This is a genomic window from Psychrobacter proteolyticus, from assembly GCF_038155145.1.
Taxonomy (GTDB): domain Bacteria; phylum Pseudomonadota; class Gammaproteobacteria; order Pseudomonadales; family Moraxellaceae; genus Psychrobacter; species Psychrobacter proteolyticus_B.
Genome location: NZ_JBAKAY010000002.1, coordinates 1 through 461,373, shown reverse-complemented (window position 1 = coordinate 461,373; position 461,373 = coordinate 1). Strand labels below are relative to the sequence as shown.

The following is a 461,373-nucleotide window of genomic DNA, read 5'->3' as shown; positions in this document are numbered from 1 at the left end:
AAGCTTGTTTAAAGGTATTTGAGCCATAGACGCTGTATTCTTCTACGTCACGAGTAATAGCTGCCTCCATACAGTTTAGAATATCGCTGGTGAGCTTACCGCCACCGATAGGGTCAAACGAAATCGTAGCGCCTGTTTCAGTAATCGCGGCGGTCAAATCGGCAAGGAACGTCTCGCTGCTTGAGTTCACCACATATTTTGCGCCCATATCGCGCAATAGCTTTTCTTGCGAGTCTTTACGGACGATATTCACCAAATCAACACCGTCTGCCATACAGATACGGTTTAGCATTTGACCAAGGCTAGAAGCAGCTGCTGCATGTACGATGGCTTTGTGACCTTCAGCGCGCATGGTTTCGACCATTGCCAGTGAGGTGAGCGGGTTTACAAAAGACGATGCGGCCTCGGTAGCAGTCGTGCCATCTTGCATCTCTATGCAGCTTTTCACATTCACACAGTGATACTGACGATATGTACCGCCACCAATCACCGCAACCATTTTGCCCATGAGTGCTTGTGCGGCTTCTGATGAGCCTGCTGCGACGACTGTACCAGCGCCTTCGTTACCGACAGGCGTGTCTTTATTTACCCGCGTTTTGAGTGATGGCATGAATTTCGCAGGCACATCAGCGGTAATGATCGGGCTGTCATCAGTGCCTGATTGTACAGCGGTTGACATATCAGCGGCGCTGAACATCACACCAAAATCAGAGGGGTTCAATGGCATGGCTTCCATGCGAACGACAACTTCGTCAGCACCGGGTTGCGGCATCTCGATGTCTTTTAAAGACAAGGTTAATTTGTTGTCATCACTGATGGTTGAAACCAGTTGTTTATTTTTATCGGTCATAAGATTTGCTCCTGCAAATAGTTAGATTTTTTAGACCAATCGCTTTACGGTATTGGTCGTTCTTTAGGTTATTGAGCTTTAGTAATTTTCTTAATGTGACTCATTTTTAGTGGCCACACTGTCATATGTTATTTAGCGTTTGCGGCTTGGATTTGAGCTTTAACGTGTTGCATAAATTCAGGCATGTTTGCTTGACTGTCTGCCTGAACGCTTTTTGCAATGTCGGTTTCACTCATGGCTTTGTTCCATTCTTTCATGCCGTCCACCTCTGCCAGTACATCCCACTCAAGCTGAGTCGCTCCAAAAGCGTTGACAATAGTGTTGACGTAATGCACATAGATGTCAGCCATGGTGAATTGCTCACCTGCAATCCAAGGCGAAAACTTGCATAAGCGATTCATAGCAATAATACCGCGGCCCAATACTTGACGTACTTCCTCTTTGATTGCGTTAGGTGCTTGCACGCCAGAAAATACATAAGGAATCAGACGACGACTTGGTAGCTCAAAATACAGCTCTGCTATTTTCATAATCTGACGTACAGTCGCGCGTTCTGCTGCATCGGTAGGATATAGCGGCTTTTCAGTATATGTTTCTTCAAGGAAGTCACAAATCACGTTAGATTCCGACAAATTAAAACCGTCAGGCATGGTGATCGCAGGTACTTTACCCACTGGACTGACGGTCAGTAGATCATCACTACCAGCGTACAAAAGGTCCTCTTGGAATGGAATACCCTTATATAAAAGAGCGTGTTTTACTATGTTGTAATAGTTGCTTGCAGCAAAGCCGTGCAAAGTAATCATAAGTCATTCTTCCATTGTTGACGTAAAAGTTATTTTTAATCGTGTTTTCATTGCAACGTTTAGGGCGTGTTTGATATTCACAAATAGGCACTGCTGATTGCTAAAACGGTTCCAGACAAGGCGTAAAACGACGGTAATGCTCGTGCCTTAACTAGATTTACAACACAGTATGGGGCAGTTTTAGCATCAGCTCCAATATAAACAGAAGGAGACAGGACTATTTTTTGCCACTTCATTGTTAAAACATAGACGCTTAGAATGACTAAACTTACTATTTTTAACGTCGAACTGTCTAAAAAATAGTCTCTGTCAGTGCCATGGTCGAATATCAAGCACGCCCTAAGTTAAACACATTATTACTGGTTTTAATGTGGTTATATATAAGGAATAACGTGAATCACTATTGCTTTTAAGACAATAATAAAGCGAAAATACTTAAATATTCATCTAAATGGAGAGGTCAGTTGGATCAATTACGTGCCATCAAGTATTTCAGCAAAGTCGTAGAAACGGGCAGTTTTACTAAGGCGGCAAATGCATTCAAAGTGCCGCCATCCTCACTATCAAGACGAGTATCTGATTTAGAAAAGAGCTTGGGCGCGACACTGTTAAAGCGCTCGACTCGAATCGTTAAATTGACCGAAGTAGGGCAGGTTTATTATGACGATATGCAGCAAGTATTGGATCAGCTCGAGCAAAGCAAAGAAACAGTACGCAGCTATCAAACGACGCCGATGGGACGCTTACGCATCAGCTCTATGGTGGGTTTTGGTGAAAAAATACTGCTACCACTGTTGGATAAGTTTGGTAAGTTATACCCAGAGATTGTATTGGATGTCAGTCTCAGTGATGAGTTATCAGCATTAGGACGTGACGATGTCGATATTGCGATTCGCGGGGGTTATGCACCAAATGAACGAGTGCTTGCCATTAGGCTCATGGATAATGGGTTTATACCGGTTGCGTCGCCCAGCTATTTAGAGATGCATGGTGCACCTAATCATGTGATGGAATTAAAGGAACATAAAGGCCTATATTTCAAAGCGCCAAACGGGCCAACGCCCTGGCTTTGCTATGTCGACGATCAGTGGCATGATGTCTCAGGACCTGCAGTGGCAATTTCAAACAATGGACCATGGCTTGCCAAAAAGGCTTGTGATGGTGAAGGGATTTTGATGTCCACTCGATGGGCACTATCCTCATATCTTGAGTCAGGCGCATTGCAAGAGATTAAATTTGAGCATCCATTAGCAATCACGCAGCACGCTGATATGGCCGTATATCTGCTGTATCAAAAGCAGCGCTATCTAGTACCAAAAGTAAAAGCCGCCGTCGATTTCTTGGTTGAGAGGATAAGAGTAGGAAATGAGCGTTGATGTAAGGGAAGTGTGCTATCTACAACCTCATTACATTCATATTCGTATCAACACCTAAGAGACTTGAAGTACAGGCGTCATAGAATATTATGACAGGCTACTCATTATATTCCTGATCGAAAATAACAGATAGCTCATTGGCAGCTTCTTGCATGACAGGCACATAGCTCAGTAGCTCATCCAAAGATTTTCTGACGATAGGACTATGAGTAAATACCGTAGCAAATGCGGGCTGTTCACCATTCGGAATCGGGACAGCACAGGCGACCATACCAGGAATAAACTCTTCATTATCTGTCCCTATCTGTGTCTTACGTACTTCAGCAATGGACGTCATGAGTTGTTTTTTGTCAGTCTGAGTATGGGTCGTGAGCGCCTGTAACGATAGTTTTTCTACAATACGCTCGCACTTATTATCTGCCAACTGCGTCAATAATAATTTACCACTGGCACAGGCCCAGATAGGTATATTGGTTCCAGTAGGTAACTGTATTTGGATAGGCCAGTCAGATATCACACGATCGATATACACCACTTCTAAGCCTTGCAACACCGCAATCCCTACCGACTCACCAATTTTGGCAGAAAGCTGTTGTAATATCGCCAACCTTTCCGCTTTAAAAGGACTGTTTTTCCACAGGTCTAAAGCTAGGTCATGCGTTCTTTTTCCGCAGGTTACTTTTCCATGCAAATCTAATTGGACAAATTGAAGCGGTTGTAGCTGATTTAACAATCGGTACATACTAGGTACAGGGATGTCCAATGTTTCTGCTAAATCAATAACGCCCATAGGTTTAGCAGATTTGGCCAATACTTCTACGATTTGCAAAACTCGCTCGACGCTTGAGCCCTTTTTTTTGACATTATTCATAGTTCACTTTGCATCCTTAACTGTGCGTTCAAGAAGATCACTTATCATGTTCATCACATATTTCTGTATTCATATCTTGTCATATCGAAGGTGTTCTGATAAGTTACATAACGATAATCATGGTTCTCGATATATGAAATAAAATTATAAATAGCCATACCAATATAAAACAAATCATAAACTTTTATCTGCTAAAAATAATAAAGCGTAAGAGGTTGTAATCATGTTAGATTTAGCAAATATGACGCCGACAGAGGTCAGAGCGTTAATCAGTAACAATGAACTTAACAAGCCGACTTCCGGCATGTGTAAAGGTCATATACAAGCAAACCTAGTCATAGTGCCCAAAAATTTGGCCTATGATTTTTTATTGTTTGCACAAAGAAACCCAAAGTCTTGTCCTATTTTAGATGTAACAGATGTCGGTAGCGCAGAGCCACGTCTCATGGCAAAAGGCGCAGACTTGAGGTCTGATATCCCAAAGTATCGGATATACAAATTTGGCGAATTAGTGGCTGAGGTGTCAGATCTAAAAGACTACTGGAGAGAGGATTTGGTCTGCTTTCTTTTAGGATGCAGTTTTTCCTTTGAGTCTGCCATGCTAAATGCGTCTATTCCTATCAGACATATCGAAGACAATCACAATGTACCAATGTATATCACAAACATAGAGACTGAGCCTGCAGGACAGTTTCATGGGAAAATGGTGGTTAGCATGCGGCCAATACCTTATCCATTAATCACCAGAGCCGTCCAAGCCACCTCTCGATTTCCGCAAGTCCACGGTGCGCCTATTCATATCGGAGACCCTAGTGTCATCGGTATAACCGACATTCATGCGCCTGATTTTGGTGATGCATCCATCATAGAAGAAGGCGAAGTCCCTGTATTTTGGGCTTGCGGTGTGACGCCGCAAAGTATCGCTATGACTAGTAAGCCAGAGCTGATGATAACGCATTCACCAGGACATATGTTTATCTGCGACCCAAGAGATGAAGACTTGGCAGTTCTATAATTTCTGATGACAACAGTACTTTTAAACGCGTAGAGATAATTAATTTCAAACTATTATTTTAATAAGCCAATCAATAAACTGTCACATATCGTTCAACAATCACACTTTACATACATCACTAGGTACGAATTTTTTATAAAAAATAATTGTTCACTTTCACTCTAACGGAATAGCCAATCATATGAATATCAATTTCACGGATCTTGAAAAACTGATCAAACTTGCAGAATGCGCCGATATAAAATCTTTAGAAGTCACTGATGGTGATGCACGTATTTCTATCGTTTGCCAATCTGACGACAACCAAAGTAGTGGCAATCATATCGCTCATACTCCCCACGCAACGGCCTCTCATTCAGAGTCTCAAATCCAAAATACTCAAAACAGTACGGGTAATAATACCAATGTAGACAGTGATCGTAGTGATAAAACTGTGACTACAGAGGTGGAGAAATCCCAAATAATAGCGCCTATGCTAGGTACGTTTTATCTTCGCTCTGAGCCGACAGCAGAAGTGTTTTTTCAGGTAGGAGATAAGGTGGAAGTAGGGCAGACACTATGCATCATTGAAGCCATGAAAATGATGTACGAGGTCAAAGCAGAAACTGCGTGTACGCTTAAAGAGATTTTGGTCAATGAAGGTGATGTCGTAGAGTATGCCCAGCCCTTATTTGTTATAGAGCCAGACAGTTAAAATCAATCAATAGCTACTCAATATTGTATAGACGCTGCACAAACACTGTATTTGACACTATATTTTTAAGGGAATAAACATGTTCACAAAAATCTTAATTGCCAATCGCGGCGAGATTGCTCTACGTATTATCCGAGCTTGCAAACAGCTGGGTATTAAGTCCGTCATTGCGCATTCTGAATCAGACAAAGACTCGTTACCCGTGCGCCTAGCCGATGAAGCAGTATGCATCGGGCCTGCCAATGCCACACACAGCTACCTTAACCAACGAGCGATTGTGTCTGCTGCAAAGCTTACTAACGCACAAGCTATCCATCCAGGCTATGGCTTTTTGTCTGAAAACGCTGACTTTGCCGCTTTGGTTGAAGACTCAGGTCTCACCTTTATTGGCCCAACGGCTGACAATATCAGAAACATGGGCGACAAGGTTGAAGCCAAAAAACAAATGACGATGGCGGGCGTGCCCTGTGTACCTGGATCGAATGGCGCATTGCCTGCTGATTCAGAGCAAGTTATCAAGATTGCCAGTGAGGTCGGTTATCCAGTCATTATCAAGGCGGCAAGCGGCGGCGGTGGGCGCGGGATGCGTGTGGTCGAAAAAGAAGCCGACTTACTCTCCGCTATCTCTATGACACAAACAGAAGCCAAAGCCAATTTTGGTAGTTCCATTGTCTATCTTGAAAAATACCTACAAGCACCGCGTCATATCGAAGTGCAAGTCATGTCTGATACTCATGGTAATGCGATTTATTTAGGCGAGCGTGATTGCTCTATGCAGCGTCGTCATCAAAAAGTTATTGAAGAAGCGCCGGCACCCGGTATCACCGAAGAGCAGCGTCAGAAAATCGGTCAAGCCTGTGTCACAGCTTGCGAGCAAATGCAGTATAGAGGCGCAGGTACGTTTGAGTTTTTATATGAAAACGGCGAATTCTTCTTTATCGAGATGAATACTCGTGTGCAAGTTGAGCACACCATCACTGAGATGGTGACGGGCGTCGATATTGTGCAAGAGCAAATCAGAGTGGCGGCAGGGCTCACGCTAGCATATAAGCAAAGTGATATCGCCATTACCGGACACGCTTTTGAGTGTCGTATCAATGCCGAAAACGCGCAGACATTTTTACCAAATGCTGGACGCATAGACTACTGCCACATGCCAGCAGGGTTTGGTATCAGAGTGGATAGTCATGCTGAATCGAACTACACCGTGCCGCCATCTTATGACAGTTTGATTGCCAAGATATGTGTACAAGATCGTTCAAGAGAAAAAGCGATAGAAAAAATGCGTTCGGCTCTATCGGAAGCGCAAATCACCGGTATTGACACCAATATTGGTCTGCATCAGCGACTCTTTGAAGATAAGGTGTTTTGTGAAGGTCAAATGAGCATTCATTATCTGGAACAGTGGATACAAGACAATATATAAATCAGTTCTTGCCTGCAAAAATGAAAACCAAATCTGACATTAGCGTCAGAAGCGTCAGAATCAAGATGTAGTCGGTTCAATATCATTTGGATATAAGGAAGGCGAGTGAAAGTACTACAAGTCGTAGACTAAGCGAGCCTGACACCGTATCCAATTTATAGAGAATTGACTATAGCAGATAGAAAATAATGGAGTACGTGCTAATGGAACTACAATGGCAACTATGCAGTGAAACCAATCTCGCGTTGTTTTTCCCTAAACCAACCACCTTAGAAAAACAACAAAAATGCTGGGCTTTGTCAGACAGTATCCAGAAAATGCCAGAAGTCATCGAAGTGGTGATTGGTATGAATACGCTCAGTGTGTTCATTGTGCCATTAACTTGGGCTGAGCTAAATACTTTTAAAGATAAGCTATCAGATCTGCTCAATGATATCCCTTCAAAAACCATCCATGGTAAGCACGTCGAGATACCAGTACATTACGGTGGGCAATATGGCCCTGATCTAGCGGCCATGGCGCATAACTTAAACCTATCGGTTGAAGCTGTTGTTGAGCTCCATACCAAAGCCACTTATACCGTTTACTTTATCGGTTTTCAGCCAGGATTTCCTTATCTTGGCGGCTTGTCTGAGTCGCTGTATTTCCCAAGACACGCTATCCCTAGAACTCAAGTACCCGCAGGCTCAGTGGGTATCGGCGGCGAGCAGACAGGGGTTTATCCTTTTGAGTCTCCAGGCGGTTGGCAGTTACTCGGCCAGACGGATACTGCTTTATTTGATTTAACCAAAACCTCTCCGACGTTGCTTAACGCAGGCGATACTTTGACATTTAAAGCGATTGATATTCATCAATAAGCGATAAATAAAAGATGCATGAATCAAAAAGACAAATAGACAGGTGGTATCAATGAAAGTTTTAACCGCAAGTGCCCTTGCCAGTATTCAAGATTCGGGACGACTGGGTTACCGAAGCATGGGCGTGGGTAGAAATGGCGTGATGGACAACTGGGCGCTACAAGCTGGCAATGCTTTGATGAAAAATGAGGCAAACGAACCCGCTATTGAAATAGCGCTCGGTGAGCTAACCATACAGTTTGAAGAAAGCGTCAGCTTTTGCTTAACGGGTGCTTTATACGAGGCCTATCTAGACGACAAGCGAGTTCCTTGCTATTGGCGTATCAATGCAACAGCTGGACAGACGCTCAAACTTTTGCGCCCGCTACAAGGTATGTATACCTATTTATGTGTGCATGGCGGCTTTGATATTGAGCCAGTGTTGCAGTCAGTCAGCACCAATCTCAAAGCAGGGTTTGGTGGATTTGAGGGTAGATATTTAAAAGCCGATGACAGCTTAACGGTAAAAACTGAATCAAACCTGCCTGTCATTGGGGTGGCTCGACTTGCACCAACCGATGTCATTAGAGTGATAAAAAGCAGTGAGTATGATTGCTTCTCTGAGTCGTCTAAGCAAGCGTTTGAGACCCAGCCATGGAAACTACAAAGCAGTAGCAACCGTATGGGTTACCGTTTGGAGGGAGCTACAGCGCTTGAATTTAGTAAGCCAGTAGAAATGAGCTCACATGGCGTTGATATTGGCATGATTCAGGTACCACCACAAGGACAACCGATTGTCCTAATGGCAGATGGGCAGACGACGGGTGGCTATCCTAAAATCGCAACCGTGATTCAAGCAGACATAGGTCTGATGGCACAGATTAGATTTGGCAAAGCCTGTCAGTTCGTCGTTGTGTCGTTAGAGCAGGCGCTGCATGAACAACAGAAAAGACAACATTACATCGATCAAATAAAGGAGTATGCCAATGAAAATTGATTTAAATGCTGATGTGGCTGAAGGCTGCGGGCAAGACGATAAATTATTGACGATAGTCAGCTCAGCGAATGTCTGCTGCGGCTTGCACGCTGGGTCTTATAGCGAGATGCTAGCAACGTTGCAATTGGCAAAAGCAAACAACGTGAGCGTAGGCGCGCATCCTGGTCTAAACGATAGAGAAAACTTTGGCCGTATTCATCAGCCGTTAAGTGAAGCCGATTATCGTGCTTTATTGGTGTATCAGCTGGGCGCAACCAAAGCACTTTGTGACTTAGTCGGCGTGACTTTGGACTATGTAAAACCGCATGGTGCGTTGTACAACCAAGCCGCTATTGATGAAGACTTATCAGACATTTTGGCCAGTGAAATCAAACGATTTGATCCAAATCTAAAAGTCATGGGTCTGTCTGGTGGTTATCTGGTTAAAGCAGCCAAAAAGCAGGGTTTAGCCTCGATATCAGAAGTGTTTGCCGATAGGAACTATGAAAAAGACGGCTCATTGGTCTCCCGCACTAAAGATAATGCCTTAATCACCGATACAGACGAGGCCGTTAAACATGTATTGCAGATGATAACTGAAGGGACTGTCACCAGTGTCTGCGGTCAAACCGTACTCGTAGAGGCGCAAAGTATCTGCCTACATGGTGATGGTGAGCACGCTATTTTGTTTGCACAAGAGATAAAGAAACAACTAGAGCTCAAAGGTATCACTATATCTGCCCACTAAATATCCGTTTCCTAATCATTTGATTAAATAATCCCATATAGAACAAGGATGTTTATGAGCACCATAAAAAAACATAATACCGCCATTTTAGGCGCGGCCTTCCTGATGGCTACATCAGCAGTAGGGCCAGGGTTTTTGACCCAAACGGCCACATTTACCGAAAGCCTAATGGCAAGTTTTGGTTTTGTTATCTTAATCTCTATTATTATGGACATCGGCGTCCAGCTTAACGTTTGGCGAGTAGTCGCGGTCTCCAAAAAACGTGCACAGGAAATCGCCAACTTGGTGTTTCCTGGTGTTGGTTACTTGCTCGCTTTCTTAATCATTGCGGGTGGTCTGGCTTTTAATATTGGTAATATTGGCGGTGCCGGACTTGGCATGCAGTCCATGTTCAACATGTCGCCCATCACAGGCGCCCTAATCAGTGGTGTGATTGCCGTCGCCATATTTCTAGGCCGAGAAACGGGTCCTATGATGGATAAGTTCGCTCAGTTAATGGGCTTTATCCTGATTGTATTGGTCATTTACGTGGTCTTTAAATCTGATCCGCCATTAGCAGAAGCCGTCAGCAAAACCATCATGCCTGACAAAATTGATGCAGTGGCTATCGTGACGCTAGTCGGCGGTACGGTTGGTGGTTATATTACTTTTTCAGGTGCGCATCGCTTATTGGAAGCAGGCGTCAGCGGAGAAGAGAATTTAAAATCAGTGACCAGAAGCTCAGTCTCAGGTATTTTGATTGCCTCTGTGATTCGCGTATTTTTATTCCTTGCCGTATTAGGCGTGGTGTCTCAAGGCTTTGCATTGGATCCTGCCAACCCAGCCATGTCGCCGTTTCAGTACATTTTAGGAAATGCGGGTAAAGTTATTTTTGGTATGGTGATTTGGGCGGCGTCTGTGACCTCGGTGATTGGTGCTGCTTATACCTCTGTGTCTTTTATGACCAATTTCCATCCATTCATTGAAAAGCACAAACGCTACTTCATTATTGGTTTCATCGTGATCTCAACGCTAGTGTTTGCCACTATCGGTAAACCGGCTCAAGTATTGGTATTGGTTGGTACGTTAAATGGCTTGGTATTGCCTATCGCCATGGTCATTATCCTGATTGCCGCCTACAGAAAAAATATCGTTGGCAATTATAAGCATCCGATTTGGATTGCGGCATTTGGTTGGTTAATCGCCATCGTGATGAGTATTCTAAGTGTCATGACCATTGCTAAATATCTGGGCATGAGTTAAAAAAATTAAGTTAAGGAATGTATTATGGATATAGAGCAAATAACACGTGTGGTCAAACTGGTTGAAAGCAGTCAGCTGCAAGAAGTCACGATTGCAGACAACGGGCAGTCTATTAAGGTGGTTAATAATTTAGGTACGCAGAATAATGTGAGCGCTAGTCCTATAGATGACACGACTACTCATGAGCCTGAACAGACTGGTAGTGATGTATTGCAAGTAGGTGCCACTTACGTAGGGCAGGTCTACTTAAGTGAAGACGATGCAACAGACAACCTAGTCGAAGAAGGCGATCACATTCAAAAAGGTCAAACCGTTTGCTTCATTGATGAATTGACTCGTTTGCAGCCAGTGATTAGTAATAAAGAAGGTGTGGTCACGGCAGTTTTGGTTGAAAGTGGTCAGAACGTTGAATACGGACAGCCTATTTTTGAGTTAGCTCGTCGTTAAAACAGGCCGTAGTTTTGGTTAAGAAAAAATCTAAACCCTTTAAGCATCATCTGTCGCTTAAAGGGTTTTTTATGTGCTGAGTATTAGGGCGTGTCTTCAATTCACTCGATAGTCATCTCAATAGGCTGAAAATGGATAGATATTGCTAAACATCGTCAAATAGCTGGTTAATATCTCGATATTATCTGCACTAAATATCCTTTTAATCCAAGATTTTTTCGTTCAGATAGATTTGTTCAGTTATATTTTGATGAAATTACTGAAAAATGGATTCATAAAAAGGAACAAAATTGTTTATACTTTAGTTAAGTTATTAGTCGGATTAGAGCAATAATCAGACATTGAAATTGACCAAATATAATAGCTAATTTAATAGTTAAACTATTAGTTACATATTCAAGGAAATGAGCCAAACACGTATATTGTTCTATTTAGCTTGCCTTGAAGTTAATAGAAAACTTAGTGATAGTAATACCTTACGTAATTTGTTAAAAGTATATAGAGTAGAAAAATGAGTGTTGTATCAGCAGAAATATGTGCGATTCGCGCACTAATCAATCACTAGGCACACAAGGAAAATTATGCAGTACCAATTATCAATCCGAACAATTACAGAATCTGATTTAAACGTAAATCGTCCATTTATGCCTGAAAATGAGCATTATGAGATGTATTTATCAGCATTCGTTGAAGATATAAACAATCTAGAATTTGTTTCCGAATTACAGCAAGAGGACGGTGACCTTATTGTTACCATCGAAAACAACTCTGACTTTGAGCAATTAGAGGAAGCAGCTAAAAAATTATTAAGTGGTTCGTATTACAATAAACTAGTAGTAAATAAACGGTTTACTAAAGTTGTGTAAGTATGCATAACAAGCTGTTAAATACGGACAAATAATCATTGGCTTTGCTCCTTCGTCGCTAATTTTAGCCAATTCTTACTTAGCCGCTTAAAACGGCATTATATTTAAAGGAAAATTCAATTGTCCAGTACGAATAACTACCCATCTCCATAGAAATTTCTAATAGAAACTCCTTTATATGAAGTTGTTAAATATGAAGATGCAGATTTAGAGTTAGGAAGACAAATTATATACTTCAATGAAGTTTTTGATTCCTATTGTCCTGAATGTAACTCACATAGTATTTTTGAGCGTGACTGGGGACTGGATAAATTCATAAGTAACGACTCAGCAGGTTGGGTGAATGGTGGAAAGTTCTTAATAGAAATTAACTGCACTAGAGATCGAAAACATAGACAATTATTTGTTTTGAAGGCAGTAGATCAAACATTACAAAAAATTGGTCAATTTCCTTCAATCGCTGAGTTAAATTTATTTGACGTTAAGAAATACTCCAAAGTTCTAGATAGAAAGTACTTTAGAGAGTTAACTAAGGCAATAAATAGGTTTGTCCTCACATGGAGTTGGAGTTGGTTCTTTTGTTTATCTAAGACGAATATTTGAATTTCTAATTGAAGAATCACATGTAAAATTAAGTAGTGGGCAGTCGTGGGATGAGGATGCATATAAAAGAGCGAAATACTAAGTGCTGAACTTCCTGATTTCTTAGTGGAAAATAAATCAATGTATTCGATTTTAAGTAAAGGAATCCATGAGTTAAGTGAAAATGACTGCCTAAAAGTATTCCCAATTATTAAAATTGGTATTGAAATTATTCTTGATGAAAAAATAGAGAAAATGAATAAAGAAAAAAAGCTGGCTGAAGCTAAAAAAGCTTTATCTGCGCTAAGTAGCACTATTTGAGTATAGAAAGTGATTAAGATAAACAGTACCTGCTTCCGGCACCAAGCTGATCATCAACACTTGAGCGTCCTTACCAGTATTGACTATACAGTTATTCTGTTAGAGGTGTTTGGCCGTGCGGGCTTGATGCAGATACTGTTGAAACACATTAGGCGACTGACAGTAAGGAGCTATGCCGGCATGTCTGATATAGCGAAGGTAGTTTTTATTGACCCTGCCCAAGATCCTCTAAAATAGCGCACTCTGCATTATCATCGCCTGCACAATGATCAAAAGAATTCTGTAGCGAGTCGACCATCTCCTGCAATTGGGCAATTTTTTGATTCAGCGTTTCGATGTGTTCCTGTGTCAGTTGCTTCACATCTGCACTCTGACGATTGGCATTTTTGCGCAGATACAGTAACTCTTTCATTTGCTTGGATGAGAATCCCAAGTCACGAGAATGTCTTAAAAAGCATAAGTCGTCGATATCGTCTTTAGAATACAAGCGATACCCTGAATTCGAGCGATTGACTGTTTCTAGCAAGCCAATCTGCTCATAGTAGCGAATCATTTTGGTAGAGATGCCGGATTTTTTGGATGCTTGACCAATATTCATATTTCTCCTCCTAACTTAAAAAGGGACTTAAATAACAAAAGGGTTTAAATAACCTGTGTATTTAAACCCTATATGGATAACCTTTACGATTCTACATTCAATCTGTAGCGGTTTAGTAGTTCGCTGACTATACTTTAAAGTACTTGAGGCGTAACGCATTACCTAAGACAAAAACAGATGACAGCGCCATGGCGCCTGCCGCAAAAATGGGTGAGAGCAGGATACCAAAGGCGGGATACAAGACACCTGCGGCAATCGGAATCAAGGCGACATTATAAATAAATGCCCAAGCCAGATTTTGTCTGATATTACTGATGGTTGCTTTACTCAAGGCAATCGCAGTAGGCACGCCTTGCAGACTACCTGACATTAGCACCACTTCAGCCGCCTCAATCGCCACGTCTGTGCCTGTACCAATGGCCAATCCAACATCGGATTGAGCCAATGCAGGGGCATCATTGATACCGTCACCAACAAATGCCACTCGGCCATATTGTTCTTGCAATTGGCGTACTGCATCTACCTTGCCTTCGGGCAATACTTCTGCTACTACCTGATCGATATTTAGTTTTGCGGCAATCGCTTGGGCAGTATGGCGATTATCACCTGTAATCATGGCCACTTTTAAGCCTAACTGATGTAGTGCGGCGATGGCGGCATGAGTCGTCTCTTTAATAGGATCGGCAACGGCGATGATAGCGGCCAACTGCTGGTCAATAGATACATAGAGTGGGGTTTTACCTTCTTGCCCCAAACGTAGCGCTTCTTGTTCAAAAGGCGTAACATCAAGCCCTAATTGTTGCATATAACGATCTGCGCCAATGTGAACCACTTGGCCTGCCACGTTTGCTTGAATACCCAAACCTGTCATCGCCTCAAAATCAGTGATAGGGAGCAGTTGAATATTCTGTTGCTCCGCAGCTTGTACAATGGCTAAGGCAATGGGATGCTCAGACTTTGCTTCAACCGATGCCACCACACGTAGGACTTGTTCTCTCTCAAACCCTTGTTGGACTTGGAAATCCGTTAAGGTAGGTTTGCCTTCAGTCAATGTACCCGTTTTATCAACGGCCACTACGCTCACGTCCTGAAGCATTTGTAGCGCTTCACCTTTACGAAATAGCACACCCAATTCTGCACCGCGACCCGTGCCGACCATAATAGAGGTGGGGGTGGCCAATCCCATTGCACAAGGGCAGGCCACAATGAGCACGGCAACCGCATTGATTAAACCAAAGGTTAAGGCAGGGTCAGGGCCAAAAATCAACCAAACTATAAAGGTTAATGCTGATAAAAACATCACCGCTGGTACAAACCACATGGTGACTTTATCCACCAATGCTTGAATCGGTAATTTAGAGCCTTGGGCTTGTTCTACCATACGAATGATTTGCGCTAATACAGAATCTTCACCGATGGCCGTTGCTCGAATATTCACGGTACCGTTTTGATTGATAGTACCGCCGACTACTTGATCACCTGCTTGTTTTTTCACAGGGACAGGTTCACCAGTAATCATCGATTCGTCAATATAACTATGACCGTCAACGACTTCGCCATCGATAGGCACACGCTCGCCTGGACGGATTTCAACTATCATTTGTGCGGTGATGTCTTCTACAGGGACTTCAATGACTTTGCCATCTTGCTGTACACGGGCGGTCTTTGCCTGCATGCCTACTAAATGCTGAATGGCCCCAGAAGTACGACCTTTGGCTTTTGCTTCAAAATAACGACCTAATAAAATCAAGCTCACAATCATGGCAGCGGCTTCATAGTAGACGTGCACCGTGCCTTCAGGTAGCGCTTGCGGGATAAAGGTCGCTATGAGAGAAAAGCCATACGCTGCGATAGTACCAATCGCCACTAGCGAATTCATATCTGGCGCAAAACGCAATAAGGCTGGCACGCCTTTTTGATAAAAGCGTCGACCTGGAAAAAGCAGGACTAGTGTGGTCAGAACAAACTGTATCAGCCAACTTTGCTGTGTGCCGAGGTTATTCACTACCCACATATGAAAGGCGGGAATCATATGCGAGCCCATTGCTAAAATGAATACGGGAAGTGACAACAGCGCAGAAAGCCCTAAATCTTGTTTAAGCTGATTTAGCTCCGAGGCTTTCTTATCTTGTCGATCACTTTGATCTTGTTTTACCAGTTTGGCCTCGTAGCCCGCTTTTTTGACCGCCTCAATTAAGTCACTAATCTGTATTTGAGCGTCGCCTTTAATCCAAGCGCGTTCAGTCGCAAGGTTTACCGTGGCTTGTTGCACGCCAGCGACTTTGGCTAAGGATTTTTCTACTCGTCCAACACACGAAGCACAGCTCATGCCTTCTATGGATAGCTCGATAGGCTTGGTTTCAGTCACCTTATAACCTGCGCGCTCTACTGCTTTGTTTAACTGGGCGACATCTACAGGCTGAGAGGAATAAACAGTCGCCTGTTCAGTGGCAAGGTTTACCTCGGCGCTTTCAACGTGTTCAATATTTTTTAATTGTTTTTCGATACGCCCGACACAAGAGGCACAACTCATGCCTTCAATGCTAAGTATTTCTTGATAAGTAGGGGCTTTAGTATTTTTTGTTTTCATAACAACCTCTGTCGTTTTTAACTATATTTTTAATCTTATTTTCAAATCTATAGCGACAGCATATAGGTTGACATCATGGTAAGGTCAAGCGTATTTCTTTGAATATTTTTAAACCCGTTTATAGTAGCGTCTTATATTCGTTGCTAAGTTTAAAATAGCTCGATTATGGTTTATTGTTGAAGGTGTGGCGGCATTAATTCTAAAATAGGGTAGGATAAATAACTAAGAATAAGATAAACTGCCTCCGCGAGCGTTGACTCGGTTCAGCGCATTTCAAATTGAGCAGCGATATTTTATGACTAGAAAGTGAAACCCCAATAATAAAGAACGTTGATAGCAGTGACAGAATGAACTGTCATAAGCATTTTTGCTAGATTAATGATGAAAGCACACTTTATACAAGACCATTGATATTAAGGCACATCACTATGGAAGAAGTACCAAATACGATAGAACAAAGACCCGTATTCATGCCCAAAGTCAACAGTGACAATTTGGTAAAAACGGATATGGTTATGTTTGAGCGACATGTGGGATTTGCGACCAGACAAAAGAAAAAATCTATCAATGACCTACAACAAGTCATTCGTAAAAAGTATGGGTTTAAGCATGTGTTAGAGTTGTCTAGCAAATCTGGTAATAAGCTGAGTTTTCCGCTAAGCCCGTTTAGCTTGAAAATTACTGATGAGCATGATGGCAATCCATATAGTGTCGAAAATGCTTTTCAAGCCAGTATGGTTTTTGAAGATGGTGGTCCTTATACAGATTTGCTAACAGTAGCGCCAAGACAAGCCCGAAAAGATGAGCGATTAATGACCTCGGGCGAGCTCATTGGCTACAATTATTTTGGTATGGAATGGGGCGTAGAGCCGTTAACGACATTTTATGATTGGCTGTACGTGAATGCTCTAAAGCAAAACCCTCAGCTACATGAGGAAGTGATTCAATATCAAGGGTTTACTGATATTACTTTTAATCCTAAAAAGTCCATCCATAGTGCAGCGTATGCGTTGGCGCTGTTTGTGGGATTGCATAAACGAGAGTTGCTCGATAATGTTGAAGACCCAATGGCATTTTATGACTTATGCAATAATTTTAAAATCAGCAATACTGAGCACCTATTAGAAGAAGGTTGGATCTGATTATTAAATCAGATCGCTTAAGTTTGCTTGAACCGAAAGCTACGATCCATAATGTATCGTGGCTTTTTTATGTCTCTATGTTTAAAGCTATTAGGGCTTGTCTTCGTTTCAAAAATGGTGATAAAAATGAGATAAATTGCCGTCAAACAAGAAAAATAGCGCAGATAATATCGGGATATTAGCCAGCTATTTGACGATGTTTGGCAAGATTTAGCCATTTTTAGCCCATTTAGATGACTATCGAGTGAATTGAAGACACGCCCTAGTAACCATACTTAAGCATTATAGCCAATAGTTCTCTTGGACATAGGCGATACAGAGATCATAAAATGCTTGCGCTGGGGGAGAGATAGATTTATCAGCAAGTTTAAAGATACCGATTTGCCGGTTTAAAGAAGGGTCAACTAAATCTATCCAAACGAGTTCCGGCTCATTCGCAGGGAAGGCAAGCTTGGGTAGAGTAGTAATACCTAGATCATTACGCAATAAAGAAAACAGCGATGTGATGTTTTCTACCGTATATCTGGCCCTGCGATTGAGCGCTTCGGCTGGCGTGTTTTCGAGCAATCTGCAAGTGCCATTATAAATAAACGGCTGGGTCATGAGCTGCTGCCATGTCAGCCCTTGCGCCTGATTTAACTGGTTGTTTAGCTCATTATTTTGCAGACAGACCACGCCAATTGGGTCTGATATGAGTAAAGTAAAATCTATATTCGTTTGATCAATGCTGGTGCAATTGCCCAGTGCCAAATCAATTTCTCCGGCTAACAATCGATTGGCCACACCGACAGAGTTATCATCTATCAGTACAATCTCAATATCAGGATATTTTTTTGAGTATTCAACCAATACGCTAGGTAACAATTTAGTCACTAGCGACGGTACGCTTGCAATCTTAATCTTACCTTTTTCGCCAGACGCAGAGGCTTTTAAGTCGTCTTCTAGCGCTTGATAAATGCTAAGAAACTGCTCAACTTTTGGTAAGCAGGTTTCACCGAAAGGCGTGAGTAGAGCTTTGTTTCCTACTTCAAATAATCGCTGTCCTAAGGTTTTTTCTAATTCCTTTATTGAGGCTGATAAAGCAGCTTGCGAGCGATTGGCACGATCAGCCGCCGCACGAAATCCGCCTTCTTCCACGACAAATAAGAAATGACGCAATTGCTGTAGCTTCATATTCAGACCATCCAAAACTATTCCTTAATAACCTATCTTAAATGATAGATTAAATCTATCAAAATCCAAATTTAATTAGTTAGATTTATCGTTACTAATTGAGTAGGATAAGTCATGTAGCAATTGGCAGTGATTAAATAAATTTCAAATCACTTACTGCTGAAACCACTTATCAAAGGACATGACAATATGATGACTCACTCAAACAAACAGGCCGTTAAAACCTCGCTTTATGCGTCCAAAGCACCGTTGGAGTGGGCCATCACTAATAATGGAACCTTATACACCGCTCAAATTCCTATCGATGAAAATGGTGATGTGGTTGCAGGCGGTATTGAAGCGCAAACTCGTCAAACGCTAGACAATCTTAAGCACACGCTAGAATGTGCCAATGTTGGCATGGATGCTGTACTACAAGTAATGATCTACGTAACCGACCGCGACTATCTAAAAACCGTCAATCAAATTTATGCTGAATATTTTGAAGCACCTTATCCAAATCGGGCAGCACTGGTAATAGCTGGACTGGCTCGTGAAGAGATGCTGGTTGAGCTGGTCGTATATGCCGCTGTGCCTTAAATCTAATTTTAATATTCCATCTTTTAATACTTTATCAAGGAAGCTCTTATGTCAGCTCACACCGCCCAACAGATATTGCAGCAAGACCCAACCAAATCACTTTACATCAATGGTGAATGGCAGGCAGGCGTAAATACCGTTGCCAATATTAACCCATCTGATATCACTGAAACTATCGGCGAGTTCGCCCAAGCCAGTGGCGATCAAGTCAAAGATGCCATCGCGGCGGCGCGTCAAGCCCAGCCAAAGTGGGAAGCGACTCCTTTAGAAAAAAAGCAGTCTATCCTACAAGCAATTGGCGATGAAATGATTGCTCGCTGTGATGAGCTAGGTACGCTGTTGTCACTTGAAGAGGGCAAGCCGTTCGCGGAAGGTCGTGGTGAAATTTATCGCGCAGGTCAGTTCTTCCATTACTATGCCGCTGAGGTACTGCGTCAAATTGGTGATAATGCTGATTCAGTGCGTCCTGGTGTCAAGGTCGAAGTTACCCGCGAAGCAGTCGGTGTGGTCGCGATTATCTCACCTTGGAACTTTCCAACTGCCACTGCTGTGTGGAAGATTGCGCCGGCATTAGCGTTTGGTAACACGGTCATTTGGAAGCCTGCCAATTTAACACCGGCCAGCGCGGTCGCGTTGGCTGAAATCATTCATCGTCAAGGTATGCCAGAAGGCACATTTAACTTACTATTGGGTGGCGGCTCGTCAGTCGGTGATGCGCTCATCAATTCTACAGATATTGATGCCGTAAGCTTTACAGGTTCTGTACCAACAGGTCGCAAAGTCGCTGCTGCGACTGCACCAAACTTTATCCGTTGTCAGCTTGAGATGGGCAGCAAAAATGCCTTGGTTATCGCTGATGATGCCGATTTGCAAGTCGCTATCGATGCAGCAGTGGCTGGTGCGTTTGGTGGTTCGGGTCAGAAATGTACGGCTTCTTCACGTCTTATCGTTATGGACGGTATTCATGATGCGTTTGTAGAGGGTGTGATTGCCAAAATGAAAACCTTGAAGGTTGGTCATGCGCTTGAAGACGGCATATTTATGGGGCCTGTCGTCGATGACAAGCAGCTGGCATCAAACATGGACTGGATTGAAAAAGCCAAGCAGTCTGGTGCTCATTTAGCGTTTGGCGGTGAGCGTTTAGAGATGCCACATGACGGCTACTATATGTCGCCGACATTATTTACTGAGACGGATAACAGCTGGGATATCAACCAAGAAGAAGTGTTTGCACCGCTGGCGTGTGTCTTACGTGTCAAAAACCTAGAAGAAGCGATTGCGATGACCAATGATACGCGCTTTGGTCTGACGGGCGGCATCATCACCCAGAGCTTGCGCAGCAGTGCGATGTTCAAAGAGCAAGTACAAGCAGGCTGCGTCATGGTCAATCTAGCGACTGCAGGTACTGACTATCACGTGCCATTTGGTGGCCGTAAACAGTCAAGCTTTGGCCCGCGTGAGCAAGGTCAATATGCCAAAGAGTTCTATACCATCGTCAAGACCGCTTATCAAAAAGCGTACTAGGGATGTCTTAACAAGAATACTCGTCGCTATCTGAACGTGCTGTACCAAAAGGTACTTACTTGCTAAAGATAGTGGCTATCGATAAAAGTATTAAAAGGAATTGATATGTACCAAGACCATATCGTCATTGATGGATTACAGTATAGCCATTGGGATCGTGACTACTTTAAGATGCTACAAGCCAGTGGTATCAATGCAGTACACGCTACCTTGGTCTATCACGAAGACGCTCGACAAACCATGACCCGCTTTAGCGAATGGCATGCACGCTTTGAGAAAAACTCAGATCTTATATTACCCGTGTACTCAGTGGCTGATATTAAAACGGCAAAAGAGCAGGGTAAAGTTGGCATCTTTTTTGGCGCGCAGAATTGCTCACCAATCGACGATGAAATTGGTTTGATTAGCGTGATGCGTCGTCTGGGTCTATTGATTATGCAGCTGACTTACAACAACCAGAGCTTACTGGCAACGGGTTGTTATGAGCAGAACGATAGCGGTATCACCCGGTTTGGTCAGCAAGCCATCGCTGAGATGAATCGTGTCGGTATGATTATCGATATGTCACACAGCGCTGAGCGTTCAACGCTTGAGGCGATAGAAGTGTCGTCGCGTCCGATATGTATTAGCCATGCCAATCCAACCACGGCTCATGATGCACTGCGTAATAAATCGGATACAGTCATCAGTGCATTGACTCAAGCAGGCGGGTTGTTAGGGTTTAGTTTATACCCGTTTCATTTGCCAAATGGTAGTGACTGTACGCTTGATGACTTCTGTACCATGATTGCCAATTGCGCTGATAAGTATGGTGTGGAGCATTTAGCGATTGGCAGTGATTTATGTCTTAATCAACCACAAGCTGTACTTGAGTGGATGCGTAATGGTCGCTGGTCAAAAGCGATGGACTATGGTGAAGGCAATGCCAATAATTCAGGTTGGCCAGATACCTTGCCATGGTTCGCTGGCAAAGACGGTATGGAAAACATCTATAACGGTCTGCTAAAGCACGGTTTTAACGAAAGCGATGCTGGAAAAGTCATCGGTCAAAACTGGTTCGATTTTTTAGAGCAAGGCTTAAAGCCTTTGGCTTAATTAGCTGTTTAAAGAGTCATTTAAGTCAATGGTTGCTCGAAATCGCTATAAGACGACAGTCGTGTTATAGCGTATATCTATTTGAAGTAGGTAATTTTAAATTAGATAGGTATGTATAGTGAGGTTGTTTTATCGCACCCTCATTGCTACCACTCTGATCTAAAACGCAACGTTAGCATAGTATATGGAGCCACATCATGGCCGATTTAAAGGGATTTAATCAAGGTGAGCAAGGACGCTCAACTTCTATTAATCAAGGAATAAGTGAGTCCGAAGCCGCCGCTATTTCTACCGACACGTTAGGCCTTAAAAATCCTGCGTTTTGGTACAGTGGCGGATTCATTGTAGCCTTTGTTTTGATGGCGATTTTTGCAGAAGCACGCTTAGCAAAAATAGTCGAAGTGGGCTTCTCGTGGTCCGTCAAAATATTTGGGCCTTTTTGGCAGATATTGCTACTAGCTACTTTTGTCATTGCTTTGGCCGTCGGTGCTGGTCGTACAGGACGTGTGATTTTAGGCAATTTACCCGTACCTGAGATAGACAGTTTTAAATGGATGGCCATTCTTTTCTGCACACTATTGGCTGGGGGCGGGGTTTTTTGGGCTGCCGCCGAGCCCATTGCGCATTTCGTTTCAGCACCTCCTTTATACGGTGAATCAGCCGATCTACAGCAACGCGCTTTTAACGCATTATCCCAATCATTTATGCATTGGGGGTTTTTGGCGTGGGCGATTGTAGGTAGTTTAACCGCGATTGTGATTATGCATCTGCATTATGACAAGGGCTTGCCGTTGAAGCCGCGTACGTTACTGTATCCAGTATTTGGTGAGCGTGTGCTGACGGGTCAAACAGGCGCAATCATCGATGCTTGCTGTATCGTTGCCGTTGCTGCCGGTACTATCGGCCCCATTGGTTTTTTAGGCTTGCAGACCAGTTATGCGCTGAACACCCTGTTTGGTATCCCTGATACCTTCACTACCCAGCTCATTATCATTGTCTTTGCTATCGCGCTCTATACGTTGTCTGCGATCAGTGGCCTGACGCGCGGTATGCAGCTACTTAGCCGCTTTAACGTTATGTTGGCGTTTGCATTGATGGTCTTTATCTTACTCTTCGGACCGACCAATTTTATTGTCAATGGTTATATCCAAGGTGTGGGTACGATGATTGACAACTTCGTTCCAATGGCGACGTTCCGCGGTGATGAAGGTTGGCTGAGCTGGTGGACGGTATTCTTTTGGGGTTGGTTCTTGGGTTATGGCCCGATGATGGCGATATTTATCGCTCGTATTTCACGTGGCCGTACTATTCGCCAATTGATTACCACCGTCTGTATTATTGCGCCGCTCGTGACTTGCTTCTAGTTCACCGTCGTTGGTGGCTCTGGTCTGGCTTTTGAGATTGCCAATCCAGGTAGTGTGAGTAGTGCCTTTGAGGGTTTTAATTTGCCAGGTGCGCTATTAGCCGTCACGCAGCAACTGCCGTTTCCTTTGATTACCTCGATATTGTTCTTAATTTTAACCACGGTATTTATCGTTACCACGGGCGATTCGATGACTTATACCATCAGCGTGGTCATCAGTGGCGAGCGTGAACCAAACGCTATGATTCGTACCTTTTGGGGCATCATGATGGGTGTGACGGCGATTGTTTTAATCTCGCTTGGCTCAGGTGGCGTGACAGCATTGCAGTCCTTTATCGTTATTACGGCAGTGCCAGTTTCTTTCGTCCTGCTTCCTTCATTATGGAATGGTCCACAAATCGCACAAAAAATGGCACGAGAGCAAGACTTGTATCGTCCTAACAAGGTAGAGGTAAGACACAAAATAAGCGAAGAAGAACTCGCTAAAGCGTCTACAGAAAATAAAGGATCTACAGAAAAAATGTCTAAAGACAGTATGGCGCAAAAAATGGACTAAAGTTATTGATCACCAAACGGTAAATAAGCAACCAGCCCTCATCTACACGACTGATTTCTTATTTACCGATAAACATTATTATTAAGAGTATTAACGAAGCTGCTGGCTCGATATATTAGGTAAGGTAGTGAAATTATGAATATGGTTTATACAAATAATGTGAATAATAAAAATATCGATGTCAAACCGCCTTCACTGGGTACAGGTTTTCGTACTCGTGATGTGATTATGGATGCCCAAAGATTGGGTGCGATGCATCAAACCCGTATTAGCTTTGTGCGTACATTACTACGCAAGATTGATAAAGAAAAATGGACGCTCAGTACTCATTTGTGGGATTTAGATGAGAATGGTTATGGCAAAGTTATCTATCGTCTACATACGCCAGAGCATCTATATCATCTGGTGGTGTTCTGCAACGAGCTGGCTGATGAAGAGCGTAACGATAGAGTCATTGCCCAAAAATGGGATGTGACATTTGGTCTGGTGTTTGGCGAGATAAGCGGAGAGTTACTGGATAATTTACAAGCCAATGTGCCGTTGCAAGAAGCAGGTCGCAACTCTAACATGTTGATGGTGCTGGCACGCGCAAATAAGAGCGTACGAGTCTTTGATCATATTGTGAGCTCACTCGCTGCCGGTCAGCAACCAGATTTAGATGTGTTAGCGCAAGTGGGTTATATCTTGCGTACCACTGCGGTCTATGGCAATGGTAAATTTGGTATTTATGATTTTAAACCGTTAGACCATAGCGCAGACTTTGACCAATCGTTTCGCGCGCAGATGTGTGCCGTGTATTTGCTGCGTGAGTTTAGCCTAGACTGGGTCGATTATTTGGCGCAGAAAAAGGGCGGTAGTAAAGCGGTTGCACTGAATCCAGAGATTAAGCGTTATTTGGGGATTGGTAATGCCACTGGTTTGGGTATGGCGCCGTATTTGATTAATCATCCTTGTGTGGTTGATCAATGGCTAACCACCCGTGAGGAAGCACTGCAAGCGACATTAACCTGTCAGATTGAACCCAAAGAAACGGCGCATTTTGCCAGTTTAATCAAACGTGCTATTCAGCATTTTGGCGAGATTATCACCATCAATGAGCAGCAAATAAAACGCAATGAAACGGTCGTCACAGAATTAATGGTACTACAAAACAATCTGATGATAAGTATTAATAATTACGCGACATGGGCAGAGTTCTTGCAAGCGCATCATGATTTGAGTCTTGAGAGCCAAGAGGTCATCATTTCTTGCTTGATGGAGCTGTATCCTGAGCGTGTTGATGCGTTTCAAGAGAAAATAAATGCCGATGAAAGCTTGTCACTACCGAAGGGCAAGGTGATTCAAGATTTGATTGATGTACTGGAGCGACACTATCAGTGGGCGATCAATATTGATTTTAGCCAGCCTGATAATAGCCATTGGTTTTGGTATCGTTCGGTGGATAAAGAAGAGCCACGCCTAGGTGTGCGCGGGCAAGAGGTAGGCGCAGATCGTGAGCTTGCACTAGACATCGCAAGGCAAGCAAACAAACTGTATCTCGCGCTTAAACAAGTCAACGCTCAACAACTGATATCTGAGTTTATTCTAAACCAACCAAAGTACCGCTCAATTGCGCGCCGTGTTTGGACAATGGGGCATAAACAGTTGGGTGATATTCAGATGAATGTCTTACATAAAGACGCGTTACCTATGCATCTGTTACGGTGTAAATTGTCGATGTTTGGTGCGACTAAGTTTGATCCGAGATCAGATCGCTGGGTACGAATCACCTTGTTCCAAGGCGCACCTTTATTTGCAGAAGTACATGGTGATGAATGGCTGTTTCCTCTATTACCCGATTTGTCGACAGAGCAGGGAGGTTTGACTCATGATCGTATCGCATAATGAAATCGTAGCAATGGTGTATAAAGCCTTTACTGGGATGCATCGAGAAGTTGGGGAGGCTGATGTCATCGCTACGATGGTTGCTGAATTGCAGATGGCAGGCTTGGATGGCGTCCGACACTTTAATAATGCCAGCCCGTATATTTTAACCGAGAGCGATACGCCAATTGATATCGTCCATCAAGATGCTAAGGCGATGCGTTTAGATTTGCACTGTAGTAGCTTAGCTTGTCACTTACCGACGATCATCGATTATGCGCTTGAAAAAATGGCTGATTCAGCACACTTTCATATTTATCTGCAGAATTGTCATAACCGCTGGCTGGCTTATAGCGAGCTGGTAGGGCTGGCGGCCAAAGGCTATGCCTGTTTGGCCAAATGGGACAATGGCTCTGTGCCCAAACACACGTTATTTACATTGAATCAAGGGTTTGTCTACCCTGACCTTTACTTTTTTGACAAAGCACAGTCAAATTACAATACCAATGACATGGTTATTGAGATTGCGACTCAAAACTTCGATATCGAACATGATATCCAGCATTTCGATCGTAAAATATCGACAGACGAGCTCTTTGAAACCCATCAGCGCGCATGGAAAGAAGGTATCTATGTTGATGACGAACAGTGGGCGATACTCAAAAAAACGGCAGCGGCTATATTGGTTGAAAATAGTGAAGCATCCAGTCGCGGCGCGGGCGGAGTATAAAACCAAACTTGTTAATTACGTTAATTATGTCAGTTATGCTACGAAACAGACTTCTATATGATGAGTAATTAGTCGTTTGGTGCGTGCGCTATATTCTCATCCCAATACGGCGGCGTGCCATAGTAGTTGGTCATAAAGTCGATAAAGCATCTGACTTTGTGAGGTAGTAATTTTCTATGGGCATAGACGGCATACAACCCTAAAGGGCTAGGTTCATATTCTGGCAACACTACAACCAACTTGCCAGTACTTAATGCTTCGCTAGCAATAAAAGTCGGCTGTAATATCAATCCTCCGCCTGCAATAGCTGCTTCAACGAGTACGTCGCCATTATTACTATGAAAAACGCTACGTTCTTTGAATTGTTTGGTCTTTAGGTATTTGTAGATTTGACCCTTAGTTTCTACATTCATATAGCTATAATGCAAATATCGATGCGACTCTAAATCCTCAAGCTGCTTAGGTGTGCCATGAGCTTTGAGGTACTCGGGCGAAGCGCATAATACCACGCGAATCGGAGCAATCTGCTTAGCGATAAGCGACGAGCTTTGGAGCTGTCCGATACGCAGGGCAATATCAAACCCTTCTTCAACGATATCTACTTTTCGATCACTCAACTGCAGATCAACGGTAACTGACGGATAGCGATCCTGAAAATCAGTGATGAGTTTTGCCATATGCTTTAAGGCAAAGGAGACGGGCGCACTGATGCGCAGGACGCCTTTGGGATGCTGCTGTAAGCCGCCTAACTGCGATGCCATCTCATCAATACTCAATAAAATCTGCTGTGCGTGCGTAAAGTATTGACTGCCAGCTTCAGTTAGGCTGACTTTGCGTGTAGTGCGGTTGAGCAGGCGAGTATGTAGCTCCTCCTCTAGCTTCGCCACATACTTGCTTGCTAGCTGCGGCGAGAGCTGCATCGTAATTGCCGCTTTACTAAAACTACCTTCTGTCACTACCGCGACAAAAGCACGCATGGCATCGATTCTATCCATATCTGTCCCTATAATTCTCTCGATATCAAATACATTATAAACAGTATGTTGATAATTATTCAATATAACTGAGCTTACTCTTTTATAGCGTTGATAGTAAAGTGTGCTTATATCATTTTCGACACTATTTATTTTAATCATACCTTATGGAGTAAGCATCAATGAAATCATCACTATTAAATACTATTTTGACATCAAAAGCTGGAGTGGCGGCCTTAGTTTTACGTGTACCCGTTGGCCTGATTTTGGCAGCCCATGGCGCCCAAAAATTATTTGGTTGGTTTGGTGGTAATGGGCTAGCAGGTACAGCTCAATGGTTAAGCAGTATGGGTATGGAGCCTGGTTACTTAATGGCGATATTGGCAGGCGGCGCTGAATTCTTTGGTGGTCTTGCTCTGGTATTGGGTTTGCTAACCAGACCAGCCGCTTTAGCCGCAGCATTTACCATGTTGGTGGCTATTTTTTCTGTCCATATCGGCAATGGCTTGTTTGCTGATAATGGTGGTTACGAATACGCGTTGACATTGATGGTAGCTTCGCTCGCGTTAATGATACAAGGGGGCGGAAGTTTCAGTATCGACAAAATGCTATCAGGAAAAGTCGAGCAGATTTAATAGCTATCAGCAGTTTCTAGAGCCATTTCTCAGCTTAAACATTGGTATCTACTATTGGGTTATTGAGCATTAAAGTGAAGCATAAGGGAGTAAAAGCGAATGGGCAACGAATCGATTTCTGCCACACAGCCAGTATTCTTTATCCCTCATGGTGCGGGGCCATGCTTTTTCATGGATTGGCAACCGGCTGATACGTGGAATAATATGGCTGCATTTTTAAAAAGTATTTCTGATCGATTGCCTGAGCGTCCCAAAGCTATTTTGATGGTTAGTGCGCATTGGCAGACATCTGAATTTAGTATTACTGCTGGCACGAAACCTGAGCTCATTTATGATTATTATGGTTTTCCTGATCATACCTATCAACTGACTTACCCTGCATGTGGCGCGCCAGTATTGGCTGAGCGGATTAGCCAATTGTTTACCGACGCAGGTATCACTAATGAAAAAAATACCACGAGAGGCTTTGATCACGGGACTTTTATACCCTTAAAGCTGATATATCCTGAGGCCGATATTCCAGTGGTGCAGCTATCACTACGTAACAATCTAGACCCAAAGGCGCATCTGGCTGCAGGTCGAGCTCTGGCATCATTGCGTAAAGAAGGGGTGTTGATTATTGGTAGCGGCATGAGTTTTCATAATATGCGCGGTTATGGCGATACCAGTTTTACTGAACCGTCAGAACGTTTTGATGAATGGCTGACTAATACTGTGGAATCGGTAGATTCAGATGAGCGACTTGTAGCCCTTGCGAATTGGTCAGAGGCTCCTCACGCGCTTGATTCACATGTATTGGGTGCAGAAGAGCATTTACTGCCGCTTATGGTGATAGTAGGAGCAGCAGGACGTGACAAAGGACACAAGATTTACTCCCAGCAAGTGCTAAAAACGCAGTTGTCTGCTTTTCAGTTTGGGTAAGTATTTTGAAAAGCATAGATCACGGTGTTTCAGCGTAATTGTCAAAAATAAAACATCCTTTGAATCTCAGAATCAAAGGATGTTTTAGGTTAATGTAGTCAATCCTCTATAAAAGAGTGACAGCGTTAACCTCGCTTGAAGTAGTACATTACATCTGAACTCGGTTGCCTTGTCTCTTTTTTAAACTGAATCGAGTATAGAGCAGTTATTAACAACCTATCAAAATAAGATATAACGTCGCTTATTATTCATACTTTGCCACTATATTATTTCCGTCAAATTCAAATTTAAAAACTTTCGATGTCGTTTCAAAGTTGGCTATGGCTAAGTTACTTATTATAGATTTCGTAATTGCTCGATTAACCAACGATGTATGCCACTGTCAGCAGTACGTGGATGCCATGCTGCGATGACCTTAAAAGTAGGCGGCAATGCTTCAACCTTAAGCTCTTTGACCTTACTGCTCGGCAATAATCGCGAAGGATAAAACGCAATCATGTCAGTCGTGTGCAAAATATCTGGTACGGCTGAAAAGCTAGGAACCGACATCACAATGTTTCGTTTTAGACCTTTTTCTGCAAACCATTGATCATGAGAGCCACGTAAATTAGCACGTGAAGGTGACACGACTAGCTGCGCGTGTGCAGCCACTTGCGCCAGCGTTAATGGCTCTGTTGCAAAAGTATTTTCACAACCCGTCACGCATAAATGTTGCTCTTCAAATAAAGTCACATACGATAAGTTATCAGGGATAAATTCAGGAAAGGTAATCAACAAATCAAGCTCGCCTGCTGCAATCAGCTGATTGATATTGTCTGAGGCAAAATCACGTACGATCAACTTCAAGTCTGGTGCGTCGCGTCGCGTAATATTAAACAATTGCGGTAATAATGCCTGCGTCGCATAGTCAGTCGCACTAATCGTAAAGATGCCCTTGTAGGTTTGCGGCATAAAAACCTCTGGCTCTAACAAATCTTCCAACTGCTTTAATATCTGGTCAATAGGTCGCTGCATCGATAGCGCCTTTGGCGTTGCCACCATGCTATTCCCTTGACGAATAAACAAGCGATCATCAAACACCTCGCGTAACTTACGCAGCTGCTCACTGATGGCTTGTTGGGTCAGCCCCATCTTGCGTGCGACTTGTGACAAGTTTTTTAGATCAAGCAGCGCCTGCAATACTCTAAGCTGCTTAATATCGAGCCGATTCATTCCATTCATAATGCATACCATTAATAGTTGTATCTTAAACAAGAAACGGTTGTTTCTAATTGTACCCTCAAAACGCTATGCTGACTAACATTGCTTAAGTAGCCACTAAATGAGCTATTAAGCATCAAAACAGGCCGAATACCTTTAATAATAAGCCATCAGCTGCTTTAAAAGAGACACTTATGACACAAACTATTCCAGATACAAAGACATTATTTTCCTCTGTAGCACTTGGGCCTTATACACTCAACAACCGTATCGTAATGCCACCGTTGACACGCTCTCGTAGCACGCAACCTGACAATATTCCTAATGACTTAATGGCCAGTTATTATGCACAGCGTGCGTCAGCAGGCTTTATGGTGACGGAAGGTACGCAGATTGAGCCAAGAGGTCAAGGTTATGCTTGGACGCCAGGTATTCATTCACCAGCCCAAGTGGAAGGCTGGAAAAAAGTCACGCAAGCAGTACATGACAAAGGCGGTATTATTTTTGCTCAGCTTTGGCATGTAGGCCGTGTGTCGCACACCAGCTTGCAGCCGCAAGGTGCTCAGCCAGTAGGGCCATCTGATATTATCGCTGATAACGTCAAAGTATTTATTGAAACAGGTCCAGGTGAAGGCGCATTGGATGATCCAAGTGAGCCACGAGCTCTTAGTACTGATGAGGTTGGTGAACTGGTAAGTATGTATGCGGCAGCTGCGCGCAATGCATTGGAGGCAGGTTTTGATGGGGTAGAGCTGCATTGTGCTAACGGTTATTTGGTCAATCAGTTTATCTCTGAGCATAGCAACACCCGTGATGACCAATACGGTGGATCGTTGACCAATCGTCTGCGTTTCTTAAAAGAAATCGTGGCTGCTGTCAGTGAAGTGGTGGGTGCTGATCGTTTGGGCGTGCGTTTTGCGCCTTTGTTTGCGAGTACGGATGAGACGCGTGTGTATTTAGGCTTGGTAGAGTCAGACCCTCATCATACGTATATTGAGGCGATTAAAGTCCTTGAGCAAGCTGGCATTGCTTATTTGTCCATTGCAGAAGCCGATTGGGACAATGCGCCTGATTTACCAGACACTTTCTATCAAGCAGTCAGAGAAGAATTTTCAGGCCGTATTATTTATGCTGGCAAATACACGGTACAAAAAGCCGTAAACATTTTAGAAAAAGGCTACGGTGATTTATTCGCGTTTGGTCGTCCTTTTATCGCTAATCCAGATCTACCTGAGCGTATCGCCAATAACTGGCCATTGAATGAAGTAGATCCTACCACGATGTATGGCGGCACTGACATTGGCTATAGTGATTATCCTCGCTATCAAGAATAGCGAAGCACTTAAACAATGAATAAGATAAGGCCATTAATGGCCTTATTTCTATTTATAAATTTAACGCTTTTATATAAGCAGAGGCTTAATTATCAGTCGGTATCATACAATGAATAAAAATTCCAAAGACAGACTTATACGCATACTGATAGGATATGTCGGACTTTATCCAACGCTCCTAATTGTATTAACGTTATTGAAGCCTATAACTCAGGGTTTAAGCCTACCGGTGGTGGTGTTAATTGAAACCATCATACTCGTTCCATTGACACAGCTGGTGTCTTTTCCAGTAGCAGGCTGGGTCATTGAACGTCTGAGCAGAAAAAAGTGATCACTTTTCGCAGCGTTCACTGGTACACCATTCTCTTATTCAAGCTCATCAATCAACTGCTTCATTTCATCAATTTCACGCTTTTGGGCTTTTATAATATCATCAGCAAGCTGTTGCACACGCGGATCTTCAATATCAGCGCGGCTACTGGTGAGAATGGCAATCGAGTGATGCGGTATCATCGCCTGCATCCAATCGACTTGATCGACAGTCGCTTGAGATCTAACGCCCCAGATACCAACTGCAAACATCAATACACTTAGACCATAGATCATCAAATTGACCTTGGTCTTTTTATACATATTGGTCATAAATGCCAACATGACGACTGCCATACCGGCACCCATGTATAGCGCCATATAAGCTCGGGTTTCACTAAAGTAAATGTGATCCCACTGGTAGGTATTGAAGTACATCATGATATACATGATGACAGTCGATGTCAGAATCATTAAAGTGAATTTTACATAAGGGTTCATATTTTTTTGCTTAGCAGCTTCCATGATATGACCTCCATTGTTTTGTTAAATTAAAATGGGTAGACAGTTAAAACCAGAATTTAACCCCCGCAGTCAAACTACTGCTATCAACCGATTCATTTTCTTGACGTCGTTGGCCACGAGCCTTGCCAAGCGCTGTCTCATAACTAACCCCCACATAAGGGGCTAGCTGGCGATTGAACGTTTCGTAAGTCAGCCTGACCTCAGTTTCCATCTCATTAAAGCCCTTGGTAATACCATTATCATGGTCATCTTTACTAAAGGCAGTCAATCCAACCTCCGGTATGACAACCCAATGCTGATCTAAACGCCATTCGTACTCTGCGCCCAAATCAAGACGAAGTTGACCATCGGTATATAAGTAGGCTCTCGCATCCGTTTCGATAAAATACGGCGCGGTGCCTACAATGCCTGCCATAAGGGCAGCGTTATCGTTTTCAGTATCGTAAGCGACACCAGCTTCACCATTCCAGAAAATGCTCAGTGGTTTCCAATAAGCAAGCGAGCTCAAGTTATCGATTTCTTTATCATCTTTAGTCTGAGCACTACCTTCCGTGCGTAGTCTTATACGATTGCTATCAGTACCGTACCAACCCGTCGCTTCGAAGTTGATTTGATCTTCATCAAACTGATAGCCCAAGTCGTCTACTGAGACTCCCCATAATGGCATGCTGCCCATCATCATTGGCTTACCATACTGCCCGTATGGAACCCCATTTGAATAGTCTGGACTGCGAGCATCAGCTGGTGGCTGCCCACCTTGCATGCCCGACATATCCATACTGCCATGATCCATGCCGCTGTGGTCCATATCAGACATATCACTCGACATATCCATGCCACTGTGATCCATATCAGACATATCGCCCGACATATCCATGCCGCTGTGGTCCATATCAAACATATCACCCGACATATCCATGCCGCTGTGGTCCATATCAGACATATCATCTGACATGTCCATGCCACTGTGATCCATATCAGACATATCGCCTGACATATCCATGCCACTGTGATCCATACTCGACATCTCAGCAGCTGTTGCCAAAGAGGATGTGAGCAAGACTAGCGATGACAAACCAATGAATGACAGATTTTTCTTAGATATTTTCATAATAAGCCTCATATTCGAAGGTTTGTTAAACGACGGCAACTTCTCTGAACATGCCGGCTTCCATGTGATAAAGCAGATGGCAATGCCATGCCCATCGTCCAACTTCTCCCGTCACATCGAAGCTAATCTTTTGCGCTGGCTGAACCACAATCGTGTGTTTACGTACCTGAAAATCTCCAGATGGCGTGCGCAAGTCGCTCCACATACCATGCAGATGCATAGGATGGTTCATCATCGTGTCATTGACTAAGGTAATACGTACGCGTTCGTTAGGCTTAATATTGACAGGCGTTGCATCCTTAAACATGACACCATCTAAGGCCCAAATATAGCGCTCCATGTTACCAGTCAGATGTATTTCAATCTCTCTAGTAGGCTTGCGCTGCTCTGCAAATATAGCCTCATCCACGGAACGTAATTGGTCATAAGTCAAGACCTTCCTATCAATATTGCGCAGGTTAATACCGGGATCATCGAGGTTCATACGTGGACTGTCGACACGCATATCAGATTTAAAGTCATATTCGGTCTTAGCGTGCTTTGCTTTGTAGCCTTTATCACCCATCGCACCCATCATATCTGCCATGGTCAACCATTCGATCTTGTCCATAGCAGGTATGGCAGCTCGCGCACCTTTTTTGGTTGTAAGCGTGGTCGCGACATAGCCTGAACGATCGATGTTTTGGGCAAATATCGTATGTGCGTCTTGAGTAGGCGTGACGATGACATCATAGGTCTCAGCCACGCCAATGCGGAAATCATCAATCGCAACGGGTGCGACATCAATACCATCTGTTGCTACCACAGTCATTTTGAGACCCGGTATACGCACATCAAAAATGGTCTGCGCTGAAGCATTGATAAAGCGTAATTTAACAGGCTGTCCTGCTTTTACTAGTTGTGTCCAATTAGCGGCTGTGGTCTTACCATTCATCAGATAGGTAAAGGTTTTTTCGCCAGATAAATCAGTAAAATCCGTCGGCATCATACGCATCTGATTCCACATTTTGCGCTTGTCATAAGCGGCTTCTAAATCTGTTGCGGCAATATCAGACAATAGTTTTTTGAAATCTGGCAGATGATAATTATCAAAGTCAGCGCGCTGTTTGAGCAACTTCAAGAGATTGTGTGGATCGCGATGAGTCCAATCACTCAGCACGATCACATGGTCTTCTTCGATAGGATGACGCTCACGGCCTTTTGGTTCAATGACAATAGCACCGAGCATACCGGTTTGCTCTTGAAAGCCACTGTGTGAGTGATACCAATAGGTGCCTGATTGTTTAAGTTTGAATTTATAAATAAAGGTGCTGTTCGCGGGAATGCCATCAAAACTGATACCTGGTACGCCATCCATCTCAAAAGGTACCAGCAAGCCATGCCAATGGATAGAGGTTGACTCATTCATCTGATTATGAACACGGATAGTTACGGTATCGCCTTCACGCATCTTTAGCGTTGGTGCTGGTAGCGAGTCATTAATCAGTGTTGCCATACTCGACTTGCCATTGACAGTAACGTGCTTCTTGCTGACATACAGGTCAAACTCATTCCCAGTTAAGATAGGTACGATATGGTCAGCTTTATCACTGTTGACGGCTACATTCTGTTGGCCTTTACCGAGCGCACTATTGGCAATAGACGGTAGGGTGGACAGCATGGATGCCCCTAACAAGGTAGAAGATCCTGTCAAAAAACGCCTGCGGTTAAGCATAGTTTTGTTCATAATAATTCACCTGATTTATATCCATAAAGTGAGAGTTGAGTCTATATGTTTATCAGCTAAGCCTATGTCTTTGGCCGCTTATTAATAGAGCTGGATAAGCTATTTAAACGACAACCAAGCTAGATTTGCTGCTGCGGTGAGTCAATAGTTGCATAAATAGCTGTTGAGCCATCTTTGTTAAGCTGCATCACTTTATACGGCATAAATTTATCTTGATATTCCATACCAGGGCTACCAACTGGCATGCTCGGTACGGCAAGACCGATCGCATCACTTGGTGGGTTTTTTAGGAACTGCGCCATATACTTAGCAGGGACATGACCTTCAAATACGTAGCCATCAGTAGTGACGGTGGTATGGCAAGAGCGCATTTGCTGCGGTACGCTGTATCGCTCTTTAAACAAGGACACGTCTTCGACATTCTGTGCGGTTGCGTTTAGACCATGACCTTCGGCATAACCGACCCATTCTTTGCAGCAGCCACAATTGGCGTCTTTATAGACGGTGGCTGAGATATTTTTTAAGATAGTTGATTGGGTATCTGAAGGAGCGCTGACTGGCATTATTTCAGCTGTTGGTTGCTCCGTGTGCGTAGTTTGCACGTTTTGCGTAGCAACAGTTGGCTCAGTCGCTGGTGTTGAGTCAGCAGCAGCGGAGTTAGGTTGACTACAAGCGGCAATCGTTAACGATAACGGCAATACCACGATCGCCGAGAGCACACGGCCAGATATCAGATTATGTTCATTAATAAATCTATTCATAAAACCACTCCCGAGCGTCTGTCTGACGATTAAATACTATAAAAATTAGAGCCACATCACTGGACAAAATAGTACTAGTAAAGCCTAAAACTCAAATCGCAAAAAGCAGCACTATTGAGCACTGCATTTTGTACAAAAAATCAATGTTGCATCTCGGATCCATCACCTGACATATCCATCCCACCATCAAACGACATATCCAACATACTATCGTCTAACCGAGTCGTTAGCATGGTGTACTGGCTTTCATTTAGGTCAGGTAACGATCTAATAAAAGCGACCATTGCCCATATCCTGTCATCATCGTGAGTAGCGCCCCAAGCGGGCATGCCAGACGCCATAATGCCATGTTTAATCGCCCAAAAGCTTTGTCTGGCACCAGCCTCGGTTTGATAGCGCTTAACGACATCCGCCTCAGTAAAGTTAGGAGGCTTTGGGTACATACCGCTACTTAAATCTGTGCTGTTGACGCCGGGAGACAAATGACAGCCTGCACACATATCTTTGTAATCTGCACCGCCCGAGCTGATCATTTCCGCCTTTTTTAAATTGGGAACCAAAATATTCTTACTGGCATGTTCAATTGAGCGTGTGCGGGCAGTTTCTAAAAAATCGTAAACCAGCGGACTATGAGCTCGATCAGCACCGATATTTATCATGCCACTAGTCACAGTAATAAAAATACCCGTAATAGCGACAAAGACAGTAAAAAGTATTCCTAACAAGAACTTCATAGGTTTGTCCTAAAAATCCATTTTCTTTAATATCCCATTACTGCTTGATCAGCTTCTCTAACAATATAGTCAAGTCTATATAAATCCGCTACAGCGTCATCCTCGCTAAGCATACTAATGTATAACTTGCACTCGGTTTCCTTGTATCGAAATTATATTGAACTGACTATAGTATTGAACTTATAAATTGATATTTAAGAGTCGCTATCGCTGCTCACACAGTGCTTTTGGTACATCGCTTTCATTTTGCTCATGTTAGCCATCATGGCTTTCATAGCAGGATCATTCATATCCATTTTGCTATGATCCATTTTTTGCATCATCTGCATATGCTTTTGCATTTTCTCACAGTTCATTTGGTCTTTTTCAGCGTGCATTTTGGGATCGTGTGCCAACGCAGAGGTTGAAACAACTAAGGCTATAGCAGTTGCTACGATTGATTTAGACAGTGGCATTGATTTGAGCAGTGGCATTGATTTGAATAGTGACATGGTAAATCCTTATTTGATTTGGTATGTAGTCGAAAAGACTTTAATATATTAAGTTACTTTAAAGCATACTTTAGTGATTCTGACAGAGAGATGACGGTAAGATTACAATTCTGTCATCTTAATATTTATGGTTTTTAATGTTGTCAATAATCCTTTAGTATGACATCAGAGCTGATGTTACTTATCGCTACCATATTTATTGATAAAGTATTTTTCAGACTGTAGATGTTGATCTTTGTGTTCAATCTCACAAGCCACCCTCGCATCGATATAGCTTTTCATTTGTGAATTTGAGAGCTGAGCATCGTTATGATCCAAGTTTTTTGCAAACTCAGTCACAGCGTCGCAGTTGTTGATGATTGAAGTACTTAGATCAGTCGTATGCGCATTGGCAGTGGTAGTACCAATAAGTACAGAGACTGATAGCAGTACTACTTTTTTGAATGAACCATGAATTTTCATATAAAACCTCTTTTGTAAGTTGTTTACATTGATTACCGATAAAAATAATTCATAGTAGCTAGGGATTGGATAGTAGCTAGGTATCGAAAACGAGCACCTATGTACCGTTTATATAGATTAGCAAAATAAAACTGACAGTCTGATTACGAGCACATGACATCTTTGTCAGCTACCCATCAATGTTGTCACCTGTGCTGGTTAGAACGTTAAACAATCATGACCGTATTGAGGAATTACAATGAAAGTACTGCTGGTAGAAGATGAATTGAAGCTTGGCGAGTATATAAAAAAAGGCTTAACCGAGGCTGGGTTTATCGTGGATCATCAGCTAACAGGATTAGACGGCTATCATGCATTGATGACGGAAGAATTTAGCGTGATATTGATGGATGTGATGCTACCTGACGTTAGTGGTTTTGAACTGGTGCGTAATTACCGAGCGGCAGGCAAGCATACGCCTGTGCTATTTCTAACCGCAAAAGATGACTTAAGTGACAAGATAAAAGGGATTGAGATTGGTGGTGATGATTATCTGACCAAACCTTTTGCCTTTGCAGAATTGATCGTCAGGATGAAAAGCTTATTACGACGTGCCAATCAAGCCGACTATCAAAGTACGATTATGCAAATAGCGGATCTCAAGATGGACATTGGCAAGCGCACGGTGCATAGAGGAGATAAGCCTATTAAGCTCACGGCAAAAGAGTTTTCCTTACTACAGTTTTTATTAGAGCGCCGCGGTGAAGTGCTTCCACGCTCAATCATCGCCTCCCAAGTATGGGATATGAACTTTGAAAATGATACCAATGTGATTGATGTGGCGATAAGGCGTCTTCGTATAAAAATAGACGATGATCATGACGCAAAGCTGATTCATACAGTACGCGGTATGGGCTATCGGTTAGAGGCTGTCGATACAGCGCTTGATAGCAAACCATCTCACGAAGCTGGCAATGTCTAATATGAAATATAGGTTTGATAATCGGCGTTTGCCACTATTATGGCGTACTGTGTTGTTGCTCACGATATTTGTTGTTATATCACAGGTTATTGTTTATATATGGATACAGCGTTCTGTTAAAGGCCATTTCGAGCAAATGGACGCTGAGATTATGACTCATGCGGCTTTTAACTTACGTAAGCGAGTGATAGAACCTAGTAGCCCTATAACTTCCCAAACCCTACCAATCTCTCAAAATCCATTGAATAGTCAACAGCCGCTAAGAGCGGCACCTGACGTAATGCCTGATGGAGATACTTCTACCGCAGTGATATCAGATGAAGCTGATCATCAGCATTCTTCTTGGCTAGATTACGATCTAAAAACCATTATCGCTAATAAAGAAGGGCAGATACTGTCTAGTACACCCAATAACTTTGCTCAAGAGCTAGGAGAGGGGTTTAATCTGTCATCACTGAAACAAGATAATGATAAGCAACAGTTTGTGATGAATATCAACAGTCGATACTATCGAGCAATGGTCATTGAAGACGATAAAATGCTTGCGCTTATCGCACTGCCTATAGATGTGCATCATCAGTATTTATTACAGTTCAATCGTCAGCTTAGTATGATTTTGTTCGCGATTACCTTGTTGCTCGTCTCAGTAGCGGCGTTGGGTGTGTACTGGGGTTTTGCCCCTTTGGCGACCATCGTCCAAAAAATGAAAACAATGAATCCTGACAGATTGGATGATAGAGTCACGGTCAGCGATATGCCGTTAGAGCTGCGACCATTAGCAGAATCTTACAATTCGATGATGGCCAAGCTTGAAAGTAACTTTGAGTCATTGTCTCGGTTTTCAGACAATATCGCTCATGAGCTGCGCACTCCAATAGCGACACTCAGTACGCAAACGCAAGTCATGTTAAATAAACCAAGAGCTGGTGATGAATACATTGAGCAGCTACATCATCAGCATGACACGTTAGAGCAGCTGTCGGCCATGATAAATAATATGCTGCTGCTGGCAAAAACCCAAAAAGGATTGAGTGACTCGCAAATCAGTCATGTGGATACGGACAGTTTAATCACCAAGCTCGTTGATTACTACGAAATGATTACAGAAGACCGAGGTATCGCTATTGAAACCAAAGGTGAGTTCAGCGCTGTCTTAGGAGATAAAAGTTTATTACAAAGGCTCTTTGCTAATCTGATATCGAATGCGATTTATTATGCTGCTCAAGATAGCGTTATAACCATTAGGGCAGATAGAGTAAACTCAGATGAGATGGTGGGCACAACGATAAGCAGTCTTCAACAATCAAAACAAGCTATTTTACGAATGACCATCACCAACCGATTAGATGAGCCATTGACACAAAGTGAGGCAGATAAGTTGTTTGAGCGCTTCTATCGACATCACAAAACAATAGATCGCCATACAGGAACAGGTTTGGGTCTATCTATCGTACAGTCTATCGTTGGGGCGCATAACGGTAACGTCAGTATTACTATAAAGGACGATGATTACTTTCAAGTGAGTGTCGAGTTATTGGAGGACGTTTAATCTTTTAGTAGTCAACGATAGATATTCAATCTGAATAGATAAATTGATAGATGATTGCCTTGAAAACGAGCTGGTAATGACCAAGTAAATGTATGTCTAGTGCCCAATATAAAGCTAGAGATTATTAAAAGGCAATAGGTAAAATAGTAAGTTGATAACGAGCATAATACTTAAAACACAATCATAAAAACCAATTAGGGAATAACTATGCATATCACGGCTAATTTTGATGCAGGCAACATTGACATTATTAATGCAGATGACAAAAAAGACATTCAATTAGCGATTCGCCCAGATGTTGGTGGCGAGTTCTTTCAGTGGTTTAACTTTCGTCTGTCAGGTCAAATAGGTGAGCAGTATGTTCTCAATATTCTGAATGCAGGAGAGGCCTCTTATCTGGAGGGTTGGGAGAACTACCAAGCGGTGGCTTCTTATGATCGTCAGCATTGGTTCCGTCTGCCAACGTCTTACAAAGATGGCAAATTGACCATCGTGGCAGAGTTAGAATGCGAAACCATTCAGATTGCGTATTTTGCGCCTTATAGCTATGAGCGTCATCAAGATTTATTGGCCGCTGTGCAAGTGCATCCGCTAGTGACCTTAGAGCATCTAGGCGAAACGCTTGATAAGCGTGACTTGACCCTAGTCAAAATCGGAGATGGAAATGCTAGTAAGCGTAATATATGGATTACTGCTCGTCAGCATCCAGGTGAGACGATGGCTGAATGGCTCATTGAGGGTTTGTTGTATAGCTTGTTAGATAGCGATAATGCGACTGGCAAACAGTTGTTAGACAAGGCCAATTTTTATATTGTTCCTAATATGAACCCTGATGGCAGTGTACGTGGTCACTTGCGTACTAACGCTGTCGGAACCAACCTAAACCGTGAATGGCAAAGTCCAAGCTTAGACAAAAGCCCTGAAGTATTTCATGTGATTCATAAAATGGAAGCGACAGGCGTGGATCTATTTTATGATGTGCATGGCGATGAAGCATTGCCGTACGTATTCCTCGCTGGTTCACAAGGGACGCCAAGCTACAGTGACCGTCTTGCTGGACTACGTGATAAGTTTTCAGACGTATTAAAGTTAGCCAGTGCTGATTTTCAGTCTGAGATTGGTTATGAGATTGATGCGCCGGGTGCTGCCAATATGACCGTTGCCACCAATTGGGTAGCAGAGCGTTTTGATTGCCTCGCTAATACGTTAGAGATGCCATTTAAAGACAATGATAATCTGCCCGATGAAGAGATGGGTTGGTCACCCGAGCGTTCTATCAAATTAGGGGAAGCATCACTGATAGCAATGCTGGCTGTCGTGGATGACTTACGATAACGATAAAAAAAGCTGCAGAAAATAAAAAGCTGCTAATGATGGCCGAGTGTTTTAGTGGTCATCGTTAGCAGCGTATTTCAAATAATTCCAAGTGCACTTAAGTTTATACTTTTAATGTTGATTTTTGATATCGAGTTTCAACCAAAAATTCTTATAGCTGCTTGGTGTTTAAGTTTTTAGTGTGCGGCAACCAGCTTGGCATAAACTTTGCCCAATACTGCACCAAATACGAGATGTAGCATAAGAGTGGCGATTGGAATCATGATGCCACTTGGCATAGATAAACCAAATAAGCCATTGCCCATCATGGGCATGATAGCAATCATCATCATAAACCAACCAATTGCACCTACCATTGCACCAGTCAGCGTAAAGTTTTTACTTCTATCCGTACCTGCTATCAATGCCATGACGATACCATAGCCGATCGATCCGATCATAAAGTGAGCAATCCACGCTATTATGTGACTGCCACCCATCATCGATGCAAGCATCGCAATAATATCTAAATCAGGCATGAGGCCTATTGCACTTTTTAGCATGAGAAGTAGCGACATAACGATGGTCGCGATAAAAGCAGCTATTATTCCAGCCATATATTTGTTCATAGTAGTCATTCCTTTTCCAGGTTTGAATCGTTATTATTTTTTTGACGTTTTTAATTTTGGTTGTTATCCAGTCGTAATACATTGGAGATAGACGGCCACTTATGTATACGGTAGGGATATTGAAGAATATGGGTGATCTTCAAGACTATCGTGTACTACCTGCCAATATTAAAAACCCCAATATGTATCGTTTCTACGATAAAAGGTCTTGAACAGTCATTCAAGTAATTTTGAGTAATCGTTCAATATTACTTGTAACCACAAGCACGTTATGAATGTTCAGTTCGAATAGAAATGAGGCGGATATAGCAGGCAGAGATAGAGAAAAGCGATAAATATAGGCTGGCATGCTATCAGTCATGATGCTGCTAAGAAATTTTGACAGTCACGCATACTTAGTTATTGGCAAGCACGATGACGGTTATTGGAGGGCATTGCGGAAATTTTGAAACTCTTTAGATTGTTCAAGTAAATCACTGCCCAAATAGCGTAGATCATCTACTTGTTCAGGTTGTAAATGAAAAGTGGTCGGCATGGCATCGAACTTTGCACGCTCTGTTTTATCTTTGACTTGATCAAAGGTTAATACGGAGAAATGCACTTCTACCTGAGGCGCACTTGCAGGTCGCTGAGCATTTACATGCTCTCCCCATTGTAAAAATTCTTTTTTGGCCAATGAGACAGTTTCGTTATTTAGTGTGCCTAGTGCGACTTCACTCGCCGCTGAAATGGTATCAAGAAAACTCGGGTCTTTATTTTCTACTGACCACTCATGCTCTGAATAGGTCTGAGCATTGGCTACAACGACCAGTACTTGTCTGACTTGGCGTAATTTTGCAGGACTGAAGGCACCTGCCATGTTGGGCACATCGCCATATTGGGTCACAGGACTCATCATTGAGCCGCGCACACCTAGATTATCAGTTACCCCGCCATCTACCAATCGCACTACTGGCATCCGCTCTGGCTGCGAATACCTATCTAGTGCGCGAGCTATCGCATAACTACGCGGCAAATGACTGTCTTGATTTAGTGCGTTATTAACCCAAGGCTGCGAGCGCTGCGAACAATCAGAAAAGTTGTGTAGGGCAATAGGGGCAAAGATGCCAGGGACTGAGGAAGAGGCCATCACCGCATTGGCAACTGGGTAGCTTGATAAATCCGAACACAAAAAGTCGAACTGTTGCTGAGTAAATGAAAAAGTCATGGCGTTGTTTAAATCACTTGCATTTAGGATAACATAAGGCAATTTTCCACGGCTCATATCAGCAAAGGTCTTTTGTTGAAATAAACTATTGTGTAAGTTGTTAGCCACCAGATCTCCACGGTTGTATTCAGAACTGCTCATCGCTATTAGGCTTTTCGGACGTATCGCAAGTCTAATCAGTCGTGATTGCCAATCTTCATACAAGAATTCTGGAGCAAATTTCTCAAAAATGTCATCGCCAAATAGCCCATAATAAGCTGCCGTGTAGCTCCCGCCAGATACCGAAGAGATGACATCTACCTCATCTAATAATCGGCGCTCTACGCCATTGATAGTTACTGGTGTATCACGGAGCTTTTCTAGTACCCCGTAGCTGAGTGCTGCTGCCCGTGTACCACCGCCAGAAAAGGCAAGTACAACAAAGACTTCGTCTGAGTTTTTTGGGAGGTTGTTATGGAAATCATAACGAGCAGTGCTCTTATCTATAATAGGCTTGTTCCAGACTCGTTTTGCGCAACCAGTGAATAACAGCGAGATAATAATGATGATGAATAGAAAAAACGCAAAGCATAATCGAGGTGAAACCATCAGTTTTGAGAGTTTCTGCAGTAGACGATCATAGTAAGTCGGTATGTCTATACGCATGCAAATCACCTCAAAGTTTGTAGACTACGGTGCGCTCTGTACTTTTTGCTAATGACAGAGCAAACCACGTCAGTTTTCGACTTCCATGTCGGTTGTGACTTAACACTTAAGGGCAGTAAACTTAAGGGCAGTAAACTTAAGAGCAGGGGCCACCTTATAAATATGACGTATATAAAACAAAGCTGATATAGATTGATTTCTTACTAGTATGAGTCACGGTGGGTAATTTAATTACTATGAATAAACCTTAACTGGACGGTAATAGCGAGTCAAGATAAAAATGAGTAACCGTTCAAATAGCCTTTCTTTTCATTTTTATCTTCACATTTGCTAATAATAGCCCCGACAAAATCAACATCATGGCCAGCATTTTCCACCACGTCACCACTTCTCCTGTGAGTAGTACTGAGGTCACCATACCGAATACGGGCACTAATAGTGCAAACGGCATAACCTTGGACGCGGTATTTTGACTGAGTAAGTGTGCCCACAGGCCAAAGCCAATCAAGGTTGAGATATAGACGATAAACCCAAGTGAGAGCCAAGACTTGAGTGATGCTTCAGTAAACGTCGCCATCTGCCATGCATCAGTCTCAAAGATAAGGGAAGATATCGTTAACATCACGCAAGCAATGAGACCGCCCCAGACTACCAGCGCTAGCGCAGACAGAGCAGAGGCTTTATTTTTTCCAGTGCTAGATGTAGCAACAGATACCCTCATTCCTTGCTGCATCGCTTTTAGAGCCGTTTGCTCTGACGCTTTTTCTGAGGCCTGTTTTGATGCTTGCTTGGAGGCAATATTACCAAAGCTCCAACCGATGGCCGCAATCAAAATGCAGATGAACCCTGCCAAAGGCATATCACCGCCAAGGTTTAACGCAATCACGCTGAGTCCTAGTACACCGACCAACATACCGACGATTTGCATACGGCTGACTGCTTCACCCAATATAAAGTACGCTAGCAATACCGTGATAAAAATCTGAATTTGTAGCAGTAGTGCCGTCAGCCCCGGGGATGAACCCAGATGCATCGCTGTAAATACAAAGGCGTACTGCATAACAAATGTACCGATGGCATAAATAAACAAGGTACGGTTGAATTTAGGCGGCTTTAGAAACAATACCAGTGGCACAGCAGTAAAGAAAAAACGCAGGGCGGTAAGCATCAATGGTGGAAAGCTCTCAAGACCCCACGCAATAAAAGTAAAATTTACGCCCCAGATAAAGGTAACCAGTACAGCCAATGCAGTATATATAGGGGACATATGAGCTATCCTAGAGAAATAGTATCCGTTGTCGGGGATGGTTGGATTTAATTGTGTTCGGCTTATGTTTGGCTGATATTTAGGCTTAGAATTATAGTCGAAAGGTCACTATATAATAAGAAGGTGCTAGCACTATAGCCGATTCAATTTAAAAGTAGTACAAGGCAACCGAGTGTAGATGTACATGTGATACTTCAAGCGAGTTTAACGCTGTAATACTTTTATAGTGGAATGACTATATAAGTCTCTGATTGGTCAGTCTAACGATTGAGCCAATACCTCGAAAACTTTTGAATGACTCATTTGTGCCACATTGAATCGCATAAAGTTTTCAGCATTGTCCGATTGGCTAAAAACATTGCCTGGCGCCAAGACCACACCCTGTGATAAACAGCGATTGGCCAATTCGGTCGCATTATTATTTTCAGGTAATCGGCACCATAGGAACATACCTGCTTGTGGGAGCAGCCACGGTACGATGCCTAATTTAGCCAATCGTGGTAGCGTATGAGTACGCGCGCTTGCCAGCCTAGTATGGATATCATTCATATGCTTACGGTAGCCGCTATCAGTCAATGCTGAGAACACAACCGCCGCTGCTAACTGACTGCCACCAAAGCCAGTCGCTATCTTTAAATCTACCAAACTCTCAACCCATTCTGTAGGCGCTGCAATATAACCACAGCGTAGGGATGCGGATAACGTTTTAGAAAAACTGCCGATATAGAATACTCGTGATAACCCATCCAAGGCCGCCAATCTCGCTGCAGGCTTGACTTCAAAATCTGCAAAAATATCGTCTTCGATAATATACAAACCAGCCGCTTGCGCCAATTGTAATACACGGTATGCCGTAGCAGGCGATAACGTGGCGCCAGTAGGATTGTGAATGGCAGCATTGGTGATGTACAGGCGCGGCTTATGCTCATCTAAAATCGCTGCAAAGGCCTCTACATCTGGCCCGTTTGGCGTATAAGGGACGCCAACCACTTTGACTCGATGGGCAAGCAGCTGTGCTCGAAAGTTAAAATAACAAGGATCATCTACGACGACCGTATCACCTGGTGTCAGTAAAAATCGAAAAATCAAATCTATCGCCTGAGTGCCTGAATCCGTCAATATGACCTGTGACGGTTCTGCATTGATACTCAATCCTGCCATACGCCGCGTGAGTAGTTGACGCAATGCTAACAGTCCTAGCGGCGTTGCATACTCACTGATAATGGACGCGTCAGCTTTTGCTACATTTCGCAGACCACGGCGTATACCTGCCTCAAACAGCCAGTCCGCTGGTAACCAGCCGCAGCCTGGCTTTAGTGCACCATCGGGTGGCTCCAGCGCCTGCCGCGATACCCACAATGGATCTACCACTCGATCAATTTTTGGTGCTATATCTGTCAATGATAGCGGCGCTGTCGTCTCTGCCACATAAAACCCTGCACCAGGCCGAGAGTAAATAATGCCCTCAGTTTGCAGGCGCTCGTAGGCTTCAACCACGGTAGATGGCGAGAACCCATAATCTTTGGCAGCGGCACGGACGGAGGGTAGTCGCGACTCTGGCATGTAGATAACGGTCGCTATTTTCTCTTTTACGTCAGCCATGACAATTTCGATACGTGTTAGTTTCTTATTCATATTTTTTACAATTTTTGGTAAGGCGGATTTTGTGAAGGTTTTATCTTAAGGGTACAGCTAGGACAATATATTGATTTGATATCCCAACTGTATGGGTTCTATAGACCAAACAGTTATGTCTAATTGTACTGTATTGTATATAGATAACCTACTGTGCTTTTGTTTTAATTATTGAACGTAAACGATGTAGAGGTAGGTGTCATTCTACTGTGAATCGCATTTACCTCAGTCAATTCAAAGATTATTCTTCAAAAAGCAGCGATATATGACCACGAAAAAATATAATAAATATCTGGCCTTTGCCTTATGCGTAATAACGACAAGCGTCAATATCCAAGGCCCACTTTATGCCGTTTATGCACACAATGATGGCTATGGTGTGCTAGCAACTACGATAGCGTTTTCCTTTTATGTATTAGGCGTCATACCTGTATTGTTAGCTTTTGGTGGATTGTCTGATCGAATTGGACGGCGCAAGGTGATTTTAATCTCTTTGGCACTATCGGTAGCAGCGACGGCTCTTATGTTATTTTATCCGTACACGCGAGCATTAGCAGTAGCACGATTCATACTTGGTGTGGGAACGGCTCTAATGGCTGCTACGGCGACTGCCTATATGATTGAGCTGCTCGGCTCAACAGATACGATGCGTGCGACAGCGTGGGTGACGGCCAGTACAACGATAGGTTTTGGTCTTGGCCCTGTATTGACGACGGTTTCTTTGATGCTTTATGAAACCGATCAGCCAGCCAGTTTTTTCTTACTGCTAGCTAGCGGGCTGTTCGCTATGTTTTTGTTATATCAATTACCAGAGACAGCACCTAAACGCACTAATTTGCCCACATCTATGCTACGGCTACCTTATTTTAACCGTGAGGTCATCTGGTATGGCAGCGGTATTTTGATTTGTTGGGCGACGACAGGTTTGGTACTGTCAGTTATTCCCTCAGTACTGGCCACGCATGGACTCGCTAAGTATGCAGGGATATCCTCTATGTTAGCCATCAGTTGTGGATTGATCGTTCAGCCAATCGCCCGAAAACTTGATCCTCAGGTTTCAAGCAAGCTTGGTCTTCTGATCTTACTACCAGCCTATGCTTTGTTGGCTTGGGGGACGTTGAATGCTAACCTACCAGTGATTCTTTTGGCGGCATTTTTGGCCAGTACTAGTTGCTATGGATTTGTCTACTTAGGCGGTATGCTAGGAGTCGCACGCTCGGCTGGAAATGAGCAAGCACGTGCGAGTGCAGGCTATTTTCTGATGGCATATATAGGGTTTAGTGTACCAGTCATCTTTACTGGTTTGATTGTGGATAGGTATGGTGCTGCTACTGCGTTCTACGCCTTTGGTGTGTTTTCATTAGTTAGTGTGATTGTCTTGTTTGCTAGCCAGCCTATATTGAGAATCGGACGTCGTTCGAACGCCAATTTGCATAGCGTGTCTTAAAATAAGATTGATAGTACAGTTCTCTATCCATTATCTTTTCATTTAATATTTTTTAATTTAATACCTCTGCATGCAATGTCTATGCTCTAAAACAATGCTCTTTTTTTGCTGAGGCACCACGATAAAGCAAACAATTGTATCAATATAGTGCTTTTATCCCTAACTTTAGTAGAAAACACCATTTTGCCTATGGCATAGAACTTGCCCTTATACAGGTATGACAATATTGTCATGTTTTAACTAAAGAGGGTATGTTCTATGTTCAAAAAAACCATTCTTTCACTGTTTATTCTAAGCGCGTTTGGTATATCAGTATCCCAAGCAGAAGACTTTACGGTTCTCAAGCAAATAGCAGATAAACCTACTCAGTTGAGTAGTGGTGAATACAAAGGCAATTACTATGTACCTTCTACTTTAGACACCATAACATGGGGGTATTTGCCCAACAGAGACGCCAGTCCCGTTATGTCTGTTGCCTCTGGTAGTGTGGTGACTTTTGATACCGTCTCACACGAAGGTTTGCTCGAAGATCAGGGCCGTGATGCAGAAAAATACTTTAAGTCAAAAGGGGTCAAAGACGACTTTATTTTAGATGAAGCAAAAACAATAACAAAATCAAAATTAAAACATGACTTTGATAAAGATGGTCCACATATCGTGACAGGCCCTATCGAAATCAAAGGGGCGCAACCAGGCGATATCCTAAAAGTAGAAGTCATCAACGTTGAACCGCGCGTGCCGTATGGTGTCATCTCTAACCGCCATGGCAAAGGCGCATTGGCAGGCGAGTTTCCCAAAAAAGCAAAACAAGACAACGCGTCTGCCGCTAACCCTGAGCGCTACGGCAATGTCTCCGTATTTACGCCTATCGAAAAAAATGCCAAAGGTGAATACGAAGGTATCCTAAAAACAGATTCTGGTAAGTCTATACGTTTTCCACTCAGTCCATTTATGGGTCTAATGGGTGTCGCAGCAAACACCTCAGAACGAGTACATTCAGTTCCACCTGCTATGTATGGTGGCAATATTGATATCAATGAATTGGGTGCAGGGGCGACGGTTTATTATCCGGTACAAGTGGCAGGTGCACTGTTTTATACAGGTGACAGTCACTTTGCCCAAGGCGATGGCGAGGTTGCATTGACTGCCCTTGAAGCATCTGCTCGCGCCACTTTTAAGTTTACACTGCTAAAAGCAGGTAAGGATAAGATTCCGGGTAAAGAGATTGTGCAACCTTTGGCAGAGAATGCTGAATTTTGGATCACGCCAGGGCTAGATGAAGATTTGGATGAGGCGATGAAGAAGTCTACTCGTGAAGCGATTCGTTTCTTAAATCAAGAGTATGGTATTGATGAGGCAATCGCTTATGCTTACCTAAGTGCAGCGACAGATTTTGAAGTATCGCAAGTCGTGGATAAGACCAAAGGTATTCATGCCAAAATTCGTAAAGCAGATTTCAAAGAGTTTGAAAAATAGTACAAATTAACACTCTCAACTTCAGAAAAAAAGTCCTTTATATTGATATAAAGGACTTTTTTACATTCAGTATATTGGTTTAAAAAAGGTGAATATCACTAGAGACACAGCAACGTTCTATTTTCTTCTACTTCAATTAGCCATCGCACTTTGCAGGATAGTGTAAGCCGCTTTGACCCTCTCTGCGTTGGGGTAGTTCTTATTTGCCAAAATGACAATACCAGATTTTTTTGCGGGAATATAAGCGATATATCCACCGAAACCATTGGTAGCGCCTGTCTTGTTCACCCATACATCGTTTAAAACAGGTGTCGGCTGATTGTTTGCTGTAATGGGCTGTGGTTTGAGCACCACATCCGTTGAATTACCTTTAAGCAGTGTGTCTAGCTGAGTTGGTAATGGATACATCTCCCACGCCAATCCCTGTGTAAAAGTGCTCGCTTGATAGTATCCCTTTCTAGTGTTTTGCAATGACTGTTGAATCTTTTTATCCAAAGGGATTAACCCCATATTGGCCGCCATGTAATGGGTCATATCCGCGCTGGTTGATTTAATACCATAAGCTTCGGCGTCCAAAATCCTAGGGTTAACTCTTATCGGCTCTCCAGCAGCGTTATAACCAAACGCATAATCGTCCATTTTGTCGTTAGGAACATTGACAAAGGTACTAGGCATATTGAGTAAGGGCAGTATTTTATCTTCCATCACCTGTGTGTAATCCGCGCCCATACTCAAGGCTGATATATGGCCGAACAGTCCTATACTGGCGTTAGAGTATAGACGTTTTGAGTTGATAGGGAAGGCAGGTTGCCACGACTTATAGTAGCGGAACAATTCCTTATTGTTTTTGACATCGTTAGGTACTTGAAGTGGTAGACCACCAGCCGAATAGGTGGCTAGGTTGATAAGCTTGGTGTTACCAATGGCGCTGTCTTGTAGATAAGGAATGTATTTATCAGCGGTATCCTCCAAGTCGAGTGTGCCATTGAGTTCGGAGTAACTGGCTAAAGTCGCGGCAAAGGTCTTACTGATAGAGCCCAACTCAAAGATAGTGTTTTCCGAAACAGCCTTGACAGATTGCTTGTCAGCCAAACCGTAGTTATAAAAAGACGACTTTCCATCGACAATAATACCAAACGCCATACCTGGAATATCATGTGCTTTCATTAGCGACTTGGCTTGTGCATCTACTGTGCTTTTCAGATGACTGTCGCTGTCTGCTGCTTGCACTTGTCCAGATATCAATGAGGCGGCAATGACAGCAGTCAGACCAACTCGGCTAAAAAGTGTTTGCGCTGATTTTTTCATGATTATATTACTTGTCCGTTTTGTTAGAATTAGCGGAGGTCTATTCCTTTAGCGAGTCTGCAAATAGGTTACTGACTTCGAGAATGTCATTTCGTATTTCCCTATTTTATTTCTACAGAACCTCCGTATTTTCACAGAATACCAATATTCCGGCAAGCTGAAATCGGTTTATTGAATATAGATTAAGGGCTAATTCATACCTCTACTATGAATGTTTAAACGTATTTATCTCTCATTTATTGAGGAATTGTCGTGTGCACGACAAACTTCTAAGCGCTGTTATAAAATTATAGTCTACAGGCAAAAGATGTCGTCAATGATAAACCTTAACTTATCACTAAATGAATTAATCAGGGATGAATGATGAATAGTAATCAAATTGGCGCATTTTTTTCGTTATGTTTAAAATGAGGATAAACCCTAAAAACACGACTTTTGTCATTATCTTGTCATAACCGCATCGTATCCTTGAGCTCACTATGAATGGTGGCTGCGTATGGCTGATGTCTTGACTTATTGTATGAGTCATTGATAACAGTAGGCGCATCAATACAAGGTTTGTTTATGAGTGTGGCTAATCGGCTTGGTAGTATTTCCACGCGCATGCTGATTATTTTGGCATTGGCTTTTTCATTGATTATTCTGATGGTGTACTGGGTTATTGAAACCCAAGCGAAGCCGCGCCTACTAGAGATGACTTCAGAAACAGTGGTTGAAACGGGTAATGAAGCAATCAATAGCATCATGGCGAGTATCAGCCATGTCGATGGATTGGCAAAGGCGACCAGTACGATGGCTGGTGGCTTGCCAAAAGAAGACGTTCTTTATAAAGAAACCTTTGGTAATCTCATGCAGCAGACGGACCTGCGAATCGTGGGCGGAGGTGTATGGTTTGACCCCAATATGTATGAGCAAGGTCGAGAGCGTCAGTCGTTTGTGTGGGCGCGTGATGATGCAGGCAACATGCAACCATCAGAACGCTATAATCAAGTGAGCCAAACACCCAATCCTTATTATCGAGATTGGTGGTACATTCCAGCGATGTATGCACGTCATGACCACTGTGTCTGGAGCCGTGCGTATGTGGATCCCGTGAGCAATCAGCCGATGATGACTTGTGCCAAGTCATTATATGACAGTCGTAACCAAGCTTTTGATGGCGTGGTGAGTTTTAATTTGTTATTGGATAATCTCGATGATGCCATGCAAAAATGGCAAGATAAGGTAGGTGGCTATGTATTCTTGGTAGACTTGGACAATCGGTTTTTGACCTTTCCTGATCAGTCGATGGTCACTCAAGTGACGGAAGATAATCCTCAGGGCGAAATGGTAACGGCACATCAATTGGCCAAGAAAAACCCTAGCTTTGCACCTATTGCTGATCGCCTAGATAGTATCAATCGCACACTGATCGATGACGCGACTGCCAAAGATGAAGGCCGTTTCACGCTCGCCGCCCGTAGTATTTTGAGCACGACCAATTTGGACAAAATCAGCGAACAAGAATCCCAATTACTCTCCGCATTATTGCTGTTGAACATCGATCAGACGTTTAACTTAGTCGGCAGTCATTTGGTCGATACCATCGCTGTGCCCAATGATTTTGTGTTGCAGCAGTCTGCCACCGCTTTTGTGTTTCGTATGCCATTTACGTATTGGAAGATGGTCATCGTTAAGCCTGATAATGACATGATGAGCGTGGCAAATGCACTGTCAAACCAGCTGATTCAAGCCATGCTATTGGGGTTTATTCCGATTTTATTACTGACTGCATGGGTATTTCGTCGCTACTTTACGCGTCCATTAAAGCACATGGCAATGGCCGTGGCTGATATGGGCACATTGATTGAGCAAAAACAATATCAAAAATTAAGCGTGCATAAATTGCCACACTCAAATGTCAGTGAAATCCAAGTCATCAGCGAGCAGACCAATCAACTGATTGATCGTGTCGTCGAAAACGAAGGCGCGCTTGCTGAAATAAATGTCCATCTAGAGAGCCAAGTGACCGCCCGTACGAAAGATTTGCAGCAAGCCATGGACGAATTAAAAGCCTCACAAGTGCACCTAGTACGCTCCGAAAAAATGGCCACACTCGGTCAGATGGTGGCAGGCGTGGCGCACGAGGTCAATACGCCTCTTGGCTATGTGCGTAGCAATATGGAGCTGGTCGGTGATAACCTCATGCGTTTTGATGAGCTGATACAGCATACCGATCAATTATTGCATGCGTTAAAAGAACCAGAGGCTGCCCAAGCACAAGTGACTCAATTGATAGAGGAGACCTTGCAGTGTTGCGAGGCAATTAAAGAAGATGAAGTCAGTGAGGATTTGACAGATTTGATCAAAGACGGCCTGTATGGCGTCGATCAGATTGCGGAGTTGGTCGTGAGTTTGCGTGATTTCTCTCGAATTGACGAATCCAAGGTAAAAGAGGTCGATATCAATGACTGTATCAACACGTCTTTGGTGATGGCACGTAATAATCTAAAAACTCTAGATGTCAGCACCAGTCTGGCTGAGCTACCATTGATTCAATGCAATCCTTCGCAAATCAACCAAGTATTACTCAATCTATTTAATAATGCCGCCCAAGCCATGCCAATGGATCATAAAGGGACATTACAGATCCTCTCGTCTGTTGATGAGTCGCGACAATACGTGGCAATCAGCATTACAGATAATGGTGTTGGTATTAAAGAGAGTATTTTAACGCAGATCTTTGAGCCTTTTTTTACCACCAAAAAAGCCGGTGATGGCACAGGATTAGGATTGGCTATCACAGCACAAATTATCGAACAACATAGCGGTCGCATCGAGGTCAGCTCAATCGTTGGCACTGGAACGACGTTTACCATTCTGCTGCCGATACAGTCTATCGCTCATAAAGCCAAACCTTCGCAGGCCTTATTTGAAAGTTGAGAGACTTCCAACTACTTATTTAAAGAGAGCCTCATGCAAAAACCAAAAATTGCCTTTATCGATGATGAACCACGCATTTTACGCAGTTTAAAAATGCACTTTCGACAGTCACACGATGTGTTTACCACCACCGATGCCATTGAGCTGATGGAATATATCAGCGCGAATGAGGTACAAGTGGTTGTCAGTGATCAACGCATGCCAGATAAGCAAGGTACAGAAGTGTTGCGTGATATCAAGGCGGCATCCCCGAATACTATTCGTATCTTATTGACGGGGTATGCAGATCTGAATGCGGTGATTGATTCTGTGAATGAAGGCGAGATTTATCGCTATATCACAAAGCCTTGGCAAAATGATGAACTCAAAAAAACCGTTAATAAAGCCACAGAGATTGCTCAGAAAACCCAAGAAATCACCCAAAATGCCACTGAAAATTATGACATTCAAAACCGTATTCATGCCAGAATTGATAGCAAGCGTAGTATATTGGTGTTAGATGATGATGAGAGTGTCTATCAGCAAATAAAAAGTCATTTTAAGAGTGCTTATACCGTGAGCTGGGCAAGCAATATTGAGCAGGCTGCAAGCTTATTACAAAAAAAACGCTTTGGCGTCACTATTACGGATTCGACGCTCAATAAAGAAAATATCACTCCCATTGTTTATGCGCTAAAAAATATTCAGCCTGATCTGATGGTACTCATGTTGACCGAGTTCAAAGATGCACATATGGTGATTGATTTGATTAATAAAGGTCAGGTATATCGCTGCCTACCACGACCGACCAATTTTTCTATGATGAGTATCAGTCTTGATCGCGCGTTTGATCATCACGAAAGATTGGTACAGCAGCCGATATTGGCAGCTCGCCATCATGTTGAAGCAGTGCCGGAATCAGAGACGTTGAACTTTTCTGACAAAATAAACCGTTTTTTTGCCAAATTTAGAGATTGGCGTATTGGAAGGTGATGTCAATCCAACATAAAAGTGATACATGCGATGATCATCTTGCTACTGGTTATAAGTTTTCTCATTGGCTGCACAATATTTACCCCAGTAGAACCGTATGCACTTTAGGAGGAATCGACTGTATTTTGTTTAAGGTCGAACGCTATTTAAGCCAAAAAATTTTGCACGCAGTCGATTAAATACTCTTTTACGGCATTGAACAGTGGGTCAAGCAATCGTCGTTCAGGAAAGATCAAATATAGTGGATAGGGGGTAACTTGCCAACCCCCTAGTTTAATTTCAATGTGCTGTCCTTCTTTTATATTAGAACTAATGTCCAAACGAGATTCTAGTGCAACACCATGTCTCATTATTGTCCAACGCCTGACCACGTCACCATCTTTTGCCCGATACAGCGGCGCTCGTTTGTTTGTCCAAGCCTTCAAACGTTCATTGACTAAAATATTTGTCATTGTGTCCCAGACACAGACAATTATGTTCAGCCAATGCTGAGGGTGTCTTAGGTTCACCAAACTTCTCTAAGTACATAGGCATTGTCTAAGATGCCCAGTGCATCCTTACAGTGCTGCAAAAGCTGCTCACCCTTGTTAGTAAGGCGGAGCTTGCGCGTCAAGCGGATGAACAATTTGTCCTATTGAGATACGCTAATGGAGGACAGGCCCTCGTTTGAGAAACATCAGACTAAACAGGACGGTTGTATTGTCTCAAATATAACAAACAACCGCTTAGATATCGATCTAAATAACTCCTTAAAAACAACCTACTTTCAAAATTATATTGAAAGTGTTTTAGGTGATGACTACTGTTTGAAGCACAACACTTTCATTACAATGGACGCTATCACGACGGATAAAATAGAACAGGTATCCAAAACTGAAACAATAATTCAAACAATAAGGGCGGTTTATGACTCTGAATACCACTAAAACAATTTTAATTACTGGCAGCACAGATGGCATTGGCAAATTGGCAGCGTTAAAACTGGCAGAAGCTGGACACCAAGTGTACTTGCATGGCCGCGATGCTGACAAACTTGCTAGCGTCATTGCAGAAGTTCAAGCAGTCGCGACAGGCGCAGCAGTAGATAATATTGATGGGTTTGTGGCTGATTTTTCTGATTTAACGGATGTGCTAAAGATGGCAGCAGACGTCAATGAAAAACTGCCCAAGCTTGATGTGCTCATAAATAACGCAGGGATTTATACCACGGCATCAGCATTGACTAAAGACGGTCTGGATGTACGCTTCGTAGTCAATTATCTAGCGCCTTATGAGCTGACCAATGCTTTATTACCTTTGCTCAAGCAGTCTGATAAAGCGCGTATCGTGAACTTAAGCTCAGCTGCGCAAGCGTCAATATCTTATCAAGCACTTGCAGGCCAGACCCGCCTCGATGATAAGGATGCTTATGCCCAAAGCAAGCTGGCACTCACGATGTGGAGTATGGCATTAGCTGACACAGTCGTTAGCAACAATATCAATGTCATTGCCGTCAATCCAGGCTCGCTGCTGAACACAAAAATGGCCAACGAAGCGTATGGTCAGCATTGGTCATCAGCAGACAAGGGCGCAAATATCCTAACTGCATTGGCCATCTCGGATGAGTTCGCTGATGATACTGGTAAATACTTTGATAACGATATAACAAATGGCGCACATGGCGATGCAAGAGGGGCATTTGGTCGACCACATGCTGATGCTCTAAACCAAGCAGCCATTGCAGAGCTTGAGCAGCAGACTCAGACAGTATTGCAGTCAATTTTTGCATAAGATGCATAAGACTTATATTTAGCAGCATTAATGAATTTCAAACAATTGAACCATCATTAACTATATTTTCAAATTTTATTATTAAAAACTTTCTCATTAAAAACAGGACACAATATTATGCAAACTATCAAAGCCATTGGTTATCAAAACAATCTACCTATCGATAATGAACAATCGCTACAAGACATTACCCTTGATAAGCCAATTGCTTCAGGCCGCGATATTCTCGTAGAAGTGAAAGCCATATCAGTCAATCCAGTAGATTACAAAATCCGTGAAGGGCGTCCTGCCGCAGAGGGTGAGTATGCTGTTATTGGTTGGGATGCTGCTGGCACTGTGACAGCTGTCGGTGAAGACGTCAGTTTATTCTCAGTAGGCGACAACGTCTATTATGCTGGAGATTTGACCCGTTCAGGCAGCAATGCTGAATATCAGTTAGTCGACGAGCGTATCGTTGGACACATGCCAGCCTCTTTGTCTTTCGCTGAGGCAGCGGCATTACCACTCACGACGATTACAGCTTGGGAGATGTTATTTGACCGTTTACAAGTGCCTGTCTCTGATAGCGCAGCGAATGACAGCGATAGTAGCGAGGATGCTAATAACGTCTCAGTATTGGTCATTGGCGCAGCGGGCGGTGTTGGATCTATCTTAACTCAGTTATTAAAGACAAGAACGTCTGCCACGATTATTGGTACGGCTTCGAGAGATGAGAGCGTGCAGTGGCTCAAAGATTTGGGTGCTGATCATGTTATCAATCACCGCAACCCATTGTCTGATGAACTACAAAAAACAGGTATTGCTGAAGTAGACTACGTGGTGAGTCTCAATAATACTGAGGATCATTACGAAGAAATCATTAAATGCTTAAAGCCGCAGGGTAAGCTTGGACTGATTGATGATCCAAAATCACTAGATGCCAACCCGCTTAAAACCAAAAGCTTAAGCCTGCATTGGGAATTTATGTTTGCACGTTCAATGTTCAATACGCCAGACATGATTGAACAGCATCATTTATTAAATGCGGTGGCAAAATTGATTGATGCAGGCGAGATCAAAACCACGGTTGCTCACAATCTTGGGGCTATCACTGCTGAACATCTACGTAGTGCACATCAAATGCTAGAAAAACAGCAAGCGCATGGCAAGATTGTATTAGAAGGCTGGTCTGCATAACGCCATTTAGATTAACAGGTCCAATGTGACGCTTTTAGCAGACACGTTGGACCTATTTAAATCAATGATAATAACAAACATAGGATAAATAGATGAGCACGCAAGCAAACAAACCACTTACCATCGTCGCCACTATCAAAGCCAAACCTGAGCACGTTGAACAAGTTAAAACTGAGCTGCTTAAACTGACAGCAGCATCACAAGATGATCAAGGTTGTATTCAATATGACTTACATCAAGAAAATGCAAATAGTAACGGTTTCGTTGTTTATGAGATTTGGGAAAACAACGAGTGTCTTCAGCAACATGTACAAAGCCCGCATTTCCAGAACTATGTACAAGTAACAGATGGGATGGTCGATGAATTCATCGTCACTGAAATGACAGTTATCTCATAGGTTTAATCTATATTCTGCTGCTAACAATAAAATGAATGGTTGAAAGTCACTACTGAAACGACTGACTTTTATGCTTCAAAACAGTAGCTATTGATTTAGATATAAATGGTTTTGAATAAAATATTCAAAGCCATTTATACGCTATTTATTTGCTATCGAACGATGATTATTCTTGAGCAACTTTCAAAACGATTTTACCGACATGTTTCTTTTCTAAAAAAACCGCTTGAGCAGTATGTATCTCTTTTAATGGAAAAGTACACGCCACGATTGGATTTATTTTACGTTGTTCGATACAGTTAACGAGGTTTTGGAATACTTCAGGCTGTAGTACGGTACAACCGTAAAAGGTCAAGTCTTTTAAATAAAGTGTTCTGATGTCTAGCTCCAGTTATTCATCAACCGCTACTATATTAAATACTCACTCCATCATTACCGATCCATTTGGGACCTATTTCAACCTCAATATCACGTGCGGTAACGGCTTCAGCGCACTCGGAGCATACTGTCACCGGATGCATAATGTGACCACATGCCTTGTGTCTATGCAACAGCGGTGCCCCGCGTTCATCAGCCATGTGTTTATCACCCCAACTGACCAATGCCAGTACGACAGAGTGCAAATCTAATCCACACTCTGTCAGTCTATATTCCTCACGTAGCGGCCGCTGCTGATAGGCGACTTTTTTTAAAATATCGTATTCAACCAATTTACGAAGACGGTTAGATAGGACATGGCGTGTAATGCCCAAGCGTTGCTCAAATACGTCGAATCGTCTGACTCCCAAAAAACAATCGCGTAAAATCATGAGCGTCCAACGATCACCAATGACTGCTAAAGTGCGAGCCACCGAGCAAGACTGTTGGTCCAGTTCATCCCAGCGCATAGGTTATCTCCTTTATCTTTAAGCTATAGGTTAGCTTGACAGGGTCCAAAAATAAAGCTATGTTTTTGTTAGTTCTAAAAAGGAACCTATAAGGAAATAGACATGAACAGAGCACCCGTAGCAGTTGTAATCGGCGCAGGCGATGCCACTGGCAGTGCTGTTGCCAGACGTTTTGCGCGAGAAGGTTTTACTTTGTGCGTGACCAGAAGGACTGTTGAGAAGCTAGAGGCATTAGTCAGTGATATCGAAGCGGCTGGAGGAGTAGTCAAGCCATTTGGTTGTGATGCGCGTGTCGAGCAAGAGATGGTTGAGCTGTTTGCTCATATTGAAAAAGACATTGGCCCGATTGAAGTGGTGGTGTTTAACATCGGGGCAAACGTTCATTTCTCCATCTTAGATACGACAGAGAGGGTCTATCGAAAAGTGTGGGAGATGGGTGCCTTGGCTGGATTTTTGACAGGTAGAGAAGCGGCAAAAGTCATGATTCCACGTGAGAGGGGGACAATTATTTTTACGGGTGCAACAGCGTCTTTACGTGGTAGTAAAGGTTTTTCAGCTTTTGCTAGCGCTAAGTTTGCTCTGCGGGCACTGGCACAAAGCATGGCGCGAGAGTTGGGTCCAAAGGGCATCCATGTCGCACATCCTATCATTGACGGTGCCATTGATACTGATTTTATTCGTGACAACTTTCCCGAGCGCTATGAGCTCAAAGACCAAGACGGGATTTTAAATCCAAAACACATCGCTGAGCAGTATTGGCAGTTGCACTGTCAGCCAAGGGATAGCTGGACGCATGAGCTGGATTTACGCCCATGGATGGAAACTTTTTAATCTTATCTGGTTAGTAACCGTCAAACTTTAATGGATTTTTAATATATTGCAAGGAAGGCAAAGATGAGTAAACAAATAGAGTTTTTCTTTGATGTGGGCAGCCCAGCCAGTTATTTGGCATGGACACAGTTAGCGAGTATCGCGCAGCGTCACAATGCCGAGATCATTTGGCGACCTATGTTACTTGGCGCAGTGTTTCAAGCCGTTGGTAATACCTCACCAGCTGCCGTACCTGCTAAAGGCGCTTATATGCTCAAAGACCTTAAGCGTTTTGCAGCCATCTATGACGTACCTTTTTGCTTCAATCCATTTTTCCCAGTCAATACGATGCAGCTTATGCGCGGTGTTACCGCTTGTTTGGGGACACCTAAATTTGAGAGTTATTTATCCGCTATCTTCAATGCGCTATGGGCTGAAAAGTTAAATATGGAATCACCAGAAGTTGTGGCTGAGGTTTTGTCGAAAGTAGGTATTGAGGCGACTGATTTTATGGCGCGTATTAGTGAGCCTGAGGTTAAGGCGCGTTTAAAATCTAGCACCGAAGAAGCAGTAGCACGAGGCGTATTTGGGGCACCAAGCTTCTTTGTAAATGGTGAAATGTTCTTTGGTCAAGACCGTTTGAGCTTTGTTGAAGATGCTTTGAGAGACTGAGAATAGTAAGTCATAGGATATATAGATTGCGCTGTACTAGCTCAACGATAGTCCATTGGCTTTCAATCCACCAGACATCAGCCGCGATAAGTAACCGTGCTTTTTCTTCACTGTGGTTTCTCCAGAAAATAACCTTGCCACTCAGTTTAATGATTAAGCTCTATGGTTACATTAAGACAAGTCTATATAGTGATAGTTTTGTTTAGACTGCTCTAGTTCCTCTAAATCTATATCTACTGTTACTATATCTGGTGACGAACCAAGTTTTTTGATGATTCGTCCCGTAGGAGAGACCATTAGACTCTCTCCTACAAACTGACCGCCATGACCGACGCCGACACCATTGCAGGTAATCACGAAACATTGGTTCTCTATAGCCCGAGCTTGAGTCAATACATAGTGGGTATTTGCATAGGGAGACATATTGCCGTTTGGCATAAATACGATCTGTGCGCCTTTTTTTGCCAGTGCTCTTGAGCCTTCTGGAAATTCTAGCTCAAAACAAATCTGAGCACCACAAACCACATCATTAATGCTAACCACTGACAAGTCTTCTCCGCTTGTAAATACCCCAACATCATCAAGCCAAAGCTTTGACTTTCGGTGTTTATGAATGATTTTGCCGTTTTTTATAAAAGAACATGCGTTATAGAAAAGTTGATCCTGTTTGTCAATATGTCCAATAACGACGGTTGCCTCTGTATTTTTGCTTGCTTTCAATATGCTGTGAAAGTGCTCTGTTGATTGATGATACAACGCTTCAATATTGTCTAGCGTCGGAAAGCCAGTCAAAGCAAGTTCTGGAAAAATCATAAAGCCATCGCAAACTTGATGATCATGGATTGATTTTAATATCGCAGCAGCATTTACCGATACTTGATAATCGGTAATATCCATTTGATTGAGGATTATTTGCATAGGTCTTGCTCTTTATCGTAGGGGGTTGATACTTTCACAGTGCTTATGGCCGCAACTATAGGTAATACTCGTTAATGACGGTCTTTAGAAACACTTATTTAAAACACTTTTAAAGACATTCTGACTCTAACCAACGACTCAATTTAATGATGTCTGGTTGATTTGACTTTAAGTCATTATAAAAGAAATAGAAACTGTCGCCAGTGAGTAATTCATGCATTGGGATTTTGACAAGATTTTGCTGATGTGTTTGTTCTAGCATCATATAGTTGTCGGTAAGCGTAATACCTAAGTTATAACGTGCAGCCTGTGCGGCAAGCAGTACATGGCTAAATTGATTAATCTTTACCTCGCTTGGCAGCTCAAACCCGCCTGCTTTACACCATTTTAGCCAATCATTAGCCGTACCTTCACTTTTGTCAGAATATTTTACGGACAGTATAGGGTGTTGCCATAACGCCTCAGGCAATGGCTGATCCTTTATTTCCGCCCAAAGTTTTTGGCCACAGACAGGAAATAGCTTCTCAGCGAATAAAAGCTTGCTGACTACATTGCGTTTTGGTGGATTGACGGTAATAAAGCAATCCGAACACTGCTCATTATAGTCATCTTGGTCTGTCACCATATTTAAGGTCAGCTCAATCTCTGGGTGTTGTTCGCGGAAGTTTTCTAACCGAGGAATCAACCAATTTACAGCCACTGAACTATACAGTGCTAGGCGAATATGCCCAGGCTGGTCATTTCGAATGGCCTGACTGGTATTGGACAGAGCCGTCAGCGATTGATTTACTTCTGTGAAATAACGCTCGCCTATATCTGTTAAAGAAAGGGTTCGGCCCTGCCTATAAAACAGCGCTTCACCAAGATATTCTTCAAGCGTTCGAACCTGATGACTCACGGCACTTTGCGTTACATTGAGGCTTTCTGCTGCCTTGGAAAAACTATTAAGCCTTGCTACAGATTCAAAGCATTGTATGGCACGTAATGGGGGGAGTTTCATTATGAGTTAAACTAATACTAAACGTTTTTATATCATTATACGTCATGAGTATACGCGAATATACTATTTATCTGACCATTAGATTAAATAACTTAATTTAAAATTTTATGTATTTTGAGATAGGTATAAGCATGATAATGCCGAAGATGAGTGTTGGATTTGCAATGATACTGTTGGTTGCAGGAAACATGATTGCAGTCCTTTCAGATGCGCTGATAAAAGAGTTGCCAGATGGCGCAGCGGTCTATCAGTTTGTGCTATTGCGTCAGCTAACAGCTGTCTTGATGCTGCTACCGTTTTGTTTATTCAACCAAAAAGCCAAGCTACTTAGTAACGTAAAATGGCATTTTGTACGTGGGCATATTTGGTTGTTTGGCGCGGTATTCATGGTGTTGTCTATCCAAGCGTTACCGCTGGCAACGGTGAATGCGATTTTTTATACTGCACCTTTACTGATGTTGCCGTTAGGGTTCCTGTTTTATAAAGACAGACTTACAGCACCAAGCATCATTGTGGCAATACTAGGCTTCATAGGTATTCTTGTCGTGGTAAAACCGACACAAATTAATATGGGGGCTATATTTGCGTTGATCGTGGCCTTAACCATGGCGACAAACAATCTATTGGTTCGTAAATTACCTTCGAATCACACCGTTGCTCAGACCTTGTTTTTGACCAATTTAGTCGGAATACCGTTGGGGCTTGGTTTGGCTATTTGGGAAAATGCCCCTTTGAGTTGGTATGCGCTATGGATAGCAGCAGGCTCAAATTTGTTTATTTTGATCTATGCGGGTATCTGCGTGCTGGTCTACCGAGCGGTTGAAGCACATAAAATATCTAGTGCAGAATATACTGGTCTGTTAGGAGCAGTGGTTATCGGCATCGTATGGTTTGATGAAATACCGGATATCAGTCTTTTGATAGGTTCGGCTCTGATTGTCTTACCTTTGATTTGGCTCGCCACGCTTGAGTCTATTAAATATAAAAGAACAGCCTTATAGCGTTTTGAAACATAGAGAGCGGATAAAGAAAGCGTCATAATATTAGCATGACTTTATGTCATGAATTCGTGTGTTTAAATCGTTTTTTCATACTCATTTTTTGTGGCAAATTACTATAGATACAACCATTCAGGCAAGGCTCTATTCTTCAATGGAGCTCTTGTTTGTTGAAGTTATTACTATAGGCAGGCCAAATAATGAGCAATATAACCACATTCTCAGTCACATCTTCAAATCGAAAAATCAACCCTTCACGGCGTCGAGGTGGCGCGTTTAAAGCTGATGGCTCTCTGAACGATAATGACCGTGTCGAGATAGGTCCAACAGATCTTGCATTCAATGAGTGGGCTGAGCTAGGGCTGACACCTCCTAACCTTGCACGAATGCGCGAATACCGCCTCCAAAGAATCGTAAAAGAACTACAGAAAAGAGATCTTGGCGGTATCTTATTGTTTGATCCTCTTAATATTCGATATGCGACTGACTCCACAAATATGCAGGTATGGGTGACCCACAATCACTCTAGAGCCTGTTTTGTATCTGCATCAGGACATCTTATTTTATGGGATTTTCACAATTGTGAGCACTTATCAGCACACCTTCCTTTGATCAAAGAAGTCAGAGGAGGCGCTTCTTTTTTCTACTTTGAAACCGGTGATAGAACTGACGAACATGCCTCTAAGTTTGCTTCAGAAATTCAATCTATTTTACAGGAGCATGCTGGAGACAATAAAAGATTGGCTATCGATAAAATTGAAATTGCTGGTTTCAATAAGATAAAACAATTAGGAATCGATGTTTTTGATGGTCAGGAAGTGATGGAGTTTGCTCGATCTATTAAGAACGAAGATGAAATCAATGCCATGCGATGTTCAATTGCCTCAACAGAGGTTGCGATGAAGTGCATGCAAGAAGCAACAGTACCCAGTATCACTGAGAATGACATATGGTCTATTCTTCATGCGGAAAATATTCGTCGAGGTGGTGAGTGGATAGAATGTCGAATTCTTTCTTCAGGGCCTAGAACCAATCCTTGGTTTCAAGAAAGTGGCCCTCGAATTGTGAAGGAGGGTGAGTTACTTGCATTCGATACAGATCTGATTGGCCCTTATGGAATGTGTGCAGACTTGTCTCGAACTTGGATGATTGGAGAGAGCTTGCCAAGTGCAGAGCAAAAGCATCTCTATCAGGTAGCTTATGAACATATCCAACACAACATGAATATATTGAAACCAGGAATGACATTTGAAGAGGTGACAAAATTTGGTTTATTACTTCCTGAAGAATATAGAGCGCAAAGATATGGTGTGATGATGCATGGCGTTGGTCTTTGTGATGAGTATCCGTCTATTCGTTACCCCGAAGACCTTGAATGCCATGGCTATAGTGGTGTGCTGGAGCCGGGTATGGCCCTCTGCGTTGAAGCGTATGTAGGTCGAGTTGGTGGTAAAAATGGTGTCAAACTTGAAGATCAAATCATTATTACAGACACTGGGTTTGAAAACCTTACTAACTATCCATTCGAAGCCGCTTTATTGGCTAGTTAAAGATAGTTTATTGGTTTTATGAATATTGTCTCAGAGCTTTTGGATTATGCTTGTTTGAATATCATTGATGGTCATCTATACAAGATTGTTAAGATAAAGATTTGACATAGGTATAGTGCATTATCTGCGGGTTTAGATGGTTGGGGTGCTCATCAACACGTTGATAGCCATTATTATCGTAGTACTGATAAGTGCACAGGGTGTCTGTATGTAATGCATACGTAATTACGCCCTGTGCCACAAGATAAGTCTCAAATGCTTGAATTAACGTCGCTCCAATACGGTGGCGACGATAGTTTGGATCTACACAGAAGAACTGTAATTCGCTATCAAAATTGACTGTCTTTCGTTTCGCACCAGCCGTTTCTTTTTTCTGTAAATCACTTAATACCTGTTGTCCTTGTTCAGATAGACCCAGCTTGTGTTCTATCTGATCAATAATAGGCTTATCATCGAATGGTAATGCCTTGTATGAATCTTCTTTAGTAACACCTATAACCACACCACAAATAATGTCATCATATTCTGCAACTTGTATAAAAGTAGCATGATGACAGTCTTTCGCAAGAAATAGGGTAGCCAGTTGCTTTAGAACCTGCTTATCTGTAGCAGTAGTAAATACACTCAAATTCATATTGACGACAAAGAGGTCGACAATGGCTGTAAAGTCTTCAGGCGTAGCACGACGATACTGTATTGTCATTAGTTACTCTCATCTATCATTAAAAGTGCTAGCGTATGCTGATTGATCAAGCATTCATACGCCAGCATTTTGACACTCGTATTTCGCTAACAGACTTAGCAAAGTATAATTCTTTTTATCTAATAGTCCGTATTTACCACTTCATTTCACCTGTATTTACTTTACTGCCTATTTGTAAACTAGTATCCCCAGATAACGCGGGATAAGCTACTTCCATGGTAGAAATCACTTTTTCTGATTTCTTGGAGTCTTGCTTTTTTGCCTCATCCAGTGCTTTCTCAAAGGTTTTTAGATAACTGAGGGTAAAATCAACAGCATAGTCTTTTTTGAGTAGGTTGCCTGAATAGTGACCTGGTATCACAAGGTTTGGCTTTAATTGCTTCATGTGTTCCAATGATTGCATCCACTCGCTACGAGCTTCTTTAGTTTGGGTATCAGCAGTCCACACATGCATACCTGATGTTACTGACACACCGCCGAAAACGGTTTTTGACTCTGGTACCCACATATATGCTTGATGGGTTCCCATCTCTTTGATTTCGATTTTGTGACCTTCTAAGGTCAATGTGGACTGATCAAGTGTTTGCGGTACTGTGATCTTGGTAGGCGCATGTTTACCAAGGATTGGGCCCCAATGCTTTAATTTTGCATCTTTAGTCGCCTCAATGTGTTCAATAATAGAAGGGCTAGACATAACCTTCACATTAGGGAAGGCCTTGACTAAAGGCTGAAGACCGAAATAGTAATCTGGATCGCCTGCCGTGATATAAATCATTTTTAGGTCTTTATTGCTTTTTTTGATCATATCAACCAATGCTTCACCATCTTTGACACTAAACTGTGCATCGAACAAGATAGCATCTTTCTCGCCACTTGCCAGCACAGATGTCACTGGGAAAATAGCATTTTGATCAGGTTTATATGCTTGTAGTTGTAGATCGGCTGCGTTTACTTGGGTTGCAAGCAGTAGCACACTGGCCGCCATAGAAGCTGTCATTAATTTTTTCATAATTCACCTATATTTTCGTTTGAGTAAATAGACCGCGTTAATAGCGGTATTCGTTGTTAATGGCTATTCTATTCGATTGTATTTCGTTTAAATACGCTATAATTCGGCATTTACTGTTTCAGTTTTCGCGCAAATAAGGATGGAGAGATGGATAGGCTGACCGCGTTGCAGGTGTTTGTTACGATCGTTGAACAAGGTAGCTTGAGCCGTGCCGCGGACAATTTAGACATGTCTAGAGCTAAGGTAACGCGCTATCTGACAGAGCTTGAGAGCTGGATGGATATGCGCTTATTACATCGCACCACTAGAAGTCTGAGCCTCACTGCACCTGGTGAGCAGACGCTTGAGGTGGCGTACCAGTTGCTTGGATTGACCGACTCGTTGGATCAGATACGCAATCAGAATACTTTGGAGCTAAAAGGTCAGCTGCGAATCACTGCCAGCTTTTCGCTGATTGATAGCCTTTTGATGGATGTGGTTGGTCGCTTTGTTTCTCACTGGCCGCAAACAGCAATTGATATTCTTACCACTGATGATTCAGTCAATTTAGTTGATGCCCGTATTGACTTGGCGATTCGTATCACCAATGACTTGGAGCCAAATGTCGTTGCCAGACGTATCGGTGAGTGCCACTCTATCGTATGCGCTGCACCTGAGTATTTACAAAGGCGTGGCAGACCTACAGATGTACAGTCGCTTGTACATCACAACTGTCTATCGTTTGCGTATTTTGGACGGTCGGCATGGGTGTTTGATGGGCCAAATGGTCCAGAGTCTGTTCCTATCTCTGGCAATATCAGCGCCAATATCTCTGAAGTTTTGCTCTCTGCCACGCTACGTGGACATGGGATTAGTTTACAGCCATCTGGCGCAGTCAAATCTTTGATTGCATCTGGACAACTTATTGAGTTATTGCCTGAATGGAAACCCAAAACCTTGGGTGTTTATGTAGTTTATGCCAATCGAAAGCAGGTGACACCACTACAAAGAAAGTTTATTGATTTTCTTGCCGAAGAAATAAAGCGTTCGCCTTACTGGTAGCAAGAAACTCATAAGCCAATAGGTATTTATTACTACTATGATTAAGGATTAAAGGCGTAGATTATGCACAGTCTGATTACGCATAAAAGGGGTTGTCACCTCTCTATATATGAACTAATACATGGTTTGATGATTAGCAGAATCTTTGGGTATTTGTTGGATAGAATCCCAATGCTCAACAATTTTCCCACTATCATCAAATCGAAAGAAATCCATCGTCACGAATTCATCGATGGTTTTATCTTCGTTATGCCAGACTTGATGGGTATGCAATGAGACTAAGTCATCTTCAGCGATACAACGTACAAACTCAATTGACTTGTTCGGATACTGTGCTTGCATCCGTTCAAAGTATTCAATAAATCCTGATTTACCATTGGCTACGGCGGGATTGTGTTGAATATAATCATCGCCCACATAATCAGCGACGGCTTTTTGTGGATTACCCTCGTAAGCGGTCTGATAGAACGCGATAGCATTCTTTTTATTGTTTGCCAAATTCATCGTCGGCTCCAGTTATTATTTATGTTTATTTTAAAAGCAATACAGTAAATTAATAAGAAATATTATTAAAAAATGTCAGAAAATCTATAGCAGAAACTCAAACGGCCAATAGCAACGCTAAAATTATGCTTATTGACCATTTGATAATGTTTAGACTTCGCTTAGGGTCTGTTGAGCATTCAAATATTAGGGCTGCTGATTGCTAAAATTGCACCAAATTAGGCGCAAGCCGACGATAATGTCGAGACCTTAACTAGGATTGCAACAACGTTCGGGGTGATTTTAGCATCAGCCTTTCAGGGCAGTACTATTTTCTGCCAATATATGGCGAAATTGTTTAACCTAGAATGACTAGGCGTCAAAAATTTCACTGCATATTGTCTAAAAAATAGTGACTGCCAGCACCACATTTGAATGATCAACAGACCCTAATGATTGCTTAAGCCTTAATAAAAATAGTCTCTTCACTCAAGCGTGATTTAGGTATTTTGGCATTAAAGTCATCATCGCTGCGGTAGCCAAACGATACCACTGCCACAGCAGAATATCCTTTGCTACGTAAGTCGAACTCCGTATCAAGCGCCTGTAAATCAACCCCTTCCATGGGGACGGTGTCAATACCCAAAAGCGCACTGCCCAATAGTACCCCGCCCATGTTGAGATATACCTGTTTGGCAAGCCAATGTGGCTCATCTTTGGTATCGAATCGATGCATATCTAAGAACAATTGGCGACCTTGATGCATCTGTGCTTTGAATTCTGGCTGCGCATAGCGACCATCTTGATCTTCTTTTTCTAACACCGCCTGCATGTATTCATCGTCGGCATGAATACGAGTACAGAAAACCACCACGTGTGAGGCATCTAGGACTTTAGGTGTATTAAAATGAAAGGCACCTTGCGTGCTTTTGGCAATGCGCGCTTTGCCTGCGTCATCATCTGCAATGACAAAGCTCCATGGTTGAATATTGGTACTTGATGGACTCATTTGTAGCATGTCTTTGATCTGCTCAAAATCTTCAGCAGATATCTTTTTATTGGCATCAAATACTTTGGTACTGTAACGCCAGTTTAGTGCTTCATTAATGGTTTTCATGATTGTCCTTAAGTAAAGTATGTTTCAGTTTTTTAGTCAGCTGGTCATACAAACGGATTTAACAAACGGTGCTACTCAATCTTTATCGTTCATGGTTAAGTTAACTGATTAGTCCGTCCTAGTGATGACTCATAATAGTAAAGTTCATACATTAGAACCACTAGCTACAAGAGAAAACACTTTCAATATTATTTTGAGAATACGGCATTTTTAATCTGTTTCAAGGTTATTTATTAGCTATATTAGGACGTATAATGAAGGTGATTTATCAATTGATAAAGCCATTAAACGCATACACTGATCTTAAAACGGTGCGAAATTATCAGGCTGACTGTGCGTAGCAGTCCAACGTTGATTGGCATCAATATGACTATTAAGCCCAACTCCTCGAGGTACTTGCATATTATCGCCATACAGCCAAAGCACCATATTGGTACGTTTACCACTGGTGATTGGATGTGCGGCGTGCGGCACTGAGCCTCTATGAATAATCGCCATGCCAGGTTTAAAGATGGCACGTTTGGTTTGCCCTAAATGGCGATCGACAAAGTCCACTTCTGATCCAGTAAAGTCTTCGCCTGGCAGATTTAGGTTAATATTCATAGTCACCGTTGAAGCATCAGTATGAAGTTGTAGAGATGTATCGCCTGTCGGCTGGTATTGAATCGAGAACCCAAAGGTCTGAGTGTCATAGCCATAAACATTGGCAAATAATAACCGAGCGATAGGCCGCATATATTGATTCATGACTTTATGATAAAACGCCTGAAAATTAGGGGTAGCCAGATAGCCTAGCGAGCGCGCATCTAGCATGGCCCCATTACTGTTCAATGCAATACCATAAGGAGGACGTATGGGAATGTTAGCGTCTGCGATTGCTTGCAAATAACGGCGCAGTGTTGATAGTTGTGCTGGGTCAAAGAGTTGCCCCTGATATACGTCAGGTAGTATCTCTTGCCATAAACTTTTAACAGCCGTCTCCGTAGAAGGAGTGCGCCATGCTTGCGTCACTGCATCACGTAGAGTTGGATCAAATAATGAATCATCAAGTACAGGCAAGTCATGCTCAGTGGTTTCCCACTCTGCCCATGCTTGCTCTAGTAACTGGCTGTTTTGATGCCAGAAACGCTCTACCGATGGTGCACGTCTAAGCATGTCTGATTTTGAAGGTAGTGGTAAGTTGCGTGCTTGCTGTAGTGCGCTCTGTTGATTATCTCCATCATGGTGGCTATGGTGTTGAGTATCCTGTGTGCTCGTAGGCAGTATTATAGTATCCATCGTGTCTCTCCAAATGTGTGAGTAAATCTTATAGGTGCATGCTACTATAATTAATGATTTTGATAATCAGCAGGTTTAGAGAAACAGTTTCAATAATTTTTATATAATGATGAGGCTAGCAGCAGCAAGCGATGGTGGTTGCTAAGTTAGACGCTAATTGAACGAAGGCATGACGATGAAAAATTTGCAGGATCTACGTATTTTTATTGAGACCGCTCGCTTGGGTAGCCTATCTGCCTGTGCTCGGCACTTAGATCTATCGCCTGCCGTTGTGAGTGCAGCGGTCAAGCGATTAGAAGCGGAAATTGAGACGGTGTTGTTTGTTCGCTCTACTCGTAGGCTGCGTTTAACTAGCAAGGGTGAACAATATTTAAAGCATTGCCGAGATGCGGTGGCTATCTTAGACAATGCTTATGCAGGACTACATGACAATGATGCTGAGCTGACGGGTACAATTCGGCTGTCGGCATCATCAGATTTGGGTCGAAACCTAATTTTGCCTTGGTTGGACGATTTTATAGACATTCACCCAAAAGTGACGGTGCAGCTACATATGTCTGACAGCTATGTGGACTTGTACGGTCAGCAGATTGATTTGGCACTACGTTACGGCGCACCCAAAGATTCGTCACTGGTCGCATTACCCATAGTGTTGAATAATCGTCCTATATTGTGTGCGTCAAAGGAGTATTTGAGCAAAATTGATAAGGATATTGGTATCCCAAAAATGCCGGAAGATTTATCGCAGCATAATTGCTTACGTTTGGGTCATGATGAAAAGTATTTGAGCGAGTGGACTTTTGAGAAAGCTGGAAAGACTAAACGTGTGGCCGTGGATGGCAATCGCAGAAGTAAAGACGGTGACGTTGTACGCCGCTGGGCAGTCGCGGGTAAAGGCATCGCATTAAAGTCTCAGTTAGATATCGCCGGCGATTTAAAGGCAGGGAGACTGGTTGAAGTAGAGTTGGACGGCTGGCAAGTGGCCAACTATCCACTATATTTGATTTGTCCAGAACGGCGCTTAATCGATCCATTGTTTAATGCGGTCAAAGAATACTTGATTGAACGAGTAGAGCAGGTATTAAGGTAAAACGAAAGCTAATGATTACCCTGTTTGATCAGACGAGCAAGACAGTAGTCCCTAGACAGTAATTGCTTGATGGGTATTGTAATTATTGCCATATCTTATCAAGCACCGTAAACCAGTTTTTCGACGTTACCTTTTCAATCAATTGATTTGAAAAATGACGCTGTTGCATTCGCTCAATCAACATGGAAATTTGACTGATATCAGATAACTCATCAGGCAGTAGGCAACCATCGAAATCAGAGCCAAACCCAACGTGATCTTCGCCTAGATGGTCGATCAGATAATCAAGATGGTCGACAATCACATCAAGCGAGGTTTGCGTATTACGTTGCCCATCTGCACGAAGAAACGCAACATCGAAATTCACCCCAACCATACCATCGCTTTGTTTAATAGCAGCCAGCTGCTGATCGGTTAAGTTCCGTGCTTGCTGACATAGAGCATGTGCATTGGAGTGTGTCGCAACAATCGGCTGGCAGGAAATCTCTAGCGTATCCCAAAAAGCGCGTTCATTCATATGCGACACATCGATCAGCATCTGCTTGTCACGACATGCCAAAATAAGATCTTTGCCTTGAGCGGTCAGACCAGATCCTGTATCTGGAGAGTGCGGAAAAGACGCATTTAAGCCATCACCGAAGAGGCTCTTTCTATTCCATAGTGGGCCAATGCTTCTGAGTCCTGCCTTATAAAACACATCTAGCAGATCAGGCTGTATGGCTAAAAACTCAGCACCTTCCAAATGCAATACAATGCCCAGTTGCTTATTCTGCTGACAGGCCTGAATTTGTTCTAACGAGGTGCAAATCTGAATCTGACCGTCAGATCTTGCCTCTAGTTGCTGAGCCAGTTTCAATTGCGCACAGCAGATATCGACGATTTCTTGCGGTGTAAAACCTGAATGTGATGGGTTGGCTAATTTGTCAGGATGGTTGTTTTTCACATAAGAATAGGGCGGTAAAAATATAGAAAATAATCCGCCCATCCAATTCGCTTCTTGGCAGCGTTGTAAGTCCAAATGTCCTGGTAATGTACCATAAATAAAGTCATGTACCGGATCGGCAGCTGAACTTAGCCAAAGGCGAGTCAACAGATCATTATGTCCGTCAAATATCACAGGCTTAGTATTAGCATTCATATTTCACCTGTTACCATACGAGTAGGAATCAATTTGTCTTTATTCAGCTGCTTGTTACTCAGTGATTTAGAATTCTTTGGATTGCGAAAGCGCAGTTCTTCAAAAGGTACAGGCGTCTCGCTGTTGATACGTGCCTCCTCAATCAGGTAGTGATAAGGCGATTTGCCACAGACAGGATCGGCGTTTTTGGCATCCCCAGTTAGCATAAACGCTTGGCAACGGCAGCCGCCATAATCGCGATCTTTATCTGGGCAGCTTTGGCACATATCGGGCATCCAGTCATCACCGCGAAACTGATTGAAGCTCGCAGATTCATACCAAATATCCGACAGTGGTGTATGTCGTACATTAGGAAACTGTATTGGCATCTGTCTTGCAGCATGACAAGGTAGGGCTGTACCGTCTGGTGCGACTGTTAAGAAAATCTTGCCCCAGCCATCCATACAGGGCTTTGGACGTTCTTCATAATAGTCTGGCACCACAAAAATAAGTTTGCATTTGATACCACGTTCTTCAATCTGCTTACGGTATTCATTGGTAATGCGTTCAGCTCGGACCACTTGCGCTTTGGTTGGTAGTAAACCCTCTATGTTCTCAAACGCCCAACCATAAAACTGACAAATAGCTAGCTCGACCGTGTCGGCTTCAAGCTCTAAGCAGAGATCAATAATCTGGTCAATCTGATCGATGTTTTGCCGATGAATGACAAAGTTAAGTACCATCGGGTAATCGTACTGTTTGACCAGACGTGACATCTCATACTTTTGCTCAAAGGCATGTTTTGAACCTGCCAAGGCATTGTTGACCGTTGGATCACTGGCTTGAAAGCTAATTTGAATATGCTGAAGACCTGCTTCTTTTAAACGCGCAATCCGAGCTTCGGTCAATCCCATACCTGACGTAATCAAGTTAGTATAAAAACCTTGATTGTGCGCATAAGCGACCAGCTCTTCTAGGTCTTGACGAACCAGTGGCTCACCGCCAGAAAAGCCAAGCTGCACCGCACCCATTTGCCGCGCCTGATCAAAGACATCAAACCATTCCTCTGTCGTTAGCTCTTCTTTATACTGAGCATAGTCAATAGGGTTTGAGCAATAAGGGCATTGTAAGGGGCAGCGATAGGTTAGCTCAGCAAGCAGCCATAGCGGTAGCCCGACTGGCGCAGTCATACTAAATCAATCCAATGTTCACGCTGGGCGACCAGCATATATTCGATGATGTCTTGCTCGATTTCGGGAATATCGCCAAACATAGCTTGCACCTTTTGGATAATATCAGCAATGGACGTTTGACCATCAATATGTTGCCCAATGATGCTGGCACTGTCATTGAGCTTAATCATACCCTCAGGGTAGAGCAAGACATACGCGTTTTGCGCTGGCTCAAACTGAAAACGATAACCGTGACGCCATACCGGTACGATGGATTGATCCAGCTCAGGTAAACTAGCAGGTATACTCATTTGAACAATCCTTTATGCCAGACATTGTCAGTGGTAACGCTTTGATAAGGAGCTTGATTATGCACATAGGCCAAGCTCAAGGCGTCTAGAATAGTCCACAGAATATCCAGTTTAAATTGCAGAATTTCTAACATACGCTCTTGTTGCTCAGCCGTTTTGAACGAGTCAAGTGTGATGGTCAGACCATGCTCAACATCGCGGCGCGCTTGACTCAAGCGTGAGCGGAAATAGGTATAGCCTTGCTCCTTTATCCAAGGGTAATGCTTGGGCCACGACTCTAAACGCGACTGATGAATCTGCGGGGCAAACAGCTCAGTCAGTGAGCTACTGGCGGCTTCTCGCCATGAGGTACGCCGTGCAAAGTTCACATAAGCATCGACGGCAAAACGCACACCCGGTAGCACTAGCTCTTCAGAAATCACTTGCTCACGAGTCAAACCAACTGCTTCTGCCAGACCGAGCCATGCTTCACGACCACCGCCGTCAGGATAGACGCCATCTTGATCAATCATGCGCTGGATCCATTCTTGACGCACGCGCTGATCAGGACAATTTGCCATAATGGCTGCGTCTTTCAATGGGATGTTGATCTGATAATAAAAACGGTTGGCGACCCACGCTTGGATCTGCTGCTGGGTCGCTTTGCCTTCATGCATCATGATATGAAAAGGATGGTAAATATGATAATACTGACCTTTGGCCATAATCGCTTGTTCAAACGCTTCTGGGCTTAGCGCTGTGTTTTCTTCTTGCATTGTTCTCACCTTACGATTGCTATCTTTGCCTTACCGTTTGTCTTAAAGCTCAATCTGCATACCATCAAATGCTACTTCAACACCATGTTGTTTTAATGTCGCAGCCTGTTCAGACTGTTCATTCAATATCGGGTTGGTGTTATTGATATGGATCAGCACCTTACGAGCGTTATCGAGCTGATCTAGATAATGCAGCGAGCCATCTTCACCACTAATATGTAAATGCCCCATGTCTTGGCCGGTCTTCGTACCGACGCCGCATTCTTGCATTTCATTGTCAGTCCAGAGCGTACCGTCAATCATTACGCAATCAGAGCTTTTCATAATCTGCATCACTTGCTCGTCAATTTTACCGAGACCTGGCGCATAAAATAGTTGTTTTTGTGTTTTTAAGTCTTTTACAATCAGGGCAATATTGTCGCCATCATGCGGGTCGTTGCGGTGCGGAGAGTAGGGCGGTGCAGAGCTTCTAATCACTAAAGGCGTCAATTCTAAATTGTCAAATCCTTCAATCTTAAACGTCTTTTCTGGATCAATTTGATTATATTGCAAGCCGCCATTCCAGTGCTTTAACATATTAAAGAGAGGAAATCCTGTTGTTAGATCTTGATAGACCATGTCAGTACACCAAACAGGAATTGGACAACCTTCACGCAGGGTCAATAGCCCCGTCGTATGGTCAAGTTGACTGTCCATTAAGACTACATTGGTGATACCTGTATCTCTCAATTGACGTGCTGGCTGTGCCGCCTTGAACTCAAATAATTGTTGGCGGATATCAGGGGATGCGTTGAATAAGATCCAATCCACACCATTTTCTGATATGGCTATCGAAGATTGGGTGCGGGTTTTTACCTGAATCGTGCCTTGACGCACACCGTGGCAATTATCGCAGTTACAGTTCCACTGCGGGAAACCGCCACCAGCAGCTGAGCCTAAAACGTGAATATACATAAATCAATATTTCCAAAAAAATAAAAGCCCTAATCATCTAGGGCTTTTAATGGATTGAGTGCTAATGAGTTTTAGCGTGCTTCGAAATACATAGTCACTTCGAAACCGATACGAATGTCTTGAAAAGCTGGTTTGGTCCACTGCATGGGATTACTCCGGAACGATCTTACTATTTAAAAAGTAAGATTAATAAAGTGAATGAGTGATAAAGGGTAGTATAAGCTGCCCCCCGCTGTCAATTTCTTAGATGTTAGTAAAGCGTTAACGAGCATCGTTCAAGCAGTCTTTTATAGCATAAATGAAAGCCGATTTATCATACCGAAAAGACAGTATATCGAGCATAAGATTAAAAATGTCTTTGAATAGTTTGAGTATAAATTCTAACTATAAAAAATCTGCTCGAGGGAAGTCAGGTGTATTTCGAGAACTTATGAGTTATACAGATATATTGCAAAAACCGAATTTATCTATAAAGTAATAGATTAACCTGATAGATATTGGAGCCTGAAGATGATTGCTGAATTACAGGGCAGTGAGTTAACCAAAGCAATTTTAGGAAATGTCAGCAACTATGTATGGTGTGCTGTCAGCAACGTTAGCGATGATTATGCTGTAGCAACCATAGATAATGGTTACTACGAATTATTGGTTCCTATCGTAGCCTTTAATAACGACCAGTTCGTTTGTGATAAAGGTGATCTATGGGAGTACGCTGTCTCAGTAAAGAGAGTGGCACTTACTCATGATGATGTAGGGCTATAACTCATTATCAATATAATGACTGTTACGTTCTACATACAGATTAGTTTTACAGCCTATGCATGAAAATCTACCATCTGTCTACAACTTCTTGTTCTAGCTGACAATACATCTGTACTATCTATTTATAAGCTCATCTGTCTAACCATCAATATTTTGCAACGATAGATAAAACAGGTTCGAAGATGCTCAAGTGATTGCTGTTACAAAACCGCTTGTTTAGCTTACTAATCATTGTCATTGAATAGGAGTAACAACATGGATACGGTAATTGTTGGAAGCGAACTAACTCGTTCAATGCTTGAGGACGGTCATAAAAATATATGGTGTGCTGTAAGTGATGAGAGTGATGAGAATGCTCTAGAAGATCAAGTAGGTAATGACTTCACATCTCGCATTGTGGCTTTTGAAGATGGCCAGTTCTATTGTACGGGCGGTATGCCTTGGAAGTATGCAGTGCCAATTGAAATAATTGCATTGACGCGATATGACTTTTCTCTTTAGTGAACAACATAACTTAGATAAGTTTGGATAGTCATCGCCGAAAGTAAATCCTAATATTAAGATATTTAGTTAAATAAAATGCGCGACTGACAAGGCCATTCAAGCGATGCAATATACAGCTTGAATGGCCTTTTGTGTTTTGGAGCCAGTTTGAAAGCTATCTATTATTTCAAAAATTCAGGTTGCATAAAGGCTGGGTTTGGATACGTATAAAATCCTTCTCCAGTCGCGAATCCTAGTTTGTTTTGATCGATTAATTGCTCTTTTAAATATTGAGCAGCCTTGAACCTCACAGGGTTTTGAGTTTTTTCAGCAGATAGTTTTGTGATGTTGTATGCAGTGTTGATACCGATAGTGTCCAATATGGCAAAGGGACCTGACGGCGCGCCAGTTACTATCATCCACGTTTTATCTATTGTATGTGGATCGGCAACCTCTTTTGCAACCAATTGCAAAGCTGCATCTATAAAAGGCGCTAACAAACTGTTCATGATATAGCCGGGTTGCTCCTTATCCAGCGGCATTGCCACCATACCGATGGCAGTAGCAAAAGCAACAACCTCATCAAATACTTTAGGATCTGTCCCAGGATGCCCCATGATTTCGGCGACATTATGCATCCAAATTTTATTGGCAAAGTGTAGCGCTAAAAACTGCGCAGGTCGTCCCGTTGATTCTGCAAACTGACTAGGAAGCAAGGTGGAGGTATTGGTCGCAAAGATGGTTTTCTCTGGTGCTAGTTTGGCAAGTTTTTCATAAAATTCGATTTTAATTTCAGGAATCTCAGGAATGGCTTCAATCATTAGGTCAGCATCTTTGACTGCTTCTGCTAAGTCTGAGGTGTAGCTAAGGTTATCAAAAGCCTTATCCAACTGCTCTTGAGTTGCCCTCAAATCCTTTCGAAAAGCCTTGCACATCAATTGAAATTTTGACTTTGCTTTTTCTAAAACCTCATCATTGATGTCATAGACACTGACATTAAAACCATGAAATGCGGCCTGAAAAGCAATCTGATAGCCTAGGATGCCGCTTCCCGCGACAGTTACATTTTTATACGTCATTGTATTCATTTCCTAATAGTAGTGGATATAAGTTGCTAGATAAATGTCTAGAACTTATAGACCTATTATTAGATTGTTTTATCTTATTATTCAACCTTCATTTTTATAAAAACATTAAAGAGAACCTAAAAATATCGCTATGCAAGTATCAGATAAGTTCATACTACTTGACTTATTATATTATTAAATAATTCAACAGCTTGCTAGTAATATTACTAACTTTACACCTAATGATTTTATGATAATTGAAGGCTAATTTCATATCATAACGACATTTTTAATGACTGTTGATGTCAAAATATTGTCGACGAGGTTGTAAAAGAGGATGTAAGCAGTGATGTAGGAATACTCAACAGACTCTAGGGCGTGTCCTCAATCCAATCGATAGTCATTTAAATGGGTTAAAAATGGCTAAATCTTGCCAAACAGCGTCAAATAGCTGACTAATATCTCGATCTTATCTTCGCTATTTTCCTTGTTTGACTACGATTTATCTCATTTTTATCACCATTTTTAAAATGAGGACACGCCCTAGTACGTTCTAAAAATATCAGTAGACGCGATAACCTGTTCCCTAAACCACTGATGCTTAGGGTCTTTTTGATATTTTTTGTGCCACAGCATCCGCATGGTAATCGGTGTGGGTTGATAAGGTAATGCCACGCTGTCTAAATGCTCAAATCCCAACGTATTCAATTTACTAGGGACAATCGCCATTAACTCTGACCCTTTAACGAACGTTGCCATCGTCGCAAAGCTATTGGTGCGTATGACGGTATTGGCATCTATCGCTTGGATAATGCGTTTATCCGTTTGACTAGCAGACGCGCCTTTGGTAAAGCTCAGTCCCACGTAGCGAGCATTATCAAAATCTTGCTCGGTTACTGGAGGTGAGCGGAACGCAGGATCGTAATAGCACCGTGCCACATCGTCAAATAAGCGCACGCTCATAATGTCATTGTGATCAGGGGCAAAGGGGGAAAATGCCACATCAACATTATGTTGCCGAAGTTGCTCAATATTAGGCTTGCGAGAAGGCAGTATATTTAAGCGAAATGAGGCCACTTGTGCGCTAATTTGTTGCATTGCCTGTGTTAAAAACACACCCACCTGATAATCATTTGCCAAAATCGTGTAATCAAAATGAGCCAGCTTTGGCTCAAACTCTTGGGTCTGCGTTAACTCATCGAGCCGAACTAATAACGGCTTAATTTCTTGATATAAATATTCACTTTTTTGGGTCGGCATCACGCTTCTACCCGAACGCACAAACAACTCATCGTCAAATATTTGCCTGAGTTTTTGCAAACTGTGGCTAATGGTCGATTGTGTCAGATCCAGTTGTTCGGCAGTTTTAGTTACTGTACCCACCTCGTGCAAGGTGGTGAATACCAACAAGTGCTGTCCGCTTAACGCTAAATAATCGAAATATTTCATAATAAGTATGAACAAACCTCTGTTTTTATTCATGAGTTGGTAGCATATGATGGTTGTCATCGGGTTGCAAGAATTTAATATTCCAAAAACCCTAAGTCTTAAATATTGCTTTATTTAACACTGTTTCATTAAATACTGCTTTATTAAATAGTAGGTCTTAAATAAAGCAGTCACTAACCATTGGCTTTGAACACCTTCTTAATTAGGGAACACTTATGACATCTTTAACCAACGAAAAAGCATTATTTACCTTTGCTGTTTTGGGCTTATTTGCACTACCTACAGTCGCCATGGCAGATATGACAGAGGGTCTATATGGCACAGCACAACTGGGCTATAGCATTGCGGACACTGATTCAAAAGCCTATGGCAATAACATTGCAACCGATGACGATTTCCCAAGTTCATTTGAAGCTGATAATAGTATGGTCGGCGGTATAGGCTTGGGTTACCAGTTTAACCAGAACCTACGTATAGAAGGTCGATTGGCAAAACGTAGCTTTGATATTGATGACTCACGTTACGGTACGGGCGCTCGTAATGGCGAGCAATACATTTTAGATGGTGAGTTTGAAAGCTTAACGATGACTCTTGAAGGGTTTTACGATTTCCCAATTAGTGCCTCATTTACCCCTTACGCTAAAGCAGGTATTGGACTTTCAAAAAATGACTATTCTGCTCGATTAGGCGGAACTGGCGTAGCAGGGTTTGATGCATTTGATGGCAAAGCAGATGGCTATTATGACAACTACGCTGATGGCGACTCTAGCGAATTTACATGGAATATCGGAGCAGGTGCAAGCTATGCATTGGCCCCAAGCACCCATTTGTATGGAGAGTATCAATACATCGATTTTGGTGGCGACGTACAAACAGGGCAAGACGGCTTCAGCGATGGCTTTGAGATCAACGACGCTTCTGCTCATGAATTTAACTTAGGCTTACGCTATCAGTTTTAAGGTTTTGTAATTTATTAACTTATCTTAGTCTCGATATTTCATCTGTATCTAAATACTTAAAACAAATTTTAAATCATCAATCTATCCAAAAGGTATCACTATGAAGATTTCAAAAGCTGCTTTATTAACCACTGTTGTTATTAGTACATTTGCATTGACCGCTTGCAACAACTTACAACCTGCTCATCAAGCTCAAAAGCATACACAGCATAATAGCCATCATCAAGGTGCTGACGTAGTATCAAACGCTAAAGTGATTGAGATTGCCTCTTTCAAACTTAAACCTAGTATCTCTTACGATGATTTTGCCGTTCTTGATCATAGCGTTGAGGTCAATCATGTGGCAAAACAAAAAGGCTTTGTATCTCGTGAGTCAGCAATGGGCGAAAACGGCGAATGGGTGGTTGTGGTGCATTGGGAAACGTTAGCGGATGCGGATGCTTCCATGACAAGTTTTACTAAAACACCTATGGCAGCTGAATTTATGGGCAGTATAGATTTGAAGACGATGGCAATGAATCGCTATACCTTAGTAGATTAGTGGATGGGTTTGAAATAAACAGCAATTTCAATCGGTTGCAAACCAGTAGATCGATTAGGGTTTATCTATTAACCCTAATCGACGTTCATTCTAGTTAAGAGAATCAAAGAGGTGCACTATGAAAATCGCAGTTACAGCCGCTAATGGAAAACTAGGGTCTGCCATTATTGAGAATCTACTACAGGCGCATGCCGCGACAGACATCGTGGCGCTGGCACGCACTCCTGCCAAAGCTGAGTTTTTGACCAAGCAGTATGGCATAGAGGTCAGAGCAGGTGATTATGATGATGTACAACAGCTTGAGAATTCATTACAAGGTATAGATAGCGTTTTACTGGTGTCTAGTATGGATGAGCCTGCTAAGCGTATTGGTCAGCACCGCAATGTCATTGAGTCTGCGAAAAAAAATGGTGTGACAAAAATCGTGTATACCAGTATTCAGGGTTCTAGTACTCAAACTGCGTTTGCGCCGATTGTGAAGAGTAATCAGCAAACAGAACAAGATATCAAAGATAGTGGTCTCAATTGGGTGATAGGCCGTAATGGTATCTATATCGAGCCTGATGTGGATTATATCGATAGCTATAAGGCGCAGGGTGAGATTGCCAACTGTGCAGGTGAGGGTAAGTGTGGCTATACCACTCATGAAGAATTGGCGGTCGCTTATAGCCAAATGCTAATCAATGCTAAGCACAATGCCAATACTTATAATTTAAATGGTGAATCCATTACCCAGAAGCAGCTCACTCAGTACTTGAATGACAGGTTTGGTACAACGTTTAGTTATCGTCATATGACCGTGGAGGCGTACAAACAAGACCGTATTGATGAACTAGGCGAGTTTATCGGTACAGTGATCGCTGGTATTTACGAGCAAATAGCAATAGGTGCTATGCACAACCAAAGCGATTTTGCCAAGGTAGTGGGGCGCGAACATATGAGCTGGACTGAGTACTTTAATAATTAATAAGACCGCGCATACTCAAGCTAAATATTATTTGAACGCGATAAATGACTGCTATCTTACGTAATGCAAAATGTAAGGAAAACTACTATGCCTATGATTACGCCTACAAATAAATCCGTTACTAAATTCGAAGGTTTACACTTGTATCACGCGCCATTTTCCAACTGTGCTATGCGCGTAAGGATTGCATTAGCGGAGAAGCAGTTAGAGTGGACAAGCCATCTTATTGATCTATCCAAAGGTGAACAGCGTAGCAAGCAATATCTAGGAATCAATCCTAATGGTGTGGTACCAACCTTGGTAGATGAGGGTGTGGTTATTATTGATTCGACCGATATCATTGATTATTTAGACACCACCTATGAACCCAATTCGTTGCGTCCTGATAGTGAAGCTGAAATGCAGGCCATGTATGATTGGATGCATATGGCAAAAGATAATCATCTGTCCATAAAAACTTATATGTATTATAAATTAGGTGCTACGGGTCTTAGCGAAGAAGAGCTAATAGAATACCGCAAAAACCAAACTTACGACAAAGCACTGTTAGCGTTTCACGAGCATCGTAGCACACATGGTTTTAGTCAAGAGGATATTGATAAGGCAACCGCAGTGCTTGACGACTGTTTTGCAAAAATGGACGCGCGTCTCAAAGATCATGATTGGCTAGTTGGCGACGCCTTTTCATTGGCGGATATTACTTGGATTCCGCAATTGGTTGTTTTAGGTAGAGCAGGCTATCCTTTTGCTCAGTATGCACACTTTGAGCGCTGGAAAAATACAATTATGGCACGGCCTAGTTTTAAACAAGCAGTTACTGATTGGTTGAAGTAGAGATGAGTGACAATAATCATGTGCCTAAGTGATTAATAGTTCGTTATAGATGTGCTTTGACTATAGCTTTACCATCAAGTAATAGCATACGCTTAGCCAGTGAGTTCCTCTTTGCTTGAGTTTAATATTAGTGATCAAACATAAAAAAAGCGCCCATTACAGGCGCTATTTTTTATTCTATTTAATAAGCAAAAATCATGATAGCTCTTTGGTAAAAACTATTTTTAGTAGTTGGCTTTGATTTGTGTTTCTAGGAAATTAGCCGCGACGTCATTGTAAAGACTACAATAAACTTCTTCGATATCAGGGTTAGTATTGAAATTCTCTTGGACTCCGCTTTGATTATAGAAAGCATCATATATCAAGCCGTTGTATCTAACAGCTGCCACGATTTCGCCATCTTCATCAGTATATCGAGCAGCTGGTAGCTCGTTGTCGATTCCGATGTTTTCTTTGACAAGATTGGTGACAGTGTTATACGTTTTCTCGTTAGCAATCCACTCATCTATAGTCATGCTACCTTCATCTTCGTCTTCAGAAAAGGTATAGAAATTTTGATTAGGTGTCTCTAGGAATATATAGCATTGAGAGCCATTAGGAAAAACAGGGTTAACACTGCTAGGAAAAGAAGATAAATCAGTGTCAATACCTGTTTTAGCGTTGAATGGCTGTTTGCCTACGCCTTCAAGGTCAAGGGTTACAATGTCATAAGTTGAATTGACGGAAGCATTTCCTGAACGAATATTTAGCTTGAACGTATCACTATCAACAAAGCTAATGTTATAAAACTGACTATCAAAATCCTCAGGAACCGCAATGAACAAATTTTGGCTAGCGTAAAACTCTAATTCAGAGACATCACCTACGCTATCCTGATATGCAGTAGGTGAGCTTCCTACAATAGTAGATATTATCTGCATTAAGCCGCTATTGCTAAGTCTATAGGCAAGCTTACCCCATGCATTTTTGTACTCTCCATCGTTCACATCGGTAAAAGAGTCAAAGACTGTATAGCTTAGTTCATTATTAACGATAGGACCACCATCGTCTCCATTGCTTGCGACGTACTGACCGTCACTATCTCCACCACATCCTGTAAGTACTAGAGCACTGGCCAATGCGAGACCTGTATATAATTTATTAATTTGCATATTGTTACCTATCGTTAGCTTCCCGTAAGAAAGTAATCATAGTTAAAGCTATATTAAATTGCAAAACAAAATTTCAGTCTTAACGTTATCGCTACAATTGCAATATATCTTACTTAGTGAGGTTGTCCTGATTATTTATTAAAAATCTACAATTTATAACTTGGGTTACTTGAGCAGCTAATAGCAATGGTCTGATTTATAGCAAGATAAAAAGGCATTGATACAGGTGCTATTGATAGGTAAAAAGTGAATGATTATTAATGGAAAAGATTATTGTATCGTTTTTTTAGCTAGCTTTAGGCAGGCTATTTATATTTATCATATGAAATATATTCATAGAAAATGATGAATATTTCTGCTATACCTAGTTATACTAATTAATTTGGTTAGTTTATCTAATCAAATTAATTGGCTATATGGATTTTTAATCTCACGTATCGGAGTTAAGCAACCATAAAGGACGATAACTATGAAATTAGCAAAAGCTGTACTCGCCAGCATCTGTATCTTACCGTTAGCCACCATCGCTTATGCTGAAGACGTTAATACTCAAAACCTACGTATCTCTGAAACCTCAATGATGAGTGTCAATGAAGCAGCACCAGCAACCATGAAAATACACAATGATAATGATCATATGAGCGAAAAATCGAACGCCATTCAAGACGGCAGCGATGTAGAAGTGGACAAAGAAAGAACGTGGCGCTGGCCTTGGCAGAAGAAGAACAAAGAAGTAGCGACACCTGAGCGTCCAAAGTGCTGTTAGTTCATTAACTATAAAGGACTACCACGATGAAATTATGGAAAGCCATCTTAACCAGTATCTGCATTTTACCGTTAGCTGCTATCGCTTATGCTGAAGACGTTGATACTCAACACTTACGCATCTCTGAAACCTCAATGATGAGTGTCAATCACGCTGCACCCTCAAGTATGCAGCAAAAAGAAGCAATGCAGATCAGCAATCAATCAAGTGCCATCAATAATTCAAATGATGTCGAAGTGGATAAGGAAGAGGGCTTTAGATGGCCTTGGCAAAGAAGAAAAGACAAAGCTCTTGAAGCTATCGAAGACTTTAAGAATCAATCAAGACCCTGAAGAGGCTCAAGGAGAAAATCCATCATGTGGATCATTTGATGGTAAACCTAACGTAGTTTTTTACAATGGTTTCAGTTGTTCACAGTGATTTATTGATATTAAATACTTTTACACAAGGATGTATATTATGAATATTTATAAGCAAATAACGATACTGACACTGAGCATGTCTTTAGTAGGGCTCAGCCATGCCGCCGATGATATGGCAGGTGCCACAAGTGGTATTACTTTAACTGAGAATAGTGCGATTGCGGCGTGGACTCATAATTGGAGCACCACTGGGAAAGAGAAGAAAAAGGGCAAGGCAAACATGGTGTCCTCAAAGGTGAACGTGCCATTAAGAGAGGATGCATCGCAAGTAGCTCTTACTAAGTTTGCTGAAGAAAATAACATGATTGAAAAAAGCTATGGTGATGTTTGTGGCGCTTTTATGGAGAGCCAAATGGCAGAGACTAAATCGCAAGGACATCGCTGGGGCAAGTCTGAGTCACATTGGACCAAAAAATCATTTAAGATTTTTAAAGCACGTGAATTTACGAGTGGTGAAGAAGAGCTGGCGCAAAGCGCAGGTCATTTATTTGGGAAGACCAGAAAAAAACATAACTGTATTACTACTAAAGTAGGGATCAATGACGAAAACGTTGAACTTGAGTCTATGAAATTAGCGAAATAATTGAGCAATGCTATATATGCTATCTACGAGTAGAACAAAGTGACAGTTAAACGTTTAGCTGTCATTTTTTATGTACTAAGCCACATTTTGGAGAGTATTCATGAAAACCTTTTGTTACCTACTGGTGAGTCTGCTTTTTCTGTACTCTGCTCAAGCCAATGCCCTAAATACTAACGAGAAAATGATCAATGAACTGTATCAAGATACTGAGCTTGATATTGATAATGTAGATGACGTTTTTGCATACGTGCTATCACAGACTGACGATACCCTCACTATTTACCCTTCAGAGGGCTATTATTACTTTAATTTTTACCATCAGGGCAACTTAATAAAAGGCAATATGTTGGTAGGTCATAAGTTAAGACAGCAGGGCAGCTTATCTTTTATATATTTTTATGACATAGCCGGCAAAGAACGGGGTGAGTTTAAAACGCATCATAAACTATATAAGTCATCAGAGATATTTAGCCTGAAAGAATATCAACCTAACTTATATCAATTAACCTTCAAAAATATCAAAAAAAACCTTGAGATTAATCAGATAGAGACAGATGCTGATTTTGTAAAGACGCTTGAGAGTCAAGGTTTTGAAGTCAACCTACCAATGATGGATGATTCGGGGGTTACGTTTTACTTGGCATTTCATCCTACTACTGATAACTTTTATTATATTAATTCTTTATCCAGAGATGATGAGTTTTACTATCCCTTTAGCGAGGTGCTCAAAGTAGGTGCTAGGACTCAATTTGTCTACCTGCCTATGGAAAAATTTGCCATATTAGTAGGCGTTAATGCCAATAATGTTTATAAAAATAACTATTACGATGGCCCTTTTGATCAGCTCCCTGACGAGGCATTAGCCAATATAGATTATAAGTCTTATTTGTATCGAGTAAATCCAAGCTGGAAAGATAAAATATATGATGACGGCTATTTTATAGATGACCCCGATGCCCGTGTTGCACTGACCAATTATTTTGAATATCTATCGCTTGATGAACTCAAAAAAATCCAACCTTGTGCGTCTGATAAAAACCCGCTGCAGTGTTTAGAAGGCAGTGGGATGCGCTTTTGATTTTGCACGATGCTTTCTTATATAAGAACACTGCTAATTATCACCGTACGTTGCATCACGATTGATGATAGTAGATCAGGCGAAGGTATAGTCTATGTGATTTCCTTAGTAAAAAACGCAATAAGACTTAACACTTCTTAAAGTTTCTCTAAAATAAAAATTGATATTATCTTCTCAATATAATAGATCTATTATTTTGTCACTAAAATTTTTGAGTGAGTAATGATCAGTAGCCACGATGGTTAGATAGGTACATAAGTGTATAGCCTGACTATGACTAACTTTCAAATATCAATCCAAACGAGAGCGTGTTATGACCCTTATAAAAATGGCTCGAGCTTTTAGCTTGCTTGCTATTGTCACTGCCATACAAGTTTCATCACTGACCTCTGCCTACGCCCATGATCCTAGTGCACATAGTATGCCTGCCAAAGAATGGCAGATTACCGGTCAGCCTAGTGTCGCTGCTGATTTCATCAAACTAGAAGACGGTACTGTTTATTTAACGGATAGCCACGATCAGCTACTTTCTTTTAACTTGTCAGACTTTTCAGCCAATGATCAAACCTATATTCTGGAAAAAAACGCACATATTCAAGCGATCAATCAGCTAGCAGTGATTGAAAATCTAGTAAGTAGTAATCAATTAACGGCTATCCAAAATCCAAGCGATACTACTGTTATTGCCAATGATAATGGAACTGCATTAAACAAAGCTGATGCAGCAACGTCTGTCATAACGGATAACAGTGACACGCGCTCTGTTTTATTCTTCTACCTCTTGGGCGGCTTGATCTTAGCGAGCGGTTTGGTTTTCTTCTATGTTTTGAATATACGCCACAAAAAAAACCGAACCTCAAAAGTAGCTTATTCAGTTTTCGGAGTATTGGGTTCAGCTGCTTTACTTGTCGCCTGTAGCAGTACTGAGATGGCTCAAAATATCGGTGAAAAGACGAAAGAGGCGGTTGCTCATTTGCCAGTACCAGCCAATGATATTGACTTTATGACCTCAGTATTTGGCTCATTCGATAACGTCAGTACCCATCATGATGATAAATATCTGTATGTCGAATCAAACGGTGTCCCAAGCCACGAAATGATGACAGGTATCACCAGTTGGCAACAGCAAGTACCTATCGACCAGGATTATACCAATGAGAACAGTTGGGTCATTCCCTTACAGCCTGAGCTTGCCGATGAGCCTCTAATGGCCAAAGATAATTTTATGAAAGGGGCTATCGCTATTGCAGCTAATGGCATTCCTATATTCAACCCATTAAACAATCGTGGTGAGGACGCCAAGGCCTTCGGAGAATTAGACAATTGGGGCGGGCATTCTGGACGTGCTGATGACTACCATTATCATCTTGCACCAACCCACCTACAGTCACAAGTTGGTGAAGGTAAGCCTATTGCTTATGCACTAGACGGTTTTCCTGTCTATGGTGAAACGGATGATGAACTGGATGAATATTTAGGCAAATTCAATGAAGACGGTAGCTATGAATACCATGCTACTTCAGAGTTTCCGTATTTAATTGCAGGTTTGCGCGGTAAGGTTACTGTGAACCCAGATACGACAGCGCCAGAAAATGAGATTGCACCGCAAGCGCATACACACGGCGTTCGTCCAGCGCTAACGCCTTTGCGCGGAGCCGAGATCACAGATTACAAGATTATAAGCCCGACTCAATACAGTCTAACGTATACCCATGACGGTCAAGAGCATAAACTTAACTATGGTTGGGGTGCTACTGAAGCGACCAAAGATATTTATACTTTTGAGTTTGTTGATCCAGAGGGTACGACTGTACAGACTTATAAACGCTCTGATGATATACAGAAAAAATAATGTGAATCTAATGATAATGATCAGTTATAGAGACAAATAAGCTGAGTTTTAGACCATCTTATATAATGCTAAGGAATCCTAATGAAACCTATTTTAATACCTGCTTTGCTAACCACGACCGTATCTGCTGTATTGCTAGCGGCATGTAGCCAAACTCAAATAGACTCAGCAGCTACTGATGCCAATGAGCAAACAACAGCATCAATAAGTAGTGCAGATGCCAGCAGCTATACTGGCACCGCTAGCTTAACTCAAGGTCTTGCCCAGACTGATGTGACAAATGCCTATGAATGTGACCGCGGTCGTCAAACCAACATCGGTAGTATCCAGTCAACTGACGGTAAAACATGGACAGTACCAGCAGCGACCAATTTGCTCAATACAGACTTCCCAGTGGCGTCTGACTTAAACAACCCTTGTACGGGCAACGACTATCGCACCGCCAGTGAAGCTTTAGCTGAACTTGATGGCTCAGACATCATTGAAATAGACGCAGATGGCGAAGTGTATACCGCTTACGTCTTTGCAGATAATTATTTTGAGATGTACGTAAATGGCGTAGCCGTTGGACGTGACAATGTACCATTTACTCAGTTCAATTCAAACATTGTACGTTTTAAGGCAAAAGCACCGTTTACCGTAGCTATGCATCTAGTAGATTGGGAAGAAAACTTAGGTATTGGTTCAGAAAGCAATAACGGCTCAGAATTTCATGCAGGAGATGGTGGTCTAGTCGCTGTGATCAAAGATAAAGATAACAACATCATCGCCAAGACCGATGAAAACTGGAAAGCACAAACCTTTTATACCGCGCCGATTAGAGACTTGTCCTGTGTTAGTGAGTCAGGTAGCGAGCGCCTATCTAGCAATTGTGTTACCACAGCTAATGTACAAGACGGTTCGGCAGATTATGGCCTGCATTGGGAATTGCCTACCAACTGGCAACAAGCAGACTTTGATGACTCTAGTTGGCCGAATGCTACCACCTATAGTAACCAAATCATTGGGGTAGACAACAAATCAGCTTATACCAATTTCACAGATATTTTTGATAACGAAAAAGCAAATGCTGAATTCATTTGGTCAACCAATGTAGTACTCGATAATGAAGTTATCGTACGCTATACAGTAAATGGATTATAAAACTTTATTTAGATTGGTCAGCCTTTATGAAAGCTACTAGGTAGTAAAGTTTCAGTTATCAAATGCTTATACTAATAACATCGCCTAGTACAACTGAACTTCATGCCTGAGAACTCTATAATCATAGCTAATAGTGCTCAGGCATTCTTTGCTTTGATTAAAGCGAAGTCGATATATATGACTATTATCGTCAAACACTCTCATCCATCTTTGCTTATTCATATGAAAAACAGGCTTATTACTTAGCAGTAGTAAGCCTGTTTTTGATGTAATGATTTTCGCAGATGTGACACAAGCAGTTTTAACTTTTGGTCCGGTTGCCGTGCCTTGGGGTAAACCGCATACATCCCCATTTTCTTTCGTGTAAAGCGCTGCAAAATCTGAATGAGCGTGTTTTGCTGCATTTCTTCATAAACAAGTGCTTGTGGTAAAAAGGCGATACCTAGGTCGCTGAGAGTCGCTTGTTTAATCGCATTAAGATGATTGCTATGAAACCGACCCTGTACAGGAAGCAGTTGCTCCGTGCCATCTATATATAGCGGCCATATACCATTCGCCGTATGATCAAACTTATAGACCAAACACTCATGACTCCGTAATTGTTCAGGGGTTTGAGGTGTACCGTGTCGCTCTAAATAGTCTGGTGTTGCACATATGACCCATTGGCTATCTATAAGACGTCTTGCAATGAGTGATGAGTCTTCAAGCTCTGCTGTCCTTATCGCCAGATCAAACCCTTCTTCTATCAAATCAACCAATCGATTGGTAATCTGTAAATCTACTGATATTTCTGGGTGTTGTTTACAGAATTCGGCAATAGATTCGCTCAATATTAGATTTGCAGAGACCGCTGGCATGGTTATACGTATGTTGCCTTTCATATCCTCACCATAGCCTGTAACGGCATTTTCAGCTTCCTGAAAGGCAAATTTAGCGATTTTAGCTTTGTTATAAAGCGTCCTTCCTGCATCGGTTAAGCTTAACTTTCTGGTTGTCCTATAAAGCAGCTGTGCGTTTAAGCTCTCTTCTAATCTTGCAATACGTTTGCTTACCACTGAATTCGTTAATGACAGCTTTTCAGCTACCCGAGAAAATGACCCTTCATCAACCACTTGGACGAATAAAACCATATCGTCAGCTTTGCCCATACTTGTTCCCCAATTGGTGTAATACGTTTTGGATTATAGCAAAAAAAGAAAATAACATTGTCCTTTGATGCAATATATCAATGTATTGACAAGGCGTAGAATATTTTAGGGAATTTTGAGCATTTGTTTATTTAACCATTCTATTAATCATGTCACTGACAGAGATTGTTTTCGGCTTCGTCTGACCGACAGCATGAAGTTATAAAAACAAATGCTTAGATGAAGTGGTTCAAGGAAGATTACACGATAAAAAAAGGATTATGATTTTGAATCAAACAATATATGGACTGTTGGCATTACTGCCAATCGTTCTCTGTGGTATTTTTTTGATAGGTTTGCAATGGTCAGCCAAAAGAACCATGCCAATCGTTCTGGCGGTTACTGCCGCGCTTGCCCTCTTTGTATGGGATATGACGCTTAATCGCGTGTCTTCATCGATTATTCAAGGAATAGTCATTACGGTTTCAGTATTGTGGATCGTATTCGGCGCTATTTTCTTATTGAATACGTTGAAGCATACGGGTGCCATTGCTGTTATCCGTGCTGGGTTTACCAATGTATCGCCAGATAGGCGGGTGCAAGCCATTATTATTGCCTGGTGCTTTGGTTGCTTTCTTGAGGGAGCGGCTGGTTTTGGTACAGCGGCCGCTATTGCCGCGCCTTTACTCGTCGCGATAGGATTTCCAGCGCTAGGTGCTGTGTTGATGGGAATGATGATACAAAGTACGCCTGTGTCATTTGGGGCAGTCGGTACGCCTATCGTTATTGGTGTAAACAAGGGGTTAGATACAGTAGCCATTAGCGCCCAACTGGCACAACAAGGACTAGAATGGGGCGACTTTTTACAACTGATTACCAGCCAAGTGGCTATTATGCATGGTGTTATTGGTACATTTATGCCACTTTTCATGGTGATGATGCTCACGCGCTTTTTTGGGAAAAACAAAAGCTGGAGAGAAGGCTTCGCTATTTGGCCATTTGCTATTTTTGCGGGTTTAGCATTCACAGTCCCTTATACCCTAACAGGTGTCTTTTTAGGGCCAGAGTTTCCATCCTTGGTCGGCGGTTTGGTCAGTATCACTATCGTTGTTAATGCGGCAAAACATGGATTTTTAGTACCAAAAACCACATGGGATTTTGAACCGAAAAAAAGCTGGCCAAGTGAATGGCTTGGTAAGCTAGTGGTCAGCAAAGAAGACATCACTCCTGCGTTGAGTGATAAAAAGATGTCCACGGTCATGGCGTGGTTTCCTTATCTGTTAGTTGCCCTTTTATTGGTGTGTTCTAGAGTATTAACAGGCTTTCAGTCTTTGCTGAACAGCGCGACAGTAGACCTAACCTCGATTTTAAGTGAGGCAGATATCAGTGCCAGTTTTAGTCCTTTATACTTACCAGGCGGCTTGTTATTAATCAGCGCCTTGGTTGCCGCCGCTTTTCAAACGAACAAACCTGCCAGTGCACTAAACAATGCCTTCAAAGAATCAGGCAAGACTGTACTAGGGGCTGGGTTTGTCCTTATTTTCACGATTCCAATGGTTAGAATTTTTATTAATTCAGGCGTAAACTTATCAGATGTGGCGAGTATGCCTGTCGCCAGTGCAGAGTTGTTTGCGGGTACTTTTGGCAGTGTTTTCCCCTTAATTAGTGCAACCATTGGTGCGTTAGGTGCCTTTATCGCGGGGTCTAATACCGTATCCAACATGATGTTCAGTCAATTCCAATACGAAGCCGCCATGAGCTTACATATTTCACCTTCTCTAATCATCGCGGCTCAAGCAGTTGGTGCGGCTGCTGGTAATATGATTGCAGTACATAATGTGGTGGCTGCATCAGCAACGGTGGGCCTACTCGGTATGGAGGGCGCCACACTTAGGCGTACTATTTTACCTACCATCTATTATGTGTTGTTCTGCGGGATTATCGTCATGGCTGCCATTTACTTCTTTGGTTTTCAAGGGCCTTTAGCATCATGAGTGACACACAATCACTAAATAAAGAGCGTCATATGCCGTCATTAAATAGAACTTCATCAAACCTTTTCTCATCAAATATAGCGCATCAAGACACACTTCATCCTGAGCAAGTGTTAGACAAGCTAACCCATTTACTGGGAGCCGGCAATGTACAGGCCGATCCAGAAAAAAACGAACACTATAGAATGGGGTGGCGCTCTGGTGGCGGCAATGCTTTGGCTGTTCTGTTTCCACAAACACTGCTGGAGATTTGGCGTAGTCTAGAAATATGTGTGGAAGGCGACTGTATTATTATCATGCAAGCAGCAAAAACAGGCCTGACGGAAGGCTCAACCCCGAGCGGTAACGACTACGATAGACCAGTGGTTGTGATCAATACCCTTGCAATGAATCAGTTGTATTTGGTGAATGATAACGAGCAAGTGATTAGCTTACCTGGCGCCACGTTGCATCAGTTGCAAAGTGAGCTTAAAGCCGTAAATAGAGCACCTCACTCGGTCATCGGTTCATCGACGTTAGGCGCGTCAATTATTGGCGGTGTCTCTAATAATTCTGGTGGGGCTCTGGTTAAAAGGGGTCCTGCTTATACCGAGCTGGCATTGTTTGCCCAAATAGACAAGCACGGTCAGCTAGTGCTGGTTAATCACCTAGATGTAGAGTTAGGAGATACCCCAGAAGAAATACTTACTAATCTGCAAACAGGTAATTTTGATAAAAGAGCATTACCTGACACCGGTAAGATGGCATCTGATAAAGAATATATCGCCAGAGTAAAAGATGTTGATGCAAGTACGCCAAGTCGTTTCAATGCTGATAAGCGAAGGCTTTATGAAGCCAGTGGCTGCGCTGGCAAGCTTGCCGTGTTTGCAGTACGTCTTGATACCTATCCAACGGCTGTAAAAGAGAAAACCTTTTATATAGGCACTAATAGTGTGAGTGAGCTTGCACAGCTCAGAAGACAAATATTATCGAGCTTCGATAATATCCCTGAAGTGGGTGAGTATATGCATCGTGATATATTTGATGTATCTGCTAAGTATGGTAAGGACACGTTCCTCAGTATTAAGCATCTTGGTACCAATGCCTTACCTAGATTGTTTTCTATCAAAGGCGCTATGGATGCAAAATTCCATAAATGGTCATGGATGCCAAAGCATTTCACTGATAAAGTTATGCAGTTCGTCGCCAATATATTTCCAAAGCATTTACCGAAGCGAATGCTAGAGTACCGCGACCAATATGAGCATCATCTCATCTTAAAAATGAGTGATGATGGCATAGCAGAAGCACAGGATTTTCTAAAGGTGTTTTTCGACGCTTCAAATACGGGTAACTATTTTGAATGTAGTCAAGAAGAATCAGAAAGCGCTTTTTTACATCGCTTTGCCGCTGCAGGTGCCGCACTAAGGTATGAAGTCATACATGAAAAAGACGTCGGCGATATATTGGCATTGGATATTGCCATACCACGTAACGAATTAGAATGGCTCGAAACGCTACCTAAAGACATTGAACAGCATTTGGAAAAGAAACTCTATTATGGACACTTCTTTTGTTATGTATTTCATCAAGACTATATTCTGAAGAAGGGTAGTGATGCACACCTTGTAAAAAAGATGATGTTAGAGCTACTGAGCGCACGTGGAGCCAAATATCCTGCTGAGCATAATGTAGGGCATCTATACGAAGCAGAACCTGATTTGCAGAACTTTTATGCAAGCTTAGACCCAACCAATACCTTTAATCCAGGTATTGGCAAAATGTCGAAAACCAAACGCAATTGCTCGTGTTGTTTATAACTGAACTCTATAACTGATATTTAAAACTGGCCATGGGCTGATTGTTTATCAGCTGCTAAATAGTTCAGTATTTGTCCATTATAAATTGTTCAATACATCCTCAGAAGCACTACCGATTGGTAGTGCTTTTTTATTATTTCTCGGTAAATGTATCAGCAGCCTCGAGTTCAGAAGCACATTTATTCAAAATGATTTTGTTATCTATTGTTAAATACCAGTCGATGCTATGTATAATGCAGCACTAGCATAGCTTTCACTCAGTATGGCTTTCACTCATATGCCTTTAATAAGAAGATTACATTATGTCAAACAAGCGTCCTTTATATATTCCTGTTGCTGGACCCGCTCTTTTAGAGACACCTTTATTGAATAAAGGTAGTGCTTTTTCATCAGAAGAACGTAGTAGCTTTAATTTAACGGGGCTATTACCTCATAATATTGAAACGATTGAGGAGCAATCATTACGTGCTTATCATCAACTAAGCTCATTCACTGATGCTATGGATAAGCATATTTACTTGCGTAATATACAAGATACCAATGAAACCTTATTTCATCATCTAATTGAGCAGCATATCGAGGAAGTGATGCCGCTCATTTATACCCCAACCGTTGGTCAGGCGTGTGAAAAATTCTCGCAAATCTATCGTCGTAAACGTGGTTTGTTTATCTCATATCCTGAGCGTCACAAAATCGACGACATGCTACAAAATGCCACCAAACAAAACGTCAAAGTGATCGTTGTTACTGACGGTGAACGTATCTTGGGCCTAGGGGATCAGGGTATTGGCGGTATGGGCATTCCAATCGGTAAGTTGTCTTTATACACGGCTTGTGGTGGTATTAGCCCAGCTTACTGTCTACCTATTTTGCTGGATGTCGGCACCAATAACCAACAGTTGCTTGATGATCCTATGTATATGGGCTGGAGAAATCCGCGCATCTCTGGCGATGAATATAATGAATTTGTGGACTTATTTATTCAAGCTGTTAAGCGCCGTTGGCCAGAGGTGTTATTGCAATTTGAAGATTTTGCTCAGGAAAACGCGACCCCGTTATTGAATAAATATCGTGATCAGCTATGCTGCTTTAATGATGATATTCAAGGGACTGCTGCGGTTTCAGTCGGCACTTTGATTGCAGCGTGTCTAAATAAAGGTCAAAAACTTAGTCAACAGAATATCGCATTTTTAGGCGCAGGATCTGCGGGTTGCGGTATTGCTGAGCATATCATTCGCCAAATGCAGCGTGAAGGATTGACTGAAGAGCAAGCTCGTAGTCAAGTGTTCATGGTTGATCGTTATGGCCTGCTAACAGATGGCATGACAGAGCTGCAAAAATTCCAAGAACCGTTAGTACAAAAAGAATCAGCTATTGCCAGCTGGGATAAAAGTAAGAAGCTTGGTTTAGCGCAAGTGGTTAAACAAGCAAAAATCACCGTATTATTTGGTGTTAGCGGACAAAAAGGTCTGTTCACCCAAGAAGTGATCGAATCGCTATGTGCTAATACTGAGCACCCAATTGTACTACCACTTTCAAATCCAACGTCTCGTGTGGAAGCAACGCCGCAAGAAGTCATGAATTGGAGTAAAGGTAAGGCAATTGTTGCGACGGGTAGTCCGTTTCCTCATACCACTTATAACGGTCAGTCTTTTGAGGTTTCTCAGTGTAATAACAGCTATATTTTCCCGGGTATTGGTCTAGGTGTTTTAGCAGCACGTGCGTCAGGTATCAGCGATAATATGCTAACGGCAGCAAGCCAAGCCCTTGCAGATATATCAATGGAATACGAAAAAGCACCTGGTGCCATCTTACCGCCGATCAAAGTTATCAGAGAGATTAGTGAAAAAATAGCGTATGCAGTGGCATTGCAAGCGGCTCAAGATAAGCTAGCACTACCTATCACATCGGAGAACTTACAACGCCGATTAAAAGCGAACTTTTGGTTACCTGAATATCGTAACTATCGCCGTACTTCTTTCTAAGTTAGAAGTTAGATATGAAAATTCCTAATATTAGGTACATTATCTAAGTAAAGTACTAAATAAAAAAAGGTTGCTAACGCTATATTACATATAGTGTTGGCAACCTTTTTTTATTTATGTCTAAAAATTTACGGTTAAAGTTAATACTTTTCTGCTTGAATTGTCATGAATGTAGTATTAGAAGGACGACTTATATCATGCTTATTTCTTGAAAAAGCAGTTTCTCAAACCCAAAAAATCACCTTAACTTGAACAGTTAGGATGATTTTTTTATCTATAGTGTGTCGGCTAAGCACATATAGATAGGTATCATTTTTTCACAGCGTACATTCGCAGTGTAAGCTTCATCTATTGATTTTCTTCTACTATAATCCATGATCAACTCCTAATACCTATTTTCAGTCTTTATCGTTACTTAGCGGTTTGTATCATCAGTTATTGGATTGTTTTTGCTTTACATTGAGAGCAGAGAGGTACCTTCGATGAAAGAGATTGAGATAGCTGTCTATAAACTCTCTAAGCTCTATCACGTTGAAGTTCGCGGTGGTTATACCGAGATTTGCCAAACTCCTTACGATCATTTTGATTTGCTGCCCAGGACATACCGCCGATTGGTCTACTGTTTCTGCCAGCCGTGTATTTTTTCTTAGCAACAGCAAACTGCTTATTTAGACGTTTGGCCAGGCATGGGTTATCAGCTATAGAGAAACATACTTAAGGCAGATAGTTAGTACATAGTAAATTACTCATAAATATAAACATAAGTAGGATAGTGATTTATCTAAAAATTCTTAAAAAACAATTGTAAATAATATACAATTGTTTTTTATTTTTTATGATAAATACCGTCATGTCATTTGCGAATCATCTAAAACCTGTTTTGATAACCAGTATCCAATTATGCAGCCTAGGTGGTCTTACTGGTCACGTCTATGCACAAGCCGATCTAAATCAAATAGAGCAACAGCAATACAATCAATATCAACAGCGACTTGAGAGTTTTGAAGATAAAACATCGAAGCCTTTTGTGAATCTCAGTGAATCGACGCCAGATACTAGCTTGAAACAACCACCGCTTGGTGAAAGCCCTTGCTTTAATATCTATCAGGTTAATCTACAACTGCCTGACGACCCTAGACTTAAAAGAGAATTTTCTACTATTTTAGGTCCTATAAAGTATGAACAAGGATCCATACTAGGTCATTGTATTGGTCAGAAGGGCTTAAATTATGCGATGCGTAACGTACAAAATGAGCTAATCGAGCAAGGTTTTATCACCACTCAAGCGGCTATTGAGCCTCAAGACTTGACGAGTGGTGTGCTTAATATCACGATCATACCAGGGCGACTCCATAAGGTATGGCGATCTGGAGACGGTCACCCAAAAACGAATATTAGCAATGCGCTCACGCTTTCAGAAGGCGATCTCATCAATCTAAGAGATATTGAAACCAGCTTAGAGAACTTTCGCTTGCCTCAATCGGCAATCACCAACATCGATATCATACCAAGTGTTAGTACGATTGATAATGAGCAATACGGTAGTAGTGATTTGGTCGTCGCGCAAAAACGCACCATGCCCATACAATGGCAACTTAGTATAGATGACTCAGGAAGCGCGGATACTGGAAAATACCAAGGCACAGTGACCACTAGCATCGATAACCCTTTGAGTGCCAATGATGCGTTAAGCCTGTCTTATACTCACTCTATTGATCCTTGGAATAATATAGACAAGCTTTCTAATAATAATAGTTTATATATCAATTATCGTTATCCTTATAAAAAATGGCAATTGCAATTGTTCTACAGTGATTATGACTTTAATCAAACTTTGGCTGGTCTAAATCAAGACATTATTTATAAGGGTAAATCTAATCAAAGCTCAGTTGAGCTACAAAGACTGATCCATAGAGATCATTACTCTAAAACTAGTGCCAGCTTAGAGGGTTATCATAAAAACTCAAAAAATTACTTTGACGATCAAGAAATTAAAGTACAAAGACGTCGTACTTCTGGATGGAAAGCAGGTATTGATCACCAGCGCCAAACATCTTTAGGAGATATAACGGCAAGCTTGCAGTATCAAAAAGGTACGGGAGCGTTCTCAGCTATAAAAGCACCTGAGAGTTTTATCAGCGAGGCTGAATCTCAACCAAGCATCTGGAGTGCGCAGGTAAGCTTAAGACACCCATTCAACATAGATAAATCCTCTTACCAGTATGCGCTTCAATGGCGTGGACAATATAGTCCTCAATCATTAACGCCTCAAGATCAATTTATAGTTGGTGGACGATATACTACTAAGGGACTGAGCGATGAGCAAAGCTTATCAGGCGAAAACGGTATGTTGCTACAGCAAGAAATGGCTCGGATCGTACCACTCACAGGACAAGTTACCTTAATGCCCTATATGACACTAGACCAAGGTTGGGTAGGTGGTGATAGTACCGAATACTTAGCAGGGAACTATCTTATGAGTACCAGTGTCGGTGCTCGTTTATATGCAAATAATATAAGTATAGATGGTTTTGTTGGTAAAGGGCTGCAGGCACCTCGTTCGATTGACAAAGATACTACTGGTGGTTTTAGAATCACGATATATAACTAGAATCTTGCTGACTGTATACTTTTAAAATGCTAAACGGTTTATTAAGTGGAGCATCATAATAGTTTTTCACTTCCACGGCTGCTCATCTTATTTTTAATAGATAGTCAATTAACATACTATTAATATAAATATATTAACTATTTCTATATCAATGCCTTACAAGAATATACCTATTTTTTAAGAATTTTCTGCCTAATATTTACGAATCTCCTAATATCTTCAAATAAGTTATAAATTCATAAAATAACGCTAGTCTTTACAATAGTTTGTAGATACAATTGCTTACATTTTTTGACATTTATCAATTTTCAAGGATGATTCCTGAGATGAATAAGCAATGCTATAGAGTAGTGTTTAACAAAGCCCGTGGCATGATGATGGTTGTTAGTGAAGTGACCAAGAGTCAAAATAAAAAAGCAGGTAATAGTAATAGCAAAAAATCTCCTGCCGCAAAGTCAGAGTCTCACTCGGGTATCAACGTCTCCTATCATCGTTTGGCCATGGCAATTCTATGCTGTCAAAGTATGATCTATACTCAGGTTCAGGCTGCCAACAGTCAAATACAAAATACAGCAAGCAGTGTGCTAGCTGCCCAACGAGCGGCGCTTTTAAAAGCAGCCAATGGTACGCCTATTGTTAATATCCGCACCCCTAACAGTAATGGTTTATCGCACAATACGTACAACCAATTCGATATCGGGTCTAATGGCGCTATATTGAACAACAGTATGGGCGCTGCTAATACTCACTTAGCTGGTAATATTGCCGGTAACCAATATCTGGCACAAGGCGTTGCCAATACTATCTTAAATGAAGTCCGGAGCAATGCTCCAGCCAAGTTCCAAGGCAACCTTGAAATCGCAGGTCAGCGAGCTGATGTCATTATTGCAAGCCCTTCAGGACTACAAATTCAAGGCGGCGGATTCATCAATGCCAATCAAGCAACACTAACAACTGGTACGCCTAAAATCGATAGTGCTGGTAATCTAACAGGATTTGATGTCAAGCAAGGACAGGTTCAATTTGATAATGCGGCGACAGGCAATGCACTCGGTGGTGATCTCTACGATGGTAAAAATAAAAACCAAGCCAACTATGTGGATGTCCTAGCAAGGGCCGTCACTATCAATGGTCAGATTCATGCCAATCAAGATGTTGATATGGTTATTGGCAGCAACACTGTCGATTATGATACGGGCGCAGCGACCAAGATCACTGGGACAGGAACTGTCCCAACCTTGGCAGTAGACGTCAGTACGCTTGGTGGTATCTACGCAAATTCTATTAACCTTGTCGGTACAGAGAACGGCTTGGGCGTTAGAAATGCTGGTAATATACAAGCCAATCAGCAAATTGTACTGACCAACTCAGGCAAGATTGAGAACACAGGCGCTATACAGACCACTAAAGCTCAAACCAGCTTATTGAGTATTAATGCCACAGGCACTACAGGAACTGTTGAGCATAGTGGTAATATTAGTAGTTATGGCATGATCGATATTCAAGCTGATAAAGATATTCTGCTAAATAGCGGTATCATCAGAAAAGAAAACCCTGGTACGAACGCTCAGTTGATGCCAGACATCTTGAGAGTGGACGCTACTGGCGACCTAAAGATATCAAATACCTCAGATGTTCGAAATTTTACCATAGTAGATGATGAAGCAAATATCTATCTGCATTCAGGCCGTGACACTTTCGTCGATAGTAAAAGTACTTTGGCTTCCAATGGGGGTATCTCTATAGATGCCAATCGCAATGTACAGATACTTGACGGTGGTTACGTTGCTGCTCGTTATGCACCTCTCACTATACAAGCTAAAAATGGCGTTATTATTGATAATGCCAAAGTTGTGAGCAGTGGCGACATGCACATTAGTGCAGCTAGTGGTAAAAATGATGGTAGCGGAGTCGCTTACGCCACTGTGCGTAATAACAGTAAATTACATGCTGTAAAAGATATGATTATTAGTGCTGATCGTAATGTTGCCATTAGCACAGGCACCACTATATCAAAAGCTGAGAATCTCACCTTACAAGGAGGTGGTAATGCTCTTATTGACAACGCTGGCAGCGTTCAAGTTACTAATGACGCTGTGGTGCAAGCGGGAGAGCTGGCTTACTTGAGAAACAATAGCCAATCCATTAATATCGGCAAGCAGCTCATCGTTCAAGGCAAACAGGCGATGGTGGTGAACAGTACTGTTGATGCCAATGATGGTATGTATATCAATAGCCAAGGCAAAGATACGATAATTACCAATAGTAATTTAAATAGTAGCAAAGGGGCGGTCACAGCCATAGCTAGTCAAGCAGCCCTAAACGTCAATAAGCTGACCACCAATGCCAATAGCACGATACTAGCGGCCACAGGTGATTTGAGTATTATAGACAGTACATTCACGACAGATAATATTACGATTGAATCTGGACAGAACTTAACAGCTACTCAGCTTACTACTATTAATAAAGACAGCAAGCAGACGGGTAGTATCAATACAAAGTCTAAAGGATCAACAGATATTACCAGCAGTCAGTTGAAGAACACTGGCAATATCACAGTTGGTAGTGACAAGTATCTGACCATCATTGATACTGACATTGACTCAGGAAAGAATTTAAACCTACAGAGCAAACAGGCTATCTATAGTAACGCTCGCTTAGATAAAAATGCTGAAGGCGTTGCTTTTAACAATTATAACGTCAGCACCAAGCAAAATGCCTTGACAGCAGCTGACGTATTAATTCTGGATAGTGCGGGACTACAAAGACATAAAGATACTGATTTTAAAGGCAGTGCTATGCTTTTAAATGCAGGCTCAAGTTATAGCTTATCAAGCAATCTGAATTTTACGACAACAGGTTTAAGTAAAAACGTTGATAAGAGCATTAATGGCAATATCCAATTTGTGAATAAAGGGGTGATTGCTTTAAATCAGAATCATACCATAAGAGCTAAGAACGATCTGATCATTCAAGCAGATAAAGGCATTACGATAACGAAAGTACCCAAGATCGTAGCACAAAGTATCGGACTCAAAACGACGACTTCAAATACTGAAAAAAATGCTCAAGGCGTAGATAATACTTATGGTGATGGAGATATTAGTATTACAAATACTGAGCTATCAGCGACCAGTAGCTCAGGTAACGGTTTAGTCATTGATGCTGCAAACCATTTGAATATTGTCGATGCCAAAATACTCTCGACCGATAGTAGTACGCTAAAATCAGGCAATCTGATGCGGTTAAACAACAGTAACGTCAGCTCTGGCAAACACCTCACACTCGATAGCAATAATCAATTGATTACCAATGGTGAACGCTATGCTAGAAATTCAGGTACTGTAGATGCGCCAAAGTGGAGTAATAGCTGGAGACACACTGCAGGCGATACTACACTACACGCAGATGAAATCGTTTCTATAGATAGCCGCTGGGCGCAGGCCTATCAGAATACAAATATCACTGGTGGTGCTGTTATTGTAAATGCAGGCTCTAGTCTGGGTCTAAACAGTAACGTAAATATCGATGCCAAAGGTAGTACGGCTCTTGCAAAAAATACAACAAAGTTGAGCAATGGTGACGCTGTAAATACTTTAAATGGCGACTTAATAGTGACTAGCACCTCTAGCAACATAACTATTGATCCAACCAAAGTAACCTTGGCTGCCACAGGCGACGCCACCTTAGCTGCTCAGGGTGGCACATTGTCACTAAAAGGCTATAAAGGCACGCAAGGACTCGGCTCAGAAAGAGCAGTGAAATTAACAGCTGGTGGTGCTATCAATCTTAGCGGTAAAGATGTCATAGTTGAAGGTAGTGATTTAACCTCAAAGCTGAATGGTATTAATATTACTGCCACTGATGGTAGTGTGGAGTTAAAAGGGGTTAAAAATAGTTTTAGTAATTATGTGTCTCCTCACAAGATTAAAAGTATCAATGCTGAAATTAGTAACACTAAAGTAGAACTAAGTCAGCCATTTTATGATGCTAAATGGCTTGAAAGTCATGATAAAGCAACGAAAGAATGGATGGGTTTTGTAGCATCAACGTGTGATAACTCTCCTTTCATGGGTGGGTTTGGGCAGTGTATGCAAGTTCGCGGTAACGATATGAGAGTGATAGAGCAATATAGACCAGATTATTTTAAAATTAGGACTAGTAATAAATATGAAGAGTATGTGTCATATTTATCACAGAAAAAAGACTTAGAGAATTTAGTAACGGATCTTCATCAAATACTTGAAACCTCTAAAAAAGCATCTACAGGCTTTGAGCATAAAGCCATCTCATTGACAGGCAGCAAAGACATAAACATTACTGCTAAGCAAGGTGTATTGATCGAAGGTAGTGATATCACGAGTAATACTGGCGGTATTACTATTTTAGCAGAAGGGAATCTTGCACCTACCACAATCATTGGTACTGAACCGACAAGTAATTTAAGTAAAACTTATATCAATAATGACAGTATTCGTATTACGGGCCTTGCTGATATCTATCAACAAGGCAATATAAGCAATGGAAATATTACAGGTCCAAATTATTCTTACCATCAGATCGTTAATCAGCCTACGCTCACAGCAAAAAATGATATAAAAATATCGGCTCTAGGTAATTTACCTAAAGCGTCAGAGACGTACAGTAGTGTATCAAAGGCTTATACCACGAATAACGCTGTCATCTTAAACAGCGCTGACATTAAATCTGCTAATGGTAATGTCCGTATTGATGCTGCACTTGGTGATGTGAATCTTGAATCTGCTCAAGCCGCCTTTATGGATGGCTCGCAAACCACTAGTACATCACGGTCATGGTATGGTAAAAAGAAAACTAAGACCACGACTAAGACGTCTAATAACAGCAACGCTGTCACTACTGATATTCAAGCAAAAAACATCAGTTTAACTGCAGATAGCAATATTAATATTTATGGTTCAGAGTTGACAGCAGCATCTACTGGTAATATCAATCTATCAGCGGGTAAAGGGCTATATTTATACGCCATTGATGATGTTGATGAAAGTACGACTGATATTAAGAAAAAATCTAGTTTCTTAGGTGTCCGATATAATAAAGATCATACCAATGATACTAGACAAGAGTTATCGCAATTGCCTACTACTTTGATAGGCGGCAAGGCTTACACTCAATCAGGTAGTAATACTTTATTGCAAGGTACAGTATTTAACACATTGAAGCCAGCTGACATTAAAGTTGGTGTTGGCAAGTATGCAGACGATGCCGCTAAAGTAATCTTAGCGCCTATTAGCAATCAAATCACAATCACGCATACTCAAGAAAGAGAAAGTACCGTTTGGATGAAGACGGTAGACCAAGGCAGCGTAGTCACTACCGCCTCATTACCTAAATTTAATCAAGTACCAACTATCACTTCACCAGGTGGTGTGACAGTAGCGGTGCCCGTTGATGTTACTATCGACGCTAATAATAAAGCCAAGACTGATATCCAAAAGAGTTCAGCTGAGCTAGGAAAAATTGCCCTTAATCTGTCTAAACAACCGGGCTATGAGTATTTGGCAGCACTTGATAAAACCAATGATATCAACTGGGTACAAGTTGACCTGATTCAAAAGAATTGGAACTATACGAAAGAAGGGTTGACGCCAGGGGCTGCAGCTTTAATCGCTATTGCTATTACTATCGCAGCAGGTCCAGCAGGTAGCGGCCTTACCGCATCAATGATAGCTACTAATGCTGCTGGTATTGCTTTGCAAACGCAAGCTGTTATCACCTTGATTAATAATAAAGGTGATATCAGTAAAACGCTAAAAGATATGGCGAGTAGCGATACCATACGCAATATGGCAACCGCAGCATTAACGGCTGGTTTAACTGCTAATTTGAATATTCCAAACATGACTAATAGCAATTTCGCTAATGAACTTATTCAAGGCGTTGCTAAAAGTACAAGCAATGCGGCTATAGAGTCAGCTATTGGTGGTACTAGTTTTCAGGACGCACTAAAAAATAATTTGATAAATGCTTTTGTAGATATAGGAGCTACTCAAGTTGCCGGACAAATTGGTGATCTTAATTTCTCAGATAGTAAATTTATTGACGGTCTATCTCGAAGTATTGTTCATGGTATGGCAGGATGTATAGCAGGGCAAGTAACGAATGAAGATTGTGGTTCAAGGGCAATGGGTGCGGCACTAGGAGAGGCGATTGGTACCTATATGGCTGACTCTAAACGCCAGTATAGGATAAATGAGAAGGATGAGCTAATAAGCTTTGTTCCTGATGCAGATAAACCGTTTATTCTTAATACAACGACACTGATTACTGCTTCATTAGCAGCGTTGTATGGATTAGATGTTAATGATGCGGCTCAAGGTTCTAATATTGCGGTTGTTAATAATGGAATGTCAGACATTAGAGTCGCGGAACGAGCAGGCACTCTAAATGTACCTATCTTCAGTAATAGTGAAGCAAAAGCTATAGCGGCAGCTATAGGTATAGTCGTATGGCCAGTAGGAGCATTAGAAGCTTATCAAAGAGCTGATAGCGATACAGACAAGTTACTTATATTGCGGGAAGTATTTGGAGGCCAGAAAGCTAGATTACTAAACGAAGCATTTGAAAGAGCAAAAATAAAAGCGAATAATGAAAGATTGATAGAAGCGAATAAGCAAAAATTGATAAAAAATGCTGAAAATATTAGTACAGCTAACCCTACTAAAAATCCACCCCAAGTTACAACCCCAAGAGATTTTAGAGAGATAACACTGTGGAATAATGTAGTAAAAAACCCCAAGGATGGTGAACCTATGATAGGCATGAATGGCGATCCACGATTTCCTACAAGTGCAGGTTTTCAAAAAATGCAAGCTATTGCGCGTGGTAACGGTATTAAGGATAATGCCGTAATTCATTATCAATATAATAGTATAACTAATAAAGCATACGACATAAAAATAGTTTCAAAACAGCAGGTTATAAAGTAAAAGTTGTACTATGAATTTAATTAGGATTAAAGTTTTTGGAAGTTTTTTAATAATTGAATAGGATTTAAAATTATGATTAGAGCATTGAGTAAACACGATAGTGATTATATATATATATATAGTATGTATGAGAGTAAAAATTTTAGCGAAAATAGAGTTGAAACTTATTACTTATCAAGCTGTAGTAATCATCAAGGCCTAATAGTTTATAAAGAGAGTGAAGTCTACAATATAGAGATATTAACAGATAACTATGTAGAACTAACAGATGTTGATTTTTCAGCAGGCTTAAATAGTAAAATGCATCCCGTACTTTATGCTTTTTTAAAAGAAGATTGGGAAGTTTACGAAGGTATTGTTGAAGGACAACTTGAACCTTGGCTTGAATTTCAAAGAAATTTGGGGCATAGACCGTAAATAAGCCAATAGATACTATGAAAAAATCAAGCTTAAAGGCTTGATTTTTCTACAACCTTAAAAAAAATAACTCTGGTCATGTACCAGAGTTATTTATATGAATTCTATAACTACCTATTATGAATAATAATCGGATAAGAAACAACTCTCGGCTCAGGTGGTGGCGCAGTTCGCACTACCTTGGTCACGGGCTTTTCTGTTGCTTTGTCGTTTATCCAAAAGTCAACATAGCTGTCTCTACTAAACCATGCAGTACCAATATCAGTAGCAAAATCTAGCTGATAATTCTTATTAGCTTCGGCATTAAACGTAATCTTAGTAGGCAAAGTATAGTGCCCTGCCATACGGTAAGTGACAGTTAATGTATGCTCACCCGTCGTAATCTGATAGACATTATCCCAAGTATCGCTGTAAGTCTCTTTTTCCTCTTTAGGCACGCGCTTACCATCAACTTCCATAATATAAGCAATACGATCACCAACAAGCTTTGTATGTCGTGGCTCCATCTTACCCATGATAGTTGCGCTCACGTCCGATACGGGTGGCTGATAAATCAGTTCAGCTGGTAACTCTTTTACATTTTTAATGCTCATGCAAGCAGTCAACAACGGTAGCATACATACCAATACAGTCCATTTCATCGCTTATCCTCTATTGAATTGGTTCAATTAATAGTCGTTGTCTTTCATCGCTGTTTAAAAACATTCGTTGGTGGAATTACAACGTTTATAGTTTATCTCTTTATCTTTCAATCAGCGATATTTTTATTAAAAATTATCACGATAGCTAGCGCGTGATGTACTTTGAGACTGTTTAATAACTATTATTATTGAGATTTTTGGGTATACCCCAGCGGAACTCATTGCTTCAACTTTCAAGCCTATTAATAGACCACTATAATGGAACCACTTATAACAGAATTTTTTAATTTAGAAATTAAATAGTAAATTATTTTTCCTTTACTACAGTCATAACTATTAATTAGTAGTTGCTTTCAACTCGTATAAATAGTCGGCCCATGCCTGCATCATCATTTTGCGCTCTGGTAAGAACACAGTACGATTATAGGCTCTGCCGTGCATATCCCTTACACGATGAGCCAGCTGTTGCTCTACTAATGCTTCAGGAAAACCTAGCTTCTCTACAATCAAAGTTCTTGCTGTGGCTCTAAACCCATGTACTGTCTGTTTTGATCCACTGTAGCCGAGCCGCTTCAAAGCTTGGTTCATGGTGTTTTCTGACATTGGTTGTACAGTCGTATGAATAGCTGGAAATAAGTACTTGCTACGGGCGTGTAAAGATAACTCACGTATTAAAGCAGTGGCTTGCGTAGGTAGTGGAACGATAAGAGATAGACCAGTTCTACGTTGTGTTTTTCTTGGCGTAAAAGTCCAGGTACCTTCATAAAGATCAAAGTCATCCCAGAGAGCGTAACGTAGCTCGCCAGCCCTTACGAAAAGCATAGGCATCAATTTTATAGCGATTTTAACTTCAAATGATCCTTGATACTCATCAATATCGTTAAGCAATCTACCAAGCTCATCCGTATCTAAGATAGTAGGATGGTGTTTTACTACCGGCGTTTTCAATGCACCTAATAAATCCTGTGTAATATCACGCTCGCAGCGTCCAGTCTGCACACCATATCTGAATACCTGTCCAGCCATTGTGCGCATCTTTACCGCTGTCTCAATATACCCTTGTGCTTCAGCTGATCTGCAAGCTTCTAATACATCCATTGGCTTGATATCAGTTATAGGCATGCTGCCAAGGTATGCATTTAGCCGTTTCAGCTGCCTATAGTTATTTTTGATAGTAGAGGGGGCTATATGAGTCTTGCGGCTCATGTACTCTTCAGCAACCATAGCGAATGTATTTTTAGACTCAAGCAATTGCTTGCGTTCTTCATCTCTTTTGATATCGCGTGGATCATCACCGTTAGCAAGATGATACTTAATATCAGTCCGCATCTGTCTTGCAGCTGCTAAAGTGACCTCTGGGTATTGACCTAGTGTTACTGTGACACGTTTTCTTGTGATAGGTGTTGTATAGTCAATGCGCCAAGCTTTTGTGCCGGCCTTACTAATATGTAAATAAAGACCACCGCCATCGGTTAAGGTATAGGGTTTGTCCAAAGGCTTGGCCTTATCGACTTGAGTATTGGTAAGGGGTTTGACGGTTTTTGCCATTTTTACAGTATCCTCTACAGTACTTTTGCGCTCATACTGTATAGAATACTGTAAAAACTACAGTAAGCAAGGGGTAATTATGGGTATATAAGGTAAGTTTTGGACAATAAAAAACCCCTGAAGGCCTTGTTAATAGGGCATTAAGAGGTTTTTTGGTATATTCATATGGTGCGCCCACCAAGACTCGAACTCGGATCGATCGCTTAGGAGGCAACTGCTCTATCCTGTTGAGCTATAGGCGCATTATGGAGTGACATTGTAGAAAAAAGCAGTCATAAAAGCAATCAACAAAAGATAAATAAAGACAATTTATCCTTACTCACCATTGCTAAGCGCGTCAGTGACATCTACAGCATGATCACCTGATGCATTTTTTGCCTGTGAGGTTGGTTTAAATAAGTCATTTACACTGTTCTTATAACCACTAATGTTCTGATAATCATATTTTTTTAGTATATCTTGACCTGTGCTCGATAGTAAAAAATTACGGAAGTTAATAGCAGTTGTATCGTCTGTCAGGATGACACCTTCAAGCGCTTGTTCATCTTTTAGCGCATAGTTAAAGGGATTTAGAGTGTGTATCTTTTTATCTTTATTATGCGTACTATTATCACTATTTTTATCAGCTGCATCATTTGTACCAGAACCCTCGATACTTTGCTGACTTTGACCATTTCTATCTTGTGCCTGTTGCAATTCTGACTGTAGGAGTGATACCCGTTCTGTAGATAGGCTATCGTCATTAGTAATAATCATATCTGTATCAAAAACGGAGTCAGAGAGTTTGTCTTTGGTAGAAACACTACTTGGTACTGTAAGAAGGTCGTTAGAGGGTACATAGCTCGCTAACACTTGCACGTGCGGATAACGAGATTCAAAGCTCACAATGATATCGTCCAAAGGTATCTGTAACTTCTCCTCTGCTCGAATGTATAAAACCCTGTCAGCAATCTCTCTTGATTCATCACCTTTCGTACTAGGGTCTGCTTCACTTTCACTTGCCATGATTGGCAATGGGTCTGTGTTTTTTCGATTACTGGTCCACAACCAAATGAAGACCGCGATAAAGATTGTGAGCAGTAGCAAGATTAGTCCAGCCAGCAGTAGTTTGTAGTCTTTCATATATTACTGCTCTTTTATTATTAGTTGATTCATAGCAAAGTTTATATACAGGGTGGTATCTAGTTTTTAAAGCTTTTGTTCTAGTACTTCATCGGTTAATTCAGCCAACATGTCTGCAAAGATATCCGTATCTGCAGAAGGGGTAGATATTTGTTCTTCATCACCTTTACCAGCATGATTATTGGTTTGGCGATTTATTAGAGAATCAGGTTGGTCGTTTAATACCTTGGCAGCGGGTGTAGTAGTTTGATGCGCTGCCAACGGTGATTCGCCCGTTAATAGTCTGTCTTTTAACCATCTAAATCCATGTGCCTCCCACCATGCTTCGAAACGTGGCAACGTGCTACCACGTACTGCTACAGGTAGATCTAGCGTTCTCAATTTCTGCGCAAGTACAGGGTCGCTGATAGCTTGATGGATGCTCAAATAAAGTGAGCTACTATCATCCGTATAGGGTCGTCTGTTTTGCCATGATCTGTCATCGATTTTCATACGTGGCAGTTGCCACAACTCACCGCGATAATACACGACGTATAAGCGTTGTTTTGGATGGACAAAAATGGCATCAATGGGACGCAATGGCATAATATTAAGTAATCCCGTCAATAGAAAGTATTATTTAGATACAGGTTGTAAAGGACAATTTAAAAACCACAATGAGATTATTTCATCGTAAATATGAATGATAGTATAAAACGACACTAAATGTCGCAAGCTTATTATAATATCGGCATCTACACTAGTAAACGATAACCATCAATGGCACACTGATAGCAAATTTGGCAAGTCAACGTCATCAATGGATATGTAGAATTTGCTACTATGATTGTTTTTGTTTACGGCCCTCATGCTAGCAGAAATGCATCATAGTAACGACCATCAAACATGGATTGATGAGTATCGATTTTTGTTTTGTCTAGATATTTTATGGTGTTTTTGACATTGGATACAGACATCTCATCTACAAGTGAAGCCTTTTTTATTAATCCTAATACCTCACCTTTATTGCAATCAGATTATTGTCTATGTTCACTATTATTCAGTCGCACCGTACCGAAAACCTCGTTGATCAATTGCTTGTACAATACCAGTCCAAGGATCAGCCTGTTTTTGAGCCTTTTATTGTCATTGTACCGTCAATGGTATTGGGTGATTGGTTGGATAAAACTATTGCTAGCCGTGCTGGTATTAGTACCTTGGTGCGTACTAAATTCTGGGGTCAGTATCAATGGACGCTGATGCAAGATGTATTGACCCGCCATAATGCGTACTTACTGTCGCGAAACCCTGAAGCGACAACTCTAAACGTGCCGGAAGTGGCGGTGTTATCACCGACAGTAATGCAGTGGCGATTGTTTGGTTATTTAACTTATTATCAGGAGTCGATTGTTGCAGATGAAAAGCATCCAGTTCATCCGTTGTTAGCGTCTTTGATTGATGACCCACAGGCAATTGCTCAACAAGACAGCTTACAACAGGATAAGGCGCAACAAGATGCTCGTATTTGGCAACTGGCAAGCGATTTGGCTAGGGTGTTTAACCGCTATTTGACTCACCGTGAGGATTGGTTGGCATTATGGTCGCAAAACAAGCCGTTGAGCGTAAGTGAGTTGATAGCAGATAAAGACGCCTTATCACTGCGCTTTGATAAGTATGCGCGCGGCACACCTGAGTGGTTGGTCGAGCATTATGTTGAGTTAGAAATCGCCCAACGATTCTTGTGGTCGCATTTGTTTGCCGATGTTCATCTACACCGTGTGGCACTAGAGCGTGCGTTTTGGTCAGCTTTAAAAGGTAACAAGGCGAATGAGCGTGACCAATTGCCCAAAGTACTGCGTATATTTACCATCCAGCAACTGCCACAGACCGAGCTCGACTTTCTACAGCGCCTGTCGCAATACATGAATATCACGCTATTGCACTACAATCCATCAAAGCTGTTTTGGGCGGATATCGTCGATAAGTCTTGGTTACAGCGTCAGCAGATTATCAACCCTGAGAGTGTCTTTTTACGTGATTATGGTCATAGTTTGCTGTCGCGTCTCGGTAAGCAGTCGCGCGATGCGTTTGCGATGCTTGCCAATTTATCAGGTAATGAGCAATACGACGATGCGCTAGTCGAATGGCAAGATAACTTTGATAATGGTGTAGATGATGCGCTCGTTCATGGCATGTATGAAAGTGTCGTCCCTGCTGAAGACGCTGTCAGTACTCAAGATGCGCAAGGTAACCTGAGCTTATTAAAACGTTTGCAAAATGATGTGTTGATGCTTGATGAGCAATCTACCCAGCAGGCGACAGCTGCTACAGTCTCACAAGCGGTAAGTAAGCAGATAGAGTCAAGCTTTGATGAAGCTAAGCAAGAAACGGCTTGGTATGAAGATGAAGCGTTAGAGAATAAGCGTTTTGAGAAAGACCGTTTTTGGGCAATTTCTTCGCAAGATAATAGCCTAAGCATTCATTCGTGTCATAGTTTGCAGCGTCAGCTTGAAGTGCTGCGTATTATGATTGGTCGTTGGCTAAATGAACCTATCAAACTAGGTGAAAAGAAACGCCATATCTCTGACATTGTGGTGCTGCTACCTGATGTTGAACGTCATCATGCATTGATTGGCTCTATCTTCGTCAATGGTAAGGGGCAAGACGGTTTGACTTTGCCTGCTAAAGTGACTGGTGTTGTTGACGCCGATATTCGCCAGTTGTGGGAAGCGATTATCGGTTTTTACAAACTATTGGGTAGCCATAGTGCCCGTTTTGAAGCAGCTGAAGTCTTAGATTGGTTGATGTTACCGCCCTTGTTTGAAAGCTTTGGACTGACTCATGAGCAAATGAGCCGTGGCTGTGATTTATTGGTAGAGGCGGGCTTTATTCGCGGTTTTGACGAGCTGCATCTTAAGCAAACTTTAGACAGTAATGACTACGACTATCGCTTCAGCTTTGCACAGGCATTAGACAGATTAACTTTAGGTCTGGTCATGCCAGAGGCTGAGTTGAGCGACTGCTTATATGATCTAAATGACGATGAATGGCCAAGTACAGCTTTACCAGAAATGACCTTGCCGTTACCACAAGTGAGCCTAAATGATGCGCTGATCGTTGAAGCGCTTTGCCGTATTTATACTGGCTTGGTTGCACGACGTGATGATCATACACAAAAAATGAAAGCGGAAGATTGGCTCGATCAGATTGAGACACAAGTTATCCATCGCTACTTTGGCGATGTGGATCAAACGCGTACCATGCGCGCCATCTACAACGCGATGAATGGCTTTAAATCAAGTCTGCGAGCCAATCGTCACTATAGGCAGTACGCTAGTGGTGATGTCGACAACAGAGAAGTAGAGCAGAGGCTGGCAGGTGTGGAGCAGTTGCCGCTTAAGCTGAGCTTTATGCTAGACAGTATTGAAGCAGAGCTTGAAAGTCAGCAGGTCAGTGCCGAGCCGACAGGTGTGATTACCTTTGGTCGATTCGGTGCATTAAGAAACGTGCCGTTTGAGTTGGTGGTGATGCTCAATATGGATCTCTCTGAGTTCCCAGGGCGTGACCGTGATAACCGCTATGATTTGATGAAAGCGACCAATGCACGCCGCGGTGACAGAGTTAGTGAAGATGATGACAACGGCGCATTTTTAGATGCGTTACTGTGCGCGCGCAGTGCATGTTGGATGTTCTACAACGGCCAAAGCTTGACGGACACCCATGAGCATTTGCCAGCCAACCCAGTGAGTGAGCTATTGCAGTTTTTGCAAGGCGAGGTGCAATGGCAGGTGAACTCGCTTGAGACATTACCTGAGAATATTGATCCCACCACGGAAAGCCTTAAGCGCTATTTGCCTAAATTGATTAAGCAGTGGTTGGTGACTGAGCATCCTGCGTTGCCTTTTCATGAGAGTCTGTTTGAGACAGAAATCGAAGGCACTGATGTTTTTGAGCAAGCATCTCCTGATATTGATGACAATGCTAATGCCAACGTTAATATCAATGCTCAGGATTCTAGCCCTGTCGATATGATTGATGAGCTGGATACTTTATTAAATACAGCCATGCGCAAAACCAAACTGGCTCAGAAAAAGCAGTTTCCGCCTGCGCCGCTTTGGCAAGCGGTGTTCGACACATTAAAAGGTCGAGTATCTATTGAGCATAAAGAGTTGGTGGGCCTACCTACGAAGGCGCAGTATGAGTCAATCGCTCAGGTGTTGGGTCAAGGCTTAGGCCAGCTAGGTCAAGTAGACAATCGAACCTTGTCTGCATTGGTTGAACTATTGGCGCTAGATACAGCTGTTGATGCTACTAGCGATGTCAGTAGCATGACAGAGGTGATCATCCAAAATTTATCTGATAGCATATTTAACATCGGAGAGATAGATATTGAAGGGGCATTGGCTTACCAAGTGCGCCATCCTGCCAAAGCATTCTTACGGTCTCAAAAAGTGCATGTGGTACAAGGTGAGGAAGCACTGTCGCAGCAAGAGCCGCTATTCTTAGACAGTTTAACTACCTATCAAATCAAAGATCATTTGATTAAACAGTTGGTTACTGATGAGAATAAGAAAAATGATAGTAGTGCAGCGGCTGAAACTACTACGCCAATCCTAATGTATCAAAAAATTATGCCTGCTGGTGTCGCTCGCCAGACCACGCTACCCAATCAACAGAAGAAACTGCAACAGCAATGTTTGGAATTTAAAGAGCAATTAATAGCTAATGGCTTTGACGAAAGCAGTATTCTCAACGAGAGTAATGCAGATAGCAGCAGTGTATTACAGCTACTGACGCCAACTGCCGAGCATCCCGTTCAAATAGAGCTAAGAAATATACTGAATAACACTGATAATGATTCAAGAGACCAGACAGATATAGAGGGTATAGAGACACTGCTTAAGCTGTTGCCAAAAGTCATTAAGATCAAAGGCTCAGTACCCATATTAGCCCCCATATCAATTATTCAGGCGGGCGTGCCTTATGCTCAGCAATCACCCAAGCAGTGGTTAAACATACTGCCCAATTCTGCCAGTCCTAGGCATTTACTCAAGTTTTGGTTGTCACATTTGTATTGGCAAGTGGCCAGACGTACCACTGCCGAGCAAGTAGCCTCAAATGATGGCGTGAGTATTTGGCGTTTTAATAAGCCTAGCTCACAAGTCAAAAAGTATGACAAAGTGATCGCATTTAAATTAAGCCCGATCGTGTATGAAGATGCTGTGATTGAGCTGATAAAATGGGCTGTTTTTGGCAAATTAACGGGTCAAGTGCCCATTACGTTATTACCAGAATATGCACTGAATTACCTTGATAAGTATCTAACCGCTGAAGAAGGTGACAGCAACCGCTACTGGCCAAAACGAGCCGACTTCTCAGACTGGTTAAGACCCAACTACAACTCAGACACGGTATACGATACTTGCTCGCAGCATGCTATTTGGCAGTACGTGCTACGTGACCAAGATGCATTCAAAGCGCTATCGGCAGCGTTGACTACATTAGCTCAGCCACTGTATGAGCCGATGTTTAATGCGTTAACTAACTTAGATGGTTAGCTCATTATCTAAAGCAGCCCCTAATTAATTTTTGCTATCTTGTTCCAGGGCGTGTCTTCATTTCAAAAATGGTGATAAAAATGAGATAAATTGCCGTCAAACGAGGAAAATAGTGCCGATAATATCGGGATATTAACCAGCGATTTGACGATGTTTGGCAAAATTTAGCTGTTTTTAGCCCATTTAGATAACTATCGAGTGAATTGAAGACACGCCCTAATAAATAATAATTAAAAGTATGCGCCCATATGACAGACCTTAGCGATCCAACCAATACCATTGACTCGTCTACACAACCGAGTTTATTTGATGAATATTCAGATGAGCTGCCTTGTTTGTCTGCTATACCTGAACGTAAAGCCGATGTCATACCAGCAGTCGATGTTGACCTAACGGGCAAGCACCTAATTGAAGCCTCAGCGGGCACGGGCAAAACTTGGACGCTGACCGGTATTGTACTGCGCCTACTGATCGAAGCGCGACGTGCACCAGAGCAAATCATCGCCACGACTTTTACTCGAGCTGCCGCTGCCGAAATGCGTCAACGTATTCATGATCGTTTGGTGGATTTTTATCAGTTATTACAATGGGTCAATAGCCTAAGTGCCGATACTGGCAATAAAGAGAGTCTCTATCCCAACATACTGCAAGTTATGCCTGAGGGAAATAAAGACGCACAAGCAGGCAGTAATTCAGATATAGATGCAAACGTTGAAACAGGCATTGACGATTTAAATCAAGACCTTGCTGCTGATAAGCAAGCGGCGGCTGAGCAACGTAAACAAGCAAAAAAAGACCGCGAAGATTGGTTGGTTAATCAGGCCAAATATGTGCGTTTAGATGGCATCATGCAAGATCCTATTAACTTGCATCTTGTCGGTTATTTGCTGGATCACGTGTACAGTTACCCAATGGCGGAAGCTATTAGACGTACGGCACTGGTACTCACCACATTGGATAAGCTGTTTGTAGGCACGCTCGATAGCTTGGCGCAAAAATGGTTGACTGAGTACAGTAGCGAAACTGGTCACCAGCAGGGTATGGGGATTATTGAAGACAGCAGTATTGAACAAGTTACCGATAGCATTGTTCATGATGAGCTGCGTCAGTTTCAGAGCCGCTTATACTATGAGCAGCCTAAACTTTATGCGCTAATGGATCAGCAAGGTAAGTTGTCTGCAGTAGGTGATCATAAGAAGTATGTGACTCGCTCGCTTAATTTTATCTCTGCGCCGATTGATGAGATAAGGATTGAGAAAGGCTTTGATTTTGATGCATACGAAAAGCTAATCAATGAGTTTGCTCAGTTAGATTTAGCTGATATCCAGCCTTATTTAAACCCTGATTATAGAAAGTCTCAAGGATTCCGTGGTGGTTCTAATTTAACCAAACAGTTTGATGCCATTATCGAGGTGCATCAAAAGATATCGCAGTATCAGCTGACCTTTAATAGCTATTTAAATGAGAGCGAAAACAAGATTTTGACATCATTGCAGGATTCTAGATATCCCGATGAAGATGGTAAAATTAAGAACTTTAACAAGAATAAAGAAAAAGAGCATCAGACGCTTTTTGAATTAGAAACCATTAGTAAGTTAATGGCTCTCTTAGACATGCTTGATAGTTTGAATCAGCATATTTTGTTGGTATTGGCCAATCTTAACCGTCATATTGTGCTGGCTGTGCGCAATAGGCTACCAGTCATTCTGGAAGAGCGCGGCGAAACGACCTTTAGTTTGCAGATGGTACGCTTAAACCAAGCATTAACTGGTCGTCAAGGAGATAAGCTGGCGCGTTATATTCGTCATCATTATCCAGTGGCATTGATTGACGAGTCGCAAGATATCAATGGCGAGCAAGCCATTATGATTGAAAGCATTTATTTGCCAAAGAATAAGCGTAAACAGTCGGACAGTGACAAGCAATCAACCACTAAGAAAGCCAATAATGAGTTTCTGCTATTGGTTGGTGATCCCAAGCAGGCTATTTATGGGTTTCGTGGTGGCGATGTAGCCAACTACAACTACATGAAAGCCCAGTTTGATAAAAGCGCCCTTTGGACGCTTGATATCAATCGCCGTTCTAATGCCGGTGTGATTAACGCATTGAACTGCTGGTTTGGTATGGCTGATACAACAACTGCTGAGAATAAGCTGTCGCAGTTGGGTGCTGGGATTCATTACCAACATATCAAAGCAGCAAAACCGGAATATGAGCTGTCTTGGTTTAATGCGTCCGATAGGCTGGATGATGTACTGGTGACAGAGGTGCTTTCTGCTCAGCCAGTGAGCTTGTTGCACCTGCCTTATGACAAGGACAAAGAGTTTGATTACGATGAACATGAGATAACAGCTCGCCATATAGCCACTTTGCTTAATAGTGGTCAGACACTTAAAGGTAAGCCCATTCAGCCAAATGATATTGGGGTGCTGGCACGTGCCAAAAAAGATCTGAAAAGGGTCGAAGATGAGCTAGTGAAACTTAATGTTCCGACTTTGACTACTAGTGATGTCAGTATCTTTGAGACTATTATGGCAGAAGATGTGGCGGCATTGCTAAGTGCCATGTTATACCCGTATCGTCATGACATGATTAATCGGGTATTGACCAGCCACCTATATGGACTGAGTATCAAAAACATCAAAGCCATGATGACGGATCATGAGTCAGGCATTACCGAGGGTAGCAGTACACCAAGCGCACATTCAAATAAGTCTAATTCGAAAGACCACCCAGCCAATGAAGCTACTGATATTAAAAAGAGCTATCAAGACTTTATTACCTATCTAAAAGAAGGGGCACAGCGTTGGCAGCACTTTGGCATCTTATCGGCGCTACATTATTTATTAGATAAAAGCCCTGTGCAGCCGCAAGGCGTTTGGCAAGCCCTAGCTGCTCATCCAGAAGGTGACCGTCATATCATGGACTTGCGTCATGTGATGGATATCTTGGCGCAGTATGGTTTAGGAATGGGTGAGTATGAGTTGTTGGCGTGGTTCAGACAGCAGATAGATACAGCACCCAACAGTGATTGGGCTAAGCAATATCCGCTACCGACAGAATCTGGCGTGCAACTGATGACCATTCATAAGTCAAAAGGGCTTGAGTTCCCTATTGTCTATGTATTGGGAATGGGTGATGCCAGTAGGAAGTCTGGCAATAAGGAAGACTATGGGCTGTATTTATATAACGCACAACAAGCGCCTTCAGCGCTAGTGCGGCAGCCGATAGAAGTACAGCAGACGACAGATAATCAATCGGGTAATCAGCGCCGCTTCTCACCATTGCAAGGCTCTGCCACGGATGAGGGTTACTATACGGATATCGAGACACTAGAAGGTTTTGATGAGATAAGACGGCTTGGCTATGTGGCATTTACTCGAGCCAGTGAGCAGCTTTATGTTGTGCTACGAGATCCGAGTAACAAGACAGGATTTGAGCTAAAGCCAGTATTTTATTGGTTTGAATCGCCAGAAGCAAAGTTTGAGCTACCAGATAGGCTCAAAGGTACCATAGGCATGCTCAGAGGTCATAAAGTTAATGAGTTTTATGACAATAACTACGTAAGCAATGATGCTGACTCAGCAGGTATAAATGACAGTGCTCAGCTGGCCGTAACCAAGTCAAATGCTCATAAGCCTACGACAGAGGCTATTGAATACGCGCCCTTTGCAGAGGTGATGAAAACCAATTATTTTTATGGTTGGGCCAAGACTAGCTTTACCGCTTTGGCGCGTCAGCTAGATGAATCTACACAAGCAATGGCGATAGTGGATGAACGTATTGATGATGCGATAGACATTGATATGACAGAGTCTTCAGTTTCTGATATTTCGTTACTTAATAACGATGGATCTAGCGAACAAAACAGTGAATTCAGTCCCAAGGTAGAAGATGATATCCGCTTTACCTTTGTAAAAGGTGCCAATGCCGGTACGTTTTTGCATGAGATATTTGAACAAATCGATTTCACTAATAAAGCCCAGTGGTATCAGGTTATTGATAGAGCGATTAATAGCTATCAGTTGCCGCTGATATATAGCAGTGCTGAACAGCAGAGCCGCAGATCCCAAGGTAAAAAACAAAGAGATAGTGATGGGTTTGATCTTGAGTCAATAGATACAACCAAGCATGAGGCATTAGTTAATTGGATTGAAGAGGTGCTGCATGCGCCACTGTTGGCTTCCAATCAACCCTTGATTGCTCTTGATAAAGGTAAGCGATTTGCCGAGTTAGAGTTCAACATGGGATTGTCAGAGAATTTTAAAGCACAGGATATTAGTAAGCTTTTTCAACGGTATTTACCTGATGAGACAGATAAACATGTCACTCTAGTGCCACAAAACAAAGCGCATCTGTATCGTTATTTACGTGGTGAGATTGATTTAGTGTATGAGCATGCTGGCAAGTATTATGTGGTCGATTATAAGAGTAACTTTCTAGGAAATAGCCTAAGCGATTACAATGAAGATACGCTCAAGAAAGCAATGTCCAAGGCAGGGTACTGGCTACAAGCAGCAATCTATCAAGTGGCATTACATCGATTTCTTGCTATGAGAATCAGTGATTATACGGGTAACGAAGATAAGTACTTAGGCGCTGTAGAGTACGTGTTTTTACGCGGTGTGTATGACCCGAATGCTCAGACAGCTACTATGCCTACATCGCAAGATGTGGTTCAGTCTAATCACGATAACTTGAGCGATAAAAGTTGTTATGGACTGGTTACTTGGGATATTCCCATTGCATTCATTAAAGGTCTAGATGCCTTGTTTGGCCTGCCGGATTAATAAACCTTATATAACAATTAGATAGATAAAAATTGTTATAGCAGTTAATCAGATTAAAAAGAGATAAATATACGATGAGTAATAATAACAATAAGAGCAAGTCAGCCATTAGCTTACAAGAGAGCTGGGCCAGTAACATCAGCGATTATATTCTGCTGCGCCGTCAGCAAACGCAGGTAGCGTATGACGCAACAGATGCAAAGATAAACGATGAAAACAGAAGAATCGGTAAGTCAGAAGATAGCGATTTATTTACGGCTCTATTCGTTATTTTAGCGGCTCATTTGGAAGAAGGGCATACTGTATTAACTGTCGATACAGCCGATCATGAAGCTCCCATGCAAGGTCAAATTAATGGGGAAGTAGTCACGTTATATGCATGGCAGCAGCAATTATTGGGGGTACTGGCAACACCAATTTTTGCGCTGATTGATACTCAGATAAAAACGCAACTAGACGATGACACTACAACGGAGACATCGCTATTTATATTACTAGATACTTTGTTTGGTCAGCGAGATTACCTGTGGGCGCAGCTAGCACTGAGTAATCATGAAAAAGAGACGTTGATCAAACGTTTTGATGCGATAACCAGGTTATACCATCGCTTGAAAAATAGCGACTTAAATACTTTCGTTCATTCAATCCATGAGCACGCTTTATTTGCTAATGTTAATACGAATACTGATAGTAACAACTATCAAAATAGCCTAAGCAGAAATAATCGACCAATTATTTATAACTTAACTAAGAGTAAAGAGACCCAAAGTTCGAAAGTCACATTTTGGCTACACCGCGCATGGCAGGCAGAGTTCAATTTAGCACAGCATATCAATCATATTTTAAAACAGCAGATAGTGCCTTTAGACATTACCATGCCTGAGAACTTAAATGACCAACAGATAGCCGCTATCAATGTGGCGAACAATAATGCATTTAGTATCATTACTGGTGGCCCAGGGACAGGTAAAACCTACACCGTTGCTCAATTGGTTATCGCGTTACAACAGGCGACAGAGAGTAGGGGAGATGAGTCTGAACATATTAGATTTAGTACAGACAGTGCTAGCCTAGCATTAGCGGCGCCAACGGGTAAGGCAGCCCAGCGTATGCAAGAGTCTCTACAGGCGGCTTTAGACGACGCAAATGTAGAGCTGCAGTTGCAAGAGGCAAAAACAATCCATCGTCTACTAGGTATCGGTCGAACGGGTAGACCGCGTTACGATGCTAACAACCCACTGGGTGAGGATATTATCATCGTTGATGAGGCATCTATGCTCGGAGTTGAGTTGGCTAACTATCTTGTGAGCGCGGTAAAGCTAGGTGCAAGGCTAATATTATTAGGAGATGCTAACCAGTTGGCAGCCGTCGATGCAGGAGCTGTGCTGGCCGATCTATGTCGCATTCCGCTACTGCAACCCGTACATGCAGAACTAACCGAGAGCCGCCGATTTAGCGCCGAGTCAGGTATCGGTAAACTGGCCACTCAAATTAATAAAGCAGAGACAAATCTTCAAGCTATTTGGCAATTATTAAGGCAAGACGCTGCTTTGAGTTTTCAATATGTTAATACGTTACAAGCAGAGTCGGTGTTAAATAACAAGATAGAAAATAGCCTAAGCAGGGAAAAAATCATTTCAAAAGTTTCCAGTAATTACCAATCATACATAGATAGAGTTAGAAATTTACTAGAGAATCCAATGGAAAAATCCGTGCCAGAATCAGTTAAAAATACTACCACTTCGTTAATGGAAGTATTTAATCAATTTAGAATCCTAACTGCTGGTCACAATGGTGAGTGGGGCGACCACTATATCAATAAATACCTCACTCAATGGCATCTAGCTGAGTTAAAGTTACCATTGGGTCAAAACACATGGTTCCATGGACGTCCTGTTATGGTGCTACAAAATAACTATGAGCTTGGGCTATTTAATGGGGATATTGGTTTCTGCTTACAAACATCAGATGAAAGGAGCCAATTAGAGGTATTCTTTGAAAATAAGACACAAGGGATAGCTGTTAATTTGCTAAATGAAGAGGTGATAGCCACAGCATATGCAATGACCATTCATAAGTCACAAGGATCCGAATTTGATCATGTTGCCATTACTTTCGATAATAGTCATGCAAGATTGCTGAGCAAAGAGCTTATCTATACGGCAGTGACTCGTACTAAGAAGCAGGTAACGATATATAGTACCAAGCACGCTTTAGAAAAAGCGGTTCAAACACCGACTGAACGCCATACTGGTTTGGCATTACAGTTTTAACGATTCATTCAAGTTGTTGTCGGCACAATAAATCAGCGCAATAAAAAAGCATCCAAATTGGATGCTTTTTTAGGACTTAACTATTTTAATCAATCAAGTCTAAGAATTAAACTTTGTCTTCTTTGATTGCATAGATACCTGGCAGGTGACGCAAGTAACCATGGAAATCCATACCACAACCGTAAACATAACGATCTGCAACATCAATACCCACAAAATCTACGTCAAAATCTGCAACTTTGCGATCATGTTGCTTGTTAAGCAAGACACAAGACTCAAGTGATAGAGGCTTTTCTTTACTTAATTCTTCAACAACTGCTTTTAGAGTAATACCTTCGTCAAAGATGTCGTCAATTAACAATACGTGCTCACCTTCGATACTAACATCAGGCTTGAATTTCCAATCAAGCTCATTAGTACCTTCGTTATCACGATAACGAGTCGCATGAATATAGTGCATGCGATGGTAGAACGTAAGATGAGTCAGTAGTTGACCAGCTGGAATCAATCCGCCGTTCATCACGACCATAACAATTGGGTTTAGACCAGCATAATGTAGATTGAGCTGAGCGGCCAAACGCTCATAAGCAGCAGCTACTTCGATACTGCTGATAAGGCACTCTGAGTTGCGTAAGGTTTTTTCAATTTCTTGGTTACTGATTTGGGTCATCGGGTGCGCCTTTGGTAAAAAGTGCCGCTTATTTTAGCAAATTTTAGTGAATTTGCCCAACGTCATATGACCTTTGGGACAAAATTAATCCAACTTTTAGGGTTATTCTGGCTTTTCTATAATAAATGGACGGTAATAATTGGCCAATCTATTCAATGAGTCATTTGGTAGATCAGGTAATAGCTTATTAAGTGCCATACTCATGCCTTTATCAATTGCCGATTTGGCAACTGGAACTGACTTACGTTTGATCATGCCTAGCTTTAATGTCTCGGCATAGCGACTGATAAAGTGAGTCAATGTTTCTTCGTTCATGGTTTCGAGTGCTGTTTTGAATTTGGCTCTATCTACATGTTCAGGCGTGATAGCAGCAAAACCTTCAGTGATGGTATTGGCATCTTTTTCTGACAGTTTAAAGCCGACACGTTTAACACCTTCATTATCGATAAAGGTTGCATGATCTCTTAGAAAATGAAAACTTGGTAATACGTCTTTGTTGTTTTCTTTACCCAGTAAGATGTTGAGCAAAGTATCTGTCGCGCGTTCAATCGTTCCAACAATTTTACGCATAGAGGCTTGGCGCTCAGGGTTAGGAATAATATCTACCAAACCAACCAATAAATTATCAGTAAGATCACGCGCTGTCTGATGCGTAAGAGCATCGCGATAAGGGTAGTACTCTACATTCTCATTTGAAGCAACGACTTGTTCGGCCTCACTGATTAAAGCTTTTAGTTTATCTGAGGGTACGAATCCAAAATAATGTGCCATTGCACTTCCTTTATTTGTTGTTTTTTATGTCTTACTTGCGTTACATTGATCACCAAATCGGTTATTATTTAAACAAAGTTTTAGTCTCAGGCTCATCATACCAAATGCTGATTAGTGACATGCCCTAGTTATAAGATAAATGACTTTGTTGATTGGTAATAATTTTGCAAATTGCTAGAATTTACCTAAACGATAGATGAGCTGAGTCACTCATCGCACACTAATTTAGCATATTTTTCATATTTTAATTCAAAAAGCTTGAACTTATAAGGCTATTGACTACTTGTCTAGGGAGAGATGAGATGAATAGTGCTATCGTACTACTATTCGCCGTTGCCGCTATGCTCTGCGGCTACGTGTTTTATTCAAAATTTATCGCCACCAAAATTTTAGCATTGGACAACAGCCGTCCTACACCCGCACATACGATGAAAGATGGGATCGATTATGTCCCTACCAATAAGTATGTATTGTGGGGGCATCACTTTACGTCAGTGGCAGGGGCTGCACCAATTATCGGTCCTGCCATTGCGGTTATTTGGGGCTGGGTGCCTGCCATTATTTGGGTAGTGGTAGGTACTATCTTTATGGCTGGCGTACATGATATGTCTGCTATTTGGGCAAGTATGCGTAATAGAGGTCAGTCGATTGGCTCTATCGCTGGTACTGTCATGGGCACACGTGTCCGCAGCTTGATGATGGTTGTTATCTTCTTATTACTACTGATGGTCAATGCTGTATTTGGCGTAGCTATTGCCAATATGATGATTAAGACGCCATCTGCGGTATTGCCAGTTTGGGGTGCCTTGGTGGTTGCCTTTATCATCGGACAGTGTATCTATCGCTACAACATGAATTTGGTCTGGGTGTCCATTATCGGGGTAACAGCCTTGTACGGGCTTATTTATCTTGGCCCTATGTTCCCGATTGTGTTACCTGAGACCGTTATGGGTTTACCAGATAACGCGGTATGGATCTTGATCTTGTTCGCCTATGCGGCGATTGCGTCGTTGTTGCCCGTATGGATGCTGCTTCAACCTCGTGATTATATTAATGGCTTACAGTTATTTGTCGGTTTGATTCTACTATATGCCGCTATTTTTATTGGCACGCCTAATATTGTCGCGCCAGCCGTTAACACTGCATTACCAGCCGATACACCGTCACTGCTGCCATTGTTGTTTGTGACAATTGCTTGTGGTGCCATATCAGGTTTCCATGGTTTGGTCGCCACAGGGACTACTTCTAAGCAAATTGATAAAGAAGAAGACGTTCGTTTCGTTGGTTACTTCGGTGCATTGGGTGAGGGCATGCTAGCACTTGGGGCAATCCTTGCAGCAACCGCAGGTTTTGCGACTCTTGGTGATTGGCAAGCGGTCTATCAAAAGTTTGGTGATGGCTCTATCGGTGCTTTCATTGACGGCGGTGCGACCATCTTGAATGCCGGTGTTGGCATCGACATGGTGCTATCACAGACCATGCTTACAGTAATGGCCGCATTGTTTGCTGGTACGACGATGGATACTGGCGTACGTTTACAACGTTATATTTTCCAAGAATTTGGTGAATTTTATAATTTACCTGTACTCAATAAGAGTGTCGTTGCAACGTTACTTGCTGTCGGAAGCTGTTTGTTATTAGCGTTCGGTGCTGGTGGTATCGATGGCGCGGGCGGTATGATTATTTGGCCACTATTTGGTACAACCAACCAGTTAATGGCTGCCTTAACCTTGATGATCGTTACCATTATCTTGTTACGTAAGGGCAAGCCAGTTTGGTACACCTTAGCACCATTGTCGTTCTTGTTGGTTATGACCGTCTTTGCACTATTGATTCAGCTCAAAACCTTCTTTACTGATGGTAATTGGCTACTTATTATTATGGATATTATTATCTTAATCGCGACCATTTTGGTGACGTTTGAGAGTTTGTCTGTACTACGAAAAGAGTGGTCACTACATAAAGGTAAAAGCGGTGAGGTTTAAACATTAACCCATATTGAGTGTCTGTTTAATAAAAAACGCTAGCAGCAATTGCTGGCGTTTTTTGTATCATATAGGCATGATAGGTCATAAGAATTAAGTAAAATACGAGCACATTATGGAAAATGAAAACACATCAGATAATATAGCAAACGTTCAACCACTAGAGAACACCCAACCATGGTGGCAACGGTTTAAGAGTGGATTAAATGAGTTTTATCATGCGCCTTATCGTCAGACGATGGCACGCGCCGCACGTGATGAAGAAGATTTTTTTATGTTGCTTATGTTTGCTGAGAGTTTGGGGATTGATAATCCCGCCAGCTTTTATACATTAGAGCTACAGCCATTATTTTTAGAAAACTTTCATGAGTGGCATACACGTATGGGAATGGATAGATGTCCATTTGACCACGTTGGGTGCTGCTAACCGTAGTGGATTGACTATATAAAAAAGTAGCTAAGCATTTATTAGATAATGAGACAAAATACGAGATAACAATATGGCATTACACCCTTTACATGGATTGGTAGAGCAGTTGGAGACACAGCCGATTATATTTATCGGCGGCAAAGGTGGTGTAGGGAAGACCACCACGGCAGCAGCTCTAGCCAGCTACTATGCAAGCCAGCAGCAAAAAACCTTAATTGTCTCAACCGATCCAGCACATAGTTTGGGCGATGTATTGAATGTACGACTCAATAATGAGAAAACGGTAATATCACCTTATCTAGATGCGATTGAGTTAAATCCTGACGTGATTGTCGATGAACATTTTGTTCAAGTTGAACGTACAATTAAAGCTTATGCCAACCCAGATATGATGCCAAAAATTCGTGAGCATCTGAGGCTATCTAAGTCGGCACCTGGCGCTCAAGAAGCTGCGATGCTCGAATCCATGTGTCACCATTTAGTCGAAGCGGCAGATGCTGGGTATGAGCACATCATCTTTGATACCGCACCGACAGGTCATACTTTGCGATTATTGGTATTACCAGAAATGATGGGAGCATGGACGGATGGGCTGCTTGCACAGCAGCGACGACAGGCCAAATTACGTTCGGTGGCGACACACTTGGATAGTCACAATCAAAAAAATGATAAAAACGATGTGGCAAATCCGTTTGCAGCAAAAAAATCAGATCGCTGGGAGCAAGCTGTCTCAATATTAGAAAAGCGCAAGCAATTGTTCCGCCAAGCAGGGTTGCTATTACATGACCGTACACAAACAGCGATCGTATTGGTTATGACCGCTGACATCTTACCATTGGCTGAGACCAAGCGCGCTATCGAGCAATTAGAAGATAGTAAGCTCATGCCAGCAGCAATCGTCATCAATCAGCTTATATCAACTGCGCAGTCGGATGAGTTTTGGCGACGCCGCGCTGAGCGTCAGCAGCATCTACTGCAGGATATCGAACAAAGCTTTACCAAGTACCCGCTGTATCCAATCTATCTGCAGCAGACAGATGTACGTGGTACTGATGCATTGAGTGCGTTGTTAAGTGCATAGGGTGCATAGATAGTTCGCTAGTAATTTATGACTCACGCTTATACGACTGTAACTTACCTGATAGAGACCATGCCATGTCTGTGCGTAATAACTGAGCTTGTTCAGACTTGCCGCTACTAAGCGACGACCATTGTGGTTTACCACGTGCTTTTTTGAGTTCGCTTGGTAATTTGTGTGCTGGCCATACAGTAATTGGATTATTGTCTTCATCTGCATGGTCACCGTCGTCAGTTAACGACGTTCCAAGGCTGCTATTTTCACCCTTATATAATAACTGAGTGGCGTCTGTAGCAGCATGACCACGATGACGTAGGGCAGTTAGCAAGTCTAATGCTCGCGTGGCTAGCAATGTTAACGTTGCAGGATCAATATACAAGCGTTTTACTCCAGTAATCCTATCGGCAATACTGCTGGTATTCGATAGCAGCCCGCCTGCGATACCACCTATTGCGGCGCCCAATCCCAGTGTTGTACCTAGGGCTGCTGCATCGATACCTAGTCCTAGAAGCGCACCAGCTGCTGCACCAGAAGTGGTACGAATGCCGTAGCTCTTGAGAAGTTCAGGGTCGAAAGGATCTTGTTGGTAAGCTTGTAGTTCAAGCGGCGTTGCTGCAACCGCATTGTCATAAAACTTATAAAGGTTAAGTAAGTTATGCTGCATCGCACGCTCACTTTGCCTAACCGCTTCTTGCATTTGCTGTAGTACAGGAAGTGGGTCATCATCTTCATTGATCTCGCGCACAAAGGCAGCAACATTCAATAAGAAATCAGCGATGATGATATTGGCCTCATCATACAGCTGAGCCCAGTCTTCCGTTCGACGTTGCATCAGCTGCTCAAGCATCTCAGAGTGGGTGAGCATGGTGGCTAGGTTTTTCCATAGGCGCATCTCATCTTCAAACTCAAACGCGACCGAATCGAAACGCGTTGAAATATGCAGATTGCGTCTTGCCAGCATCGTCTGCCAGTCGTCGATATTAGCATTCTGGCTGTCTGTAAAATTAAAAACAGGCATCACTGGGATAGCAGCCCAAGACAAAATCGCTAGCTCATCTTTGTATTTACCCAATACAGGCTCACGAGCATCTACTACGTAGATGGCCATATCACTTGTCAGCAGCTGACGAATGACTTTGGCTTCTTGACTATAATCATAGGGCAAGTCATAACTGTCTGCACCTTGAGCGACATCCGCCGCCAAAAACTGCTGCAGGCGCTCAATACCATCACGACGACTGGCAGTATTATCCTCTAGCCAGTCCATAAGCCCTGAAGCATCTTCCAGACCAGGCGTATCGTATAGTGCTACCAGCACCTCACCAGTGCGACTGTCTGTCAGCTGTGCTTGCTCGACGTGACGCGTGGTCGCCGCTTCGTTTTTGACTTCGCCGAAATATACGTCTCGCAATAAAGTGCGCAGTATAGAGGTTTTACCCGTATTGGTATGACCAACGACGGCTAATTTGAGCGGTTCACCACTGGCAATGGTTTTCTTTGCCATCCTTGACACTGGTGCTGTCGTTGCTGATGTATCGGTTGATACAGGTTGATTATCCTGAGTAGCTATTGACTTAGCTACTGTGGATTTTGAGGTGTTGTCTGAAGGAATACTTGAGACATCAGGGGCTGGCTCATAAGCTTTGTCCGCAAAGAGACCTGCAGGCTTATCATTCTCATGATTATTTTTATTGTCATTATTCATAGTAACGTCTTATATTTATTGATGGTAACAACACACAGTAGCCATTTATTGTAAAACAAATCTGATTGGGTATTGGTTATGAATGCGTATTGTCATATCATAAATCGTAGTCCACGCATTTGTAATCATGCTCTAGTCGGTTCAATATACATTAGATACAAGGAAGACGAGTGAAAGCACTACAAATAGTAGGCTAAGCGAGACTGACATCGTATCCAATGTATAGAGAATTGACTATCTTAGACAGCACTTGGTGGACGCAGCAGTACCTTGATCTTTTTCTTAAGCCCTTTGGCACGAAAGAACCGCTGCCACATACGGTAAAAAACCCCAAATATCAGACTGACGATATTGTCATGACTGGTTTCACCAACCGCACCGTATTGGACGGGGTTGTTGGCGGTATCTTCTTCTACATAAGTGCCGAACCAGCGATCAAAAATAATGAGAACGCCGCCGTAATTTTGGTCAATATATTCGTTATTGGTGCCATGATGGGCGCGGTGATTGGATGGGGTATCAAAGACATACTCAACCCATTTTGGAAATTTTCCTACGGTTTCAGTATGAATAAAGAACTGGTAAATCAAATCTAACGCATAAAAGAAGAATACCCAGACAGGATGTACACCAAGTAGCATCAACGGCACAAAGAATAACCACCAGCCCGTCACCGAGTACAGCAAGCTTTGACGCATGGCGGTGGACAGATTCATATGGTCATCTGAATGGTGCACGACATGCGCTGACCAAAACCAATTCATACGGTGTGACGCACGATGGAACCAGTAATAGCTAAACTCAACCGCGACGAATATAGGGATGGCGGTGAGCCATGTCACCTCAATAGTAAATAAGCGATATTGATATAACCATAAGCAGATAGGTATGACGATAAGCGCTTGGACAATCAATTCAAACCCTAAATAAGAGCCACCCAAGCTAAAATTGGTCATTGCACGGCGCCAACTAAAGCTTTTACTATTGCCGCGCTTGGACTGATAGAACCATTCTGCCAAAAATAATAAGAAAAATGGACCTCCAGCCAGCGGTAGCAGCCACTCTTGCCAATACGCGGGCAGAATGCTCGCCAGCATTGGCTGCCACGCCTCTGGCGCAGCCGTTAAGATACTTTGGTTTAACGCCTCTCGGTAACCATCCAATAGTTGACCATACTGACCTAAGGTCATAAGGGAATTGTCTGCTGCCATCTTGGGCTCCTAGCCACTATAAAACAACCTTGTCATCTTGATATGACGTCACAGCTATTAAGACCTATAATATTTATTTATTGTATATTATGCTAGTCATAATGATAAGTTAAGATATGAGTAACAGATTAAAAATTAGAATGTGTTAAGTATCTATATCAACCAAGCCTATCTTTCGTGCAGAGAGCGCCGTTTGCCACTGCTGATAACGAACCGCATGTTTGTCTGATGGCTCATCATCGGTACGAGCATCAGTCAACCCTATAGAAACGCTGTTATCACTAAGCAGTTGTACGATAAGCCCATCTTTGGCGTGAGCAGCGATTTTATCGAGTTTGCGTAGCGTACCGCGGTCGGGTAATGCGTTACTATGAATGCCAAGCAAGACTTGCACAGGATGCGCATCTAAGTAATTTTTGAGCCGTGCCATATCATCACGGTCATCAACGATACCAAAATCTTCAACCTCACTTGATTGTTCAAGACTATGTTTGTCAAAATCATGATGGCTGCTATCTAACCCTGACTGCCACCAGTTGTCCTGATTTGCAGGGTATTCAAGCAGAGCAACTAATTTCTTGCCCGCACTGACCGTCGCTTTTGGAGCGATAGGGGCTGGCGCTTCTGTAAAGTCATCAGCATCCACCACGTGCCGCTGCCAAAAGTTTAGGATTTTTTGATAATACGGCTGTTTGATATCCAAACGCATTTTTTTGCGGCGGAACATCAATGCACAGAACGCCCATGCTATCGCTCGCGGGACAATACCGTACATCAGCAAGCTACCAACTAGTAACCCTGCCCATTGCCGTGCAACAGACAGCGGCATCGCTTCGGTGACAAGCCTGCTCTGTGCGATCGCTGTGCTGTCTGGCACACCAAATCCCACCATACTAGGTAGCCAACCTAATACTTGAGTCAAGCTCACCAACGCTTGATCAGAGAGTAAGGTTGACTCCCAGCTAAAGCTATACTGACGTACAACCAGCAAAAATATAATCGCAAGTAGCATACCGGTCAATGTTGCGAGCCACAACTGATGGCTAAACCGCCCCAAATACCAACGCATACCGCTATGCTGCAACTGGCGTTCATACAGATCGACGGCCGCTTTGGTCACATCATCTTTACCACGTATGAGATAACTTGGACTGACAAAGCTCGCAAACCAACTGGGCGATTGCTGATCTCGATTGATAAGGGTCATGACGAGCCACCCACCAAGCATAATGGTATGAAAACCAAGCAAACAGACCAATACATAAAAGAAATTCACAACATTAGACTGCAATAGCGTGAACAGTCCCAAAAATCCTGAGATGCACCACACCACGCTCATAACAATCATAATGCCCTTTATACGGCCGTCAATCTTACCCAGTACACGCGCAAGCGCCCCGTTACTATCTATACGTGATGCCCGTCGATGCAGCTTTTGGATAGGCGTACCGTCCTCGCCCTGTAGCTTTTCCGTGATTAATAACGGGTCAGTGGCAAAGACGTGCTGATCGGTCTCTAAGGCTCGTACCAGCTCGGTCAGTTGATCTTGGGGTGATAGCATAATGCGATAATATCCGTATGAAGGCGTCAATATAATAAATAGCAATCTAAAAACAGTCGCTTTAATCGTTATAGATTATTGTAGCGTATATAGAATGAGGATGACTTGTATTATTTTTATCATAGTAAACGCTTATAAAGTCAGCCAAAATAAATAAATGAAACCCAATCGTGTCAAAAAGCGTATTAAAGAGACATATCAAAAAAAGGAAGGTGCCATATGAACAACGAAATGAATAATAAAACCTATCTTATCATCGGTGGAACAGGCGGCATTGGTCAAGCCATGGTACAGCAGCTAATACAAAAAACGACTGCTAATCAAACGGACAATCAATCTAATCAAAGCCATCGCACACAAGTATTTGCTACTTATCATCGCAATGATCCGAATATTGAAGCAGAAAACCTGCACTGGTTACCGATGAACGTCAGTGATGAGGATAGTATTAAAAAAGCTGCCGATAACATTAAGCAGATGGTCGGTCATGTGGATTGGGTAATCAACTGTGTAGGGTTATTGCATACAGAGACAGCACAGCCAGAAAAGGCCTTGCGACAGATGGACACGGAGTTCTTTTTGCAAAATATGCAAATCAATGCCCTAGCAAGTTTGCTGATAGCCAAACATATCAAACCATTGCTCGCCAAGGCTAATCGCAGCGCCAACCATCCTGCTATTTTTGCGACCGTATCAGCCCGCGTCGGTAGCATCACTGACAATCAGCTAGGCGGCTGGTATAGCTATAGAATGAGCAAGGCGGCGCTCAATATGGGCATGAAAAACCTGAGTATCGAATGGAGCAGATCACTTAAAGATGTGTGCGTGGTGATTATGCAACCAGGTACTGTCAACACTCAGCTTTCTGCGCCGTTTCAAGGCAATGTCGCTGAAGGGCATTTATTCTCGCCAGCGTATAGCGCGGAGTGCTTATTGGAAGTGCTCTCAGGGATGACGGCAGCCCAATCAGGCAGTTTTGTCGATTGGGCAGGAGAGTCAATACCTTGGTAGCCATCAAACTGACGCTAGCGTACTAGTAAGCCATCAATCTAATACGCTTCAAACAGCGCCATAAACTCATTAACAGGCGTCTGCTCCAGTCTTTCTTGATCGTCGCACAGCTCAACGATCTGCTGACAGCGACTTTCGATAAAACGAGTGGCCAGACTGGCGCGGAACTTGGCTTCCAGTACAGGGATGCCCTCAGCGCGGCGGCGTTTATGCCCGATAGGATATTCAACAGCCACTTTTTCTGTACTGCTGTCATCGTTGAAAAATACTTGAATGGCATTAGCGATAGAGCGCTTGCTTGGGTCATGATAGTCTTTTGAATACTGCGCGTTTTCCTCTACAACCATCTTGCTGCGCAGCTCATCGATTGACAAATGCTGTTCGTGATAGTCATCCTCGTAGTTCTCTGCCATCAGATCGCCTGTCAATAGTGGGACAGCCACCATATACTGCAAACAGTGATCTCGATCTGCTGGATTGGCAAGCGCGCCTTCTTTTGAAATGATGCGAATCGCTGAGTCATGGGTAGTCAGGACAATTCTCTCGATATCGTCAATTCTGCCTTTGATATGTGGGTGCAAAATAACCGCCGCTTCACAAGCGGTCTGAGCATGGAACTCAGCAGGAAAGCTTATTTTAAATAATATATTTTCCATCACATAACTACCAAAATCTCGCTGGAATTTAAAACGACGTTCGCCTTCAGGCTTTGTCGCTAGATCCTTATTGGTATGGCTAAATAGCACATCATAGAATCCCCACTGCGGTGCGGTTAATGCGCCAGGGATACCCATTTCACCACGCGCCGTTATATCTACCAGACGTACCGCACGACTGGTCGCATCACCTGCTGCCCATGATTTTCGGCTGCCAGCATTGGGTGCATGACGATAGGTGCGTAGTGCCTGACCATCGACGATGGCTTGTGAGATTGCTGCCATGATGCGCTCACGTGGCAGCTGATAAAGTTTGGCGACGACGGCTGTTGATGCTAACTTGACCAAAAAAACATGATCGAGCCCCACACGGTTGAATGAGTTTTCGAGTGCCAGTACGCCTTGAATTTCATGCGCCATGATCATGGCTTCAAGCACTGCTCTCATGGTCAGTGGTGCTTGTCCTTGGCTGATATTTTTCTGACTAATATAGTCGGCGACCGCCAAGATACCACCCAAGTTATCAGAAGGATGGCCCCATTCGGCAGCAAGCCACGTATCGTTATAGTCAAGCCAGCGCACCATACAGCCAATATCAAAAGCGGCCTTGATGGGGTCTAGTCTATAGGAGGTGCCAGGGACGCGAGCGCCATGCGGCGTTATTTGATCGGGGCAATCAGGCCCCAAGTGCTTGGTGCACTCAGGGAAGCGCAGCGCAAGTAAGCCACAACCAAGCGTGTCCATTAGACAGTGGCGCGCGGTATTCCATGCATCAGTAGGGTTTGGGGATTGCTCGTCTATTGAATAATTAAGAACGTAATCGGCAATTTTTTGAATTTCATCGTCATATTCTGGACGAACGTTGCTCTCTACAGTTGCATCGTTAATATTTGAATTGGCTGTATTTGAATCGTTATCTAAGTGATTATTTGACATGGTTGGTTCCTCATCCTGAGTGTGCTACTTCCTTGACTGATTATCTCAGCGATCCTTTTAAAGGAATCGTTATTTAAAAGTAGCATACTCAATATGGAACAACCAATTTGAATTATGTTAAGAATTAAGACGTTAGCAGCGATCTAAATCATTAAGTACAACAGACCTAAAACAAACAAAGCGGCCATGATAAACAGCAGGAAACTTAAAACTTTGGTCGTGGTTGACGCGGTGTCTGTGCTCTCTTTTTTGATTTTATTTTTCTTTGCAACGTATAGCACCATTTTTACATGCTCGATATTGTCCTCGAGGTAGTGCTCGCCTTCAGGTACAAAACCTAACGACTCGTAAAAGCTAAGCAAGTAAACCTGTGCCGAGATAATAATCGGGCGCTTTTTACCATACTTTTTGCGGCACTGTGCAATAGCCTGATTCATCATCTGCCGTGCCAGACCATCACCTCTATGCTCTGATAGCACAAGCACTCTACCGATAGCAGGCATCGCAGTGTGGTTGGTCTTAATCGCAGGATCAGCTACTGATAGGTTGGATTTTAGCTTATTAAACTCAGGTGGAATGATACGGCAATAGCCCACCAATGCTGCATTTTGATGAGCGATTAGGTGCAAGCAATCAAAATCCACTTCATCCATATCTTGATAGGCACAGTTTTGTTCGACGACAAACACTTGCGAGCGCGCCTTTAAAATATGGTACAAATCAACTGAGGTCAGCTCGTCAAAGGTTTTTAAAGAAAATTCACAAGTCATAGTGGGCTAGCTTCTGGCAATAGGCAGTAAAAGATTGGCATTATAACGATTTAGGCAGGCATTAACCATTCCTAACCGTTTAGGGTCTGGCTGATTTTATCTAAGTTTAGGCTATCAGACATAGCGCTAAAGATTTCAAAGTATTTGCCGCGTTGGGCATAAAGTACCTCATGTGTACCTGTCTCAACCACTTCGCCATTTTCTATCACCACGAGATCGTCGGCATCGATAATTTGGGCGATATTGTGCGAGACCATAATGACGGTACGGTCTTTTTTGATCAGATCTAGGCTTTTTTTGACCTGTTGACTGGCTATAGCATCTAGACTGGCTGTCGGCTCGTCCAAAAACACAATAGGTGGGTCTTTTAAAAACATCCTTGCCAGCGCAATACGCTGCTGTTGACCACCTGATAAGGACTTAGCAGTGCTCTCATAGCCATCCGCTAACCCTATGATCTGCTCGTGGATAGAGGCTTTTTTTGCAGCCACGATGATGTCATCTTCGCTGGCATTCATATCGCCATAGCGGATGTTTTCACTAATCGTACCCGAAAAAATATGATTGCTCTGTAGTACTAGGCCGATGCGCTGACGCAATTCGTGGGTGTCACAGTCAGCCAAATCATGCCCGTCTAGACATATCGTGCCAGCATCTGGGGCATAGAACTTGACCAATAGATTGATAATTGTGCTCTTGCCTGCGCCAGAGAGACCGACCAGCGCGGTGATACGATTGGGCTTGATAGTAAAGCTGACGTTTTTTAGCGCTTGCGTGCCATTAGGATAGGTAAAATCAACGTTTTTAAGCTCGATATGACCCTTTAGGTTTTCGCTACTGATACCATCGATGTTTTCGACTTGCTTATCATCTTCTAAAATATCAAAAAACCCTTCGGCATAGGTCAATGCATTATTTATCTGGTCGTAGATGCGGTGCAATTGACGGATAGGGGCGGCGACATTTTGAAACAGCATGACATGAAACAAAATCATACCAATAGTCATCTCGCCTTTTAGCACAAAATAAGCGGTGAGAAGGATGATAACCACCACACCAATCTGCTCGATAAAGGTTTTGATGGCATCATAAATAAAGCCAATACTACGAATGCGCAGTTGATTGTCCGTCATTTCCTTTTGAATGGCTAAGTGCTTTTCAGCCTCGATAGATTCACGGACAAAGGATTTCACCACGCTGATTGAATTAATCAAAGAGATCACCAAACCGCTTTTGGCTTCTCGAAACCCACGCATCTGCCGACGAAACCCTTGCAAACGGCGTGCTTGCTTTTGGCTGATAAAGAAGTAAATGGGTATGATAATAAGACCGACCATGCCAACCCAAAAATTGGTCGAAAACATGATGATAAGTGCCACAATTGCATTGGCAAATAGCGGTAGCATATCGATAAAGAAGTTTTGCACGAGACTGGTTAAGCTGCTGACCCCGTAATCAATACGGGTTTGCAATTTACCACTGTCGTTCTCACTGCTGGTATAAAACGCCATGCGATAGGTGAGGATGCGCTCAATGATTTTTTGAGACAGGTCGCGAGACAAGTTGATACGAATCTTTTCACCAAAAAAACGCTGACCAAAAGAGATGAATATCGACAGTATCTCTTTGGTCAGCAATACCGCACTAATAATGCCTAGCATACGCAGACCTGCTTGCCATGGCTCGGCAAGCGTGGCAATTTCGGTCAAGGTATCGACGGTATAACGTAGTACAAACGCATTAACCTGAGCGGTAAAGGAGCCTAAGGCGGTCAGTGCTAAGGTGGCGATAATAAGCAGACGATAAGGTTTAGCAAATACCGCCAGTTTTTTTAGAATATCCCACAGTAGTGCCCGCCGTTCTTTCTTTTCGACGGGAGGCTTTTTGTCTAATTGCACACGGCGTGGCTGGGGAGATGTCGGCATATGTAATTTTTATAATTTTATTTCAAGTTTTTCTAAATTTCAGGATAATCGTCTAAAGGACTTTGACAAAGGGTTATGGTATCGTCTTCGAAGTGTATTGCTATCTTTCTTGCTATTAGCCTCATGCGATGAAAACAAATAATTGCTTCAATTAAAGTTACATCATCTGGATGAGCTTCATGAGTCAGTGTATTCCTTCTATTTGAAATATCCTCATATGCTTTTACCCATTCTTCGGGTATAGGTTCTACACCAAGTTTATTCCAATTATTAACTCTGTTTCTTACGCCCATTCTCTCATGCTTATTTTGCTCACGTTCAAGAATTCCCGCAAGTAGCTTGTCTGAACCCCTATTAAGAATGTCTTTTAAAGAAACTTTCTCATCTAGAAAATTTTCCTTATTTTTATCTAATAATTTTTTATACAAGTCGAATTCATAAGCTTCAAGAAGGCAGAAGTTGTATAGAATTATTTGAGTACCTACTATATGTTCAATAGGTGTAAATTCTTTCTCATGACCAAATTTTACACCGCCATGTTCTGAAATATCAGAGGGTTCAGGTTCTCTAAAGATCAAAGAAATAGTTACACTTAACTCATTTGATAAATCATGTACCAACGGTAATAGTTTTTCATCTAAGTCTGGTCTATTAGCTGCAGTAGACAAACAAGGAGAGGTAGACCATGCTTCTTTATCCCAATTCATCATTTTTTTTGCTGAAATTGCTAAATCCGACGTTCTTACTGCTGAAAGTGTAAACAAATTCATTCGTTCAATGACTTCATTAAATACCATATAATTTTAGCCTTTATTTTATTAATCTAGCTATTGGAGGTTTAAAATATGTCAGAGAACAATATCATCAAAATTAAAATGCATCCGCTGGCACAAAAACCTCACCAACCATAATACGCCTTGCTGAGCGGCTCATCGACACTTTTTTGGCTTGCCAGCGCCCATCGACCATTTCAGTCTTACCACCGACGAGCAATGTGCCTGATGGATGGCCAAAACGCACCTCTGTCAGCTCGCCAGCACCTGCCGCTTGATTGACGAGCGTGCCTTGTGTGGTTGCTGCGGCGGCAATAGCGACTGCGGCTGTACCCATCATGGCATGATGCAGTTGACCCATACTCATAGCACGTACCACTAAATCAATCTCGTCTGCATCGACCGATTTACCACTAGAGGCGGTATAGCTCTGTGCTGCGCCAACCCAAGCGATTTTAGGAATGTGTTGGCTGGTCTGTGCCTCGCTCACGTCTTTAAACAAACCCATCGCTACGCCGCCTGTGGCACGGATTTTCTCAAGCTTGGCTAGTAGCTCGCTGTCGCTATTGATATCGCCTTGTAGCTCAGTACCCGTAAAGCCCAAATCTTCCGCTTTCATAAAGATGGTTGGGATACCAGCGCTAATAAAGGTAGCTTTGACACTATCAGCATCTAGACCGCAGCCAGCAACATCGAAGTCATCAACCAAGTTGCCAGTAGGGAACATGTCGCTTGTGGCATCTACAGGGTCGATAAACTCAATTTTGACCTCAGCCGCTGGGAAGGTTACACCGTCTAATTCAAAATCGCCCGTTTCTTGAACCTGTACTTTATCATTCGCGTCTTTATAGACTGGCACATGAGCAATAATGGTTTTACCAATATTTTCTTGCCAGATACGCACTTCACAAATACCGCTATCTGCATTGTCATCGATGCTATGAGCAATCTTGTCAGCATCGACCAAACCCATATTAATGGCACAGGCACCGACGGCCGCGGTTAAGTTGCCACAGTTACCCGCCCAGTCAATCATAGGTTTGGCGATATTAACTTGTCCAAACAGATAATTCACATCGTGGTCTGGTCTGTCAGAGGCCGATAAAATAACCGTTTTTGACGTGCTAGAGCTACCATTGCCCAAACCATCAATCTGCTTGCCGTAAGGATCTGGACTACCGATGACCCGTAATAGGAAGTTATCACGTGACTCGCCAGCGACTTGGCAACGCTCAGGTAATTCAGATAATTTAAAGAAAGTGCCTTTTGAAGTACCACCGCGCATATAGGTAGCAGGGACGGAGATTTGTGGGATATTAATCAAAGAGTGTGACATGGTAGAAGTATCTCAGTAATAGGAAAGTTGACTAAATATTTTTAATCGTATTTTTTCAAGCTATAAATTAGATCATCTAACTTATTTAAATGATCTTTTAAAATTTCTTTGTCTATTGCCATCAACCCAGATCTATGCACTAACATATTTCTAAAGCTATGTATTTCGTATATACACTCTCTCTCTTCCATAGTTATGATATTCTTATGCTTTGAAAGAAAATCAGCCTGCATTCTGATATTGCTTTTATTTGTTTCATGTTTTCTATACACATCATTTTCTTCTGATATGTTTTCGCATTTACCCTTTACTATATCTGATAGTATGTTATATCTACTTAAAAATTCGAAAGACTCTTCATTTGCAGAGCCTGTTAGGTTCTCAGCTAGCTGATCTCTTTCTTCATCATCTAGTTCCAAATTATCAATACTATTTAGGGCTTCTTCTATAGCTTTTATTATTTCATCACTCTTGGATTTAAGTTCTTCAAACTCAGATTTGTTTATACCTCTACAGTGTGCAATTTTATTTCTTAAATCATAAAGTCTTTCCCATCTTGTTTCTATATACTCTGAACTAACATCAACTCTATTTTCAAAATACTTTTCCCAATTATTATATGGTATGAAATTTTCTAAATCAATTTTTCGAATAATATGATCGTCCGACTCTTTCTTTAAAGATTCGATATATTTTTTTGGGTCTTTCTGAGTATAGTCAGTGAACAAAAATTTAGATAACTGTATAAAGTCTACTTCTAGTAATATATTTTGATCGTTATTGTTATTTTTACCTCTTATAGACTCTTTGACACTTAAAGGTGTTGTTGATTTACTCCAATCATATCCTATACTTATTGCCATAAATTTAGAAATTAATTTCCTCATAATATTTTCTAAATTAAATATTATTGGGTATGCATTTTTGCAATAAAACTCTCCAACTCCATCATATAAAACTATCACTTGTCTGCCGCTACATGTGCTACATATTTTTCTAATATTCTTTAATAATTTATCATATTCTTCTATGTGGAGGCTTTCATCTTCATATTTTTTTTCTAAACATAAATTGTAATATACTGAGTTATCAGGAAGATTGCCGCTTGTAATTGTATAATTAAATTTAATATCGTTATACGATAATTTATTATCGTTAACTATTTTAATACCTTTTATTAGTTGTAATAATTTTTTAAAGTCACTTATGTCTGAACAAACTTCTTGTTTAATATCAAATGTTATTAGATATTCATTTTTCATAGCGCTTTTCTCATATACTCTATTAGCAATAATTAAATTTAAAAATAGTAAGAATTAATATAAATGATTTAGTAATAATACCGATAAGCAATAATCGTTAAATACGTGTAATCGATACATCTTGACCAAAATCCCGATAAATTTTCTTTTAGGGGTTCAGGTTTGTCAGTATAGATAGTCTTTCCAAGAAGCCTCTGTCCATGCTAGTTGCTCACTTATTATTATATTCTTTGGTCTGATTAAAGCCTTTGATTTCAAATATTCTCAATGTCGTCATTCGTATGTTCATTGTCATCGCTGCGACCGTCACTTTTATCACTGCCTTCTGCCATATCAATTAGCTCACGCGTAACGACCTTATCAGCTCTATATTGGGTAATAGATTTCGCTAACTGCGCCGCATTGGCAGGAGATTTTAATAAATAGACGGTTTCCATCAAGGCGTTATAATGAGCAAGCGACATCACAACTGCATCATTATCATTGTGACGACCTATAATGATCGGGTCATCATTATAATTTACAGTATCTAAGACAGCTTCAAAGTCTTTGTTAGTTTTAGAAAAGCTGATACGTTTCATGGAATTTCTCTTAGTAATAACCTTCATCAAGTATCATATAAATATCCATTACTATCAACGAGAAAGCCGATGTCATATAAGGTTATACAACATCGGCAACTTTCATACTTTGCTGCTTATCACGCTAAAACCTAAAGGATAGCCTTAGACAATATCGAGCGTACCTTCGATAAACTCTTTAGCAAAGCGCTGTAGCATACCGCCAGCATTGTACATTTTGACTTCATCAGCTGTATCTAATCGGCAGATAATAGGCGTCTCAGTGGTACTACCATCGGCACGATGGATCACTAGAGTCATCAACCCGCCAGCCGAGACTTCACCTGTGACATCAAAGGTCTCTGTACTATCGATATTTAACGTATGGCGAGTCGTACCTTCCTCGAACTGTAAAGGCAGCGCGCCCATACCCACTAAGTTTTGACGATGAATACGCTCAAAGTCCTCAGCGACGACGGCTTCTACGCCAGCGAGACGGACACCTTTGGCAGCCCAGTCACGGCTTGAGCCTTGACCATAGCCATCACCTGCGATGATGATAAGCGGCTGCTCACGGTTCATGTAGGTTTCAATCGCTTCCCACATGCGCATGACTTGACCTTCTGGTTCGACGCGCGCCAGTGAACCTTGGATAACTTCGCCATCTTCATCGCGTACCATTTCGTTCAATAGTTTAGGGTTGGCAAAGGTGGCACGTTGTGCGGTTAAATGGTCACCGCGATGGGTCGCGTATGAGTTATAGTCCTCAGCAGGCAAGCCCATAGTATCTAAGTACTCGCCAGCTGCTGATGAGCCAAGAATGGCGTTTGATGGTGACATATGGTCGGTTGTGATGTTATCACCAAGGACTGCAAGCGGGCGTAGGCCTGTCAGTTTATTTTTCTTAGCCATTTTGCCTTCCCAATACGGCGGACGGCGGATATAAGTGGTCATGTCACGCCAGTCATATAATGGGCTTAGTGCCTTACCTATGTCTTTTTTGGCTTCATCAAACATTGGGATATAAACCGCATTGAACTGCTCAGGCTTCACGGCAGCAGCAACAATGGCATCAACCTCTTGATCATCAAACCAGATGTCTTTTAGATAGACGTCATTGCCGTCTTGGTCTTTGCCCAATGAGTCTTTTTCGATATCAAAGCGGATGTTACCAGCGATGGCATAAGCAATAACCAGTGGCGGCGATGCCAAAAATGCTTGCTTGGCATACGGATGGATACGACCGTCGAAGTTACGGTTACCAGATAGCACTGCTGTGGTAAATAAATCATTATCGATGATTTCTTTTTCGATATCAGGGTCTAGCGCACCGCTCATACCATTACAAGTGGTACAGGCAAAACCAACCACATCAAAGCCGATTTCTTGCAATTCTGGCATCAGGCCTGCTTCTTCTAGGTACATTTTGACCGTTTTTGAACCAGGTGCTAAGGATGACTTCACCCAAGGTTTACGTAATAAGCCTTTGGCATTCGCATTACGAGCGACAAGGCCTGCGGCTACCATGTTGCGTGGGTTTGAAGTATTGGTACAGCTGGTGATAGCAGCGATAATCACTGCGCCATCTGGCATGAGACCGTTTTTTGGTTCAGGCAGTTTTTCGTCAGCGCCATGAGCGATACCTTTGGCAACCAAGTCAGTAGTCGATACACGGGCATGTGGACGCGACGGACCTGCCATATTACGTACGACTGATGACAAATCAAACTCAAGGACGCGTGCGTATTCGGCTTTTTCCATGCCGTCAGCCCATAGGCCCGTTTGCTTGGCATACTGCTCAACCAATTTAATCTGTTCCTCAGAGCGACCAGTCAAACGCAGATAATCAGTGGTTTGCTCATCGATATAGAACATCGCGGCAGTGGCACCATATTCAGGTGTCATATTGGAGATAGAAGCGCGGTCACCGACACTTAGCTGGCGTGCACCGTCACCAAAGAATTCGATATAGGTAGAGACCACACCTGCGTCGCGTAAGAACTCAGTCATTGCCAGTACAAGATCCGTACCAGTGATGCCTTTTTGCAATTTTCCCGTTAATTTGACACCCACATAATCAGGCAGGCGCATATAGGATGGGTTACCTAGCATGACGCTTTCAGCTTCTAGACCGCCAACCCCGATTGAAATCACACCTAGTGCATCAACCATCGGCGTGTGGCTATCAGTACCAACCAATGTATCGGCAAACGCGACTTCTTCACCGGCTTTATTGTGCACGACCTGTACGACAGGTGACATTTTCTCTAGGTTAATCTGATGCATGATGCCGTTACCAGGCGGTACGACGTTTACATTGTCAAAAGCATACTGGCACCAGTTGATAAAGTGAAAACGGTCATCGTTACGGCGCTCTTCAATCGCACGGTTTTTCTCAAATGCGTCATCTTCGAAGCCTGCGTGCTCAACGGCCAATGAATGGTCAACGATAAGCTGAGTTGGCACGATAGGGTTTACCTTGGACGGATCACCGCCTTGCTCAGCGATAGCATCACGCAAGCCTGCCAAATCAACAAAAGCAGTCTGACCCAAGATATCATGACAAACCACGCGGGCAGGATACCAAGGAAAGTCTAGATCTTGCTTGCCTTCGATATGCTGCTTTAGCGCATCGGTTAACTCTTCTGGTGGGCAACGGCGTACTAGGTTTTCACACAATACTTTTGAGCAGAACGGTAGCTTGTCGTACGCGCCAGCTTCGATACTCTCGACGGCCTCGCGGGTGTCAAAGTAATAAAGGTCAGTACCGGGAAGTGGCTTTTTGAATTCATCGTTCATTGGTTGTACTAGGGCGTTGTCCATAAGTCACCTTTGGCTGTTGGCTAATTATAATAAGTAGTTAAGCGTTGATATCGGGTAAAAATTCATTCCTTTAGCAAAATTATCGTTCGTTATCATAGGCTTTGCTAAAGAAGCGATATTGAAAATTAAAAGGGCATGGTCTATAGAAAAGATAGTGTATGACGATTAAACCTAAAAAAACCATAGCAAGGCTCAATCATCATACCTGTATCAGCTAACACTGCCGCTAGCTGATAAGATTATTTAGCACAAATCATCTTAATAATTGCTAAATAACAGCCGTTTAACGAGCACTCATATCTGGTACTGGGCGCAGATCTTCACCTGTATATTCTGCACTTGGACGAATGATACGGTTATTGGCACGTTGCTCAAACACGTGAGCTGCCCAACCAGTCAAGCGTGAACAGACAAAGATAGGTGTGAATAGCTTGGTTGGAATACCCATAAAGTGATAAGCAGATGCATGGAAAAAGTCAGCATTACAGAACAGCTTCTTCTCACGCCACATGACTTCTTCACAGCGTACTGATACTGGGTACAACACTTCGTCACCAACATCAGCAGCTAGCTTCTCAGCCCAACCTTTAATCACCACGTTACGCGGATCTGACTCGCTATAGATCGCATGACCAAAGCCCATGATTTTATCTTTACGCGCCAGCATACCCATCATTTCTTCTTCGGCTTCATCAGGTGAGCTAAAGCCTTCAATCATATCCATCGCCGCTTCATTCGCTCCGCCATGTAATGGACCGCGTAGTGAACCGATGGCACCAGTGATACAAGAATGAATATCAGATAAGGTGGATGCACACACACGAGCGGTAAAGGTCGACGCGTTAAACTCATGCTCTGCATAAAGGATAAGCGAGACGTTCATCACTTTTTCGTGTAGCTCGTTTGGTTTTTCGCCTTTGAGCAAATGTAAGAAATGACCGCCAATCGTGGCATCATCTGTATCGGTCTCGATACGTACATTATCGTGGGTAAAGCGATACCAATAGTTGATAATCGACGGGAAGGCCGCTAGCATACGGTCAGTTTGATCGTTTTGCTGAGCAAAATCGGTTTCGGTCTCAAGGTTGCCAAGCATAGAGCAGCCCGTACGTAGCACATCCATTGGATGCGCATCAGCTGGGATACGTTCAAGTACGTCTTTTAATGCTTGTGGTAGGCCGCGTAAGCTTTTGAGCTTAGTTTGATAGGCGTCAAGCTCGCTTTGAGTAGGCAAGTTGCCGTATAACAGCAAATATGCCACTTCTTCAAAAATACATTTATCTGCCAGCTCTGATACATCATAACCGCGATAGGTCAGACCAGAGCCTGATTTGCCAACGGTAGATAGAGAGGTTTTACCAGCGACTTGTCCACGTAGACCTGCGCCTGAAAGTTCTTTCTGTGCTGCCATGTTTACATTCCTTTTGTTGGTAGCTTTTTTGAGTGAAAACGGTGTTTCTGATAATAAATTTATTGGTTAATGACTGACTATAGCGGCAGTTTAACGTTATGCAGGCTGTTCAGGCTGTGGCCCATCTAAATCGACCTTACAACGCTCAAATTCCGCTTCAATAGGGCCATTTAAGACTTCCATTGCGCTGCCTTCGCCTTCTGCATTGTTGATCTTCATATATTTGGCACCCAATGGTGACTCCATAAATGTCTGAATCTCAGCCATTTCTTCTGGAGTAGGGTCAGCCATTGGCGTTGCCACCTCTTCGCCATTCATGACACGTAATTGCTCATTGCCAAAAGCAAGCAGTTTTTTACCTACATCCGACGTATAAAAGTCATCTAACTCTTTTAACTCCGCATCGGTAAACTGACTCTTATAAAAACGATCGACTTCCGCTTTACCCAAATCTTTGTCGCGTGACTCAAGGCAGCTAACTTGCTCTTCACTGAGCGCACCGCTATTGATGATTGGTGCAAACAATAGGCTGTTGACGGTATCTAATGTAATCGTCGTCATGATCAAATCGTTTTGAGCATCAGTCTCTGATGGCGCAGTTTCGCTTTCGCTAACCACAGTTTCGCTCGTATCACTGGCAGTATCGTCGACGGTTTCTGGTGTTTTATCACAGCCTGTCATGAATAACAGCGCCGCAAGCGTGCTACTAAGTAGTGACGTTTTAACAACAGTATTAGACGTAAAAAATGGCATAAATAACCTAAAGGTAAATAAAGACGGATTTTGAAACGATAAAGTCCACAAAGGTGGTTTATCGTTTCGGCGTTGCTAATTGGCAATTATTAGTTATTAACTACTTATTATCAGCAAATAGCTTGTCTAGTGTCTGCTCAAACTCATGATAGTTCAAGAAATCATAGAGCTCCATACGGGTCTGCATAGTATCGACGACTTTGTCTTGTGTACCATCATCTAACAAATGCTGATAAACGTTCAATGCTGCTTTGTTCATAGCGCGGAAAGCGGATAGTGGATATAGCACCATCTCGACACCCACACTATACAACTGGTCAGTGGTATATAGATCTGTCTGACCAAACTCTGTCATGTTTGCCAGTACTGGAATATCGAGTACATCAGTGAACTTACGATACATCTCTATATCGGTTAGCGCTTCTGCAAAGATCATATCTGCGCCCGCTTCTTGAAATGCGACGGCACGTTCAACAGCAGCGTCCAAACCTTCTACTGATAGGGCGTCTGTACGAGCCATCACTACAAAGTCAGGGTCAGTTTTTGCGTCCAACGCCGCTTTTAGACGGTCGACCATTTCTGAGATACTAACGATTTCTTTGTTGGGGCGATGACCACAACGTTTTTGTGCCACTTGGTCTTCGATATGTACCGCCGCGACGCCTGCTTTTTCCATCTTTCTGATGGTTTGGGCGATGTTAAATGCGCCACCAAAGCCCGTATCGATATCGACAAGCAGCGGGGTATCGACTGCATCAGTGATACGGCGTGCATCTTCTAGTACGTTATCAAGGCTGGTCATACCAAGATCAGGTAAACCAAATGAGGCATTGGCCACGCCAGCACCAGAGAGGTACAACGCTTGATGACCAACTTGGGTCGCCATCATCGCTGTATAGGCATTGATAGCGCCTGCAATCTGTAATGGCTGGTTGTTATCATTTTTTTGAGTGAGGGCACTGCGAAAGCGCGCGCCTGCTGAAGATGAAGTCATGTGATTGTCCTTACATGGAGGGAAAATATTCTAATTGTTGTAGTTGATTATACTCAATTATTCATGCCTGAAAAGTTTGGGTTCTTAATTAATATTTAATTTAAATAATAATTGAACGTAGTTTTTTTAATAGTATTCATTATTCAAATAGCATTATACAATTATTGGTAATTTCTTATAATAAGTATTCATATTGCTTAAAACAACAGCCTTTAAAAGATTGTTTTTTTACATTTAGTTACAATTACTAAGTTTGCTACTTCATGATTACTGTTTCATTAATTTAACGACACCCATTAAAAAGCCCCAACAGCTAGGCTATTAGGGCTTATGTTTCGCTTAAATAAGATTGTTAAGTGCTGAGTTTTAAATTAAGCAAAAGCTTAAGAAAATAGACCTGCAAGATTGGCCAAGAACAATAATGCAAAGCCTGCCAAGAATATCAAGCCTGCGATAGACAGAGCATTCATACCTGCTGACAGTTTCTTATGCTTTTTAACCAATGAGTAGTTTAACCAACCAAAAATAGGCGCAGAGACGAACGCCGATATCATGGCAAACTTAAGCATAGCGCCTAGTTGTCCTGTGAAGAAAGTGATAATTACTAGACCACCACCGATAGCATAGGTCGTCCAAAAAGCGATCTGCTTTTTATTGATTTCGCTTTCACCTTTTAGCAGACGCCAGCATTCAGCATTAGCACGTCCATAGCCATCAGCACAGGTGATGGTCGTGCCAAACATACACATAAAGGCGACGAAAGCGACCAGTAGCCTCGACCATTCACCAATGGTTGCGGTATACATATTGATTAACTGGTTGATATAAGCACCGCCGACCAACTCAATCTCTTGTCCTGATCCGTACTGGACAAACACACCTAACGATAAGAAGAACAACGCCAATATCGCTGAAACTGCATAGCCAACATTAAAATCTAACAAGCCTTGGCTATGCGTGGTGTGATCTGCTTTGACTTTGGCAGAGGTCCACATAGAGGTAATCGCTGCAAATTCTAGCGGTGCTGGCATCCAGCCCATGAGTGCTACGATGAAGCCCAACGTGGCTAGGTTCCAAGGAGAGACCGCCACAAAATCTACTGCCATAACGGTTGGCTTGCCAGCAGCAATGATAACTGCAGCAACGGTAGCTGCGGTAAGCGCAATCATAATCCATTTAGTCACACCATCGAGCAATTTATAATGCCCTGCAATCAAAAAGAACCAAGAGACCGCGACGATAATGAGAGATAACGCCATTGTCGACAGACCAAGTGAGGCTGGCAACATAAAGCCCAAAATTACGGCAGCAATAAGTGAAACCGCACCCGTACTAATAACCGCTGACAAGATAGAAAGAATAAAATATACCCAAAGATATACCTTTGAGCGTTTGGCATAGCCGGCAATCAAACTCTCGCCAGTATCGTAGACGTAGTCAGTTGCAAAGCGAAAAAACGGATACTTAAACACGTTAGCCAATACAATCATAATGGCCAATTGCCAGCCATAGATAGCGCCCGCCTGTGTTGATGAAATCAAATGCGAACCACCAATGGCAGCAGTTGCCATCAAAATGCCTGGGCCAAAGATGCGCCAGCTAAAGCCCTCTTGTTGCGAGGCAACGCTATCGTCAGGGGCACTTGGGTTGTTGAGTTGTTGTGTGGACATGAATACCTCGAAATGGTTAAAACAGCAAATTATCACTTACCTGTGTCAGCTTGCCAATGATCAGAAAAGAACGTCCTATAAACCGTCTAAATATAAAACGATTTACATCGTATCGACTTTATCACACCAACACTGTCTAGGAGAATGATTATTCTAGTTATTATTACTATTTGTTTGCATTGCTATTCTTGTTAGTTAGCATACTTATAAAATAATATCAATATTTAAAATGAATTATTTTTGGCGGTTCTTTATAACACAATATTCATCGGATATCTGCCCATTTAGGTCTGTGACACAAAATTTTGCTGCCGATAAGTAATGCCGCGCTGTTCGTAGACGTGATAAATGGCTGTGAGCAAGTCAGGTATTTTTGGGTGTACAAAGTCTTTGAGGGTGTGTAAATAAATAGGGGAGGTGACATTTTCATGAACCAAACGTTGGTAGCTGATCTGTTCCGTACGTACGGTTTGCAAGCTGGCAGGCACCAATGTAATACCTTCTCCTGCCGCGACCAGTCCCAATGCTACCTGCAAATCACTGACTGTCGTGGTCATAAAAGGTGAGATGCCATACTGGGCAAATAGATGTAGTAAAGGCTCAGTGATAGGCTCGTTAGATGCCACTTTATGAGTAGCAGCACGGTTGACTCTACTTGTAGATAACTTATCGCTCGATTGGGTTGCTGCCTCTGTCGTCACCGTGGACGATACTGGCAAATGTGTTTGATGGTATAAAATTAAGCGATTGTTCGCTAAGTCTATCAAGCGCTGCTTGCGTACATTGGCAAGCGGATGTGATTTTGGCAATGCCACCACGTAGCGTTCATGACGTAGCAGAATCTGCTGAATCCATGGGTCTTGATGGGCAAATCGGCCAAAGCCAATATCAATCTCACCAGACTTGAGAGCATCCATTTGTTGATATGAGCTGATGTCTTTTAAATTAACGTCGATATTAGGGCTAAACTGTTTAAGCGTGGCAATGATTTCAGGCAGCAGGCCATATAGCACTGAGGGCACAAAACCTATATTTAAAACGCTGCTGGGTGCTGATAGACGCTGAGTCATACTAGTCACAGTGTCAATCTCGGTCAGTATGGTGCTTATTTTATCGTAAAAAAAACTGCCCGCTTCAGTCAAATGTAGTGGCCTGTGGTAGCGATCAATAAGCACCACGCCCATGTCAGTCTCTAACTGTTTTAGCAAGCGACTCAGACTCGGCTGTGACAGTCCTGTCTTGGTGGCGGCCGCGCTAAAACTGCGCAAATCTGCAACCGCGATAAACGCATTAAGCTGTTTTAAATCCATACTATTGAGCCTGTCATAGTCTATGTTGTCTTCATGATATTTGTTTTTACTTCTTATTTATCCTGTAGTTGAAGACAATTTGCACAAATATTCGTGACATTAAAAAAATTGTGCTTGAAGATAATGGTATGAGCAACTATATTGAGTGCTGATAACACTGTTACACTCTAGCAAGAAAAATCAAAACTTCATCTTAGCAGTCATTTAATGCCAGTAGAACAAACTGGTTTGGTATTATTCTATGAGCGACGAAAAAGAAGACATCGGTACTGATTTTGACGAAAAATTGGCTAAAATCGTTCACCAGAAGTCGCGTAAGCGTAACAACAATGATATCTATGAACGTTTTATTAGTCGTGTTCATAGCTCTGAAGATGGTAACAGAAAAAATTCGAAACCATTGGAAGGCGCACAAAAACTTCCTGCTTTTGAACCATTAAGTACAGAAGAGTTACAGCTGTTTGAAGATCAAAATATCGATGAAGGATCAAAAGTAAATGCAACTTTTGATTTTTCAAATCAAAATGTATCACAAACTCATATACCGAGCATAGAGGATGACGACTATAGTAGTGTTAGTGATGTCGGCTCACATACTGCAGATTCAGAATACACAGAAAATAGTAACGATACGGACTTGCCTGCTGCTACCGCCCATTACAGTGAACCTACGACAGGTATCATGTCTAACAATGACTCTATAAATATTGAAGACTTAGTAGAATCAACCTCTGTTGAGGAAGTAGTAACCAAAAGCAATGTAAAGAGTAGCAAAAAACTTATCGTTATTGGTATAGTTGTTGGCTCAATAGTATTGGCTACTATTATAGTGACGCTTATATTTTCAGGAATATTATCAACTTCTGCTGTTGACGATAAAGGTAACAGTGCTGATACTCATGTAGAGAAAGACAGTACACCAGTTATTGACACTGAGACAATAACACCTGTCGAAAGCCAAACAGTTACTGATGACGTTGACCTTATAAGTGAGCAACCAGCATCCATCCAGCAGAGTGCTTCAGATAATAGCAAACCAGACATGCCAGCTGCTAATGAACTAGAGTTGAATCCTGAAAATTCTACAACAGGAGACGATGTTGCTGTTTCGGGAACTGAGGAAGCTGCTATTACCTATGATGATTTTAGGCAAGAGTCACAAACCACATTGTATAGAGAAACTAACGATTAGAATGGTGATGTTTCGTTTAGTTTAACCCATTAGACAACACATAGGATACACGGTCATGTACCGTTGATAACGTGAGTTGAACTGGTACGTAGCTATGAGTAATTTAAATAACATTAGTATCGGTAGTGCTACTAAATCAAAAAACATTAGACCACGCAGGCATTTTTTCTTTATCGCCAGCATTGTCTTTATTGTTCTACTAGCTATGTATCTATTTGACCTTACTGCTTCTACGCTATCTCAAGCATCGTTCACCAATAACGGTTTAACGGCAAGCAATATTGCGACAAAAAGCAGTCTTAATAACATTCCATCACAATCGTATAGCCAAAGCGACTATGTAATCTCTGATATTTATCAAGAGAATGATGTCATTAGTTATGATGACTTCAAACAAGAAGCTCAAAATGTACTATTTCGTGATGAAGGACAGCTTAAACAAGCTACCTATAGCACACATGGTATTACGCCTACCATTAGCATTGAAGACTTTAGAGTAGAAGCGCATAAAACCTTATATCGTGAATCCAGTTATTAGGGCTGCTATTAGCGCTATGTTATATTGATAGCTATAAGTCAGTAAGTGAATAATATTAAGCCCCATTTCTCCTCTATAAACATAAGAGAAGAGAAATGGGGCTTTTTTGTGGGCTCAGTGCTTCATGCTTTGCTGTATGTTATCTGTCGCGTTTAACGCTACCGCGACGAAAGCGGCAATTGTCGCACTTTTATTAGTCTGCTTGTATTGGATATGCACGGGTATGTGGGTGCTGACATTGTTTAGCATTATAAAGTGACAGCCATCGCTATACAGTTTGCGTACGCAGTAAGGCGCAATCGCTACTCCTAAACCGGCCGCTACCTCGGTTACCAATGTCTGCATGTGCTTGGGTTGACTGATGATATTGGGCGAAAACCCAGCTTGTCTGCATAGCATGATTGTTTCATCAAATAGACCAACTGCTTCATCACGGTTAAAAATAATAAACCTATCATCTTTCAGCTGCGCCAAATCAATGGTTTTTTGATTGGCTAATGCATGGCTCTGGTTCACAATCGCCACCAATTTATCGATATAAATACTATGGCTGATAAAATCGTCGGCAATAGCGCTCGGCAATGGTCTTGAGAAAGCAATATCGATGCGGTCATTGTTGAACGCTTCTATCTGTTCGGTTACCGTCATCTCAAATAATGACACATGCACATGTGGAAATTTTTCTTTATAACTGCGTACCAGTTTAGCCATAAAGGTCAAACAAGCTGAGCTTAAATGCGCAATATTGAGTGTGCCGACTTGTCCATCATGTGCTCGTTTAACTTGTGTCTTTGCTTGTTCTGCTAAGGTCAAAATAACAGCAGCGTCTTTTAGTAGTTGCTCGCCAGCGGGTGTAATAGTCACCTCACGAGAAGTACGGTTAAACAGCACAACGCCTAACTCTGTCTCTAACGATGAGATATGGCGACTGATGGCAGGTTGTACGGTATACAGCTCACGCGCCGCTTCCGAAAAACTCTGGTGCTTGGCCACGGCCATAAAGCTTTTGAGTGTTTTTATATCCATATCGTTAATCTCTTTTATTAATACCTTTCATCAAAATCTTGCTCAGTCTTATTTTTCATCTATACAGTATTTGTATGGATTCAATCATATACTATCATTTTTGTTATGGTTTGATAGATTCTATACTTGCGGCATGATTTATTGAGCCGAGATAGCAATGGATAAGCCAGTACCCGTACTGAACCAACCGTCAAGCCAGTCGTTAAGCCGATTTATTTTACTGTTAATGACTGCCGCAACCGCCGCCAACCTTTATTACAACCAGCCGATTTTACCGCTCATCGGTCATGAGTTTGATTTGACCGACTCACAATTGGGTAGTATTCCGGCATTGACGCAGTTTGGTTATGCCTTTGCTTTACTATTCCTCTCACCGTTGGGCGATTCGATTGCGCGTAGACGCCTGATTGGTATCCTGTCGTGCTTATTAGTAGCGGCTTGTATTTTTGCAGCGATTCATTCCGTTTGCTGCATCCATGGTGTCTCCTGAAAACAAAGGTGCAACCCTCGGTACTCTGATGATGGGGTTAACCATTGGTATATTGCTATCTAGAACCTTAAGTGGGTTTGTAGGGGAGCAGTTCGGTTGGCGCAGTGTGTTTGTGATGTCTGCAGCACTTGCCGCTATCTTTGGGGTATTACTGCGCGTATTTTTGCCAACCAACACCCCACAAACCACCCTGCGTTACTTTCCGCTTATCAAAAGTAGCTTGGCACTGTTTATAAAACATGAATCCCTGCAAAAATTCACCCTTGCAGGCGCATTTTGGTTTGCCTCATTCAATGTACTGTGGGCAACACTGGCGATTTATGTTAGCGATGCGCCTTTTAATTACAATGCACAGCAAGCAGGATTGTTTGGTGTGATTGCACTGGCAGGCGTGATAGGGGCTAAATCCTCTGGCAAATGGGTCAATAGATTAGGCTCTAAAACCTTAGTAATGATTGCGTTGGCATTAGCTGCCATAGGCTTTGCTATTACAGGATTGTTCGCAGGTAATTTGGTGTCGCTGATTGTCGGTATTATCTTAATCGATTTTGCTGTGTTCAGTGCGCAAGTGGCCAATCAGGTTCGCGTTTTTAGTATCGATCCGGCAGCTCAAAGCCGCATCAACGGTATTTATATGTTGGGTTACTACACAGGTGGGGCATTGGGGTCTATGGCGGGTGTCAAAGCTTTTGCCTTATACCAATGGCCAGGAGTAGTGGTGGTCAGCATCGTCTTTATCATCATCAGCGCAATATTTAATTCATTCGCCAAAAAATAAGCGATATCAGTACGTAGGTATTGATTAGTACGAGATTACTGATAAATCGATGTTACTTCTTATCGTCTAAGGACACATATGAACCAATTAAAAACCGCAGGCAGTCTTACCTTACTGTGTATTGCCAGTTTGACCATTATGGTCGGCACATTACTGGCACCCGGCTTGGTTAGCATTTCGGCAGGCTTGGGTATTACCGGCAACAGCGTGCTATTAATTACCTTGCCCTCATTAGGTGCGGTGGTATTTGCGCCACTGGCTGGCAAGTTGATCGATAAATATGGCGCGTACAAACTCTTGATGATTGGTTTGTTTTTATACGGACTTGCAGGTGCCAGTGCTTATCTCTTACATGGACCAGCACAGGTGTTTAGCAATCGGTTTCTATTGGGTGGTATAACGGCAGTCGTCATGGCGAGCTGTACGGTACTAATCTCCACGTGGTATCAGGGGGAGGCTCGCTTAAAGATGATTGCCAAGCAAGGGATGTCCATTGAGTTGGGCGGGGTCATCTTCTTATTCTTGGGTGGTTTGTTGGCTTCACAGTTTTGGGCATTGCCGCTATCGATTTATTTAGTAGCGTGGGTATTCTTAGCAATGCTGCTACTGTTTGTACCACGGCATCATGCAACTGCTGTAAACAACGAGCAGATTGCCGAGGACGATAGTAAAACTATTATTAGTGGTCTATCTCTAAAAAATGTGTATCTTATCTCAACTTTAGCGATGACCATCTTTTTCACCTCAACCGTGTTATTGCCCATCACCATGCATGAGTTGGGCTATAACGAATCACAAATCGGTCAACTATTGGCGTTTATATCCTTGGTGGCGGTCGTTACTGCAGGCTTTATGCCAAAAATAATCAAATGGTTGAATGAACCCAAAGTATTGGCATTGGCCTTTTTCGCATTTGCGTTATCGTATATTTGCTTTACGCAAACCAGTGCCTTGCTATTAGCATTAGGCGCGCTATTGATCGGCATTGGCTTTGGTTTTAGTATTCCGCTGTTGAACCATATGACCGTCGAGCTAAGTGCTGCTAAAGTACGTGGCCGTAACTTATCTTACTTTACGATGGCAGTGTTTTCGGGTCAGTTCTTCACATCATTTATGGAGTACATGCCGGGCGGCGCGCACAACGTGTTTATTATGTGTAGCGTGTTCAGCGTCATTATTAGCATAGTTTTATTTGTGAAAGGTCGTAAAGCTGCTTGATAGAACGTTTATACTTTCCATAAGAAAACATGAAGGGAAGCATCTTAAAGTCATCAGCAGACACTGATGCTATCTATATCACAATCACAGCATAAGCTAGCTTGCGGATCATTTTAAGCCAGTTGCTTTTTAAGCGTTCGTAAACGGCTTTTAAACTCTGAGCGGTCAACATAACAGCCTTTGAGACGACGCTCACCGACGTTTTCATCAAATGCGTTACGCCCATGCAGGACTCGGCGGTTATCAAAAACCACCATTTGACCAGCCGCTAGTTTTAACTCAATCTTATAGCGACTGTCTTTTAATCGAGCCATCAGCTCTCGATAAGCAAGGTAGTAGTCGTACATAACGTCGCTTGGCAAATCAAAAACATCTGCAAGATGGGCGTTGTATTTGATTTCCACAATATTACCAAAGTTGTCTAAATTAATGACGGGATGGTGCTCACGGATATCATGGGCAGTGTCATGAAAACGAAAGGGGATGGCATATTCGGCAAGCAAGCGAAAGTATTCAGGCTGCTCTTCTCGTAACCCTTCTAACACCTTTAATCCGTCTACGAAAGTAGATTCGCCGCCTATGCTTTCATTACTCAAAAAATGCAAAAATTGATAGCCTGGAGGCAGTTCCTGATTTGGCAAGTCGGTATGCAACGGTAATGAGAGCGAGGTATAAGCCAAATTAATCGGCGACTTCTCTGATATGACATCAAAGGTCATGCCAAAATTAGTTTGCCGCAGATAATCGACTCGCATGGCTGTCTGTACGCCAGCATCAGAGTCATCTGGCATATTATCAATAATAGTAAGCCCATATTTATCCAGCGCACTCATCCACTCATATAAAGCGCTGTCACTGGTCATGATGCTCTGTTGGTCATACATCGGAATGTGGTCAATAAACGTGCCATCCCAGCTTTCATAAGGACTGCTATGATCCTTGGCCAACGCACTAGAATACCCAGACTCACGTAACCAGCTTTGTTCAAAGTGGCTGATATGCGCCTGTTCTGACCATTCAATTGTCAGCGTTGTATCATCAAAAGAGACAGAGAGTGGATGAATATCTTTTGAGACACTCAGCAAATCAAAGCTACGCTCGCCAGTGTGCGGATGAAAAGCCGATGGGCAGTTATCACGCAGCCAGATATAGTGATACGTACTGTCGATACCATCATTCCAGCGTATTTGAATAGCGCGGTCAATGAGCGCAACGGATTCTATATGGCAATCAATTGCTGCGATGTCTAAAGATGGTGTTAATTGAGGCGTTTCCATTGGAGCAGACCCTACATATACATGAAGTAAAAATATATTTTACGGTATCTTGTTCGGATCGGTTATTCAAACAATGAATTACGAATCACCTAATAGGCAATATCAATCAACGCAGTACTAAACTGCGATTGATATCTGGTGAGATATTTTCTTAAGGGTTTTGAATAAAATTAAGGCTTCGCGAACGAAGCCTTAATATTTGCGACAATTGGTATAAGCTTTTTATTTATCCGAAAGCTACTTATCGAAAATCTACCCTAACCAGTATTTCGTAACCCTGCAGCTAGCGCATTGATACTACGGATTAATGGATCTTCTACATTAAGGTCGCCATGTGCCGAATCGTTTGGGGTGTCTTGTTGTCTGGCACGCTTTAACAGCTCAATCTGGATATAGTTAATAGGATCTAGATAAGCGTCTCGCCACTGCAGGGATGAAGCAAGGTTTTGCTGATTGGATAATAAAGAGTCTTGTTCAAGCAGAGAGTTTAATCCTGAATTGGTCAGCGTGTATTCATCGGTGACCGCTGTCATGATTTTTTCGCGTAACGGCTTATCATCACACAGTTGGCTATAAGCCTCAGCGATATTCATGTTGGCTTTGGTAAAGGCCATCTCGATATTACTGATAAATACGCTAAAGAAAGGCCAATGCTGATTCATCTCTTTCATCAATGCTTCGTCTTTTTTGACGCTATCTAATGCACTGCCTACGCCATACCAAGCAGGTAGGGTAAAGCGTGCCAATGACCAGCCAAATACCCAAGGAATCGCTCGCAAGGTGGTTTTACTTGGTAGGCCTTTTTTGCGATGGGCAGGACGTGAGCCAATGTTTAATAACGAGATTTCTTGTACTGGGGTCACCTCGGAATAGAATTTATAAAACCCTTCGGTACGATCGGTCAGCTCGCGATAACGCTGTTCGCCAGCATCTGCCAGCTGTGCAAACAGCGCTTCATACTCTGGCAACTCAGTCGGTTGTACCACAAACCTTGTTGAGCAGGCTTTGAGTGTACCTGTAATAGCCATGGTCAGCTCAAACACGGCAGTATCTGTATTGGCATACTTGGCATAGAGCACTTCGCCTTGCTCAGTTACCTTAATCTGCCCATGCAGCGTGCCTGCTGGCTGTGCCGCAATGGCTTTGTGCGTTGATCCACCACCACGGCTCACAGAACCGCCTCGACCATGGAACAAGCGTGTTTTTATACCATATTGCTCAGCAATGTTATTAATGGTTTGCTGTGCACTATAAAGCTGCCAAGCAGAGGTGATAATGCCGCCGTCTTTTGATGAGTCTGAATAACCCAACATGATCTCTTGCGTATTGTCCGTGTTCTGTAGCAGTCCACGATACAGTGGATTGTCTAACACGGCAGGCAAGATTTTATCGATATTTTTGAGATCTTCGATAGTTTCGAACAACGGCGCAACTGGCAAATCAGCAGACAATTGACCTTCGTCATCAATTCTGCATAAGCCTGCAAACCGCATGAGCAGCAATACTTCTAGTAGCTGGCTAGCATTATTGGTCATCGAGATAACATAGCTACCAAAAGTAGCTTGTCCCACCAGTTTGCGTAGAGTAGCGACCGAATTCATCAGTGACAATTGCTCACGCGTTTTGTCTGTCAGGTTGTCAGTATAGATAAGCGGCGTGCCTGGTTTTTCTAGCAATCGTGTGAGCCATTCTTGACGTTCGGTTTCGCTTAGCGTTTGATAATCAGGCAGGTTGGAGGCACTGGCAAAGATATCTGCAATCACTTCGCCATGGTATGACGACTCTTGACGGATATCGAGCGCTGCCAAATGAAAGCCGCAAGTTTTGACCAAACGAATGACATCTAGTAGTAATCCATCGCTGTGTGCCGTATCGTGTGTATTGACACTTTGACGGATAATGCGCAGGTCTTCTAGTAATTTTTCTGGATTGGCATAGGCGTCCTTTTCAGCTTCGATGTCCGTGCCTTTGCTTTGGATGCGGCGATTGGTGGCTTTGACTTTAGTCAGAATGATAGAGAGTAGGCGACGATATGGCTCATTGCCATAGTCATCGAGGTTATAGTCAAACACACGTTGATCGAGCTCATCATAATTTTTGATTTTGGCATATATGTCAGGTGAAACGGTGACAATAGTGTCACTATGAATCAGCTGTCTGCGCAGTTTTTTGAGTAGCACTTGATAGTGACGCAGCACGGTATCCGCATGCATCAATACGGCAAGTTCTGTGGTCTCAAAAGTCACAAAAGGATTGCCATCTCTATCACCACCAATCCATGAGCCAAAGCTCATAAATGCAGGCAGTGGATAGTCTGTAAGCTCCGGATAGATATCGACAATGGCTTTTTTGATATTACGATATACTTTAGGAATGGCATTGAACAAACTGGCATTAAAGTAATGCAAGCCATTGTTAATCTCATCATATACCAACGGCTTACGGGTGCGCACTTCGTCAGACGACCATAATAGATCAATCGTTTGCGCAGTTTGTTCTTTAGCTTGCTCGTAGGCGAAGCTGTTTTCAGACACGTTATTTAAAGCGTCGCTATGCGTGAATAGACTTTGTAAGATATTCATCGTAGTACGGCGGCGCGCTTCGGTAGGATGCGCCGTAAATACAGGTGTAAACTTCAGCTGATCAATCAGCTCTTGCATTTGAGCAGGCTCAATATTGCGTTCACGACACTCAAGTAAGGTACGACGAAATGATCCTTCCCAGCTTTGCTCAGATTGCATACGCTGCGCGTGACGCTGCTCACGCAAGTAATTCTCTTCGCTTAGATTGGCTAGGAAAAAATAGATAGAAAAGCCGCGTATGACGTTTTTTAAGGTTTGATTGTCTAAAGAAGCAATAAAATCGATAAGCTGCTGTTTATGTGCCTCATTCGGCTCACGACGCTGTTGAATAAAGCCTTTGCGCAGCGTCTCAATCGTATCTAACGTCTGCTCACCAGATTGGCGAGAAATAGCATCACCTAATAATGAACCCAACAAGCTAGTGCGTTTACGTAGTACGTTGTTATCTAGTGTCATCTTCAACCTTCCTATCAAATGAATGGATACAATACTATGGTTATCTTATACGTAATATCCTTATGGTTTTTTGCAATTTAACATAAATAGGTGAGGCCTGCTTGATGTTGATAGCAACTTTTTTACTAGTAGATACTGGCAGACCTCTAATGCACTATTGTTAGAGCGATTTTTTGTGACCATGCTCATTGCTATATTCTATCCAAAAGTCCGCATTATCCACTCCAGCCTTTCTAGGGTCAAAGACAGGGTTTATACCTAATTTCATCTGCTCGTCGTAGTCTTTTAGAACTTTTAGAGCAACTTTACTTAGCAGTAAAATGGCAATGAAATTCAAGTAGCACATACTGCCAAACCCTATATCACCTAACGCCCACATCATACCGATTGACTGAACACTACCAGTGAAACAAACGATTAAAAAGACCAGTTTGAGTACATGTTTGAGAATGGGGTAGCGCAGTTTATTGTCCAAATAGACCAACGTAGTTTCGGCGATATAGTAATAAGCAACCAAGCAGGTGAAAGCGAATAAAAAGATAGCAATCGCAACAAAGCCACTTCCATACTGGTTAAAGACAGTAGATACGGCGGCTTGGGTAAATGCCGTACCAGCTTCAACACCAGGCATATTATCAACTAGGGTTATACCTTCAGGGGTCACCACGTTATACATGCCAGTTGATAGAATCATCAACGCTGTTGCAGTACAGACAAGCACCGTATCGATGTAGATAGAGAAGCTTTGCACTAAACCTTGTTTGGCAGGATGTGATACTTCGGCTGCCGCTGAGCTAAAGGTCGCCTCACCAGCACCCGCAACGTTTGAGAAAACAGCACGGCGTACGCCCCAAGAGATAGCGGTCCCAACCATACCACCAAACACTGCATCCATGCCAAAAGCGCTCTTAAAGATAAGTGCAAACATTGCAGGGATATTTTGAGCGTTAAATGCCAATACAATCACCATCATGAGGATATAACCGATTGCCATGACAGGTACGACTTTTCCTGCAAAATTAGCAATACGCTTCACACCGCCAAATATAATGATACCTAGTAGTACGACAAGGATAATTCCTGTTACAACGGGTGGTATATTAAATGCTGTATTAAAAGAGTCCGCAATGGTATTGGCCTGAACACCAGGCACTAACACACCGTAAGATAGACAGGTCACGATAGCGACGATGATAGCAAAAGGTTTTAGCTTCAATCCTCTTTCAATATAAAAAGGGGAGCCGCCACGATATTGATCACCGACCTTATGTTTGTATACCTGCGCTAAGGTAGACTCAATAAAAGCGCTAGCACCACCTAACACACCCATGAAAATCATCCAAAATACCGCGCCAGGGCCACCTGCTGCAATGGCTGTTGCAACCCCAGCGATATTACCCACACCAATACGTCCTGATAGCGCCATACAGAAAGCTTGGAAGGAGCTAATCCCAGCTGATGAGCTTTGTTTGTCGAACAACAGCCTAATCATTTCTTTGAAATAACGGATTTGTACGGCACGAGTCATAATCGTAAAATATATGCCGACACCTAACGCAAGATAAACTAGGGCGTCACTCCAAATATACCCGACGATAGTATTGATGATATTTTCCATAACTTTACTTCCTTGTAGTGTTTTCGGTTATGCTGACTTGGGCGTGGATAGCGGACAATGTCAGTTTTTAGTTCACCAACCAGATAGTTTTGGTTTGGGTATACTGGGACAACGCCTCTAAGCCATTGTCACGACCGCCGAAGCCAGATTGTTTATAACCACCAAAAGGTGTCGTAATATCACCCTCAGAAAAACCATTAATCGAGACGGTACCAGCTTTAATAGCGGATGCCACGCGGAATGCGCGATGGATGTTTTGTGTATAAAAGGAAGCGGCAAGCCCATAATTACTCTGATTGGCGAGCTGAATAGCTTCCTCTTCGGTTTCAAAACTTGTGACAGCTAAAAGTGGACCAAAAACTTCTTCTTTAAACAGCGTCATATCCGGGCTGACATTATCAAAGATGGTAGGCTCGATATACCAGCCACTACCGAGTTCATCGTGGATACGCCCACCTGCGATCAAACGAGCACCCTCCGTTTTTGCAGTATTGAGATGTGATATTACTTTCTCAAAATGCGCTTTTTCGATCATTGGCCCAATAGCGACCTCAGGATCGTAAGGATGACCAACCTTCCAAGACTGAAGACCTTCTTTTAATAGTGTTAATAAGGCTTCTTTTTGGCTAGAGTGGACAAGTAGGCGTGAACCACAGCTACAGTTTTCGCTCATATTCCAAAAAGCAGCGGATAAAATATGCTCGATGGTTTGTTCATTGATAATGGCATCTGCAAAGACGATTTGAGGGCTTTTGCCACCACACTCTAAGACGACTTCCTTGAGGTTGCTTTGTGCAGAGTACTGTAGAAATAGTCGGCCGACCTCAGTTGAGCCTGTAAAAGAAACCATATCAACATCCATATGCTGACCGAGTGCCGCACCTACTTCTTCACCAAGCCCACAGACTAACTGTAACGCCGCTTTTGGCACGCCAGCCTCGTACGCCAATTGTGTTAATCGATATGCTGAGAGCGAGGTCAATTCAGCCGGTTTAACAATGACTGAGTTGCCAGTTATTAATGCGGGTGCAACTTTCCATGCATACATTTGTGCTGGAAAGTTCCATGGTAGTACTGCACCCACTACACCGATAGGTTCTTGTACCACAAGGCCTAGCGCATCAGCGCCAGTAGGAGCAACCTTGCCAAAAACTTTATCAGCCGTTTCGGCGTACCATTCAAAGGTTTCAATCGTAGCGGGCAGGTCAGTGTTGAGACATTCCGTAATAGGCTTGCCTGCATCGACGCAATCTAAGGCAGCTAACTCATCCATATGCTCATGCATCAATTGACACCAGCGCTGCATGATAGCTTTGCGCTCTGCAGGAGACATCCGTCGCCACTCACCATGTTCAAAAGTGTCTCGGGCTGCCGCGACCGCCGTATTAACATCTTGCCGACTCCCATTAGCAATGCTACCTATGCAGGTATTATCAATAGGGCTGTAGTTAGGGAGTGTTGTCTCGGATACTGGTACTGTAGTATCTATTAAATGGCCTGCCCAAAGCTGTTGGTTGCTGGCGAGTTCGAAGACTTGCGCTGTGGTCATACTCATTAGATTGTCCTTTTCTATACAATGGTAGGAACGATAAGAATGGTGCGATGTATCAAGATAGGAGTGCTAAAAATGACTGAGTCTCTTCTTTTGACATATCAGTCAAAGGTAGTCGTACTGACCCAACATTGATGCTCCCGTTAATGCAGCCTGCTTTGGCTTTTTGGTTATAGTTTCCAGACTCCATAGAGTGGATAGCAGGATACATGGCTGTCATCAGCTCCTTAGCATGGTTCCAATCGCCTTTTTGTGTGGCTTCAAACAATGCGACTTGTTCTGCTGGAAATACGTTAGCCGCACCAGCGATCCAGCTCTTAGCACCCCAGAAGAAGAAATCTACTGGTTGGTCGTCACAACCACAAACCACTTCAAAATCTTCAAAATCAGCCTGTAGCATACGTAATGCATGGCTAAAATCGCCGCTGCTTTCTTTGACACCTACAATATTGGGATGCTTGGATAAATGCGCGACGGTTTCAAATTCAATGCTCACACCGACGCGTGCTGGAAAGTTATACATAATGATAGGTAGGTCAGTGGCATCAGCGACAGTTTCAAAATGCGCAATAATACCGTCTTGGTCTGGTAGGCTATACGGATTGGCTGATAACATTAAGCCGTTGTAACCCAAATTGTTGGCTTGGTGAGCAAGTTCGATAGAATGATTGGTCGATAAACTGTTGATACCTGCAATCAGAGTGACTTTGCCTTTGGCAGCATCAGCGATAGTGGTCAAAACCAGTTCACGCTCTGCAGGCGAGAACGTGTAATATTCACCCGTTGTACCGCAAGCTACGATTCCGGTAACGCCTTTTTCTATGAATACATTGACCAGTTCGGTCAATTTTTGAGTATCGATATCTCCATTAACATTGAAAGGAGTAACGATAGGGACTAAAACGCCATGAATGTTCATATAAATATCCTTATTTGGAAGTAAAAGCCGTTAGTAAGCCATGAGCTATTAGCGACGTTGGTTCTATGAGTTGTCATAGAGATAAGATGTTCGACTATTATTTAAAAGACTTAAGTTTGAAGCGGTTTAGACGATAGGCAGTAGGATCTACCATGGCAGTATCGCCAAAATATAACGCTGCAATCATCTGTGCGCTTATGACAGCTTGGGTCAGACCTAGATGCTGATGACCAAAGTTTAAAAAGACTGAGTTATGTCTATCTATGATGGGTAGCGAGTCTGATGTAGAAGGTCTAAACCCCATCCATTGCGTATTGCTGTCACTATCTAGTGGGGTGTTTAGCATTGCTTGAGCTTGTTTCAACAGCATATTCGCACGGTTCATATTTGCCGGCGCCTCAAGTCCTGCATACTCAACAGTACCAGCCAAGCGCAGCCCTTTTTCCATTGGTGTCATAATAAAGCGACGGTCCATGCTAGAAATAGGGATGTTGAAACGCTGACTTTCGTTAGGAAGCATCAGGTGATAGCCTCGCTCTGTATCCATTGGTACTGAGACGCCTGTTAGCTGTTTGGCTAAGGCTTTGGAATGAGCTCCTGCGGCGAGCATAACTTTGCTGGCATGAAGCTGCTTTTGTGTCGTCGTCAAACGAATACCATCAGTTATTACTTCCGCGCTCAGAACACGGCAATTCTCATAAATTTGACCACCAAGCGATCTAAAAATAGTACTTAATTTATGGGTAATGGCTTCTATATTGGTGATATGACCTGTCTCTGGAAAAAACAAAGCACCCAGTTGATTGTCTTTTAACGCAGGCTCAAGATCTGTCAATGCTGACTGTGAGAGTAGGCTGTTAGAGACACCTAAACTATTTAAGCGTTGGCCGTGTTCAGTCAGCATTTTTAGACTGTTAGGTGTCTCTGCGGTTAAAACAGATCCTTGTATTTGTACCCAAGAATGTAACTGCCACTCTTTGGCAAAATCTTGCCAAGCTTGAAGGCTCTGCGCATTTAATGCCAAAAGCGCTTGGTGACTGCGTGCAAATGGTTCGGTACGCATATTAAGTAATAGCTGAAACGCCCATGGTGCTAAGCGTGGAAGGTAGCGCCAATCTATACGCAGAGGCCCTTCAGGGTTGAGTAGCATGGCAGGAACATGTCGTAAGATACTGGCATCAGCGATAGGGAAAACCTGTTCAGTGGCAATGTGACCTGCGTTGCCATAAGTTGCACCGCGAGCAATTTTATCGGCTTCCAAAATTGCAACTTTTACCCCACGAGACTGTAGGGTAATCGCAGCACATAGTCCGATAATGCCACCACCAATGATATGTATATCAAACACTTGTGTGTCCATGAGAGTCTCGCTTTTCTGAGCTTGCTGAGCAGTGATTGGTTACTTCCTAGAAGCCATACAAACTGGTATTTATAAAGAAATACCCCATTTGAACGGATCGCTGTCTTGAACGATGAGAGAGGTCTCTGCACATACGTAGGCGTACCCTCGGATCGTGGGAATAATAGTACTGATAGGGTGGTTATGAAGAGAGCTATGATGACTAAGTACATCAATAGGCTGATAGCTGGCACTAAAGACACTGCCAATGATGCTTTGCTGATACCAAGTCTCACCAGGTGCGAGTACATTGTCTGCGGCTAAGCAAGCCAATTTGGCACTGGTTCCAGTACCACAAGGAGATCGATCGTAGGCAGATCCAGGGCATAATACGAAGTTTTTGCTGTTAGTGCCGGCGAGATCGCTCTTGCCAAACAGTTCTATATGATCAATTTCGCCATTGTCAGCACCCGTGATTCCAGACTTATGAAGTGCTTTTTTGATCTGTATGCTAAATTGAGTGAGTACTTCAACATTATTGGCTTCAATAGCTTGCTTATGATCGTTGACTAAGAAAAACCAATTACCACCCCAAGCGATATCTCCATAGATAGGACCGATATTGGGTACTTGAACTTCTACCTGTTTTTGGTAGCGATAAGAGGGGACATTCTGGACGCTACAACTACCATCATCATGTAAGGTTGCTTTAACTAGGCCTACGCTTGTTTCTAGATAGTGATCACCAGCGGTTATTTTTTGTTGATAAGCTAGAGATGCAATAACGCCGATAGTGCCATGGCCACACATACCTAAATAGCCATGATTATTAAAGAAGATCACGCCAGCCGTGGCACGAGGATCAGAAGGCGGGCACAAAAGCGCTCCGACAAGCACATCATTACCACGAGGTTCTAGGATAATACTTTGACGTAAATGATCGAAATTCTGTTTGAAGTCCTGAAGTTTTTCTTGAATAGATTGTCCACTAAGCTCAGGAAATCCTTCATATACCATACGAGTAGGTTCACCGCCAGTATGCGAATCAATAATCTTAAGAGTAAAAAGCGTATCAAACATGACTGCCTACCTGATTCATTCGTGAGTTAATATACTGTTAGCGTTATTCATAAATGAACAAGGCGTAAATATAGAATGACGTTTTTCAGAAAAGCAGTCTTGATGTTTTTATATGAATAAATGCGCATTTCTGCACAGGTTATAAAGACATTTAGGAGTATAAATATTGTGTAGCACCCTAAAATAATTGAAAAGCTCAACGACAAGCTTGAGATGCTATATGGGAATATACCGATGCGGCCGTTAGTACTAGAAGCACCTACAAAACAACTGTCAAAACACCTAAAAACTTATCAACCAGCCAATTTTGATGAGTTTGTTGGCAATATATCGTTATTGATGCCTCTATTTGATACTATGAAAAATGTGGTATTTTTTGTTAAAGATGACCAAGCATGCTATCGATTAGTCAGTAAAACGCTCATTAGACGTAGCGGGCTTAAAAACAAAAAAGCACTAATAGGACTGACTACAGAGCAAGTGTTTTTGAAGTCTCAAGGCAAGGATTATCTCAATCAGGATCTTAGAGTGTTAAGGGAAGGCAGGGAGATTATTGATAAACTAGAACTTCATAGCTATGCATCAGGACAGCTAGGATGGTGTATCACGCAAAAAATCCCCGTCTATGATGTAAAAAACCATATTGTAGCGATGGTAGGTATATCAGTAGATATTGATGAAGATAACGAGCGGATATTACGCAAACACGCTCGATTGGCAAGCGTAGATCAATACGTACGAGACAATCTTGATCAAAAAATCAATATTGGTCAATTGGCGAAGTTGGCAAATCTTAGTCAATCACAATTGGAGCGTACATTTAAGGCAGTACTCAATATGTCACCCATTCAGTTTGTACAAAAAATGCGCTTAGAGCATGCCATTCGACTGCTAGCGAATCATAAGCTAACAGTGACTCAAGTCTCCTTAAACTGTGGATACGGTGATCATAGCGCCTTTAGTCGACAGTTTAAGCAGTTTACTGGCATGTCCCCTGTGAACTTTCGTAAAATACATTTCAAAGAGCCATAAATAAAAGCAAAAAAATATGGTTCTTGACTCTAAAATAGTTCTCTAACGACTCCGAAGCTCATCTATATAATCTGCCCAATCTTGCATCATCTGTACCCTAGTATCGATTTCATCAAGTCTGTTGTAAGCCCCGCCATGTGTGTCTTTTATCCTGTGACCTAGCTGTAATTCTGTGACGATGTCAGAATAGCGTAGCTCAGGCTGTTCCATGAGCAAAGTTTTAGCGGATGCTCGAAATCCATGCGCACACTGCACATCTTTGTATCCAAGCCGGTGGAATATCTGCACCAACGTCGCTTTACTAATATAATCATTGCTTGAACCGCGCATCGAGGCAAATACATATTCCTTATGCCCAGTAATTGACTGAATACTTCGTAATCGAGAAATCACTTGCGTGGCCAAGGGAACAACTAAGTGCGAGACCATATCATCACGACCTTCGCCTTTGGTCGGGGAGAATGCCCATGTATTATTGTCCCAATCGATGTCATCCCAACGCATCGAGCGCAGATCGATACTACGCACAAATACATAAGGCAATAAGTTCATCGCCTCTAATGTGATCTTACTTGCACCTCTAAAATCAGACATATCTTTTAGAAGCGTCGCAAACTGATCTGGTTTGGTGATGGCTGGCAAGTGATTACCTGAGTTGGCAGGTGCAAGCTCACCACGGGTATCGACTGCCACATTTCTATCGCACAACCCTCGAGCAACAGCGAATGAAAAGACTTTTTCAGTATACAGACGAGTGCTCGCACCAACGAAAGTCGCTTGATTTTCATTATTTTGAATCGACTCGCACACACTCAGTATCATCTCACTGGTGATATCGTCCATTCTTAAATCACCAATTTCTTGGCACATATATCCTAGACATAAATCCCAAAACTTGAGGGTTGACTCACTGTATGATGGTTTTTTAGATTTACTTTGAGTACGACCTGCTGTTTTGTGTTCTCGCCATGCTTTTGCAATCTCAGAAAATGGTGCATTTTTTAGGTGAGTATATTTATTGGTTTGTTCTTTTTTCTGAATAGCTTTAGGGTCAGAGCCTTTGGCGACCATATCAAGAATGGTGTCTGCTTTATACTTAACCTCATGGAGACTGACATCCTCAATCTTACCCAACATCATCCTAGGGCGTTTGCCCTCGATATGCGGATGGGAATAACGTAAGTAGTATTCCTTTTTGCCATTTGGATAAATACGAAGACTTAAGCCAGCTACACCTGAGACACTGACAAAATAATCTTTGTCTCGGCATTCAAGCTTATTGATATCGTTTGCAGTGTCGATAGCCATAATGTATATCCGTCATATGATAATTAAGGTTAATGATAGGTTTATGATTGATGACTTATAAAAAGTCTCTTCTGCAGAAAAATATAGAAGTATTGGACACTGTCATGGACACTGATATTCGCTAGTATTTTTAGTAAAACCTTATAGAGTAATAGTTTTAATACTTAATTATCCCCAAGTAAACCTTGGGGATAATTATAGCATAGTGACCAAATAGTGAGTAGGCCATACGCTGAATGGGTTACACGGCATTTGTACCAACTATCCCGATACATAATTAAATGCGATTATGGTGTCCATGATTGATTCGGTAAGGAGTTGAGTATATTTTTTATAAAATACATGCTCCTGTACTCGCACAGAATATAAAAAGTAGGGTCATAGTACTGTTCTGTGCAAATTTGGAATGCACCAATTTTGAGTGGTATATAGAAAATATATAACTACAAGTTAAATATATTAAAAAATATCAATAGGTAGCTCATTCCTCTTAAAAATGGCTTGGTCACAATAAACAGAGGACTGCTGTTTGTGGGTAGATAAAATTTATCGCTACGTAAAAGAAAATAGAGTCAGTTCTAATGATTTAATAATCTGTCTATGATTTCAATTTAAAAGATTATACATGATGACTTGGGCATAGCGTTTGAAGGATAGATAAGATTAGAAATATTCGAAGGAGTTATAACATTTGGCTGAGTTTTTGCAATTTAATCTATTTTGGCAATATTAGAGGATATCTAAGCATACAAATGATGGTTATCAAAAATAGGCTATTAGCATATCTATATTAAAGACTTAGCCGGCGGACACAGATAATAAATAAACTATCGTAGACGAGCAGCCGTGATCATCTCGAATAAAAAGATAAGAACATATTTGGACGTAGCCATTAGTATTATCGCAAATCATAAAATATTAATAACCAGTCATACAGAGCATTCAAACCTTAACGTCTAATAAAACGTTAAATGATTGACGTAATAATATACCTGTCAGAGATGCTTAGAAGTAAAACTGATCAAGCGTGAACTATCATCCAAAAGATTCAGTTAAATTAGACAGGACAGAGTTAGTCGGTGAGAGCTAAATAGTTTGGTAGGATGTTTATACCTAAGTTAGTAAGGCTTAAGCCTACGACCTAATAGACTTCATTTAACATAATATACATTATGCGAAAACAAACCAACGGTTTTAGTAGTTAGGCGAAAAACCATTTATACCATGTCATTCTTATACTTTAGCTCAGATTTAATGTTAGTTATAGACTTTTACTAACGACAAGTTTCAAGCAAATACTGACGCAACGTTTTGCCATCCTGATCTAAAACCACATCTGCGACTTGGCAATTTTTATCATTGTCATCACATGACAACTCATAATAAACATCGCTACCTTGCGCCAAGCTAACCTGAACCAGTCCTTGATCAGTTATTGAAAACTTTTTGTCTTGCGTATAATCAGGATCTTGCGAGTTCCAAAGTACATCGTAATCTATATTGCAGGACGTCTGAGCTTTATCAAAATATTCTTGCTCAAGTTGCATGGCTGCTTGCAAGTCAGCATCAGCGTATTGCTGCAGCACTACAGGATTACTCATACCTTGGTCATCAATGTCTTGTTGGTACATTTTCGTGATGGTCGCAATCTTTATATTAGCCATGGCATTTTGTTTCTGATCTACTGTTGATACATCGGCTATGGCGTTACCGACAGTCATCAGTCCTATGGTCGATAGTAATGTCAGCGATTTATATGTTGGCATCTTATTCTCTGCTAGCTTTTGTCTTATAAGTGTTACGACTATTACATCATACCTATATTCGGACTCTGCTGTATTATCGTATCATTCAGGTTTACTTACCAAAATATCGATTACATAGCGCTTCTATGGTATTTTTTACCGGTTCCCATGACAATTTATAGTGATGTTTCTTTCGCTAATAACTGTGCTAAGGATGATTTTATGATGACATTACCTACTTTTTTTAAGGAAAAATCTGCGACATTAGCCTCTAGCAGCCTTCTGTTATTTACGTTAGCTGCGACGGGTTGTCAGTCTGCTTCTGAGTCCAGTGAAGCTATTGTATCTCAGCCAACCAGTAGCTCATCAACACCTAGTAATGCTGATATCAGTCAGCAAACCCTTAGGCAGCAAGCGTTACGTATACAGCGCGCATTGGCAAATAAGGACTTTTCTAGAATCACTAGTGATATCCATCCAACACGTGGCGTTCGTTTTTCGATGTACGCTTATGTACGGCCTGAGTCAGATAAAGTCTTTAGCCGTGGGCAATTTGCACAGTATTTACAGCAGTCCAACATTCAATTTACTTGGGGCGAAAAAGACGGTACTGGCGATCTGTTGGTAACACCGTTGCCTACTTATTTGGATACTTGGGTGGATGGCAAAAAGTTTAATAACGCTAGCATCAATGTCAATGAATTCAAAAATAATGGTAATTCTATCAACAATTTGAAAGAAATATACCAAACATCAGATGTTGTAGAATTTTATTATAAAGGCACTAATGAATATGATGGTATGGACTGGCGGGTACTACGCTTGGTATTTGATGAGTATCAAGGCAAGCGATATCTGGTGGCTATCATTAATGACCAATGGACGGTTTAAGGCGTAGAAAACGATTACCCGACAACTTTTATAAGGTTTGTTTAAATTGGCAGCCTACTCTATCTGGTGATAAATGCTATATATATTCGAGAAAGTATATATATATCAGCTTGTACTACATGGTCTTTGATATGACTTTTAATGACAAGCTTTTTTCCTAGCCTTCTAACGACAGCATATTCATAATTAGTTTGATCAAAGTTTCTTTTTGATTGGGGTCAGACACAGCGACCAATAAGGTCAAGGCCGCAAGCCCTGTATTATTGATGACCATGTCACCTTTATCATTCAGTAGTCGATGATTACGGTGTAAAAAATGCACGAACAAAAAAGCGCCGCTGCGTTGCCCAGCGCTCTAAATTACACGCCTTGATGAGATATCACTTATAGTATTAATCACCTCAGCTTCCCCAATTCCAATATGCTGTTTTGAATACAGTCTACTGTCACAACCTCTATAAATATCATTCATAACGGCGTCTGACGAAAGAATTTCACCATAATCTCATAAATATCAGGATAAGCATCTATTAGCTTTTGCGGTGTTTCAAAAAACACTTCACTCAAAACTGCAAAAAACTCAGCAGAATTGGTCGCTCCATAACGATCTAGACCTGACTTACGATGTGTCTGAAAGTCCTCAAAATCGCGGCTCATAATCTGTGTCCAGTTTGCAGGATCCATATCAGGCTGCATCGGTGGAAAGCCATTGGCACGCCCATTCATCATATCGAGTTTATGTACAAACTCATGAATGACAACGTTGTGTCCATCACGTTCGCCTGAGTGCTTAGCATCCTTCCATGAAAGAATAACAGGCCCTCGCAGCCATGCTTCTCCGCTACGGTGCTGAGTGCCTTCGTGGACGATACCAAACTCATCTACCGTGGTACTGTTGCTTTTGTACGAGCCAGGATAAATGATGATGGATGACCAACCAGCATACCAGTCAAGGCCTAAGTTCAAGATCGGCAAACACGCTTGCAGCGCAATCGATTGTCTGACAGCATTGGTAATCTCAAAACCTTGTGCGCCTGTGATGGACTTATCAGCCAAAAAAAATGTCGCGAGCTCAAATAAATGCGTCATCTCGTCAACACTCAATCTGTCGAGTATCACGATACGCTCAGCCGCTTGCATCCAATCGGCATGGGTAAACTCGCTGTTGTCTAATATACGCTGTTCACGCCAGTCTTTTATGATGCCAAACATACACGCCACCCCTATTCTTTAAATATTTCGCACACATTGATATCACTGATACCTGAGTATTGTAGCGTCAATCAGTAATACACACTTGTAATTAATATATTGACATGCATAAGCAAAAAACGCTGCTCATAAATGAATTATTGAGCAGCGCAGTCTGAAATTCATACATTAAGATTTAAAATTGATACTGCAATCCCAGCTGTACTGAGCTGTCTTTATCGTCACGTGCAAAGGTGGTATCGCCATTCAAATACGCATAAACGTTTTTATGAACCTTGTTACTCACACTCAGCTCAAAACGTCCATAGTCATCATCTTTATCTGTTTGGGTAATACTAACGTTTCTCGTTTGTCCATCAGCTAAAGACGTTGTCGATAAACTGTCTGTTAAACCATCGTCGATAACATGCACGTAAGCAATTTTACTTTGAAGTTTGGCAGGCGTGCCCATCAAATTAAAGCCATATTGTAACTGGTAACCAAGCTCTGAATTCCATGCCTCGCTAGAGGTGCTATCAACCTTTAGTGCAGTGCGAGAATTGGCATTGCCACTGGTATAACCATCTATGTCTGTATCACTGTAATTCAGACCCAAAAAGGCGCCATGCGCGACGTTTTTCTTGATAAGGAAATTATAGCCAAGCTCATTGTATGCGCTAAACACATCAGCATCAGAACTACCGCGTTCGCTATTGTTGATAATGTTGATGCCGTCATTACCATCCAGTGTTACCGTTCTATTAACATCCAAGTCATGTTTAGATAAGCTCAGAGATGTGGTGTTCCACCAAGCCGTGTCTTTTCCGCCCAATAAAGAATAGGCTTGAATGCCATAGCTTGTATCTTTTTTAATACCATTTTCTATGCCTTTATTGTTTTGATTAGCCGCTTGCACACCTGCGCCAACACGCCAGCTCGGCTGTACGGTATATTCGCCATATAGACCAATATTGGCACGAGTGCCCTCTTGCACTTCATCAGCATCCACGTAGCTTTGGGAGCCATCTACCCAAACCTGAGTACGCGACTCGGTATCAAAAGACTCCGCATCATCGAGAGTATGTAATGCCAAAGCATTGGCGCGCTCAAGAACCGCTGAGTGTGAGTCAGTAGCATTAATTTTTAACGCAGCGCCCATCGTGTTTTGAAGATTGAGCGCACTTTTGGTTGATGCGATGATATCAGCATTGGTTTGCTCCACAATCAACTTGCTGATGATACGAGAGTAGTCGCGCATTCTTTGGGCTATGCGTTCTTCACCAAAGGCCGCAGTAAGCACTTCTTCGTTATCTAATGCAGGGTTATGCCACGTATAGCCACCTGGAATATCTGGGTTTTCAGTTTGCGTGTAACCATCATAATCAGGCCCAAGCCCCCAGTTAGTAGCCTCAAATCCTACGACCTGCATGACACTATCAAAAGACTCCTGATCGCTACAGCAGCCAACGCCATAAGGCTCGTATGGCTCTGTCTCACCTGGCGCAATAATGGCTGGATTGACCTCTAGTGTAATACCAAGCTCTTTAGCAATACGCAGTGCATTTTCACGCAAACTTACATTGGCAGCCACTTCGTTGTCATCATTGTCATAAGCATTTCGCCCTGCATTGGCATACATTTTGTCGCCTGTAATCAGACTGTCTAGGTTAATCATACCCAACGCTGTTGATTTTTCCGCGTCCGTTAGTTGATCAACAAACGCCCTTGACCCATTGAGACCGCCCTCCTCTGCACCAAATGCCACAAATTGGATGTCATGCTCTGTCTCAATACCTGTCAGGTTTTTGGTCAACTCAGTTAAGACGCCAGACCCAGAAGCATTATCGTCTAATGCCTCTAGATTTGCATAGTTTGGATAGGCAACGGCAGAATCATAATGTGCGCCGACAAATAGCGTTCTGTTGGTATCAGCACTGCCTTGTTGGGTCACGACAACGTTATTACTCGTTAACGTTTGACCTTTGAATAAACCACGAGGCGCTACGAAATCAAACGTTTGACGATTGACTTGGTTGTTACTACCATCGATGGTCATGCGCTGCTGCATATAATCAGCGGCTTGGACTTCTTTATCGGAACCTGTATAACGACCAGCATAGTCACGGGCAAGCGTCAGCGCCGTTTCTGTACCATAATCACCGTACTTGGCCTCTGCAAATACTTGCGAGCCTGTAAGCAGTGTCAATGCCGCAACCATTGAAATCTTAAGCGGTGACAAGTTAGTATCCAAACTGCTTCTCCTTGGTTAAAGAACGGTAAACGATACTGAAAAATAACCTAAAATAATGCAGTTTACAAGATAAAAGACATATGTTTGCTTATTTGATTTTTAAGTAAAGCGATGGATTATTTAAACGCTACATACCTACCTACGAGCAATATTTACGAATCGCTGTTTAATATTCATTGTCACCTTCATACTGCTGATTTACCGGGTTGTTCGGGAAGGCTTTATTAATGCTTAGCGTTGGTTAGGTCAATGGCATCCAGCTGTACTCCAACTACACGAAGTGCCATCGTCTTCCAATCTAGCTCCAGTTCATCAGCGAACACCACATGGTGACTGATACTGACGTACCCATGTACGATTGCCCAGATATCTAACGCTATTTGCCGACGTTGCGTCACGCTAGCATCTTCTGATAAATAAGAGCCTGCCACCCGAACCAACTTTGAAAACGCACTATCTCTGGCTGCAGTGGCCTCGATTGAGGGCTGATATCCTGCATCAGATTCCCCAAAAATCAGCCGATAATGCGCTTCATATTTCTCGCCTACATTGAGATACCCTAGGCACGCCTCTAGCACTTGCTCTTTGTTTGCTCTACCCTCTGGAATGACATCCATAGCTTCACGGACAAGATTAAACCCTTCTATGTACAGCGCATCTAGTATGCCTTGCTTACCTTTGAAATGGCTGTATATACCGATGGTGGACAGTCCTGCCCGCTTGGATATAGCGCGTACACTCAAGGCGTCCCCACCCCCCTCTAAGAAAAGCTCAGATGCGGCGTTTAGTATTTTGGTTCTGGCATCCATTAGATTCTCACTATGTCTTGACAATTATAACAGTGTTATTCTAGTATATAACACTGTTATATACAAACAATTATGAATTGATTGTATTGATAGAAACTCAACTTAAGAGTAAGGACGCTATGAGTATTCAACAGCTAGAAACGGATTATCTAATCATTGGTAGTGGCGCGGTGGGTATGGCTTTTGCCGATGTGCTGCTCACAGAAACTGATGCTAATATTATTATCGTCGATAAACATCATAAGCCAGGTGGTCATTGGAACGATGCCTATTCATTTGTCACCTTACATCAGCCGTCATCTTTTTATGGCGTTAGCTCACGTGAGCTTTGCGGCGGTATGGTTGACGAGATTGGTTTAAATAAAGGCTTGTCTGAGTTGGCGTCAGGCGCAGAAGTCATGGCGTACTTTGATAAAGTCATGAAGCATACGTTTTTACCAAGTGGCCGCGTGAAATACTTCCCGATGTGTGAGTACAAAGGCGACGGCAAGTTTTCATCGTTGCTGTCTGATACCAGCTATGAGGTTAAGATCAACAAGAAAATAATTGATGGTACTTATTTTAAAACCTCAGTACCAGCAACCCATACCCCAAACTTCGAGATTGCTAAAGGTGTTAAGTTTGGCCCGCTAAATGATTTGCCGAGTCTAACCAAACCCCGTGATGGTTACGTCATTATAGGCGGCGGAAAAACAGGTATAGATGCGGTTTTATGGCTACTAGAAAACCAAATTGATCCAGACCATATCACATGGATTATGCCAAGAGATGCTTGGCTGATCGATCGTAAAAACACCCAACCCTCTCGTGATTTTTTCACCCATACTATTGGAGCACAGGCTACTCAGGCAGAAGCGATTGCTGAAGCTAAAAACATCGAAGACCTTTTTAATCGATTAGAAAAAGGCGGCGTATTAATGCGTATTGATCCAAATGTACGCCCGCAAATGTTCCATGGCGCTACCATTAGTAGTGAAGAGCTTAAGCAATTACGCCGTGTCAAAAACATTGTACGTAAAGGGCGCGTGACCCGCTTAGATACTGACAAGATTTATTTTGGTGATGATAGCATTACTACCACGCCCAACACCATGCATATCGACTGCTCAGCACGAGCGGTACCAGTGACAGAGACGTACGATGTGTTCAAAGGTGATACCGTGATGGTACAAACCGTACGTACCTATCAGCCTGTGTTCAGTGCCGCATTTATCGCCCACATCGAGGCCAATTACGATGATGAAACCATCAAAAATGAGTTATGCCAAGTGGTGCCAATCCCAAATCATGATACGGATTTTTTGGTTGGGCTTGTTAAACAAATGCAGAATCAGATGCGTTGGTCAAAAGAGCCTGCGCTACGTGAATGGATGATTAACAATCGATTAGATGGCTTCACCAAATTGGTACGAGCCAGCGAAGACACTCCACCTGAAGAGCTGGCTATTCTTAAGCGTTTAAAAGAAGCAGGACCAAGAGCTGCTGCAAACATGCCCAAACTCATGGGTGAAGTCATGCAGATAACGGCAGCGCGTCAAGCCAAAACTGCTAATGCTTAATCCCACAACTATAAAATAAAAAAGGAAATAACTATGCAAGAATTTCAAACCAATAAAGCAAACCTAACTCAAGCTCGCCTACAAGAGACGCCTATACACACTCTTAGTGATGGCGAAGTACGTGTCAAAGTTGATCGCTTTGCTTTTACTGCAAATAATATTACTTATGCGGTCATGGGTGACCAATTACGCTATTGGCAGTTTTTTCCGCCAAACGGCAACGAGCCTGAGAAATGGGGTATTATTCCAGTTTGGGGATTTGGCGATGTCATCGAATCAAATAGCGATGCACTACCTATCGGTGAGCGGTTATTCGGTTACTTCCCGCCCGCCAGTGAATTGATCATAACACCCAAGCGAGTCACCCAAACCAGTTTACTTGATGGTAGTGTCCATCGTGCCGAGCTACCACCCGGTTATAACCTATATCAGCGCGTTAACCATGAACGAGGCTATGACCGCGCCCATGACGATCAGCGCATGTTGTTATTCGTATTGCATTTGACCTCATTTTGCTTACATAATCTATTGAAGAGTAATGACTGGTTTGGTGCAGAGCAAGTAGTGATTATCAGTGCCTCTAGCAAGACCAGTACTGGCCTAGCCTATGGACTCACTGATGATAAAGACGCACCGCATGTTATCGGTCTCACATCAAACCGTAATATAGATTTTGTTAAGTCAATTGACGCTTATGACAGTGTGCTTAGCTATGACACTCTTGAGCATATTGATGCAAATAAGCCGACAGTTATTGTCGATATGTCGGCCAATACCGATGTGCTCAGCCGTCTACATAGACACTTAGGCGATAACATGCGTTACACTAGCAATGTCGGTATCACGCATTGGGACGAACCGCGCCATGTAGACGGTATCATCCAAGAACGTAGCCAACAGTTTTTTGCGCCCAGTCATGTACAGCAACGCATGAAAGAATGGGGTCCTGAAGAGTTTAATAAACGCTCTATGCGTTACATCATGAATAGCACCGCCAAAACTAGTGCGTGGCTAAAGATTCAGAAGCTTGATGGAGTCAATGGCTTACTAGAGGTTTATAAAGATATCTGCGAAGGTAAAATAGCCGCTGATGAAGGTTTGGTAGTAGTCATGGATAACAATGAAAAAGGCTAGGCTATAAAAGTCTGACTATAAAATTTATCGACTATTTGTCATTAGCAAAATGAAAATAAACAAGTAGAGAGCCTAGTCAATAGGTTCTCTGCTTGTTTGTGCTTTATACACTGACTACAGACATACACCCTACTCATAATTTTTAAACTTAAAAGCTGTGGTTTACATTGCGGTTTAACGTACCCGCCCTTCGTCTTTTAGATAATCATGCAACCCTTCAGCGAACTGTCTATAGCCTGCAGCATTGGCATGAATTTTATCAGACTTTAGATCCTCATCTGACAGTACAGTTGACCAGCCATCAGAATACAGCGGTATGGCTTCAGCTTCCGCAATATCTTCATACAGTGGATTATCACTGGCCTTACCAAACAAAGCACTGGTACTGAAATACGGCTCAGCGATTAGGACAACATCAATATTATTGGATTGTAAGGTGTCGATAGTCGCGATGATATTGGCACGAGTGGTATCAGGCGCAATGCGCTGTAATACATCATTACCACCCACACCCAGTAAGACCAAATCAGGGTTTTGCTCAGTGATCTCCTTCACTCGAGTAAGCACATCTGCAGAAGTATCACCATTGACCCCCGCATTAACGACGTTCCATTTACTTAGCTCTGCTAGCACCGTAGGATACGCTGTTTTAGGATTTGCGCCGTAACCATAGGTTAATGAGTCGCCAAGTGCGACCACTGTGCTACCAGCAGGCAAGATATCTTGTTGTGGTTCGCTACCACAGCCAGTCACACTGATAGTCGCTGACAACCCTATACCTGCCAGCATTAAGAACCTACCACGTAGCTTCATGTCTTCTCTCCTACTGTTTCTATTGAGTTAAACTTATTAGAATTAGGTTCAAGTTTTTAAAAATCTATTATTTAACTCTTGTTGTATATTGCTCAGTAACCGTTGTATAGTCCATACAGGAGATAGACTACCTGTTGGGCGCAGTACAAGTGCTACTCTACCTAGCATAGACAGTGTATTCATCATAAAGTATAACTTTACCAAGGATACGTGAGGTATTTATGAATAAAACAGCATCTCAAAGTCAGTCTAAGGATGGAAACCCAGACAAAGAAAAATCTGCAAATCAGAGTCAATCCATTAAAACAACCAGTACCGATACCACAAGTCCTCATTCAACGACAGTCACAGACGCCTTAAGAAAGGATACTTCAGAAAAACCTGAGAAAAAACCACAAAGTTTCGATGAATTGCAGATAAGTAAGGGTAAGTATCGCCCAGTGGCACAAGCTGTTGGCCATTGGCTTGATAACATCAACATGGATGCCCTCAATTATCTAAACGAACAAGCAGAAAATATCTTTTATCGTAAAGGGGTCACCTTTACCGTCTATAGCGACGCTAAAAACATCGAGCGTATGATTCCGTTTGATATCATTCCACGCATTATTGCCGCGAGCGAATGGAAACAAATAGAAGCAGGCTGTAAACAGCGCATCACCGCCCTCAATGCATTCTTGCACGATATCTATCATGACCAAGCGATTATGAAGGCCGACATCGTGCCTGCCAGCTATGTCTATGCCAGCGGCTGCTATGAGCCTTGGATGATGGGCATTGAGCTGGACAAACCTATCTATTCGCACATTAGCGGTATTGATTTGATTCGAGACGAGACAGGTAGATTTTGTGTGTTAGAGGATAACCTGCGTACCCCCTCAGGCGTCTCATATATGCTTGAGAGTCGCAATATATCAGAGACATTATTAGCTGATATATTTTCTGACACGCCTATTATGGGTATTAGTGATTATCCTAACCGACTCAAAGCCTGTCTTGCCAGCTCAACATCCAAATATGATCCACAAGTCGTCATTTTAACGCCAGGTCGTTTTAATAGTGCCTATTATGAGCATGCCTTCTTAGCACATGAGATGAATGTGCCACTCGTCCATGGTTATGATTTGGTCGTTGAGGACAGCAAAGTCTATATGCAAGGCATTCGCGGCAAGGTACAAGTCGATGTAATCTACCGCCGCATTGATGATCCCTATATTGATCCGTTAGCCTTTAAATCTGACTCCATATTGGGTGTGTCAGGGCTCATGAGTGCTTATCGTGCTGGTAACGTGGTGATTGTTAACGCCCCAGGTACGGGCGTGGCCGATGATAAGAGCCTCTATCCTTTTGTACCAGATATGATTAAATTCTACTTAAATGAAGAGCCCATCCTACCTAATATCGAGACATACCAGTGCCGTAAGCCCGACGATCTCAAATATGTGCTCGACAATCTAGACAAGCTAGTGGTAAAAGAAACACAGGGCTCAGGCGGCTACGGGATGCTTATTGGTCCAACATCAACCAAAAAAGAAATCGAAGAATATCGCCTGCGCTTGCTTGAAAACCCAGCCGGCTTTATTGCCCAGCCGACTATCTCATTATCTACCAATCCTACTGCCGTAAGCGATGGTATCGCACCGCGTCATATTGACTTGCGTCCCTTTATCCTCAGTCATGGTGATGGCACAGTAGATATTGTTCCCGGTGGTCTGACACGAGTAGCCATGGTTGAAGGCTCTTTGGTCGTCAATTCATCACAAGGCGGTGGTATCAAAGACACTTGGATTATTGATGACAGTGATTTAGATAGCCAGCAAACCGACAAGTGCTCGCCTTTATCATCAGTAGGTGTCAATGCTTCAGGGCATGCGAACTACTATGATCGTGTCCAGCCCTTAGAAACAGGTTACGAGAGTTTAGATGATGCGCCCATGATACTGCTACTCTCTACCGCCAGTCACTTAATATGGCTAGGCCGATATAGTGAGCGTCTGTATTACTACGACGATGTGATGAAACAACTTATCAAAGGCGATCTCAAAAAATCACAGATTAGGCATTTAATCAGTCACCTAGGGTTTGCCGTTGATGGTGAAGTGTCACTGACCACCATGAAAGCACAAATGATGGCTGATTTGGAACAAAACATCATACCCAATATCGTGCAATCGATTGAGGACAATGTCCAAGAGGCCAAAGGTGTCATTGGTAAAGATACTGCTGAGTTATATAACTTGATCAAGCGTTTATCAAGTGCTGGTACGTACCGAGCAGCGACTTTGCAGCTACACGCGTGTAACGCTGCGATGAAACAAGAAAATCCAACTGTGACTTGCTTCTGGCAATTAGGGCGTCACTTTGAGCAGCTTGAGCGTGCCGTCTTGTTGGGAGAGGATTCAACAGAGATCAGTTTTGAATTCAGACATTGGATTAATGAATTGCCGGAGAACACGCGCTGGCGTGAGCTTATCCGCTTGACCAACCAGATGATCAGGTCAAAGAAATTTAGTGATTTTGCGCTGATTAGCAAAGAGTTCAATCTCATATTGCGTCAAGGTGTATAGAAGGTGTCTAGCCAAAAACCAATAACAATGGCTCATGAGACATATGGAATAAACAGAAAATAGGAAAATGCCATGAAACTTCAAATCAGTCACCAAACCAACTATTATTACGATGAGCTGGCGCAGCGCAGTGTACAGTACATACGCATGACCCCCATGCAAATGCCGCACCAAACCATTCATAAATGGGATGTGATGCTCCCTAAAGTGGCGACCAACCAACAGGACGGCTTTGGTAATGCATGGCTCACGCTCAGTCGTAACGAGGCACATAACAACTTACAAATGCAGGCGTCGGGTGTCGTTGAGATCAACACCGAAACCGAACGACTAGAGGATATGGATCATGTCCCCTACCTGCTATTTACCGTACAAACCCCATTGACCAAATGCTCACAAGAGATGCGAGAATTTGCAGCGCCATATCTAAAAACCCCTACTCATGACAGCCTAAAGGCGATGGCAAATGCCCTGATTATGAAAATGCCTTTTGTTAAAGACGTCACGCATGTGGGCACGACCGCTGCCGAGGCGTTTGCGACAAGTGCAGGTGTGTGCCAAGACCATACGCATGTATTTTTAAGTATCTTGCGTGATCAACAGATTCCAGCGCGTTATGTGTCCGGTTATCTGTATGACGATACCGAAAATCACATGGCCAGTCACGCATGGGCTGAGGTTTGGCTGGATGGTTACTGGTATACTTTTGATATCTCAAATCAGGCATTTACCCCAAACTCACATGTGTATGTGGCTATTGGGCGAGATTATCTAGATACCGCGCCTGTTCGCGGCGTACGTATGGGCGGCGGTTACGAAAATCTTTACAGTTTGGTATTAGTCAAAAAGCTATCATAGCGTTTGCTATTTTTTATTACGTTTATTCATCAAGGGTATTTTATGACTTATTGTGCTGCCATTCGTCTAAAAGACGGTATGGTCTTTGCCAGTGACACGCGCACTAATGCCGGTGTTGATCACATATCGACATTCAGAAAGTTATATCAATACGGCGTTGAGGGCGAGCGCTTTATGGTGCTACAGACAGCTGGCAGCTTAGCGACATCGCAGGCAGTGTTCAATAAACTACAAAGCGACATTGACCAGCGTGCTGAGAGTAACCTCAATACAGTAGCGACGTTGTTTGATGCCGCGCAAATGGTTGGCGAATGTATGCGTGATGTTATGAACCATGCAAAAGCAGTCGCTAACTCTAGTCGTGATGGTGCCTTTACCAGCTCGTTTATGCTTGGTGGTCAAATCAAAGGACAGCCACCTGAGTTATACCTGATTTATCCTGAAGGCAATTGCATCAAAGCCACTGAAGATACGCCCTTTTTTCAGTTAGGCGAAAGCAAATATGGCAAACCTATTTTGGATCGCTCTGTCAGCTATAACACGGATGTAAGGCACGCGGCACGTGCATTGATGCTGTCATTTGATTCCACGATTCACTCAAATCTATCAGTCGGTATGCCGATAGATTTTGTACTTTATGACAATGACAGCCTAGCTCTGCCAAACGGCCGACGTATTGATGAGCGTGACGAGTACTTTAATACGATTCGTCATCAATGGTCAGATGCGTTACGTCGCACTTTGGTTGAATTGCCTAAATGTCCTGATGGTTATTGGGGATAAATAGTTCCGTATAAAATCATATTTTTGTACTAAAAAGCCCTTTGTGATAGACAAAGGGCTTTTTTATTATCAACTAATAATCAGGCAATAAAAAACCGGAATAGCGCTGAATAAACAGCCCTAATCCAGTTTTGCTTTAAAGGCCTTGAATGCCATCATAATGATGTCACACTCAATTGTTGTGTAATCTACCTCATGACCTGGTACATGGAAGACTCACTGGACTGCACCTAGATAAAGGCCCTAGTGCATTAGCTCAATCACGATTGCGTGATTGCGCCAGCGAGCTAATGACACTAGGGCCTTTATCTAGGTATTAGCAGGACTGAAACAGTCTTCCTTGGGTAAAATGTAATGGCTTGACTCGTGGACGACGCAACGTCGCCCCTCACCGTAAACGGTGAAACGCTAAATCTCACAACTCGTTAAGTTTGCCTCATAATAGTTGTTATTGTCAATATATAATTGCAAATAAAATTATGCGCGACGCTATATGTCGCAGCCCATATATTTCCTTACAAAAGTCCTTGATATTTTCTGTGAAACGCGCTTTTATGGTGCTACAAAATTACGCGCACTGAAAAAATAAAAATTAAGGCAAATTGCTATGAGTCTGTCATTTTCACAAATTCAGCAAGCTTGGCAAGCCCAAGATCCAAGTTTGGTCGATAAATTATGTACATTGGCAACTCAAGCTGATGCGTTTCCCGAGACGCCCATACCTGAGCATGAGCTTACTTTCGATCGGTTTTTAGATAAGATATTTAGTCATCAATTTCGGGAGCAACACCCCGAAGTACAGTTTGCAGAGCGCGTGGCAATGATTGCCAAACTGGAAGCAGACGAAGGCGTTTACCCTCTCCCAGATCGCTACAAAATTCACATAATACTGACCGCACTGTGGGAAGATGGCAGCGCGTATTCTAGAAATATTTTAAAACAAGCCATTACAGCTTTGCCAGTCAGCTACGGTGTGTGGAAGGGTTTAAAGCGTATTTATAAGCAAGCTGAATTTTCTCAAGATTATGAGGTTTTTGGACAAATAGCTGCCCAGATTGATTTACAGCGTTTCAATCAAACCGCCAACGCTGCGGTCAGCCTAGCTACTAAAACCTATATGAGCCTTAGAGCATGGCGTTATTTGCGCCAGCTAGGACAGCAAATGCCAATTGGCTACATTGATGCCGCCGTTTCTGTACTCGCCAGCTATGACGAAACCATGACGGCAGGCAGCCTTGAACAAACGAACAGCTGGGTGCTCAATCATATCTGTTTCCATAACAGTCTTGATTATGGCGTCAATCGATTCAGCAGTCGCTCACCTCGAAAGCTCTTTGATGCCAAAGGTCGCGCTTTCGCTGAGGCGTGGCAACGAGACCCTGAACCACTTATCCAACTATTGGCTATCGCCAAAAATGAGGCTGTCAGACAGTTCGCAACCGATAGCCTAAAACACGACTTTAAGACCCAATTACGTGATGTGAGTGGTGCGACGCTACAATATTTATCTGCCGGACAAGCGCATAGCAAAGCACGTGATGAGATGATTGTTTGGCTATTAGAAAACTCACCGCATTTTGAAAAGTCTAAATTTCAAACATTGGGCTTGCATCAAGTGGTGCTACAACTACTCCATTCACACTATCCTGCCGCCTATCAGTATGCGATTGGCTATGCCAAAAGCTACGCTCAGGACTTATCACTCACTGAGCTAATGCTACTGGCCATGTCAGATTATGAGCCTGTTAGAGCATTTGCCATTAACAATATCTTGAGTCGTGATCCTGTTGCTGATATTGGTGTCAACGGTTGGGGTCAGCTATTAGACACAGAGCATCACTATCAAACCGCGAGCAAGCAACTTAGCAAACACTTTACAAGGCGCGATTTAACCCCTGAGTGGTTTTTTGAACGATTGACTAGCGGAAGAACACACAGCGTAAAATTTGCGATAAAAAAACTGCCTGAGCTTTATAGTGCCAAAGAGCTAGGGACTGAATACTTTATTCGCGTTGCCCAGCAGTTAGATATACCAGAGCAACAGGACTTCGCTGCTAATAACGACAGCGACTGCATGGACTTTGCGTTGGACCAGCTCAGACGTTTGGATTTGAGCCAAGTAAATGCTACCGTGTGGCAAATGCTGCTATTACATCCACTGTCGCAATCCACTATTACCGATTGGTTTGATGAAGATGTACTGTCAGCAGCAACGCTTGATATGAGCTATTGGCATGCACTTGCCTATGAGCCTGATTGGCAAGTGAGTGAATATGTTGAACAACTAAAATCTGCTGACACTCCTATTAAAAACTGGCAAAAGCACTTGGCCTTTGATGAGTATTTAGCAGAAAACGTGAGGGATTGGCTGTCTGATGTGCGTCGGTTTGCACCGATAGATTTAGGTTTCGACTGGCTTATGAATCTTGCGCATAGCGAACAAGCACTCTATCGTGAATTTGCGATTGATCGCATTAACAAAGGGTTTTTGCCTGCTGACTTTATCGCATATCTTGACAGTAATGAAGGCGACTCTACTGACAACGCTTCCAGTAATGGCACTAACGATAAAGACTCGAATAGCGATGCTACTACTGAAGTAGATTTAACTGGCCAACGCTATTTATTCACGGGCAAGATGCAAAGCATGACTCGTGGCGAGGCCGAAAAAGTTGTGAAAGCGGCTAATGGTGCCATCAGTGGTGCTGTTAATGGCAAGTTAGATTACTTAGTCATCGGTGATGATGGTTCACCGTTATACGGTAATGGCCGTAAAGGTAGCAAGCAAGTTAAAGCCGAGAGCTTAATCGCCGATGGTGCTGCCCTAAAGATTATTTCCGAAACTGCCTTTTTGCAGATGCTGAGTGGTCAATCGAGAGAGGTGTCTGAAGACGATACTTTTGCAGGTGCCAATGCACTGTGGCATATGGCAACAGATGACGCTACTGCACCTATCAGCGAGCTTGCGATCAGCTACCTCAGTCATCATCATGAACAGATCTGTATGGCACTGACAGACAGACCAGTCGATCCCGATGCGATTATCCCTTCTTCATTCTTTGATGCGGAGCGCGTCATTCCTTTACTGCAACACCGTAACAGCCAGCTGCGAGAATTTGGCTTATTACTGAGTGAGTATGAGATGGCGACGTGGCAACCAACGCCAGCCCTATGGCTGATGATGGCAGAATCTCCCTATACGGATATCACTCAACTGCTGAAGCGTGCGCTATTGGACAAGCCATCCGTTGCCAATCGACGTTACCACGTTCAGTCAGCACAATTGAATGTTGGCATGTTGAATGCTTTGATTGAAAGCAAAGCGCGAGTCGCTCGCCAAATCGGTATCACTCTACTACAGCGTCACGCCAATTTCCAAGATGTGCAGTCTTTATATCGATTGACCCAAAGCACAGACCGCGAAGTACGTTATGCTGCCGTGACCATGCTATGGAAACACTACAAGGCGCATCACGTCTCTCCAAACTGGCAGCCAACCAGTAGCGATAGTAAAGATAAAGATGCTGCACGAGATAAAGGCAGCAGTACTCAACCACTCATAACAGAGCAGTCAGATAAACGTTTGGCAAGCTTGCCTGCAGAGGTCGATCAGCTACTAATGCTACTACGTCGTGGTCTATTCGAGTTACCACCTGGTCGTCTAGGCGGTTCCCAAGAGCCCAATGTTAGTGACAGCAGTAAGCATAAACAACAACGCTACTCAGGTAAAAACTCAGCATCATCACAGTCATACGAAGCAGCTGAGTCAGATAGCAATATCACGCTAAAACCCATATCTGCGAGTCGTGCCAAACTGGCATTGATTGAGACTTTTCGTGATGTGGCATTGGCTGACAGCACCTTTGCGGCGCTCATTATGCCTACGCTATTTACCTTTACGCACTCGGCAGGCAAGATGGAGCGTCATGCGTGTTTGGTTGCTGTCACACGGTTATTGCATCGCTATCCTGAGCTATCCAAAAACCTGCAGCCAGTGGCATCGGCTTGAGGGCTTTGGCAAACAGATATAGATAAAAGATACTTAAAAAAATATGACGTCACCTCAACTGAGATAACACCATGAAAACAATAACACTCCCTTATTGGGGTCAAATTATTGGCTTAGTCAGTAAGGCCAACAGCACCCAAGCGGCAACTCAAAAGACAACCAAGCAAGATGGGCGCAGTCTTTTTATTACTCGCCAGCAGCAAGCAGCTGCCACGGTCTTATACGTCCTTGATCAACAAGGTGAGCAATTTAGCTTATCGACAACTGCGCTGCCTTGTGCGATGCAAGCCATCACCAAAATAGATGACAGCACTATTGTGATGATTGGTGATGATGGTCATCTTTACCAAACGGATTGGCAAGCAAAGAAAGTTAAGAAAACCAGTGCTAAATCCTTGCTTGATGCACCTGAAAGTAATAACAATGATATAGGCCGTGCTGTAGCAATGGCACCACTACAAGATGCATTGGCTATCTTATATCCGAAACACATCGTGGTATGGCCTTATCAGGACAGTCAAGCCAGCAGTACTGTCATCATTGAGCCTTATTCGTCTTCTATAGCAGCATCAAGTAAAGAATCCGCATTAACAGCGCTAGCAACCTCAAACGATGGCTCGTGGTTAGTCGTGGCAGATAAAACGGGAGATGTTAGTAGCTATCAATGGACGTCAGATAGTGCCCAACTCAATCTAAGTAGTCGCAAACAGCTCCACCAAGGTAAAGTAAACGCGCTGTGTTTTGAGCCGGTCGGTCAGTACTTCTTCTCAGCAGGCGCAGATAAGTGCTTATACCGTACTCATGTCCAAGGCGATCTACACCCTGTTGATAGAGCCAAGTCTAGCCAACACAGTGAAATGATCACGGCGCTTTGTGTCTCAGATACTCGATTATTTACCGCAGCAGATGACAAGAGCGTCAAATCATGGGCATTTGATAAAGGTCAGCCAAACAGCTGTAAAGAGGATCTAACCAAGGCTCGACAGATCGTCTTATCTTCTTACGCTGAACAACCAACGCTCATCGTCGTCAGTGCCGATCAGAGCTTACGTTTCATACCTATTGACCATACTCAAAGCACGTCACAGAATAGCACCTCACAAAATAGTACGGCAAAAAATAGTAAGCTGCTCCCAGTCACTTATATTATCAAAGACGGTTATCAGAGAATCAGCAAGCTACTTACCGATACGTCAAACAATAATGATGTGTCGTTTAAAGAAGGTCTAGCGCTGCTACAGGCGCAAGCAGATAACCAAACGTTAGAGCTGGTTAAAAAATTAATTGCTGATAGCGACACGCTCACGGCCAACCAAGCATTGCAATTGGTACAGTGGGTTGCTACTACTAATCTTGATAAAACTGCACAGGTTTTAGAGCAGCAACTAAGCTCGGCTCACAGTGCAACAGTACGTCTGGCTGCTTTTCATGCCTTGGCCGACCGCGCAAGTACGGCGAAGCGCCCACTGCATTATCTAGAAGAAGCCTTTAAAAACCGTTACTACGAAGAAGTGGTGGCCTCTGCGTTACAAGGTTACCTAAAGGTCGCGATGAAGGATGCCACCAGCCAGCGTCGCATCTTACCTATTTTAAGAGACGCGTTGTCACACAGTTTTGCGAATATTCGAAAACAAGCATTGGCCTCACTTGAGACACTGTTGCCAGAGAACAGTCCGCAAGCAGATTTGATGGCATTAGACTGCAATCAGTCAGACATTGTCCAATCAGGGTTAATTCGTCTGTATCAGCGCGGTATGCTAAATCACCTTGAAGTCTCACGTCAATTGATGCTGCTACAGAATCATCGTAATACAGAGATTAGGCAAACAGCGTTTTACGTCTCATTGCTGTCTCAGCCTAAATTGATAGAGGCATTGAAACAGCAAGGTGACACGCAAACATTACGTACCCTGTCTGATTTTGATGACTTTCGCTTACTGCGCGGCACGCTACTAGATAATGCTAGCAGCACAACGGCAAATGATAATAGTGTTAAACCATCAGAATCCGATGAGGCGATCCGTTTAACCTTATCTACGCAAGATTTTATCTCGCAAGCAGATAATACCCAAGCATCTAAGTCTAAAAGTAAGGCTAAACCAGCAAAAGCCAAAAAGTCTGCTACTGAATCTATAAATCTAGGCAATGACACGTTAGAGCCCTTATTACAAAGCTTAAGCAATAGTCACGAAGATATCAGTTTCCGAGCGGCTTATGCGCTGGCTTGCCTACAAGACAAACGTGCGTTTGGCACCCTGATTAGTCTGATGAGCCATGAAGACAGTGCCATCATCCGTGCTGGTGTCGCCACCGCGCTTGGTCATTTAAATATAGAAGACGCCAAAGCAGTCCTACCGACATTACTAGATGATAAGGACGCTGGTGTGCGCCAAGTGGCTATGCAAGCCTATGGCAAATTGGCAGACAATGTATTGTCTTGGGCAGCGACAGGTTTTGCTTCTAAACATCAAGACATTCATGAGCAGTCTTTAGCGCTGTTTTTAAAGCATGTTGCAGCAGATAGCTCAAATAGTGGTGACAAAAGCACTCAGATGTCGTCAGAGATGACAGACATATTGCTACAGGCATTGAACAACCCTTTTACCAGTATTCGGCTAGAAGTGGTTAAAGTTCTATTAAACCGCCAATTCGAGCAGTCATCTGATAGCGCTATCGTTGACATCATTGAGCTATTGCAGCAAAGCCTTTTTGAAGATGTACATCAAGTGGCTATAGAAGAATGGCAACGACTGTTGCTAGCGATGAATTCGAAGCATAAAACAAATAAAGTTGAAGAAACTGATAGTCAAAAGACCAATCAAGCCGTCTTAACCTTGTTTTTTGCAGATACGTTTGCCGCTATCCGTAAGCAAGCCTTTGACATCGCACTTAAGCAAAACAAGCATTTGGGGTTTGCTGACGTCATGCTAAGCGCGCTTGCCAGCCCTTATGCTGATACCAAGCAACTGGCCCTTACGACAGTGCAAGCCAAATCCAATACGACTCAGCTGACACAACTGATGCCAGCTCTCGTGGCCATGTTCGCTGATGACAGTATTGAGCTGCGTAAGCAAGCATTAACCGTTGCTTTGGCGCTGACAGACTTACAGCCTACTATTTTAGCGGATCACAGTAGCCTAGATGATAGTAGCGCCGATGATCAATCAAATCATCACGAAGCATTGATTACCGCAGCCTTAAACAGCCCTTATCCTGATATTCAGCTAACAGTCGCTAAACTACTGGCCAGTCAATCACGCCTATATGCTGACGAAGAACAGGCACAGCGGAGTGATGAACAAGCGTATCAAGTCTTTAAGCACTACTTAGAGTTGCCTATGCCCTCTCAAGGCAAGAAAAGTGATAGCTATACCCAGTGGCACAATCATGTAAGCCAAGCACTGTTTGGTTTGTCTAAGCTGGCATACCCATCAAAGCATGATGCGTTAGGTTGGTATGCTAAATATCTACACCACTCTGATGCTGATTTTAAACCTCTTGCACCAAAGATTACGCAGATAGTTTCTTTCGAGGACATTGATCTACTGGTGAAATGGCAAAAAGATGAGCGCGACATTATCAATCAATCAGCCAGTTTGTGTTTGGCTATTTTGGGTGATGCTCGCGGGCAGTACTTCCTTACTCATAACATGAGAGACAATACAGACAATCTTAGTACGCTTGTTGCACCGATGACGCCTACGCATTGGCTACAAGCGCAGCACGGTTTAGGTATTACACATGCACGGCAATTACAGCCTTTGTTTGAGTCAGAGTCCTATGCAGTATCAGCCAGACTGTTATTGATATTTAATGACTTACAGAATGGCTGGCACGATAACAGGCCAACTCCTGAAAAGACCGCTACTAGCACTGGTCGACCCAACCGACTGATAGAAGCCCTAAGCTTTGCCGATAATGACACGGCAGTAGTCTACGCCAACATACTCGCTCGTTACCCGAATGACGTACAACACCTTAATAACCAGTCAGCACTATCATCAGCATGGCAGTATTTGAGTGATTACTTGTCACGTCAATTAGGCAGTATTTTATCTTCTCACTCTGAAGTCATTACGATGACGATAGATGCCATGCCAAACACGGCAGATAAAGGTGGTGCTAAAGGACAGTCGAATAATACGGCCTCTATCCGAGCAAGTATTCTAACGACGGTGAGTACCGAAAACTTACAACAGCTCGCCAACCTCAGTCGACATCAGCAGCCATTGGTACGCGCGCAAGCCATTAGTGTCATTTGTAATTTATCTGAATTACTCGCTCATGACTATTATGACGATGAGGACGATGTTTTTGAGACATTACAAAAATGGCAACGCAGTTTGCAGGCATTGCTAAGTGCTCACCCCGTATCAGCCTCCATTCGGGATGCAGGTGACTCTCCTACTGACAAACAAGACAGTTCTGAGGTGCATTATCCATACCAGTCCCTTGCCTTTGGCGCTTGGATTGGCGTTATACGCGCAGGCGATGATTATTATGCTAATAGCAGCACCACAGACCAAGCCATTCGAGGGCTAATGTGGCTTGCTACTCAATCATCGCAGCTTGACACTAATAACAACACTAATAACAATGAGGACTGGCGAGACAGTACCAGTCGCGTGTTGTTACCATTACTCAACCACAGTAGTTTTGATACTCGTGAGCTGGCTTGGGAATGTTTATATAAGCTAAACATGCCTGCCAAAAAGCTGGCTGACTATGCCATGAGCACGCCCTACCGTGATATGGTCAAACGCGGCTTGGATCTATTGTTAGATACCGCAAATAACAATGCCGTACAGCAGCAAAGCAAACCATCGGATACAGCGACTGTCAGTAGTAGCGCTGATCAACAACTCATTGATTTATTAAAAACCAATAATCACACCTTAGCAGAAGAGACCTATCAGCTGCTAAAAGGCCGACTAGGCCATCTTCCTGCTAGCTTACTTGGGCTACAGACTTATTGTCAGTCGCTACTGCCTCAGATCGTTGCTGAATGGAAACAAGTCATCGTCACGCCCTTTGCAAACAGTCAATCGCCGTCAGTGCAGCGCCAAGACAAACTGACGTTTTTGCTGCACGCTGTGAAGAGTGATGATTGGAATGCAAAATATCAAGCACTGAGTCAACTGATCGAGTTTCATGACGTACTCTTTGCGGACAGCACACTATTTGATAGCTTGTTTGATTTTGCTGAAGACGCTCAGGCCAGTAATGAGAAATACCGTAGCTGGCAGCTGCTTGTCGATGCACTCACGTCGTACCAATTCATCAATAAGAACACTTTAGAGGGTCATTTAAAGAATGGTTTGGAGAGCAGCTTTGATATTGCTACTGCTGAACAAGTTGCTAATGAAGCGCACTTACGATTATTAGCCTTACTTGATGACCCACATATCAACAAACCCAAACAGTTTATTTATAGTGATATTGCTGACCTACGTAACACGAATCTCGTGGCGCCATTACTACAGCGTTTAGAAAGTCTGTTTGAGCACACGCCGCAAAAAAATAAAGAAGAGCGTAAATATTTATTTGATACCTTAGTAAAAATCAGCGGTTACGATCAAAACATCGATGATTATTTGGACGAGCGTGAAGACACGCGCTGGTTACAACGTCAGCACCCTAGAGACTCGCAAATCTTGTTGTCACTGTTTACTACGCTTATGACTCATAGTGATTATGCGCTTGCCGCGCAGCTATTACCGTCACTGGCATGGGCAAAATCGGATGACAGTGATTTCTCCTCGCGCATTGATAGCGCTTTAGCATTAGCCTACGAGCAGATGCCAGCTAAGCATACTTTTAAATTGGTCGAGGCACTGGCATATCGGGCCAAAAGACGACACGGCAGCATTGCTTCATTACAAAATGCCCTGCGTAATAAAGACGCCGATGTGCAATTTGCCGCGGCTGAAGGACTGGCTAAGTGTGGTCACGCTGATGGGGTCAATATCTTGATGGCCACGATCGATTATAACCCTGATGCTGAGTTCCGCAGCTGCAGTGTGTTAGCCATTGGCGAGCTACTAGGCAGCAATAACAATCAAAATGCTGACTCGCCTAATGCTAGCTCGCCTGCGGACAACGCTGCTAAAAACTTACAGGTTCATACCTTATACAAAGCCTATGATAAGTTAATCAAACTGGCCGAGGACAACGAGCACTACTTACAAGACGTGGCCAGTGAAGCTTTAGGTCGCCTTGCACAAGGTGGTGACTTTGAGCATAGTCCGCATATTTTTGAGCTATTAAAATCGCACTTGTCAGACCCCGCAGTCCATTTCACCAATCCCGCCATTGTCCATTGGTTAAATGGACTGCGCTGGCTGAACACAACGCCGGCTTGGGAACAAATCCGCAGCTATATACGCCTTCATCTTGATAAAGCCATATTTTTCCGTCCGCAAAGGCATGCGGTATGGCTACTGCAGATGAATAATAACGATGCCAATAAAGCATTAATATTAGATATCTTAAAGCAAAACAACCTAGATCATGCTGTGCTTATGGTGGCTTATACTGCGGCACAGAAAACCTGGGGTAGTCTCGCGTCGCAGATTTATCCTTATGATTGGGCAGCTATCCAAAGCCATAATGATGACTTTGTAGAAGAGACGGAGCATTTGAGTCTAAAGCGTATCATTGATAATAGCAGCATCGATGAGCTGGCAGCATTTATCACCCAGCATGGCGCGCACTTGCCAGCCGATACCTTGATGGCACTGCAAAATGCCATTATGGCCAAGCAAGACATGCCAACATCACAGCTTACCGCGTTGATTACCAGTAGTAATTCCCTGACACAGCATATTGGACTGTGCTATCTGACCCAATATCCGACCAACTATCTTGATAAAGAGATGGTTGCGACGTTGCAGCAGCGTTTTGACACTGCAAGCGAGCAATGGCATACGCTTATCGACACCATCAGCCGCAGTCCAACTACTATCAGCAATAGTCAGTGGATTAGCATGGTTGAGCAAGTGGGTGGCACCATCAGACAACTGGTTTGGCTAATCATGCGTCATGTGTCCATCAAAACTACCAAAGGCGCTGTCGATAAAGCGGCTACTAAGCAAATCGAGGCAATGCTTGATTGGCTCAATGATGCTCGTCAACCATTGACCATCACTTCTATTCCACTGCTTTCTACGACTGTTAGCGGTTGGTGGCAGCAAGCGCTATTGGCACTACTGGCCAGACCAGTCGCTGAAGATAAGGTGTTATCAAATATAGTGCCAACATTGAGCAGCGTATCAACTACGGTTCAACCACCGCTCACTTATGATAACCAAACCTTACTATCAACGCTACTAACTCGTATTGAACAAAGCGGTACATCTACCCAAAAATCCATAATAACGGTAGTAAAGAATGCGCTGAAGCATAAGGGCTCGTCTACCGAGATACCAATCAATCAACAGCTGCTACAATGGATCAGAGCAAAAGACGCTGATGCACTTTATTATTGTGCAAGTAATGACAACGTAGAGATGACGGTTCGTATCCGTGCTATCGAAGCGCTTGGACAGCTACATGATCCAAATATTGAACAATGGCTGACGACGCTCATGGCACATGAAAATTCAGACATTCAGAAGCTTGCTTATAAAGTACTACGCCGCTGGCAACGTGCCATGATACGAGCACAGCAAAAGCGTCCGTTCGCATATAGTCAGGACAGCAGTCAAAAAAGCAATCAGGGTGAAGGAGACAGTCAATGACTATAGACAATCAATTAGACCAAGCATCAGAAACAGAATCAGAAGTAGTGGCAAACACTGATGGCCTGATGATGCAGTTAGACTACGCCGCACCTAGCCAAATCAGTCAAGTTAACGAATCGTCAGACTCACTGTCGGAGGCGCAAACGACCGAACATACTCAGCATGTGGCACTATTTGCTCAGTTGAATCGATCGGAGGTTAACTTCCACGGTAAGGTCAAGTCTCCCCTTGTCTTTCGTGACAGTTTGCTAGCCCTATTTGATGTGGTCAGTAGTGATTATCGCTATGTGCCAAAAGACCGCTCAGCGTACACGGTATTTATGCAGATGCGCCGTGCCAGCAGCAATAAAAACCTATTTACTGCGCAGCGTGATTATTTCACGTGGCTATTCGATAACGACCCGCTCGCCTTTTGTATTTTGGACCCGATTATTCAGGTGCATGAGCAAGGTGTTAGCTTTGAGGTATTTAGCCGTGATGAAGGCTGCTATGCTCAACTGACATTGACCAATGAGATTTTTGAGAAAAGTGCCGAAGCTACCCTTGGCACTACGAGTATTGATTATAGTACGGCCTTATTTAACGGTATTGAGAAAATACGAGATCATCAACAAACGATACTAGATATCGGTCATGAAGCGGTCGGCTTACAATTGCTCGAAGCCAAACCAGAAACAGCTGAAGCAGATACTGATAGTACAGTAACCAAGCCCACAGTAAAAAAACAGATCATAGAAAAGCGCATCAACGTGCCCAAAAGCTGGATCAGAGCGCTGCTACAAGTACAGTCTGCAGGTCAATTACCACAAGACACCATCCATCTCGATCCAATCGCACTATACAACGTGCTATTTGAGCTGCGTATGCATGCTGATATCAAAGGCAAACGCCGTGGATTATTAATTGAGCTTAGACCTCAGCAGCTGCCGGTGATTATATTAGAGCCTTTTAACATCACTGTTACTAGCCAAGTCAGCCAACAGCAAAAGCCCTATCAAGGTCAACAAGCAAAGCTGATTCGCTTATGGGGTCGCCGTCGTCTCAGCCTATTAAAACGCCTGTTGCCACATACTGATAGCGTTTCGGTATCGCTACTGGGGCAAGGCATGCCAAGCTATTGGACACTAAAAGGCAAAGGCTTTCATTTCACCTTTGCCATGACAGGCTTTAGCCAAGCCAATTGGTCACAGTCATTAAACTTTGACTTGTTACTGCCAAAGCGCCCATTACACAATACATTAGCTGCTAGTGAAGGGTTATCAGACAGTAGTAAAGCAACCTTAGATGATAGTAATAATGATAATAACGATGAGCATAATGGCTTGTCTGTATTGATTAAAACACTGGCAAATACTCCTAGTACAATAGAAGATTTGGTAAAGTCGCTATCAGCAGATGCTTCATTAACGTCTGTGCCTGTTTCTCGCCAACAAATCCAGCAATGGTTACTGTCAGGTACTCAGCAAGGCTTAATTCGCTATGAGATGGCGAGGCAGCTGTATCACTACAGACCTTTGACGCAGACACCGCTTGATATGGCGCAGTTTGCTTACCACAATGAAGCAGAAAAACATGCCTTTGATTTGATTGGCCGTACGGATGCCGTGCAGAAATTCTCTGTTGAGACTGTTGCCGTCAAAGGTATTACCATTCGTGCAGATATTCATGTCGAAGAAGACAGACGCACTTATCACAGCCAGCTACAATTAGGCGATGAAGGGCTAGTCACCAAGGCGGAATGCAGCTGTCCGCAGTACTTGCAGCACCGGCTCACACAAGGCGTGTGCGCGCATCTTATCGCGCTACGACTTAGATATAATCAATACGACCCAAATAACACGGGTAATGACAGCTGGCATGACACTCGTGTCTTGAGTAAACGTGTACCGAGTAAGCGCTTTAATCAACTCAAGAATAAACCAGAAAGCATACAAGTAAAAACAGCCAATAGCTCGTTGATGACATTACCTGTTGCACCAACGCTTGATTTAACAGCCTTAGCACAACCAGCCGCCCAGTCACATGCAACTGCAAGCAATAAGACACAAGAGACCGCTATTGCTTATGTTTACATTACCATTGCCCATAAGAAGATCACCATTGAACAAACAATAGGTGACAAGGATACGCGCCAGCAGCTGGTGTTCAATCAGCCTGCCCAAGCCAAAGCCGCATTTTTACAACATATTGCCAGATTTGAAGCCAAAGGCTTTATCGAAAACCAAGGGATGTAATGTATGACCACACAAACAGCCAACAATAACGATTACATCAGCCCTGAGCCAGCACCCACTCCTTTTGAGCGTCAGTGGCAGCAACTATGGCAAGATATTGAGCTGGCGGGCGGACGTTACCAATATGTTCAGCAGCAGCTAGTCAGTCAAGGCTTTATGGTCAATCGTCAACCTGTCGACAATATGAGCCCGAAAGAACGTGAACGCTATAAGAAAGCCTTAAAAAGGGAAGCAGCTGAAGGAAAAAGTCTCAAAAAGGCTGCTTGGCAAGCATACAAAGCGCATCACATGGTTTATCTTGGTCGTCATGTATATTGGACGGACGATACCAGTACCGATAAATGGGATATCAAAGACGCGGCCAATCGGCTGATTGAAAACAAACTGCCACTGCTGCGTAAACATAATGAGTTAGCAGAAGCGGTTAATCTCACCATACCGCAGTTAAAAGGATTGTGCTATCAAAGAGAGGTCGCCACCAATCTGTCTTATTCGCATTTCACTATTGCCAAACGCAATGGAGCAGCGCGTCAAATATGGTCGCCGATACCACGTTTGAAGTTTGTGCAACGCTGGATTTTGCACAATATTTTGAATAACTTAACGACGCATGGTGCCGCCCATGGCTTTGTACGCGGTAAATCTATCGTGACCAATGCAGCCGTACACAGCAACAGTGAGCTGCTTATTAAGCTTGATGTTAAAGACTTCTTTCCTAGCGTGAGCTGGCGCCGTGTCAAAGGAGTATTCCGTCATGCTGGCTACCCAGAGCAAATTGCCACATTATTGGCATTATTGTGTACGGAGTCGCCCCGACAAGTGGTGCAGCAAGATGGCGTTACCTACTATGTAGCATTAGGCGATAGAGCCTTGCCACAAGGTGCGCCTACCAGTCCTGCATTAACGAACATTGTTTGCTTAAATCTGGATCGACGCTTGACAGGATTGGCAGAAAAGTTGGGCCTACGTTATAGCCGTTATGCCGACGACTTGACCTTTAGTGTGCCCGCTATTGAAGACACCAAACCCAAATCGAAGGCTAAAACAACGATTAAAGCCATGACTAGCACCGCAAAGAAACAAACCGATACGCAGCATAATAAGCTAATCGGGCAACTGCTCGGCTCAGTCCATAAGATATTACGTGAAGAAGGTTTTGCATTAAATAATGATAAAACGCGCGTGATTCGTAAAGGCAATCAGCAACAAGTGACAGGCATGGTGGTCAATGGTAGCGGCGTGCCAAGGGTATCTCGTCAGATTAAGCGCATGTTACGAGCAGCTGTTCATAACCTAGAGTCAGGCGGTACATTACGCGCTGATGAGACTTTAAATACGCTGTCAGGATATGCCGCTTGGATAGCCTCGGCAGAGCCAGAGCTAGGACACAGTTACCTGACTAGGATTGAGCGTTTGCAAGTGCAGCAAGAGACATCTGCATAAATATTTATTTATATTTATAAAAAAATGAGTATTAGAAAAATTCTATTTCTAATACTCGTTTTTACATCAGTAACATGTACTGATGTAAAGACACTGATATAAATATACTGCTATCACACCAATAAGAACGGTGCAGTACGGCTGTCTTTTGATTGGGCAACGTCATATGGCGTACCTTGTGCGACAATCATCCCGCCCGCTTCCCCTGCTCCTGGCCCAATATCAATGAGCCAATCGCTGTTGCTCGCCACTTGCATGTCATGTTCAACCATGATGACGGTATTGCCCGCATCGACAAGACCGTTTAACTGAGTCATGAGCATAGATACATCAGAAGGGTGCAAGCCTGTGGTTGGCTCATCCAATATATATAGCGTGTCGCCTCGCTGCGTGCGTTGCAGTTCAGTGGCAAGCTTAATACGCTGTGCCTCACCGCCTGATAATTCGGTGGCAGGCTGACCCAAACGTAAGTAGCCAAGTCCAACCTGTAGTAATGCTTCTAATGCACGCAAAATAGGCGCTTCATCAACAAAAAACTCATGTGCCGCTTCAACTGTTAAATTCAAAACTTCAGCGATGTTTTTGTCTTGATAAGTGATTGCTAGCGTATCCTCGTCATAGCGTTGACCATGACAAACCTGACAAGGCGCATAGACGCTTGGCAAAAATAACAGCTCAACACTGACAAACCCTAACCCTTCGCAATTTGGGCAACGACCTTTGGTCGTATTAAATGAGAACCTGCCAGCATCATAGCCATGAGATTTTGCTTGCTTAGTGGCTGCAAACAGTTTGCGCACATCGTCAAACAGACCCGTATAGGTTGCCAAATTAGATCGCGGTGTACGACCAATTGCTTTTTGATTAATATTAATGAGACGACGGACGTGCTCCATGCCAGCGACGATTTCACCACCAGTTACTGACTCAAGCTCCTGCTCAAGTAAGTCCGCCTCACCGACAGGCGCTTCTGTAACTGTCTTCTGCCCCAACGCTTCATTGATAAGCTCTACCAACGCTTGGCTGACAAGGCTTGATTTGCCTGAGCCTGAGACCCCTGTGACGCTGGTCATGACCCCAAGCGGAAACTCAACATCTAATCCTGTAATATTATTTCGCTCAATGTTGGCAAGCTTAAGCCACTCTATCGGCTGCCTTGTATTAGATTTTGACTGTGCGTTAGACGTAGTATTGGCAAATAGATATTGACCAGTATGCGACTGTTCAACTTTACGAAGTCCATCTACAGGGCCACTATAGACAATCTCGCCACCATGCGTGCCTGCCTTTGGCCCGACATCGACTATCCAATCAGCATGTCTGATGACACTAACATCATGCTCAACAACAAACACAGAATTACCAGCGGCGATTAGCTCATCCAGTGCACCTAGTAGTGCCTGAGTATCAGCAGGGTGCAGACCTGCTGATGGCTCATCAAGGACATAGACTACGCCAAATAGCTGCGAGCGAATTTGAGTGGCTAATCGTAATCGTTGTAGTTCACCAGGAGAGAGTGTCGGTGTGGTACGCTCAAGTGAGAGATAGCCTAACCCTAATCTTGTCAGCGCTTCAACACGAGAGAGAATATCACTGGCGATACGCTGGGCAACGATGGCTTTTTCACGGTTTGGTGTGTTATCGGCTACCTTGGTACGAGCGGTTGTTTCTAATTTTTCTGCCATTTCAGTCAGTGTTAACTGTGACAGTTCACCGATATCCAATCCTGCAAACTTAACCGATAGCGATTCTTTCTTTAGTTTTTTACCATGACATTCTGGGCACTCAGATATCTGCATAAACTGCGAGACGCGTTTTTTAGTACGCGGGCTCTGAGTGGTAGCAAAAGAGTGCAAAATGAAGTTTTTAGCACTGGTAAAAGTACCCATGTAGTTTGGTTTTTCGCCTTTTTCTATCGCATCACGCGTTTGCTCAATGTTGTATTCAGGATAGACAGGCACTGTTGGCGTATCATCCGTAAACAAAATCCAATCACGCGTTTTTTTCGGCAATGTATGCCATGGTTTATCAATATCATAGCCCAATGTAGTCAATATACGGCTGAGGTTTTGACCTTGCCATGCTGGTGGCCATGCTGCAATCGCACGCTCACGGATGGTCTTGGTATTGTCTGGTACCAGCAGCTCTTCAGTGACCTCAAATATGCGGCCGATACCTGAACAAGTCGGACAAGCGCCATCTGGGGTGTTGGGGGAGAATGCGTCAGCGTATAGAATCTCTTGATCAGCGGGATACTCTCCTGCGCGTGAGTACAACATACGCAGACCATTGGATATCGTCGTTACGCTACCCACGGACGAGCGCACTGAAGGTGTACCCCGCTTCTGCTGCAAGGCGACTGCTGGTGGCAATCCTTCTATAGAATCAACGTCTGGCTCATCGACCTGATCGATCAAGCGTCTAGCATAAGGCGATACAGAATCAAGATAACGGCGTTGTGACTCGGCAAACAACGTACCAAATGCTAATGACGACTTCCCTGAGCCGGAGATACCGGTGAAGACCACTAGTGCATTGCGAGGCAAATCAACATCAACGTTCTTTAAGTTATGTACACGCGCGCCTCTGACCTGAATATTGTCTTGATTAGGGTTATAAAGGGCATTTCTCACTGTGTTTGTTTTACTTGTTTTTTCTTCTAATTTTTTTGGGTTTTTCATAGTGCTACTGTTCCTATTAAGTCGCTGTTTATTCCTGACATGCCTATTTGTCTTTATCCAATTAGCAGAAAGGTTAACACGTACTCATGCGTGGCCATGGCTAGGCTTACGTATCAATAGCATAGATAGACAAAACGATAACTCAAGTCACCCAATCATTAATAATAAAAAACCCGCATCAAGGCGGGTTTCGTTTAGCAAGAAATGCTATTAAGTTGCTAAGAAGCTGACAACTTAGGTATTAAGACACAACCAAGCGCATCAATTGGGTGCTGATATAACCACCAAATGTCCCTACTGCGTAACCTAAAATACCCAAAAACACGCCTACTGGCGCTAGCGACGGATGAAAGGCAGTAGCGACAATCGGGGCTGACGATGCACCGCCTGTATTGGCATTAGAGCCAACTGCCAAAAAGAAAAACGGTGCTCGAATGAGTCGAGCGACAGCAAATATGATAACGACATGGATGCTCATCCATAGTAAACCGATAAGCAGCAAACGCCACTGTGAGACGATACCTGCCAGATTGATTTGCATACCGATTGCGGCGATTAATACAAAGATAAATACCGTGCCGATTTTTGATGCGCCAACATGATCAAGCCTACGTATCTTAGTAAACGAAAATATAACACCTATTACCGTAATAATTACCACCATCCAAAAGAACGAGCTGGCAAAGCTATATTGAACGGCCCAACTATAAGGGGCAAAGAACTCTGCAATCTGGCCACCGACAAAGTGCGCAACGCCGACCATGGCAAAGCATAAACCAAACATCACCATCAAATCATTGATGGTTGCTGGGCGGGCATGATCACGTTCATAGCTTTCGACGGCTTTGACTACTTTATCAATGCTACTGGTATCAGCGCGCAAAAAACGGTCTATCTTATCGCTGTGTTTAGCCATTACCAAAATAGCCAGCAGCCACAGTGAGGCATTGGTCGTATCGACCAAAATCATCATACCAAACAAATCATCACTGACCCCAAACAGCTCCTTCATCGCTGCTTGGTTGGCCGCGCCGCCTATCCAGCTGCCCGCTACGGCCGAGAACCCACGCCATAACGTATCATCGGTAAACATCGCAGGTGATATCCACTTAGCCACGCCTAAACTGATCGGACCACTGATGACGATAGCAATACTGGCAGCAAAAAACATCGCGATCGCTTTCCAGCCTAAGCCCAATATTTTAGGTACATCCATGGATAAGGTCATTAATAGCAAACTTGCTGGCAGTAAGTAAGTTGCAGTAAAGCCATAAATCTGCGAACCAATACCATCGGCAAACACGCCTAAGCTATTCAAAGTGGCTGGTATAAAGCAGCAAAGCACAATACCAGGCAGTACGGCATAAAATCGACGCCAAAACTTACCCGGTAAGCCTTGGGTATAAAAAACCAGACTAATAATGGCCATGATAATGCCAAAGGCTAATGGCAAATTATCAATCGCTAAGTTTGAGGTGGCAGGCATCAAGGCGCTCCAAGAGTGACAACGGGCAAAAGTAAATCAGTATAGACAAGGCAAAAAACTCCTGCAAGCAGCCATCGACTATTAGCTAGGATTTGCCGAGTAGTATTTGACAGGATAAATAGCAAGGTGACGGCTAGACACGTAACGTCATACGCCCGTTATTGAGCAATATAAAACAGGTAAACGCAAAAAAGCCAGATAACAAGTATCTGGCTTTTTTATTGCTATTTTTAGATGATTAATGAATCAATGATTTTAATCGTCAAATATAGCTGTATTACGAGTTGTTACCACGGTTGCCGCCGTTTGGACGACCTTGGCCACGGCTGTCAGAACGACCAGCTGGACGACCTTGGCTACCGCTTGGACGACCGCGACCAGTTGCAGCACGCTCACCACGTGGAACGCCATTGCTATCACCGCGGCTTGGGCCACCAGTGCGCTTACCTTGATACGGCTTGCCACCTGAACGCTCATTTGGTTTGCCTGACGTGTCACGTGGCTTACCTTGATAACCGCTGTCGTTGCTAGCGCGTTGACCAGTTGGAGCGCTGTCGCTTGAACGACCACGACCTTGACCACCACCGCTAGATTTACCAGCATAGCCACCGCCTGAACGACCACGGCCTTGACCGCCACCGCCGTTAGAACGACCACGACCACGGCCACGACCATTACCTTTGTTTTCGCTAGGTACGTAAGTTTTCTTAGGCTCCATACCTTCGATAACACATACTTCCATTTTGCGATCTAAATAACGGTTGATAGCGTTAAGCTGTGGACGATCATCCATGCTACATAGGCTGATAGCAACACCAGTACGACCAGCACGACCACAGCGACCGATACGATGGACGTAATCTTCAGTCTGACGCGGCAAGTCATAGTTGATAACGTGCGAGATAGCTGGGATATCTAGACCACGAGCAGCAACGTCAGTCGCTACTAGGATTTTTACTTTACCATTACGCAAGTCTTGAACGATACGGTTACGCTTGCTCTGTGGCAAGTCACCATGTAGGAAGCTTGCTTTATGGCCCGCTTCTTGTAGCTGCTTAGCCAATTTCTCAGTGCTACGTTTGGTAGCAGCAAAGATAATGATTTGTTCCATATCTTGCTGGCAAACGATTTTGTCAAGTAAACGGTTTTTGTGATCAAAGTCATCACAGTAGTACACTTTTTCTTCGATATGTGCAGATTCTACTTTGATTGATACGCGTTCGGGGTTCTTAGTGAAGCTAGCAGCGATTTTACCTACTGGGCCATCCCAAGTTGCTGAACACATGATCGTTTGACGATCGATTGGCGCTGCACGAAGGATATCACTGATGTCATCAGCAAAACCCATGTCTAGCATACGGTCAGCTTCGTCAAGTACCAATACTTCTAGGTTTGACAAATCAACGCGACCTGCATTGATATGGTCAAGTAGACGACCAGGAGTTGCAACGATTACTTGAACTCCTTTTTTCAAAGCAGTGATCTGACCGTTGTATGGTGCGCCGCCAACTAATGGCACACAAAATAGACCACGCATGTCTTTAGAATAAGTGCGAACGCTGTCATGTACTTGCTGAGCAAGTTCACGCGTTGGCGTTAGGATAAGTGCTTTGGTTAGTTTGTCAAAGCTAGTAGCACGGCTCAAACGGTCAAGTACAGGGATAACGAAAGCCGCTGTTTTACCACTACCCGTTTGCGCTGACAATAAAAGGTCACGACCGGCTAGAGCAAAAGGAATAGCTTGTTCTTGAATAGGGGTTGGATTGGTATAGCCACTGCGATCAAGCGCAGTAAGAATTGGCTTAGCAATGCCAAGATCAGTAAAAGTGATTTTGTTTTCTTCAGTGGCGTCAGTAGCAGCCGCTTGAGTATTATTATCAGTATTTGGAGTGTCAGTGCTTTCGATGATGCCGTTTTCAGCGGCGATTGCAGATAAGATGTCAGTCATAAGAATCCTTGGTAAGTATAAGTTGCTGTAAATTCAGCAAACTTGATGCATACCACTGATAACCGTTCACCACGCTGCTCTTATTAGCATTACCGAGCAATATAAAATTGTCGATAATTAGAAACCAAGCCAATAGAGCTTAGCGTCTTTATAATAAATGCGTTCGTGCTGTCTGACGTATTTTGGTGGTAGTGCCGAGTGTCTTATCCTTGCTTGATATACGCTCATTATCAATGCTTTGTCCAAAGCAGATAAAGGCAAACAGCAACCAATCTAGACCCTAGTTATAGGCCAGTAGATAAGATATGAGTCAAAAATAACGGATATTTTTAAAGGTTATTTAAGTACACAAAATCATCGGCAACAATTACTTATGGTCATCCTAGACCCAAAATCGCAGGCGATGTTATCAATCTCATAATTCACGAAAGCCTAAGCTAACGTGGCGACGCAGTATAGCACAATAAAAAAATATATGTACCTATTTCTTCAGTTACTGAGTAAATAAGCACTAACAGTGTTGATAATAAACAAGTTTAGGTATTTTATTTGATAACTAAAGCAAAATTGAATAACTAAAGTAAATGAACTATTAGCGATTTATCTATCGTACTACTTTAACTTCTGTTACATAAGTAGGTAGCTGCCACGCCCCGCCTGCCTCGATTAAGCGGCACAGTCCAGTGGTGCTTTCATGGCTTTTTTCAAATGCACGGCCCGTCCATAGCCAATCAGTTTTGCTCATGCAATCACCGATGCCGCGCCCTTTTTGTACAGAGGTAAGCTTGCCTTTATCGTAGCCAGTAGCATTGGTCGTCACCAACGTTGGCTTATAAGGTTTACTATCATTGATCACCCAAACCCCTGCTCCAGCGTTATAAGCGCCCGTCCAGCACTCATGCTGTGCCAACAGTTTCGAGCCATTTAGACGACTGATACGCCAAGGTGATTTGTCTGAAAGATTGGGACAAACGCTGTCTGCATCTTTCATTGTGCCTTTTACCAACGCTGCCAACTGAGAGGACCTCATCACAAACTTTTTGTCATTACCATCATCAGCCTTGGCACTTGGCACTGCAAACCGCAGTACTGGCGCAGCTTTGGGAGGCAATATACCGCCACTAGATTTAACAGCATCGTCATTTTTAATAAAAGCACTGGATGTACCAACGCGACCTTGGAACTCATCGGCTTTTAGCATGGCAGCACTGGCACCTTTGTCAGAGAGCTGCCAACGTGAATTGCGCAAGGCCAACGTAATTTTGCTAGATTTGGTCAACGCCTCTAACAATGCAGTTACCTGCGCTTGAGTAAGCTCAGCGTTACCTGCGGCCGCTGAATACGGCTTAGTCTCGCCATAATCCTTGTCATTAATAAACAACGAGATGCGATGACGATTACCGAGCTGCATTAGGGCCTTAGACGAGCTGTCCTTTGCCCCGCCAAGCTTTACTTTACCATCCACGCCAGCATTCGCACCTGCACGGCGTACGAGCAATATAGAAACCGGGAACTCGCTGTTATTCTCTGCTTGATACCCTGCCAGCCGGCACGTACGCGTATTATCACAGGCGACTTGCCAGTCTTGACTGGTAAACTCAGTCGATGTACTGGCCATACTGGTGGCACTAAATAAAGCGGTACTAAGCGCTGCAAGTACAGGCAGTAATATTTTATTTTTTATCATATAGGCGGGTTGTTCTTTTATTTTTTTAGGTATGTTGTCTGAATAATACTCTACAGTGATGTTTTTGGGATTTTTATTAAACTGGGCACTATCTTTATAGCTATTGTCATCATACTTATTATCGTCATAGGTAATCCCTGACCTACTAACACCAGTTAAATCAGCGCCTTTTGATAGCGACATATCGTTTATATAATTATTGTCTTTCATAATCATCACCTTTCAGTAGAAGAAGTATAAACACCTGTCTATTGTAATGGTGCTCGGCTATCTTAACGCACTAGTGTTTCTATCTGTTGTACTAATGTATCATTGTGTAAAGACAAAAGGAAGACCTAGCATAAAATATATTCATTTTTATGAATATAAATAAAAAGGCTGATAAGCTATTTGCTTATCAGCCTTGCTGCTGTGTTTAAGGTTTGTTTATGCTTAAACTGTACTACTAGATCTAAACTGTATTGGATACTTAGTTTAGTCGATTGGTTTTAGCTCTAGCGCTACTGCACGTTTAACCGCAGGACGTTTAGCGATTTTCTTAGCCCAACGCTGCAAGTGTTTATAGTCTTCTACTTGTAAAAATTCTGCTGCGTCATAGAGCTTACCTAGTGCCAACTGACCATACCAAGACCAGACAATCATATCCGCAATGTTGTAATCAGATTCATCATTGCCGCATAGGTACTCATGGTCTTTTAGATGCGTATCTAATACATCGAGCTGGCGCTTGGTTTCCATCGTATAGCGGTTGATTGGATACTCTAAAGGTTCAGGCGCATACGCATAAAAGTGCCCAAAGCCGCCACCTAAGAAAGGCGCGCTACCCATTTGCCACATAATCCAAGACAGACAATCTGCTCGCGCTTTGCCAGTAGACAGTGGCAGGAACTTATCAAACTTTTCTGCTAGATACATTAAGATAGCGCCCGACTCAAACAGTGCTATCGGCTCGCCTGCTGTATCAGTAGAATGATCGACCAAAGCTGGAATCTTTGAATTAGGGTTTATCTCTACAAACCCTGAGCCAAACTGCTCACCTTTAGAAATATCAATTTTGTAGGCATCATATGCTGCCCCGTCAATACCAAGTTCGGCCAGCTCTTCTAATAGTATGTTTACCTTGACACCATTTGGTGTGTTTAATGAGTACAGCTGTAACGGAGCATCGCCAACAGGCAGCTCTTTATCATAGCGAGCTCCAGACGTTGGACTATTAATACTAGCAAATTTGCCGCCATTATCTTTATCTTGCGTCCAAACTTTTGGTGGTACGTATTTATTATTATCTTGACTCATAATTTATCCTCGGTTTGTATTTATGACTGCCGCGAAGGTTTACTATAACGAGAACTCGTAACGATATTAAAGTCCTCTCTTGTAATCAATGTTGTGTTTCTACTGCTAAAGTAAAAGAAGATAAGCTATTAGCAGGCACCGGCTTTTTGTCTTATTTCACCTCTTTGCCTTTTTATTAGCTACCTTTCGCATCGTTGCTCTTATATAAGTTATCTTATATCAGTTACTTTGAGTCACTTTTATTATGAGCTAGGCTTTCTTATACTACTCAGCTTGCATAGTGATCTGCTCGCAAATCCGCTATTTTCTTATTCCATAACGAGACGTTCAATGGGACTCACATGGTAACGCTCACCCCAACTCAAGAGAAATACCTACCTTACGTACTAGCGGTAGCGCTATTTATGCAAATTTTAGACGCTACTATTTTGAATACCTCGTTGCCACAAATGGCGCAAGCACTGGGTGAGTCGCCACTAAAGATGCAGTGGGCCGTCATCAGCTACGCATTGACCCTAGCGATTTTTATCCCTATCAGTGGTTTTTTAGCGGATAAATATGGCACACGCCGCGTATTTTTATCAGCGGTCATCATTTTTTGTATTGGCTCATTACTGTGCGCGGCGTCACAAACGCTAGATTTTTTGGTTGCCTCACGTGTGGTACAGGGTATCGGCGGTGCCATGATGACGCCTGTCGCTCGTTTGATATTGGTTAAGTCTTATCCGCGCAATAAGCTGCTCACTGTGATGAATTTCGCTGTAATACCTGCTTTGGTTGCACCACTAGTCGGTCCAGTATTGGGTGGCTATATTGTGCAATATGCCAGCTGGCATTGGATATTTTTGATCAATATACCGATGGGTGTGGCAGGTTTTATCATGGGCAAAAAACTGGTGCCAGCGCTATATGAAGATACTAAGCGTCTTGACTGGACAGGGTTTGTATTGTTTGCCGCCGCTGCCTGCGGATTCACACTGGCTGTTGAGTTTGGTTCGCAGACAGGTCGCGGGGTTTATGGGTTGTTGCTTGGGTTAGGCGCAAGTCTATTGATCGGTGCGTACGTCTGGCATGCCAAACGGCGAGCAGCTCCCCTGTTTCCACTGAGCTTGTTTGATATTCGCACCTTTCGAATTGGTATTACAGGCAATTTGTTTACGCGGCTTGGTATCAGTGCAGTGCCATTTCTGCTGCCCTTATTACTCCAAGTGGTGTTTGAGTACTCGCCTTCGCAGGCAGGTTGGTTGCTTGCCCCGATTGCGGTTGGTGCTATAGGTATCAAACCTTGGGTTAGCAAGATTATTCAACGGTTTAGCTATCGTAAGGTTCTTGTCTACAATACCTTGTTTATGGGTTCGCTTATCATTGTGCTAGCGCAGTTTAATGATGCCTCGCAGTGGCTATGGTTTATACCCATCTTGACCGTCATGGGTGCCTGCAACTCTATGCAGTTCAGTGCGATGAATACGATTACGATTGGCGATTTACAGGGCACACAAACCAGTAGCGGTAATAGCTTAATGGCGGTCAATCAGCAATTAGCGATTAGCTTTGGTATTGCGTTCGGTGCTGCTGTGTTGAATCTATTACGTGAGCGTCTGCAGATGGATACCCTAGTAGCGTTCCAAACCACTTATTGGATATTGGGCATTTTGACCATTCTCTCGGGGCTGTATTTTTTACGTCTGAAACCTGAGGATGGACGCGGTTTATATTAGGATGTGTCTTCAATCGAGACAAGCTTTCTATTAAGTGAGACTTTACGTACGACACGTCTCTATTCTGTATAGCCAAAATGTTAAAAACAGCTTATCTATAGACAGAGAAAAGCCAGTATGCGATTGGATTATCAATCTCATACTGGCTTTTTTTATAACGACTTACATCAACAAATATTATGCGTCATCATCACTCATTTGCGATTGGATGTAGCGCTCTACACCAATACTTTCTATCAAGTCCTGCTGCGTCTCTAACCAGTCTTCATACTCTTCATTGCCATCTTTTAGCGTGACTAATAGTTGGCGAGAAACATAGTCAGACTTGGTCTCACATAAGGTGACGGCATCAGTAATAATATCGAACTTTTGTCTCTCAAGACGTAAGTTGCACTCGATAATTTCTGGTACATCTTCACCGACCAATACCTTGCCCAGTTCCTGCAAGTTTGGCAAACCGCCTAGCAATAAAATACGAGCGATTAGGTCGTCTGACCATTTCATCTCAGCAATAGATTGCTTATATAATGAGTCATTAAGCGCCTCTAGACCCCAATGACGTGCAATACGTGCATGCAAAAAATACTGGTTGATGGCAATCAATGACTGCCCAAGTACTTTGTTTAACGCGCGAATAACTTCTTTATCCCCTGTCATTACCTTTCTCCCTTAATCTCTGTTATTTATGCTAAATACTGTGAATGCTACTTATATGTAGGATGATATTAGACAATATTAGGAGTGACTTCAGCCATCTGGCTTTGTAGGTAATTCGGTAGACCAATCATGTCGATGAGACGGAGCTGCTGCTCAAGCCAATGCGCATGATCTTCTTCGGTATCTTTCAACTGCTCGACCAACATCTCACGCGTGACATAGTCATGCTCTGCTTCGCAAAGTGCGATGCCTTCTTTTAGATGCTTTTGTACTTGGTACTCTAAATCTAGGTCAAACTGCAACATCTCAGGGACAGTCGCACCGATATGGATAGCGTCGACCGACATCTTTGGCGTGCCACTTAACATCAAGATACGGCGGATGATATTCTGTGCGTGTAGCGTTTCGTCTTCCATTTCATGATGGATACGGTCGTATAACTTGCCATAGTGCCACTCAGCGTACATCTCTGAATGAATAAAATATTGGTCACGAGCGGCAAGCTCACCACCTAGTAAGAAATTCAAATAATCAATGACTTTCTGGCTACCTATCATAACGCGTACTCCCCTATTTATTTTTACCGATCACCATACATCCACAATTTATTATATAAGGATAGCATAATTGGCAAACTGATCAGTAAAAATCAAAATCAATAAAATGGCTTCTAATCTCAGGTAAATATAGTAGCATACAGGCGCAGTATAGGGTGTAACGTTATGAACTAAGAATAAGATGCTAATTGAGAATCATAATTAGCTACAACTAGTATGAGCCTATTTAATATAGTTCGTGTTGGTGTATGACTGAGGTTATACGGACGCTTGCACCCTGCTCCTTATGTATAATAAATAGAGTTAAATGCAAAATACTGAATATAATTTATCGTGTTAGGTTTTATTGCATTAGATAATGAGAATTTGTGATTAACAGTGTTTAAACGGCGTACGCTAGATTATCGAGTTTTGCATGGTGTTCGTCTAGGTAGTCATTGACCATCGGCTCGCAGCAGCCACAGCACGTTGCTACATCGAGCGTATCTTTTAGACCATCGAGCGTATCAACACCTGCAGCAATAGCTGCTTTGATTTGCTTTTCTTTTACGTTGTTGCAGATACATACGTACATGGATTGGCTCCTCGGAATACCACTATTCGATAATGACGGCATACGACACTTGTATAAAAAACTTTTGTGATAAGTGTCATTGATAAACGGATAATTTACTGTTTTCTAGCAATTAAAAATTAGCCGTTGAAATCACGTTTATCGCTTGCAGTATAATAACGATAATTATTATCATTTTCAATCACATTCGATATATTTATTCGTTGAGACAGTATCCTTGTATTACAGGCAGTTCATTTATGTAAGTGGATATAAGTGTGCGTGTAACCGAATATTGTCAAAGGTAGTGAATTGACGATGAACTGTAAATTTGCTTATTTTTTAATCGATTTTGTAGATAACTGCTGTTATATTGAACCCCTATTAACGAAGCCCATTGGAATTCTCCTATGTCTGATAATAATTTTACGATACGACCTATCGATTTATTCAAAGTCCTATCTGATCCGACACGTCTAAAAATATTTCAAATTCTTTTTAAAAAAGAAGCACGTTGCGTGGGTGATTTGGTAGATATGCTTGACCAGCCACAACCAACGATATCACGCCACCTAAACCATTTGAAAAAATTGGGTATTTTGAGCTGTGTACGTGATGGTACTTGGATGTGGTATGAGGTCGCTGATGATTTACCAGATTGGTGTCAAGATATCTTAGACATCACCTACGAGCAAATCACTCCTAGAGGCACTAGTAGAGATGTGTCGGATCTTGCTTAGATACTATTGTCCGCTTAGATTTTTGGTTCTTTGACTGTGCTTTATAAAAAGCGTTTAAGACAATAAATCTGCGGCAATGCTCCAGACCAAAAAAGACCTACTTTCGTAGGTCTTTTTTTTGGCTCAGCTATTGATAATTCGACCTAAATTGCGCTAGGTCAAATAATTATACAAGATCTAAGAAGTCGCTGATAAAGGCATTGGCTGGCTGGTGTATCAGCTCCTCTGACGTGCCCACCTGCTCTACTCGGCCTTGATTCATCACGACGATCTCATCTGATACCGCACGTGCTTCTTCTTGATCGTGCGTCACCATGATACTGGTGATACCAAGCTCATGGTGGATGTTTTTTAGCCATGTGCGCAGCTCTTTACGGACTTTGGCATCTAGTGCACCAAACGGTTCATCTAGCAGCAGTAGCTTCGGTTTAACAGCAAGTGCACGTGCTAGCGCTATGCGCTGGCGCTGACCACCTGATAGCTGATGCGGATAAGCATTGGCAACTTGTGGTAGCTGTACGAGGTCTAACAGCTCTGCCACGCGCTTATTGATATCAGCTTTGCTCGGGCGTTCGTTTTTTGGCAACAAGGTCAATCCAAACGCCACATTATCCGCGATGTTCTTATGGCGAAACAGCGCATAATGCTGAAACATAAAGCCGATATGACGTTTTTGGACTGGAGTATTGGTCACATCCAGCTCATCGAACAATACCTGTCCAGAGTCGGCATATTCCAGACCCGCGATAATACGTAGCAAGGTGGTTTTACCGCAGCCTGACGGGCCTAGTAACGTCGTCAGTTTGCCAGTCGGCACCGTAATATTGATATTGTCCAAAGCGGTAAAATTGCCGAATTTTTTATTAACGTTGCGAATCTCAATGCTCATAATCGTATCTCTTATTATATCTTTTGTCGTATCGTGGCAAGTAGCTGAGTAGCGACTGCATCCGTAGTATTAACATCATTCATCAGATAATGGCAGTTATGCCTTGCCAGTACTGTCCGCACTCGTCGATTCAGTAGCGACCGTTGCGTTGGCACTCACTGGTAGTTCAGGTGCGCTGGCAAGCCGCTCAGACTTGGCAAATTTACGCTCTTGTATCTTGGTCATGACTTGCTGAATCAGTAGCGTCACCAAGGCAAGTGCAGCCAATATGCTCGATAAGGCAAACGCAGCGGTAAAGTTATAATCATTATAGGCAATCTCAACCAATAGCGGCATGGTGTTGGTCTCGCCGCGAATGTGACCAGATACCACGCTGACGGCACCAAATTCACCCATCGCGCGTGCATTAGTCAAAATCAAACCGTATAGCAGCGCCCATTTGATGTTAGGCAGTGTCACATGCCAAAACGTCTGCCAACCAGTCGCACCTAAGGTTAATGCTGCTTGCTCCTCAGAGTCGCCTTGAGTTTGCATCAATGGGATCAGCTCACGTGCAACAAACGGAAAGGTCACAAACAACGTTGCCAAAATAATACCAGGCACCGCATATATTACTTGGAAACCCATACTCTCAAGCCAACCGCCGATAGTAGAGTTCAGTCCAAACAGCAGCACAAACATCAAACCTGCAACCACTGGTGATACCGAAAATGGCAAATCTAGCAAAGTGGTGACCAGCTGCTTACCTTTAAACTGATAGCGTGTAACCAACCATGCAATTGCGATGCCCATTACCATATTAATCGGTAAGACAATGCCTGCCGTGATAAGCGTAAGCTTGATGGCTTGTAAGGCTTCAGGATCGACCAACGAGGCGATATATAACTGCCAGCCATTTTTAAAGGCTTCGTAAAACACAGCTAGCAATGGAATGACCAACATGACAATCATGAATAGCACCGCAATAACAATAAAAGTACGACGTATCCATGGGGTATCTTTGGTCGCGGCGTTGCTTTGGTAGTCGTAGCTATTAGATATTTGCATATTAGCGAGCTCCTACACGGCGCGACAGTTTCCACTGCATGATATTGATGGTCAACAAGATAACAAATGATATGAGTAGCATAAATAATGCAACCGCAGAAGCCCCTTGAATATCAAATTGCTCAAGCTTACTGATAATAATGAGCGGCAAAATCTCAGACTGCATCGGAATATTACCCGCGATAAAGATAACTGAGCCATACTCACCAGTGGCACGGGCAAACATCATACCTGCGCCCATCAGCAAAGCTGGCAATAGCTCTGGCAAAATCACTTTACGAAAAGTCGTCAAACGATTAGCGCCCAATACCGCAGCCGCTTCTTCAAACTCAACCGATAGCTCAGCGAGTACGGGCTGCACTGCACGGACGATAAAGGGAAAGCTCACCACAACCAGTGCTAGCCAAATACCTATCGGCGTAAAGGCTACTTGAATATCGAACTTGGCAAACCATTGACCAATCAAGCCGTTAGGCGCATATAAAGTGGCAAGCGAGATACCTGTAACGGCTGTTGGTAGTGCAAATGGCAAATCCACCAAGGCATTAATCAGTGACTTACCCCAAAACTCATAGCGCACAAGCACCCATGCGACCAACGTACCAAATACCATATTGGTCAGCATCGCCAAAAACGACATCCATAAGCTCAGCTTGATAGCGGCAGTGACTTGTGGCTGGGTAATGGTTTCCCAAAAGCCCGTCCAACCCATCTGCGTCGTGGTATAAGCCATCATGGCAAACGGTAGTACCACCAATAACGACAAGCTAAAGACAGTAATACCCATGCTCAGACCGAACCCGGGTAGCACATTGCGCTGACGCAAACGGGTCAGCCAACCTTTTTTATTGCCGGGCTTACTGGCAGAAGAAGATGTTGCACTCATAGTGATGTCCTATTGCCTAACTGATGGTACTTAGCGAGGGTGCTCACTGTAAGACCATTATTACCATTGTTATCAAAATTATTATTGGTCGGCTTATGATATAAAGGACATAGTGCGTACGACCATGTCCTTTATGGGGTGCTTCATGACTGACTGTACGAATAATTGAGTTAATCCGTTTAAGTGTTTAGCGTAGTAGCTGCTCTAAGTAATTGGCTAGCAATTACTGAGGTGCATTAATTGCCAATTGGTCAAATACACCGCCATCACTGAAGTAAGTGCTCATAATCTCATCCCATGTGCCAAAGGCATCATTCGGGCGGAAAGTCTCAACTGGCGGTAATTTGTCACCGTTTTTGTCAAGCACGCTCTTAACGCTAGGACGTAGATATAGATTGGCCGCTAGCTGCTGAGCAGGCTCACTCCATAAGTAATCAAGATACGCTTTGGCAGCGTCTGTAGTGCCTTTTTTATCTGTTACCGTCTTCACAACTGCCACAGGGCTCTCTGACTTGATCGAGTATTTTGGATACACGATGTCTACTTGACCTGCACCAAAATCAGTCGCTGCAAGGTTGGCTTCATTTTCAAACGTGACCAGTACATCACCGATACCGCGCTGTACGAAAGTCGTCGTTGCTGCACGTCCGCCGTTTTCATAGACTTTGACATTTTTTAGCATGTCTTTTACGTAGCCTTTAGCTTTTGTTTCATCTTTATTAAAAGCATGTAGACCGTAACCGTATGCACCCAAAAACGCATAACGACCGTTACCCGTCACCTTTGGATTGGCCATGACAATCTCAACACCGTCTTTGGTCAAATCTTCCCAGTCTTTGATGTTTTTTGGGTTGTCTTTACGCACCAAGAATACGATCGTGCTGGTAAACGGAACCGCATTGTCTGGGAATTTGCTTTCCCAATCTGACTCAACCAAGCCTTTTTTCTCGAGCAGCTCAATATCAGAACCTTGGTTCATGGTAGCAACATCGGCTTGTAGACCGTTGGCAACAGATAGTGCTTGCTTACTTGAGCCGCCATGTGACTGTTTGATTAGGATATTGCTGTCTGGGTTTTCAGCTTTGTAGTGTTCCACAAACAACGGGTTGTAGTCTTTATAGAAGTCACGTGCCACATCGTATGAGACATTAAGTAGCTCGATATTTTGCCCTTCTGTCGTCGCTGAACCATCAGCTGCGGCCTCAGTAGTCTCACTGTTGCTACAGCCAGCTAGACCAAGAGTCAAAGCAACGCCAGCAATACTCAAGGCACTAAGAGTTTTACTTTTCTGTTGATAACGAGCTACGTCTGTCATAAATACCTCAAAGATGTCTGTTGTGTAATGCAAGTATGCTAACAGCGCCATCTTATTATGTTTAATGATGAATATGCGTATGTTATTGCCAAAAGGGAATAACCAGTAAACAAAGCCAGACATATCAATAAGTTGTCAAAATAATCTCTATGTATAACTGACTGTTTGTTTATTAATGGTTTTAGTACTGGCATGCGCCCTATCTATCTTGTCGTGTTTTATTGAAAGCAGCTAAGATAGATAGTTATATAAACTAAGAATTAACGACTACTTAGTACTTGCCAGCTGATCAAAACGGCCACCATCTACAAAGAAAGCATCCATAATCTCTGCCCATGAGCCAAACACAGCCACAGGTTCAAACGTCTCAATATCAGGCAAAGTATCTTTATGAGCAGCTAAAATTTGCTCATCACTTGGACGCATGTACATTTTTGCCATGAGCTCTTGGGCAGGCTTATCCCATAAGCCTTTTAGATAAGTACCAGCCGCTTCCGTCTTACCAGATTTCTCAGTCACTGCCGTTACGACTGCTACTGGGTTGGCAATCGTAATCGAATAGCTCGGATATACGATGTCAACGTTACCCTTTGCAAATTGCTCTGCAGTCAAATGTGCTTCATTTTCGGTCGTGATCAACACATCTCCTAGACCACGCTGGGTAAAGCTAGTCGTCGCAGCACGTGCCCCATTGTCATAAGTGACCACGTTTGCCAGCAGCTTTTTGATAAAGTCATTAGTTTTTACAGGATTTTCATTACTGCTTTCTTTGAATTGGTGCAAGCCGTAGCCATAAGCACCCAAGAAGGCATAACGCGCTGTACCACTGGTTTTCGGGTTCGGGATGACCACATCGATATCATTACGGGCCAAATCTGACCAGTCTTTGATATTTTTTGGATTACCAGCGCGAACCAGTAGCACCATGGTGCTGGTGTACGGCACGGCATTATTTGGTAGTGCTTGCTGCCAGTCAGCAGCGACTAAGCCTTTTTCCACCAATAGATTCATATCGCTCTCTTGGTTAAAGGTCACCACATCCGCTTGCAGACCATTGGCAACAGAGAGCGCCTGCTTACTAGAGCCACCATGCGACTGATTGATATTTACTTTGCTATTTGGGTGAGTCTTCTGGTAGTCGGTACTGAATAAGGTGTTGTAGTCTTTATAAAAGTCGCGAGACACATCATAGGAGACGTTGAGTAAATTGACATCCTGTGTCCCGCCATTGGCACTATTTGCCGCGTCATCTTGCGTTGCTTCTGTTGGACTGCAGCCTGTCATTATCATCGCTGCTGCGAGCATGCCGCTGGTGGCAAGTACACGCGCTTTTACAGGCTTATTATTAGTTGATTGAATGCTAGCAATGCTGATTTGTTGGAATTTTTTTTGCATGATGCTCTCGATAAAAGTATTAGAAGCGTTTTGTCAAAATCTTGACCATCATCACAGAGCCTACAATCTTTTGAGTTCGGTTGTCGGGATGATGCAAGCTATGCTAGCAGCATAAATAGCAAACGCTTAGTGACGAATTAGCTTATCGACTAGTGAAGTTGGCATAAGTGATAGGAGCAATCGTTTTGCATCATTTTGCATCGTTAAGAATAAAATGGGTTGAGTAGTTGCTGACAGGTTTATTAAGTAGACTATGATTTGGGTAGGCTGTACCATTATTTGTACGTCATAAAGTTTGCTGTATTAATGATACTTTCATTATTCCGATACTATGCAAACCTTACCCTCCTACTTGACCAAAGGCCCTTATATGAATACTTCATACCATCAATTTCGTTCTATTGTAGGGCTGATAATGATGACCTCTACCCTAGCTGCTTTAGCAGGCTGTAATAACGTGTCGCCCACTATGAACAGCGCTAACCACAGTGCGGTTGAATCAGTCGCTAGTAAGATATCTGCTTTGCCAGCTATTGAAAGTAATGATTTGAGTGACAATGTCTCAGCAGACAAGTTTTCAACAGATGAAGTTTCAACAAACAAGGTTTCGGCGGATTACGCTACTGCCGACTACGACAAACGAGCACAAGGCTATGATTGGGTTGGCGTGATGGTACGAGCAGATGGTGATCGACAGATTGACATTAAAGTTCGCTCACGCAGCGATATCAAAAAACCTACTTGTCACTTTGATGGCAAGGCAATATTAATGGGGCAAGATACTGCTCACGGTACGATTTTTCAGGCAAAGGTAAATGACAGTAAAGCTTTTTTGCAATTTAAGGACGACAAGCTCATCATCGACAGCCCAGATAAGTATGCACTGAACTATTTTTGCTCAGGTGGTGGCTCTCTTGCTGGAGAATATAAAAAGCTGGCAGCAGGTTTAGAGATTTAGTAGTCATCACTAGCATGTGTTAGGACGTGTTTTTCATTTCAAAAGTAGTGATAAAAACAAAAAGGTGCCAGACCATAAGTCTGACACCTCCTTTATGACTGGCTTAGTACGAGTTATTTATACTGATGATCTGCCTTTATACCGCAGATGCACCCGTTAATTTAACTTCAGCACGCTCTTCTTTTGCAATGCCAGCATAGTAGTCACGCAAGATCTGTAGTACTTCTGGACGGCTAAAGTTTTCTGGTACCACTTCATCTTCTGATAGTGCTTTACGCAGCTTAGTACCTGACACTTTAACGTGCTCAGAGGCGTCATGCGGGCAAGTCTTATCAGAGGCCATCGCATTACAAGCGTTACACCAGAACGTCCAGCCAATTTTGAGCGGTTGGGTGATAAGGTCGTCTTTACCAACATGTTCAAAAATAGTTTGCGCATCAAACGCACCATAGTAATCGCCGACACCCGCATGGTCACGACCGACAATCAGATGGCTACAGCCATAGTTTTGACGGAATAGCGCATGTAACAATGCTTCACGTGGGCCAGCATAGCGCATATCCAATGGATAGCCCGCTTGGATAACGGTATCTTGTCTAAAGTAGTTATCAATTAGCGTTTTGATGGCTTCTTGACGAACTTCTGCTGGGATGTCGCCAGGTTTCAATGCACCTAATAATGAATGAATCAATACACCATCACAGATCTCAATCGCAATCTTAGCCAGATACTCATGGGAGCGGTGCATTGGATTACGCGTTTGGAATGCAGCCACTGTTTTCCAGCCTTTAGCATCCAAGATTGCGCGTGTTTCTGCTGGCGTTTTGTAGATTTCTGGATATAACGTTGGGAACTCGCCTTCACTCAATACTTCAACACTACCGGCAATATTGACGGCTTCTTGGTTCAATACTTGCTGTACGCCTGGATGCTCTGAATCCGTGGTCGTGAATACTTGCTGGCACTCATGTTCTTTATCGATGGTATAGGTTTCTTCTACCGTCAAAATACCCATGACTTCGCCATCTTGAGCGACCAAGGCTACTTTATCGCCTTGGCTTAAATTATCCGCAGTCTCTTTTGGCGCAGACAAAGTGATAGGAATTGGCCAAAACAAGCCAGCATTTTCACCGCTTTGCAAGCGCATGTTGTCTACTACGCCCTGCCAGTCCGCTTGATTCATAAAGCCATTTAACGGAGTGAAGCCGCCGATACCGAACATGATTAAATCACCGCGCTCACGTGAGCTTAAAGTGATGGTTGGCAATGTGCTGGCAAGCTTTAATGCTTGAGCACGTGCATCATCATTTGATAGTAAAGGTTTAAGCACGTCACTACCGTGTGGAGGAACAAGTTTTGATTGAGTTGGGCTTTGAGTTTGAGACATATAGTTATTAAAACCTCTTATAAAAAGAATGGTTGGAAGAGATGAGCAAAAATGCAAAAGCGATTAAATGTACAAAACTGAGAAGAAAGCCGTCGCTAGATAATAAATAGCTAGATAATAAGTAGCGTACTAGCGACTGGGCATTAAATTTGATACGCATAGGCTACCTAACTTTCGTTATGAAAATTTATGCTGTGTTTGGATATGGATATGTCTGAAAGGAATTTATGTTTCTGGGTACAAGCTTATATGATGTATAGCTGAATTATTTACATTGCGAACGGCAATAAAACCTATTACACACGCAAATCATTTTCGTCGCTGATTTTAAGATTAAAAACAAAACTGAGATTACGTCATGTATCAATATAATTACGCTGACCAGACTTTGGTAGAGGAACGAGTTGCCCAATTTCGCGACCAAACCGAGCGGTTTTTGGCAGGTGAGCTGCCAGAAGAGCAGTTTTTGCCATTGCGGTTGCAAAACGGCCTGTACATCCAGCGTTATGCGCCGATGTTGCGTATCGCCATTCCTTACGGTTTGCTTGCCAGCTACCAGTTGCGCAAATTGGCTGAAATTACTCGCAAGTATGATAAAGGCTATGGCCACTTCACGACGCGTACCAATATCCAGCTAAACTGGCCAAAACTAGAAGATGTGCCAGATATTTTGGCTGAATTAGCCTCAGTGCAGATGCATGCCATCCAAACCTCAGGCAACTGTATCCGTAACACCACCACCGATCCATATGCTGGTATCCATAAAGAAGAAATCGCTGATCCACGTCCCTATTGTGAGATTATCCGTCAGTGGTCAACCTTCCACCCTGAGTTTGCTTTTTTACCGCGTAAATTTAAGATTGCTGTGATCGGTACCAATGATGACCGTGCGGCAACCCAAGTACATGATGTCGGTCTACATGTAAAGACAAATGATGAAGGTGAGATTGGTTTTGAAGTATTGGTTGGCGGTGGTCTTGGACGTATTCCTGTCCTTGGTAAAGTTATCAATAAATTCTTGCCACGTCAGCATCTGCTGAGTTATTTAGACGCCATCTTGCGTGTCTATAACTTGCATGGTCGCCGTGATAAAGGCAGTAAATACAGATCGCGTATCAAAATTTTGGTCGAAAGCATGGGCGGTCCAGCGTTTGCCAAATTGGTCAATGCCGAGTGGGAAACCCATACCAAAGACGGCCCATTGACTTTGACTGATGAGAACTTTGCAACAGCGAGCAGCTTCTTTAGTGAGCCTGACTATGTCTCATTCGACGCACTACAAGTACAGTCTGAGCTACAACAGCAACTGAGCGCTGATAAAGACTTTGCCAATTGGTATAACCAAAATACCGTAGCGCACAAAATAGCTGGCTATCGTGCCGTGGTTATTTCTCTTAAGGCAGGTTTGGTCGATGGCAAATATGTACCATCCGGCGATGTCAGTGAATCACAAATGGATGCACTGGCTGACCTGTCTGACAAGTATAGCTTTGGTGAGCTACGTGGTACTTATCAGCAGAATCTAGTATTCGCTGATGTGCAGACCAATAAACTTTATGAGTTATGGCAGCAGCTATCAGAATTGCATTTAGCGCGCGCAAACATTAACACCCTAACAGATATGATTGTCTGCCCAGGTTGGGATTACTGCTCGCTTGCCAATGCAACGACGCACAACATCGCTGAGCAAATCGAAAAACAGTTCGATGACCTAGACTATCTATATGACTTGGGTGAGATTCGCCTAAACATGTCTGGCTGTATCAACGCTTGTGCGCACCATCATACAGGCGATATTGGTATCTTGGGTGTCGATAAAAAAGGTGAACATTGGTATCAGATTAGCCTTGGCGGTAACTCTAGCGACGATGCCAAACTTGGCAAAATCTTAGGAAAGTCTGTGCCGGCTCTTGAGGTTGCCAATACCATACAGCAGATTGTTGATGTCTATGTGGACTTACGTGCCAGCACTGACAATGATGTAGAAAGCTTTGGTCAATTGGTTGAGCGCGTTGGTATTGATCCATTTAAGGAGAAGGTCTATGGCTAATCACCATATTTTGGACAGTCATGGCGTCGATATTGGCAGTCAAGATACATGGCATGTACTTACTACTGATGCACTGCCAGAAAGCATTGTATCGACTAACATTACGTTGCTTGAGCTACTACAAAAACAAGAGAAGCCGGACGTCATCGTGCCACTCGTTGATTTATTAGATACGTCAGGCGCACAGGCTGGTGGTCTGATCAAAGAAGTCTATGAGCTGATCGTACAGCACAGTAGTCGACTTGGACTGTGGGTTACTGCCGATACTGACGCTGATGCACTAGAAGGACTTAGTGAGTTCTTATCAACGCACGCGCTTATCGTGATTGATGTGCCTAAGTTCGCTGATGGTCGTCACTTTAGCTTTGCACGTACGCTGCGCCAGATCGGTTATACAGGCGAGATTCGAGTTGCTGGCGCGTTTGGCCGCGATCAAATTGCTTATATGCTACGCACGGGCGTTGATAGCTTTGTATTGAGCGAGCATGACCTAGAAGCTGACTCTAAGTTTGGCATTGAGCAAGCCTTTACTGCCCTTGCTAGTAGCTATGACGGTCGAAGCGCTTCAGATTTACCGATGTTTGCACAACCGTCAGAGCCTTCATTCGCATAGTTGTCGCATTGACCATTAATTTTATAGTAATACCCGATATTTTTAATCAACACTTTTATATTAACAACCATTAAGGAACGTATTGTGAGCCAATTACACCAAAACCTAGATCTTGACCAAGCCAACCAAGACTTGCAAGGTAAGTCACCTGAGCAAATCGTTGAGTGGGCACTGACTCAAGCAAAAAACCCAATCATCACGACCAACTTCCGTCCATATGAATCAGCGATTTTGCATTTAGTTGCTAAACAGCGCCCTGATATCACGGTATTGTGGGTAGACTCAGGCTACAACACTGATGCTACTTATCAGTTTGCCAACAAGCTTATCCATGACTTGAACCTAAACGTTGTTACCTACATTCCTAAGCAAACGGCTGCACACCGTGACGCGACGATGAATGGTATCCCAGGTATCGATAACCCACAGCATGACGAGTTCACTGAGCAAGTTAAACTTGAGCCATTCCGCCGTGCATTAGATGAGCTAAAACCAGATGTGTGGTTCAATGCTATTCGTAAAGACCAAACTGAGTTCCGCCAAGGTCTTGATGTACTTAGCTTATCGAAAGACGGCGTACTAAAGGTAGCGCCATTGTTTGAAAAAACAGATGCTGATCTAGACGTGTACTTAGATGAGCACAACTTGCCAAACGAGCATGACTACTTTGATCCAACGAAAGTAGAAGAAAGCCGTGAGTGTGGTTTGCATACTCAGCTGTAATTTTAGCTGTTTATGAATTTGAGAAGCCCTTTCTTTGATTTAAGAAAGGGCTTTTTTCAGTTTTTCATTGAACTTAAAACTTTTTTCCTACACGTTTACCTTGTCTATTAATGTAGAACCATTCCCCATCTTTTTTGACATAGGCGGTACCATCTTTAAAAGGATCAATAAATGGAATGTCATCATAGTTTAATTCAATTGCTACATCACCATTTTTGTCAATAAATCCATGCTTACCGTTATCATAGACAAGTGCTAATCCGTTAATGAAGGGGAAGACCATTGCATAGTCTAGCTCTTTGACTACTTGATTCGACCTATTAATGATCATAAACTTATCATCATTATTAACGACGGCTAAACCACCTGAAAACCAAGTCACACTATAATATTCAATGGGTATCACGATATTATTTAGCCTATCTATAAATCCGAACTTTTCATTTTTTTCAACCGCTGCTAGGCCTTCTGTAAAGGAAATAGTAGAATCATATTCATAAGGAATAACTAACTTATTATTAATATCAATGTATCCATACTTCCCTTCGTTCTCAACTGCAGATAAACCCTCATTAAAACCCATTAAATCATCGTACATTATCGGAATAATTATCTGTCCCTGTTTATCAATGACTCCTCTTTTATTATCTACCTCAACCACAGCTAAACCATCTTCAAATGGATAAGTAAGGCTGTATTTGAGAGGTATAACAACTTCACCCTGCATATTAATGTATCCGGATAAGTTGTCCTTATGAACACTTGCTAGACCTTCTACAAAAGCAATTGGAAAGTCATACTGTGTTGGTATTTTTATCACACCTTGCTTATCGATGAATCCATACTTACTACCTTTTATTACGGGCGCGAGTTCACCATCAAACTCACAGTGTTCATCAAATACAACCCCATTTGGTAACTTATAACCTTCAGCCAACGCGCATTCTGCTAGTACATCTGAACTAACTAGCAACCCTAAAATCAGTCCGAAAAAGACAGTACTTGATTTTTTTAGTCTATTAAACGTATTGTTTCGACTCATTATGATGCCTTCATAATTGTTCTGAATTAAAAAATATAAAATTATGCCCTTCTAAACCTCTAGTACGCCTATCATGTCTTATAAAACCTATTCCCTTTCTCACAAAAAACCATCATTAACATGACAAAAACGAATATACTAATGCCAATTCACTAGGTGAGAGTATGCTTGTGATACCTCATAATGGCGGCATTCCTTATATCTTTTCTACCTTTTATAATAAACAATTAAATATATGGTGACATTATGAACACCTTCCCGCTATTTTTTAAATTAGAAGACCGTAAAGTGCTCATCGTGGGCGGCGGCGAAGTGGCACTGCGTAAAGCGGATTTGCTCAGCCGCGCTGGCGCGTGCATTACGATTCTTGCGCCAGATATCAGCCATGAGCTACAAGCTTTGCTAACGGATGATAAACACCAGTTTATCTACGAGAATTATAATAAAACTTATATGTCAGGCGCACGGGTAATCATTGCCGCGACTGACGATGAAACACTTAATCACCAGGTTCATGCAGATGCGACTGAGCTAAACATTCCAGTCAATGTGGTCGATACCCCGCATTTATGTGACTTTATCTTTCCAGCCATTATCGATCGCAATCCCATTGTGATTGGTATCTCATCAAATGGTAAAGCGCCAGTATTGGCACGTCTATTACGTGCACGTCTTGAGACATTAATCCCGCAAGGCTACGGAAAATTAGCAAAGTTGGCAGGTGAATTCCGCAGTGAGGTAAAAGCCAAGATACCAACGCTTACTGGCCGTCGTCAGTTTTGGGAGCGCGCATTTGAAGGTCAAGTTAGCCAGCTCATGTTTGCAGGCAATGAAACTGAAGCGACTGCACAACTGCAAGCTGATTTGGACAGTGCTGCTGCTGCTATCAGTAAGAAAAGCGACGATGCAAATGCGGTTAGAGAGACAGACACGATTGCTGCTACTCTATCCGATGAGTCAGAAAAAAACTTACCAGCCGTTGGCGAGGTCTATATCGTGGGCGCAGGCCCTGGTGATCCAGAGCTGTTGACCTTTAAAGCCTTGCGTCTAATGCAGCAAGCGGATGTGGTGTTTTATGATGCGCTGGTCTCACCGCAAGTTTTAGACTTATGCCGCCGTGATGCTGACAAAGTATTTGTCGGTAAAAAACGCAGCAACCATACGGTCGCGCAATTGGGTATCAATGAGCTGCTCGTCAATCATGCCAAACAAGGTCGCCGTGTCGTGCGTTTAAAAGGTGGAGATCCGTTTATCTTTGGACGTGGCGGCGAAGAGATCGAAAGCCTGCGGGCACATAATGTGCCATATCAAGTCGTTCCAGGTATCACCGCTGCCAATGCCGCTGCTAGCTATGCAGGCATTCCGTTAACTCACCGTGACCATTCACAGTCAGTGCGTTTTGTGACAGGATTTTTGAAAGCTGGTGCACCCAATAGTAATTTTGAGAACTTTTTAAATACTGATGAGACGGTCGTATTTTATATGGGTCTGCACTCGCTGACACGTTTGACTGAAGGCTTGGTTGATGCTGGACGCAGTAGCGAGACGCCGATTGCTATCGTCTCTAATGCGAGTATGCCCAATCAGCAAGTATTGACAGGTACGCTTGCAACGATTGTTGCCAAACAAGAACAAGCACAATTGCCAACGCCTGCCCTCCTAATTATGGGCGACGTGGTCAGCTTGCATCATGATTTGGCTTGGTATAATTTGCAAAATCAGCAGCACAGTCAAAACAGCGATGATATAGCTAAAAATTGGTTGCGTGAAGGGTCAAGAGGTAAAGCAGTAAAACAACCAATAAACCAACAAGCGCACGCCCTATCGATGGTCGCAAATCTTGCGACGCAGCAAGGAGATGGTCTGGAGCAACTGATTATTGACTAGCGATTACTACTGACCTGCAAAACGATGAGTCTTGAATAAGAAGAAAACCCTACCAGTATATTATTGGTAGGGTTTTCTTTTGGCAACAGCGCAAATCTCAACGATTCTTGCTAGAATGAAGACTTTCTACTGCTCACACTTATAGTCTACTTATGCCCATACCTGATGCTAGCTTGCCTTCTTCTTTAACCACGCAAATGAAACCTTTGACCATATTGCATACCTCGGACTGGCACTTGGGGCGACGTCTGTATGGGCGTCTTCGTTACGAAGAGTTTGAGTCATTCCTGCATTGGTTACAAGACACCATCAGCGCACAAAAAGTAGACATATTGATCGTCGCAGGTGATATCTTCGATACCATGACCCCAAGCAATAAAGCCCAAGCGCTGTATTATGAGTTTTTGGGTAAGGTCTCACGCTCCTGCTGTCAGCATGTGGTTATTGTCGCAGGCAATCACGACTCACCAACTTTTTTAGATGCGCCAAGCAATGTGCTTAAGTTTTTGAATGTGCATGTGATTGGCACTGCTTGTGATGACTTGGATGACGAAGTATTGGTCTTGGGTGATGATGACAACAACCCTCATTGTATTATCGCCGCTGTGCCCTATCTGCGCGATCGGGATGTGCGTAGCAGTAGCGCTGGCGAGTCCGCAGATAGCAAAGACGCCAACGTTATCGCTGGTATTTGCGCGCATTATGACAATGTTGCAGATATTGCGAAGGCTAAGCAAGCCGACTTAATCAAAACGCATCAGCGATATATTCCTATCGTTGCCACAGGACATCTATTCGCGTCTGGTGGTAAAACAACCGAAGATGATGGTGTACGCGAGCTCTATGTCGGCTCACTAGGTAAAATCTCCGCCGATATGTTCAATGATGGCTTCGATTACGTTGCACTTGGGCATTTGCACGTACCGCAGCGTGTTGGCGGTCGTGAGAGTATTCGCTACTCAGGCTCACCTATTGCGATGGGTTTTGGAGAGGCCAAACAGCAAAAGCAAGTATTACTGGTACAGTTTGGTGCTGCAGAACATTTTAATAATGGTATCTCAGAGTTGAATGTCGCACCTGATAGTATTACTCCTCATGCTATCCGTACAGCTGCTGACATTGAAGTCGCCCAAGTGAAAAAATCAGTAGATAAATTAGTAGAAAAATCCGCTAAAAAATTGGCGAGTCAGGAACTGCCTTTCATGGATGACTTGTTTGGCTTTGATGAGCCTTCAGATGATGAAGATGTGGCACAATCTACTGCCGTAGAAAATATTCCTGTTAAGCAAGATACAAACAATCAACCAACCTCAGATGACGCCGTGACTAGCAATAAAATACTGTATCGCGATAACGCTAATCAAATGCAAGTAGTGTCCCTGCCCATCCCAAAGTTCCAACAACTGGCGCAAATATCTGGTGACTTAACCACGATTGAGAAAACCATTAGAGCGCTTACGCAATCGGACTCTATTTGGCTAGAGATTGTCTATACAGGCGATGAGATTGTCAGTAATTTGCGTGAGCAAGTGCAAGCAATGGTAGAAGGGTTACCATGCGAAGTGCTTAAGATAAAAAACACTCGTACTTATAATAAAGTGCTCAATCAACAGCAAACATCTGAGAACTTGCAGGATTTGAATGAGATGGAAGTGTTTGAGCGGTGCTTGACGCTCAATGACATACCCGATTCGCAAAAAGACTCATTGCGCGATGCCTATGGTCTGATACTTTATAACTTACGTCATGAAGACAAACAGGCAGAATAATAAAAGCGAAATATCATGACCACACTTCCTAAATTTTTCGCAGTTGCGGCTATTACTAATATTAAGACTTATCCATGCGCCTAATCGAACTCAGACTAAAAAACCTCAACTCCCTAAAAGGCGAATGGCATATTGATTTTGCTGATACTGCCTTTACCAATGAAGGTATCTTTGCTATCACAGGACAGACTGGTGCTGGCAAGACCACCATATTGGATGCTATTTGCTTAGCGCTATATGGTGAGACGCCAAGGATTAATAGTATCAGTAAGAGCAGTAATGAGGTGATGACGAGGCAGACGGCAGAGTGTTTCGCTGAAGTAGTGATTGACTTAAATGGCGAGCAATATCGCTGCCGCTGGGGACAGCGCCGTGCTTACAATAAACCAGATGGCAATCTGCAAGATGCGACTCATGAAATCGCTAAGATAAACGTTGATGAATCGTCAAAAGAGGATGAGCTGTTAGAGAGCACCTTAAAGCATACCAAGAATAAAATCATTGAACTGACTCGGATGGATTTTCAGCAGTTCACTCGCTCTATATTGCTGGCTCAGGGTAGCTTTTCAGCGTTTCTAAAGGCAAGGGCTGATGAACGCGCAGATATTTTAGAAAAAATTACGGGCACTGATATTTACGCGACCATCTCAACACAGGTTCATGATAAAAAACGTACTGAAGAAGAAATTCTTAATAAGCTGCAATACGGTTTAGACGGTTTGATGCTTTTAGATACCGATGAAGAAAATCAGCTAAAAGCCGATTTAAAATCATATCAAAGTGCACAAAGTGAGCAACAGCGGACCATTCAAGATTTGGCCGAAAAGATAAAATGGCTAGATAGCGTCACAGAAACAAAAGAAGAGCTAAATACTTATCAAGATGATCTAGCGCAGGCTCAGCAGGCGCAGCAAGGCTTTATTCCTAATGCCAAACGCTTAACCGCTGCTAATAAAGCGTTGGAGATTGATAGTCAATTCAGCCAACTTGTCCATAGTCGCGATAACCTAAAACGCTTGAAAGAAGAACAGCAGCAAATCAGCAGCATCTTACCGCAAAAACAAAATGACTTAGAGCAAGCAACCACACATCTAGAGACAGCAAAAACTCATACACAAGCTACTCACGAATCATTGCAAACGGCTCTACCCAATATTGCGCAGGCGCGTAGACTCGATGTGGAGATTGCGCAGAACACGCATATCTTAAAAGACATTGAGCAAAGACAGCAAACTCTAACGAGTAGCACCCAGCATCTAAATAAAGAGATAGACAACCATAAACAACAGGCTGCACAAAATAAAACCCAGCTCACAAGTGTCGAAAGCTATCTTAATGACGCCCATGAATTAAACAATATCGATAGTGACATAGCGAATTTCAAAAGTCATTGCGGCCGACTAAAAGTAGTATTGCAAGAGAATACCGCCCTATCAGATGATAAAACAAGCCAGCAGCAACAGATCCACCAGTATCGCGCCAATCTTGACGTCTTAAATCAACAGAAAAAGACGAAAGACACCACCATGTTGTCTATACAGGATAAATTGGCCGCTTTACAGCAAGAGCAAGCAGCATTAACCCAAGTGCAGTCATTGGCTGATATGCGAGATGAGCAAGAGCAGATTGACGATATCAACCGTCAACTTGACCAAGCGAGCGTTAAGACAAAACAGCTCAAGGATCTTAGCGTACAAGTAGAGAAAATAGATGCCGTCTTGCCAGTCATGAGTAACGACCTCACGAAGCTGGCAGGCTTAATCGCTGATAATGAATCGGCTATCAGCGCTGCCAAAGACAAGCGTCAAGACAAACAAACCCAGCTGCATTTACTACAAAAAGTCGCCAAATTAGAAGATTATATCGCTGACCTAAAAGATGGCCATCCCTGCCCGCTTTGTGGGTCGCTAGAGCATCCTTATAGTGCAGACCACCCACATTTAACGCAAGAGACGGAAGCAACGCAAACTCAGCAACAGATAACAGATCTGGATACGACTGTATCCAATTTAGTAGATACTTTATCTAAACATCGTATTAATCAAGCAACTGTACGACAGCAGTTTTCGCAGCAGGAAGAGCAACAAGGCCTACTGAGTGATCAAATCCAAAAATTAAAGAAAGATATCGACCAATTGGTCAGTTCAGTACTAAATAAAGGTTATTCTCAATTTATCGCTGAAATATTAAAATCACTGGCGCAGATTGATGTACATATCGATGCGTTGTCATTATTAAGCAATATCAAAATCGAGCTAGGTAAGCGTAAAGAATCTCTTAAAAATACGTTAACTCAATATGAAACGCTTAGCGAGTCGCTCTCTACGATACGTAATGACATCGAAGCGTTAGACAAGGAGCAGCGTGAGCTGGCCAGCACTATTAACGAGATTGAGAGCAATAGTGAAAAAACAACATGGGCTATAGAAAACTTAGACAAAAAATATCATGATAATTTTTCTGAATTGACTGTGCTCAAAATAGATATATTAGCCCTGTTAAATAAATATTCCACTGGCAAACATCAGTCAGACGCAAAAACGGTGATACGTTCTTCACTGCAATCATTACAACCGCTGATAACCAGCATTGGAAATCAAACCGTACTAAACAATTTTGACGCTCAGGCACATATCAATACCCTGCGCCAATGTCACAGTGCCCTTTTAGAAATCAAGAAACAGTTCAACGACTATAGAGAGGATCAACAAACCCTAAAGACATCACTCGGTCGACTAGAAACACAAATCGAGACCAAGCAGTCTCAGCTCGACAAAGAAGAAAATGAGCTTGTTAAACTAGTTCAACTCGTGGCAGAAAGAACTGAGGCGATTGAGAAATTACAAACAGATAGAAAGTATGTTTTTGCTAATAAAGATCCTGAAGCAGAAGAAAAGCGTTTACGTGATGCCTTAGATCAGGCTAAAGCCACGCAGATCTCTGCCCAAAGACAGCTAGACAATGCTGAGCACATACTTAGTCAATTGCTTGATAAGCAACGTCAGGTGACTGAGCAAGTGACTACTGTAAAGATTACACTTAGCAACCAAGAAGATACCTTTAAGTCAGCGCTTGCCGCCTCTGATTTCGCTGATGAAATAGATTTTACTAATGCACGCCTGCCCATAGATGAACGCAATGCATTTAGACAGCAGCAACAGCATATCGATTATGCGCTAAAGCAAGCGCAGTCTTTATTGGATGCAACACAAAAAACACTTGCAGATAAACAAGCCAATCCGCTGACAGTAGACGATAGAGAAACGCTTGCCCAACAGCAATCACAAGCCCAAGATGAGTCTAATAAAAGAATTGAATCGATTGGTGCCATCAGTCAGCGACTAAAAGACAATGAGGACAAAAAAAATACCCAACAGGCACAGATTGATGCCATCAATACTCAAAAGGATAAGCTTCAAGTGTGGCAACAGCTGCACAAATTGATTGGCTCGTCCGATGGCAAGAAGTACCGCACCTTTGCTCAAGGACTTACTTTTGACCTTATGGTCACTCAAGCCAATACGCAACTGCAAAAAATGAGCGATCGCTACTTGCTGGCTCGTGATGATAATAGTCCACTTGAGCTAAATGTGATTGATAACTATCAAGGTGGTGAAATTCGCAGTACTAAAAACCTCTCAGGCGGCGAAGGTTTTATCATTAGTCTGGCCTTGGCATTAGGTCTCTCACAGATGGCCAGTCAAAATATTCGGGTAGATTCGCTATTTTTGGATGAAGGATTTGGTACATTGGATGAGGAATCCTTAGACATTGCGCTTGATACGCTGACCAATTTACAGCAAGAAGGTAAATTAATCGGGGTGATATCCCATGTTCAGGCCCTAAAAGATCGCATTTTAACCCAGATTAAAGTCGAAAAGCTCTCGGGTGGATTTAGCCGAATCAGTGGACAAGGGTGTCATAAAGTCGTCAGTGAAAAAGCATCATAAGTTAGGTTAATCACTTTACTACTTAATACATTCAATTAAACCATTTCTTTTGGACAATAAAAAACCACCGAACATTAAGAACGGTGGTTTTTTTGTGCGACAGTTTAGGAGTGATATTACTTCATTACTTAGTAACTAAACCACTAAGCTCACTCATCAATACGGACAACGTTGAAAGACCGATTTGACCTTCTTCGTCGTTGCTGTGCAGCTCATCCAACTTATTCATCTCTGTGGTGACTGCTGCAAGCTGATCGACGTGTCTTGCTCTCCATTCACTAAATGCTTGCTTAGCATCTGGTTTTGAGAGTACCGCATCCATCAATAGGCGCAAGCTGCGTGACAGCTCGTTCACTAACGCATGACGTGCACGACGATCCCAATAATCTTGCTGTGGTAGGCTGGCAATATTTTCCATCATCCAGTCTAATTGCAACACTTGATAAGCTTCAAAGTATAAAGTTGCAATCTCATCAACAGGACGCTCGTATTGCTCAGCCAGCAATGCAGCATCAAGCGCATCGACATGATACGGTAGCATCGCAAATAGCGTAGCGTCATTATCAGACAGCTCTTTTTGCATCAAGCGCTTGGTATCTTCTTGCAGATATTGGGCAAATTGCTGCTCGATAAAACCACTTGGCTTAGTCAGTTTTTCAACGCTTTCACTGAAGCGGCTAATCATATCAGCGACTTGCAAGTTTTGACCGAAGGCATTGATAAACCAAACCACACCGCGCTCAAGTGAATCACGTAGACGTAGCTCAAGGTTCAGCAGTAACGTCGCCTCAACTTGATTGTCTAGGGCTTCAAGTGCTTTCCAAGCGCGCGATACGTTGAATACATCACGGCTAATCGCATAACCACGTACGATAGTAGCTAGTGATTGATCGGTTTCTTCAAAGAGACGGAATAGCGCTTCAATACCTAAGCGGTTGACTACACTGTTGGTCAAGTAAGTACTGATAATCTCGCGATGCAAACGGTGTTCAGTCATCTCGTCAAAGAAGCGTGACGCAAGCTCATCTGGGAAGTACTTACGTAGCTCATTGATAAAGTACGGATCATCTGGTAAATCAGATAGTAGTAGATTATCATAAACCCACATCTTGCCATAAGCCAAGACCACTGCTAGCTCAGGGTTGGTCAGACCAGTATCCGCTTTTTGGCGCTTCGCAATCTCTTCATCCGATGGTAGATACTCAATCGCACGATCCAGACGCCCTTCACTCTCTAGCATCTGAATAAAGCGTTGATGATCACTCAAATTAGCTGCTGCACGGATATGGCTTAGCTCAATCGCTTGTGGTTGCAAATAGTTTTGACGTAGTACCAATTCTGCTACGGTGTCAGTCATACTCTCAAGCAGCTCATTACGTTGCTTCAGTGTCATGTCTCCTTGCTCGACCACTTTGCCAAGTAGGATTTTGATATTAACTTCATGGTCCGAGCAATTAACACCGCCTGAGTTGTCGATTGCATCTGTATAGATACGTCCGCCCGTTTGAGCGTACTCGATACGACCTTGTTGGGTTAGACCTAAGTTACCCCCTTCACCAACGACGGCTGCACGTAGCTCATTACCATCAATACGTAGCGAATCATTTGCACGATCGCCAACATCCGCATGCGTTTCGTTTGCACTTTTGACATAAGTACCGATACCACCATTCCAGATAAGATCGACAGGCGCACGTAGTAACGCACTGATCAAATCATTCGGTGCAAGGCTATCTTCACTGATATCAAAGAGCGATTTCATCTCAGGACTGATAGCAATGGTTTTGTCTTGGCGTGAGAATATACCACCACCTTGACTGATCAATGATGCTTCATAATCTGCCCATGAGGAGCGTGGTAATTCAAATAAGCGTGCGCGCTCAGCGTACGAGGCCGCCGTATCTGGATTAGGATCAATAAAGATATGCAAATGGTTAAAGGCAGCAACGAGCTTAGTATGCGTTGATAGCAACATGCCATTACCGAATACATCCCCACTCATGTCACCAATACCGACAACGGTAAAGTCATCACGATTTTGAATGTCCATACCGCGCATACGGAAGTGACGTTTGACCGACTCCCAACCACCGCGCGCTGTAATACCCATTGCTTTATGGTCATAACCTACTGAGCCACCTGATGCAAAGGCATCATCTAGCCAGAAGTTGTACTCTGCTGCTAACGCATTGGCTATGTCAGAGAAAGTAGCTGTGCCTTTGTCTGCTGCAACAACTAAGTACGGGTCGTCCTCATCATGGCGTACCGTGTTGGCTGGCGGGACAATGTTACCATCTACAATATTGTCTGTGACATCAAGCATGCCGCGTAAGAATGTCTGATAACAAGCGATACCTTCTGCTTGGAATGCCTCACGGCCATCAGCCATGCTCTTGGTTTTTACAATAAATCCGCCTTTAGAACCTACAGGGACGATTACTGCGTTTTTGACCATCTGCGCTTTGACAAGGCCAAGTACTTCAGTACGGAAATCTTCCATACGATCTGACCAGCGCAGACCACCGCGAGCGACTTTGCCGCCACGTAAATGAACAGCTTCGACGCGTGGTGAATACACAAATATCTCAAACATTGGCTTTGGTTTAGGCAAGTTTGGAATGTCTGCTGCCAAGAATTTAAATGACAGACGATCTTTGCGCTGACCATCACTATCCACTTGATAGAAGTTGGTACGTACCATCGCATTAATCAAATCTAAGTACCAGCGCAAGATACGATCTTCGTCTAGGCTATCGACATCTGCTAACGCAGCGGTGATTTGCTCTTGAATGGTAGCAGCCTTTTCTTGACGTTCTTCTTCGCTATACTTAGGATTCATACGTGCGTCAAACAAACTACCTAACGCGACACTGATATCGCTGTTTTTGACCACAGTTTGCTGAATATAAGCACTCGAGAATGGCGCACGTGCTTGCAGCATGTAGCGAGACAATGCACGCAATACGACGACATCATAAGTATCGAGCTTGGTCGTTAATACCAATTCATTAAATGAATCGCTTTCAACGCGACCTGCCCAGATTTGCTTGAGGCTATCTTCGAACTGACCACGCACGACTTGCATATTGACCGTATCGACATGCTCTAAGGTCAGCTCATACTCTTGCATCCAGATAGGTTGCTCTGGTAAGTCAAACTCATAAGTCTGTGCTGAGATAACTGACACACCAAAGTTTTCAAGTATTGGTAATACTTTTGACAAGATAACCGGCTGTTCGCGACCGTACAGTTTTAGATGGAGCTGATTACGTGCATCGCCTGTCGACTGGTATAAGTGCCAAAGCATCGGTTGCTCTGCGGTTAGTCCCGCCAAACGCTTAGTGTCTTCAACTGCAGTACGAGCATCAAAACGCTCTTGGTAGGCAGCAGGAATATAGTTCAAGAAACGACGATTTAAAGCATTGGCTTGTTGCTCGCCTACATTGTCGAGGAGCATTTTTTGATAATTATCATCCCATGATTGCATGAGTGCTGATAATTTGGCTTCAAGTGTGGCGATATTGACATCATTTACTTGACCAGGCACGGTACGTACGTGGACGTGTACACGAGCATGCGCAGATTCATTGAACTCAGTGGTAAATCCTGAAGACATACCGTTATAGGCGTCTTTTAGGACGTTTTGTACTTTGATACGTAGCTCGGTATTGAACTTATCACGTGGGATATAGACCAAGCACGAAACAAAACGCTGATAATGGTCGATACGGCTAAATAGACGTAAGCTCTTTTTATCTTGTAGTTGAGTAATGCCCGAAACAATTGGATATAGCTCTTCGACGCTGGCTTGGAACAAATCATCACGTGGCAAGGTATTAATCACATGCATCATCTTATGATGGGCATGACCGTCACGTGGCAAGTCTGCCATTGCCATAATCTTATTGGCTTTTTCGCGCAATAGCGGTATTTGCTGTACAGTCAGTTGATAGGCTTGTGACGTTAGCAAACCGATAAAGCGGTATTCACCAATTAGGTTACCGTTATCATCGAACTTATGAATGCCCAAAAAATCCATATATACTGAACGATGCACAGGTGATACACGGCTTGATTTAGACAGCATTAACACGCGGGGCTCAGTCAACAATTGCTTTAAGCCTCTAGGCAATTGGCTAAAGCTTTCTGATAGCTTGTCTTTTTCAGAACCACGTAATAGACCAAGGCCACTGTTACCTATTGCGAATAAATCCAAATCGGTCGGCTCAGAAGTCACTTCGATAGACTGACCACCTTCCAAGCGGTATTCACGATATCCTAAGAATATAAAGTGATCGTCTAAGATCCAATCTAAAAATGCTTGGATTTCTTGTTGTGAGTAGAATACTTCTGGTAGCGGCTTCGTCGAAAGCTCAGTTTTGATGTCGTTTAACTGCGCACGCATCTGTTTCCAGTCGCCAACGACTGTATCAAGCGTGTCAATTTTTGACATAAGCATCTGTTGAAGTGCTTCCAAGTCTTCGTTGTCTTGGTAAGCAATTTCGCAATGAATCAATGACATATGTGAGGTGGCACTTTCATGTGCGCCTTCGATATGCGTAATATCACCATTGTCATCACGCTCAACACTGATAATGATGTTGTAAGTACGATGAACATCGATACCTTCAGCTTCTAGGCTCATCAAAATCGTATCAACTAAGAATGGTCTATCATAAGCTGCGATTTGAATGACAGTGTGCGAGCTGTGAAAGTGCTGCTCTTCTGCTGCTGGGTTTAGTACTGTCAGCTGCGGCTTGCTGCCGTCGTAAGCTTTGAGTAGTGTAAAGTGATGTAGCGCCATGCCCGCCAAGTCAGCATTACTAATCGCCTCTGCAGTTTCTTGATGCAGCGGTTGATAATAGCTATGAATAAAATGATCAAATAGTGATTTGTCTTTTTGTACATAACTGGTAGCAATATCGCTTATCTGGCTAATGCGCTCTTTTGCGATACTGAGGGAGTTTGGCATTTCCTGCGTCCTTTTTTTATAGATTTGGTTTAACATTTATTCATTTAAGTTTATCGATTTAGATTGACTACTGTTACTGCATATTCATCATTGGTGCAACGGTGCAGTATTTCCATTCACGCGACTTATTTTATTTTTATAACAGTTAGAAATTTTCTCCTTTTTTGCTCTTATTTTTTATTAATATGTAGCCATCAGAATTTAATACTACCAATATAGTGAAGTGTAACGCACATAAGGCGCGAGCTAAAGTGTACAACATCATTTCATGAATCAGCGATGTGTCGATAACCTTTACTAATGAGACAATGCGGTTTTGGACATCGATATGGATGATTCGGTGCTGGCAGGCGGATACTCATGGTAATTGAAGGCGTTTTTTTGTTAGAATATGCCAACATATTTAAGAGCGTACGACTCGCTCACTATTAACTTTAATGCTAAGGGCAAAAGGTATGATGAATATTTTGGTGGTTGGCTCAGGTGGTCGCGAACACGCATTGGCATGGCAATGTGCAAAAGATGACAATGTAAAAAATGTCTACATCGCTCCTGGCAATGCTGGCACCGCCCTTGAGCCTAAATGCCAAAACGTTACGCTAGAGTCTACCGACGCTGACGCAGGCGAGCATAGTGCTGTTATCGCGTTTTGTCAAAATAATGATATCGACATGGTAATTGTTGGTCCAGAAGCGCCTTTGGTCACGGGTATTGTTGATGCTTGTCGTGAAGCAGGTATCAAAGCATGGGGCCCAACAGCGTACTGTGCACAGTTAGAAGGCTCAAAAACTTTTGCTAAAGAGTTCATGGAGCAAAACAATATTCCAACCGCTGCTTATCAAGGTTTTACAGACGCAGTCGCTGCAAAAGCCTATGTCGATGAGCAAGGCGCGCCTATCGTTATTAAAGCAGATGGTCTTGCTGCAGGTAAAGGCGTTATCGTTGCTGAAACGATCGAACAAGCACATGAAGCTATCGACGATATGTTAGCAGACAATAAGTTTGGTGATGCTGGCAGCCGCGTGGTTATTGAGCAGTTCTTACAGGGTGAAGAAGCCAGCTTTATCTGCATGATTGATGGTGATAACATCTTGCCAATGGCAACTAGCCAAGATCACAAACGTGCTTTTGAAGGCGATACTGGTCCAAACACTGGCGGTATGGGTGCTTACTCCCCTGCTCCAGTTGTTACCAGCGATGTTCATAACAAAGTCATGCAGCAAGTGATTCAACCAGTAGTCGAGGCCATGAAAAACGCAGGCCATCCTTATACTGGATTCTTATACGCTGGTCTTATGATTGATAAGGCAGGCGACCCGTATGTCATCGAATTTAACTGCCGTTTTGGTGATCCAGAAACGCAGCCTATCTTAATGCGTTTGCAGTCATCAATGGTCGATTTGGTCGCACAAGGTTTGGCAGGTCAATTACCTAGTGAAGCAAAATGGGATGCGCGCCCTGCTCTAGGTATCGTTGTCGCATCAAAAGGCTACCCTGAAACTTCATCTAAAGGTGATGTGATTGCTGGCTTGCCAGAACTAGATCCTAACAACGACAATGCTGTGAAAGTTTTCCATGCTGGCACGGCATTTTCTAACGATAATGATAAAGAAGTCATTACAAACGGTGGGCGCGTCTTATGTGTAACTGCGCTAGCAGATAGTATTTCTGATGCTCAGCAAGCAGCATTAGCAGTCACCGCTGCTATCAGTTTTGATGGTGCTCAGTACCGCCGTGATATTGGTCACCATGCCATCACTCGCGAAAACGCTTAGCAGTTAAGGCATCCCAAGAGACATATGGAGTAACGCCTCAGGCAATATTTTAGATAATGCGAAAGTTTCGCTCAATGTGTTTGATTAATAGTATTTTTATATTTTATAGCTCTACATCACTATTTGACCTAGCATCATGCTAGGTCTTATTTTTTAGTATCTTTTTAATACTAATCTATTGGTTATAAATAGATTTTTCTAAGTTTTAATAACCAGTGAACTTGCTAAAAAATTCTAGCTATTTATGAATCATACTCAAATTAGTAAGCACCTATTTATCAATAGTTACTGCTAGATATTAGCTTACAAAGTAACTATCAATGGCCAGCTCAGGCTCATAAAACCAACGCGCTTTATATGATACAATTTTGTACCTGTGCATCACGTCTCCCTTGTATTGTAGGTTTCGAACCCGCAAATCAATACCAATTGGATGAATGATTATACTTATGGCAAATGATACGTCTAAACCTTTTAGCAACAAGCAGTCAATCGATAGCCTAAAAACCTCAGGGTTTGATCGTCGTATGTCGATTGCAAAAACTTCTTTGAATATTGGTCGTCGTTGGGCGGGTAATAGCGTGTCTGGTATGTTCTTAAACAAAGAAGCACGTACTGCACGTAATCAGGCGTTTATGGAAACGCAGGCAAATTATCTGGCATCAGAGCTGGGTAAATTGAAAGGTTCGGTCGTCAAGATTGGTCAAATGCTAGCGATTTATGGTGAGCATATATTGCCGCCAGAGATCACACGCGCTTTGCAAACTCTTAATGATGATACAGCAACATTGACTTGGCCGACGATTGAGCAAACATTACGCCAGTTACTGGGCAATAAATTAAACGAGCTAGACATTGATCCTGTCCCCATTGGAACTGCTTCTCTTGCCCAAGTTCATCGTGCGACCGTGCTCGCCACTGGCGAACAAGTTGTGTTAAAAATTCAGTATCCGGGTGTGGCAGATGCTATCAACTCTGATCTTGCCTTGTTCAAACGATTGTTAAAAGTAAGTAATATCGTCCCCCAAACACGCGCACTCGATGCTTGGTTTGAGGAAATACGTGACCTACTCCATCACGAAGTTGATTATGAAGCGGAAGCGGCTACGACAGAACGTTTTTACGAGCGTTTAATCGATGATCCCCGCTATATCGTGCCTAAGATTAATCGCACTTATTCTAAAAAGCGTCTACTATGCATGTCATACGAGCCAGGTATCACTGTGGTTTCAGAAGCATTGCAGCTATTACCTCATGAACGCCGCAATGCCATTGGTCAAGCGGCCATTGAAATCATGATGCAAGAGATTTTTGTATGGGGTGAAATGCAGACAGATCCCAACTTTGGTAATTATTTAGTGCGTGTGAGCGAAAACGAAGAAGATATCGATAGATTGGTTTTGCTAGATTTTGGAGCGATTCGTCAGTTTGATGGTAACTTATTAACGATTGCTCGTGGTCTACTACGCGCGGGATATCGCCATGATCAGCAAGCAATGAGCATTGCTATGAAAGGATACGACTTTTTCGATAGCATGAGTAATAAAGTACGTTCGGATATTGCCTCGTTATTTTTACTTGCTACCGAGCCTTTTAGTGACCCTGAGAAAAACACTAATATCCCTAGCGAATGTTTAGATGAACAGAATCGCTATATTTGGGCCAACAGTAAACTACATTCACGCCTATCCACTACGGCCACACGTGCAATGCAATCTTTTGAATTTAATCTACCACCAAAAGAATTTATGTTTATCAGCCGTAAGTTTATCGGTGCATATACTTTTCTGACTGTTTTAGATGCGCATACCAACTCTAATAGCCTCGTAAAACCTTATTTATAAACCGTGCAAATTTTAAGCCGTCCTTTAGTGACGGCTTTTTAATGTTTTTATTCTATCTGCTTAGGCTATTTTATATCTAATATTACTAACTTTACTGTGTATCACTGACATAAGCCCTATATTTACTTAGGCTATTATTTTTCGCTTATAGCACTTACCTGCCAATCATCAAATCTTGTTTTATACCATTTTGGCTTACGAATACTTAGCTCCCAACACACTTCTTGTCGTGCAAGATATTTCACTTCGAAATGAGTGCGCTGACTGGTCACTGGTACTCGAGAACGTGTTGATGGTAGACACCATACTTTAGTTGCTTGGTGTTCTGCATTGTCCATATAGGATTCAATATTGGTCACTAATATCACTTCTCCACCCACTTGCAAGCGTGATAATAGAAACTCAAAAAAAGGCATATTCAGCCATTGCTGATTTGGATTGTGCTGTTCAGGATTGGGATAAAGAATGAAGATTTTAGCCAAGCTGTTTGGTTTAATGGCATGCACTGTCCATGCAATCGCATCCGCATGAATCGCGTCTAGGTTTGATAGATTTTGTAGAGTGGCTAATTTTGAGAACGCTTCAAATTTATTACGCGTGCGTTCAATGGCTATCAGATGCTTATCAGGATTTTGTGCGGCAAAGCTAAGTGCATGCTTACCCTTCCCTGCCCCAATCTCTAGCATCAACGGTTTTTCATTTTTATTGTCATTAATGATATTTGGAATAATAAAGTCACGCGGTGCTGACAGTTTTTGTGGTTGAAAGGCACGCTCTTGCTGATGCGTGAGATCAATATTGTCGGTCATCTACTATCCTTAAAGCATTTGTCTTTTGTCATTATTCGGCCCCATGCTATTATATAGTCAATCCAATTGAATAGTAATACAGCGACAGTAAGTACGCCTCGTTTCATCGTAATTTAAATGACGGATGCGTTTTATGCTCGTGCCATATGCAACCGATACTAATAACATTTAGGACATTGCTCTTTTCTTATGACTGACTCTACTGCAAATACGCCCCCAAAGACCTACCCTTGTCCACGTTGCGGCACCCAGACTGCCTGGCAAGACAATAAATATAAGCCGTTTTGTAGCAGTCGCTGCAAGCTGATCGACTTAGGTGCTTGGGCAAACGAAGATTACACCTTACCTGCAGAAACCACGCCTTTTTCTGACGAGCTATAACCCACACTCTTACTCAATTATTATACCAAGGATGCTTTACATGTCTGCTACTTACCTGATGCCCACTTATAATCGTCAACCAATCAGCTTTACACGCGGTGCAGGCAGTTGGCTCTATACCAAAGATGACACGCCTTACTTAGATGCCTTAACTGGTATCGCGGTATGCGGCTTAGGACACTGTCATCCACAAGTCACTGACGCGATTCAGCAGCAAGCAGGTACGTTAATTCATACAAGTAACTTGTTTGGCATTGATTGGCAAGAGCGTGCTGGAGAGATACTATGTACCGCCGCCCAAATGGACAGTGTGTTTTTTGCCAATAGCGGCGCCGAAGCCAATGAAGCTGCATTAAAACTGGCACGTTTATACGCGTACAAGCAAGGTTTTAAACGTCCAAAAGTCATCGTGATGGAGCAATCGTTCCATGGTCGTACGTTATTATCTTTGTCAGCTACTGCAAATCCAAAAGCGCGCGAAGGATTTTATACACTAGATGAAGACTTTATTCGTGTGCCATTTGGCGATATCGCTGCCGTTAAACAAGCCGCTCAAGAACATGATGATATCTGCGCTATTTTTGTAGAGCCGATCCAAGGTGAAGGCGGCCTGAATACTGCCGCCAATGGCTTCACCTATCTTGAAGAGTTGCAAGCAGAATGTGAGGCTCATAACTGGCTATTTATGCTAGATGAAGTACAAACAGGTAATGGCCGTACGGGTAAATACTTTGCTTATCAACACAGTAACGCTCGTCCTGATGTGTTGACAACAGCCAAAGGCCTAGGTAATGGTTTCCCAGTTGGTGCGTGCATGGTACGTGGCCGTGCCAATGGTCTGTTTGGTGCTGGTAGCCATGGCTCTACTTATGGTGGTACGCCATTGGCCAGCCGTGTGGTACATAGCGTGTATGACGTATTAGCAAATAGTAATATCATGGAAAACGCAGTGACTGAGGGTTTATTCATCAGAGAAAGTATCGTTGATACATTTGGCCAACATGGCGTTAGTAGTCGCGGTGCAGGTATGATGATTGGTATCGCGCTACCTGAAGATATGGATTGTAGCCAACTGGTAGATCGTGCCCGTGATGAGCAAAAGCTAATCATCAATGTGACGGGTGGTCATGTTGTACGTTTACTACCACCACTTAACATGAGCCGTGATGAAAGCACACAAGTCGCTGAGCGTTTAATCAACCTATTGAAGCCATCATTTTAAAGCATGCTTCAACGTTAATAATAGACAATAAAAAAGCCTATAGATGATTCATTATCTATAGGCTTTTTGCTAACTAAAAACGTTTCGTGCGTAGTGAGAACAACACTTAATTCGCATGGAAGTATTTCTTCAGTACTTCTAGGCAACGAGTGATTTTAGCTGGCTGTTGGTCGCGATTTAAAGTGACCGCATATAGCACAAAGCTTGGTAACTGATAGCCAGTCAACACTTCTACCAACTCACCGCTCTCAAGCTCTTTTTTGACATCCATTTCTAACATTCTAACCAAACCGTGACCTTCTTTGGCCAACGTTGTTGCCATGAATACGTTATTGGTATAGATACGTGAGTTCATTTTGACACGCGTTTTTTTACCAGTTTCAGTCTGAATCATATCAATCTGATTGGCATCTTTCATGATTTCAATACAGATTAATTGATGCTCAGCCAAATCTTTAGGCGTATTTAGCTTACTATGCTGACGTAGATACTGAGGTGAAGCAACCAGTAGTTGGCGCACATCAGTCAATGGATGACTGCTCAAACTAGAATCATTAATCGATGGGCTCATGCGAATAGCAATATCAATACGCTCATCAATCATATCAATATAATGATTATCAGCTAGATAGGTGACACTTAGATCATCATGTGCCGCCATCCAAGTAGAGAGTGCAGGCAATATGTGATTAACACCGAGCTCAGGAGTCGTCGATACACGCAAACTACCTGCTAGCTCATCACGCAATTGATTGACTTTAATACGCCCTTGCTCCGCTGCACTGACGACATCTTTTGCCGCTTCATAAAAGCTCTCACCAGCCTCTGTTAAGCTTAGCTTACGAGTTGAGCGATGTAGCAATACCACCCCAAGCTCGTTCTCTAACGAACGAATTTGCTGACTAACTGCACTGGTTGTAATACCTAGCTCACGTGCTGAGCCACTAAAAGAGCCATGTCCGACCACACTGGCGAACACAGCCATACCGCGTAAATTATCCAACATATTCTCACCTAAACGTCATTTCAGTTTTTAATATAACTTAACCATTATAACGACTTTGCACTCATCTTATCGTTATCAAATGGTTCTCTCTTGTTTGATAAATATATTTTGACCCGTAATAAAAACAAAAATATCAAGGTGATATATTGCTATCACCTTGATATTTAATATAAAACTACGTTCAATATATAAATATACTTTTAGATATTTTGAGCAATTAATGCTCCAAATCTCAATACAGCTGTACTTTACCCATTTTCCCCTCACCGCGTTCAGTTAAATACTGCATTACTGGTGTTTTTAGTAATTTCGTTTCAGCAACGATTTTCGCTTGCTCTAAACGTTTTTTCTGTCGGCGCTCTGGGGTTTTATCTTCGGTCTGCATGATACTACTATCAATTTTCAAGTCAATGTCAGCTTGAGTAAATTGCTGTTGTAGCTTAGCTGCCAATTGCTGAAAAGTGACTTGCAAATGCTTACTATCAACACTGGTCAAAAACGTGGCTTTGCCATTGCATTGACCAGTCATTGTACCTTGCCGTGCTAGTGCTAGCTCATCTTGTGCTAACACCTCGCTTTCACGAGCAGTTTGCAACCAGTAATCCCACTTTTCTGGGTTCCACTCGCCTGTCAGTTCTTGAGGTGGACAACGCAGCAATGTGCGTGGGTCTTCATCAGGGTGTGCTGTTAACTGAGAATCATTTGCGCCAGGCTCAACAACTGGTTCAGGCTCAACAACTGGTTCAGGCTCAACAACTGGTTCAGGCTCAACAACTGGTTCAGGCATAGCACTATTAACTGACTGTGCTAAATTGTCATTATCATCAATACCACTTTGCAACTCATCGTGACTTGAAGTCTGATAATCAACATTATAAAGTTCTGGCGGTGGTGCTGACGCTTCATGTGCAATAGCATCTGAGGCTGATGTAGAAGAAACTGGTTCTATAGCTGGTACTTTGGTAGCAGACCCATTACTATCATAAGTATTGCTCAAGACTTCATCGACTGGTAATGGACGAAACGCCAATAAACGCAAGATGCACATCTCAAGCGCTTGCATCGGCGTACTTGCAAGCTTAACACCTTCACGGGCTTGCACAACAATCTCATAATACAGCTGCAAGACATCAGGGCTAATATGCTGAGCTAGCGTATAAATGTCTTTTGCTTGCGCCTCATTAACATTAAGAGCGACCTCAGGTAACAGCTGAGTTAATGCCAACTGATGCAACAGCTCAGCAAGCCCGTCAAACATACTAGTCGCATCGACCATTTGCGCACGCATTTGCTCAATATGAGCAGCAACAGCAGACTTATCATGATTATAAATATCTGTGATTAGACGTACTAAATCAGCAGCGTCAATAAGACCAAGCATTGCATTGACAGTCGCATCATCCAATGTGCCTTGACCAAAAGCAATGGCTTGATCGGTCAATGATAGCGCATCACGCACAGAACCTTTAGCAGCACTTGCCAATTGCCAAATCGCTGGCTGAGTATAGCCAACCTGCTCTTTGGTCAAGATATTTGCCAAGTGCTCGCTAAGTAACGTTTGAGGTAATGGGCGTAGTACAAACTGCAAGCAGCGCGAAATAATCGTAATCGGCAGCTTTTGTGGATCAGTCGTCGCTAATAAAAACTTCACATGCTCCGGTGGCTCTTCTAGCGTTTTAAGTAACGCGTTAAAGCTGTGCGTAGACAGCATATGTACTTCATCAATCAGATAGACCTTGTAACGCCCTTGGCTTGGCGCATAAGGCACGTTGTCTAACAGCTCACGCGTGTCTTCGACCTTGGTACGAGAAGCAGCATCAATCTCGATAAGATCAATGAAACGCCCCTGATCAATAGCAACACAGTTATCACATACGCCGCAAGGGGTACTGGTAATACCTGTATCACAGTTCAAGCATTTAGATAAAATACGCGCAATCGTTGTCTTACCCACACCGCGCGTACCTGTAAACAGATAGGCATGATGCAAACGATTATAATCAATCGCATTAATCAGCGCTTGAGACACATGCGTCTGCCCAATCAACTCATGAAAGTTTTTTGGTCGGTATTTGCGAGCTAAAACTTGATATTGCTGCGTCATAAGAAATGCCAATGTAAATAATACAAATATAAAGGAAGCGTCAAACTAATGAATCATACTATGTTTAGGTTATAACTGAGCTTGAAGTTGGGCCAGTCGATCATATAAGCGCTGAGTGCTTTCATCAATCAATGAGCCTGCTTGATGAAATATATCCAGATAAACCTCAGTGTTTACACTGCCTTCGCATGGTCTAAACTCTACGCCCAGTAAAAATAAATCGTCCATTACTGGCTCTTGTAACTGGACATTAATATCTGACAATAAATCCTTATAAGAGAGCCGAACATTCTCTGCGCTCAGCGAACTGCTATCGTCTTGCGCATAAAACACCATGAGATAATGGCGTCCAAATACATGATAAGAATGCTCATGACGGACATAACCATTCCAGCGCGAGTCTTGATCCATGGTTCTATAAGCTAAGATTTTTTCTACTAGACACGCATAGGTATACATTGACTCATCTACCAAAATATCAACCTGCTCATTTGGTAAAGGTCTACTCGCTTCATAATAACGCTCAAGAACACTGTTAAACAGCTTGAACCACATCCGAGTATTTTTTTGCATCTCAGCCATTAAGGCATCGGCAAACACAGTCTGATTCGGCTCTACTGCTTTAAGTAAGCGTAATTCAACTTGCTCAATTAACTCGTTATCGATTAGCTGCTCTTGCACCCTAATCGCTCTTTGATGAAAGTCAGGTGATTGTAGAAACTGTTTAAGCAATGTCGATTCGTTTTGAAATGATGCAAAGCTAGATAGTTGACGACGATGAAAATCTAAAAAGGTTGTCAAATCACTTGGCGTCACTAACTGATTGAGGATATCAACGAAGTTTTGATGACTAAAGACTTGTAGGATACTTTGCTCATCATCTAAGTCTAAAACACAGTCTTCTGCAAAAAACCGACTGCCATATTCGTAGCCAACTGCATAAGATGAGTGGCCCGACTGATCATCTTGATGATTGATAGACAATGACGTTAAGCCAATAAAATAAACTGCTTTATCAGTTGTCGCGGCACTTCTATTTACAATTAGGCTGTCGTTTTTTTGATAAATCTGAGCGTGGCGTTTGATAAGTTGGTTAACAACTTCCTTTCTCCACTCACGAACTCTAGCATTATCCACTTCTTGTCTATTCGCTTGCATCACAACCGTATTGACGAGCAAATAAATAGTAGCGCCGGAAAACTCAAAAACAAAATCATAACCCTGAAAATGATCAGAGTCAGTGATTTTGTCATCAGGCAACTCATACAATGATAAAAAACATTGCTGAATCATTTTTTGCCAAAGCGCATGTGATGCTTGCTGAATATCCATAATACCTCTATAAACGATATTTCACAAAAAAGCTTATACCCATTCTGTGAAAATGAGCAAAAGCTTTTTATGCTGAGTTAAGTATCAGTTTGGATTTACAGCAAGCAAATCCACCTTAGCTGTCTTGTTTGCGGCGCATGTGCGGGAACAAGATCACATCACGGATACTAGCAGAGTCGGTAAATAGCATTACTAGACGGTCAATACCAATACCCTCACCGGCTGTCGGTGGCAGACCATAAGACAATGCTTCGATATACTCTTCATCGAAATGCATAGCTTCATCATCGCCAGCGTCTTTTTCAGCAACCTGACCACGGAAACGCTCAGCTTGGTCTGCTGGATCATTAAGCTCACTAAAGCCATTAGCCAACTCACGACCACCAACGAACAGCTCAAAACGATCAGTAATCTCAGGATTGTCATCACTACGGCGCGCTAGTGGTGATGTCTCAGCAGGATATTCAGTGATGAACGTTGGCTGACGTAATTGATGCTCAGCCGTTTCTTCGAAGATAATCGTTTGTAGTTTACCCGCACCAAACACCTCTTTGACTTGTTGCTTAAGTGTCGTAGATGCATATTCTGCTAGGTATTCACGATCATTGATGCGCGCCATGTCAAAGTTTTCAGCATATTTTGCAATCGCATCAGACATTGATAGACGAGCAAATGGTGCTTTTAGGCTAATGGCTTCTTCTTGATAAGTAAGCTCCGTTGTGCCCAACACATCTATTGCTAACTGATTAAACAGACGCTCAGTCAAATCCATCAAGTCATGATAATCAGCATATGCTTGATAGAACTCAATCATAGTGAATTCAGGGTTATGGCGGGTTGAAACCCCTTCATTACGGAAACTACGGTTAATCTCAAACACGCGCTCAAACCCGCCAACGACCAGACGCTTAAGATAAAGCTCAGGCGCGATACGTAGGTATAAAGGCATGTCTAATGCATTATGATGTGTCTCAAACGGACGAGCTACTGCGCCGCCTGGTATCGGATGCATCATTGGCGTTTCAACTTCCATAAAACGCTCATTAAGCATAAATTGACGAATACCACTAACGATCTGACTACGAACCATAAAGGTATTGCGAGTCGTCTCATTGGTCATCAAATCAAGATGACGATTGCGATAGCGCGCTTCTACATCAGCCAAACCATGGAACTTGTTTGGCATTGGACGTAATGATTTGGTCAGTAGCGTAATTTCTTCAATATGCACATACAAATCGCCTTTACCTGAGCGACCGATATAGCCTGATACACCAACGATGTCACCCAAATCTAGTGATTTGATGCTCGCACGCGTCTCCTCATCAAGCTCTTTACGTGCTACATATAGCTGAATACGGCCTGTCATATCTTGGATCACGATAAACGAACCACGGTTGAGCATGACTCGACCTGCCACGTTTACTTGTGTTTTTTCACCATTCGCTGCTTTTTCTTCAATTTCCTGCTTTGAGACACCATCAAAAGCCGTCTGTAAGTCTTGCGCATAATCAGTGCGTTTGAACGTATTAGGATACGGCTGTTTACCTGAAGCACTGATATCGTCTAGCTTGGCTTGCAGTTGTGCGATTAGCTCGTTAGCATCTTCTACGACTGGGGTTTGATCTTGGTTCTGATTATTGTGCTTTGACATAACACTCTCAATATTTTTAGGTAATTAAATGGATAAACGAAAACAGAAAAATTAAATCAATACTTATTATTATAAGAACAGACATGGTGATAAAAACGATAAAACTGTTGGTGCTTTTAAAGACTAGCTACTAGTCATTGCCACCGATACTGGCCATCAAATCAGCCTGATGCTCACGTAATAGTGCATCAAGAATCTCATCCAAGTCGCCTTCCATAATAGAGTCGAGCTTGTATAAGGTAAGGTTGATACGATGATCGGTCATACGGCCTTGTGGAAAATTATAGGTACGGATACGCTCTGAGCGATCGCCACTACCGACCAAGTCACGACGTATAGAGTCCGCCACATCGACCTGTGCTTGCACTTTGGCTTGTTGGATTTTAGAGACCAACATTTTCATAGCATGCGCACGGTTTTTGTGTTGGCTACGCTCTTGCTGACACTCTACCACGGTACCCGTTGGAATATGCGTCAAACGTACGGCAGAGTCAGTTGTGTTCACGTGCTGACCACCAGCACCGCTTGAGCGGAAAGTATCCATCTTGATATCAGCAGGATTGATATCAACGGTATCATCAATCTCAACTTCTGGCATGACTGCGACCGTACAAGCTGACGTGTGAACACGACCTTGGCTTTCGGTCTCAGGGACACGCTGTACACGGTGAGCACCCGATTCAAACTTTAGGCGACCATATACACTATTGCCAGATACGCGAGTGATGATTTCTTTATAACCGCCATGCTCACCTTCATTTGCAGAGAGCACTTCTAGTGTCCAGCCCTGGCTCTGCGCGTACTTTTGGTACATACGGAACAAATCACCAGAGAAAATCGCTGCTTCATCGCCGCCTGTCCCGGCACGAATCTCCAAAAACGCTGGTACTTTATCGTTAGGATCTTTAGGTAGCATCATCAGATTAAGCGCTTCTTCCATCTCTACGATGGTATCACGCGCACTCTCAATCTCATCGATCATCATCTCTTTCATGTCAGGATCTGTTGCATCGGCTAGCATCGCTTCTGCATCAGCCTGATCCGTTTCTGCACCCACGTAGTTTTGCCACAGCGTCGTGATCTCCATCAAGTCGCTGTGCTCAACAGACAACTCACGGAACTTGTTATTATCACTGATGACACTAGGATCTGATAATAAAGCGGTGACCTCTTCATAACGGTCTACCATCTGGTCTAAACGCAGGCGTAAGGATTCTTTCATAAAAGGACTTTTAATTGGATAAGAGGAATAAGCCCGTGATTATAGCAAATTTTTTGGGGTAAATTAAAACCTCTAATCATTCTTGTTGATATTGTCGGTAATCTCGACGTTATCTTCTCAAACATCTCTGTTTATATTTAGATGTCACAGCTTAATTTCAATAGCAAAAACAACAGACAAAAAAATAGCTAAGAAGACTCTTAGCTATTTTCATCAGGACAGGTAGTTAAAGTATTAGACCTTGCGAACTAAGACCGAACCAATAGAGTAACCTGCACCAAATGAGCAAATAACACCCAAATCGCCTGATACTAAGTCGTCTTTGTGGCGATGGAATACAATCATAGGACTCGCTGAGCTGGTATTGGCAAATTCAGCAATAACACTCGGTGCAATCGACTTATCGGCATCTTTACCAACCACGGTACGCAGAATCAAATCCAACATATTGGCATTGGCTTGATGCAACCACATCATTTTAACATCAGATGTTGGGATGTCGTTTTCTTGCAAGTGCTCAGTGATGATCTCTGACACTTTTGGACAGACTTCACGGAATACTTTGCGACCATTTTGCAAAAACAGCTTATCAGTGACCGGTGCTTTGATATCTGGATACATTTCAGTCTGTGCCGCTAGGTACTCTGAACGATCCATAAAGCCATATTCGTTTTTGATGTTGGTCGAAAACTGAGTAAATAGCTTAGAGTTTAAAATCTCATAACCTTTTGGCGTATCTAATTCTTCAACGATAGAAGCGGTCGCTACATCACCGAAGATAAAGTGGCTGTCACGGTTGCGCCAGTTTAGATGCGCTGAGGTAATTTCAACGTTGACCACAGCAATACGCTTGGCCAAACCAGAGATGATAGAACCGTGTGCTTGTGACAGACCAAACGTCGCCGCACTACACGCAACGTTCATATCATAAGCAAAGCCGCCAATCATACCAATTTCGTTTTGGATTTCGATGGCAACCGCAGGATAAGTACGTTGGAAGTTTGAGCAAGCAAGGATGATACCATCTAAGTCGTTGGCCTCAAGTCCAGCATCAGCCAAAGCGTCTCTAAGTGCTGCTGCACCCATTTCGGCCATGACTGACAACTCTTCGCCCAAGTTGCGGTAAGGGATAACTGGCGCCATGATTTCAGTATTTAAGATACCTTCTTTTTCCATCACATAACGTGATTTGATACCAGATACTTTTTCGATGAAGGCAGCTGAAGAAGGCTCAAGTGCCGTCACTGTCTCTGCAGCTATCTCTTCAGCATGTTCGGTATTATAGTTTTCAACATACTGGTTAAATGACTCAACTAGCTCTTCGTTACTAATGCTGTAAGGTGGGATATAAAGACCAGTGCCTGTGATACAAGTCGTCATGATAAGCTTCCTTGTCTACTACTGTGGTGCTTGGAATAAGCATAAAAGTGGAAAAATAATAGCCATTCAAATTCAGTGAATAACTGTAAACTTAAAATCAGTGTGTTTATTATGCCTGAATATTATAATTTTTCTAATACTTTGTTACAAATAATCTGTTTCTTGCCATAAATTAGCAAAGACTGCCGTCCTTTTTCGGTAGCTACGTTATAATTGGCATCATTTATTTTGTACTATTCGTCGAACTATCTTAATTATTCAAAACATTGATACACGCTCATACTTAGGAATGCTAATGGCAGAACTTCTCAACTGGTTATTTGGTCAATACGCTGACTACTCTACGATATTTATCATTCTTGAACTGATTGCCGTTGTCTTCGGCGTAGCAAGTGTCTTACTCGCCAGCAAAACCAATATTTTAGTCTTCCCTATTGGTCTGGTCAGCACTGCTATATTTGTGTACCTACTGTGGAAGTGGCAGCTGTTTGGCGATATGTTCATTAATGCTTACTATACCGTGATGAGCTTGTATGGCTGGATTAACTGGTCAAAGAACAAGAAAAACCAGTCTGTTGAGCATAAGCAGTCAGATACCAATAATGTTCGCATTGAGCATTTGCATGCAGGTGACATCCCTATACTTTCTGCTTTGGCAGCGGGAACGATAGCTTTTGTAGGATTGGTTTATTATTTCCGTCCCGTGATTAATAATGGCTTTAGTTTCGATGGTGCGGTACTTGGAATCCATCTATTTACTTGGGTCGATTATACCGACATGCTCACTACGGCTTTATTTTTGATGGCAATGTGGCTCATGGCACGACGCAAGATTGAGCATTGGATATTATGGATCATCGCTGATGCGATATCGGTACCGCTATACTTCTATAAAGGTTTTACTTTTACCGCGCTACAATATGTAGTCTTCACTCTTATCGCAATCTGGGCATACTATGAATGGCAACGACGCTACCGTGTACAACCTCGAGCAGCATACGCCTAAATCTGTCATCAACGTCGCGGTTTTAGGGGCAGAAAGTACGGGTAAGACGACCTTATGTCGTGATTTGGCCGCGCATTTTGATACTCCTTGGGTGTCAGAATATATGCGTACCTACTTACAGGCAAAATGGGATGACGAACAGCTGACTTGTACGTGGGAAGATCTGCTCCCTATCGCACAGGGACAGATTACACTAGAGAATACCTTAGCCAAACAGGTCGCTCAGTCGTCTAATGCCAGTCATTATTTGTTTTGCGATACCAGTTTGTTTGAGCTGATGGTTTATTCTTATTGGTATTATGGCGACTGCCCTACGGCCCTTGAGCAAGCAGCGTTGGCGCATCACTATGATTTGATATTATTGACTGATGTTAATACGCCTTGGGTGGCTGATAACCTGCGAGACAGTCCACACCAACGCAATGAGATAAGCGACTACTTCGCCAGTCAATTAAGCAAGCATCAGAAATCATTTCAGCGTATTAGTGGCAATAGAAAAGAACGCGTCCAGCAAGTAGTAGCGAAGCTCGCTAATATAGATAAAATATCGCCTGACTAAAGCTAAAATGAACCATACCCATAATCAACGTTATTTATTCTTTAAGACTTAAGAGATACCCATGCTAAAGAAGTTTGAGCTTTATTTAGAAAAAACCATATTTAATAGCCGTTGGATACTGGCACCCTTTTATCTAGGATTAGTGCTAGGCATTATTTTATTATTTATTAAGTTTGTCCAAAAGCTATGGCACATGTTCGCTGACATTCTGACGGCCTCTGAAGCCAGTGTGATTGTAGATATATTGGTATTGGTTGATATCTCTCTGGTTGCTAGTTTACTGCTTATCATTATATTCAGTGGCTATGAGATTTTTGTCTCAAAAATCGATACTGGTACCCATGATGATCGTCCTAGCTGGATGGGCAAAGTGGACTTTTCTGGTCTAAAGCTCAAAGTCATCGGAGCGATCGTTGCTATCTCAGCGATTGACCTTTTAAAATCCTTTATGGATATATCTAGCGGAATGAGTGAACTTGATGCCGACAAACTCATGTGGAAGGTTATTATTCATATGACCTTTGTATTGTCTGGCTTGTTATTCGCTATCATGGATAAAGTCGTTGGCGACACGAAAAAGCATTAAACACATTAATAATCGAAAAATAATTATCCGAAAATATCAACTTTTACCCTTTCACAGTTATTCCATATTTCCTGCACATTTTCTCTTCATGCCCTCTCTATGATGTCTTTTAAAGCCACAGTCTGCTATCTCGGCAGCTGTGGATTAAAGACACTTAGGAGGCGACTACATGCAAAAAACATTATTGACTAAGTTATCCATTATTATAGGACTGTGTATCGTTTTTTCGATTGGTCTCACTATGATTAGCGATATTATATACGAGAGGCAATACTACGCAGAGTCAGTGATAAAAGAAATCACCGAGCAGCATGTCAATCCACAAGAAGTCATTAACCCATTTATCGCTATTCCCACGACAGTCACACCGGCATGTCAGTCAAATGCATCTGATACACCAAATATAAAGGGCAAATGCGAACCGTCATACTCGAAGATTGAGACGATATTTGCCACTCAGACACAGGCAGTACAGAACCTGAAAGTAAATACAGACACTTATAAACGTGGTATCTATAGTGCTACTAGCTATGATGGTCAGCTGACATTCGATCAGAGTTATACGTTTGTAGAGTCTTTAGAAAAATTAGATCAGATTGGCACTACAATTGACGATGATACAGATAAGACACAACTAGCCAAAACCATTACCCACTGGAACAAGGCAAAACTTATCATTCCCGTGTCTGACTTACGCGGTGTCGCTACCTTGCCTACTGTCACAATTAATCAAAAATCAATTGCAGCAAACTATCCGCAGATACCAATGATAGAGAACTTAACCTATGTCGAAGTAGATATACCTAAAGATATACCTAAAGATATACCTAAAGGTATATTGGAGCAATTAATCAATCCTACTAGCCAGCATAATAAAGATAGCTTTATTATTACAGGTTCAGTAGATGCAGATCTAGATAAATCAGAGGTAAATAGCCAGTTATCTAATCCTAAAGACAATCAAGCGCTGAATATTGTGATCGACTTGCCATTAGCTGGTATTAGTAATATAACGACTGTCCCAACTGGGCAGAACTTTACTCTATCTATGCACAGTGACTGGCAGACTCCAAACTTCATCGGTAAAGCATTACCAAATACCAAGAGCATTACCGCTAAAGGATTTGATGCCAGTTGGCAAAATCAGTATTTAACCGTTGCAAACAATCAGTACCTCTCTCAATGTCTCAGCACACCTAACCATCAATGTACTGTCATAAGTGAATCAACGCTCAATACCGATAGTCATTCGTACAATCCTGATTCGTTTGAGGCATCAAGAGGTTTGACGACAGACAGTGCAGCAGTAGTTGGTAGCAATCAAAGTGTTCTGCTAAACAGCTTTGGCGTTAGTTTTGCAAGCTCAAATGATGTCTATCTACAAACTGAACGAGCCATGAAGTACGCCTTGTTATTAATTTTGGTATCGTTTGGTACTTTCTTTTTATTTGAAGTGCTCAAATCAAGTCGTATCCACCCTATTCAGTATCTGCTCGTCAGCTGCGCACTATTTGTCTTTTATGTCTTATTACTACCACTTGCAGAACAAATCGCATTTTGGCAAGCCTATATGGTAGCGGCCAGTGCTTGTGTTGGGCTTATCGGTTGGTATAGCTACTATGTATTCGGCGGTTTCAAACGGGCAGTAATCTTTACTGCGACACTTGCTGGGCTATACGCTGCGTTTTTCGGTATTTTAAGTACAGAAGATCTCAATCTATTACTAGGTGCGATATTCTGCTTTGTGATACTTGCCTGCGTGATGGTGATGACTCGCAAACTTGACTGGTATAAAGTGACATAAACGATGAAAGCCATGCGCTGTATGAAGCAAGTCAGATAACTGTCAGTAAATGAAAAGTTTTTATCTAATAATTTGAAAAAACTTGGCTGCCTTAGCTTATCAACTGAGCTAAGGCAGCTAAGTAGTAATATTATTTGACGATATGATTGTTTAACGCTTTAGCCCAATTATTGCAATTATCCTCGCAGCGCGGGCAACACTGATTAGGGTCAGAGATTTCATCGACGTAACCGCAATACATACAAGCATAATAAACCCCTGCTTCCACTTGCTCGACCGGTCGATATTGCTTAGGGAAAAGTGGCATACCGTAGTCTGTCTTTTCAGAGGTGTGCAACAAGATACTAAAATTGCCATCAGCTTCGAGCAAACCGACACGAACTTGTCCTAAATGCTCAACCCCTTGTTGGCGCATTTCAGCAAAAAACTCATCGTGTGACATTTCCCCCTGTTTAATCTTATCAAGTACCAACATGCCATCTTCTACAATATACATTGAGCGCCCCTCTAGCAGGTCCTCAAAAGGCTGGAATTTCATCATCGCCCAAGTACACAGCCTATAAAGTGAAATGACCGTACCCATGATGAGTACCGCTTGGATAATAGGCAGGTCTTCGGTGAACATAGGGTCACCTGCAATAGAGCCTAGCGATAAAATAATGGTTAGCTCGAAAATAGAGAGCTGACGAACGCCGCGCTTACCAGTGAAGCGTAAAAATGTGATAATTAATACAAACATTACAGTGACACGTATTAAAATTTCTACGGCAAACAACCAAGTTGTGTCATAAATAAAAATACTTGCCCAATCCATACTATCTTTTCCTATTTATTTATCTGATTTATTGTGTTTAATGAGTGTTGTTCTAATAGTTCGTTTGACGCGAAGCACATCATCCCTATTTTTAGACCTTATCGTCAATACAACTATCGTTATTCTGATTTAAAAGAGACTTTTTGCCATAAGTACGACAAAATATCCTGTCTTGTGAGACAGCTATCGAATAGATTAATCAGTTATCAATCTATTATCTTTGCTAAGAAATAAGCGTTCGTTATAACAACGTATCTCGAGACCTAAAACTGAAATCCTATGCTTGCCTGTTTTGTGTCATTTATTCATTGTAGGAATTACTTTTGAAAGCCACTATTTATACCATTATTGCTTTAATCGCCTTTGCCGCAAACTCCCTGTTTTGCCGAATGGCATTGGCGGAAGGCTACATCGATGCTTGGAGTTTTACAGTTATCAGGCTAGTGAGTGCGACAGCTTGTCTAGGCATTATCATGGCTATACATGCTTACAGACTGCGACGCCAAACGTCTAATCATGACAGCGCTGCTGCTCACGCTATATTAAGTGATAAAGGCAGTTGGTTAAGTAGTCTCAGCTTGGTGATTTATGCGCTGTGCTTTTCAATTGCGTATGTAGAGCTGGATACTGGCACTGGTGCATTGATTTTATTTTCAGCGGTTCAGCTGACGATGATTGGCTGGGGTATCTATAAAAAAGAACAGCTCAGCGCACTACAATGGTTAGCATTTGCCGTTGCAGTCGCAGGATTCGTGTATTTGATGTTGCCCTCAGCCGCCATACCATCACCATTGGCGGCAACGTTAATGGCTATGAGCGGCGTAGCTTGGGGAGTATATAGTATACGCGGCAAATCATGTGTCTCACCGCTTCGAGCGACAGGGTTTAACTTTGTGCGTAGCTTAGTCGCTGTGCCTATACTACTACTGGTAGGTATGACGTATTTAGACGATATGGGCTTAAAGAATATCAATTTGGATGGTATTACCATTGAAGGTGTACTACTCGCCTGTGCATCAGGAGCGATCGCCTCAGGGTTGGGCTATAGTATCTGGTATACAGCGATGCCACTATTGAAAAACACACAAGCCGCTATCGTTCAGCTATGTGTCCCTGTGATTGCTGCGTTGCTAGGTGTGATATTTTTGTCTGAACAGCTGACTGTTCCATTTATAGTTGCAAGTACAGTCATTTTGGGCGCGGTCTTGGTATTTACCTTAAATAAAAAAGTACCAGTATAAATTAAGACTATTAGTAATTTATCATTAATAATCTGCTCAGAAAAGGTTCTAACTAATTACGTTACCGGACAACATAAAAAAATGCCCCGACTCTTATAAATCGGGGCGTTTGAGTATATGAGTTATTATTTTAATATTGCTAGTCTATGGTCAAAAGTCGTTGAACAATAGCCTTTAAACAACAGTCTTAAACGACGGTCACTTCTAGACGAGTATCGACATTGCCGCGAGTAGCATTAGAATACGGGCACACCTGATGCGTGGCTTCGATCAACTGCTGCGCCTGTGCTTCATCAATACCTGATACCTCTACAGACAATTCTACCTCTAAGTTATAGCTGCCGTCAGCTTTCATACCGATACCCACTTGCGCAGAGGTTTTTGAAGAGGTAACAGGCAATTTCATGTGCTGTGCTGTCATGCTCAAAGCACTATCAAAACAAGCCGCGTAACCCATGGCAAAAAGCTGTTCTGGATTAACACCTTCTTTATCTTGCTCTTGAAAAGATACCAAGTCAAATCCTAACGAACCATCGTCTAATTCAGTATGGCCAGAACGTCCACCAGTAGCGGTTGCGCGCGTTTTATAAAATATTTTCATGAGTAATTATTCCTTGTTTCATATTATTAGAGGTCGTACTTACGCTGTTGCGACGAGATTATTATAGAACCGTCTACATTTATACGTTAGAACAAACCTCTATAACTCTTGCCTAATCCTACAAATATTTATACTATCAGGCAATCTTATAAAATAAGCACTCGTGATGAATCAAACGACTATTAACCAACTTTTAGCAGTACTGCCTAGAAATAGAACCATCGAATCCGCTGTTTCAGGCTTATTCTTTTACTGCGCGGACAAACCAAGCAAAGCCGTGAGTTATATTCAAGAGCCAAGTATTTGTATTGTACTGCAAGGAGAGCGGGAGATTTACTTGGGTGCTGACTGTCAAAGGTTTGACAATAGTAACTTGATGTTCTGTCCTGTTAACATACCGCTAAGTATGCATATCAAGCACGCTTCGATAAAAAACCCTGTCATTGTTTTATCAATGAAATTAGATTTAGCTATGATTAGAGACGTCTTAGCGCAGATACCGACCACACACCCAGTAGCAGGCAGTCATTTAGGAATAAAGTGGCACTTAGATGACACCATAATGGACGCGTTTGATCGATTGATACGCTTGCTTGATTATCCAAACGATATTGATTTTCTATCTTCTTTAATTCAACAAGAAATATACTATCGCCTACTCTTGGCTGAGCAAGGCAACAAACTTAAGCAATTGGTCATTAGCGGTAGCCATACACACCGCATTGCCCAAGCGACTGACTGGATAAAGGCACATCTAGATGAACCTATTATGGTTGAGAGCTTGGCTAGTAGATGCGGCATGAGTGTCTCAGGGTTTCATCAGCATTTTAAAGAAATAACCCAGCTGAGTCCGCTACAGTATCAAAAAAGCTTACGTTTAATGGAAGCCAGACGCTTAATTAAGATGCATAGGGCGCAAATATCACAAGTAGCAATGCAAGTAGGCTACGAAAGTCCTAGTCAGTTCAGCCGAGAATATAAGCGATTGTTTGGTCTAAGTCCAAGTAATGAGTTGTAGTTATAATTCTGCTTTCAAATAGAATTAATTTAGTTTGCTTAGGCTATTTACTATTATATTTACGAAAGCATTCCTTAAAAAACATCATTTTTAAGTTGAATAATTTGTGGAGTATTTTAAATAAATAGAAAAATTGGTTGACGTGACTATATATTCGTATTATAACATATTATATATATTTAAAATAATGAATATATAGGAGCAGCTTTACTCTGTATACGATCGATGTAAAGCGATCAATAGAAAGCTTAGGGAGGAGATAACATGATTCGTTTAAGCTACACTCTCAAATGCTGGGCACTTGGCATCGCGTTTTTTACAGTGTTCTACTTTATGGTAGTCATGAGTGACCCTGGCTTTAGTAAGTACATTTACATGTTGGCTTTTAGCACTTTGCTATTCCCTATTGCTAAGCGTGCAGTCGATATTATGACCGATTTTTTCGCACCAGATATTGAGCTGTTCAATGGATTGTTACCATCACTTTTGATTAATATTGTGATTTGGATGCTTACTCCATTTATCGTCGCATTAACTGTGATTGCTTATGTGCTTTATAGCATGGGTGTACTGACAGAAAAGATGAGCCATTAAGTACCAATCATTAAATACTAGTCATTAGATACCAGTCACTAACTATCAAACATTAAGCCTCAATAGCTCATAGAGAAGATGGTTTGCAAACTATCTTCTCTAACTATGTATATAGCGACTAAAACGACTAATAGATTTAACTTACAACGGCTAGTTGCTGACTTTTTTACCAACAAACTGTACTACAGCGCTAAGCCCTTGATGCCGCTTTCCTTCTGATACCATACGCAACTTTTCTACACCAATCACTTCGTTCAGCCCTACAAGCTCATTTTGAAAGTTCTCTAAAGCGCCAAAACGCTCCCTTTGACTGGCTGGTGGTCCACCGACTGCCTCTGTTTCAAGCTGTCGTTCTGTATAAGCTTCGACGATAAATACTCCCTCTGGCTTGAGAGCGGTGCCAACTTGTGCATGTACATATTGACGTACCGTTTTAGGTACATGTGCCCAGATAGAAACTATGGCGTCCCATTTATCCTGACCAAAGTTATAATGTGCTAAATCAGCTACTTGGGTAGTAATAGCTACCCCTCTATCTTTTGCCAACTTGTTCGCTTTGTTTAACCCTACTTCGGACATATCCATCGCAGTTACAGTGAAGCCTTGCTCAGCTAAGAATACTGCATTCCTACCCTCGCCCTCTGCTAGACAAAGTACGTGTCCACCTACAGGTATCTGCTCAAACATCTCTCTCAAAAAATCATTAGGTTCGGTGCCAAATGCGAACTCTGTGCCGCTATAGCGTTCATCCCACATTTTAATCGTCCTTTTATTTGAGATTGATATCCAATTTAGTAGGTAATATATGGCACCTAGAACACTTAGTCATAGAGCCCCTATCTTGAAATTGATGTGCGCTCTATAACATAACGTACCATACAAAACTAAAATTTAGCCTAACTCACCTTATCCCACATCTTGCTTAGACGCTTGGGCGATACTGCCATACGAGTTTTCATAGGCTGGGCAAACAATTGAATACGGTACTCTTCCACCATCCAGCGATACTCACTGATGGCTTCCTTATCTGCACGCCCTGCTAACCGTTCCATATGCAAGTCAAGCGCGTAAACACCGTCAAGGTCAGCGTCGAGATTGTGCTCCAGACGCTCTAGTCGAATCTGTAACGCTTCAAGATAGCGTGGGTACTGTTGCCAATGGCTATAATCCATCCGATAAACAAAATCTGCCAAATGCAAATCTTCCAACTGATCTTCAATATCATCGATAGACTCACCAAATATCTCGCGATCTAGCATCAATAACCCTTGGCGAATACGTTGCCAACGAGTGTAGACATTCTTAAGCGTTTTGATAACGCTTTGACCAGTTAATAAGAAGTTATTCACTACCACTTCGAGAGTCTGGGCATACTCTTCAGAGGTAAACGGTAGCTCTTCGCTCAATCCAACTACGATGTCATCGGCGCTTTCTGGTAAATTTTCAGAATGATCGAATAAGACGTAGTGCTCTTCGAGAGCCGCGTCTAACGCAGCATCTATAACGATCGTCTTGAGTTTATCCATGTCGCCAAGTGGCGCAAATGCCAGTTTAAATATACTGTCGATTTGGCTCGTTAACTGCTTTTTCTTTGCACCAAGTTTGCCTTTTATTAAAGTCAGTACCCCGATACGATGTGCTTGAAGTGCTGCATTGACATCAGTATATTGATGAATCGATACAGCTTCTCCCGCTTCATCAGCGACGAGTGCTGCAAACTGTTTCATCACCACGCCTGCGCTATGATGATTTTTGCTAAAAGCAAAATGCTCAGGGAACTCAGTATGCACGCCTTGCTGCTCATTTACCGCTTGACTGGTCTCAGATGCATGACGAATCTGTAGGGTTTGTAGATCACGGCCTTTTTCGATGATACGGTTTTTCTCATCGACTACGCAGATTTGTGGCTGTAAATAGCGATCAATCGTAGATGGATTGAAGTTCTCTGGCGTCACCGACATGATACCGCGACGATGCAACGCCTGACATAACTGCTTCAGCAATCCTTGTCCACCCTTTGGCTGCAACTCATCAAACAAACTGTCTGCAGTATTGGGTATCGGTACGATTTGACGACGTATCTCCTTTGGCAGTGACTTGAGCAGTTGTAGAACCAGTTCATAGCGCCAACCGGGCACACCCCACAGTAGCTCAATCGCGTCTAGCTGCGGTAATGCGGCAAGCGGCACACGTATGGTCACACCATCATCATCACTGGCGGGATCAAAGACATAACGGAGTGGCAGTTTTAAATCGCCCAGCTTCCACACTTCTGGGAAATCCCCTGTGGTCGGCGCTTGGCTATTAAGTACATCTTCATCAGTAAAGAATAGATGCTTGGCATCATGCTTTTCGACTTCTGCACGCCAATCCTCAAACGCTTTACGACTGGCAACGTGCTCAGGAATTTTCTTATCATAGAACTGATAGAGCGTCTCTTCATCTACCAACAAATCACGGCGGCGCAGCTTGTCTTCGATACGCTCAACATGAGCAATCTTATCCATGTTATGTTGCAAAAATGGTGCATTACGACCAAAATTACCTGTCACTAAGCCATCACGGATAAATATCTCTCGTGATTCAACTAAGTTAACTTGCTCATAGTTGGTCAGCTGCTTACTAATAATAATCAGTCCAAACAGACTGATCTGAGCGTAAGCTTTGACTCGTCCTGTTTTCTTGGACCAATGTGGCTCAAAGTAATGATATTTCAGCAAATCACCTGCCGCTGAAATAATCCATTCTGGTTCGATTTTGGCAACAGTACGCATAAAGACTTGTGAAGTCTCCACCATTTCAAACGCCATCACCCAAGGGGGTATTTGTTTAAACACCGTACTGGCTGGGAATATCTTGGCCTTTTGCTGACGCGCAGCTAAATATTCACCGCGGCTTTCAGTCTTATGCGCGATGATAGACAATAAACCGGTCAATAATGCTCTATGCAGATTGGCATATTTGACCGCTTTTAACTCTTCGTCTTCGATCGCTGTCGGATCATTAACAGCCACATTTTTATCAGAAGCTTTTGACTCATTGACATCAGTTAATTTCAGCTCAGTGACCATCTGCACCAATTGACGGTGTGTCTGATGCCATTCACGTACACGCGGGAAGCTTAAATAGTTTTTCTTAGCAAACTGCTTACGCTGATTGCCAGACAGTTTATTGCCGTCTTCATCTTTTTCAAACAGCGCCTTCCATAGGCTCAAATAAAATAAGAAGTCAGAGTCGTCTTGACGGAAGACCGCATGCTTTTGATCCGCTTGCGTACGTTTATTAGCAGGACGTTCGCGTGGATCCTGTACCGCAAGCGCTGCCACAACGATCAGCATTTCGCGAATACAATCAAAGTCGGAACCAGCCACCAGCATACGTGCCAGCCTTGGGTCGATTGGCATACGTGCCATTTTCTGACCAGTTGCTGTCAAACGCAGATGATCAAGCCCTTTTCTAGCTTTTGGCTTATTGGTTTTGTCCTGAGCAGCGGTATCTTTCTTAGAAGTAATAGCGCCCAATTCATCTAGCAATTTATGACCGTCAGTGACCAATCGGCTATCAGGCGGCTCAATGAACTCAAAGTCATCCACACTACCTAGACGTAGATTGGCCATTTGCAGGATTACTGACGCTAAGTTGGTACGTAAAATCTCAGGCTCAGTGAACTCAGGGCGGCCACTAAAATCTTCTTCACTATAAAGACGAATGCAAACACCTGGAGCAACACGGCCACAGCGACCTTTACGCTGATTGGCAGCTGCTTGCGAAATTGCTTCAATCGGTAGGCGCTGTACACGAGAGCGATACGAGTAACGCGAAATCCGCGCAAAACCCAAGTCAATCACATAGCGAATACCCGGCACGGTCAATGCAGTCTCAGCAACGTTGGTCGCGATAACAATACGGCGACCTCGACCTGATGGTTGAAAAATACGCTGCTGCTCTTCATAAGTCTGCCGTGCAAACAATGGCAGTACTTCTGTATGGCGCGGGCCATGACGCTCAAGCACCTCTTGCGTTTCGCGAATCTCCGCTTCAGTCGCAGCAAATATCAAAATATCAGCTAGATCGGCGTGACCCTTACTCTGCGCATCGCTAAAACACTCTTCAACAGCGGCAACCACAGCACGCGGCAGGTTTTCTTCAAAATCATCATAGCTGTCGTCTTCCGAGCTATTCACTGGCTCATCTGTCAACGGACGATAACGGACTTCCACCGGAAAGCTACGCCCTTCTACATTAAAAATAGGCGCAGGAACTTGTCGTTTGAGCTTATTGTCATAACGGCTGAAATACTCACTAAAGCGCTTGGTATCAAGGGTCGCCGAGGTAATAATAACTTTTAAATCTGGGCGCTTGGGCAGCATCTTTTTGAGATAACCCATAATAAAATCGATATTCAAACTACGCTCATGCGCCTCATCAATAATAATCGTATCGTACTTACTCAAGAACCGATCGTGACCCAACTCAGCGAGCAAAATACCATCCGTCATGAGCTTTACAACAGATTGTGCTGTCCCTTGCTCATTAAAGCGAATCTTAAAACTGACCGTATTACCTAATGGCTCACCCAGCTCTTCTGCAATACGGTTTGCCACACTACGAGCGGCCAATCGTCTCGGCTGTGTATGTCCTATCTGCCCTGTGATACCACGCCCTGCTAACATCGCAAGCTTAGGCAGCTGCGTCGTTTTACCAGAACCGGTCTCACCAGCGACAATAATGACTTGATTATCGATAATCGCTTGTACTAAGTCTTCTGCGCGTTGGCTAACAGGCAAATCCAGATTTAGCTTGGCAGGTAGATCACTTGGAATACTATCGATACGTGCCTGCACAGCTTGTTGAGAACGTGTCTTTATTTTCTCGTACTGAGCACGTTTCTTGGCAAGTACATCATCTGAATTATTCTTTTGCTCAGAATCATGATCAGATTTTTTATTCTTAGACACGGCAGCACTTGCCAGCTCTCGCTCAAGACGGCTTAAGTAATAGCTGTCTTTAGCAAGAACTGGTAAATCCGCCAGTGGTACTGCTGGCTTCTTAGTATCTTGAGTTTCATTTACAGTAGATGTATCTGAATTGCTGTTTTCAGGAATATTGGGCTTAGAAGTATTGGGCATATTTGCTTAGGCTATTTATTATGTAGAAGTGGTTAGATTATGGGGGTAATTGGGACATGATTCAAGTTAGTCGAGTCCTGATTGCTCTTGTATCAATAATGCTGAAACTATCACACATTACAGAACGTATCCGAACTTAAACTATCCATTAAGTTCATTTAATCAGGCGTGTATTGGGTTACTTTTATACAATTTAGATAAATCTATTATAGCGCCAATTTCTTTAAATTCTTGATGCTTAGATAGCCGACGTACTCTTTGTCTTCTTTAGCATTCAGCTCATCTGTATCACTAATAGGCTCAATCGAAAGCTGAACATTGGAGATAAGATCGTTTACGTTATATATGTCATCTATATCTACTGCAAACTTATCATCAATATGAGAAGCTGCATTAAAAGGTGACATTTCATCTTTAAAAGTAAACTGCTTATAAAAATCACTTTTTTTTGCTTGTTTGATCGCGTCAGCTTGGTTAGGTGCAACGATGAGTAGCTTATGATGGAATTCTTCAAAGCTCCCCTGCTGATAGCCACCTAGATTAATAAAGAATAACCTTAAGTCAGTAGCAGCCTTTACTTGCTCACTTGGTTCAATTAACTTGATGGCATAACTACCCACTTTAGTAATTGCTCGATATGAATCAATATGCCACTTATTTTTTACCTCAGGCCAATGTGCATTGATATCTCCTATCAAGTCACTCACCTGATTGGCTGCACCAAAGAAAATATCGTGTTGCTCAATCAGACGGCCTTTAGGACGACCGCCCAGCTGAACCATATATAGTGTTAGCATTTTACGTAATCTCTATTAAATCAAAATCCATAGTTAATCTAAAGGTAATGCTGTTATTGCTAGGATAGAATGTTTTTAAGTACTGTCATACTGGAACTACTCTACCCGTCTTCAATGCAAATGCCCAATCTTCACGTCCGTTTCTTAGAGCCATATTTGCTGCTGCTTCATAGTTATAAGCCACCTTGACATGCTCAGTTTGCCAATATTTGCCTTGTTGAGTCTCAATACATTTGATAAGAGCATAATTAGCATGAGGCGAATAAGTTTGCATTTTATGAATAATAGGCAAATCATCTTCGTAAGCTGGATAGCCAACGCTACCACTATTCACAATAGTTTGTCCTGACGACAGTACTACTGTTCGCGGGATGTGTGTATGACCACATAAGATAACATCATTATCAATACCATCAAGTAACGCCAATATAGTCGCATCATTACGCACTATTGGTTGACCCGTTTCGATATCCTCTAGTAAATATATCATGTCATCGGTCGGCGAACCGTGGCAGAGGTATACATCCTCATTTACATGAAAATCAAATGGTAAAGACCGCATCCATTCAATCGCTTTTTTAGAGAGATCTTTGATAATAAAACCCATGGTTGGATTATTATCAATTTCTGCCGTAGTGGCTTCATAAATCTGCCTATCCTGATTGCCTCTAATGGTAATAATATCATCTCGATTTGCCATTAATAGCTCATAAGTAGCATGAGGCGCTATTGGCCCATATAAAATATCACCAAGATTGACAATCTGATCAACATCTCGATATCTTATATCCGCAAGCACAGCTTCAAGGGCGTAGACATTACTATGAATATCTGAAATCGCAGCGATGGTTGTTATCTTTTTCTTTTCTAAGTTATCCATTTCCTGACTCACTAATCAAAAACTGCTTTACAACGTCAACGGTTGCTAACGGATCTTCTTCGTGCGGTACATAACCTAAGTTATCAAATACCTTAAGCTGACTATCACGTATATCTCTATGAAATAACGCGGCGTTTTCTACAGGAATAAGGTCATCTTTTGCACCCCATAAGATCAAAGTCGGTATGTCGAGCTGCTTTATCTGCGCTTGGTCACTGTCATCATCAGTTTCATTTAGGCGACGACTTAATGCTTGACGATTACCTTGGCGCAAAGTCAATTCATAATATCTATCAACCAAGGCATCGTTTACTTTGCTGTCATCGGCATACACGCTTAAAACGCTTTTTTCAACAACACTTCTAGGTAGGATACGATTTAAAATTGGTGACATCATTGGATATTTAGCAAGTTTAAAACCAATAGGAATATGTTTGGGCGTTGCTAGATAACCAACTGAATCTACCAATATCAATCGATTGACATGCTCAGGATACAAAGCTGCAGTACGCCACGCTACCTTGCCTCCCAATGAATTACCAGCTAGCGTGACACGGTCCAGCTTCAAATGATTGAGTACTTCAATAACAAATGCCGCATAATTTTCGCTGCTGTATCGCGTGCTTTCGTCCACGTAAGGACCGGTCAAACCGAACCCTGGCAAATCCATGCTCACGACACAGTATTGATCAGACAGCACCTTGGTCCAGCCCTCCCAAGTATGCAAACTTGCCGATGTACCATGCAATAAAACGATTGTTTCAGGTTGTTTTTTTTCGTCTGCATCGCCACGGTGTATATAACAATTAGCTGACTGCGCTACATGCGCCTGCATACCTTGTATGTCTATAAATTCGCTGTTGGGTAGTTGCCATTGTTTTAGCTCAGCGACGGTACGATCAGGTGCCCAGCATTTTGCTATAAATACTATTACCACAGCAATTGTGCCTAGCACTACAAGAATAGTTGTTTTCAATAAATACTGTGTCATGTAATCAATTCCATTTAATAAGATGACGTTAATAATAAATATTCTATACCGTTAGCTCATATGATAAGCCATAAAAAACCCCAACGTTCAATTTGTCTTGAACATCGGGGTTTCATTTATACTAAGCAGATATGACTAGGATTGTAATGACTACTTGATTATATCAAGAAAAAATACGCCCATAGCCCGATAACGATAGTAGCAATAATATTTAATATGATACCTGTACGAATCATTTCTGTCTGTTTGATCAAACCTGTACCGAACACAATAGCATTTGGCGGTGTGGCAACTGGCAACATAAAGGCACACGATGCACCAATACCGATGACCAATACGAGCACTTCATGTGGCAAACCCATCTGCTCTGCAATAGCGGCAAATACAGGTACTAGCAATGCTGCCGAGGCAGTATTGGAAGCAAATTCTGTCAAGAAAATAATAAATGCTGAGACTGCCATCATCACAACAATAAGTGGTGCCGAAGACAACGCAGTTGCTACGGTTTCTCCTAGTACCAAAGACGCCCCAGATACTTTCAAAATTGTCGATAGCGCAATACCACCACCAAACAACATGAGCACACCCCAATCCGTATTATCTGATACTTGCTTCCAAGATACCAACCCTAAGCTCACTACTGCTGCAGCTGCTGATAGTGCAACGATGGCATCAGTATCCGTGATGTCTAAAGCTGCTCCGATCTTTTTGGAGAATATCCAGCTCAATGCCGTAACGATAAAGACGATGATAGTGACGATACGTGGCTTGTTCCAAGCAATCGGCGCATCATCAACAAGGACAATAGTACGATTTAGGTTCGGCTTTAGGAACACATACATCGCACCCAACAATAATGGTAACAGTACCAACATCATCGGAATACCAAACTTCATCCAGTCTACAAAGGCAATATCGAGCGCCTTTGCGGCAATAGCATTGGGCGGCGAACCAACAATCGTACCTAGACCACCAAGGCTGGCTGAATAAGCAATACCTAATAGTACAAAAACAAACGTACCGCGGTCTTTTTCACGATCAACTTGCGTCAAGATACCGAGTGCCAATGGGAGCATCATCGCAGCTGTAGCAGTATTCGATATCCACATCGACAAAAATGCCGTCACACCAAATATCAAAAATACAGCTGTACTCAGTTTGCCACCAGACATCGATAGAATCTTTAGTGCGATCTTTTTGTCTAGCTGCTGCACATGCAATGCTGCTGCCAAAGCAAAACCACCAAAGAACAGATAAATAGTAGGATTGGCAAAGCTTTGCAGACCGATTTCAGCATCGAAGTCTGGTATGCCAACCAAGGCACCGATTACTACGACAAGTAGCGCTGTTATGGTGACGTGCACAGCTTCTGTAAGCCAAAGTACCCCAATAAAAAACAGGACTGCGAGACCTTTATTAGCATTGATATCGAACGGCAACACATTGTAAATAATCAACGCAATAATCGCGGCAATCGCGACAACGATCAGCCCTTTGCCTGTACCTTTTGGGAAGGTATCAGTAAATAAATATTCATTGCCATCATTAGGAAGATGACTATCTAGCTTTTGCTCTGACATAGAATGTCCTTATTGAATCAAAGACGGTGTAAGAAACCTAAAAATAAAACATAAATTGTTGGTTAATGTATTTTGATAATACACATGACCACTGAGGTAAATCTAATTATCTGCAGACATCACTTGAGATATATACGTCGAAACTCGCTTTTCTACAACTTATGCTAGTAATTCGCAAACTTAGTCATTAATCATGTGATCAGCTTCATTATTAGTTGCATCGTTAATTGCATCATTAGTTACACATAGTCACTAAACAAGTGTACTCTGTATATGTACAAGACTATGACCACATTGCATACTAGATAAGTTAAATAAAAGCCAAGCGCTACTAAATACGAGCGTCAACAAATAAAGATTTAATTAAAACATCTCTATTAAGAAGTAAATAAAAATACTGGAGTACTTTATGACAGACTCAAATAAAACGGACTCAACGACCAAAATGGCACCAAAAGACATCAATCAAGATGGCCTAGCTAAAGAAGATCAACAACGTACTGACGACTCTATGCTCGATATGATGCAAGGGATGCATGAGCACGAAGATCATAAAGAATAAGACCAAAGCATGTTTTAACAGCTCGCTATTCTACACCTAAATAAACATGCAAAAACCAATATGGTTAATAATAGGCACGATAGGCGTTTATCACTATGATAAGCGCCTATCTTTTTTTGGTTCTCTCACTTCTGGCAGATGATCTGAGACATAGTTGTATACAAATGCTGCTGTCGACACAATGGCGATGGGAACAAACAAAGCATCATAGCTGACTTTTGCAAACAAGAAAGCACCTACTGCACTACCACCGCAGAAGCAATACCAGATAATGGCTTGGAACCCCAAGGTTGGCTTACTAATAGAACGACCAGCAAGCCAGTTACCGATTGCTGCACCCATGTCTGATGTCAGCCCTGTTAAGTGAGTGGTACGAATGACCGCCCCACTATAAGTTGCCACCATCGCATTTTGCAGTCCACATGCCATTGCTGCTGCTAATTGCCCCAAGTAATCATGCTGCTGATATAACCAATAACTCACCAACAGTAGTGCTGCTTCTAGATATAGCGCTCGCCCATAACGACGACCGAGTTTCAATGATGTCTGTCCAATGACAAAGCCGCTTAGTATAGCCCCTGCCAAAAAGGACAGCAACAAGGTACCAATATATAAAATACTACGCGCGTCTGAATGAGCGATTGCTGCTGCAAACAAGCTTACATTGCCCGTGACATGCGACACTGATAAATTGGCAAACCCCATTAATGCCGTCGTATTCACGCAACCAGCACTAAATGCCAATACCGCCCCGCCCCATAGTATCCACTTTGGTAACTTGGTTATCATATCCCTCGCTCAAAAGCACTTAACTAAAAGTGCACACTGCTAAAAAAAGCACGTAGCCAAAAAGACTCATAGTATAACTAGAAAAGACAGCCAATTGGCTGTCTTTTCTATTATCAAACGAATCATTTATAACAATTACTGTGCTGGTTCATCAAGCATCATCAACTGCTCACTGATAGCAACTGTATTAAAACCTGCATCAACGAACATAATCTCACCTGTGATACCAGATGCCCAAGGCGACAATAGGAACAATGCGGCGTTACCTACTTCTGTCTGTGTGATGTTGCGCTGTAGTGGCGCAATTTTTTCGCTGATATCGAGCATTTTACGGAAAGATTTAATGCCACTAGCCGCTAGCGTGCGGATAGGACCTGCAGATATCGCATTAACACGAATACCTTCACCGCCCATAGACGTTGCTAAATAACGAACGCTGGCTTCTAAACTGGCTTTTGCCATACCCATGACATTGTAGTTTGGCAATACCGAAATGCTGCCTTCGTAGGTCAATGTCAACATAGAGCCATGGCGCATCGCTAGTAACTCACGAGACGCTTTAGCCAATGCAACGAAGCTATAGCTAGAGATATCATGCGCGATATGACTGCCTTCACGAGTCGTGGCATTGACAAAATCGCCATCCAACTGATCCATCGGTGCAAAACCAATGGCATGTACCACACCATTAATACCGTCGCCCCAGTGAGCAGTCACTTGCTCAAAGCATGCAGCAATTGACTCATCAGAAGCTACGTCACATTCTAGAACCAAATCTGCTTCAAATTTTTCAGCGGCCATATCGACGCGTTTTTTGATTTTATCATTCGGGTAAGTCAGAATTAGTGAAGCCCCTTCGCGGTGCAGCGCTTCTGCGATAGCCCAAGCGATAGAGAGTTTACTTGCGATGCCAGTTACGACAAATCGTTGTCCTTGCAATAGCATAAGATTTCCTTTTGAATCAATCGAAATGATTTAGAATAAGAATTTATTTAGAGTAATTAGAAGATTGAGACTACTAAATAGTACAAATGAAAAGATGAGTTATTATACACGAATTAATTTAAGTAAACAGTCGTAAACTGTATTTGGTTCTTGTTATTGGATTGACTAATAAAAACAACTAATGATGTCAAAATGACCAATAGCAACTTATCACTTAAAATAGTATAGACAGTGAGAGTTTTTCGCGAATTACTAGAATACATTTTAGCATCAACGCTTCAAGATAAAATACTCAGGCTATAGTAGTTTGCTTATTTTATGAAAAAATCGCACTTCGAATATTAACACTATAATCGTTCAGACTGAGTACCAAGCACCCCTTTATTGATTAAAGACTCAACTGCTAGCCACAGCAGTATGAAGTTCAGCAGATTTCGAGTATAATCACAGCCCTTCCCAGCTTGCACAATTTTTATAAGAATCCTCACATGATAGGATTCAACGTTAAGCTACACCCACATTTTGGATGGCTGCCAAACTTATGAGTAACACCCCCATCATAACCCCAGATTATAAAGAAAGTACCGAATCTTATCGCCAACTGATTGCTTCAACTGGCGAAGACTTAGATCGTCCGGGTTTGCTAGATACGCCTGTACGTGCTGCAAAGGCCTTTGCCCATCTGACCCAAGGCTATCATCAAAGTATAGATGAAGTGGTCAATGATGCTGTGTTTCCATCAGCCAATCGCGAGCTGGTACTGGTACAGAACATTGAGTTTTATTCATTGTGTGAGCATCATATGCTACCGTTCCATGGTGTCGCTCATATCGGCTACTTACCTGACGGTCAAGTCTTGGGACTGTCAAAATTTGCCCGTATCGTTGATATGTTTGCTCGTCGTTTGCAAATACAAGAAAACCTAAGTGAGCAGATTGCGCAGACCATCATGGATGTTACTGGCTGCCGCGGCGTAGCAGTCGTTATGGATGCATCACATATGTGTATGATGATGCGCGGTGTTAGCAAACAACATTCAACCACGCGTAGCACCGCGATGCTTGGCGAATATCAACACAATAATCAAGCCCGTAATGAATTTTTGGGTGCGGTACCTAAGCGTCAGCCAGCATTTTAAGTTGATGTTAGTTGTTTAGTCTGTTGTGAATAACAACCAAACAAAAAGGACGCATATGATGCGTCCTTTTTATTTGGTTGAGTGATAGGAAATAGCACTAACCAACTGGTTTTACATCATCGATCCAATCACCATAACCAGCAGCTTCCATATCTGCAAGCGGAATAAAGCGGAGCGCTGCTGAATTCATGCAATAGCGCTTACCTGTCGGTGCTGGACCGTCATCAAATACATGGCCCACGTGTGAGTCCGCGTAACGGCTACGAATTTCAGTACGGGTTCCAAATATTCCTCGATCTGGCTTTTCAACCACTAAGCTCGTATCCAATGGGCGAGTAAAGCTCGGCCAGCCCGTACCAGATTTATATTTATCACGCGAAGAATACAGTGGCTCACCAGATACGACGTCTACATATAATCCAGGCTCTTTGTTATCCCAATATTCATTATCAAAGGCGCGCTCAGTACCTTCTTTTTGGGTGACTTTGTACTGAATATCACTAAGGGACTTCTTTAGCGCATCTTGTGAAGGTTTTACAAATGTCTCTGGGTTAAAACCTTTGCTTACTTTGCTATCTGATGTGTTATTTGACGTCACTTGCTGTGTGCTGTCTGATTCGGGCGTAAACTTACTAAAATCAAGCTCGTAGTTTTTACCATAGATACTCTCGATAAATTGATATCGACCAGAATTGAAGGTATAAGCTTTGTAGCGTAGTGGGTTCTTTTTATAATAATCTTGATGATACTCTTCAGCAGGATAAAAAGTACTAGCAGGTACAATCTCGATCACTACTGGCTTTTCATACACGCCAGATGCTTGCAGTGATTGCTTGGCCGCTTCTGCGATTTGCTTTTCTTGCGCATTGTTATAAAAAATCGCTGGACGGTACTGTGTACCACGATCAACATACTGCCCTTTATCATCAGTAGGATCAGCGATTCTCCATAGCGCTTGTACTATGCCGTTGTAAGTAATCTTCTTAGGATCATAATACACTTGCGCTGCCTCGGTATGCCCAGTACCACCTGCTGACACCTGCTTGTAGGTTGGGTTTTCAGCGGTGCCACCCGTATAGCCAGACACTACTTCTACCACGCCAGGGATTTTTTCATAACCTGCTTCAACACACCAAAAACATCCACCCGCTACTGTGGCTACTGCCAATCCTGGCGTAGTCGGTGCGTATGGGTTAGCGGCAGTTGTGTTCTTTACAGTAGAGCTGTTTTCAGTTGATGCGCAGCCTGCGTAAATCGCACTACTCGCTATGATAACTAACCCTATAATTCTAGATGGTAATATGCGGTTCATGAAAATCTCCTAAGCGTAATGTCCTTTGAATATCTTAACGCTTTTGTATCACTGAAACATTCCTATACTGTTATATATTTACAGTTTATTAAGATATTTTTTATCAACTAAGTGTAATAGCAAGATAAATTAAACGGTTGTTTGATAACGATTATATATTTTAGTATGAATTAACTATGAAAATAAGACAGAAGCTTTATTATCTCAATGCATTAAAAAAGCCTATCCTCCAAAGAGTAATAGACTTTTTTATTTTAATATCAGTAGCTCTATAAAAAACTATGACGCTGTTTCATTATTACTATCAGCACGTTCATCACTAGCCTGCTTAATCTTCGTTAGAATTTCCTTGATTTCAGCGGCTGATAGATAAGTTGGCACGGCATAAGTATCGCTGACCTCTTTTGCTGCTGCCTTTGCGATATCATTAAAGTCGCTAGTTTGCATACCATTGACAGTTGGATCAATATTTAGATCTGCAATCAAATCTCTAACTTGCGCAATCAGGTTATCTGCTATCTCACTATCGCCATTAGCTGCTTGACCATTCTGTACCATACCAGTTCTTTTCGCCAGTGCAGCCAGTCTCTTTTTGCTCGCTTTTCGATTGACGTCAAGTACATAAGGCAACACGATGGCATTGGCACGGCCATGCGGAATACTATAGTAAGCGCCTAACTGATGCGCGATAGCATGCACATAACCCAGACCTGCTTTATTAAAAGCAATCCCGCCGTAATGAGCAGCGATACCCATCTCTTCTCTTGCTTTTAGATTACCACCATCTTTATAAGCTAGTGGTAGATAATGCATAACAGATTTTATGGCAGAGGCTGCATAGTAATCTGTCTCTACGCTGGCATTAGCACTCATCCATGCTTCTAGTGCATGGGTCAATACATCAATGCCAGTATCTGCTGTAATATGAGCTGGCATGCCTTTCATGATAACTGGGTCAATCGCGGCGGCTAGTGGTACCATTCTTGGGTCGATAGACAATGCCTTTTGATGCGTTTTATCATCCGATACTACTGCGCCAAGCGTCGCTTCTGAACCCGTACCAGCCGTCGTTGGTACGCAGTATAGCGGAGTCGCAGGCTTTCTTGCTTTAAGAATACCGATTAGCTGCTTTGGCTTGCACTTGTTGCCTTGAGACATGGCAATCATTTTGGCCGCATCGATCACTGAGCCGCCGCCAATGGCTACGATAGAGTCACAATTAGCTTCTATAGACTGACGTAGCCCTTCTTCAACTACTTTAAAAGTAGGATCTGGCGTAATGCCATCATAGATGTGATAACTGATATTTTTCGCATCTAGATAATCGGTGACTTTCGCAGGTATGCCCAGTTTGTTGAGCACCGTATCCGTGACGATAAACACATTGGTATTACCTTCATTAATCAGCATATCGCATAGCTCATCACAGGCAGTCTCACCGACAAAGAGCATTGGTCTTCTGATAGGTATCACATAAGACACTGCTTTTAATACCTTTGCCCGAGTCTTAGCAACAGCCAAATAACCAGCATGCTGCAAACTGTTGTTCTTTACCAATTTAGTAATACTGTTTTGTGTTTTCATGAGCACAAAAATCCTTTTTAATGATGGTTTTAACTGCAATAAAGACCGTTTTGGGCAGCCAGTTAAATATTACTAATTTACGAGCGCCAGAATGTATAAAGATACGTATCACAGCATTATAAAATGGGCAGCTCTCTAAAATTATTGTACCACTGCTTTTTTCAATATGTCGCTATTATTATGAACTGCGATGTGTCAATTTTATACCAAGCCGCTTATTTTAGTCGCTTGATTTGATTGATCAATTTAAGTGGCTACAGTAAGTCGTTTAAACTAGTCAGTACTTGCCTTTAACAGTTGCTGAGTATAAATATGTTGTGGCTGATTAAAGAGATCTTCGGTACGTCCAGATTCCACACACACCCCTTGTTTCAATACCATGATATGCTGACACAGTGCACGTACTACCTTGAGATCATGACTGATAAAGACATAGCTGATTTGCAGTCTTTCTTGGATTTCACGTAATAAACTAACTACTGTGACCTGTGTGGTGCTATCGAGCGCGGAGGTCGGCTCATCCAATATAAGTAAGCTTGGTTTCATAATGAGGGCACGCGCCAGTGCCACGCGTTGACGCTGACCACCCGATAGCTCATGAGGATAACGCTGCGCAAATACTAAAGGCAGATGTACCGTAGCGAGACTATCTAGCACCGCTTGCTGACGGGCGACCTTATCCACGCCTTGTACTAACAATCCCTCTTCCACGATTTGCATGACCGTCATACGCGGATTAATACTGGCAAATGGATCTTGAAATACCATCTGTATCTGCGAGCGGAAGTTACGTAGCGCTTTTTTGGACAATATCGAAATATCTTGCCCGTTGACCACTATCTGCCCATTCACACGTGCTTGGTTGCTCAGTAGTTGGCTAAGCGCCAGCGCAATGGTGGTTTTGCCAGAGCCAGACTCACCGACGATACCCAATGCCTGACCTTTTTGTAGTGTCATATCGACATCTTTGACCGCATCGAACCAGCGCTTGGTACCACCAAACAGACCTTTTTCAATTGGGAACTGTACGTTAAGACGCTTCACTTCTAATACGCTTGATTGTTTATCTATGTTATCGTCTTCTATGGTTAATGCTTGCCCAAAGTCTTGCTTGATAAGTGTGCGAGTATAATCGGCCTTAGGCTGATCAAATACCGAAGATGTTTTACCCTGTTCAATCATTTGACCTTGGCGCATAACGATGACCTCATCACTATAGCGCCTGACCAGATTGAGATCATGACTGATTAATATCATCGCCATATTATGCTTGCGTTTGAGATCATCTAGTAGCGCCAAAATCTCATGCTGCAAGGTAACATCGAGCGCAGTCGTTGGCTCATCAGCAATTAGAATATCAGGCTGCTGAGCCAATGCCATCGCAATCATCACTCGCTGACGCTGACCACCTGATAACTCATGTGGGTAACGATTCAATTTGTCAGCAGGATCTGCAATATTGACATCATTTAGCAAAGCAATGCTGATTTCTCGCCATTGCTTTTTAGCTACGCCGCTTAGACGCAACGATTCAGCAATTTGTTTGGCGACCGTATGTAACGGATTCAGTGCGGTCATCGGCTCTTGAAATACCATACCGATATGCTGTCCACGAATAGACCGTAGTGCAGCATTACGCGCCTTATCATTCGCTATAGGCAATGTAGACATGCCTGCCGTACTTGCCAACTGCACTGCACCAGTAATCGTTAAGCTATCTGGTAACAGACCTAGTAGCGCAAGACTGGCGATCGATTTGCCAGAGCCTGACTCACCTACAATAGCCAGAGTTTGCCCTTGTCTTAGCTGATAAGACAGCGCATCGACCAACTGGACACCTGTAGTCGTCGTGATAGTTAATCTATCTACGGTTAGCATAAGCTTATCTTGTGCACGATGAAGACTTTCATTTGGCGCATTGCTGTGCTCGGTAGCGATAATATTTTCAGTCATATTAAGAGCGTCTCGGATCAAATGCGTCACGCAGTGCTTCACCAACGAAGATAAGCAATGACAAAATAAAGGTCAAACTAAAGAATCCTGACAAAGCAAGCCAAGGTGCATCGAGGTTGTTTTTCCCTTGTACCATTAGCTCACCAAGAGACGGTGAGCCAGGCGGCAATCCATATCCTAAGAAATCCAGCGCGGTCAAAGCGATAATATTGGCCGTTAAAATAAATGGCAACTGCGATAAGCTAGAAGCTAACGCATTGGGTAAGATATGTCTGAGCATAATTTGGCTGTCCGAAACGCCTAAATTGCGTGCAGCTCGCACATAGTCAAAATTACGGGCTCGCAAAAACTCTGCCCGTACCAAACCAACCAGTCCCATCCAACCAAACAGTAGCATCATAGCGAATAGCATAATAATACTGGGACTAAACAGACTGACCAAAATAATAATCATAAATAGCTGAGGCATACCGCCCCACACTTCCATAAATCGCTGCCCTGCCAGATCTACCCAGCCGCCATAATAGCCTTGTACCGCACCAACGATAATCCCAATCAGTGCGCCTGCAAGCGTCAAGGCCAGACCAAACAGTAACGACACTCGCATACCATAAAGTATCCGTGCCAGCACATCACGCCCCATATCATCAGTACCAAGCCAGTTCTGGGCATTGGGCGCTGCTGGATAAGGCAGACCAAGCTCGACGTTGGGCGTCTGATCGGCAAACGGGATAGGCGGCATTATATAAAACCCTTGCTCATCAATCAGCGACTGCACTGCAGGGTCTTTATAATTGGTTTCGGTCTCAAATACACCGCCAAACGTTGTTTCAGGATAGGCCTTTAATACCGGAAAGTAATAATCGCCTTGATACTGCACTAATAATGGTTTGTCATTGGCAATGACATTAGCCGCCATGCAGATGACAAATATTACTGCGAAAACAAACAGCGATATCATCCCAAGTCGATTTTGACGAAAGCGATTGAGTCGTGCTTGCCACATAGGGTTTAAGCGAGGCTTTTTAGAAGTAGATAGCTGCTCAGGCATTGGCGCTTTACCTGGTTCGCTATTAATAGGACTGCTCTTTGATAAAGGTTGATTATTTGACATTAGCGCCCCTCAAAATCAATACGAGGATCAATTAAGTGGTAACTTAAATCACTGATTAATTGCAGTAGTAGCCCTACTAAGGTAAAGATAAATAACGTGCCAAATATCACTGGATAATCGCGTTGTTGAATGGCTTCAAAACCTAGCAAGCCCAAACCATCAAGTTTAAAGATAATCTCAATCAAAAAGTTACCCGCAAAGAAAATACCAACAATAGCAGCTGGGATACCTGCAATGATAATCAACATTGCATTGCGAAACACATGTCCGTATAGCACTTGACGCTCACCTAAGCCTTTAGCGCGAGCGGTCAGTACATACTGCTTGCCCAATTCCTCTAAAAAGCTGAATTTTGTCAGATAAGTCAAGCCTGCAAAACCGCCTACAGTACTCGCCAGCAGCGGTAACGCTAAATGCCAAAAATAATCTTTCACTTTACCAAGCGCGCTGAGCTGATCAAAATTCTCGGACGTCAGTCCCTGTAATGGAAAAATATTCCAATAGCTGCCGCCCGCAAAGAACACCAGTAAAATCACTGCAAAGACAAACACAGGTATCGCATGTCCGATAGCCAGCAGCATAGCAGTGGCTTTATCAATGCCTGAGCCATGATGCATCGCTTTATAGACACCCAGTGGAATGGCTATCATATAAATCAGCAGTGTACTCCACAGTCCAAGCGATATCGAGACTGGCAGCTTCTCTATAATAAGGTCGGTCACCGACTGCCCTTTAAAAAACGACTCACCAAAATCTAGCTGAGCGTAGTTCTTTAACATAAGCCAAAATCGCTCTGGGGCAGATTTATCAAAACCATATTGGGCATTGATCGCGGCGACCATCTCCTCAGAGAGACCGCGCGTGCCTTGATAAGTGCTGTCATTACCACCTGCACTGCCCGCGCCGATATTACCGCCAAGCGCATTTTCTTTTGCACCCTGTTCGATAAGTGCCAGCTGCTGCTCAACAGGCCCGCCTGGTGCGGCCTGTACGATCACAAAGTTGGCAAGCAATATCAAAAATAGTGTCGGCAATATCAGTAGTAGTCTTTTTAAGATATAACGACCCATAATGGCGACTTCCTAAATAAAGAGAGATAGCAATGACGTTCAGCAGCAAATTGCGTTGTGTTAAAGAGGTGCTTAAAAGCAAACTATTTGTTAAAAACTTACTTTAAAAGTTGTTTTTCAGCTCACGTAACGCTGCAAATACCGTCAATGACTTCTCATCATCGATAGGCATTTTTGATTTAACCCCTGCGATTACACTTGGCTCTTGTGTACGTAAAAACACATTTATCGCGCGCTCATGCTCTAGTGTCACTGGTAGCGTTGCCATGCCTTGCTCAGTTTGAGCCTCTGCTCGTGCTAATGCTTGCTGCATTGCTTCGTTGTCAGGTTCAATAGACAGGCCAAAACGCAGATTACTCACTGTATATTCATGCGCAGGATACAGTAGCGCCTCATGAGGCAAGCCGTTCAAACGCTTAAAGCTCTCATGCAATTGCTCAATCGTACCAGTAAACACACGTCCGCAACCTGCACTAAACAACGTATCACCGCAGAAACAGTGCTTTTGCCCATCGATATCTAAGATATAAGCCATATGGCTAGCGGTATGCCCTGACACATCCCAAACTTGCGCAGAGCAGCCCCATGCGCTCACCGTGCTACCATCTTTGATGGTTTGATCTTCATCGACGCCATGTTCACTATGCGCAACCAGATGAGTCATCGGATACGATTCCTGTAACTCTGCGACGCCGCCGATATGATCATGATGATGGTGAGTCGTCCAAATCGATGTTAGTTCGAGCTCATGCGTCTCTAGATAATCAATGACCGGCTGGGCTTGGCCTGGATCGATGACAATCGCTTGCTTATTATTTTCATTAATCAATGTCCAGATATAGTTATCGCTAAATGCTTTGATTGGGTGAATACGGATACTCATGTTAAATCCTTACCGGTAGTTATTTTTGTTACGTGTTATTTTGAATTATCTAGGGCGTGTCCTCAATTCAAACGAGTGTCCTCTAAATGAGCTAAAAACAGCTAAATTTTGCCAAACATCGTCAAATAGTTGGTCAATATCTCGATATTATCTGCACTATTTTCCTCGTTTGACGGCAATTTATCTCATTTTTATCACCATTTTTAAAATGAGGATACGCCCTAATCTAACTGTTATTTGATAGCAATAGCATATATTCGATAACAGCAGCATATATGCTATTGCTATCCGTTGTTATCGGGTCAAACCCTGTAGTAAATACTGTTTATTGTTTTAAATATTTATTGATACGCCCTTCTGCCTCTTTATCCACCCACCAGTAATCGATACCAACAGCATTGGTCGGTAGTTTTTCGGTATGGCGATACTGATCCCAGTAAGCGACATTGGTACCAGATTTGCCGTATAGCGGTACGACATAATGACCTGCGCGCAGCAACCGGTCTAGCACCTGCGTATACAGTACAATCTCGTCACGATTTTTAGCATTACCAAGGGCAGCAACGACCTTATCGACAGCTGCATTCTTGATACCAGCACTGTTATGATTGCCAGGCTCGTCAGCAGCAGCACTACCCCAAAATGCCGCTTGCTCAGCACCAGGAGATAGACTTTGGGCAAACACGTCCACGACCATGTCATAATCAAAACGGCGCATACGCTCATAATATTGCGGCCCATCGACTTGGCGCAAAGTAGCATCAAATCCCAAGCGTTTTAGATTGCGAATATAAGGTAACAATACACGGCCCATGGTCTCGCCTGTCATCAAAATCTCAATCTGGGCAAGCGATCCATCAGGCTGATATAGTTTCATATTCTCATAATAAAACCCAGCCTCTAACAATAGCTTACGCGCTTCTAATAGCCCTTGACGATTAAAACCATTACCATCGCTAGTGGGTAGCTGCCATTTTGCTAATGTTGCTTGGCGCTGTGTCGGTTCGAGCTCAGACAATAACGGTGTCAATACCTGCATTTCTACATCAGATGGCGTACCCGTTGCAGCGAGCTCTGAGCCATGAAAGAAGCTTTGCAAACGCTCATATTGCCCATGAAATAAGGTTTTATTCATCCATTCAAAATCATAAGCAGCTGTCAGTGCTTGGCGAACTTTGATATCTTGAAAAATTGGGCGGCGCAAATTCATCACTAATGCTTGCATCGGTACTGGATTTTGGCTGGTTATCGTCTCTTTTTGGATAAGCCCTGCTTTCACTGCGGGGAAATTATACCCAGTCACCCAGTTCGATGCTTTATTTTCGGGGCGAAAGCGGTATTGACCAGATTTAAAACCTTCAAAGGCAATCTCGTCATTTTGATAATAAACAAACTTGATCATATCAAAGTTGTAGCGGCCACGATTGACCATCAAATCACGCCCCCAATAATTGGGATCACGTATATAACTTACCGAACGTCCCGCATCGACGCGACCCAATTTATAAGGACCACTACCCATCAATGGTGATAGACTGATTTTCTCAAAATCGGTATCAATGGAAGATTTGGCAAATATAGGAAACTGCCCAACGGTCAGTAAAATCTCTTTGTTGTCAGCAGAGGCAAAGACAAACTTTACTTGTTGATCATTAATGATTTGAATGTCTTTGATATCACTTAGATAACTGCGAATATACATGGGGCCTTTGTTCAATATCGCCTCAAAAGTCGCTTTGACATCGCGACTGGTTACACCCGACCCATCCCAAAAACGAGCATTAGGATTGAGATGATAGATAATCCAGCTTGTATCGTCTGGATCATATGTTACTTTACTTGCCAACTGTGGATACATGGTAAATGCTTCATTTAATGAACCAGTCATCAAAGTATCATACAGATAGTCTGTGCCAATCATCGCCACGCCTGTGGTCATCCATTTATTGGCGCTATTAAACGTACCGCGAGCATCTAGAGAAAGCGTGCCCCCTGATGGCGCTTTTGGATTGGCATAAGGTAAGTAAGGTGCATTGATGTACTCAGTAGGACTATTGTGACCAAGCGCGGTCCTCGTGATAGGTGCAGCGATACTGCTCGGTATCCAACTGACGGTGATGGTTAGCAATACAGCTTTTAACAGGGCATTTTTTATTATCATGACGTTATAACAAACCTCTATGCTAACCAATATAAATATCAAAACGTAAAGCCTGACAGCAAAACAGCGTTATAGCAAAATTTTATCATAGCAAACTTAGGTTTTTTAACACTTTAGCGCAGAAGCTCCCTACTTCTAAAGTAGTGGGATGAATGCATTGTTGGTAGTAACTATTTCTACATGTGGTATTATTAATAATAAATATAGCACGAAATATAAGCACCGTCTGTATGCCCACTCAAATTCTAAACGCCCATAAAGTTAGGATATATCCTAATGCCGATCAGCAAGTATTCTTTGCTAAATCATTCGGTTGTACGCGCTTTATTTGGAATAAAATGCTTGGTGATAAGATTGATCATTACAAAGCTACTAAAACCACCCTAAACAACACCCCAGCTCAGTACAAAAAAGAGTTTGAATGGCTCAAAGAAGTGGATAGCCTGGCATTGGCTAACGTACAGCAACAGCTAAGAGCTGCCTATAGCAAGTTTTTCAAACAAGGCTCAGGTTTTCCTAAATTCAAGAAAAAAGGCATTAAAGACAGCTACACCACCAACAATCAAAAGGGAACGGTAGCCGTCACAAAAAACACCGTTAAACTGCCTAAAATAGGCCACATCAACGCCAAATTCCCCAGTAAAATAAACGGCTTAATAAAAAGTGCCACCATAAGCAAAACCCCATCAGGCAAGTATTACGTCAGCCTATTGGTTGAAACGGTCGTTGAGCCACTACCAAAGACTCACTCTAATATCGGCATTGATTTAGGACTGACCCACTTCATCGTCTTATCAAATGGATGCAGAGTTGCCAATCCTAAGTTTCTGGCAAAGTTGCAAGATAAACTGGCGCGAGAACAAAAGATTTTAGCCAAACGTAGAGCTGTGGCCAAAGCGGATCAACGTAAACTATCAGAGAGCGGTAACTACAAGAAGCAAAAACTTAAAGTTGCTAAAGTCTACGAGAAAATAACCAATAGCCGCAAAGACTTTCTACATAAGCTCTCATTCAATATCATCAAAAACCACGATGTTATTGCTATTGAGGATTTGAATGTAAAGGGTATGGTTAAGAACAGGAAACTTGCCAAAGCCATATCGGACAGCGCTTGGTCGGTCTTTACCACCATGCTGGCATATAAAGCGGAATGGTACGGTAAAACGCTTGTTAAAATAGACCAGTGGTATCCATCCTCTAAAACGTGCTCAGGATGCAGTCACTTGCTAACGAAAGCTGAATTACCGCTGTCGTTAAGATCTTGGAATTGTCCAAGTTGCCTGCAAGAAAATGACCGAGACCTCAACGCCAGTATTAACATCTTAAATCAAGGATTGCTACTGGCTAAACACTCAAAAACTGTCGGTGCGACAGGGTTAGCTTAGTCAATTCGCTTAACCGCTGATACAGAATATCGTGTCAAGTATGAGCGTTACCTAAGAAACCCCTACCTCTAAGGTAGTGGGTAGTTCATCCTAATGGTTTGCCGTGTTACGCGGCATCAGTGCGACATCTATCAGTACTACATCATTGATATTAGATATAATGGCAGCAGATATTAAACGCTTCTTCCTAAAACTGCGCATCGACAAATATACTCATAAAAAAAGACGCAACTTGTAAAAGCAGCGTCTTTTATTTTAAAGGCTATTATGACTTATGCATGCTTTTTTTCAAAAGCAATCATAAAGTCAACCAGCTGCTGTACCCACTCAAGTGGTACGGCATTGTAGATACTGGCTCGCATACCGCCTACATCACGATGACCTTTTAGATTTAACAAGCCAGCTTTTTCTGACTCTTCTAAGAATACTTTATCAAGGCTGCTGTCTGCTAAAGTAAACGGCACGTTCATGATAGAACGATACTTAGAATCTACTGGATTATTATAAAAACTGCTCTCATCGATTGTCTTATAAAGTAAATCGGCTTTTTGCTGATTGATTTTACCGATAGCAGCCACACCGCCCTGCTCTTCCAACCAATCAAACACTAACCCAGCCAAGTACCAAGAATACGTCGCTGGCGTGTTAGACATAGACTCTTTGTCAGCTTGATGCTCATAGTTCAGCAGCATAGGACACCATTCGCTGGCCTGCCCCATCAAATCATCACGGATAATGACAATGACTAGGCCTGCAGGACCGATGTTTTTCTGCGCACCCGCGTAGATCATGCCAAATTTAGACACATCTATCGGCTGTGACAAGATACAAGATGACATATCAGCAATGATTGGCGCATCTACTTGTGGTGGCTCAAATATCTGTAGGCCATGAATCGTTTCATTGGCACAGTAATGAAAATAAGCCGCGTCTTCACTGATGCTCCAATCGCTTTGCGCTGGTACGTCAGTAAAGTTATTCTCTTTGCCAGTTGCAACTAGGTTAATTTCGCCCAGACCCAACGCTTCATAGCGCTTGGCTTCTTTGATCGCTTTACTTGACCATGCGCCTGTCGTCAAATAGTCACCGCGTCCACCATTTAACAGGTTCAATGGAATCGCAGAAAACTGTAAGCTAGCGCCACCTTGCAAAAACAGCACTTTATAATTATCTGGTATTTCCATAAGCGTGCGTAGCTTAGCTTCCGCTTTGTCAGTAATGGCCATATACTCTTTACTACGATGGCTGACTTCCATGACCGACAGGCCGCGACCTTGCCAATCAAGCAGTTCGCTCTGCGCGCGTTCTAATACGGCTGTTGGCATGGTAGCAGGTCCAGCACAAAAATTTGGCAGACGATGCGGTGTGGCAGTTGCTGTAGACGTTGGGGTTGTAGGCATAATCACAGTCCTAGGTATGATGAAATAAAAGGATGTTTTTTATTTCAGTTTGTTGATAAAGGCATTGGTATCGACGTTAGTTCTCATACAACTCAATGAGATATCTGCTCCCACAACTGACGTTTAGCATCACTGTCTGCGAGCATTTCTTCTAATGTCGGCACAGTGGTCAGATTGGGATGTTGGAGGCCGTCAGGCAGCGCGGTCAGTGCAACAACTTGTATCTCTTCGCTTCGGCCAATTCGAAAAATATATCCTGCAAGACTGGCATTGGCAAGCTCAGCAGTATCCATACCGTCGCAAATCGGGAATGATGTTGTCTCACAAGTGATTGATAGCGCTTGAGTGATGTTTTGCCATAGTTTTTGACTGTCACTATTTAGCGCTTTGATATCAACCAATATTACCCAGTCACCATAGCGGCCACCTTGCAGGTCAAATGGTGCTACTTTTTTTAAGCTATCATCATTTATGCTGTCATCACTAGTACTCTGTGGAAAACTACTTTGCGGAAAATTACTCTGCGCAAATTGAGGTTGCTCAATATGTGCATTCGTAGAGGTTACAGCAGTTTGGTTCGATGCAGTACTTGGGATGTCATGATAGATAGACCCAGCACTTGAACTAACAGCATCTGAACTGACCGTATTTGAATCAACGGAATCAAAACTATAGGTAACAGGGCTTTGCTCACTAGCCGTCTGTTCAGTGGTAGCTTGCAAATCAGTACCATACTCATCGGCAACATAGTCGCTAGCGTTATAATCACTGATATCATAGCCATCAGTCGGTTGATCAACTGTGCCTACAGCTTTAGCGCTCGCTACCTCATTGTTGTTAGACTCAATATCAATGGAATCAATATGTGATTGCTCAACCGAAGCTGTCGCAATGTCAGCCATATTGATGGTTTCTGACTCAGGCTGTACCCACTGATTGATACCCATCATCGCTAGAATTTGTCGTTGCTGCACACGGCGCTGTAATACAGTTAGCGGGTCTTGGGTATCACTCATTTGACTCTACTATCCCTACTCATTTTGTTTATATCATTTATAAATGTTTTTATTATTTTGGCAGCTCTCACTGAGTATGCATCACACTATTAATCAAATACTAAATACATACCAATCAAAACAACTGTCGAATACCGAGCCAACGCTCTGATATTACCAACAAACAATCGTATTCATCTTGGCTGATTATCGTATCGTGTAACATCACCGTATGCAACGTACTTAGCCATTGGCGATACTCATTATGCGTCGGCTGGCTCATCTCACTTTCATTATAATCTATTTGGCTACCATCCTGTTGCTTCTCTCGATAATTATCAGCATTCTGAGCACCTACCACGCGCTTGAGAGAGTGATTGGCAGAGACAGGAACCGCAGAAATAATCGCCAATAACTGAATGCCATTCAAATGCTGTGCTGTCAATAATAGCCACTGCAAATTAACATCGCTTACTGTCACAAGATCAATATCAATCAAGCGCGCATGTCGTCTCAAATCTACAATATAATGCGCTACACTGTCGTTACCTTCACTCAATAACGATCGGTCATGCATTGAGATCATCTGACCTTTTGCATCTTTTGATAGTCGATAAGCCAATAAGACAACAACTGATACTTCTGATTTATTAAGACCTGTAAATACTTGACCCGAAGGATCTAGTTGCGATCTTACGTCTTCCATACCAGTATTCAGTATTTGCGGCCATAGAGACTGCGCGTCTGTATCTTGTAAAACTTCAGATAATATTGGTAGCAACTGCTGCAAATGTAACGCTTGCCATAATGATAATATTGGCGATTTTTGATGTGCTAAAGCTAACGAATTATTCAGAGCCATAGCATGAGCGTTATCACTAGGTATATTTTGATCTGACAAATCATAAGCTAAGCTTTTGGTTAAGTCAGATGTCAGCTGTTGGCTAAATAACTCAAATATGCCCTGCTGATAACGCCACAACATCGTACGGCATTTTTCTTGTTTTTTATAGTACTGATGACTGTCGTGACTATGATCGTCTTTACTTTTGAGCTTCAGATCTTCGATACATAGTTCAGATAAATTCTGTTGACGTAACTGGTTTAAAGCAAGCTCAATCAAAGCGCTGTCTAAACGCCTGTCCAAACTGGCTACTACTGTCATCAGCTTAGTATCTATCTTATGTAGCAATACTTGCTCATGGGAAGTCGAGTCAGTCGCAACAGAGAAGCCATCACTCCAAATATCATTCAAACTATAAGTGACAGTCGTTGATAAGGGCTGATGCTGATGGCAAAGCAAGACAGCTTCGACTAATGCTAGCGCACCTAAAGGATGATGACTATGATTGAGTATGTACTGCGGTAGTGATACCTTTTGAATATCGCTAACTTCAATTAGCGTGTTTTCTGGTAGATCAGCGTCAGGTTTGGACTGCCACGGTTTTAACAGCTGATGAGCGCCAACGTCTTCGGCCTGTACTTGAAGTCGCCCATCAATTACCACATCAGCTTCTACGGCAAACTCTAAACCGTCATCAATCCCTGATTCGCTACTATCCGTATTACGACCGTCGCTTATAGACTCAGCAAGAACTTCTTCGTCACTTGTCTGTTTATTGTCACCTGTATTAATCGTCGCAGCTGTTTGAGATCCAAGTAACGACGACTGCTGCAAGTTTTTTTCTGGGAAATCTTCACTTAGGCTATTTTCTTTTGTTGCTCCCCAATCACCTAAGCGGCGTTGCCTATATATCTCTTTAACTTTTTGCTGATTTATTCGCTTTTCTTTGGCGACTTGTACTGCGAATTGATGATAAGCATCCGCATTAATAGCGCTCATACGCTCAGTCAAGCTTGGATGGGTGGCAAACCATGATACATCACCCAAGTCTGCCCCACTACTAGCAAAGAAAAAATGACTGAGTCCATTGATATCGGCGATGCCAGACAAACGCGAGCCGAGCGAGTCTTGATGAATGGCTTTTAAGGTTTCGATAATCGCAGGTGTACGTGTCAATTGAACACTAGTGGCATCAGCAAGTAGCTCACGCTCACGATTAAAACTGTGCTTAATCAACTGCGCGCTTGCCATACTAGAGAAGCTTAAACCATGCAGTAGCAATGTCCAAACACTACGCGAGGCTTGACGATCTATTATAGGTGGCGTTTGCACCCATTTAGACTGACGCTTGGCTGAGGACTGCTGTTGTTGTGATTGCTGCTGCCAGTAAGCGACCCATTCACTATGCGTGGTGAAATTGGCGGTTTGCGCTTCTGTATTGCGTGCCAACATATCAACCTGTCTCTGTGATAGAGACTTTTGGGAAATACTATCGCTATCAAAGTGACTATAATTAGAGAGACGATTAGAGATATGATTGGATATTGGGTCACTCCAGTCATACAGTATCTGCAAGCCTGCCAATACCACCATCAGCTGTAAATTAAAATTGGCATCGCCGTGCAATATATGACCATATTCATGACCGATGAGTCCATATAGCGCCTCATCAGACAGTTTATCTAACGCACCTTGGGTAACGACAAGTACCATATCTTGATTATGTCGACCAGCGACAAAACCATTGATACCCTGCTCGTCAGGTAGCACGTACAAAATAGGGGTTTGCAAACCTGAAGCAATGGCCAGTTGCTGTGCAATTTCATAGTAGCGACGATAAACGGGTGGAAAATCGCGCTCGTCACGTACTGCTATATGACGCGAACGATAGCGAACCTTTTCTTCAGCTTCGTGTTGATGAGCGACTCCTTGACTGTGCTCCCATGCTTCTTGACTATTATCAATGAATAGCCTAACTGCTCCTACTCGCTGAGCAATAGCGCGGCCACCTGCTCGCAGACGTCGATACTCTAAAAAACTACCACCAATGAAACTACCTAACGTCAAGACAATGACCAGAACCAATACCCAATGATATATACCGCCTGTAAATACTGTCAGCAGTATAGACATGACAGCCAGTCCTACAGCCATATGAGCAAGTACAATCAAGAAAAACAGTCCATAAAGTAATAGACTGCGACGTGTACGTATCCGCTGTTCACCAAAAAAATCCATCAGATTAGGCTGCCTAGAGTTCGCCAAAATTATCTAAACCTTAGCCCATATTGACAATCGGTGCCTGAGCAATCGCTTCTCTATCTTCAAATACCAACGGACTGAGTGGACGAAAGCCAAAAGTCGTACTAACGAGGTTATTTGGGAATACTTCGCGATCGTTATTATAAAACATCACGCTGTCATTATAATGCTGACGCGCAAATCCAATGCGATTTTCCGTATTGGTTAGTTCGTCCATGAGCTCCTTAATCATACTATCAGCTTTTAGCTCTGGGTAGGCTTCGACGACAGCGGAAAATTGACTCAACGCTTTGGACAACATACCTTCTGCTTTTGCAAATAGTGCCATGTGTTCTAGCGAGTCTGGCTGATGTTTATTAGAGTCTTGTAGATCTTGGGCGTGATTGCGCGCGCTAATGACGCGAGTGAGTGTTTCTTCTTCATGACTCAAATAACGCTTAGCGGTTTCGACCAAGTTTGGAATCAGATCATGACGACGCTTTAATTGCACATCTATTTGAGCAAAGCCGTTCTTTGCTTGGTTACGTGCGCGTACCAATCTATTAAAAATGGATACTCCAAACACAACTACCAACACCACAAACGCAATGAATAGCCAAACAAACATCTTCATAATCAAACTCCAAGGTGTCTAGAATGTTAATAAAAAGTTAATACATTGTATTTTAACTCATATTAATCAATAAAACCTTAGAACTAGATCGGAACTACAAAGGAAATCGAACAGGAAGTTAAATTGAAAACTACATAAGCAAATAGATAACCATCAGACAAAATTTTGACCAAAAAAAAGCCCTTTACAATAAAGGGCTTCATACATCACAAATATATCTTTTGTACTTTATTGATATTTATATCAAATTTTAGGCAAAAAAAAGCGACTCCATCAGCACATCCTCGGCACACACTATAACTATTACCGTTGCTACCTTCCGGTCCTGGCGGGATTCATAGAACAATGTTGCGAGGCTACCAATGGAGCCACCAGTCGCAAATTATACAAGAATTTTTTAATTTTACAACCCCTATCTTAAAACTGTTTGCTTTAGACCTTAAATAGCACTGTCCTTTAGTTCATTAGCTTATGTCCGCAATGTATGAGCACAAATTATATCAGTAACTTAGGTCACAAAATTCTCACAGCAACTTATATGAATTTTGCTATTTTAGTGAATGAAGTTGCACCCATGTCGATGTTTAAAAAACAATAAGGACAGCTTTTCATGTATAAATGAGCGTTGATAATTGTCATTTATATATTATTAGAATCAACTTAGGAGATAATAATGAAAAATACTTTATTGAATAAAGCAGCACTAGCTTCTGGTACGGTCTGTCTTATGACAGCGATGATGGGTAGCGCCCATGCAGAACCCACTGGCTATGATCAACTTACGTTTCAGACAGAAATAAAAGAAGAAATTCAGAACGACGAAGTACGCGCCAGCTTGTACAAAAAAGCACAGGCCACTGACTCTAAGACTTTAGCCACAATGCTTAACACCTCAATCAACAATGCCATGAAAATTGCCAAGCGCTACCCTAGCGTGACCGTGAGCACAGGGCAACAGCGCACCTATCCACGCTACGACAAAAACGATAAAATCATCGGCTGGACAGGTCAAGCAAACATAGACTTAAAAAGTACAGACTTTTCAGCGACCAGCCAACTCATTGCTGACTTGCAAGAAACATTAGTGATGGACAATCTTAACTTTGGTGTATCAGATACCAAAAAGGATGCGCTAGAGCAAAAATTAATGACCGAAGCCTCGCGCGCTTTTCAACAGCAAGCTAAGAGCCTTACCCGTGCTTGGGATGCTCGTGGCTACCGCGTCGTCAATGTTAACCTAAACACGGGTAGCAACTATCCACGTCCGATGTATAGCGCTATGAGCATGAAATCAGGAATGGCAGACGAGTCAGTACCAAGCCAAAGCTTTGAGTCTGGCAATAGCACTATTTCGGTGACTGCTAACGGTACCATCGAGTTAACTAAATAAAACAGCTTATAGTTAAATAAAATAAGTGATTTATATCAAAAAAGGCAAGCATCGTTAACGGTGCTTGCCTTTTTATTTTTCTAGCGATGTCTATTCATTATATTCAATCATTATTGAGACCATTATTGTGACTGAGCAACTTCCTGTTGACGCAGTTTTAGCATCAATTTTTGATACCAAGCTAGCTTTTGATAAGCCAACAGCTGCGCTGCCTTTCTTTTGTTGTCTTGCAATGTGGTCGTGTTTTGAATCACGTATACAGTACGTGTGATTTGCTCAAGTGTTTGGCCAGTTTCGCTTTGTATGACAGCCTTGATTGTATGAGCGCCTGGCAAAACATCAACAGTAGCAATAGATGCGCTCAAACCTTGTGCAACCTCTTTATCATCAAAATAAATACGGGCACTATCACCTGCCTGTAACGCAGGCTTAATCTGTACATTGACATCGATATTCTGTACGGGACGACGATAGGCTCTCTCTTCGCTAGGTTCAGTAATGGCTAACTGATAGTTTACTGGCGTGGTCACCTTAGTATTTATCGCAGGCGACTCAGTAGCAGTCGCTGTCTGCGACGCATTTGATGATTGGCGACTTGTATTAGAATTGGTTGTCGTGTTCAGACTAGTTGACCTGCTCGTCTCATTACCCGTCGTAATAGCCATTTGACTGACTTGTTTGCCAACTTGCTGCTCATAATCCTGTGGACGGTCGGTAAAAGTGACTTGACCGGTTTGCTCATCGACCACCTTATAAATAGGCGCAGCATTGGTGAGAGATGTACAAAGACTGGCTGTAAAGACGAGTAAACCTGTAAATAACATCTTATTTTTTGTATGACTGCGTATGGTCATGGCGGTCTGAATCAAACGGGAATGTTTTGAGAGTGAATGCATAGTCAGTCAACCTAATAAGTGCGCGTATTTAACAAATATGATAGTACTATTATGGGGTATTTTTCAGTGAATAACACTAGGGCGTATCCTCAATCTGAGTATTAAACATTGAAAGCTTCGTAGCAGTGCCTGTTATTATAATTATGATGGTTGATTCAAGTACTCAGCACTTACTCTATCGACGATATATTCCATGTATCTAGCAATCTCCAAATGGCAGCATCAATGGCTTGTGCTTGGTCAAGGTTCTTGCGATCAGCATACCAGTTAATTTTTACACCGTTGTAAATGGACTCTCTATATTCAACAAACATTGGAACTTGCTTAGTTATTGGAATATAAATTTCATAACCTGAAATGAGTGAGTTTTCAGATTCACCAAAGCACCTTCTTTGATTATCATGCTTTCCTTTAAAAGGATAACAAGTCACCCTATTATTAGTCTCTGCAGAATCAGCATCCAACTCTAACATTGAGTAATTATCAAAAGACTGCTTGGTATTTCCCCCTAGAGAATAATTATTTACAACAACCTTCACCTGATCAGGATGATCTAAGGTGTCGTTAGAGTAGACACTTCTATCCGAAGCCTGCACCCATGAGCCATTAAGCATCAGATTAAACTCATATCTTCTGCCTGAGTGCTTGGAGATAGGCATGTCTCTTGCCTCTGACTCGCTTATCTTTTCAAATCTCGTAGGCTGGTAGTCAATAGGAAATTGTCCAATATAACGCTCATACTGTGGACGATAGAACTCAGCTTCTCCTTTAGGAGTACGAGTAACGACATGCTCTCGCCTTTCTCCGACTTCAGCCTTCAAAATAAGATGGTCATTAATCTTCCAAGTAACGATATCGCCCTCTTTATAAGGGTCTTGCTTTTTATCTTTTGTCATACAACTTATTTGAAACAGTGACGAGGTTATTATTACTAAAGAGCTTAACGTTGAAAGCTTCATGGTAGTGCCTGTTGTTATAATTATGATGGCTGATTTTGAAACATTGGGTGTTACGACCAGTATTTACTATCGAGCATTCATTCTTATACCATTCACAAAAATTAGAGTAGCAAGGAAAACAAGTACAAGTACTACGCATTGTAGACTAAACGAGTTTGACGCAGCTAATCGTGTTTTTTGGGTTTGGTATTAATTTATTATTTTAAGATAATTGTTAGATTAAATTCCATAAAAAAACCAGCTAAGAATAACTTAGCTGGTTTTTATGACTCAAAATAACTGAGTGCTTTAGCGACTAATTAGCAGCTGTAGTACATGTCAAATTCAACAGGGTGTACAGTTACGTTCAAACGTTGTACTTCTTCTTCTTTTAAAGCGATAAACGCTTCTAGCATGTCTTCAGTGAATACATCACCTTTTAATAAGAAGTCATGATCGTCACGCAGTGCTTGCAATGCAACATCTAAACTCTCTGCAACCGTTGGGATTTGTGCTTCTTCTTCTGGTGGCAAGTCATACAAGTTCTTGTCAGCAGCTTCACCTGGATGCATTTTGTTTTGGATACCGTCAAGGCCAGCCATCAATAGTGCAGCAAATGCTAGGTATGGGTTAGCCGTTGGATCAGGGAAACGTGCTTCTACACGTACCGCTTTCGGGCTGCTTACGTGTGGAATACGAATAGACGCTGAACGGTTAGATGCTGAATAAGCAAGTTTAATAGGCGCTTCATAATGAGGAACTAGGCGCTTATAGCTGTTCGTTGATGGGTTGGTAATCGCATTCAACGCACGAGCATGTTTGATAATACCGCCAATGAAATACAATGCTGTTTCAGACAGACCAGCATACTCATCACCAGAGAATGTGTTTACGCCGTCTTTTGAGATTGACATATGTACGTGCATACCTGAACCGTTATCACCAACGATTGGCTTAGGCATAAAGGTAGCTGTTTTGCCAAACTGATGCGCAACGTTATGAACAACATATTTCAATTGCTGAACTTCATCCGCTTTACGTACCATCGTGTTGAATGCAACACCGATTTCAGACTGGCAAGAAGCAACTTCATGGTGATGAACTTCAACCGAACCTTCACCAACGATTTCTTCGATGCGTTCACACATAACAGCACGCATATCATGTGAGCTATCGATCGGTGGTACTGGGAAATAGCCGCCTTTCACACGTGGGCGATGCGCCATGTTGCCCCATTCGTAAGTCTCATTAGTCGACCATGCTGCTTCTTCAGCCGTGATTTTATGACTAACGCCAGACATATCGACTGACCATTTAACATCGTCAAATACAAAGAATTCAGGCTCTGGACCGAAATAAGCAGTATCACCGATACCAGTAGACTTTAAATACTCTTCAGCGCGACGTGCGATAGAACGTGGGTCACGGTCATAACCTTGTAGCGTTGATGGCTCGATGATATCGCAAGTCACTACCACAGTCACCGCGTCAAAGAACGGGTCAACAAAAGCAGTTTCTGGATCAGGACGCAAGATCATATCTGACGCTTCGATACCTTTCCAACCAGCGATTGATGAGCCATCAAACATTTTGCCATCTTCCATGACATCTTCATCAACGGTATGCGCTGGGAAGCTGATGTGCTGCTCTTTGCCGCGTGTATCAGTAAAGCGAAAATCAACCCATTTAGCATTAGAGGATTGGATAAGATCTAATAGTTTATTCGACATGAATAGTCTCCGTTGTGTTGATCACGTAATTGCGATTTAAAATTATTAATATGATGTTCTTGTCCAAGAATGTCAGATGTGCTCTCAATACTAAAACAGCGCATTCGATATTATGCTTATTATCAGCACTATTTTGCGTATTAGTCAAGATGCTCATCTAAAGCGTTTACTCAATCAGACCAATATTTGTGCACATGGTCTAACATACGCCAATTCAATCCTAACGACATTCTAGCAATATACAACTCATAATGCTGAACTCTTCGGGCTCTTGTTAATAATTATTTTTAACCAGTTTTTTGGCTTTAAAAATAATCATAACAGCAACAATGCAAAGGCTATGCCAATGTATTGACACTCTGATAACAGACATAGTTATAGATAGATTTAATTATCAATAATTACAGTTATTTATATGTTCAACATCATTGGATATTAATTAATTCTCATCTAGTTCAGTTTTAGAATAGCACTTAATTAGAGCACCAGCTGAGAGCCAAAAGCACTTAATTGGTGCAAATTAAAATATATTTATCGTTATAATGCTATCTATTGGTGCGCCGCTAATAGCTGAATTTATAACACTATCCGGAATCAAACTATTCTTATTATCGACAAAATAATAAAAAATATGTTTTTACTTGGTGCTTACTTAGATAGCCCGTACCCTACATTTGATAGAAAACAAAATAGTGGTAAGATAACCGCGCGCAATAACCTCCTCTGTTATAGTCATAGCTGCTTGTGTCCGGCAATCAAGTGACTTGATAACAGTGAGAACAAATTTTATGTTAAAAATATAATAAAACTGATAAGTTGAAGCCTTAATGATTTTGATGATCGATAATTACGATAGCTTTACGTACAATATCGTACAGTACTTCGGTGAGCTAAAGCAGAACATCACTGTCTGGCGTAATGATCAGGTCAGCATTGAGCAGATTAAAACCCTCGCACCTGATGTCATTGTGATTGGCCCAGGTCCTTGCGATCCTGACCGTGCGGGTATTTCGCTGCAAGCCATTGAGACATTTAAAGGGATTATTCCTATACTGGGTATTTGCTTGGGTCATCAAGCTATCGGTCAAGCCTTTGGCGGTCAAGTGGTCAAAGCTGGCGAAGTCATGCATGGCCGCTTATCAGCTATCTATCACAACGAGCAAGGTGTGTTTGCTGGATTACCTAACCCGTCACAGGTTACGCGTTATCATTCGCTCGTCATTGACAAGACAAGCCTACCAGACTGCCTTGAGCTCACCGCATGGACACAGAATACTGATGGTAGTATTGAGGAAATCATGGGTATTCGTCATAAGGCGTTTGCTGTAGAAGGTGTTCAGTTCCATCCTGAGTCGATATTGAGCGAAGCAGGTTATCAATTGCTCAATAACTTTTTACAGACTCATGGATTGGCTACTCTGACATCCGATGAGCTACCACAAGTTGGCTAGATTTGACTAAAAGCACGTCGGTAAAAAATACTGCTTTCATAAGCCCATGCCAAATTCCACACAGATTCATATAAAAAATAATAGTAAGTGAGACTACAATGAGTACGACAACAATAGAAGAAACGCACACACCAGAGAGTATTGCAGAATTGTCTGATGAGCAAACGCATCAATTGCTAACCACAGCTTTGGGTAGAATATTTCAACACATTGACTTAACCTTTGATGAGATGTATCAAGTGATGCTCATCATCATGCAAGGTAGATGTAGCGACGCTATGATGGGCGCTATCTTGACAGGCCTACGCATGAAAGGCGAATCCATCGACGAGATTACTGCATCAGCCAGCGCCATGCGTGCACTAGCCGCCAACATTAAACCAAAGAACTGCGACTACTTGGTAGATATCGTTGGTACTGGCGGCGATGGTGCTAATCTGTTCAATGTCTCGACTGCGTCGGCATTGGTTGTTGCGGCAGCTGGTGCACAAGTTGCTAAGCACGGCAATCGCGGCGTCTCAACCAAATCTGGTAGCTCAGACTTACTTGAGCAAGCAGGCATCAGTCTAGCGCTCACGCCAGAGCAGGCGAAAGACTGTATCGAAAACCAAGGTATTGGATTTTTATTTGCACCCAATCATCATAGTGCCATGCGTTATGCCAACCCTGTACGCCGTGAGCTAAAGGCACGTACCATCTTTAATATTTTAGGCCCATTGACCAACCCTGCTGGCACGCCAAACTTAGTCATTGGTGTATTTACTGCGCAGCTATGTGAGCCGATTGCCAAAGTAATGAAAAACTTAGGCGCACGTCATGTCATGGTAGTAGGCGCGAAAGATGGTCTTGATGAAATCAGTCTTGCGACTTCGACCACAGTCGCTGAGCTAAAAGATGGCGAGATATCAGTCTATGACATGATGCCAGAAGATGCGGGTATCGAGTCACAAACTCTTATTGGCCTCGATGTCGACTCTCCAGCACAAAGTCTTGAGTTGATTCGTGCTGCGCTATCTGGAGCCGACACTCATGACCGTGCCGTACTTAAAGCACGTGATATGATTGCGCTAAATGCAGGTGCCGCGATATACACCGCAGGACTTGCCAGCAACTACCCTAACGGTGTTAGCCGAGCACAAAAAATTATTCAAAATGGCGATGCTTTACTAAAACTTGAGTCTTTGGCCAACTATACCCAACAGTTAGTCGCTCAAGGTTAACTTATAAGCACTAATCTACTGTCTATAGTCAAGAAAACCTAAAACGGATGCAAGGCCGCCAACCATAGATTGTACATCTAGGAAGGGAAACGCCGTAGCCATTTAGTAGTTATTAATAGCTCTCTGACTATATTTACATTTAACGATATTCGGATACCAGTATGACCACAATCCATTCAGACATACCGTCAGTGCTACAGCGCATTGTCGCCACCAAAGTAGAAGAAGTAAAAGCCGCTCGCGAAGCATTGTCTCTAGAGGACTTGCAAGCACAGGTCGCAGCTGATGATAAACCGCGTCGAGGTTTTGCTGCGGCGCTACGTGCTGCTGGCACTAAAGAAAATGGTATCGGTATCATTGCTGAGATTAAAAAAGCCTCACCGTCTAAAGGCATTATCAATCATAACTTTACCCCTGCTCTATTTGCGCAGCAGTATGAGCAAGCAGGCGCTAGTTGTCTGTCTGTATTGACCGACCGTGATTACTTTCAAGGCGATGACAGCTACCTTGTTCAAGCGGCTAATACATCAAGCCTACCGATATTACGTAAAGACTTTATGATTGATGTCTATCAAATCTATCAATCTTACCTAATGGGCGCTGACTGCATCCTACTCATTATGGCTTGCCTAGATGATGCCCAAGTACGAGAGCTACATGCACTCAGTATTGAGCTTGGTATGGACGTATTGATAGAAGTGCATACCCAATCTGAGCTTGAGCGTGCGCTACAGTTGCCACGTTCAGTACACAATATCTACGGTATCAATAATCGTGATTTAAATACCTTCGATGTTGACCTGCAAAACACGCTTGATCTTAAGAATATTTTAAACGACGCACTTACTACTGATAGTGCTGAGCAAAAACCACTTATCGTGACCGAGAGTGGTATTCATAGTAGTGATGATATTCGCCTCATGTTAAACAATAAGATTCAGCACTTTCTAATCGGTGAACAATTTATGAAAACCGACCATCCAGGGCAAGCGTTACAATCCTTACTTGCGGGCGTCGCAGCAGACGGGTAAAGTAACTCAATAATTTATGCTTAAATATATGCTAATAGCTTGAACAATGTCTGCGCTATAGACATAGTTCAATCAACCATTCATCAATCAACGATACGTTAACTTTTATGTCAAACTCTCTGTTTTCAAAAGAAATGCAAGACCAGCTCAAAGAACTCAAAGGCCAGCTGAGCAAGGGCCGTGATACCAATTCACCTGAAGGTGAGAATCAAAAGCCAACTGAACCGGTATCGCTACCGACTCAAAAGCAAGTAAAAAAGACAGTCAAGCAGCTAGATAGTGAACATATTGATGACGATAAAGTTCTGTTTATGCAAGCCATGCACGGTGTCAATCAGCTAGAAGATAAAAATGTCCGCTCACCTGCCAGCGCAACTAAAGCAGGTAAGCCTGATGCAGCGACACTATCAAAACGTGCCGCAGCTCAAGGTAGTGAAGCCAATGATCTAGGCGCAGGCTTGTCAGATATGCAAGCACTACTAAACCCAGTCGCTGCTGAAGCTTATTTGTCTTATAAGCAGCCCACACTGCAAAATAAAATCTTTGATCAACTCAAAAAAGGCAAGCTGCGTTGGTATGATGCGGTAGATATCCATGGCTGTACAATAGAAGAAGCACGCGAAGCGATGACTCAACTATTGAGCCAAGCCAAGCAGAAAAACGAAACCATGGTAAAAATCGTCCATGGTAAGGGTAGCGAAGCGATTCTAAAAACCTGTATCAATGGTTGGTTGCGTCAATTGCCAGAAGTATTAGCTTTTTGCTCTGCGCCACCAAAAGATGGTGGTAACGGTGCGGTACTAGTACTACTCAAAAAACCTAAAGCAGATGGTGAATAGGTCTACTGTTAGTGATACGGTACTACATCAAAAGGACTGCTTATTTGCAGTCCTTTTTTTATCAATCACTTATGGTCTAGAGGTAGACTGCAACGATGTTTCCTTCAATGAACGCTCTCTTTAATGTACATTCCATTTAATGTGAGCTTCTCACCTTTTATTAATATATAGACTTGAGCACCTTCTAATTAGCAAAGCGAAATCACTATGAACATACAGACTATTGAAAACATTAACGAACTAGAACAGCAAATTGCTGCACTGATTACCATTGAACCAAGGTTCGCCCCTGTCCATAAGCAGGTCGGCACACCTAATCTTAGGCACAACGCAGGTGGGTTTGAGCAGTTGATGAGAGCGATGGTCGGTCAGCAGTTATCAGTTGCCGCCGCTGCCAGCATTTGGAAACGGTTGGTTGATGCAGAATTAATCACCCCGCAAGCTATACGCGAGGCGACAGATGATACTTTGAAGACACAAGGATTGTCTAAGCAAAAAACTCGTTATGTGCGTTCATTAGTAGATCATGATATAGACTTTGCAGCCTTAGAAACTTTGCCAAATGAAGAAGTCATAACAACCTTGACAGCCGTGACAGGGATTGGACGTTGGACAGCTGAGATGTATTTATTATTTTCGCTAAAACGTGCAGACATACTTGCAGTCGATGATTTGGCCATTAAAGTTGCAGCCATGGAGTTGTTAGGCTTAGCAGAGCGCCCAACACCCAAGCAGCTAAAAGACTTAACTCAGCATTGGTCACCTTATCGTAGCGCTGCCAGTCTACTGCTTTGGTCGTACTACGGTTTATTACGTGATAAAACCGCAGTACCTTTATAACTAATTGAGCAAAAAACATAGCCAGTGTTATTCACTACCATTCGTGAGCAAAAAGTCTCCTTTAAGGCTGATTCCATATAGAAAAGCCAGATTTGTTTTTAGTGTGCTTAAACTTACTTTTTCTTAGCATATGACTTTTATGCTTTAGTGCCTTAAGCGCACCACTTCTGCTGACGGTCGCCATAGAGAATTTGTGGTGACTTGCAACATCATTTTTAGCCTTGTCGCTATCTTTACGAATATTAACGCCATCGTCGTTGTAATCTTTCCTGTATACGCTTGTGTTTACTTCCTTGTTATCAGACACTTCATTATTAGCAGAGTTACTACTGTTATCTGATTCATTTCCTTCTGCTGATTCATCAGTGCTACTTCCCACATGATGTTCAAGCTCCGTTTGATTAACAATCAACTGCTGAGTCGGCAATGCATGTTCTACTTTATATTTCGCGACTTTCTTTAATATATCTACAAACAAAGCGTTTTGTTTGTCATAGAACTCAATGATACCAATAGCATTCACATAAGCTTGCAACTGAATAACATAGCAATCTTGGCGCAGCTCCAAAATATTGACCTGATTCCATTCTTGATTGGTCAAATCATGCTCTTTTATAAATTCATCCAAGTCATTAACCATTTTGAATATTACGTCAAGATCAGCGGTACGCTTAATATATAAGTAATGGAAAAAACGAAACATATCGCGAGAGGTAAAGTTTTCGATCTGCATCGATGAAAAATCACCATTTGGTACCGTAACAATCGTCCGCGACAAGGTTCGTACGCGCGATGAGCGAATACCAATATCAATAACTGTGCCTTCGTAAGTACCAAACTTACAATAGTCACCGATACGCACAGGTGAATCTGCGACGACGACGACACTACCAACTAAGTTTTCAATCGTCTTTTGCGCACCAAGGGCCAACGCCAAACCACCCACACCCAGTGCGGCAATACCAGTGGTCAAATCAAAACCCAAATTGCCAAAAATAACAATCACTGCAAATATCAGTAATAGCGCTTTGACGACCTTACGCAGCAGTCCCAAAATTGAGACTCGCTCAGTATAGTTTTTCTTGTAGCTTAGATTTACCGCTCGGGTAAATATCGCGTCGATCACTCGCAATAGTAGCCAAGTCAGCGCTAACCAAGAAGCGATATCCGTAAAGCGATTGACCGGCTCACGCAGGGTCACCGATACGCCTGCATAAACCATCACCTCGGATAGTATCAGGGCCATAATGACCACAGAAAGTGGCAATATTACCTTATTAGGTAACGGCAATGGCGTACCACGCAAGTACGGATAGACAATCCTTAATAAATGGTACAGCAACCATACCGCGACATAAGTGAGTACAAAGCTGGTCACAATCATAGTGAGCGCGGCGACCAAATCAGCTAGTTGATAGCCAAAAAGCTTTTTGCCATCTAAAGAATCGACCGTATAGCGCGAGACCAAGGTCGGCTCAGTATTTTCTATTACTTCTGGTACTGAGGTCAGCGTATCGCTAGAGAATTGCCAATATTGTTCGTTTTGTTTTGAGACCACCCTTTCTAGCAATAGCGGAACACTTCGCTCCCCGATATTAATCACACCGACATTTTCTTGGCTAGGTGGCAGTTGGTCAGTTAGATTACCCTCAGGTGAATTGCTAATCTGTAGATCCGGCTGAAAACGCCCTCCTGCATCCAGTGCTTGTTTGAACTGTCGCACAACGGTCGTTGGGTTATCGGACTTTGATAAGTTGAGATAATTACTTGCCAGCAAATAATCATTTTCGCCCAACGCACTGATAAACCCTTGTACCGTATGACGCGGCGTATCTCGTCCGAATGAATCAGGCAATGGCGTACTTACTGCCTCTCCACTACTGTCATTACCCACTCCAAGAGCCCCAGCCTCAACAGCATAAGCATTGTTTGGCAAGGCAATACTCAACAGCATAGCTAGTAATAGCATTGCGACTATAAATGGTATTTTAGTAATAGCAGGAAATGAATTAGGCGAAGGACTGGGAGTCAGATTATGCTTGATAGACAAAACAAACCTCTTAGTTTAAAAATGGCATGATAAATGACAGGCGGCGTCCATACTATAGTAACAATTATTTATAACAGCAGTGCTTTTGATTACGCAATTTTGTAGCTAACTGTATTGATATTTGGTTTCTTACTCTATGTACGCTTCTAATAGTAGGTATTTTTAAGGATAGGTTTCTCCTATAAAACTAAGAAGATGCTCATAGAATGTTTAGGTAAATTAATTTTTAATAAACTATTTAGCAAACTAACATGAATACCATTCAGCCTACCCTGAATAAACATTAGGTTAAAGTAGTTTATAAAGCGGGTTAATTTGTAGATAATGAGCGCAGTTTTGCTTATATACTGTTTTTTGTAACTTTTGACCCCTTTTACGTCATAATAGTTACCTCTCATTTCTGCATTTTTAACTTGATTACTTTGGAATCGACTATGTCTGTAACACGTGCATCTTCACGTACCTATCTTCGTTTAAGTATTTTGAGCGCGCTTGGTTTACTTGCAGTAAATACTGCAATGGCAGCTACCTCTGAAAACACTTCCATCAACGATAGCAATTTGCCACAAGTTGAGCTTGATGAAATTGTCGTAACAGCCACTCGCACACCTACTAAGACAAGCAATGTAATTGCGCAAACACGAGTAATTAATAAAGAAGAGTTACAACGTTATCAAGGTCAAACTGTTTTGGACGTACTCAAACGTCAGCCAGGCATTGCTTTTAAACAAAACGGTGGTCTTGGCGCTTCTTCAAACTTTTATATGCGCGGCTACGATAGCAAACAAGTCCTCGTATTGATTGATGGTATACGTTATAGCTCAGTCAGTGCTGGAGGCGCCGCTTTAAACTTGCTACCTGCTGATCAAATTGATCGAATTGAAGTTCTCTATGGTGCATCAGGTTCTAGCATCTATGGTGCGGATGCGATGGGCGGTGTGATTCAAGTATTCACTAAAGGCAGCAATATAGATCGAAGTAGCATGTCAGTTACCGCGGGTATCGGCTCAAACGATCATTACGTATATGGTGCAAGCGCACAACTTGCCAATACTAATGGTACTACATTAAGTCTTTCAGCCAGTCACAACGAAACAGATGGTATCAATGCGACCCGACCAGATCCCAGTAATCAAAACGACCCTTATAACAAAGACGCTGATGGTTTTGAGAGCGACAGTGTAAGCCTAGCAGTCAATCAGCGTTTTGGCGATACGTTACTGACAGGTGCTAGTATCTTGTATAGTAAATCCACTACTGAATATGACGACGGTATTTTTGAAGACGTTCATGCTGATCAAGAAAACGGCGCAGCGCAAGCTTATGTCGACTGGCAATATATGCCTGATGCCTCTGTTAAGATCCAATATGGTCACTCTGTTGATAAAAGTGAGTCTTATGCTAAGTATCCGAACGTATTCGATGGTACTCAAGACCAGATTAGCTTAGTTGGTAAAAACAAGCTGCTAGCTGGTGAAGCTGTTTATGGTCTCGAATACCTCACTCAAGACTTAGACAGTACGGCTTACAGTATTGATGACCGTAATGTCAAAAGTGCCTTTGCTGGCTATGTCGTCGCCAATGACCGCTTTGATGCCCAAGCTAACCTACGCTACGATGATGACTCACGTTATGGTGATGAAACCACCTATAATTTGGGCGGTGCGATGCATCTTAGTCCTAATTTTCGTGTTGGTGCGAGCTATGCTAAAGGCTTCCGCGCACCTGTCTTTAATGATTTAAGTCCTGCATATGGTGGCGATCTTAACCTTAATCCTGAGACTAGCGACAACTATGAAGTATTTGCTCAGTACGATAGCACTCGGCACAGCACACGTCTGACAGGTTATCGCAGTGATGTGGATAATTTAATTGCTTACTCTAATTTCAAAGCAAAGAATATCAATAGCGCTAAGATTGAAGGCATATCATTAACCTCTGACTGGGAAATGAACGACTATCTGTTTGGCGGCAGCTATGACTACCAGAAGGCAGAAGACAGTAGTGGCGGAAGTGATGATGGCAACTCTCTTCCCTACCGTCCTGAACACAAGGGCTTGGTATATGTCGGATACCGTCTGCCAAGTTTAGATATACGCGCTGAATATCAGTATGTAGGGGACTATTACAGCAGAATTACCAATACTGACTCTCAATTTGTAGACAACTATGGATTGCTGAACATCAGTGGTAACTACAAACTTACTGATAATTTGTCTATGACTGCACGTCTAAACAACATCACTAACGAAGATTATATAACAGATATTGGCTATAATACTGACGGTATTAACTACTTTACCTCTCTAACCTACAACTGGTACTAATTTTGGCTGAGTAGTATCAAAAAACATTAAAACAAAAAAGGTCATCAGTCGATGGCCTTTTTTATGGCTATAGATTCCTGTTTGAGGTTTTGTTTGTCTAAGGCATCAGCTATTTATCTCAGTCAATAGGTGACAATTAACCACTCATCTATTACAATAACGACCTCCGAGAGGTGTTGCGCCATAACAGTGATTTACTGCATTAACATTCTATAGTTATGCAATCACAGGTTATGTTAGGCTCGGTTAACTGTCGAGAGTCCATGTTTTTGGTCACTCACAGCGCAAACAACGGCACCTGCGTTTTTATTCTTTTTATCATTCGTTAACCACTGATAGGAGCATATTATGGACGCAGTGTCTACTACACCATCTGCCCATACGATCGATCCCTCTTTCACTGACTACAAAGTCGCTGACATCAGCCTTGCTGATTACGGCCGCCGTGAAATCACCCTTGCTGAAGCCGAAATGCCTGCCCTAATGGGCTTGCGTCGTCGCTACGAAGCCGACCAACCGCTTAAGGGCGCAAAAATCGCTGGCTGTATCCACATGACTATTCAGACTGCCGTACTTATCGAGACATTAGTCGCGCTAGGTGCTGAAGTACGCTGGACATCATGTAACATCTTCTCAACTCAAGACCATGCTGCTGCTGCGATTGCTGCTGCTGGTATCTCTGTTTATGCTTGGAAAGGCGAAACAGAAGAAGAGTATGAATGGTGCCTACGTCAGCAAGTACATGTTGGCGGCGAAGCGTCAGGCCAACTTTGGGATGCTAACTTAATCTTGGATGATGGCGGTGATTTGACCGCTTTGATTCACAGCGATTATGCAGAGCTGCTTGATAACATCCATGGTATCTCAGAAGAAACCACTACTGGCGTTCATCGCTTGGTTGAGATGCTTGGTAAAGGTACACTTAAAGTACCAGCCATCAACGTCAACGATGCGGTTACCAAGTCTAAAAATGATAACAAATATGGCTGCCGTCATAGCTTAAACGATGCTATCAAACGCGCTACCGATATGTTCCTTGCTGGTCGCCGCGCTTTAGTTATCGGTTATGGCGATGTGGGTAAAGGCTCTACACAAAGCTTACGTCAAGAAGGCATGATCGTACGTGTTTCAGAAGTTGACCCTATCTGTGCTATGCAGGCATGTATGGACGGTTTTGAAGTATTATCACCATACATCGACGGTGATAACACGGGCGGCGCAGCCAGCATCAACAAGCGCTTACTTGAAGACACTGACATGATCGTCACGACTACTGGTAACTACCATGTTTGTGACAGGCATATGCTAGCAGCCCTTAAGCCTGGTGCTGTGGTATGTAACATCGGTCACTTTGACACCGAAATCGACACACAATTCATGCGTGACAACTGGCGCTGGGTTGAGATCAAGCCACAAGTGCATCAAATCTTCCGCTCAGACGATGAGAACGACTATTTGATCTTGCTTGCTGAAGGTCGCCTAGTAAACCTAGGTAACGCAACTGGTCACCCATCACGCGTGATGGACGGCTCATTTGCCAACCAAGTATTGGCTCAAATGTATCTGTTCGAAGAAAAATTCGCTGACTTGCCAGCTGACCAACGTACTGACAACCTATACGTAAAAGTATTGCCTAAAAAGTTAGACGAAGAAGTGGCCGCTGCGATGGTTGCAGGTTTTAACGGTACGCTAACCAAGCTGACCCAAAAGCAAGCTGAGTATTTGGGTGTGCCAGTTGAAGGTCCATTCAAGCCTGACGCTTATAAATACTAAAAGGAGCCTGACTGTGAGTAAGCCTGCTTTCTCCTTTGAGTTCTTTCCTGCAAAGACCGAGCAAGGTCACGAAAAGCTTCTCAGCACTTATGATGATCTTAATAAGTTATCACCAGCTTATTTTTCGGTAACTTATGGTGCAGGCGGTTCAACCCGTAGCCGCACCTTAGATATCGTACAAGCGCTAAGTGCACGTGGTACCACTGAAATCGCGCCGCACATGTCCTGTATTGGTGATGACAAAAGTGAAATCGCTGAATTGCTCGAGTATTATAAGACTTTAGGTATTAGACGCTTAGTAGCGCTACGCGGCGACTTGCCATCAGGTCAGGTGGGCATGGGTGAACTACCATTTGCGGTAGATTTGGTAAAGTACATTCGTGAGCATTCAGGTGATCACTTCCATATCGAAGTGGCCTCCTACCCTGAAATGCACCCACAAGCGCGTAGCTTTGAGTTTGATATCGATAACTTGGTAAATAAATACCAAGCTGGTGCCAATGCGTCGATTACTCAGTTTTTCTACAACGCTGACAGCTATCTGTACTTGCGTGATAAGTTAGAGAAACGCGGTATTGACACGGTAGCTCAGCCTTTGGTCGCTGGTATCATGCCAATTACCAATTCAAGCAATCTCTTGCGTTTTGCTGATAGCTGTGGCGCTGATATTCCGCGCTATGTACGCAAACAGTTGACGGATTTTGGTGATGACCGTAAGGCTATTCGTGAGTTTGGCTTTGATGTGGTTTATCGCTTGTGTGAACGCTTGATTGCCGAGGGTGTACCTGCCATGCATTTTTATAGCATGAATAAAGTTGAGCCAAACAAACGCTTAGTAGAAGCATTGGGATTGACTGCTTAAATTTGTAAGCATTCTAAAATACCCCTTCATCATTCCTGAATACATTATTAATGACTGGCGCTTCTAGGAGCGCCAGTTTTTTATTGTCAAAATTTTGACCAATAACCCTTTACCGTTTTATTCATACACTTTATCTTATTTGATTTTTAAAAATTTCTTCACTGTGTAATAATGCTGCTCTAAAAATAATTATCTTTATTAAGAAAAATTCTCATAAAACAAATGTCATTAATTGTCTCAAGTGATATTCTATAGATCTAATAATAACTATACTCAATCAAATAATAGGAATAAGACCACGTGCGACGTTTTTTTTATGCCGTTAACAACGACAATGCTGATGCCTCACCACTACCTAAATTGGGTGAGTTACCGCTAGGTAGCAATGTCGAATTACCAGATAGCGTTGTCCATCACTGGTGCCGTGTACTACGAGCCAATATTGGTGATCAAGGGATTTTGTTCGATGGATTTGGCGGCGAATATACAGTAGAGCTACAGGCAATCAGTAAAAAAAATGCCACGGCTACTTTACTTGCTCACATAGACGACGATCGTACGCCGCCTACTATCACTCAGATTGGTTTGGTAATGAGCCGCGGTGAGCGTATGGACTATGCTATTCAAAAAGCAACTGAGCTTGGAGTGACTGCTATTCAGTTGCTCAGCAGCCACCACGGTGAAGTCACATTAAAACCTACTCAAGTTGAAAAGAAACTGGTGCATTGGCAACAAATAGCGATTGCAGCTTGTGAACAATGCGGTCTTAATCGTCCGCCCCTCATTCTTGCGCCACAATCTATCAACGAATGGCTAAGCAATACCAATTCTGATACTAAGACTACTGAGGCTACGGCTACTGACGTTACGAAGGTGCAAATGGCCGTCAGCTCTATCGTTTCTGTGCTTAGTTATGATCCTTACTACCAAGTATTAGCGAACGCTCCAGATCTATGTATGCAAATGAGTGTACCAGCAGCAGGACAACCTGCCATGCCTAACGCTCTATCTGATATTCTTAAACAACAGACCCCTTATATCAAACTGTTGATCGGGCCTGAGGGTGGTTTGAGTCACGATGAATGTCAGCAGGCGGAGAGTGTTGGATTTGAGCCTTGGCAAATCGGCACAAGAGTCTTGCGTACCGAGACTGCACCAGTGGTAGCGTTAGCTACTTTACATGCCTTAAGCACCTAGTAAAGACTGATAAGTACTAGTATGACTATCGTAGTTTTTATCTTTTATGCTTATAGTCAAAAATAACGTCTGTTCTGTGTCGTACATAGTAAAATGCGACGCCAACTCAATGTTAATAAATTGATAATGCAGTTCTTATTTTTATAAGCCCTTATCTTTTGTGAGCCACTATTATGAGCAATTTTGACACTATTCCAGTATCAATCAAGCAGCAGTTGATGAGTACGCTATGTGAACAGCTTGAAGACGCCATATTTGTATTAGATGACAATTTACGTTATTTAGCGGTCAATGCCAGTTATGAGCTTATGATTGGCTACAAAGAAGAGTTCTTGGTTGGTCGGCCACTTGGTATCTACGCTGCTGAGTTTTTGTCAGAAGCAGAGCAGCTGATCTTGAAAGACATCAGTAAAAACCTAGACAGTCATGGATTTTACGAACTTGATTTTGCGATGATCAATCGTTACGGCGAGCCTATTGATTGTCATGTCACTTATCGCAAGATTTATGTTGAGCAGACAGCCTACCATGTCGGTATGTTGCGTGATATGTCATCCGTTATAAAAGACCAAAAACAGGTTGCGCATTTACTCAACTATGATCAGCTCACAGGTCTCCCTAACCGCAAAGTATTTTTAAGTCAGACAAGTGACATGCTATTGGATAGTTACCAAGAGGTTGTCCTTGTACGCTTAAATATTGATCGCTATCGCAATCTTGCCAGCCTACTAGGGCCTGATGGTGCCAATGATTTAATAAAAAACTTTGTAAAAGGAGTCGAAAAGCTCAAGCTGCATAATTTACGCTCTTTTTCTCACTTCGGTGGTGATGATTTTGCGCTACTGTTTGAAGTTAAAGATGCCAATATGGTACGTCATCAGCTAGACACACTTATGCAAATGTGTGAACGCCCCTTCTCTACTGATAAGAGCCATGCAACAGATGCAAACATCTATTACCATATTTCTGTGGGTGTCAGCTGTTTTCCAAAAGATGATAATGAAGTAACGGGTTTATTGACCAAAGCGGAAAAAGCATTAGACTATGTCAAGCAACACGGTGGCGATGATATACGCTGGTACGATGAGGCCATTGAAAGCGCCACCGCTGGTAGCTTAGAGTTAGAGTCTGAGCTTAGAGCTGCTACCACTGAAGGCCAGTTCGTTCCCTATTATCAGCCAAAGTTCTCATTAGAGACTGGTGCTATCACAGGTTTTGAAGCATTGGTACGTTGGCAACATCCTACTCGCGGATTACTCAAACCCGTTCATTTTATCAATGCCATTATCGCGCACAAGCTCTCCTTTGATTTGTTTTCGCAACTGGCTATTAAAATCGTCAAACAACTAGCCGTTTGGCAACAGCAAGGGTTTCATCAACACGTCTGTATCAACGCTGATGCCGCGGAATTTAGCCACCCTGACTTCTTTGATATGGTCAGCACACTACTGACAGAGAATGACGTTGCTGCCCATCAGTTGCATATCGAAGTGACCGAATCATCTTTGATTCAGCGTCATGACAATGTAAAAAAACAGCTTAACTCGCTTAGAGAGCTTGGCGTACGTCTAGCGCTCGATGATTTCGGTACTGGTTATGCGTCATTGAGCTACTTGCAAGAGTACCCATTTGATTTTATCAAAATCGATAAGAGCTTTATCTCCAATATTGAAACCGATCGTACCCAGCACGCGATTGTAAAAGCCATTTTAGACTTAGCAGTCGCTTTAGACATGCAGGTCGTTGCTGAAGGTATCGAAACTGAGCAGCAGCGTGATGTGTTGTTAGATATGGGGTGCAAAATTGGTCAGGGCTATTGGTTTAGCAAACCCGTGGCTGCTGATGTTGCCACTGCGATGCTGATTAAACAAAATGCTTCTGAGTAAACGCTAAGCTATTCGCTATACGTTATTAATCATAAACTACTATGTTAAGACTCCTAGCATACGAGCATGTTTAATGTTAATCACGTTTATATCTGTGAAATAACTTACAGGCTCGGTTCTACCAAATAGTGTTGTAATTTATACTAATGCGTTTGTCTTTCTGGCGAACGCTATTTTTTTGGCTGTCGTTTTTTCATGTTAATACTAATCATATAAAGGACTATCTGTCTTAGTAACGTTAGGGTTTTCATATGCTTAATGCTGCTGTTTCCTAGCGCCTAACGTCGATTGCATAACCGATGCAAGATAGGTTCATGACTTATCAGTCCTGTCACCAAACTTGTATAATCACCTATGAAAGCCTATCTTTTATAGTGAATTTGTTAGAGCACATTTAATCTATCATTGACTCTGACAATCACCACTCTTTTTAACACTATTTTATGTAATCGATAGCATGGTTGACCTGCTCTACTGTTTATCATTTATTTAGATTTTCAGATTGGCTAGGTAAGAATAACGCACTAGAGGATAGTGCGACCATATACTCATTATTGGCTATGATCGGTTACATTCCAAAAAGGACAGGAAGTTATGCAATACAAAGCGCCCTTACGTGATATCCAATTCGTTATGCATGAACTACTCGATAGTGAAAGCCACTACAAAACTTTGCCTGCGTTCCAAGAAGCTGACCGCGAGCTAATGGACAGCCTATTTGAAATGGCTGCAAGCTTTGCTGAAAACGAACTGTCACCATTGAACCAAAGCGGTGATGCTGAAGGCTGTAAGTTTGACAATGGTAAGGTCACCACGCCAAAAGGCTTTAAAGAAGCTTATGACGCGTATTGTGAGCTTGGCTTCCCTGCTTTATCTGCTGAAGAAGATTTCGGCGGTCAAAACATGCCGTTCTCATTGTCTACTGTCATCAATGAAATGGTTGGTACGGCTAACTGGTCATTCTCTATGTACCCTGGCCTCTCACATGGTGCTATTCAAACCATCGAGCATCATGGTACTGACGAGCAAAAACAAACCTATTTAGAAAAAATGGTCACTGGCGAATGGTCAGGCACCATGTGTCTTACTGAAGCACATGCGGGTTCTGACTTGGGTATTATCCGTACCAAAGCTGAGCCTAAAGAAGATGGTAGTTATAGCATCACGGGTCAAAAGATTTTCATCTCTGCAGGTGAGCATGACCTAACCGGTAACATTATCCACATTGTATTGGCTCGTCTACCAGGCGCACCTGCTGGTACCAAAGGTATCTCGTTGTTTATCGTCCCGAAAATGACGGTCAACGCAGATGGTAGCGTTGGGGAAAGCAACAATGTCGTTTGTGGCTCTATCGAACACAAAATGGGTATCAAAGCCTCTGCAACTTGTGTCATGAACTTCGATGGCGCAACGGGCTACTTGATTGGACCTGAAAACCGCGGCCTACAGTGCATGTTCACCTTTATGAACGTGGCACGTATCGGTACAGCTGTGCAAGGTTTGACTGCAGCAGAGTATGCATTCCAAGGTTCATTGACCTATGCAAAAGACCGCTTAGCGATGCGTTCACTATCAGGTACGAAAGCACCAGAGAAAGCAGCTGATCCTATTATCGTACATCCAGCGGTTCGTAACATGCTATTGACGGAAAAAGCCTTTGCTGAAGGTGGTCGTGCGCTAGTTTATTATCTCTCACACTTTGCAGATACCGTCGCAAAAGGCGAAGGCGAAGCGTTGAAGTTTGCTGATCAAATGTTGTCACTACTGACGCCAATTGCTAAAGCGTTCTTGACTGAAACAGGTCTGGAAGCTGCTAACCATGGTATTCAGGTTTATGGTGGTCATGGTTTCGTTAGCGAATGGGGTATGGAGCAGAACGTACGTGATACGCGCATTTCTTGTTTGTACGAAGGTACCACAGAGATTCAAGCACTTGACTTGTTAGGTCGTAAAGTCCTAGGTTCACAAGGTAAGCTACTTGCGAACTTTGTAAACGTTATCCAAGAATTCTGTGAAGAAAACAAAGAAAATGACGAGATGGGTCAGTTCATTCGCCCACTTGCCAAGCATCTTAAAGAATGGGGCGATTTGACTGCACGCATCGGCATGCAAGCAACTGAAACGCCAGACGCTGTCGGCGGCGCTGCGGTAGACTATATGTATTTCAGCGGTTATGTGACCCTAGCCTACTTATGGGCGCGCATGGCGCTGGTTGCTCAGACTGCTATCGCAAACGGTACTGGCGAAAAAGCATTCTATGACGCTAAAGTTAAAACAGCTCAGTTCTACTTTGCTAAGCTATTGCCACGTACGACTACGCACGTACAGCGTATCAGCACTGGTGTAGAACCATACATGAGCATGGACGTTGATCAGTTTGCCTTTTAATTAAAGCGCTAAACTTCGCAATCATATAATCTTAAGCGGCAACATACTTCGGTGTGTTGCCGCTTTGTTTTGCGCGTGCTTATGACGACTATCGACATAGTTTTAACAGTAGCAACTGTCTATAAGTACCGACCCGCCTACCTTCTCACATTCTAATTGTCAGTGAGGTGTCTATAAGCACTTCAATAGCCGTTGCTAACTTTTGGTGTACGCACAATTCACGAAGAAATACACTCGCTCACAAGCTTATTTGTTAAACTTTGATTATTAATCGCTAAGGTTATACCAAGAGAACAGTTGATAATCTTAACAACTTCAATTTTAATTATTTGAACCAAAGGAATGTTTATGGCTGTTTATAATGCCCCTCTTAATGACATGCGCTTTATCTTAAATGACGTATTCAAGGCGCCAGAGTTTTGGCAAAACAACGAAAACTTGGCTCATGTCGACATGGAAACTGTCGATATGATTTTAGAAGAAATGGGAAAACTGTCAAAAAACATTCTACTTCCTATTAACCGTAGCGGTGATGAAGAAGGCGCAACTTTCGAAGGTGATGGCGTCGTCACTACGCCGACAGGCTTCAAAGAAGCCTATAAGCAATATGCTGAGTCCGGCTGGGTCGGCTTAAGCGGTAATGCTGAATACGGCGGTCAGGGATTCCCCAAAATGGTTACCATGCTCACCGAAGAGATGGTTTTCACTGCCAACCAATCATTTGCCCTGTATCCAAACCTAACAGTAGGCGCGACGCTTTGTTTAAATGCAGCTGGCTCTGAAGAGCAAAAGCAAACTTATCTAGAAAAAATGTACAACGGCGAATGGGCGGGCACCATGTGCTTGACAGAGCCACATGCTGGTACTGATTTGGGTATTATCAAAACAAAAGCCGTGCCTAATGATGATGGTAGCTATGATATCTCTGGTACCAAAATCTTTATCACTGGTGGTGAGCATGACCTTACTGACAACATCATTCATTTGGTATTGGCAAAAACACCTAATGCACCAGAAGGCTCAAAAGGCATTTCACTATTTGTCGTACCAAAATTCTTGGTCAATGCAGATGGTAGCTTAGGTGAGCGCAATACATTAGCGGTCGGTTCTATCGAACACAAAATGGGTATCAAAGCCTCTGCGACTTGTGTCATGAACTTTGATAATGCCAAAGGCTGGATGGTTGGCGAGGAAAACACTGGTCTATCATCAATGTTCATCATGATGAACTACGAGCGTGTCACTATGGGCTTGCAAGGCCTTGGTGGTTCTGAGCTTGCTTATCAAAATGCAGCGTTATATGCCAATGACCGCGGTCAAGGCCGTAGCGATACCCAGCTACAAAGCCCAGAAAAACCTGCTGATGCTATTATTCATCATGCTGACGTCCGTCGTATGCTATTGAATGCTAAAGTAAATACCGAAGCGTCACGTTGTTTTGCGATGTATGTTGCCAAAAACCTTGATGAAGAGAAATTTAGTACCGATCCTGAGTCAGCCAAAGCGGCTGCAGCTCGTGTTGCCCTACTGACACCAGTTGCTAAAGCGTTCCTGACTGATAAAGCACTGGAAGCCACTGTTGATTGTCAGCAAGTCTTTGGTGGTCATGGCTATATCCGCGAATGGGGTATGGAGCAGATCGTTCGTGATACACGTATTGCGCAGATTTATGAAGGCACCAACGGTATTCAAGCGCTTGACTTATTAGGTCGTAAAGTTGCTCGTAACAATGGTAAGTACGTCACTCATTTCTTGGGTGAGATTCGTGACTTCGTTAACAATATGCAAGCAGACCATGCTATCAAACAAGCTACGTTGAATGCAGCGGATACTATTGAAGAGCTAACCACCACTGTGCTTAATAACATCGGTGAACGCAAAAACGAAATCAATGGCTGTGCTGTTGACTACATGCATGCGTTTGGCTACCTTGCCTATTCATACATGTTTGCGTTGATGGTAGAAGCTGCTAATGGCAAAGAAGGTGAGTTTTATACCAACAAAGCCAAGCTTGCAGATTACTTCGTTGGTCGTGTCCTACCGCGTATCGATGCTCATGCACAGATGGTCAAAGCTGGTAGTGACCCAATGATGAACTTTGATCTTGCTTATTTCGACGTTCCTGCAAGCTAAGCTAGCTTTAGAACTAACTTAAAATACCTTGATTAAAAGGACAGTCGTGTTACTGTCCTTTTTTTTGTCAAAATAACTGCTAACAAAATAATTCAATATCAATTGGCAGTTCCGATTAAAATAACGCAAGACAAGATGTCGCTCGACTACAATTGAACGATTGGTAAACATTACTCAACCACTTATACCGACTTAAATAATAAAAACGATTGAAACAACCATGATAAAGGGTGCGACGTGTCAGAATTAAAACGCATTTTACAACAGATTACCGCTTTGAGCGACGTGCCAGATCCTGCGGTACTCAAACGCTTGATTGATGAGCTACGAGTCAGTGATAAAGAACCTGCATTGGCCAACGAAAAAATTCAATCCCTTATTGATATCATACATCAGCATCCAGAATATGGAGATGGGCTGTCTAGTTTTGTGCTAAAACTGATTATCCAATATCGACAAATTGCGCTGTATACCGATACTGGTATTATGTCCGACCAAGGATTCTTTAACAGTTTACGCCGTTTGATTGGCCATCGGTTTTTACCATTATTGCCACAAGATGACTCTGTCGTTGAACTGGTGGGCTACTTATTTAACAAACGCTCTGATGAACGTTGGCTGGCCAATATTGAAAAGGAAAAATGGGACAAACTGGTTGAGCTGGTTCGCGTAGAAGAGAAACATTTAAATCTAGTAGCTACTGCAAAAAACAGTATTTTAAATGCCATTATCATTTTGTCTTATCGCATCAGCGGTATCGGCTTGCATCCTGATTTGATGGAATCCTATCCACAAATACTGAACTATTCCGCATCTTTTGTTGCACAAAATCAAGAAGCCGTACTCTTCGTCAATCAATATCGTCAAGCACATGAGCTTGATACCTTGACAGATATCACGCCTGAGCAAGCAGTCGATCCTGCACCTCTATTGGTTATGCTTGAACAGTGCGAAGATATCGTCGCTACCGTACGCAAGCGGATTTACAAAACTGGTATCTCTATCCGTTTGACTAATATGATGCTGCGTCTAGATCAAAGCTTGCAGCGTATGCGGATTTTGACTGAGCTGGTCACAGACGATAATCAAAAACGAGATCGTGCTGTTATCGAACTGATACAGGCGCTCATCACTACGGCCAACCAGCGCTATAGTATTGGTTATTTGATTGATAACAATACTAAACTGCTCTCTCGCAAAGTCACAGAAAATGCCAGCCGCGTCGGTGAGCATTATATTAGTACCGATAAAGCAGGCTATCAAAAAATGCTCAAAAAAGCCTCTATTGGTGGCTTTATCATTGCATTTATGGCAACCATAAAAATACTGGCGTATCACTTAGCGCTCGCACCCATGGGTCGCGCGTTCATCAACAGTATGATTTATGGTTTGGGTTTCGTATTTATTCATGTTATTCGCGGCACAGTCGCGACTAAGCAGCCAGCCATGACCGCGGCTGCAATCGCCTCTACCATATCTGAAGGCTCTGGTAAAAAATCACATCAGTTAACTAAGCTATCAGAATTGGTGGTCGATATCTTGCGTACCCAGTTTATCGCTATCATGGGTAACGTCATGTTAGCCGTACCCGTCGCTTTGATTATCTCTTTTGCTTGGTTGCAATATACTGGCGCGCCAATGATTGATACCGAAAAAGCAGGACACCTGCTACATGATCTCGACCCCTTTCACTCATTAGCACTTCCCCATGCTGCTATTGCTGGGGTTTATCTGTTCTTATCTGGTTTGATTGCCGGCTACTACGATAACTTGGCAGTTTATAACAATGTAGGCGCACGTATACAACGCCACAGATTACTAAAATACATATTGCCTAGCTCATGGCTTCAGCGTTTAGGCGGCTTTATAGAAGCCAACTTGGGCGCTATCATGGGTAACTTCTTATTCGGGGTGTTCTTAGGTAGTACCGCGACTATCGGCTATATCTTCGGCTTACCCATTGATATTCGTCACATTGCCTTTGCTTCAGCAAACTTGGCACACGGACTATTCAACATATCTGCTGATGACATCAGCTGGAGTCTCATCCTAATTTCTATACTTGGCGTGGCACTTATTGGTCTGGTCAACTTAATCGTTAGCTTTTCGTTGGCACTGTTTGTCGCCCTACGTTCTAAAGAAGTTCGCTTTTTTGAATGGAGTCGCCTCACAAAACTCGTATTTGGTCATATTATTAGTCATCCGTCTGACTTTTTCTGGCCACGTGATAAGCCAATGAAATATGCGCGTATCGATAGTCAGGGACACATGATATTTGATGATACTTCCGCACAAAAAAATGGCAAATCTATACCAAGTAATTATGTGGTAAGGCGTCTGTCTGATGTCAGGATACTGCCTGAATCTAAACATGCTGATGCTCAACATTCCCAGACGAATACCGATATCAACTATGAAAAGCAGCCGACAGATGGGCATACGCAGCCGTATAGCTCTCCTGAAAAGGTAATGGATTTGGACGATGGTTTAGTCGATGACGAACTAAACAGCGTTCCTTATACCGATGACATCCAATACGATAAGGCCACCAAAACGATAAGTGCGGTTGATAGCGACGTTGTTAGTGATGAGCCACACCATACTGACTCTGATGATAAGCAGACTGGTGACGCCAAAACACCTTTGCCAAAACCTAAAAAACCGCCAAAGCTACCTAGTTAAATAGGTAGTTGCGGTGGCTTTATTCTCGATCGACTGTTGATATTAGAATTATTTGTCATAAGACCTGTTATGCTAAACGGTTTTGACTAAATTACTCTGAGACGAAGATCATATGAAACAAGAAGAAATTAGAGAAAAAATGACCATTCTTATTGATAAGTTATTATCAAATACTTTAAGTGAGCAAGAAGATGACAAAGTTTTGGATGAAATCAGTCGAATTTCTCCATATCAATATTGGAGTGATTTAATTTTCTGGACTAACGACTACGTTGATGAGATTGATGGAAATCTTAAGTTAAAGCACGACGAGTTTTTTGATGAGGTATTTAACGGTTCTAAATCAAATGAAGAACAGAAAAAACAGAAAATCAAAGGACTGTTGGCACATTTAATAACAAATGATTTTTCAGGTTTGCCGATACAGTCTAGCATCGCTGTAAGCGCTGAAATTGATAGACTATCTCCTGATAAGAATTGGTGGGCAATCCTATATTCGAATACAGGTGTTTTGAATCCAGAGTTTTTGGATAGAGAAGGTGATTTTAATTATGAACTGTTTGTTGAAAAGCTATTTGATTAGCATGAGTTTATGATTTGAGAGCATAGTTTCCATGTAGGGTATCGAATCAGCGAAAGCACCCAATTGTTAGCCATAGGTATATCCCAGCGGAACCAGTTATTTCACCCTTCAAACCTATTAACAGACTACTTAAAACAGACTGATATAATGGAGCCACTTATAACAGACTGTTTATTTAGCCTTTTATATTGAGACGCTTATAACTCTCTTTATGGACTCGGGCACTGTGCGCTTGAGGTCATTACCTTGCCGTCACCCAATCTATAAGCCAATAGATAATTACCCCACACGCAGCCACCGTCGAGTGCGCGCGCATGTGGCACATCAATCTCTCCTTTTAGCGCAGCCCAATGACCGAATAGTATCTTACGAGTGCGCGGTACTTGCCACTCAAACCAAGGCAAAAAATCGGTTGGCATAGCCTCATCTAAGTCTGCTGAAAAGCTAAACTCAAGCGACCCATCCTGCTTACACAAGCGCATACGCGTAAAGTAATTAGCAATCGCCCGCATCTTAGTAAATCCTTCGATACCTGCATGCCATTCATCCGCTTCTTTGCTATATAGATTCGGTAGCAATTGATCTAGCTGCGCCAAATTGCTTTGCAGCTGAGCTTCTAATTGCTGTGCGTATCCTGCGGCGGCTTCGATACTCCAATGTGGTGGAATACCCGCATGCACCAACACCGTGTGCTCATCAGGATAAGCCAATATTGGCTGCCTGCGTAACCATTCGAGCAACTCATCACAGTCATCCGCAGCAAAGATAGGTGCAGTTTTGTCTTTATTTTTAAGCTTGGCTACACCGCGCCAGACTGCTATCAAATTAAGATCATGATTGCCCAATACCGTTGCCGCAGCGCCCTGCTCACACAACGCTTTGACATGGCGCAGCGTATTCAATGAGTCCTCGCCGCGTGCTACCAAATCACCAGCAAACCATAATTTGTCTTGGGCAGGATCGAAATCCAGTGTTTTTAGCAATTGTAGATACGCAGCATAGCAACCTTGTAAGTCACCGATAACATACTGATGGCGAAAACTCATAATACCTCAATGATTTAAACACGATAGTTAAAGACAGATCGATAAGAAATAAATACTTAAGTACTGGTCATAAAAATAAAGCATAAAAAACCGCCATTATAATTGACGGTTAGTAGCATGCTTTTATTTATCAAAAATACATTATACGTCTAGCTGTTGTGAATGATTGCTCAGGTTCACAAAGTCTGTGACGCTTAATGTCTCGGGTCGTGCTTGCGGATCGATACCACAAGCCGCAAAATCGTCTTCGCTCAATGTCGGCAGCAACGTTGATTTTTTGAAGATAGCACGTAGTGTTTTGCGACGATGGTTAAAAGTCTCACGTACGACAATAGCAAAATGCTCTTCATCATTTGCGACTACTGGTTTGTTGATATGCGGCGTCAGACGAAAGACAGCACTGGTCACCTTGGGTGGTGGATTAAACGCACCGCGAGGAACGGTCAGCAAATAATCTGTATCACAGTGGTACTGCATGATAACCGATAAACGGCCATAGGTCTTGCTACCCACATCGGCTGTGATACGCTCGACCACTTCTTTTTGCAACATAAAATGCATGTCTTGAATCACATCGGCATAGCTAAGCAGATGAAATAAGATAGGCGTTGAGATGTTATACGGCAGGTTACCCACTACGCGCAACTTACCGCGTTCTTCACTATATAGCTCACGATAATCAACATGCATCGCGTTGTCTTTGATAATCTCAAAGTTTGGATGGCTATTGGCGCCGATACGAATACGCAAGCTATCTGCCAAATCGCGATCTAGCTCCACCACTGTCATCGCATCCACTTCTGCCAATAAAGGCTCGGTCAATGCGCCCATACCAGGCCCAATCTCGATCAAATTGTCATCGCGCTCTAGACGAATACTTTCGACGATTTCGCGAATGACGCTAGTATCATGCAAAAAGTTTTGGCCAAAGCGCTTACGCGGCTGATGTTTGGCAGCACGTAAGCTGTTAGAAATAGTTTGAGCATCAAATGAAGTTTTGGACATAAAAGAGTCTTAATGTATAAAAGATAAATGGGCGATAATAATGTAATGGCAGCGATACGCTGACTTTATAATGACAAATTATACCACAGCTCATAATTAGGCTGTGTTTTTGAATAATTATTATCGATAAACGAGCCATGCTTTCGAGCAACTGACTCGGTAACTTCTTACCTCTACATCCATTTAATATAAACTCTGATTATGCTAAATGGCAGCGTCAAATCAAGTGCTAGCAGACAGAAACAGGTCCAAAGACGGCGTCATCATAACGATTGCAGCGTAAAACTAAATCGATAATTAATCGATTTTTAACACTTCTCAGGTTTAATAAAGCCCGACTGCATAACGCAATTGGTTATGTCTCACCTTTTGATTCTGAAAAGCGGTATTATGATAATTTAAACCTGTCAGGCATTGCTATCTGACTCCAGTAAGCCAGTCTCTGATATAGTCGAGGCGGTTCAGCCCTACGCAATCGTCAGCCCGCCAGATAAATACCCTTAGGGAATTCACATATGATCCTGAAACTTAACGTCACCCTCCATTATCGACTCTCAGAGCCAATGGATCTTTTGCTTCAGATCGAAGCCGCCGATCTTGCGGATCAACGGGTACGTTCGACCGAGATTTGGACATCAGACGTTGCGCATTTTTCACGGGTTACCGCCGATGACGGTATAGGAGAGCGGATTTGGATTCACGCTGAAGGGGATTTTAGCTGCACTTATCTCGCAGAAATCGCCGTTGACCGTCCTGCCTTAGACATATCGGCACTGTCCCAAACGCCCCTGCATCTTTTGCCCGGAGAGACAATCAGGCATTTGATGCCGTCTCACTATTGCCCGTCAGAACAGTTCCATGCCTTCGTGGACGCCGAGTTTGGCAATCTCGCTGGCGGCGCACGGATTGCCGCGATGCGCGACTGGATCGAGTCGGCATTTAGCTATGTACCCGGATCGAGCCATGCACAAACCACCGCGCTCGACAGCTTTGCTCAACGTCAGGGCGTATGCCGCGACTTTGCGCATGTTCTCGTAACATTAGCGCGCGCGTCGTCGATACCAGCTAGGTTTGTGAGCGTTTATGCACCCGATGTGACACCACAAGACTTTCATGCCGTGGCCGAAGTCTATCTTGAAGGGAGCTGGCACCTCATTGATCCGACTGGCATGGCAGGTGCCGACACAATGGCCCGCATCGGTGTTGGGTCCGATGCGTCCAGCGTCGCGTTTTTAACTTCGTTCGGATCCATTGAGCTGGTCAACCAGTCGGTATCCGTGACCAGACAATCTTAGGAACCTGACCCTAGGCTTTCGAGCCTGCGTTTAAGACCATAACCGCCGCCATAATATGAAGGAGGTGGCATCGGTTTTGGTCCATCGGCTTCTCAATCTTCCATTCTTCACCGTGCAGATGAAAGTTTTCGTTCAACGGATCAAGGTCATGGTAGGAGAACATCTCAGACTGTGTTTTTCAGATATTTTATCTACAAACTATCTCAAATGTAGCGCAACCAACATAGCAGCTCTTTGCTCTCGTATCATTTAACATGAAAGTCTTTCTAGGGAAGCAACAGTGGCTCCCTAGTGAGGACTTAGGTCTTTGACTGTAGGCTAATAGTGGTTATGGTTCGAGTGCTCTGGATAGTCGTCGTACTCTTTATAAGCGATCACATAAAATTTGGGATTATCTTACTTTATTTTAAAAAGATTATTCAAAGATGGCACAGTGAGTTAATCACCATTTCATAATACCTCGTGTCACCTTGATACTGCCAACAAGCGTTGAACCTTCATAATCTTTAGTTAATCGTAGCAAATGTCAACCCAGTCTGCTTTTCGACAAGCCTCAATAACTGCCTCATTTTTACCAGAATAAGGGGTGATTTTGTGATGCCAGTGAATTGCATTACGAAGTAGTTGAGGATCAAATCCCCAGTCATATTTTTCATTATCTGCAAGTGCAACTGCTTCAGAGGGTTCCAAATAAGCCAGTTTATGATCTGTCCATAATCCTACGTCATGATAGGCAAATATTGTTTCAATTAAAGCCTCATACTCAGGTTCATTGTCCAAAAAATGCATGGCATAAGTAATGGCACGATAAACATGGTTACGATAGCCTGGGAAGTCCTTATCAATCAGATGCTTATAACGTGCAAGGATTTCTTCCACTCGAGATCGTACTAGTTTGATTTCAATATCAGACATAGCTTACACTTCTATTTTTATCAAGAAACCTTAATCTAGCAAGCCTATTTCAAAAGTTAAATACTTTTTTAAGCGATATAGATGATTATATGTATCAATAGAACCACTTACATTACGTTTAATTATTCATAAGTAGGTATTACTCACACTAAAACCATCAAGTACGATGTGAACAATACCTATTAGGCGATGAGTCATAACAGAGGTATATCAATGAGTAAGCGACTTATCCGCCATCTCATTAGCCATATTTAGTGCTTGGTATAAGCTAGTCGCACTCGCACCGCCGCTTCCTGCCAAGTCTAGTGCCGTACCATGATCGACAGAAGTACGAATATAAGGCAAGCCTAAGGTTAGATTAACCGTATCACCAAAACCGTGCGATTTTAATACTGGCAATCCTTGATCGTGATACATGGCAATGACCGCATCACAGTTTGCTAAATGTCTGGTAGTAAATAACGTATCCGCTGGCATTGCCTCTGAAATATTGACGCCCATATTGATAAACTCGTTGAGTACTGGATTGATAATTTCAATTTCTTCCATACCCAAATGGCCGCCCTCGCCTGCATGTGGATTGAGGCCGCAAACCAAGATACGAGGCTGCGCGAGACCAAACTTCTCTCTCATGTCATCGATGACAATTTGTACCGTTTGGCGTACATTATCGGCAGTAATCGCAGCAGGGATATCCTTTAATGGTAAATGCGTAGTGACAAGCGCTACTTTCATCGCTTGGTTGGCAAGCATCATGACGACTTTCTCACAGCCACTTTGCTGCATAAAAAACTCAGTATGACCACTAAACATGGTGCCATCTAATAGTTTGATACCAGCATCTATCAACGCTGATTTTTGCAATGGCCCAGTGACGATGGCAGCGACTGTATTATTTACTGCCAGTTTATGAGCAATATCTAACTGCTGAGCCACCATCACTGAGTTAGCAATATTGATTTGCCCGCAGATAACTGGTGCGGCACAAGGAATATTCAGTAGGATGAAAGAGCTATCAGCGTCTATATCTTGCTGCGATATCTGCTCTACCAAGTTAACATCGAAATTACCGGCATTTATATCTGTATTGATAGTATGCCAGCTAGGTATACTTTTGAGCACGCCAGCTGCAACCAATTCATCTGCGCGAGTTTGCATCGCTTTAGCGTCAGCAGTCACCCAAATTGGCCGAGCAAAGTCTTGTAACTTACCCTCTGCTGCTAGTCCTAGTACTACGTCCATGCCAATGCCCGCAGGCTCACCTGTAGTGATTAATAGCGGTCGTTTTTCTTCTGTCATAACAATAGCCTTATTTTATTCAAATTATTGATTTTATTGTATTTATAATTAATATTTTAAGTTTTTACACTTAGATGCTTTATGGTATTTTTTATTTCATTAAAAACAATCACTTCAGATTTAGTTCTTTATCAAGTCTAAAAAACCACATTATGTGTTAAACTTTCGCATCTGATTGTAGCATTTACAGACAAACCTGAGACCGCGTTTTGGTACTTCTATCGTAGAGGCGCTCTATGTTTGTATTGCTCTATCATCGACATCCTTTTTCATACCCATTTTAACTCATTAGGCACTCATGGCAGAAAACGACAAAACCGACGACTTACTCAATCAGACACCGCCGCACAATATTGATATTGAAAAGGCATTGCTAGCGTCTTTGATGAGTATCGAAGAGGCGTACGACAAGATTGCCGATATTGTCACCAAAGATGACTTTTATGCTGGGCGACATCAATACATTTTTGATGCCATTGCCCATTTGGCGGCAGTGAATGAGCCTTATGATACCGTCATGGTACACGACTGGTTAGAAGCGCAGAAATTACTCAAAGGTGCAGGTGGTGACAGTTATTTGGCTGATATTTTGAGCCAAAGCCCTGCAACCTTGTTTAACCTGACAGCCTATGCCCAGCGTGTGCGTGAGCTATCAACCCTACGCCAGTTAATTACCACTGGTAATGACATGCTGACGCTTGCCTATAATCCAAAAGACCAAAGCGTTAGTGACATTCTAGACAATGTCGAGGGCAAGATATTTAGTATCAATGAGCAGCATAATAAACGCGCGGAACAGCGTGGCCCTGTCGGTATCACTTCTGTCTTGACCAATGTTATCGATAAAATTCAAGAACTAAAATCTAATCCCGATGGCATGATTGGTTTGCAGACACCATTTGCCGAGCTGAATAACAAAACTCAAGGCTTACAAGCGGGTGACTTAATTATTGTCGCTGCGCGTCCTTCGATGGGTAAAACCACTTTTGCGATGAACTTGGCAGAAGGGATCTTGTTTAATGAAGATTTGCCCGTTGTGGTGTTTTCGATGGAAATGCCTGCCGAATCTATCGTCATGCGTCTGCTGTCCTCATGGGGCGCGATTAACCAGACGCACCTGCGTTCTGGGCAAATGAATGAAGATGAATGGGCAAAGATGATGAACGCCATTCAACATTTGCAATCAAAGCATTTATATATTGATGATAGTACTGCCCTACCGCCGTCTGAGATGCGTTCTCGCTGCCGCCGTATCGCCAAAAACCATGACGGTCGCTTGGGTGCTATCGTAGTCGATTATCTTCAGCTGATGAAAGTACCAAGTCTAGATGGTAACCGTGTTGGCGAGATTTCTGAGATTTCTCGTAGTCTAAAAGCATTGGCACGTGAGCTTGAATGTCCTGTGATTGCGCTATCACAGCTTAACCGTAGTCTAGAAAACCGTCCAAATAAACGCCCTATCATGTCGGATCTACGTGAATCTGGTGCGATTGAGCAGGATGCCGATTTGATTATGTTCATCTATCGTGATGAGGTTTATAATGAAAACTCGGACCATAAAGGCGTGGCGGAAATCATCATTGGTAAACAACGTAACGGCCCTATTGGTACTATTCGTCTAGGCTTTGAAGGTCAATTTACCCGCTTTATCAATCTAACGCCAGAGTACTACCAAGGCGTGAGTTTTGAGAATGATGAGTAATTAACCTTATAAAATTTAACCCTAATCAATACTAAGCATCAAAATTAGGTCTAATCATAGGTTAATAAATAATTTTATATAACCAGTTTTAATACAATAGCCAGTACCGCATCAATCCAATCGATGTAGTACTGGCTTTATAACTTCATAATTCTACTCATAAAGAAGGCGATTATGCGCACAATCACGATAAAACCAAAAGCCCTTACTCATAACCTAAATCAAGTCAAACAACGAGCACCTCAGTCTAAAGTATTAGCTATGGTCAAATCCAATGCTTACGGGCATGGCGTGGCGGCAGTCTTGCCAGCCCTGCAGCAAGCAGATGGTATCGGTGTCGCTACGTTGACTGAAGCGCTGGAAGCCAGACAGTTAGGTTGGGAAAAAACCATCGGTCTAGTAGAAGGTGCGTTTACCGCTGATGAGTGGCAGCAAGCGATTGATCATGAGATCAGCTGCGTGATTCACCACGGACCACAGCTAGAGTGGGCCCTGCAAAATGTCCCGCCAGCTGGCAGTGCAACTAGAGTAGCTTGGCTCAAATACAATACTGGCATGAACCGTTTGGGTTTTAACGCTGAAGGTGTGCTATCAGCAGCAAAACGCCTACATGAAGCGGGTTATCAGCTGATCCTAGCCACGCATTTCGCCAATGCTGATGACCACGATCACCCATTAAATGCCATGCAGATTGAGCGTTTCTCGAGCGTACTAGCGACTTTGAAAGACACCATTAGTCCAGATATCCAAGGCTCATTATGCAACTCTGCTGGTATCGTCAACTTTCCAGAACATCATTATGATTGGGTACGTCCAGGCATTATCTTATACGGTAGCTCACCTGTCGTCGATAAAAGCGCACAAGAACTAGACTTGCAGCCTGCGATGGATTTCAGTGCTCAAATCATTGCCCTACAAACCGTTAGCGCAAATGATGCGATCGGCTATGGTAGCCGCTGGCGTGCGCAGCAAGACACCAGAACCGCATTGGTCAGCGTTGGATATGGCGATGGCTATCCACGTGTGGTCACGGATGATGCATATGTCACTGTCATGGATGCTAACGACAGCCAAAGCTACCGCTGCCCAGTAATTGGGCGCGTGGCTATGGATATGATTGTCATTGATATCAGTAGCGCACCTGAGAGTCTTGCTATAGATAGCAAGGTCATGCTCTGGGGCGATGCGCCGCGTGTCGACGAAGTTGCAAGTCATGCTGGGACGATTAGCTATGAGCTATTATGTCGCCTGAGCATACGTCCAAACCGTACACAGGCATAATCATTAGCAGCACAGTCATTAGCATATAAGGTATTGCGGCTTGCTAATGTGGTTTCGGTCTATTTAACAAGCCATTTGATCTTGATAAAAATGAACGTTTACATTGAAAGTAAATACGCTATACTAAAAGTTTGTTGTCAACCCAGTATACGCACTGACGCGATGCTATTGAAGACTGATGACGTTTCACTGACTGCGATCGACTGCTAGGATTACTATGAGTTTGCGCCATTTTTTGACCTTATCTGATTTAACCAAACAAGAACTAGAAAACTTAATCAAACGCGCAAGCGAATTGCGTAAGATGCAACACGCAGGCGAGATATATCAGCCTTTTGTTGGTCGTACGCTTGGCATGATATTTGAAAAATCTTCAACGCGTACCCGTATCTCATTTGAGACGGGCATGGGTCAATTTGGTGGTAACGCCATATTTTTATCACCAAACGATACGCAGCTCGGTCGCGGCGAGCCACTAGAAGATTCAGCACGCGTGATTTCTAGCATGGTTGATATCATTATGATTCGTACCTTTGGGCACGAAAAAGTTGAAACCTTTGCTGAATACTCAAGCGTACCGATTATCAATGCGTTGACCGATGACTATCATCCATGCCAATTACTCGCTGATATGCAAACCTATTACGAGCATCGCGGTAGTATCGAAAATAAGATTGTGACTTGGGTTGGTGATGGCAACAATATGTGCTCATCATTTATGCAAGCTGCCAATCAGTTTGGTTTTGAATTACGTGTCGCAGCACCTTATGGTTTTGAGCCTGATCCGAAACTTATGGAACGCTTTTCACACTGCGTCAGTCTGGTAGAAAACGTACAAGACGCGGCAAAAGATTCTAACTTAATTGTCACCGATGTGTGGGCAAGTATGGGTCAAGAATCCGAGCAAAATACGCGTGCACGTCGTTTTGCTCCTTATCAAGTGACGCCGTCTCTATTAGACAAGGCTGATCCTGAAGTGGTATTTATGCACTGCTTGCCAGCCCATCGCGGCGAAGAAATCTCTCATGACATGCTTAATGACCCACGCTCTGTCGTATGGGACGAAGCTGAAAACCGCTTACATGCACAAAAAGCATTGATGGAGTTTTTACTCAAAGACAAAATCAAGTTGCCTGCATAACTTAGGCTATTCTATCAAAAGACAGTGAGATCAATAGTAAGATAACTTGCTAGTACACTCCTAAATAAGTTCCTATATAAAAAAGCCGTCCAGATCTGGACGGCTTTTTTGTTTATACAAATGATTTAGAGATAGTTTAACGCGTAAGCGTCGTCACGCCATTAGCACCTGCTTTTAGCAAAACATCTGCTTGATTTGCTGCAAAGATACCATTGCAGACCACACCCACGATATTATTTAGCTCTTTTTCAAGCGCGATTGGATTACTCACATCCAAATCATAAGTATCTAGAATGACATTACCATAATCAGTGACAAAGTCTTCACGATATACTGGTTCACCGCCTAATTTGGCCAATTGGCGAGCCACATAAGAGCGTGCTTGTGGTAATACTTCAATCGGTACCGGAAACGCGCGACCTAAGATATCAACGCTTTTGCTATCATCGACCATACAGACGAACTTGTTTGAAGCTGCTGCCACAATCTTTTCGCGAGTCAATGCACCGCCGCCGCCTTTGATAAGTTGCAAGTGCTCGTTAACTTCATCAGCACCATCGATATAAACATCTAACGTGCCAGCAAAGTTTAAATCGACTATTTCAATACCAAGCGCACGAAGTTTGTCTTCTGTCACCTGTGAGCTAGCGACAGCGCCAGCAAGCTTCAATTGTGGCAACAACTCAATCAAACAATTGACCGTACTACCTGTCCCTACCCCAAGTATCATATCGTCTTCGATATAGCTTAGAGCAGCTTTGGCCGCGGCTTGCTTTTGTGCTTGCTGATCACTCATCATAAATCCTTGGAAAATAAACGTATGGTCTTAAAAAAAGTAAAAGGCTAAAAGAGGTAAAATGCGCGGCTATTATAACCGATGCTATTAACGGATGTTAGCGCATCATGACGCTAATTTGTGAGTCTTATAGTACGTAGCTAAGGCTTAACTTCGGCAAATACCTGCAATTCATGTAAATTCAAGCACGAAATCCCAAGAAAACTGCAATTGAGTCTTGCAAGATACTAAAAATCGGCATAGGCTAATCTATTTCGTTTTTATATTCATCTACACTTTTTATATTCACTCTGTTTAGGGATTACTATGCTGTCACACTGGGTACGAGCCATCTTACAAGCCACCGTCTATGACGTTGCTATTCAAACACCACTTGAAACGGCGCCCAAGCTGACCCAACGTTTTGCCAATGACATTCGATTTAAACGTGAAGACTTACAACCGGTCAAATCATTTAAATTGCGCGGTGCCTATAACCGTATCAGTCAATTGAGCGATGAGCAAAAAGCGCGTGGCGTCATCTGTGCTTCAGCAGGTAACCATGCGCAAGGCGTGGCTTACTCTGCGCGCAAATTATCACTAAATAACATCATCGTCATGCCAACCACGACTCCTGATATCAAAGTGGATGCGGTAAGAGCACTTGGTGGCAATGTAGATCTGCATGGTGATAGTTTCGATCAAGCAAACCGCTATGCGATTGACCGCGCTGAACGCGAGGGACTTACCTTTATTCCACCTTATGACGATGAACTGGTCATCGCAGGACAAGGCACCATCGGTCTTGAGCTGACCCAACAGTGGCGCAACATGGATTATGTGTTTGTTGCCGTTGGTGGTGGTGGCCTGATTTCAGGCGTTGCCGCATTTTTGGGAGAAGTTGCACCACATGTCAAAGTGATTGCGGTAGAAGCTGAGCAGTCAGCCTGCCTAAAAGCAGCGCTTGAAACAGGTGAACGTGTCAAGCTCGAGCAAGTAGGATTGTTCGTTGATGGGGTGGCAGTCGCACAGATTGGTGAATTACCTTTTGACGTTGTCCGTACGCAAAAAAGCGATAACTCAGGTCCTATCGTTGAGCCTGAAGTGATCACTTGTACCAATGATGAAGTGTGTGCAGCTGTCAAAGATATCTTTGAAGAAAATCGCAGTATCGTTGAACCTGCTGGCGCGTTGTCAGTCGCTGGTATGAAAAAATATATCGAAGCCAATAATATTCAAGATAAAAACTGCGTCGGTATCATTTGCGGTGCCAATATGAATTTTGACCGCCTACGTTATATCGCTGAGCGTACCGAAATTGGTGAGAAAAAAGAAGCCATCTTTGGGGTTACTATTCCTGAACAAACAGGCGCTTTCTTAAACTTCTGTCGCAGTCTACACGGCCGTAACATCACAGAGTTTAACTACCGTGCTGACAGCAAAAAGTCACCAGATTCAATGGAGCCTGCTTCAATCTTCGTCGGCATTGCTTTAAAAGAAGGCGAAAAAGAGCGTCAAACCATCAGTAACCAATTGTCAGACGATGGGTACACTGCTCACGACCTGACTGATGATGATATCGCCAAATCACATATCCGTCATTTGATCGGTGGTCATGCTCATGTCGAAAACGAGCAATTGCTACAAGTGGTATTCCCAGAACGTCCAGGCGCATTGCTAACGTTCTTAGAGAAATTGGGTGATGACTTCAATATTACCCTATTCCATTACCGCAACCATGGTGCTGCTGAAGGACGTGTGCTGGTTGGCTTACAAGCCTCTGAAGGTAACTCTCGTCAGCTACAAGACGCGCTTTTAGATATTGGTTATGACTGTGCCACGGTCAATGACAACATTGGCTATCAGTTATTTTTGAGATAGTAAAAATAGACGTAATGTCTCTTATCTAATGGCAGTTTTTAAGTCGATTAAAAACTGCCATTTTCATATTAATAATAATTATGAGCTGGCAGGTATGGCACAGTGATAAACAAAGTATTAGTGATATTGACCTGTCTGATTTTCGTGCTTATAGGTTATAGAGTCCTTCAACCTAAAAATACGATACATCAGCCGGCAACCAATGCAGCAGCAGATATCGTAACGCAACCTACTCTTACCTCTACTGACGTCGATAACATTGATGACATACCGCCAACATACGTTGATTTGGGTACCACTTCAACATCAGCGCCAACTGCAACTCCAGTCTTATCGACACAACCGGCTTCAAGCTTTTCATGTGATGGCAGAACACATTGCTCACAAATGACATCATGTGCAGAAGCCACTTATTTCACAAACTACTGTCCTAATACCAAAATGGATGGTAACCACGATGGTGTGCCTTGTGAACAACAATGGTGCAACTAACTACAGTCATCAAATCTATTTGCAAATATGAAAGTTGCCCTAATATTGTTTATATAAAACTATGATTTAATATATAAACGAATGCAGAGTAACTCTTATGAAGAAAAATACTGATGATAACAACCAAGGTTTGGTAAAAATCCGTCTCGATAAATGGCTATGGGCAGCTAGGTTTTATCGTACACGCACCCTAGCCAAACAAGCGATTGAAAGTGGACGCGTACACTATGCCGGTAGCCGGGTAAAAACCAGTAAAGAGATTTCTGTCGGAGATGAGCTAACCATTCGCCAAGGCTCAGCGACCGCGATGACCGAAAAGACGGTCGTTGTTGAGGCGCTATCTGCACAGCGTGGCAATGCGACTGCCGCTGAGGTGCTATATTCAGAGACAAAAGAGAGCGAAACCCGCCGTGCGTACTATGCCGAACAACGCAAACTGGCCAATCTTGCTCGTCCTGATAACAAGCCCAACAAAAAAGAACGCCGCGATCTACAACGTTTTAAAAGTAATCAAGATTAAAACCGTTTCACTATCTCTCCTTTTGGCCATGCATCATATGGCCAAATTTCCATTGTTAAATGACGCTATTGTTTAGTCTCTATCCTTGCCATTCCAAGCATTAAGCGTTACGCTAGCAGCTGATTCAATCGATTGCATGCTAATAAAAGCCGCATTAACAATGCCGGTCTCTTATAGCATGTTTTTTTTGTTATAGAAGGTCATATTATGCTGATGAAAGCCTGTACTCCCTCGTCTGTATTATTGGTATGTTTGGGAAATATCTGCCGCTCCCCTACTGCTGAAGAAGTTTTTCGTCAGCAAGCAGCGATTGCTGGACTATCCATAAAAGTAGACTCAGCAGGCACCAGTGATTGGCACGTTGGCAGTGCGCCTGATGCTCGCTCACAACGTCATGCTAAATCACACGGCTATAAAATTAATAAGCTGGTCGCTCGTCAAGTCAGTGCCAATGACTTTCGTGATTTTGATCTAATCTTAGCCATGGATTCACAGAATTTAGCTGATCTGCAAGCGATCAAAGACAGCATTGCAGAGTCAGAAGATAGTTTAGCAACACTAGCGCTGTTCAGTGAAGAAGACCCTACCTATTGCGGCAGTGATGTACCAGATCCATATAAAGGCGATAACGATGATTTCGAAGAAGTGATCGAGCGTATCGAATCAAGCGCCCAAGCTTGGATAGAAAGCTGGAAAGCCTGCTAGCCATACCGTCTATATTTCTGCTACTCTTGCATCCGGTATCCTCTATAATATAGTTAATCCTCTATAAAAGAGCTACAGCGTTAACCTCGCTTGAAGTATCACAGTTACGTCTGCACTCAGTTGCCTTGTATCTCTTTTAAATTGAATCAACTATAGCTACCTTATCATTTATTATCCTTTTGCCACATAGGCTATGTTATGACCCAAGCTTCACGCCTTGACCACAGTACTCAGTCTACCATCAGCTCTGATGTTTTGAATGTTTCAGCGACTGCCGTAGTCAATGATTCAATCGACTTGTCGCATGACAATACTATGGCACTGGCCTGTGTTGCTGATTCTGTCGTGACGTTAGAGAATGAGGCGCAGCTTGATGATTTTATGGCAGCTTATATAGAGGATACAGCAGACAAGCTACCACTGTTTGTACTGTCTGGCGGTAGCAATGTTTTATTGCCTGCCGCTTTGAAAGCCATAGTATTACAGCCAAAGATGCGTGGTATTCATCTGACCAATCAAACCGACGATTATGTTGATATCGAAGTAATGGCTGGCGAGAACTGGCATGATTTGGTCGTACATACGGTCAATCAAGGTTGGTATGGATTGGAAAACCTTGCCTTAATACCAGGTCTGACGGGCGCAGCACCCATACAAAATATCGGTGCATATGGCGTACAACTAGAAGACCGCTTACGGTATGTACGCGCCTATCATTTGCCGACACAAACTTGGCACCATTTGTCAGCTGCTGATTGCCAATTTGGCTATCGTGACAGTATCTTTAAACGCACACCAAACACATGGCTTATTAGCCGTGTAGGTTTCAGATTACATACTGATCCTGCCAATATTCTAGCCAGTTATGGCGATGTACAGACTGTGGCGCAGCGCTATGCGGAGCAACAAGGGCGCGAGCAAGCGACGCCTGCTGACGTTATGCAAGCCATTATAGATATTAGACAACAAAAACTACCAGACCCAAAGCAGCTACCTAATTGTGGCAGTTTTTTTCAAAACCCTATTATTGCTCAGGAGCAGTTCACGGCGCTGCAAGCAACTTATCCAGCTATCGTTGGTTATCCGATGCCTGATGCAATGGTAAAGGTGGCTGCAGGCTGGCTTATTGAGCAAGCAGGATTAAAAGGTGGCGGCATTGCACCTATTTTTACTCATAAGCAGCAAGCACTAGTACTGACCAACCACACGCCTCAGCAAGCTACGCAAGAGGATGTAGCCATAGCGCAGAAATATATCGCAGCTACTGTCTATGAAAAATTTGCCATTCAATTGTCACGTGAGCCAGTCTGGGTAAATGCCGATGGCTCAATTGGATATGCTGAGCATGTGGCCTAAAAAATCATGGTCTAAGCGGCTATTATCTAAACGATTATGGCGATATTACTTACGGTTTTCTGAACGTATGGTGACGCTATTCCGCATTATCAATATTACTTTTATACTAGGCTCTACCTCTGTCATTTTAGTGATTATTAGCTTATTTACCCCGCTGTTTTCGCAAGCAATCGTTTATATCTTTTCTCTATTGCCGCTACCTGATATGCCTGCTGCTGCCATGAGCTCCCCGCCTACCGCTTATGTAGTCTTAGGCGGTGGTCTGACTAATGACCATAACAACCAGATTATCTTGAATCGCTATAGTCTCAATCGCGCCCGTACCGCTGCAGGTGCTTATCATGACTTACCCCTACCGATCGTACTGAGTGGCGCCGAAGCTCCATGGCTCGGTCAATGGTTGATGGAACACGGTATCGACGGACTGATAAGTGAAAATGCCAGCATGAATACATGTGAAAACGCCCGTTTTACGGCCAAACGTATTCCGCTACGCCATGTATACCTGATTACTGATAGCTATCATATGGCACGTGCACGCAGACAGTTTGCCTTAAATGGTATCAATAGCACACCACTCCCTGCGCCACTGCCAGTAAGACGCGACTGGATGAAGCCTGCTCACAACTTAAGTCACTCACGGCGTGCTGTCTATGAAGTCGCAGCCTACCTGCGAGATGTGATACGTCCACAGATGGACTGCCGCCATGCCAAAGATGTGACTTCACAGCAGCTATTGACCCCAAGAGGCAGTGTTGCAAAAAAATCTGACGAATAAACGTTAAAGATGTATACGATACCATTGAGAAACTCATTCTAAGTGCTACCGATCATCCACTACATTTGTGATGGGTGTATAATAATAAGAGACACTGCTATTTAAGAGATTTGCCATGCTCAGTATATTTTTATTAATTCCATTAAGTCTCATGCTGTTTGTGGTTGCTATTTGGGCAGTGCGTTATGCGGTCAAGTCAAATCAATTCGAAGATCTGGACAATGCATCACAGCGTATTATATTGGATGACCGTCAAGAACGCCGCCAAACCATACAGGCTCATGAACGCTCAGCACCTACTCAGCAACAAGATGAAACAGCGGCAACTGTTGGAAATAACGATCATTCTGAGATAGATAAAAACTCAAAAATCTAATTTATCTACCTTATACATGCGTAATTTATTGGTGCTGTTTTATTAACCAGTTCAGCACTAGCAAGTTCGCCCTTTACCATTCTTAGGAGACGCATTCATGACCATCGCTTTACTTGTGGCGGCATTACTAATGGGATTCTTTGGTTCACCGCATTGTTTAGGCATGTGTGGCGGTCTTGTGACCGCGTTTGGCCTATCTATGAAAGATGTCAGCCCCGCCAAACGTCGTGCTTTGGTGGCCACTTATCATCTTGGGCGTTTAACGAGTTACGCATTATTGGGTTTAATCGCAGGGCTTATCGGTATTACTGTATTAAAGCCATTGATGATGGGTAATAGTACACCGCGTATTTTATTAGGATTGGTACTGGTATTCGTCGGTGTGACGATGCTTGGTGCGCCGTTTTTGACTAAGCTTGAGCGTTTTGGTATGCGCTTTTGGCAGTATCTTAGCCCATTGCGTCAAAAGGTATTTCCACTCAATACTTTTCCGCGCGCATTAACAGCAGGTTTGCTTTGGGGCTTTTTGCCTTGTGGTTTGGTATATGGCGCTCTATTGATTGCGGTCGTTGCTCATAATCCATTAAGCGGTGCTGCGTTGATGTTTGTCTTTGGTCTAGGAACCATACCAATGTTGGTTGCGACGCATGAAACGGTCGGTTGGCTACGTGATAAGATTGGACGTTTTCGCTTAAGACAGTTAAACGGTGCGGTTATGGTAATATCAGGTTTGGCAGTAGCGGTCGTGCCCATGGTCATGGCAAATATGCATGGCAGCCATGGTGAGATGAACCATGGTAGTCACACTGCTATGATGTCTGATATGGGCTCTCATGATATGAGCCAAATGAATCATGATATGGATATGGCAGAAGACATGGATCATAACATGCAAAATATGGACAACCATATGGACCATAGCATGCATGACATGAGTGATGAATCAATGGACATGAATCACCATGAGCATACTGAGATGATGGAACACGCTCAATAAAGTTATCGGTAACAGATATTATTAACACTTCGCATATAGAAAGCCCTCAATACCATTTTTGATATTGAGGGCTTTTATTTTTTGAATAATGCTCAGTTTATAGCAACTATTCCTGCCATTGCTCAAGCGTGAACTTGGTTTCTAAATGCTTCTCTAATGCCGGTATATTAAAAGCATCATCCTCACTCACAAAGCTAATACTAATACCTGTCTGACCCGCACGGCCCGTACGACCAATACGGTGTACATAATCATCTGGCTGATCAGGCAAAGTAAAGTTAACCACGTGGCTAATATCATCGACATGGATACCGCGCCCTGCTACATCTGTCGCTACCAAAATAGATGCATGACCATCTTTGAAACGCTGTAAGTACTTCTCACGTTTTTGCTGAATGACATCGCCCGATAGCATCACAATATTATGCGCTTGACGTAGTTTGTGATACAGACGCTTTACTTGGTCTTTACGATTGGCAAAGACGATGACCTTCTCTACTGCTTCATCACTGATAATACGCTGCAAGGCGTCTAGCTTTTGATCTTCTGTCAGCAAATAAAAATGCTGATCTACTAACTCGCTGGTCTTATGTTCAGGCTCAATTTCAACAAACTGAGGCTCATGTAACCAACGATAGGCCAAATTCATAACATCTTGGTTAAAGGTTGCAGAAAACAACAAGCTTTGGCGATCGGTATTGGCAGGCATTCGACCAACTAGGCGCTTGATATCAGGAATGAACCCCATATCTAACATGCGATCGGCTTCATCAAGTACCAGTACCTCCACTCTATCTAGATACACCATGCCTTTATTAGCAAGATCAATTAGACGGCCAGGCGTCGCTACCAAGATATCAACGTATTGACGTTCAAGCTCGTGCTGCTGAGTTTCATAGTTAGTACCGCCCATAATACAGACGCTATGTAGCGAGGTATATTTGGTTAATGCAATACAGTCATCAAATATTTGCTGAGCCAATTCGCGAGTTGGCGCCATGACCACAGCACGCGGCTCACCAAGATAGCGCTCTTCGTCATTGGTAAATGGACGCTTAAGCAAGGCTTCCATAATAGTCAGTAGAAAAGTCGCTGTTTTCCCTGTGCCCGTTTGCGCCTGTCCGATAGCATCTTGATGTGCCAATGTATGCGGTAGTATCTTTGCTTGAATGGGCGTCAATTCAGTAAAGCCTAGATCACTTACTGCGCGCAGGGTCGCTGTTGAAAGTGGCAAATCAGTAAACGTTGTAAAATTGCTCAAAAAAATATCCTTTTAAATGAATTACTTGTATTTTATTAATTATAAATAGGCTCACAATGAACATTTATAGTGTCAAATGTAGCGCTTGAACCGTAATCAGTAAGAGTAGCTTTATTAAGTCTGCGGAAAACCATCAGACATATAGGCATAAAAAAAGCCAAGCCCGAATCCAACCCTACCAAATATGCTGCAGTTCACTCAACATAGGTAAGATAAGATGGGCTTGACTCAGTAGTATATCAGTAGTTTGTACAGACATTATAACTAAACCGCTTTAATGTCTGAGTAAATTACTCTTCTATCTTTCTGACTTCTTCAGCTTGCAGACCTTTGTCACCTTCTACTACGCTGAACTCAACTTTTTCGCCATCCTTTAGAGAACGATAGCCATCACCCTGAATCGCGCGGAAATGGACAAAAATATCTTCTCCGCTGTCACGTTGAATGAAACCAAAGCCTTTTGAGTCATTAAACCACTTAACGATACCTTGCTCACGAGCTGACATAATATTACTTCCTAAAAAAGTCCGCTTAGCCCTAGCTTCCTTTGCGACATTGCATATAAACAGGGTCTAAGATTATGAAATCAAAAATTAAGAGTATTACTACTCTACTTACCATCGTCTATGTAGTACTTCAATTACCTACATAGTGCTTCCATAACGAATTCGCTAAACGCCCTTATCGTCATGAAATTTGATGATAGCAACAAACTTGCAATATTTATTGCATAAAAAATATCATAGCACGGGTTTTTAGCAACATAAAGACTTTTAATATGCTTTTTGATATCTAAATAATTTTTTTAGACAAATTTTTATAACCTAGCTGGCAAGCTGTTATGATAAAGAGCAAAATGCGTTGAAGCTGGTTTAGTACGGTGACCCGCACCTTAGATTATTCTTATATTATAATAAATTATTAACATCGCTCAATAGTTACCGAGACCATTATGACCTCTTCTACTCCATCAAAAACAGCCGAACAATCGACTAACGAAAATTCAATTCAAATATTGACTCATAAATTACTACTGGTAAATGGAGTAAATCTAAATTTACTAGGTAAGCGAGAACCGCACATTTATGGTCATACCACACTTGCTGATATAGAAAAGCAACTAGTTGAGCACGCCGCTCGCCACGGTGTAGAGTTAATATGTATACAGTCCAACCATGAAGGTAAGCTAGTAGACGACATTCAACATCATGGATTATTGGCGGACAAATCTGCTCAAGTCGATGCTATCATTATCAATCCGGCTGCATTTACGCATACTTCAGTGGCTCTGCGCGATGCGCTACTAGCTACCCAAAAGCCATTTATAGAAGTACATTTATCCAATGTCCATGCCCGTGAGCCTTTCCGTCACCATTCATATCTAAGTGATGTTGCGGTCGGAGTCATTTGCGGCTTGGGACAATTAGGCTATCAGATGGCGCTTAATTACTGGTTAAGCAATATGTATGCAGTTGACACAAACAAATAATATGACGGCGTTTACTTTTTATAAATGATTACTCTCGTCTTCACACATTAGTCAAACAGTAATCTTGCAATTAAAATAATAGAATTACGACTGAGCAAACAACCCATTATACGGTGACATGAATGGCAAAATCGTCCGGAAAACGCTTTATGAAACTCGCTGGCATGACAGCGAGTATTGCTGGCAAAGCCGCCAAAAACTCATTTAAGCATCTCTCAAGTGACGAAGAAAAACGTCTGCAAGCTCGCTCAGATCTGATGCAAGATGTGGGTGTTCAAATTGCCGAAACGTTGGGTGAGATGAAAGGCGCAGTGATGAAGGTCGGACAGATTGCTTCACAATATAAGGATGTGTTCCCGCCTGAGGTTGCGTCAGCGCTCGAAAAGCTACAGAAAGATGCGCCGCCAATGCCGTATGCGCAGATACGAGCCCAAGTTGAACGCGAACTGAAAGCGCCGATCTTAGAGTTGTTTAGCGAGTTTGAAGAGACGCCTTTTGCCGCAGCATCCATTGGACAAGTGCACAAAGCGACGTTGCCATCGGGTCAAAAGGTAGTGGTCAAAGTCCAGTACCCTGATGTCGATGAAAACTGCGATAGCGATCTCAAACAAGTACGTATGGCATTAAAAATCGCTGGCGTGCTCAATATGAGTAAGCAGCTACAAGAGCAGCTTTTTAATGAGATTCGCCAGAGCCTGCACGATGAATTGGACTATGTCAAAGAAGCTCATAACTTACGAGTATTCGGTGCTTTTCATGCAGAAGATGAAGGCCTTATTGTTCCAAAAGTGATTAGCAGCCATTCTTCTAGACGGATTTTAACGCTGACCGAAGAAATGGGAGAGACATTGACTGTCGCCGCGACGTGGGACAATGACATCAAACAAAAAATAGCTGAGCGCCTATTTCACTTTACCGCAGGTCAGCTGTTTGGGTTGTACCGTATGCACTGCGATCCTCATCCGGGTAACTTTGCGTTCCGTCATGACGGCAGTGTCGTGGCTTATGATTTTGGTGGCATCCGCAGTTATAGCGATAGTGAAGTGCAATTATTCAAACGCTTTGTCAAACATGCGCTAAGAGGTGACGTCACCGCACTTGAACAGGATTTGATTGCGCTAGATATTCGCCGCGAAGATGACAAGAACATCCCTGGTGAGTTTTATGAAAAGTGGCTATCGATTGGTCTAAAACCTTTATCCATTAGCCCGTATCAAGAAGGAAATTTTGATTTCGGTAGTAGCCAAGTCCATCACGAGGCCATTGCACAGATGCGTACGTCTTTGAAGTACTTCGGTCAGTTTCAACCCTCAGCCACCACTATGATGCTAGACCGCACTGTATCAGGACAATATTGGAATCTGGTCAATCTAGGCGTCGAGATCGACCTGTCACCACTGGTTGATGAATATATCGATGCGTAGTAGGTATGTTGACTGTCACGATTGAATCTATCTCTAGATATGCAGCGCGTGTCCACAACGATCGCAAAAGTCTGCCCCTACTGCATGGCCGAATTTACCACAGTTTGGACAAGTCACTGGGTTAAGTTGTGGACGCATATTACGTGCTAACTCTGACGTAAAAATACCTGTTGGTACCGCAATAATCGAATAACCCGTGATCATGACCATGGTTGCAATTGCTTGCCCGAGCGGTGTTTTGGGTGACATATCACCATAGCCAACCGTCGTCATCGTAACAACTGCCCAATAGATAGACAGTGGAATACTGGTAAATCCATTCTCCGGCCCTTCTACCACATAAATAATCGAACCAAAGATGGTTACCAATAATACAAGCGATAAGAAAAAGACCGTAATTTTCTGCTGACTGGTTTTTAATGCAGACGCCAAAAACCCAGCCTGTTGCATATAGGCTTTGAGCTTAAGAACACGGAACACGCGTAAAATACGTAATACCCGTATCACGAGTAGATACTGCACGCCTACAAACATTAAGCTCAAATAACTTGGCAATACAGACAGTAAATCCACTATCCCAAAGAAGCTAAAAGCATAGCGTAAGCGGTTGGGTGCTGAAAACAGCCTTAACGCATACTCAATGGTAAACAAAATGGTAAAAAACCACTCTGCATAAAAGAACAACGTGCCATACTGCAAACGCATATATAGCACACTATCAAGCATGACGACGGCCACACTGGCTAAAATTGCAATCAGCAATACAATATCAAAGAGCTTACCCAAACGAGTGTCTGTGCCTTCAATAATGATATGCGTACGGTTACGCAAGTGTGTAAGAGCTTCGGCGGTTGGTTGCTTCATAGAATCAGTACTTTATAAAATCAATGGCTTGATAGCACGCAATGACTTAAAATGTGATGGATAAGGGCAAGTTGGTCAAAATAGCTAAAACTGGTTTATAATATCGCTCACCTATCACAGTGAATACAATCTATAAGTTGCCACAGTGTAGCAAAAAAGCACTCTCAACAACATACAAATCGTTAACGTGCCAGTAGCGCTACTACCTCAAATAGACAAAGTAATGATAGTATAAAATCAGGCAATCAGATATCGAAGGTTGTTGTTGATCACTCTTTTTACCCATAAAAATAGTACGTAGAACTTAAGGATGTTATATGGCAGGCCATTCAAAATGGGCAAATATTAAACACCGTAAAGCCCGTCAGGATGCAGTAAGGGGTAAGATATTTACCAAAATTATTCGTGAAATCGTTTCAGCTGCCAAACAAGGCGATCCCGATCCTGACAAAAACCCACGCTTACGTGCCGTTATCGAAAAAGCCCTATCAGTCAATATGACGCGCGACACGATTAATCGAGCTGTCGACCGTGGTACAGGCGGCGGTGATAATGAAAACATGGAAGAAGTCAGTTACGAAGGCTACGGTGTCGGTGGTGTAGCTGTATTGGTCGAAACCATGACGGATAACCTTAACCGTACGGTCAGCGAAGTACGTCATGCTTTTACCAAGAATGATGGTAATCTTGGCACATCAGGCTCAGTGGCGTATCTATTTACTAAACGTGGCGAGATCACTTTTAACGATGTCAGCTTAGAAGATGAAGTCATGCTCGTTGCACTAGATGCGGGCGCCGTTGATATCGAAAATGATGGCGAAAGCTTACTCGTTATCACTGAATGGGAAAGCTTCGGTCAAGTTCAGGATGCCCTTAATGCGGCTGGTCTTATTTCTGATAACGCCGAGGTCACTATGTCACCCTCTACCACGGCTGAGATCGACAATGTCGATGATGCTGAAAAGATCATAAAGATGATTGATATGCTAGAAGATGCTGATGATGTGCAAGAAGTTTATACTAACGTGAACTTCTCTGCTGACGTCATGGCTCAGCTTGAAGCATAAGCTTATTAATTGTTCAGTAAAAAGGGCCAGATACTAAAAGTATTTGGCCCTTTCTTATTAAGATAGCTCCAGACTCAGTTTTATGTCCAACTTCCTTCTAGTGCTAGTAAATACTCTTTTTTATCTAGCCCGCCTGTATAGCCACCGAGCTTACCGTCGCTCGCAATCACTCGATGACAAGGCACGATAATGCTAAAAGGATTTTTGCCATTGGCCTGCGCAACCGCACGGAATCCCTTTGGACTGTTGACACGCTGCGCGAGTGTGGCATAGCTGATGGTTTCGCCATACTCAATACCTTGTAGTGCCTGCCATACTCTTTGCTGAAAATCAGTACCCATAGAGAAGTCTAAAGGTAAATCCAACGTCTTGCGTTTACCATCAGCATAGTCTTTAAGTTGAAAAATCGTTTCTATTAATAACGCTTGAGCAGGTTCATTCATGCTTAGGCTATTTTTATCTATGAAGGTAAAGTCTTCATCTGTCAGGCCATAGTACTTTTTAAGTTTGGGTACAGATTTTGAGCTATGCCATGAGTTACCTGCCAGCAGCCAGTTTGCTTCAACGAGCATAGGCTGACCATGCCCATTGTCACGAGCAATCAGTGTTAATCGATGTAACCCAAAGGCTGCTGTGGTAACTATCATAGCGTCTACTTCCCTATTGTCTTAAAAATAATTTACCAGCTAAAACTGGCTATTTTATTCTTTATCATCGGTCTCGAACAAAGCGGCGACAAATTGCTTCGGACTAAAAGAACGCAAGTCATCAATCGACTCACCCACACCAATATAGCGGATAGGCACATCTGTCGTTTCGGCAATATTAAACACCACGCCACCTTTAGCAGTACCATCTAACTTAGTAATAGTAATACCTGTCAGTGGCACAACTTTATTAAACAGTTCGACTTGGTTGATAGCATTTTGACCCGTGCCAGCATCCAGTACAATCATACCTTCATGCGGAGCACTTGGATCCGCTTTACGCATGACACGTACGACCTTCTCTAACTCTGCCATCAAATGTGTCTTGTTTTGCAGACGTCCCGCAGTATCTGCGATGAGCACATCGATATTTCTCGCTTTGGCTGACTGCATCGCATCAAAAATGACAGAAGCGCTGTCAGAACCATGACCTTGCGCTACCACTGGAATATGATTGCGCTCGCCCCAAATCTGTAACTGCTCAGTAGCTGCCGCACGGAACGTATCGCCCGCTGCCAGCATGACTGATTTGCCTTCACCTTGTAGACGCTTGGCAAGCTTACCAATCGTTGTAGTTTTACCTACGCCATTGACACCTACTACCAATATAACAAACGGCTTTTTGCTAGTATCAATCACCAATGGCTCAACTTTTGGTGTGAGGATATCGACCAATTCACTTTGCAATGCTTTATATAAAGAGTGTGCATAGATCAAGTCACCACGATCTGTCTGTTCGGTGAGGCTCTTGATGATACGGTTCGTCGCGTTGACGCCAATATCGGCTACCAGTAGCTGATCTTCGACTTCTTCTAATAGCTCGTCATCAATCTCCTTACCACCGATTAAGATACTGACCATGCCTTCGGCTAAGTTTTTGCGTGACTTACTGAGGCCCGTTTTCATACGGTTAAACCAGCTGCCCTTTTTCTTATTCTCTTTTGTCTCTTGTGACTCTGTAGCAGACTCTTTGCTAGTAGCTGCCTGTGTGTCGCTTTCAGCCACTGGGTTTACACTTGGCGTATCACCCAATTGCTCTTGCAACGGCATAGCAGGAATGGTTGACGCAGTATTAGTTTGACTTGTAGCGGCTGTCTCTGTAGCGCTTGAAAAGCTTTCAGAATTACCTTTAGGGACGTTATGCTCTTCTGTCATGACAATTGGCGTCGCCAAAGCAATATTGTCCGCAGCATCATTACTAGAGACGTCTTGGTTTACCGTACTGTCCTTTTGTGGAGCAACACTCTCTGTTTCATCAATAATGGGCACAGATTGCACCGGTAGACTGGGTAAGGTAATATCATCGTCATCTAAGTCATCAAGACCAGCATCAAGGTTAATGACTACGCGGTTGCTATTGTTTGGGTTGTTCATAAGTTTGCCCTAAAAGTTATCACGATCAATTATTTGTTTATTGTTAATGGATTTATAGGTTGTCATCTGGCTACGAGCGACATGACGCTTAATTTTGACCTATTTTAGCATAATTCAAGTCATGCTCAGCCCTTACCCTATTAGACTATTGTCAAAATTTATCTGTTTAAAAAATCACTCAATGATTTGAGAAAGTTTTGCTTAAGGTTTAGACACAAAATTCTGACCTGTTACTTGTCAGACTTCGCCTACTCTACCAAGACTTATTCGATAAATACTTATTAGGAATCCGTTATGTCATTATTCTCTAAGCACTATAAGAAAATCAGCAGCATAAGTGTGGCTGTTTTATTAACGACGACTATATTGGTGACGGGTTGCACCACGACGCAAGAGTTTAGACCGACTGCTAGCGTTATGGTTGGTGCTCAGACCTCTTTGTAATGCCATTTATCACTATGATTAGCATTTAATTCTTCTATTATTATTTTATATAAGTAGACCATACCATGCCATTGTCTTTACCTCTAGCAGCTGCGCCATTACGCATTGCTTGTGCCTTAGCAGTAGCAGCGTCACTTGCTGCATGTCAAACCAACACGGTGCCTACTAATTCTGCAACTGCGACAAGCTCAATCGCAACCGATAGCTCGGCTCAAAATATATCAAATGAAAATAAAACGAGCAAAGACACTCAGCCGTCTGAGTTGACAATGGACATGTCAGGTCGACATGAATATCAGTTAGAAAATGGTCTAAAAGTCGTTATAAAAGAAGACCACCGTGCCCCAGTCGCTATGACACAAATCTGGTACCGAGTGGGCTCGGCAGATGAGCCTCTTAATAAAGGTGGTATATCTCACTTACTCGAGCATATGATGTTCAAAGGCACGACCAACGTTTCTAGTGATGATTATGAGCGGCTAATTGCTAAGTTTGGCGGCGTCAACAATGCCTTTACCAGCTATGACTATACCGGATACTACGAGCTGTTCCCTGCCAATCGTATGCCGTTAGCGCTAGAGCTTGAAGCAGATCGCATGAAAAACCTTATATTCGATGACAAAGAATTTGCCAAAGAGCATCAAGTAGTCATGGAGGAGCGCCGCCAACGTACTGACGACAATCCGCTTGCCAAAGCGTATGAGTCATTTCGTCTGCTAGCTTTGCCTGACAGCCCGAAAGGTGAGTCTGTCATTGGACCTATGAACGAGCTAGAATCGATCAAACTTTCAGATTTAAAAGACTGGTATAAGACATGGTATGCACCAAATAATGCAACGTTAGTCATCGTCGGTGACGTGCAACCACAAGAAGTACTTACTCAAGTCAAACGTTACTTTGGTGATTTAGAAAAAAGCAACCTACCCAAACGTACCTCTGTGACTCAAAAAGGCTTCCGTGGTTATCAAAAGGTAGACTCTGAGCAAGCCGTACAAGTGCCCGTTATACTGATGGGTTACAACGTGCCAAGCCTTGCAACGGCAGGCAGAAGTAATGAAAAGCAAGCTTATGCCCTGTCACTCGCTCAAGATGTGATCGATGGTGGCTTATCTGCACGCTTAGAGAGTCGACTGATACGTGAGCAAGGTCTTCTAACCACGGTTGGTACTTCTTACGACTTACTAGATCGCGGCGATGGGCTGTTTTTAATACAAGCAACGCCGCGTGAAGGCGTTAGTTTAGAGCAAGCACAACAAGCCATAACTTCGGAAATAGAAAAGCTGAAAACCGATCCTATTGCCAATGATGAAATCAGTCGCGCCAAGACTAATACAGTTACTGGTTTGATCTACGCGCAAGACAGCATGGAAGGACAAGCACGTATGATTGGCTCGCTACAATCTATCGGTCTAGATGACAGACTGCTTGCTAAGTTACCAGTTAAGCTCGACGGTATCAGTGTGGCTGATATTCAGACTGCTAGTAAACAGTATTTGGTCAAGGACAACTTGACGGTGATGCATGTCGTGCCACCTAAAGACAATAAAACCCCAGCGAAATAGTCGCTATATATGATCAAACGTCTCATAAAAATGGCCATAACACCGTATTCTTAATAAGAAGAAACTCATGATTCAGAATAAATACGACTCCAAAGCAAGAAAAAAATCTTTTAAGACTGCTTCATCCTCTATAAGAAGCACTATTGCGTCTACAAAGCGAGCCTACCTCAGTGCTAGCGTAGTTTTTGCTTTTAGCCTCTTGGCTACTACCGCGCAGGCAGATACAACAGCTGCTGAAGATTACCGCGCACCTGCTTCAGTCGATGCAAGTGCGCCAATTGCTGCCTTATCTAAACTGACCAGCTTAGACGATGACAAACCTTTAAAAGTCACCGTACCAACCATTCAACAGTTTAAGACCAAGTCTGGCGTACCTGTCATGTTTGTACAAACGACCACCTTGCCAATTGTCGATGTTGATTTACGTTTTAATGCGGGTAGCGCGCGTGATGGTAGTATCAAAAAGGATGGTTTTGGTATTGCTAATATGACAGCGACGATGCTCGAACAGGGGTCAAAAAGCCTAGATGAAAACGCATTTACGCGTGCAGTGGAAACGTTGGGCATCAATCTAAGCAGTAGTGCCTACAAGGATATGTTTATCGTTTCACTGCGTAGCCTATCTGATGATAAGCATCTTCTGCCAGCCATTGATTTAATGACACAGATGGTAAGCGAGCCTACGTTTGATGAGCAAGTTCTAGCACGCAATAAAGCAAGACTATTGGTAGGCCTGCAGCAACAAAAACAAGATCCCAATAGCCTAGCAAGTATCGCTTTCAATGATGCTTTGTACGGTACTCACCCTTACGCGCATCCATCAGTCGGCACGCTAGAAAGCGTTCCTACGATTGAGAAACAACAACTGATAGACTTTAAAAACAAATATCTGGTAGCAGCAAACGCGTCTGTTGCTATGACCGGCAACCTGACCTTAGAACAAGCCAAAAAACTGGCAGAAGACATCACTGCTAAATTGCCTACTGGCCAAGCTGCCACTGATTTACCTGAGCCGAAACCGCTTACTAAAGCGCAGCACGTCCACATTCCATTTCCTAGCACTCAAACCACTGTCCTTATGGGACAATTGGGTAGCAAAAGGGCAACCGACCCAATAGCACAGCAGCAGCAGACCAACTTTGCTGTTGGAAACGAAGTCATGGCCGGCAGTGATTTTAATGCGCGGCTAATGACAGAGGTGAGACAAAATCTTGGCTATACTTATGGAATCTCAGGATCGATGAATCCGATGCTCTCTCGAGGTCCTTATCAGATTGGTTTTTCGACACGTAATGACAAGGCGCGTGCGGCCATTGATGCAAGCTTAGCGGTTATCAACGAAACGCTGGACAAGGGCATCACTAATAATGAGATGCGCTTAACTACAGATAATCTGAAAAACAGCTTCCCGATGGGATTTGCAAGCAATGCCGGTATTAATGGCTTACTTGGAATGATGAACTTTTACCAATTACCGAATAATTACTTAGCTGACTATACCAATCGCATTGATCAAGTCACACTTTCAGAGGTCAATCAAACCATGCGAGATACACTGAAGCCTGATAACTTTTTGATAGTTACAGTTGGACAAGAAGATCCGTGGAAAGAAAATAAAGCGGCAAAAAAAATCAGTAAGAAATAAGTTGCTAGGAAAGTAGTTTAGAAAAGATAAGGCTTATTAATTTTGTGGACGTATTATAAGTGGTAAAGAATACTACTCATAATATGTCCATTAATATTTGAACGGTTATAATTTTTAAATAAGAAGTGGAATATTAGGAATGCTTAGTATTAAGAATACTTGGCATCAGAAATTTTTAGCGTAACATCATAGACAAAATGCTCAGGCTTATGGGTAGCCCCGTTATAGCTCAAACGGATAACATGCTTGTCATAAGACGTCACTTTATAATTACCATTGGCAAAGTTATGTAGCGTTGGCACAATTAACAATGCTTCTATTTGACGGTTATCTACTTTAACATTGAGGCGCTGACCCTCTCGCGGATATAAAAAATAATCACAGTAGTCATTTACCATGACCTCTGATATACGTTCGATAACCTGATTACCTGTTTCTTCTTGAATTAATTTTGGACAGACATCAGAGCGCTTAGAGGCTAAACGAGCGTAAGAGTTCTTGATACTATCTTCTATCTCTTTAGAGCTTTGTATATGTCTATCAGCCTTATCCGTCACTATCATATTGTTTTCAGAGGACATCTCTGTACTACACGCACTAATCAGCAATACCGACATAAGTGCAGAAGTAAACAAAGCACCATACTTATAGTTAGAGTGCAAAAAACTTTGTTTCTCGTTATTTAATTTATGATAGCTTTTCATTGTCGAGCGCTGATTTTTCATAGTTTTCGCTTAAAGTAAATTTGGTGGTTTTCTTTATAAGCCATGAAAATATAAAGGCGATTGATAACACATATTATTAAAGCATAGTTTTTAAAGACTAAACAAATTTTTAATGAACTCATGCGTCTAGCCTATAAATCCTACCAAATAATTACAAAATTATTATTTTTAGTAAACACCGGAATAGTATATATAAAAATGAATATATATCTAGCGTTATCTCGGCTAACTTTATATTTATTTGAACTTTCGATTCTTGATAAGTAAATTAATAGCGGCAAGAAGAAGAACTACTAGCGTGATTGAATCCCCATTTACGATAACCATCCGTATCTAAATGAATAGCTCCCGTCGCGTATAATCCTAAGCCAAAGTTATAAGGCTGTCCTTGATACTGCCAAAACTGACATAAGCCATCATGCATGGTACTCAAGCGCCATAAATTGTCTTCGTACTCAGGCACCCAGATATCCAAAGCACTTGCATTCATATGCTTACTACCGTCTGCCCCGCCTGCACAGTCATTCAAACCTGGGTTGCGATATACCGAACGTATCTCACTGCTGAGTGGTAAAATACCTTGGTTTTTCAATTCACTATAAAGGCGCAATGTTGGTACAATGTTAGACCATAGCTCTTGTGGCGGCAATTGATACGGCTCATACCCGCATTTACTCCAACTACGGGCAGTCGTCAGCAGTTGAGACAATGGCGGTACATTCTGCGACCCGACTCTTGCGCTGAGATAGCGTTCGTACTCTGCTACTTGTCTGGCACGATAGCTATTGCTATTTAACCATGCGTTAAAGTCCATACTCATAGAATCGTTATAAGCACCATTATATGTGTTGTTTGCTGTACTATAAGTAGTACCACGTCTCACTACATTCACACGTTTGTTTTCTTCAATGGACAACCTAGCATCAATCTCGAAATCACGCTGTTTTTGTACAATCAAGTTTTGCATACTGTCGCCATTTGATGCACTCACACCACTCAACATGGTGACACCAGGACGCTGATTTGAGCTGTTAGTAGATGGCGTTATATAAGCGTTACTGTTATTGCTTGTACTGCTACTTTGACGTATTTGAATACGGCGTTCACTATCGTCACTGATAATAACGGCATGAGCACTGACACTGCCAGCACATAGGATAAGGGTGATAATAGGTTGGCAAATTTGCCTATACGCATGGATTTTTGATTTTATCATTGCAAGAAACTACCGCTAAAAACGTTTTATCGATACTATCAAATTTTCAACAAGCAGGCTAAACTATCGCTTCTAATTTGAAGTCCAATATTGATAATTAACACTTATCCTTATAACTTTTATAATTGAGTGACTTTATTATTATTTGTGAATTATATGGCCATTGCGTGCTCGCATACTTTTATTAAAGTCGGTACTTTTAAGTACGCTTCTCATCATTATTTATAATGAGACAATTTAGTTAGTACTTCCCTCCTACACCAATTGTTAGCCAAATTCTGCCTATGTCTTCTAACCCGCAATATCGTTTTTCACGTCAGAGCCATCATTTGGGTCAAGGTCATGCACCGACACTATGGCAACGTATTCATATCGACCCATGGTTAACTTTACTGTTATTGACGGTTTGTTGCATTGGTCTAACGATTCTATACAGCGCCGCTAGCCAAGATATTGGTATGGTCATTCGCCAAATGGTCAGTTACGGTGTGGCATTCGCTGTGATGTTTACCATGGCGCAGATACCGCCCAGTCTCTATCGTACTTTTACGCCTATATTTTATGTCTTAGGGCTTATATTATTAGTGCTGGTAGATATTATCGGTGAAGTACGTATGGGTGCTCAGCGCTGGATCAATTTACCTGGGTTCGGTAGTGTGCAGCCTTCAGAGTTTATGAAGCTTGGCATGCCAATGATGTGTGCTTGGTTTTTGTCTAAGCGTGATTTGCCACCGTCAGCGTCTAGCATTGCTATTACCTTGGCATTAATCATTGTACCGGTGCTATTAATTGCTAAAGAGCCCGATCTTGGTACATCACTACTGGTCGCTGCTAGTGGTATATTTGTGCTTTTCTTAGCAGGCCTTTCATGGCGATTGATTTCTGCTGCTGTAATTTTGGCTGTGCCGTTTATTGCTTTTGCTTGGAACTTTTTACTCCACGACTATCAGCGTACGCGGGTATTGACACTCCTTAATCCTGAAGCAGATGTACAAGGTGCTGGGTGGAACATCATTCAATCGAAGACAGCTATTGGTTCAGGCGGCCTCACTGGAAAAGGCTATTTAGAAGGCACTCAATCACACCTGCATTTTCTGCCAGAAGGACATACTGACTTTATTATTGCCGCCTTCTCTGAAGAGTTTGGTTTACTCGGCGTGATGCTACTGATGTTCATTTACTTTTGCCTTTTATCACGTGCCTTATATATCGCTTTCACCCATCCTGATGTTTATAGCAGATTGTTGGCTGGTGCTATCGCTATGTCTTTCTTTGTTTATATATTCGTCAATGTCGGCATGGTTGGCGGCATTTTGCCTGTCGTAGGTGTTCCACTACCATTTATTAGTTATGGGGGTACGGCTATCGTGACTCTGATGGCAGGATTTGGCCTACTCATGTCTATCCATACACATAAATCTGACTAACTGGAATAAAATACTTTCTGTATAAATAGTCTTTCGAGTAAGTCGTTGTAATAATTATGGTAGTACCATTAAGATAAATTGTTTTGTATTACAAATGATTTGATAAAAGACAATGAGCCATAGCGCGAAGAAAAGTTTTATTCTGAGCGCTATGGATTTTTTATTTTAATGGTTTTCATATAATGTATGTTCGTATCAATCACTATAATAGTTACAAATCCGAAATAATTGTTCGTTTTAACTCCTCTTATTTTTAATAGTAAATAGGCATAATTTGCAATATGAGTTAACCACCCATAAGTCTAGAAAGATTTTATTCCTTGTTTTTTACAAAAAATTGCGTTAACCTCGTTTTACTGTACTCTGATACATAACCCGTACATAGCTACTAATAAACTTTGCATTTAAATATATTTAGGTTGTAGCGTAGCCGTATAGTTAGCATCTTGTAGATTCCAGACTTTCAAATACACTACTTAATTAACGGTTTGATAACAAAGCGATACGCGATGTCCTCTTAACCCTTTATTAACGTAGCATTCTAAAAAAGTTTGTAGATCGCACATCATGTAAATACGACATATAGTGACATTGTCACTCAGTCCTGATTTTGGACTTTGTATTCAATGCTTATCGCTAACTATCATTTGAGCGTATCGTCAGTCGCTTTAGCTCTATTTCTGCTGAATACTGATGATAATGAAATGAAAAATTACCATATATTAATATCTATAAGAGCCATTCATTAATCAATATGAAAACAAGAGATTAATGCCATGCTCAATCTAAAATATTTAGAGTTAGGTTTTGATGTATAAGTTATAGAGGTATTTATGAACAAGCGTTTATCTGGTTTACTTACAATGTCAGCAATGCTATTTGCTGGCTCTGCAGTCGCTACCAATGCAAATGCTGTAGAAGCAAAGACCACACTTGCTATGATTTCGCAAGATAACGCCTCCCACATTGACCGTGTACTTGGTGAATTAAGCCGTCAACATGATGGTGCATCAAGTTTGGTAAAGTCAGCCCGTCAGCCGACTTCATTGGCACTTAGCAGCTCATTGTTAGCCAATGATACGACACAAGTTACCAACGATGAAGATGTATTAGAGCGCCTAACAGCTGTTGCCTCTAACTCTGTCAGCAAATTTAAGCAGACTGGTCTTGCGTCTTGGTATGGTCGTAAGTTTCATGGTCGCAAGACTGCCAGTGGCGAAACTTTCGACATGAACGGTTTAACTGCAGCGCATCGCTCATTACCATTGAATTGCTATGTCAAAGTTACTAACAAGACCAATGGTAAAAGTGTCGTGGTAAAAGTGAACGATCGTGGCCCATTCCATGGTAACCGTGTATTAGATTTATCTTATGGTGCTGCTAAAAAACTCGGTATTACGAGCAAAGGCGTAGGTAACGTTGCTATTGAGCGAGTTGCAGGACCTTAATTTTAGGTATCGGTTTTAAAGACCAATAATATTGCTAGCCTATATAGCAAAAAACGCCTAACTAATCATTAGTTAGGCTTTTTTTATGGTTTATATTTATCGTTCCAAACTAACAGTAGCGACTAAGCTACTCAAAACACAGTACTATTAATTCTATATAACTTATAACTCAAATGCGCTTTCGATAGCATCATCCAGACGCTCGACAGCAATCACATTGATACCCTTAAACTGAGGCGCATCCTTAGAAGGTGCATTGGCCTTTGGAATGATGGCATGCTTAAACCCATGTTTCATCGCTTCTTTCAGGCGCTCTTGTCCATTAGGTACTGGGCGGATTTCACCAGATAGGCCCACTTCACCAAATACTGCTAATGAAGATGGTAACGCTCTCTCTTTGATACTTGAAGCACAGGCCAACAGTACGGCCAAATCAGATCCTGTCTCTATGACTTTAACGCCACCAACGACGTTGACATAGACATCTTGTCCACTGGTATGTATTCCGCCATGGCGATGCATCACTGCTAGTAACATGGATAAACGTTGGAAATCTAGACCCAGCGCCATCCTTCTAGGCGAGCCTTGTGAATCATCTACCAAGGCCTGCACTTCTACTAGTAACGGCCTTGTACCTTCACGGCTGACCATTACTACAGATCCAGCAACAGGTTTGTCATAACGACTCAAAAATATCGCTGATGGATTGGCGACTTCTTTGAGCCCCATGTCAGTCATACCAAAGATGCCCAGTTCATTAACCGCACCAAAGCGATTCTTAACCGCACGAATCATACGAAAACGCGAGTCAGACTGGCCTTCAAAATAAAGTACGGTATCAACCATATGCTCCAATACTCGCGGACCCGCTAACGTACCCTCTTTGGTTACATGTCCTACTAAAAATAGCGCTGTACCTGTTTGCTTAGCATAGCGAGTCAAAATCGCAGCAGACTCTCTAATCTGACTGACACCACCTGGTGCAGAGTTAATAGCGTCCGTATAAATCGTCTGAATAGAATCAATAATAGCGATGGCTGGCTGCTCTTGCGTTAATGCAGCACAGATAGTTTCTACGTTAGTTTCGGCCAGTACACGCAGTCTATCAGCAGGCAAGTCTAAACGTTTGGCTCGCATGGCCACCTGTGCAAGTGACTCTTCACCCGTCACGTATAATGCACTACCTGCCAATGAATCAGCTCGTGCCATATTGGTCGCGGTTTGCAGCAAGATAGTTGATTTACCAATACCTGGATCACCACCGATTAACACCACAGAACCTGCTACTAACCCACCGCCGAGTACGCGATCAAACTCACTGATACCGGTTGGTAGGCGCGTGTCGAGCGTCACACTTACTGCATTAAGCGGCATGACAGCACTGTGAGTACCGGAGTAGTTACCAGCTGGCGCACTGGTACCACGAGTAGCAGCTCGTGCGTTATTGGGCTTCGCGGTGCTTTTATTGTGATGTGGCATGCTGACATTTGGGGCTTCAACCAAGCTATTCCATTCCCCGCAATCCGTACACTGCCCAGCCCATTTACCAAAATGCGCACCGCAATGCTGACAGACATAGCTGCTTTTATTTTTTGCCATAGCTTATAAGCCTTATTCAGAGGGTCAATCGAGAATAATGAAGAAAGTATTGTCACGCTTTATAAGTGCTGATTCAAAAATATTTGTCATGATAAGTCAGCCATTGGTTTTGCAAGCTGTACTTGAAAGAGGATGAGATTAATTGTAGATATAAGTAGTAACTGGCTTACAGGCTCTATATATAATAGTGTTAGCCAGTTCTACTAGTTAATTAGAAAATACAAAATTGTTGGTATAAATTTTACGCAGCGTTTGGAAAGCAAAATGCAGAGGAAGTAAGGAAAATCCATACTAGCATAACTCTACTTTAGTAGCTCTGTTTTACTCTGAACCGATCTTATAAAATAGAGTATGAGATAAGGGATTTAACGCTCTCACTTATACTTGGAAGTCTTTACCTAGATAAACAGATTTTACTAAATCATTTTCTAACACTTCAGCTGAAGTACCTTCTGCAATGATAGCGCCTTCTGATACGATATAAGCCTTTTCACAAATAGCCAGTGTATCTCGAACATTGTGATCGGTGATTAAAACGCCAATGCCACGATTTTTCAATGTCAAAATAACGTCTTTGATATCGCCGACAGAGATAGGATCTACCCCCGCAAAAGGTTCATCCAATAAGATAAACTTAGGATCAGCAGCCAATGCTCGCGCAATCTCACAGCGTCGACGCTCACCGCCTGACACGCTCATACCCTGAGACTTGCGCACATGTTCTAAATGGAACTCGCCAATCAATTTTTCAAGTTCTTGCTGCTGTTCAGCTTTACTTAATTCTGTACGAGTCTGTAGGATAGCTAAGATATTATCTTCGATAGACAGTTTACGAAAGATTGATGCCTCTTGCGGCAGATAGCCGATACCCGCACGCGCACGCTCATGCATTGCGTATTTAGATAAATCCATTTTACCTAGCGTAACACGGCCTTTATCCATATTGACCAGTCCCACCACCATATAAAAGCTAGTTGTTTTACCCGCACCATTAGGCCCCAACAGTCCGACGACTTGACCCTGTTCTACAGAAAATGAAACGTCTTTGACCACCCAACGCTTACCATAGCGTTTGCCTAGATTTTGCATAGTCAATCGAGCGACAGGCGCCGTATTAGTATTTGATGCCGATAGGTCTAGATTTTTATCATCGCTCATAACTTACTCTTACTTTCACAAAATTTAAGCATTGCTAAAGGCAGACTAATTTACTCATAGCCTGTTTATTTGGATTAACGTACGCCACTTTGGTTTGTACCGTTATTAGGCGGGAATACCAGTTCAACGCGCTGATTGCCGCCAGCAGTCGCTTCAACATCACCTGCTTTTAGGCTATAACGGATGACATTACCAGCGAAGCTTGCACCATTTTGAACCAGTTTTGCATTGCCAGTTAGCGTAATAATCCCAGACACTGCGTTGTAGTCAATCTTATTAGCCTGCCCTTTTGCCAAGCCTTTCTCTTGCGTGACTACTTGCTGCATAGTCGCTGGACGGCCAGTTGCTACCGCTGAATTAATGCTACGCTGCTGAGAAAGATTGACCGTGATGTTATCAGCCGTCATCTTAAACGTACCTTGAGTGATAATGACATTCCCTGCATAACTGGTCACGCCTGTACGCTCACTATAAGTAGCTTTGTCCGCTAGCAATTTAATCTGTTGATTAGAATCTGATGGCAATGCGTGACTATATAGCGGTAGCGCCAATAACATTACCATTGGCAGTGCGCGCAATTTTTGCAAGCAGAATGACGATGCGCGTAAAGTAGGCAAAAATTTAAGTTTCATATAAATAACTCATTTCATAATAGGTGGTAGGATTTGCAAACTTTATGCTAGCTGCTATTTTTTGACACAGTAAATAAGAAAGACTTTGATTAAAACAATGCTTTGTCTTGGCGTTTAGATGGAGAAAAGGCAACAGCAACTTGGCCAAATTCGTACTCACCTGTCTCAAGATTGGCAGTCATACTAGAGGCTTCAAATCGATTCATGCCTTGTTCAATTTTCACAGGCGCGTCACTGTATACCTTGCCTGATTTCGTATTACCTTTTAGCGTACTACCAGTTACTTTTATCGGTTCGATATCAGGGGTACTCTTATTGCCTTCGCTCACCAGTGTAAATCCACCTGATAAACTAAGCTCCCCTGTCTGTTGACTGATGGCTGCACTGCCCGCTTGAATACGATAACGTTGCTCTGCAGATGGCTCCCAATTCATGGTAATGCCTGACATTTCATCCTGATTGGTCTCAGGATTATGTGTTAAAGATTCAGCGGTAAGCTCGTATTCGGTTTCGCCCTGCTCATTGGTCTGCACGGCTTTGATATCAGTGGCTTCATAATCGACATCTGTCGTTTCAATATTGACTGGCGGCGTTACGTCGCCTTGCTGCTGAAAAAACCAACCCGCGATACCAGCAATAATTAAGGCTAATACAATTAAGACACGTGTATTCACGACTGTTTATCCTGAGTTTGCGCCTCATCAAGCGTGTAATGCGCGATAAAGTCTTGATAATGTCCATGACCTTTTAAAATAAGATCACATATCTCGCGCACTGCACCAGTGCCGCCAGCACGAGTCGTTACCATGTCACTGCGCTTGATGACTTCAGCATGCGCATTAGGTACGGTTGCTGCAAATCCTACTGTTTGCATCGCTTTAATATCTGGTAAATCATCACCCATATAGGCACAGTCGGCAGCAGTAATATTCAGGGCAGGATCTAGAGAAGACAGCAGCTCGTTTAGCGCAACAAGCTTATCATCACGGCCTTGCACCACATGGTTGACGCCCATTTCTGCTGCGCGCTTGTTTACCATTGCACTACTACGGCCCGTAATGATGGCTGTTAAAATACCGTAGCGCGCTAGAGACTTAACACCCACACCATCCTGTACTGAGAATGCTTTGGTCTCGACACCATTGGCATCATAGATAATTTGACCATTGGATAAAATACCATCGACATCCATGACCAATAGTTTTACTTGTCCAGCTTTCTGTATCAAGTCCTGCATTATTTGTCTCTTTTTATTATTTATTTTCGAAGCGTTATTCTATATAGCTTAACTATTTCAACGGCAACTCACAAACCTTATTTAACACCAGCTTGCAGCAAATCATGCACGGTAATAATAGCTTCTAAACGATCTTCATCATCAATAATCAATAACTGGCTAATACTACTCTCATTCATGACACTAAGCGCATCTGACGCACGCATCGTTTTACTGATATGGCGTGGATTGCTGACCATTACTTCATGCATTGGCGTTTGTAGATCGATGCCTTTTTCTAACCCTCGGCGCAAGTCACCATCTGTGAACACACCGACGACCTTGTTATTATCATCAGTCACTACTGTCATACCCAAGCGACCGGCAGACATGGTAAATAAAGCTTGTTGCAATGGGGCCTGCTGATGAATCAAAGGCAAGTCTTCTGACTTGGTATGCATCAAATCTTCAACACGCGTCAATAGCTGACGACCCAGTGCACCAGCAGGATGCGATAATGCAAAATCTTCAGAAGTAAAATTACGGGCATGTACTAAAGCAACCGCCAATGCATCTCCGAGCGCTAAAGTAGCTGTCGTACTGGATGTAGGCGCTAGATTAAGCGGACAAGCCTCTTGCGACTGACCGAGCGTTAATACAATGTCAGCTGCTCGTGGTAGCATACCGCGCTTATCACGACTGATACTGATGAGAGGGATATTTAGATGTTTAACAACTGGCAGTAGCATCTTGATTTCATCTGACTCACCTGAGTTTGAAATAGCAAGCAGCACATCACCTTTTACAAGCATTCCCAAGTCGCCATGCCCTGCTTCACCAGGATGCATAAAAAAAGCAGGCGTACCAGTTGAGGCAAAGGTTGCTGCAATCTTGCGTCCAATTAGCCCTGACTTACCCATGCCCGTGACTACTACTCGACCCTTGCAAGTCAGAATGATGTCACATGCTTGTGCAAATCTGTCGTCAATCTGTTCTGTTAGCAGTGCTAACGCAGATATTTCGGTATTAATGGCCTCGATAGCAGTGGTAATAAATTGCTCATGGGTTAAGTTGTTTTTGGTATCACTCATGAATCCGCTCTATTTTTATAATGAATCAATACTCTATTTTACTACACTATGTTTCATATTAGTAATGGTCTACAAAATCTACACTAATATAGTGCTATATACTGAATAAAGAGCATGCTGCTATCTATACAAAAAAAACCCACTATTATCAGCAGGTTTTAAACGAATAAATCATGTTTTAATATTTTTTTAGATAACATGCTCGATTATGGCAATGAGTTAGCTGTTGTTATCATTAGAACCATCGTTTGGCTTATCTTCGAAGCCTGTACTATCTGCCGTGGCATCAAACCCACGATCTTGACCAAAACCACCACGCTCAAACCCACGCTCTTGGCCTTGGCCAAAGCTACCGCGTTCAAAACCACGATCTTGACCTTGGCTAAAACCACCACGATTGAATCCACTGCGACTCGATGCAAATCCGCGCTCTTCAAAGCCGCCAGCAGCAGGGTTACTACCACGTTCAAAGCCACCGCCTTGATATCCGGTTGGTGCTGCACTCTGAGGCTGAGCACTTGTACCTGTCGTCGTACTACTACGCGGGTTACGTGCTGGCACTACTGTTGAGATAGCATGCTTGTATACCATTTGGCTCACTGTGTTTTTCAGGAGAACGACATATTGATCAAATGATTCAATTTGGCCTTGTAGTTTAATACCATTGACCAAGAAAATAGAGACAGGAATGCGATCTTTGCGCAGCGAGTTCAAGAACGGATCTTGTAAAGTTTGTCCTTTTGACATGAAATCTCTCCTAAATATTATATAGTTATGTTTTGAGTGCCAATTATTTTAAGTGTTAATTTAATTATAATGGCTAAAAGGTAGATACAATAAGGTGTTTTCTTTATAAAACGTATCTAAATAAATATTCGTTGCTCTTAAGTGATTCCACTTTATCGCGAATACGTTATTATTGTAAATAATTAAGTAACTAGTTGTTTCGTTAATGATTTATGTCTACAAAAGTTCATAAACCAGACATCATAACAATGCTCAATGCACTGAGCTAAATTATAACAGCTATCTATGCCAACTTTTGAAACTAATTGTGTTAGCTATTATTGTACCTTAAGACAAGTACTCTCGTGCTTCGGCCATGGTTTCAAACGTTTGTAATATCATACGACTGCTATTATCAGTCCCACTCTCAGAGTCTGCCATCCCATTTGATGTTGCACTGGGCAATTGCATTACCTTTCTTAGCCATGTGTACTGACGTTTTGCTAGCTGCCTTGTAGCATATAATGCCTTATTTTGCATTTCCTGACAAGCAAGCGCCTCGGTCTCTTGGTTAGCCATGTTTGGTTGAGCAGCTGACTGAGCAACATTATCTGTGATTTCTGTTTCTCCGTTGACAGCTGAATGCTTTCCAAAAGCTTCATAAAATTGAGCTTTATCCAGATGAGTCTCATTAAATATCGGATGATCAATGTGCACCAAGTATTCTAGTACTTGCCTGTAACCCACACAGCGCATCGAAGGCATATTAGGCGTGAGCGGATACTTTTTTAGTAAGTCTATGACTTCAGCCACTAGCCCTTCATTCCACATGATATCTAGGCGTTGTTCGATACGATCATGTAGCCATGGACGATCCGGCATTACCGATAGCGCATGCCATTGCTGCTTCGGATTATGTGCCAATGCTTGCTTCGGCTTGCGCTGCCAGTCACTTATTGGAATATTTGTTTGTAGATAGACTTCAATTGCTCGCGTGATACGCTGAGTATCAGTAGCATTCAAGCGCTCATGACTTATAGGGTCTATACTACTCAAATAATCATATAGAGCGCTAATACCTTCCTCTTGACGCCACTGCTCTACTCGCGCCCGTACGCTGTCATCGCTATCGGGCACAGGAGACAACCCATCGAGTAGCGCCATGTAATACATCATGGTGCCGCCTACTAATAATGGTATCTTGCCATTTCTGTGACACTCGTCAATGAGGCGGGCAACGTCACTGACAAACTCCGCCACACTATAGCTTTGCATAGGATCAATGATATCGACCAAATGATGTGGATAACGCGCCAGCTCAGCCGCTGTTGGCTTGGCTGTGCCAATATTCATGTCACGATATATCAGCGCTGAGTCCACAGAAATTAATTCAAAACGACCTGTATCATATAGCTCGTATGCCAGTGATGTCTTGCCGCTAGCAGTTGGTGCCATAAGACAAACTACGCTGTTATCCGTCAGTTTGTGAGGTAGGCTATCAGACGAATGTTGCATAAAGTGGCCTTTCATAATATATGGATAACTCAGATATCGATTGGTTTAATTGCTTTAAGATGTTGTAATTATTTTCAGATATTCAGGATAGCATTAGCTTTACTAAGTGGTGACTATCTATCGCTTTAATAGCATTGTTCGTAATTATTTCAGTAAGATCATTCACAAGAAGTATTGAATCTTGCGCAGACATTTGCGTATTGACACTAATAAGTTGCTGATTAAACTCAGTAGCACTGCTTGGTAATCTATCTTTTTTGAATACTTGCTGACTAGAGGTAAGTGACTCAAATAGCTGGCTTATTTTAGACTGCCAGTCTTTAGCACTTATCAGTACACACTGCCCTTGGTGATAAAATAACAGCCAAGGTAGACTTTTATCCTCTATGCTTGAGTCAATACCAATAGTTTCTATATCGTTGATGATATCTAAGCAAATTGGCAAAAATGCATAGGGAACTGCTACAGCGGAATCATGTGACGTGCTGTTGTTACTGTTGTTGCTTTGGTCTGATCGCTCATTGATATAAGATTGCATTGACTCTTGCAATGAAGGATTATTTGAAGATAATTGGTTTGCAGTAGACTGATAAGGCTGTCTAGTAGCTTCTACTTGATTATTCTGCCTTGGGTTGTTGATAGGCTGAATACTCGAAAGGGGTATTTCAGAAGAACGACTTAGAAGAACATCATTACTTGTTCTTGCCACAGAAGTATATTGGCTATCAGCGTCTGTCGTCGCTACGGACGCAGATGCAGACTCAGACCCAAACTTAGCTACATCAATCGTTTTCAACTGCGTACGAACTGTATGACCTAAGTGCGCCATAATATTATTCAATGGACTAATTTTGATACGTTGTTTAGATGGATGTACATTGATATTTAACCATTGCGTTGGCAAATCAAAATACAGTGCATACCCCATACCTGCTAGCTGCGCACCTTGTGCCAGTTGACGTATCTGATTGCTAATCAACGCTTCTTTTACCAGCCTACCATTTACATAAATCAGCTTGGGTAAGTCAGATTTTTCATGATGCAATGGCCATAACCAGCCACTAATCGCTGCGTGATTACCATTGCTATCATCGTACGCTACAGACGACTGTACCAGACTCGACAAATCTATCGATATTGCTAATGCATTATCTGTCAATGCCATACCCGTTGCCTGTTCTAGACGCGGTAGTGGCAAACGACTGTCATTATTGTCATTATTACCACTAATACTCGTAGCACTTGCAGATAATGATAGCCGCTGTTTATTGTCATGAAAAAGTGTCAAAGCAACATCGGCACGCGCCAGTGCAACTTCTCGGACGATAGTTTCGATATGACCGAACTCAGTAGCAATAGATTTCAAATTGCCACGGCGGGCAGGCACGTTAAAATATAAATCTTTTACAACAATCGTGGTACCGCGGTTATGGACAACTGGTAACAGTTTCGGTGTGTCATCCAATACGCCAGCGACCTGTAATTGACGGCCAATACCACTCTCATCATGACTACTGGTTAGGGTCAAACGCGAGACAGCAGCCATCGCCGCTAACGCTTCACCGCGAAAACCCAATGTCGTAATACCATGCAAGTTAGCAACGTCAGCAACCTTACTGGTCGCATGACGAGTGATGGCCATGACCATGTCATCAGGATGAATACCGACCCCATTATCCACTACCTCAATCAGACCCATACCGCCTTGAGTGATGCGCACTTCAATATTGGTCGCACCAGCATCGATGGCATTTTCCAGCAGCTCTTTGACCACTGCTGCTGGACGTGTCACCACTTCACCTGCTGCTAATTGATTGACCAGCAACGGCGATAGTTTTTTGATGCGGGTATTAGGATGATTATCTGGCATGGATAGATGTCGTATTTTTAGAAAGTAGCGTTTGGTATAATTTAGATATTCATTTAGATGATAAGTTGTGATAAATCCAAACCCTGCGCTTGACCTGCCTTTGACACTCTCAACTGCACTTGGCGTGCTTCAGTGTCGTTATCATCGCTGACACTTTGAGTCATATCGATGAATAACGTAGGCGGCGGCAAATAGCTATCAGCGCGGCTAGCCCATTCGATAATTACTAGCGCTTCAGGCTCATCCAGATACTCGTCAAATCCAATAAAAGACAGCTCTTCTGGATCTTGCAGACGATATAAGTCTGCATGATAAACTGGTTTGATCGAACCATCTTTTCGCTGAATACTATAAGGCTCAACCAAGGTATAAGTTGGACTTTTTACCGCACCTGTATGACCAAGCGCTTGTAACCAATAACGCGTTAGTGTAGTCTTTCCAGCGCCTAAGTCGCCTGCCAGCCACACGCTACCTGTCAGCGGCAATGTCGCTAATTGCTTAGCTAATGCTTGAGTATCTTGCTCAGAATTGAGTATCAGAGTCTTTAAGTATTTACCATTTTCTATAGATTGAGCATCACACATCAGACTGAACCTGCTCTGTCTGTACCTGCATGGTCACCGTTGGATTGGTAAAGCTTTCACCACGAATCAGTTTGGCATATAGCTCAGAGTCAGTCCACTCAGCACGAACCTGCTCACTGAATTCAAAATCTTCTAGAACTAGTTTACCCATTTGATCATTTGCAACATCATTAGCAAAGCACTGCGCATACCCTGTCGCCGTCTCATGGGCAATCACTGAGTAAACGCTGACATCTGCTTCGCCGTTTTGCATTTGTGTCTGACGCAGTATTTCTTGTGCCCAAAAGAATATCACTCGTGAAAACTGCTCTGCCGATGGTGAAACTGGCAAGCTTATCCAACGTGCGCTAAATTTCTTACACGCTGCGACATACTCAGGATCATCTTTGTTCCAAAAACAAATGGCATGATCAAAGCTATCAATAATGTCTTTGATGGAAGATTTTAGCAAACCAAAATCATAAACCATTTGCCCATGGTCTAAACGATTGGCTTCAAGGATCAGCTCAATTTGATAGCTGTGGCCATGAATCGAGTGCTTACAACGCTCAGAACTACAGTTACGAACGATGTGAGCATTTTCAAATTTGAACAGTTTACGAATACGCATAATAATTTGACCAAAACAGTAAGCACTATGGTGCTAAATGTTAATAAATAAGAGTTTGCCGCGTTTATGAATCGGTTTATGGTTCATTATAGCAAATCGCCATGTATCCGTAAGTAAGCACTTATTAATACAATGATTGATTGAACGAATCAATTGATAAACTAGGACTAACCGTATTGGGATTGCTCATCATTCTGCGCAAAGAACACTTAACGAAAACCATAAATGATTTGAATGATACTTGAATCGTAGACGAATTGTGCGAGCGCTATCTATTACTAAAGCTTAAGCCTATACTCTATTCAGTAAACAGCTATGTTAGCTGTATTCACACTGTCTTGAATTCGCTTAACTTTGCGTAATGAGTAGTGTGCTGTAAAAAAGGAAACGATGATGAGCAAAGGTCAAGATAGTAAGAAGAACGTTAAGAAAAAGCCCCTTTTGACGGCTAAAGAGAAGAAAGCTGCCAAACAAGCCAAGAAAGACGACAATGGTAGTATTTTAGGTAAACATTAACAATCGATACATCAATATGCCAATCTGACCTAACCGTTCGATTGGTATTTTTTTTGGTTCGTCATTGGCCTTTAGCTAAGCACTATCTTTAATTAAGCTTAGGTTTTTATTAAGCTCCGCGCGGAGCAAACATAATGATCGCCATTCCTAATAGCGCAACTACCGAACCCACTATGTCCCACATGGTTGGTCTTATACCATTGACCGTCCACAACCATAAAATCGCCATACATATATAAACACCACCATATGCAGCATAAACCCTGCCCGCAGCAGTCGGATGTAATGACAGCAGCCAAACAAACGCGGCCAAACTCAGCGCACCAGGTATCAGTAGCCAGATTGACTTGCCTTCTCGCAGCCAAAGATAAGGTAGATAACATCCTGCAATCTCAGCCAATGCAGTAAGCGCAAATAGCCCAACCGTCTTTAATTCTGTCAAAAATCACTACTCCTCGTCTAATATCCTTCTAACCCGATAAAACCAGTCAGGTATTGTACGGTATTTCCCAAAATAATCACCCTATCTCTATCACCACTTATAAAAAGCTATTTTGTCTGACATTACAGTCAAAATCACAGTAAAATCTATCATAGCAAGCAAACCTCTTAGATAACCGTCTATCGAGGCCATACCGACATTGTAAATAGGAAGTTAGCATCATGATGCGTATTGGATTATTTTTATTAACCAACTTAGCAGTGATTGTGGTATTTAGCATTGTGTTTGGTATTTTATCAAGGTTTTTTGGGATCGGTGGTGTGCACAGCGCAGGTGGTCTTAACTACATTAGCCTTGCCATTATGTGTGGTATCTACGGTATGGTCGGCTCGATGGTGTCGCTATTTATATCAAAGTGGATGGCTAAAAGATCCACTGGTACGGTAGTCATAGAATCGCCACGCACCGCTACTGAGCAATGGTTAGTTGATACAGTCGCCAAACAAGCACGAGCCGTAAATATCGGTATGCCTGAGGTTGGTATCTTTAATAATTCGCAGCCAAATGCCTTTGCGACTGGCTGGAATAAGAATAAAGCGCTGGTAGCGGTTTCGTCTGGTCTATTGCAAAACATGAATCAAGATGAAGTCGAAGCCGTATTGGCGCATGAGATTGGCCATGTGGCTAACGGTGATATGGTAACCCTTGCCCTCATTCAAGGGGTCGTAAATGCGTTTGTAATGTTCTTTGCACGTATTGTCGGTAGTTTCGTTGACCGTACTGTGTTTAAAAACACCAGTGACCGCCCCGGTATTGGTTACTTTATTACCAGTATCGTAATGGATATCTTACTTTGGTTTTTGGCATCTGCCATCGTCATGTGGTTCTCACGCTTACGTGAATTCCGTGCAGATCAAATGGGCGCAAAGCTTGCCAGCCGCGAAAAAATGATCAGTGCGCTTGATGCGTTGCGTCCTTCTGCACAGCGACCGGATCAAATGCCTGAGAGCATGAAAGCATTTGCGATCTCATCAGGACAAACTCAAGGCTTTAGTATTGCCAACCTATTCCGCTCACACCCCACGCTTGATGACCGTATTTCGGCATTGCGAGAATATAATCCTAGTGCGCGATAATGGAGGAAAATATAGCTACGATATTATTAGAGGTACGATGTAGAGTACAGTGCGTATCTCACTACTCTAGCTAATCCAATCTATTTCCATAATTTTTTCTATTTCTTTTCTATACTTTGGCTCTACATAAATAGGAATAGACTTTTCCCCTATTTCTTTTGCAATAGCATATCGGTGATGTCCGCCCATTAATATAACCTCTCCCATAAGGTGAGGTTTTACCAATGGCGGTGATATAGGTCTGTTTTGAGATAGATAGACAATCAAATATGCCAAACTATTTTTACGTCCTAATGTCCAAAGCTCACCTTTATCTCTACGGCTAAAATGGCATAGTTTTTTGTCTAAAATCTCTAATTCAACTTTTCCTAATATAAAACCTTCTGGATAGTGAGTTTTAAAACTCAGCTCATTCTCACCATCTAAAGAGAAGCGTTGACCTTCTTTTGATAAGTCCCAATTAAAGGTGATAGGTGGCCAATCTGAAGAATCTGTTTCTATATACTGACTTGCTTCACTTAATATTCTTGAGCGTAACTTATATTTGTCCTGATAAACCTCTAATGTTTCACCTGCTATAGCAGCAAAAACCTCGTCCATATCCATATTTAATCCTATTTTTCAAATATCAAGCGGGCTTCATAAATCTTATTCGTTATATATTAACCTTGAAAATACTCAGCTCTTGATCCTCGTTAGTAGTATCTAATCATCCCATAAAAATAGTGAATAAATCTTCTCTTTTTTACAATACAGTCAAACACAAAAAAGCCTGTCTCTAGTAGACAGGCTTTTGTAAATCAAACTTGTTATTTAAATATCAAACTCAAGTGCTCTATCACCTTCGCTATCTTTGATACGCGTTGGCAAACCAATCTTATTTAGTAAATTGATAAATGGCTTGGCATCTAGCTCTTCGACGTTGACCATCTTGCCTGCATCCCATTCGCCAGTTGCGACCAGTATCGCAGCAGCAACAGGTGGCACGCCTGCGGTATACGAGATACCTTGGCTACCAACTTCGTTGTAAGCATCTTTATGATCTGAGACGTTATAGATAAACACTTCAGTCTCAACACCATTGATCTTGCCTTTGACTTTGTCACCGATACAGGTCTTGCCTGTATAGTTCGGTGCAAGCGAGCTTGGATCTGGTAGTACTGCTTTAACAACTTTTAGTGGTACAACTTCTTGACCTTCAGCAGTCATCACTGGCTGCTCAGACAATAATCCTAAGCTCTGTAGGACAGTGAAGACGTTGATATAGTGCTCACCAAAACCCATCCAAAAGCGAATGTTTGGTACATCTAGATTGGCTGACAATGAATGCACTTCATCATGACCGCTTAGATAGCTGTTTTGCACACCTACAACTGGCAGGTCGTCTGTACGTTTGACTTCAAACATTTTGTTAGACTGCCACTTGCTGTCTTGCCAAGAATAAACCGTACCGGTGAACTCACGGAAGTTGATCTCTGGGTCAAAGTTGGTCGCAAAGTATTTGCCATGGCTGCCCGCATTGATATCAATGATATCGATATCCGTCACAGATCCTGCATCCATCATGTCATAGCCAAGACGCGCGTAGGCGTTGACCATACCAGGATCAAACCCTGCACCTAAAATGGCAGTGACATTGTTGTCTGCACAGCGCTCTTTACGTTGCCACTCATAGTTGTTGTACCACGGCGGGGTCTCACAAATCTTACGTGGGTCTTCATGAATAGCCGTATCTATGTAGGCAGTACCTGTCTCAATGCAGGCTTCTAGTACGGTCATATTGATAAATGCCGAACCAACATTGATGACTATTTGTATTCCTGTGTCTTGTATCAGCTGCACGAGTGCTTGGCTGTCCATCGCATCGACTTGATGCGTATGCAAGACCGCAGCCTGCTTAAAGCTGTCTTTTTCTTTTACACTTTGGGCGATGGCATCGCATTTGTCTTTGGTACGTGAGGCGATATGAATCTCGCCAAGTACATCATTGTGCATCGCGCATTTATGCGCGACCACTTGAGCGACACCGCCTGCTCCGATGATCAGTACGTCTTTTTTGTTAGGCTTAACTGGTTGGTTTGTGTTCAATGAACAATCCTCCTTTGTGTCCCTGTCGATACCATTGATAGTGGCTATGCAAAACAGAAACGAGTGAATGATATGCGTGAATTAAAAAGGAAGACCGAGGAAAACCCACGCACCCGTCGGGCAAATAATACTCCATTATTTGCCCGACGCGATTATAACAATTTTTATTCCCTTATCGGTAAAAAATAATGTATCAATGACAGATACCTTAAAATTACCCATTATTAAGACTAAGCCTTTGTTTTCTAATGTAGAAAAGCCTTGGAAATATCGCGTTAAGACAAGCTGGCTTTATAATCTTGATAATCAAACTCACGCTGGATATCGATACTACCATCCAATCGGCGGATGACAATCGCTGGCATGTTGACACCATTGAACCAGTTTTTCTTAACCATCGTATAACCAGCAGCATTGCCAAAGGCAATCTTATCACCTATCTGAAGATTACTCGGTAATGCATATTCACCAAAGATATCACCTGCTAAGCAAGAACGACCATAGATAATGGTATGGTCTGCCGACTCAGCATCAGCTTCAGACGGTGCAGCTTCTGCAGGATTGCCAATAGGTGCAATATCGGCAGCTGTATGGTTAATCGCAGCAATCGGTGCTGACTCACGATAAATCAGTAAATCAAGCATATGCGCTTCAATAGAAGCATCGACGACTGCTAGGTTTTTTTCATTATGCATGGTATCCAATACAGTAGTCACCAATGTACCCGCGCCATGGATACTTGCTTCACCTGGCTCAAGATACACTTGCACGCCATAGTTTTCGCTAAACGCTTTTAGACGTGCAGCCAATTTTTCTAATGGATAATCAGGCGCGATAAAGTGGATACCACCGCCCAAGCTCACCCATTCAAGCTGCGCTAAGACATCACCAAATCTAGCTTCAATATCCGCCAAGCTTTCACTAAAGGCTTCAAAGCTGTCATTTTCGCAGTTGTTGTGAATCATGACGCCAGTAATATCGCCAAGTACCGCTGCGATTTTATCTTTATCATGCTCACCAAGACGGCTGAATGGACGCGCAGGATCAGCAATCAAAAACGATGAGTTGCTGGTCTTTGGATTGAGTCGTAGACCTACAGGTATATTTTGCGCGGCGGCTTGTGCTTTAAAAGCGTTGAGCTGTGAGATTGAGTTAAAAATGATTTTATCCGCATAGTTCAGCACTTCGGGGATCTCGTCTGCACTATAGGCGACGCTATAAGCATGCGTTTCTTTTTTATCGCTGCTACTGGCATCATCGTTATTACCAAAGGTCTCATAGCCCAATCTGACTTCGTTAAGTGAAGACGAAGTCGTGCCATGCAGATAAGGCTGCATCACATCAAACACGCCCCATGTGGCAAAGCATTTTAGTGCCAATAATGCCTTTGCACCAGACAGCTCACATAGCCTAGCGATGATTTTCATATTGGCAACGATAGCCGCTTCATCAAGCACGTAGTAAGGCGTTGGTGGCAATGTCGCGTTGATAGAATTCTCTAGATTTTTTGCATTCATAATAGATTACCTAATAGACACTCTGCTGTTGGTATCTTGACAGACAGATATAAATATTTGCGCTATAGTAGACTAAATTCATCATAATTAGAATATCTTATGGCACTCTCAACCGATTATTCCACCTCAGCCAGTCGATCCCATTCATCACAATTGGATCCGAAAAACATAGATTTGACTTATCTAGATCCTGATGCGCGTGCCGTGTTGGATTTTTGGTTTGATAAAAAAAATGAAGCTTACTGGTTTGAACAAAACGATCGTTTTGATAAGCAGATACAGGATAAGTTTGGCGGAATTTGGCACGCAGCAAAACAAGGCGAATGTGTCACTTGGCGTATCGCAGAGTCCTCATTAGATGGTAATAGTTCAATAACGGCATTGGCAGGACGCTTGGCAGAAATTATTGTGCTGGATCAGTTTTCACGCAATTTGTGTCGCGGACAAGCAAGTGCATTTGCGCAAGATGGTATGGCATTAGCACTCGCCCAAGAAGCCATTCAACAGCCTTATTTTGATACTCTACCAATGCAATGGCGTAGATTTATTATCATACCGTTTATGCACTCCGAGTCGGCCATGATTCATAAGCATTATCTACCGCTATTTGAACAATTAGATGATGCAAACACACTAGATTTTGAACATCGTCACAAACAAATTATCGATCAATTCGGACGATATCCACATCGCAACGAGGTACTAAATCGCGACTCAACTGAAGATGAAAAGAACTTTTTAAAACAGCCTAATTCATCGTTTTAGGCAAGATTCCTAGTACTGTTTAAAGATACTCAAAGTTATTACACAAAACTTATCGTATAAAAAGAAGGTCTGAATCATATCACTGGTTCAGACCTTCTTTTTTACAGTAAATATTTAGAGAGTATTAAATACTTATTAGTAATTTACCTTACCAGTAGTAAACGTAAATGACTGCTGCTCTAATGTTTTATCGTCAACCAAAATATCAAAGCTGACCTTATATTCGCTACTACCATAAAGTCCACAATTACCACCTTTATTACTACCTGATTCACAGCTCTTGAGCGCATCCGTTAATGGCAAAATGAATGCTTCATTCGCTGGCAATGCATAATTCGTACCTTTGTACGGATCATTGTCAGAATCAAGCAGTTGAATCGGCAAATCTATATTACGCTGCACATCTCGGAATTTAACGTTACTCACTTTAACTTTATCAGCGGATGGCATATTGATATAAACCGGCTGTCCGATAGGATCAGTACGTAAATTGCGCCCAGAGCCTCTGACTGGATTTGGGGTTTCGTTATAAAGTGCAGTGACTGTCCCCGTCACATCTTGACATGGGTACGTAAAAACACCTTCAAGCGTTTTATTTGTCGTAGTTTTTGTCCCTGCAGCATTGCTTACCAAAACATAGCCTTTATTGTTAGCAGCATTTTTACTACTAGGCGTATAGGTAACCATTCCTGTTCCTACTACGCCTGAGGTTGGCAACATTAAAGAGCGTAGATGATAAGGCGCTGACAACAACGATTTTGCCATAGAGCTTGCCACAGCTTCTGTGCTCAAAAAATTGCCTGCCGAACTATAATAGACAGACTGGGCAATGTTTTCAGTGACACCATATTGAGAATTGCCATAGTCCGCATTGATCAATCGATCTGCCAGATCTAATCCACTAAAAAAAGGATTGTTAGAACCTGTCACACTAGCAATATCGCTAATTTCATTTTCGAAATGCGCGTTAAAGCTGCTTGGCGAGCTATTAGCAAATACATGTTTAATATAATTTGCGTGCTGAATGGCAATATCATCTAGTTCTGTATCAACGGATAGACCATTTAGACCACAGCTGGTTCTTGCTAGACTGAACTGATTATTTGCACTCAGTGCTGCTTGTACATTATTGTCAGCTGACCCATTACCACCAACGTTAGGAATACCACCACTTTGTTCAGTTGGTGTCGCTATAATCGGAGCAGAAATAATTGGTTCCGACGTTGTTGGTTGGGCTGTTTCATCATTTTGGGAATTGTCTGGTGTATTAGCAGATGTAGAACTACTATCAGAATCTCCGCCTCCGCCGCAAGCGCTGAGAAATATCGTTAAAAATAGCACTGCCGCAAGATTTTTTTGAGAAGTATAAGAAGTCATCGCTCATCCTATAAAATAATAACCTGTTTGTGAAAAGCAATGAGAGTCAAAATCAGTTACAGGGTAGTTAGTGATTGATTTAACAGTGTTTTATTTCAATATAATGTCTATTGTATTACAAGTTATGAACTTTTGCTCATTATTTTGTAAAAAAACTGCTACTCGCGATTGCAAGTAACAGGTTTCTTTTTAGATCTATAAATCAACACTAAGCTTAGACTATTTCTAAGGTAAAGATATCATCTATAAAGTACGATTCTTTTGTATCCGCTATACAGTCACTTTTTCATATTCACTTTGTCATAAACACTGTTTTATAGCTACTGTATTTCTAGCGCTTTTCTTACTGGTGCAAAACTACGTCTATGCGTTGGCAAGACACCATGTTTTTCGATTGCTTCCATGTGTGCGCGCGTCGGATAGCCTTTATGTTTAGCAATACCGTATTCCGGATATTGAGCATCCAGTGTATACATCGATTCATCACGACTTACTTTTGCCAATATACTGGCCGCTGCAATACTAGTATGACGCGCATCGCCTTTTACCCATGCTTGACAATCAATCGCAGATGGCATTACTTCTATCTTTTCAAAGCTATCATAGTTCAACTCAGGGCAACGATTTCCATCAAACAGTACTTCGACTTTAAATTGATCGAGCGACGTGCTGTTAACATTTCCAGTAGTCGAGAATGTTTCAAAAATTACTTCTAGCAATGATTCAGTACACAATCGCATACCAAGCATTGTTGCTTGCAAAATGTTCACTTGATCGATCACTGCTGCTGGTATATCAGTGATGATATAACCGATAGCATGCTGCTGAACTAGTGGATAAAGGATATCGCGCTTTTTTTCACTCAGTTGTTTGGAGTCGGTCAGTATCGACAACGGCGTGTCTTTAAGCGGTTGTTGTTCAATTAGACCTGACCACGTCGCAGGTAATATTGCCGCCGCCACATTGACGCTGCCTAGTAACGGCCCGCGTCCTGCTTCATCAACGCCGATTTGTAGTATTGATTGCTCCGTCATTTGGTTATCATTAGACAGATATTGAGTGATCAACTCAGCGGTATTCATTTGCCCATATAAACGTATGGGCACTGCTAACTGAAGATATTGTCCTTTAACATCAATATGCTCAATATTAATATCAATTACTTGAACTGGGCTTTCTGTACTATGTTGAATATGCATAATATTAGAAGGTCTTTCTTGTTTAATTAGGATTGACGGTATCGGTATTTTGGATAAACCACTGTTCAATCACGCTATTTGCAGGCTCACCGTTACTTTGCTGTTGTAGCGACTGCTTTGTCACTAATAAGTCGTGTAACTGCTCGGCATAAGCGCGTGGTTGCAGCAATCGCATCACGGTACGGCAAATATTGTCACCGCTCGCTTGCTCTTGAATGAGTTCAGGTACGATTGGCGCATTAGCCAATATATTAGGCAATGCCACATATGGCACTTTTACCAGACGCTTGGCAATTTGGTAAGTTAGCTGATTTAATTGATAGACCACTACCATCGGCCGTTCAAGCAGCATTGCCTCCAGCGTTGCTGTCCCAGATGCCAGCATCACAATATCTGATGCCGCCATGGCATGTTGGCTAAATTCTGGCTGGGTATCATCGTAAACCACCACAATTGCTGCACGTAACTGCTCTGAGCGTTGGTCGATCACTTCTTGTACGATATATTGATGGTTTTGATCGACCGTTGGAATGATAAAGCACAGCTTAGGATCTAACAGGATTAACTTTTGAATACCATCAAGCATCAATGGCAGAATAGCCGTAATTTCACCGCGTCTAGAGCCTGGCATCACACAAATAAGCTGACTCACATCATCGAAGCGTTCGATGAAGAACTGCTGTAACCCATCATTGTCCCAAACGAGCTCACTGCGACGTTGATTGATTGGTGTATTGATCAGGTTCTGATCAATGGTTCGTAGTAATGGATGACCCACACAGATCGCTGGATGGTTATGTCGCTCATAAACTGGCAACTCAAACGGGAATAGACATAGCACCAAATTGGTCGCCGCTTTAATATTATGGATACGCGACTCACGCCACGCCCAGATAGAAGGACTGACGTACTGCACACAGAATACGCCTTGGGGCTTTAGTTTTTTGGACACTCGTAAATTAAAATCAGGCGCATCAATACCGACGAACCAATCAATATTGGCAGCCTTAAATGCGCTCAATAGCTCGCGACGTGCTTTAAGCAAATCGGGTAACTGCGACATGACCTCAACCAGACCCATCACTGCCAAGCGCTCTAATGGGAAAATACTATGTAGCCCTTGCGCCTGCATTTTTGTACCGCCTACGCCTACCCAGACAATATCATCACGTAGATTATTCATTTGCCGCATAAAATCTGCGCCTAAGCTGTCACCAGATACCTCACCTGCGACGATACCTATCACTAGCGGCGTAGCATTTATGTTTGCTACTTGAGAATCCGTCCCGGCTTGATGAATGAGGTCAGTATGGTGATGAGACGTAGCAGAATCTGTCATGACAAGCTCTCGATATTAGAAATACACAAAATAAAATAACCGTTATTATAAAATATAACGTAATAAATCAGCGATACGACCTTATGAATAATATGAGCACTCATCCGTACTGTTTTAATGCCACAGTTTGGGCTACCCATCGCTAATGTTGCTATCATACTTGACGATGATACAAATAGCGAAATTCACGCATAAAATCTGAGCGTTATGCATCAAAAACTCAATCAACTCTTATTAATAGATAGAAAAACCAAATGCTAAACGTGCATTTAGAACGTCAAATATCACGCTAAGTCTCTATAAGTATAACTAAGTTTTAGTTTCCTCATTCCAGTTATCAGTCAATTAACTGCTCGACTACCCTTGTCAACCAACACTTTTGTCCGCATAATGATTATTCCTATAAATCAGCTAGACGATATATAACCATGACAACATCAGTTACCCATAATGCAGATATTGACGACGTGAATATTGAAAAATTTATTCCTTTGATTACCCCCGCCGAGCTAAAAGCCGAGCTGCCTCTGTCAGACGACGCGTATAACACCGTACTAAAAGGTCGTAATACTATTCAAGATATCTTGGATGGTAAAGACAAGCGTTTGTTTGTGGTCATTGGCCCTTGCTCTATTCACGATATCAAAGCCGCTCACGAATATGCCGATCGTTTAGCCGTATTGGCAAAAGAAATTGAAGACAGTGTATTTGTGGTCATGCGTGTTTATTTTGAAAAACCTCGTACAACGGTTGGCTGGAAAGGCATGATCAACGACCCTGACATGAATGACAGCTTTGATATAGAAAAAGGCTTGCGCACGGCTCGTAAATTGCTACTTGATCTGAATGAAAAAGGTCTACCTTGCGCGACCGAAGCACTTGATCCAAATACACCGCAGTACATCCAGGATCTAATCAGCTGGTCAGCCATTGGTGCACGTACTACTGAGAGCCAAACGCATCGCGAAATGAGCTCTGGCTTATCATGTCCAGTTGGCTTTAAGAACGGTACTGATGGTGGTATGACAGTTGCTGTAAATGCCATGCAAGCGGTTAAAGAAGGTCATAGCTTCTTAGGTCTATCATCAGATGGTAAAGTCTCTATCATCAAATCTAAAGGTAATCCTTACGCGCACGTAGTACTTCGCGGTGGTAACGGCAAACCTAACTATGATGAAACTGCGGTAGCTCAAGTTGAAAACGAGCTGGCAAAAGGCAAGACCAATAGCAAGATTATGATTGACTCAAGTCATGCCAACTCCGGTAAAGACCCTTACCTACAACCGATGGTTATCAAAAACGTTGCCGAACAAATTCAAAATGGTAATAAATCAATTATCGGTATGATGATTGAGAGTCACTTAAAAGGCGGCAATCAAAAACTGACTGCTGATTTAAGTCAGCTCGAGTACGGCAAATCTATCACCGATGGTTGCCTAGATTGGGATAGCACCGTCACAGCATTACGCGAATTACGTGACATGGTAAAAGATGTGCTACCGAATCGCTAATAGCTATCAGCGATAATTTATCGTCGAGCAAACAATAAAAGGCCCCTTTTGCACTAATGCGAAAGGGGCTTTTTATTTATGAACATTCTATCAGAAATGCTCTATTCTAAAACTTGGTTAGCAATGATCATCATGATACATGTTTCGTTAACTGGTCAGAGCTAGCCTTATTTTTACATTAGTATTTTTATAAAATTGATATTACATTTCGATGCATATTGCACTGCTCTCAATTAGCTATTTGCAGCACCTAATACACTCTCTAAGCTTTCGAGCACATGCTTAGATGAGACATTCTTTTGTAAATCTACCAACTGCTCGTGTGCCATTTGACGGCGAGGCTCAGCCAAGGTATTCCAACGGGCTAGTACTTGCAGTAAGCGTGACGCTAACACAGGATTGGCATCATCTAATTTCTGAATCACGCCTGTATACATCTCTAGACCTTTTGCCGTCCAAAGTACCGTCGGTTGCGAGCTAAAAGCGCTGATAACTGAGCGGACACGGTTAGGCGTATTCCAATCAAAATCTGTGTGCGTCAATAGTGACTTGACCATATCAGGCGTCACATCGTCAGCGGCAGCTTGTACACTGAACCACAAATCGATAACCAGATCATTTGCTTGAAAACGTTCATAGAAGTCTGCTAAGTACTTATCTGCACCTGCCAATTGATGATTGACCATGGCCTTCAGTGCACCAAAGCGCTCAGTCATACAGCTTGCATTGTCATACTGCTGCTGTGCCCAGTCTGCTGCATCATCTACATTGGCAGTCAACGCCATATCAAGCACGACATTACGCAACGCACGAATGCCTCGTGCTTCAGCACTGTCCTTATAAGACTGCATTGGCAGGTTGTTGTACAGCTCAGCCCATTGGTCCTTTAATTTATCAGCTACTTGCTTATATAGCCCATCGCGCTGCTCTTTAACCAGCACTGGATCGTAGTCTTTAGAAATAGCAGAAGCCAACTCTTGCGCTGATGGAATATCAAGCAATCGTGCCGCTAGCATCGCATCGTCAGCCGCTAAGACAGGCAGCGTCTGCGCCAATGCTTCTAGGTATACATCAGGGCTGCTCTTCGCACCTTGGCCTTGCAGCAAAATACGATTTACCAGCATTTGAGTTACTTGCCAGCGGTTAAACCCATTGGTTTCGTGCTTAAGCAAAAATGCTAAGTCTACATCTTGATAGTCATAATTGAGCTGTACTGGCGCGCTAAAGTCACGCAGTAATGACACAACAGGCTCGCTCGCTACATTCTCAAAGACAAACGTTTGCGTCGCCTCGTCAAGCAATAACATACGTTCAGCGACGATAGCGCCTGAGTCTTTGTCAAATAATGCCGTTGCTACAGGTATCGGCAATGGTTTTGGCGCATCAAAGCCTTTGACATGGCGTGTCTGCTGATTCAAAGTGATGGTCAGCGTCTGTGCTGCGCTATCATAGGTTTGAGAACCCGATACCACTGGCGTGCCAGGCTGACGATACCAATCAATAAAATTCTCGATTTTGTCATCAGTGATACTCAGCGCTGATAAAAAGTCCTCAACCGTTACCGCTTGTCCATCATAGCGACGGAAGTACTCATCTGTTCCTTTTCGGAAATCATCTGGCCCTAACGTATTGGCAATCATGCGTACAATTTCAGCGCCTTTCTCATAGACAGTCGTCGTATAAAAATTATTAATCTCAACAAAACTCTCTGGACGTACTGGATGTGCTAATGGACCTGCATCTTCGCTAAATTGATGGGCTCGCAGTGTCGCTACATCATCAATACGCTGCACTGCACTTGACTGTTGATCTGCTGAGAATGACTGATCACGGTAAACGGTAAAGCCTTCTTTCAAGCACAGTTGAAACCAATCGCGGCAGGTAATACGGTTACCAGTCCAGTTATGAAAATACTCATGAGCAATAATGGCTTTTACGCTAAAACTGCGTGCATCGGTGGTTGTTTCAGGGCTAGATAACACACAAGCGGTGTTAAAAATATTCAAACCCTTATTTTCCATTGCACCCATATTGAATTGGCTGACCGCCACAATCATATAGCGATCTAGATCGTAGGCTCGCCCGTAATTGACCTCATCCCATTTCATCGCATCTTTTAGGGCTTGCATACCGACATCACATTTATCGATATCAGCAGACTTGGCATACAACTCAAGCAATACTTCTCGACCTTCGCTGGTCGTATAAGAATCTGTCAATACATCTAAATCGGCAACCACACAGGCAAATAGATAGCTTGGCTTATTGGTTGGATCGTGCCAGATGGCGTAATGACGGTCTGGTGCATCGGCCACTTCGCCTGCTTCGACTAAGTTACCATTGGCCAATAACGTCGGATAGCGCTTATCTGCTTCGAGTCGCGTAGTGAATATCGCCAACACATCAGGACGATCAGGATAGAAAGTAATCTTACGGAAACCTTCTGGCTCGCATTGAGTCACAAACATTGTATCGTCACCACTACCGGCCATATATAAACCTTCAAGCGCCGTATTAGTCTGTGGGCAGATACGCACTTGAATGTCTAAAGTAGCTCGCTCAGGGGTATTATAAATCGTCAGCTTACCCGCTTCCTGCTGATAATCCTCAGTGGTCAGTGCCTTACCGTTCATCGTAATCGTTAGCAGCTCTAATGACTCACCAAATAAGACGATATCCCCTGCCGTTTGACGTACCATCTCAAGCGTACTGTCTACCTGCGCATAGTCTTCGAACAGCTTAATATCTAAATGTACTGTCTCGACATCAAAACTTGGTTTCGTATAGTCTTTTAAGTTAATCTTACTTGGCGCATGAGGCGGCACATCTGGCATTTCAGGATTGATGATTTGTGCATCAGTTTCAGCAGTAGACATATGGTGTCCTATTATTATCGGTGGTTTGGTTATAAGTTATTTTTACTGAGGATGAGTAATATATGATTAATATCATTTTACTATTTGCAAAAGGCACTAGTGCAAATCAAGACCTTATCTTTAGGCTAACTAATCAGCTAAGCGCTTAATAAGCTAAGCATATACACAAAATTTTGCAATGATTAAGCTAATTTTTATTACTAATTTGGTTTTCTCATCAAGCTTATAGCTAGATTGTCCTAAATCACTAAATTTCAAGTATGTAAAGTAAGATATCGTCGGCTCAAGATGATTTAAATATGAAACATACGTTATCAATTGGATAATGTCGTTGAAAATGATTTAATAGTCATACTGATGACCAATCATTTAACTAACGGCTTATTATATGACAAAAAATAAGGTGAAACGCGCAGACATTACCCTACCTTTGCTTATAGAGTATGTTGACGCGCTACTACCCTCACTGACGACTCAGACAGAACTATCACCTGAACATAGCAAAGATAATAGTGAAGCATTATGGGTAACACATAACAATGCGGACTTATTAGCACTACAAGCCCAACTTGACGATACTACATCTACTAATGAGAACACTGAAGCGAGGCTGAACGCACGACACTTATCAACGTTATCAGATCTTGCTAAACAACACGTACCCGATCGTTATGAGCTTGCTTGCTTTTGGCTGCCTACCTTGTCAGAAGAGCTGACTCAACACTATGTGCCGCTACTGATGCGCTACCGTGACCTGTATGCCGCGCATTTGCTTATTGCATTGGACAGCTCGATAGATTTGAAACCTTATGGCTTTACGCCATTTGATATATTGAGTGAGCCATCTCTAAATATTGATGACATTCAATCTATTACCTCATCAACCGTTACTGCGACGCTTTGGCAATTTAATCTATATGACTACAAACAACTGCCAAATTGGCTCAATGCTGATTACTGGGCCAACCCTGAAAACTGGGGCAAGCACCGCTGGTAATACACTCAATTTTATCTATCGTAATTTACAGTAAAAATACTTACATAAATTAACATTTAGTATATTATAGATAGAGATTGCCTAAGTTTTATCGGAAGCAGTTTAAAAAAACAAATTTAATTAAAATTTTAGGAGCTCGTCATGTCAATCAGTTTTTCTAAGATCGCTGTTCTTGCTGTGCTATCAAGCGCTGTTGCGATAACCACCGGTTGTGCTACCAAACGTTCTACCTCAGAAGTTGTCGTTGCCCCACTAGGTATTCCAGGTGGCCAAGTTGGCTACAATGGTGCGGTTATCGTTGATAACTCAAACGCTGTCATCACTGGCGCTGAAAATATTCAAGCAGTGGTCTATTTTGCCTTTGATAGCAGCGAAATTACTGCTCAATCAGCGAGCGTCCTTAACCAACACGTAAGCCTGCTAAATTCAAACCCAGCAGCGACTGTCGTTATCGCAGGTCACACTGATGAGCGCGGTAGCCGTGAATACAACATGGCACTAGGTGAGCGACGCGCACAAGCTGCACGTAACTACCTCGCTGCTCAAGGTGTCACTGCAAACAACATCCGAGTTATTAGCTATGGTGAAGAACGCCCTGCAGCAGCTGGTAACACAGAAGACGCGTATGCACAAAACCGTCGTGCTGAGCTGTCTTACTAAATTGTGATTTAGCGTTATTTATAACGTTCGACGATTAAATAAAGCCCAGTAATAATATATTGCTGGGCTTTTGATATTTTTGACCCGATAATTAAATATAGATTATTTAGACATAGCAATTGAGATATGACTATCGACGTCTCAAGTACATTACGTTCAAACTTACACATTCTTATATATTCAATTCTATAATAATCGTTTTTGATGACTATTAATATATGCCGACTTCCAACCTTACCCAGATACAGTATACTCAACTCGACACCACGACATGGTGTGTGACGGCTCAAGTGAGCGAGACAGTGAGTCATTTAGTCACTGGAAGCTTATGGAACAAGTCATTATGGTTGTCCTCCTGTAATACGTCGTATGAAGACATCATCAAGTTTGATAGCCTAAATTGGTACTATCAGGTGGCGACAGCAGTGCCTAAACACTCAGTACCTGCTCTAGCACGTAAACAGCGTCAGCAGCAGCGACAAGGCGTCAGGCAACTATTGCAAGAGCTGCTTAAGAAGTTAGAAATAGATGACACCTTGGATGAGTCAAGTTTTCCCTATCGGCTTGTTAATAGTCAGCATTATGTATGCTTTAGCCATACAGGAACTAATAGTTCGAAGCAAACTACAGAATCGAATCAGACAAATTTTACACGTTTACACAGCAAAATAGCTGTCGTGATCAGTCGTCAGCGTCCTGCTGGTATCGATATAGAAATTAATAACATTGCGTGGCATGTAGTCAAGCGTTTCTACTCAGAGAGTGAGTTGAGCATTTTACAGGAGCTATCTACAGATCAGCGAGAACGCACTGCCAAACTGTTATGGCAAATAAAAGAAAGCTTTATCAAAGTGAACCAATATACGTTAGCTCAAGGCTTGGGTATGGATTACTCTCACCTTATTTCTAGCTTGATTGAAAATAACAAAGAGGTTAACTCTGCCTCTGTACTCAATGATAGTGAAGATACGGATTACCAATCTGTTTATCGTATTGCCACGTTACAATCTCAGCAAACTGTCATCGTTTTCTGATCAAGGTCTTCTGAGCAAAGTTCAAACCTGATTTTTAGAATACCTTTTAATACTTTATTTTAGGCATAAAAAAACGACCCTAAAAAGGATCGTTTTTTTGTTTTCTACTAATGACAGTCTTTAAACTGTGATTAGAAACGGTAAGTTGCACCAACCTTAACAATTGGGAACCACTCTAACCAATCTTTATCTTCTAGCTCTTGCTCAGCAGCTTGTGCAGCAGCAGTTGCTTCAGGAGTATTACCTGAAGCAGTTACGTTAGCATCTGTTTTACCCATATAAGCTGCACCAACTTCACCAAATACACCGAAGTTATTTGTGATGTTTGGACGGAAGCCAACAGTAGCATAAGGAGCTAGCTTGTTACGATGCTCAATAGTACCTTGTAGAGTACCTACATCGTCTGCACTGTAATCAACGTCATTAATTCTGTAGTTATTATCCTCAGAGTTCGCACGTACATCGATATCATTATCAGGAATGATGATACCAGCACCCATTGTGAACCAGTTACCAGTAGGACGTAATTGTACGCCTAGGTATGGGTTGCTAAAATCAGTATCAACATCATAGTTTACGTCGTCTGCATCAAAGTCACCGCCGAAAAGGTCAGCAGCATCGCCACCTGCCCAACCAGCTTGCAGTTCAGTTTTCTCATTCACTGACCAACCAATGTTCGCACCATAACCTAGAGTACCAACTTCAGCACTAACAGATGCTGGGTTGATAGCTGTTTGGAACAAAGTTTTAGTACCACCAAGTACCGCACCAGTAGTGTTGCGTACTACACCAGCGTCAGCATTGTATGCATAAGCAGCAGGTTCTGCTTCATAGGCTACAGCAACTGGCTCAGCTTCATATGCAACTGCAGCGTTGTCATCAACAACGATAACTGGCTCAGCAGCTAATGCAGCAGTTGATGCTAGAACAGCAGCAGAGATTGCCGTCAATTTAATAAATTTCATAATTATTCTCCTAAAGTGTGAAATAAACCCGCCCATAAAAAACGATGATTGTGCTTTTGTTAAACCATCATTTTGTTGAGGTGATTAAAACAATTCTGACTTAAAAAGTCACCCCTACTGATGCTGTTTTTATTTGCCATTATGTAAAGATTGCATAGGTACTGTAATAATTGCTACACCAATCTGCAAAAATTCGCCTTTATGTTACATAACGTCCTTAAAGTAACCAAACAGCGTAAACATGAGACTTCGCTTGCTTAATGTTTATGTAAGGGTATTGCAAAATATGTCCACATAATTATCTAGAACGCACTTTGAATCAATGACAGTTATATGGCTTAACCTTACAGAATAGTGTGGCTTGTGAGTTGACGTATCTATTGTTACTTATATAAGAGAATCTACACCAACAAATAAAACGATATAAATGATCTCATATAACGCGACTAACGCTTGCCTCAAGCGAATATTATGCTAAATTAGTTGTTATAATAGATTTGTTATAGAACGTCAGTATTGTCACCATTTGTCTTATTTATGAAAATTTTGTGATGCTGTCTGCTCTATTTCTTTACTCCTACTGAGTCATATATATGCCTAAAGTATCGTCGATTACCCGTGTCCTAGAAATCATCGAAGCAGTGTCCTATGCTTCAAAACCGCTTTCTCCACTAGAGCTCTCACAAGAGCTAGATATCCCTAAACCGACCATTCATAGATTGATTCAAAATTTGGTTGATGATGGTTTTTTGACTGTTGATATTGGTGGCGGTATTATTCCTGGTAAGCGCGTGCGCAACTTGAGCGTTGAGCTATGGCAACAACGACTGTTCTTTAACGAGCGACAGATGATTTTGCAAAAACTGGTTGATGAGCTAAAAGAAACCTGCGGTATTGGCATTCCCTATCATATGGATATGATCTATACCAACCGAGCTCAGACAACCTTGCCACTACAGATTTATCTTCCTGTCGGGGCAAAGTCACCTATGTGGTGTACCGCGACTGGCAAGCTCTATTTAAGCCAATTATCTACGACTAGCCGTATGAAAATCCTACAAGGGTTGCCATTAGATAAGTTCACTAAGAATACGATTACTGATATCGATGCATTAAATGCCGAGCTTGATCGCATTGCTGATACTGGTATCGGTATCGATAATGAGGAGTTTATCTCTGAGATGGTCGCAGTGGCTGTACCTATCTTGGATAAAAAGCAACGCTATCTGGCCTCACTCTACTTACATGCGCCCACCATACGCGTCTCATTAGATGATTTACTGACGCACGTACCAAGACTGCAAGAAGCAGCACAAGACGTTCAGAGTCTCGTATATGATCTGCAAAGCTAATACTATCTATTAGCCATCAAAAAAGGTCTACGCTATGATTTTAGCGTAGACCTTTTCTTTTTAGCAAATGCATTCTCTTAATTAATGCCACCTACTAGTGATACGAAAAATTCTTAATATTAGTATGTTTAAGACAATAATGAGACATCATGACGTCCGATAATACTAGAAAAATCTTTATCACCATTCTCTACAGTATGTGAGGCATATAACTCTGTTGCTTTAGCACCCATTGGCGTTTCTACTTCAGTGTCTTGAGCAGTTTGCATCGCAAGGTTTAGATCTTTTTGCATCAATTTGCTCATAAATCCGCCTTGATAGCCATTACTAGAAGGCACATTTTCCATGACTTTTGGATAAGGGTTATAAACTTCTAGTGTCCAGTTACGCCCTGAGCTTTGTAGCATGATGTCTGATAGCACTTTGGGGTCTAAGCCGTTCTTGACGCCTAGATTAATCGCTTCTGCCGTGCCTGCCATCAGAATACCTAACAGCATATTGTTGCAAATTTTTGCGACTTGTCCTGCGCCGTGCTCGCCAGCATGAAAGATATTTTTCCCCATCACGGCAAGTATTGGCTCAGCCTTAGCAAAAGCGGCATCGTCGCCGCCGATGATAAAGGTCAAACTACCAGCAACTGCCCCGCCTGTGCCACCAGAGACTGGCGCATCTAAAAATTCTATACCAAGCTTACTTGCCGCCTCTGCTACTTTCCTTGCATCAGCTGCCGCAATCGTACTACTGTCAATAACAAGCGTGCCTTTTGGTAACTCTGCGAGCAATCCATCAGAGCCACTATCACCTAAATATACAGAATGTACATGCTGACCTGCAGGTAACATACTAATCACGACTTGAGCATTACTTGCAGCGTCTTTAGGACTTTTTGCGACACTAGCCCCTGCTTGCTTCAAGCGCTTAGTAGCTGTCTCAGACAAATCAAAGACAGATAACGCGTAACCTGCCTTTAATAAGTTCTCTGCCATTGGCGCACCCATATTACCAAGCCCAATAAAGGCAATATTTGGTTTAGAGTTATTATTATCCATCGTACTTATATTCTTTGTACCCATCTCATCACTCCTTGATGATTTATGATGTAGCCATGACTACATTCTGTCTTACATTGTTTATTAGTGAATATTACTTATTATAAATGTCGTTCTTTCACGCCCTAGTATACTTCTTTAAAATTTTATAAAACGGCTAACCGTCCTACTTAATAGAGTGCTTTTAGGCAATTAGCCGACATACTGACTACCCAAGGCATCCTTACCCAGCCAATCGCCCAAAGGATGCTCACCTTTTGGATAAGGGTTGGCAAAGTGCTTATCGATATACGCCTGCCCTTCTATACTGAGACAGTCTGCTAATGAACGCGACCATTTAGGACTTCTATCTTTATCAATTAATAATGCTCGCACGCCTTCTTTGAAATCAGGATTGGCCGCGCAGTGTACTGCGACGTTGGTTTCTAAATACAGTACTTGTTCGATCGATAGGTCAGCGACTTTATAATAGAGCGCGTAGGTCAATGCTGCTGTCACTGGGCAACCATGCCGATAGGTTGCAACTGCTCGCTGAGTCCAGCTGTCTGCTGCAAAGTCTTGGTTTAGCTGTGCGAGCGCAGTATCGCTTTGTAGCAACCCATCGATATCGACCAGACCGCCACTATTCATCAGTTGCTGAATAGGCTGCCAGTAAGTTGCAAGCTTACTATCAGGCAGTTCGGCAATAGGTAGTTCAGCAAGCGCACGACTGACAATACTATGCGCATTATTATCATGGCACTTATTTGAACTGCTAGTGTTATCTACCGTTCGCCAGTTGCTCTGTTTGAGGCGCTGCATGACGGCATTATAGTCATGACTAGCAACGGCATACTCTGCCAGATTGGCCAATAGCGCGTCACTGCCATTACATATCGCGCCAGTTAGACCTAAAAACAAACCCGTCTTAGCAGGCATACGCTGCAAAAACCAACTACCAGATGCATCAGGGAACAGTCCAATTGTGACTTCAGGCATGGCAAAGCGCGTACGCTCAGTGACTAGACGATGGCTACATCCTGCCATCAGCCCCATACCGCCGCCCATGATGATGCCATCGCCCCAAAGTATTAATGGTTTCGGATAAAAATGCATTTGACGATAGAGACGATACTCGTGACTAAAAAATTCAGTGGCATACGGGTTTGGCATTGGTGCACTGGTAGACATGCTGTCATAGAGCTTACGAATATCGCCGCCCGCACAGAACGCTTTATCCCCTGCACCTTTTAATACAAGCGCAACCACTTGATCATCGGCTTGCCATTGCTCTAACTGCGCTGAGAGCAATTGACACATATCAACGCTGAGTGCATTAAGTGATTTGGGTGTATTAAGTGTCACGACCCCAATCAAATGCCCGCAATCCGTCGGTTCAGTATTGAATAACACAGGTGCTTCTTGTTTAGTATCGTTCGTCGCTGTCATAGCTGATGTCATAAAAGTGACCTACAAATTAGATAATAAAAATGGCTCAATTGTTTTGACTGCTGTTTATTTGTTTTGCCAATTGGGTTTACGCTTTTCTAAAAATGCTTGTACCCCTTCGCGCTGATCTTTGGTATCAAACAACTTCACGAAAGCTTCACGCTCATGGATGAGGTTCTGCGCAGGCGGGGTGTCTCTAGCCGCTTGAATAAGTTGCTTGGAATAACTGACGGCGACGGGTGATTGCTTAGCGACTTTTTTTGCCAAGGCCTGAGCGACTTGCAACCCTTCGCCTTTGGCCGCGACCTCTTCAACCAGACCGATACGCAATGCCGTATCTGCATCGACCCGCTCACCGCACAGTATCATGCGTTTTGCCCAACCTTCCCCTACTAACATAGGTAGGTTTTGCGTGCCACCAGCACATGGCAATAATCCTACGCCTGTCTCTGGTAATGCCATCTGTGCGTGCGCTTCTGCGATACGGATATCACATGCGAGCGCACACTCTAGTCCGCCGCCCATCGCATAGCCATTGATGACAGCAATACTGACACCGCGATAGGCAGATAGCGCTTCAAATGCTTCACCAAATGCAATCGCCATACTTATTGCGCGGCCTTTATCGCCGTCTGAGAAGTTGTTTAAATCTGCACCAGCTGAGAAGAATTTTTCGCCATCTCCATGCACGATTAATGCGTAGACATCGTCGTTGGCATTGAGGTCGGTGATGAGCTGCTTAAGCGCATGCAAACTGTCCATCGTCCATGTATGTGCCGGTGGGTTATTCAACGTCAATGTTGCGGTATGGCCATCAATTGATAGCTTTAGGTTTGTATAATCTGTCATAAAACATCCTTGTTTCAGTAAAGCGATATAAATTAGCGCAGTTGACTTAACCCTTCATCTTGCAAGACCTGACGTGAAATAATCACTCGCATGATCTCATTGGTACCTTCCAAAATTTGATGCACACGTAAGTCTCGTACATGGCGCTCAAGCGGATACTCATTTAGATAACCATAGCCACCGTGTAACTGCAGGGCTTTATTGGCAACATCGAAACAAAGATCCGTAGATAGACGTTTAGCCATTGCGCAGTAGGTAGACGCTTGCCCATCATTGTTATCGACTTTATCAGCTGCTAGATAAAGCATTTGTCGCGCGCTAATGGTCTGAGTCAACATATCAGCAAGTTTAAACTGTACCGATTGTAAGCTAGCAATCGGACTACCAAATTGACTGCGCTCTTGCACATAACTGGTTGCCGTCTCTAGTGCAGCCTGTGCCGTACCTACCGCACAAATACCGATATTAATACGACCACCATCTAGTCCTTTCATCGCGATACGAAAACCTTGGCCTTCCTCACCTATCAGGTTTTCTACTGGTACTTTTACGTCTTTAAAACTGATTGTCCGTGTCGGCTGTGCTTTCCAGCCCATTTTGTGCTCGTTTTTGCCATATTCGATACCAGCACTATTGGCGTCTACGACGAACGCTGACACGCCTTTTGGCCCAGCACCACCAGTACGCGCCATCACTACCAATACATCGGTTGAGCCTGCGCCAGAAATGAAGGTTTTTTCACCGTTCAGTACGTAATGCTCGCCTTGCTTCTCCGCTTTGGTACGTAAGGAGGCTGCATCAGACCCTGCATTGGGTTCTGTTAGACAATAGCTGCCAAGCCACTCACCGCTGACCATGTTAGGTAGATATTTTTTGCATAGCGTATCGCTGCCATATTCACCAATCATCCATGCGGCCATGTTATGAATACTCATATACGCTGCTACTGCTGTATCACCCCATGCAAGTTCTTCGAATACCATCGCTGAGTCGAGTCTTGGTAGGCCTAAGCCGTCATATTCTGGATTGGTGTACAGTCCCAAAAAGCCAAGCTCACCAGATTTTTTAATAACATCTATTGGGAAGTGCGAGTTGCGATCCCATTCGGCAGCATTTGGCTTTAGCTCTTTTTGCGCAAACTGACGGGCGGTTTGGCGAAAGGCGACTTGGTCATCGGTCAATGAAAAATCCATAGGGTCATCCTTGTTCTTATAAATCAAATAGAGGGCTTAAATCTCAGATAAACGTTAATAAAAGCGTTAGTAAAAATGTTGATCAGAGATTTTATAAGACATTAGCGCGACATGATAGCGGCATAACGATAATAAAATTGCGTTTAATAGTACCGCAAGTCGCATTATCGTCATACCGAAAACACAAAATGTCATACTGAAACAACAATGAGCGGACGATTAAATTGAAATCGTCGTATTAACACCGCGGCTCGCTTCATCATCGAACCAACGTGCAGTCACTGTCTTTGTCTGAGTATAGAACTGTACGGCTTGCTTGCCATAAGGACCTAGGTCACCAAGCTTGCTGCCACGTGACCCTGAGAATGAGAACATTGGTAGTGGCACAGGGATTGGCAAGTTAATACCGATTTGACCAACTTGAATGTCTTGCTGGAATTTATGTGCAGCTGCGCCTGACTGGGTAAATATCGCGGTGCCATTGCCATGTGGGTTGGCATTCAGTAGTGCAATCGCTTCATCTAAGCTCGCAGCACGCATGATACACAGTACAGGACCAAAGATTTCTTGTTGATAAATTTGCATATCACTTGTGACATTATCAAAGATAGTTGGGCCAACAAAGTTACCCTTTTCGAACCCTTCAACGGTAATTCCGCGACCATCCAAAATTAAACTCGCACCCTCTTCTACCCCAGTACCAATCAAATGCTCGACACGGGCTTTTGCAGCAGGCGAAATTAGTGGTCCCAAATCCTTGTCATTTTTCCCAGCTGATACGACCAAGCTTTCTGCTTTTGCTTTAATCTCATCAATCCACTCACCTGCTGCGCCTACTAGTACGACGACTGACAGCGCCATACAGCGCTGCCCAGCTGCGCCAAATGCTGCGCCTGCTAGCTGATTGAGCGTCTGCTCTTTATTGGCATCTGGCAGGATAACGCCATGGTTTTTCGCGCCCATCATGCACTGGGCACGCTTACCTGATTGGCTAGCACGCTCATAGACGTGTTTGCCTACATGAGTAGAGCCGACAAAAGAGACAGCTTTGATATCTGGATGGTCGCAGATAGCATCGACGGTTGCTTTGCCACCATGTACTACGTTTAGCACGCCTTCTGGTACGCCCGCTTCAATCGCTAGCTCTACCAAACGCATAGTCACCATCGGATCTTGCTCAGACGGTTTTAGGATAAATGTGTTGCCCGTAGCAATCGCCATTGGGAACATCCATAGCGGAATCATCGCTGGAAAGTTGAATGGCGTAATACCAGCACAAACGCCGAGTGGCTGCCAAATACTATAAGTATCGACCCCTGACGCAACGTTTTCTACGAAGTCGCCGATTTGCAGATTGGCAATACCAGCGGCATGCTCGACCACTTCTAGGCCGCGGAACACATCACCGCGTGCATCAGCAATCGTCTTACCTTGCTCTGCGGTCAAGATTTCTGCCAACTCATCCATATGATCACGAATCAGAGACTGATACTTTAAAAAGATACGCGCACGCGTGGTAATTGGCGTTTTTCGCCATGTCTCAAACGCAGTCTGTGCAGCTGCGACTGCTTGATTAATCTCATCATTGGTGGTTTGCGGAACTTTGGCAATGACTTCTTGCGTCGCTGGATCAGTGATATCAATCCATTCGTCAGTGTTTGATTGTACGAACTGACCATTGATAAGCTGTTGAACGTGGTGCATAAGATATCCTTATCTTTTTTGCGAGACTACCGTGTGACGGCACCTAGATATTTATTAGAAAAATAAAAGCGATGGGTATTTATCTATAAAACATTATTAAAAACTGAATTTTAAAATGATTTATTTTGTATCGTTATTGACTATAACAATAAACCATTTTTACGGTCAAGTTCTTTATCGAATTTTTATATAAGTTTATTTTGATGGCACGTGTTTCTATGAAAATGGTTTAAATAACAAAAGCAAAAAAGCCCATGATGACTCATGAGCTTTTTGAAGTTAACCTGACTTTCATACCTAATGAATAAAATCACTGGTTTGTACGACGTTGATTTCTACCAATCAATAATCTTTCATCGCCTGCTTGATCGCATCAATAGCGGTTGGGTTATCAAGCGTTGACATATCTCCTGTCGGTTGGTTTTCCGCCAGAGCACGAATTGAGCGACGTAAGATTTTTCCAGAACGAGTTTTTGGCAGTGCTTGCGGGAAGTAGATAGCAGCTGGTCGCGCAATACCGCCCAAAGATTTTACGACAGCGCCTATCACTTGCTGCTCGATACGGAAGCGGTTTTCGGTGGTTTCAATTTGCGTCTGATCTTTTAGGACACAGAATGCAATAGGTAGCTCACCTTTTAGCTCGTCTTGAATACCTACCACGGCACACTCTGCCATCTCTGGATGCGTACTGATGGCCTCCTCAATCTCTTGTGTGCCTATACGATGTCCTGCGACGTTAATCACGTCATCTGTACGACCTAAGATGTAGAAATAACCCTCTTCATCTGTCACTGCATAGTCCGAGGTTGAGTACTGCTGACCATCAAACAGACCAAAATAGCTGCTGATAAAGCGCTCGTCGTTACGCCATACTGTAGTGAGACAGCCAGGCGGTAGCGGTGCTTTAATTGCAAGCAATCCTTTTTCGCCAGCCTGACAAGGATCGCCCGTTTCCTCATTGATGACATGCGCTTCATAGCCATACATCGGGTAACCAGGTGACCCCTGCTTGTGCGGCTTATGATTGAACTTTGGTGTATGACTCAAGATTGGCCAACCAGACTCTGTTTGCCAATAGTGATCTAAAATTGGTACGCCTAGATGCTGAGTCAACCAACTAGCCGTTGATTCATCAAGCGGTTCACCTGCCAAAAAGAACGACTTCACACTGGAGACATCGTAACGCGTCATCCAGCTTTCGTCTTGTTTTTTAAGCATGCGCACGCCTGTGGGTGCGGTGAATAAAATATTAACTTTGTTAGCTTCAACGATACGCCACCAGATACCTGGGTTTGGCATATGCGGCAAGCCCTCATACATGATACTGGTCATACCCGCCAGTAACGGCGCATAGATCGTATAAGAGTGCCCGACGGCCCAACCAATATCAGATATCGCCCAGAACGTCTCGCCAGCCTTACCGTCATAGACATAGTCTATCGAGGTCGTCAGCGCGACGGCATGACCACCTGTATCGCGCTGCACCCCTTTTGGTGTGCCAGTAGTGCCAGAAGTATAAAGCAAATAGGACGGGGTATTTGACTCAAGCCAAACTGGCTCCACGACTGCATTGGCCTCACAGCTATGACGACGCTCGGTCGCATAATCAACATCGATCGCTTTGGTTGCAAATGGCAATATACCGCGATTGACAACCAGCACATGCTCTGGCTTGACAGTCGCTTGCTCGACGCCTTGATTGACTAGGTTTTTATAATTGACAACCTTACCGCCACGTAGCCCTGCATCTACCGTAATGACCATTTTGGCCTCGGCATCATCCATACGGATAGCCAAGTTATGGGCGGCAAACCCACCAAACACAACTGAATGGACGGCACCAATACGAGCACAAGCCAGCATGGCATAAGCCGCTTCTAATATCATTGGCATATAGATAATGACACGGTCACCCTTGCCAATACCGTGACGCTGTAGCACATCGGCAAAATAATTAACTTCTTTATACAAGTCATTATAAGTCAGGCGACGCTTGGTATAGTCTGTATAAAACTCAACGTTATTGCCGAGATCTTTAAACGAATCAACGACTGCTGGAAAGGTTTCTATCAATTCTTGATTAATTTCTGATGACACCCACACAAAAGCATCTTGCTCTGCACGGTCTGCCAGATGACGATCGACACAGTTATAGCAAAGATTGGTCTCACCGCCGACAAACCATTTGGCAAAAGGCAGATTACTGTCATCTAGAATTTGCTCAGGCTCTTTATGCCAATAGATACGCTTCGCCTGCTCAGCCCAAAACTGCTCTCGATCCGTAATAGACTCATGATAAATATCAGCGAAGTTTGGCGTGTCTGTCATTTGGGTAGAAACTGGGGATTGGGAATGGTCGCTCATAGTAGCTGTCCTTAGCATAAACGAGAAATGAGGCAATAGTACTTTATAGTTAAGGCACTCAATAAGTTGTAACGGTACTCACCTCGCGCAACATACTATCTGCGTGCAACTGGCTGATACCAACTCTAAAATACTTCAACTATAAAAAACCCTGTCTTAGTAAATACTGGTCATCCTTGCCAGAATTAAAAAACCGATACGATATGTATCGGTTTAAAATGTAGCAGAGCCTATCGGAAAGGTCAACTATTAAGCGTGTAATACGCACTAAATTTTGACGAATACAAATACTTGAACATTTAACTAATACTAATACTAAATCTCAGTTTGATTGGCATACATCTTACGCATGGCTTTTTTATCATGCTTACCAACGGAAGTTTTTGGCAACTCATCTACGAACTTAAACTGACTTGGCACGCCATATTTAGGAATAATACCTCGCTCTACTGCTTTCTCTGCCAGTGCTTTGATATCGTCAGCACTGGTGTCCTTAGCATCAGGCTTTAGCACTACCAATGCGAGTGGACGTTCGCCCCACTGCTTATCACGTACCCCAATCACTGACACATCGGCCACTGACGGGTGTAGTGATAAAATGGTCTCAATCTCTAGTGATGAAATCCATTCACCACCTGATTTTATTACGTCTTTTAAGCGATCGGTGATTTTGATATAACCATCAGGACGTATGTAAGCGATATCTTGGGTATGCATATAGCCATTTTCCCACAGCTCTTTGCCAGCGTCGTCATTTTTAAGATAGCTTTGGGTCAACCAAGGCGCGCGTAGTACCAGCTCGCCTGTATTGTCTGGCCCAGTTCCCACTGACTTGTTGCCTTCACCCCATACCTGAGCATCAACCATAAGCACTGGCTTACCTGTCATACAACGACGAGCAATGTCTTCTTCTTCAGTCATTTCAGGCTCATCGAGACTAAAACCCGTTAAGCTAATAAGCGGGGCGGTCTCTGACATTCCATAACCTGTATAAACCTCAATGCCTTGGGCCATCGCCGTTTTGGCTAGACCTTCGGTCAATCTTGAACCACCAATAATCATCTTTAGACCATTAAAGCTGGCGTCACGGTCTTGTGCTTCTTTGAGCACCATTTGCAAAATCGTTGGTACACAATGGGTGATACTGACCTTTTCATTGACAATTAAGTCCATCAACATATCAGGCGCATAACGACCTGGATAGACTTGCTTTAGACCGACCATCGTTGCCGTAAATGGAAAACCCCATGCATGCACATGGAACATTGGCGTCATCGGCATATAGACATCACCATAGCTCACGCCTTGCTTATCAGGCAGCATACCCAAGGTTGCCGCTTCTGCTAGTGTATGTAGCACTAGCTGACGATGGCTAAAGAAAACCCCTTTTGGATCACCTGTCGTGCCTGACGTATAAAAGGTCGTCGCAATGGTATTTTCATCAAAATCTGGGAAATCAAATTCGCTATTAGCAGCTTCTAATAGCGCTTCATACTCGCCTGTGACACGGCTTTGATTGCTACCAAAGATACCTTCAGCAGTGACACCATTGTCATCTAGCCAGATAATATGCTCAATACTTGAATTTTCAAACTGATAGTCTTTAACCAATGGCGCAAACTCAGAGTTGAGCATGAGCACTTTAGGCTTGGCATGGTTGATGGTATAAAGGATTTTTTCAGGTGATAAACGAATATTGACGGTCTGTAAAACGTACTCTGACATTGGTACGGCAAAATAAGACTCAAGATAGCGATGACTGTCCCAATCCATGACGGCAACCACATCACCTGCATCAAGCTTTAAGTCTGCCAATACATTAGCCAAGCGATTGATACGCTCAAACAACTCTTTATAAGTCAGGCGCTTTTTGTCCGCATACACAATCTCTTGATCTTGCGATACCGTTTTTGCACGGCTTAATAACTGCTTGACCAGTAATGGATAATCGTAGGCAGATGGTGCACTGTGGTAAATGTTTGACATAGATCTGACTTCCTTGTTTGTCGTACTTATAAGGGATAAGTAACAATAATAATCAAGTTAATAGCAGCATAAAATCTACTGCGCTAACTATTTTAATTTTTATAATAACATCGTTATTGATAGTAAGAAAAAAGCGACGCTGTGTAAAGCGGTCTTACATTAAGTATCATAAGATAGCTAACTAAACATATGCTACATCAGACAGCCAATCACTTTGCCCGTACTGTGGTTTTAATCATTCCAAAACTGGCTATTAATAACGCCAATACTTGCACAAACAATAACAACCATACGGTAAGAGACCACTGCCCTCGCGCATAAGCTATGCCACCCAGCCATGCCCCTAGCGTACCGCCTGTATAGTAGCCCATATAATATAGACCCGAAGCTAAAGAACGACCCTTTTTCACATTGACCGCTATATAACTAATAGTCGCTGACTGCGTAATAAACACACCAGATGACATGATAGCCAGTCCTATAATCACCCCCCATAATGGCGTGACCAAAGTTAATAACAATCCAACCATAGATACGACGATAGCCACCCGTACTGTACGCGCCGATCCAAATCGGCGTAGCAATGTCGTAGATAATGGCGTGATAATAACACCAAGCAAATATACTGCAAAAATATTGGCGAGCGCACCAGTACCAAGTTCATAAGGCTTATCTGCCAAATGTAAGTTGATAAAAGTGAAGCAGCCTACAAGGGAGAACAGTACGCAAGCGCCAAGCAGACATGCTGTTACCACATAGCGATTGGTGACATGCTCACCTAGCGTCTGTATCGCTGAGCGAAAATTAGGATTGGCCACAAAGTGACGAGACGATGGTAGCATCTTGCCGACCCATATTGCCCCCAATAGAGTCATCGCCGTCATCACATAGTAGCCATGACGCCAGCCAATCAGCTCATGCAAATGCCCTAACAAGAACCGACCCATAAAGCCACCAAGCACGCATCCTGACACATAAAAGGACATCAGCTCAGTCATTGCCCGGCCCTCAAACTCCTCACCGATATAGGCAATTGTCACCACCGTAATCCCCGGTACAGACAATCCTTGCATGAAGCGCCAAATGCCGACCCATTCAATGCTCGAGCTCTGGGCGATGAGCGCTGTTGGTATCGCCAAAAACAATAAAGCGCCAACGATAAATGACTTGCGCCCGACTGCATCTGAGAGCATACCCAAAAATGGTGACATAATGGCGATTGCCAACACAGTAGCACCAACGATCATGCCAGCCTGTACTTCGGTCGCAGCAAAGTCCACCATCATGACCGGTAGTACTGCCTGAATAGAATACACTTGCAAAAAAGCAAACATACCTATCAAACCAATTGTGAGCTTCAATATCCACGACGTTGAATGATTGGATGTGACTGGTGGCACAGCTGTTGTATCTTGAATCTGATCTTTAGAATTATTCACAGGGGATCTGACTATATTGGTTATACCATGACTGCAAATAATAACCGTCACTGGCGTGGATGATAGAGAGAAATAACGGTGATTTATGCTAAATGTATAAGCAAAAGCACCGTTATTAAACGATAAATGCTCATCATAATGACAAGCAAATTATGGTAGCACATTCATCAATATACTCAGGTTTAAAAGTGTTATTGCCACTTGATAGATTCTTTATTCGGGTACGAGATTATCGTAGAAAAACTTGACTAGGAATTATATTTCGACTTGAGACGGTGAAGACAGTTTTCGACTCGCAAGGTCAAGATCAACGTTACGTTTATCGCATATAAAGGATAGTATGGTTAGATGCTATTGACGCATTTGCTACGCATTTAACTGCTTTAACGATTGATAACAATGACAGTTAACAATCACTACCTACGTCTATCTTTTCTAATCTGGAGACGTGCACGACCACACAACCTTTTAAAATACAATTTACTATGACAAAAAATATGATGCTTCCAAAACTTATGATCGCAATGAGTACATTGGTTTTCTCTACAATGGCTGTAGCAGAAATAACTGTGTCCGAAACTAAGGTTAAAGGTCTCAGTCCAGTTGGATCCACACTCGACGCTACAAACTCACTAGCGGCAGTAGACTGTATAAAGGATGACACTATTACTGCTACTGAGCTCATAAAGACACGCGATAATGGTCCGTTTTCTGTAAAGTCCAAGCACGTGAGTCGCCAATCTGCCAATGGCTTTGGTGGCGGTACTATACACTATCCAACGGATGCGGCTAACTGTGGTCTGCTAGGTGGTATCGCGGTAGTACCAGGTTACGTGTCTTATGAGTCTTCTATCAAATGGTGGGGACCGCGTTTGGCCTCTTGGGGATTTGTCGTTATTACTATTAATACTAGCTCCATTTACGATAACCCAGATAGCCGTGCTGAACAATTGAGCGCGGCTCTCGATCATCTCATCGCTGATGAAACAGTGGGGCATATGATCGATCCAAATCGTTTGGGTGCGATTGGCTGGTCAATGGGCGGCGGCGGTACGCTACGATTGGCAACTGAACGCAGTACGGTGCAAGCCATCATTGCACAAACACCCTATCACGATACGAGCTATGGCGCGATGGATACGCCTGCTCTATTCATCGCTTGTGAAAATGACCGTATCGCCCCGAATAAAAAATATACCAATACCTTTTATCAAAAAGCTGACGGTCCAAAAATGAAGGTCGAGATTAATAACGGCAGTCATTTCTGTGCAAGCCATCGTTTTAACGAGAAACTATTAAGTAAGCCTGCTATTTCATGGATGCAGCGTTATATTAACGGTGATACCCGTTTCGATAAATTCTTATGTGGCAATGAAAACTATAAAGATAACCCTCGTATCTCAGCCTATGATTACGAAGACTGTTTATAAGCTACTTTCAACCCTACTTACGAAAGGAAAGACAGCTTTCACTGTTAATAATGACATTTGAATAACAACTCTTTTTTATTTTTACACATTTACATTGCTTCTATCTTTTTTCTTACAGACTTTACTGCCATAAAGATTAATAATCGTATAGTCAATTATCTATAAATTGGATACGGTATCAGGCTCGTTTAGTCTACAACTTGTAGTGCTTTCACTCGCCTTCCTTGTATCCAAATTATATTGAACTGATTATAGCGTGCTACAAACAAGTAAAACGATTGAATAAATGAACGCTTAAGGAGCAATGTTGATGACTGATGAGATGTATGATTTGGGCGCAGGGTTCTGGAGTATTCGAGGCTCATTTATTAAAAATGGCATACTTGATATTGGTGTTCAATGTGCGCTCATAAGACTATCATCAGGACGGTTTATCTTTTTAGATAGCTATACATTAACTGGTGATGTGCGTCAGCAAGTCATGGCATTGACCAATGACGGTCAAAATGTCGAAGCTGTCCTCAATGTTCATCCGTTTCATACAGTACACTGTGCTCAAATGGCCAAAGACTTTCCGCAAGCGACGTTTTATGGCAGTAGCCGACATCCAGAGCAAGTACCTGAAGTCAATTGGGCAGATGACTTGGTCGAAAGCGATGCCATTGCTGCACGCTACCCTGAACTCAAATTCTCTATCCCTCAAGGCATTCATTACATCTCACCTGACGAGACGGTTCATGCCAGCTCATTATTGGTCTATCATCCTGCTAGCCAGAGCATTTATGTCGATGATACCTTTGAGATACCCCCTTCCAAGTTAATAAATGCCGTGCAGCCTAACCTAGGCTTACACCCTACTACCAAAAAGGCACTCAAAGATGAGCCAAACGTAGCTAAGCATTATTGTGATTGGGCAGTAGAGCTGGCAAATGAGTGGCGTGATGTTCGTCATTTTTGTGGCGCACATTCAGGCTTAGTGGTATTTGAGGAAGGTCAGTTTAAGACAGCACTTATCTCAGCGATTAATCTGGCTCGCCCTGAGCTTGAAAAAGCATAAAAACAAGCATAAAGGCGTAAAGAGTTAGAACACATACCATTAAAACAACTCGACAGATGAAGCTTACAGTGAAAAAGTAGCTTTGTTTTACTTACATATTTTATTTTATTTACTAGACGAGGAAAACTATAAATGACTGATCACATTCATGATTTAGGCGCAGGATTTTGGAACATACGCGGAACATTCCGTCTCGGTGGCGTGTTAAATATCGGCACTCAATGCTCGCTAGTCAAGCTATCATCAGGGAAATTTATCTTTTTGGACAGTTACGCCCTAACGGGCAATGTTCGAGATGAGGTTATGGCATTGACCAATAATGGTCAAGATGTTGAAGCGGTGCTAAACGTACATCCGTTTCATACAGTCAGCTGTGCTCAAATGGCCAAAGACTTCCCGCAAGCCACCTTTTATGGCAGTAGTCGTCACCATAAAAAAGTACCAGAAATCGATTGGGCAGATGACTTGGTAGAAAGTGACGTAGTTGCTGCACGCTATCCTGAACTTAAGTTTTCAATGTCAGAGGGCATTTATTATATCTCGCCCAATGAGATGATTCATGCAGGTTCTTTATTGGCTTATCATCCTGCCAGTCAAAGCTTGCACGTAGATGATACTTTTATGAGTCCACCAACGAAGCTATTAGAAGCTGTATTGCCTGAGCTAATACTGCATCCTACGACTAAAAAAGCCCTGAAAAACGAGCCAAACGCTGGCGCGCAATATTGCGACTGGGCGACTAATTTGGCTTATGAATGGCGTGACGTACGCAATTTCTGCGCTGCGCATTCTTATCTTGTTCAGTTCAAAGAAGGTGGGTTTGAAAAAGCACTGGTGAAAGCCGTCAAGAAAGCACGTCCAAAACTAGAAAATGCCTAATTTCTCACACCTTAGGCAAACATCTTTGATAAACATAAAAACGGGTCGCTATTACTGTATTTACTAATGTAGCGACCCATTTTTTGAGCCAATGACTTTATAAAACATGCGATTATCGAAACTTATTATCGAAACAGCAATGTCGCCAACTCATCTTCATTGTTAAGAATATCTGCTAATGTATAACGCTCAAGCACATTAACAAATGCGGTGAGCGCTTCAAAAAACACGCTTTTTAGCTGACAGGCTGGACTAATCACGCAGCCTAGTGATTTATTCTTTTCTTCCTCAATGAACGTCACTGGCAAATCTGCCTGATGAGCACTCTTCTCACTATCTTTATGAGACGTTGGTACGGCAAAGCACTCTACCAAATTAAAATCAGGCTCTATCTGTTTGATCAATACGCCCAAATTAATATCTTTAGGCGCACGTGCTAATCGTATGCCACCGTTTTTGCCGCGTACACTTTCTATATAACCAAGCTGACCCAGCTGATGAATAATCTTAGTCAAATGACTTTTGGAAATACCATAACTATCAGCAATATCGCTAATATTAGCCAATAGTGATGGATCTGGTCTCACAGCCAAATAAATCAATGAGCGTAGCGCGTAGTCACTATAATTGGTCAGTCGCATGTACTTGCGCTCCTATTTTCATAAATTTTATATATTAAGCTAGGGCGTGTCATCAATTAGATTATGAGCATTAAAATAAGATAAATTGATGCTAAATAAGGAAAAGTTCGCAGTGAATATGAACATATTGACAAGAACTTTGACACAGTTTAGCGAAAATTTAGCCATTTTAAGGCCATAAATTGCATCAATGTACTAATTGATGACACGCCCTAGATAAAGTAAGTCGCATTTTTGGTAATAACGTTTAGACATAGCATTTGTAAACAGTATCGTTAGCCCGCTTTAACCAAATAAACCATCAGGCCGAGGACGTGCCAGCATGGGCAGATAACTGATGCAAAATAGCACAAAACACGCAATCCAAGCACTTTGCGCCACCATAATCCACATTAGGTAATGATTCATATCTACTAGCGGTAATAGTACGCGGCTGATAAATACTAAGACCATCAAACCGTACATAACGCTTACCGTTTTTGGCGGTTGATGAATACTGCGACCCGTATGTCCCAGAGATACTCGAGTCATCATTGCTAACGTCATCATACCAATACCAGCAACTGCCAGTCCATGCATAGCAATGCTGTGCGGATAACCGAGCCAAGGCTGTAGTGCATACAATAAGAAACTCAAACACATACCTAAAAATGCAATATACAACGACCAAAGTAATGGTTTTTGCCAAATACCGTGATGATACCACCCTATCAGACGAACGATATTAATCACTGCCACGCCAAGTGCAGTAATCGTTAAAAAATACTTATTTGGATAAAATACATCACTAATAAAAAAGGCGCAGAAAAATACTAAGCTTGCGATATCTTGTGTCTTACTATTACGTAGTTTAATGGGTTCTAACGTTTCCATATCTATACTGAGACCACGTTCGATAAAAAATGGTACTACGCGTCGACCAATCGTTAGCACTAACCCGATGATCAAATAGAACCCAAAATAAATGCCTATCTTGGTTGTGTTCATATCAGCATTGATAATTCCCCAATAGCAAAGTCCGTTGCCAAAGGTCAGCAGTGCCAGTTTTGCCAAGATACCCATTTGCTTGTATTGCTTGACTTGTAATACCGCGCGGAATATCACATATGTCATCGAGGCGATAAATACCACATCAAAAAAAGCTGCTATATATAGCCACGATATACTATCACCTATGAGCGTTATGCCAAGCCCAAAACCCAACCAGCTCAGACGTGCCAGCAACCAACAGACAAAGATACCTAGCAGCTTATAACCATGCGGCATCATTACCCCTGTCCATGTCTTGACCGCGGTTAGCAAGAACCCTGCTACCACTGCCAAGGCATAACCATAAACCATTTCATGGCCATGCCAGTATAACGGGTTCAAAACCTGTGCATCGATATCCGTGTGACCAGTAAACACAAACGCCCATAGCAGCATCGTTACTACGGCAAATAGCGCAGCAGTACTAAAAAATATGCGAAAGCTTAAATTAAGGATAGGATGCGGAGAGCTTGGTGGTTTGCTAGGTAACTTGATAGATTGCATAGCCATCTTCTTAGAGGAATATAGATGGCTTTGATTATAACATTCATTTAAAATGTATGTTATCGTTTATACAACAGGTTTTAACATTGAAGATAGTTGTGGAGGTAATTTATAGACGTAAAAAAGCATAGAATGTAAGAACTATAGATAATTAATTGTACCAAAAAAAATTCATAAATTTAATATAGTCCATCTTTCTGAGCAATTGATAGATATGCTAGCTTTAAATTCTCATCTGCTGGTTTAAATGTTTGAGTCGAGTTGGCACTTACTTTTATAGTTGCAGAGATAATGCCACCGATAGTTACTACAGGGACCGTAGAACCAGTAAAAGCTGTCGCGACCACATCCATTACTATACCCTCAACTATTTTGTCACGATAAAGATTGAACACAGCTGATAAATTGTGTTTCTTAAATAATTTAAAGCGTTCAAGCGTAACTCTATCTAGATCTTCTATAGATTTTGTAAGTTTATATACAGCTTTTTTTGATGCTAAACTTTGATCAGGAGAAAGTAACGCTTGCTCGTAAACTTCATCTAAGTATTCATGAAGTGCAATAAATTCATTTTTTCTACGTTCTTTGAAATCTAAGATATCGTAAATATTAACTTCTCCTGTGGGAACAGGAAGGCACGCAGCTAGATCAATACGCAGAGTATTCCTTTCTTCGCTATAGTTATCTAAAAGAAGACATTCCTCTCCAAACTGTTGAATAACCCAATCTATACCTTTATTCTCTTTGACTAAGGCTTCGGCAACTTTACTTTGGCAAGAAAGCATCGCATCTGTATCAATCAATCCAGACAGTTGAACTGAGGGACGCTTTATAGCTCCAGCCAATATAAATGCTTCTTCTTGAGGTATGCCTATATATACGGCATTATTAGCTGGAATAACTACCTCATCCCAGTACAGAACATAATAACGCAGCTCGTCTATATTGAGGCTTCTTTCCATCTGAAATCCTCTTGGCAACCTATTTATGATACCTGGCGCAGCTATTATTCCTCTTTTCAAGTACTTGTCCTTTTCAAAGTTTATGTTAATTTTTATATTTTAGCGACTTCTTGCGTAGAAAGTCTAATGTAAGTAATGGAATTTATTCGAATTTCTATCATGACTATGGGCGGTTCCTAGTATTGGCGTAAAGCGGTACTTACAACTGTAATGCCGCGATGACTAACGATACGACCACTATCGCCGTGACATATTGTCTAATTTTAAAATATACATCGCTAATAATCTGCGCTCGATGAAGATTGTAATCGATAACTAGCAGGCTTATAAAACCAATCACTAATAGCCAAATAAAGCTACTGGCTGATAAGATTAAAAACCCAAGCCAAAGGCCAAGCGCAAAGATATTGCTATACAGTGGGAGCCTAACAGCCCACTTATTGTCGTCAGCCAAACCTAAATGATTGCCCCAATGCGCGCCTGCCATAAATGATGCAATCACTAGCCCATAAGCACTTAATACATCGACTACTGAACCAAGTACAGGCACGGTAACAACGTCTATCATCAGCAAAAATGCACAGGCGATAAACGGAATAGCACCTGCAAAAGTTAGATAAGGACTGGGCTTTTTCATTGTTTAAACCTATCTTATGATTACTCTAATAATAGCTATCACCTGTTGAGTGGGAGTTTGCAACATACATTAATCGCTCTTTTGAGGATTGCCTTGCCACTGACGGATAAACTCACCATTTGGATCGTATTGCTGGGTTTGCTTGTCTAAATTAAACTGCCTGCACACTCTTGGGTCAGCACCGACGCCTGCCAGATATTGCCAATTGCCCCAATTACTGCCGACATCATAATCAACAAGATGTTGCTCAAAGTAAGCTGCCCCGTAACGCCAATCAAGCCCTAACTCATGGATAAAGCAGCTGGCAACCAGTTGTCGTCCGCGATTCGACATGTAACCTGTCATGCACAATTGGTTCATACAAGCATTGACGATAGGATATGGTGTCGTACCATTTTTCCATTGCGCTAACAGATTTTCGTCCAATTGAGTTGAAGGCGCGTGCTGACTGATGCCCTTAAACCAAAATAAATTTTGCCGATGGGTCACAGCATACCAATAGAAATACTCACGCCACAGCAGCTCAAACCATATCCAGTAGGTAGAATCATTTGCGATGATATCGCGCTCATATCGACGCAAACGATTTAATATTGTGTTTACAGATAGCGAACCGTTTGCAAGCCAAGCGGAAAACTTTGTGGAATGCGCCCACTCATCTAGCGCGTTTCGTGTGGTTTTATAAGTGCTCGGCGCATCAGAATCAAAATAGCTATCTAAGTGATTGAGACCATTTGACTCTCCACCTATAAAACTGGATGGCGGCTGCGACGGTTTATCACGCTCTGCCTGATTAGACAACTGCGATTCAAAAAAGTACTCGTCCCTACTCTGCATATTGTCAGGCAATGGAGCAAGTGTTTCTGGCGTTGGAGAAATGGCTATATCTTTTTCTGCATGCAGCAAATCACAATCGGTTTCGATTTGTTTACGAAACTGTGTAAAACTTTTGGGTAATCTCTCTAGCGGTAACTTATCAAACAAAGTCGCTGTTGTATGTATATGCCACTGTATCTCTGGATATTTCGCCTGTAGAAGCTCATATACTTTGTTTTGATTATAATCTGCCGTCTGGCTGACGCAGATATCTGTCACTTGTTGCTGCGCTATTAGATCACTCAACTGAGTAAAGACGTCCAATGCTTCATCGCCTTTCTGTAAATACAGCAACCTATTACCCCGCTGAATCAATGACGCATTTAAATCAGCCAAGCTCTCATACAAAAACTGCTGGCGGGCTTGACCCATAGCCTCATAACGATAGGCGTCGTAATGGTCTTTATCGTCTAATATATCTGTCAACGATGACGCATAAACCAATAGCAGCTTTCCATCAGTGGAGATTTCAGATGCTTTCAATAAAGTGGCATTGTCCGCCACTCTTAAGTCATTATGAAATAGCACCAATGTGACATTATTGTTCGCTAAGTTGTTCGCCGCTTGATTTGACATACTCTATCCTTCTAGCTATTTAGCGCTAATTTATTATTTTTAATCTTGAAATATCATATACAGTGTAAAAAATCCTTAGCATTCAACTATGATGCGAGCCTAACACTTGTAAGGCAATGCGCTCAGCCCCAGAAACCACTTATAAACATTGACTCTCATATGTCTGACTGCTTAAATGGCTTACCTCTAGGAGAACACCATGACTCAAAATAATACTACGACTGAAGAAAATAAATCAGATGAAAAGCGTAAACTTATCAATCGATTTTTGATGAGATTGACAAAGGAACAGCCTCAAATGTATTACGCGACTACCTCTGAGATATCACGGAGTATTCATACCATGATAAAAGAGCATACCAATCGCCTGTCAGTAGAAGAGCAAGCACTGGTAAGACGGATGACGATGGAAGAGATTGAAGGGTTACTTGGTTTTCATGCCAGATAAGAGATTGACCAACTTCAAATACGTCATTATCAGTAAGTTGCCAAATGACACACAAAAAAAGACCGCTATCAAAGCGGTCTTTTTTATTAGCTATTAGCATTCTATTTTAGGACAATTAGAATGGATATTCACGTGGCTCATTTTGCATTGAGATCCAATGTGTTCTAGTGAACTCTTCTAGTACCCACTCACCGTTAAAGCGACCGATGCCTGAGTTTTTCTCACCACCGAATGGCGTATTGCTTTCATCATTGACTGAGATGTCATTGATATGGGTCATGCCAGCTCTGATACCGCGAGCAAAACGTAGACCTTTTTGCATATCAGCAGTGAACACCGCGCTAGACAGACCATACATAGAGTCATTGGCAATCGATAGTGCGTCGTCTTCGTCTTTAGCACGAATGATACCAACCAATGGTCCAAACACTTCATTGCGTGATAGATCCATTTCGCGAGTGACTTCGGTAAAGATGTGTGGCGGTACGACTTGGCCTTCAATCTCGCCACTGAGTATCATTTTTGCGCCTTCTTCCTGCGCTTTAGCGATTTTTTCTTTGAGCGATTTAACTTGTTTTTCGTTGATGATTGGGCCAACAGCAGTATCTTGCTTATTAGGATCACCGACGTTCAATGTTTTGACGTGTGCTAAGAAACGCGCTACAAAGTCATCATATATCTCGTCTTCTACAATGACTCTGTTAATTGCGATACAGATTTGACCTTGATGTAAGAATTTACCAAAGGCGGCTGCTTTTACTGCTTGCTCAATATCAGCATCTTTTAGTACCACAAATGGACTGTTGCCACCCAATTCAAGCGCCACTTGTTTGATGTATTCACCACCATTGGCCAACTCACCGATATGTTTGCCCACTGAGGTCGAACCTGTGAACGACACTAGACTTGGCGCTTTGTGTTCAACGATTGCATCGCCTATCTCACTACCTGAGCCGACTACGACATTTAATAGACCTTTTGGTAGACCTGCTTCTTCAAATACTTTGGCCAATAGCAAACCACCTGTCACTGGCGTATCACTAGCAGGCTTAAGTACCACGGCATTACCAAGCGCTAGGGCTGGTGCAATAGAACGCTGCGTTAAATGTAGTGGGAAGTTCCATGGGCTAATGACAGCGACAACGCCGATTGGCTCACGATAAATGAAATTTTCTTTGCCAGGAGTATTCGATGGACGAATCTCACCATGGACACGGTTAGGGAATGTCGCTGCTTCAAGGGTAATCGCGCGCGTCGCACCGAACTCGACCATGGCTTTGATACGGGTACTGCCCGACTCTTTGATTAGCCAATCGACGATTTCTTCTTGGCGCTGATCGAGTATGTTGACCACTTTGTATAATACAGCAGCACGTGTTGCAGGCGTTTGCTTGGCCCACGCTTCTTGAGCTTGGGTTGCAGCGTCGTACGCTTCGTTTAACTGATCCTTGGTCGCTTGCTGGATCTCTACAAGCGTATCACCGTTGTATGGGTTGGTATTGGTGTTTGTGCTATCGTCTTTACCGGTTTGCCATTCACCAGCGATGAACTGCAAATGGAAGTCACTGTATGCATTCGTAGTATTGGTTGACATAATCATCCTTATTTTTAATTTGTTATGTTAAGTATTGGTTTTCGATTATTAAAATAAAATTGTTAAGTCGGCGATATCTTAATGAGAAAATATCTGGCAGGTAGTAAGTCTGAAATCGTTACCAAGCTATTAATCAATAGTCATCAATTAAAAAAAGCTCTAATGAAAAATGATCTTTAGCAATAAATACTAACGGTAACGGATAACAACAAAACCTACCTTGCTAGACGACTGGTCTAATGCTACCATAGCTACTAATAAAACAAGACTATTTTGTCAGTGAATATTGTTGATAAAACGTAACACATATAACTATATCCTATTACAATACGCCATCAACGTGACGTTCAAATGAACGCTAACTGTTTTAACTGACTATCTAATGCATACGCTAATACAAGCAACTACTAAGGGAGATAATCCTGTTTATGTCTAATACAGACGCAACGACACCAGATACTAAAGCTCATTTACTTGCCACTGGCTACCAATTAATCGCCAAAAAAGGTTTTACCGCTGTTGGTCTAAAGCAAATTTTAGATACAGCAGGTGTGCCAAAGGGTTCTTTTTACCATTACTTTGCTTCTAAAGAAGCCTTTGGTGAAGCCATCATTAATCATTACTTTAGTTTATATAAGACTCGGTTGGATGTCATCGATGCACAAGATGTCAGTGCGCAGCAAAAACTATATGATTATTTTCAAAACTGGTATGACACCCAGCAGAACGGCTGTGACCATGAAAAATGCTTGGTAGTGAAGCTCAGCGCAGAGGTAGCTGATATGTCAGAAACCATGCGTAAGGCACTCGATACTGGCTATCAGCAGACGACCATGTGGCTTGCTAAGCAGATCAAAGCCGGCTGGCTCGATGAGTCCGTACCTCGCCATGATAATATCTCAGCTGAGAGTATGGCTAAGCGTTGGTATTTTGCATGGCTTGGCGCAAGCTTGATTGCAAAGATTAGCCAAACCAATACCCCTTTAGCAGAAATTTGGCAGATGACCACGACCCAAATGGGACGCTAATTGTTAACTGTTTGAATTTCTATCGACTGCACCTCTAGCATAAGCATTAAGGCATATTGAATATTCATAACGCTCATAGACAGTAGCGGTTAGTACTATGCTTGATATTCAGTGTGCTTTATTGCCTTCTCTTATCTAAACGAATTTCTTAAAGACATCTGCATATGACTTAAACAGTTATACGAGAGTTTTGTAAATATCACTAGACGACTGGTCTAATTGGTGTACAATGCGCACAAATATTAAGAATGAATGTCTATACGAGCATTGCTTATCATTCATTGATTGATATCAGACAATATCTCATGTCAAAACAATTTAATTGAACCGTTTTTATTAAACACTTTTTATTATTAATTAGGAATCTTATGAATAACTTCCAATACTACAACCCAGTCCGTATCGTTTTTGGTGAAGGTCAAATCGAGCAATTATCAGATCTAGTCCCTACTGATGCACGTGTTCTTATCACTTATGGTGGTGGTTCAGCACAGCGTACTGGTACTTTAGATGAAGTAAAAACTGCATTAGCGGCAAGCGGTAACCGTACTGTATTTGAATTTGGTGGCATTGAAGCTAACCCAGAATTCACCACATTACTTAAAGCCGCTGATATGGTTAATGAGCACAACATCGACTTCTTATTAGCAGTTGGCGGTGGTTCTGTGATTGACGGCAGCAAATTTGTCGCACTCGTTTCTTCATTGACTGAAGAGGACGGCACTGTCTCACGTGACCAAGCTTGGGATGCCTTAACTGGTTATTGCAAAAACATCGATTCTGCTGTCGACTTGGGTGCTGTATTGACTATCCCAGCCACAGGTTCTGAGATGAACTCAGGCGGCGTGATCAACTATAGCGAACGTCAAGCAAAACTACCGTTTGGTAACCCACTTGCCTTCCCTAAATTCTCAATTCTAGATCCAATCAAAACACTTACCCTGCCTGAACGTCAGGTTATGAATGGTGTGGCTGATGCATTTGTTCATGTAATGGAACAATATCTGACTTACCCAGTAAACGCTAAAGTACAAGATGCCTTTGCTGAAAGCTTGCTTAAAATCCTTATCGATGAAGGTCTAGTTGTTAAGCAAGATCTAGAAAACCTAGAAACACGTAAAAACATTATGTGGACAGCAACCATGGCATTGAACGGTCTGATCGGTACTGGTGTACCACAAGACTGGACAACTCACATGGTTGGTCATGAGCTGACATCATTACACGCTATCGATCATGCACGTACGCTAACCATCGTATTACCATCAGTTATGCGTGAACTAAAAGAAAGCAAAAAAGAAAAACTGCTTCAGTATGCACGTAACGTATGGAACATTACCGATACTGACCTAGATGACGATGCTATCATCGAAACGGCCATTGTTTACACTGAAAACTTCTTCCGCGAGCTTGGCTTGCCAGTTAGCCTAGAAGACGTTGACTTGACTGAATCAGCGATTGATCCAATTATCAAGCAACTTGAAGTGCATAACATGGTCAAGCTTGGTGAACATGGTACCAACGACTTAGAAGTATCACGTCGTATCTTGCAGCGCGCTGTAACTAGCAAAGCGTCTTAATAAGCGCTTTAGCAAGAACTGTCAGAAGAATTATAAGAAAAATCTCGGCAGTAACAATAAGTACATATCGTTATGCTATTTATAGTAGTAGCTATTCCATGCTGAGTAGCTACTACATTTAACACCACTATAATAATGACAATTAATAAATATAAAGGAGTCCTACAATGAGGTTCGACAAACAACAGAATCAACAAACAAACCGTCAAATCAAATTGGCGAGCCGTCCTAATGGCGTACCTACTGCTGACAATTTTGACATGGCGACTAGCGACATTCCTACGCCAAAAGATAACGAGATGCTACTACGCACGGTATATCTATCACTAGATCCATATATGCGTGGACGTATGAGTGATGCAAAAAGCTATGCAGACCCGTTAGAAGTCGGTGACGTCATCATGGGTGGTACCGTAGCGCAAGTGGTCGAGTCGAATATCGATAATTTCGCGGTGGGCGACTTAGTCGTATCAAACTCAGGCTGGCAGGACTACAGTGTCAGTGATGGCGAAGGCGTCCTCAAACTGGACAAAAACATGTCAAACCCTTCTTATGGTTTAGGCGTGTTAGGTATGCCAGGGTTTACCGGTTACATGGGGCTGACTGATATCGGTAAACCACAAAAAGGTGAAACCTTAGTTGTGGCAGCAGCCACTGGACCTGTCGGTGCAACTGTCGGTCAAGTGGGTAATCAATATGGTCTGCGCACTGTCGGTGTGGCAGGCGGCAAAGAGAAATGCGACTTTGCGGTCAATGAGCTTGGCTTTGATATCTGTATCGATCACAAAGCTGACGACTTCGCTGAGCAATTAAAAGCAGCATGTCCAGATGGTATCGACATCTACTATGAAAACGTTGGCGGTAAAGTGTTCGATGCCGTATTACCACTATTGAACGCGCATGCCCGTATCCCAGTATGTGGTCTAGTATCACAATATAACGCCACTGACTTACCTGACGGCAAAGACCGCTTGGGTATGCTAATGGGTCAAATATTGGCCAACCGTTTAACCGTCAAAGGTTTCATTATCTTTGAAGAGTACGGCGACCACTTCCCAGAGTTCTTAGAAACTATGAGCAAATGGGTAGAGTCAGGCGAAGTAAAAACCAAAGAGCACATTACTGACGGTCTAGATAATGCCCCAGATGCATTTGTCAGTATGTTAAACGGTGATAACTTTGGTAAGACTGTAATCAAAGTATCTGACGTTAAATAGTTACTGGTTAAACATTGAGTAGTTAAGCAGCTACTGACAGTTAGCAATCGTTGTGAATAACTACTTAACAACATAAATTGCTAATATCACTACTGAAAGTTGCTCACAAAGCAGGAATAATGCTAACAGTCATTATTTGCATTTAGGCTAATTAAGTAAAAACGGCTAATGATGTAACGGAAAACTTATGACTGTTGGCTATATAGTTACTAACACATAAATAATAAACAAGGATAATTATGAACATTTTAATGGTACTAACTTCTCATGACCGTTTAGGCGATACTGGTAAGAAAACTGGCTTTTGGCTAGAAGAATTTGCTGCACCTTACTACGCATTTCTTGACGCCGGTGTAAATGTAACCCTAGCCTCTCCAGCTGGCGGCCAGCCACCACTAGATCCTAGTAGTGACACAGAAGACACGCAAACCAAAGATACCACTCGTTTTAAAGACGATAAAGACGCGCAAGAACATTTGGCTAATACCAAAAAACTTGCTGATATGAACGCTGAAGATTTCGATTCAGTATTCTACCCTGGTGGTCATGGCCCATTGTGGGATTTGGCAGTAGATAAAAACTCTATCAATCTGATCGAGACTTTTGTTAAGCAAGACAAGCCTGTTGCTTTTGTTTGTCATTCTCCTGCAGCGCTTAAAAACGTTAAAGTCGATGGCGAGTACTTAGTAAAAGGCAAAACAGTGACTGGTTTTACTAACTCTGAAGAAGACGCAGTTGGCCTAACAGACGTAGTACCCTTCCTAGTAGAAGACGCACTGAAAGCCAATGGTGGCAACTACGAAAAAGCGGCTGATTGGGAATCATTTGTTGTTGAAGATGGTTTACTAATCACAGGTCAAAACCCTGCATCATCAGAAGAAGCTGCTAAGCGTCTAATGGCGAAGCTGAAAGGTTAGTCAAATCCACTACGCAATAAGGTCGATACCATGATTCGCTTACATCATCTCAATCAATCACGTTCATTACGGACGCTATGGCTTTTAGAAGAGCTAGGCGTACCTTATGAAGTCGTCAGCCATCAGCGCGATGCCAAAACTCATTTAGCACCAGACTCTCTAAAGGCTGTACATCCACTCGGTAAGTCTCCGGTTATCGAAATGGATGGACAGATTTATGCTGAGTCAGGTGCCATCACTGAGCTGTTGATTGAACGGTTTGCGCCCGAGCGTCTGCGCCCTGCTACAGGAAGCTCAGACTATGGCTACTATCTACAGTGGATTGATTTTGCAGAAAGCTCGCTCATGTTGCCATTAATGCTTGAATTATTTACTAACAAAGCAGGCATCAATGACAATGAGTTTTTAAACGGCTATATCGAGACAGAAAAAACCAGATTGTTTAAGTATCTGGATACCTCAGTTGAAGGTAAGTCGTTTATTGTAGGTGATAAGCTAAGCGGTGCCGACTTTATGCTGTCATTTGATTTGATTATTCTTGCTAAGCGTCAGAAACTTGATGCCTATCCGCATATCAAACAGTATGCTGAAAAGCTGGCCGGTCTTGATAGCTATCAGCGTGCGATGCAGCTAGAAGCGAAATACGATGAATCAATTTAGTATTTGATATTCATTGATACCTTGGTATTAGCCAAAATATTATGTATTAACTGACCAATTTTTCGATACACAAAGACAGCTCTGTATAGAGCTGTTTTTTATGCGTATAGTATTTTTTGCTTGTTGCATCGTTTGTTTTAATGTTCGTTAAATTGCATGAGACACTGCTATATCTTTATTCAGCAGCGCCGATGAGTTACGCGGTGATGACAAAAGCACTGTAAAAGTTATGATAAAATATGCCCTGCATTTCTTAGGTTATCTTTCCAGTTTGACCAGCATTTATATCAGCTACCCCGCTGTTTTTTAAGCTATGAACATTCATCGTACTGACCTGATTTTGCGTCTAGAATCTGTTCTATGCCATTCTATTTCCTTATACAGATGATGGTACGTCCATGAGTAACGAATATCAGTTTAAGCCCCACGAACAACCGATAATGGTGGGCTCTCCTGCCAATCCTGATCATCCTGCACGTCGCAAATTATTTTACTTACTGATCGGAATTTTCGTTGGTCTCACTGCTAGCTTCCAAAACGGTCTACTCGTCGCAAACCTTACTCAAATTCAGGGTCAACTGGGCTTAACGCCAGCTGAAGGTGGCTGGATATCTGTTAGCTATAATATGACCAATGCCTGTATCACCGTTCTGCTGTACAAAATTCGCCAACAATTTGGTATGTCACTTTTTAGCAAAATCACTCTGTTCTTTTTGTTGGCCGCCACGAGTTTACAGTGGCTAATCAGTAGTCACTTATTAGATACGCCTAATATAGGAATTGAGCCTTATTACCTAGAGATTGTCGCAAGGGGACTTAGCGGTATGGTCGCAAGTGGCATGACCATTTTAGGTCTATTCTATTGTTTGCAAGGTATGCCAACCGTCAAGCGTACTAGTGGCTTAATATTGGGTTTTGGCTTGGTTCAGTTTGGTATTCCATTATCACGAATCATCTCGCCCTATCTCGCCATCGACGGTCAGCTTGAAAATTTATTTTTATTTCAATTTGGTTTGGCACTGATTTGTTTTGGGCTGATTAATATATTGGAGCTACCACCAGGCAATACCGAAAAAGTATTTGAGAAACTCGATTTTTTAAGCTTTGCTTTTTTTGCGAGCGGTTTGGCGGCACTGGCTGTAATTTTGGTACAAGGTAGGATTTTATGGTGGACGACGCCTTGGCTCGTCTATCCACTGATGATTGCTATTGTTGGGATTGGCATCGCTCTATGGATTGAAACACATCGCAAAAACCCAATGTTACAAGTCCGCTGGATGCGTAGCCGCAATATTATTGCCTTTATGATTACCGGCGCTGTCATGCGAATTTTGCTATCTGAGCAAAATGTCGGTGCTGCAGGCCTACTTGCTAATTTGGGTTATGGTAACGATCAGCTGGTTACTTTTTATGCTGTCATAATGGCTGCCAGTGTGCTGGCTTTGGTGATTAGTATTTTTAGTACCAATCCAATGGACTTGCGCCGTCCTGTTATTTTTGCAGTGGCATTGATTGCCTTGGGCTCTTGGATGGACGTTGGGGTCTCTATCAACTCCGCACCTTATATGTTTTATATTAGCCAGTTTTTAATTGCATTTGCCGCGGTATATTTTATGGGACCTTTGGTTTTCGAAGGATTCTTGCGAGCTATTGCTAGTGGCCCTGCTTATATCATTAGTTTTTCGGTTATCTTTGGTATTTCCCAAACGGTTGGCGGATTGGCAGGTGCAGCGGCTATTCAGGCATTTACGACCATTCGTACACAGGTCCATTATGCAGATATGGTCAGCTCACTGAATTTGGGTGATCCTACGTTTAGCGCTCAAATTGCTGGTACTCGTAGTATATTGTCAAACCAAACCACGGACGCAGCGCAAGCGAATGTGGCTGCAATGAGTCAAGTGTTGCAAGGGATTCAGCGCCAAGCAACTGTCTCCGCTTATAGCGATCTGTTCTTTTTGATGGCCAGTTTTGCTACTTTCGTTACAGCCATTTTATTGATTAACTATTTTTATAATCGTTACCACAAGCGCAATCCACTTGCTAAAGAGCTTGCCGTTATTGCAAAAATGCGTGAGTCAAAATAACTCAGCTTATTATATTAATCATGTTTCACCTCATTCATTTATAGCCAGTCTATTTTAATATTTATTAAAAATTTAGGAGCACGTCATGAGCCAAGAAAAACCAAATGAGCTTAGTCAAACACCTCAGACGTCCACTGGTGCTCCAGCAACAGACACACCTATAGCGTCCGATATAAGTAAAGAAGAGTCTTCTGTAACTTCTTCGCCATCAGCAACTAAGACAGCAGAAGGTGATGTAGAAAACAGTTTAGACAGCAATGAACCACCGATGCCACCAAAAGAGCCAATACCCGATACTACTGGTTGGTCGCCTAAGAAAAAATCCTATCTAAACTTAGGCTTATTAATTTTATTGATTGTCATTGGCGTGGCATTGATTTTGTATGCATGGAAGCTCCCACCGTTCACCCCAACGGTACAGCAAACCAATAATGCTTTTGTCAAAGGTCAAACGACTATTATTAGTCCGCAAGTTTCTGGCTATGTAACTAAGGTAGCAGTGCAAGACTTCGCCAACGTAAAAGCGGGCGACTTACTCATAAAGATTGACGATCGAACCTTTCAGCAGCAGCTCGAACAAGCACAGGCAAATACAGAGGTGGCCCTTACTAACCGCTCTACCAATGACCAGGATACGCAAACCAGCCAAGCACAAATCGAAGCACGTAGAGCTGATTTGTATAGTGCCAAAATCAATGTAGAAAGCGCGCGTGAAGATGTAAACCGTTATCAAGGTTTAGATGCTATTGGTGCAGTATCGAAAGCAGAAGTTGCTCATATCAAGGCGCAGTTGGCTCAAGCACAAGCAGGTGTACAGCAAGCAGAAGCCAATTTACAAGCCGCTCAAGAAAACCGTGAAAAGACTAGCGGCAGTCGCTCATCGCTGGACGCAAATATCAAAAATGCTGAAGCAGGCGTCAAGCAAGCGCAAATCAATCTAGATAATACTATCATCACTGCGCCTGAATCTGGCCAGCTAAGCCAAGTCAGTGTCAAAGAAGGTCAATACGTCAGCGCTGGTACGCAGCTTATGTATATCGTGCCAAAAGGCATTTGGATCATTGCAAACTTTAAGGAAACTCAAATAGCCAATATGGCAATCGGTGAGCCTGCGACCATTCATGTCGATGCACTTGGCGGCGCCAAATTTACGGGTCACGTGAGTAATATCTCGCCAGCGACTGGTAGCGAGTTTAGTGCTGCTGCAGCCAACCCTGCAACAGGTAACTACATAAAAATTGCTCAACGTATTCCTGTACGCATCGACCTAGACCAAAACCAGCCTGAGCTGGCACGCTTACGCCCTGGCATGTCAGTCTCAGTAGATGTCGATACCAATATTAAATGAAAGGTTGAATAAAAAGTTAAATAAAAATAATGCCAGATAAGGTAAATAGCTAACGTAAAAAAGCCACTCTAGACACCAAAGAAACTGGATTTAGAGTGGCTTTTTTAGTTTTGTATAATCTATAGCTTCAAACTACAGCTATTATGGTAATAAACGTTTGGTCGTCCAGCTTGTATTGCCTTCACTGTTGTCGCCGCCACTCTGCGTATACACAATTCGATCATGCATCCGATTGGCTCGACCTTGCCAAAACTCAATACTTTCAACCGTAATTTCATAACCACCCCAAAACTCTGGCGTTGGTACGGTAGTATTGTCAGGGTGCTCTACTTGAAGCTGTTCAAACGTTTGCTCCATGACTTCACGATTGGCCACTTCACCACTTTGCGGTTGACTGACCCAAGCGCCTACTTGACTATCATGGGGACGCTTTTGGAAGTAAGCAGCCGATTTATCAGCATCAATTTTAGCGATACTACCGCTGATACGGACTTGACGCTCCAGCTCATGCCAAAAGAATAACGCTTCGGCATTAGGGTTTTCTGCTATATCCTGCCCTTTCGCGCTTTCATAATTGGTATAGAAAACAATACCTGTCTCAGTAATTTCGCGTAGTAACACAATACGGACACTAGGCTTATTGTCTGCGCCACATGTTGCCAAACTCATTGCATAAGGCTCTTGCACCTGTTGCGCTGACGCTTCACTCATCCAAGCTTTAAAAAGCTCGAATGGTGACGTTGGTACTGACTGTTGGTCAAGCTCACCTTTCTCATATGAGAGGCGTTGGTCGGTAAAGTCCATGCTCATAGCAGTTCCTTATTTGAAAACTATAATATTGTTGTCTCGAATACCAGTCATTATCTTAAATACCAGTTGCTATTTTGAATACCAATTATTGCCTTAAATAGTATTAGCCTAGTACTGATTTTATAAGATCAGCTAAGTCATTAGCCATTACATCGCATTCAATTTCATCATCTGACTCTACCATCACGCGAATCATAGGCTCTGTACCTGACTGACGTATCAGAAGACGACCACGACCCTCTAGCGTTGCCTGTGCTTTATCAAAAGCAGCAACCAACTCTTCATGTTTGAATGGATCTTGCATTTGAGATAGGCGTACATTGACTAGCTTTTGCGGTAACACTTCAAAACCTTCAACAAGTTCACTTAACGCACGCTCTCTGGCTTGCATTACTGCTAGTACTTGCAAGCCAGCAATGATAGCGTCCCCTGTACGACTTTTGTCTAAGCAAAGAATATGGCCAGATGGCTCACCGCCCAATATCCAGCCATTAGCTTCTAAATCCTGCATCACATAGCGATCACCCACTTTTGCACGGGTAAACTGAATATTTGCATCTTTTAGCGCCAACTCTAACCCCATGTTACTCATGAGTGTGCCGACAACACCTTCAGCTTTGGTTTTACCTTGAGTAGCAAGCACATATAAGATACCGTCGCCGTCGACTAGCTTACCCGTCTCATCAACCATTACGATACGGTCGCCATCACCATCTAGTGCAATACCGACATCTGCGTCATGCTCAAGCACAGCCTTTTGTAAGCTTTCAGGATGGGTAGAACCACATTCAGCATTGATATTGATGCCATCTGGCGTATTATTGATGGCAATCACGTTTGCCCCCAACTCGCGCATTACTCTAGGTGCTACGCTATAGCCTGCACCATTGGCACAATCCACTACTACCGTCAGATGACTGAGGTCATATTGATAAGGGAAGCTACCTTTGCAAAACTCAATATAGCGACCTTTTGCATCGTTAATACGATTGTTCTTACCTAAATTTGCAGGATCAAGAATAGGCATCATAGCAACGTCATTACCAACGTCGTTCATAATTGCCGTCAATTTATCATTGATTGCAGTTTGCATCTCATCAGTAAGTTTTTTGCCGTCACCTGAGAAAAACTTGATACCATTATCATAATAAGGATTGTGCGAGGCTGAGATAACCACGCCAGCATCTGCATTAAAGCTACGGGTCAGATGCGCAATCGCTGGAGTTGGCAGTGGTCCAAGCATATAAACATCAACACCAGCCGCATTAAAACCTGCTTGTAATGCTCCCTCTATCACATAGCCTGACAGACGTGTATCTTTACCAATCACCACACTTGGCTTACGCGTAGGATTTTCATTTTTTTCTATGAGAACAAGCCCAGTGACGTAGCCTAGTTTTAAAATAAAGTCTGGTGTAATTGGTAATTCACCAAATTTTCCGCGAATTCCATCAGTGCCAAAATAGCTCATTGTGTGTTCCTCAAGTCAAAAAAATAAAAGGCCAAACGTATACGCAGGCAATGCTATTGTTGTAATAATCTGTTTCTGTATTTTACAAAAAAAACAGCCAACAATAACAGAGCATTGTTGGCTGTTTGTATCTTAAGCTCGCTGCAGCCTTACGTCTCAGCTAACATCAATACGTTTTAAATCTACAAAAGAGAAGTATTTCACGGAACGATCTAGTTTACTCGATAGTTCGGTGCTTCTTTAGTGATTTGCACATCATGCACATGCGACTCTTTCATACCCGCTGAGGTTACTTTGATAAACTGCGGATTGGTACGCATATCTTCAATCGTGGCAGAACCCGTATAACCCATTGATGAACGTAAGCCACCAACCAACTGATTAACGATACCCGCAACTGGTCCTTTATAAGGAACACGGCCTTCGATACCTTCTGGTACTAGCTTCTCTACGCCGTCTTTTGCATCTTGGAAATAGCGATCTGAAGAACCGTTCGATCCTGACATCGCACCCAAACTACCCATACCGCGATAAGCTTTATAGTAGCGACCTTGGAACAGCTCAACTTCACCTGGTGCTTCTTCGGTACCAGCCATGAGCGAACCAACCATGATGCATGATGCACCAGCAGCGATTGCTTTTGCCATATCACCTGAGTAGCGGATACCACCGTCAGCAATCAATGGAATGCTGTCTTTTAAAGCACTAGCAACATTATCAATCGCTGAGATTTGTGGGACACCGATACCTGCAATAATACGCGTGGTACAGATAGAACCAGGGCCGATACCTACTTTTACTGCATCAGCACCTGCGTCACGTAAAGCGATTGCAGCTTCACCTGTTGCGATGTTGCCACCGATTACTTGTACATGCGGGTAGTTTTTCTTGATCCAAGATACTTTATCGATCACGCCTTTTGAGTGACCGTGCGCAGTATCAACGACGATAACGTCAACGTCAGCGGCGATTAATGCTTCAACGCGTGCTTGCGTGTCTGCACCTGTACCAACAGCTGCACCAACACGTAAGCGACCTTGCTCGTCTTTACACGCATTTGGATTGTTTTCAGCTTTGGCAAAATCATTAACAGTAATCAAACCACGCAGACGGAAGTTATCGTCAATAACGATGACTTTTTCGATGCGGTGCTCATGCAACAATCTTTTGATATTCTCGTTGCTTTCACCTTCATGTACAGTTACTAGCTGCTCTTTAGGCGTCATGATCTGGCTAACTGGCAACGATAAATTAGTCTCAAAACGCCAGTCTCTATGGGTAACAATACCCACAACATTATCTGTGCCTTTTTCGACCACAGGCACACCTGAGATATTGTTATCTTGCGTCAAACGCAGCAACTCACCAATCGTCATCTCTGGATGTACAGTGATAGGATCAACCACGGTACCCGCTTCAAATTTTTTGACACGGCGTACTTGTGTAGCCTGCTTTTCGATGTCCATGCTCTTATGTAAAATACCCATGCCACCAAGCTGTGCCATAGTGATAGCCATTTCAGACTCAGTCACAGTATCCATCGCCGCAGAGATTAGCGGAAGATTAAGTGTGATGTTTTTGGTCAAACGAGTAGACAGATCAGCAGTTTTTGGCAGAACTTCAGAATAGGCTGGTAATAATAAAACATCATCAAAGGTTAAGGCTTCATCGACAATTCGCAACATACAGACCCCTAGTGGTGGTTATTTTGATGGGTAGGAGCTCAGGGTTAAGCGTATCAATCATTGCAGCTGCAAGCACAGTGCCGACTCATCGCCAACCACTCAGTTATCCTATAAAAATAACGCCACATTATAACAAATAAGCGCCTCCCTGACACACTATATTTGTCAGATTATTTTACACAAGTGCGTCTTTATCGATGGTAATTGTGCTTCAAACCATTAATAGTTCGCTTTTGAAGCTAATCAAGCTCGCAAAGCTCATAGCTATTCCCAATCTCTAGTCGCTTTTTGTTAACGTAAAGCGCTCTGTAGGTAGATACTTGTTCTGCTGTGCATGCAAATAACCAAGCATTTGCTCCCGTATCTCACAGGCCAATGTCCATGCCTCTATAGGCCCTACTGATGAAACAGCGCCGCGCAATTGAATAGTATTTTCTGTTACATCTACTACATACATTTCAGGTTCCGTTTTATTATCCCAAAGTTTATTGTCCTTGACCATCGATATAAACGCTTCTCGAATAGCGTCGATATCTGCGCCATAATCAATATACAAAAACACAGGACAGGTCTGATGAACTTCTGTATGCGACCAGTTTTCCACTCGTTCAGTGATTAGCTCACGCATCGGCACGATCAAGCGACGCTCATCCCATGTTTTTAGCACGGCATACGTGTAACGCAGGTCTTCAACCGTACTAAAATTACCATCCACTATCACACTATCGCCAATTCGCACTGGCTGCGTCACTGCTACCTGTACACCAGCGATGATATTTCCTAATATTGGCTGTGCCGCAATACCGATAACCACACCTGCAATACCCGCTGAAGTCAGTAACGTCTTGCCAAGGCCTTCCATATTGGCAAACTCACTAAGACCTATCCAGAAGCTTCCCAAAATCATCACAAAAATAAACACACGGCGAAATATCGATACATAAGTACGGCGACGACGTTCTTTATCGAAATGCTCTGCAGCTAGATTCTCAATCTGCATGTCTTGATAGCGATTGGCAAAAAAGTTAATGATACGAATACCCAACCACATAGTACTAAATACCAGTCCAATCCAAATAAGTGGACGCGTAGATGAGGCGACTGCATCTAAATAAGGAAAACCACCAGAAACTAAGGTAAAAACCAGTGAAAAACTGATGGTAAAGGTTAGTGGTACTGTTAGTTTGTTAACCAAATCAGCGACACCATTAGTGCTGCCAACGTGCATGCTGTATTTTTCATCATCGATATAATGATTGATGATTTTTCCAGTACCTTTACTCAGTAGCCAACCCATACCCATGGTTAATAAAAAGAACAATATCAGCGCTGAGAATTCCCATAGCGCAATTCCAAAAAACTTTAGCTTTAACCAAGTGGGCAAATAACGCTCGAACTCAGCTGGGTGATACTGCTCATAGAGATTATCAATATTGCCTACTGTCTGCGCCGAAAACACCCAAACAGGGGCTTCATCCCCTACTCGTACTCGCTGCAAATAAATAGGAACACGGCGCTCGCGATAATCAACATAGCCAAGCTGAATAGAGCGTCTAGCAATACCCATGACACTGCTATTATTACCAAGCGGTGGTTCAATTAAGCCATCGGGACGATCTGGCATATCGTCGAATACATAGAGCTCTTTCTCGGATAATAAGAAATCCAGTCGCTTTGTAAGATCAAGCGCACGGCTACGTTGACTTTTTTCATCAATCAAATTCATGTTTAGCGCGTAAGCGGCCAAATCATACTGCTGTTTCATTAACGCTGATTGAAAAAACTCTAAGGCTGCAAGCGGTGTTTCTAAATTAGGTGGCTCAGATAACGGCGGCAACCCAGCATTTAGTTTATCGAGTATATAGTAGCTCTCACTATATTCTCCGGTCAGTGCCGTATCACCTTGTAGCCTGCCTGCCTGCTCCACTGCGTTACGCTCAGTAGGGTCGAATATCTCTTCAGTGATACCAGAAATGCTGACACTTTCACCTTTAAGCGCATTTACTTGCTGAGCGGCATATTCAGTAAAACTATCAGGCTTACTAGGTGTTTGTTTTTCCGGCTCGCTCGTACTCTGTCCATTTTCATCATTTGCTGCATAAACAGGTGTATAGATCACACTTATAGCAACAATAAAAAAGCCCAACAATACTTGCAGCACATGACTTTTAAAACGACTTTTCTCTACCTCTACTTGATGATTATCATCTGAGCGCAAAACGGCACAATGATTGTTCATAGGATTGTCTTTAAGAGTATTCATGTTTTCAAAGCCATCAGTCTACAAAAGGAAAGTATAAAAAATATATCGCTGCTGCTTTAACCTAATTCAGTAAGCAAAAAAAAGCCAGCCTAAAGCTGACTTAATTTATTACAAGATTTGTAGCTATTTACCTTATAAGCGGCAAAAACTATTTTAAGCGCGCCGCCATGTCGTGCCAGCACGGCTGTCTTCGAGTTCAATACCCGCCTCTTTTAGTTGCTCACGTATCTCATCAGCACGAGCAAAGTTTTTGTTGGCTTTAGACTCTGCACGTTCGATGATTAAATTATCAATAACGGCATCCGTTAGACTATCTTCTGCCTGATCACCAGTCACTGCTTGCAAAAACTGCTGCACTGGCTGCTGTAAAATATTTAATACTTGCGCCAATGCTTTTAGTTGCTGGGCTAATTGCCATGCGGTATCGACGTCTTCCGCTTTAATGGCTTTATTGATATCACGAGCCAATCCAAATAAGACGCTGATAGCCGTCGAGCTATTGAAATCGTCATTCATCGCCTTGACGAAGTCTTGACCAACCGCGCTATTGTAAGCTTCAGCCACTAAATCTTCATTGATTACGATTGACTGTCCTTTTTGTTGCTCAGCCAATTTTAGTGCATTGTATAGTCTGCTTAGGCTATTATGTGCTTCATCTAAGGCGCTATCAGAGAAGTTAACTTGGCTGCGATAATGGCTCGATAATAAGAAAAAACGCACCGTTTCAGGTAAATACTTTGCCATGACATCACGAATAGTAAAAAAGTTGCCCAATGATTTAGACATCTTTTCGCCATCGACATTGATAAAACCAACATGCATCCAGTTGCGTGCATACTCACAACCAGTCGCTGCCTCAGACTGCGCGATTTCGTTCTCGTGATGCGGGAACTGTAAGTCATGACCACCGCCATGAATATCAAAGGTGCTACCTAAGCACTTAGTCGACATCGCTGAACATTCAATATGCCAGCCTGGACGCCCTTGACCCCATGGTGACGCCCACTGCGGCTCGTCAGGTTTTGCTGCTTTCCATAGTACAAAGTCAAATGGATTGCGTTTATCATTCTCAACTTCGACTCGCGAACCTGCCTGCATATCGTCCAGATTGCGCTTAGATAATTTGCCATAACCGTCAAAGCTATCAACAGCATAGTAGACGTCACCGTTGTCGCCTGCATACGCATAGTTGCCAGTGACTAGCGTCTCAATCATATCCTGCATATCATCGATATGATCAGTCGCACGTGGCTCAGCATTTGGCATCTCACAACCAAGCGCTGTCGCGTCTTCATGCATTGCCTCAATAAAGCGCTGCGTCAATGTACCAATCTCTTCACCGTTTTCAGCGGCACGAGCAATGATTTTATCATCGATATCAGTGATATTACGTACGTAGTTCACGTCATAACCCAAGCGCGCCAACCAACGAACGGCCATATCAAAACCGACCATCACTCGCGCATGACCAATATGACAATAGTCATAAACAGTCATGCCGCACACATACATACCAACCTGCCCTGCTTTGAGTGGTACAAACTGACGCTTGCTGCCAGTCAATGAATCGTAAATGGCAAGTTGGGACATCGCATCTGCAAGTGGTGTGGTCATAGTAAAAAAGCCTTGTAACATAAATAAAATAGAGAAATGTGGAATCTCAGCCGCCGTGTATGAATAAGCCATACCAACGACTGTGACTATAAATCAAGAAAATAAAAAATTCAGACCAAAAAACGTCGTGATATAAAACGTAACCCATTATCTTAGCGAAAACAGGCGTAAAATACTACAATGAGCGTGCAACTAACGCTATTCAATTATAAAAACCGTTAAGGATGTAAAGATGGGCAATCGCTTAAGCAAAATATACACACGTACTGGAGATGACGGCAGCACTGGTATGGCTGATGGCAGCCGCCTTAGTAAAGCGGACGATCTATTTAGCGTCATGGGTGACATCGACGAGCTCAACTCACATATCGGCTTGGTACGTGCGCAACTAAAGCACAATAAAGGGCAATCTATAGAAAAAGAGTTCTCTGAAGCCTTGGTCATCATTCAGCACCTGTTATTCAATATAGGCGGCGAGCTTGCTATGCCAGAGTATGAAGGAGTTAATGCCACTCATATTGAATGGTTAGAGCAGCAAATAGATATGATGAATGCCACATTGCCACCGCTAAAAGACTTTATTTTGCCGACAGGTTCTATATTGGTGAGTCAATTACACGTGGCGCGTAGTGTATGTCGCCGTGCTGAACGTCAAGCTGTGATATTGCAGCAGCAGCGTCCACAAGCGATTCGCAGTACTGCCGTCAGCTTTATCAATCGCTTATCTGATTGGTTGTTTGTTGCTGCACGCTTCTGTACAGACCCAGAAAAGGTCTCTGAGGTGTTGTGGGACAGTCAAGCATTGAAAACGTTCACTGACAGTCAATAATACAAACTAAGTATTTGACAATAAATAGCTTAAACACTAAAAACCCCGCGACATAATTATTGCGGGGTTTTTATTATTGAGCGATAGCAATTGGCTCTACTGGATATCGCTACCTCTTATTACAATGACAAATTAATAAGTCGCGCTGTTGTCTTCAATGATGACCATATCGATGGTTTCATCTTTAGGTACGGCTTTTGGTGTAGCGGGCTTGCTAGGCTCGGCAGCAGCTGCTTGGGTGTTTGCAGTCGAACTGTTCTGACTTTCAGCAGGTTTGTTGATGGTTGGCGGCGGCGTAGGTTCAGTTGGGCGAATTGGCTCAACTGGCGTTACGGTTCTTGGCTGACGGATTGGCGCTGTTTGAGTAGTAGTATCGTTGTTCTGCGTTGCACGGCGCTCAGCAGCACGTTGGGCACGTTGCTCATCCATTGCAGTTTTAAATACAGAACCTGCCATCACATCTGCAACGACAGTAATCAAAGCAGGCTGACCTGCAATACGCGTACGCACTTGACCGCCTTGAGTACCGACGATGTAAGTGAACGCGTCATCAACAAGCATATTGTTATTGATACGGATATTGTCTTGCGCTAGACGTGATTGTAAGCTTGGCTGATTATTGGCCGCTTGTACCTGACTGGCTTGATACAAGTCTTCACTGGGTAGCGTCATGCTGACACTTGCTTGGCAAGTGGTCATGCCGTTTTCATTGGCTTGTTGCAAGATGGCAGCGTTTTGGACATCAATGACAACGCCATTGGTTTTTTCGCTAACCACACCATTTGCTAAACTGATTTCAGCATCATTTGCATAGTTGGCAGCCAATGACTGTGCTTGTTGGTTGAGCGTATTTTTCAGAGCTGACTTAAGGCGATCTTGCACCATAGGATCATCACAGCTGATCGCAGGCGCAACGCTATTTTCAGCATCGACCGTCTCTTGTTCTGTTAGCTCTGCTTGCTCAGTAGTGTCTTCTTTATCTGAGCGATCACAGCCTGCAAGCGCCAAACCACATACCAATCCAATCCCAGCAACTTTATGCCACTTGCTCAAACTTATATTTGCTACGCTCATACTAACTCTACTCCCAATTTACAGGTTCGTACCGCCACTGACTGACAGTGTTCAACATTCAAATGCAACGCTAGCTGCTACAGATATGAAAACCACATCATTATACGGTGTTTAAATCAAATGGTCATTAGTGTAGCCCATGGATATACAAATAGTGCCCCTCCTTATGGAAAAAACCTGCGTTTGGTTGCAAAAACATAACAAACATTCGCAGATTTGGACTCTAAAAAGTCATATTTAAAAAAGTACGGATTGCATCACAGTTTTTGTTAGACGTCATTGATATGACGTTATATGATTGGGCATAAAAATCATCGATAATTGGTGCATATGATAAATTTTAGAGATACGTTGTTATTAGGTCATCGAGGCGCACGCGGTGAGGCATTAGAAAATACCTTTTCAGGCTTTCAATACTCTCAAAATCTTAAGTCAAAAGGCTTAGCAGGCGTAGAATTTGATATACAACTAAACGCTGATGGTCACTTAATCGTATTCCATGACGATGATTTAGAGCGTATGTGCGGTCGGCAATCACGTATTGACCAGTTAAAACTGACTGAGATTCAATGCCAACTGCAGTTTGGTCAACCCATCATGACATTGGCAAGCATAGCGCCTGCGCTTAGTGGATTTAACGTTATTGAGCTAGAAATTAAGACGCATAGCCGTACCAACTATGCAGTATTGATTGCAGCGCTTCGGCAGGCATTTATTGATACACCTCTTGCCAGCTTACCAGTTGTGTTGACGAGCTTCGATGTCGAGTTACACAACCGTTTACAACGTCACAAACTATTATCTCATATGCCTCGCGGCTTGCTTATTCGTACGCCAGAAGCGTTGGCAAGCGCGACCAATACCGCATTGCAACTCGGCTGTATGCAACTAGGCATTCATTATCCGCTTTTGACCCAAGCCGTCATCAAGCATAGTCATCGTTATGGATTACCAGTAAGTGCTTGGACGGTTAATGATATTCCCACCATTGAGCAGCTCATCAAATGGCAGACCGATGTCATCATTACGGATTTTCCAAGTCATTTGCTGTTACCTTAACCGACTTAACTGTACTTTTTTGATATTTAATCAGTTTTTCATTAAACGCATTCTTTTCTACATATCTACCCTCATTGTTACACTTCTCCTTCATGTCTGATAAGTCACTCGTATTTTTGACCAATACATTCTATAATCCATACAAGTTATTGTTATTTAGCAATATTTTTATAGTGTATAAGTGTTCACTTTACACGCTTTTTAAGGTACTATGGTGGCTTAAATTAATACCGTTAGGGATATTATATGATTGCAAAAAAAGCACTTGGCTTACCGCTTAAAGGCTTACGTTTCGCTATCAAATCTGGTGACACGCTTGTAAAAACCGCCAGCACTCAAGTAACGCGTTTTAAAATCCGTTTTGATGAGAAAAAAGCGCAAATGGCGCTTGATGAGCAGCCTGTTGCCAAACGCAATTATGCTAAAGCTTCTGAGCAAGCGGATCTTTCTGCGCAAGAGCAAAGCATTGATATGCGCGAGTTTGAATTTACCAAAGCACCGATTAACTGGATTCCGGCAACTATTTTGGTAGCAACGCCTATTGCTGCTGCTATCATTACGCCATGGTACTTGTTCACTCATCAAGTGAGCGCACCTGTTTGGGGTGTATTTGGTGCCTTTATGGTATGGACTGGTATCAGCATTACCGCAGGTTACCATCGTCTAATGGCGCATCGTGCTTACAAAGCGCATCCAATTGTCAGAAACTTTTTATTGCTTGGTTCTACCCTAGCGGTACAGGGTTCTGCGTTTGATTGGGTTTCTGGTCACCGTACTCACCATCGTCATGTAGATGATCGTTTGGATGATCCGTATTCAGCACAGCGTGGATTTTGGTTCAGTCATATTGGCTGGATGCTACGTAACTACCCTAGCGGCAAGTTCGACTACAAAAACATTCCTGATTTGACTAAAGATAGAGTCTTACAGATTCAGCATAAATACTACGGTCTATGGGTAGTTGCCATGAACGTCGGTATGGTTGCCGCTATCGGTTGGTTGCTTGGTGATGTTTGGGGTACGTTGGTTATCGCAGGCCTACTACGTTTGGTATTGACGCATCACTTTACGTTCTTTATCAACTCGTTCTGCCATATGTTTGGTACACGTCCTTATACAGATACCAACAGTGCTCGTGATAACTTCTTCTTGGCTATCTTTACGTGGGGTGAGGGTTATCATAACTATCATCACTTCTTCCAATACGACTATCGTAATGGCGTGAAATGGTGGCAATATGACCCAACCAAATGGTTAATCGCGGGTTTATCAAAACTTGGTTTGACTTCTGAGCTGCGTACCGTTGATGATACGACTATCAAGCATGCAGAAGTACAAATGCAGTTTAAAAAAGCTCAGCAGCAAATCGATACAGCAGCAGTAAGCGGCATTGATCTTCCTCATGCGATGAAGAGCTTCCAAGACCGTATTAAGTTTGAATATGATGCCTTTACGCAGACTGTTGAAGAATGGCAAGCGCTAAAAGCAAAAACTATCGAGCTTAAGAAAACAGAGTTTGCTGATCGTTTGCATGAAGTTGATGATAAGTTAAAGCATGATTATGCCAAAATTGAACAGAAAATCCTTGAGCATAATAGCAATCTAAAAACTGCTTTCCGCTCTATTGGCGCAAATGAAAAAGCGGCTTAATTAACCTCTGATTTGTTTTATAATTTTGAAGCTTCTCCATCCCCCTATCCGTCCTAGATAGGGGGATTTTTTTGCTTATAATTTATCGCTTATGTCATTTTAGCTACTTCTAATGACCTTATTATCATAACAAATGGTCAAATACCTTGGCTAAACCGTTGCGACCTCTAATCTAAAAACAATAACAATCACATTCATCACATTCATCACATTCAGTTAATTAAAGACCGAGGAATTTATTTTTTGGTCAGATATTACAAGAGACGGACAGAGTGCAACGATGCCATATAAGAGCTATGCTATAGTGACATTCTCACTTTTATATTTTAATGGAAACGGCCTGTATGCGTTATCAAAACACTTACGTCAACCTAGACACGCGCCTTTATCATGAGCAGCCACCGACGCCACTAGACAACCCTCGTGTCGGTCACTTCAACACTCAAGTTGCTCAGCAGTTAGGCTGGACAAACGACGAGGACCTGATGACTAATTGGGTTGAGATATTGGGCGGTCAATACGTACCAGCTGATTTTAAACCATTATCGATGGCCTATGCTGGTCACCAGTTTGGACAATGGGCTGGGCAATTGGGCGATGGACGCGGTTTACTCATGGCGCAGGTACTCGATAATGATGGACAGCCACAAGACTTGCATCTTAAAGGTGCTGGCTTGACACCCTATTCACGCATGGGTGATGGACGCGCAGTCTTACGTAGTACTATTCGCGAGTACCTATGCGGTCATGCATTGACCCAGCTTGGCATACCCTCGTCTAACGCTTTGGGGTTTGTGGTATCTGATACGAGAGTGCGCCGTGAGCGTATCGAAGCAGGTGCAGCGTTGATGCGTGTAGCAGACAGTCATATTCGTCTCGGTCATGTCGAATGGATTGCCAGCTTTGCCCCTGATGTACTGGGTGAGTTCACCGACTATATGATTGACACTTATTATCCAGAGTGCCTCGATAGCGAAACGCCTGTTTTAGCTTTCTTGACCGCAGTGGTCGAGCGTACGGCCCGTATGATTGCTGATTGGCAATTGATTGGCTTTGCTCATGGTGTGATGAACACAGATAACTTATCTATCACAGGCAGTACTTTGGACTTCGGGCCGTTTGGCTTTATGGAGCGCTTCAATCCTGCATGGATTAATAATCATTCTGACCATACGGGTCGTTACACTTATCAGAATCAGCCTGCTATTGGGCATTGGAATCTAAACGTTTGGCTGCCACACTTTATGCGCCTAGAAGGCGTTACTCGTGAGACGCTCGCTGAGTGTTTAGCGCCTTATGAAGCAACCTTTATGCAGCACTATCAGCAAGGTCTGTGCCGCAAGCTTGGCTTACCGCATCAAAGAGAAAGCCTCAGCTTGGCCTTTGAATGGTTGACACTATTAGAAGACAACTTGCTCGACTATACCAATAGTTTCCGCGCCCTACTCGGTTTGGTCGCACCAGCAGATCATCCTTATGAGCAAAAGCTACTGGTTACCATGACCACTGAATTAAGCAGTGATGCACAGCAGGTATGGCAAGACTGGTCCACACGTTATCTGGCACAGATCAAGCAGCTGCCACTTGAGCAGGTAGTTAACGACATGCAGACCAATAATCCTGTCTACGTCCTTCGTAATAGCATGGCGCAGCGTGCAATTACTGCCGCAGAGCAAGGTCAGTTTGAAGAAGTTGATCGAGTGTTTCGTTTATTAGCCAATCCTTACAGCGTGCAAGATATTGCTAATGATCTAGATAGCAGTGCGCCTGCGCCAGATACACCGCAGATGCCTATTAGTTGCTCATCTTAGTAGTTGCCCATTTTAGCACCTTTCAATTCTGTAATATTTTGAAACATTATGAAATTAAGGTTGATATATAACTGCATTTTTTGGCATTATCAACGAGATAAATAACGAATATCATTTTATTATATTATTCGCACAATTCACCGTTGTTGACTAGGCAGTGAATTGGCAATAATGCTAGAATGAATATTTTAGCTAGTTTGCTTTTTTGACCTGATCTTTGATCGTCGACCATGATTCTGATGGTCGTGAGTCGTTTAACGTCTTTATACCTTTCAATTATTATCATTCAATGATTTTTGGAGGGTTAGACGTTGTTTTTTATCACCATTTAATTTATTCCAATTTATTCCAACCATGGCAATTATTATGAATGACGATACCACTTCGAATACGGATAACCTCAGTACAGAAAAAGAGCAGTTTGAACAAGCTGCCTTACATTACCATGAGTTTCCACGCCCAGGTAAAATTTCGGTAACCCCTACTAAGCAGCTAGCCAACCAACGTGATTTAGCACTCGCCTACTCTCCAGGCGTTGCTGTACCTTGTCTTGAGATACAAAGAGATCCAAAACTTGCTTCTAAATACACGGCACGTAACAACCTAGTTGGTGTTATCACTAACGGTACTGCTGTATTGGGTCTGGGTAATATCGGTCCATTGGCGTCGAAGCCAGTTATGGAAGGTAAAGGCGTTCTATTTAAGAAGTTCGCGGGTATCGACGTTTTTGATATTGAAATTGCTCAAAATGATCCAGATAAGTTCATCGAAGCGGTTGCCTCGCTTGAGCCTACTTTTGGTGGTATCAACCTAGAAGACATCAAAGCACCAGAATGTTTCAAAATTGAGCGCGTACTACGTGAGCGCATGAACATTCCTGTGTTCCATGATGACCAACATGGTACGTCAATCATCGTTGCCGCAGCCATGCTAAATGCTTTGTTGATTACTGGCAAAAAAATCGAAGAGATTAAAATTGTTTGTTCAGGTGCAGGCGCAGCAGCCATTTCTTGCCTAGATATCATTTGCGCGCTTGGCGTTAATAAGAACAACATTATTGTTTCAGACTCACGCGGTATCATCAGTACTAGCCGTGAAAACCTTGACGAAACCAAACAGCGTTATGCTCGTGATATTACAGCTACTTCTATCGAAGAAGTTATGGACGATGTCGATATGTTCCTAGGCCTATCAATGCCAGGTACACTATCAGAAGATATGGTTCGCCGTATGGCAAAAGACCCTATCGTCTTTGCACTTGCCAATCCAACACCTGAAATTATGCCAGAATTGGCACATGCGGTACGTCCAGACGTCATCATGGCAACCGGTCGTTCAGACTATCCAAACCAAGTAAACAACGCGCTATGCTTCCCATATATCTTCCGCGGTGCATTAGATGTTGGTGCGACCACTGTTAATGAAGAGATGAAAGTCGCTTGCGTAAAAGCGATCGCTGCGATGGCACACGTCGAAGCCACTCCAACTACCAGCGCTAGAAACATCGAAAAGATGCAGAGCTTTGGTCGTGACTACTTAATCCCAGGCCCTCTAGAACCAAATTTAATCATTGAGATCGCATCTGCTGTGGCTAAAGCAGCGATGGATTCGGGCGTTGCCACGCTACCGATCGATGATATGCAAGCCTATCGTCAGCGTCTGTCTGAGTTTGTTTATAACTCAGCGTTTGTGATGAAGCCAATTTTTGCTCGTGCTAAAGCCGATCCAAAACGTATCGTGTACTGTGAAGGTGAAGACAACAACATCTTACTTGCTGTACAAGTGGTCGTTGATGAGAAGCTAGCACAACCTATCTTGGTTGGTCGTCCTTCAGTTATCGAAGCCAATATCAAAAAGCTAGGCCTACGTCTAAAAGCTGGTGAGAACATTACCATCGTCAACGTTGATGACGATCCTCGCTACAAAGACTACTGGCAGGGCTACTATGAGAAGAACAAACGCCGCGGTGTAAGCATTGAGCTTGCGCGTCGTGATGTTCGCCGTAAGACGACTTTGATTGGTTCTTTGCTGGTTGAAAACGGTGCGGCAGATGGCATGGTATGTGGTACCTTTGGCCATTACCAATTGCATTTAAAATACGTTGAAAGCGTCATTGGCAAAAAACAAGGTATGAACGACTTCTATGCAATGAATGCGGTACTCATGCAAGATCGTAATATCTTTATCGCTGATACTTACGTTCATGAAGACCCAACCGCCGAACAATTGGCTGAAATGACTGTCTTGGCAACGGATCAGCTACGTCGCTTTGGTATCACGCCACGCGTCGCGCTAGTGTCTCATTCTAACTTTGGTGCTTCAGATCGTGCCAGCGCTGTCAAAATGCGTAAGGTTCATGAGCTATTGACCAATATGAATGTCGACTTTGAGTTTGAAGGCGAAATGCAAGGTGATGCCGCGCTTAACGAAAATATTCGTCTAAACGATATGCCATCAAGCCCGTTAAAAGGTGCAGCGAACTTGCTTATCTTGCCAACACTTGATGCCTCAAACATCGCTTTCAACCTGCTTAAAACAGCGACTGGCAGTGCTTCTATTGGCCCTATCTTATTAGGTACTAATAAGCCGGTACACATATTGACGCCATCAGCAACAGCACGTGGTATCGTCAACATGACTGCATTGACCGTTACTGAAGCGCAAGACCTAGAAAACGAAAAATAGTCATACATCATACCCAGTATGAATGCACTCCCAGTATGAATGCACTATAGTCAGTTCAATATAATTTGAATACAAGGAAGCCAAGTGAAAGTACTACAAATAGTAGACTGAGCGAGGCTAACACCGTACCCAATTTATAAAGGATTGACTATATTAAGAAGGGCTCTGTCATCCATTGACAGAGCCCTTCTGCTATACTAAAAACAGTCAATGCAACTTATAGAGCATTGGCTGTTTTTTTGATTCATAAAAATTGAGCTAATGATATAAAGCTTAATAATAAGAAGAGGCTTCTATGCAAATTTACCTCGTAGGCGGTGCTGTACGCGATCGACTGCTCAAGCGTCCTATCAAGGACAAGGACTTCGTCGTCGTTGGCGCTACTGTGGCAGAGATGATTGGTGCAGGGTTTCAACAAGTAGGCGCTGACTTTCCTGTGTTTTTGCATCCGACCAGTCATGAAGAGTATGCGTTGGCACGTACAGAGCGCAAGCAAGGCTCAGGCTACAAAGGTTTTAGCGTACATGCCAGTCCTGATGTCAGTCTAGAGGATGATTTGCGCCGTCGTGACTTAACCATCAACGCGATGGCAATCGAAGTTACCAGCTTAACCGATGATACCCCGATTAATAGACAAGTCATCGACTACTATGGCGGACTACAAGATTTAAAAGACAAGACATTACGTCATGTGTCCAGTGCTTTTAGTGAAGACCCGTTACGTGTACTTCGAACAGTGCGCTTCTATAGCCGTTACTACGATTTGGGCTTTACAATCGCGGATGACACTTTAACGCTGATGCGTCAATTGGTTGATACAGGAGAGCTGGCTCACTTGAGCGCCGAGCGTATCTGGCAAGAGTCCAGCCGTGCGACTATGCAGCTATCACCGCAAGTCTATTGGCAAAAACTGTTTGAAATTGGTGCACTCACAGAGTATTTCGCGCCTTTGCATAACGCTTGGGACAATATCCAAATAAGAGAAACAGTGCAGACAGCGTTATACTTTGCAGGACAGATGCGTTTGAATTTATCGCAGCGCTGGGCGCTACTCATGACTAGCCTGTCTTCATTATTTAATAGCGAAAACTCTGATTCTACGTCTAACGTATCAACCGCTATAAAAAATATTAACGCTATCGGTAATAAAGCCAAAGTCCCAAAAGCACATACTCAGTTCGCAACTTTATTCGCTCAGCAAGCTGAAAAACTAAGCACAATAAACAGTCTAAATGCGGCTGAAAAAATCGATCTAATCCAAGCCTGCGGTGCGCATAAGGAGCCCGATAAGCTCTCTCAACTGCTAGTGTGCAGTCATGTGTTACAGCTGGCAACACAGCATCGTCAAATGATGTTAGCACTAAACAGCTTTCACGCTGTCGGCATGACTGACATTGCGCCAAACCTTAAAGGCCCCGCTATTGGTGCAGCCTTACGCCAAAGCAGGATTGAACACTTGCAAGCACAACAATGATATAGACAAGCACCTTAGAGAAAAAAGTAGTATTGCTATGGACCAAGAACTTAATGCCTACCAAGCAGAAAATATAAATAACCAAGCGCCAGTGATGCTTGTCACAGGTAGTGCTAGGCGCATTGGGGCGGCTATTGTTAAAGCGGCTCATAGGCAAGGTTACCGCGTCATTATTCATTGTCATCGTAGTGAACAAGACGCTAATGACTTAGCTGACTATCTGAACGACATCCGTACTAATAGCGCAAAAGTTATCGTTGCTGACTTGACAATAGTTAATGATAAAGCAGCTTTAGACAGCTTTGTTAAAAGTATCGTAGAGGCGTTTGGACAGCTTGATGTACTGGTGCATAATGCCTCACGGTTTTATCCTAGCCCACTCGGTAGTATCAATCATGCACAGTGGGATGAGTTGCTTTTGACCAATGCCAAGGCCCCTTTATTACTAAGCCAAGCCCTACTACCTTATCTAAAGCAGCAGCAAGGCTGTATTGTCAGTTTATTGGACATACACGCGCATGATAGACCGTTTAATAACTACACTGTCTACAACATGGCAAAGGCTGCACATCGGATGATGGTACAGTCGCTAGCGCTAGAGATGGCGCCAGAAGTGCGGGTTAATGGGGTGGCACCTGGGGTCAACATTTTACCTGACCCTACCAGTGACCAAGCTATTGATAACGAGCAACAACAAAGTATCATCGATGCTATTCCTATGCGGCGTATAGGCCAACCTGATGAGATTGCTCATAGCGTACTGTATCTTGTACAGGCAAATTATGTCACAGGAGAGATCATCACCGTGGATGGAGGTCGTAGTCTAACCATAGCTGGTGGTCACCTGTAATACGGAAATATGGCTCAATAAAAAATATCTTGATTACTGCCTATCTTTTACTTGAAAAATTAAAAAAATCAGGTATCATTGTGCGTCTAACGTTAGGGCCCATAGCTCAGTTGGTTAGAGCAGAGGACTCATAATCCTTTGGTCGTAGGTTCAAGTCCTACTGGGCCCACCATATTTAAGTATTAATAAAAAAGACCTTCAAGAGATTGGAGGTCTTTTTTATTGTCTGTTGTTTTTTTAGTAAATAACAACTATATGTATAAGCATAGATATAGGCACTTTATTCAAGCCTCTTCGCTGACAGCGGATAATTATTGATAGTTTTGTAGTGCTGATTTTTTTCAGACCTCTTGCGAGCCACTACAGCGTAATGTGCCAGTTTTAGACCCGAAAAGCCTAACTATTAATATAGATAGGCTTTTCTTAGGTAAACAAGTGCTTTGCCTTTACAAGTCAGTAATAAATTTATACACGTAATGACTATCTGTTCGTAGTAGACAGTTTTTATATAATCATTGAAGATGGCTTAATAAAATCCATGCACCGATGGCAATTAGCATCACACCACCAAATATTTCAGCTCTATGACCGATTAGGGAGCCCAATACCTTTCCTAACATCACCCCTAGCGTGACCATTACTGTAGTGGCCAAGCCAATAAGACCTGCCGCCAGTAAAATATTGACCTTTACAAATGCTAGGCTCACACCGACAGCCATGGCATCGATGCTGGTACCAAATGCAGTCAAAGCAAGTTTGAAAAAAGAATGTCTCGACGGTGCTTTTGCCGTTTCATCACTTGGCTTCATTCCCTCATATAGCATGTGCAGACCGAGCGCAGAAAGTATGACAAACGCGACCCAATGATCCCATGCCTCAATAAAAGACGCATCTATAAAGGATGTGGCAGAGTGACCAATTAACCAACCAATAATAGGCGTGATCGCTTCAATGGTGCCAAAAATAACACCCATTCTGAGAGCTTCGGTAAAACGAGGGTTTTTAAGACTTGCGCCTTTACTGATTGCCACAGAAAAGGCATCCGTAGACATAGAAAAAGCAAGTAATAGAAGTGCGATAGGATTCATGTGATTTTCTCTGGTCGAGTATAGAGTCCACGACATAGCCACACCCCCGACCTGCAGTGTAGATATATCGATGGTCTCGCCAACCGAGAGGTGTTCGCACCATGGCATGTGGCCAAGTATGTTGATACGAACGCTTTCGCAGTACGAAAGCAGGCTACTCCCCAAAGAGAGGTTAGATTAGCATTGATACGCTATAAGTCAATCATAAAATGCCAAAAAATAATTTTTGCACCTCATCAAATATAAAATGGAAAACGTTGACAAATACTCTTGGAGCAGATGAATACTTTAGAGAGTTATGAATATAAAAAAGACCCTTCATGCTAACTTTTAATAGCATGAAGGGTCTTTTTAATGCGTGGCGCTTTTTAGTAATCGACGGTATAGCTTAAGCCATAAGTCGTACCCGAGGCAGGTAAACGGTTCAGATCGCCATACGTGGTTTGATGATAGACCGTTAGATAGTCCTTATTAAGCAAGTTATAAACGCCATAATCTACTCGGCCGACTGGCATATTTACTTGCCCTAATACATCAAGGGTCATATAACCAGTGACAGGTAAGGCACTAGAGTCAGGGTCTTGTTGTTGGTCTTTAAAGGCTTTATCATCACCGCCGATTGCTAATGCTTGTAGACGAATATTGCTACCTTCATCGAAGTTATACTGAGCAAATGCGGTACCTTTTAGCGGTGTTAGACGTACTGCATCGAGCTCCAACCAATCGCCATCTTTGTCATACTGACCACGAGTGTACGCCACACTACCGCCTACTTGCCATTTATCACTGATATCATGACTAAGCGACCCTTCTACCCCATAGACACGCTCATCGGTATCGACAACTTCTACGGTATAGCTATCAGTAAAACGTACTACTTTGTCTGATTCGTTATAAAAACCGCTCAGTCGCGCAGCAGTATCACCATGTTTGCCCTGCCAACCAAACTCGTAGTTGTTGATCGCGATCGGTTGTACGTTGTCTGAATTAACTACAAACCCTGCACGCACATCACGAAGCGCACGTTGTATATCTGCGGTGGTAAACCCTTGTGAAAAATTAGCAAAGATTTGATCATTTGGGGTTAATTGATAGCTAGTACCGAGATTAAACAAGGTTTTGTCGTGGTCTGTGCTGCCTTTTTCTACATCGCCTGCCTGATAGTCAATGCCGTAAGCTGCACTTGTTCCACTGATAGCAGAGCTATTAAAATACTCTTCAAGCAGTTGCTCATAGATGGGCGTAAAGGTATCAGTCTCTGACTTCAATTTTTGGTAACGCACACCAGCACTGGTATGCCACTTGTCAGTTATATCTACATCTGCATTGACAAAAGCACCCCATTTATCGATGGTAGTATCTGGTCCACCGTTATAAGTAAGCCCATTGGTTTGGGCGCTTAAGCCATTACTAGCAAGAAACGTATTTAGGTCTTGACCGTAGTAAGTTTGCTCACTGTTTTCACGTTCGAAATCAGCGCCGTAGCTAAACAGTGTCTTTTTGCCTGCAATTTCCGTCTCGGTTTGCATGGCGGCACGTAGGCCCATTACTTCGATGTCAACTTCTGACTGAGTGACAAATGTTGCAGCACCTGCCAGTTTCTTCAATGTGTCTTCATCAGTTAGGCCATTGGCTTGCCATACTTCAGTCGCTTGGTCTCCTGCGGTTTTACCAGAAGGGTAAAAACGGCCTTTCTCATCTCTGTAATAGCCCGTCACACTTAGGCTTGACCCTGCAATATCGTCATTATTATAGTTCAAGTTCATTGAGGTCTTAGTGGTATAAGGCTCGTTCTCTACGTTGGCACCATCGATAGCTCTTAAGGAAGGTTTTGCGCCAAATAATACTGCCAAACCATCACCATAATCTGGGCCGTAGTCGGTGTCTTGCTCATCTTTATAGTAAGTCACTGCAAGATCAAGACGTTGGCTGTCAGTGAGCTCTACACCCAAGCTACCGTTTACACTTAGCGATTCGGTATCTTGCTGGTCAGTTTGGTTGACATCTGGGCTGATTCGATTGCCTTTGCTATCAAACTTGCCGCCTTTATTGTCATAATCAACATCTAAGCGACCATACACTCGCTCGCCGCCATATCCTAATGTTTGCCCTACGTGATAACCCAATGAGTCTGACTCAAAATTACGACTGCTACTGACACCAACTCTAGTCTGTCTGATAGGTCCATACCCTACCAAAGATTTGGTCACAAGGTTAATCAGGCCACCTGCTGCACCAGCACCGTAGATACTGGTGGCACCTGAGAGCACCTCTACCCGCTCAAGCTGCGCAGGATCGATACTATTGAGCTCGCGTGAAAGACTACGTGAACTGCTTAAAGGCACACCATTCAACAAGAACTGTACAGGGCGTCCGTGCATGGTCGTACCGTAGTTACTGGTTGAGCCGCTGCTGGCACCTAGACTCGGTATCAATTGTGCCAAGATATCACCAGTGGTACGGTCACCCGTTGCCTGCATCTGAATCTCGTTTTCAGTAATTACTTGGGTGACTGCTGGCATCTCACTAATTTTCTGTGCCAGCGCCGTGCCCGTTCTGGCTTTAGCAGTGACATTGATAGTGTCTAAAGTCACATTGGGAGTTTCATCAGACACAGTACTTGAAGCCAGTTCCGCTGAGGTCTGTGCATCTAATACGGCATCCGCTTCATTGACATTGTTTTGTGCATATAATTGCTGACTAATACAAAGGGTAAGAACAGATAGAGCAACTTGATGATGGCTTTTCATAATTATTTCACTTAGGTTATTTCACTTAGTTGAATAAATAAACAGTGATATGAGTAATATTTAGATAATAATACTGTGTGTACTAACTTTGTGAATCGTATTGTAAATGATAATCGTTTTTATTTCTATATGTATTTAAACTTTGGTAGTAGCGTTTATTTGTACTGCTTTCAGATATGGTTGACTATTTAACCTCTGATAATTTCATTAGTCATTGAATAACTTATCTAGCTCATTGTTACGATAAGCCTCAAAAAACATCTGAAACTTTACCTCATCTTCTTTATGCTTTTTTTGGCAATCTGATAATAGCTGCTGTGCGACATCAACAGACAATATAAATACGCCGTCATTATCCATAATGGCGATGTCGCCTGAACGAATCGTCGTCTGCTCACCGAAGCGATAGGCAATATCGGACGCCAGCGTGCCTTGTGCTTGGTTGCTCTTGGACGTAGTCACAGCGCTGATACCCTGCGCAAATACGGGAAAGCCTAGCTGCTGAATTTGGAACGAATCAGTCGCCTGCCCAATGACAATGACCGCGGACAGCTTTTCATAAATAGCCGCGCAAGTTCGCAGTGATCCCCAACATGCTTTGACACCCAATACCTGAGCATCAATACATAACACATCATTGGGCGCTGCTTGAATCAATGCTTGGTTGATCACATCCGTGTTGTCAGAGGTTAGTTGCACCGTCAACACTCGGCCGACTATAGTAGCCGTGCATGGATTCAGTGCTTTGATATCTGGTAAATACCCCTTTTCCGTCAGATGACCAATGGTAGAGGTACTTATTTCTTTATAACTGTCTATAAAGTCGCGAATATCAATATCATTCATTATGTTCTCATTATGGTATTTCATAATTTTAACCACTGTTCTTGACACGCTTGAATGGGTTGATCGTTTTACTTTCTCCAGCGGGCATACTGCCATGAGGATCAGAGCCACGGGCAATCACAGGCAATAGCAATGTCTTATGCGGATAATGTGAAGCGTTCAATAGCTCATCACGGAGTATCTGACGTTGATCATCATCAAAATCGATAGTTACTAAGGATTCCTCGATACTTATCATTGCCTCGTGCCACAGCGTATCTTCATTGATATGATAGTGCTCAACCAATGACTCGATAATCGCTCGAATACTAACTAATAACCCTAGCGACTGTAGATAGAATATCAGTGCTTGCGGCGTCTCTCGATATAAACGGTTTTTAAAATCTGGTGGGCTTAAATACTCAGGATCTGATATTTTATGGCGTGCCAGCCATGGTAGATGAATACGTACGGAGTCATGGTCACGTAATAACAGACTGGTAAAACGATTGTCTTTTAATACGATAACAATATTTTGCCCGTGCATCTCAGGTGCAAACCCTAAGCGTAGACAGCGCAGCATCGTCCCCAAAAATACATCACAAAGATTCTTAAAGCACGCTATGACAGCGAGTTTTTTATTCTGTGGCGAGCCTTCTTGAAAGCTGTCTTGAGCATTGTTTTGGCTACTATTCTGAGTAGTACTATGAATACCCTCCTGAACAATCCCGTCAAAAATGTGATGGCTAACACCTTGTTTGTATACCAACATACCCAAGCTTGCCATCGGTAACAGTTGAATCGTATCGTCACACAGATCTGCTGGTAGTTGGCGTAGCATCGCGCCTAAATGCGTGGGTTTTTCTTGATAGAAGTAAGGATTAATAGCGCTTTTATCATGCAAATGAGACGGAGACATATAACCCCACCATAGGCGCTCATCCCATAACCGTAGCTGGGCTGATAGTTCGAGGTCTAACGTTCTTGCCTGCATCAATATGGCTTGGTTTTTTTCACCATTGTTCAGCTTGAGGGCTGGCAAATAGCGCTTTGAGTTCAGTGCGTACACACCGATAGGCAGCTTAATGCTATTTGGCGTATCAGCATCAATTAACATACTGCGCATGGATGAGCTGGCATAAGTGATGAGCGCTTCAAAAGTCAGGGCGACAACTGTGCCATTGGCAAGATCGTCGGCATATATGTCATCTACCACATGAGTCATTTGCCAAGGATGTACAGGCATCGCAATGTGCGTGTCTGCAATACCTTTATCGTCTAGCTCTCGCATCAAACTCTGCTGCTGCGTATTGTCCAGAAGATAAGACGCTGGATTTTGCGTTGTTGCGTCTTTAATATGCTCTGCCACCATGACATGGCTTTTGGCAATGGCGACCCATACCAGCTTAATGGGTTGATTAAACTCTGCCATATAACGTTTGTATTCTGTTGCCGTAAAGCCCAGTTTACCTTTTGCCAGTGGATGAAACGGACGATCCATCAGTGATGCCCACTGCTCCGCTGCAATCAAGGTTTGATGCCAATGCGGATACTGACAAACTGCCGTCGTGATGTTTGCTGCTGCCGACTGTTGCTGTGCTATAAATGAAACCTCTAAGCTTTCTTTTAACTTTAAGACACCGACATCAGACAACGTGACACTATCCATCATTGATAAGAAGATATCTAACAACTGCTGTGCTGAGCCTACTGGCTCTAGCAGAGCGCTGTTCACATGATGGCTATTATTAAGGATGCTCTTAAGATTGCTGTTAAGACTGGCATTGACGTTATGTATGATAGGCAGACAGGATTTAGACAATCGCCACGGTGACGCATAAGCAGGCTCTACCAATAGTAGTAACTGTCTATTCTGATTAATCTGCATCACCATTAACGGGGTATCTTGGTCAAAAAAATCTTGATACTGCTGTGGTAGTGATTCTAAAAATTGATGCGCGTCTTGAGCTTGAGTCGTCTGATGGTTTTCTAAATACTCAGCGGTGGTTGTCACTTGAATAAGTTGCTCATCCACCCACTGCTCTAATAGAAAACACTCTACCAAATGACTAATCAGCGACCATTGGATGGCCTCGATATCTGGCTCAGGATTTGCATCAAGGTGGCGGTTTTGCGCAGAAGTTTGCACAGGAAATAAGGTATGCATCGTCTTACCCCCGACTTTTAAACAATGGGTTATTAATGTATTTAATCGGGAATGCTTTATCTCCGAATAATCGGCGCTTAGCCAATGACTCAATGCGCGTTTGTTCAGCGAATACATCAAACAAGTCGAACCGTACTTGATGCTCTGGATGAGAGGTTTGATAGTCAGTCACGCAGTCAGCAACCTGTTGCCAAAACGCCACTTCAGCATAGTTATAATGCGTCTGCATAAAAATCGCAATATCTGACAACGCCACAAAGAATAAGCAAGCAACCGTCATATCTCGAATGCCGTCGGTATCTTCGGTCTCGATGAATGAGCCTCTATTTAAGGCAGCATGAGCAGGTGGCAAGCTATAAAAGTCTGGACGCAAGTGTTGTTGGGTCAAATGATTAGGTGAATAGCGAACCCCGTCATGCAAATCTTTTAATAATATTTTTATGGGATAACCATTTTCATGTGCCAAGACGATGTTTTGCGCATGGCACTCTAATGCCACACCATAACCAAATAAGATATGTAACAAAGGGGTAACAGTGACCTTAATCAACTGCGCAATCCAGGTCTCTACGCCATACTTGTCAAGCCAAGGGGCTATAAGATGCGAGCCATCAGCATTGACATAGCTGACGCCATTGAGCGGAAATGCGGTTTGACCTTTTGATAGATACTGGTTTACGTTTTCTCGCCAAATCGCAGCTAGCCCGCCATACATATTTGGATGCTGGTAGCCACGTGTGCGTAGCGCATCATGGTCTAGACTAACGCCAACGGTCTCACCCAAAAACGCAATGGGTAATGCTTTGGCAGTCTTGTCGTCGGCAATCAGTTGATTCAACCAAGTGGTGACAACAGCCGCATTCATCACAGTATGCTTTGCCAATATACGCGTGCTTGAGGTATTAATCAGGTGCATACTCAGCTTTAAGTAGGCTTTATTATTACTAACGTCAGTATCACCATTAACATTGTCATCAGCATTACCAAGCATCGTCAATGAGCGAATAGACTGCTGAGCGCGGTACTGATGACCTGCACTACCTAAGTAGATAACTTCTTGCGTGGCAAGCAGTGGCTGTAATGCTTGAATTAAGGTATTTTGCCATTGCCAAGGATGCGCAGGTATTAAGCAATAATTATTAGCCGTCTCGTGTACTTCATGAGTAGCTGTACCTTCGTCTTGCTTATTTGCGATTGTAAGTACTTTTGTGAGTGTGGCATTAAGTGCATCAAATTCATCAGCACCTACATAATCTTTCACCCATTCATTGATATCGATGCCGGTAGTGGTATTGCTCACCAGTAGCTGTTTTTTGACTGCTAACCACACTACATCGATGTTTTGATCAAACTCCGGCCCATAGTCATAGTTATCTTGCAAATCAAAACCGATACGAGACTTAAAACAAGGATGATAAGGATGCCCGGCCGTCAAATAACCTTCGAGTTGCTCATAAGTGAGCGTATCAATAGGCACAGGTATATTAGAAGTCAGTATCTGAGACTGTGTTTCATTCACTAAGGTGTGACGCAGCTCTTTGATAAAGCTGTCTTTGAGTTCTGCACCTTCAATGTTGAGCAAGATATCACTGATTACATGCTCAAGAATAGCGTCTTGGGCAACACCGTTAACCACTCGCTGCACATTTAGCTCATTCAAACGAATGATGTCAAAACTATAATGGATATAACCTTGCGCGGTATAACTGACATCATCACCTGCCTTGATAACAAAATTTAGCAGCGTCTCATTATCAGTACTTTCATGAGCGTTGTTCGCACTTTCAGATTCAAAATCAATGATATTTTCATATAGTAATGCTTGTAGCAATTGCTTGATTACCCGTTGCTCAGCGCGTGCCATGATTTTAGAATCAATAGGTGCTTGCCACGGTTTAGTCGCATAAGTGACATTTGCACTATTATTATTTTTGGTAGAGTTTTCTAGATTATTGGACATAGATATAAGCTTCCTGTCTGAAAATTAAATCAAATAAAAGTATAAATTTAGATACATGTAAAGCGAATGATAATTATTTACGTTAATAAGTTAAAGTAAACCCCGATATGGGGTGTTTGTTTATGGGGATCGTGGTAATTTGCACGCTGAAGGAATCGTGAATAATAAAATCATCGCGATGATCACCAGTATTTCTTGGATGGCGCTCGCCGTGCTGTTACTACTACCTGCTGCTAATAATTGCGCACCTCGACTGTCTATATAAATGGTGGACAGCGTGATAAATATGGTAGAGATAATGCGCCGACTGATGTTATTAAGGGCGGCTCCCTCAGTGACCGCGTCTTTAGGTAAGCTACTAAAACCAACCGTTGTGGTTGGCAGGTAAGCCAAACCTACCCCAATACCTCGCACACTCATAATTAGCATTAATAGCCAAAGCGTGGGCTGATACAAGCACCATGCCAGCATCAAGGTAGAAAGCGCACTAATTGCAATTCCTACGATGCCAATCCCTCTGGCACCTTGCTTATCTACCATCTTGCCAGCGTAATGAGTGGTGACACTGGCTACGAGCGTCGCGACCATCAGGACAATGCCTGTCCATAAGGCACTCTCACCCATCACATCTTGGATTAACACGGGCAATAGCAAGAGACACAACATCAAACCGACTGTTTGGCTAATGCTAATGATATTACTGTGCAAATAGGTCTTATTATTGAACAAGCGCACGTTCAATAACGGATGACGCTGACGCCGCTCGTATGCCCACCAAGCCATCGCGGACAGTAGAAATCCAATAGATAATAAACCCAACGTGGCTATCTTTAACAAGCCGTCACTGCTAAATAATCCACCAGTGAAGTCTATCTTCAGCGTGCTCAGCCAAACCATCATTGCAAGCAGCCAAATAAGCAAACTGACAAACCCGATGGTATCGAAAGGGCTTTTTTTATCATGTGAGCGTATGTCAGGTATTAACCACCACACCATCGCCATGACCGCCGCACTGAGTGGTAAGGTAATGGCAAACAGTGTCCACCACGCAAACTGCTCAACCAAATAAGCACCGACCAAAGGGCCAAACGCCAACGACATCATAATAACGATGCCCCATAGCGCCATTACTCTGCCGTGCTGTTTCTGCGGATAAATCTGATATAGCATACCAATAGATAGCGGAATGATCAGACCGCCACTCAGTCCTTGTATGGCTCTGGCAATGATGACAAAGCTCATACCATAGGCCAGCATGCCAATGACTGAGCCCAACATAAATCCAAGAATTGCCGCCAAATAAATATGTTTAAAAGGAAACTTTTTGTTTAGGTAGCCGCTGAGCATTAGCCCTATACTCATGGCCAAGACATAAGCATTTAGCACCCAGCCGCCCATCACGATATCGACATCAAACACCGACATAAAGACAGGAATAGCTGGATTGAGCGCGCTATTACTAAAGCTGACCACCGTACCGCCGAGCAGTAGTGTCAGTAACACCTGCTGTACCTGTTTGTCGGTAAAGCCATTACCACTACTATTCGAGGCTTCGTTTATAGATGACTCATTGGTAGATGCTTTATTTATAGGTGCTTTATTTATAGGGGCGTTGCTCATTAAGCAGTGGCACCATAAAAGCTGAGATACCCTCTAGATTCTAGAAACTCATCGCGATTGCAAAAATATAATGAGGCGGTTTTTTCTGGCATTTCAATCAAACGTTGTACGCGATAAGCGAAGCTATCAGCAATCCATTGGTACACCTCAACCTTACTATCCGGCTCGACTACGATTTTTTTGGCCTCAGTATGCTCAAATATAAACTTGCTGATCATCATTCCTGTTGGCTTGAGATAGCCTTTGCCAACCACTGCTGGATCACCAAGCAAAATATGCCACCCCATGTCCGTCTCTTTAGCTTTGTAATACTGAGACAACCGATCACGAGCCGTTTCATAAATCTCTGTATAGCCAATCGGCTTATCATCACAGAGTATGAGGTAGAGACGCTGATGATCATCGGCTAGCATTTTTTCAAAATGTGTTTTTAGCTGCGGCATCGGGAGATGGAGCTGCCACTGATCGACCACATGCTCAGCATGCATCCATTTATACAGCAATGGCATATCATCTGGGTAGCTGACAGGTCTCAACGCAAACGTCTTTTGATAAGCTTCAATGCTAAACGTATCGGGTAGGTTTTGGGTGATAGTCGGCATGACTTGCTCCTAGTTATTATTTTGCTATGTGGTTAATATTTTTTAATATCGTTTCTGTTCAATATAATGCTTATAAAACACTACGCGCCAAATTTTTGAAACACTTTTAAGGCATCGGTGTCGTAAGTCTGCCCACCTGTTAACTGGTTGATGATGCACCCTGCTCGATAAGCACCCAGCCCCAAGTCTGGTGCGCCAACGCCATGAGTATGAATCTCTTGGTTTTGTACAAAAATTTTGCCATCAGTCGCGATGTTTTTTTGATGCGTCAGCACATATTTCAGTGCATAGTCTCTATCAATGACTGGCTGATCAAACTCATCATGCGCTATGGTAGGCAGTATCGTGCTTAAACACTCAGGCAGACCGTAACGATAGCCTGTACCAGCAATCACACAATCATACTCAGCAGTAAAATCTTGATTCTGTTCACGCTGTTTAACTACCAGTTTTATGATGTCTGTTGGCTCTGGCGCTTCTAGCATTGTTGTCAGCGTTGCCTCAATTACTTCACAGTTAGACAGCAACGTCGAATACAAATCTTGATTGGTAATACTGCGCTCATAGAGACGATGATAAATATCACGTATGGTCTCAAAGCCCATGCCTTTATAGAGCAGGTCTTGCTTGGCAGTAACTTGAGGTTTGGTTGCTGAGTCTAAATCATAAAAGTAGTCTGTATACGCAGGGCTAAAATGCTCCAAACCTAATGGGGAGTACTCCATAGGGAAAAACCCTGCCGAGCGAGTCATCCAATCTAACTGAAACTTAGGGTCGTCATTAGCACTATCATCACCATCAAACTGCTGATCAAACAGCGTTCGATACACTTCTGCTGAAGATTGCCCAGACCCCAACACCAACACTTTGGTCAGCTTGTTGTCTGTCTTGGTGCTATTCAGATCAAGGCTACTAGCATTGAGGCTATCCAAGTCAAAATTATCTGCAAAATGGGCGGTGTGCATACAGCGGTTAGGCGCTTGTTTGGCAATATCTTGCAGCGATGGTGGTAGCGTGGCCTGTGTTCCTGTTCCTATGACCAGATTTTTAGCATGATAGGTGTTTTGTTTGCCTTGTTCAGAGACTGTCACTACAAACCCATCATTGCTATCGTCAAACGTTACGTCTATCACTGCCGCATCAAAATTCAGACTATCCAGCTGCCCTGCTACCCATTGGCAATAATGATTGTACTCTTTACGATAAATTTTAAACTCTTCTAAAAAGTAAAACTTGAGCAATCGGTACTGAGTATGCAAATAATTCAAAAAAGAATACGGACTGGTTGGGTCTATCAATGTCACCAAGTCTGCCATAAAAGGTACTTGTAGTGTGGTGTTTGGCAATATCATGCCTTTATGCCAATTAAACTCAGCTTTTTGCTCAAAAAACTTGGCGGTTACGTCGGTCTTTGTCAGTAATGCCGCCAAACTTAGATTAAACGGCCCTACGCCAATACCAATAATATCTAACACGGTCGCCCCTTAGTGATTTGGTAGTAGTGATTCGATAGTTACGTTAATTCTGCTGCTAATTCTTGTTGAACCCTAACTTTTATCGTGTGCTTATCTTTGCCGTTCCAATATGACGTGCTACGTCATCATAGGGTTTGGGATATCGACATAAATAGACTGGGTCTCAACAGGTGCGGTCAGCTCATCGAGTGCATAGAGTCTGGTGAGTAGATTGCCCTTAAACGGCAATGTAGGACTACGCAACAACAAGTCAAATAACGAACGATGTGGGTATTGTTGCTCTAACGCTATTAGACATGCTTTAAACGTCGTGATTAATGCCTCTTCACTCACAAGCTGGGTACGAGCAATGGCAGTGATAAGACCAAATATACTGTTGCCAACTAAATAATAGGCAAAGCGTGAGTCGGCAAAGTCTTCTGGAATGACGCACTCTCCTTCGCTAATCAGCTCGGGATAAGCGTCAATGAGCGGCATGGCATACTCTGCAATATAGCCAAAGCCTTGATTGTCTCTGGCCCAAAACTTAGTAGGATAGCCGTCTTTTAGCTCGATCAGACTGTTTTGCTGATGTACCTCAAAACCAATACCATGCTGATAATACATATGAATAAGCGGTATAAATCCAACTTGCAAATAAGTGTCAAACCACTGGATAGCCACCTGTTCTAGAGGTTCATCTGTCCGTTTATGGATGGACTTAAACAATGTCTCTAAGCGATTGGTGAGACGGGTTGGATGGTCTTGGCTTAAGCTGGCAAGATTGGTGACTTGCGTATCCTCTGTAAAAGGGTTGTCACGTAAGATACAAATGGTCTCATCAATGATTTTTCCATCCACACGTAAGGCAATCCAAGCAGGATCATTCAATACCGCAATCGTAGGATACTGGGTCTTGAGCTGAGTACCATAGTCGCTACGCCAGATTCGGCAGGCATGCATACCGCGTTTACATTCTTTGGGCAGGTTAATCCGCACCGAATTGGTGATTGCCACAGACAACGACAACTTGAACATCCAAGGCGCATCAAAGGCAGCCAGTGTGCGTACTGATGTCGTTGGATGCAGATGCCAACCAAGCTCACCCAAATCAAACAATTGACCACTCTCTAGCAGCTTTTGATACCAAGGTTGTTGCTGCAAAAACCTTGCTTGCCAAGGGTGTAATGGCAACAGCTTATAGTCAGGATGCTCATCCACAAGTTGCTGCTGATAGCCACTCATATCAGCTTGTAGCTTTGATTTGAGCGCTGTGGTAATGCTGTCGCCATCTACGAATTCTTCTGTAATACAGCTGGGGTGCACTAGCCAATAGTGCAACTGGGTTTTGCTACTGGTCTCGGGCGCATACTTCGCCCATTCGGCACCATAAAAGCCGGCACGGCCTTTAGGTGTAGGGTGCATAGCATGACCGTAAATAAGGTTTTGTTCGGTCTGAATAAAGTCTTGCTGATAGTCAACGATGTCATCAATCTCATCATTGCGATGCTCTAAAATAATCTGCAGCCCCTCATAACTCTCAATCCAGCGCTTTAATACACCATTGGCATCTAGCGTCGCTTTGTCTTTATAACGATGCACGATGTCTTCAATAATCAAAGACGCTAGGCTCATAGCAGAGGATTTTATCCATCGGCTATTTTGTAAAGGGTCGTCCAGTTGCGTGTCTAATGTTGAGTCTGATCGTATGCTGACCTGCTTATTCAATATAAGCGGCGTGCCTGCCAAACGGTGCTGACCCAATTGGCTCACGCTATCGACAGGTACGACCATTACCGTGTTCGAAGGCAATAGCATTAGCACTAATAGAGGCTTGTTTTGTGAGGCCTGCTTCTGTATATCATCCTGCTGCTCTACGGCAATAATATCGCCGCGCCCAGTTTCAAAACAGTAAGCATTGATTAGATTTTGTAGTGTAAGTCGATCAAGCGTTTTATGCTGCATCATGTTATTTCTTCCCATCAACGTTCAGGTTGTCAGAATTGAGTCGGTTAAAACCAGCAATAGCCATCTGCTCAATGGTGTCTGCAATATCATTGATTTGGGTATTGGGATTTAGAATGGTGAATTTAAGGCAAAGGCGCTGCTTAAACTGGGTGGTGGCCACATTGGCAATATTATTAACCAATAACGCTTGCGCAATGTGACGATTGAGCTGTGCGAGTTGCTCATCAGATAACGCGGTATCTTTGGGTGTAAAGTAAAACAAGACACTGCTGATAATAGGCTCATGTACCAGTACAAAACTTTCATTTGCATCAATCAGCTTTGCCGCCTGCTTAGCAGTATCGAGACAGCTATCAATCAAGGCTGCATAGTTATCCGTTCCCAGTAAGTCCAGCGCCATCCACAGCTTTAAGGCATCGAAACGGCGTGTGGTCTGCAAAGAGTACGTGACTAAATTTAAGATATTGTCCTGTTCGTCATCAGCAGAGTTTAAATACTCACTATGATGGCGAATACTCTCGAAATTTTGATTGTCTCGTAAGAGAAAAGCACCGCAGCTGATCGGCAAGAAGAAATGCTTGTGAAAATCTAGAGTGATAGAATCAGCCTGATTCAGACCGTCAATCAAGTGTCGATAGCGCTGTGACAATAGCAATGCCCCGCCCCATGCTGCATCGACATGTAACCATATCTGTGCATCACGGCAAATTTTGCCAATAGACATTAGAGGATCAATAGCACCCAAATCCGTTGTGCCAGCGGTTGCGATGATGGCCATCACATTGCCAGCGCCTAGACGATCTATCTGATGCTGTAAGTCAGACATCAGCATGGCACCTGATGCATCAGTCGCTACTTTAATGACGGAACGTTGGCCTAGACCTAGTAGTGCCGCATTTTTTTCGATAGAAAAGTGCGCTTGGTCTGAGCATAGAATACTGCTAAGCTGACCCATCAGGCCATCCTTTTGCACATCAACACCCTTAGCCTTATAGAATTGATTGCGTGCTAGCAGTAGACCCATCAGATTACTTTGCGTACCGCCACTGGTAAAGACGCCACCAGCATTACTTCCTGTTTGATTGTCAGAGATGTCATTAAATTGACAACGTTGACACAGCCAATGGATTAAGTCTTTTTCAATATAGGTCGCGGCTGGGCTTTGATTCCACGAGTCCATACTTTGGTTAGTGGCCGCGATAATCATCTCGGCAACCTGTCCGATGACCAATGTGGGTGGATGCAAATGAGCTAAGCAATTCGCATTGGCCGTCGACACACAACTGGGTAAAAACTTACTTTTAATATCAGCGAGTATCGTGTCGATGTCTCGGCCTTGCTCATGGATGCTAAAAGTATTGGTCGCTTGTACTTGTTGCGGTGTGCCGCCCAAATACACGTTATTGTCGTCTAGCCACTGTTTGATGACAGCGCTGGTTTTTTGCATATGCGTGACATATTGTTCACTGGTTTGCTGGTTTAATAAATGCAAAATGTCCTCACCCGTCCTATTCCACGATTGTATAAATCGAAAATAAGTGACTTATTATTAGAGTCGTTATCAGAGTTTTTTTATAAATGTGTGAATCATGCTAAGGCGCTGGCAATACTATTGATTGTCTTCTAGCGCCATATCAAGCCTTTGCAAGACTTGCTGCAGCTCATCTTTGGTTATATTGAGGGGCGGCAATAATCGCAGTACTGTGCCACCGCGCCCGCCCTTTTCAATCACCAAACCATGTTTAAAACACGCTTGTTGGATTTTGGCAGCCATATCACTATCTGCTGGATAGCTACCGTCATTTTGCTTAGGTAGGCTGGGGTTGATAATTTCTATACCAATCATGAGACCACGTCCTCTGACTTGGCCCATTTTTGGATAGCGCTGTTGGCGTATTTTTAGCTGCGCCATGAACCATGCGCCTATTTCTAAAACATAGTCAGCAACGTTGTTATCTTTTAAGTAATTAAGGGTGGCAAGGCCAGTTGCCATGGCTAATTGATTGCCTCTAAATGTGCCAGAATGATTGCCTGCTTGCCATACATCGTATTGTTTTTTGATACCCAATACCGCAAGTGGCAGACCACCACCGATTGCTTTTGACATCACAATCATGTCGGGATCAATATCCGCATATTGATAAGCGAACCAACGTCCTGTACGGCAGAATCCTGTTTGTACTTCATCGATAATCAGCATGATTCCTAGCTCTTTTGTCACTCGGCGCACATGCTTCAGCCACTCTATTGGCGCAGGATTAACACCACCTTCCCCTTGTATGACTTCTAAAATGACTGCGGCTGGTTTTACCACACCGCTCTCTACATCTTTTAGGAAGCTTTCAAAGTAGCTCATATGGGCATGAATGCTTTGCTCAAAAGGCAAGCCAAACGCGCAGCGATACATATTGGGATAAGGTAAGAACTGCACCGAGCTCATCAAGCCTTCGATGCCTTGCTTAGGTGCCAAGTTCCCTGTCACAGCCAGCGCGCCATGTGTCATGCCATGATAGCCACCGCTAAAGCTGACAACACCTGAACGACCAGTGACTTGCTTGGCCAATTTAATAGCCGCTTCTACCGCATCAGCGCCTGTCGGCCCGCAAAACTGTAAGCAATATTTATCGCTATTGGTCGCAAGCAACTTATACATGAATTCGCTAAATTTGTCCTTTAACGGTGTGGTGATGTCCAATGTATGCAAAGGTACATCGCTGTCTAATAGCGCTTTAATGCTTTCTATGACTACGGGATGATTGTGCCCAAGCGCTAACGTTCCAGCACCAGATAGGCAATCGATATACTTATTACCTTCCACATCGGTAATCCAAGCGCCTTTAGCTGATTGAATCGCAAAGGGCAGCTTACGTGGATAACTACGAACCTTCGATTCAAATTGTTCTTGACGATTTAAGTAGCATTCGTTATCACGTGATTCGTCTAATAAGATCGTGTCCATAGCTTCAGCCTTGTTATTGTCAGTAGTTTTGGATAAACATTCGAAAGTAAGTTTTGACGCTTACCCCTTGAAATATCGCTCATTTATATTGAATGATAATGTAAATGATAATCATTATTATTAATGAGGCGTAGTATCTACTACCAACAACTGACTGTCAACCCAGTTTGCGAATTTTCTGTTGATAAAAATGACAAAGATAGCAGCTAGCGTGAATCCAAGAACGACGAATCAAGAGCGATTAATTAGGAGCAATGCAGGCTACTACAAACTGTCGACTAATCAATGACACACAGCTACCAAGCACAGATAGCTCTAGACTATCTGTGTTCACTTTTATCGTTAGTTAAGAACTATCTAAAAACAGCGGCTATCTATTTGCTGAGGCTGGCACCTTACGAATGAGCCATAAGAAGTAGCCACCACCGATAATAGCTGCAATCGTACCAGCGGGTAGCTCATAAGGGAAAATAACATAACGGCCAATCCAATCCGCTATCACCATCACCCCTGCCCCTAAGAGTGCAGCTAGTGGCAATTGCCGTTCAAGCTTTACAGCACCCAATGAAGTAGCTAAGTGAGGCACCATCAAACCAATAAAGCTCAATGGGCCAACGGCAAGCGTACTGGCTGTGCTAAGCGCTGCTACTAGTGCCAGTAGTGACAAGGTAACGGGCGTAACTGCCACACCTAGATTACGTGCTACCCCTGTGCCTAAGCCAAGGACACGCAAAGGCTTAATCAGCAATAGACTGAATATAAATAAGATAGCGGCAATACCAATGAGATACCATACTGTACTGGGCTGAGCGCTATAAGTTGTCCCTGACAGCCAGCTGAGCATCGCTTCTAGACGCGGATCTCCTGAGAGCTTGACCATATGCATCACCCCATCCATCATGGCGGCAATACCTATGCCTACTAACAATAAATAACCTGAGCTGACTCTACGTGCCAGCCAAATAATCAATAGCAGCACTGCCATTGCCCCTGACAGTCCTGAAACCAGCAACGTCCCTGCTCCCGCAGATAGTCCTAAACTTGGTAATAATAAAAACCCTAAAATAACCCCCAATGCCGCGCCTGAACTGACACCCAATACCTCAGGACTGGCCATGGGGTTACGCGTTAAGGTTTGCAGTAGCACACCGGCGACCGCCAACATCAAGCCTGTGGCCGCAGCGCTCAAACTGCGAGGTAAGCGGTACTGCTGCGTAAGCGCCCAGTCCGTACTTAGCCCCCAACCATTGATGTCTTGTACCAAAAGACAAGCCAGCATGATGATAGCGAGTACACCAACGCCCCATCGCCAAAAGGAAATGGATGTATGTTTACCCGCAAGCATCGGCGTCACTGTCTCTATCCGCGCACGGCGCTGACGTAAAATTAGCCAAATAATTAACGGTGCACCCAAGATACCTGTCATGGCACCCGCTGGAATCTGCATATCAAGTATTGGCTCAAGCAGTAACGCAACATTGCTGGTCAATAATAAAAGCAGTGCTCCTAAACCAAAGGCAGTAGCCAAACGCTTACCAATCGCAGAGATGCCCAGCGCATTGACCAAACTTGCTGCACCAAGACCAATAAAACCAATTAAGCCAACTTCACTAATCACTAGAGCAGTCACAACGGCGACAACCAGCACAACAAGTGCGCGAATCCCATTAATAGGCACACCCAGACGTTTGGCCTGCGTGTCATCTAGGCTCATCAGCGTCAATGGCTTCAATAATGGCAGACATACGACAGCCATCAAAATAGCAGTGATGACTAGCGTGATACTGGTATGCCAGCTGTTTTGTGCCAAAAACCCAGCCGCCCACGACAGCATGCCATTGCTACGCTCAGCAAAAAACAGTATTAGAACATTGGCTACTGCGGCCAGCAAAATATTGATGACCAAACCGGCCAATATCAAAATTAATGGATTGAATCGACTGGGTACTGACAAGGCAAATACCAGACCCATACTAATGATAGCCCCCACAAAGGCCACGTAAATTCCGCCATAAATAGCCAAGCTTGGCAAAAATAACGTGACAATAAGCATGGCCAACTGTGCACCCACGCCCACACCTAGCGTCGTATCGGATGCTAAGGGATTTTTTACCAATTGCTGCAGTAAAATACTGACCACGCCTAATAACCCGCCAGCCAATAACGCCACTACGCTGGTCGCCACGATATGTAGCTGTATCGCCATACTGGCAATATCCAATTGCGAGCTTGGTATAAGCAAGTCACGAAGTGGGTGCGTCCACTGCTGATCTATCAGTACCCAACTACTCCATAACGACAAAGCCGCTAGTCCGATGAGCATGGCCCACAGTCGCCAAGACAAATTGGCAAATAAAGAAGTCTGTGGTTTGAGTTGGTTCGGTGGCTGATTCAGTGGTGATGATGACTGTTTCAATGATTGCGACGATGATAACGTTGATGAAGGTTTTGAAACCGTTGCTGCTTGAGAGGCTAATGTCATCGTATAAGCACTGTCGTTATGAGAACTGTCGGTGTGGTTATTGATATGATTGTTTTGGTTTTTGTGAGTGTCTACATTGGCGCTCATAGTACTTCCCCGCCTTTTAATGAAACTTCTGACAAGTTATCTGCTAGGCTAACCAATGATGACATCCCGCCATAAATCCATACTGGTGGTAGCTCTCCCACACAGCGGGTATTGCCATAACCTAAACGCTGCCAAATCAAGCTATCCTCAATTTCAGCTCTAGTAATTGGGCTTAGTGGATCGATAATTAATAGACAAGTCTCATCATCTAATTGCGCCAAATCTCCCATTCGTATTGGCACAAACCCCCACTGATTGCCCTTGCCCAATACCACAAGCTCTCTATCCATCTGCTCTAGCGCAGGCTGAAATAAGCTGTTTGCCACATACATACGCATGTTATTAGCATCCGCAAACTGTACCACTGCGAATTTCTTGGCTTTTGGATAACGCTCCTTGAATTGCTGACTGGCGAGCTGTATGTCTTTCTGACTTTGTACAATATAGTCTTCAGCCATCTTCGGGTTATCAATCAGTACGCCAAGCTCCCGCGTCGGTTCGGTATAGTCAGCCCACGTTGCTGTCTCTCCTTTTGCCGCAGACATTACAGATTCCGCAGGCACATCGCCATATAAATTACGCGCATGCTCATAAAAATAATTATCTATGACCATATCGACAGGCAGTTGGGCGATTAGCTCAGCATTGGGCTGATAACGGATGCCTAAGTCTGTGATCGATGTTGGCAGTTTGGGACTACCCACCCATCTATCCCAAACCCTGACATCACCTGTCGCAATTGGTGCATGCCCCATCGCCGTCAAAGTCGCTGCATTACCCCAGTCAGGAGACACGATATTCATCCTATCGCTATGACTGTTTTCTGCTTCTGAGGTAGCAGTTTTTTGCGTGGATGTCTGACTATTACAGGCGGTCAATACCAAGCACAATGTGAGGGCGAACCATTTTAGTGTTGTCATTACTGATACTGACGTAACTATTGGATGTTTTGATAATTTATCTGTATAAAAAACGGGAGGCATAGAAGCGTATCTTTGTAGGCGAATTAAAAAGAAGGAGCAGAAACCAGACGTTAAGCGACTGCGACAGGCTGTCCAGTAATAGGATGACTGAGCAGCTGCATATCGACATTAAAGATATCGTGTAGCACGGTAGGTTGCATGGTACTGGCGATATCGCCGTTGTGACATATTTGGCCATTTTTCAGCGCAATGACTCGATCGGCATATTGCGCGGCCAGATTAATATCATGGATAATAATTACCACGCTTAATCCTTGCTCATCCACCAAACGACGAATGAGCTGAATGACCTCGATTTGATAGTGCATATCAAGCGCAGCAAGTGGCTCATCGAGCAATAGATAACGGGTATCCTGTGCCAGACACATCGCGAGCCAAGCACGAGCGCGCTCACCACCTGATAGTGTGGCAGTGATGCGATCAGCAAACGCTTCGGTTTGAGTCACTTTCAATGCTTGCGCGACTTTGTCTTTATCTATTTGGGTTGGCTTTTGCAACCATTTTTGATGGGGATAGCGCCCTAGCATGACCAGCTCACGCACTGTGAATCCAGCAGCTTCTGGCAATTGCTGCGGCAGATATGCCATTTGCCGCGCTAACTCCTTACTGCCGTAGTCATTGATACTGTGCTCATCCAATGTGACATTGCCGCTACTACTTGCCATCTCACCTGCTAGCGCTTTGATCAGGGTCGACTTACCAGACCCATTATGCCCAACCAGAGCCACCAGCTGATTGGTGTCAATCTCACAAGTCACGTTGTCTAATAGAGTATTTCCTTGACGGCTGATAGTCAGCTGGTTTGCACGTAGCATATAAGCACTCATTGTTGATAAAAATAATATGTCATAAAAATGATGGTTTATCGGCCATCGGTTATAGACCGATTTTTGATGATCAAACCACAATAAAAATTGATTTTACTCGTAAATGATAACAAAAACAATTATCATTAACTATAAACTCATTCACTTTAATTTCAACGCTCTGTTGATTGCGAGTATTTATATGACCAACCTTCTTTTAGCTACTACAGAAAGCACTGATAACCAAAACAGCCAATACACTCCCCTAAACGACCCTGAAATAGCAGGTGTGGTCGCTCATATTAATGAAGAGCACCTCGACGAACTGCTTGGATTCTTGAATGCATTCACTTCATTATCTACAGCCGACTTGGATCTGGTCGATGCGCAAATAACTGATATTTATGCTGAAGGTATTGCCATACAAACTCATCCAAAAGGCTCAGAGAATCAACTGGATGACGCTCAAAATAGCTCGCTTTATGACCAGACTTTCTTTATTGCTTTTGCCGCCCCAATCTCCCAGCTTGATGACTTGCAAGCTCAATATATCTTGCTAAAACAAAGAGCAGATAAAAAGCTAGGCAAAAAAACAATCAAACTGACCAAGCAAGTATTTGAGGTACAAAACAGTTATAGAGTCAGCAAAAATATGCTGCGCCTTGAATTGAGCATGCCGTCATTAAGCGATACCCCATTAAATAAGGCCGCTCAGTTGAGTAATGATAAGGGCGCAAAAAACTCCACGTTAGTACCTACCAACGAAGCGGGTTACGCGTACTTGTTTGATTTAGAGCACAATGCAACAACGAGTGCATTGATGGCTGACAGCACTGATGGCAATAAAGCTAGTGACTATAAAACTAATGGTAGCGAGAAGGAGAACGTACGCCCTACTCGTCCTCACTGCTATTACACTTTGAGAAAAGCATGGCAAGCTGATGATAGAATACGAGCATGGGTCGATGTTTTTTTACATGGGGATACGCCAGGCGGCAACTGGGCAGCAGCACTCCAAGCAGGCGAGACCGTCGTCACAAAACGAGAGTTTCCAGAAAAGGTAGAGCACTTACGAGACGGTCAAGCGGTACTGATTGTCGATGAGACATCAATGCCAACGGCAGCACGATTGCTAGAGCTATGGAACAACTCTACGCCACCATTGGTCATTTGTGTGACGCAAGATGCAGGCGATCAAAGCTACCTCGATACGGTAAAAATGCGCAGTGGCCTTGATTGCGAAACTGAAAGCCGAAAGGATGATCATTTTACCGTACTGCCTATAGTAACCAATCAGGCGAACTCGGGAGCAGAGTTAGCCACGCTAATCGACAGTAAATTGGGTAATTATTTGACTGACAACCCTCTACAGATTGATAAAGTTTGGGGAGCGCTAGAAGCGAATACTGCCAAAGCATTGCGCCCCTTGCTAAAGGACCGACTTGAGCTAAGTCGTACTGATGTCGTGGTAAAGGTTTACTGGCGTCACGATTAGTTTGCACAAAAAACGCTCCCTTTTGGGAGCGTTTTTTTACGATTCAACTATTACTTTTAGATAATATTGTCATCTATAGCGGTTTGAATGTATAGACTCGCCGTATTACCACTATCTTGGTACAAATCATAACCTGCCTGATCAGAAGTAGCTGCCTTAGTCATATCAGATACATTAACAGTATCAACGCTATCGCCCTTGATGAACAGCTGATTATTGCCATCAGTTATGTCAACAACATCACTGAGACTTATACTGAGCGTTTGAGCAGTGTCGTTAGTCAAATTAATAGTTTCGAAATTAACAACTTGACTCATATCAGTACTAGCAATAATATTTGTGTCATTAATTAACAACGTATCATTGTCTAGACTTCCATCCGAGTTTTCACCGCCATCTATTGAAACATCATTTCTATCAAATATCAAAATATCATTGCCATCACTGCCTGATAAGATATCTGCACCGCTCAACCCTACTAGAGTATCATCTCCTGCCCCACCCTCTAGCGTTTCAGCTTGGTTAGTACCTACTAGATAGTCATTATCAGCAGTCGTTCGTGAAGGAATATCATCTATTGAGTCTGGGCTTTGCGGTGTCGCATATTCATTGTAGTTCAACGTAACCGTTGAGCTAGCTGTATCACCATCAGAATCTTGATACTCAAATGAAAATACGTCTATATCGTCCACACCTGCTGTGACAATATTAGCAATGTTTTCCGCGGTATTAAACTTATAGCTACCATCAGCATAGCCAACGAACACACCATAATCGGTCCGGAATTCATAGTTAGTTGTATCACCGTCTGTGTCAATCACTTCAATCGTTGTGTCACTATCTGTGGTTGATACGCCTGACCAGATGATACCAGTACTACTCGTAGTGAGATAATCAACAGCATCACCACCAACAGCCACTTTACCTTCAATAACGACGTTGTTATCTAGTACAGGCAATAGATTGAGCGGCGTAAGTTTACCTATAAGATCATAGGTATTCTCTTGGCCTTCTAAACTGTTTACCACAAAAGTATTTTCGTCATCTAGAGCTGGGTTGTAATCATCTAAAGCGAAGTCAGTATCGACAATGTTATCACCATCACTGTCGTATTTATCAATAATACCGTCGCCATTGGTATCTTCAGCGCGTCTGCCATTCGTACTAAAGACAACATAGTCGAGATTACCAGCAGCATCTAGAACAGTATCAATGATGTTATCACCATCAAAATCAATGCCATCTGATACTAAGTTCCTATCTAGATCCATATAAGCAAAATTACTGTTACCGATAACGGTATATCTATAACCACCTGTCGTATTGCCTACATATTGTGCGTCGCCTACATCTCCTATAGTACCATTACCATTCAAATCATAGTAACTGACACCTGCTGCTGAGTTTGTATTAGCGAACCCATTAATTAACTTACCAAGAGTAGAATAATTTGACTGATCTATTAATCCGTCACCATTATCATCGGTGCCATTATTATTTTGATATGCCTTCAAAAACGTTTTATTTCTGTCAGAATCAATAATAACAAGAGGGTCTTGATTGACAAAAGTTAAGTCGAGTTGGTACTGCTGACCGGCAATATCTATAATCTGCGTCGCATCTGGTATGACAATAAAATCACTCTGGACATAATCATCGTCATAATTTGCAGGATCTAATCCATATGTAGCAGCCGTCGCATTGTTAGGCGTCTCATTATGCTGCATATCGTACTCAACAGCGACTGACTCAGAGTTACCATTTACATCAACGTTGAAATTTAGATCTAGCTCGGTCTCCAGTAACGTACCACCATCTCCAAAGACACCAAAGTTAATGTGAGAGAAATCACCTAAGTCAATATTGCTCTCAAACTTGATTTCTTCACCTGCACCTTGATAATCAATATTTTCGTAAGTGGTATATCCTGCAGGAGATGTTCCGTTTGCAGGTCTACCCCAATAAATGGCTTCGTCGAGCGCATCTACGTAAAGATTGCCATCTGCCGCCTGATATGTGGCATCTTGCTCTGCAGTTAAGACACCAACCGTACCACCATAGTCACGCAGTGGGATCGTATCGCCGCTACTTCCAGCTGCCGTGTTAAAACTGCCAGCAACTAAATAAGAAGGTTCATCAACTGTGACAGGACGTGTAGGATCAGTAAATAACGAGTCAGTAAATCCTGTTTGTAGATCGGTAATGGTGACAGTCTCTTGTTGAACATCAATGTTCCAAACCACTGGCTGAGGCGCAGGAGAATCATCTTCGATGATGGCCAACAGCTCATCCGATGTGGCTAATGGATTTGTAGCAGAAGAATCTTCGTATACTTCAATACCAAAATCAACCGACAGGATACCTTCGATGTCGTCACCTTGAGTATGATCTACAGGTGCACCCAACGTGACATTGTATCCAAATTGATAGCCATCAGTAATTGCTTCTTTATTACCGTTTAAAGCTATGGTTAGTACATTTTGAGTTTGAGAGGCACCCAAGCTATCAGTATATTCATACTCACCAACAATATCACCTGTACTTGAATCAATCCTGAAAACAACAGGATTGCCTTGACTGGTCAGGCCATTATCAGTTGCTGGTAGCACAAAGTTCACAACCGCGTTTGAAAGGTCTGTATCTGTATCGGTTACTCGAATCCAATTACCATCAGTATCCGTTACTGAATCAGTGGTATCAAGCGTTGAATCTGGATCACTATCTGGGTTTCCTCCTTCTAACCCTTCTTCAGAAACACGACCTGGCGGCTCAACTTCAATTCTAGTTAACTGGTCGTAGTCAATAGTGACAGTTGCTTCATTAGACAATAGACCAGTTGTATCTTCAATTGTGTAACTGATTGGCGTTGGGTTATCGGTAAAGCCGGCTTCTGGGGTGAAGGTGATGTCGCCTGTGGCAGTATCAACACTCCATTCGCCTTCGCCTGCCACAACAACCGATTTGCCGTCAGCGGCGATGGTGCCACCTGCTGGTGAGGCGGTGATGATGACCGTCGTTGGGTCTAGATCGCCTTCTACATCTGTATCGTTACTGACCACAGCAACAGTAATAGCATCGCCAAGCACTTGGTCTAACTTTTCATCATCCACTGCTACTGGTGCGGTTTGCGGATAATCCACCGTTATGGTTGCCGGGTCAGCCTGCAAACCTGTTGTGTCAGAAACTACATACTCAACTGGTGTTGGATCATCGGTAAACCCTATTTCTGGCGTGAAAGCAACTTCGCCAGTGATTGGATCAACAACCCATTCACCTTCGCCAGTAACCGTTAATGTCGTGACTTCTGAACCATCAGCTGGATCAAGTAGTTTAACAGTGGTTGGGTCGATGTCGTTTTCAGGGTCGGTATCGTTGTCTAATACGTCTACTAATACAGCCGCACCCGAAACTCCTGTCTGATTGTCATCAACAGCATCTGGTACAGTTTGTGGGTAGTCCACCGTTATGGTCGCTGGGTCAGCCTGTAAACCTGTTGTGTCAGAAACCACATACTCAACTGATGTTGGATCATCGGTAAAGCCTGCTTCTGGCGTAAAGGTAACTTCGCCAGTGATTGGATCAACACTCCATACGCCTTCGCCAGTAACCGTTAATGTCGTGACTTCTGAACCATCAGCTGGATCAAGTAGTTTAACAGTGGTTGGGTCTAGATCATTTTCAGGATCGCTGTCGTTACCAACCACGTCTACCACAACA

Annotated in this window: 354 protein-coding genes, 2 tRNA genes, 1 other RNA gene, 2 pseudogenes and 1 riboswitch (1 of these 360 only partly in view); of the genes and pseudogenes, 165 read left to right on the top strand and 194 right to left on the bottom strand. The window is 42.7% G+C overall.

Annotated features, from left to right (window positions below; genetic code table 11):
- Both V6252_RS04345 and V6252_RS04340 read right to left on the bottom strand, forming a co-directional pair.
- On the bottom strand, window positions 1-850 hold the 5' portion of the coding sequence (locus V6252_RS04345) for a zinc-binding dehydrogenase (RefSeq protein WP_296210452.1). The gene continues 278 nt to the left of window position 1, outside the view; only the first 850 of its 1,128 coding nucleotides appear in the window; it begins with the start codon at window positions 848-850; its stop codon lies beyond the left edge, outside the window.
- A gap of 128 nt (window positions 851-978) precedes the next feature.
- On the bottom strand, window positions 979-1,656 hold the full coding sequence (locus V6252_RS04340; protein ID WP_341609424.1) for a glutathione S-transferase family protein: 678 nt from the start codon (window positions 1,654-1,656) through the stop codon (window positions 979-981).
- A 464-nt stretch (window positions 1,657-2,120) separates the two neighbouring features.
- Between V6252_RS04340 and V6252_RS04335 the strand changes: the two genes are divergently transcribed.
- The gene (locus V6252_RS04335; RefSeq protein ID WP_341609423.1) at window positions 2,121-3,032 is read left to right on the top strand and encodes a LysR family transcriptional regulator; all 912 of its coding nucleotides are present in this window, start codon (window positions 2,121-2,123) and stop codon (window positions 3,030-3,032) included.
- Between the two features lie 97 nt (window positions 3,033-3,129).
- Here V6252_RS04335 and V6252_RS04330 read toward each other — a convergent pair whose 3' ends face one another.
- Complete coding sequence (locus V6252_RS04330) at window positions 3,130-3,903, bottom strand: IclR family transcriptional regulator (RefSeq protein WP_341609422.1); 774 nt, start codon at window positions 3,901-3,903, stop codon at window positions 3,130-3,132.
- 223 nt (window positions 3,904-4,126) lie between these two features.
- On the opposite strand from V6252_RS04330, the gene V6252_RS04325 reads away from it, so the two are divergent.
- The 10 genes from V6252_RS04325 (at window position 4,127) to V6252_RS04280 (ending at window position 13,056) form a co-directional block, all read left to right on the top strand.
- The gene (locus tag V6252_RS04325; RefSeq protein WP_341609421.1) at window positions 4,127-4,918 is read left to right on the top strand and encodes a putative hydro-lyase; all 792 of its coding nucleotides are present in this window, start codon (window positions 4,127-4,129) and stop codon (window positions 4,916-4,918) included.
- Window positions 4,919-5,099: 181 nt separating this feature from the next.
- Window positions 5,100-5,612: an acetyl-CoA carboxylase biotin carboxyl carrier protein gene (accB, locus tag V6252_RS04320; RefSeq protein WP_341609420.1), complete on the top strand. Its 513-nt coding sequence runs from the start codon at window positions 5,100-5,102 to the stop codon at window positions 5,610-5,612.
- A 79-nt stretch (window positions 5,613-5,691) separates the two neighbouring features.
- Window positions 5,692-7,038, top strand: coding sequence for an acetyl-CoA carboxylase biotin carboxylase subunit (accC, locus tag V6252_RS04315; RefSeq protein WP_341609419.1), 1,347 nt, complete (start codon window positions 5,692-5,694; stop codon window positions 7,036-7,038).
- Between the two features lie 203 nt (window positions 7,039-7,241).
- A complete protein-coding gene (pxpB, locus tag V6252_RS04310; RefSeq protein ID WP_341609418.1) occupies window positions 7,242-7,895 on the top strand; it encodes a 5-oxoprolinase subunit PxpB in 654 nt (217 codons plus the stop codon).
- Between the two features lie 52 nt (window positions 7,896-7,947).
- Window positions 7,948-8,871, top strand: coding sequence for a biotin-dependent carboxyltransferase family protein (locus V6252_RS04305; protein WP_341609417.1), 924 nt, complete (start codon window positions 7,948-7,950; stop codon window positions 8,869-8,871).
- Complete coding sequence (gene pxpA / locus V6252_RS04300) at window positions 8,861-9,598, top strand: 5-oxoprolinase subunit PxpA (RefSeq protein ID WP_341609416.1); 738 nt, start codon at window positions 8,861-8,863, stop codon at window positions 9,596-9,598. Before V6252_RS04305 ends, pxpA begins: the two co-directional genes overlap by 11 nt.
- A gap of 54 nt (window positions 9,599-9,652) precedes the next feature.
- On the top strand, window positions 9,653-10,840 hold the full coding sequence (locus V6252_RS04295) for an NRAMP family divalent metal transporter (protein WP_341609415.1): 1,188 nt from the start codon (window positions 9,653-9,655) through the stop codon (window positions 10,838-10,840).
- 24 nt (window positions 10,841-10,864) lie between these two features.
- The gene (locus V6252_RS04290) at window positions 10,865-11,287 is read left to right on the top strand and encodes an acetyl-CoA carboxylase biotin carboxyl carrier protein subunit (RefSeq protein WP_341609414.1); all 423 of its coding nucleotides are present in this window, start codon (window positions 10,865-10,867) and stop codon (window positions 11,285-11,287) included.
- A 581-nt stretch (window positions 11,288-11,868) separates the two neighbouring features.
- Entirely contained in the window at window positions 11,869-12,153 is a 285-nt protein-coding gene (locus V6252_RS04285; protein ID WP_341609413.1) for a hypothetical protein, read from the top strand.
- A 723-nt stretch (window positions 12,154-12,876) separates the two neighbouring features.
- The gene (locus V6252_RS04280) at window positions 12,877-13,056 is read left to right on the top strand and encodes a hypothetical protein (protein ID WP_341609412.1); all 180 of its coding nucleotides are present in this window, start codon (window positions 12,877-12,879) and stop codon (window positions 13,054-13,056) included.
- Window positions 13,057-13,261: 205 nt separating this feature from the next.
- Here V6252_RS04280 and cueR read toward each other — a convergent pair whose 3' ends face one another.
- Both cueR and V6252_RS04270 read right to left on the bottom strand, forming a co-directional pair.
- A complete protein-coding gene (gene cueR / locus V6252_RS04275; RefSeq protein WP_341609411.1) occupies window positions 13,262-13,654 on the bottom strand; it encodes a Cu(I)-responsive transcriptional regulator in 393 nt (130 codons plus the stop codon).
- A gap of 127 nt (window positions 13,655-13,781) precedes the next feature.
- On the bottom strand, window positions 13,782-16,244 hold the full coding sequence (locus V6252_RS04270; RefSeq protein ID WP_341609410.1) for a heavy metal translocating P-type ATPase: 2,463 nt from the start codon (window positions 16,242-16,244) through the stop codon (window positions 13,782-13,784).
- Between the two features lie 428 nt (window positions 16,245-16,672).
- Between V6252_RS04270 and V6252_RS04265 the strand changes: the two genes are divergently transcribed.
- Window positions 16,673-17,386, top strand: a complete 714-nt coding sequence (locus tag V6252_RS04265) for a DarT1-associated NADAR antitoxin family protein (RefSeq protein WP_341609409.1) — start codon at window positions 16,673-16,675, stop codon at window positions 17,384-17,386.
- Window positions 17,387-17,668: 282 nt separating this feature from the next.
- Here the strand turns inward: V6252_RS04265 and V6252_RS04260 are convergent, their stop codons facing one another.
- Window positions 17,669-18,559 carry a LysR family transcriptional regulator gene (locus V6252_RS04260; protein WP_341609408.1) on the bottom strand — a complete coding sequence of 297 codons (891 nt, stop codon included), beginning with the start codon at window positions 18,557-18,559 and terminating at the stop codon, window positions 17,669-17,671.
- Between the two features lie 189 nt (window positions 18,560-18,748).
- On the opposite strand from V6252_RS04260, the gene V6252_RS04255 reads away from it, so the two are divergent.
- From V6252_RS04255 to V6252_RS04230, 6 genes and pseudogenes are all read left to right on the top strand, one after another.
- Window positions 18,749-19,138: a RidA family protein gene (locus tag V6252_RS04255; protein WP_341609407.1), complete on the top strand. Its 390-nt coding sequence runs from the start codon at window positions 18,749-18,751 to the stop codon at window positions 19,136-19,138.
- A gap of 48 nt (window positions 19,139-19,186) precedes the next feature.
- Window positions 19,187-20,662 (top strand): aldehyde dehydrogenase family protein, encoded by a 1,476-nt coding sequence (locus V6252_RS04250; RefSeq protein WP_341609406.1) that lies wholly within the window; start codon window positions 19,187-19,189, stop codon window positions 20,660-20,662.
- 105 nt (window positions 20,663-20,767) lie between these two features.
- Window positions 20,768-21,757 carry a membrane dipeptidase gene (locus V6252_RS04245; protein ID WP_341609405.1) on the top strand — a complete coding sequence of 330 codons (990 nt, stop codon included), beginning with the start codon at window positions 20,768-20,770 and terminating at the stop codon, window positions 21,755-21,757.
- Between the two features lie 197 nt (window positions 21,758-21,954).
- A pseudogene (locus V6252_RS04240) lies at window positions 21,955-23,676 on the top strand (BCCT family transporter).
- Between the two features lie 135 nt (window positions 23,677-23,811).
- On the top strand, window positions 23,812-25,560 hold the full coding sequence (locus V6252_RS04235) for a hypothetical protein (protein ID WP_341609404.1): 1,749 nt from the start codon (window positions 23,812-23,814) through the stop codon (window positions 25,558-25,560).
- Window positions 25,544-26,269 carry a DUF3726 domain-containing protein gene (locus V6252_RS04230; protein WP_341609403.1) on the top strand — a complete coding sequence of 242 codons (726 nt, stop codon included), beginning with the start codon at window positions 25,544-25,546 and terminating at the stop codon, window positions 26,267-26,269. The genes V6252_RS04235 and V6252_RS04230 overlap by 17 nt, the downstream gene beginning before the upstream one ends.
- A 68-nt stretch (window positions 26,270-26,337) precedes the next feature.
- Here V6252_RS04230 and V6252_RS04225 read toward each other — a convergent pair whose 3' ends face one another.
- A complete protein-coding gene (locus V6252_RS04225; protein WP_341609402.1) occupies window positions 26,338-27,264 on the bottom strand; it encodes a LysR family transcriptional regulator in 927 nt (308 codons plus the stop codon).
- A gap of 161 nt (window positions 27,265-27,425) precedes the next feature.
- Here V6252_RS04225 and V6252_RS04220 point away from each other — a divergent pair, with 161 nt between their 5' ends.
- Together V6252_RS04220 and V6252_RS04215 are read left to right on the top strand one after the other, a co-directional pair.
- The gene (locus V6252_RS04220) at window positions 27,426-27,878 is read left to right on the top strand and encodes a DoxX family protein (protein ID WP_341609401.1); all 453 of its coding nucleotides are present in this window, start codon (window positions 27,426-27,428) and stop codon (window positions 27,876-27,878) included.
- 99 nt (window positions 27,879-27,977) lie between these two features.
- Window positions 27,978-28,799 (top strand): class III extradiol ring-cleavage dioxygenase, encoded by an 822-nt coding sequence (locus V6252_RS04215; protein WP_341609400.1) that lies wholly within the window; start codon window positions 27,978-27,980, stop codon window positions 28,797-28,799.
- Window positions 28,800-29,135: 336 nt separating this feature from the next.
- Here V6252_RS04215 and V6252_RS04210 read toward each other — a convergent pair whose 3' ends face one another.
- Window positions 29,136-30,020, bottom strand: coding sequence for a LysR family transcriptional regulator (locus tag V6252_RS04210; protein ID WP_341609399.1), 885 nt, complete (start codon window positions 30,018-30,020; stop codon window positions 29,136-29,138).
- A 185-nt stretch (window positions 30,021-30,205) separates the two neighbouring features.
- On the opposite strand from V6252_RS04210, the gene V6252_RS04205 reads away from it, so the two are divergent.
- Window positions 30,206-31,333, top strand: a complete 1,128-nt coding sequence (locus tag V6252_RS04205; protein WP_341609438.1) for an alkene reductase — start codon at window positions 30,206-30,208, stop codon at window positions 31,331-31,333.
- A gap of 109 nt (window positions 31,334-31,442) precedes the next feature.
- Window positions 31,443-31,664 (top strand): hypothetical protein, encoded by a 222-nt coding sequence (locus V6252_RS04200; RefSeq protein ID WP_341609398.1) that lies wholly within the window; start codon window positions 31,443-31,445, stop codon window positions 31,662-31,664.
- A gap of 35 nt (window positions 31,665-31,699) precedes the next feature.
- Here V6252_RS04200 and V6252_RS04195 read toward each other — a convergent pair whose 3' ends face one another.
- The 7 genes from V6252_RS04195 to V6252_RS04165 form a co-directional block, all read right to left on the bottom strand.
- Complete coding sequence (locus tag V6252_RS04195) at window positions 31,700-32,167, bottom strand: DUF305 domain-containing protein (RefSeq protein WP_224737935.1); 468 nt, start codon at window positions 32,165-32,167, stop codon at window positions 31,700-31,702.
- Between the two features lie 43 nt (window positions 32,168-32,210).
- A complete protein-coding gene (locus tag V6252_RS04190) occupies window positions 32,211-33,278 on the bottom strand; it encodes a copper resistance protein B (RefSeq protein WP_341609397.1) in 1,068 nt (355 codons plus the stop codon).
- A gap of 25 nt (window positions 33,279-33,303) precedes the next feature.
- The gene (locus V6252_RS04185) at window positions 33,304-35,004 is read right to left on the bottom strand and encodes a copper resistance system multicopper oxidase (protein ID WP_425355847.1); all 1,701 of its coding nucleotides are present in this window, start codon (window positions 35,002-35,004) and stop codon (window positions 33,304-33,306) included.
- A gap of 119 nt (window positions 35,005-35,123) precedes the next feature.
- On the bottom strand, window positions 35,124-35,765 hold the full coding sequence (locus tag V6252_RS04180; protein WP_341609396.1) for a DUF411 domain-containing protein: 642 nt from the start codon (window positions 35,763-35,765) through the stop codon (window positions 35,124-35,126).
- 140 nt (window positions 35,766-35,905) lie between these two features.
- Window positions 35,906-36,499, bottom strand: a complete 594-nt coding sequence (locus V6252_RS04175) for a cytochrome c (RefSeq protein ID WP_341609395.1) — start codon at window positions 36,497-36,499, stop codon at window positions 35,906-35,908.
- A 194-nt stretch (window positions 36,500-36,693) separates the two neighbouring features.
- The gene (locus tag V6252_RS04170) at window positions 36,694-36,990 is read right to left on the bottom strand and encodes a hypothetical protein (protein ID WP_298810851.1); all 297 of its coding nucleotides are present in this window, start codon (window positions 36,988-36,990) and stop codon (window positions 36,694-36,696) included.
- A gap of 177 nt (window positions 36,991-37,167) precedes the next feature.
- Window positions 37,168-37,452 carry a hypothetical protein gene (locus V6252_RS04165; RefSeq protein WP_075107097.1) on the bottom strand — a complete coding sequence of 95 codons (285 nt, stop codon included), beginning with the start codon at window positions 37,450-37,452 and terminating at the stop codon, window positions 37,168-37,170.
- Window positions 37,453-37,690: 238 nt separating this feature from the next.
- Between V6252_RS04165 and V6252_RS04160 the strand changes: the two genes are divergently transcribed.
- The 3 genes from V6252_RS04160 (at window position 37,691) to V6252_RS04150 (ending at window position 41,297) form a co-directional block, all read left to right on the top strand.
- Window positions 37,691-38,413 carry a heavy metal response regulator transcription factor gene (locus V6252_RS04160; protein ID WP_057760064.1) on the top strand — a complete coding sequence of 241 codons (723 nt, stop codon included), beginning with the start codon at window positions 37,691-37,693 and terminating at the stop codon, window positions 38,411-38,413.
- Between the two features lies 1 nt (window position 38,414).
- Window positions 38,415-39,962: an ATP-binding protein gene (locus V6252_RS04155; protein WP_341609394.1), complete on the top strand. Its 1,548-nt coding sequence runs from the start codon at window positions 38,415-38,417 to the stop codon at window positions 39,960-39,962.
- 207 nt (window positions 39,963-40,169) lie between these two features.
- On the top strand, window positions 40,170-41,297 hold the full coding sequence (locus V6252_RS04150) for a M14 family metallopeptidase (RefSeq protein WP_341609393.1): 1,128 nt from the start codon (window positions 40,170-40,172) through the stop codon (window positions 41,295-41,297).
- A 176-nt stretch (window positions 41,298-41,473) separates the two neighbouring features.
- On the opposite strand, the gene V6252_RS04145 is transcribed toward V6252_RS04150, so the two are convergent.
- The 4 genes from V6252_RS04145 to V6252_RS04130 all read right to left on the bottom strand — a co-directional run bounded on the left by V6252_RS04145 (window position 41,474) and on the right by V6252_RS04130 (window position 46,659).
- Window positions 41,474-41,905 (bottom strand): DUF6789 family protein, encoded by a 432-nt coding sequence (locus tag V6252_RS04145; protein WP_341609392.1) that lies wholly within the window; start codon window positions 41,903-41,905, stop codon window positions 41,474-41,476.
- A gap of 421 nt (window positions 41,906-42,326) precedes the next feature.
- Window positions 42,327-43,757: a patatin-like phospholipase family protein gene (locus V6252_RS04140; RefSeq protein ID WP_341609391.1), complete on the bottom strand. Its 1,431-nt coding sequence runs from the start codon at window positions 43,755-43,757 to the stop codon at window positions 42,327-42,329.
- A gap of 292 nt (window positions 43,758-44,049) precedes the next feature.
- On the bottom strand, window positions 44,050-45,024 hold the full coding sequence (locus V6252_RS04135) for an EamA family transporter (RefSeq protein WP_341609390.1): 975 nt from the start codon (window positions 45,022-45,024) through the stop codon (window positions 44,050-44,052).
- A gap of 255 nt (window positions 45,025-45,279) precedes the next feature.
- A complete protein-coding gene (locus V6252_RS04130) occupies window positions 45,280-46,659 on the bottom strand; it encodes a PLP-dependent aminotransferase family protein (RefSeq protein ID WP_341609389.1) in 1,380 nt (459 codons plus the stop codon).
- 265 nt (window positions 46,660-46,924) lie between these two features.
- Between V6252_RS04130 and V6252_RS04125 the strand changes: the two genes are divergently transcribed.
- Together V6252_RS04125 and V6252_RS04120 are read left to right on the top strand one after the other, a co-directional pair.
- Complete coding sequence (locus V6252_RS04125) at window positions 46,925-48,106, top strand: MFS transporter (RefSeq protein WP_341609388.1); 1,182 nt, start codon at window positions 46,925-46,927, stop codon at window positions 48,104-48,106.
- 258 nt (window positions 48,107-48,364) lie between these two features.
- The gene (locus tag V6252_RS04120; RefSeq protein WP_341609387.1) at window positions 48,365-49,582 is read left to right on the top strand and encodes an acetamidase/formamidase family protein; all 1,218 of its coding nucleotides are present in this window, start codon (window positions 48,365-48,367) and stop codon (window positions 49,580-49,582) included.
- Between the two features lie 132 nt (window positions 49,583-49,714).
- On the opposite strand, the gene ampC is transcribed toward V6252_RS04120, so the two are convergent.
- Complete coding sequence (gene ampC / locus V6252_RS04115) at window positions 49,715-50,890, bottom strand: class C beta-lactamase (RefSeq protein ID WP_341609386.1); 1,176 nt, start codon at window positions 50,888-50,890, stop codon at window positions 49,715-49,717.
- Between the two features lie 564 nt (window positions 50,891-51,454).
- Between ampC and V6252_RS04110 the strand changes: the two genes are divergently transcribed.
- Both V6252_RS04110 and V6252_RS04105 read left to right on the top strand, forming a co-directional pair.
- A complete protein-coding gene (locus tag V6252_RS04110; protein WP_341609385.1) occupies window positions 51,455-53,812 on the top strand; it encodes an ATP-binding protein in 2,358 nt (785 codons plus the stop codon).
- A gap of 33 nt (window positions 53,813-53,845) precedes the next feature.
- Window positions 53,846-54,784 carry a response regulator gene (locus V6252_RS04105; RefSeq protein WP_341609384.1) on the top strand — a complete coding sequence of 313 codons (939 nt, stop codon included), beginning with the start codon at window positions 53,846-53,848 and terminating at the stop codon, window positions 54,782-54,784.
- Window positions 54,785-54,930: 146 nt separating this feature from the next.
- Here V6252_RS04105 and V6252_RS04100 read toward each other — a convergent pair whose 3' ends face one another.
- The gene (locus V6252_RS04100) at window positions 54,931-55,236 is read right to left on the bottom strand and encodes a LysR substrate-binding domain-containing protein (RefSeq protein WP_341609383.1); all 306 of its coding nucleotides are present in this window, start codon (window positions 55,234-55,236) and stop codon (window positions 54,931-54,933) included.
- A gap of 454 nt (window positions 55,237-55,690) precedes the next feature.
- Here V6252_RS04100 and V6252_RS04095 point away from each other — a divergent pair, with 454 nt between their 5' ends.
- The 3 genes from V6252_RS04095 to V6252_RS04085 all read left to right on the top strand — a co-directional run bounded on the left by V6252_RS04095 (window position 55,691) and on the right by V6252_RS04085 (window position 58,128).
- A complete protein-coding gene (locus V6252_RS04095) occupies window positions 55,691-56,554 on the top strand; it encodes an SDR family NAD(P)-dependent oxidoreductase (RefSeq protein ID WP_341609382.1) in 864 nt (287 codons plus the stop codon).
- 126 nt (window positions 56,555-56,680) lie between these two features.
- Window positions 56,681-57,730, top strand: a complete 1,050-nt coding sequence (locus V6252_RS04090; RefSeq protein ID WP_057762481.1) for a zinc-binding alcohol dehydrogenase family protein — start codon at window positions 56,681-56,683, stop codon at window positions 57,728-57,730.
- 92 nt (window positions 57,731-57,822) lie between these two features.
- Entirely contained in the window at window positions 57,823-58,128 is a 306-nt protein-coding gene (locus V6252_RS04085; protein ID WP_341609381.1) for a putative quinol monooxygenase, read from the top strand.
- Window positions 58,129-58,294: 166 nt separating this feature from the next.
- Here the strand turns inward: V6252_RS04085 and V6252_RS13860 are convergent, their stop codons facing one another.
- Together V6252_RS13860 and V6252_RS04080 are read right to left on the bottom strand one after the other, a co-directional pair.
- A complete protein-coding gene (locus tag V6252_RS13860; RefSeq protein ID WP_298810795.1) occupies window positions 58,295-58,483 on the bottom strand; it encodes a zinc-binding dehydrogenase in 189 nt (62 codons plus the stop codon).
- Window positions 58,484-58,541: 58 nt separating this feature from the next.
- Window positions 58,542-59,015, bottom strand: a complete 474-nt coding sequence (locus V6252_RS04080) for a winged helix-turn-helix transcriptional regulator (RefSeq protein WP_201569071.1) — start codon at window positions 59,013-59,015, stop codon at window positions 58,542-58,544.
- Between the two features lie 102 nt (window positions 59,016-59,117).
- Here V6252_RS04080 and V6252_RS04075 point away from each other — a divergent pair, with 102 nt between their 5' ends.
- A complete protein-coding gene (locus V6252_RS04075; protein ID WP_341609380.1) occupies window positions 59,118-59,846 on the top strand; it encodes an SDR family oxidoreductase in 729 nt (242 codons plus the stop codon).
- Window positions 59,847-59,909: 63 nt separating this feature from the next.
- On the top strand, window positions 59,910-60,497 hold the full coding sequence (locus V6252_RS04070; RefSeq protein WP_341609379.1) for a 2-hydroxychromene-2-carboxylate isomerase: 588 nt from the start codon (window positions 59,910-59,912) through the stop codon (window positions 60,495-60,497).
- A 171-nt stretch (window positions 60,498-60,668) separates the two neighbouring features.
- On the opposite strand, the gene V6252_RS04065 is transcribed toward V6252_RS04070, so the two are convergent.
- On the bottom strand, window positions 60,669-61,415 hold the full coding sequence (locus V6252_RS04065; protein ID WP_341609378.1) for a carbon-nitrogen hydrolase family protein: 747 nt from the start codon (window positions 61,413-61,415) through the stop codon (window positions 60,669-60,671).
- 109 nt (window positions 61,416-61,524) lie between these two features.
- Window positions 61,525-62,415, bottom strand: a complete 891-nt coding sequence (locus V6252_RS04060) for a LysR family transcriptional regulator (RefSeq protein WP_341609377.1) — start codon at window positions 62,413-62,415, stop codon at window positions 61,525-61,527.
- Window positions 62,416-62,546: 131 nt separating this feature from the next.
- On the opposite strand from V6252_RS04060, the gene V6252_RS04055 reads away from it, so the two are divergent.
- Together V6252_RS04055 and dddP are read left to right on the top strand one after the other, a co-directional pair.
- A complete protein-coding gene (locus V6252_RS04055) occupies window positions 62,547-63,416 on the top strand; it encodes a DMT family transporter (protein WP_238070073.1) in 870 nt (289 codons plus the stop codon).
- Between the two features lie 197 nt (window positions 63,417-63,613).
- Complete coding sequence (gene dddP, locus V6252_RS04050) at window positions 63,614-64,963, top strand: dimethylsulfonioproprionate lyase DddP (RefSeq protein WP_341609376.1); 1,350 nt, start codon at window positions 63,614-63,616, stop codon at window positions 64,961-64,963.
- An 88-nt stretch (window positions 64,964-65,051) separates the two neighbouring features.
- On the opposite strand, the gene V6252_RS04045 is transcribed toward dddP, so the two are convergent.
- Both V6252_RS04045 and V6252_RS04040 read right to left on the bottom strand, forming a co-directional pair.
- Entirely contained in the window at window positions 65,052-65,666 is a 615-nt protein-coding gene (locus V6252_RS04045) for a GNAT family N-acetyltransferase (RefSeq protein ID WP_341609375.1), read from the bottom strand.
- Window positions 65,667-65,799: 133 nt separating this feature from the next.
- Window positions 65,800-66,675, bottom strand: a complete 876-nt coding sequence (locus V6252_RS04040) for an MBL fold metallo-hydrolase (RefSeq protein WP_341609374.1) — start codon at window positions 66,673-66,675, stop codon at window positions 65,800-65,802.
- Window positions 66,676-66,822: 147 nt separating this feature from the next.
- Here V6252_RS04040 and V6252_RS04035 point away from each other — a divergent pair, with 147 nt between their 5' ends.
- Window positions 66,823-67,716, top strand: a complete 894-nt coding sequence (locus V6252_RS04035; protein WP_191115307.1) for a LysR family transcriptional regulator — start codon at window positions 66,823-66,825, stop codon at window positions 67,714-67,716.
- Between the two features lie 114 nt (window positions 67,717-67,830).
- Here the strand turns inward: V6252_RS04035 and V6252_RS04030 are convergent, their stop codons facing one another.
- The 3 genes from V6252_RS04030 to V6252_RS04020 all read right to left on the bottom strand — a co-directional run bounded on the left by V6252_RS04030 (window position 67,831) and on the right by V6252_RS04020 (window position 70,594).
- Window positions 67,831-68,220, bottom strand: coding sequence for a nuclear transport factor 2 family protein (locus V6252_RS04030; protein ID WP_341609373.1), 390 nt, complete (start codon window positions 68,218-68,220; stop codon window positions 67,831-67,833).
- Between the two features lie 439 nt (window positions 68,221-68,659).
- Complete coding sequence (nfsB, locus tag V6252_RS04025) at window positions 68,660-69,316, bottom strand: oxygen-insensitive NAD(P)H nitroreductase (protein ID WP_197177063.1); 657 nt, start codon at window positions 69,314-69,316, stop codon at window positions 68,660-68,662.
- Between the two features lie 303 nt (window positions 69,317-69,619).
- Window positions 69,620-70,594, bottom strand: a complete 975-nt coding sequence (locus tag V6252_RS04020) for a hypothetical protein (protein ID WP_341609372.1) — start codon at window positions 70,592-70,594, stop codon at window positions 69,620-69,622.
- 175 nt (window positions 70,595-70,769) lie between these two features.
- Between V6252_RS04020 and V6252_RS04015 the strand changes: the two genes are divergently transcribed.
- A complete protein-coding gene (locus V6252_RS04015) occupies window positions 70,770-71,684 on the top strand; it encodes a LysR family transcriptional regulator (RefSeq protein WP_238070080.1) in 915 nt (304 codons plus the stop codon).
- 82 nt (window positions 71,685-71,766) lie between these two features.
- On the opposite strand, the gene V6252_RS04010 is transcribed toward V6252_RS04015, so the two are convergent.
- From V6252_RS04010 to pqqA, 6 genes are all read right to left on the bottom strand, one after another.
- Window positions 71,767-72,822: a dipeptidase gene (locus tag V6252_RS04010; protein WP_341609371.1), complete on the bottom strand. Its 1,056-nt coding sequence runs from the start codon at window positions 72,820-72,822 to the stop codon at window positions 71,767-71,769.
- Window positions 72,819-73,991 carry a pyrroloquinoline quinone biosynthesis protein PqqE gene (pqqE, locus tag V6252_RS04005; RefSeq protein ID WP_341609370.1) on the bottom strand — a complete coding sequence of 391 codons (1,173 nt, stop codon included), beginning with the start codon at window positions 73,989-73,991 and terminating at the stop codon, window positions 72,819-72,821. Before pqqE ends, V6252_RS04010 begins: the two co-directional genes overlap by 4 nt.
- The gene (pqqD, locus tag V6252_RS04000) at window positions 73,988-74,284 is read right to left on the bottom strand and encodes a pyrroloquinoline quinone biosynthesis peptide chaperone PqqD (RefSeq protein ID WP_341609369.1); all 297 of its coding nucleotides are present in this window, start codon (window positions 74,282-74,284) and stop codon (window positions 73,988-73,990) included. The genes pqqE and pqqD overlap by 4 nt, the downstream gene beginning before the upstream one ends.
- Complete coding sequence (gene pqqC, locus V6252_RS03995) at window positions 74,281-75,039, bottom strand: pyrroloquinoline-quinone synthase PqqC (protein WP_102078380.1); 759 nt, start codon at window positions 75,037-75,039, stop codon at window positions 74,281-74,283. The genes pqqD and pqqC overlap by 4 nt, the downstream gene beginning before the upstream one ends.
- A 42-nt stretch (window positions 75,040-75,081) precedes the next feature.
- Window positions 75,082-75,993, bottom strand: coding sequence for a pyrroloquinoline quinone biosynthesis protein PqqB (gene pqqB / locus V6252_RS03990; protein ID WP_341609368.1), 912 nt, complete (start codon window positions 75,991-75,993; stop codon window positions 75,082-75,084).
- 71 nt (window positions 75,994-76,064) lie between these two features.
- A complete protein-coding gene (gene pqqA / locus V6252_RS03985) occupies window positions 76,065-76,139 on the bottom strand; it encodes a pyrroloquinoline quinone precursor peptide PqqA (RefSeq protein ID WP_082894360.1) in 75 nt (24 codons plus the stop codon).
- A 364-nt stretch (window positions 76,140-76,503) separates the two neighbouring features.
- Here pqqA and V6252_RS03980 point away from each other — a divergent pair, with 364 nt between their 5' ends.
- Both V6252_RS03980 and V6252_RS03975 read left to right on the top strand, forming a co-directional pair.
- Complete coding sequence (locus tag V6252_RS03980; protein WP_341609367.1) at window positions 76,504-76,755, top strand: hypothetical protein; 252 nt, start codon at window positions 76,504-76,506, stop codon at window positions 76,753-76,755.
- A gap of 255 nt (window positions 76,756-77,010) precedes the next feature.
- The gene (locus V6252_RS03975) at window positions 77,011-77,256 is read left to right on the top strand and encodes a hypothetical protein (protein WP_057760113.1); all 246 of its coding nucleotides are present in this window, start codon (window positions 77,011-77,013) and stop codon (window positions 77,254-77,256) included.
- Between the two features lie 164 nt (window positions 77,257-77,420).
- Here V6252_RS03975 and V6252_RS03970 read toward each other — a convergent pair whose 3' ends face one another.
- Both V6252_RS03970 and V6252_RS03965 read right to left on the bottom strand, forming a co-directional pair.
- The gene (locus tag V6252_RS03970; RefSeq protein ID WP_201569053.1) at window positions 77,421-78,317 is read right to left on the bottom strand and encodes a 3-hydroxyacyl-CoA dehydrogenase; all 897 of its coding nucleotides are present in this window, start codon (window positions 78,315-78,317) and stop codon (window positions 77,421-77,423) included.
- Between the two features lie 531 nt (window positions 78,318-78,848).
- Window positions 78,849-79,715, bottom strand: coding sequence for a LysR family transcriptional regulator (locus tag V6252_RS03965; RefSeq protein WP_341609366.1), 867 nt, complete (start codon window positions 79,713-79,715; stop codon window positions 78,849-78,851).
- Between the two features lie 254 nt (window positions 79,716-79,969).
- Between V6252_RS03965 and V6252_RS03960 the strand changes: the two genes are divergently transcribed.
- From V6252_RS03960 to V6252_RS03945, 4 genes are all read left to right on the top strand, one after another.
- Entirely contained in the window at window positions 79,970-80,713 is a 744-nt protein-coding gene (locus V6252_RS03960) for an outer membrane protein (RefSeq protein ID WP_341609365.1), read from the top strand.
- 100 nt (window positions 80,714-80,813) lie between these two features.
- The gene (locus V6252_RS03955) at window positions 80,814-81,254 is read left to right on the top strand and encodes an antibiotic biosynthesis monooxygenase family protein (RefSeq protein WP_296206809.1); all 441 of its coding nucleotides are present in this window, start codon (window positions 80,814-80,816) and stop codon (window positions 81,252-81,254) included.
- A gap of 118 nt (window positions 81,255-81,372) precedes the next feature.
- Window positions 81,373-82,221, top strand: a complete 849-nt coding sequence (locus V6252_RS03950; protein ID WP_296206810.1) for an NAD(P)H-binding protein — start codon at window positions 81,373-81,375, stop codon at window positions 82,219-82,221.
- An 87-nt stretch (window positions 82,222-82,308) separates the two neighbouring features.
- Window positions 82,309-83,055, top strand: coding sequence for a glutathione S-transferase family protein (locus V6252_RS03945; protein WP_341609364.1), 747 nt, complete (start codon window positions 82,309-82,311; stop codon window positions 83,053-83,055).
- A 224-nt stretch (window positions 83,056-83,279) separates the two neighbouring features.
- On the opposite strand, the gene V6252_RS03940 is transcribed toward V6252_RS03945, so the two are convergent.
- Window positions 83,280-84,206: a hypothetical protein gene (locus tag V6252_RS03940; protein WP_341609363.1), complete on the bottom strand. Its 927-nt coding sequence runs from the start codon at window positions 84,204-84,206 to the stop codon at window positions 83,280-83,282.
- A 469-nt stretch (window positions 84,207-84,675) separates the two neighbouring features.
- Between V6252_RS03940 and V6252_RS03935 the strand changes: the two genes are divergently transcribed.
- The 6 genes from V6252_RS03935 to V6252_RS03910 all read left to right on the top strand — a co-directional run bounded on the left by V6252_RS03935 (window position 84,676) and on the right by V6252_RS03910 (window position 90,050).
- Complete coding sequence (locus V6252_RS03935) at window positions 84,676-84,972, top strand: hypothetical protein (protein ID WP_341609362.1); 297 nt, start codon at window positions 84,676-84,678, stop codon at window positions 84,970-84,972.
- 26 nt (window positions 84,973-84,998) lie between these two features.
- Window positions 84,999-85,304, top strand: a complete 306-nt coding sequence (locus tag V6252_RS03930) for a hypothetical protein (protein WP_341609361.1) — start codon at window positions 84,999-85,001, stop codon at window positions 85,302-85,304.
- A 127-nt stretch (window positions 85,305-85,431) separates the two neighbouring features.
- The gene (locus V6252_RS03925) at window positions 85,432-85,977 is read left to right on the top strand and encodes a hypothetical protein (RefSeq protein ID WP_341609360.1); all 546 of its coding nucleotides are present in this window, start codon (window positions 85,432-85,434) and stop codon (window positions 85,975-85,977) included.
- Between the two features lie 343 nt (window positions 85,978-86,320).
- Window positions 86,321-87,055: a hypothetical protein gene (locus tag V6252_RS03920; RefSeq protein ID WP_341609359.1), complete on the top strand. Its 735-nt coding sequence runs from the start codon at window positions 86,321-86,323 to the stop codon at window positions 87,053-87,055.
- A 313-nt stretch (window positions 87,056-87,368) separates the two neighbouring features.
- Window positions 87,369-88,907, top strand: coding sequence for a YHYH protein (locus V6252_RS03915; RefSeq protein ID WP_341609358.1), 1,539 nt, complete (start codon window positions 87,369-87,371; stop codon window positions 88,905-88,907).
- Between the two features lie 81 nt (window positions 88,908-88,988).
- Complete coding sequence (locus tag V6252_RS03910) at window positions 88,989-90,050, top strand: hypothetical protein (protein ID WP_341609357.1); 1,062 nt, start codon at window positions 88,989-88,991, stop codon at window positions 90,048-90,050.
- Between the two features lie 242 nt (window positions 90,051-90,292).
- Here V6252_RS03910 and V6252_RS03905 read toward each other — a convergent pair whose 3' ends face one another.
- The gene (locus V6252_RS03905; RefSeq protein WP_341609356.1) at window positions 90,293-91,198 is read right to left on the bottom strand and encodes a LysR family transcriptional regulator; all 906 of its coding nucleotides are present in this window, start codon (window positions 91,196-91,198) and stop codon (window positions 90,293-90,295) included.
- A 266-nt stretch (window positions 91,199-91,464) separates the two neighbouring features.
- Between V6252_RS03905 and V6252_RS03900 the strand changes: the two genes are divergently transcribed.
- From V6252_RS03900 to V6252_RS03875, 6 genes are all read left to right on the top strand, one after another.
- A complete protein-coding gene (locus V6252_RS03900) occupies window positions 91,465-93,171 on the top strand; it encodes an L-lactate permease (protein WP_341609355.1) in 1,707 nt (568 codons plus the stop codon).
- A 32-nt stretch (window positions 93,172-93,203) separates the two neighbouring features.
- On the top strand, window positions 93,204-94,970 hold the full coding sequence (gene dld / locus V6252_RS03895) for a D-lactate dehydrogenase (protein ID WP_425355851.1): 1,767 nt from the start codon (window positions 93,204-93,206) through the stop codon (window positions 94,968-94,970).
- A gap of 302 nt (window positions 94,971-95,272) precedes the next feature.
- Window positions 95,273-96,955 (top strand): NAD-dependent malic enzyme, encoded by a 1,683-nt coding sequence (locus V6252_RS03890; RefSeq protein ID WP_057760119.1) that lies wholly within the window; start codon window positions 95,273-95,275, stop codon window positions 96,953-96,955.
- Between the two features lie 850 nt (window positions 96,956-97,805).
- Entirely contained in the window at window positions 97,806-99,566 is a 1,761-nt protein-coding gene (locus V6252_RS03885) for a ShlB/FhaC/HecB family hemolysin secretion/activation protein (RefSeq protein WP_341609353.1), read from the top strand.
- Between the two features lie 326 nt (window positions 99,567-99,892).
- Window positions 99,893-106,537 carry a DUF637 domain-containing protein gene (locus V6252_RS03880; RefSeq protein ID WP_341609352.1) on the top strand — a complete coding sequence of 2,215 codons (6,645 nt, stop codon included), beginning with the start codon at window positions 99,893-99,895 and terminating at the stop codon, window positions 106,535-106,537.
- A gap of 72 nt (window positions 106,538-106,609) precedes the next feature.
- On the top strand, window positions 106,610-106,954 hold the full coding sequence (locus V6252_RS03875) for a hypothetical protein (RefSeq protein WP_341609351.1): 345 nt from the start codon (window positions 106,610-106,612) through the stop codon (window positions 106,952-106,954).
- A gap of 110 nt (window positions 106,955-107,064) precedes the next feature.
- Here the strand turns inward: V6252_RS03875 and V6252_RS03870 are convergent, their stop codons facing one another.
- The 5 genes from V6252_RS03870 to V6252_RS03850 all read right to left on the bottom strand — a co-directional run bounded on the left by V6252_RS03870 (window position 107,065) and on the right by V6252_RS03850 (window position 110,850).
- On the bottom strand, window positions 107,065-107,595 hold the full coding sequence (locus V6252_RS03870; RefSeq protein WP_341609350.1) for a hypothetical protein: 531 nt from the start codon (window positions 107,593-107,595) through the stop codon (window positions 107,065-107,067).
- 336 nt (window positions 107,596-107,931) lie between these two features.
- A complete protein-coding gene (locus tag V6252_RS03865; protein ID WP_341609349.1) occupies window positions 107,932-109,143 on the bottom strand; it encodes a tyrosine-type recombinase/integrase in 1,212 nt (403 codons plus the stop codon).
- Between the two features lie 166 nt (window positions 109,144-109,309).
- Window positions 109,310-109,385: transfer RNA gene (locus V6252_RS03860), tRNA-Arg, on the bottom strand.
- Window positions 109,386-109,458: 73 nt separating this feature from the next.
- Window positions 109,459-110,265 carry a hypothetical protein gene (locus tag V6252_RS03855; RefSeq protein WP_341609348.1) on the bottom strand — a complete coding sequence of 269 codons (807 nt, stop codon included), beginning with the start codon at window positions 110,263-110,265 and terminating at the stop codon, window positions 109,459-109,461.
- Window positions 110,266-110,331: 66 nt separating this feature from the next.
- The gene (locus V6252_RS03850) at window positions 110,332-110,850 is read right to left on the bottom strand and encodes a hypothetical protein (RefSeq protein ID WP_341609347.1); all 519 of its coding nucleotides are present in this window, start codon (window positions 110,848-110,850) and stop codon (window positions 110,332-110,334) included.
- 440 nt (window positions 110,851-111,290) lie between these two features.
- Here V6252_RS03850 and V6252_RS03845 point away from each other — a divergent pair, with 440 nt between their 5' ends.
- From V6252_RS03845 to recD, 3 genes are all read left to right on the top strand, one after another.
- Window positions 111,291-115,802, top strand: a complete 4,512-nt coding sequence (locus tag V6252_RS03845) for an exodeoxyribonuclease V subunit gamma (RefSeq protein ID WP_341609346.1) — start codon at window positions 111,291-111,293, stop codon at window positions 115,800-115,802.
- Window positions 115,803-116,050: 248 nt separating this feature from the next.
- Window positions 116,051-120,592, top strand: a complete 4,542-nt coding sequence (locus tag V6252_RS03840; RefSeq protein ID WP_341609345.1) for a UvrD-helicase domain-containing protein — start codon at window positions 116,051-116,053, stop codon at window positions 120,590-120,592.
- Between the two features lie 74 nt (window positions 120,593-120,666).
- A complete protein-coding gene (gene recD, locus V6252_RS03835) occupies window positions 120,667-122,865 on the top strand; it encodes an exodeoxyribonuclease V subunit alpha (RefSeq protein WP_341609344.1) in 2,199 nt (732 codons plus the stop codon).
- 106 nt (window positions 122,866-122,971) lie between these two features.
- On the opposite strand, the gene V6252_RS03830 is transcribed toward recD, so the two are convergent.
- Both V6252_RS03830 and V6252_RS03825 read right to left on the bottom strand, forming a co-directional pair.
- A complete protein-coding gene (locus tag V6252_RS03830) occupies window positions 122,972-123,535 on the bottom strand; it encodes a hypoxanthine-guanine phosphoribosyltransferase (protein WP_057760160.1) in 564 nt (187 codons plus the stop codon).
- A 102-nt stretch (window positions 123,536-123,637) separates the two neighbouring features.
- Window positions 123,638-124,306: a hypothetical protein gene (locus V6252_RS03825; protein ID WP_238069025.1), complete on the bottom strand. Its 669-nt coding sequence runs from the start codon at window positions 124,304-124,306 to the stop codon at window positions 123,638-123,640.
- A 302-nt stretch (window positions 124,307-124,608) separates the two neighbouring features.
- Here V6252_RS03825 and V6252_RS03820 point away from each other — a divergent pair, with 302 nt between their 5' ends.
- From V6252_RS03820 to V6252_RS03810, 3 genes are all read left to right on the top strand, one after another.
- Complete coding sequence (locus tag V6252_RS03820; protein ID WP_057760164.1) at window positions 124,609-126,291, top strand: carbon starvation CstA family protein; 1,683 nt, start codon at window positions 124,609-124,611, stop codon at window positions 126,289-126,291.
- Between the two features lie 115 nt (window positions 126,292-126,406).
- A complete protein-coding gene (locus V6252_RS03815; RefSeq protein ID WP_341609343.1) occupies window positions 126,407-126,718 on the top strand; it encodes a cory-CC-star protein in 312 nt (103 codons plus the stop codon).
- A gap of 73 nt (window positions 126,719-126,791) precedes the next feature.
- A complete protein-coding gene (locus V6252_RS03810; RefSeq protein WP_341609342.1) occupies window positions 126,792-127,802 on the top strand; it encodes an ArsA family ATPase in 1,011 nt (336 codons plus the stop codon).
- Between the two features lie 25 nt (window positions 127,803-127,827).
- Here V6252_RS03810 and V6252_RS03805 read toward each other — a convergent pair whose 3' ends face one another.
- From V6252_RS03805 to V6252_RS03795, 3 genes are all read right to left on the bottom strand, one after another.
- Entirely contained in the window at window positions 127,828-129,504 is a 1,677-nt protein-coding gene (locus V6252_RS03805; protein WP_425355846.1) for a DUF3482 domain-containing protein, read from the bottom strand.
- Between the two features lie 239 nt (window positions 129,505-129,743).
- On the bottom strand, window positions 129,744-130,715 hold the full coding sequence (locus V6252_RS03800) for a sterol desaturase family protein (protein WP_341609341.1): 972 nt from the start codon (window positions 130,713-130,715) through the stop codon (window positions 129,744-129,746).
- 145 nt (window positions 130,716-130,860) lie between these two features.
- Window positions 130,861-132,276, bottom strand: a complete 1,416-nt coding sequence (locus V6252_RS03795) for a DUF2868 domain-containing protein (protein ID WP_341609340.1) — start codon at window positions 132,274-132,276, stop codon at window positions 130,861-130,863.
- A gap of 219 nt (window positions 132,277-132,495) precedes the next feature.
- Here V6252_RS03795 and V6252_RS03790 point away from each other — a divergent pair, with 219 nt between their 5' ends.
- Window positions 132,496-133,287, top strand: a complete 792-nt coding sequence (locus V6252_RS03790; RefSeq protein WP_341609339.1) for an SDR family oxidoreductase — start codon at window positions 132,496-132,498, stop codon at window positions 133,285-133,287.
- Window positions 133,288-133,325: 38 nt separating this feature from the next.
- On the opposite strand, the gene V6252_RS03785 is transcribed toward V6252_RS03790, so the two are convergent.
- From V6252_RS03785 to V6252_RS03725, 13 genes are all read right to left on the bottom strand, one after another.
- On the bottom strand, window positions 133,326-134,879 hold the full coding sequence (locus tag V6252_RS03785) for a bifunctional 2-methylcitrate dehydratase/aconitate hydratase (protein ID WP_341609338.1): 1,554 nt from the start codon (window positions 134,877-134,879) through the stop codon (window positions 133,326-133,328).
- Window positions 134,880-135,022: 143 nt separating this feature from the next.
- On the bottom strand, window positions 135,023-135,649 hold the full coding sequence (locus tag V6252_RS03780) for a GNAT family N-acetyltransferase (RefSeq protein WP_057760177.1): 627 nt from the start codon (window positions 135,647-135,649) through the stop codon (window positions 135,023-135,025).
- Between the two features lie 71 nt (window positions 135,650-135,720).
- On the bottom strand, window positions 135,721-137,574 hold the full coding sequence (locus V6252_RS03775; RefSeq protein ID WP_341609337.1) for an ABC transporter ATP-binding protein: 1,854 nt from the start codon (window positions 137,572-137,574) through the stop codon (window positions 135,721-135,723).
- 32 nt (window positions 137,575-137,606) lie between these two features.
- Entirely contained in the window at window positions 137,607-138,371 is a 765-nt protein-coding gene (locus V6252_RS03770; protein ID WP_114699994.1) for a hypothetical protein, read from the bottom strand.
- Between the two features lie 73 nt (window positions 138,372-138,444).
- Complete coding sequence (prpF, locus tag V6252_RS03765; RefSeq protein ID WP_341609336.1) at window positions 138,445-139,683, bottom strand: 2-methylaconitate cis-trans isomerase PrpF; 1,239 nt, start codon at window positions 139,681-139,683, stop codon at window positions 138,445-138,447.
- Window positions 139,684-139,724: 41 nt separating this feature from the next.
- Window positions 139,725-140,945 carry a hypothetical protein gene (locus V6252_RS03760; protein ID WP_341609335.1) on the bottom strand — a complete coding sequence of 407 codons (1,221 nt, stop codon included), beginning with the start codon at window positions 140,943-140,945 and terminating at the stop codon, window positions 139,725-139,727.
- A 254-nt stretch (window positions 140,946-141,199) separates the two neighbouring features.
- Window positions 141,200-141,526 (bottom strand): type II toxin-antitoxin system prevent-host-death family antitoxin, encoded by a 327-nt coding sequence (locus V6252_RS03755; protein WP_341609334.1) that lies wholly within the window; start codon window positions 141,524-141,526, stop codon window positions 141,200-141,202.
- Between the two features lie 144 nt (window positions 141,527-141,670).
- Window positions 141,671-144,304 (bottom strand): Fe/S-dependent 2-methylisocitrate dehydratase AcnD, encoded by a 2,634-nt coding sequence (gene acnD / locus V6252_RS03750; RefSeq protein ID WP_341609435.1) that lies wholly within the window; start codon window positions 144,302-144,304, stop codon window positions 141,671-141,673.
- A gap of 307 nt (window positions 144,305-144,611) precedes the next feature.
- Window positions 144,612-145,739, bottom strand: coding sequence for a bifunctional 2-methylcitrate synthase/citrate synthase (prpC, locus tag V6252_RS03745; RefSeq protein ID WP_341609333.1), 1,128 nt, complete (start codon window positions 145,737-145,739; stop codon window positions 144,612-144,614).
- A 96-nt stretch (window positions 145,740-145,835) separates the two neighbouring features.
- Complete coding sequence (locus V6252_RS03740) at window positions 145,836-146,492, bottom strand: DUF2059 domain-containing protein (protein WP_341609332.1); 657 nt, start codon at window positions 146,490-146,492, stop codon at window positions 145,836-145,838.
- Window positions 146,493-146,592: 100 nt separating this feature from the next.
- Window positions 146,593-147,486 (bottom strand): methylisocitrate lyase, encoded by an 894-nt coding sequence (gene prpB, locus V6252_RS03735; protein WP_114700000.1) that lies wholly within the window; start codon window positions 147,484-147,486, stop codon window positions 146,593-146,595.
- Window positions 147,487-147,869: 383 nt separating this feature from the next.
- The gene (locus V6252_RS03730; protein WP_425355845.1) at window positions 147,870-149,156 is read right to left on the bottom strand and encodes an NRAMP family divalent metal transporter; all 1,287 of its coding nucleotides are present in this window, start codon (window positions 149,154-149,156) and stop codon (window positions 147,870-147,872) included.
- A gap of 284 nt (window positions 149,157-149,440) precedes the next feature.
- Complete coding sequence (locus tag V6252_RS03725) at window positions 149,441-150,466, bottom strand: LysR family transcriptional regulator (protein ID WP_341609331.1); 1,026 nt, start codon at window positions 150,464-150,466, stop codon at window positions 149,441-149,443.
- A gap of 241 nt (window positions 150,467-150,707) precedes the next feature.
- On the opposite strand from V6252_RS03725, the gene V6252_RS03720 reads away from it, so the two are divergent.
- Both V6252_RS03720 and V6252_RS03715 read left to right on the top strand, forming a co-directional pair.
- Complete coding sequence (locus tag V6252_RS03720) at window positions 150,708-151,658, top strand: hypothetical protein (protein ID WP_341609330.1); 951 nt, start codon at window positions 150,708-150,710, stop codon at window positions 151,656-151,658.
- 94 nt (window positions 151,659-151,752) lie between these two features.
- Window positions 151,753-152,196 carry a hypothetical protein gene (locus tag V6252_RS03715; protein ID WP_341609329.1) on the top strand — a complete coding sequence of 148 codons (444 nt, stop codon included), beginning with the start codon at window positions 151,753-151,755 and terminating at the stop codon, window positions 152,194-152,196.
- A 114-nt stretch (window positions 152,197-152,310) separates the two neighbouring features.
- Here the strand turns inward: V6252_RS03715 and V6252_RS03710 are convergent, their stop codons facing one another.
- Window positions 152,311-153,222 (bottom strand): LysR family transcriptional regulator, encoded by a 912-nt coding sequence (locus V6252_RS03710; RefSeq protein WP_341609328.1) that lies wholly within the window; start codon window positions 153,220-153,222, stop codon window positions 152,311-152,313.
- Between the two features lie 157 nt (window positions 153,223-153,379).
- Here V6252_RS03710 and V6252_RS03705 point away from each other — a divergent pair, with 157 nt between their 5' ends.
- The 3 genes from V6252_RS03705 to V6252_RS03695 all read left to right on the top strand — a co-directional run bounded on the left by V6252_RS03705 (window position 153,380) and on the right by V6252_RS03695 (window position 155,708).
- Window positions 153,380-153,712 carry an MFS transporter gene (locus V6252_RS03705; RefSeq protein ID WP_341609327.1) on the top strand — a complete coding sequence of 111 codons (333 nt, stop codon included), beginning with the start codon at window positions 153,380-153,382 and terminating at the stop codon, window positions 153,710-153,712.
- A complete protein-coding gene (locus tag V6252_RS03700; protein ID WP_341609326.1) occupies window positions 153,669-154,490 on the top strand; it encodes an MFS transporter in 822 nt (273 codons plus the stop codon). The genes V6252_RS03705 and V6252_RS03700 overlap by 44 nt, the downstream gene beginning before the upstream one ends.
- A 78-nt stretch (window positions 154,491-154,568) precedes the next feature.
- Window positions 154,569-155,708, top strand: coding sequence for an MFS transporter (locus V6252_RS03695; RefSeq protein WP_341609325.1), 1,140 nt, complete (start codon window positions 154,569-154,571; stop codon window positions 155,706-155,708).
- A 113-nt stretch (window positions 155,709-155,821) separates the two neighbouring features.
- Here V6252_RS03695 and V6252_RS03690 read toward each other — a convergent pair whose 3' ends face one another.
- From V6252_RS03690 to V6252_RS03660, 7 genes are all read right to left on the bottom strand, one after another.
- Entirely contained in the window at window positions 155,822-156,985 is a 1,164-nt protein-coding gene (locus tag V6252_RS03690) for a TauD/TfdA family dioxygenase (protein ID WP_341609324.1), read from the bottom strand.
- A gap of 257 nt (window positions 156,986-157,242) precedes the next feature.
- A complete protein-coding gene (ppc, locus tag V6252_RS03685; protein WP_341609323.1) occupies window positions 157,243-160,023 on the bottom strand; it encodes a phosphoenolpyruvate carboxylase in 2,781 nt (926 codons plus the stop codon).
- Window positions 160,024-160,183: 160 nt separating this feature from the next.
- Complete coding sequence (locus V6252_RS03680) at window positions 160,184-161,641, bottom strand: alanine/glycine:cation symporter family protein (RefSeq protein ID WP_341609322.1); 1,458 nt, start codon at window positions 161,639-161,641, stop codon at window positions 160,184-160,186.
- Between the two features lie 67 nt (window positions 161,642-161,708).
- The gene (locus V6252_RS03675) at window positions 161,709-163,196 is read right to left on the bottom strand and encodes an aldehyde dehydrogenase (protein ID WP_341609321.1); all 1,488 of its coding nucleotides are present in this window, start codon (window positions 163,194-163,196) and stop codon (window positions 161,709-161,711) included.
- Between the two features lie 52 nt (window positions 163,197-163,248).
- Window positions 163,249-164,112: a 4-hydroxy-tetrahydrodipicolinate synthase gene (gene dapA / locus V6252_RS03670; protein ID WP_341609320.1), complete on the bottom strand. Its 864-nt coding sequence runs from the start codon at window positions 164,110-164,112 to the stop codon at window positions 163,249-163,251.
- A 97-nt stretch (window positions 164,113-164,209) separates the two neighbouring features.
- A complete protein-coding gene (locus V6252_RS03665) occupies window positions 164,210-165,472 on the bottom strand; it encodes an FAD-dependent oxidoreductase (protein ID WP_341609319.1) in 1,263 nt (420 codons plus the stop codon).
- A gap of 69 nt (window positions 165,473-165,541) precedes the next feature.
- Window positions 165,542-166,531 carry a proline racemase family protein gene (locus tag V6252_RS03660; RefSeq protein WP_341609318.1) on the bottom strand — a complete coding sequence of 330 codons (990 nt, stop codon included), beginning with the start codon at window positions 166,529-166,531 and terminating at the stop codon, window positions 165,542-165,544.
- A 234-nt stretch (window positions 166,532-166,765) separates the two neighbouring features.
- Between V6252_RS03660 and V6252_RS03655 the strand changes: the two genes are divergently transcribed.
- On the top strand, window positions 166,766-167,563 hold the full coding sequence (locus tag V6252_RS03655) for a helix-turn-helix domain-containing protein (RefSeq protein ID WP_341609317.1): 798 nt from the start codon (window positions 166,766-166,768) through the stop codon (window positions 167,561-167,563).
- 42 nt (window positions 167,564-167,605) lie between these two features.
- Here V6252_RS03655 and V6252_RS03650 read toward each other — a convergent pair whose 3' ends face one another.
- On the bottom strand, window positions 167,606-168,871 hold the full coding sequence (locus tag V6252_RS03650) for a tyrosine-type recombinase/integrase (RefSeq protein WP_341609316.1): 1,266 nt from the start codon (window positions 168,869-168,871) through the stop codon (window positions 167,606-167,608).
- Between the two features lie 1,274 nt (window positions 168,872-170,145).
- Window positions 170,146-170,637, bottom strand: coding sequence for a hypothetical protein (locus V6252_RS03645; protein ID WP_341609315.1), 492 nt, complete (start codon window positions 170,635-170,637; stop codon window positions 170,146-170,148).
- Window positions 170,638-170,838: 201 nt separating this feature from the next.
- Here V6252_RS03645 and V6252_RS03640 point away from each other — a divergent pair, with 201 nt between their 5' ends.
- Window positions 170,839-171,507: a hypothetical protein gene (locus V6252_RS03640; protein ID WP_341609314.1), complete on the top strand. Its 669-nt coding sequence runs from the start codon at window positions 170,839-170,841 to the stop codon at window positions 171,505-171,507.
- 468 nt (window positions 171,508-171,975) lie between these two features.
- Here V6252_RS03640 and V6252_RS03635 read toward each other — a convergent pair whose 3' ends face one another.
- From V6252_RS03635 to V6252_RS03625, 3 genes are all read right to left on the bottom strand, one after another.
- Window positions 171,976-172,719 (bottom strand): M90 family metallopeptidase, encoded by a 744-nt coding sequence (locus V6252_RS03635; RefSeq protein ID WP_341609313.1) that lies wholly within the window; start codon window positions 172,717-172,719, stop codon window positions 171,976-171,978.
- 175 nt (window positions 172,720-172,894) lie between these two features.
- Window positions 172,895-174,949: an autotransporter domain-containing protein gene (locus tag V6252_RS03630; protein WP_341609312.1), complete on the bottom strand. Its 2,055-nt coding sequence runs from the start codon at window positions 174,947-174,949 to the stop codon at window positions 172,895-172,897.
- A gap of 224 nt (window positions 174,950-175,173) precedes the next feature.
- On the bottom strand, window positions 175,174-175,758 hold the full coding sequence (locus tag V6252_RS03625) for a TetR/AcrR family transcriptional regulator (RefSeq protein WP_341609311.1): 585 nt from the start codon (window positions 175,756-175,758) through the stop codon (window positions 175,174-175,176).
- Window positions 175,759-175,877: 119 nt separating this feature from the next.
- On the opposite strand from V6252_RS03625, the gene V6252_RS03620 reads away from it, so the two are divergent.
- Window positions 175,878-177,317, top strand: a complete 1,440-nt coding sequence (locus V6252_RS03620) for an FAD/NAD(P)-binding protein (RefSeq protein WP_341609310.1) — start codon at window positions 175,878-175,880, stop codon at window positions 177,315-177,317.
- A 33-nt stretch (window positions 177,318-177,350) separates the two neighbouring features.
- Entirely contained in the window at window positions 177,351-178,451 is a 1,101-nt protein-coding gene (locus tag V6252_RS03615) for a DUF2855 family protein (protein ID WP_341609309.1), read from the top strand.
- A gap of 174 nt (window positions 178,452-178,625) precedes the next feature.
- Here the strand turns inward: V6252_RS03615 and V6252_RS03610 are convergent, their stop codons facing one another.
- On the bottom strand, window positions 178,626-179,264 hold the full coding sequence (locus V6252_RS03610; protein WP_341609308.1) for a GDSL-type esterase/lipase family protein: 639 nt from the start codon (window positions 179,262-179,264) through the stop codon (window positions 178,626-178,628).
- Between the two features lie 221 nt (window positions 179,265-179,485).
- Here V6252_RS03610 and V6252_RS13855 point away from each other — a divergent pair, with 221 nt between their 5' ends.
- The 7 genes from V6252_RS13855 (at window position 179,486) to V6252_RS03575 (ending at window position 198,900) form a co-directional block, all read left to right on the top strand.
- Window positions 179,486-181,831 (top strand): circularly permuted type 2 ATP-grasp protein, encoded by a 2,346-nt coding sequence (locus tag V6252_RS13855; RefSeq protein ID WP_425355844.1) that lies wholly within the window; start codon window positions 179,486-179,488, stop codon window positions 181,829-181,831.
- 72 nt (window positions 181,832-181,903) lie between these two features.
- The gene (locus tag V6252_RS03600) at window positions 181,904-182,689 is read left to right on the top strand and encodes a transglutaminase family protein (protein ID WP_341609307.1); all 786 of its coding nucleotides are present in this window, start codon (window positions 181,904-181,906) and stop codon (window positions 182,687-182,689) included.
- A gap of 42 nt (window positions 182,690-182,731) precedes the next feature.
- A complete protein-coding gene (locus V6252_RS03595) occupies window positions 182,732-183,472 on the top strand; it encodes a peptidase (RefSeq protein ID WP_201570928.1) in 741 nt (246 codons plus the stop codon).
- A gap of 607 nt (window positions 183,473-184,079) precedes the next feature.
- Entirely contained in the window at window positions 184,080-187,481 is a 3,402-nt protein-coding gene (locus V6252_RS03590) for a BRCT domain-containing protein (protein WP_341609306.1), read from the top strand.
- Between the two features lie 71 nt (window positions 187,482-187,552).
- A complete protein-coding gene (locus V6252_RS03585) occupies window positions 187,553-195,220 on the top strand; it encodes a HEAT repeat domain-containing protein (RefSeq protein ID WP_341609305.1) in 7,668 nt (2,555 codons plus the stop codon).
- Window positions 195,217-197,457 carry a hypothetical protein gene (locus V6252_RS03580; protein WP_341609304.1) on the top strand — a complete coding sequence of 747 codons (2,241 nt, stop codon included), beginning with the start codon at window positions 195,217-195,219 and terminating at the stop codon, window positions 197,455-197,457. The genes V6252_RS03585 and V6252_RS03580 overlap by 4 nt, the downstream gene beginning before the upstream one ends.
- Window positions 197,458-197,460: 3 nt before the next feature.
- The gene (locus V6252_RS03575; RefSeq protein ID WP_341609303.1) at window positions 197,461-198,900 is read left to right on the top strand and encodes a reverse transcriptase family protein; all 1,440 of its coding nucleotides are present in this window, start codon (window positions 197,461-197,463) and stop codon (window positions 198,898-198,900) included.
- A 113-nt stretch (window positions 198,901-199,013) separates the two neighbouring features.
- Here V6252_RS03575 and uvrA read toward each other — a convergent pair whose 3' ends face one another.
- The 5 genes from uvrA to yghU all read right to left on the bottom strand — a co-directional run bounded on the left by uvrA (window position 199,014) and on the right by yghU (window position 207,998).
- The gene (uvrA, locus tag V6252_RS03570) at window positions 199,014-201,581 is read right to left on the bottom strand and encodes an excinuclease ABC subunit UvrA (RefSeq protein ID WP_341609302.1); all 2,568 of its coding nucleotides are present in this window, start codon (window positions 201,579-201,581) and stop codon (window positions 199,014-199,016) included.
- A 241-nt stretch (window positions 201,582-201,822) separates the two neighbouring features.
- Entirely contained in the window at window positions 201,823-203,067 is a 1,245-nt protein-coding gene (locus V6252_RS03565) for a DUF819 domain-containing protein (protein ID WP_341609301.1), read from the bottom strand.
- Window positions 203,068-203,344: 277 nt separating this feature from the next.
- On the bottom strand, window positions 203,345-205,015 hold the full coding sequence (locus V6252_RS03560) for a DEAD/DEAH box helicase (protein ID WP_179799169.1): 1,671 nt from the start codon (window positions 205,013-205,015) through the stop codon (window positions 203,345-203,347).
- A gap of 604 nt (window positions 205,016-205,619) precedes the next feature.
- On the bottom strand, window positions 205,620-206,912 hold the full coding sequence (locus tag V6252_RS03555; RefSeq protein WP_341609300.1) for a DUF1176 domain-containing protein: 1,293 nt from the start codon (window positions 206,910-206,912) through the stop codon (window positions 205,620-205,622).
- A gap of 264 nt (window positions 206,913-207,176) precedes the next feature.
- Window positions 207,177-207,998, bottom strand: coding sequence for a glutathione-dependent disulfide-bond oxidoreductase (gene yghU, locus V6252_RS03550; protein ID WP_341609299.1), 822 nt, complete (start codon window positions 207,996-207,998; stop codon window positions 207,177-207,179).
- A gap of 341 nt (window positions 207,999-208,339) precedes the next feature.
- On the opposite strand from yghU, the gene V6252_RS03545 reads away from it, so the two are divergent.
- Window positions 208,340-209,716 carry a DHA2 family efflux MFS transporter permease subunit gene (locus V6252_RS03545; RefSeq protein WP_341609298.1) on the top strand — a complete coding sequence of 459 codons (1,377 nt, stop codon included), beginning with the start codon at window positions 208,340-208,342 and terminating at the stop codon, window positions 209,714-209,716.
- Between the two features lie 177 nt (window positions 209,717-209,893).
- On the opposite strand, the gene bfr (V6252_RS03540) is transcribed toward V6252_RS03545, so the two are convergent.
- The 3 genes from bfr (V6252_RS03540) to V6252_RS03530 form a co-directional block, all read right to left on the bottom strand.
- The gene (bfr, locus tag V6252_RS03540; protein ID WP_057760255.1) at window positions 209,894-210,373 is read right to left on the bottom strand and encodes a bacterioferritin; all 480 of its coding nucleotides are present in this window, start codon (window positions 210,371-210,373) and stop codon (window positions 209,894-209,896) included.
- 68 nt (window positions 210,374-210,441) lie between these two features.
- A complete protein-coding gene (gene bfr, locus V6252_RS03535) occupies window positions 210,442-210,930 on the bottom strand; it encodes a bacterioferritin (protein WP_057760257.1) in 489 nt (162 codons plus the stop codon).
- Between the two features lie 382 nt (window positions 210,931-211,312).
- Window positions 211,313-211,504 (bottom strand): (2Fe-2S)-binding protein, encoded by a 192-nt coding sequence (locus V6252_RS03530; protein ID WP_101205900.1) that lies wholly within the window; start codon window positions 211,502-211,504, stop codon window positions 211,313-211,315.
- 389 nt (window positions 211,505-211,893) lie between these two features.
- On the opposite strand from V6252_RS03530, the gene V6252_RS03525 reads away from it, so the two are divergent.
- Entirely contained in the window at window positions 211,894-212,223 is a 330-nt protein-coding gene (locus tag V6252_RS03525; RefSeq protein WP_057760261.1) for an ArsR/SmtB family transcription factor, read from the top strand.
- A gap of 166 nt (window positions 212,224-212,389) precedes the next feature.
- Here V6252_RS03525 and V6252_RS03520 read toward each other — a convergent pair whose 3' ends face one another.
- The 5 genes from V6252_RS03520 to V6252_RS03500 form a co-directional block, all read right to left on the bottom strand.
- Window positions 212,390-213,112, bottom strand: coding sequence for a sulfate/molybdate ABC transporter ATP-binding protein (locus V6252_RS03520; RefSeq protein ID WP_082624600.1), 723 nt, complete (start codon window positions 213,110-213,112; stop codon window positions 212,390-212,392).
- Window positions 213,113-213,208: 96 nt separating this feature from the next.
- Window positions 213,209-214,159 carry a sulfate ABC transporter permease subunit CysW gene (gene cysW, locus V6252_RS03515; protein ID WP_341609297.1) on the bottom strand — a complete coding sequence of 317 codons (951 nt, stop codon included), beginning with the start codon at window positions 214,157-214,159 and terminating at the stop codon, window positions 213,209-213,211.
- 1 nt (window position 214,160) lies between these two features.
- Window positions 214,161-215,045 (bottom strand): sulfate ABC transporter permease subunit CysT, encoded by an 885-nt coding sequence (gene cysT / locus V6252_RS03510; RefSeq protein WP_057760265.1) that lies wholly within the window; start codon window positions 215,043-215,045, stop codon window positions 214,161-214,163.
- A gap of 223 nt (window positions 215,046-215,268) precedes the next feature.
- Window positions 215,269-216,360, bottom strand: a complete 1,092-nt coding sequence (locus V6252_RS03505; protein WP_102093604.1) for a sulfate ABC transporter substrate-binding protein — start codon at window positions 216,358-216,360, stop codon at window positions 215,269-215,271.
- Window positions 216,361-216,627: 267 nt separating this feature from the next.
- The gene (locus V6252_RS03500) at window positions 216,628-217,755 is read right to left on the bottom strand and encodes a sulfate ABC transporter substrate-binding protein (protein ID WP_341609296.1); all 1,128 of its coding nucleotides are present in this window, start codon (window positions 217,753-217,755) and stop codon (window positions 216,628-216,630) included.
- 370 nt (window positions 217,756-218,125) lie between these two features.
- On the opposite strand from V6252_RS03500, the gene V6252_RS03495 reads away from it, so the two are divergent.
- On the top strand, window positions 218,126-218,713 hold the full coding sequence (locus V6252_RS03495; RefSeq protein WP_341609295.1) for a hypothetical protein: 588 nt from the start codon (window positions 218,126-218,128) through the stop codon (window positions 218,711-218,713).
- A gap of 136 nt (window positions 218,714-218,849) precedes the next feature.
- Here V6252_RS03495 and sat read toward each other — a convergent pair whose 3' ends face one another.
- Window positions 218,850-220,100, bottom strand: a complete 1,251-nt coding sequence (gene sat, locus V6252_RS03490) for a sulfate adenylyltransferase (RefSeq protein ID WP_341609294.1) — start codon at window positions 220,098-220,100, stop codon at window positions 218,850-218,852.
- A 358-nt stretch (window positions 220,101-220,458) separates the two neighbouring features.
- Here sat and V6252_RS03485 point away from each other — a divergent pair, with 358 nt between their 5' ends.
- The 3 genes from V6252_RS03485 (at window position 220,459) to V6252_RS03475 (ending at window position 223,486) form a co-directional block, all read left to right on the top strand.
- Window positions 220,459-222,150: a nitrite/sulfite reductase gene (locus V6252_RS03485; protein ID WP_341609293.1), complete on the top strand. Its 1,692-nt coding sequence runs from the start codon at window positions 220,459-220,461 to the stop codon at window positions 222,148-222,150.
- The gene (locus V6252_RS03480; RefSeq protein ID WP_341609292.1) at window positions 222,143-222,763 is read left to right on the top strand and encodes a DUF934 domain-containing protein; all 621 of its coding nucleotides are present in this window, start codon (window positions 222,143-222,145) and stop codon (window positions 222,761-222,763) included. The genes V6252_RS03485 and V6252_RS03480 overlap by 8 nt, the downstream gene beginning before the upstream one ends.
- Before the next feature lie 84 nt (window positions 222,764-222,847).
- Window positions 222,848-223,486, top strand: coding sequence for a phosphoadenosine phosphosulfate reductase family protein (locus V6252_RS03475; RefSeq protein WP_341609291.1), 639 nt, complete (start codon window positions 222,848-222,850; stop codon window positions 223,484-223,486).
- 73 nt (window positions 223,487-223,559) lie between these two features.
- Here the strand turns inward: V6252_RS03475 and V6252_RS03470 are convergent, their stop codons facing one another.
- Window positions 223,560-224,528 (bottom strand): WG repeat-containing protein, encoded by a 969-nt coding sequence (locus V6252_RS03470; RefSeq protein WP_341609290.1) that lies wholly within the window; start codon window positions 224,526-224,528, stop codon window positions 223,560-223,562.
- A gap of 246 nt (window positions 224,529-224,774) precedes the next feature.
- Between V6252_RS03470 and cysG the strand changes: the two genes are divergently transcribed.
- The 3 genes from cysG to V6252_RS03455 all read left to right on the top strand — a co-directional run bounded on the left by cysG (window position 224,775) and on the right by V6252_RS03455 (window position 232,134).
- Window positions 224,775-226,415: a siroheme synthase CysG gene (gene cysG / locus V6252_RS03465; RefSeq protein WP_341609289.1), complete on the top strand. Its 1,641-nt coding sequence runs from the start codon at window positions 224,775-224,777 to the stop codon at window positions 226,413-226,415.
- A 152-nt stretch (window positions 226,416-226,567) separates the two neighbouring features.
- Window positions 226,568-228,184: an exonuclease SbcCD subunit D C-terminal domain-containing protein gene (locus V6252_RS03460; RefSeq protein WP_341609288.1), complete on the top strand. Its 1,617-nt coding sequence runs from the start codon at window positions 226,568-226,570 to the stop codon at window positions 228,182-228,184.
- 74 nt (window positions 228,185-228,258) lie between these two features.
- Complete coding sequence (locus tag V6252_RS03455) at window positions 228,259-232,134, top strand: AAA family ATPase (RefSeq protein ID WP_341609287.1); 3,876 nt, start codon at window positions 228,259-228,261, stop codon at window positions 232,132-232,134.
- A gap of 124 nt (window positions 232,135-232,258) precedes the next feature.
- Here the strand turns inward: V6252_RS03455 and V6252_RS03450 are convergent, their stop codons facing one another.
- Window positions 232,259-237,106 (bottom strand): NAD-glutamate dehydrogenase, encoded by a 4,848-nt coding sequence (locus V6252_RS03450; RefSeq protein WP_341609286.1) that lies wholly within the window; start codon window positions 237,104-237,106, stop codon window positions 232,259-232,261.
- Between the two features lie 458 nt (window positions 237,107-237,564).
- Here V6252_RS03450 and purD point away from each other — a divergent pair, with 458 nt between their 5' ends.
- Window positions 237,565-238,881 (top strand): phosphoribosylamine--glycine ligase, encoded by a 1,317-nt coding sequence (gene purD, locus V6252_RS03445; RefSeq protein ID WP_341609433.1) that lies wholly within the window; start codon window positions 237,565-237,567, stop codon window positions 238,879-238,881.
- A gap of 449 nt (window positions 238,882-239,330) precedes the next feature.
- Window positions 239,331-240,725, top strand: a complete 1,395-nt coding sequence (locus tag V6252_RS03440) for an ABC1 kinase family protein (RefSeq protein WP_191113630.1) — start codon at window positions 239,331-239,333, stop codon at window positions 240,723-240,725.
- 134 nt (window positions 240,726-240,859) lie between these two features.
- Here the strand turns inward: V6252_RS03440 and V6252_RS03435 are convergent, their stop codons facing one another.
- On the bottom strand, window positions 240,860-241,534 hold the full coding sequence (locus V6252_RS03435) for an SAM-dependent methyltransferase (RefSeq protein ID WP_341609285.1): 675 nt from the start codon (window positions 241,532-241,534) through the stop codon (window positions 240,860-240,862).
- A 189-nt stretch (window positions 241,535-241,723) separates the two neighbouring features.
- On the opposite strand from V6252_RS03435, the gene V6252_RS03430 reads away from it, so the two are divergent.
- Window positions 241,724-241,915 carry a DNA gyrase inhibitor YacG gene (locus V6252_RS03430; protein ID WP_057760289.1) on the top strand — a complete coding sequence of 64 codons (192 nt, stop codon included), beginning with the start codon at window positions 241,724-241,726 and terminating at the stop codon, window positions 241,913-241,915.
- Window positions 241,916-241,955: 40 nt separating this feature from the next.
- The gene (locus V6252_RS03425) at window positions 241,956-243,137 is read left to right on the top strand and encodes an aspartate aminotransferase family protein (protein WP_341609284.1); all 1,182 of its coding nucleotides are present in this window, start codon (window positions 241,956-241,958) and stop codon (window positions 243,135-243,137) included.
- Window positions 243,138-243,243: 106 nt separating this feature from the next.
- On the opposite strand, the gene V6252_RS03420 is transcribed toward V6252_RS03425, so the two are convergent.
- The 6 genes from V6252_RS03420 to V6252_RS03395 form a co-directional block, all read right to left on the bottom strand.
- Window positions 243,244-244,143 carry a LysR family transcriptional regulator gene (locus V6252_RS03420; protein WP_057760292.1) on the bottom strand — a complete coding sequence of 300 codons (900 nt, stop codon included), beginning with the start codon at window positions 244,141-244,143 and terminating at the stop codon, window positions 243,244-243,246.
- Window positions 244,144-244,375: 232 nt separating this feature from the next.
- Window positions 244,376-246,247, bottom strand: coding sequence for a DNA polymerase III subunit gamma/tau (gene dnaX, locus V6252_RS03415; protein ID WP_341609283.1), 1,872 nt, complete (start codon window positions 246,245-246,247; stop codon window positions 244,376-244,378).
- 69 nt (window positions 246,248-246,316) lie between these two features.
- Entirely contained in the window at window positions 246,317-247,579 is a 1,263-nt protein-coding gene (locus V6252_RS03410; protein ID WP_341609282.1) for a hypothetical protein, read from the bottom strand.
- A gap of 115 nt (window positions 247,580-247,694) precedes the next feature.
- On the bottom strand, window positions 247,695-249,233 hold the full coding sequence (lysS, locus tag V6252_RS03405; protein WP_341609281.1) for a lysine--tRNA ligase: 1,539 nt from the start codon (window positions 249,231-249,233) through the stop codon (window positions 247,695-247,697).
- A 130-nt stretch (window positions 249,234-249,363) separates the two neighbouring features.
- Window positions 249,364-250,455 carry a peptide chain release factor 1 gene (prfA, locus tag V6252_RS03400; protein WP_057760300.1) on the bottom strand — a complete coding sequence of 364 codons (1,092 nt, stop codon included), beginning with the start codon at window positions 250,453-250,455 and terminating at the stop codon, window positions 249,364-249,366.
- 234 nt (window positions 250,456-250,689) lie between these two features.
- Window positions 250,690-251,835: a beta-ketoacyl-ACP synthase III gene (locus V6252_RS03395; protein WP_057760302.1), complete on the bottom strand. Its 1,146-nt coding sequence runs from the start codon at window positions 251,833-251,835 to the stop codon at window positions 250,690-250,692.
- Window positions 251,836-252,130: 295 nt separating this feature from the next.
- On the opposite strand from V6252_RS03395, the gene pnuC reads away from it, so the two are divergent.
- The 4 genes from pnuC (at window position 252,131) to creD (ending at window position 255,790) form a co-directional block, all read left to right on the top strand.
- Window positions 252,131-252,841, top strand: coding sequence for a nicotinamide riboside transporter PnuC (gene pnuC / locus V6252_RS03390; protein ID WP_341609280.1), 711 nt, complete (start codon window positions 252,131-252,133; stop codon window positions 252,839-252,841).
- Window positions 252,813-253,400 (top strand): ATP-binding protein, encoded by a 588-nt coding sequence (locus V6252_RS03385; RefSeq protein WP_341609279.1) that lies wholly within the window; start codon window positions 252,813-252,815, stop codon window positions 253,398-253,400. Before pnuC ends, V6252_RS03385 begins: the two co-directional genes overlap by 29 nt.
- A gap of 61 nt (window positions 253,401-253,461) precedes the next feature.
- Window positions 253,462-253,986, top strand: a complete 525-nt coding sequence (locus tag V6252_RS03380) for a TIGR00645 family protein (protein ID WP_102093027.1) — start codon at window positions 253,462-253,464, stop codon at window positions 253,984-253,986.
- A gap of 169 nt (window positions 253,987-254,155) precedes the next feature.
- The gene (gene creD / locus V6252_RS03375) at window positions 254,156-255,790 is read left to right on the top strand and encodes a cell envelope integrity protein CreD (protein ID WP_341609278.1); all 1,635 of its coding nucleotides are present in this window, start codon (window positions 254,156-254,158) and stop codon (window positions 255,788-255,790) included.
- A gap of 130 nt (window positions 255,791-255,920) precedes the next feature.
- Here the strand turns inward: creD and V6252_RS03370 are convergent, their stop codons facing one another.
- Window positions 255,921-256,604: a DUF421 domain-containing protein gene (locus tag V6252_RS03370; protein ID WP_341609277.1), complete on the bottom strand. Its 684-nt coding sequence runs from the start codon at window positions 256,602-256,604 to the stop codon at window positions 255,921-255,923.
- Between the two features lie 323 nt (window positions 256,605-256,927).
- Between V6252_RS03370 and V6252_RS03365 the strand changes: the two genes are divergently transcribed.
- Window positions 256,928-257,845 carry a DMT family transporter gene (locus tag V6252_RS03365; RefSeq protein ID WP_341609276.1) on the top strand — a complete coding sequence of 306 codons (918 nt, stop codon included), beginning with the start codon at window positions 256,928-256,930 and terminating at the stop codon, window positions 257,843-257,845.
- Window positions 257,846-258,032: 187 nt separating this feature from the next.
- Here the strand turns inward: V6252_RS03365 and V6252_RS03360 are convergent, their stop codons facing one another.
- Window positions 258,033-258,446, bottom strand: a complete 414-nt coding sequence (locus V6252_RS03360; protein ID WP_341609275.1) for an organic hydroperoxide resistance protein — start codon at window positions 258,444-258,446, stop codon at window positions 258,033-258,035.
- Window positions 258,447-258,612: 166 nt separating this feature from the next.
- Here V6252_RS03360 and V6252_RS03355 point away from each other — a divergent pair, with 166 nt between their 5' ends.
- Window positions 258,613-259,464, top strand: a complete 852-nt coding sequence (locus V6252_RS03355) for an AraC family transcriptional regulator (RefSeq protein WP_341609274.1) — start codon at window positions 258,613-258,615, stop codon at window positions 259,462-259,464.
- Window positions 259,465-259,728: 264 nt separating this feature from the next.
- Window positions 259,729-260,058: a hypothetical protein gene (locus tag V6252_RS03350; RefSeq protein ID WP_341609273.1), complete on the top strand. Its 330-nt coding sequence runs from the start codon at window positions 259,729-259,731 to the stop codon at window positions 260,056-260,058.
- 150 nt (window positions 260,059-260,208) lie between these two features.
- Here the strand turns inward: V6252_RS03350 and V6252_RS03345 are convergent, their stop codons facing one another.
- The 6 genes from V6252_RS03345 to V6252_RS03320 form a co-directional block, all read right to left on the bottom strand.
- Entirely contained in the window at window positions 260,209-260,814 is a 606-nt protein-coding gene (locus V6252_RS03345; protein WP_341609272.1) for a class I SAM-dependent methyltransferase, read from the bottom strand.
- 140 nt (window positions 260,815-260,954) lie between these two features.
- Entirely contained in the window at window positions 260,955-265,187 is a 4,233-nt protein-coding gene (hrpA, locus tag V6252_RS03340; protein ID WP_341609271.1) for an ATP-dependent RNA helicase HrpA, read from the bottom strand.
- Window positions 265,188-265,393: 206 nt separating this feature from the next.
- Window positions 265,394-265,984 (bottom strand): DUF1543 domain-containing protein, encoded by a 591-nt coding sequence (locus V6252_RS03335; protein WP_341609270.1) that lies wholly within the window; start codon window positions 265,982-265,984, stop codon window positions 265,394-265,396.
- A gap of 85 nt (window positions 265,985-266,069) precedes the next feature.
- On the bottom strand, window positions 266,070-266,864 hold the full coding sequence (locus V6252_RS03330; protein ID WP_341609269.1) for a metallophosphoesterase family protein: 795 nt from the start codon (window positions 266,862-266,864) through the stop codon (window positions 266,070-266,072).
- On the bottom strand, window positions 266,857-267,855 hold the full coding sequence (locus V6252_RS03325) for an alpha/beta hydrolase (RefSeq protein WP_341609268.1): 999 nt from the start codon (window positions 267,853-267,855) through the stop codon (window positions 266,857-266,859). Before V6252_RS03325 ends, V6252_RS03330 begins: the two co-directional genes overlap by 8 nt.
- Window positions 267,856-268,013: 158 nt before the next feature.
- Window positions 268,014-269,435 carry an SLC13 family permease gene (locus V6252_RS03320; protein WP_341609267.1) on the bottom strand — a complete coding sequence of 474 codons (1,422 nt, stop codon included), beginning with the start codon at window positions 269,433-269,435 and terminating at the stop codon, window positions 268,014-268,016.
- Between the two features lie 409 nt (window positions 269,436-269,844).
- On the opposite strand from V6252_RS03320, the gene V6252_RS03315 reads away from it, so the two are divergent.
- Window positions 269,845-269,997: a hypothetical protein gene (locus tag V6252_RS03315; protein WP_166739249.1), complete on the top strand. Its 153-nt coding sequence runs from the start codon at window positions 269,845-269,847 to the stop codon at window positions 269,995-269,997.
- A 93-nt stretch (window positions 269,998-270,090) separates the two neighbouring features.
- On the opposite strand, the gene V6252_RS03310 is transcribed toward V6252_RS03315, so the two are convergent.
- Both V6252_RS03310 and V6252_RS03305 read right to left on the bottom strand, forming a co-directional pair.
- Window positions 270,091-270,786, bottom strand: a complete 696-nt coding sequence (locus V6252_RS03310; protein WP_057760330.1) for a YoaK family protein — start codon at window positions 270,784-270,786, stop codon at window positions 270,091-270,093.
- Window positions 270,787-270,921: 135 nt separating this feature from the next.
- Window positions 270,922-271,731 (bottom strand): enoyl-ACP reductase FabI, encoded by an 810-nt coding sequence (locus tag V6252_RS03305; RefSeq protein ID WP_341609266.1) that lies wholly within the window; start codon window positions 271,729-271,731, stop codon window positions 270,922-270,924.
- 541 nt (window positions 271,732-272,272) lie between these two features.
- Between V6252_RS03305 and folE the strand changes: the two genes are divergently transcribed.
- Complete coding sequence (folE, locus tag V6252_RS03300) at window positions 272,273-272,869, top strand: GTP cyclohydrolase I FolE (RefSeq protein ID WP_185156591.1); 597 nt, start codon at window positions 272,273-272,275, stop codon at window positions 272,867-272,869.
- 97 nt (window positions 272,870-272,966) lie between these two features.
- Here the strand turns inward: folE and msrB are convergent, their stop codons facing one another.
- The 7 genes from msrB to V6252_RS03265 all read right to left on the bottom strand — a co-directional run bounded on the left by msrB (window position 272,967) and on the right by V6252_RS03265 (window position 282,943).
- Window positions 272,967-274,181, bottom strand: coding sequence for a peptide-methionine (R)-S-oxide reductase MsrB (gene msrB / locus V6252_RS03295; protein ID WP_341609265.1), 1,215 nt, complete (start codon window positions 274,179-274,181; stop codon window positions 272,967-272,969).
- Between the two features lie 279 nt (window positions 274,182-274,460).
- A complete protein-coding gene (locus V6252_RS03290) occupies window positions 274,461-275,765 on the bottom strand; it encodes an iron-containing alcohol dehydrogenase (RefSeq protein ID WP_341609264.1) in 1,305 nt (434 codons plus the stop codon).
- Between the two features lie 273 nt (window positions 275,766-276,038).
- Window positions 276,039-277,718: a dipeptide ABC transporter ATP-binding protein gene (locus tag V6252_RS03285; RefSeq protein ID WP_341609263.1), complete on the bottom strand. Its 1,680-nt coding sequence runs from the start codon at window positions 277,716-277,718 to the stop codon at window positions 276,039-276,041.
- 1 nt (window position 277,719) lies between these two features.
- Entirely contained in the window at window positions 277,720-278,769 is a 1,050-nt protein-coding gene (locus V6252_RS03280) for an ABC transporter permease (RefSeq protein WP_341609432.1), read from the bottom strand.
- 62 nt (window positions 278,770-278,831) lie between these two features.
- Window positions 278,832-279,902, bottom strand: a complete 1,071-nt coding sequence (gene yejB, locus V6252_RS03275; protein WP_341609262.1) for a microcin C ABC transporter permease YejB — start codon at window positions 279,900-279,902, stop codon at window positions 278,832-278,834.
- Between the two features lie 103 nt (window positions 279,903-280,005).
- Window positions 280,006-280,785 (bottom strand): hydroxyacylglutathione hydrolase, encoded by a 780-nt coding sequence (gloB, locus tag V6252_RS03270; protein ID WP_341609261.1) that lies wholly within the window; start codon window positions 280,783-280,785, stop codon window positions 280,006-280,008.
- A 325-nt stretch (window positions 280,786-281,110) separates the two neighbouring features.
- Window positions 281,111-282,943: an extracellular solute-binding protein gene (locus V6252_RS03265; RefSeq protein ID WP_341609431.1), complete on the bottom strand. Its 1,833-nt coding sequence runs from the start codon at window positions 282,941-282,943 to the stop codon at window positions 281,111-281,113.
- 233 nt (window positions 282,944-283,176) lie between these two features.
- On the opposite strand from V6252_RS03265, the gene tnpB reads away from it, so the two are divergent.
- Window positions 283,177-284,331 carry an IS200/IS605 family element RNA-guided endonuclease TnpB gene (tnpB, locus tag V6252_RS03260; protein WP_341609260.1) on the top strand — a complete coding sequence of 385 codons (1,155 nt, stop codon included), beginning with the start codon at window positions 283,177-283,179 and terminating at the stop codon, window positions 284,329-284,331.
- Window positions 284,332-284,603: 272 nt separating this feature from the next.
- Here the strand turns inward: tnpB and serC are convergent, their stop codons facing one another.
- The 5 genes from serC to ffs form a co-directional block, all read right to left on the bottom strand.
- Window positions 284,604-285,731, bottom strand: coding sequence for a 3-phosphoserine/phosphohydroxythreonine transaminase (gene serC / locus V6252_RS03255; RefSeq protein ID WP_341609259.1), 1,128 nt, complete (start codon window positions 285,729-285,731; stop codon window positions 284,604-284,606).
- A gap of 92 nt (window positions 285,732-285,823) precedes the next feature.
- Window positions 285,824-286,747: a DNA polymerase III subunit psi gene (locus V6252_RS03250; protein ID WP_341609258.1), complete on the bottom strand. Its 924-nt coding sequence runs from the start codon at window positions 286,745-286,747 to the stop codon at window positions 285,824-285,826.
- Window positions 286,748-286,862: 115 nt separating this feature from the next.
- The gene (locus V6252_RS03245) at window positions 286,863-289,835 is read right to left on the bottom strand and encodes a M48 family metalloprotease (RefSeq protein ID WP_341609257.1); all 2,973 of its coding nucleotides are present in this window, start codon (window positions 289,833-289,835) and stop codon (window positions 286,863-286,865) included.
- Window positions 289,836-289,848: 13 nt separating this feature from the next.
- Window positions 289,849-290,445 (bottom strand): LemA family protein, encoded by a 597-nt coding sequence (locus tag V6252_RS03240; protein ID WP_201548292.1) that lies wholly within the window; start codon window positions 290,443-290,445, stop codon window positions 289,849-289,851.
- A 268-nt stretch (window positions 290,446-290,713) separates the two neighbouring features.
- An RNA gene (ffs, locus tag V6252_RS03235) (signal recognition particle sRNA small type) lies at window positions 290,714-290,810 on the bottom strand.
- A gap of 308 nt (window positions 290,811-291,118) precedes the next feature.
- On the opposite strand from ffs, the gene V6252_RS03230 reads away from it, so the two are divergent.
- Entirely contained in the window at window positions 291,119-291,835 is a 717-nt protein-coding gene (locus tag V6252_RS03230) for an SIMPL domain-containing protein (protein ID WP_102091728.1), read from the top strand.
- Window positions 291,836-291,957: 122 nt separating this feature from the next.
- Here V6252_RS03230 and V6252_RS03225 read toward each other — a convergent pair whose 3' ends face one another.
- From V6252_RS03225 to glnA, 3 genes are all read right to left on the bottom strand, one after another.
- A complete protein-coding gene (locus V6252_RS03225; protein WP_341609256.1) occupies window positions 291,958-292,731 on the bottom strand; it encodes a DUF4124 domain-containing protein in 774 nt (257 codons plus the stop codon).
- A gap of 170 nt (window positions 292,732-292,901) precedes the next feature.
- The gene (locus V6252_RS03220; protein WP_341609255.1) at window positions 292,902-293,627 is read right to left on the bottom strand and encodes a hypothetical protein; all 726 of its coding nucleotides are present in this window, start codon (window positions 293,625-293,627) and stop codon (window positions 292,902-292,904) included.
- Window positions 293,628-293,989: 362 nt separating this feature from the next.
- Complete coding sequence (glnA, locus tag V6252_RS03215; RefSeq protein WP_057760355.1) at window positions 293,990-295,399, bottom strand: type I glutamate--ammonia ligase; 1,410 nt, start codon at window positions 295,397-295,399, stop codon at window positions 293,990-293,992.
- Window positions 295,400-296,226: 827 nt separating this feature from the next.
- On the opposite strand from glnA, the gene V6252_RS03210 reads away from it, so the two are divergent.
- The 5 genes from V6252_RS03210 (at window position 296,227) to V6252_RS03190 (ending at window position 300,780) form a co-directional block, all read left to right on the top strand.
- The gene (locus V6252_RS03210; protein WP_341609254.1) at window positions 296,227-296,850 is read left to right on the top strand and encodes an aminodeoxychorismate/anthranilate synthase component II; all 624 of its coding nucleotides are present in this window, start codon (window positions 296,227-296,229) and stop codon (window positions 296,848-296,850) included.
- 98 nt (window positions 296,851-296,948) lie between these two features.
- On the top strand, window positions 296,949-298,070 hold the full coding sequence (gene trpD / locus V6252_RS03205; RefSeq protein WP_341609253.1) for an anthranilate phosphoribosyltransferase: 1,122 nt from the start codon (window positions 296,949-296,951) through the stop codon (window positions 298,068-298,070).
- A gap of 161 nt (window positions 298,071-298,231) precedes the next feature.
- Entirely contained in the window at window positions 298,232-299,101 is an 870-nt protein-coding gene (gene trpC / locus V6252_RS03200) for an indole-3-glycerol phosphate synthase TrpC (protein ID WP_341609252.1), read from the top strand.
- Window positions 299,102-299,208: 107 nt separating this feature from the next.
- A complete protein-coding gene (locus tag V6252_RS03195; RefSeq protein WP_341609251.1) occupies window positions 299,209-299,940 on the top strand; it encodes a Smr/MutS family protein in 732 nt (243 codons plus the stop codon).
- Window positions 299,941-300,147: 207 nt separating this feature from the next.
- Window positions 300,148-300,780, top strand: a complete 633-nt coding sequence (locus tag V6252_RS03190; protein WP_341609250.1) for a DNA-3-methyladenine glycosylase family protein — start codon at window positions 300,148-300,150, stop codon at window positions 300,778-300,780.
- A gap of 61 nt (window positions 300,781-300,841) precedes the next feature.
- Here V6252_RS03190 and V6252_RS03185 read toward each other — a convergent pair whose 3' ends face one another.
- A complete protein-coding gene (locus V6252_RS03185; protein WP_425355850.1) occupies window positions 300,842-302,749 on the bottom strand; it encodes a mechanosensitive ion channel family protein in 1,908 nt (635 codons plus the stop codon).
- Window positions 302,750-303,264: 515 nt separating this feature from the next.
- Here V6252_RS03185 and V6252_RS03180 point away from each other — a divergent pair.
- From V6252_RS03180 to V6252_RS03140, 9 genes are all read left to right on the top strand, one after another.
- A complete protein-coding gene (locus V6252_RS03180; protein WP_341609248.1) occupies window positions 303,265-305,157 on the top strand; it encodes a TonB-dependent receptor plug domain-containing protein in 1,893 nt (630 codons plus the stop codon).
- 348 nt (window positions 305,158-305,505) lie between these two features.
- Entirely contained in the window at window positions 305,506-306,930 is a 1,425-nt protein-coding gene (gene ahcY / locus V6252_RS03175) for an adenosylhomocysteinase (protein ID WP_191113667.1), read from the top strand.
- 13 nt (window positions 306,931-306,943) lie between these two features.
- The gene (gene metF / locus V6252_RS03170) at window positions 306,944-307,792 is read left to right on the top strand and encodes a methylenetetrahydrofolate reductase [NAD(P)H] (RefSeq protein WP_341609247.1); all 849 of its coding nucleotides are present in this window, start codon (window positions 306,944-306,946) and stop codon (window positions 307,790-307,792) included.
- A gap of 300 nt (window positions 307,793-308,092) precedes the next feature.
- Window positions 308,093-308,989: a 16S rRNA (uracil(1498)-N(3))-methyltransferase gene (locus V6252_RS03165; protein WP_341609246.1), complete on the top strand. Its 897-nt coding sequence runs from the start codon at window positions 308,093-308,095 to the stop codon at window positions 308,987-308,989.
- A gap of 173 nt (window positions 308,990-309,162) precedes the next feature.
- On the top strand, window positions 309,163-310,875 hold the full coding sequence (locus V6252_RS03160; RefSeq protein WP_341609245.1) for a putative bifunctional diguanylate cyclase/phosphodiesterase: 1,713 nt from the start codon (window positions 309,163-309,165) through the stop codon (window positions 310,873-310,875).
- Window positions 310,876-311,469: 594 nt separating this feature from the next.
- Window positions 311,470-313,263, top strand: a complete 1,794-nt coding sequence (locus tag V6252_RS03155; protein ID WP_341609244.1) for an acyl-CoA dehydrogenase C-terminal domain-containing protein — start codon at window positions 311,470-311,472, stop codon at window positions 313,261-313,263.
- A gap of 348 nt (window positions 313,264-313,611) precedes the next feature.
- Window positions 313,612-315,396 carry an acyl-CoA dehydrogenase C-terminal domain-containing protein gene (locus V6252_RS03150; RefSeq protein WP_341609243.1) on the top strand — a complete coding sequence of 595 codons (1,785 nt, stop codon included), beginning with the start codon at window positions 313,612-313,614 and terminating at the stop codon, window positions 315,394-315,396.
- A 237-nt stretch (window positions 315,397-315,633) separates the two neighbouring features.
- On the top strand, window positions 315,634-318,078 hold the full coding sequence (locus tag V6252_RS03145; protein ID WP_341609242.1) for a site-specific recombinase: 2,445 nt from the start codon (window positions 315,634-315,636) through the stop codon (window positions 318,076-318,078).
- A 112-nt stretch (window positions 318,079-318,190) separates the two neighbouring features.
- On the top strand, window positions 318,191-318,661 hold the full coding sequence (locus V6252_RS03140) for a hypothetical protein (RefSeq protein ID WP_341609241.1): 471 nt from the start codon (window positions 318,191-318,193) through the stop codon (window positions 318,659-318,661).
- A 209-nt stretch (window positions 318,662-318,870) separates the two neighbouring features.
- Here V6252_RS03140 and V6252_RS03135 read toward each other — a convergent pair whose 3' ends face one another.
- Window positions 318,871-319,707 carry a symmetrical bis(5'-nucleosyl)-tetraphosphatase gene (locus V6252_RS03135; RefSeq protein WP_341609240.1) on the bottom strand — a complete coding sequence of 279 codons (837 nt, stop codon included), beginning with the start codon at window positions 319,705-319,707 and terminating at the stop codon, window positions 318,871-318,873.
- A gap of 141 nt (window positions 319,708-319,848) precedes the next feature.
- Window positions 319,849-320,712, bottom strand: a complete 864-nt coding sequence (gene rsmA / locus V6252_RS03130) for a 16S rRNA (adenine(1518)-N(6)/adenine(1519)-N(6))-dimethyltransferase RsmA (RefSeq protein ID WP_057760387.1) — start codon at window positions 320,710-320,712, stop codon at window positions 319,849-319,851.
- Window positions 320,713-321,227: 515 nt separating this feature from the next.
- Here rsmA and V6252_RS03125 point away from each other — a divergent pair.
- Complete coding sequence (locus V6252_RS03125) at window positions 321,228-322,007, top strand: transglutaminase family protein (protein WP_341609239.1); 780 nt, start codon at window positions 321,228-321,230, stop codon at window positions 322,005-322,007.
- A gap of 510 nt (window positions 322,008-322,517) precedes the next feature.
- On the opposite strand, the gene V6252_RS03120 is transcribed toward V6252_RS03125, so the two are convergent.
- Together V6252_RS03120 and pdxA are read right to left on the bottom strand one after the other, a co-directional pair.
- Window positions 322,518-322,922, bottom strand: a complete 405-nt coding sequence (locus V6252_RS03120) for a hypothetical protein (RefSeq protein ID WP_341609238.1) — start codon at window positions 322,920-322,922, stop codon at window positions 322,518-322,520.
- Window positions 322,923-323,132: 210 nt separating this feature from the next.
- Window positions 323,133-324,221 (bottom strand): 4-hydroxythreonine-4-phosphate dehydrogenase PdxA, encoded by a 1,089-nt coding sequence (pdxA, locus tag V6252_RS03115; protein ID WP_341609237.1) that lies wholly within the window; start codon window positions 324,219-324,221, stop codon window positions 323,133-323,135.
- 298 nt (window positions 324,222-324,519) lie between these two features.
- Between pdxA and dnaB the strand changes: the two genes are divergently transcribed.
- The 3 genes from dnaB to argF all read left to right on the top strand — a co-directional run bounded on the left by dnaB (window position 324,520) and on the right by argF (window position 328,345).
- Complete coding sequence (dnaB, locus tag V6252_RS03110) at window positions 324,520-325,923, top strand: replicative DNA helicase (RefSeq protein WP_057760393.1); 1,404 nt, start codon at window positions 324,520-324,522, stop codon at window positions 325,921-325,923.
- A 174-nt stretch (window positions 325,924-326,097) separates the two neighbouring features.
- Complete coding sequence (gene alr, locus V6252_RS03105) at window positions 326,098-327,204, top strand: alanine racemase (RefSeq protein ID WP_341609236.1); 1,107 nt, start codon at window positions 326,098-326,100, stop codon at window positions 327,202-327,204.
- Window positions 327,205-327,421: 217 nt separating this feature from the next.
- On the top strand, window positions 327,422-328,345 hold the full coding sequence (gene argF, locus V6252_RS03100) for an ornithine carbamoyltransferase (protein WP_057760398.1): 924 nt from the start codon (window positions 327,422-327,424) through the stop codon (window positions 328,343-328,345).
- Window positions 328,346-328,481: 136 nt separating this feature from the next.
- Here argF and rpiA read toward each other — a convergent pair whose 3' ends face one another.
- Window positions 328,482-329,141, bottom strand: coding sequence for a ribose-5-phosphate isomerase RpiA (gene rpiA / locus V6252_RS03095; RefSeq protein WP_057760400.1), 660 nt, complete (start codon window positions 329,139-329,141; stop codon window positions 328,482-328,484).
- 306 nt (window positions 329,142-329,447) lie between these two features.
- On the opposite strand from rpiA, the gene ilvA reads away from it, so the two are divergent.
- Window positions 329,448-331,001 carry a threonine ammonia-lyase, biosynthetic gene (ilvA, locus tag V6252_RS03090; protein ID WP_101205019.1) on the top strand — a complete coding sequence of 518 codons (1,554 nt, stop codon included), beginning with the start codon at window positions 329,448-329,450 and terminating at the stop codon, window positions 330,999-331,001.
- Between the two features lie 188 nt (window positions 331,002-331,189).
- Here the strand turns inward: ilvA and V6252_RS03085 are convergent, their stop codons facing one another.
- Window positions 331,190-331,411, bottom strand: coding sequence for a hypothetical protein (locus V6252_RS03085; protein ID WP_341609439.1), 222 nt, complete (start codon window positions 331,409-331,411; stop codon window positions 331,190-331,192).
- Here V6252_RS03085 and V6252_RS03080 point away from each other — a divergent pair.
- The 7 genes from V6252_RS03080 (at window position 331,389) to V6252_RS03050 (ending at window position 336,225) form a co-directional block, all read left to right on the top strand.
- Window positions 331,389-331,493 carry an excalibur calcium-binding domain-containing protein gene (locus V6252_RS03080; RefSeq protein WP_201579448.1) on the top strand — a complete coding sequence of 35 codons (105 nt, stop codon included), beginning with the start codon at window positions 331,389-331,391 and terminating at the stop codon, window positions 331,491-331,493. The genes V6252_RS03085 and V6252_RS03080 overlap by 23 nt on opposite strands.
- A 97-nt stretch (window positions 331,494-331,590) precedes the next feature.
- Window positions 331,591-332,013 carry an RNA-binding S4 domain-containing protein gene (locus V6252_RS03075; RefSeq protein WP_102091790.1) on the top strand — a complete coding sequence of 141 codons (423 nt, stop codon included), beginning with the start codon at window positions 331,591-331,593 and terminating at the stop codon, window positions 332,011-332,013.
- Between the two features lie 207 nt (window positions 332,014-332,220).
- Window positions 332,221-332,718: a low molecular weight protein-tyrosine-phosphatase gene (locus V6252_RS03070; protein WP_191113680.1), complete on the top strand. Its 498-nt coding sequence runs from the start codon at window positions 332,221-332,223 to the stop codon at window positions 332,716-332,718.
- A gap of 315 nt (window positions 332,719-333,033) precedes the next feature.
- Window positions 333,034-334,074, top strand: a complete 1,041-nt coding sequence (gene murB / locus V6252_RS03065) for a UDP-N-acetylmuramate dehydrogenase (RefSeq protein ID WP_425355849.1) — start codon at window positions 333,034-333,036, stop codon at window positions 334,072-334,074.
- Entirely contained in the window at window positions 334,040-334,852 is an 813-nt protein-coding gene (locus V6252_RS03060) for a YdcF family protein (RefSeq protein ID WP_341609235.1), read from the top strand. The genes murB and V6252_RS03060 overlap by 35 nt, the downstream gene beginning before the upstream one ends.
- Window positions 334,853-334,967: 115 nt before the next feature.
- The gene (gene ccoS, locus V6252_RS03055) at window positions 334,968-335,228 is read left to right on the top strand and encodes a cbb3-type cytochrome oxidase assembly protein CcoS (RefSeq protein WP_341609234.1); all 261 of its coding nucleotides are present in this window, start codon (window positions 334,968-334,970) and stop codon (window positions 335,226-335,228) included.
- Between the two features lie 97 nt (window positions 335,229-335,325).
- Entirely contained in the window at window positions 335,326-336,225 is a 900-nt protein-coding gene (locus V6252_RS03050; RefSeq protein ID WP_341609233.1) for a sulfite exporter TauE/SafE family protein, read from the top strand.
- A gap of 106 nt (window positions 336,226-336,331) precedes the next feature.
- On the opposite strand, the gene V6252_RS03045 is transcribed toward V6252_RS03050, so the two are convergent.
- Complete coding sequence (locus V6252_RS03045; RefSeq protein ID WP_102091784.1) at window positions 336,332-337,486, bottom strand: DEAD/DEAH box helicase; 1,155 nt, start codon at window positions 337,484-337,486, stop codon at window positions 336,332-336,334.
- A gap of 290 nt (window positions 337,487-337,776) precedes the next feature.
- Entirely contained in the window at window positions 337,777-337,992 is a 216-nt protein-coding gene (locus tag V6252_RS03040) for a cold-shock protein (protein ID WP_057760416.1), read from the bottom strand.
- Window positions 337,993-338,438: 446 nt separating this feature from the next.
- Between V6252_RS03040 and aroQ the strand changes: the two genes are divergently transcribed.
- Together aroQ and V6252_RS03030 are read left to right on the top strand one after the other, a co-directional pair.
- Entirely contained in the window at window positions 338,439-338,975 is a 537-nt protein-coding gene (gene aroQ / locus V6252_RS03035) for a type II 3-dehydroquinate dehydratase (RefSeq protein ID WP_341609232.1), read from the top strand.
- Between the two features lie 122 nt (window positions 338,976-339,097).
- Window positions 339,098-340,399 (top strand): AarF/ABC1/UbiB kinase family protein, encoded by a 1,302-nt coding sequence (locus V6252_RS03030; protein ID WP_341609231.1) that lies wholly within the window; start codon window positions 339,098-339,100, stop codon window positions 340,397-340,399.
- 33 nt (window positions 340,400-340,432) lie between these two features.
- Here the strand turns inward: V6252_RS03030 and V6252_RS03025 are convergent, their stop codons facing one another.
- On the bottom strand, window positions 340,433-341,263 hold the full coding sequence (locus V6252_RS03025) for an ion transporter (protein ID WP_057760421.1): 831 nt from the start codon (window positions 341,261-341,263) through the stop codon (window positions 340,433-340,435).
- 317 nt (window positions 341,264-341,580) lie between these two features.
- On the opposite strand from V6252_RS03025, the gene V6252_RS03020 reads away from it, so the two are divergent.
- Window positions 341,581-342,330: a YebC/PmpR family DNA-binding transcriptional regulator gene (locus V6252_RS03020; RefSeq protein WP_341609230.1), complete on the top strand. Its 750-nt coding sequence runs from the start codon at window positions 341,581-341,583 to the stop codon at window positions 342,328-342,330.
- A gap of 80 nt (window positions 342,331-342,410) precedes the next feature.
- Here the strand turns inward: V6252_RS03020 and V6252_RS03015 are convergent, their stop codons facing one another.
- Together V6252_RS03015 and ftsY are read right to left on the bottom strand one after the other, a co-directional pair.
- Entirely contained in the window at window positions 342,411-342,977 is a 567-nt protein-coding gene (locus tag V6252_RS03015; RefSeq protein WP_341609229.1) for a methylated-DNA--[protein]-cysteine S-methyltransferase, read from the bottom strand.
- Window positions 342,978-343,031: 54 nt separating this feature from the next.
- Entirely contained in the window at window positions 343,032-343,943 is a 912-nt protein-coding gene (ftsY, locus tag V6252_RS03010) for a signal recognition particle-docking protein FtsY (RefSeq protein ID WP_425355848.1), read from the bottom strand.
- A gap of 762 nt (window positions 343,944-344,705) precedes the next feature.
- Between ftsY and V6252_RS03005 the strand changes: the two genes are divergently transcribed.
- From V6252_RS03005 to V6252_RS02995, 3 genes are all read left to right on the top strand, one after another.
- Window positions 344,706-344,855, top strand: coding sequence for a hypothetical protein (locus V6252_RS03005; RefSeq protein WP_156410696.1), 150 nt, complete (start codon window positions 344,706-344,708; stop codon window positions 344,853-344,855).
- Window positions 344,856-344,920: 65 nt separating this feature from the next.
- Complete coding sequence (locus tag V6252_RS03000) at window positions 344,921-346,417, top strand: pitrilysin family protein (RefSeq protein ID WP_341609228.1); 1,497 nt, start codon at window positions 344,921-344,923, stop codon at window positions 346,415-346,417.
- 67 nt (window positions 346,418-346,484) lie between these two features.
- The gene (locus tag V6252_RS02995; protein ID WP_341609227.1) at window positions 346,485-348,062 is read left to right on the top strand and encodes a pitrilysin family protein; all 1,578 of its coding nucleotides are present in this window, start codon (window positions 346,485-346,487) and stop codon (window positions 348,060-348,062) included.
- Between the two features lie 149 nt (window positions 348,063-348,211).
- Here V6252_RS02995 and V6252_RS02990 read toward each other — a convergent pair whose 3' ends face one another.
- Entirely contained in the window at window positions 348,212-348,787 is a 576-nt protein-coding gene (locus V6252_RS02990) for a hypothetical protein (RefSeq protein ID WP_341609226.1), read from the bottom strand.
- A 268-nt stretch (window positions 348,788-349,055) separates the two neighbouring features.
- Window positions 349,056-350,003, bottom strand: coding sequence for a D-Ala-D-Ala carboxypeptidase family metallohydrolase (locus V6252_RS02985; RefSeq protein WP_341609225.1), 948 nt, complete (start codon window positions 350,001-350,003; stop codon window positions 349,056-349,058).
- Window positions 350,004-350,287: 284 nt separating this feature from the next.
- Between V6252_RS02985 and rodA the strand changes: the two genes are divergently transcribed.
- The gene (gene rodA / locus V6252_RS02980) at window positions 350,288-351,430 is read left to right on the top strand and encodes a rod shape-determining protein RodA (protein ID WP_341609224.1); all 1,143 of its coding nucleotides are present in this window, start codon (window positions 350,288-350,290) and stop codon (window positions 351,428-351,430) included.
- A 1,106-nt stretch (window positions 351,431-352,536) separates the two neighbouring features.
- A pseudogene (locus V6252_RS13850) lies at window positions 352,537-352,878 on the top strand (septal ring lytic transglycosylase RlpA family protein); the annotation flags it as partial.
- 162 nt (window positions 352,879-353,040) lie between these two features.
- Here the strand turns inward: V6252_RS13850 and radA are convergent.
- The 11 genes from radA to V6252_RS02920 all read right to left on the bottom strand — a co-directional run bounded on the left by radA (window position 353,041) and on the right by V6252_RS02920 (window position 363,879).
- Window positions 353,041-354,477, bottom strand: a complete 1,437-nt coding sequence (radA, locus tag V6252_RS02970; protein WP_341609223.1) for a DNA repair protein RadA — start codon at window positions 354,475-354,477, stop codon at window positions 353,041-353,043.
- Window positions 354,478-354,855: 378 nt separating this feature from the next.
- A complete protein-coding gene (gene lptB / locus V6252_RS02965) occupies window positions 354,856-355,566 on the bottom strand; it encodes an LPS export ABC transporter ATP-binding protein (protein ID WP_379544987.1) in 711 nt (236 codons plus the stop codon).
- A 143-nt stretch (window positions 355,567-355,709) separates the two neighbouring features.
- Window positions 355,710-356,267: a lipopolysaccharide transport periplasmic protein LptA gene (lptA, locus tag V6252_RS02960; RefSeq protein WP_425355843.1), complete on the bottom strand. Its 558-nt coding sequence runs from the start codon at window positions 356,265-356,267 to the stop codon at window positions 355,710-355,712.
- Window positions 356,268-356,356: 89 nt separating this feature from the next.
- The gene (gene lptC / locus V6252_RS02955) at window positions 356,357-356,941 is read right to left on the bottom strand and encodes an LPS export ABC transporter periplasmic protein LptC (protein WP_341609222.1); all 585 of its coding nucleotides are present in this window, start codon (window positions 356,939-356,941) and stop codon (window positions 356,357-356,359) included.
- A complete protein-coding gene (locus V6252_RS02950; RefSeq protein ID WP_341609221.1) occupies window positions 356,938-357,504 on the bottom strand; it encodes a KdsC family phosphatase in 567 nt (188 codons plus the stop codon). The genes lptC and V6252_RS02950 overlap by 4 nt, the downstream gene beginning before the upstream one ends.
- Before the next feature lie 77 nt (window positions 357,505-357,581).
- Window positions 357,582-358,574: a KpsF/GutQ family sugar-phosphate isomerase gene (locus V6252_RS02945; RefSeq protein ID WP_341609220.1), complete on the bottom strand. Its 993-nt coding sequence runs from the start codon at window positions 358,572-358,574 to the stop codon at window positions 357,582-357,584.
- A gap of 219 nt (window positions 358,575-358,793) precedes the next feature.
- Window positions 358,794-359,321 (bottom strand): RNA chaperone Hfq, encoded by a 528-nt coding sequence (gene hfq / locus V6252_RS02940; RefSeq protein ID WP_341609219.1) that lies wholly within the window; start codon window positions 359,319-359,321, stop codon window positions 358,794-358,796.
- A gap of 327 nt (window positions 359,322-359,648) precedes the next feature.
- Window positions 359,649-360,815, bottom strand: coding sequence for a tRNA (adenosine(37)-N6)-dimethylallyltransferase MiaA (gene miaA / locus V6252_RS02935; RefSeq protein WP_341609218.1), 1,167 nt, complete (start codon window positions 360,813-360,815; stop codon window positions 359,649-359,651).
- Window positions 360,816-360,897: 82 nt separating this feature from the next.
- On the bottom strand, window positions 360,898-362,685 hold the full coding sequence (gene mutL / locus V6252_RS02930; RefSeq protein ID WP_341609217.1) for a DNA mismatch repair endonuclease MutL: 1,788 nt from the start codon (window positions 362,683-362,685) through the stop codon (window positions 360,898-360,900).
- Between the two features lie 53 nt (window positions 362,686-362,738).
- Window positions 362,739-363,269, bottom strand: a complete 531-nt coding sequence (gene tsaE / locus V6252_RS02925; RefSeq protein ID WP_341609216.1) for a tRNA (adenosine(37)-N6)-threonylcarbamoyltransferase complex ATPase subunit type 1 TsaE — start codon at window positions 363,267-363,269, stop codon at window positions 362,739-362,741.
- Window positions 363,262-363,879 carry a 6-carboxytetrahydropterin synthase gene (locus V6252_RS02920; RefSeq protein ID WP_341609215.1) on the bottom strand — a complete coding sequence of 206 codons (618 nt, stop codon included), beginning with the start codon at window positions 363,877-363,879 and terminating at the stop codon, window positions 363,262-363,264. The genes tsaE and V6252_RS02920 overlap by 8 nt, the downstream gene beginning before the upstream one ends.
- Before the next feature lie 393 nt (window positions 363,880-364,272).
- Between V6252_RS02920 and V6252_RS02915 the strand changes: the two genes are divergently transcribed.
- Window positions 364,273-364,395: a hypothetical protein gene (locus V6252_RS02915; protein ID WP_021815223.1), complete on the top strand. Its 123-nt coding sequence runs from the start codon at window positions 364,273-364,275 to the stop codon at window positions 364,393-364,395.
- 109 nt (window positions 364,396-364,504) lie between these two features.
- Here V6252_RS02915 and V6252_RS02910 read toward each other — a convergent pair whose 3' ends face one another.
- Window positions 364,505-364,837, bottom strand: coding sequence for a YnfA family protein (locus V6252_RS02910; protein WP_341609214.1), 333 nt, complete (start codon window positions 364,835-364,837; stop codon window positions 364,505-364,507).
- A gap of 221 nt (window positions 364,838-365,058) precedes the next feature.
- Between V6252_RS02910 and htpX the strand changes: the two genes are divergently transcribed.
- On the top strand, window positions 365,059-365,973 hold the full coding sequence (gene htpX / locus V6252_RS02905) for a protease HtpX (protein ID WP_341609213.1): 915 nt from the start codon (window positions 365,059-365,061) through the stop codon (window positions 365,971-365,973).
- A 66-nt stretch (window positions 365,974-366,039) separates the two neighbouring features.
- On the opposite strand, the gene V6252_RS02900 is transcribed toward htpX, so the two are convergent.
- From V6252_RS02900 to V6252_RS02890, 3 genes are all read right to left on the bottom strand, one after another.
- On the bottom strand, window positions 366,040-366,579 hold the full coding sequence (locus V6252_RS02900) for a ParB N-terminal domain-containing protein (RefSeq protein ID WP_341609212.1): 540 nt from the start codon (window positions 366,577-366,579) through the stop codon (window positions 366,040-366,042).
- Between the two features lie 207 nt (window positions 366,580-366,786).
- Window positions 366,787-368,061, bottom strand: a complete 1,275-nt coding sequence (locus tag V6252_RS02895) for a saccharopine dehydrogenase family protein (protein ID WP_341609211.1) — start codon at window positions 368,059-368,061, stop codon at window positions 366,787-366,789.
- Between the two features lie 275 nt (window positions 368,062-368,336).
- On the bottom strand, window positions 368,337-369,578 hold the full coding sequence (locus V6252_RS02890) for a carboxynorspermidine decarboxylase (RefSeq protein WP_341609210.1): 1,242 nt from the start codon (window positions 369,576-369,578) through the stop codon (window positions 368,337-368,339).
- A gap of 99 nt (window positions 369,579-369,677) precedes the next feature.
- Here V6252_RS02890 and V6252_RS02885 point away from each other — a divergent pair, with 99 nt between their 5' ends.
- Window positions 369,678-370,343 (top strand): DUF924 family protein, encoded by a 666-nt coding sequence (locus tag V6252_RS02885; protein WP_341609209.1) that lies wholly within the window; start codon window positions 369,678-369,680, stop codon window positions 370,341-370,343.
- 135 nt (window positions 370,344-370,478) lie between these two features.
- On the opposite strand, the gene V6252_RS02880 is transcribed toward V6252_RS02885, so the two are convergent.
- From V6252_RS02880 to lpxB, 3 genes are all read right to left on the bottom strand, one after another.
- Window positions 370,479-371,720: a CAP domain-containing protein gene (locus V6252_RS02880; protein WP_341609208.1), complete on the bottom strand. Its 1,242-nt coding sequence runs from the start codon at window positions 371,718-371,720 to the stop codon at window positions 370,479-370,481.
- Window positions 371,721-372,040: 320 nt separating this feature from the next.
- On the bottom strand, window positions 372,041-372,919 hold the full coding sequence (locus V6252_RS02875) for a ribonuclease HII (protein ID WP_341609207.1): 879 nt from the start codon (window positions 372,917-372,919) through the stop codon (window positions 372,041-372,043).
- 22 nt (window positions 372,920-372,941) lie between these two features.
- Window positions 372,942-374,258 (bottom strand): lipid-A-disaccharide synthase, encoded by a 1,317-nt coding sequence (lpxB, locus tag V6252_RS02870; protein ID WP_341609206.1) that lies wholly within the window; start codon window positions 374,256-374,258, stop codon window positions 372,942-372,944.
- Between the two features lie 428 nt (window positions 374,259-374,686).
- Between lpxB and V6252_RS02865 the strand changes: the two genes are divergently transcribed.
- Window positions 374,687-375,769, top strand: a complete 1,083-nt coding sequence (locus tag V6252_RS02865) for a 3-deoxy-7-phosphoheptulonate synthase (protein ID WP_057760477.1) — start codon at window positions 374,687-374,689, stop codon at window positions 375,767-375,769.
- Between the two features lie 233 nt (window positions 375,770-376,002).
- Here the strand turns inward: V6252_RS02865 and pepN are convergent, their stop codons facing one another.
- On the bottom strand, window positions 376,003-378,603 hold the full coding sequence (gene pepN / locus V6252_RS02860; RefSeq protein WP_341609428.1) for an aminopeptidase N: 2,601 nt from the start codon (window positions 378,601-378,603) through the stop codon (window positions 376,003-376,005).
- Between the two features lie 430 nt (window positions 378,604-379,033).
- Here pepN and V6252_RS02855 point away from each other — a divergent pair, with 430 nt between their 5' ends.
- The 3 genes from V6252_RS02855 to V6252_RS02845 all read left to right on the top strand — a co-directional run bounded on the left by V6252_RS02855 (window position 379,034) and on the right by V6252_RS02845 (window position 381,336).
- Window positions 379,034-379,642, top strand: a complete 609-nt coding sequence (locus V6252_RS02855; protein WP_341609205.1) for a DUF6231 family protein — start codon at window positions 379,034-379,036, stop codon at window positions 379,640-379,642.
- A 141-nt stretch (window positions 379,643-379,783) separates the two neighbouring features.
- Window positions 379,784-380,302, top strand: coding sequence for a peptidoglycan-associated lipoprotein Pal (gene pal / locus V6252_RS02850; protein WP_191113710.1), 519 nt, complete (start codon window positions 379,784-379,786; stop codon window positions 380,300-380,302).
- 218 nt (window positions 380,303-380,520) lie between these two features.
- Window positions 380,521-381,336 (top strand): 4'-phosphopantetheinyl transferase family protein, encoded by an 816-nt coding sequence (locus V6252_RS02845; protein ID WP_341609204.1) that lies wholly within the window; start codon window positions 380,521-380,523, stop codon window positions 381,334-381,336.
- 131 nt (window positions 381,337-381,467) lie between these two features.
- On the opposite strand, the gene V6252_RS02840 is transcribed toward V6252_RS02845, so the two are convergent.
- Complete coding sequence (locus tag V6252_RS02840) at window positions 381,468-382,301, bottom strand: hypothetical protein (RefSeq protein ID WP_341609203.1); 834 nt, start codon at window positions 382,299-382,301, stop codon at window positions 381,468-381,470.
- Between the two features lie 593 nt (window positions 382,302-382,894).
- Between V6252_RS02840 and V6252_RS02835 the strand changes: the two genes are divergently transcribed.
- Window positions 382,895-383,653, top strand: a complete 759-nt coding sequence (locus tag V6252_RS02835) for an IclR family transcriptional regulator (protein WP_341609202.1) — start codon at window positions 382,895-382,897, stop codon at window positions 383,651-383,653.
- A 128-nt stretch (window positions 383,654-383,781) separates the two neighbouring features.
- Here the strand turns inward: V6252_RS02835 and mmsB are convergent, their stop codons facing one another.
- The 8 genes from mmsB to V6252_RS02795 form a co-directional block, all read right to left on the bottom strand.
- A complete protein-coding gene (gene mmsB / locus V6252_RS02830) occupies window positions 383,782-384,726 on the bottom strand; it encodes a 3-hydroxyisobutyrate dehydrogenase (protein WP_341609201.1) in 945 nt (314 codons plus the stop codon).
- A 168-nt stretch (window positions 384,727-384,894) separates the two neighbouring features.
- Complete coding sequence (locus V6252_RS02825; RefSeq protein WP_341609200.1) at window positions 384,895-386,142, bottom strand: enoyl-CoA hydratase/isomerase family protein; 1,248 nt, start codon at window positions 386,140-386,142, stop codon at window positions 384,895-384,897.
- A gap of 54 nt (window positions 386,143-386,196) precedes the next feature.
- On the bottom strand, window positions 386,197-386,979 hold the full coding sequence (locus V6252_RS02820; RefSeq protein WP_341609199.1) for an enoyl-CoA hydratase: 783 nt from the start codon (window positions 386,977-386,979) through the stop codon (window positions 386,197-386,199).
- A 32-nt stretch (window positions 386,980-387,011) separates the two neighbouring features.
- Window positions 387,012-388,172, bottom strand: a complete 1,161-nt coding sequence (locus tag V6252_RS02815) for an acyl-CoA dehydrogenase family protein (RefSeq protein ID WP_341609198.1) — start codon at window positions 388,170-388,172, stop codon at window positions 387,012-387,014.
- Between the two features lie 219 nt (window positions 388,173-388,391).
- Window positions 388,392-389,876, bottom strand: a complete 1,485-nt coding sequence (locus V6252_RS02810; protein ID WP_341609197.1) for a CoA-acylating methylmalonate-semialdehyde dehydrogenase — start codon at window positions 389,874-389,876, stop codon at window positions 388,392-388,394.
- A 342-nt stretch (window positions 389,877-390,218) separates the two neighbouring features.
- Window positions 390,219-392,240 carry a propionate--CoA ligase gene (locus tag V6252_RS02805; RefSeq protein ID WP_341609196.1) on the bottom strand — a complete coding sequence of 674 codons (2,022 nt, stop codon included), beginning with the start codon at window positions 392,238-392,240 and terminating at the stop codon, window positions 390,219-390,221.
- 315 nt (window positions 392,241-392,555) lie between these two features.
- The gene (locus tag V6252_RS02800; RefSeq protein WP_341609195.1) at window positions 392,556-394,226 is read right to left on the bottom strand and encodes a fatty acid--CoA ligase; all 1,671 of its coding nucleotides are present in this window, start codon (window positions 394,224-394,226) and stop codon (window positions 392,556-392,558) included.
- A gap of 209 nt (window positions 394,227-394,435) precedes the next feature.
- On the bottom strand, window positions 394,436-395,626 hold the full coding sequence (locus V6252_RS02795) for an MFS transporter (RefSeq protein ID WP_205963293.1): 1,191 nt from the start codon (window positions 395,624-395,626) through the stop codon (window positions 394,436-394,438).
- A gap of 563 nt (window positions 395,627-396,189) precedes the next feature.
- On the opposite strand from V6252_RS02795, the gene V6252_RS02790 reads away from it, so the two are divergent.
- The 3 genes from V6252_RS02790 to V6252_RS02780 all read left to right on the top strand — a co-directional run bounded on the left by V6252_RS02790 (window position 396,190) and on the right by V6252_RS02780 (window position 399,031).
- A complete protein-coding gene (locus tag V6252_RS02790; RefSeq protein ID WP_341609194.1) occupies window positions 396,190-397,095 on the top strand; it encodes a dienelactone hydrolase family protein in 906 nt (301 codons plus the stop codon).
- Window positions 397,096-397,405: 310 nt separating this feature from the next.
- Window positions 397,406-398,152 carry a hypothetical protein gene (locus V6252_RS02785; protein ID WP_341609193.1) on the top strand — a complete coding sequence of 249 codons (747 nt, stop codon included), beginning with the start codon at window positions 397,406-397,408 and terminating at the stop codon, window positions 398,150-398,152.
- Window positions 398,153-398,284: 132 nt separating this feature from the next.
- Window positions 398,285-399,031 carry a hypothetical protein gene (locus tag V6252_RS02780; RefSeq protein ID WP_341609192.1) on the top strand — a complete coding sequence of 249 codons (747 nt, stop codon included), beginning with the start codon at window positions 398,285-398,287 and terminating at the stop codon, window positions 399,029-399,031.
- A 125-nt stretch (window positions 399,032-399,156) separates the two neighbouring features.
- Here the strand turns inward: V6252_RS02780 and V6252_RS02775 are convergent, their stop codons facing one another.
- The 5 genes from V6252_RS02775 to V6252_RS02755 all read right to left on the bottom strand — a co-directional run bounded on the left by V6252_RS02775 (window position 399,157) and on the right by V6252_RS02755 (window position 404,256).
- Window positions 399,157-399,672 (bottom strand): Rrf2 family transcriptional regulator, encoded by a 516-nt coding sequence (locus V6252_RS02775; RefSeq protein WP_341609191.1) that lies wholly within the window; start codon window positions 399,670-399,672, stop codon window positions 399,157-399,159.
- Between the two features lie 285 nt (window positions 399,673-399,957).
- On the bottom strand, window positions 399,958-401,205 hold the full coding sequence (locus tag V6252_RS02770) for an NnrS family protein (protein ID WP_341609190.1): 1,248 nt from the start codon (window positions 401,203-401,205) through the stop codon (window positions 399,958-399,960).
- Window positions 401,206-401,384: 179 nt separating this feature from the next.
- Window positions 401,385-402,167, bottom strand: coding sequence for a DUF6236 family protein (locus V6252_RS02765; RefSeq protein ID WP_341609189.1), 783 nt, complete (start codon window positions 402,165-402,167; stop codon window positions 401,385-401,387).
- A gap of 199 nt (window positions 402,168-402,366) precedes the next feature.
- The gene (locus tag V6252_RS02760; RefSeq protein ID WP_341609188.1) at window positions 402,367-402,804 is read right to left on the bottom strand and encodes a DUF3429 domain-containing protein; all 438 of its coding nucleotides are present in this window, start codon (window positions 402,802-402,804) and stop codon (window positions 402,367-402,369) included.
- A gap of 69 nt (window positions 402,805-402,873) precedes the next feature.
- Entirely contained in the window at window positions 402,874-404,256 is a 1,383-nt protein-coding gene (locus V6252_RS02755) for a DASH family cryptochrome (RefSeq protein WP_341609187.1), read from the bottom strand.
- Window positions 404,257-404,455: 199 nt separating this feature from the next.
- Between V6252_RS02755 and V6252_RS02750 the strand changes: the two genes are divergently transcribed.
- The gene (locus tag V6252_RS02750; protein ID WP_057760515.1) at window positions 404,456-404,704 is read left to right on the top strand and encodes a hypothetical protein; all 249 of its coding nucleotides are present in this window, start codon (window positions 404,456-404,458) and stop codon (window positions 404,702-404,704) included.
- A gap of 115 nt (window positions 404,705-404,819) precedes the next feature.
- Here V6252_RS02750 and V6252_RS02745 read toward each other — a convergent pair whose 3' ends face one another.
- Window positions 404,820-406,298, bottom strand: a complete 1,479-nt coding sequence (locus V6252_RS02745) for an aldehyde dehydrogenase family protein (protein ID WP_341609186.1) — start codon at window positions 406,296-406,298, stop codon at window positions 404,820-404,822.
- A gap of 428 nt (window positions 406,299-406,726) precedes the next feature.
- Between V6252_RS02745 and V6252_RS02740 the strand changes: the two genes are divergently transcribed.
- The 7 genes from V6252_RS02740 (at window position 406,727) to V6252_RS02710 (ending at window position 415,135) form a co-directional block, all read left to right on the top strand.
- Window positions 406,727-407,326, top strand: coding sequence for a TetR/AcrR family transcriptional regulator (locus tag V6252_RS02740; protein ID WP_057760518.1), 600 nt, complete (start codon window positions 406,727-406,729; stop codon window positions 407,324-407,326).
- A 368-nt stretch (window positions 407,327-407,694) separates the two neighbouring features.
- Window positions 407,695-408,906 (top strand): iron-containing alcohol dehydrogenase, encoded by a 1,212-nt coding sequence (locus tag V6252_RS02735; RefSeq protein WP_341609185.1) that lies wholly within the window; start codon window positions 407,695-407,697, stop codon window positions 408,904-408,906.
- Window positions 408,907-409,073: 167 nt separating this feature from the next.
- On the top strand, window positions 409,074-410,123 hold the full coding sequence (locus V6252_RS02730) for an NADP-dependent oxidoreductase (protein ID WP_341609184.1): 1,050 nt from the start codon (window positions 409,074-409,076) through the stop codon (window positions 410,121-410,123).
- A gap of 239 nt (window positions 410,124-410,362) precedes the next feature.
- Window positions 410,363-411,040, top strand: a complete 678-nt coding sequence (locus V6252_RS02725; protein ID WP_057760524.1) for a type 1 glutamine amidotransferase domain-containing protein — start codon at window positions 410,363-410,365, stop codon at window positions 411,038-411,040.
- Window positions 411,041-411,070: 30 nt separating this feature from the next.
- A complete protein-coding gene (locus V6252_RS02720) occupies window positions 411,071-411,700 on the top strand; it encodes a glutathione S-transferase family protein (protein ID WP_160021176.1) in 630 nt (209 codons plus the stop codon).
- 398 nt (window positions 411,701-412,098) lie between these two features.
- Window positions 412,099-413,787 (top strand): MFS transporter, encoded by a 1,689-nt coding sequence (locus V6252_RS02715; protein WP_341609183.1) that lies wholly within the window; start codon window positions 412,099-412,101, stop codon window positions 413,785-413,787.
- Between the two features lie 85 nt (window positions 413,788-413,872).
- The gene (locus V6252_RS02710) at window positions 413,873-415,135 is read left to right on the top strand and encodes an HlyD family secretion protein (RefSeq protein WP_341609182.1); all 1,263 of its coding nucleotides are present in this window, start codon (window positions 413,873-413,875) and stop codon (window positions 415,133-415,135) included.
- Between the two features lie 141 nt (window positions 415,136-415,276).
- On the opposite strand, the gene pdxH is transcribed toward V6252_RS02710, so the two are convergent.
- The 5 genes from pdxH to cysS form a co-directional block, all read right to left on the bottom strand.
- Window positions 415,277-415,939, bottom strand: coding sequence for a pyridoxamine 5'-phosphate oxidase (gene pdxH / locus V6252_RS02705; RefSeq protein WP_341609427.1), 663 nt, complete (start codon window positions 415,937-415,939; stop codon window positions 415,277-415,279).
- Window positions 415,940-416,048: 109 nt separating this feature from the next.
- A complete protein-coding gene (glmM, locus tag V6252_RS02700; protein ID WP_341609181.1) occupies window positions 416,049-417,416 on the bottom strand; it encodes a phosphoglucosamine mutase in 1,368 nt (455 codons plus the stop codon).
- A gap of 212 nt (window positions 417,417-417,628) precedes the next feature.
- Entirely contained in the window at window positions 417,629-419,101 is a 1,473-nt protein-coding gene (guaB, locus tag V6252_RS02695; protein WP_057760534.1) for an IMP dehydrogenase, read from the bottom strand.
- 277 nt (window positions 419,102-419,378) lie between these two features.
- On the bottom strand, window positions 419,379-421,364 hold the full coding sequence (locus V6252_RS02690; RefSeq protein WP_341609180.1) for a mechanosensitive ion channel family protein: 1,986 nt from the start codon (window positions 421,362-421,364) through the stop codon (window positions 419,379-419,381).
- 153 nt (window positions 421,365-421,517) lie between these two features.
- Window positions 421,518-422,978: a cysteine--tRNA ligase gene (cysS, locus tag V6252_RS02685; RefSeq protein ID WP_341609426.1), complete on the bottom strand. Its 1,461-nt coding sequence runs from the start codon at window positions 422,976-422,978 to the stop codon at window positions 421,518-421,520.
- Between the two features lie 232 nt (window positions 422,979-423,210).
- Here cysS and V6252_RS02680 point away from each other — a divergent pair, with 232 nt between their 5' ends.
- Window positions 423,211-423,807 (top strand): cob(I)yrinic acid a,c-diamide adenosyltransferase, encoded by a 597-nt coding sequence (locus tag V6252_RS02680; protein ID WP_057760540.1) that lies wholly within the window; start codon window positions 423,211-423,213, stop codon window positions 423,805-423,807.
- A gap of 132 nt (window positions 423,808-423,939) precedes the next feature.
- Here the strand turns inward: V6252_RS02680 and V6252_RS02675 are convergent, their stop codons facing one another.
- Window positions 423,940-424,881, bottom strand: coding sequence for a hypothetical protein (locus tag V6252_RS02675; protein ID WP_341609179.1), 942 nt, complete (start codon window positions 424,879-424,881; stop codon window positions 423,940-423,942).
- Window positions 424,882-425,211: 330 nt separating this feature from the next.
- Here V6252_RS02675 and V6252_RS02670 point away from each other — a divergent pair, with 330 nt between their 5' ends.
- From V6252_RS02670 to V6252_RS02640, 7 genes are all read left to right on the top strand, one after another.
- Window positions 425,212-425,940 (top strand): glycerophosphodiester phosphodiesterase, encoded by a 729-nt coding sequence (locus tag V6252_RS02670; protein ID WP_341609178.1) that lies wholly within the window; start codon window positions 425,212-425,214, stop codon window positions 425,938-425,940.
- 471 nt (window positions 425,941-426,411) lie between these two features.
- Window positions 426,412-427,590, top strand: a complete 1,179-nt coding sequence (locus V6252_RS02665) for an acyl-CoA desaturase (protein ID WP_191115423.1) — start codon at window positions 426,412-426,414, stop codon at window positions 427,588-427,590.
- A gap of 344 nt (window positions 427,591-427,934) precedes the next feature.
- Complete coding sequence (locus V6252_RS02660; protein ID WP_341609177.1) at window positions 427,935-429,401, top strand: protein adenylyltransferase SelO; 1,467 nt, start codon at window positions 427,935-427,937, stop codon at window positions 429,399-429,401.
- Window positions 429,402-429,767: 366 nt separating this feature from the next.
- Window positions 429,768-432,086, top strand: a complete 2,319-nt coding sequence (locus V6252_RS02655; protein WP_160021186.1) for an NADP-dependent malic enzyme — start codon at window positions 429,768-429,770, stop codon at window positions 432,084-432,086.
- 295 nt (window positions 432,087-432,381) lie between these two features.
- Complete coding sequence (locus tag V6252_RS02650; protein ID WP_341609176.1) at window positions 432,382-433,560, top strand: tRNA nucleotidyltransferase; 1,179 nt, start codon at window positions 432,382-432,384, stop codon at window positions 433,558-433,560.
- 37 nt (window positions 433,561-433,597) lie between these two features.
- Entirely contained in the window at window positions 433,598-434,410 is an 813-nt protein-coding gene (locus tag V6252_RS02645) for a pteridine reductase (RefSeq protein ID WP_341609175.1), read from the top strand.
- Window positions 434,411-434,505: 95 nt separating this feature from the next.
- Window positions 434,506-434,582: transfer RNA gene (locus V6252_RS02640), tRNA-Ile, on the top strand.
- A 340-nt stretch (window positions 434,583-434,922) separates the two neighbouring features.
- Here the strand turns inward: V6252_RS02640 and V6252_RS02635 are convergent.
- The 14 genes from V6252_RS02635 to V6252_RS02570 all read right to left on the bottom strand — a co-directional run bounded on the left by V6252_RS02635 (window position 434,923) and on the right by V6252_RS02570 (window position 456,170).
- Entirely contained in the window at window positions 434,923-435,534 is a 612-nt protein-coding gene (locus V6252_RS02635) for a manganese efflux pump MntP family protein (RefSeq protein WP_341609174.1), read from the bottom strand.
- A riboswitch (yybP-ykoY riboswitch) is annotated at window positions 435,506-435,673 on the bottom strand. Its footprint overlaps the gene before it by 29 nt.
- 193 nt (window positions 435,674-435,866) lie before the next feature.
- Window positions 435,867-438,248, bottom strand: coding sequence for a TonB-dependent receptor (locus V6252_RS02630; protein WP_341609173.1), 2,382 nt, complete (start codon window positions 438,246-438,248; stop codon window positions 435,867-435,869).
- Between the two features lie 207 nt (window positions 438,249-438,455).
- Window positions 438,456-439,094, bottom strand: a complete 639-nt coding sequence (locus tag V6252_RS02625) for an RraA family protein (RefSeq protein WP_341609172.1) — start codon at window positions 439,092-439,094, stop codon at window positions 438,456-438,458.
- A gap of 28 nt (window positions 439,095-439,122) precedes the next feature.
- Complete coding sequence (locus V6252_RS02620; protein ID WP_341609171.1) at window positions 439,123-441,240, bottom strand: IucA/IucC family protein; 2,118 nt, start codon at window positions 441,238-441,240, stop codon at window positions 439,123-439,125.
- Window positions 441,241-441,244: 4 nt separating this feature from the next.
- Complete coding sequence (locus V6252_RS02615) at window positions 441,245-443,200, bottom strand: IucA/IucC family protein (protein WP_341609170.1); 1,956 nt, start codon at window positions 443,198-443,200, stop codon at window positions 441,245-441,247.
- Between the two features lie 120 nt (window positions 443,201-443,320).
- Window positions 443,321-444,820: an MFS transporter gene (locus V6252_RS02610; protein WP_341609169.1), complete on the bottom strand. Its 1,500-nt coding sequence runs from the start codon at window positions 444,818-444,820 to the stop codon at window positions 443,321-443,323.
- Window positions 444,820-445,422, bottom strand: a complete 603-nt coding sequence (locus V6252_RS02605; protein WP_341609168.1) for a GNAT family N-acetyltransferase — start codon at window positions 445,420-445,422, stop codon at window positions 444,820-444,822. The genes V6252_RS02610 and V6252_RS02605 overlap by 1 nt, the downstream gene beginning before the upstream one ends.
- Window positions 445,423-445,502: 80 nt before the next feature.
- Window positions 445,503-446,897 carry a lysine N(6)-hydroxylase/L-ornithine N(5)-oxygenase family protein gene (locus V6252_RS02600; protein ID WP_341609167.1) on the bottom strand — a complete coding sequence of 465 codons (1,395 nt, stop codon included), beginning with the start codon at window positions 446,895-446,897 and terminating at the stop codon, window positions 445,503-445,505.
- A gap of 117 nt (window positions 446,898-447,014) precedes the next feature.
- Window positions 447,015-448,844, bottom strand: a complete 1,830-nt coding sequence (locus V6252_RS02595; protein ID WP_341609166.1) for an IucA/IucC family protein — start codon at window positions 448,842-448,844, stop codon at window positions 447,015-447,017.
- 1 nt (window position 448,845) lies between these two features.
- Window positions 448,846-450,336, bottom strand: coding sequence for an aspartate aminotransferase family protein (locus tag V6252_RS02590; protein ID WP_341609165.1), 1,491 nt, complete (start codon window positions 450,334-450,336; stop codon window positions 448,846-448,848).
- A gap of 117 nt (window positions 450,337-450,453) precedes the next feature.
- Window positions 450,454-451,803, bottom strand: a complete 1,350-nt coding sequence (locus V6252_RS02585) for a diaminobutyrate--2-oxoglutarate transaminase family protein (RefSeq protein WP_341609164.1) — start codon at window positions 451,801-451,803, stop codon at window positions 450,454-450,456.
- 370 nt (window positions 451,804-452,173) lie between these two features.
- On the bottom strand, window positions 452,174-454,372 hold the full coding sequence (gene fhuB / locus V6252_RS02580) for a Fe(3+)-hydroxamate ABC transporter permease FhuB (RefSeq protein WP_341609163.1): 2,199 nt from the start codon (window positions 454,370-454,372) through the stop codon (window positions 452,174-452,176).
- Window positions 454,369-455,292 (bottom strand): ABC transporter substrate-binding protein, encoded by a 924-nt coding sequence (locus V6252_RS02575; protein WP_341609162.1) that lies wholly within the window; start codon window positions 455,290-455,292, stop codon window positions 454,369-454,371. Before V6252_RS02575 ends, fhuB begins: the two co-directional genes overlap by 4 nt.
- 113 nt (window positions 455,293-455,405) lie before the next feature.
- Window positions 455,406-456,170 carry an ABC transporter ATP-binding protein gene (locus V6252_RS02570; RefSeq protein ID WP_101205244.1) on the bottom strand — a complete coding sequence of 255 codons (765 nt, stop codon included), beginning with the start codon at window positions 456,168-456,170 and terminating at the stop codon, window positions 455,406-455,408.
- Between the two features lie 193 nt (window positions 456,171-456,363).
- On the opposite strand from V6252_RS02570, the gene V6252_RS02565 reads away from it, so the two are divergent.
- On the top strand, window positions 456,364-457,656 hold the full coding sequence (locus V6252_RS02565) for an SIP domain-containing protein (RefSeq protein WP_341609161.1): 1,293 nt from the start codon (window positions 456,364-456,366) through the stop codon (window positions 457,654-457,656).
- 56 nt (window positions 457,657-457,712) lie between these two features.
- Here the strand turns inward: V6252_RS02565 and V6252_RS02560 are convergent.
- On the bottom strand, window positions 457,713-461,373 hold a 3,661-nt coding region (locus tag V6252_RS02560), incomplete at its 5' end, for an Ig-like domain-containing protein (protein ID WP_341609160.1).

Excerpts from the sequence above, each read along its gene's own strand:
- V6252_RS03310 (WP_057760330.1), bottom strand. The coding sequence starts at position 270,786 with ATGATAACCAAGTTACCAAAGTGGATACTATGGGGCGGGGCGGTATTG.
- pxpB (WP_341609418.1), top strand. The coding sequence starts at position 7,242 with ATGGAACTACAATGGCAACTATGCAGTGAAACCAATCTCGCGTTGTTT.
- V6252_RS03530 (WP_101205900.1), bottom strand. The coding sequence starts at position 211,504 with ATGTACGTATGTATCTGCAACAACGTAAAAGAAAAGCAAATCAAAGCA.
- V6252_RS02820 (WP_341609199.1), bottom strand. The coding sequence starts at position 386,979 with ATGACAGATTATACAAACCTAAAGCTATCAATTGATGGCCATACCGCA.
- V6252_RS04100 (WP_341609383.1), bottom strand. The coding sequence starts at position 55,236 with ATGACAAATATTTTAGTCAATGAACGTTTGAAGGCTTGGACAAACAAA.
- V6252_RS03805 (WP_425355846.1), bottom strand. The coding sequence starts at position 129,504 with ATGAATAATGACAATAAAAATAATCATGAGAATGATAAGCCTGCAGGT.
- V6252_RS03380 (WP_102093027.1), top strand. The coding sequence starts at position 253,462 with ATGCTAAAGAAGTTTGAGCTTTATTTAGAAAAAACCATATTTAATAGC.
- V6252_RS03595 (WP_201570928.1), top strand. The coding sequence starts at position 182,732 with ATGACTTATTGTGCTGCCATTCGTCTAAAAGACGGTATGGTCTTTGCC.
- V6252_RS02815 (WP_341609198.1), bottom strand. The coding sequence starts at position 388,172 with ATGGATTTTTCATTGACCGATGACCAAGTCGCCTTTCGCCAAACCGCC.
- V6252_RS04305 (WP_341609417.1), top strand. The coding sequence starts at position 7,948 with ATGAAAGTTTTAACCGCAAGTGCCCTTGCCAGTATTCAAGATTCGGGA.
- V6252_RS02595 (WP_341609166.1), bottom strand. The coding sequence starts at position 448,844 with ATGATGCAGCATAAAACGCTTGATCGACTTACACTACAAAATCTAATC.
- V6252_RS03075 (WP_102091790.1), top strand. The coding sequence starts at position 331,591 with ATGAAGAAAAATACTGATGATAACAACCAAGGTTTGGTAAAAATCCGT.
- V6252_RS03315 (WP_166739249.1), top strand. The coding sequence starts at position 269,845 with ATGACAGACTCAAATAAAACGGACTCAACGACCAAAATGGCACCAAAA.
- V6252_RS03980 (WP_341609367.1), top strand. The coding sequence starts at position 76,504 with ATGATTGCTGAATTACAGGGCAGTGAGTTAACCAAAGCAATTTTAGGA.
- V6252_RS03250 (WP_341609258.1), bottom strand. The coding sequence starts at position 286,747 with ATGAGTGATACCCAAGACCCGCTAACTGTATTACAGCGCCGTGTGCAG.
- rodA (WP_341609224.1), top strand. The coding sequence starts at position 350,288 with ATGTCTTCTAACCCGCAATATCGTTTTTCACGTCAGAGCCATCATTTG.
- V6252_RS03720 (WP_341609330.1), top strand. The coding sequence starts at position 150,708 with ATGAGCGACGAAAAAGAAGACATCGGTACTGATTTTGACGAAAAATTG.
- V6252_RS13855 (WP_425355844.1), top strand. The coding sequence starts at position 179,486 with ATGAATAAAACAGCATCTCAAAGTCAGTCTAAGGATGGAAACCCAGAC.
- cueR (WP_341609411.1), bottom strand. The coding sequence starts at position 13,654 with ATGAATATTGGTCAAGCATCCAAAAAATCCGGCATCTCTACCAAAATG.
- acnD (WP_341609435.1), bottom strand. The coding sequence starts at position 144,304 with ATGAACGATGAATTCAAAAAGCCACTTCCCGGTACTGACCTTTATTAC.
- V6252_RS04230 (WP_341609403.1), top strand. The coding sequence starts at position 25,544 with ATGATCGTATCGCATAATGAAATCGTAGCAATGGTGTATAAAGCCTTT.
- V6252_RS03565 (WP_341609301.1), bottom strand. The coding sequence starts at position 203,067 with ATGCCTGCCACCTCAAACTTAGCGATTGATAATTTGCCATTAGCCTTT.
- gloB (WP_341609261.1), bottom strand. The coding sequence starts at position 280,785 with ATGAGTATCCGTATTCACCCAATCAAAGCATTTAGCGATAACTATATC.
- dddP (WP_341609376.1), top strand. The coding sequence starts at position 63,614 with ATGAGCAATATAACCACATTCTCAGTCACATCTTCAAATCGAAAAATC.
- V6252_RS04145 (WP_341609392.1), bottom strand. The coding sequence starts at position 41,905 with ATGAACAAATATATGGCTGGAATAATAGCTGCTTTTATCGCGACCATC.
- folE (WP_185156591.1), top strand. The coding sequence starts at position 272,273 with ATGAGTAACACCCCCATCATAACCCCAGATTATAAAGAAAGTACCGAA.
- accC (WP_341609419.1), top strand. The coding sequence starts at position 5,692 with ATGTTCACAAAAATCTTAATTGCCAATCGCGGCGAGATTGCTCTACGT.
- V6252_RS03905 (WP_341609356.1), bottom strand. The coding sequence starts at position 91,198 with ATGGGCAAAGCTGACGATATGGTTTTATTCGTCCAAGTGGTTGATGAA.
- V6252_RS02775 (WP_341609191.1), bottom strand. The coding sequence starts at position 399,672 with ATGCGACTGACCAATTATAGTGACTACGCGCTACGCTCATTGATTTAT.
- V6252_RS03790 (WP_341609339.1), top strand. The coding sequence starts at position 132,496 with ATGAACAACGAAATGAATAATAAAACCTATCTTATCATCGGTGGAACA.
- V6252_RS04060 (WP_341609377.1), bottom strand. The coding sequence starts at position 62,415 with ATGAAACTCCCCCCATTACGTGCCATACAATGCTTTGAATCTGTAGCA.
- V6252_RS04010 (WP_341609371.1), bottom strand. The coding sequence starts at position 72,822 with ATGAATGCTAATACTAAGCCTGTGATATTTGACGGACATAATGATCTG.
- pqqB (WP_341609368.1), bottom strand. The coding sequence starts at position 75,993 with ATGTATATTCACGTTTTAGGCTCAGCTGCTGGTGGCGGTTTCCCGCAG.
- V6252_RS03455 (WP_341609287.1), top strand. The coding sequence starts at position 228,259 with ATGCGCCTAATCGAACTCAGACTAAAAAACCTCAACTCCCTAAAAGGC.
- nfsB (WP_197177063.1), bottom strand. The coding sequence starts at position 69,316 with ATGAAAACCATTAATGAAGCACTAAACTGGCGTTACAGTACCAAAGTA.
- V6252_RS03955 (WP_296206809.1), top strand. The coding sequence starts at position 80,814 with ATGAAGATTTCAAAAGCTGCTTTATTAACCACTGTTGTTATTAGTACA.
- V6252_RS03135 (WP_341609240.1), bottom strand. The coding sequence starts at position 319,707 with ATGAGTTTTCGCCATCAGTATGTTATCGGTGACTTACAAGGTTGCTAT.
- V6252_RS03825 (WP_238069025.1), bottom strand. The coding sequence starts at position 124,306 with ATGGCACATTATTTTGGATTCGTACCCTCAGATAAACTAAAAGCTTTA.
- V6252_RS02900 (WP_341609212.1), bottom strand. The coding sequence starts at position 366,579 with ATGGATATGGACGAGGTTTTTGCTGCTATAGCAGGTGAAACATTAGAG.
- V6252_RS04035 (WP_191115307.1), top strand. The coding sequence starts at position 66,823 with ATGGATAGGCTGACCGCGTTGCAGGTGTTTGTTACGATCGTTGAACAA.
- V6252_RS03840 (WP_341609345.1), top strand. The coding sequence starts at position 116,051 with ATGACAGACCTTAGCGATCCAACCAATACCATTGACTCGTCTACACAA.
- V6252_RS02835 (WP_341609202.1), top strand. The coding sequence starts at position 382,895 with ATGCCTAAAGTATCGTCGATTACCCGTGTCCTAGAAATCATCGAAGCA.
- V6252_RS03585 (WP_341609305.1), top strand. The coding sequence starts at position 187,553 with ATGAAAACAATAACACTCCCTTATTGGGGTCAAATTATTGGCTTAGTC.
- V6252_RS04140 (WP_341609391.1), bottom strand. The coding sequence starts at position 43,757 with ATGCGTATAGACATACCGACTTACTATGATCGTCTACTGCAGAAACTC.
- V6252_RS03655 (WP_341609317.1), top strand. The coding sequence starts at position 166,766 with ATGCGGCCGTTAGTACTAGAAGCACCTACAAAACAACTGTCAAAACAC.
- V6252_RS04030 (WP_341609373.1), bottom strand. The coding sequence starts at position 68,220 with ATGAATTTGGCAAACAATAAAAAGAATGCTATCGCGTTCTATCAGACC.
- V6252_RS02885 (WP_341609209.1), top strand. The coding sequence starts at position 369,678 with ATGGCACTCTCAACCGATTATTCCACCTCAGCCAGTCGATCCCATTCA.
- V6252_RS04110 (WP_341609385.1), top strand. The coding sequence starts at position 51,455 with ATGAGTGTGGCTAATCGGCTTGGTAGTATTTCCACGCGCATGCTGATT.
- V6252_RS03460 (WP_341609288.1), top strand. The coding sequence starts at position 226,568 with ATGCCCATACCTGATGCTAGCTTGCCTTCTTCTTTAACCACGCAAATG.
- prpF (WP_341609336.1), bottom strand. The coding sequence starts at position 139,683 with ATGTCACACTCTTTGATTAATATCCCACAAATCTCCGTCCCTGCTACC.
- V6252_RS02880 (WP_341609208.1), bottom strand. The coding sequence starts at position 371,720 with ATGACTTCTTATACTTCTCAAAAAAATCTTGCGGCAGTGCTATTTTTA.
- V6252_RS03040 (WP_057760416.1), bottom strand. The coding sequence starts at position 337,992 with ATGTCAGCTCGTGAGCAAGGTATCGTTAAGTGGTTTAATGACTCAAAA.
- hfq (WP_341609219.1), bottom strand. The coding sequence starts at position 359,321 with ATGTCAAAAGGACAAACTTTACAAGATCCGTTCTTGAACTCGCTGCGC.
- V6252_RS04130 (WP_341609389.1), bottom strand. The coding sequence starts at position 46,659 with ATGAATAAGAAACTAACACGTATCGAAATTGTCATGGCTGACGTAAAA.
- V6252_RS03080 (WP_201579448.1), top strand. The coding sequence starts at position 331,389 with ATGACATCATGTGCAGAAGCCACTTATTTCACAAACTACTGTCCTAAT.
- pxpA (WP_341609416.1), top strand. The coding sequence starts at position 8,861 with ATGAAAATTGATTTAAATGCTGATGTGGCTGAAGGCTGCGGGCAAGAC.
- V6252_RS03910 (WP_341609357.1), top strand. The coding sequence starts at position 88,989 with ATGAAACCTATTTTAATACCTGCTTTGCTAACCACGACCGTATCTGCT.
- V6252_RS03495 (WP_341609295.1), top strand. The coding sequence starts at position 218,126 with ATGAATACTTCATACCATCAATTTCGTTCTATTGTAGGGCTGATAATG.
- V6252_RS02950 (WP_341609221.1), bottom strand. The coding sequence starts at position 357,504 with ATGCAGGACTTGATACAGAAAGCTGGACAAGTAAAACTATTGGTCATG.
- V6252_RS03715 (WP_341609329.1), top strand. The coding sequence starts at position 151,753 with ATGAGTAATTTAAATAACATTAGTATCGGTAGTGCTACTAAATCAAAA.
- V6252_RS03740 (WP_341609332.1), bottom strand. The coding sequence starts at position 146,492 with ATGCCATTTTTTACGTCTAATACTGTTGTTAAAACGTCACTACTTAGT.
- V6252_RS03505 (WP_102093604.1), bottom strand. The coding sequence starts at position 216,360 with ATGACAGACGTAGCTCGTTATCAACAGAAAAGTAAAACTCTTAGTGCC.
- V6252_RS03625 (WP_341609311.1), bottom strand. The coding sequence starts at position 175,758 with ATGGATGCCAGAACCAAAATACTAAACGCCGCATCTGAGCTTTTCTTA.
- V6252_RS03220 (WP_341609255.1), bottom strand. The coding sequence starts at position 293,627 with ATGACAAAAGATAAAAAGCAAGACCCTTATAAAGAGGGCGATATCGTT.
- V6252_RS03305 (WP_341609266.1), bottom strand. The coding sequence starts at position 271,731 with ATGCTATTGCAAGGACAACGATTTGTCGTAACTGGCATCGCAAGTAAA.
- V6252_RS04155 (WP_341609394.1), top strand. The coding sequence starts at position 38,415 with ATGAAATATAGGTTTGATAATCGGCGTTTGCCACTATTATGGCGTACT.
- V6252_RS03885 (WP_341609353.1), top strand. The coding sequence starts at position 97,806 with ATGTCATTTGCGAATCATCTAAAACCTGTTTTGATAACCAGTATCCAA.
- V6252_RS03440 (WP_191113630.1), top strand. The coding sequence starts at position 239,331 with ATGGCAAATGATACGTCTAAACCTTTTAGCAACAAGCAGTCAATCGAT.
- V6252_RS02890 (WP_341609210.1), bottom strand. The coding sequence starts at position 369,578 with ATGAATGCAAAAAATCTAGAGAATTCTATCAACGCGACATTGCCACCA.
- V6252_RS03155 (WP_341609244.1), top strand. The coding sequence starts at position 311,470 with ATGCAATACAAAGCGCCCTTACGTGATATCCAATTCGTTATGCATGAA.
- V6252_RS03785 (WP_341609338.1), bottom strand. The coding sequence starts at position 134,879 with ATGTCAAATAATCACTTAGATAACGATTCAAATACAGCCAATTCAAAT.
- V6252_RS03370 (WP_341609277.1), bottom strand. The coding sequence starts at position 256,604 with ATGGATTGGGCAAGTATTTTTATTTATGACACAACTTGGTTGTTTGCC.
- V6252_RS03005 (WP_156410696.1), top strand. The coding sequence starts at position 344,706 with ATGTCATTATTCTCTAAGCACTATAAGAAAATCAGCAGCATAAGTGTG.
- V6252_RS04255 (WP_341609407.1), top strand. The coding sequence starts at position 18,749 with ATGATGACTCACTCAAACAAACAGGCCGTTAAAACCTCGCTTTATGCG.
- V6252_RS03575 (WP_341609303.1), top strand. The coding sequence starts at position 197,461 with ATGACCACACAAACAGCCAACAATAACGATTACATCAGCCCTGAGCCA.
- V6252_RS03015 (WP_341609229.1), bottom strand. The coding sequence starts at position 342,977 with ATGATAGTTACCACAGCAGCCTTTGGGTTACATCGATTAACACTGATT.
- pdxH (WP_341609427.1), bottom strand. The coding sequence starts at position 415,939 with ATGGACTTTACCGACCAACGCCTCTCATATGAGAAAGGTGAGCTTGAC.
- cysW (WP_341609297.1), bottom strand. The coding sequence starts at position 214,159 with ATGCAAATATCTAATAGCTACGACTACCAAAGCAACGCCGCGACCAAA.
- V6252_RS03935 (WP_341609362.1), top strand. The coding sequence starts at position 84,676 with ATGAAATTAGCAAAAGCTGTACTCGCCAGCATCTGTATCTTACCGTTA.
- V6252_RS02605 (WP_341609168.1), bottom strand. The coding sequence starts at position 445,422 with ATGCCGACTATCACCCAAAACCTACCCGATACGTTTAGCATTGAAGCT.
- V6252_RS03185 (WP_425355850.1), bottom strand. The coding sequence starts at position 302,749 with ATGCTATTACTAGCTATGCTGTTGAGTATTGCCTTGCCAAACAATGCT.
- V6252_RS02990 (WP_341609226.1), bottom strand. The coding sequence starts at position 348,787 with ATGAAAAATCAGCGCTCGACAATGAAAAGCTATCATAAATTAAATAAC.
- pal (WP_191113710.1), top strand. The coding sequence starts at position 379,784 with ATGTCAATCAGTTTTTCTAAGATCGCTGTTCTTGCTGTGCTATCAAGC.
- V6252_RS03875 (WP_341609351.1), top strand. The coding sequence starts at position 106,610 with ATGATTAGAGCATTGAGTAAACACGATAGTGATTATATATATATATAT.
- V6252_RS03180 (WP_341609248.1), top strand. The coding sequence starts at position 303,265 with ATGTCTGTAACACGTGCATCTTCACGTACCTATCTTCGTTTAAGTATT.
- V6252_RS02865 (WP_057760477.1), top strand. The coding sequence starts at position 374,687 with ATGACAACATCAGTTACCCATAATGCAGATATTGACGACGTGAATATT.
- V6252_RS04170 (WP_298810851.1), bottom strand. The coding sequence starts at position 36,990 with ATGTCACTATTCAAATCAATGCCACTGCTCAAATCAATGCCACTGTCT.
- lptB (WP_379544987.1), bottom strand. The coding sequence starts at position 355,566 with ATGCAAAATCTAGGCAAACGCTATGGTAAGCGTTGGGTGGTCAAAGAC.
- V6252_RS02625 (WP_341609172.1), bottom strand. The coding sequence starts at position 439,094 with ATGAATGATATTGATATTCGCGACTTTATAGACAGTTATAAAGAAATA.
- V6252_RS04065 (WP_341609378.1), bottom strand. The coding sequence starts at position 61,415 with ATGCAAATAATCCTCAATCAAATGGATATTACCGATTATCAAGTATCG.
- V6252_RS03810 (WP_341609342.1), top strand. The coding sequence starts at position 126,792 with ATGGCATTACACCCTTTACATGGATTGGTAGAGCAGTTGGAGACACAG.
- V6252_RS02565 (WP_341609161.1), top strand. The coding sequence starts at position 456,364 with ATGACCAACCTTCTTTTAGCTACTACAGAAAGCACTGATAACCAAAAC.
- V6252_RS04200 (WP_341609398.1), top strand. The coding sequence starts at position 31,443 with ATGAATAAAAATTCCAAAGACAGACTTATACGCATACTGATAGGATAT.
- V6252_RS04325 (WP_341609421.1), top strand. The coding sequence starts at position 4,127 with ATGTTAGATTTAGCAAATATGACGCCGACAGAGGTCAGAGCGTTAATC.
- pqqE (WP_341609370.1), bottom strand. The coding sequence starts at position 73,991 with ATGACTGCGCCAGTCGGGCTACCGCTATGGCTGCTTGCTGAGCTAACC.
- V6252_RS04280 (WP_341609412.1), top strand. The coding sequence starts at position 12,877 with ATGTATTCGATTTTAAGTAAAGGAATCCATGAGTTAAGTGAAAATGAC.
- V6252_RS03845 (WP_341609346.1), top strand. The coding sequence starts at position 111,291 with ATGTTCACTATTATTCAGTCGCACCGTACCGAAAACCTCGTTGATCAA.
- V6252_RS03410 (WP_341609282.1), bottom strand. The coding sequence starts at position 247,579 with ATGGATATTCAGCAAGCATCACATGCGCTTTGGCAAAAAATGATTCAG.
- V6252_RS04175 (WP_341609395.1), bottom strand. The coding sequence starts at position 36,499 with ATGAAGTTCTTGTTAGGAATACTTTTTACTGTCTTTGTCGCTATTACG.
- murB (WP_425355849.1), top strand. The coding sequence starts at position 333,034 with ATGGCACTGGCCTGTGTTGCTGATTCTGTCGTGACGTTAGAGAATGAG.
- mmsB (WP_341609201.1), bottom strand. The coding sequence starts at position 384,726 with ATGGGTACAAAGAATATAAGTACGATGGATAATAATAACTCTAAACCA.
- V6252_RS04055 (WP_238070073.1), top strand. The coding sequence starts at position 62,547 with ATGATAATGCCGAAGATGAGTGTTGGATTTGCAATGATACTGTTGGTT.
- V6252_RS03520 (WP_082624600.1), bottom strand. The coding sequence starts at position 213,112 with ATGAGCATTGAGATTCGCAACGTTAATAAAAAATTCGGCAATTTTACC.
- V6252_RS02875 (WP_341609207.1), bottom strand. The coding sequence starts at position 372,919 with ATGCATATTCAACATAGTACAGAAAGCCCAGTTCAAGTAATTGATATT.
- V6252_RS03915 (WP_341609358.1), top strand. The coding sequence starts at position 87,369 with ATGACCCTTATAAAAATGGCTCGAGCTTTTAGCTTGCTTGCTATTGTC.
- V6252_RS04330 (WP_341609422.1), bottom strand. The coding sequence starts at position 3,903 with ATGAATAATGTCAAAAAAAAGGGCTCAAGCGTCGAGCGAGTTTTGCAA.
- V6252_RS02715 (WP_341609183.1), top strand. The coding sequence starts at position 412,099 with ATGAGTAACGAATATCAGTTTAAGCCCCACGAACAACCGATAATGGTG.
- V6252_RS02800 (WP_341609195.1), bottom strand. The coding sequence starts at position 394,226 with ATGTCAAACATTTACCACAGTGCACCATCTGCCTACGATTATCCATTA.
- V6252_RS03920 (WP_341609359.1), top strand. The coding sequence starts at position 86,321 with ATGTTGGTAGGTCATAAGTTAAGACAGCAGGGCAGCTTATCTTTTATA.
- V6252_RS04165 (WP_075107097.1), bottom strand. The coding sequence starts at position 37,452 with ATGAAAATTCATGGTTCATTCAAAAAAGTAGTACTGCTATCAGTCTCT.
- V6252_RS03580 (WP_341609304.1), top strand. The coding sequence starts at position 195,217 with ATGACTATAGACAATCAATTAGACCAAGCATCAGAAACAGAATCAGAA.
- V6252_RS02585 (WP_341609164.1), bottom strand. The coding sequence starts at position 451,803 with ATGGACACGATCTTATTAGACGAATCACGTGATAACGAATGCTACTTA.
- V6252_RS03195 (WP_341609251.1), top strand. The coding sequence starts at position 299,209 with ATGTCAAACTCTCTGTTTTCAAAAGAAATGCAAGACCAGCTCAAAGAA.
- V6252_RS02720 (WP_160021176.1), top strand. The coding sequence starts at position 411,071 with ATGATTCGCTTACATCATCTCAATCAATCACGTTCATTACGGACGCTA.
- V6252_RS03345 (WP_341609272.1), bottom strand. The coding sequence starts at position 260,814 with ATGTGGGATGAACGCTATAGCGGCACAGAGTTCGCATTTGGCACCGAA.
- V6252_RS02760 (WP_341609188.1), bottom strand. The coding sequence starts at position 402,804 with ATGAAAAAGCCCAGTCCTTATCTAACTTTTGCAGGTGCTATTCCGTTT.
- V6252_RS03320 (WP_341609267.1), bottom strand. The coding sequence starts at position 269,435 with ATGTCAGAGCAAAAGCTAGATAGTCATCTTCCTAATGATGGCAATGAA.
- V6252_RS02620 (WP_341609171.1), bottom strand. The coding sequence starts at position 441,240 with ATGCATACCTTATTTCCTGTGCAAACTTCTGCGCAAAACCGCCACCTT.
- tsaE (WP_341609216.1), bottom strand. The coding sequence starts at position 363,269 with ATGTGTGATGCTCAATCTATAGAAAATGGTAAATACTTAAAGACTCTG.
- V6252_RS03395 (WP_057760302.1), bottom strand. The coding sequence starts at position 251,835 with ATGACGACTTGTATCACAGGCACTGGTCTTTATATCCCACCTTACAGC.
- V6252_RS03160 (WP_341609245.1), top strand. The coding sequence starts at position 309,163 with ATGAGCAATTTTGACACTATTCCAGTATCAATCAAGCAGCAGTTGATG.
- V6252_RS03855 (WP_341609348.1), bottom strand. The coding sequence starts at position 110,265 with ATGAAAGACTACAAACTACTGCTGGCTGGACTAATCTTGCTACTGCTC.
- pqqD (WP_341609369.1), bottom strand. The coding sequence starts at position 74,284 with ATGAGTATACCTGCTAGTTTACCTGAGCTGGATCAATCCATCGTACCG.
- V6252_RS02725 (WP_057760524.1), top strand. The coding sequence starts at position 410,363 with ATGAACATTTTAATGGTACTAACTTCTCATGACCGTTTAGGCGATACT.
- V6252_RS02660 (WP_341609177.1), top strand. The coding sequence starts at position 427,935 with ATGCGTTATCAAAACACTTACGTCAACCTAGACACGCGCCTTTATCAT.
- V6252_RS03780 (WP_057760177.1), bottom strand. The coding sequence starts at position 135,649 with ATGACTTGTGAATTTTCTTTAAAAACCTTTGACGAGCTGACCTCAGTT.
- V6252_RS04225 (WP_341609402.1), bottom strand. The coding sequence starts at position 27,264 with ATGGATAGAATCGATGCCATGCGTGCTTTTGTCGCGGTAGTGACAGAA.
- V6252_RS04260 (WP_341609408.1), bottom strand. The coding sequence starts at position 18,559 with ATGAAGCTACAGCAATTGCGTCATTTCTTATTTGTCGTGGAAGAAGGC.
- lptA (WP_425355843.1), bottom strand. The coding sequence starts at position 356,267 with ATGAAACTTAAATTTTTGCCTACTTTACGCGCATCGTCATTCTGCTTG.
- V6252_RS02730 (WP_341609184.1), top strand. The coding sequence starts at position 409,074 with ATGAGGTTCGACAAACAACAGAATCAACAAACAAACCGTCAAATCAAA.
- V6252_RS03125 (WP_341609239.1), top strand. The coding sequence starts at position 321,228 with ATGATCCTGAAACTTAACGTCACCCTCCATTATCGACTCTCAGAGCCA.
- V6252_RS04105 (WP_341609384.1), top strand. The coding sequence starts at position 53,846 with ATGCAAAAACCAAAAATTGCCTTTATCGATGATGAACCACGCATTTTA.
- V6252_RS03650 (WP_341609316.1), bottom strand. The coding sequence starts at position 168,871 with ATGGCTATCGACACTGCAAACGATATCAATAAGCTTGAATGCCGAGAC.
- V6252_RS03795 (WP_341609340.1), bottom strand. The coding sequence starts at position 132,276 with ATGCTATCACCCCAAGATCAACTGACCGAGCTGGTACGAGCCTTAGAG.
- alr (WP_341609236.1), top strand. The coding sequence starts at position 326,098 with ATGCGCACAATCACGATAAAACCAAAAGCCCTTACTCATAACCTAAAT.
- V6252_RS04020 (WP_341609372.1), bottom strand. The coding sequence starts at position 70,594 with ATGGATACTATAATACTGCCTACGAGCACACAGGATACTCAACACCAT.
- V6252_RS02710 (WP_341609182.1), top strand. The coding sequence starts at position 413,873 with ATGAGCCAAGAAAAACCAAATGAGCTTAGTCAAACACCTCAGACGTCC.
- V6252_RS03230 (WP_102091728.1), top strand. The coding sequence starts at position 291,119 with ATGAAAAATACTTTATTGAATAAAGCAGCACTAGCTTCTGGTACGGTC.
- V6252_RS02845 (WP_341609204.1), top strand. The coding sequence starts at position 380,521 with ATGCCGACTTCCAACCTTACCCAGATACAGTATACTCAACTCGACACC.
- V6252_RS03730 (WP_425355845.1), bottom strand. The coding sequence starts at position 149,156 with ATGTCCACACAACAACTCAACAACCCAAGTGCCCCTGACGATAGCGTT.
- V6252_RS03435 (WP_341609285.1), bottom strand. The coding sequence starts at position 241,534 with ATGACCGACAATATTGATCTCACGCATCAGCAAGAGCGTGCCTTTCAA.
- V6252_RS04295 (WP_341609415.1), top strand. The coding sequence starts at position 9,653 with ATGAGCACCATAAAAAAACATAATACCGCCATTTTAGGCGCGGCCTTC.
- V6252_RS04190 (WP_341609397.1), bottom strand. The coding sequence starts at position 33,278 with ATGAAAATATCTAAGAAAAATCTGTCATTCATTGGTTTGTCATCGCTA.
- glmM (WP_341609181.1), bottom strand. The coding sequence starts at position 417,416 with ATGAGCTATTTTGGCACTGATGGAATTCGCGGAAAATTTGGTGAATTA.
- V6252_RS02675 (WP_341609179.1), bottom strand. The coding sequence starts at position 424,881 with ATGAGCGTAGCAAATATAAGTTTGAGCAAGTGGCATAAAGTTGCTGGG.
- V6252_RS04070 (WP_341609379.1), top strand. The coding sequence starts at position 59,910 with ATGAGTAAACAAATAGAGTTTTTCTTTGATGTGGGCAGCCCAGCCAGT.
- V6252_RS02945 (WP_341609220.1), bottom strand. The coding sequence starts at position 358,574 with ATGAGTGATACCAAAAACAACTTAACCCATGAGCAATTTATTACCACT.
- V6252_RS02825 (WP_341609200.1), bottom strand. The coding sequence starts at position 386,142 with ATGACATCAGCTATGACAGCGACGAACGATACTAAACAAGAAGCACCT.
- V6252_RS03945 (WP_341609364.1), top strand. The coding sequence starts at position 82,309 with ATGCCTATGATTACGCCTACAAATAAATCCGTTACTAAATTCGAAGGT.
- V6252_RS02570 (WP_101205244.1), bottom strand. The coding sequence starts at position 456,170 with ATGCTACGTGCAAACCAGCTGACTATCAGCCGTCAAGGAAATACTCTA.
- ampC (WP_341609386.1), bottom strand. The coding sequence starts at position 50,890 with ATGAAAAAATCAGCGCAAACACTTTTTAGCCGAGTTGGTCTGACTGCT.
- V6252_RS03360 (WP_341609275.1), bottom strand. The coding sequence starts at position 258,446 with ATGAAAATATTTTATAAAACGCGCGCAACCGCTACTGGTGGACGTTCT.
- V6252_RS03850 (WP_341609347.1), bottom strand. The coding sequence starts at position 110,850 with ATGCCATTGCGTCCCATTGATGCCATTTTTGTCCATCCAAAACAACGC.
- V6252_RS03280 (WP_341609432.1), bottom strand. The coding sequence starts at position 278,769 with ATGCCTGAGCAGCTATCTACTTCTAAAAAGCCTCGCTTAAACCCTATG.
- serC (WP_341609259.1), bottom strand. The coding sequence starts at position 285,731 with ATGCCTACAACCCCAACGTCTACAGCAACTGCCACACCGCATCGTCTG.
- V6252_RS03775 (WP_341609337.1), bottom strand. The coding sequence starts at position 137,574 with ATGCCGACATCTCCCCAGCCACGCCGTGTGCAATTAGACAAAAAGCCT.
- V6252_RS04150 (WP_341609393.1), top strand. The coding sequence starts at position 40,170 with ATGCATATCACGGCTAATTTTGATGCAGGCAACATTGACATTATTAAT.
- argF (WP_057760398.1), top strand. The coding sequence starts at position 327,422 with ATGAGTTTGCGCCATTTTTTGACCTTATCTGATTTAACCAAACAAGAA.
- V6252_RS03680 (WP_341609322.1), bottom strand. The coding sequence starts at position 161,641 with ATGGAAAATATCATCAATACTATCGTCGGGTATATTTGGAGTGACGCC.
- V6252_RS03645 (WP_341609315.1), bottom strand. The coding sequence starts at position 170,637 with ATGCCAACATATAAATCGCTGACATTACTATCGACCATAGGACTGATG.
- V6252_RS04180 (WP_341609396.1), bottom strand. The coding sequence starts at position 35,765 with ATGAATAGATTTATTAATGAACATAATCTGATATCTGGCCGTGTGCTC.
- ftsY (WP_425355848.1), bottom strand. The coding sequence starts at position 343,943 with ATGAAAACGGGCCTCAGTAAGTCACGCAAAAACTTAGCCGAAGGCATG.
- V6252_RS03815 (WP_341609343.1), top strand. The coding sequence starts at position 126,407 with ATGGAAAATGAAAACACATCAGATAATATAGCAAACGTTCAACCACTA.
- V6252_RS02575 (WP_341609162.1), bottom strand. The coding sequence starts at position 455,292 with ATGACAACACTAAAATGGTTCGCCCTCACATTGTGCTTGGTATTGACC.
- V6252_RS02655 (WP_160021186.1), top strand. The coding sequence starts at position 429,768 with ATGAATGACGATACCACTTCGAATACGGATAACCTCAGTACAGAAAAA.
- V6252_RS03830 (WP_057760160.1), bottom strand. The coding sequence starts at position 123,535 with ATGACCCAAATCAGTAACCAAGAAATTGAAAAAACCTTACGCAACTCA.
- trpC (WP_341609252.1), top strand. The coding sequence starts at position 298,232 with ATGACCACAATCCATTCAGACATACCGTCAGTGCTACAGCGCATTGTC.
- V6252_RS03675 (WP_341609321.1), bottom strand. The coding sequence starts at position 163,196 with ATGAGTATGACCACAGCGCAAGTCTTCGAACTCGCCAGCAACCAACAG.
- V6252_RS02635 (WP_341609174.1), bottom strand. The coding sequence starts at position 435,534 with ATGTCGTGGACTCTATACTCGACCAGAGAAAATCACATGAATCCTATC.
- V6252_RS03695 (WP_341609325.1), top strand. The coding sequence starts at position 154,569 with ATGAACCAATTAAAAACCGCAGGCAGTCTTACCTTACTGTGTATTGCC.
- cysT (WP_057760265.1), bottom strand. The coding sequence starts at position 215,045 with ATGAGTGCAACATCTTCTTCTGCCAGTAAGCCCGGCAATAAAAAAGGT.
- V6252_RS03335 (WP_341609270.1), bottom strand. The coding sequence starts at position 265,984 with ATGCTAACACTATATATGGTTCAGCTGGGCGGTCGTCCTAAAGGCCGT.
- cysG (WP_341609289.1), top strand. The coding sequence starts at position 224,775 with ATGAACACCTTCCCGCTATTTTTTAAATTAGAAGACCGTAAAGTGCTC.
- bfr (WP_057760255.1), bottom strand. The coding sequence starts at position 210,373 with ATGACAGGGGATAAAGAAGTTATTCGCGCGTTAAACAAAGTACTTGGG.
- mutL (WP_341609217.1), bottom strand. The coding sequence starts at position 362,685 with ATGCCAGATAATCATCCTAATACCCGCATCAAAAAACTATCGCCGTTG.
- fhuB (WP_341609163.1), bottom strand. The coding sequence starts at position 454,372 with ATGAGCGCCAATGTAGACACTCACAAAAACCAAAACAATCATATCAAT.
- dapA (WP_341609320.1), bottom strand. The coding sequence starts at position 164,112 with ATGAACATTCATGGCGTTTTAGTCCCTATCGTTACTCCTTTCAATGTT.
- V6252_RS03355 (WP_341609274.1), top strand. The coding sequence starts at position 258,613 with ATGAATCAAACGACTATTAACCAACTTTTAGCAGTACTGCCTAGAAAT.
- V6252_RS04075 (WP_341609380.1), top strand. The coding sequence starts at position 59,118 with ATGAACAGAGCACCCGTAGCAGTTGTAATCGGCGCAGGCGATGCCACT.
- V6252_RS02690 (WP_341609180.1), bottom strand. The coding sequence starts at position 421,364 with ATGAATACTCTTAAAGACAATCCTATGAACAATCATTGTGCCGTTTTG.
- rpiA (WP_057760400.1), bottom strand. The coding sequence starts at position 329,141 with ATGAGTGATCAGCAAGCACAAAAGCAAGCCGCGGCCAAAGCTGCTCTA.
- V6252_RS03925 (WP_341609360.1), top strand. The coding sequence starts at position 85,432 with ATGAATATTTATAAGCAAATAACGATACTGACACTGAGCATGTCTTTA.
- V6252_RS03590 (WP_341609306.1), top strand. The coding sequence starts at position 184,080 with ATGAGTCTGTCATTTTCACAAATTCAGCAAGCTTGGCAAGCCCAAGAT.
- V6252_RS03500 (WP_341609296.1), bottom strand. The coding sequence starts at position 217,755 with ATGCAAAAAAAATTCCAACAAATCAGCATTGCTAGCATTCAATCAACT.
- V6252_RS03190 (WP_341609250.1), top strand. The coding sequence starts at position 300,148 with ATGAACATACAGACTATTGAAAACATTAACGAACTAGAACAGCAAATT.
- V6252_RS03210 (WP_341609254.1), top strand. The coding sequence starts at position 296,227 with ATGATTTTGATGATCGATAATTACGATAGCTTTACGTACAATATCGTA.
- V6252_RS03020 (WP_341609230.1), top strand. The coding sequence starts at position 341,581 with ATGGCAGGCCATTCAAAATGGGCAAATATTAAACACCGTAAAGCCCGT.
- V6252_RS03485 (WP_341609293.1), top strand. The coding sequence starts at position 220,459 with ATGTATCAATATAATTACGCTGACCAGACTTTGGTAGAGGAACGAGTT.
- V6252_RS03425 (WP_341609284.1), top strand. The coding sequence starts at position 241,956 with ATGTCTGCTACTTACCTGATGCCCACTTATAATCGTCAACCAATCAGC.
- uvrA (WP_341609302.1), bottom strand. The coding sequence starts at position 201,581 with ATGAAAAACCCAAAAAAATTAGAAGAAAAAACAAGTAAAACAAACACA.
- V6252_RS03820 (WP_057760164.1), top strand. The coding sequence starts at position 124,609 with ATGAATAGTGCTATCGTACTACTATTCGCCGTTGCCGCTATGCTCTGC.
- V6252_RS04095 (WP_341609382.1), top strand. The coding sequence starts at position 55,691 with ATGACTCTGAATACCACTAAAACAATTTTAATTACTGGCAGCACAGAT.
- V6252_RS03710 (WP_341609328.1), bottom strand. The coding sequence starts at position 153,222 with ATGGATATAAAAACACTCAAAAGCTTTATGGCCGTGGCCAAGCACCAG.
- V6252_RS03690 (WP_341609324.1), bottom strand. The coding sequence starts at position 156,985 with ATGGAAACGCCTCAATTAACACCATCTTTAGACATCGCAGCAATTGAT.
- V6252_RS03350 (WP_341609273.1), top strand. The coding sequence starts at position 259,729 with ATGATTCGTTTAAGCTACACTCTCAAATGCTGGGCACTTGGCATCGCG.
- V6252_RS04285 (WP_341609413.1), top strand. The coding sequence starts at position 11,869 with ATGCAGTACCAATTATCAATCCGAACAATTACAGAATCTGATTTAAAC.
- pnuC (WP_341609280.1), top strand. The coding sequence starts at position 252,131 with ATGGCAGAACTTCTCAACTGGTTATTTGGTCAATACGCTGACTACTCT.
- V6252_RS02645 (WP_341609175.1), top strand. The coding sequence starts at position 433,598 with ATGGACCAAGAACTTAATGCCTACCAAGCAGAAAATATAAATAACCAA.
- radA (WP_341609223.1), bottom strand. The coding sequence starts at position 354,477 with ATGGCAAAAAATAAAAGCAGCTATGTCTGTCAGCATTGCGGTGCGCAT.
- V6252_RS02630 (WP_341609173.1), bottom strand. The coding sequence starts at position 438,248 with ATGAAAAGCCATCATCAAGTTGCTCTATCTGTTCTTACCCTTTGTATT.
- V6252_RS03610 (WP_341609308.1), bottom strand. The coding sequence starts at position 179,264 with ATGAAGCTACGTGGTAGGTTCTTAATGCTGGCAGGTATAGGGTTGTCA.
- dnaX (WP_341609283.1), bottom strand. The coding sequence starts at position 246,247 with ATGACGCAGCAATATCAAGTTTTAGCTCGCAAATACCGACCAAAAAAC.
- V6252_RS03025 (WP_057760421.1), bottom strand. The coding sequence starts at position 341,263 with ATGAAGCAACCAACCGCCGAAGCTCTTACACACTTGCGTAACCGTACG.
- prfA (WP_057760300.1), bottom strand. The coding sequence starts at position 250,455 with ATGAAAGAATCCTTACGCCTGCGTTTAGACCAGATGGTAGACCGTTAT.
- V6252_RS02680 (WP_057760540.1), top strand. The coding sequence starts at position 423,211 with ATGGGCAATCGCTTAAGCAAAATATACACACGTACTGGAGATGACGGC.
- V6252_RS03480 (WP_341609292.1), top strand. The coding sequence starts at position 222,143 with ATGGCTAATCACCATATTTTGGACAGTCATGGCGTCGATATTGGCAGT.
- ahcY (WP_191113667.1), top strand. The coding sequence starts at position 305,506 with ATGGACGCAGTGTCTACTACACCATCTGCCCATACGATCGATCCCTCT.
- V6252_RS03290 (WP_341609264.1), bottom strand. The coding sequence starts at position 275,765 with ATGAAAACACAAAACAGTATTACTAAATTGGTAAAGAACAACAGTTTG.
- accB (WP_341609420.1), top strand. The coding sequence starts at position 5,100 with ATGAATATCAATTTCACGGATCTTGAAAAACTGATCAAACTTGCAGAA.
- V6252_RS04120 (WP_341609387.1), top strand. The coding sequence starts at position 48,365 with ATGTTCAAAAAAACCATTCTTTCACTGTTTATTCTAAGCGCGTTTGGT.
- V6252_RS02920 (WP_341609215.1), bottom strand. The coding sequence starts at position 363,879 with ATGCGTATTCGTAAACTGTTCAAATTTGAAAATGCTCACATCGTTCGT.
- V6252_RS03725 (WP_341609331.1), bottom strand. The coding sequence starts at position 150,466 with ATGGATTTAAAACAGCTTAATGCGTTTATCGCGGTTGCAGATTTGCGC.
- V6252_RS03620 (WP_341609310.1), top strand. The coding sequence starts at position 175,878 with ATGAGTATTCAACAGCTAGAAACGGATTATCTAATCATTGGTAGTGGC.
- purD (WP_341609433.1), top strand. The coding sequence starts at position 237,565 with ATGAATATTTTGGTGGTTGGCTCAGGTGGTCGCGAACACGCATTGGCA.
- pepN (WP_341609428.1), bottom strand. The coding sequence starts at position 378,603 with ATGCCAGATGTGCCGCCTCATGCGCCAAGTAAGATTAACTTAAAAGAC.
- V6252_RS02765 (WP_341609189.1), bottom strand. The coding sequence starts at position 402,167 with ATGGAAAGAAGCCTCAATATAGACGAGCTGCGTTATTATGTTCTGTAC.
- V6252_RS03420 (WP_057760292.1), bottom strand. The coding sequence starts at position 244,143 with ATGTTGGATAATTTACGCGGTATGGCTGTGTTCGCCAGTGTGGTCGGA.
- V6252_RS02985 (WP_341609225.1), bottom strand. The coding sequence starts at position 350,003 with ATGATAAAATCAAAAATCCATGCGTATAGGCAAATTTGCCAACCTATT.
- V6252_RS03285 (WP_341609263.1), bottom strand. The coding sequence starts at position 277,718 with ATGACTGAAAATATTATCGCTACCGAGCACAGCAATGCGCCAAATGAA.
- V6252_RS02615 (WP_341609170.1), bottom strand. The coding sequence starts at position 443,200 with ATGTCCAATAATCTAGAAAACTCTACCAAAAATAATAATAGTGCAAAT.
- V6252_RS04245 (WP_341609405.1), top strand. The coding sequence starts at position 20,768 with ATGTACCAAGACCATATCGTCATTGATGGATTACAGTATAGCCATTGG.
- V6252_RS04045 (WP_341609375.1), bottom strand. The coding sequence starts at position 65,666 with ATGACAATACAGTATCGTCGTGCTACGCCTGAAGACTTTACAGCCATT.
- V6252_RS03150 (WP_341609243.1), top strand. The coding sequence starts at position 313,612 with ATGGCTGTTTATAATGCCCCTCTTAATGACATGCGCTTTATCTTAAAT.
- dnaB (WP_057760393.1), top strand. The coding sequence starts at position 324,520 with ATGGCAGAAAACGACAAAACCGACGACTTACTCAATCAGACACCGCCG.
- yghU (WP_341609299.1), bottom strand. The coding sequence starts at position 207,998 with ATGAGTCAAGATAATAATAAATACGTACCACCAAAAGTTTGGACGCAA.
- tnpB (WP_341609260.1), top strand. The coding sequence starts at position 283,177 with ATGCCCACTCAAATTCTAAACGCCCATAAAGTTAGGATATATCCTAAT.
- ppc (WP_341609323.1), bottom strand. The coding sequence starts at position 160,023 with ATGACACTAGATAACAACGTACTACGTAAACGCACTAGCTTGTTGGGT.
- V6252_RS03760 (WP_341609335.1), bottom strand. The coding sequence starts at position 140,945 with ATGAAAAATGAATATCTAATAACATTTGATATTAAACAAGAAGTTTGT.
- V6252_RS02780 (WP_341609192.1), top strand. The coding sequence starts at position 398,285 with ATGACTGATCACATTCATGATTTAGGCGCAGGATTTTGGAACATACGC.
- V6252_RS03120 (WP_341609238.1), bottom strand. The coding sequence starts at position 322,922 with ATGTCTGATATTGAAATCAAACTAGTACGATCTCGAGTGGAAGAAATC.
- V6252_RS02790 (WP_341609194.1), top strand. The coding sequence starts at position 396,190 with ATGAGTACATTGGTTTTCTCTACAATGGCTGTAGCAGAAATAACTGTG.
- prpB (WP_114700000.1), bottom strand. The coding sequence starts at position 147,486 with ATGACTTCATCTTCAGCAGGCGCGCGCTTTCGCAGTGCCCTCACTCAA.
- V6252_RS03430 (WP_057760289.1), top strand. The coding sequence starts at position 241,724 with ATGACTGACTCTACTGCAAATACGCCCCCAAAGACCTACCCTTGTCCA.
- V6252_RS02745 (WP_341609186.1), bottom strand. The coding sequence starts at position 406,298 with ATGTCAACCAATACTACGAATGCATACAGTGACTTCCATTTGCAGTTC.
- V6252_RS03330 (WP_341609269.1), bottom strand. The coding sequence starts at position 266,864 with ATGGATAACTTAGAAAAGAAAAAGATAACAACCATCGCTGCGATTTCA.
- V6252_RS04235 (WP_341609404.1), top strand. The coding sequence starts at position 23,812 with ATGAATATGGTTTATACAAATAATGTGAATAATAAAAATATCGATGTC.
- V6252_RS02785 (WP_341609193.1), top strand. The coding sequence starts at position 397,406 with ATGACTGATGAGATGTATGATTTGGGCGCAGGGTTCTGGAGTATTCGA.
- V6252_RS03960 (WP_341609365.1), top strand. The coding sequence starts at position 79,970 with ATGACATCTTTAACCAACGAAAAAGCATTATTTACCTTTGCTGTTTTG.
- V6252_RS03615 (WP_341609309.1), top strand. The coding sequence starts at position 177,351 with ATGCAAGAATTTCAAACCAATAAAGCAAACCTAACTCAAGCTCGCCTA.
- miaA (WP_341609218.1), bottom strand. The coding sequence starts at position 360,815 with ATGCAACATTCGTCTGATAGCCTACCTCACAAACTGACGGATAACAGC.
- V6252_RS02995 (WP_341609227.1), top strand. The coding sequence starts at position 346,485 with ATGATTCAGAATAAATACGACTCCAAAGCAAGAAAAAAATCTTTTAAG.
- pqqC (WP_102078380.1), bottom strand. The coding sequence starts at position 75,039 with ATGCAAGAAGAAAACACAGCGCTAAGCCCAGAAGCGTTTGAACAAGCG.
- lysS (WP_341609281.1), bottom strand. The coding sequence starts at position 249,233 with ATGTCAAAGCACAATAATCAGAACCAAGATCAAACCCCAGTCGTAGAA.
- V6252_RS03800 (WP_341609341.1), bottom strand. The coding sequence starts at position 130,715 with ATGGCAGCAGACAATTCCCTTATGACCTTAGGTCAGTATGGTCAACTA.
- V6252_RS02650 (WP_341609176.1), top strand. The coding sequence starts at position 432,382 with ATGCAAATTTACCTCGTAGGCGGTGCTGTACGCGATCGACTGCTCAAG.
- V6252_RS04270 (WP_341609410.1), bottom strand. The coding sequence starts at position 16,244 with ATGAAAACAAAAAATACTAAAGCCCCTACTTATCAAGAAATACTTAGC.
- sat (WP_341609294.1), bottom strand. The coding sequence starts at position 220,100 with ATGTCTCAAACTCAAAGCCCAACTCAATCAAAACTTGTTCCTCCACAC.
- V6252_RS04185 (WP_425355847.1), bottom strand. The coding sequence starts at position 35,004 with ATGAACAAAACTATGCTTAACCGCAGGCGTTTTTTGACAGGATCTTCT.
- hrpA (WP_341609271.1), bottom strand. The coding sequence starts at position 265,187 with ATGCCCAATACTTCTAAGCCCAATATTCCTGAAAACAGCAATTCAGAT.
- V6252_RS02810 (WP_341609197.1), bottom strand. The coding sequence starts at position 389,876 with ATGCACCACGTTCAACAGCTTATCAATGGTCAGTTCGTACAATCAAAC.
- V6252_RS03600 (WP_341609307.1), top strand. The coding sequence starts at position 181,904 with ATGAAACTTCAAATCAGTCACCAAACCAACTATTATTACGATGAGCTG.
- V6252_RS04195 (WP_224737935.1), bottom strand. The coding sequence starts at position 32,167 with ATGGAAGCTGCTAAGCAAAAAAATATGAACCCTTATGTAAAATTCACT.
- V6252_RS04290 (WP_341609414.1), top strand. The coding sequence starts at position 10,865 with ATGGATATAGAGCAAATAACACGTGTGGTCAAACTGGTTGAAAGCAGT.
- V6252_RS04210 (WP_341609399.1), bottom strand. The coding sequence starts at position 30,020 with ATGAATGGAATGAATCGGCTCGATATTAAGCAGCTTAGAGTATTGCAG.
- V6252_RS03555 (WP_341609300.1), bottom strand. The coding sequence starts at position 206,912 with ATGAAAGACAATAATTATATAAACGATATGTCGCTATCAAAAGGCGCT.
- V6252_RS04125 (WP_341609388.1), top strand. The coding sequence starts at position 46,925 with ATGACCACGAAAAAATATAATAAATATCTGGCCTTTGCCTTATGCGTA.
- pdxA (WP_341609237.1), bottom strand. The coding sequence starts at position 324,221 with ATGACAGAAGAAAAACGACCGCTATTAATCACTACAGGTGAGCCTGCG.
- V6252_RS03660 (WP_341609318.1), bottom strand. The coding sequence starts at position 166,531 with ATGTTTGATACGCTTTTTACTCTTAAGATTATTGATTCGCATACTGGC.
- V6252_RS03880 (WP_341609352.1), top strand. The coding sequence starts at position 99,893 with ATGAATAAGCAATGCTATAGAGTAGTGTTTAACAAAGCCCGTGGCATG.
- dld (WP_425355851.1), top strand. The coding sequence starts at position 93,204 with ATGCCGTCATTAAATAGAACTTCATCAAACCTTTTCTCATCAAATATA.
- V6252_RS04250 (WP_341609406.1), top strand. The coding sequence starts at position 19,187 with ATGTCAGCTCACACCGCCCAACAGATATTGCAGCAAGACCCAACCAAA.
- V6252_RS04220 (WP_341609401.1), top strand. The coding sequence starts at position 27,426 with ATGAAATCATCACTATTAAATACTATTTTGACATCAAAAGCTGGAGTG.
- V6252_RS03865 (WP_341609349.1), bottom strand. The coding sequence starts at position 109,143 with ATGGCAAAAACCGTCAAACCCCTTACCAATACTCAAGTCGATAAGGCC.
- V6252_RS02670 (WP_341609178.1), top strand. The coding sequence starts at position 425,212 with ATGATAAATTTTAGAGATACGTTGTTATTAGGTCATCGAGGCGCACGC.
- V6252_RS03950 (WP_296206810.1), top strand. The coding sequence starts at position 81,373 with ATGAAAATCGCAGTTACAGCCGCTAATGGAAAACTAGGGTCTGCCATT.
- V6252_RS02770 (WP_341609190.1), bottom strand. The coding sequence starts at position 401,205 with ATGCAATCTATCAAGTTACCTAGCAAACCACCAAGCTCTCCGCATCCT.
- prpC (WP_341609333.1), bottom strand. The coding sequence starts at position 145,739 with ATGGCAGCACAGAAAGAACTTTCAGGCGCAGGTCTACGTGGACAAGTC.
- V6252_RS02855 (WP_341609205.1), top strand. The coding sequence starts at position 379,034 with ATGACAAAAAATAAGGTGAAACGCGCAGACATTACCCTACCTTTGCTT.
- V6252_RS03640 (WP_341609314.1), top strand. The coding sequence starts at position 170,839 with ATGATGACATTACCTACTTTTTTTAAGGAAAAATCTGCGACATTAGCC.
- V6252_RS03000 (WP_341609228.1), top strand. The coding sequence starts at position 344,921 with ATGCCATTGTCTTTACCTCTAGCAGCTGCGCCATTACGCATTGCTTGT.
- V6252_RS04215 (WP_341609400.1), top strand. The coding sequence starts at position 27,978 with ATGGGCAACGAATCGATTTCTGCCACACAGCCAGTATTCTTTATCCCT.
- V6252_RS02740 (WP_057760518.1), top strand. The coding sequence starts at position 406,727 with ATGTCTAATACAGACGCAACGACACCAGATACTAAAGCTCATTTACTT.
- V6252_RS03470 (WP_341609290.1), bottom strand. The coding sequence starts at position 224,528 with ATGAGTCGAAACAATACGTTTAATAGACTAAAAAAATCAAGTACTGTC.
- V6252_RS03930 (WP_341609361.1), top strand. The coding sequence starts at position 84,999 with ATGAAATTATGGAAAGCCATCTTAACCAGTATCTGCATTTTACCGTTA.
- V6252_RS03870 (WP_341609350.1), bottom strand. The coding sequence starts at position 107,595 with ATGAAATGGACTGTATTGGTATGTATGCTACCGTTGTTGACTGCTTGC.
- V6252_RS03450 (WP_341609286.1), bottom strand. The coding sequence starts at position 237,106 with ATGCCAAACTCCCTCAGTATCGCAAAAGAGCGCATTAGCCAGATAAGC.
- trpD (WP_341609253.1), top strand. The coding sequence starts at position 296,949 with ATGAGTACGACAACAATAGAAGAAACGCACACACCAGAGAGTATTGCA.
- V6252_RS03635 (WP_341609313.1), bottom strand. The coding sequence starts at position 172,719 with ATGTTTGGCATCATAAAAGACTGGCGTGAACAGCGTATATTAGACAAC.
- yejB (WP_341609262.1), bottom strand. The coding sequence starts at position 279,902 with ATGGGTCGTTATATCTTAAAAAGACTACTACTGATATTGCCGACACTA.
- lpxB (WP_341609206.1), bottom strand. The coding sequence starts at position 374,258 with ATGACAGATTCTGCTACGTCTCATCACCATACTGACCTCATTCATCAA.
- V6252_RS03755 (WP_341609334.1), bottom strand. The coding sequence starts at position 141,526 with ATGAAACGTATCAGCTTTTCTAAAACTAACAAAGACTTTGAAGCTGTC.
- V6252_RS02735 (WP_341609185.1), top strand. The coding sequence starts at position 407,695 with ATGAATAACTTCCAATACTACAACCCAGTCCGTATCGTTTTTGGTGAA.
- V6252_RS03030 (WP_341609231.1), top strand. The coding sequence starts at position 339,098 with ATGGCAAAATCGTCCGGAAAACGCTTTATGAAACTCGCTGGCATGACA.
- cysS (WP_341609426.1), bottom strand. The coding sequence starts at position 422,978 with ATGACCACACCACTTGCAGATGCGATGTCCCAACTTGCCATTTACGAT.
- V6252_RS03225 (WP_341609256.1), bottom strand. The coding sequence starts at position 292,731 with ATGCATTCACTCTCAAAACATTCCCGTTTGATTCAGACCGCCATGACC.
- V6252_RS03940 (WP_341609363.1), bottom strand. The coding sequence starts at position 84,206 with ATGCAAATTAATAAATTATATACAGGTCTCGCATTGGCCAGTGCTCTA.
- rsmA (WP_057760387.1), bottom strand. The coding sequence starts at position 320,712 with ATGTCCAAAACTTCATTTGATGCTCAAACTATTTCTAACAGCTTACGT.
- V6252_RS02805 (WP_341609196.1), bottom strand. The coding sequence starts at position 392,240 with ATGAGCGACCATTCCCAATCCCCAGTTTCTACCCAAATGACAGACACG.
- V6252_RS03140 (WP_341609241.1), top strand. The coding sequence starts at position 318,191 with ATGAAACAAGAAGAAATTAGAGAAAAAATGACCATTCTTATTGATAAG.
- V6252_RS02750 (WP_057760515.1), top strand. The coding sequence starts at position 404,456 with ATGACTCAAAATAATACTACGACTGAAGAAAATAAATCAGATGAAAAG.
- V6252_RS02755 (WP_341609187.1), bottom strand. The coding sequence starts at position 404,256 with ATGTCAAATCAAGCGGCGAACAACTTAGCGAACAATAATGTCACATTG.
- V6252_RS03070 (WP_191113680.1), top strand. The coding sequence starts at position 332,221 with ATGCTGATGAAAGCCTGTACTCCCTCGTCTGTATTATTGGTATGTTTG.
- V6252_RS03770 (WP_114699994.1), bottom strand. The coding sequence starts at position 138,371 with ATGGTATTTAATGAAGTCATTGAACGAATGAATTTGTTTACACTTTCA.
- V6252_RS03970 (WP_201569053.1), bottom strand. The coding sequence starts at position 78,317 with ATGACGTATAAAAATGTAACTGTCGCGGGAAGCGGCATCCTAGGCTAT.
- V6252_RS04340 (WP_341609424.1), bottom strand. The coding sequence starts at position 1,656 with ATGATTACTTTGCACGGCTTTGCTGCAAGCAACTATTACAACATAGTA.
- V6252_RS02840 (WP_341609203.1), bottom strand. The coding sequence starts at position 382,301 with ATGAAATTTATTAAATTGACGGCAATCTCTGCTGCTGTTCTAGCATCA.
- V6252_RS04085 (WP_341609381.1), top strand. The coding sequence starts at position 57,823 with ATGAGCACGCAAGCAAACAAACCACTTACCATCGTCGCCACTATCAAA.
- V6252_RS02915 (WP_021815223.1), top strand. The coding sequence starts at position 364,273 with ATGAGCAAAGGTCAAGATAGTAAGAAGAACGTTAAGAAAAAGCCCCTT.
- V6252_RS02610 (WP_341609169.1), bottom strand. The coding sequence starts at position 444,820 with ATGAGCAACGCCCCTATAAATAAAGCACCTATAAATAAAGCATCTACC.
- V6252_RS02665 (WP_191115423.1), top strand. The coding sequence starts at position 426,412 with ATGCGCGAGTTTGAATTTACCAAAGCACCGATTAACTGGATTCCGGCA.
- V6252_RS04080 (WP_201569071.1), bottom strand. The coding sequence starts at position 59,015 with ATGCGCTGGGATGAACTGGACCAACAGTCTTGCTCGGTGGCTCGCACT.
- V6252_RS03665 (WP_341609319.1), bottom strand. The coding sequence starts at position 165,472 with ATGGACACACAAGTGTTTGATATACATATCATTGGTGGTGGCATTATC.
- V6252_RS03525 (WP_057760261.1), top strand. The coding sequence starts at position 211,894 with ATGTCTGATAATAATTTTACGATACGACCTATCGATTTATTCAAAGTC.
- V6252_RS03050 (WP_341609233.1), top strand. The coding sequence starts at position 335,326 with ATGACCATCGCTTTACTTGTGGCGGCATTACTAATGGGATTCTTTGGT.
- creD (WP_341609278.1), top strand. The coding sequence starts at position 254,156 with ATGCAAAAAACATTATTGACTAAGTTATCCATTATTATAGGACTGTGT.
- ccoS (WP_341609234.1), top strand. The coding sequence starts at position 334,968 with ATGCTCAGTATATTTTTATTAATTCCATTAAGTCTCATGCTGTTTGTG.
- V6252_RS03560 (WP_179799169.1), bottom strand. The coding sequence starts at position 205,015 with ATGACTGACATCTTATCTGCAATCGCCGCTGAAAACGGCATCATCGAA.
- V6252_RS04015 (WP_238070080.1), top strand. The coding sequence starts at position 70,770 with ATGAAAAATTTGCAGGATCTACGTATTTTTATTGAGACCGCTCGCTTG.
- aroQ (WP_341609232.1), top strand. The coding sequence starts at position 338,439 with ATGACCTCTTCTACTCCATCAAAAACAGCCGAACAATCGACTAACGAA.
- recD (WP_341609344.1), top strand. The coding sequence starts at position 120,667 with ATGAGTAATAATAACAATAAGAGCAAGTCAGCCATTAGCTTACAAGAG.
- bfr (WP_057760257.1), bottom strand. The coding sequence starts at position 210,930 with ATGATAGGTAGCCAGAAAGTCATTGATTATTTGAATTTCTTACTAGGT.
- V6252_RS03240 (WP_201548292.1), bottom strand. The coding sequence starts at position 290,445 with ATGAAGATGTTTGTTTGGCTATTCATTGCGTTTGTGGTGTTGGTAGTT.
- V6252_RS04265 (WP_341609409.1), top strand. The coding sequence starts at position 16,673 with ATGGAAGAAGTACCAAATACGATAGAACAAAGACCCGTATTCATGCCC.
- htpX (WP_341609213.1), top strand. The coding sequence starts at position 365,059 with ATGATGCGTATTGGATTATTTTTATTAACCAACTTAGCAGTGATTGTG.
- V6252_RS04160 (WP_057760064.1), top strand. The coding sequence starts at position 37,691 with ATGAAAGTACTGCTGGTAGAAGATGAATTGAAGCTTGGCGAGTATATA.
- V6252_RS03060 (WP_341609235.1), top strand. The coding sequence starts at position 334,040 with ATGGCTCAATTGGATATGCTGAGCATGTGGCCTAAAAAATCATGGTCT.
- glnA (WP_057760355.1), bottom strand. The coding sequence starts at position 295,399 with ATGTCGAATAAACTATTAGATCTTATCCAATCCTCTAATGCTAAATGG.
- V6252_RS03325 (WP_341609268.1), bottom strand. The coding sequence starts at position 267,855 with ATGACACAGTATTTATTGAAAACAACTATTCTTGTAGTGCTAGGCACA.
- V6252_RS03705 (WP_341609327.1), top strand. The coding sequence starts at position 153,380 with ATGGATAAGCCAGTACCCGTACTGAACCAACCGTCAAGCCAGTCGTTA.
- V6252_RS04135 (WP_341609390.1), bottom strand. The coding sequence starts at position 45,024 with ATGTCCCCTATATATACTGCATTGGCTGTACTGGTTACCTTTATCTGG.
- ilvA (WP_101205019.1), top strand. The coding sequence starts at position 329,448 with ATGCTGTCACACTGGGTACGAGCCATCTTACAAGCCACCGTCTATGAC.
- V6252_RS03890 (WP_057760119.1), top strand. The coding sequence starts at position 95,273 with ATGTCAAACAAGCGTCCTTTATATATTCCTGTTGCTGGACCCGCTCTT.
- msrB (WP_341609265.1), bottom strand. The coding sequence starts at position 274,181 with ATGAACCGCATATTACCATCTAGAATTATAGGGTTAGTTATCATAGCG.
- V6252_RS03975 (WP_057760113.1), top strand. The coding sequence starts at position 77,011 with ATGGATACGGTAATTGTTGGAAGCGAACTAACTCGTTCAATGCTTGAG.
- V6252_RS03545 (WP_341609298.1), top strand. The coding sequence starts at position 208,340 with ATGGTAACGCTCACCCCAACTCAAGAGAAATACCTACCTTACGTACTA.
- V6252_RS04040 (WP_341609374.1), bottom strand. The coding sequence starts at position 66,675 with ATGAAAAAATTAATGACAGCTTCTATGGCGGCCAGTGTGCTACTGCTT.
- guaB (WP_057760534.1), bottom strand. The coding sequence starts at position 419,101 with ATGTTGCGAATTGTCGATGAAGCCTTAACCTTTGATGATGTTTTATTA.